The sequence below is a fragment of the Mycolicibacterium nivoides genome, assembly GCF_003855255.1.
In the GTDB taxonomy this organism is placed as follows: domain Bacteria; phylum Actinomycetota; class Actinomycetes; order Mycobacteriales; family Mycobacteriaceae; genus Mycobacterium; species Mycobacterium nivoides.
Genome location: NZ_CP034072.1, coordinates 3,092,727 through 3,510,197 on the forward strand (window position 1 = coordinate 3,092,727; position 417,471 = coordinate 3,510,197).

The 417,471-nt window shown below is 66.5% G+C and carries 407 protein-coding genes, 5 tRNA genes, 5 pseudogenes and 2 riboswitches; of the genes and pseudogenes, 203 read left to right on the forward strand and 214 right to left on the reverse strand.

All coding sequences use genetic code 11. The annotated features are described in order from the left end of the window. The 9 genes and pseudogenes from EH231_RS33825 to EH231_RS14835 all read right to left on the reverse strand — a co-directional run. Positions 1–605 (reverse strand): annotated as a pseudogene (locus EH231_RS33825) (hypothetical protein); the annotation flags it as partial. Further along, a complete protein-coding gene (locus EH231_RS14800) occupies positions 602–1,678 on the reverse strand; it encodes a vWA domain-containing protein (protein WP_124712639.1) in 1,077 nt (358 codons plus the stop codon). The gene EH231_RS14800 and the pseudogene EH231_RS33825, both read right to left, overlap by 4 nt. Beyond that, positions 1,675–2,757: a hypothetical protein gene (locus tag EH231_RS14805; protein WP_124712640.1), complete on the reverse strand. Its 1,083-nt coding sequence runs from the start codon at positions 2,755–2,757 to the stop codon at positions 1,675–1,677. The genes EH231_RS14800 and EH231_RS14805 overlap by 4 nt, the downstream gene beginning before the upstream one ends. Next, positions 2,748–3,224 carry a hypothetical protein gene (locus tag EH231_RS14810; RefSeq protein WP_124712641.1) on the reverse strand — a complete coding sequence of 159 codons (477 nt, stop codon included), beginning with the start codon at positions 3,222–3,224 and terminating at the stop codon, positions 2,748–2,750. Before EH231_RS14810 ends, EH231_RS14805 begins: the two co-directional genes overlap by 10 nt. Continuing rightward, positions 3,214–4,086, reverse strand: coding sequence for a DUF58 domain-containing protein (locus tag EH231_RS14815; protein WP_124712642.1), 873 nt, complete (start codon positions 4,084–4,086; stop codon positions 3,214–3,216). Before EH231_RS14815 ends, EH231_RS14810 begins: the two co-directional genes overlap by 11 nt. A 7-nt stretch (positions 4,087–4,093) precedes the next feature. After that, the gene (locus EH231_RS14820; protein ID WP_234927542.1) at positions 4,094–5,062 is read right to left on the reverse strand and encodes an AAA family ATPase; all 969 of its coding nucleotides are present in this window, start codon (positions 5,060–5,062) and stop codon (positions 4,094–4,096) included. 81 nt (positions 5,063–5,143) lie between these two features. After that, positions 5,144–6,421, reverse strand: a complete 1,278-nt coding sequence (locus EH231_RS14825) for a hypothetical protein (protein ID WP_124712643.1) — start codon at positions 6,419–6,421, stop codon at positions 5,144–5,146. Between the two features lie 28 nt (positions 6,422–6,449). Further along, the gene (locus EH231_RS14830) at positions 6,450–7,580 is read right to left on the reverse strand and encodes a nuclear transport factor 2 family protein (RefSeq protein WP_124712644.1); all 1,131 of its coding nucleotides are present in this window, start codon (positions 7,578–7,580) and stop codon (positions 6,450–6,452) included. A 16-nt stretch (positions 7,581–7,596) separates the two neighbouring features. Further along, positions 7,597–8,898 carry a hypothetical protein gene (locus EH231_RS14835; RefSeq protein ID WP_124712645.1) on the reverse strand — a complete coding sequence of 434 codons (1,302 nt, stop codon included), beginning with the start codon at positions 8,896–8,898 and terminating at the stop codon, positions 7,597–7,599. A gap of 279 nt (positions 8,899–9,177) precedes the next feature. Here EH231_RS14835 and EH231_RS14840 point away from each other — a divergent pair, with 279 nt between their 5' ends. Further along, positions 9,178–9,939 carry a sensor domain-containing protein gene (locus EH231_RS14840; RefSeq protein ID WP_124712646.1) on the forward strand — a complete coding sequence of 254 codons (762 nt, stop codon included), beginning with the start codon at positions 9,178–9,180 and terminating at the stop codon, positions 9,937–9,939. Here EH231_RS14840 and EH231_RS14845 read toward each other — a convergent pair. The 4 genes from EH231_RS14845 to EH231_RS14860 all read right to left on the reverse strand — a co-directional run bounded on the left by EH231_RS14845 (position 9,936) and on the right by EH231_RS14860 (position 13,200). Then, a complete protein-coding gene (locus tag EH231_RS14845) occupies positions 9,936–10,571 on the reverse strand; it encodes an RICIN domain-containing protein (RefSeq protein WP_124712647.1) in 636 nt (211 codons plus the stop codon). The two genes, EH231_RS14840 and EH231_RS14845, sit on opposite strands and share 4 nt — an antisense overlap. A gap of 102 nt (positions 10,572–10,673) precedes the next feature. Beyond that, complete coding sequence (locus EH231_RS14850) at positions 10,674–11,930, reverse strand: L,D-transpeptidase (RefSeq protein WP_124712648.1); 1,257 nt, start codon at positions 11,928–11,930, stop codon at positions 10,674–10,676. 151 nt (positions 11,931–12,081) lie between these two features. Next, positions 12,082–12,648: an HNH endonuclease signature motif containing protein gene (locus EH231_RS14855; protein ID WP_124712649.1), complete on the reverse strand. Its 567-nt coding sequence runs from the start codon at positions 12,646–12,648 to the stop codon at positions 12,082–12,084. A 9-nt stretch (positions 12,649–12,657) separates the two neighbouring features. Then, positions 12,658–13,200, reverse strand: a complete 543-nt coding sequence (locus EH231_RS14860) for an LOG family protein (protein WP_044515969.1) — start codon at positions 13,198–13,200, stop codon at positions 12,658–12,660. A 190-nt stretch (positions 13,201–13,390) separates the two neighbouring features. On the opposite strand from EH231_RS14860, the gene EH231_RS14865 reads away from it, so the two are divergent. The 4 genes from EH231_RS14865 to EH231_RS14880 all read left to right on the forward strand — a co-directional run bounded on the left by EH231_RS14865 (position 13,391) and on the right by EH231_RS14880 (position 18,658). Then, positions 13,391–15,025 carry a peptide chain release factor 3 gene (locus tag EH231_RS14865; protein ID WP_124712650.1) on the forward strand — a complete coding sequence of 545 codons (1,635 nt, stop codon included), beginning with the start codon at positions 13,391–13,393 and terminating at the stop codon, positions 15,023–15,025. Positions 15,026–15,027: 2 nt separating this feature from the next. Further along, the gene (locus EH231_RS14870) at positions 15,028–15,396 is read left to right on the forward strand and encodes a hypothetical protein (RefSeq protein ID WP_124712651.1); all 369 of its coding nucleotides are present in this window, start codon (positions 15,028–15,030) and stop codon (positions 15,394–15,396) included. Positions 15,397–15,749: 353 nt separating this feature from the next. After that, on the forward strand, positions 15,750–17,204 hold the full coding sequence (locus EH231_RS14875; RefSeq protein ID WP_124712652.1) for a purine-cytosine permease family protein: 1,455 nt from the start codon (positions 15,750–15,752) through the stop codon (positions 17,202–17,204). 35 nt (positions 17,205–17,239) lie between these two features. Further along, the gene (locus EH231_RS14880) at positions 17,240–18,658 is read left to right on the forward strand and encodes an amidase (RefSeq protein WP_124712653.1); all 1,419 of its coding nucleotides are present in this window, start codon (positions 17,240–17,242) and stop codon (positions 18,656–18,658) included. A gap of 4 nt (positions 18,659–18,662) precedes the next feature. Here the strand turns inward: EH231_RS14880 and EH231_RS14885 are convergent, their stop codons facing one another. Further along, a complete protein-coding gene (locus tag EH231_RS14885; protein ID WP_164480897.1) occupies positions 18,663–19,559 on the reverse strand; it encodes a LysR family transcriptional regulator in 897 nt (298 codons plus the stop codon). Between the two features lie 180 nt (positions 19,560–19,739). Here EH231_RS14885 and EH231_RS14890 point away from each other — a divergent pair, with 180 nt between their 5' ends. After that, positions 19,740–20,897 carry an iron-containing alcohol dehydrogenase gene (locus EH231_RS14890; protein ID WP_090424521.1) on the forward strand — a complete coding sequence of 386 codons (1,158 nt, stop codon included), beginning with the start codon at positions 19,740–19,742 and terminating at the stop codon, positions 20,895–20,897. 7 nt (positions 20,898–20,904) lie between these two features. On the opposite strand, the gene EH231_RS14895 is transcribed toward EH231_RS14890, so the two are convergent. The 3 genes from EH231_RS14895 to EH231_RS14905 all read right to left on the reverse strand — a co-directional run bounded on the left by EH231_RS14895 (position 20,905) and on the right by EH231_RS14905 (position 24,758). Further along, the gene (locus EH231_RS14895) at positions 20,905–23,223 is read right to left on the reverse strand and encodes an esterase-like activity of phytase family protein (protein ID WP_124712654.1); all 2,319 of its coding nucleotides are present in this window, start codon (positions 23,221–23,223) and stop codon (positions 20,905–20,907) included. Positions 23,224–23,327: 104 nt separating this feature from the next. After that, positions 23,328–23,726 (reverse strand): hypothetical protein, encoded by a 399-nt coding sequence (locus EH231_RS14900; RefSeq protein ID WP_124712655.1) that lies wholly within the window; start codon positions 23,724–23,726, stop codon positions 23,328–23,330. Between the two features lie 72 nt (positions 23,727–23,798). After that, positions 23,799–24,758, reverse strand: a complete 960-nt coding sequence (locus EH231_RS14905; protein ID WP_090424518.1) for a mechanosensitive ion channel family protein — start codon at positions 24,756–24,758, stop codon at positions 23,799–23,801. A gap of 324 nt (positions 24,759–25,082) precedes the next feature. Between EH231_RS14905 and EH231_RS14910 the strand changes: the two genes are divergently transcribed. Then, the gene (locus EH231_RS14910) at positions 25,083–27,065 is read left to right on the forward strand and encodes an OPT family oligopeptide transporter (protein ID WP_124712656.1); all 1,983 of its coding nucleotides are present in this window, start codon (positions 25,083–25,085) and stop codon (positions 27,063–27,065) included. Between the two features lie 125 nt (positions 27,066–27,190). Here the strand turns inward: EH231_RS14910 and EH231_RS14915 are convergent, their stop codons facing one another. The 6 genes from EH231_RS14915 to EH231_RS14940 form a co-directional block, all read right to left on the reverse strand. Next, the gene (locus EH231_RS14915; protein WP_124712657.1) at positions 27,191–27,700 is read right to left on the reverse strand and encodes a hypothetical protein; all 510 of its coding nucleotides are present in this window, start codon (positions 27,698–27,700) and stop codon (positions 27,191–27,193) included. Between the two features lie 25 nt (positions 27,701–27,725). Beyond that, on the reverse strand, positions 27,726–27,878 hold the full coding sequence (locus EH231_RS33830) for a hypothetical protein (protein WP_164480898.1): 153 nt from the start codon (positions 27,876–27,878) through the stop codon (positions 27,726–27,728). Positions 27,879–28,327: 449 nt separating this feature from the next. After that, positions 28,328–31,426, reverse strand: coding sequence for a DEAD/DEAH box helicase (locus EH231_RS14920; RefSeq protein ID WP_124712658.1), 3,099 nt, complete (start codon positions 31,424–31,426; stop codon positions 28,328–28,330). 669 nt (positions 31,427–32,095) lie between these two features. Continuing rightward, positions 32,096–33,514 (reverse strand): SDR family NAD(P)-dependent oxidoreductase, encoded by a 1,419-nt coding sequence (locus EH231_RS14930; protein ID WP_124712659.1) that lies wholly within the window; start codon positions 33,512–33,514, stop codon positions 32,096–32,098. Between the two features lie 76 nt (positions 33,515–33,590). Continuing rightward, entirely contained in the window at positions 33,591–34,031 is a 441-nt protein-coding gene (gene arr, locus EH231_RS14935) for an NAD(+)--rifampin ADP-ribosyltransferase (RefSeq protein ID WP_164481202.1), read from the reverse strand. A 130-nt stretch (positions 34,032–34,161) separates the two neighbouring features. Next, positions 34,162–34,908 (reverse strand): Mut7-C RNAse domain-containing protein, encoded by a 747-nt coding sequence (locus tag EH231_RS14940; protein WP_124712660.1) that lies wholly within the window; start codon positions 34,906–34,908, stop codon positions 34,162–34,164. Between the two features lie 86 nt (positions 34,909–34,994). Between EH231_RS14940 and EH231_RS14945 the strand changes: the two genes are divergently transcribed. Continuing rightward, positions 34,995–35,486, forward strand: a complete 492-nt coding sequence (locus EH231_RS14945) for a hypothetical protein (RefSeq protein ID WP_124712661.1) — start codon at positions 34,995–34,997, stop codon at positions 35,484–35,486. A 3-nt stretch (positions 35,487–35,489) separates the two neighbouring features. On the opposite strand, the gene EH231_RS14950 is transcribed toward EH231_RS14945, so the two are convergent. Further along, on the reverse strand, positions 35,490–36,437 hold the full coding sequence (locus EH231_RS14950; protein ID WP_124712662.1) for a hypothetical protein: 948 nt from the start codon (positions 36,435–36,437) through the stop codon (positions 35,490–35,492). Positions 36,438–36,535: 98 nt separating this feature from the next. Between EH231_RS14950 and EH231_RS14955 the strand changes: the two genes are divergently transcribed. From EH231_RS14955 to EH231_RS14970, 4 genes are all read left to right on the forward strand, one after another. Continuing rightward, a complete protein-coding gene (locus EH231_RS14955) occupies positions 36,536–36,862 on the forward strand; it encodes a hypothetical protein (RefSeq protein WP_090424493.1) in 327 nt (108 codons plus the stop codon). Positions 36,863–37,018: 156 nt separating this feature from the next. Then, positions 37,019–38,068, forward strand: coding sequence for an ABC transporter permease (locus EH231_RS14960; RefSeq protein WP_124712663.1), 1,050 nt, complete (start codon positions 37,019–37,021; stop codon positions 38,066–38,068). A 1-nt stretch (position 38,069) separates the two neighbouring features. Then, positions 38,070–39,059 carry an ABC transporter ATP-binding protein gene (locus tag EH231_RS14965; protein WP_090424492.1) on the forward strand — a complete coding sequence of 330 codons (990 nt, stop codon included), beginning with the start codon at positions 38,070–38,072 and terminating at the stop codon, positions 39,057–39,059. A gap of 1 nt (position 39,060) precedes the next feature. Next, positions 39,061–39,894: an NYN domain-containing protein gene (locus tag EH231_RS14970; protein ID WP_090424491.1), complete on the forward strand. Its 834-nt coding sequence runs from the start codon at positions 39,061–39,063 to the stop codon at positions 39,892–39,894. Here EH231_RS14970 and EH231_RS14975 read toward each other — a convergent pair. Genes EH231_RS14975 through EH231_RS33835 form a run of 3 tightly spaced genes read right to left on the reverse strand, consistent with a single transcriptional unit; the run spans position 39,881 to position 41,857 of the window. Then, positions 39,881–40,972 (reverse strand): galactokinase, encoded by a 1,092-nt coding sequence (locus tag EH231_RS14975; RefSeq protein WP_124712664.1) that lies wholly within the window; start codon positions 40,970–40,972, stop codon positions 39,881–39,883. The genes EH231_RS14970 and EH231_RS14975 overlap by 14 nt on opposite strands. Positions 40,973–40,994: 22 nt before the next feature. Next, on the reverse strand, positions 40,995–41,585 hold the full coding sequence (locus EH231_RS14980; protein WP_124712665.1) for a hypothetical protein: 591 nt from the start codon (positions 41,583–41,585) through the stop codon (positions 40,995–40,997). After that, a complete protein-coding gene (locus tag EH231_RS33835) occupies positions 41,582–41,857 on the reverse strand; it encodes a hypothetical protein (protein WP_164480705.1) in 276 nt (91 codons plus the stop codon). Before EH231_RS33835 ends, EH231_RS14980 begins: the two co-directional genes overlap by 4 nt. Positions 41,858–41,870: 13 nt before the next feature. Here EH231_RS33835 and EH231_RS33840 point away from each other — a divergent pair, with 13 nt between their 5' ends. Next, entirely contained in the window at positions 41,871–42,170 is a 300-nt protein-coding gene (locus EH231_RS33840; RefSeq protein WP_164480706.1) for a hypothetical protein, read from the forward strand. A gap of 168 nt (positions 42,171–42,338) precedes the next feature. Here EH231_RS33840 and EH231_RS14990 read toward each other — a convergent pair whose 3' ends face one another. Both EH231_RS14990 and EH231_RS14995 read right to left on the reverse strand, forming a co-directional pair. Further along, the gene (locus EH231_RS14990) at positions 42,339–43,373 is read right to left on the reverse strand and encodes a patatin-like phospholipase family protein (RefSeq protein WP_090424487.1); all 1,035 of its coding nucleotides are present in this window, start codon (positions 43,371–43,373) and stop codon (positions 42,339–42,341) included. A gap of 29 nt (positions 43,374–43,402) precedes the next feature. After that, positions 43,403–44,104, reverse strand: coding sequence for a TetR/AcrR family transcriptional regulator C-terminal domain-containing protein (locus EH231_RS14995; RefSeq protein WP_090424486.1), 702 nt, complete (start codon positions 44,102–44,104; stop codon positions 43,403–43,405). A gap of 142 nt (positions 44,105–44,246) precedes the next feature. On the opposite strand from EH231_RS14995, the gene EH231_RS34595 reads away from it, so the two are divergent. Both EH231_RS34595 and EH231_RS15000 read left to right on the forward strand, forming a co-directional pair. Next, positions 44,247–44,381: a hypothetical protein gene (locus tag EH231_RS34595; protein ID WP_268952471.1), complete on the forward strand. Its 135-nt coding sequence runs from the start codon at positions 44,247–44,249 to the stop codon at positions 44,379–44,381. Between the two features lie 124 nt (positions 44,382–44,505). Further along, positions 44,506–45,678, forward strand: a complete 1,173-nt coding sequence (locus EH231_RS15000) for an FAD-binding domain (protein ID WP_124712667.1) — start codon at positions 44,506–44,508, stop codon at positions 45,676–45,678. On the opposite strand, the gene EH231_RS15005 is transcribed toward EH231_RS15000, so the two are convergent. Then, a complete protein-coding gene (locus EH231_RS15005; protein ID WP_090424484.1) occupies positions 45,675–47,015 on the reverse strand; it encodes a cytochrome P450 in 1,341 nt (446 codons plus the stop codon). The two genes, EH231_RS15000 and EH231_RS15005, sit on opposite strands and share 4 nt — an antisense overlap. A 91-nt stretch (positions 47,016–47,106) precedes the next feature. Further along, positions 47,107–47,319, reverse strand: a complete 213-nt coding sequence (locus EH231_RS15010; RefSeq protein ID WP_090424483.1) for a hypothetical protein — start codon at positions 47,317–47,319, stop codon at positions 47,107–47,109. A 239-nt stretch (positions 47,320–47,558) separates the two neighbouring features. On the opposite strand from EH231_RS15010, the gene EH231_RS15015 reads away from it, so the two are divergent. Continuing rightward, entirely contained in the window at positions 47,559–48,221 is a 663-nt protein-coding gene (locus EH231_RS15015; RefSeq protein WP_124712668.1) for a sensor domain-containing protein, read from the forward strand. A gap of 98 nt (positions 48,222–48,319) precedes the next feature. After that, the gene (locus tag EH231_RS15020; RefSeq protein ID WP_241178183.1) at positions 48,320–48,994 is read left to right on the forward strand and encodes a hypothetical protein; all 675 of its coding nucleotides are present in this window, start codon (positions 48,320–48,322) and stop codon (positions 48,992–48,994) included. Between the two features lie 196 nt (positions 48,995–49,190). Here the strand turns inward: EH231_RS15020 and EH231_RS15025 are convergent, their stop codons facing one another. The 4 genes from EH231_RS15025 to EH231_RS15040 form a co-directional block, all read right to left on the reverse strand. Beyond that, a complete protein-coding gene (locus EH231_RS15025) occupies positions 49,191–50,294 on the reverse strand; it encodes a fatty acid desaturase family protein (RefSeq protein WP_090424869.1) in 1,104 nt (367 codons plus the stop codon). A gap of 130 nt (positions 50,295–50,424) precedes the next feature. Next, on the reverse strand, positions 50,425–51,903 hold the full coding sequence (locus EH231_RS15030) for a glycoside hydrolase family 130 protein (RefSeq protein ID WP_124712669.1): 1,479 nt from the start codon (positions 51,901–51,903) through the stop codon (positions 50,425–50,427). Then, the gene (locus EH231_RS15035; RefSeq protein ID WP_124714283.1) at positions 51,900–52,877 is read right to left on the reverse strand and encodes a glycosyltransferase; all 978 of its coding nucleotides are present in this window, start codon (positions 52,875–52,877) and stop codon (positions 51,900–51,902) included. Before EH231_RS15035 ends, EH231_RS15030 begins: the two co-directional genes overlap by 4 nt. Before the next feature lie 38 nt (positions 52,878–52,915). Further along, positions 52,916–54,016: a glycosyltransferase gene (locus EH231_RS15040; protein ID WP_124712670.1), complete on the reverse strand. Its 1,101-nt coding sequence runs from the start codon at positions 54,014–54,016 to the stop codon at positions 52,916–52,918. Between the two features lie 563 nt (positions 54,017–54,579). On the opposite strand from EH231_RS15040, the gene EH231_RS15045 reads away from it, so the two are divergent. After that, positions 54,580–55,260 (forward strand): sensor domain-containing protein, encoded by a 681-nt coding sequence (locus EH231_RS15045; protein WP_124712671.1) that lies wholly within the window; start codon positions 54,580–54,582, stop codon positions 55,258–55,260. Between the two features lie 25 nt (positions 55,261–55,285). On the opposite strand, the gene stpK7 is transcribed toward EH231_RS15045, so the two are convergent. Continuing rightward, entirely contained in the window at positions 55,286–57,085 is a 1,800-nt protein-coding gene (gene stpK7 / locus EH231_RS15050; RefSeq protein WP_124712672.1) for a serine/threonine protein kinase StpK7, read from the reverse strand. 246 nt (positions 57,086–57,331) lie between these two features. Here stpK7 and EH231_RS15055 point away from each other — a divergent pair, with 246 nt between their 5' ends. Both EH231_RS15055 and EH231_RS15060 read left to right on the forward strand, forming a co-directional pair. Then, on the forward strand, positions 57,332–59,707 hold the full coding sequence (locus tag EH231_RS15055; RefSeq protein ID WP_090424477.1) for a lysylphosphatidylglycerol synthase transmembrane domain-containing protein: 2,376 nt from the start codon (positions 57,332–57,334) through the stop codon (positions 59,705–59,707). A 318-nt stretch (positions 59,708–60,025) separates the two neighbouring features. Then, positions 60,026–61,975: an SNF2-related protein gene (locus EH231_RS15060; RefSeq protein WP_124712673.1), complete on the forward strand. Its 1,950-nt coding sequence runs from the start codon at positions 60,026–60,028 to the stop codon at positions 61,973–61,975. Here the strand turns inward: EH231_RS15060 and EH231_RS15065 are convergent. Further along, on the reverse strand, positions 61,959–63,119 hold the full coding sequence (locus EH231_RS15065) for a DUF7159 family protein (RefSeq protein ID WP_124712674.1): 1,161 nt from the start codon (positions 63,117–63,119) through the stop codon (positions 61,959–61,961). The genes EH231_RS15060 and EH231_RS15065 overlap by 17 nt on opposite strands. A 145-nt stretch (positions 63,120–63,264) precedes the next feature. Here EH231_RS15065 and EH231_RS15070 point away from each other — a divergent pair, with 145 nt between their 5' ends. After that, complete coding sequence (locus EH231_RS15070; protein ID WP_124712675.1) at positions 63,265–63,717, forward strand: hypothetical protein; 453 nt, start codon at positions 63,265–63,267, stop codon at positions 63,715–63,717. Here EH231_RS15070 and EH231_RS15075 read toward each other — a convergent pair. After that, complete coding sequence (locus EH231_RS15075; RefSeq protein WP_124712676.1) at positions 63,714–64,301, reverse strand: TetR/AcrR family transcriptional regulator; 588 nt, start codon at positions 64,299–64,301, stop codon at positions 63,714–63,716. The two genes, EH231_RS15070 and EH231_RS15075, sit on opposite strands and share 4 nt — an antisense overlap. A 76-nt stretch (positions 64,302–64,377) precedes the next feature. Between EH231_RS15075 and EH231_RS15080 the strand changes: the two genes are divergently transcribed. The 4 genes from EH231_RS15080 to EH231_RS15095 are packed head-to-tail and all read left to right on the forward strand — an operon-like array spanning position 64,378 to position 67,789. After that, a complete protein-coding gene (locus tag EH231_RS15080; RefSeq protein WP_124712677.1) occupies positions 64,378–65,130 on the forward strand; it encodes an SDR family oxidoreductase in 753 nt (250 codons plus the stop codon). Then, a complete protein-coding gene (locus EH231_RS15085) occupies positions 65,130–66,323 on the forward strand; it encodes a Cmx/CmrA family chloramphenicol efflux MFS transporter (protein ID WP_124712678.1) in 1,194 nt (397 codons plus the stop codon). Before EH231_RS15080 ends, EH231_RS15085 begins: the two co-directional genes overlap by 1 nt. A gap of 39 nt (positions 66,324–66,362) precedes the next feature. Continuing rightward, entirely contained in the window at positions 66,363–67,502 is a 1,140-nt protein-coding gene (locus tag EH231_RS15090; protein WP_124712679.1) for an inorganic phosphate transporter, read from the forward strand. A gap of 11 nt (positions 67,503–67,513) precedes the next feature. Beyond that, positions 67,514–67,789 (forward strand): hypothetical protein, encoded by a 276-nt coding sequence (locus EH231_RS15095; RefSeq protein WP_124712680.1) that lies wholly within the window; start codon positions 67,514–67,516, stop codon positions 67,787–67,789. A 13-nt stretch (positions 67,790–67,802) separates the two neighbouring features. On the opposite strand, the gene EH231_RS15100 is transcribed toward EH231_RS15095, so the two are convergent. Further along, on the reverse strand, positions 67,803–68,684 hold the full coding sequence (locus EH231_RS15100; protein WP_090424468.1) for a cutinase family protein: 882 nt from the start codon (positions 68,682–68,684) through the stop codon (positions 67,803–67,805). Positions 68,685–68,888: 204 nt separating this feature from the next. On the opposite strand from EH231_RS15100, the gene EH231_RS15105 reads away from it, so the two are divergent. The 3 genes from EH231_RS15105 (at position 68,889) to EH231_RS15115 (ending at position 73,136) form a co-directional block, all read left to right on the forward strand. Beyond that, the gene (locus tag EH231_RS15105) at positions 68,889–70,403 is read left to right on the forward strand and encodes a PE-PPE domain-containing protein (RefSeq protein ID WP_241177988.1); all 1,515 of its coding nucleotides are present in this window, start codon (positions 68,889–68,891) and stop codon (positions 70,401–70,403) included. Positions 70,404–70,444: 41 nt separating this feature from the next. After that, a complete protein-coding gene (locus EH231_RS15110) occupies positions 70,445–71,158 on the forward strand; it encodes a TetR/AcrR family transcriptional regulator (RefSeq protein ID WP_124712682.1) in 714 nt (237 codons plus the stop codon). Between the two features lie 280 nt (positions 71,159–71,438). Further along, positions 71,439–73,136 (forward strand): PE-PPE domain-containing protein, encoded by a 1,698-nt coding sequence (locus tag EH231_RS15115; protein ID WP_241177997.1) that lies wholly within the window; start codon positions 71,439–71,441, stop codon positions 73,134–73,136. Here the strand turns inward: EH231_RS15115 and EH231_RS15120 are convergent. Then, a complete protein-coding gene (locus tag EH231_RS15120; protein ID WP_124712683.1) occupies positions 73,133–74,791 on the reverse strand; it encodes a DUF7937 domain-containing protein in 1,659 nt (552 codons plus the stop codon). The genes EH231_RS15115 and EH231_RS15120 overlap by 4 nt on opposite strands. Before the next feature lie 183 nt (positions 74,792–74,974). Between EH231_RS15120 and EH231_RS15125 the strand changes: the two genes are divergently transcribed. Further along, complete coding sequence (locus tag EH231_RS15125; protein WP_164480899.1) at positions 74,975–76,900, forward strand: DUF7159 family protein; 1,926 nt, start codon at positions 74,975–74,977, stop codon at positions 76,898–76,900. 14 nt (positions 76,901–76,914) lie between these two features. On the opposite strand, the gene EH231_RS15130 is transcribed toward EH231_RS15125, so the two are convergent. Beyond that, positions 76,915–77,202, reverse strand: a complete 288-nt coding sequence (locus EH231_RS15130; protein ID WP_124712684.1) for a hypothetical protein — start codon at positions 77,200–77,202, stop codon at positions 76,915–76,917. 88 nt (positions 77,203–77,290) lie between these two features. Between EH231_RS15130 and EH231_RS15135 the strand changes: the two genes are divergently transcribed. Continuing rightward, positions 77,291–77,515 carry a hypothetical protein gene (locus EH231_RS15135; RefSeq protein WP_090424462.1) on the forward strand — a complete coding sequence of 75 codons (225 nt, stop codon included), beginning with the start codon at positions 77,291–77,293 and terminating at the stop codon, positions 77,513–77,515. Between the two features lie 63 nt (positions 77,516–77,578). Here EH231_RS15135 and EH231_RS15140 read toward each other — a convergent pair whose 3' ends face one another. The 6 genes from EH231_RS15140 to hydA all read right to left on the reverse strand — a co-directional run bounded on the left by EH231_RS15140 (position 77,579) and on the right by hydA (position 84,616). After that, positions 77,579–78,967 (reverse strand): MFS transporter, encoded by a 1,389-nt coding sequence (locus EH231_RS15140; RefSeq protein ID WP_124712685.1) that lies wholly within the window; start codon positions 78,965–78,967, stop codon positions 77,579–77,581. 130 nt (positions 78,968–79,097) lie between these two features. Beyond that, entirely contained in the window at positions 79,098–80,234 is a 1,137-nt protein-coding gene (locus tag EH231_RS15145) for an RsbRD N-terminal domain-containing protein (protein ID WP_241178000.1), read from the reverse strand. Next, complete coding sequence (locus EH231_RS15150) at positions 80,212–80,994, reverse strand: maleate cis-trans isomerase family protein (RefSeq protein ID WP_124712686.1); 783 nt, start codon at positions 80,992–80,994, stop codon at positions 80,212–80,214. The genes EH231_RS15145 and EH231_RS15150 overlap by 23 nt, the downstream gene beginning before the upstream one ends. Beyond that, positions 80,984–81,772, reverse strand: a complete 789-nt coding sequence (locus EH231_RS15155; RefSeq protein WP_090424459.1) for an SDR family NAD(P)-dependent oxidoreductase — start codon at positions 81,770–81,772, stop codon at positions 80,984–80,986. The genes EH231_RS15150 and EH231_RS15155 overlap by 11 nt, the downstream gene beginning before the upstream one ends. A 32-nt stretch (positions 81,773–81,804) precedes the next feature. After that, complete coding sequence (locus EH231_RS15160) at positions 81,805–83,127, reverse strand: M20 family metallo-hydrolase (protein WP_124712687.1); 1,323 nt, start codon at positions 83,125–83,127, stop codon at positions 81,805–81,807. 70 nt (positions 83,128–83,197) lie between these two features. Beyond that, complete coding sequence (gene hydA, locus EH231_RS15165) at positions 83,198–84,616, reverse strand: dihydropyrimidinase (protein WP_090424865.1); 1,419 nt, start codon at positions 84,614–84,616, stop codon at positions 83,198–83,200. 205 nt (positions 84,617–84,821) lie between these two features. Here hydA and EH231_RS15170 point away from each other — a divergent pair, with 205 nt between their 5' ends. Continuing rightward, positions 84,822–85,967, forward strand: a complete 1,146-nt coding sequence (locus tag EH231_RS15170) for a PucR family transcriptional regulator (protein WP_241178002.1) — start codon at positions 84,822–84,824, stop codon at positions 85,965–85,967. 22 nt (positions 85,968–85,989) lie between these two features. On the opposite strand, the gene EH231_RS15175 is transcribed toward EH231_RS15170, so the two are convergent. Then, entirely contained in the window at positions 85,990–87,198 is a 1,209-nt protein-coding gene (locus tag EH231_RS15175) for an RtcB family protein (protein WP_124712688.1), read from the reverse strand. A 269-nt stretch (positions 87,199–87,467) separates the two neighbouring features. Here EH231_RS15175 and EH231_RS33845 point away from each other — a divergent pair, with 269 nt between their 5' ends. Then, entirely contained in the window at positions 87,468–87,644 is a 177-nt protein-coding gene (locus EH231_RS33845; protein ID WP_164480900.1) for a hypothetical protein, read from the forward strand. 67 nt (positions 87,645–87,711) lie between these two features. Here the strand turns inward: EH231_RS33845 and EH231_RS33850 are convergent. The 7 genes from EH231_RS33850 to EH231_RS15210 form a co-directional block, all read right to left on the reverse strand. Then, positions 87,712–87,852 (reverse strand) — tRNA-Tyr (locus EH231_RS33850). A gap of 95 nt (positions 87,853–87,947) precedes the next feature. Beyond that, the gene (locus EH231_RS15180) at positions 87,948–88,841 is read right to left on the reverse strand and encodes a hypothetical protein (protein ID WP_124712689.1); all 894 of its coding nucleotides are present in this window, start codon (positions 88,839–88,841) and stop codon (positions 87,948–87,950) included. A gap of 165 nt (positions 88,842–89,006) precedes the next feature. Next, the gene (locus EH231_RS15185; RefSeq protein ID WP_124712690.1) at positions 89,007–89,339 is read right to left on the reverse strand and encodes a hypothetical protein; all 333 of its coding nucleotides are present in this window, start codon (positions 89,337–89,339) and stop codon (positions 89,007–89,009) included. Positions 89,340–89,658: 319 nt separating this feature from the next. After that, positions 89,659–90,519 carry a phage major capsid protein gene (locus tag EH231_RS15195; RefSeq protein ID WP_124712692.1) on the reverse strand — a complete coding sequence of 287 codons (861 nt, stop codon included), beginning with the start codon at positions 90,517–90,519 and terminating at the stop codon, positions 89,659–89,661. A 124-nt stretch (positions 90,520–90,643) separates the two neighbouring features. Further along, the gene (locus EH231_RS15200) at positions 90,644–91,078 is read right to left on the reverse strand and encodes a hypothetical protein (protein WP_124712693.1); all 435 of its coding nucleotides are present in this window, start codon (positions 91,076–91,078) and stop codon (positions 90,644–90,646) included. 66 nt (positions 91,079–91,144) lie between these two features. Continuing rightward, positions 91,145–92,500, reverse strand: a complete 1,356-nt coding sequence (locus tag EH231_RS15205) for a phage portal protein (RefSeq protein WP_124712694.1) — start codon at positions 92,498–92,500, stop codon at positions 91,145–91,147. A gap of 11 nt (positions 92,501–92,511) precedes the next feature. After that, positions 92,512–93,732, reverse strand: coding sequence for a terminase TerL endonuclease subunit (locus EH231_RS15210; RefSeq protein WP_338134365.1), 1,221 nt, complete (start codon positions 93,730–93,732; stop codon positions 92,512–92,514). 258 nt (positions 93,733–93,990) lie between these two features. Between EH231_RS15210 and EH231_RS15215 the strand changes: the two genes are divergently transcribed. Then, positions 93,991–94,536 (forward strand): hypothetical protein, encoded by a 546-nt coding sequence (locus EH231_RS15215; protein WP_124712696.1) that lies wholly within the window; start codon positions 93,991–93,993, stop codon positions 94,534–94,536. Positions 94,537–94,639: 103 nt separating this feature from the next. Here EH231_RS15215 and EH231_RS34785 read toward each other — a convergent pair whose 3' ends face one another. The 4 genes from EH231_RS34785 to EH231_RS15235 form a co-directional block, all read right to left on the reverse strand. Further along, positions 94,640–95,152, reverse strand: coding sequence for an HNH endonuclease signature motif containing protein (locus tag EH231_RS34785; RefSeq protein WP_124712697.1), 513 nt, complete (start codon positions 95,150–95,152; stop codon positions 94,640–94,642). A gap of 377 nt (positions 95,153–95,529) precedes the next feature. Then, positions 95,530–95,829: a hypothetical protein gene (locus tag EH231_RS15225; protein ID WP_124712698.1), complete on the reverse strand. Its 300-nt coding sequence runs from the start codon at positions 95,827–95,829 to the stop codon at positions 95,530–95,532. A 612-nt stretch (positions 95,830–96,441) separates the two neighbouring features. Continuing rightward, on the reverse strand, positions 96,442–96,699 hold the full coding sequence (locus EH231_RS34790; protein WP_124712699.1) for a helix-turn-helix transcriptional regulator: 258 nt from the start codon (positions 96,697–96,699) through the stop codon (positions 96,442–96,444). Positions 96,700–97,143: 444 nt separating this feature from the next. Then, entirely contained in the window at positions 97,144–97,344 is a 201-nt protein-coding gene (locus EH231_RS15235; RefSeq protein WP_338134366.1) for a helix-turn-helix transcriptional regulator, read from the reverse strand. Positions 97,345–97,601: 257 nt separating this feature from the next. Here EH231_RS15235 and EH231_RS15240 point away from each other — a divergent pair, with 257 nt between their 5' ends. Beyond that, on the forward strand, positions 97,602–98,804 hold the full coding sequence (locus EH231_RS15240) for a tyrosine-type recombinase/integrase (protein ID WP_241178003.1): 1,203 nt from the start codon (positions 97,602–97,604) through the stop codon (positions 98,802–98,804). Positions 98,805–98,825: 21 nt separating this feature from the next. Here EH231_RS15240 and EH231_RS15245 read toward each other — a convergent pair. Continuing rightward, positions 98,826–98,908, reverse strand: a tRNA-Tyr gene (locus EH231_RS15245). A 108-nt stretch (positions 98,909–99,016) separates the two neighbouring features. On the opposite strand from EH231_RS15245, the gene EH231_RS15250 reads away from it, so the two are divergent. Then, positions 99,017–99,508, forward strand: a complete 492-nt coding sequence (locus EH231_RS15250) for a YajQ family cyclic di-GMP-binding protein (protein ID WP_090424455.1) — start codon at positions 99,017–99,019, stop codon at positions 99,506–99,508. A gap of 93 nt (positions 99,509–99,601) precedes the next feature. Here the strand turns inward: EH231_RS15250 and EH231_RS15255 are convergent. The 12 genes and pseudogenes from EH231_RS15255 to EH231_RS15310 all read right to left on the reverse strand — a co-directional run. Beyond that, a pseudogene (locus tag EH231_RS15255) lies at positions 99,602–99,808 on the reverse strand (MFS transporter); the annotation flags it as partial. Between the two features lie 43 nt (positions 99,809–99,851). Continuing rightward, positions 99,852–101,189: an LLM class flavin-dependent oxidoreductase gene (locus tag EH231_RS15260; protein ID WP_124712702.1), complete on the reverse strand. Its 1,338-nt coding sequence runs from the start codon at positions 101,187–101,189 to the stop codon at positions 99,852–99,854. A gap of 43 nt (positions 101,190–101,232) precedes the next feature. Next, complete coding sequence (locus EH231_RS15265; RefSeq protein ID WP_164480903.1) at positions 101,233–102,090, reverse strand: ABC transporter permease; 858 nt, start codon at positions 102,088–102,090, stop codon at positions 101,233–101,235. Continuing rightward, the gene (locus EH231_RS15270) at positions 102,083–102,886 is read right to left on the reverse strand and encodes an ABC transporter ATP-binding protein (protein ID WP_124712703.1); all 804 of its coding nucleotides are present in this window, start codon (positions 102,884–102,886) and stop codon (positions 102,083–102,085) included. The genes EH231_RS15265 and EH231_RS15270 overlap by 8 nt, the downstream gene beginning before the upstream one ends. Continuing rightward, positions 102,883–103,914: an ABC transporter substrate-binding protein gene (locus EH231_RS15275; protein WP_241178184.1), complete on the reverse strand. Its 1,032-nt coding sequence runs from the start codon at positions 103,912–103,914 to the stop codon at positions 102,883–102,885. Before EH231_RS15275 ends, EH231_RS15270 begins: the two co-directional genes overlap by 4 nt. Before the next feature lie 140 nt (positions 103,915–104,054). After that, positions 104,055–104,867 (reverse strand): DUF3298 domain-containing protein, encoded by an 813-nt coding sequence (locus EH231_RS15280; RefSeq protein ID WP_124712705.1) that lies wholly within the window; start codon positions 104,865–104,867, stop codon positions 104,055–104,057. A 7-nt stretch (positions 104,868–104,874) separates the two neighbouring features. Further along, positions 104,875–105,567 carry an Rv1363c family protein gene (locus EH231_RS15285; RefSeq protein WP_124712706.1) on the reverse strand — a complete coding sequence of 231 codons (693 nt, stop codon included), beginning with the start codon at positions 105,565–105,567 and terminating at the stop codon, positions 104,875–104,877. Between the two features lie 24 nt (positions 105,568–105,591). Next, a complete protein-coding gene (locus EH231_RS15290) occupies positions 105,592–106,842 on the reverse strand; it encodes an MlaD family protein (RefSeq protein ID WP_090424449.1) in 1,251 nt (416 codons plus the stop codon). Beyond that, positions 106,839–108,095, reverse strand: coding sequence for an MlaD family protein (locus tag EH231_RS15295; RefSeq protein ID WP_124712707.1), 1,257 nt, complete (start codon positions 108,093–108,095; stop codon positions 106,839–106,841). The genes EH231_RS15290 and EH231_RS15295 overlap by 4 nt, the downstream gene beginning before the upstream one ends. Then, positions 108,092–109,210, reverse strand: coding sequence for an MCE family protein (locus EH231_RS15300; protein WP_124712708.1), 1,119 nt, complete (start codon positions 109,208–109,210; stop codon positions 108,092–108,094). The genes EH231_RS15295 and EH231_RS15300 overlap by 4 nt, the downstream gene beginning before the upstream one ends. Continuing rightward, the gene (locus EH231_RS15305; protein ID WP_124712709.1) at positions 109,207–110,280 is read right to left on the reverse strand and encodes an MlaD family protein; all 1,074 of its coding nucleotides are present in this window, start codon (positions 110,278–110,280) and stop codon (positions 109,207–109,209) included. The genes EH231_RS15300 and EH231_RS15305 overlap by 4 nt, the downstream gene beginning before the upstream one ends. Beyond that, entirely contained in the window at positions 110,273–111,328 is a 1,056-nt protein-coding gene (locus tag EH231_RS15310; RefSeq protein WP_124712710.1) for an MlaD family protein, read from the reverse strand. Before EH231_RS15310 ends, EH231_RS15305 begins: the two co-directional genes overlap by 8 nt. Positions 111,329–111,753: 425 nt before the next feature. Between EH231_RS15310 and EH231_RS15320 the strand changes: the two genes are divergently transcribed. From EH231_RS15320 to EH231_RS15330, 3 genes are all read left to right on the forward strand, one after another. Next, positions 111,754–112,044, forward strand: a complete 291-nt coding sequence (locus EH231_RS15320) for a hypothetical protein (RefSeq protein WP_090427579.1) — start codon at positions 111,754–111,756, stop codon at positions 112,042–112,044. An 8-nt stretch (positions 112,045–112,052) separates the two neighbouring features. Next, on the forward strand, positions 112,053–113,612 hold the full coding sequence (locus EH231_RS15325; protein ID WP_164481205.1) for a radical SAM protein: 1,560 nt from the start codon (positions 112,053–112,055) through the stop codon (positions 113,610–113,612). 187 nt (positions 113,613–113,799) lie between these two features. Then, positions 113,800–114,876 carry an MPT63 family protein gene (locus EH231_RS15330; protein WP_241178005.1) on the forward strand — a complete coding sequence of 359 codons (1,077 nt, stop codon included), beginning with the start codon at positions 113,800–113,802 and terminating at the stop codon, positions 114,874–114,876. 102 nt (positions 114,877–114,978) lie between these two features. On the opposite strand, the gene EH231_RS15335 is transcribed toward EH231_RS15330, so the two are convergent. The 5 genes from EH231_RS15335 to EH231_RS15355 form a co-directional block, all read right to left on the reverse strand. Beyond that, positions 114,979–115,923, reverse strand: coding sequence for a Ppx/GppA phosphatase family protein (locus tag EH231_RS15335; RefSeq protein ID WP_090427570.1), 945 nt, complete (start codon positions 115,921–115,923; stop codon positions 114,979–114,981). Beyond that, positions 115,914–116,405 (reverse strand): DUF501 domain-containing protein, encoded by a 492-nt coding sequence (locus tag EH231_RS15340; RefSeq protein ID WP_090427567.1) that lies wholly within the window; start codon positions 116,403–116,405, stop codon positions 115,914–115,916. Before EH231_RS15340 ends, EH231_RS15335 begins: the two co-directional genes overlap by 10 nt. Continuing rightward, a complete protein-coding gene (locus EH231_RS15345; RefSeq protein ID WP_090427564.1) occupies positions 116,398–117,102 on the reverse strand; it encodes an FtsB family cell division protein in 705 nt (234 codons plus the stop codon). The genes EH231_RS15340 and EH231_RS15345 overlap by 8 nt, the downstream gene beginning before the upstream one ends. Before the next feature lie 27 nt (positions 117,103–117,129). After that, entirely contained in the window at positions 117,130–118,413 is a 1,284-nt protein-coding gene (eno, locus tag EH231_RS15350) for a phosphopyruvate hydratase (protein ID WP_090427561.1), read from the reverse strand. Positions 118,414–118,497: 84 nt separating this feature from the next. Next, a complete protein-coding gene (locus EH231_RS15355) occupies positions 118,498–119,229 on the reverse strand; it encodes a lytic transglycosylase domain-containing protein (protein WP_164480904.1) in 732 nt (243 codons plus the stop codon). A gap of 208 nt (positions 119,230–119,437) precedes the next feature. Between EH231_RS15355 and efeU the strand changes: the two genes are divergently transcribed. Genes efeU through EH231_RS15375 form a run of 4 tightly spaced genes read left to right on the forward strand, consistent with a single transcriptional unit; the run spans position 119,438 to position 123,532 of the window. Then, a complete protein-coding gene (efeU, locus tag EH231_RS15360) occupies positions 119,438–120,379 on the forward strand; it encodes an iron uptake transporter permease EfeU (protein WP_090427558.1) in 942 nt (313 codons plus the stop codon). Next, complete coding sequence (gene efeO, locus EH231_RS15365) at positions 120,376–121,551, forward strand: iron uptake system protein EfeO (protein WP_124712712.1); 1,176 nt, start codon at positions 120,376–120,378, stop codon at positions 121,549–121,551. Before efeU ends, efeO begins: the two co-directional genes overlap by 4 nt. Next, positions 121,532–122,866, forward strand: coding sequence for an iron uptake transporter deferrochelatase/peroxidase subunit (gene efeB / locus EH231_RS15370; protein WP_090427553.1), 1,335 nt, complete (start codon positions 121,532–121,534; stop codon positions 122,864–122,866). Before efeO ends, efeB begins: the two co-directional genes overlap by 20 nt. A 12-nt stretch (positions 122,867–122,878) precedes the next feature. Further along, positions 122,879–123,532, forward strand: a complete 654-nt coding sequence (locus EH231_RS15375; protein ID WP_090427550.1) for a DsbA family protein — start codon at positions 122,879–122,881, stop codon at positions 123,530–123,532. Positions 123,533–123,550: 18 nt separating this feature from the next. Here the strand turns inward: EH231_RS15375 and EH231_RS15380 are convergent, their stop codons facing one another. The 4 genes from EH231_RS15380 to mfd all read right to left on the reverse strand — a co-directional run bounded on the left by EH231_RS15380 (position 123,551) and on the right by mfd (position 130,369). Further along, entirely contained in the window at positions 123,551–124,360 is an 810-nt protein-coding gene (locus EH231_RS15380; RefSeq protein WP_090428847.1) for a serine hydrolase, read from the reverse strand. A 273-nt stretch (positions 124,361–124,633) separates the two neighbouring features. Then, the gene (locus tag EH231_RS15385; protein WP_124712713.1) at positions 124,634–125,773 is read right to left on the reverse strand and encodes a nucleoside triphosphate pyrophosphohydrolase; all 1,140 of its coding nucleotides are present in this window, start codon (positions 125,771–125,773) and stop codon (positions 124,634–124,636) included. Between the two features lie 191 nt (positions 125,774–125,964). Continuing rightward, positions 125,965–126,498: a hypothetical protein gene (locus tag EH231_RS15390; protein ID WP_124712714.1), complete on the reverse strand. Its 534-nt coding sequence runs from the start codon at positions 126,496–126,498 to the stop codon at positions 125,965–125,967. Between the two features lie 238 nt (positions 126,499–126,736). After that, positions 126,737–130,369 (reverse strand): transcription-repair coupling factor, encoded by a 3,633-nt coding sequence (gene mfd, locus EH231_RS15395; RefSeq protein ID WP_090427544.1) that lies wholly within the window; start codon positions 130,367–130,369, stop codon positions 126,737–126,739. A gap of 67 nt (positions 130,370–130,436) precedes the next feature. Here mfd and EH231_RS15400 point away from each other — a divergent pair, with 67 nt between their 5' ends. Beyond that, positions 130,437–131,003 carry a hypothetical protein gene (locus EH231_RS15400; protein ID WP_090427541.1) on the forward strand — a complete coding sequence of 189 codons (567 nt, stop codon included), beginning with the start codon at positions 130,437–130,439 and terminating at the stop codon, positions 131,001–131,003. 82 nt (positions 131,004–131,085) lie between these two features. Further along, positions 131,086–132,426 carry a diaminopimelate decarboxylase gene (gene lysA / locus EH231_RS15405; protein ID WP_124712715.1) on the forward strand — a complete coding sequence of 447 codons (1,341 nt, stop codon included), beginning with the start codon at positions 131,086–131,088 and terminating at the stop codon, positions 132,424–132,426. A gap of 13 nt (positions 132,427–132,439) precedes the next feature. Here the strand turns inward: lysA and EH231_RS15410 are convergent, their stop codons facing one another. The 3 genes from EH231_RS15410 to EH231_RS15420 form a co-directional block, all read right to left on the reverse strand. After that, positions 132,440–132,763 carry an ArsR/SmtB family transcription factor gene (locus tag EH231_RS15410; RefSeq protein ID WP_090427530.1) on the reverse strand — a complete coding sequence of 108 codons (324 nt, stop codon included), beginning with the start codon at positions 132,761–132,763 and terminating at the stop codon, positions 132,440–132,442. Continuing rightward, positions 132,756–133,205 (reverse strand): SRPBCC domain-containing protein, encoded by a 450-nt coding sequence (locus EH231_RS15415; RefSeq protein ID WP_124712716.1) that lies wholly within the window; start codon positions 133,203–133,205, stop codon positions 132,756–132,758. The genes EH231_RS15410 and EH231_RS15415 overlap by 8 nt, the downstream gene beginning before the upstream one ends. Before the next feature lie 89 nt (positions 133,206–133,294). Continuing rightward, complete coding sequence (locus tag EH231_RS15420; RefSeq protein ID WP_090427524.1) at positions 133,295–133,888, reverse strand: TetR/AcrR family transcriptional regulator; 594 nt, start codon at positions 133,886–133,888, stop codon at positions 133,295–133,297. Positions 133,889–133,973: 85 nt separating this feature from the next. On the opposite strand from EH231_RS15420, the gene EH231_RS15425 reads away from it, so the two are divergent. From EH231_RS15425 to pth, 8 genes are all read left to right on the forward strand, one after another. Further along, a tRNA-Gln gene (locus EH231_RS15425) sits at positions 133,974–134,045 on the forward strand. 165 nt (positions 134,046–134,210) lie between these two features. Continuing rightward, complete coding sequence (gene glmU / locus EH231_RS15430) at positions 134,211–135,596, forward strand: bifunctional UDP-N-acetylglucosamine diphosphorylase/glucosamine-1-phosphate N-acetyltransferase GlmU (protein WP_234927474.1); 1,386 nt, start codon at positions 134,211–134,213, stop codon at positions 135,594–135,596. 195 nt (positions 135,597–135,791) lie between these two features. Beyond that, a complete protein-coding gene (locus tag EH231_RS15435) occupies positions 135,792–136,772 on the forward strand; it encodes a ribose-phosphate diphosphokinase (protein WP_090427517.1) in 981 nt (326 codons plus the stop codon). Continuing rightward, positions 136,773–137,135, forward strand: a complete 363-nt coding sequence (arsC, locus tag EH231_RS15440; protein ID WP_090427514.1) for an arsenate reductase (glutaredoxin) — start codon at positions 136,773–136,775, stop codon at positions 137,133–137,135. Next, positions 137,132–137,776 (forward strand): LpqN/LpqT family lipoprotein, encoded by a 645-nt coding sequence (locus EH231_RS15445; RefSeq protein ID WP_164480905.1) that lies wholly within the window; start codon positions 137,132–137,134, stop codon positions 137,774–137,776. The genes arsC and EH231_RS15445 overlap by 4 nt, the downstream gene beginning before the upstream one ends. A 39-nt stretch (positions 137,777–137,815) precedes the next feature. Further along, positions 137,816–138,697, forward strand: coding sequence for an oxidoreductase (locus EH231_RS15450; RefSeq protein ID WP_090428839.1), 882 nt, complete (start codon positions 137,816–137,818; stop codon positions 138,695–138,697). Positions 138,698–138,866: 169 nt separating this feature from the next. Then, complete coding sequence (locus EH231_RS15455) at positions 138,867–139,526, forward strand: 50S ribosomal protein L25/general stress protein Ctc (protein WP_090427510.1); 660 nt, start codon at positions 138,867–138,869, stop codon at positions 139,524–139,526. A 33-nt stretch (positions 139,527–139,559) separates the two neighbouring features. Then, positions 139,560–140,135 (forward strand): aminoacyl-tRNA hydrolase, encoded by a 576-nt coding sequence (gene pth / locus EH231_RS15460; protein WP_124712717.1) that lies wholly within the window; start codon positions 139,560–139,562, stop codon positions 140,133–140,135. 7 nt (positions 140,136–140,142) lie between these two features. Here the strand turns inward: pth and EH231_RS15465 are convergent, their stop codons facing one another. Both EH231_RS15465 and EH231_RS15470 read right to left on the reverse strand, forming a co-directional pair. Further along, a complete protein-coding gene (locus EH231_RS15465) occupies positions 140,143–141,228 on the reverse strand; it encodes a metallophosphoesterase (RefSeq protein ID WP_124712718.1) in 1,086 nt (361 codons plus the stop codon). Positions 141,229–141,297: 69 nt separating this feature from the next. Continuing rightward, positions 141,298–142,332 (reverse strand): 4Fe-4S binding protein, encoded by a 1,035-nt coding sequence (locus EH231_RS15470; protein ID WP_124712719.1) that lies wholly within the window; start codon positions 142,330–142,332, stop codon positions 141,298–141,300. 108 nt (positions 142,333–142,440) lie between these two features. Between EH231_RS15470 and EH231_RS15475 the strand changes: the two genes are divergently transcribed. Beyond that, a complete protein-coding gene (locus EH231_RS15475) occupies positions 142,441–142,968 on the forward strand; it encodes a DUF6611 family protein (RefSeq protein ID WP_124712720.1) in 528 nt (175 codons plus the stop codon). 363 nt (positions 142,969–143,331) lie between these two features. Here the strand turns inward: EH231_RS15475 and EH231_RS15485 are convergent, their stop codons facing one another. From EH231_RS15485 to EH231_RS15495, 3 genes are all read right to left on the reverse strand, one after another. After that, on the reverse strand, positions 143,332–143,733 hold the full coding sequence (locus tag EH231_RS15485) for a DUF4189 domain-containing protein (RefSeq protein ID WP_321179963.1): 402 nt from the start codon (positions 143,731–143,733) through the stop codon (positions 143,332–143,334). A gap of 285 nt (positions 143,734–144,018) precedes the next feature. After that, the gene (locus tag EH231_RS15490; protein ID WP_090427499.1) at positions 144,019–145,653 is read right to left on the reverse strand and encodes a fatty acyl-AMP ligase; all 1,635 of its coding nucleotides are present in this window, start codon (positions 145,651–145,653) and stop codon (positions 144,019–144,021) included. Positions 145,654–145,964: 311 nt separating this feature from the next. Next, positions 145,965–146,933: a 4-(cytidine 5'-diphospho)-2-C-methyl-D-erythritol kinase gene (locus EH231_RS15495; RefSeq protein WP_164480906.1), complete on the reverse strand. Its 969-nt coding sequence runs from the start codon at positions 146,931–146,933 to the stop codon at positions 145,965–145,967. Between the two features lie 55 nt (positions 146,934–146,988). Between EH231_RS15495 and EH231_RS15500 the strand changes: the two genes are divergently transcribed. After that, the gene (locus EH231_RS15500) at positions 146,989–147,855 is read left to right on the forward strand and encodes a serine/threonine-protein kinase (protein WP_124712721.1); all 867 of its coding nucleotides are present in this window, start codon (positions 146,989–146,991) and stop codon (positions 147,853–147,855) included. Positions 147,856–147,913: 58 nt separating this feature from the next. Here EH231_RS15500 and rsmA read toward each other — a convergent pair whose 3' ends face one another. The 3 genes from rsmA to EH231_RS15515 all read right to left on the reverse strand — a co-directional run bounded on the left by rsmA (position 147,914) and on the right by EH231_RS15515 (position 150,893). Continuing rightward, entirely contained in the window at positions 147,914–148,819 is a 906-nt protein-coding gene (gene rsmA, locus EH231_RS15505; protein WP_090427489.1) for a 16S rRNA (adenine(1518)-N(6)/adenine(1519)-N(6))-dimethyltransferase RsmA, read from the reverse strand. After that, positions 148,816–149,943 carry a resuscitation-promoting factor gene (locus tag EH231_RS15510; protein WP_090428828.1) on the reverse strand — a complete coding sequence of 376 codons (1,128 nt, stop codon included), beginning with the start codon at positions 149,941–149,943 and terminating at the stop codon, positions 148,816–148,818. Before EH231_RS15510 ends, rsmA begins: the two co-directional genes overlap by 4 nt. A 95-nt stretch (positions 149,944–150,038) precedes the next feature. Next, the gene (locus EH231_RS15515; RefSeq protein ID WP_090427485.1) at positions 150,039–150,893 is read right to left on the reverse strand and encodes a TatD family hydrolase; all 855 of its coding nucleotides are present in this window, start codon (positions 150,891–150,893) and stop codon (positions 150,039–150,041) included. Between the two features lie 24 nt (positions 150,894–150,917). On the opposite strand from EH231_RS15515, the gene metG reads away from it, so the two are divergent. The 5 genes from metG to EH231_RS15540 all read left to right on the forward strand — a co-directional run bounded on the left by metG (position 150,918) and on the right by EH231_RS15540 (position 157,308). Beyond that, positions 150,918–152,465: a methionine--tRNA ligase gene (metG, locus tag EH231_RS15520; RefSeq protein WP_124712722.1), complete on the forward strand. Its 1,548-nt coding sequence runs from the start codon at positions 150,918–150,920 to the stop codon at positions 152,463–152,465. Between the two features lies 1 nt (position 152,466). Further along, positions 152,467–153,816, forward strand: a complete 1,350-nt coding sequence (gene gdhA / locus EH231_RS15525; RefSeq protein ID WP_090427476.1) for an NADP-specific glutamate dehydrogenase — start codon at positions 152,467–152,469, stop codon at positions 153,814–153,816. Positions 153,817–153,914: 98 nt separating this feature from the next. Continuing rightward, positions 153,915–155,102 (forward strand): NAD(P)/FAD-dependent oxidoreductase, encoded by a 1,188-nt coding sequence (locus EH231_RS15530; RefSeq protein WP_090427473.1) that lies wholly within the window; start codon positions 153,915–153,917, stop codon positions 155,100–155,102. Then, a complete protein-coding gene (locus EH231_RS15535; protein ID WP_090427470.1) occupies positions 155,099–156,043 on the forward strand; it encodes an RNA polymerase sigma-70 factor in 945 nt (314 codons plus the stop codon). The genes EH231_RS15530 and EH231_RS15535 overlap by 4 nt, the downstream gene beginning before the upstream one ends. Before the next feature lie 20 nt (positions 156,044–156,063). Further along, complete coding sequence (locus tag EH231_RS15540) at positions 156,064–157,308, forward strand: aminodeoxychorismate synthase component I (protein ID WP_090427467.1); 1,245 nt, start codon at positions 156,064–156,066, stop codon at positions 157,306–157,308. On the opposite strand, the gene EH231_RS15545 is transcribed toward EH231_RS15540, so the two are convergent. Continuing rightward, positions 157,297–157,662 (reverse strand): hypothetical protein, encoded by a 366-nt coding sequence (locus EH231_RS15545; protein ID WP_090427464.1) that lies wholly within the window; start codon positions 157,660–157,662, stop codon positions 157,297–157,299. The genes EH231_RS15540 and EH231_RS15545 overlap by 12 nt on opposite strands. Positions 157,663–157,727: 65 nt before the next feature. After that, a complete protein-coding gene (gene rsmI / locus EH231_RS15550; protein ID WP_090427462.1) occupies positions 157,728–158,564 on the reverse strand; it encodes a 16S rRNA (cytidine(1402)-2'-O)-methyltransferase in 837 nt (278 codons plus the stop codon). A gap of 24 nt (positions 158,565–158,588) precedes the next feature. Here rsmI and EH231_RS15555 point away from each other — a divergent pair, with 24 nt between their 5' ends. Continuing rightward, entirely contained in the window at positions 158,589–160,139 is a 1,551-nt protein-coding gene (locus EH231_RS15555) for a dolichyl-phosphate-mannose--protein mannosyltransferase (protein WP_090427459.1), read from the forward strand. A 13-nt stretch (positions 160,140–160,152) separates the two neighbouring features. Here EH231_RS15555 and arcA read toward each other — a convergent pair whose 3' ends face one another. Next, the gene (arcA, locus tag EH231_RS15560) at positions 160,153–161,358 is read right to left on the reverse strand and encodes an arginine deiminase (protein ID WP_124712723.1); all 1,206 of its coding nucleotides are present in this window, start codon (positions 161,356–161,358) and stop codon (positions 160,153–160,155) included. A 33-nt stretch (positions 161,359–161,391) separates the two neighbouring features. Here arcA and soxR point away from each other — a divergent pair, with 33 nt between their 5' ends. Then, positions 161,392–161,823 (forward strand): redox-sensitive transcriptional activator SoxR, encoded by a 432-nt coding sequence (gene soxR, locus EH231_RS15565; RefSeq protein WP_090427453.1) that lies wholly within the window; start codon positions 161,392–161,394, stop codon positions 161,821–161,823. Positions 161,824–161,857: 34 nt separating this feature from the next. Beyond that, entirely contained in the window at positions 161,858–162,454 is a 597-nt protein-coding gene (locus EH231_RS15570) for an alpha-ketoglutarate-dependent dioxygenase AlkB (protein WP_124712724.1), read from the forward strand. Between the two features lie 11 nt (positions 162,455–162,465). Here EH231_RS15570 and EH231_RS15575 read toward each other — a convergent pair whose 3' ends face one another. Then, a complete protein-coding gene (locus EH231_RS15575) occupies positions 162,466–163,140 on the reverse strand; it encodes a DUF5642 family protein (protein WP_124712725.1) in 675 nt (224 codons plus the stop codon). Positions 163,141–163,169: 29 nt separating this feature from the next. Next, positions 163,170–163,847 (reverse strand): DUF5642 family protein, encoded by a 678-nt coding sequence (locus EH231_RS15580; protein WP_124712726.1) that lies wholly within the window; start codon positions 163,845–163,847, stop codon positions 163,170–163,172. A gap of 168 nt (positions 163,848–164,015) precedes the next feature. Between EH231_RS15580 and EH231_RS15585 the strand changes: the two genes are divergently transcribed. Both EH231_RS15585 and lpqN read left to right on the forward strand, forming a co-directional pair. Then, positions 164,016–164,267, forward strand: coding sequence for a hypothetical protein (locus tag EH231_RS15585; RefSeq protein WP_241178009.1), 252 nt, complete (start codon positions 164,016–164,018; stop codon positions 164,265–164,267). 144 nt (positions 164,268–164,411) lie between these two features. Continuing rightward, positions 164,412–165,122, forward strand: a complete 711-nt coding sequence (lpqN, locus tag EH231_RS15590) for an envelope biogenesis lipoprotein LpqN (protein ID WP_124712727.1) — start codon at positions 164,412–164,414, stop codon at positions 165,120–165,122. Here lpqN and EH231_RS15595 read toward each other — a convergent pair. From EH231_RS15595 to EH231_RS15610, 4 genes are read right to left on the reverse strand one after another with little or no spacing between them, the layout of a single operon-like run. Continuing rightward, positions 165,112–165,918: a shikimate 5-dehydrogenase gene (locus EH231_RS15595; RefSeq protein WP_338134368.1), complete on the reverse strand. Its 807-nt coding sequence runs from the start codon at positions 165,916–165,918 to the stop codon at positions 165,112–165,114. The two genes, lpqN and EH231_RS15595, sit on opposite strands and share 11 nt — an antisense overlap. 56 nt (positions 165,919–165,974) lie before the next feature. Beyond that, the gene (locus EH231_RS15600) at positions 165,975–166,976 is read right to left on the reverse strand and encodes an acetyltransferase Pat (RefSeq protein ID WP_090427442.1); all 1,002 of its coding nucleotides are present in this window, start codon (positions 166,974–166,976) and stop codon (positions 165,975–165,977) included. Positions 166,977–167,008: 32 nt separating this feature from the next. Then, complete coding sequence (modA, locus tag EH231_RS15605; protein ID WP_124712728.1) at positions 167,009–167,794, reverse strand: molybdate ABC transporter substrate-binding protein; 786 nt, start codon at positions 167,792–167,794, stop codon at positions 167,009–167,011. Further along, on the reverse strand, positions 167,791–168,198 hold the full coding sequence (locus EH231_RS15610; RefSeq protein WP_044520079.1) for a TOBE domain-containing protein: 408 nt from the start codon (positions 168,196–168,198) through the stop codon (positions 167,791–167,793). The genes modA and EH231_RS15610 overlap by 4 nt, the downstream gene beginning before the upstream one ends. Positions 168,199–168,341: 143 nt before the next feature. On the opposite strand from EH231_RS15610, the pseudogene EH231_RS15615 reads away from it, so the two are divergent. After that, positions 168,342–168,710, forward strand: a pseudogene (locus EH231_RS15615) (aldehyde dehydrogenase family protein); the annotation flags it as partial. Between the two features lie 89 nt (positions 168,711–168,799). Here EH231_RS15615 and EH231_RS15620 read toward each other — a convergent pair. The 3 genes from EH231_RS15620 to EH231_RS15630 all read right to left on the reverse strand — a co-directional run bounded on the left by EH231_RS15620 (position 168,800) and on the right by EH231_RS15630 (position 170,503). Next, a complete protein-coding gene (locus EH231_RS15620; protein ID WP_090427435.1) occupies positions 168,800–169,354 on the reverse strand; it encodes a hypothetical protein in 555 nt (184 codons plus the stop codon). Further along, entirely contained in the window at positions 169,351–169,566 is a 216-nt protein-coding gene (locus EH231_RS15625) for a hypothetical protein (RefSeq protein WP_234927257.1), read from the reverse strand. Before EH231_RS15625 ends, EH231_RS15620 begins: the two co-directional genes overlap by 4 nt. A 199-nt stretch (positions 169,567–169,765) precedes the next feature. Further along, complete coding sequence (locus tag EH231_RS15630; protein WP_124712729.1) at positions 169,766–170,503, reverse strand: SDR family NAD(P)-dependent oxidoreductase; 738 nt, start codon at positions 170,501–170,503, stop codon at positions 169,766–169,768. Between the two features lie 169 nt (positions 170,504–170,672). On the opposite strand from EH231_RS15630, the gene EH231_RS15635 reads away from it, so the two are divergent. After that, on the forward strand, positions 170,673–171,476 hold the full coding sequence (locus tag EH231_RS15635; protein ID WP_090427425.1) for an enoyl-CoA hydratase/isomerase family protein: 804 nt from the start codon (positions 170,673–170,675) through the stop codon (positions 171,474–171,476). 18 nt (positions 171,477–171,494) lie between these two features. Here EH231_RS15635 and EH231_RS15640 read toward each other — a convergent pair whose 3' ends face one another. Beyond that, positions 171,495–172,109, reverse strand: a complete 615-nt coding sequence (locus tag EH231_RS15640; RefSeq protein ID WP_090427422.1) for a TetR/AcrR family transcriptional regulator — start codon at positions 172,107–172,109, stop codon at positions 171,495–171,497. 105 nt (positions 172,110–172,214) lie between these two features. Beyond that, positions 172,215–173,051, reverse strand: a complete 837-nt coding sequence (locus EH231_RS15645) for a helix-turn-helix transcriptional regulator (protein ID WP_124712730.1) — start codon at positions 173,049–173,051, stop codon at positions 172,215–172,217. Between the two features lie 87 nt (positions 173,052–173,138). Here EH231_RS15645 and EH231_RS15650 point away from each other — a divergent pair, with 87 nt between their 5' ends. After that, on the forward strand, positions 173,139–174,080 hold the full coding sequence (locus EH231_RS15650; protein WP_124712731.1) for an SDR family oxidoreductase: 942 nt from the start codon (positions 173,139–173,141) through the stop codon (positions 174,078–174,080). Here the strand turns inward: EH231_RS15650 and EH231_RS34280 are convergent. After that, a complete protein-coding gene (locus EH231_RS34280) occupies positions 174,055–174,501 on the reverse strand; it encodes an MmyB family transcriptional regulator (RefSeq protein WP_420891973.1) in 447 nt (148 codons plus the stop codon). The genes EH231_RS15650 and EH231_RS34280 overlap by 26 nt on opposite strands. 3 nt (positions 174,502–174,504) lie before the next feature. Between EH231_RS34280 and EH231_RS34285 the strand changes: the two are divergent. The 3 genes and pseudogenes from EH231_RS34285 to EH231_RS15670 form a co-directional block, all read left to right on the forward strand. Then, positions 174,505–174,984 (forward strand): annotated as a pseudogene (locus EH231_RS34285) (alpha/beta hydrolase family protein); the annotation flags it as partial. Positions 174,985–175,050: 66 nt separating this feature from the next. Then, on the forward strand, positions 175,051–175,659 hold the full coding sequence (locus EH231_RS15665) for a TetR/AcrR family transcriptional regulator (RefSeq protein WP_124712732.1): 609 nt from the start codon (positions 175,051–175,053) through the stop codon (positions 175,657–175,659). Next, on the forward strand, positions 175,656–176,480 hold the full coding sequence (locus EH231_RS15670; RefSeq protein ID WP_090427413.1) for a hypothetical protein: 825 nt from the start codon (positions 175,656–175,658) through the stop codon (positions 176,478–176,480). Before EH231_RS15665 ends, EH231_RS15670 begins: the two co-directional genes overlap by 4 nt. Positions 176,481–176,673: 193 nt before the next feature. Here EH231_RS15670 and EH231_RS15675 read toward each other — a convergent pair. From EH231_RS15675 to EH231_RS15695, 5 genes are all read right to left on the reverse strand, one after another. After that, a tRNA-Ala gene (locus tag EH231_RS15675) sits at positions 176,674–176,746 on the reverse strand. A 55-nt stretch (positions 176,747–176,801) separates the two neighbouring features. Next, the gene (sepX, locus tag EH231_RS15680) at positions 176,802–177,965 is read right to left on the reverse strand and encodes a divisome protein SepX/GlpR (protein WP_124712733.1); all 1,164 of its coding nucleotides are present in this window, start codon (positions 177,963–177,965) and stop codon (positions 176,802–176,804) included. Positions 177,966–178,206: 241 nt separating this feature from the next. Continuing rightward, positions 178,207–178,860 carry a GNAT family N-acetyltransferase gene (locus EH231_RS15685; RefSeq protein WP_090427408.1) on the reverse strand — a complete coding sequence of 218 codons (654 nt, stop codon included), beginning with the start codon at positions 178,858–178,860 and terminating at the stop codon, positions 178,207–178,209. 46 nt (positions 178,861–178,906) lie between these two features. Then, positions 178,907–180,145, reverse strand: a complete 1,239-nt coding sequence (gene glp / locus EH231_RS15690; protein WP_090427405.1) for a molybdotransferase-like divisome protein Glp — start codon at positions 180,143–180,145, stop codon at positions 178,907–178,909. Positions 180,146–180,193: 48 nt separating this feature from the next. Beyond that, positions 180,194–181,123 (reverse strand): UTP--glucose-1-phosphate uridylyltransferase, encoded by a 930-nt coding sequence (locus EH231_RS15695; RefSeq protein ID WP_164480908.1) that lies wholly within the window; start codon positions 181,121–181,123, stop codon positions 180,194–180,196. Positions 181,124–181,150: 27 nt separating this feature from the next. On the opposite strand from EH231_RS15695, the gene EH231_RS15700 reads away from it, so the two are divergent. From EH231_RS15700 to EH231_RS15715, 4 genes are all read left to right on the forward strand, one after another. After that, complete coding sequence (locus EH231_RS15700) at positions 181,151–181,750, forward strand: 5-formyltetrahydrofolate cyclo-ligase (protein WP_090427400.1); 600 nt, start codon at positions 181,151–181,153, stop codon at positions 181,748–181,750. A 19-nt stretch (positions 181,751–181,769) separates the two neighbouring features. After that, on the forward strand, positions 181,770–183,005 hold the full coding sequence (locus EH231_RS15705; RefSeq protein ID WP_090427397.1) for a PucR family transcriptional regulator: 1,236 nt from the start codon (positions 181,770–181,772) through the stop codon (positions 183,003–183,005). A gap of 125 nt (positions 183,006–183,130) precedes the next feature. Continuing rightward, the gene (locus tag EH231_RS15710; RefSeq protein ID WP_090427394.1) at positions 183,131–184,963 is read left to right on the forward strand and encodes an amino acid permease; all 1,833 of its coding nucleotides are present in this window, start codon (positions 183,131–183,133) and stop codon (positions 184,961–184,963) included. After that, the gene (locus EH231_RS15715) at positions 184,960–185,847 is read left to right on the forward strand and encodes a universal stress protein (RefSeq protein WP_124712734.1); all 888 of its coding nucleotides are present in this window, start codon (positions 184,960–184,962) and stop codon (positions 185,845–185,847) included. Before EH231_RS15710 ends, EH231_RS15715 begins: the two co-directional genes overlap by 4 nt. A gap of 182 nt (positions 185,848–186,029) precedes the next feature. Here EH231_RS15715 and EH231_RS15720 read toward each other — a convergent pair whose 3' ends face one another. Continuing rightward, positions 186,030–186,800 carry an HNH endonuclease family protein gene (locus EH231_RS15720; protein ID WP_241178032.1) on the reverse strand — a complete coding sequence of 257 codons (771 nt, stop codon included), beginning with the start codon at positions 186,798–186,800 and terminating at the stop codon, positions 186,030–186,032. 64 nt (positions 186,801–186,864) lie between these two features. Here EH231_RS15720 and EH231_RS15725 point away from each other — a divergent pair, with 64 nt between their 5' ends. The 3 genes from EH231_RS15725 (at position 186,865) to mscL (ending at position 188,520) form a co-directional block, all read left to right on the forward strand. Next, positions 186,865–187,194 (forward strand): FmdB family zinc ribbon protein, encoded by a 330-nt coding sequence (locus EH231_RS15725; RefSeq protein ID WP_090427386.1) that lies wholly within the window; start codon positions 186,865–186,867, stop codon positions 187,192–187,194. Between the two features lie 69 nt (positions 187,195–187,263). Continuing rightward, positions 187,264–187,923: an SAF domain-containing protein gene (locus tag EH231_RS15730; RefSeq protein ID WP_124712736.1), complete on the forward strand. Its 660-nt coding sequence runs from the start codon at positions 187,264–187,266 to the stop codon at positions 187,921–187,923. Positions 187,924–188,058: 135 nt separating this feature from the next. After that, positions 188,059–188,520, forward strand: a complete 462-nt coding sequence (gene mscL / locus EH231_RS15735) for a large-conductance mechanosensitive channel protein MscL (protein WP_090427380.1) — start codon at positions 188,059–188,061, stop codon at positions 188,518–188,520. 83 nt (positions 188,521–188,603) lie between these two features. On the opposite strand, the gene EH231_RS15740 is transcribed toward mscL, so the two are convergent. The 6 genes from EH231_RS15740 to rpmF form a co-directional block, all read right to left on the reverse strand. Then, positions 188,604–189,239: a porin MspA gene (locus tag EH231_RS15740; protein WP_124712737.1), complete on the reverse strand. Its 636-nt coding sequence runs from the start codon at positions 189,237–189,239 to the stop codon at positions 188,604–188,606. 693 nt (positions 189,240–189,932) lie between these two features. Beyond that, entirely contained in the window at positions 189,933–190,427 is a 495-nt protein-coding gene (locus EH231_RS15745; RefSeq protein WP_164480910.1) for a MogA/MoaB family molybdenum cofactor biosynthesis protein, read from the reverse strand. 80 nt (positions 190,428–190,507) lie between these two features. After that, a complete protein-coding gene (locus EH231_RS15750; protein ID WP_124712738.1) occupies positions 190,508–191,902 on the reverse strand; it encodes a S1C family serine protease in 1,395 nt (464 codons plus the stop codon). A 195-nt stretch (positions 191,903–192,097) separates the two neighbouring features. Then, complete coding sequence (locus tag EH231_RS15755) at positions 192,098–193,597, reverse strand: HAMP domain-containing sensor histidine kinase (RefSeq protein WP_090427369.1); 1,500 nt, start codon at positions 193,595–193,597, stop codon at positions 192,098–192,100. 4 nt (positions 193,598–193,601) lie between these two features. After that, positions 193,602–194,288, reverse strand: coding sequence for a response regulator transcription factor (locus tag EH231_RS15760; protein ID WP_090427367.1), 687 nt, complete (start codon positions 194,286–194,288; stop codon positions 193,602–193,604). 146 nt (positions 194,289–194,434) lie between these two features. After that, a complete protein-coding gene (gene rpmF / locus EH231_RS15765) occupies positions 194,435–194,608 on the reverse strand; it encodes a 50S ribosomal protein L32 (RefSeq protein ID WP_044521728.1) in 174 nt (57 codons plus the stop codon). 371 nt (positions 194,609–194,979) lie between these two features. Between rpmF and EH231_RS15770 the strand changes: the two genes are divergently transcribed. The 9 genes from EH231_RS15770 to EH231_RS15810 all read left to right on the forward strand — a co-directional run bounded on the left by EH231_RS15770 (position 194,980) and on the right by EH231_RS15810 (position 205,728). Then, the gene (locus EH231_RS15770) at positions 194,980–196,617 is read left to right on the forward strand and encodes an acyclic terpene utilization AtuA family protein (RefSeq protein WP_241178185.1); all 1,638 of its coding nucleotides are present in this window, start codon (positions 194,980–194,982) and stop codon (positions 196,615–196,617) included. Then, positions 196,614–197,762 (forward strand): acyl-CoA dehydrogenase family protein, encoded by a 1,149-nt coding sequence (locus EH231_RS15775; RefSeq protein ID WP_090427363.1) that lies wholly within the window; start codon positions 196,614–196,616, stop codon positions 197,760–197,762. Before EH231_RS15770 ends, EH231_RS15775 begins: the two co-directional genes overlap by 4 nt. Then, on the forward strand, positions 197,759–199,354 hold the full coding sequence (locus EH231_RS15780; RefSeq protein ID WP_090427361.1) for an acyl-CoA carboxylase subunit beta: 1,596 nt from the start codon (positions 197,759–197,761) through the stop codon (positions 199,352–199,354). Before EH231_RS15775 ends, EH231_RS15780 begins: the two co-directional genes overlap by 4 nt. A 7-nt stretch (positions 199,355–199,361) precedes the next feature. After that, positions 199,362–201,299, forward strand: coding sequence for an ATP-binding protein (locus EH231_RS15785; RefSeq protein WP_124712740.1), 1,938 nt, complete (start codon positions 199,362–199,364; stop codon positions 201,297–201,299). Beyond that, positions 201,296–202,453, forward strand: coding sequence for an acyl-CoA dehydrogenase family protein (locus tag EH231_RS15790; RefSeq protein WP_044520116.1), 1,158 nt, complete (start codon positions 201,296–201,298; stop codon positions 202,451–202,453). The genes EH231_RS15785 and EH231_RS15790 overlap by 4 nt, the downstream gene beginning before the upstream one ends. A gap of 15 nt (positions 202,454–202,468) precedes the next feature. After that, a complete protein-coding gene (locus EH231_RS15795) occupies positions 202,469–203,236 on the forward strand; it encodes an enoyl-CoA hydratase family protein (protein ID WP_090427357.1) in 768 nt (255 codons plus the stop codon). A gap of 65 nt (positions 203,237–203,301) precedes the next feature. Beyond that, positions 203,302–204,021, forward strand: coding sequence for a sensor domain-containing protein (locus EH231_RS15800; protein WP_124712741.1), 720 nt, complete (start codon positions 203,302–203,304; stop codon positions 204,019–204,021). A 291-nt stretch (positions 204,022–204,312) separates the two neighbouring features. Further along, positions 204,313–204,756 carry an ester cyclase gene (locus EH231_RS15805; RefSeq protein WP_090427352.1) on the forward strand — a complete coding sequence of 148 codons (444 nt, stop codon included), beginning with the start codon at positions 204,313–204,315 and terminating at the stop codon, positions 204,754–204,756. Between the two features lie 684 nt (positions 204,757–205,440). Next, a complete protein-coding gene (locus tag EH231_RS15810) occupies positions 205,441–205,728 on the forward strand; it encodes a MerR family transcriptional regulator (RefSeq protein ID WP_170856292.1) in 288 nt (95 codons plus the stop codon). A 48-nt stretch (positions 205,729–205,776) separates the two neighbouring features. Here EH231_RS15810 and EH231_RS15815 read toward each other — a convergent pair whose 3' ends face one another. Beyond that, entirely contained in the window at positions 205,777–206,115 is a 339-nt protein-coding gene (locus tag EH231_RS15815) for a MerR family transcriptional regulator (protein ID WP_241178035.1), read from the reverse strand. A gap of 131 nt (positions 206,116–206,246) precedes the next feature. Between EH231_RS15815 and EH231_RS15820 the strand changes: the two genes are divergently transcribed. From EH231_RS15820 to EH231_RS15835, 4 genes are all read left to right on the forward strand, one after another. Then, positions 206,247–206,666, forward strand: a complete 420-nt coding sequence (locus EH231_RS15820; RefSeq protein ID WP_090427346.1) for an Hsp20/alpha crystallin family protein — start codon at positions 206,247–206,249, stop codon at positions 206,664–206,666. A gap of 59 nt (positions 206,667–206,725) precedes the next feature. Then, a complete protein-coding gene (locus tag EH231_RS15825; protein WP_124712743.1) occupies positions 206,726–207,037 on the forward strand; it encodes a hypothetical protein in 312 nt (103 codons plus the stop codon). 329 nt (positions 207,038–207,366) lie between these two features. Then, positions 207,367–207,726 (forward strand): J domain-containing protein, encoded by a 360-nt coding sequence (locus tag EH231_RS15830; RefSeq protein ID WP_124712744.1) that lies wholly within the window; start codon positions 207,367–207,369, stop codon positions 207,724–207,726. Between the two features lie 453 nt (positions 207,727–208,179). Continuing rightward, a complete protein-coding gene (locus EH231_RS15835) occupies positions 208,180–210,261 on the forward strand; it encodes a PE-PPE domain-containing protein (RefSeq protein ID WP_124712745.1) in 2,082 nt (693 codons plus the stop codon). A gap of 64 nt (positions 210,262–210,325) precedes the next feature. Here EH231_RS15835 and EH231_RS15840 read toward each other — a convergent pair whose 3' ends face one another. After that, positions 210,326–210,577: a hypothetical protein gene (locus EH231_RS15840; protein ID WP_124712746.1), complete on the reverse strand. Its 252-nt coding sequence runs from the start codon at positions 210,575–210,577 to the stop codon at positions 210,326–210,328. 125 nt (positions 210,578–210,702) lie between these two features. Here EH231_RS15840 and EH231_RS15845 point away from each other — a divergent pair, with 125 nt between their 5' ends. The 3 genes from EH231_RS15845 to EH231_RS15855 all read left to right on the forward strand — a co-directional run bounded on the left by EH231_RS15845 (position 210,703) and on the right by EH231_RS15855 (position 212,562). After that, the gene (locus EH231_RS15845; protein ID WP_090427334.1) at positions 210,703–211,068 is read left to right on the forward strand and encodes a heme-binding protein; all 366 of its coding nucleotides are present in this window, start codon (positions 210,703–210,705) and stop codon (positions 211,066–211,068) included. Between the two features lie 50 nt (positions 211,069–211,118). Then, complete coding sequence (locus tag EH231_RS15850; protein WP_090428805.1) at positions 211,119–211,880, forward strand: SDR family oxidoreductase; 762 nt, start codon at positions 211,119–211,121, stop codon at positions 211,878–211,880. A 97-nt stretch (positions 211,881–211,977) separates the two neighbouring features. Continuing rightward, on the forward strand, positions 211,978–212,562 hold the full coding sequence (locus tag EH231_RS15855; RefSeq protein WP_090427331.1) for a DUF1707 SHOCT-like domain-containing protein: 585 nt from the start codon (positions 211,978–211,980) through the stop codon (positions 212,560–212,562). Between the two features lie 50 nt (positions 212,563–212,612). Here the strand turns inward: EH231_RS15855 and EH231_RS15860 are convergent, their stop codons facing one another. The 8 genes from EH231_RS15860 to EH231_RS15895 form a co-directional block, all read right to left on the reverse strand. Next, positions 212,613–213,164 carry a hypothetical protein gene (locus tag EH231_RS15860; RefSeq protein WP_124712747.1) on the reverse strand — a complete coding sequence of 184 codons (552 nt, stop codon included), beginning with the start codon at positions 213,162–213,164 and terminating at the stop codon, positions 212,613–212,615. 246 nt (positions 213,165–213,410) lie between these two features. Further along, on the reverse strand, positions 213,411–215,036 hold the full coding sequence (locus tag EH231_RS15865) for a hypothetical protein (RefSeq protein WP_124712748.1): 1,626 nt from the start codon (positions 215,034–215,036) through the stop codon (positions 213,411–213,413). A gap of 757 nt (positions 215,037–215,793) precedes the next feature. Further along, positions 215,794–217,404, reverse strand: a complete 1,611-nt coding sequence (locus tag EH231_RS15870; RefSeq protein ID WP_124712749.1) for a hypothetical protein — start codon at positions 217,402–217,404, stop codon at positions 215,794–215,796. Between the two features lie 650 nt (positions 217,405–218,054). Then, a complete protein-coding gene (locus tag EH231_RS15875) occupies positions 218,055–219,332 on the reverse strand; it encodes a PE-PPE domain-containing protein (RefSeq protein WP_124712750.1) in 1,278 nt (425 codons plus the stop codon). 78 nt (positions 219,333–219,410) lie between these two features. Then, on the reverse strand, positions 219,411–220,010 hold the full coding sequence (locus tag EH231_RS15880) for a hypothetical protein (protein WP_124712751.1): 600 nt from the start codon (positions 220,008–220,010) through the stop codon (positions 219,411–219,413). Positions 220,011–220,178: 168 nt separating this feature from the next. Further along, on the reverse strand, positions 220,179–221,030 hold the full coding sequence (locus tag EH231_RS15885; protein ID WP_124712752.1) for a type IV toxin-antitoxin system AbiEi family antitoxin: 852 nt from the start codon (positions 221,028–221,030) through the stop codon (positions 220,179–220,181). Positions 221,031–221,138: 108 nt separating this feature from the next. Beyond that, the gene (locus tag EH231_RS15890) at positions 221,139–223,127 is read right to left on the reverse strand and encodes a vWA domain-containing protein (protein WP_090427310.1); all 1,989 of its coding nucleotides are present in this window, start codon (positions 223,125–223,127) and stop codon (positions 221,139–221,141) included. Further along, the gene (locus EH231_RS15895; protein ID WP_164480912.1) at positions 223,120–224,502 is read right to left on the reverse strand and encodes a sigma 54-interacting transcriptional regulator; all 1,383 of its coding nucleotides are present in this window, start codon (positions 224,500–224,502) and stop codon (positions 223,120–223,122) included. Before EH231_RS15895 ends, EH231_RS15890 begins: the two co-directional genes overlap by 8 nt. A gap of 148 nt (positions 224,503–224,650) precedes the next feature. On the opposite strand from EH231_RS15895, the gene EH231_RS15900 reads away from it, so the two are divergent. The 3 genes from EH231_RS15900 to EH231_RS15910 all read left to right on the forward strand — a co-directional run bounded on the left by EH231_RS15900 (position 224,651) and on the right by EH231_RS15910 (position 228,613). After that, positions 224,651–226,510 carry an LpqN/LpqT family lipoprotein gene (locus tag EH231_RS15900; protein WP_090427302.1) on the forward strand — a complete coding sequence of 620 codons (1,860 nt, stop codon included), beginning with the start codon at positions 224,651–224,653 and terminating at the stop codon, positions 226,508–226,510. Positions 226,511–226,568: 58 nt separating this feature from the next. Then, a complete protein-coding gene (locus EH231_RS15905) occupies positions 226,569–227,582 on the forward strand; it encodes an alpha/beta hydrolase (protein ID WP_090427298.1) in 1,014 nt (337 codons plus the stop codon). A gap of 170 nt (positions 227,583–227,752) precedes the next feature. After that, positions 227,753–228,613, forward strand: a complete 861-nt coding sequence (locus tag EH231_RS15910) for a type IV toxin-antitoxin system AbiEi family antitoxin (protein ID WP_124712753.1) — start codon at positions 227,753–227,755, stop codon at positions 228,611–228,613. Positions 228,614–228,795: 182 nt separating this feature from the next. Here the strand turns inward: EH231_RS15910 and purH are convergent, their stop codons facing one another. From purH to sfnG, 5 genes are all read right to left on the reverse strand, one after another. Beyond that, positions 228,796–230,358 (reverse strand): bifunctional phosphoribosylaminoimidazolecarboxamide formyltransferase/IMP cyclohydrolase, encoded by a 1,563-nt coding sequence (gene purH / locus EH231_RS15915; RefSeq protein ID WP_090427295.1) that lies wholly within the window; start codon positions 230,356–230,358, stop codon positions 228,796–228,798. Next, positions 230,355–230,984, reverse strand: coding sequence for a phosphoribosylglycinamide formyltransferase (gene purN, locus EH231_RS15920; protein ID WP_164480913.1), 630 nt, complete (start codon positions 230,982–230,984; stop codon positions 230,355–230,357). The genes purH and purN overlap by 4 nt, the downstream gene beginning before the upstream one ends. A gap of 10 nt (positions 230,985–230,994) precedes the next feature. Continuing rightward, on the reverse strand, positions 230,995–232,503 hold the full coding sequence (locus EH231_RS15925; protein ID WP_090427289.1) for a cell division protein PerM: 1,509 nt from the start codon (positions 232,501–232,503) through the stop codon (positions 230,995–230,997). A gap of 60 nt (positions 232,504–232,563) precedes the next feature. Further along, a complete protein-coding gene (locus tag EH231_RS15930; protein ID WP_090427286.1) occupies positions 232,564–233,400 on the reverse strand; it encodes a DUF5336 domain-containing protein in 837 nt (278 codons plus the stop codon). A gap of 134 nt (positions 233,401–233,534) precedes the next feature. Continuing rightward, positions 233,535–234,665 carry a dimethylsulfone monooxygenase SfnG gene (gene sfnG, locus EH231_RS15935; RefSeq protein WP_090427283.1) on the reverse strand — a complete coding sequence of 377 codons (1,131 nt, stop codon included), beginning with the start codon at positions 234,663–234,665 and terminating at the stop codon, positions 233,535–233,537. A 130-nt stretch (positions 234,666–234,795) separates the two neighbouring features. Between sfnG and EH231_RS15940 the strand changes: the two genes are divergently transcribed. After that, positions 234,796–235,644: an LLM class F420-dependent oxidoreductase gene (locus EH231_RS15940; protein ID WP_090427281.1), complete on the forward strand. Its 849-nt coding sequence runs from the start codon at positions 234,796–234,798 to the stop codon at positions 235,642–235,644. A gap of 96 nt (positions 235,645–235,740) precedes the next feature. On the opposite strand, the gene EH231_RS15945 is transcribed toward EH231_RS15940, so the two are convergent. Next, on the reverse strand, positions 235,741–237,267 hold the full coding sequence (locus EH231_RS15945) for an acetyl-CoA acetyltransferase (RefSeq protein ID WP_090427278.1): 1,527 nt from the start codon (positions 237,265–237,267) through the stop codon (positions 235,741–235,743). A 103-nt stretch (positions 237,268–237,370) separates the two neighbouring features. Between EH231_RS15945 and EH231_RS15950 the strand changes: the two genes are divergently transcribed. The 5 genes from EH231_RS15950 to EH231_RS15970 all read left to right on the forward strand — a co-directional run bounded on the left by EH231_RS15950 (position 237,371) and on the right by EH231_RS15970 (position 242,877). Further along, the gene (locus EH231_RS15950) at positions 237,371–237,664 is read left to right on the forward strand and encodes a hypothetical protein (protein ID WP_090427275.1); all 294 of its coding nucleotides are present in this window, start codon (positions 237,371–237,373) and stop codon (positions 237,662–237,664) included. A gap of 15 nt (positions 237,665–237,679) precedes the next feature. Then, positions 237,680–239,140, forward strand: coding sequence for a hypothetical protein (locus tag EH231_RS15955; protein WP_124712754.1), 1,461 nt, complete (start codon positions 237,680–237,682; stop codon positions 239,138–239,140). Between the two features lie 713 nt (positions 239,141–239,853). Continuing rightward, positions 239,854–240,162 (forward strand): hypothetical protein, encoded by a 309-nt coding sequence (locus EH231_RS15960; RefSeq protein ID WP_124712755.1) that lies wholly within the window; start codon positions 239,854–239,856, stop codon positions 240,160–240,162. 173 nt (positions 240,163–240,335) lie between these two features. Continuing rightward, on the forward strand, positions 240,336–240,959 hold the full coding sequence (locus EH231_RS15965; RefSeq protein ID WP_124712756.1) for a TetR/AcrR family transcriptional regulator: 624 nt from the start codon (positions 240,336–240,338) through the stop codon (positions 240,957–240,959). A 46-nt stretch (positions 240,960–241,005) separates the two neighbouring features. Further along, entirely contained in the window at positions 241,006–242,877 is a 1,872-nt protein-coding gene (locus EH231_RS15970) for a S9 family peptidase (RefSeq protein ID WP_124712757.1), read from the forward strand. 69 nt (positions 242,878–242,946) lie between these two features. Here EH231_RS15970 and sucD read toward each other — a convergent pair whose 3' ends face one another. Beyond that, positions 242,947–243,849 (reverse strand): succinate--CoA ligase subunit alpha, encoded by a 903-nt coding sequence (gene sucD / locus EH231_RS15975; protein WP_044520139.1) that lies wholly within the window; start codon positions 243,847–243,849, stop codon positions 242,947–242,949. 12 nt (positions 243,850–243,861) lie between these two features. Beyond that, entirely contained in the window at positions 243,862–245,025 is a 1,164-nt protein-coding gene (gene sucC / locus EH231_RS15980) for an ADP-forming succinate--CoA ligase subunit beta (RefSeq protein ID WP_090427258.1), read from the reverse strand. A gap of 272 nt (positions 245,026–245,297) precedes the next feature. Between sucC and EH231_RS15985 the strand changes: the two genes are divergently transcribed. From EH231_RS15985 to EH231_RS15995, 3 genes are read left to right on the forward strand one after another with little or no spacing between them, the layout of a single operon-like run. Beyond that, a complete protein-coding gene (locus EH231_RS15985; protein ID WP_090427254.1) occupies positions 245,298–246,365 on the forward strand; it encodes a M23 family metallopeptidase in 1,068 nt (355 codons plus the stop codon). Next, entirely contained in the window at positions 246,366–247,049 is a 684-nt protein-coding gene (locus tag EH231_RS15990) for a hypothetical protein (RefSeq protein WP_124712758.1), read from the forward strand. It abuts the gene before it with no gap. A gap of 42 nt (positions 247,050–247,091) precedes the next feature. Continuing rightward, a complete protein-coding gene (locus EH231_RS15995) occupies positions 247,092–248,000 on the forward strand; it encodes a hypothetical protein (protein ID WP_124712759.1) in 909 nt (302 codons plus the stop codon). On the opposite strand, the gene EH231_RS16000 is transcribed toward EH231_RS15995, so the two are convergent. After that, positions 247,990–249,192 carry a cytochrome P450 gene (locus EH231_RS16000; RefSeq protein ID WP_124712760.1) on the reverse strand — a complete coding sequence of 401 codons (1,203 nt, stop codon included), beginning with the start codon at positions 249,190–249,192 and terminating at the stop codon, positions 247,990–247,992. The genes EH231_RS15995 and EH231_RS16000 overlap by 11 nt on opposite strands. A 194-nt stretch (positions 249,193–249,386) precedes the next feature. On the opposite strand from EH231_RS16000, the gene EH231_RS16005 reads away from it, so the two are divergent. From EH231_RS16005 to EH231_RS16025, 5 genes are all read left to right on the forward strand, one after another. After that, positions 249,387–250,346 (forward strand): ABC transporter substrate-binding protein, encoded by a 960-nt coding sequence (locus tag EH231_RS16005; RefSeq protein ID WP_090427242.1) that lies wholly within the window; start codon positions 249,387–249,389, stop codon positions 250,344–250,346. Further along, complete coding sequence (locus EH231_RS16010; RefSeq protein ID WP_124712761.1) at positions 250,325–251,221, forward strand: ABC transporter permease subunit; 897 nt, start codon at positions 250,325–250,327, stop codon at positions 251,219–251,221. The genes EH231_RS16005 and EH231_RS16010 overlap by 22 nt, the downstream gene beginning before the upstream one ends. A 73-nt stretch (positions 251,222–251,294) precedes the next feature. Beyond that, complete coding sequence (locus EH231_RS16015) at positions 251,295–252,029, forward strand: ABC transporter ATP-binding protein (protein ID WP_090427237.1); 735 nt, start codon at positions 251,295–251,297, stop codon at positions 252,027–252,029. Beyond that, the gene (locus EH231_RS16020) at positions 252,013–253,605 is read left to right on the forward strand and encodes an FAD-dependent oxidoreductase (RefSeq protein WP_124712762.1); all 1,593 of its coding nucleotides are present in this window, start codon (positions 252,013–252,015) and stop codon (positions 253,603–253,605) included. Before EH231_RS16015 ends, EH231_RS16020 begins: the two co-directional genes overlap by 17 nt. Next, positions 253,602–254,003, forward strand: coding sequence for a 4Fe-4S dicluster domain-containing protein (locus tag EH231_RS16025; protein ID WP_124712763.1), 402 nt, complete (start codon positions 253,602–253,604; stop codon positions 254,001–254,003). Before EH231_RS16020 ends, EH231_RS16025 begins: the two co-directional genes overlap by 4 nt. 142 nt (positions 254,004–254,145) lie before the next feature. On the opposite strand, the gene pcrA is transcribed toward EH231_RS16025, so the two are convergent. Then, the gene (gene pcrA, locus EH231_RS16030; protein ID WP_124712764.1) at positions 254,146–256,485 is read right to left on the reverse strand and encodes a DNA helicase PcrA; all 2,340 of its coding nucleotides are present in this window, start codon (positions 256,483–256,485) and stop codon (positions 254,146–254,148) included. A 19-nt stretch (positions 256,486–256,504) separates the two neighbouring features. Here pcrA and EH231_RS16035 point away from each other — a divergent pair, with 19 nt between their 5' ends. Beyond that, positions 256,505–256,798, forward strand: coding sequence for a chorismate mutase (locus EH231_RS16035; RefSeq protein WP_407939459.1), 294 nt, complete (start codon positions 256,505–256,507; stop codon positions 256,796–256,798). Between the two features lie 2 nt (positions 256,799–256,800). On the opposite strand, the gene EH231_RS16040 is transcribed toward EH231_RS16035, so the two are convergent. Beyond that, complete coding sequence (locus EH231_RS16040; protein WP_090427226.1) at positions 256,801–258,810, reverse strand: SGNH/GDSL hydrolase family protein; 2,010 nt, start codon at positions 258,808–258,810, stop codon at positions 256,801–256,803. A gap of 80 nt (positions 258,811–258,890) precedes the next feature. Further along, positions 258,891–260,339, reverse strand: coding sequence for an NAD-dependent succinate-semialdehyde dehydrogenase (locus tag EH231_RS16045; protein WP_090427224.1), 1,449 nt, complete (start codon positions 260,337–260,339; stop codon positions 258,891–258,893). A gap of 50 nt (positions 260,340–260,389) precedes the next feature. Between EH231_RS16045 and pgi the strand changes: the two genes are divergently transcribed. Then, positions 260,390–262,048, forward strand: a complete 1,659-nt coding sequence (pgi, locus tag EH231_RS16050) for a glucose-6-phosphate isomerase (protein ID WP_090427221.1) — start codon at positions 260,390–260,392, stop codon at positions 262,046–262,048. A gap of 40 nt (positions 262,049–262,088) precedes the next feature. Here pgi and EH231_RS16055 read toward each other — a convergent pair whose 3' ends face one another. From EH231_RS16055 to EH231_RS16065, 3 genes are all read right to left on the reverse strand, one after another. Beyond that, complete coding sequence (locus EH231_RS16055; RefSeq protein ID WP_241178041.1) at positions 262,089–262,502, reverse strand: hypothetical protein; 414 nt, start codon at positions 262,500–262,502, stop codon at positions 262,089–262,091. Between the two features lie 155 nt (positions 262,503–262,657). Beyond that, positions 262,658–263,407, reverse strand: a complete 750-nt coding sequence (locus tag EH231_RS16060) for an SDR family oxidoreductase (protein ID WP_044520156.1) — start codon at positions 263,405–263,407, stop codon at positions 262,658–262,660. Between the two features lie 45 nt (positions 263,408–263,452). Beyond that, entirely contained in the window at positions 263,453–264,307 is an 855-nt protein-coding gene (locus EH231_RS16065) for an Fpg/Nei family DNA glycosylase (protein WP_090427216.1), read from the reverse strand. A gap of 40 nt (positions 264,308–264,347) precedes the next feature. Here EH231_RS16065 and EH231_RS16070 point away from each other — a divergent pair, with 40 nt between their 5' ends. Further along, positions 264,348–266,093, forward strand: a complete 1,746-nt coding sequence (locus EH231_RS16070) for an FUSC family protein (RefSeq protein ID WP_090427213.1) — start codon at positions 264,348–264,350, stop codon at positions 266,091–266,093. On the opposite strand, the gene EH231_RS16075 is transcribed toward EH231_RS16070, so the two are convergent. After that, positions 266,064–266,447: a phage holin family protein gene (locus EH231_RS16075; protein ID WP_090427210.1), complete on the reverse strand. Its 384-nt coding sequence runs from the start codon at positions 266,445–266,447 to the stop codon at positions 266,064–266,066. The two genes, EH231_RS16070 and EH231_RS16075, sit on opposite strands and share 30 nt — an antisense overlap. A gap of 6 nt (positions 266,448–266,453) precedes the next feature. Next, entirely contained in the window at positions 266,454–267,212 is a 759-nt protein-coding gene (gene cobF / locus EH231_RS16080; RefSeq protein ID WP_090427207.1) for a precorrin-6A synthase (deacetylating), read from the reverse strand. A 124-nt stretch (positions 267,213–267,336) separates the two neighbouring features. Between cobF and EH231_RS16085 the strand changes: the two genes are divergently transcribed. Then, positions 267,337–268,617 carry a diiron oxygenase gene (locus EH231_RS16085; protein WP_090427204.1) on the forward strand — a complete coding sequence of 427 codons (1,281 nt, stop codon included), beginning with the start codon at positions 267,337–267,339 and terminating at the stop codon, positions 268,615–268,617. Here EH231_RS16085 and EH231_RS16090 read toward each other — a convergent pair. Further along, on the reverse strand, positions 268,601–269,776 hold the full coding sequence (locus EH231_RS16090; protein ID WP_090427202.1) for an MFS transporter: 1,176 nt from the start codon (positions 269,774–269,776) through the stop codon (positions 268,601–268,603). The genes EH231_RS16085 and EH231_RS16090 overlap by 17 nt on opposite strands. Positions 269,777–269,837: 61 nt before the next feature. Between EH231_RS16090 and EH231_RS16095 the strand changes: the two genes are divergently transcribed. Further along, a complete protein-coding gene (locus EH231_RS16095; RefSeq protein WP_090428797.1) occupies positions 269,838–270,701 on the forward strand; it encodes an LLM class flavin-dependent oxidoreductase in 864 nt (287 codons plus the stop codon). A 222-nt stretch (positions 270,702–270,923) separates the two neighbouring features. Further along, positions 270,924–272,138: an MFS transporter gene (locus EH231_RS16100; RefSeq protein ID WP_090427199.1), complete on the forward strand. Its 1,215-nt coding sequence runs from the start codon at positions 270,924–270,926 to the stop codon at positions 272,136–272,138. Here EH231_RS16100 and EH231_RS16105 read toward each other — a convergent pair. After that, entirely contained in the window at positions 272,109–272,513 is a 405-nt protein-coding gene (locus EH231_RS16105) for a DUF5709 domain-containing protein (protein ID WP_090427197.1), read from the reverse strand. The two genes, EH231_RS16100 and EH231_RS16105, sit on opposite strands and share 30 nt — an antisense overlap. A gap of 262 nt (positions 272,514–272,775) precedes the next feature. On the opposite strand from EH231_RS16105, the gene EH231_RS16110 reads away from it, so the two are divergent. From EH231_RS16110 to rnhA, 5 genes are all read left to right on the forward strand, one after another. Further along, on the forward strand, positions 272,776–273,069 hold the full coding sequence (locus EH231_RS16110; RefSeq protein WP_090427194.1) for a hypothetical protein: 294 nt from the start codon (positions 272,776–272,778) through the stop codon (positions 273,067–273,069). A 169-nt stretch (positions 273,070–273,238) separates the two neighbouring features. Further along, entirely contained in the window at positions 273,239–273,565 is a 327-nt protein-coding gene (locus EH231_RS16115; protein WP_090427191.1) for a hypothetical protein, read from the forward strand. Between the two features lie 48 nt (positions 273,566–273,613). Then, entirely contained in the window at positions 273,614–275,008 is a 1,395-nt protein-coding gene (locus EH231_RS16120; RefSeq protein WP_124712765.1) for an acyl-CoA dehydrogenase family protein, read from the forward strand. 26 nt (positions 275,009–275,034) lie between these two features. Further along, a complete protein-coding gene (locus EH231_RS16125; protein WP_090427185.1) occupies positions 275,035–275,685 on the forward strand; it encodes a VOC family protein in 651 nt (216 codons plus the stop codon). 66 nt (positions 275,686–275,751) lie between these two features. Continuing rightward, positions 275,752–276,216: a ribonuclease HI gene (rnhA, locus tag EH231_RS16130; RefSeq protein ID WP_090428794.1), complete on the forward strand. Its 465-nt coding sequence runs from the start codon at positions 275,752–275,754 to the stop codon at positions 276,214–276,216. Here the strand turns inward: rnhA and EH231_RS16135 are convergent, their stop codons facing one another. Beyond that, on the reverse strand, positions 276,217–277,083 hold the full coding sequence (locus EH231_RS16135; RefSeq protein WP_124712766.1) for an alpha/beta fold hydrolase: 867 nt from the start codon (positions 277,081–277,083) through the stop codon (positions 276,217–276,219). A 27-nt stretch (positions 277,084–277,110) separates the two neighbouring features. After that, positions 277,111–277,944: an alpha/beta fold hydrolase gene (locus EH231_RS16140; RefSeq protein ID WP_090427180.1), complete on the reverse strand. Its 834-nt coding sequence runs from the start codon at positions 277,942–277,944 to the stop codon at positions 277,111–277,113. Positions 277,945–278,085: 141 nt separating this feature from the next. On the opposite strand from EH231_RS16140, the gene EH231_RS16145 reads away from it, so the two are divergent. After that, positions 278,086–278,676 (forward strand): TetR/AcrR family transcriptional regulator, encoded by a 591-nt coding sequence (locus tag EH231_RS16145; protein WP_090427177.1) that lies wholly within the window; start codon positions 278,086–278,088, stop codon positions 278,674–278,676. Positions 278,677–278,680: 4 nt separating this feature from the next. Further along, positions 278,681–279,691 (forward strand): NADP-dependent oxidoreductase, encoded by a 1,011-nt coding sequence (locus EH231_RS16150; RefSeq protein ID WP_090427174.1) that lies wholly within the window; start codon positions 278,681–278,683, stop codon positions 279,689–279,691. A 15-nt stretch (positions 279,692–279,706) separates the two neighbouring features. On the opposite strand, the gene EH231_RS16155 is transcribed toward EH231_RS16150, so the two are convergent. Further along, positions 279,707–281,977 (reverse strand): ATP-dependent DNA ligase, encoded by a 2,271-nt coding sequence (locus EH231_RS16155; RefSeq protein WP_124712767.1) that lies wholly within the window; start codon positions 281,975–281,977, stop codon positions 279,707–279,709. 607 nt (positions 281,978–282,584) lie between these two features. On the opposite strand from EH231_RS16155, the gene EH231_RS34290 reads away from it, so the two are divergent. The 4 genes from EH231_RS34290 to EH231_RS16175 all read left to right on the forward strand — a co-directional run bounded on the left by EH231_RS34290 (position 282,585) and on the right by EH231_RS16175 (position 286,386). Continuing rightward, entirely contained in the window at positions 282,585–283,163 is a 579-nt protein-coding gene (locus tag EH231_RS34290) for a hypothetical protein (RefSeq protein ID WP_124712768.1), read from the forward strand. 790 nt (positions 283,164–283,953) lie between these two features. Further along, positions 283,954–284,439: a MarR family winged helix-turn-helix transcriptional regulator gene (locus tag EH231_RS16165; RefSeq protein WP_124712769.1), complete on the forward strand. Its 486-nt coding sequence runs from the start codon at positions 283,954–283,956 to the stop codon at positions 284,437–284,439. Between the two features lie 382 nt (positions 284,440–284,821). After that, on the forward strand, positions 284,822–285,439 hold the full coding sequence (locus tag EH231_RS16170) for a cutinase family protein (protein ID WP_090428791.1): 618 nt from the start codon (positions 284,822–284,824) through the stop codon (positions 285,437–285,439). A gap of 23 nt (positions 285,440–285,462) precedes the next feature. Further along, positions 285,463–286,386, forward strand: a complete 924-nt coding sequence (locus EH231_RS16175) for a carbohydrate kinase family protein (RefSeq protein ID WP_090427161.1) — start codon at positions 285,463–285,465, stop codon at positions 286,384–286,386. 6 nt (positions 286,387–286,392) lie between these two features. Here EH231_RS16175 and pdxR read toward each other — a convergent pair whose 3' ends face one another. Continuing rightward, positions 286,393–287,820, reverse strand: a complete 1,428-nt coding sequence (pdxR, locus tag EH231_RS16180; RefSeq protein ID WP_124712770.1) for a MocR-like pyridoxine biosynthesis transcription factor PdxR — start codon at positions 287,818–287,820, stop codon at positions 286,393–286,395. A gap of 79 nt (positions 287,821–287,899) precedes the next feature. Between pdxR and EH231_RS16185 the strand changes: the two genes are divergently transcribed. Together EH231_RS16185 and ku are read left to right on the forward strand one after the other, a co-directional pair. Beyond that, the gene (locus EH231_RS16185) at positions 287,900–288,535 is read left to right on the forward strand and encodes a pyridoxamine 5'-phosphate oxidase family protein (protein WP_090427155.1); all 636 of its coding nucleotides are present in this window, start codon (positions 287,900–287,902) and stop codon (positions 288,533–288,535) included. 60 nt (positions 288,536–288,595) lie between these two features. After that, positions 288,596–289,474: a non-homologous end joining protein Ku gene (gene ku / locus EH231_RS16190; protein WP_090427152.1), complete on the forward strand. Its 879-nt coding sequence runs from the start codon at positions 288,596–288,598 to the stop codon at positions 289,472–289,474. 1 nt (position 289,475) lies between these two features. On the opposite strand, the gene EH231_RS16195 is transcribed toward ku, so the two are convergent. Both EH231_RS16195 and EH231_RS16200 read right to left on the reverse strand, forming a co-directional pair. Further along, entirely contained in the window at positions 289,476–289,778 is a 303-nt protein-coding gene (locus EH231_RS16195; RefSeq protein ID WP_234927263.1) for a hypothetical protein, read from the reverse strand. A 174-nt stretch (positions 289,779–289,952) separates the two neighbouring features. After that, the gene (locus EH231_RS16200) at positions 289,953–290,441 is read right to left on the reverse strand and encodes a glucose-6-phosphate dehydrogenase (protein ID WP_124712771.1); all 489 of its coding nucleotides are present in this window, start codon (positions 290,439–290,441) and stop codon (positions 289,953–289,955) included. 285 nt (positions 290,442–290,726) lie between these two features. Between EH231_RS16200 and EH231_RS16205 the strand changes: the two genes are divergently transcribed. The 5 genes from EH231_RS16205 (at position 290,727) to EH231_RS16225 (ending at position 294,498) form a co-directional block, all read left to right on the forward strand. Beyond that, positions 290,727–291,518 (forward strand): SDR family oxidoreductase, encoded by a 792-nt coding sequence (locus tag EH231_RS16205; protein ID WP_090427146.1) that lies wholly within the window; start codon positions 290,727–290,729, stop codon positions 291,516–291,518. A gap of 8 nt (positions 291,519–291,526) precedes the next feature. Then, entirely contained in the window at positions 291,527–292,603 is a 1,077-nt protein-coding gene (locus tag EH231_RS16210; protein WP_090427143.1) for an NAD(P)H-dependent amine dehydrogenase family protein, read from the forward strand. Positions 292,604–292,627: 24 nt separating this feature from the next. Next, the gene (locus EH231_RS16215; RefSeq protein ID WP_090427141.1) at positions 292,628–292,894 is read left to right on the forward strand and encodes a hypothetical protein; all 267 of its coding nucleotides are present in this window, start codon (positions 292,628–292,630) and stop codon (positions 292,892–292,894) included. 54 nt (positions 292,895–292,948) lie between these two features. Then, positions 292,949–293,179 carry a hypothetical protein gene (locus EH231_RS16220; RefSeq protein WP_164480915.1) on the forward strand — a complete coding sequence of 77 codons (231 nt, stop codon included), beginning with the start codon at positions 292,949–292,951 and terminating at the stop codon, positions 293,177–293,179. A gap of 131 nt (positions 293,180–293,310) precedes the next feature. Further along, positions 293,311–294,498 (forward strand): Nramp family divalent metal transporter, encoded by a 1,188-nt coding sequence (locus EH231_RS16225; protein WP_234927478.1) that lies wholly within the window; start codon positions 293,311–293,313, stop codon positions 294,496–294,498. Positions 294,499–294,541: 43 nt separating this feature from the next. On the opposite strand, the gene EH231_RS16230 is transcribed toward EH231_RS16225, so the two are convergent. Beyond that, entirely contained in the window at positions 294,542–295,639 is a 1,098-nt protein-coding gene (locus EH231_RS16230; RefSeq protein ID WP_124712772.1) for a glutamate--cysteine ligase 2, read from the reverse strand. Positions 295,640–295,701: 62 nt separating this feature from the next. Between EH231_RS16230 and EH231_RS16235 the strand changes: the two genes are divergently transcribed. The 8 genes from EH231_RS16235 to hchA all read left to right on the forward strand — a co-directional run bounded on the left by EH231_RS16235 (position 295,702) and on the right by hchA (position 302,892). Next, a complete protein-coding gene (locus EH231_RS16235; protein WP_164480916.1) occupies positions 295,702–296,526 on the forward strand; it encodes an LLM class F420-dependent oxidoreductase in 825 nt (274 codons plus the stop codon). Positions 296,527–296,569: 43 nt separating this feature from the next. After that, positions 296,570–297,871, forward strand: a complete 1,302-nt coding sequence (locus EH231_RS16240; protein WP_124712774.1) for an NAD(P)/FAD-dependent oxidoreductase — start codon at positions 296,570–296,572, stop codon at positions 297,869–297,871. Then, the gene (locus EH231_RS16245; protein WP_124712775.1) at positions 297,865–298,602 is read left to right on the forward strand and encodes a DUF1365 domain-containing protein; all 738 of its coding nucleotides are present in this window, start codon (positions 297,865–297,867) and stop codon (positions 298,600–298,602) included. The genes EH231_RS16240 and EH231_RS16245 overlap by 7 nt, the downstream gene beginning before the upstream one ends. Beyond that, positions 298,599–299,867 (forward strand): class I SAM-dependent methyltransferase, encoded by a 1,269-nt coding sequence (locus EH231_RS16250; protein ID WP_124712776.1) that lies wholly within the window; start codon positions 298,599–298,601, stop codon positions 299,865–299,867. The genes EH231_RS16245 and EH231_RS16250 overlap by 4 nt, the downstream gene beginning before the upstream one ends. Beyond that, positions 299,864–300,643 (forward strand): DUF1295 domain-containing protein, encoded by a 780-nt coding sequence (locus tag EH231_RS16255; RefSeq protein WP_409543161.1) that lies wholly within the window; start codon positions 299,864–299,866, stop codon positions 300,641–300,643. The genes EH231_RS16250 and EH231_RS16255 overlap by 4 nt, the downstream gene beginning before the upstream one ends. Before the next feature lie 8 nt (positions 300,644–300,651). Then, positions 300,652–301,227 carry a sigma-70 family RNA polymerase sigma factor gene (locus tag EH231_RS16260; RefSeq protein WP_090427123.1) on the forward strand — a complete coding sequence of 192 codons (576 nt, stop codon included), beginning with the start codon at positions 300,652–300,654 and terminating at the stop codon, positions 301,225–301,227. Then, complete coding sequence (locus tag EH231_RS16265; protein WP_124712777.1) at positions 301,224–301,928, forward strand: anti-sigma factor; 705 nt, start codon at positions 301,224–301,226, stop codon at positions 301,926–301,928. The genes EH231_RS16260 and EH231_RS16265 overlap by 4 nt, the downstream gene beginning before the upstream one ends. A gap of 82 nt (positions 301,929–302,010) precedes the next feature. Next, a complete protein-coding gene (gene hchA / locus EH231_RS16270; RefSeq protein WP_090427118.1) occupies positions 302,011–302,892 on the forward strand; it encodes a glyoxalase III HchA in 882 nt (293 codons plus the stop codon). 6 nt (positions 302,893–302,898) lie between these two features. Here hchA and EH231_RS16275 read toward each other — a convergent pair whose 3' ends face one another. Further along, entirely contained in the window at positions 302,899–303,408 is a 510-nt protein-coding gene (locus tag EH231_RS16275; protein WP_164481207.1) for a DinB family protein, read from the reverse strand. Between the two features lie 247 nt (positions 303,409–303,655). Between EH231_RS16275 and EH231_RS16280 the strand changes: the two genes are divergently transcribed. Together EH231_RS16280 and EH231_RS16285 are read left to right on the forward strand one after the other, a co-directional pair. After that, positions 303,656–305,785 (forward strand): hypothetical protein, encoded by a 2,130-nt coding sequence (locus tag EH231_RS16280; RefSeq protein WP_124712778.1) that lies wholly within the window; start codon positions 303,656–303,658, stop codon positions 305,783–305,785. A 170-nt stretch (positions 305,786–305,955) separates the two neighbouring features. Further along, positions 305,956–306,417, forward strand: a complete 462-nt coding sequence (locus EH231_RS16285) for an SRPBCC family protein (protein ID WP_090428774.1) — start codon at positions 305,956–305,958, stop codon at positions 306,415–306,417. A 40-nt stretch (positions 306,418–306,457) separates the two neighbouring features. Here EH231_RS16285 and EH231_RS16290 read toward each other — a convergent pair whose 3' ends face one another. Next, entirely contained in the window at positions 306,458–306,679 is a 222-nt protein-coding gene (locus tag EH231_RS16290) for an alpha/beta fold hydrolase (RefSeq protein WP_124712779.1), read from the reverse strand. A gap of 123 nt (positions 306,680–306,802) precedes the next feature. Further along, a complete protein-coding gene (locus tag EH231_RS16295; RefSeq protein ID WP_164481208.1) occupies positions 306,803–310,036 on the reverse strand; it encodes an arabinosyltransferase domain-containing protein in 3,234 nt (1,077 codons plus the stop codon). A gap of 79 nt (positions 310,037–310,115) precedes the next feature. Between EH231_RS16295 and EH231_RS16300 the strand changes: the two genes are divergently transcribed. Next, a complete protein-coding gene (locus EH231_RS16300; protein ID WP_124712780.1) occupies positions 310,116–310,733 on the forward strand; it encodes a TetR/AcrR family transcriptional regulator in 618 nt (205 codons plus the stop codon). A 55-nt stretch (positions 310,734–310,788) separates the two neighbouring features. On the opposite strand, the gene EH231_RS16305 is transcribed toward EH231_RS16300, so the two are convergent. Further along, positions 310,789–310,861 (reverse strand) — tRNA-Arg (locus tag EH231_RS16305). Between the two features lie 176 nt (positions 310,862–311,037). Here EH231_RS16305 and EH231_RS16310 point away from each other — a divergent pair. Together EH231_RS16310 and EH231_RS16315 are read left to right on the forward strand one after the other, a co-directional pair. Continuing rightward, positions 311,038–311,979: an oxidoreductase gene (locus EH231_RS16310; RefSeq protein ID WP_124712781.1), complete on the forward strand. Its 942-nt coding sequence runs from the start codon at positions 311,038–311,040 to the stop codon at positions 311,977–311,979. 10 nt (positions 311,980–311,989) lie between these two features. Further along, a complete protein-coding gene (locus EH231_RS16315; protein ID WP_241178043.1) occupies positions 311,990–312,490 on the forward strand; it encodes a hypothetical protein in 501 nt (166 codons plus the stop codon). A gap of 19 nt (positions 312,491–312,509) precedes the next feature. Here the strand turns inward: EH231_RS16315 and EH231_RS16320 are convergent, their stop codons facing one another. After that, positions 312,510–312,947, reverse strand: a complete 438-nt coding sequence (locus tag EH231_RS16320; protein WP_090427102.1) for a rhodanese-like domain-containing protein — start codon at positions 312,945–312,947, stop codon at positions 312,510–312,512. Positions 312,948–313,052: 105 nt separating this feature from the next. Here EH231_RS16320 and EH231_RS16325 point away from each other — a divergent pair, with 105 nt between their 5' ends. Next, positions 313,053–313,772 carry a DUF1326 domain-containing protein gene (locus tag EH231_RS16325; RefSeq protein WP_090427099.1) on the forward strand — a complete coding sequence of 240 codons (720 nt, stop codon included), beginning with the start codon at positions 313,053–313,055 and terminating at the stop codon, positions 313,770–313,772. A 37-nt stretch (positions 313,773–313,809) separates the two neighbouring features. Here the strand turns inward: EH231_RS16325 and EH231_RS34295 are convergent. Beyond that, positions 313,810–314,005 (reverse strand): annotated as a pseudogene (locus EH231_RS34295) (SDR family NAD(P)-dependent oxidoreductase); the annotation flags it as partial. A 312-nt stretch (positions 314,006–314,317) separates the two neighbouring features. Between EH231_RS34295 and EH231_RS16335 the strand changes: the two are divergent. The 4 genes from EH231_RS16335 (at position 314,318) to EH231_RS16350 (ending at position 318,228) form a co-directional block, all read left to right on the forward strand. Further along, positions 314,318–314,545: a hypothetical protein gene (locus EH231_RS16335; RefSeq protein ID WP_090427096.1), complete on the forward strand. Its 228-nt coding sequence runs from the start codon at positions 314,318–314,320 to the stop codon at positions 314,543–314,545. Between the two features lie 113 nt (positions 314,546–314,658). Further along, complete coding sequence (locus EH231_RS16340) at positions 314,659–315,873, forward strand: acetyl-CoA acetyltransferase (RefSeq protein WP_090427093.1); 1,215 nt, start codon at positions 314,659–314,661, stop codon at positions 315,871–315,873. A gap of 2 nt (positions 315,874–315,875) precedes the next feature. Continuing rightward, the gene (locus tag EH231_RS16345; RefSeq protein ID WP_124712783.1) at positions 315,876–317,327 is read left to right on the forward strand and encodes a carotenoid oxygenase family protein; all 1,452 of its coding nucleotides are present in this window, start codon (positions 315,876–315,878) and stop codon (positions 317,325–317,327) included. A 31-nt stretch (positions 317,328–317,358) separates the two neighbouring features. Continuing rightward, complete coding sequence (locus tag EH231_RS16350; protein WP_090428769.1) at positions 317,359–318,228, forward strand: winged helix-turn-helix transcriptional regulator; 870 nt, start codon at positions 317,359–317,361, stop codon at positions 318,226–318,228. Here EH231_RS16350 and EH231_RS16355 read toward each other — a convergent pair. Beyond that, complete coding sequence (locus EH231_RS16355; RefSeq protein ID WP_124712784.1) at positions 318,194–319,366, reverse strand: Cmx/CmrA family chloramphenicol efflux MFS transporter; 1,173 nt, start codon at positions 319,364–319,366, stop codon at positions 318,194–318,196. The two genes, EH231_RS16350 and EH231_RS16355, sit on opposite strands and share 35 nt — an antisense overlap. Before the next feature lie 527 nt (positions 319,367–319,893). Between EH231_RS16355 and EH231_RS16360 the strand changes: the two genes are divergently transcribed. Further along, positions 319,894–320,340, forward strand: coding sequence for an Hsp20/alpha crystallin family protein (locus EH231_RS16360; RefSeq protein ID WP_090427084.1), 447 nt, complete (start codon positions 319,894–319,896; stop codon positions 320,338–320,340). Here EH231_RS16360 and EH231_RS16365 read toward each other — a convergent pair. Both EH231_RS16365 and EH231_RS16370 read right to left on the reverse strand, forming a co-directional pair. After that, positions 320,337–320,942, reverse strand: coding sequence for a GNAT family N-acetyltransferase (locus EH231_RS16365; RefSeq protein WP_164480917.1), 606 nt, complete (start codon positions 320,940–320,942; stop codon positions 320,337–320,339). The genes EH231_RS16360 and EH231_RS16365 overlap by 4 nt on opposite strands. Before the next feature lie 16 nt (positions 320,943–320,958). Continuing rightward, positions 320,959–321,381, reverse strand: coding sequence for a hypothetical protein (locus tag EH231_RS16370; RefSeq protein ID WP_164480918.1), 423 nt, complete (start codon positions 321,379–321,381; stop codon positions 320,959–320,961). Between the two features lie 19 nt (positions 321,382–321,400). On the opposite strand from EH231_RS16370, the gene EH231_RS16375 reads away from it, so the two are divergent. After that, positions 321,401–321,847, forward strand: a complete 447-nt coding sequence (locus tag EH231_RS16375; protein ID WP_124712785.1) for a cupin domain-containing protein — start codon at positions 321,401–321,403, stop codon at positions 321,845–321,847. Here EH231_RS16375 and EH231_RS16380 read toward each other — a convergent pair. From EH231_RS16380 to EH231_RS16445, 14 genes are all read right to left on the reverse strand, one after another. Continuing rightward, positions 321,837–322,562: a 3-keto-5-aminohexanoate cleavage protein gene (locus EH231_RS16380; RefSeq protein WP_124712786.1), complete on the reverse strand. Its 726-nt coding sequence runs from the start codon at positions 322,560–322,562 to the stop codon at positions 321,837–321,839. The two genes, EH231_RS16375 and EH231_RS16380, sit on opposite strands and share 11 nt — an antisense overlap. Positions 322,563–322,602: 40 nt before the next feature. Further along, the gene (locus tag EH231_RS16385; protein ID WP_124712787.1) at positions 322,603–323,376 is read right to left on the reverse strand and encodes a VOC family protein; all 774 of its coding nucleotides are present in this window, start codon (positions 323,374–323,376) and stop codon (positions 322,603–322,605) included. Positions 323,377–323,449: 73 nt separating this feature from the next. Beyond that, positions 323,450–324,007, reverse strand: coding sequence for a hypothetical protein (locus tag EH231_RS16390; protein WP_124712788.1), 558 nt, complete (start codon positions 324,005–324,007; stop codon positions 323,450–323,452). Positions 324,008–324,025: 18 nt separating this feature from the next. After that, entirely contained in the window at positions 324,026–325,060 is a 1,035-nt protein-coding gene (locus EH231_RS16395) for an acyl-CoA dehydrogenase family protein (protein WP_124712789.1), read from the reverse strand. Then, on the reverse strand, positions 325,060–326,223 hold the full coding sequence (locus EH231_RS16400; RefSeq protein WP_124712790.1) for an acyl-CoA dehydrogenase family protein: 1,164 nt from the start codon (positions 326,221–326,223) through the stop codon (positions 325,060–325,062). Before EH231_RS16400 ends, EH231_RS16395 begins: the two co-directional genes overlap by 1 nt. After that, on the reverse strand, positions 326,220–327,143 hold the full coding sequence (locus EH231_RS16405) for an acyl-CoA dehydrogenase family protein (protein WP_124714295.1): 924 nt from the start codon (positions 327,141–327,143) through the stop codon (positions 326,220–326,222). Before EH231_RS16405 ends, EH231_RS16400 begins: the two co-directional genes overlap by 4 nt. A gap of 5 nt (positions 327,144–327,148) precedes the next feature. Next, positions 327,149–328,303 (reverse strand): acyl-CoA dehydrogenase family protein, encoded by a 1,155-nt coding sequence (locus EH231_RS16410; protein ID WP_124712791.1) that lies wholly within the window; start codon positions 328,301–328,303, stop codon positions 327,149–327,151. Positions 328,304–328,337: 34 nt separating this feature from the next. Then, a complete protein-coding gene (locus EH231_RS16415; RefSeq protein WP_124712792.1) occupies positions 328,338–329,489 on the reverse strand; it encodes a CaiB/BaiF CoA transferase family protein in 1,152 nt (383 codons plus the stop codon). Further along, entirely contained in the window at positions 329,486–330,406 is a 921-nt protein-coding gene (locus EH231_RS16420) for an SDR family NAD(P)-dependent oxidoreductase (protein WP_124712793.1), read from the reverse strand. Before EH231_RS16420 ends, EH231_RS16415 begins: the two co-directional genes overlap by 4 nt. Further along, complete coding sequence (locus EH231_RS16425; RefSeq protein ID WP_124712794.1) at positions 330,403–331,245, reverse strand: TauD/TfdA dioxygenase family protein; 843 nt, start codon at positions 331,243–331,245, stop codon at positions 330,403–330,405. Before EH231_RS16425 ends, EH231_RS16420 begins: the two co-directional genes overlap by 4 nt. After that, positions 331,242–333,089, reverse strand: a complete 1,848-nt coding sequence (locus EH231_RS16430) for a flavin-containing monooxygenase (RefSeq protein ID WP_124712795.1) — start codon at positions 333,087–333,089, stop codon at positions 331,242–331,244. Before EH231_RS16430 ends, EH231_RS16425 begins: the two co-directional genes overlap by 4 nt. Next, positions 333,086–334,258, reverse strand: a complete 1,173-nt coding sequence (locus tag EH231_RS16435) for an LLM class flavin-dependent oxidoreductase (RefSeq protein ID WP_055117395.1) — start codon at positions 334,256–334,258, stop codon at positions 333,086–333,088. Before EH231_RS16435 ends, EH231_RS16430 begins: the two co-directional genes overlap by 4 nt. Before the next feature lie 66 nt (positions 334,259–334,324). Then, positions 334,325–335,740 carry an aromatic ring-hydroxylating oxygenase subunit alpha gene (locus EH231_RS16440; RefSeq protein WP_124712796.1) on the reverse strand — a complete coding sequence of 472 codons (1,416 nt, stop codon included), beginning with the start codon at positions 335,738–335,740 and terminating at the stop codon, positions 334,325–334,327. Then, complete coding sequence (locus EH231_RS16445) at positions 335,741–336,586, reverse strand: SDR family NAD(P)-dependent oxidoreductase (protein ID WP_124712797.1); 846 nt, start codon at positions 336,584–336,586, stop codon at positions 335,741–335,743. It lies immediately after the preceding gene. Positions 336,587–336,739: 153 nt separating this feature from the next. Here EH231_RS16445 and EH231_RS16450 point away from each other — a divergent pair, with 153 nt between their 5' ends. The 10 genes from EH231_RS16450 (at position 336,740) to frdD (ending at position 346,539) form a co-directional block, all read left to right on the forward strand. Beyond that, complete coding sequence (locus EH231_RS16450) at positions 336,740–338,353, forward strand: Vgb family protein (RefSeq protein ID WP_124712798.1); 1,614 nt, start codon at positions 336,740–336,742, stop codon at positions 338,351–338,353. Between the two features lie 5 nt (positions 338,354–338,358). Then, a complete protein-coding gene (locus EH231_RS16455; protein WP_124712799.1) occupies positions 338,359–339,096 on the forward strand; it encodes a GntR family transcriptional regulator in 738 nt (245 codons plus the stop codon). 18 nt (positions 339,097–339,114) lie between these two features. After that, entirely contained in the window at positions 339,115–340,668 is a 1,554-nt protein-coding gene (locus EH231_RS16460; RefSeq protein ID WP_090428758.1) for an AMP-binding protein, read from the forward strand. Position 340,669: 1 nt separating this feature from the next. Continuing rightward, complete coding sequence (locus EH231_RS16465) at positions 340,670–341,455, forward strand: SDR family NAD(P)-dependent oxidoreductase (RefSeq protein WP_090427040.1); 786 nt, start codon at positions 340,670–340,672, stop codon at positions 341,453–341,455. Next, the gene (locus EH231_RS16470; protein ID WP_241178048.1) at positions 341,452–343,008 is read left to right on the forward strand and encodes an acyl-CoA synthetase; all 1,557 of its coding nucleotides are present in this window, start codon (positions 341,452–341,454) and stop codon (positions 343,006–343,008) included. Before EH231_RS16465 ends, EH231_RS16470 begins: the two co-directional genes overlap by 4 nt. Further along, positions 343,005–343,250, forward strand: coding sequence for a hypothetical protein (locus EH231_RS16475; protein ID WP_234927271.1), 246 nt, complete (start codon positions 343,005–343,007; stop codon positions 343,248–343,250). Before EH231_RS16470 ends, EH231_RS16475 begins: the two co-directional genes overlap by 4 nt. A 9-nt stretch (positions 343,251–343,259) precedes the next feature. After that, positions 343,260–345,002 carry a fumarate reductase (quinol) flavoprotein subunit gene (frdA, locus tag EH231_RS16480; RefSeq protein WP_090427037.1) on the forward strand — a complete coding sequence of 581 codons (1,743 nt, stop codon included), beginning with the start codon at positions 343,260–343,262 and terminating at the stop codon, positions 345,000–345,002. A 1-nt stretch (position 345,003) separates the two neighbouring features. After that, a complete protein-coding gene (locus EH231_RS16485; RefSeq protein ID WP_090427034.1) occupies positions 345,004–345,747 on the forward strand; it encodes a succinate dehydrogenase/fumarate reductase iron-sulfur subunit in 744 nt (247 codons plus the stop codon). Continuing rightward, positions 345,744–346,118, forward strand: coding sequence for a succinate dehydrogenase/fumarate reductase transmembrane subunit (locus tag EH231_RS16490; protein ID WP_090427031.1), 375 nt, complete (start codon positions 345,744–345,746; stop codon positions 346,116–346,118). The genes EH231_RS16485 and EH231_RS16490 overlap by 4 nt, the downstream gene beginning before the upstream one ends. A gap of 61 nt (positions 346,119–346,179) precedes the next feature. Next, positions 346,180–346,539, forward strand: coding sequence for a fumarate reductase subunit FrdD (gene frdD, locus EH231_RS16495; protein ID WP_090427028.1), 360 nt, complete (start codon positions 346,180–346,182; stop codon positions 346,537–346,539). 70 nt (positions 346,540–346,609) lie between these two features. On the opposite strand, the gene EH231_RS16500 is transcribed toward frdD, so the two are convergent. From EH231_RS16500 to EH231_RS16520, 5 genes are all read right to left on the reverse strand, one after another. After that, entirely contained in the window at positions 346,610–347,059 is a 450-nt protein-coding gene (locus EH231_RS16500; protein ID WP_124712800.1) for a type II toxin-antitoxin system Rv0910 family toxin, read from the reverse strand. A gap of 3 nt (positions 347,060–347,062) precedes the next feature. Next, positions 347,063–347,242 carry an antitoxin gene (locus EH231_RS16505; RefSeq protein WP_090427023.1) on the reverse strand — a complete coding sequence of 60 codons (180 nt, stop codon included), beginning with the start codon at positions 347,240–347,242 and terminating at the stop codon, positions 347,063–347,065. Between the two features lie 70 nt (positions 347,243–347,312). Then, positions 347,313–349,688 carry a cation-translocating P-type ATPase gene (locus EH231_RS16510; RefSeq protein ID WP_090427021.1) on the reverse strand — a complete coding sequence of 792 codons (2,376 nt, stop codon included), beginning with the start codon at positions 349,686–349,688 and terminating at the stop codon, positions 347,313–347,315. Between the two features lie 60 nt (positions 349,689–349,748). Further along, positions 349,749–350,855 carry an MBL fold metallo-hydrolase gene (locus EH231_RS16515; RefSeq protein ID WP_090427020.1) on the reverse strand — a complete coding sequence of 369 codons (1,107 nt, stop codon included), beginning with the start codon at positions 350,853–350,855 and terminating at the stop codon, positions 349,749–349,751. A gap of 1 nt (position 350,856) precedes the next feature. Further along, complete coding sequence (locus EH231_RS16520; protein ID WP_090427018.1) at positions 350,857–351,591, reverse strand: enoyl-CoA hydratase; 735 nt, start codon at positions 351,589–351,591, stop codon at positions 350,857–350,859. Positions 351,592–351,617: 26 nt separating this feature from the next. On the opposite strand from EH231_RS16520, the gene EH231_RS16525 reads away from it, so the two are divergent. Beyond that, a complete protein-coding gene (locus tag EH231_RS16525; RefSeq protein ID WP_090427016.1) occupies positions 351,618–353,087 on the forward strand; it encodes a carboxyl transferase domain-containing protein in 1,470 nt (489 codons plus the stop codon). 60 nt (positions 353,088–353,147) lie between these two features. On the opposite strand, the gene EH231_RS16530 is transcribed toward EH231_RS16525, so the two are convergent. Both EH231_RS16530 and EH231_RS16535 read right to left on the reverse strand, forming a co-directional pair. After that, the gene (locus EH231_RS16530; protein WP_164481209.1) at positions 353,148–355,142 is read right to left on the reverse strand and encodes a YhgE/Pip domain-containing protein; all 1,995 of its coding nucleotides are present in this window, start codon (positions 355,140–355,142) and stop codon (positions 353,148–353,150) included. 14 nt (positions 355,143–355,156) lie between these two features. After that, complete coding sequence (locus tag EH231_RS16535) at positions 355,157–355,897, reverse strand: ATP-binding cassette domain-containing protein (RefSeq protein ID WP_124712801.1); 741 nt, start codon at positions 355,895–355,897, stop codon at positions 355,157–355,159. A 221-nt stretch (positions 355,898–356,118) separates the two neighbouring features. Beyond that, positions 356,119–356,291: riboswitch (M-box (ykoK) riboswitch) on the forward strand. A gap of 295 nt (positions 356,292–356,586) precedes the next feature. Between EH231_RS16535 and EH231_RS16540 the strand changes: the two genes are divergently transcribed. From EH231_RS16540 to EH231_RS16550, 3 genes are all read left to right on the forward strand, one after another. Next, the gene (locus tag EH231_RS16540; protein ID WP_090427010.1) at positions 356,587–356,760 is read left to right on the forward strand and encodes a hypothetical protein; all 174 of its coding nucleotides are present in this window, start codon (positions 356,587–356,589) and stop codon (positions 356,758–356,760) included. 167 nt (positions 356,761–356,927) lie between these two features. Continuing rightward, positions 356,928–359,642, forward strand: coding sequence for a magnesium-translocating P-type ATPase (gene mgtA, locus EH231_RS16545; protein WP_090427009.1), 2,715 nt, complete (start codon positions 356,928–356,930; stop codon positions 359,640–359,642). A 69-nt stretch (positions 359,643–359,711) separates the two neighbouring features. After that, positions 359,712–360,548 (forward strand): VOC family protein, encoded by an 837-nt coding sequence (locus tag EH231_RS16550; protein ID WP_090427007.1) that lies wholly within the window; start codon positions 359,712–359,714, stop codon positions 360,546–360,548. Here the strand turns inward: EH231_RS16550 and EH231_RS16555 are convergent. Then, positions 360,529–360,927, reverse strand: coding sequence for a hypothetical protein (locus EH231_RS16555; RefSeq protein ID WP_090427004.1), 399 nt, complete (start codon positions 360,925–360,927; stop codon positions 360,529–360,531). The two genes, EH231_RS16550 and EH231_RS16555, sit on opposite strands and share 20 nt — an antisense overlap. Before the next feature lie 100 nt (positions 360,928–361,027). Between EH231_RS16555 and EH231_RS16560 the strand changes: the two genes are divergently transcribed. Further along, entirely contained in the window at positions 361,028–362,104 is a 1,077-nt protein-coding gene (locus tag EH231_RS16560; protein ID WP_124712802.1) for an asparaginase, read from the forward strand. 11 nt (positions 362,105–362,115) lie between these two features. On the opposite strand, the gene EH231_RS16565 is transcribed toward EH231_RS16560, so the two are convergent. Both EH231_RS16565 and EH231_RS16570 read right to left on the reverse strand, forming a co-directional pair. Next, positions 362,116–363,732 carry an AMP-binding protein gene (locus tag EH231_RS16565; RefSeq protein ID WP_090428752.1) on the reverse strand — a complete coding sequence of 539 codons (1,617 nt, stop codon included), beginning with the start codon at positions 363,730–363,732 and terminating at the stop codon, positions 362,116–362,118. An 8-nt stretch (positions 363,733–363,740) separates the two neighbouring features. Next, the gene (locus EH231_RS16570; RefSeq protein ID WP_124712803.1) at positions 363,741–365,438 is read right to left on the reverse strand and encodes an AMP-binding protein; all 1,698 of its coding nucleotides are present in this window, start codon (positions 365,436–365,438) and stop codon (positions 363,741–363,743) included. Positions 365,439–365,496: 58 nt separating this feature from the next. Here EH231_RS16570 and EH231_RS16575 point away from each other — a divergent pair, with 58 nt between their 5' ends. The 5 genes from EH231_RS16575 (at position 365,497) to EH231_RS16590 (ending at position 369,218) form a co-directional block, all read left to right on the forward strand. Continuing rightward, a complete protein-coding gene (locus EH231_RS16575) occupies positions 365,497–366,336 on the forward strand; it encodes a LuxR C-terminal-related transcriptional regulator (RefSeq protein WP_124712804.1) in 840 nt (279 codons plus the stop codon). A gap of 32 nt (positions 366,337–366,368) precedes the next feature. Then, positions 366,369–367,475, forward strand: a complete 1,107-nt coding sequence (locus EH231_RS16580; protein ID WP_124712805.1) for an epoxide hydrolase family protein — start codon at positions 366,369–366,371, stop codon at positions 367,473–367,475. An 18-nt stretch (positions 367,476–367,493) separates the two neighbouring features. Beyond that, positions 367,494–368,069, forward strand: a complete 576-nt coding sequence (locus EH231_RS34300) for a DUF1254 domain-containing protein (protein WP_241177748.1) — start codon at positions 367,494–367,496, stop codon at positions 368,067–368,069. A 376-nt stretch (positions 368,070–368,445) separates the two neighbouring features. Continuing rightward, on the forward strand, positions 368,446–368,802 hold the full coding sequence (locus EH231_RS34305; RefSeq protein WP_241178186.1) for a DUF1214 domain-containing protein: 357 nt from the start codon (positions 368,446–368,448) through the stop codon (positions 368,800–368,802). Positions 368,803–368,810: 8 nt separating this feature from the next. After that, entirely contained in the window at positions 368,811–369,218 is a 408-nt protein-coding gene (locus EH231_RS16590) for a FixH family protein (RefSeq protein ID WP_124712806.1), read from the forward strand. Positions 369,219–369,308: 90 nt separating this feature from the next. Here EH231_RS16590 and EH231_RS16595 read toward each other — a convergent pair whose 3' ends face one another. The 3 genes from EH231_RS16595 to EH231_RS16605 are packed head-to-tail and all read right to left on the reverse strand — an operon-like array spanning position 369,309 to position 374,998. Next, positions 369,309–371,162, reverse strand: coding sequence for an ABC transporter ATP-binding protein (locus EH231_RS16595; RefSeq protein WP_124712807.1), 1,854 nt, complete (start codon positions 371,160–371,162; stop codon positions 369,309–369,311). Continuing rightward, the gene (locus EH231_RS16600) at positions 371,159–373,081 is read right to left on the reverse strand and encodes an ABC transporter ATP-binding protein (RefSeq protein WP_170856288.1); all 1,923 of its coding nucleotides are present in this window, start codon (positions 373,079–373,081) and stop codon (positions 371,159–371,161) included. The genes EH231_RS16595 and EH231_RS16600 overlap by 4 nt, the downstream gene beginning before the upstream one ends. Before the next feature lie 36 nt (positions 373,082–373,117). Continuing rightward, a complete protein-coding gene (locus EH231_RS16605) occupies positions 373,118–374,998 on the reverse strand; it encodes an ABC transporter ATP-binding protein (protein ID WP_090428749.1) in 1,881 nt (626 codons plus the stop codon). A gap of 93 nt (positions 374,999–375,091) precedes the next feature. Between EH231_RS16605 and prrA the strand changes: the two genes are divergently transcribed. Then, a complete protein-coding gene (prrA, locus tag EH231_RS16610; RefSeq protein WP_003884623.1) occupies positions 375,092–375,802 on the forward strand; it encodes a two-component system response regulator PrrA in 711 nt (236 codons plus the stop codon). A 2-nt stretch (positions 375,803–375,804) separates the two neighbouring features. Next, the gene (locus EH231_RS16615; RefSeq protein ID WP_090426979.1) at positions 375,805–377,145 is read left to right on the forward strand and encodes a sensor histidine kinase; all 1,341 of its coding nucleotides are present in this window, start codon (positions 375,805–375,807) and stop codon (positions 377,143–377,145) included. Between the two features lie 92 nt (positions 377,146–377,237). On the opposite strand, the gene arfC is transcribed toward EH231_RS16615, so the two are convergent. From arfC to EH231_RS16630, 4 genes are all read right to left on the reverse strand, one after another. Further along, positions 377,238–377,837, reverse strand: coding sequence for a channel accessory protein ArfC, sunset domain variant (gene arfC / locus EH231_RS16620; protein ID WP_090426976.1), 600 nt, complete (start codon positions 377,835–377,837; stop codon positions 377,238–377,240). Further along, complete coding sequence (arfB, locus tag EH231_RS33865; protein WP_029110268.1) at positions 377,834–377,989, reverse strand: channel accessory protein ArfB; 156 nt, start codon at positions 377,987–377,989, stop codon at positions 377,834–377,836. The genes arfC and arfB overlap by 4 nt, the downstream gene beginning before the upstream one ends. 11 nt (positions 377,990–378,000) lie before the next feature. Beyond that, a complete protein-coding gene (gene arfA / locus EH231_RS16625) occupies positions 378,001–379,044 on the reverse strand; it encodes a channel-forming protein ArfA/OmpATb (protein WP_090426974.1) in 1,044 nt (347 codons plus the stop codon). 118 nt (positions 379,045–379,162) lie between these two features. Continuing rightward, entirely contained in the window at positions 379,163–379,525 is a 363-nt protein-coding gene (locus EH231_RS16630; protein WP_044520282.1) for an FKBP-type peptidyl-prolyl cis-trans isomerase, read from the reverse strand. Positions 379,526–379,556: 31 nt separating this feature from the next. Between EH231_RS16630 and EH231_RS16635 the strand changes: the two genes are divergently transcribed. Together EH231_RS16635 and EH231_RS16640 are read left to right on the forward strand one after the other, a co-directional pair. After that, a complete protein-coding gene (locus EH231_RS16635; protein ID WP_090426971.1) occupies positions 379,557–379,805 on the forward strand; it encodes a DUF2630 family protein in 249 nt (82 codons plus the stop codon). A 15-nt stretch (positions 379,806–379,820) separates the two neighbouring features. After that, positions 379,821–381,377, forward strand: a complete 1,557-nt coding sequence (locus tag EH231_RS16640; protein ID WP_090426967.1) for a phytoene desaturase family protein — start codon at positions 379,821–379,823, stop codon at positions 381,375–381,377. Between the two features lie 10 nt (positions 381,378–381,387). Here EH231_RS16640 and EH231_RS16645 read toward each other — a convergent pair whose 3' ends face one another. Beyond that, the gene (locus EH231_RS16645) at positions 381,388–382,164 is read right to left on the reverse strand and encodes a TetR/AcrR family transcriptional regulator (protein WP_241177749.1); all 777 of its coding nucleotides are present in this window, start codon (positions 382,162–382,164) and stop codon (positions 381,388–381,390) included. A 67-nt stretch (positions 382,165–382,231) separates the two neighbouring features. Between EH231_RS16645 and EH231_RS16650 the strand changes: the two genes are divergently transcribed. Then, on the forward strand, positions 382,232–382,642 hold the full coding sequence (locus tag EH231_RS16650; protein WP_124712808.1) for a nuclear transport factor 2 family protein: 411 nt from the start codon (positions 382,232–382,234) through the stop codon (positions 382,640–382,642). Between the two features lie 15 nt (positions 382,643–382,657). On the opposite strand, the gene EH231_RS16655 is transcribed toward EH231_RS16650, so the two are convergent. Next, a complete protein-coding gene (locus tag EH231_RS16655) occupies positions 382,658–383,086 on the reverse strand; it encodes a MarR family winged helix-turn-helix transcriptional regulator (protein ID WP_090426959.1) in 429 nt (142 codons plus the stop codon). Next, positions 383,076–384,530 carry an MFS transporter gene (locus EH231_RS16660; RefSeq protein ID WP_090426956.1) on the reverse strand — a complete coding sequence of 485 codons (1,455 nt, stop codon included), beginning with the start codon at positions 384,528–384,530 and terminating at the stop codon, positions 383,076–383,078. Before EH231_RS16660 ends, EH231_RS16655 begins: the two co-directional genes overlap by 11 nt. Before the next feature lie 126 nt (positions 384,531–384,656). Here EH231_RS16660 and EH231_RS16665 point away from each other — a divergent pair, with 126 nt between their 5' ends. Together EH231_RS16665 and EH231_RS16670 are read left to right on the forward strand one after the other, a co-directional pair. Beyond that, on the forward strand, positions 384,657–385,163 hold the full coding sequence (locus EH231_RS16665; RefSeq protein WP_124712809.1) for a GNAT family N-acetyltransferase: 507 nt from the start codon (positions 384,657–384,659) through the stop codon (positions 385,161–385,163). 78 nt (positions 385,164–385,241) lie between these two features. After that, positions 385,242–385,706, forward strand: coding sequence for a YbaK/EbsC family protein (locus EH231_RS16670; RefSeq protein WP_170856287.1), 465 nt, complete (start codon positions 385,242–385,244; stop codon positions 385,704–385,706). Positions 385,707–385,761: 55 nt separating this feature from the next. Here the strand turns inward: EH231_RS16670 and EH231_RS16675 are convergent, their stop codons facing one another. The 4 genes from EH231_RS16675 to pdxH all read right to left on the reverse strand — a co-directional run bounded on the left by EH231_RS16675 (position 385,762) and on the right by pdxH (position 389,859). Next, complete coding sequence (locus EH231_RS16675; protein ID WP_090426930.1) at positions 385,762–387,066, reverse strand: citrate synthase; 1,305 nt, start codon at positions 387,064–387,066, stop codon at positions 385,762–385,764. A gap of 91 nt (positions 387,067–387,157) precedes the next feature. Next, complete coding sequence (locus tag EH231_RS16680; protein ID WP_124712810.1) at positions 387,158–387,829, reverse strand: TetR/AcrR family transcriptional regulator; 672 nt, start codon at positions 387,827–387,829, stop codon at positions 387,158–387,160. 81 nt (positions 387,830–387,910) lie between these two features. Further along, positions 387,911–389,224, reverse strand: coding sequence for an MFS transporter (locus EH231_RS16685; RefSeq protein ID WP_090426925.1), 1,314 nt, complete (start codon positions 389,222–389,224; stop codon positions 387,911–387,913). Further along, a complete protein-coding gene (pdxH, locus tag EH231_RS16690) occupies positions 389,224–389,859 on the reverse strand; it encodes a pyridoxamine 5'-phosphate oxidase (RefSeq protein WP_124714297.1) in 636 nt (211 codons plus the stop codon). Before pdxH ends, EH231_RS16685 begins: the two co-directional genes overlap by 1 nt. 95 nt (positions 389,860–389,954) lie before the next feature. On the opposite strand from pdxH, the gene EH231_RS16695 reads away from it, so the two are divergent. The 8 genes from EH231_RS16695 (at position 389,955) to EH231_RS16730 (ending at position 396,349) form a co-directional block, all read left to right on the forward strand. Further along, complete coding sequence (locus EH231_RS16695; RefSeq protein WP_124712811.1) at positions 389,955–391,073, forward strand: citrate synthase 2; 1,119 nt, start codon at positions 389,955–389,957, stop codon at positions 391,071–391,073. Continuing rightward, entirely contained in the window at positions 391,070–391,684 is a 615-nt protein-coding gene (locus EH231_RS16700) for a maleylpyruvate isomerase N-terminal domain-containing protein (RefSeq protein ID WP_090426915.1), read from the forward strand. Before EH231_RS16695 ends, EH231_RS16700 begins: the two co-directional genes overlap by 4 nt. Before the next feature lie 186 nt (positions 391,685–391,870). Further along, on the forward strand, positions 391,871–392,323 hold the full coding sequence (locus tag EH231_RS16705; protein WP_090426912.1) for a VOC family protein: 453 nt from the start codon (positions 391,871–391,873) through the stop codon (positions 392,321–392,323). A 24-nt stretch (positions 392,324–392,347) separates the two neighbouring features. Then, positions 392,348–392,890 (forward strand): GNAT family N-acetyltransferase, encoded by a 543-nt coding sequence (locus tag EH231_RS16710; RefSeq protein ID WP_090426909.1) that lies wholly within the window; start codon positions 392,348–392,350, stop codon positions 392,888–392,890. An 82-nt stretch (positions 392,891–392,972) separates the two neighbouring features. Beyond that, positions 392,973–393,590 (forward strand): ECF transporter S component, encoded by a 618-nt coding sequence (locus EH231_RS16715; protein WP_124712812.1) that lies wholly within the window; start codon positions 392,973–392,975, stop codon positions 393,588–393,590. After that, positions 393,587–395,071, forward strand: a complete 1,485-nt coding sequence (locus EH231_RS16720; RefSeq protein WP_124712813.1) for an ABC transporter ATP-binding protein — start codon at positions 393,587–393,589, stop codon at positions 395,069–395,071. The genes EH231_RS16715 and EH231_RS16720 overlap by 4 nt, the downstream gene beginning before the upstream one ends. Beyond that, the gene (locus EH231_RS16725) at positions 395,068–395,811 is read left to right on the forward strand and encodes an energy-coupling factor transporter transmembrane component T family protein (protein WP_234927279.1); all 744 of its coding nucleotides are present in this window, start codon (positions 395,068–395,070) and stop codon (positions 395,809–395,811) included. The genes EH231_RS16720 and EH231_RS16725 overlap by 4 nt, the downstream gene beginning before the upstream one ends. Beyond that, positions 395,798–396,349 (forward strand): nucleoside/nucleotide kinase family protein, encoded by a 552-nt coding sequence (locus tag EH231_RS16730; protein ID WP_124712814.1) that lies wholly within the window; start codon positions 395,798–395,800, stop codon positions 396,347–396,349. Before EH231_RS16725 ends, EH231_RS16730 begins: the two co-directional genes overlap by 14 nt. On the opposite strand, the gene EH231_RS16735 is transcribed toward EH231_RS16730, so the two are convergent. Together EH231_RS16735 and EH231_RS16740 are read right to left on the reverse strand one after the other, a co-directional pair. Beyond that, entirely contained in the window at positions 396,346–398,004 is a 1,659-nt protein-coding gene (locus EH231_RS16735; protein ID WP_124712815.1) for an FAD-dependent oxidoreductase, read from the reverse strand. The genes EH231_RS16730 and EH231_RS16735 overlap by 4 nt on opposite strands. 30 nt (positions 398,005–398,034) lie before the next feature. Further along, positions 398,035–399,051, reverse strand: coding sequence for an AurF N-oxygenase family protein (locus tag EH231_RS16740; protein ID WP_164480920.1), 1,017 nt, complete (start codon positions 399,049–399,051; stop codon positions 398,035–398,037). 122 nt (positions 399,052–399,173) lie between these two features. Between EH231_RS16740 and map the strand changes: the two genes are divergently transcribed. From map to EH231_RS16765, 5 genes are all read left to right on the forward strand, one after another. Continuing rightward, positions 399,174–399,938 (forward strand): type I methionyl aminopeptidase, encoded by a 765-nt coding sequence (gene map, locus EH231_RS16745; protein ID WP_124712816.1) that lies wholly within the window; start codon positions 399,174–399,176, stop codon positions 399,936–399,938. Positions 399,939–399,960: 22 nt separating this feature from the next. Beyond that, positions 399,961–401,067, forward strand: a complete 1,107-nt coding sequence (serC, locus tag EH231_RS16750) for a phosphoserine transaminase (protein ID WP_090426888.1) — start codon at positions 399,961–399,963, stop codon at positions 401,065–401,067. A gap of 92 nt (positions 401,068–401,159) precedes the next feature. Then, positions 401,160–401,975, forward strand: coding sequence for a septation protein SepH (gene sepH, locus EH231_RS16755; protein ID WP_124712817.1), 816 nt, complete (start codon positions 401,160–401,162; stop codon positions 401,973–401,975). 43 nt (positions 401,976–402,018) lie between these two features. After that, entirely contained in the window at positions 402,019–402,825 is an 807-nt protein-coding gene (locus EH231_RS16760; protein ID WP_124712818.1) for a TIGR03620 family F420-dependent LLM class oxidoreductase, read from the forward strand. Between the two features lie 44 nt (positions 402,826–402,869). After that, complete coding sequence (locus EH231_RS16765) at positions 402,870–403,781, forward strand: class I SAM-dependent methyltransferase (RefSeq protein ID WP_124712819.1); 912 nt, start codon at positions 402,870–402,872, stop codon at positions 403,779–403,781. A 22-nt stretch (positions 403,782–403,803) separates the two neighbouring features. Here EH231_RS16765 and EH231_RS16770 read toward each other — a convergent pair whose 3' ends face one another. Genes EH231_RS16770 through EH231_RS16780 form a run of 3 tightly spaced genes read right to left on the reverse strand, consistent with a single transcriptional unit; the run spans position 403,804 to position 405,349 of the window. Beyond that, the gene (locus tag EH231_RS16770; protein WP_090426877.1) at positions 403,804–404,079 is read right to left on the reverse strand and encodes a DUF2537 domain-containing protein; all 276 of its coding nucleotides are present in this window, start codon (positions 404,077–404,079) and stop codon (positions 403,804–403,806) included. Next, a complete protein-coding gene (locus EH231_RS16775; protein WP_124712820.1) occupies positions 404,076–404,921 on the reverse strand; it encodes a TrmH family RNA methyltransferase in 846 nt (281 codons plus the stop codon). Before EH231_RS16775 ends, EH231_RS16770 begins: the two co-directional genes overlap by 4 nt. Next, positions 404,918–405,349: an Rv0880 family HTH-type transcriptional regulator gene (locus EH231_RS16780; RefSeq protein WP_090426871.1), complete on the reverse strand. Its 432-nt coding sequence runs from the start codon at positions 405,347–405,349 to the stop codon at positions 404,918–404,920. Before EH231_RS16780 ends, EH231_RS16775 begins: the two co-directional genes overlap by 4 nt. 85 nt (positions 405,350–405,434) lie before the next feature. On the opposite strand from EH231_RS16780, the gene EH231_RS16785 reads away from it, so the two are divergent. After that, the gene (locus EH231_RS16785) at positions 405,435–405,698 is read left to right on the forward strand and encodes a DUF2530 domain-containing protein (protein WP_090426868.1); all 264 of its coding nucleotides are present in this window, start codon (positions 405,435–405,437) and stop codon (positions 405,696–405,698) included. 9 nt (positions 405,699–405,707) lie between these two features. Beyond that, positions 405,708–406,160: an SRPBCC family protein gene (locus EH231_RS16790; RefSeq protein ID WP_124712821.1), complete on the forward strand. Its 453-nt coding sequence runs from the start codon at positions 405,708–405,710 to the stop codon at positions 406,158–406,160. A gap of 7 nt (positions 406,161–406,167) precedes the next feature. On the opposite strand, the gene EH231_RS16795 is transcribed toward EH231_RS16790, so the two are convergent. Further along, the gene (locus EH231_RS16795; protein WP_090428743.1) at positions 406,168–406,968 is read right to left on the reverse strand and encodes a DUF3027 domain-containing protein; all 801 of its coding nucleotides are present in this window, start codon (positions 406,966–406,968) and stop codon (positions 406,168–406,170) included. A gap of 141 nt (positions 406,969–407,109) precedes the next feature. Between EH231_RS16795 and EH231_RS16800 the strand changes: the two genes are divergently transcribed. Together EH231_RS16800 and EH231_RS16805 are read left to right on the forward strand one after the other, a co-directional pair. Continuing rightward, entirely contained in the window at positions 407,110–408,723 is a 1,614-nt protein-coding gene (locus EH231_RS16800; protein ID WP_090428740.1) for an MFS transporter, read from the forward strand. Then, a complete protein-coding gene (locus EH231_RS16805; RefSeq protein WP_090426861.1) occupies positions 408,720–409,232 on the forward strand; it encodes a DUF2771 domain-containing protein in 513 nt (170 codons plus the stop codon). The genes EH231_RS16800 and EH231_RS16805 overlap by 4 nt, the downstream gene beginning before the upstream one ends. Here the strand turns inward: EH231_RS16805 and EH231_RS16810 are convergent. Then, positions 409,229–410,251: a glutathione S-transferase family protein gene (locus EH231_RS16810; protein WP_124712822.1), complete on the reverse strand. Its 1,023-nt coding sequence runs from the start codon at positions 410,249–410,251 to the stop codon at positions 409,229–409,231. The two genes, EH231_RS16805 and EH231_RS16810, sit on opposite strands and share 4 nt — an antisense overlap. A 52-nt stretch (positions 410,252–410,303) precedes the next feature. Further along, positions 410,304–410,714 (reverse strand): cold-shock protein, encoded by a 411-nt coding sequence (locus EH231_RS16815; RefSeq protein WP_044520322.1) that lies wholly within the window; start codon positions 410,712–410,714, stop codon positions 410,304–410,306. A gap of 163 nt (positions 410,715–410,877) precedes the next feature. On the opposite strand from EH231_RS16815, the gene EH231_RS16820 reads away from it, so the two are divergent. The 4 genes from EH231_RS16820 to EH231_RS16835 all read left to right on the forward strand — a co-directional run bounded on the left by EH231_RS16820 (position 410,878) and on the right by EH231_RS16835 (position 413,809). After that, a complete protein-coding gene (locus EH231_RS16820) occupies positions 410,878–411,270 on the forward strand; it encodes a YccF domain-containing protein (RefSeq protein WP_090426856.1) in 393 nt (130 codons plus the stop codon). Continuing rightward, positions 411,267–412,355, forward strand: a complete 1,089-nt coding sequence (moaA, locus tag EH231_RS16825) for a GTP 3',8-cyclase MoaA (protein ID WP_090426853.1) — start codon at positions 411,267–411,269, stop codon at positions 412,353–412,355. Before EH231_RS16820 ends, moaA begins: the two co-directional genes overlap by 4 nt. Next, positions 412,356–412,619, forward strand: a complete 264-nt coding sequence (locus EH231_RS16830) for a MoaD/ThiS family protein (protein WP_044520338.1) — start codon at positions 412,356–412,358, stop codon at positions 412,617–412,619. A 247-nt stretch (positions 412,620–412,866) separates the two neighbouring features. Then, positions 412,867–413,051, forward strand: a riboswitch (cyclic di-AMP (ydaO/yuaA leader). Between the two features lie 8 nt (positions 413,052–413,059). Beyond that, positions 413,060–413,809 (forward strand): transglycosylase family protein, encoded by a 750-nt coding sequence (locus EH231_RS16835; protein ID WP_090426850.1) that lies wholly within the window; start codon positions 413,060–413,062, stop codon positions 413,807–413,809. Between the two features lie 3 nt (positions 413,810–413,812). On the opposite strand, the gene EH231_RS16840 is transcribed toward EH231_RS16835, so the two are convergent. From EH231_RS16840 to EH231_RS16855, 4 genes are all read right to left on the reverse strand, one after another. After that, positions 413,813–414,241 (reverse strand): molybdenum cofactor biosynthesis protein MoaE, encoded by a 429-nt coding sequence (locus tag EH231_RS16840; RefSeq protein WP_090426848.1) that lies wholly within the window; start codon positions 414,239–414,241, stop codon positions 413,813–413,815. 66 nt (positions 414,242–414,307) lie between these two features. Continuing rightward, the gene (locus EH231_RS16845) at positions 414,308–414,784 is read right to left on the reverse strand and encodes a MogA/MoaB family molybdenum cofactor biosynthesis protein (RefSeq protein ID WP_164480922.1); all 477 of its coding nucleotides are present in this window, start codon (positions 414,782–414,784) and stop codon (positions 414,308–414,310) included. After that, complete coding sequence (moaC, locus tag EH231_RS16850; RefSeq protein ID WP_124712823.1) at positions 414,781–415,254, reverse strand: cyclic pyranopterin monophosphate synthase MoaC; 474 nt, start codon at positions 415,252–415,254, stop codon at positions 414,781–414,783. The genes EH231_RS16845 and moaC overlap by 4 nt, the downstream gene beginning before the upstream one ends. A 2-nt stretch (positions 415,255–415,256) precedes the next feature. Then, complete coding sequence (locus tag EH231_RS16855; protein WP_070944746.1) at positions 415,257–415,454, reverse strand: hypothetical protein; 198 nt, start codon at positions 415,452–415,454, stop codon at positions 415,257–415,259. A 128-nt stretch (positions 415,455–415,582) separates the two neighbouring features. Here EH231_RS16855 and EH231_RS16860 point away from each other — a divergent pair. Beyond that, positions 415,583–417,471 (forward strand): helicase-associated domain-containing protein (locus EH231_RS16860; RefSeq protein ID WP_124714298.1); only part of this gene is annotated, 1,889 nt, incomplete at its 3' end.

Below are 417,471 nucleotides of genomic sequence, written 5' to 3' on the forward strand. Positions count from 1 at the left end.
CGTTCCAGCCGCGGCTTGGCGTCGGCGCGCACTGCCCGTCGTTCTTCGTTGGAATCCGTGTTGTAGAGGAAGCATCCGTCGGGGGCTTCCTTGACGACGGTCAGGGCGGCGTTGTACAGCCGGTCGGCATCCTCGGGACGTCCGGACCGCACGGCCAGATCGGCCAGCGATTCCCGCACGAGTTCGAGATTGATCCGTACCGGGCAGGAATCGTCGCCGTCGAAGCGTTCCAGCGCATCACTGAACCGTGTTTCGGCGTCGTTGAGTTTGCCTTCCAGGACAAGCAGATCGCCTTCGGCGAAGGCGATGTTGCCGGGTTCGATCACCCCGAACGTTTTCAGCTTGTCGACGTCGAGGCGCAACGCCTCGATGTCGTGCTTGTCGAACGAGTCCACGGCCGAATTGCCGACCATCACCACAGAGATCAGCCCGGCGACCACCAGCGCCAGTAGCGCGGCGACCGGCGCGGTGTAGAGGAAGAGGCGACGCCGCAGCCGCAGCCGCCGCTGCGACGGGTTGAACCACGCCACCGTGCGGTGACGGGCGATCTGCAGCAGGTGGCGCAGGAACGGGAGGATCTGGTTCGGCTTTTGACGCAACATCATTGGGCCACCACGTCCTCTGCGGTGAGGTCGCTGCGGGACAACCGGTTACGCCGGACCTCGCGGACCATCAGCACCGCCTCGATCGACAGCAGTACCGCGCTGATCAACGCGAACACCCAATACCACTCGGTGCGCCCGACCAGCGGATCCTCACCACTACTGACCTCGCCGCCGTCGACCATGCCGCCCGAGGCGACCGGCGGCAGCACCGGCACGATCTCTTGGCCGGCCTCACGGTGAAAGTATTTGACGCCCAGGCTTTTCGCGATCTCCTGCAAGCGGGCTTCGTCGAGTCCGGACCGGATGATCGCGCCGGTGGCCGGGTCGCCGAGATAGTTCTTGCGCCCGTTGGCGTAACTCTGCGGAATCGGCCCTCCGGCCGGGGTGCCGTATCCCAGCACGGCCCCGCCCTTGAAGAGATCCTCGGAGATGTCGAACGCGCCCGGCTTAGCCTGGTCGCCTTTGGCTCCGTCGCCGAAATAGAACACGATGCTCTTCGACTCGGGGTAGGCCTTCTTCGCCGCTTCGAGTTGTTCGCGCAGCAGATCATTCGCCGCTACCGGGTCGATGAAATTGTAGGAGTCATACGGCGTCAGGGAGTAGGCCGACAGGTTCTTGGCGTAGGCCTTGAAGCTGTCGGTGTCGGGCGAGAGGGGCCAGTTGACCTTCGCCTTGGTGGCGAACCCGATCATGCCGAACCGGGCCGTTCGGTACTTCTCCATCAGTGCGGCGATATCGGCGCGGATGCCCTCCATGCGCGCTTGCCCGTTGCCGTAATCGGGTATCCGCGAGGTCACCGACCGGTCGACGACGAAGAACACGTTGATGTCGGAGACCGCCGCCCCGGCGGCCGACGCCTTGCGGTCGCCGTCATCGGCGGCACCGGGCCGAAACGCCGCCAGCACCAGCAGCAGGGCGGCGAATGTCAGTCCGAGCCAGCGCAATACGACGGGCCGGTAGCGGCCCGGGCTCGTACGCATCAGCAGTTGATAGAGGGTGAACACCCGAACGGCCACGATCAGGAAGGCCAGGATCGCGAGCAGGTAGACGGGCAGGACCGGGGCGAAGTTCATCGGCGCAACACCCCCAGCCCGACCGACAGCGCCAGGGCCGCCACGACCGCGATCGCCAGGGGGATCGTCGGGATGTCGAAGTATCGCTTCGAGTCCTGATTGACCCCGAGGTACATCGGGACCGGCGGATCCTGGTCGATCTTGTCGAGGGCGCCGTTGAGGATGTCGTTGGCGCCGTCGGAGGATCCGGTACCGGCCGGGTTGTAGAGGGAAAACCGGCCTTTGGTGGCCTCGGTCAGGGCGCGCAGGGAATCGTTGCCGGCCTGACTGATCTGGTCGACGTCGGCCCGCGATACCGCGTTGATCTGGATCCCTTGACGCTGTGCCATGGCCAGCACCTGAGACTGGTCATAGAGGGAGGGCCGCTTTTCGCCGTCAGCGCGGAACTTGCTGTAGCCGAGGTAGACGAGCTGGCGGCGGTGAGAACCGCTGCTGGGCCCGAATCCCGAAAGGCACATGGCGAGAGTGTCTTCGAGGCTCGGCGCGTAGTCGGCGTACTTGATCGGCCGGGCGAACGCCTCGAGTCCGGCGGACAGTTCGAGTTTCTGCTCCACCGGCACCTTCTGGTGGGTGTCGAGTTTCTGCTGAATCCCGGCCAGGCCGGCGAAGTAACGCATCCGTTGCTCGGCATAGGCACTGTCGCGGGTGATCGGCAGCGCCCGCAGGTTCTGGGAGGTGATCCCGAACGAGGTATTGGTGGCGCCCTTGGCCTTCTCGGCCCAGTAGTTCAGGAAATCGGCGGTGGTCGGGTCGTTGACGGGCTGCCCGACACACAACATGATGTCGCGGGGGTACGCCGCGTCGTAGCCGTCGTTGGCCGAGGCGAGTTTGGCGGGCCGGGCCGCGGCGACGATGGCGCCAAGGAAGGCGATGGCCACCATCGATCCCACGACAGCCATCGAGATCAGGTAGATGCGTTGCACCCGAGCGAACTCGGGCAGCCGCGTCAGGCGGCTGACGTTGGCCAGCGGACGCATCCGCCGTTGCGCCTTGGCCACTGGCAGCCGCCAGGCGATGAGCACGGCAATGGCAAGGCCCAGCACACCGACGATGAGCAGCCAGCTCCATCTCAGGTCCATGCGTGGATCAACTCCTCGGCCGAGCGTCCCAAAGCCAGTACGTCAGCGCGGGATTCGGGGTTGAACTGGGCGTCGTGCAGGACCGTCAGCAGCGGGACGGCATCGGACAGCTCACCCTGGGCGAGGTGGTCGGTCAGCAGGTTCTTCGCGTACACCCCGGTGCGCAGGTACAGGAAGCTGCGCAGGGTGTGGTTGTAGGCGGTGGCGGCGCCTTCCCGCGACAGCTCACGTCGGCCGTAGCGCGCGGTGGTCTCTTCGATCGCCCGGGTGAACCGGCGCCGGGTCAGCTGGGCATGCCAGTCACGCAGGACGGGGATGGACCGCAACCGCTGCGGCGGCAGCGTCCAGATCACCACGCCGGCGCACCAGGCGACCAGCGCGACGAGGATCACCGCGGCCAGCACCAGCCACCAACCCGACGGGGCCAGCGGTCCGCCGATGAACCTCAGCAGGTCATCACCGGGCATTGCTGTACACCTCCGTCAGATGCGTGATCCGGTTCCGGACTTCGGCACTGCCGCCGATCCGGACGAAAGGCACTGCCATCCTTTCGAAGAACCGGTCGAGCTCGGCCATCCGCTGTTGTTCAGCGCGGCGATAGGCGTCGACCACGGACTGACCCAACGTGGTACCGTCGGGGATGAACCGCCCGGTTCCCACGTCGTACCCGTCCATCTCCCCTTGGTCGGCGCCGACAGCCGGCATGTCCGAGATCGCCACCCACAGCAGCTCGTGGCGCCCGGCCAGCCGCTTGACGGCTTCCTCAAGTTCGGCGGAGATCTCGGGCTCGTCGGCGATGACGACCGTCAACAGCCGCGACCGGTGGCTGTGCGCCACGTAGTTCAGCTGGGTGATGATGCGGCTTTCCCCGACGTCACCGACGCCGTGGGCCGCGAACTGCTCGAGCATCCCCTCAATGTGGTTCTCCCCCTTGCGGCTTCGCACCGCGGCGCTGCCGCGGGCATCCCCGTAGACCATGCCGAGCTCATCGGAACGGCTCATGCTGATCATCCCGATCACACCGGCCACCACACCGGCGATGTCGCGCTTGAACTCACCGCTGGGCGCCAGCGCCGACATGTTCCTGCCCGTGTCGCACACCAGCAGGATCTTGTGGTGCTTCTCGGTGACGAACTTGGTGACCAGCGTGTCGTTGGAACGCGCCGAGGCCTTCCAGTTGATGTCGCGGATGTCGTCGCCGGGCACGTACGGACGCAGATCGTCGAACTCCAGCGTGCGGGTGTGCAGCAACGCGTGCTTACCGCCTTGCAGCATGCTGCGGCTGACGTTGCCGAAGAACTGCCGCGAACGGTTGAGGTGCCTGCCCATCGCCGGACTATCCGGGGACCGGGACCGCTTGCAGCACCTGATCGATCACGGACTCCGGGGTGACCTTGGCGCTGACTGCCTCGAATCCCAGGATGAGTCGGTGTCGCAACACCCGATAGGCCACCTTGTGGATATCCGGCGGCAGAACGTGATTGCGGCCGGCGATCAGCGCAGCGGCGCGCGCCGCGTTGACGAAGGCGATCGTGGCGCGCGGGCTGGCACCGTACTCGATGACGCGGGCCACCTCGGGGCGCAGGAACTGCTGCGGCTCGCGGGTGACGTGGACGAGCCGGCTGACGTACTGCATCAACACCGGGTCCATGTGCACGTTGCGAGTCGTGACCTGCAGCCGCCGAATGGTTCCCAGGTCGACGACCGGACGCGGTACACCCGTGCGGTCGTACACCCCGCGGTCTCTGCGCTGCAGCACTTCGACCTCTTCCTCGGGGGTCGGGTAGCGCAGCACCTCTTTGAGCATGAACCGGTCGGTCTGGGCTTCCGACAGCGGATAGGTGCCCTCCTGGTCGACGGGGTTCTGCGTGGCGATCACCAGGAACGGCTCGGGCAGCGCGTATGTCGTTCCCGCGATGGTGGTTTGACGTTCCTCCATCGCTTCGAGCATGGCGCTCTGCGATTTGGAGCTGGAGCGGTTGATCTCGTCGAGCAGCACGATGTTGGCGTGTACGGGACCCAGCTGAGTCTTGAACTCCCCCGTGGTCACGTCGTAGATCTGGGTGCCCAGGATGTCGCTGGGCAGCAGGTCCGGCGTGCACTGGATCCGCTGGAAAGTGCCGGCGATCGCGTCCGAGAGGGTGCGCGCTGCTGTGGTTTTCGCCAGCCCCGGCACGCTTTCGAGCAGGATGTGTCCGCCGCCGAGCAGGCCGATCAGCAGTGTCTCGCGCAGTTGCTCCTGCCCGACCACCTTGGCGCCGAAGGCATAGCCGATCTCGCGCACCGCCTGCAGGGCGAGTTGCAGTTCCTGGTTACCGGGCTGGACCCGGTTGGTCAGTGTCGTCCGTTCCCCCGCATCCACGCCGGGCTGTTGAAGCTCCAATTTTCAGTAACCCTTCTCGTAGGTGTAGGTCGGGGGATTCTTGGTGAGATCGACGTAGCCGCCCATGCTGACCCGCACGGTCTCGTCGTTGATGTTGAACATCGGCTCGGTGGACTGCGCCGACAACTTCATGTCGACGGCACCGCTGACCTCTGCGTGACCACTGAGCCCCTCGCCGAAGACTTGCGTCGGCATCCGCAGCGTCACCTTGTCGGTGTTGGTCGGTGCGGTCCAACGGGCGGTGCCGTCGGTCAGGCCGTAGGCGGCGCGGGTGGCGTCCATGGGGCAGTTGGGCGGTGCCAGAGAAGTCGATTTGGCGCACTCGGTCATGGCGTCCAGGATCGCCTTGTCGGCCGCTTCCTTACCCTCGTCGCTGACTTCGAGCTCGTAGTCGGCGTTCTCTTCGGGTTGCTTGTAGGAGGCGCCGGACTGCAGGTAGGAATCCCGGCGGTATTTCAGGGTGATGTTCGGGTTCGAGGTGCTCACCTCGATCGCGCCGGGAAAGAGGTAGGCGATGCCGGACGACGGCAGCTGCTTGCCGAAAATGCTGAACGAATCCAGCAGCGCTGTCGACCCTTTGGCTTTCTCTTTCTCGAAATTCAGTGCGTAGGTCGGGTATTCGACCTTGTAGGTACCGTCGCCAGCCTGTTTGACGGGGATTTCCTGGTCGACGGCCTCATCGCCGAAGTTGGCCAGCACATGCACCGAGGTGGAATCCTCGCCGAGGATCTTGATGTCGGTGATCGGCATCTTCTCTATCTGCTTCTTGAGCACCTCGTCGGTGAGGTAGGTCTTGTCGGGAGGTTCGTTGATCCCGAACGACAGCGCCTTGTCGGCGTCGCCTTTCGCCAGCGCCTTCAGGTAACCCTCGACCGCACCGCTGGCGGTCGTGGCATCCGTGCTGGATTGACCGACGACCACGATGATCCCGACCACCACCGCGACCACGAGCACCACGGCGCCGGCGATCATGCCGAACAGCTTGCGGCGGTTCTTGGGTGGGGTGCCGGCGTAGGACGGCGGTTCGAAGGACGGGGGCCCGAACGCCGGTGCTACGGCCGGAAAAGGCGCATTCCCTGGCGGATTCGGGTATCCGCCGCCCGAGAACGGCGGAGCACCTGACGGTGGGGCACCGGACGCCGGGCCGCCGAAGCCGCCGCCGGCCGGTCCTGGCGAGAACGGTCCGGGGGCCGGCGACTGCGGATGCGCCGGAGGCGGAAAGCCTTGCGGCGGCTGAGATGCATCGCCGCCGATGGGATTGTCTCCCCCGAAGTTGGTCACGGCGTCTCCCGGTCGGTCGGCGTCATCTTCACCTGTTCAAGGCCACTTTCGGCGGTTGCACGCCGATGTTCACCTCGACCTGGTCCGAGATGCTGATGGAGTTGTCGATGACCCGCCCGGTCGTCTTCTCGTTGGCGGTGAAGGGAACGTTAAGGCCGCCCACCTGCACCACGGTGGTGTGATCGGGAAGCCGGAAAATATCCGGGGGCAAGTCGACCGGGCCGCGCACCCGCATCGTGCTCATGTCGTAGGTGTTGGTCCAGGTGCCGGTGATGATATCGCCGCACCCGGTGTGATCACCCGGGTTGAAACACTTGTTGATCCAGGCCAGTACCGCGTCCTGCGCGGCTTTGAGGCCATCGGGGCCCATCGAGAACTTCGGCTCGACCCCCGTGTCCTTGAGCGCGGAGACATCGTCGAGCGTGGTCGGTGGCAGTTCGTTGACCTTGACATACGGGGTGGCCGTGCCCATTTCGAGGTAGCCGGGAAAAACGTAGAAGTGGCGGCTCTGCGGCAGCGGCTTGCCGAACACCGTCAACGCCTCGGCCGCCTCAGGATCCCCGTATCCGTGGATCTCTTCGGTGGTGGCATCGACGAACGCCGCCGAGAGCTTCCACTGGTTGTCGACCACGACCATGTCGAGTTTTCCTTCGGTGCGCTGTCCACCGAACTTCGCCGCAACCTTGACCGCGGCAGTCCGCTTGTCGGCGTCGGGTTTCCGGTCCGCCTCCCCGATCACCTCGACCTCGGTGATGGGCAACTTGTCCAGCTGCTTCTTCAAGATGTCATCGGTCAGAAGGTCGGTGGTCGCCGGTTGAGTGGCGCTGAGGTCGAGTGCCGCCTGCGCGTCGCCCCGCGACAGGGCTTCCATGTAGGCCTTGGCGACTTCCGTCGGCGAGCCGTTGGGATTGAAACTGACGCCCTCATCGCCGCTGCCCATCAGGAACGCCACGATGACGCCGATCACCGTGAGAACGGCCACGGTCGCCGCGGCGGTGATGATCAGTGGTTTACGGTTCTTGGCCGGCCGCGGCTTCGGGTCGCCGGGTGGGGCCGAAGGACCACCCCAATGCGGTTGCGGCGGCGGCTGGTTGAACTGTGGAGGCGGCGGGGCACCCCGTGTCGCGTCTTGCCCGGGCCAGTTCGAGAAGTTCGTCACGTTGGTTTCTCCCCGCTCAGGCTCTGTCGAAATCGACGACGGGCGGGTTCTGGGTCATGTCGGCGTTGCCGAAGACGGACGCCAAGAACGTCCCGGTTTCGGTCTCACCCGACTGGGTGCGGACCGAGATACCGAATTCGGCGTTGCCGATGATCATGACCTTGCCCGTCTTCGGGTCCATGAAGTTGATGGTGACGGCTTCGAGGTCGGACGGCGCTGTCCATTTCGCGGAGTCGGCCACGAAATCGGACCGAGCGGCCTTGTTCGGGCATTTCGGCGGTTCGAGACTGGTGCTCTCGGCGCACTTGTCCAACGCCTTCTTCAACTCGTCGCGCACCATCTGACGGCCGTTGTCGCTGACCTTGACCTCGGGATAGACCACTCTGCTCATGGTCGAGATCTCGTACAGAGTCGGGTCGGCGTTGCCCACTGCCGGCGAATTGCCGACCTCCAGAGCCGGGTTCGAACTACCCAATTCGACCAGCCCGGGGAACACGTACGCCTTGCCGCTCTTGGGGACAGGCTTATCCCAGACCGTGATGGTCTTGGCCAGACCGGGATTCATGTCCTGGATCTTGAATTCGACTGACATCGCCGCCGATTTGAGTTTCCAGCCCTCGCCGGGTGGGGGTTTCTCCAGCACGATGCGCTCGTCGCTGTCAATACCGCCGACCTTGGCGATCACGTGCACCATGGCACCGCCGTTGGTCGTCGGGATGTCACCGAGAATCTTGACGTCGGTGATGGGGAACTTCTCCATCTGCTGCTTGAGGATCTCGTCGGTGAGCATCGAGGTATCCGGCGGTTGATCGCGGCCCAGCGCCAACGCCGCCTTGGCATCGCCACGCTGCAACGCCTCCAGATAGGCCGATACCGCCTCACTGGCTTTACCCGTGCCGCCGTCGTTCTCGCCGCCGCTGAACACCACGATGCCACCGACGATCAGCGCGACCGCCAAGACGCCGGCACCCGTGCCGAGCAGGATCCGCCGGCCTCGCTTGGTGGACGGGAGTCTCAGGAATGGTTTGCGCGCGGGCTTGGGGGTCGGCATCGGCAGGTATCCCGGGGGACCGGAAGGTTGCCCGGTGAACGGCGGCTGGTTGCCGAACTGGCCGGGCTGCGATGGTCCGGCGCCCCACTGCGGCGGAGGCGGTGGTGGCGGCAGCGGGGTGCCGAACTGCTGCCCACCGGTGGGTGCCTGCGGATACTGCGGGCCGGGGCCCCCACCCCATCCGGGCTGTCGCGGGGGCTGGTTCTGCGGGCCGGGACCTGGTTGACCACCGAACGGATTGGGACCGCCGAAGCCCCCGCCCGTCACAGGCTCATCCCCATAGCCAGCGTCGATCGCACCGCATCCCCCGAATCAATTCACTACCGACCAGACCATCGCGTGGTGTCTGGTAGCCACCGGGCAGCAACCGTGCAAATCCTAACCGCCCCCAACGCGGTCCGCAGGCACCAATTTTCCGATCCACCCGGCGGGCATGGCGACAAATTGCCGCATCCCCGTCCCCCGCTGCTGGGGCAAGATTTATCGCGGAGCCTGGCCGGTGAAGCGGGGCTTCATCGCTGTCAACAGGTATGACGAGGGGGCGCAGTGCGGGCTGTGATTGGTTTGCTCGGAATCGGTCTGCTGTTGGCCGGATGCTCGGAGAGCACCGATGGCGACGTCGTGGCGTCGTCTCAACAATCGACCACCGCGGCGGCGCAGACACCGTCCCCCGGTACGGCCGACCCGGTCGAGGCAGCCCGTGCGGCGCTCCTGCCGCCCGGCGAGCTGGGCGAGATCATCGGCGACACCGACGTGCAGCAGACCGCCACGTTCACCCAGCCTGGGCAGGCCTCGGCGGGCATCGAGCCACGCGATTGCGCGGCCCGCCTGCTGTTCCAGGAGGCGGTGGGTGCCGACGGCTACCAAGGTGTCGTCGGCGACAACAACCGCGGCGCCCGGGGCCAGTCCGTTGCCCAGCTGATCCAGATGTTTCCGGAAACGTCACCGGTGTGGCCCCAGCCCGGGCGGCAGGCACTGCGGGTGGCCGGCAACACCGTCCGGATGATCAACGACGAACAGTGCCGCGAGGGCGTCGTGTTCACCACCACCGCCAAGGACGTCACACAGCACTGGACGGCCGGGCCCGTCACCGCCGAGAACCCGGAGGCCCTCCCCGATCCGCGCCGCGACACCGCCCGCGGTGGCGGCGGAGTCCAGCGTCAGGAAGCCCCGGCCCGCAACTGCTATCACGCCGTCCTGGCCCACGGGAGCGCCGTCGTCGAGTCGATCGTCTGCGGTGACGGCGATTCAGCGGCGCAGGCCAACCAGGTGATCGACCGGATCGCGGCCAAGCTGCCGGGCAACTAGGGCACCGGCAGTCCCTCGAGGCAGCGGCTCAGTTCCTTCTCCAGTCCGCGCTTGCGTGCCCGTGCCTCGTCCAGATCCTTTTGCAGCGACTTGCGCTGCTCTCGCGTGATGTCCGGGTCGTCAAGGCCGGTCAGGTCATTGGCGATCCGCTCGTCGTTCTTGCGGATCTGACGGGTGATGTCCGCGCAGGGACTCACGTCGACCGGCACGAAGCTCCACAGCTGGTTGTCGTGGTCATCCAGGAACGGAAACTGGATGAGTTCGGCACCGTTCTCCTTGCTGGCACCCCGGACATCGAGCACACGGCCGGAGACGCGGTTTGTGATCACAAAGAAGTCCCCGTTCTGCGCCAGGGAGAATTCCTGCCGGCCCTCGGCAGTTCGGGCGAACTGGCGGACAGCTTCGAGATCGTCCGCCACTTGCAGGACCTTGCCCGAGTGCAGCGCCGCGATGCTGAAGAAGCCGGGCGCAGCTTCGGAGAATCGGAACAATTGATTGGCGGCCCTGGTCTTGTCGGACTGAACGACTTTGGTTCCGTCGGCTAGCGACGCATCCGCTACTTCGATGGCCTTACCGGAATGCTTCGCCACCAGCATTCCGTAGGTACCTGGCGTCGGCAGCACCATGATCATGTCCCCCTCACCGCGCCACGACTGACGCTCTACCACCAGAGTGAGGCGTGAGCGGACCGGTGGAATGAGTAGGCGACTACCCGTTCTGAATCTGTGCGAGCGTCAGCGCAGCGCGCTGCCCTTGACCCAATCGGTCCAGGTCACCGACCAGTCGCCGTTGTTGGTCGGCTTGAGCGGGTCCCCGCCGGTGTTGCGGATCTCGACGATGTCGCCGGGCACCGAGAAGTTGTAGAACCACTCCGCGTTGTCACCGTTGAGGTTGAGGCAGCCGTGACTGGTGTTCGTGTTGCCCTGCGCCCACACCGTCGCGTTGAGCTGGTGCAGGTAGATACCGTCGATGCTGATGCGGGTGGCCCACGGGATGGTCGTCTTGTAGCCCAGCCGCGAGTTGACCGGCAGGCCGTAGGTCGAGGAGTCCATGACCACCGGGTTGGCCTTGTCCATCACTGTGTAGATGCCGCGCGGGGTCCAGAAGCTCATCGTGGTGCCGCCGATGGTCTCGGTGCCGCCCATGCCCATCGAGGTCGGCATGGTGCGGACCAGCTTGCCGTTCTCGTAGACCTTGACCTGCTTGTCGGTGTCGTCGGCGACGGTGACGTGCGAGGCGCCGATGGTGAAGGAGACCTTCTCGTCCTGCGCGCCGTAGAGGTCGTCACCCAGCTTGGCGCCGTAGATGCCGGCGTCGACGGTGACCTTGGTGCCCGGGGCGTAGTACTTCTGCGGACGCCAGTGCGCGGTCTGGTCGTCGATCCAGTTCCACGAGCCGAGGGCCTTGGGCTCGGTGGTGACCTTCATCCGGTTCTCGGCGGCGGCCTTGTCGGTGATCGGCTCGTCGAAACGCGCGACGATCACCATGCCGACGCCGTAGGTGGCACCGTCCTGCAGCGGGGCGTAGTTCGTGCCGTTGAGGTAGACGCGGGCCTGGTAGCCGGGGGTCACGGTGGAGAAACTCGTGGTCTTGCGGGTCGGCATGCCGCCGGGGCCGCGGGCCTCGACCTTCAGCGTGTAGGTGCGGCCGTAGCCGAGCGTGGAGGTCGGCTTCCAGGTCCTGGCGTCGGGGGTGAGGACGCCGGGGATCTCCTTGCCCGCGTCGTTGACCATCGTCACGCGCGCCACGGTGCCGGTGTCGGCGGTGACCATGACCCGGGCCAGCGGGTCGACCTCGGCGTCGGGCTTGGGCACGATGCTGAGTTTGGCCGGCTCGGTGGGCGACGGCTGCGGCGCGCCCTGTGGCGCGGCGGCCAACGTCTGGCAGTGCTCGGCGCAGTCCGGCAGGGCCGAAACAACGACACCACCCGACACGGCCAGCACAGCAAGTGCGACCGCCAGGTAGGCACGACGAACAGACGTCAACTTCACTCCAATGTGGTTCGGCGAGGGCCATTTTGATCGAGGTTCCGATCGGTGCCTCAATCGTAGCCGGACCCCACGATCTTCAGCACAACGGCCACCCGCTGTAGGCGAGTCGTGATCGTCTCGTTGCGATGACGCAGCGGCACGGCACACACACCTAGCCCAGAGGCTCCGCCGTCATCCAATGCTCCAAGAATTCCGCCCCCTTGGCGGTGAGCTCGACGACTTTTGAGTTCAACGCGCGCTCCTGCTCGTGGAGGGCACGGTGTTCGTAGTCGCGGAAGGTGAGCAGCCCGTCATCGACGAGGTTGACCAGCATCCAATCCATCTCCGAATAGATGCGAACCCTGCCGATTCCCGCGAAGTCGGCCAGGCCGGCGGCAGTGACGGACGGCTCGAGTCGCCTGGCCATTTCGAGTTTCTTCACGAAGGCCCGCAACAACTGCCGTTCGGTCTCGGAATATCGGTTATTCAGAATGGCGAGGTTGGCTTTGTATTGCCGCATCGAGATTCGATCGATATCGCCGTTGTCGTACCGCGTATGACAGGTCGGGCATAACGCGATCAGGTTTTCCACGGCGTGCGTCTTCACCGCCGACCACGGCTCGATGTGCGCGATCTCAACCGGTGTCTGCCTACACGTCGGAATGGCGCACCGATGGCCTGCCTCGATCAGTACCGCGCGCTTGATCGCGGCGGGTACGGCGGGGCGCTCCGATGGCATGGCCCGATGCTAGGCAGCACCGCCGACACTGCTCTGGAGGTACGTCATCGCCGCGTCAGGCTCTTCGGTGACGTACACCAGCTCGTCCAGCGGCAGAGGCAGGAAACCGTCCTGCTCCATCCGCCGCAGCTGGATCACCAGGCCGTCATAGAAGCCGGCGGTGTTCAGCAGCACCACGGGCTTGTCGTGCCGCCGGTGCTTGCGCAGCTCCAGGATCTCGGTGGCTTCATCGAGGGTGCCCAGGCCACCGGCCATCACCACCAGTGCGTCCGAACGCGCAAGCAGCGTCGCCTTGCGCTCGGCGAGGTCGGCGGTGATCACCATTTCGTCGGCGCCCGTCCTCGCCTGTTGTCGCAGAAACTCGACCGAGATCCCCACCAGCCTGCCGCCGCTGTTCTGTACCCCGTCGGCCACGACCTTCATCAGCCCCTTGTCGGAGCCGCCCCAGACCAGCGTGTGGCCTCCCGTGCCGAGGAGTTCGGCGAAGGCGCGCGCCGGTTCCGTGTAGCGGTCATCGAGGTCGGCGGCGGAGAGGAAGACGCAGATGTTCATCACGAACGATCATGCCCTCCGCAGCGGGCGTATCGGGCGGTGACCACAGGTGTCACATCAGCACCGGGAAGGGGACCAATAGGTAATCTGGAAATGCAGTATCACCGGCGGTACCACGGGCCGCGGATCACACGTCGGCCCCGCTCGATTACGGGTTTGCGCTCAAACCCCCATACCATCGCTAGTCGACATGACCGACAAAGCCCTCGATGACGCCCTGGTTCCCAAGGCCTCCAACACCGCCCAAGCTGCCAAGATCTCCGCCGAGGCGGCCCGTCGCCGCACCTTCGCCGTCATCAGCCACCCCGACGCCGGTAAGTCCACGCTGACCGAGGCGCTCGCGTTGCATGCCCGGGTGATCACCGAGGCCGGCGCGATCCACGGCAAGGCGGGCCGGCGCTCCACGGTGTCGGACTGGATGGACATGGAGAAGGCCCGCGGTATCTCGATCACCTCGACCGCGCTGCAGTTCCCCTATCGCGACTGCGTCATCAACCTGCTCGACACCCCCGGGCACGCCGACTTCTCCGAGGACACCTACCGCGTGCTGACCGCGGTGGACTGCGCGGTCATGCTCATCGACGCCGCGAAAGGCCTTGAGCCGCAGACCCTCAAGCTGTTCCAGGTGTGTAAGCACCGCGGCATCCCGATCATCACGGTGATCAACAAGTGGGACCGCCCGGGCCGGCACGCGCTGGAGCTGATGGACGAGATCCACGAGCGGATCGGGCTGCGCACCACTCCGCTGACCTGGCCGGTCGGTATCGCCGGAGATTTCAAGGGCGTGATGGACCGCCGGGAGAACAAGTTCATCCGGTTCACCCGCACCGCGGGCGGTGCCACCGCGGCACCCGAGGAGCACATCGCCGCGGCCGACGCCCACGCGGCCGCCGGTGACGACTGGGATACCGCCGTCGAGGAATCCGAGCTGCTGTCGATCGACGGGTCCGACTACGACCGCGAGACCTTCCTGTCCGGCGAGTCCTCTCCGGTGCTGTTCACCTCGGCCGCGCTGAACTTCGGCGTGAACCAGCTGCTCGACGTCCTGGTGGAGCTGGCCCCGGCGCCCAGCGGTTCGGTCGATGTCGACGGTGTGCGGCGGGCGGTCGATTCGCCGTTCAGCGCGTTCGTGTTCAAGGTGCAGGCGGGCATGGACTCGGCGCACCGTGACCGCATCGCCTATGCGCGGGTGGTCTCGGGCACGTTCGAGCGCGGCGACGTGCTCACCCACGCCGCCACCGGCAAGCCGTTCGTCACCAAGTACGCGCAGTCGGTGTTCGGCCAGCAGCGCTCGACGCTCGATGACGCCTGGCCCGGTGATGTGATCGGGTTGGCCAACGCCGCGGCACTGCGCCCCGGCGACACGCTGTACCGCGACATCCCGGTGGTGTACCCGCCGATCCCGAGCTTCTCCCCCGAGCACTTCGCGGTGGCCCGCGGCACCGATCCCAGCAAGCACAAGCAGTTCCGCAAGGGGATCGAGCAGCTCGAGCAGGAAGGCGTCGTGCAGGTCCTGCGCTCCGACAAGCGCGGCGAGCAGGCACCGGTGTTCGCCGCGGTCGGGCCGATGCAGTTCGAGGTGGCCGCCCACCGGATGGCCACCGAACTCAGCGCACCGATCGCACTGGAGAACCTGCCCTATCAGGTCGCGCGAGTCGTCCGCCCCGAGGACGCCGACTTTGTGAATCGCCAGGTGTCGGCGGAAGTTTTGACGCGCAGCGACGGCGTCATGCTCGTGCTGTTCTCGACGCCGTGGCGGCTGGAAGGCTTCCAGCGCGACAACCCCGACATCAAGCTCGGGTCGTTGGTGGCAGCCGAAGGCTGACGATGACCGTCCCCGAACCCCCTGCCGCCGAGCGCAATTACGGCAAGCACTGGGTGTGGTTCGTCGGGTTGCTCAGCGTCATGGGTGTTTTGGGTTTCCTGGCGGCCGTCGTGTTGATGTTGCCGTTGGCCATGGCGACCGACCCCTGCCACGAAGGCGTCACCGACAAGGTGTGCCAGCTGTCCGCGAAGGGCCAGAACGTCCTCGTGTGGATTCCGTGGATGTGTCTGGTGGCCGGTACCGTCCTGGCCGTCGCGGGTGCCGCGGTGGCCGAACGGCGCAAGTGGACGCCACTGATCGGGATTCCCGTCGGGATCCTCGGGTATGTCGCGATGATCCCGATCGGCTACTGGTTGGCGTTCGCCGTCTAGGACAGGTGCGGTCGGGCCGTCATCCCCACCAGAACGAAGCGGCCTTCAGGCGCGCCGAGCCCGTTGTCACCTCGAAAACACTTCTCGCAACCGACGAATTGGTTGTCTCAGCAGAGGCCGCCCATCACTGCGCCGCCATTGGCTTCAACGCTGTGCATCTATGCACTTCCATGTGCAGCACTGTCCGTTGACTAAGCCGTATGCGCAGGTTGAGATGTAGTTCACATCGCAGCAAGGCCCAACGACTTCGCCAGAAAAGACACGGCCCGAGATCCGCTGCGGTCGAACTCGGACGGCGCGCCGGATGCGCGTTCGGTCATCAGTCGCGAGATGGTGCAAGGAAGGATCATGCGTTGAGCTTCAGCAGCTATTTTCAGGGGCCGGCCACCAGCCTCGACGACCAGATCGAGAGCTACGCGACGACGCGCGTCCCGGACAGTCAACGCTGGCGCCGGCCGGCCATCCTGCTCGTCCTCACCGGGAACGTCACCGCGATGTTCTGGTTCGCCCTGGGTGGCCAGATGGGCTTTCTGGTGGGTTGGCCGACCCTGCTCATTCCGATCGCCTACATGATCGTCGGCGCCACTATCGTCGGCGCGCTGGTGATGAGAATCGCCAGTCAGGAAGGCTTGTCGCTGCCGCTGCTGTCCCGCGGACTAGGTTTCGGTGCCCGCGGTTCGGCGATCGCCTCGTTCGTCTACGCGGTGAACTATGTCTTCTACTTCATCTTCGAGGGCAGCATCGTTTCGCACGGCCTGAGCGAAATCGCCGGAATACCAATCAATTCGGCGGCAGCCAGCGTAGTATTCGGCATCGTCGCGCTCATCGCGCTGTACTACTCCTGGCGCGGTATGCACTCGATGAACATCCTGCAGCGGTTCGGCATGCCGATCTTCCTGATCCTCTTCGCCGTCGGCATGGTGATGCTGGCCAATGGCTACGTGCTCGTCGGGCCCGGGGAATGGGTGGTTCAGGACGGTGTGTCGGCCACGGCCATGTGGCAGGCGCTGAGCCTGGCCAACGGCCAGGTGGTGTTCCAGGCCCTGATCGCCACTGACTACGGCCGGTTCGTCAAGCGCTCGGTCTCCTACGTCGGTACCGCGGGCGTGATGCTCGTCGAGCTGCTGATGATCGCCGTGGTCATGGTGCTGGGCGCGTTCCTCGGCTTCACGATGATCTCGCATTTCGACGGCAGCCGCGCCGAACAGGAACTCGCCGCCACCGATCCCGGCTTGATCTTCGCGGTCGTGATGGGCGTGCTCGGTGTGATCTTCGCGATCTTGACCCAGGTGCGGATCAACGTGATGAACCTGTACTCCGGGTCCCTTGCCCTGTCCAACGCCTGGGATGTGCTCTCCCCCAAACGCATTGGACGACAGTGGTGGATGGTGCTGCTGGTTGCGCTCGGCGTGGTGCTCTACCCGATCAACGTGCTGCAATACACGGACAAGTTCCTGGCGGTGACCGGCATCATGACCAACACCTGGATTTTCATCCTGCTCAGCGACTACTTCGTCTGCCGCAAACTGCTCAAGCTCGCGCCGAGCAGCCAGATCGAGTTCCGCGAGGGGCGGGTCAAGGACTGGAACCTGTGCGGCATGGTGGCGCTGGCCGCGGGTCTGACCCTGGGCGCTCTTGGCGTGTTCGGCGTCTACCCGTTGCACTTCGCCTCGTTCGCGGCCATGCTGCTGGGACCGATCGTGTACATCCCGCTCACCATCATCACCCGGGGCTCGCAGTATGGTCCGGTCGCCTCGGGCATCGATGATGAGCTGCCGGACGATGAGTGCGCGATGGCGGCCGAGTGACGACGAAACAGATTGAAGCACTAGGAGATCGACGAATGACTGAGAACGGTTCGGAAGCCGGACTGCACTACCGGGAAATCTGCGAGCTGGTCGACATGCTGGCCGCCGGCGACGTCACCGCACGGCAACTGACCCAGCTGACCCTCGACCGGATCGCCACAGTGGACCAGCGCCTGGGGTCCTACGCCTTCGTCGCACCGGACGAGGCCCTGACCCAGGCCGACCAGTCCGACGAGCGCCGCAAAGCCGGGACGACGCGCGGCCCGCTGGACGGTATTCCATTGGCCATCAAGGATATTTACGACAAGGCCGGATGGCGCACCGAGGCCGGGATGTCCGTTCGGGCCGGGCAGGTGGCCGACAGCTCCGCGACGGTCGTCGAACGGCTGGAGCAGGCCGGCGCCGTCATCGTCGGCAAGGTACACACCACCGAGGGCGTGTACACCGAGCACACACCCCCGTTCAAGGCGCCACTCAACCCCTGGGACCCGAATCGCTGGGTCGGAGTGTCCTCGAGTGGCAGCGGGGTGGCCCCGGTGGCCGGGTTGTGTTTCGGGGCTCTGGGCTCTGATACCGGCGGATCGATCCGGATGCCTTCGGCCTCCAACGGGGCAACCGGGCTGAAACCGACGTGGGGCCGGGTGAGTCGGGCCGGCGTCGTCGAACTCGCGGCGACGCTCGATCACGTGGGACCGATCTGCCGTTCGGCCCGCGACGCCGGACTGGTGTTGGGCGCCATCGCCGGCGCGGACCCTCGGGATCCGACCGCCGCGCTGCGGCCGGTACCCCAATTCGATACCCAGCCGCCGGCGTCGCTGAGCGGGGTCCGGATCGGTATCGACCCGGAGTGGAGCTATCGCGAGGTCAGCATCGACGTCGAGAAGGCCCACCGCGAAGCCGAGCAGGCGCTGCGGGATCTGGGTGCCGAGCTCGTCCCGATCACCCTGCCCGATCCGACCGAGGCCATCACCGACTGGTTCGGCGTGTGCGCGGTGCAGACCGCCCGTGCGCACCGCGGGCTGTATCCGGAACACAAGGACAGCTACGGGCCGGCCCTCAGTGAACTGATCGATCGCGGAATTGCCATGTCCGGCATCGAATATGACGAACTGTTGCAGCGGCGGCTGAAGTTCAAGGGTCAGATGGAGGCGGCGCTGGCGCGGGTGGATTCGGTGCTGATCCCGGCGATGTCCTTCATCGCCCCACCGGTCGAAAAGATGATCCGAATGGATGAGGAGACCACCGCGGGGGTGCACCGATTCACGGTGCCGTTCACCCTGTCACAACTGCCAACCATCACCTTCCCCGGCGGTTTCACCACCACAGAAGCCGGCCGTCTCTTCCCGGTCGGCCTGCAGATGGTCGGGAGCGCATTCGAGGAGCGCCGGCTTGTCGACATCGTCGGCGCCTTCCAGGCAGCCACACCGTGGAACAAGGAGCATCCCGCGGTGTGACGGCTCACCAATCGGCTTGGGCGAGGTACGGGCTGGCCGCCACCGTGGAACGCAGGAACTGCGCGACGGCCCGTACCCGCCCGAGCTGCTGCATTTCCCGCGGGATGACCATCCAGTAGTTGCGTCGCGCCGAGAACTTCTCCGGCAGAACCACTTCCAGCGCGTCGTCGGGTTCACCGAGGTATTCCGGCAGGGGCGCGATGCCGAGCCCGCTGCGCGCCGCGGTCCAGTGGCCGGTGATGTTGTTGGTCTGGACCACGACCCGCTGCTTGTGCGGCAGCGATTCCAGGATCCGCAGCGGCGCCACGTCGAGCAGGGCGTCGATGTACCAGACCAGGGTGTGTTCCGTGAGATCGGCAAGCTCGGCGATCGGTGGCGCAGCGCGCAGGTACTCCGGTGCGGCGTAGAGCCGCAGGTCGTACCCGGCCAGGTGGTGCACATGGACCGCGCGCGGTGACGGCTGTTCGAGCGTGACCGCGATGTCGAAGTGACGGGCGGACAGCGACCCGTGTTCGGTCGCGGTGACCAGTTCGACATCGAGATGAGGATGCGCCCGTCGTAGTTCGACGAGTCGCGGTGCCACGACGAAGGCACCGAACCCGTCCGGAGTCACCATTCGCACCGTGCCGGTGAGCGGGCCGGCCGTGGAGGTTCGCGCGTCATACGCGGCGACGACAGCCGATTCCACCGACTCCGCGCGTGGCAGCAGATCCGCGCCGGCCTCGGTGAGGTGCCACCCTCCCGGGGAGCGGTCGAAAAGCCTTTCCCCGAAGGTCTTTTCCAGTGCGGTGATGCGCCGGCCAACCGTGGTGTGGTCCACCCCCAGATTGCGAGCGGCCTCATTGAGCCGGCCCGTACGCGCCACTTCCAGGAAGAAGCGCAGGTTGTCGGCGCTGAACATGGCCAACAACCTACACGTGCAAATGTGCACGCGCATGTGCGCCATTGGCCGTTGACTGGTGCACGAATAAGCAGTGAGCATGGTTCATGGCGTGAGCCACTCAGCTACCCGTACCGAGATCGCCTCACATTCAGGTGATCTCAACCACAGCCACTCCCAAACCACCGTGAGGACGGATCCATGACTGTCAACATCGCGCTTCCCCGTTTCGCCAAAATCGGCGCCGGATCGGTCGAAGACCTCGGATCGGTCATCACCCAGCTCAACATCCAAAGACCGCTGCTGGTGACCGACAGGTTCCTCACCGAGAACGGTCAAGCCGAACGGCTCGTCAAGACCATGCAAGCCGCGGGAGCCGACGTCGCCGTGTTCTCCGAGACCGTGCCCGACCCGACGGCGGCCTCGCTCACCGCGGGTGTGGAGCTCGCTCGCACCCACAACGCCGACGGCGTCATCGGTTTCGGCGGCGGCAGCCCGATGGACACTGCCAAGGCGTTGGCCGTGCTGTCGGCCACCGGCGAGAGCATCACGTCGTACAAGGCACCGAGCAGCTACTCCGGGCCTGCACTTCCGATCGTCGCGGTGCCGACCACCGCTGGAAGCGGATCGGAAGCAACACAATTCACCGTCGTCACCGACGGTGACACCGACGAGAAGATGCTCTGCCCCGGCCTATCGTTCCTCCCGATCGCCATCGTGGTGGACTTCGAGCTGACCGTGTCCATGCCGGCCCGCCTGACCGCCGATACCGGGGTCGACGCGCTGACCCACGCCATCGAGGCGTATGTGAGCCGACGCGCCAGCCGGTTCACCGATGCCCTGGCCTTGGCGGCGATGACGTCGATTTCGCGGCACCTGCGACGGGCCTACGCCGACGGGGCCGACCGCGAAGCGCGCGAAGCCATGATGTTGGCCTCGACTCAGGCGGGCATGGCGTTCTCGAACTCCAGCGTCGCGCTGGTGCACGGCATGAGCCGGCCCATCGGCGGTCACTTCCACGTCGCACACGGTCTGTCCAACGCCATGCTGCTGCCCGCGGTCACCAAGTTCTCGATCGACTCGGCGGTCGAACGGTATGCCGACTGCGCCCGGGCGATGGGTGTGGTCGCGCCAGCTACCGAGGACCGCCATGCCGCCGACGCGTTGGTGGCCGAGCTCGAGCAGCTCTGTGCCGATGTCGAGGTGCCGACGCCCCGGGCCTACGGCATCGACCAGGCCGAATGGGAGGCGCGCCTGGAGACCATGGCGGCTCAAGCGTTGGCATCCGGGTCGCCGAACAACAACCCACGGATTCCGACTCAGGAGGAGATCGTGGAGCTCTACCGCGAGATCTACTGAGTCCGAGTCACTGACCCGTCAGCGCCTCGGTTGCGGGTCCGAGATCGAGGAAGACCGTTTCGCCGTTGGCGTCGTCGAGCCCGTCGTTGTCGGTAACGACGTACAGGTTCTGATTTCCGGCGATCGCGACGCCTTCGACCTTCTCCTGCACATAACCGTTGGTGGCCTGCAGATCCGGAACCAGGTTGCGGGCCAGCGTCTTCGGCAGGGTTTGCAGGTTGCCTGCCCCCGCGCTCTCGGGGATCGCGACCCGGTACAGCGCTTTCAGTCGCGCGTCGGGCCCGTTGAGCTTGTCGCGTTCGAGGATCAGCAATTCGCCGTTGTGGACGGAGATTTCGGAGATGCCGATCCAGTCGTCCTTGGTGCTGGTGGAGTCGAGCTGGTAGCCGAACCATTCCCACTTGTCGCCCTCCGGCGTGTAGCGCCCGATGCGGACCACGCCCTTCGGATCGGACTTGAGTTCGCGCTGCAGCGCGAGCCAAGTGGCGTTCCCGGCGCTACTCGACTGGAAGGCAACGCCTTCGAGCCCGTTGCTGCCGAGTTGTGCCGCAATGTCCTTGGGCAGCGGCATCCGCTTCTCGATCTTGCCGTCGGCGGCAACATAGACGAGCTGGTTACCGGGCCCGTCTTCGCCTTCCACCGCCAGGACGAAGCCGCCGTCGGGGCGGGCTGAAATGCCTTCGGTGTCGAGGGTGACGGGCTTGCCGTCTTCGGTGATCGGCAGTTCGGTGTCGATCACGGCCGGCTTCTGGGCCACGTCCACGCCGAGGATGCGGGCCGGGCCGTAGGCGATATCGGTGGCGGTGTAGAGCCGGTTGGGGTCCTTCGGGTCCGCAGAGAGTGCGCCGAGCGCGCCCCATCCGATCGGCTTTCCGTCTCTATCGGCTGAGACGATCGATGGAAAGCTCGGTTTGCCTGTAGTGGCGAAGGATTCGCCGTAGCCGTACAGGCTGACCGAGGCCCTCACTTTGGCTTCGGCGTCGTCGGCCTCTGACGAGATGGCCAGCAGGTTGCGCGACGGGATCGGCAGAACGCCTTCGGGGCCTGGCGTGGTCGGCAGGATCTGCCGGAACTCCGGCGCCTTGGGGTTACTGACGTCATAGACGGCGACGAAGTTGCTGCGTTCGGAGGCGATCAGCGCGGTCGGGTGACCGTCAATAGTGGTGACGGCCAGGCCTTCCGGCTCCGGTCCCTTGGACTCGGCTCGTCCCTCGATGTGCAGGCCGGTGCGCACCGCGAGCTGTTCGAGGGAGTTTCCGGCATCCCAGGTGACCTCGCCAGTTCTCGCGTCGAAGATCGTCCACCCGCGGGTGCCGCCCTTCCAGTCGCCTTCGTTGGCAGTGGCGAAGTGGTCATCACCTATCCAGCCGATGGCATCGGGTTCGCGCGGGGTGTCAGGGATCGAGCCGGTCTGGTCGATCGCGCCGTCTTCTTTGGTGTCGATGCCCTCGACGGATTGGTTTCCGGCGCTGAAGATCTTCTGCACTGTGCCGGTGCGGCCGTCGATGACGGCGATGCCGTTGTTCTCCTGCAGGGTCACCGCGACCTGGCCGCGGGAGTTGATGCTGACGTACTCGGGTTCGAGATCTTCGGGGGTATCGAGGCCGGCTTTTCGCGCCGCTTCCACATCGAAGTCGACCCTGCGGGGCGTCCAGGTGTTCGGGGCACCCGTGAGGTCGATCAGTTGCACGAACCCGGTCGGCGGCTGGGGAAGGTCGCCTTCCTCCTTGCCGGGCGGGGTGAACTCCTCGTTCCGCTGGTTTTCCATCGCGATCGCGGCGAAGGTGCCGTCAGGGCTGATGGCGATCGAGTCGGGCTGGCCACCCAGGTCGATGCTGTGCACGCGGGTTCGGTCGCTGGTCCGGACGATGTCGACGCGCCCGGTTGGATGGGCGAAGTCACCGCCGGTGGTGTCGACGACGACGAGGACGTGGTCATTGACCGCCGCCACCGAGGTGGGCTGGTCATCCTTGTGCCCCAGCTCCGCGAGGGAAAGCGTGCCTTTACCAACGGGTTTGGCGGGGTCAGTGATATCGAGGAAGCCGATGCGCTTGGCGGCGGCGTCGGTGTAGATGAGCGTGTTGCCGTCGGGTGTGACGGTCGAGATCTCGGCGACGGTCTCTTTGTCGACCGGATCCTCAGCAGGTCTGTTGAGGTACACCGGGTAGGTGGCGGTGCGGTGGTAGCTCTCTTGGGCTGGGAGGTTCCAGTCGATCGGCGACGTCGCCTTCGGGGTCTCCCCTGGCTTCTTGCCCTCGGTGGAGCAGCCCGCCAGGATCAGTGCTGCCGTCGTGGTCACTGCCGCGGCCGCTCTCGCCCGTGTCATTCGCCACCCTCTTCAGTTGTGCCGGTGAGTCGGACGAGCTTGGCGCGTACAGGTGACTGACAGGGAGTTCGCAGGTGAACGGACGGCGACGTTCTCCGCGGCGGTTACAGCGGCGTCGAGAGCGGGCCGAGCACCTGGCACTGCGGGGCGATCTCCGCGATGCCCATCCACCCACCGCATCCCCGGCCGGTGGATACATAGGTCGCTCCGGGCCGGAACGGCGTCAGCACCTGCGCCGGTTGGGCTCCCCTGCCCTGATTGCATTGGATGGGTGAGGCGTTGTCCTGACGCTGCACGCAGGCCACGCTGAAGCGGGGGTTTGCCGGCGCTCCACACGCGTCCGGCGAGACGATCACGCTGACCATGTCGGCGCCATCGACGTGAACGACGGCCGGCGGCGACAGCGTGAAAGCGCAGGGTGGTGCTGGTTCGGCGTGGGCGGGTGTCGCGATCGCGCCCGCGATCACGATTCCTGACAACAGCACCAAAATGGCCCGAGCCATGTGGGGAGTTTAGTTCAGTTCCGGTGCGGTCGAGATCTAAATGCGCATGTCACGGGGCAGATCAATCGCCGGTTACTCGGCCGGCCGCCCACCGACAACAGCGTGAATGCGTCCCTGCGGGTAGGGCAGGTCGATGCCGTTCTCGTCGTAAGCGCGCAAGATCTCTCGACGGAGCTTGCGCTGCACGGACCATTGCGCGTTCGGCCGGGTCTTTAGCGTCATCCGCAACGTGAGCTGGTCCGCAGTCAGCGACTGCACACCGAGCATCTCCGGTTCACCGATGACCTTGCCTGCCATCGACGGATCGGCGACGACTTCATGGGCGGCTTCGACGGCCACCTGCTCGGCGCGGTCTACATCCGCGGTCAGCGAGACAGGCACCTCGATCCGAGCGACGGCGTAGTCCTGGCTCATGTTCCCGACGCGCGCGATCTCACCGTTGCGGACGTACCAGAGCGTGCCGTCGATGTCGCGGACCGTGGTGATCCGCAGCCCGACGCTCTGCACCTCCCCGGACACCTCGCCCAGGTCGACGTTGTCGCCGACGCCGTACTGGTCCTCCAGCAGCATGAACACGCCGCTGACGAAATCGCGGACCAGGTTCTGCGCGCCGAAGCCGATTGCGAGGCCGACCACACCGGCTGAGGCGATGAACGGCGCGATGTTGACCCCGAGCACGCTGAGGATCGCCAGCACGACCCAAACCAGCAGCACGATGGACGTCGTGGACTTCAGGACCGATCCGATCGTCTGGGCGCGTTGCTGGCGGCGTTCAGCTGCCCGAATGCCGTTGGTCGTCGCCGAGGCCCGGTCGCGCAAATAGCGCAGCAGTGGAGGCTTTTTCGCTTGCCCTTCCAGCTCTGTGCTACTGGACTTCTTGGGCCTGCCGGTGGTCGCGCGGTCGATCATCCGATGCAGCAAATACCGAATGATTAACGCAACGACGATGTACGCCACGACTCGAACCGGGACCTCGATGAGCCAATGGCGATTGGTATCAGTCCATTCGAAAGCCAGGTTGTACACAGCCATATTTTCGACCGTACGGCAGAACTGACGTAAGCGTCGAATGCGCGGAGGCGGCTCGCGTGCCTGTACGACCAATTCGCTTTTGCGATAAGCATTTTCGTGCTGCACAAATACGAGCAGACCCCGCGCTACACGAAAAAGCTGGTCAGCGGCCATCAGAAGCCCGTTGTCGCAGTACGCCGCCGGATTGCCCAGACCGTTGAATTCACCCGTGTCTGTGAGCCGATCACACAGCGATACCGCCGCCGAGTACTTACCGTGTATTCACCGAATCGTCGGGTTCGCAGGGACCGGCGTGCAAGCAGCAGCAACCGAGAGGATGCCGAGTTGGCTATCGAAACACCCACCACCCCGACGCTGCGCGAACTGACCCTCCGCGGGATCCTGCTCGGCGGGGCGATCACGCTGGTGTTCACCGCCGCCAACGTCTACCTCGGCCTCAAAGTCGGCCTGACCTTCGCCACCGCGATCCCGGCCGCGGTGATCTCCATGGCGCTGCTGCGCAACTTCGCGAACCACTCCATCGTCGAGAACAACATCGTGCAGACCATCGCCTCGGCGGCGGGCACGCTCTCGGCGATCATCTTCGTGCTGCCCGGCCTGATAATGATCGGCTGGTGGACCGGGTTCCCGTACTGGATCACGGTCGCGGTGTGTGCGGTCGGCGGGATCCTCGGCGTGATGTATTCCATCCCGCTGCGCCGGGCCCTGGTGACTGGCTCCGATCTCCCCTACCCCGAGGGCGTGGCCGCGGCCGAGGTGCTCAAGGTCGGCGACAGCAGCGGGGGTGTCGAAGAGAACCGCGTCGGCATCCGGGTGATCGCGTTCGGCTCGCTGGTGTCGGCCGGGTTCGCGCTGCTGGCCAACCTCAAGGTGCTGGCCAATTACGTGGCGGCGTATTTCCGGGTCGGGGCCGGCGGTTCGATGTTCGGCGCCAGCCTGTCCCTGGCCTTGGTCGGGGTGGGCCATCTGATCGGGATGACCGTCGGGATCGCGATGCTCGTCGGGTTGGTGATCTCCTTCGGGGTGCTGCTGCCGATCCGCACCATCGGGACATTCGGGGCAGACGAGTCGGTCGCCGATGTCATCGACGGGGTGTTCACCCACGAGGTGCGGTTCATCGGGGCTGGGGCGATCGCGGTGGGTGCGGTGTGGACGCTGCTGAAGATCCTGCGCCCGATCATCAAAGGCATCCGGGAAGCGCTGACGTCCGCACGCGACCGCCGCCAGGGTCAGCTGGTCGACATTACCCAGCGCGACATCCCGTTCCCCATCGTCGTGGGCATTATCGTGGCGATGCTGCTGCCGATCGCTGCGCTGCTGTGGGAGTTCAGTCGCGGCACCGCGCTGCAGGGCAGCTCGGCCGGGATCATCGTGGCCAGCGTGGTTTTCGTCTTCTTCATCGGCCTGGTGATCGCCGCGGTGTGCGGCTACATGGCCGGCCTCATCGGCTCGTCCAACAGCCCTATCTCCGGGGTCGGCATTCTCACGGTGCTCATCGCCGCGCTGGTGATCAAACTGGTGTACGGCCCGACCACAGATGACCAGTCGCTCGCGCTGGTGGCCTTCACCCTGTTCGTCGCGGCGGTCACCTTCGGGGTGGCCACCATCTCCAACGACAACCTGCAGGACCTCAAGACCGGCCAGCTGGTCGGCGCCACACCGTGGAAACAGCAAGTGGCGTTGGTGATTGGCGTGTTGTTCGGCTCGGCGATCATTCCGCCGGTGCTCGACCTGATGCAACGCGCCTTCGGGTTCCTGGGCGCACCGGGCGCCACTGACCACGCCTTGGCCGCACCGCAGGCCGCGCTGATCTCCTCACTGGCCAAGGGCGTGTTCGGCGGATCCCTGGACTGGTCGTTGATCGGGTTGGGCGCGGCGATCGGGGTGGTGATCGTCATCGTCGACGAAATCCTCACCCGGACAACCCGATTCTCCCTGCCGCCGCTGGCCGTCGGGATGGGCATGTACCTGCCGATGAGCCTGACCCTGATCATCCCGCTCGGCTCGCTGTTGGGGTACTTCTACAACAAGTGGGCCGACCGCACCGGAGGCAACGTCGAACGTAAGAAACGCCTCGGCGTGCTGCTGGCCACCGGCATGATCGTCGGCGAAAGCCTCTACGGCGTGGTGTTCGCCGGGTTCGTCGCCGGCACCGGAAGCGACGACCCGTTCGCGATCTTCACCGGCAATGACGGGACTCTTGCGGAGGTTATCGGGATCATCGGGTTCGCGGCCGTGCTCATGTGGTTGTACAAGCGGACGCAGAAGATCTCGGGGCGTGAGCTGCCTGCTTCTTCGCAGGCATAGTCGATCTGGCGATGTCGTGGCGGCTTCCATGCCCCGCCCTCCCGTCCTACGCCTCGGATTGCGGTCAGTATTGAGCAGTAATCCGAGGCGTAGTGCGCCCAGGGCTTTCAGTGGCGGGCAGGCTCCTACTGCTCGACGAGCAGTGACGCGTCGGTCCAGTACCCGCCCATGTACGGGACGGCGATCACGGCGATCACTCTGTGTAGCGGAGCCCGACCCGGGCAGTTCTCGGTGATGAGCATGTCGTAGCGATACGTCCTGGTGTCGGACGAAACCCACGAGATGTCCATCGCGCCCTGTTCACCGCGATCGCGGACCGAGTCAAGGGCGAAATGGCAATCAGGAAGCGGAAACGCCGCCTGGATCAGGCGGTCGAGTTGCAGGTTGTCCGGTGCATCCGGCGCGGCGCTGGTGTTTCGCAGCAGCTGCAGTTTCCTCGGGTCTCGCGAGTTCAGCGCGGCGACAAGATCCTGTGCGCGTTGTTGTTGTTTGTCCGGCGGGTACGGCTTCATCTGCCGGAGGCGATCGTCCTCGACCTTCCCGAAGTACCAGCCCGCAACAGCGCCGCCGGCGAGCAGGACGACGAGCACGAGTGCCGCGACCAGGGCCAGATGCGTGACGTTGACTCTGCGCACGGCGCCCCCTTCCGGGCTCACAACACTACGCCGGCACGCTGGCGACCCGCCGGAACTCCACGGCGAACGCCTGCGCGATGCCTGCGGCGCGGCGGTGGTACTCGTCTTCATCGAGGTCAGCATCACCACGTCGATACCGCGAGCCCAACCGCGCCAACGCATCCGCGCCCTCGTTCAATGGATCGCCAGAATGCCCGTGCACCCAACGCAATTCGATCCGATCGCGCTCGACAAAGATACGGCGCCGGGCGGCATGCAGGCAGTGTTCGCGGTCCGGCTCCTCCGCCGGGTAATCGGCGGGCGAGGCCGCCGCGCTTCCACCGGTTCACCATGGCGATGGCGAGCTGGCTGTCGGACAGCACCGTCAGGTGATGCGGGACAAAGCGCACACCGCGGCTCTGATCGTGCACAGCTCGGCCACGAGCACCGGTTGACTACCGACTCGTTGGGACGACGACCGATACTCGGCTAGCCCCGTAGTCCCCGGACGAAGCGGGCCAACCGAACCCAGCGGGGCCCATCGCCCTGCACGCGCTTGGTGCATATCGGTACACACCCAGTTCTTGAAACCCTGGGTGACCGTGCCCCCGCCAAGCTCATAAGAGCGGCTTTGCAGCGCAGTCGATATCACGCCACCGCAGCCCGCGCCCCCACGTACACCTCCATCGGCATTGCCTGACGCAAGCGCCACGTGATTGCCATCGGCCGATCGCCCTCATGTGACACGTAGTCCGCCGGCCCCAAGAAGATGTACGGCGCGGCACCCAGTGCATTGGTTCTTGTCTCGCGGACGAAGATCAGAATATGGGACCCGCGCTCACGGTGATGGATGTAGCGCTGCCCGGTCGGTGACGCCGCCGAGGTCGTGGACTGTGACTCCCAGTGGAACAGCTCCGGGCTCAGCGCGAAGTCCCGGTACATGGTGGTCGGTGAGTAGTCAGTGTCGGATTTCTTCAACGTGATGAGGAACGCGTCAGCGTTCACCTCCGGGCACCACGCGACTCCCTCTCGCATTGTGCTCGGTGTCCGCTTCTGCGATGCGAATCCCAAGGCCGCGAGGATCTCCTCCCGCGAATAGCTGGCATGCAGCGCCAGCGGCACATCCGTGAATTCCTCGCCCATGTTCCACAGGCCGTAGGTGCTGCGATGGGCAGCGTCGAACGTGATGTCGATGACCTGGCGCATCTCCTGAGCTACTGCTTCACCGCGAAGAGCACTGAGTCCTTCTGTGACACTGCCGAACCCACCGCCATTGGGAAACAGCGAATAGAACAGCATGGCTTCCAACCGCGCCTCTGTGACCCCGCTCTCAGCGTGGTCATCCTGCAGGAGTGCGTTGTAGGCCTTCCAGCGTCGCCGGTCATCCACGTGCGCCAACGCCTTCACTCGTTTGATCAGTTCGGCCTCGCGGGGCCCGGGATGCTCTCCCAGCTTCCCGGCGTCGCGGCACAGCGTGGTCCACGACCGGTCGGTCCGCAGAATGTCTTCGAGCCCACGGCCCGACTCCTCCAGATACGAGGCCAGCCGATCGTCGGAATGCGCCCGAACCTCGGACACCAGTACGGCCTTTTTCGGCGACACCTGCTGGCGCACGTTCTCCAGCACCAGCTCCCGGGCCACCGAGTCGAGCACGATCTGGCTGCCCGACGGCAGGAACGGAAACCCTTCCTTGACTTGCTTTTCCAGCCGCTGGCGACCCAACCCAGTCAGCGCTCGGAACCGCTGATCGAACCGGAACTCTTTGCGCTGGTGGCCGACGAAGTCGAGCGCCGTCAGCACAGTCTTGCCGGGCGCAAGCCGCAGTCCGCGACCGAGTTGCTGCAGGAACACGGTCGCACTCTCGGTGGGCCGCAGAAACAGCACGGTGTCAACAAGCGGGATGTCGAGCCCCTCGTTGAACAGGTCGACCGTGAACAGCACGTTGATGTCACGGTTGCGGAGCGCGGCCAGGGCCACGCGCCGTTCTGCGGAATCGTCGAGTCCGACGATGGCTCGTGCTGGAATGCCCGCCGCGACAAACTGGTCGGCCATGTATCGGGCGTGCTCGACGCTCACGCAGAAGCCGAGCGCCCGCATCGCCCCGACGTCGGAAACCTTGTCCTGCAGCTGATCAAGCACGATGCGTGTGCGGGCGTCATTGCCGGTGTAGATCTCGTTCAGCTCGGCCAAGTCGTACCCGCCCCTGTTCCACTGCAGAGTCTGCAGGTCAGTGCCGTCGTGGATGCCGAAGTAGTGGAATGGGCACAGGAGGTTCTGCTCGAGCGCATCCCACAGTCGCAGCTCAGCGGCCACCCGCCCACCGAAAAACTCCCGCACGTCGGCGCCGTCCCCGCGTTCCGGAGTGGCGGTCAGTCCGAGCAGTTCCATCGGCGCGATGTGATCAAGAAGCCGGCGATAGGACGCCGCCTGCGCGTGGTGAAACTCATCGATCACCACGATGTCGAACCGGTCGGGATCAATGCTGGAAAGTCGGTCCACGGTGAGGGATTGGATGCTGGCGAACACGTGGCGCCAGCGGCGCGGTTGATCGCCATCGACCAGCAACTCACCGAATGACGGGTCGGTGAGCACCTCCTGATACATCCGACGCGCCTGCTGCAGGATCTCCTTTCGGTGCGCCACAAACAGGAGCGTGAGGTCACGGCCGTGAACTTCCCGGACGAGCCGACGGTAGTCCAGTGCGGCGATCACTGTCTTTCCAGTGCCAGTGGCCGCCACGATCAGGTTGCGATGGCGATCATGCAGCACGCGTTCAGCATCGAGCTGTTCGAGCAGCTCGGCTTGATACGTCTTGGCGATTACCTCCAACCCGGACAGCGTGACGGCCAGCGGGTCCCGCTGCTTCTTGCCGGAGGCCACCTCCAACGCGAGCCTGAGCTTCTCCGAATCGTCAGCGGGGCGATAGAGCTCGAATTCGCGGTTCTCCCAGTACGAGTCGAACGTCGCGCGGAACTTCTCCAACAGGTGCGGGGTGGAGATCGCCGAGAGCCGCACGTTCCATTCCAGGCCGTCGACGAGCGCGGCATGCGAGAGGTTGGACGAGCCGACGTACGCAGTGTGGAACCCGGTGTTACGTCGCAGCAGCCACGCCTTCGCATGCAGCCGGGTTCGGTCAGTCTCGTAATTGACCCTCACATCGGCGCCGAAGTCGTTGACCAACGCGTCGAGGGCGCGGGCGTCGGTAGCCCCCAGGTATGTGGTGGTGATGACCCGCAGTGGTACGCCGCGTTCACGCAGTTCGGTGAGCTCGCGTTCCAGCAAGCGCAGGCCCTGCCACTTCACAAACGCACACAGCAGGTCGACGTGGTCGGCGCTGCCGAGCTCGGCCCGCAACTCTGCCGCAAGCGTGGGCTCGTTGCGGGCGTTCGTCATGAGCGCGGCGTCAGACAACGGCGTCGCGGGACGTGGAAGCTGGAGCGTGCCGAGGGTTTTAGGGCTCACGGCATCCAGCCGAAGAATCTTCGCGGGATCGTCCTGATGCAACACTTCTTGCTGCGCATCGGAATCACCAAGCACTCCAAGGATGTTGCGCAGCAGTTCCGCTCGCGCCTCGGCATTGCCGGCCGCCCTCAACTGCCGTTCGATGAGTGGCGTCAGGTGCCGAGCTATGGTCAGCGCTTGCTCGGCGTCGTCGACGGTGCTGAACTCTGGATGCAGGTCAGTACGCTCGGCCAAGGCAGTGTTGAGCCGCTCGGTGAGCAGAGATTCATATAGTCCAACGTCCACGCCGGGAGATTAGCGCGCGCACCTACCAGTTACGCGCCAGATTGACGACCGTGCCTGCCTCACCAAACCACCAACTTGGTCCGCCTCGATCTCCATGATGGCGACAGAGATCGGACGGGCGAGGGAGCTTCTGCAGCACGAGCCGCCTAGGCACGAAGCGTCTCCCCTACCCATCTGGAGCGGTGCGGCGCAATGGAGTGAACCGTCCAGTCGAACGGACGGTCACCGGTTGCCGCTGGAGAGCTTCGCTTACTTGTTCTCCCACAACCCTGTCGAGCTCTGACAAATCTGCCGGGAGCCCAGGTGCCGTACCTGTCTCCGCGGTCAATATCACTTCGTTTTCCAATCCAGCAACTACGACTGAACCGACCGGGATAAGCAAGGTTGTAGGTAATAATGCGATTTCCTGCTCATCAGGATGCCGTGACAGCGGACCGATAAACCGACCAGTGACGGTAACAATGGCGGCCACACGTTCGGCGGAGAAGTTCTCGGTGGCGACACGAAGATCCCTCGATGTCGGCAAGACCGTCGCCAGCGTGACCGCGGATGCACCTGGACGGCAAGTTCGACGCGTCCTCCCCCGAGACTGTCGCCGCGACGGTCCGTGCGTCGGTCGCGGCGGCGCTCGGTCAGCTCGCCTGACCGACGCCCCGAGCGAGGACGTCGTCACCAACTGGCCGGCGAGTAATCCTTCAAAAAGCACCCATACAGATCCTCGCCCAACTCCCCGCGCACGATCGGGTCATACACGCGCGCAGCACCATCCACCAGATCCAGCGGTGCGTGGAAACCTTCCTCGGCCAGCCGCAGCTTCGTCGGGTGCGGACGCTCGTCAGTGATCCACCCGGTATCGACGGCGGTCATCAAGATCCCGTCCTGCTCCAGCATCTCCCCAGAACTCGTGCGGGTCAGCATGTTCAGCGCGGCCTTGGCCATGTTGGTGTGCGGGTGCCCGGGCCCCTTGTAGCCACGGCCGAACTGGCCTTCCATCGCGGACACGTTCACCACGTACTTGCGCCGGGCGGGTGACGCGGCCAGCGCCGGGCGCAGCCGGCTCACCAGAATGAACGGCGCGGTCTGGTTGCACAGCTGCACTTCGAGCAGCTCCATCGCGTCGACCTCGTGCACACGTTGGGTCCAGCTGTTCACCGACGCGGTATCGGGCAGCAGCCCACCCGCGTCGATGGCAGTCCCGGCGGCGATCCGCTCCGGCGAGGCACTGCGGGCGGTCAGGGCCAGCTCGGTCAGCGCGTGCGGGGCGGGATGCTCGCCGAGGCTCCCGGCCAGGGCATGTGGATGCGCGTCACTGACGTGGTCGAAGGTGACCACGTCCACCAAAGCCGGCGGCGGGGTGCGCTCGGCCTCGACCAGCGCGGCATACGAGCCGGGCGGGCGGCGCACCGTCTGGGCGGCGTTGTTGATCAGGATGTCCAGCGGCCCCTGTGCGGCCACCTCGTCGGCCAGGGCGACCACCTGGGCCGGGTCACGCAGGTCGATCCCCACCACCCGCAGCCGGTGCAACCAGTCGGCGCTGTCCTCCATCGCGGCGAAGCGGCGCACCGCATCGTTGGGAAACCGGGTGGTGATCGTGGTGTGCGCGCCGTCACGCAACAGCCGCAGCGCGATGTACATGCCGATCTTGGCGCGCCCGCCGGTGAGCAGGGCCCGGCGTCCGGTCAGGTCGGTGCGGGCATCGCGTTTGGCCCGGTTGATCGCGGCACAGTCCGGGCAAAGCTGGTGGTAGAAGGCGTCGACCACGGTGTGGTGGGTCTTGCAGATGTAGCAGGCCCGCGAGCGCAGCAGCGTGCCCGCACTGGCCCCGACCGCGGTGGACACCAGCGGCAAGCCCTGGGTCTCGTCGTCGATCCGTCCGGGCGCACCGGTGGCGGTGGCGGCGATGACGGCGCGGTCAGCGGCTGCGATCGCGTCGCGTCTGGCGGTGCGGCGGGACTTCTTCAGCGCCTTGAACATCTTGGCAGTGGCCTGGCGCACAGCAACGGCGTCGGGGTGCTCGGGAGGCAGTTTGTCCACCTCGGACAGCACCCGCAGGCACGTGCTGAGCTGCTCGGGGTCGATCGCGTTCACGATGGAAGGGTACGGCGGGTGGGCACAAATCCCCTCATCCGGCGAACAGCGCCGCAACGGTGCCGCCCCCGAGATGTCAGTCGTAGATGACGTCCAGCCCTCGCCGCCGAAGGTCCGCCAGGCCGTCGCGCATGCCCTGCAGCTGCTCGGGTGAATGCCCCACCCAGTCGGTGATCTCCCCGACGATTCTCACCGGCTCACGGGTCCGGTAGGAGCAGGTCGGGTTTCCGGGCAGCTTCTTGTCGGTGACGTTCGGGTCGTCCTCGATCGCACCTTCGGGTTCGACGATGTAGATGCGGCCCCGCCCCTCGCCGACGGCCATCTCGGCTCCCCACACCGCAGCATCCAAGGTGCGGGTGACGTACACGTGGTTCATGATCCGACCGGCTTCGTAATTCGACTCGCGCCCGGGCACCAGGCAATCCCCCACCGCCAGGTCAGCCTTGGTGCCGTGCAGCAGCGCACCGGACTCGTGCACTTCAAACGGTTTCGGCGTACTCGTCACAACATCCCCCATCTCGTCACGGATCGACAGATTGTGCAGCACGTCAGGGGCCTTGCCGCAAGCCCCACCCCCCGCCGTATAGTGAGAGTGGGAACAGATCCAAACTCCTTCGCGCCCAGCCCATCCGATTCGGCGCTGACGATCAGAGTCGGTCGAGAAGCCTCTCGACGAGACCGGTCAATCTCGCGAAATGTGATCCGGCCCAATAGATTCGCCCGCAGTCCGGGCAGTGACTGAACTCGTCGTAGTAGCGGCGGGTCAACGGCTCCAGACGGTCCATCACCGCCTCCTTCGTCACCGCCGCCAGCGTGCCGTTGCATCGCACGCAGCGGGTGAAGGGCGCCACTCGACGTCGCAAATCCAGCCGCCGCAGCACCTCCAACGTCTGCTCCTCGGGCTGCTGGGAGTGGACGAACAAACCGTGGGTGATCGCGCGACGCTTCAACAGGCCACGGTCGCGGGTCAGCAGGATCCGCTGTTGTTCGACGCTGACATCGGCCAGGGTCTGATCGTCGGCCTCGCTGGACCACCACACGTCCAACCCGAGCACGCGCAGCAGCCTTGCCAGCCGGCCGAGGTTGACGTCGATCACGAACCGCGGATCCCGCAGCGGCACTGGACGCAGCCGCGCCGTCGCGCCGATGTCGAGCGCCTCGAACATCGGGTACACCGCGATGCGGTCAGCGACGCCAGGGCGGTGCTCGAAGCCGGCGGGATCCCCGTTCACCAGGATCAGGTCCACCTCGGTGTGCGGAATGCCCATGGCCTCCAGCACGTCCTTGACCGTCTGATGACTTTGGCATGGCCGGTGCACGGACAGGCCCCGCGACTCGGGGCCGAGGAAGTCGTTGAGCTCGGCGTAGGCCCGGACGGTGACGAAACCGGCCATAGCGTCATGGTCTCGCGCAGGGACCCTCGCGAACAAGATCCGCCGACAACCTGGGCAACGCCGAACGATCGGCCTAGCGTGAGGTCATGACTGAGCAGTCACCCGCGATCACCGTGGCTCATCCGCCGAAAGGGATGATGCGCGTCGTCAACCCGGCCCTCCGGTTGATGCTGCGCACGCCGTTCGCCGGCGCCGCACGCAAGCAGTTCATGGTGCTGACCGTCCGCGGCCGAAAGACCGGACAGCAGTATGCGATTCCGTTGAGTGCGCACTTCATCGACAACATCCTCTACGCGATGACCGACGCCGGATGGAAGCACAACTTCCGTGACGGCGCCACCGCCGAAGTCCTGCACGACGGCAAGACAACGACCATGCGCGGCGAACTGATCACGGACCGCGCGACCGTCGCCGACCTGTTCCACCGCTGCGCGGTGTCCTACGGCGTAAAACGCGCTCAGCGGATGATGGGGTTGACGTTCCGGGATCAGCGCATCCCCACGCTGGAGGAATTCACCGACGCGGTCGACCGTGAGCACCTCGTCGCCATCAAGCTGACCCCCGCCGGCCAACCCTGACCGCTACTTGAGGCAGGTGTCGAACTCGTCGCGGATGCGCTGCTGCAGTGCCAACGCATCGGGCACGAGCGGTTCGGTCTTGGTGCGGTCGCCACTGGGGTAGTCGCATTTGCCGATCATGGCGCTGCCCGCCCATCGTGGCTCGTTGTAGCGGGCCGGATCGTCCGCCCAGACCCAGGTGAGGCCGACCGGATGCGCCGGACCTGCCTCGACCGCGTGAATGGTCCGCACCACATCCTCATAAGCCGTCGCCGGCGTCGGCACGCTGAAGGTCAGGCGCTCCACCCGTCCGTCGCGGACGCCGATCCACCCGGGGTCGGCCGGTGCAGCCGCGGCCAACTGCCGGTCGATGCGTTGTTTGTCGGCGGGTGTCAGCGGGTTGAAGATCATCCAGTGCGGATCGGCGACACGGTCGGCCGCGGAGACCTCGATTTCGCTGGGTGGCCGGTCGGCGAAGATGCGGAGGACGGCGTCGACGGCGGCACCAGGTTTCTCGGCCTCATGGATCCGCACCTTCGACGCGTCAGGCGCGCCGCCGCCCAACCACATGATTTCGCCAGCCGGCGCATCCGCACGGAGGCGACGTACCAAGCCGGTCACCTGCCCGGTGTCTTCCGGCAGATCGGCGCCCCCGGAGATCGAGGTCTGTTGGGCCACAAGGATCTTCATCCGCTGGTTGAACTTCGCGAAGTCATCGCCGCGCAGCTCGTCGAGTTGGTCAACCACCGCGCCGACCTGCTGATCGCTGGCCTGCTCCATGTCGACCTCGAGTTCGAACCGAGTGCCTTCGAGGACGCCGTTGTCATAGATCAGGTCGACATCCGCCACACCGGGCATCTCCGCGATGCGGTTTCGGATGTCGAGTGCTTCCTGCTCGCGGTCGGGCGCACCGGTGCAGCCACTCAGCCCGGCCGTCACTGCAACCAACAGCGCGGCAGCAGCAAGTCGCATGTTGCTCAGCGTACGGCGGTTGAGGGGGTCCGCTGCGCGCCAATTAACTGAGCGTCAGCGCGAAGACATGCGCTAGCGTTGCCGCCCGAGGGGGCGTCATGGTTGAAAACCTGCTTGCAGACGGCGGAATCGCATATCAGATCGGCTCCACGATCGGCGCCATACTCTGGCCCGTTGTCGGTGGGCTGTTGCTGAGCATCGGCATCCGGCGTCGCATAGCCCACACCCGCTGGGTCCGTCACGACGACAACAGATTGCTTCACCCGGAAAGCTCTGTCCCTTCCGAGGACCGGCCACCGCCGCAGCCGTCCAACGGGACGTGGTTCATGATCAGCGGGACGGTGCTGCTGGCCATCGGGCTTCTCCACCTCGTCGCGCTCGCCATCGACCCCGGAACGGCGCAAAGTACGCCTCCCTACTCCTGAGCGCCCCGATTCAGACTCCGTCAAAAGTTTTGACGATCTCCTCACCCACACACCACCCGAGCCGGCCCAGCAACCCTCCCCACACCAAATGCCCCAATAACCGCCACCTGCCACACCCATCTCGGTAACGTCGAACGTGATGAGCGGGGCACCGACGTGTTGATCGCGGCGTTACGCGATCTGCAGTGGCGCCGACGGCGATTCATGATCGCCGCAGTCGGCACCGCGTTGGTTTTTGCCATGACGCTGGTATTGACGGGCCTGGCGAACGGTTTCCGCGTCGAAGCCGAACGCAGCGTGGACGCCCTCCACCTGGATGCGTTCATGATCAAGGAGGGCGCGGCCGGTCCGTTCCTCGGCTCAGCGCCGTTGCCGCTCACCGACGTTCAACGGGCGGCCAAGCTTCCGGGTGTCGTCACGGCCGTCCCGCTGGTGTACGGCTCATCGACCATCCCCGCCGGCGGCACCCCGCGGAACGTGAACGTGTTCGGGGTGCCAGAACAGGGCCCGGGCACACCGACATTGAAGGAGGGCCGGGCACCGCATACGCCCGACGAGGTCGCGGTGTCGACGACGATGAGTCGCCCCGTCGGAGCCGATGTCGACGTCGGCGCGTCGAAACTGCGGGTCGTCGGACTGGTCGATGACCTCACCGCCCTGGCCGCCCAGGACAACATCTACCTGACGGTGCCCGGCGCCCAACAACTGCTGTTCTCCGGGCAGAAGCTGATCTCGTCGGTCGGCATCGTCGGCAACCCGGGGGCGGCACCACCGGAGTTCCGCATCGTCGACCGGGCCGGCGCCATCGACGACATGGTCCGCCCGCTGCGCGGCGCCAACCAGGCGATGAGCCTGATGGCCGGCCTGCTGTGGGCGGTCGCGGCGCTGATCGTCGGCTCGGTGATCTACCTGTCCGCCCTGGAACGCACCCGCGACTTCGCGGTATTCAAGGCCGTCGGCGTGGCCACCCGATCCATCATGGCCGGGTTGGCGATGCAGGCCGTCGCCGTCGCCCTGCTGGCCGCCCTGCTGGGTGCGGGGCTCTCGCTCGTGCTCGGGCCGCCGTTCCCGATGCGCTGCGACGTGCCCACCCTGGCGTTTGTCGCGCTGCCGATCGTCGCCGTCGTGATCGGCCTGCTGGCCAGCGTGGCCGGGCTGCGCCGCGCCGTCACCATCGACCCCGCCCTGGCATTCCGAGGACCCTGACATGGCCGACCTTCTCGTCAAAGACCTCGTCGTGGAGTACTCCAGCGGCGGCTATGCCGTGCGCCCGATCGACGGACTCGACCTCGAAGTCCCCGCCGGATCGCTGGCAATCCTGTTGGGCCCCAGCGGTTGCGGAAAGACCACCCTGCTCTCATGCCTGGGCGGGATCCTCAAACCGACCGCGGGCCGCATCGAATTCGGCGACGTCGACGTGACGACCCTGAACAAGAAGGCGCTGTCGGATTACCGGCGCGACACCGTCGGGATCGTGTTCCAGGCCTTCAACCTGGTGCCCAGCCTCACTGCGATGGAGAACGTGATGGTGCCGCTGCGCGCCGCAGGCATGAGCCGCTACGGTGCCCGCGAGCGCGCGATGGAGCTGCTGACCCGCGTCGGGCTCGAGCACCGATTGCACCACCGCCCCGGCAATCTCAGTGGCGGACAACAACAGCGCGTCGCGGTGGCTCGCGCGATCGCGCTCGACCCGCCACTGATCCTGGCCGACGAGCCCACCGCCCATCTGGACTTCATCCAGGTCGAGGAGGTGCTGCGGCTCATCCGTGAGCTCGCCAGCGACGAACGCGTCGTCGTTGTCGCCACCCACGACACCCGCATCCTGCCGCTGGCCGACCAGGTCGTGGAGCTCGTCCCGCACGTCGCCGTCGAGCATCAGGGCCCCGAAACCGCCACCATCGAAGCCGGCGAGGTACTGTTCACCCAGGGCGAGATGGGCGACCTGATCTACATCATCACCGACGGCGAGATCGAGCTTGCCCGCGAATTGGCCAGCGGTGGTGAGGAAGTCATCAAGGTCGTCGGGCCCGGTGACTACTTCGGGGAGATGGGTCCATTGTTCAGCCTGCCGCGTTCAGCCACCGCACGCGCCATGACCGACGCCACCGTCGTCGGCTACACGGTGCAGGCATTCCGGGAACTGCTCGGCCCCACCGGCGCCCGGAACCTCATCGGGCGCTCCGAATCAGAGGACTGATGTGACCGAACTCGACACCCGCGTCGCGGTCTACCTCGACTTCGACAACATCGTCATCTCCCGCTACGACCAGGTCAACGGCCGCAACTCTTTTCAAAAGGACAAGGCCAAGGGCCTAGAGGCCGACAAGCTAACCAAGGCCACCGTCGACCTCGGCGCCATCCTCGACTTCGCCTCGTCCTTCGGCACGTTGGTGCTCACCCGCGCCTACGCGGACTGGTCGGCCGACCTCAACGCCGGATACCGCGAGCAGCTAGTCGGTCGCGCCGTCGACCTGGTGCAGCTCTTCCCCGCCGCCGCGTACGGCAAGAACGGCGCCGACATCCGGCTGGCCGTCGACACGGTCGAGGACATGTTCCGGCTGCCCGACCTCACCCATGTGGTGATCGTGGCCGGCGACTCCGACTACATTCCCCTCGCCCAGCGCTGTAAACGGCTGGGCCGCTATGTCGTCGGCATCGGGGTGGCCGGATCATCCAGCCGGGTGCTGGCCGCCGCGTGCGACGAGTTCGTCGTCTACGACTCGCTGCCCGGCGTTCCTTCCCTGAATGCCGAGCCCGAACCCAAGCCGCAGAAGCGCACCCGCAAGCAGGAAGAACCCGACCCGCAGGCAGAGGCCACCGCGCTGCTCACCCGCGCCCTGCAGATCGGTTTGGAGAAGGACGACGCCGAGTGGCTGCACAACTCCGCGGTCAAAGCGCAGATGAAGCGGATGGACCCGTCGTTCAGTGAGAAGTCGTTGGGTTTCAAGTCGTTCAGCGATTTCCTGCGGTCGCGTTCCGATGTCGTCGAGCTGGATGAGAGTTCGACGACGCGCTTGGTCAAGCTGAAGTAGCCTGCCCCGCCCCACCACCCGCATGCGTCCTGGTGATGACCGGATCCGGATACCCGGCATCACTCGTCGCCCTGGACACCGCCTCGCTGACCGCGTCCACCCGCTCACGAGGCACCAGCGCGATGACGCAGCCACCGAACCCGCCGCCCGTCATCCGCGCTCCGAGCGCACCGGCCTGCACGGCCGTCGCGGCGATCAGATCGAGGTGGGGAGTGGTGATCTCGAAGTCGTCGCGCATCGAGGCGTGCGATGCGGTCCACAGCTCACCGACCGCCACAAAGTCCGAAGAGTCCATCGCCGCAACGCAATCGAGCACCCGCTGGTTCTCGGTCAGAACATGACGCGCGCGCCGGGCATCGACCGGATCTTTCACCGCCCCGAGCGCTGACGCGTCAGAGACCTCACGCAGCGAGGCCACCCCGAGATCGGCAGCGGCCCGCTCGCAGGATGCCCGCCGGGCCGCGTACTCACCACCAGCGTGCGCATGCCGGACCCCTGAGTCGATCAACAGCAGAGTTACCCCGGACGCCTCGGGATCGAAGCGCACCGGTTGCACGGTGACATCGCGGAAGTCGATCAGCATCGCCTGCCCCGATTCGCCGAACAACGATGCCAGCTGATCGAGCAGTCCCGTTGGCGCACCGACATACTCGTTCTCGGCCTGCTGGGCTATGTGCGCCTGCTCGACCCGATCGAGATCGACACCCAGTGCGGTAAGCAGCGCACCGAGCACCGCGCATTCCAGCGCCGCCGACGAGGAGAGTCCCGACCCGATCTCGATCTCACTCGTGATCGTCATCGTTCCACCGGGCACTGCAACCCCGGCGTTCAGCAGCGCCCACACCACCCCGGCGACGTACGCCGCCCAGCCCGTCACCTCCCCGGGCACGGTATCCAGACCGATCTCCACCGGCCCGTCGCCCAACGAACTCGATACCGACAGCGCCCCCGACGGGCTGGGGTCAAAGCTGACAAATGTTCTCTGCGGCAAGGCAATCGGCAGCGCGAACCCCGCGTTGTAGTCGGTGTGCTCGCCGATCAGATTGATCCGGCCCGGGGCGGAGTATCTGACCGTCATAGCCGAACCCTAGTGCCGGGAACTAGCTGGCAGCCACCATCTGCGGCGGCCGGCGCCAACCCAGTTCGACCTGAAGCGGGAACGCCAGGGTCTTGCGGGAGATTTCGACGCCATTGACGCTGACCGCGCCGTTCGCCGTGGCCTGACCCGACTGGATGGCGACGATGTGGCCGTCGATCACCACGGCCACCGCGGCGAACAGCTGCAGCCGCAGAGCGGCCTTGGCGGCCAGGGACATCACCGGGAAGCTGTCCACCTCGATGTCGAGGTTGTGCTCGCGGTCCGCGGTGATGACGTGGGTGTGCAGCGGCACGATCTGCTTCACCCGCGGCTGCACATGTGACTTCTTGATCGCCGCGGTGATGGCGCCATAGGTATGCCAGCCCTCAAGGATGAGGTCGGTCATCGTCTCATTCAGCGCCGCCCGCAACGAGGCCTCGATCTCCTGGGCCAGCGCGCGACGTGCCACCACGCCGAGAGTGCGCAGCGGCCCGGCGGATTGGTTGTTGGCCGTCGTCTGCGTTACGGCATGCTCGATCCTGGCCTGGGTCTGACGCGACTCCGGCAGCATCCAATTGCCAACGGACGTTTCGGTGATCGGTGACGTGGTCATGATCGGATCTCCTCGACGATGGTGGAACGCGATGTCTCGGATGGGACCACGGAGAGAACGTGGTCATGGTCGGAGTTGTCGGCGGGGCGGACATCGAAAGGCACCGGCACACCGGGATGGGTCGCGACGGTGACGTGCGCCTTGAGGAACTTTGCACCCCGGTGCCGCCATGCCCGCCCGGCCAGCCCCGCGGCAATCGCCAAGGCGCACAACACCAACAGCGGTATCCACGGATTGCTGGTCGGCGGAGGCGGGGTGTCGTGGCCTCCCACTGCAGGAGTGACCGTGGGGTACGTGGGCGACGGCTGCGACGGCACGACGATCGCCGGGCTACTGGGGCGCGTCGACGTCGCGGTCGGCGTATCGGTTTCGCAGGTCGTGTACGAGTTCAGTTTGAACGACGGGGTCGGGGTGGGCGACGGGAAGTTCGGCGGAATCACGATGTACGAATTGATGGGCGGTTCCGTGATGGGCGGTTCCGTCGTAGGCGGTGTGGTTACCGGCGTCGTCGGCGGCGTGGTCGGAGCCGTGGTCACGGGCGTCGTCGGTTCTGTCGTCGTGGCGCACGGATCGGCAAGCGCCTGACCTGTCCCACCGACGAGAGCCAGGCAGACAGCCGCGACCACCACGGCCGCACTCGCGCGTCGCCTGCAGTTCCCCGACGTCCCCATCTCGGACCACCCCAATACTTCGGCTGCTAGCTGAAGTATTGGGGTGTGGCCAGCGGTTGTAATGCGTAGCGGACTACTCGAATTAGTGGTGATCCACCCGATGCGCCCGGCGGAAGCGGTCGATATACGCCGGCCAGTCCCAGGTCGACAGGAACTCCGTCGTCGCCGCGTACCCCTTGTCGTACAGGGCCTCGGCCTCATTGCGGCTGATGTCGAAGTCCAGCACCCCGACGTCGGTCGAATCCACCTGGATCGCACGCACCTTCACCCACGGCTGGCTCAGATAAGCCTGGTCGTGACCGACCAGCATGGTGGTGATCAGGCTTTCCAGAAGCGAGGGACGGCCAAACGTCAGCAGGCCCAGCCCGGGGATCAGCTGCTCGGCCGACGGGGCAGGTAGGTACGGCACCACCGTCACCCCGAACGTCGGCCACCGCGGTTCCGCGCCGTCGGGACGGTCGAAGGAGTCGATCGGAAAGTTCGACAGCACCCCGCCGTCCACCAACGTGCACGGTGTTCCGTCAGCGGTTTCCAGCGTGACGGGATGGAACAGGAACGGAATGGCCATCGAGGCCCGCACCGCGTCGGCGACGAGTTGCTCATCGGGATCCAGGCCGTAGACCCGCCGGTAATCCCATGGCAGCCGCACCAATTGACCGGTGGTCACGTCGGTCACCGTGACTGTCAGCCGGTAGCGCCGCTCGGGCAGCAGGCTGTCGTCCTTGATGGCCAGATCACCAAAGGTCTTGACGCCCAGGTTCTTCAGCTCGCTGCGAATCCAGTCGTAGGCGAAGTCACCGCGATAGATGCCGGTCTCGCGGAGCAGACCCCACGCGGTGCCGAGCACCGGGATGCTCTCGATCGGCCCGCTGTCGCGGAACTTGCGGTACGGCACACTCAGCGCCAACTCCCGCAACTGGTCACTGGTCAAGTCGTTGCGTTGTACCGCCGCGGCCACCACCGCGCCGACCAGGGACCCCGCCGAGGTGCCCGAGATCCGCTCGATCGCGTACCCCGCGTCCTGGAGCGCGACGACGGCGCCCACCAGGCCGATGCCCTTGACCCCGCCCCCGGAAAGTACGAGGTCAGCACGGTGCGGGGAACGTTTCGCAGCCATGACCCCAGCTTGGCACGGCCGCCTGACAATCAACCGGACGTTCGAGAACTCTTACCCATGGTGGTCTCCAACCCGATGAACAGCACGTCGAGCCCGCGGTCGAGTTCGGCGGCACCGTCGTAGGACCCGAGCGCAGGAGCCAGTGCACGCACCTGCGGGAACTCGATGATCGACAGTCGGTGCAGACCCAGTCGCAGCACATCGTCGGGCTCCTCCGGCCGTTCGACGACCTCCTGCAACTCGGTGAGGATGTGGCCGTACAGATAGCCGAACAGCATCCGGTAGATGTGCAGGGCATCGGTCCCGGAGAATCCGGCCGCCGTCAGCAGCGCCAGGACATCCTCCAGCGGCCGCAGCATTCCCGGCGGACGCTGTCCCAGCGGGGTGGCCAGCGGACGAGTCACCATCAGCGGCACGACATTTGGATGCGCCAGCGCCAGCTGCCGAAACTCGTGCGCCACCGCGCGTAGCTGGCCGGCCCAGTCGGGGTCGGCGGTGTCCACGCGCAGTTGGCTGATCACGATCTCGGTGACCCCGTCGAGCAACGCGGCCTTGTTGGGCACATGCCGGTAGAGCACGGCAGGATCCCGGCCGACCTCTTCACTGAGCCGACGCATGGACAGACCGTCGACACCGTCGCGGTCCACCAGTCGCAGGGCAGACTGCAGGATCACCGATCGGTTGATCTGACCCTCCACACCGCGCCGGGGCGCGGTCGCCTGTTTGACCATCGTGACGACTCCTCCATAGGGCTGGAGCGTCAGACTACATCGGGTGTCAACACTGTAGACAAACATCGTTGCGGTTGCGTTGGGCTGCGCGTAGGGTCGAGCCATCGGGACCACACAGGCTCCCAAGTCAAAGGGGCCAACCATGGCTGACAAGTCGCCACGCCAGAGCATGACCAAGAAATCGGGCAAGTCGCTCAAGGAGAAACGCGCGGCCAAGCGGGACAAGGCCGTCGACGCGCACTCGACCGAGGAAGTCCTCCACCACAAGCGGCGTTGAGACTCGGCTCGCCAGATAAGCCAGGGGGCAGGAGGGGCCCGGACGTAACCGCGTCCGGGCCTTTCGATGTGCGATGTGGCGCTCGGCATGTCCGAAACCGCCCCTCACGTAGCATCGAATTGTCATGCGAATCGCCATCAGTGGGGCCGGAGTCGCCGGGACGGCGTTGGCGCACTGGCTGCATCGCACCGGGCACACCCCGACACTGATCGAGCGCGCTCCGGCGTTTCGCACCGGCGGCTACATGATCGACTTCTGGGGCATCGGATACCGCGTGGCCCGGCAGATGGGCATCGAACCGGCCATCCGCGACGCGGGATACGACGTCCACTGTGTGCGCTCGATCGGACCCGATGGCACGACGCGGGCCGCACTCGGCGTCGACGTTTTCCGGCGCATGATCGGCAACGACTTCACCAGCCTGCCGCGCGGCGATCTGGCCTCCGCCATCTATCGCACTGTCGAGGACAGCGTGCCGACCCTGTTCGGCGACAGCATCACCGGCATCGACCAACACCCTGACGGGGTACGGGTGACGTTCGAGAACGGCCCGCCCGACGACTTCGACCTCGTCATCGGTGCCGACGGCCTGCACTCCAACGTGCGCAGCCTGGTTTTCGGCCCCGAGGAACACTACGAGCACTACCTGGGCTGCAAGGTGGCCGCGTGCATCGTTGACGGCTACACCGGGGGCGATTCCGGCGCGTACCTCACCTACAGCATCCCGGGTCGGCAGGTCGGGCAGTTCACGTTGCGCAACAACCGAACCATGTTCCTGTTCGTGTTCCGTGATGAGCACGACGACCACGGCATGACGCCAAAAGAGCAGTTACACAATCAGTTCGACGACGCAGGCTGGGAATGCCGACGGATTCTGACCGCACTGGACGGCGTCGATGATCTCTTCTTCGACGTGGTCAGCCAGATCCGGATGGACCGCTGGTCAGACGGCCGGGTGCTGCTGATCGGTGATGCCGCAGGCTGCATCTCGCTGCTCGGCGGCGAGGGCACCGGGCTCGCGATCACCGAGGCGTACGCCCTGGCCGGGGAATTCGCCCGCGCCAACGGCGATCACCGAACGGCCTTCGGAAGCTACGAATCGCTGTTACGACCGTTCATCAAGAGCAAGCAGGCCGGCGCCGAACGGATGCTGGGTTTCTTCGCCACCAGAACGCGATTCGGGTTGTGGTTCCGCAATGTGGCGCTGCGGGCGATGAACCTGAGCCGCCCGGTGGCGGGCCTGTTCGCCGGCAGCGTGCGCGACGACCTCGACCTGCCCGACTACCGGATCAGCTAGCGGCGGGCCGGCTCGGCCCGCTCGGACTCGACCTCGGCCGGCTCCCGCGAGGCGCGCACACAGATCCGCGCCCCACGGTGCGGGACCAACGTCACGTGCTTGACGCGCTGCCGTTCGTCGGCAGCTGTGGTGGTGAAAAGGTCCACCCGGCGCAGGATTTCCCGCAGCACGACCCGTAGCTCGACCATCGCGAACGTCGCCCCCAGGCAACGCCGGTTGCCGCCGCCGAACGGGAACCAGGTGGTTGGCCCGAGCGTCACGCCGAACATCCGGTCCGGGTCGAACCGGCCGGCGTCGGGATAGACGTCGTCGCTTTCGTGGACCAGGCCGATGCCCGGCGCCACCATCACCCCGGCGGGCAGCCGGTAGCCGGCCAGCTCGACCGGCTGCTTGAGTACCCGGCCGACGTCGAACACCACCGGCCGGATCCGCAGCGTCTCCTTGGCCACGGCGTCGAGGTACTCGTCGTCGCCGTCACGCGCGGCCCGTACCGCCTTGTCCAGCACCGCGGGATGACGGGTCAGGCGCTCCAGCGCCCATGACAGTGCGGTCGCGGTCGTCTCATGCCCGGCGACGAGCAGGGTCATCAGCTGATCGCGCAGCTCACGGTCGGTCATGGTGTGCCCGCCCTCATTGGCCGAACGCACCAGCATGGCCAGCACATCGGTGCGGGTCGCGACCTCCGGGTCGGCCCGCCGATCGGCGATCTCGGCGTACAGCAGCCGGTCGGCCTCCTCGACGTTGCGCTGCAGGGCCCGCCACGGGCGCCGGCGCTGCAGGTCAGGGCTGGCCAGGGCCAGCGTCTCCCACGGGCCGACGCTGAGCAGCCGCGGCATCACCGCCCGCAAGGCGGCCAGCCGGGCCGGATCCGACGCCCCGATCACGGTCCGCAGGATCACCTCAAGGGTTATCTCGGCCATCTTCGGGGCGGCCGGGAAAGTGGTGCCAACCGGCCAGCCCGCGATGTTGGCGGCGGCGATCTCGGTCATGATCTCGGTCTGGCGGGCCACGGCGTCGCGGTGGAACGCCGGCAGCATCTGCCGTCGGCGTTCGTGGTGTTCGTCCTCGTCGATCACCAGCACCGAGCTGTCCCCGAGCAGGGAACTGAGCACCGAGTTCGCTTCCCCGGCATGGAAGATCGTCGGATCTCCGGCGAACACCACCTTGATGTCGGCGCGATCTGCCAGGTACACCATGGTGCCCATCGCCGGAACCCGCACCGTGAACACGTCGCCGTAGCGGCGGCGGCAGGCCGACACGAATCGCGGCCAGTACCGCAGCATCAAAACGCCCTGCACGGACGGGGGCAACGGAGGCCCCGGAGGTAACCCCACCATTCCTCCACCCTACGAGCCGGAGACCGCCGGTGGACCGGAAGCCGCCAGAGGCCCGGACGCCGGCTGCGTCCGGGCCCTGCCTCCCCCAGGCTTACTTGGCGTGGTTGCGCTGGTGGTGGTGATGGGTCGCGGACCCGGGCTGCGGCATGTTGTGCTGGTTCGGGAAGGCCTGGTGCGAGCTGACCGACGGGCCGGTGTTGGCGACGGAAGCGTCGGCGTGAGCGGTGGCGGCGCCCAGGGCGATCAACGCGGGGGCGGCGGCGAGGGTGAAACCGGCGGCGATGCGGCGGGTGATGGTGCTCATGTCGACTCCTTTGTCGGATAAGGCTTTTCGGTTTTTTCTCCGGTGTGTTCCGGTGTTGAGATAAGAATGCGCCGATCCGGCCCGCGGCTGTATCGACCGACCGGCCCATCCACCGGACGAACCTCGTGTCCCCCGATCGGGGGACACGAACCAGATGTCACCCGCTGGTCATCGAATTGCCGTCTGACGCGACCGGCGCACGCGGCTAGGATCAGCAAACAGATCCAAGGGGGGTCCTGATGGGCATCGATCTCAAGGTGGCCGGCTCGGCGCTGTGCGCGGTGCTGCTCGCCGCCTGCACCCCCACCGTCCCCGATTCCGGCGGCCCGCAGGTCGACGTTCTGGGCAGCATGATGGCCAGCGAATCCGAGATCAACACCGTGATGAACGCCCAGGTCCGGCCGAAGACCGCTCTGCGCAGCCCGATGACCAACGCCAACTATGAGCCCATCTCGCGCCCGGAGTGCATCGTCGTCATCGGCAACGGAATGGAGTGGGTCTACCGCGACAGCGGCTACCGGGCGTTCCGTGAAACCCAGCTCGCGGACGACGCCGACGACGTGGAGGTCGACCAGGCGATCTCCAGATTCGACAACCCCAAAGCAGCTCAGGCCATGGTCGACCGCACCGTCGACATCTGGCGCCGCTGCGGCGATGACACCCTGACCTTCAGCTACAACGGCGGCGAGACGCGGGATGCCCGGCGGATGGGCGTCCCGACCGCGCTCGACGGTGTCGACATCACCAATGACGTACCGCTGGATGTCGCCGACCGCCTCACCCACCGCGCGATCCTGGCCGTCGACAACTTCGTGGTCGACCTGCGAATCAGCGGCTACGACGTCACCGACCGGCAGACGGTCCAGCTGGCAAAGATCATCGCCGGACGCAACGCGCTCTGACCACCTACGCTGGTCAGAGGAGTGCGAGGACGACGACCGTGGCTGGCCACGCTGTGAAACGACGGATCCCAGGGCCGAGAACCCTGCGTTCCCGGTGGATCGTGCGCAGCGCCGCCGTCATCACCGACACGTTGTTCGCCGACGTCTCCGAGTGGCAACGCACCGTCGACGACAGCTATCCCTACCAGGTGTTGTCGATCCGGGTGAGCGACGGCACCTACCGGGATCGCAATTTCGCGACCAACTACGCCTGGATGCGCGGCGCACTGGATTCCGGACGGCTGGTGTTCGGCATCGTCTACACCTACTGCCGGCCCAATTGGCAGGCCAACGCCGACACCGTGCGCTCGATGATCGAGGCCAACGGCGGCCTGCACCCCCGCGTCACGCTCATGCTCGACGTCGAACAGGGCGGCAACCCCCGCGGTGACGGGTCGGATTGGATCAATCGGCTGTACTGGAACCTGGCCGAGTACACCGGCAACCGGGCCCGCATCATCGGCTACGGCAACGTCGGCGACCTGAACAACATGTGGCGCACCAAACCCAGCAGCATCAGGCTCATCATCGCGGCCTACGGCAGTAATCCCGACTATCCCGGCAAGGTCGCCCACCAGTACACCGACGGACGCGGGTACAGCCCCGGATTACCCCAGGGCGCACCGCCATTCGGCAACTGCGACATGAACTCCGCCGACGGTCTCACCCCCGTGCAATTCGCCTCGGCCTGCGGCATTTCGACCCCATCGCCGATTGGCACCGAGCGGGTCTGACCAACGTGACCCAGAACAGGCGAAACATACTGCACCACAATGCATTACAACCAGCCACCCGGCAACGTTGACACGGCTCGCATAACGGCGTGTACTGGGGTTACAGGGCGCGCCACCCGATGATCGACAGCTTCTCCCTGTTCGACCACCAACGGCACAGGGACTGCAGAAGTGAAGTTCCTTTTCGGGATCCCGGTCAGACGGGTGGCGCAGCTCGGAACAGCGATCGCCACCCCGCATTGGGCACGGCGAGTTTGAAGATCGTCCGCAGAGTCTGCAGATACTGCCGGGCCAGTGGCCCGCTGGTGTAGGGCAGGTTGTACTTCTCGCACACCTCGCGCACCCGCACGCTCACCTCTGCCAGACGGTTGCTGGGCAGATCAGGGAACAGGTGATGCTCGATCTGGTAGCACAGGTGTCCACTTGAAAAGGCCAGCACCGGACCGGCTTTGAAGTTCGCCGCGCCCAGCATCTGTCGCAGGTACCACTCGCCGCGGCTCTCCTCCTGCAGCGTCTCCGGGCCGAACCGCTCCGCGCCGTCGGGGAAATGCCCGCAGAAGATCACCACGTAGGCCCACAGGTTGCGCAGCACGTTCGCACCCAGATTCGCGACGAGGGTTCGCTTCCACCGCCGCCCGCTCAACACCGGCAGGACGATGAAGTCCTTGGTGAGCTGGCGGCCGATCTTGGCGCGCAGCAGCTGGCGCGCGGCGTTCTTACCGGCTTCGGTGTCCGCCCGGTCCCGGGCGGAGTAGAAGTCGTGTAGGGCGATTCCCCATTCAAAGATCATGGCCAACAAAATGTTTCGCAGCGGCTGCACGAGGTGCTGGGGTTCCCATTGCTGGTCGCGACTCATCCGCAGGATGCCGAAGCCGAGGTCGTCGTCCACGCCCAGCACGTTGCTGAACACGTGATGGTGGTAGTTGTGCGAGTAGCGCCACTGCGCCGACGGGCCCACCATGTCCCACTCCCAGGTGGCGGAGTGGATCTCGGGATCGTTCATCCAGTCCCACTGGCCATGGCCGACGTTGTGCCCGATTTCCATGTTCTCGACGGATTTCGCGTAGGCCAGCGCGGCTGTCCCGGCCAGCAGGCCGGACCTCGACCGGGTGCCTGCGATCAGCAGCCGTGCGGCCACCTCCAGCGCCCGCTGGAACACGATGGTGCGCCGAATGTAGGCGGCGTCGCTGGCCCCCAGCGACTCCTCGGTGTCGCTGCGGATGGTGTCGAGCTCGGCACCGATCGCGTCGATGTCCGCGCTGCTCAACTTCGCGTATGCCGCGATATCTCTGATTGTCAGAATTCCCGGTCCGTCTGTGTGCGGCGGCATGGTCCGGGCCACCTGGGTGAAAGTGCTTTCAGCCTAGGTGCTGACAGGGATCCCTGCCACCACGCCAGGTCGAGCACCGATGACCGGTGCTCATGCTTCGCTACGGGCGCAATGCGCCCAGCAGTTCGGGCAGGGGAACGGTGGCGATGCGGATTGCGGCGTCACCGACCCCGAACGGCAGCACCACGGTGTCGGCGTGCACGAGCGCGCCACAGGAGTACACGACATTGGGCACGTAACCGTCGCGTTCGTCGTCCGCCGCGCTCAGCAGAGGTTCGGCGAGCCGACCGAGAATCCGGGTCGGATCGTCCAGGTCGAGCAGGATGGCCCCGATCCGGTAGGTGCGCATCGGGCCGACGCCGTGGGTGAGCACCAGCCATCCATCCTCGGTCTCGATGGGTGGACCGCAGTTTCCCAGTTGAAGCGCTTCCCATGGCTGCGTCGGCTGCTGGCACGGCGACGAGCTCGTCCATACCGCCGGGTGGTCCGAATAGGCGACGGTGTTCGTTTCCCGGTCGGATCGCGACATGGCCGCGAATCGCCCGCGGATCCGGCGCGGAAACAGGGCAAGTCCCTTGTTCGCGGCGGCCCGTCCGACCATCGGCACCGAGGTGAACGACCGGAAATCAGTGGTCGCGAGAAGCTGTTGGCTGATCTGCGAGCCGCTGTACGCCGTGTAGGTCGCGTAGAACGTGACCGCACCGTCGTCGTCGACGAAACGCACGAAACGCGCATCCTCCATCCCGGCGGCCTCGGCGCTCGTAGCGGGCCACAGCACGCGTTCGGAAAGTGCGGTATCGGCTGAGAACTCGACCCCGTATGCGCGGTCCGCGATAGCGCGGATCGACGCGATCGTCGCCGGTGCATGCCGGCGCGTGCTGCGATGTCGCTGCAACTGCTCGAGTCGCTCATCCAGGTCGGCGCGGGTAAACCGGTCCCCGAGCGCATCGAGCACATAGTCGGACGCCTCGCCGCCACCGTGCAGCCATGCCAATTCGCTGCGGAACACATCCGCTTCGTGCAGCGTCGGCACGGTAGCACCGACGGAGGCGAACGGTACCGGGTCGTCGACCACGGCGCGGCCGGCAGCATCGACAGTGCCGGTCCGGAAGCCGATCGATGACCGGTGCCCCTCGCCGATCCCCCGCACACTCATCACGAATCGCACACTGCCGGTGGTGGTTCCGGACTGATCCGGATGCACGACGATGCTGGGGTTGCACAGTGCAGCACCCTCGATCGCGTATTCGTTGGTGAACACCGCGCCAAGCAACAACATTCGAGGCTCGGACAGCTTCGAACCGGAAGCGAGCCGGTCGGCCAGTTCGGCGGCGTGGCGCCGAAACGTGTCGGTTAGTCCGCGGTGTCGATCAACGTATCTGAGAAGGACATCCTCCAGCGCCGCCTGCACCTGAGTCTCGTCCAGATCCAGGATCCGCGTGAGAACCTTGCCCGCCCGCGATTCCTGGTGTTCGAAACCCTCCTGGCCCGGCACGAACAGCTGTGTGATCACCCGCGAGCGGTCAGCTCTCAACCACTGCGGACTGCGCGTGAGGGCTACCTGCCGGGTCGATGTCATGGGGTGGCATGGGAAAAGCGTTGCGCCTGCAGAAACGTCGAGAGCGCCGCCAGTGTCGACTCGGCACCCTGGTTGCGGTTCACCCCATCGGCGTGCAACCCGTCGAATCCGCCACCTGTCTCGGGATCCCACATCAGCTCGCCGACATCGTTGGCCCCCTGGAACCAGGCGGCAGCAGCCCGCACGGTTTCTGGCCAGATGGCGCTCGGATCGACAGCAGCGGCGCGGGCACACGCGTCTGCCAGTGCGGCCACCTCGATCGGTTGCTGGTCGAATCCCGGCCGAGGGTCGTCGATGCCCCAGCCACCGGCGGGCGTGACCGACAGGTGATCGTCGGCCGTCTCGCGCTCGACCAACCATGCCAGCAGGTCCAGTCCCCGGTTGTACAGCGCCGAGTCGTCGATCGCGACGCCCGCGGCAATCATGGCCTCGGCGAGAACCGCATTGGCGTAGGTGAGTCTCGGTTCGGGCCAGGGCCAGTCCGGGTTTCCGGTGGGCGCAGGGACACCGGCGACATAGTCGGTGATGAGTGAGTGGGCGGCGCTGTGCCCGGGCTGGGCGGACATCAGCTCAGCCGCTCCCAGAACGGCGAACGCCATCGCCCGTGGCCATATCGACCTCTGCTGCGCGGCGCGCTTGAATTGGCCGACCGCCATCTGGCGGACCATGCCGACATCACTGTGCGCAGCGGCGGTTCCCAAGCCCCACAGGCAGCGCCCCCACGCGTCCTCCAGCGCCGGTTCGTCGACCCACGCGCCGTTACAGTCCATCCGGTTGTGGCAGGCGCCGGTGAGGGTCTGCGCCTCGTTGAGGAAGCGCATCGCCACCCCCGCTAGTCGGTTCAGGTCCCGGTCAGGACCGGGCGCACGTGTGGCGACGACCAGTACGCGCGCCATATCGTCTGTGCAGTAACCATTTTCGGCTCTCGGTTCGGTCAGCCGGGCATGTTCGAAGGTTCCGCTGCCGTCCGTCATCCGCAGCAGGTGGTCGAACCGGGGACGCGGCAGTTCGGTCACCGGCGTTTCGATCGATCGGCCAGGATCTGCCGTGCCGCCGACTGGTACGCATTGGCGACGACGGACCACGACATCGTTGGCGCCAGCCGACGCGCCTCGGCGGCCATCGCGCCCGCGAGGCGCGGCTGGGTGAGCACGCTGCGCAAGGCGGATGTGAGCGCCTCCGGATTCCCATGCTCTACCGCGATGCCTGCCCCACTCCCGAGCAGCTCGACGGCATGCGGAAAGGCGGTGGCGACAACGGGCCGCCCATGGGCAACCGCGTCGACCAACACCCCGGAGGTGACCTGCTCGGTCGAGTCGTAGGGCAGCACCACCACGGCCGCGGCCCGGAGCTGGGCACTCAGCGACGACGCGTCGAGGTAGCCCGAGTCGAAGTGCACCGAGTCGGCCAGGCCACTCGACCGTGCCTTCTCGATACAGAAGTCGCGATATTCCTCGCCATCAGCGGCGAGCACCTTTGGGTGTGTCCGGCCGGCCACCAGGTACCGTGGTCGGCCGTTGAGCCGATGCAGATCGCCCATTGAGTCGATGACCCGCTCGATACCCTTTCCCGGTCCGAGCAACCCCCAGGTCAAGAGGGTGGGCCTGCCGCCGCGCTTGGTCTGCACGGGTGCCGGGACCATCGCACCGTGCGGGATCGTGGTGACTTTGTGCCGGTCAACGTGGTAGCCGAGACACAACCGCCGGTGGGCCGACTCAGACATCACGACGACCCGGTCCGCCAGCGCCGCCACTACCTCGAGTACTGAGCGCTGGTGGGGCGTCGGATCTTTGAGAACGGTGTGCACGACGACGATCGACGGGATGTCAAGGTCACCGATGATGTCGACAACCTCGTCACCGTCCGATCCCCCGTAGATGCCGTACTCGTGCTGAATGACGGCAATGTCGTTCTGATTGAGCAGATCCGAACTGGCCGCCACCGATCCCGCGGATCCGTTGACCAGCTCTCCGACCACCCGACCGTCGCCAGACGTCGAACCATCAGAGACCCTGACGACACCCACTTCCGCACCGGTCGCGGACAAACCGCCCGCGAGCGCTGCACTGAATGTCGCCAGACCGCAGGGAGTCGGCGCATACGTACTGAGCATCCCAATCCTCAGACGGTCGGGATCGACGCGCACCGCTGTAGGGCCGGCCGGCACATGCAGAACGGATGGAGCACTCAAGATGAACCCGACATGATCTGGGCGCGAAGCACTTCCACGGCGGTCAACGCCGGGTTTGAAAGTTGCGAATCGTCAGCACCTTTCGGCCCCGACGGTCCCATATCTGCGTGGTTGCCGATTACCCTCGGCTCGGTGATGTGCGTAATGACTGCCCTCGCTTCGGCTCACGGCCGACATCTCGGGCTACTCCGAGCACGTCAAGACCGACGTGAATGAACTGAACCGAATTTCGCGATACCGCAAGAAAACTGATTGCTTTCCGCTAGCGCTTGGATCGATTGTGCCTAGTGGCGGGATCCGGGCCAGAACACCAGTCAACGCTGCACCACAGGCATTGTCAACTGCAGCGGGTCCGCCCTGCGCGGAAACCTGCACTCCCTGGTGCCGCCGTGACCCGTGTGATTGCAGATGTCCGCGCAAACGCCAGCGCTGCGCCCGACCCCTGTGACCGATTACGATCAGCAAACAGGGATCAAGGGGGTCACATGGACGTGAAGCGGGCGGTTGTACCGGCCATCGCGGCCATTGCATTGGCAGGTTCCGCGCTCAGCGGGTGCGGCACCAAGCAAACCGAGGATGACGCCGGACCACAGGTCGACGTCCTCGGCAGCATGTTGGCCAGCGAATCAGAGCTCAACACCATCCTGGGCACCACGGACCTGCATCCCAAGACCGCGCTGCGCCAGCCCGCCAGGCTCGACGCCGACGAGCACGCCTCGCGTCCGGTGTGCCTGGCCGTGATCGGCAATGCCATGGACGAGGTGTACCGCGACAGTGGATTCCGGCAGTTCCGCGAGTCGCTGTTCGCCGACGAGACCAACGACCTCGAGGTCGACCAGGCCGTCACGGCGTTCGACACCCCCACGGCCGCAAAAATTCTCGTCACCCGCACGGTGGATACCTGGCGCCAGTGCGCCGGCGAGAACCTGACGATCAGCTACGACGGCAATCGCCGGCCCAGCATCTTCGCGCTCGGCAATCCGAGCGTCGTCGACGACATCGACGTCACCAACGAGCAGTCACCGGCCAGCCCCCAGCAGGGCAGCCGCCGCGCGATCCTGGCCGTGAACAACATCGTGGTCGATGTGCGGATCACCGGAACCGACCTGACCGACGCCCAGGTGGTGCAGCTGGCCAAGGCGATCGCCGGCCGAAACGCGGTCTGAGACGCGGTCTGAGACGCGAAAACCCTTACTGGAAAGCCCCATTGATCACCGATTGGGTGATCATGCCCTTCTCCACACCCCACATGGTGGCGATGGTGCGGTACTCGCCGGTGTTCATCACGTGCTCCAGCGCCAACCGTAGCGACTCACCCAGACCCGACCCCTTGGCGACCGGCCAACCGTAGGGCGCGGAGTCGAACACGTCACCGGCCGGTTCCAGCGCGCCGCCGCTGAGCTTGATCGCGAACCCCGTGACGGGTGAATCAGCGGTCATGGCATCGACCTCACCGGCGATCAGCGCGGCTGTCACCTCGTCCTGATGGGTGCGGACCACTTTCTCGATGGGCGGCAGCCCGGCCGCCACGCAGGCGTCGGATTTGGCCGGGATCTCCTGGGTCTCCTGAATCGTGCTGTACGCCACGCCGATTCGCAGCCCGCACGGCGATCCCGGGTCAGCCGACGTACCGGCCCGCCGGGCCCACAGCGTGCCCGCCTGGAAGTAGGTGACGAAGTCGGCCTGCTGCTCGCGCTCGGCGGTGTCGGTGATCGAGGACATCCCGACGTTGAAGTTGCCGTCCTGCACCGACGGCAGGATCCCCTCGAACCCGGTCTCGCGGAAGTCGGGCACCAACCCCATGGTGCGGGTCACGGCCTTCATCAGATCGATGTCGAAGCCGACGATCTCACCGCTGGAATTCTTGAACTCGTTGGGCGCGTACGGCACATTGACCCCGATCACCAAGCGCCCGGAGTCCCGGATCTCCGGCGGCACCGTCCGCGCGATCGCATCGACGGCACCCGTCGGCGCCTGCACCGGGCCGGACCCCGCTGAACCGGCAACATTGGCAACGCGACCCGAACCGTCGTCGCGCAGCTGCCACACCCCCACCGCGCCCAGTGCCGCCACCACCACCGTCGCGCCCGCGATCGCGGCCACCTTCTTGGACACCCGGACCCGGGTCGGAACGCGTTGCGCCGAATGCCGGCCCGACCGCCCGGTGCTGCGCACCGGTACTGCCAATGCGGCCCGCGCCGCCGCGGCCAGGGCACCGGCACTCTGATACCGCTTGGACGGCTTCTTGGCCATGCCCTTGGCGATCACCTCGTCGAAGGCCGCCAGGCGCGGATCCTTGTCGGACGCCCGCGGCGGCGGGGACACCATGTGCCCGGCGATCTGTTGCTCGAGGCTGTCCGACGGATACGGCCGCTCCCCCGTCAGGCATTCGTAGAGCACGCACGCCAATGCGTAGATGTCCGAACGCGGATCGACCTTGCCCGCGTCGAACCGCTCCGGCGCCATGTAGGCCAACGTGCCCAGGGTGCTGCCTGCGGTGGTCATGCCCGAGTCGCCCGCGGTGCGGGCCAGGCCGAAATCGATCAGGTACACGAAGTCGTTGTCGGCGATCAGGATGTTCGACGGCTTGACGTCGCGGTGGATCAGCCCGGCCGCATGCGCCCCGTCGAGCGCCTCGGCCACCTGCTCGACCATGCCGACCACGAAGGTCGGGTCCAACGGCTTACCGGTCTTGGTGAGCATGGCGCCGAGGTTGCGTCCCTCGATCAGCCGCATGTCCAGATAGAGCCGGCCGTCGATCTCGCCGTAGCCGTGGATCGGCACCACATGCGGATTGCTCACCCCCGCCGCGGCGTGCGACTCCCGGCGGAACCGTTCCTGGAAGGTGGCGTCCTGCGCCAGGTGCGGCGGCAGGACCTTGAGCGCGACGATGCGATCGGTGTCGGAATCGTAGGCCTGGTAAACCTCGCCCATCCCGCCCCGACCGATCAGCTTTTGCAGCTGATAGTGCCCGAATGGGGTCGAATCCACCGTTCAACTCCTCCGGAGCGGCCAATTCGGCGTTGGCATTCGATCGAAGTTACATCACGTTTGCCGCATGCGTTGGTCCAGATCACATCGGGCTGGCAAAAATTGTCGCCCGCGGTGACAAATGTGACCGATGTGAATTCGTAACGGTCCAGATCCCCACCAAATGCCGATATCGGCATCCGATCCCGCTACCTTGGTCGCGGGCTTTGATAGTGAGTCTCGGTAACGGGGTGGGAAAGGGGGAACATGCGCGTTGACGGACGGGACATCACCGTCACCGGCAGTCTCCTGCAACCGCCGACCCGGCGCACCAACGACATCCTGCGGCTGATTCTGGCCGCGATCTTCCTGGCCACCGTCATCACCAGCTCGCTGATCACCCGCTACGAGTGGGTGGCCCTGGAGAAATCGATCTCCGAGATCGTCGGCGTGCTCACCCCGACCCAGTCCAATCTGGTCTACCTGGCCTACGGCATCGCGATCCTGGCGCTGCCGTTCGTGATCCTGGTCAGCCTGATTCTGGGACGGCAGTGGAAACTGCTCGGCGCCTACGCTGCCGCGGCCCTGATCACCATGCTGTCGCTGTCGATCACCGCCAACGGCATCGCCGCGCCCAGATGGCATTTCGATCTCTCCGACCGGCTCAGCTCCCAGTTGTCGCAGTTCCTCGACGACCCGCGCTGGATCGGCATGCTCGCCGCGGTGCTCACCGTCTCCGGGCCCTGGCTGTCACGCCGGCTGCGCCGCTGGTGGTGGACGCTGCTGCTGGCGTTCGTCCCGATCCATCTGGTCGTCAGCGCCGTCGTGCCGGCCCGCTCCCTGCTGGGCCTGACCGCCGGCTGGTTCGTCGGCGCCCTGGTGGTATGGCTCGTCGGCACTCCCGCCCTGGAAGTCCCGCTCGACGGCGCGGTCCGCGCGCTGGCCCGGCGAGGGTTCGTCGTCTCGGCGTTCACCGTGGTGCGCCCGGCCGGCGCCGGCCCGCTCACGCTGATCGCGCAGTCGCCGGACCCCGACTCCAGCGCCGTCGTCGAGCTATTCGGCCCCAACCAACAGAGCGGCGGCGCCGTGCGTCAGGTGTGGCGCAAAATGCGGCTGCGCTCCAATGAGACCGCGCCCCTGCAGACCTCGATGCGCCGCGCCGTCGAGCACCGCGCCTTGATGGCCATCGCGATCGGCGACCTCGGTCTGGCCAGCACGTCGACCATGTCGGTGGCGGCCCTGGACCGCGGCTGGACGCTGTACGCGCACAACCGCAAACGTGGCGTCCCCCTGGACCAGAGCACCGAGGAGACCACCGTCGGCCGCGTCTGGAACGCGCTGCGCATGCTGCACGACCATCAGATCTCCCACGGCGACCTGCGCAGCAAGGAGATCACCGTCGACGACGGCTCCGTGTTGTTCGGTGGATTCGGCAACGCCGAGTACGGCGCCACCGACGCCCAATTGCAGTCCGACATCGCCCAACTGCTCGTCACCACCACAGCCTTGTACGACCCGAAGGCGGCTGTCACCGCGGCGATCGATGCGTTCGGCCGCGACACCGTGCTCACCGCGTCGCGCCGGCTCACCAAGTCCGCGGTGCCCTCCCGGGTGCGCGACGCCGTCCCCGACGCCAAAGAAGTGATGACCTCCGCTCGTGACGAGGTCAAGCGCCAGACCGGGGCCGACCAGATCCAGGCCGAGACCATCACCCGGTTCACCCGCACCCAGGTGATCCAGCTGGTGCTGCTGGTGGCGCTGGTCTATGTGGCCTACCCGTTCATCAGCACGGTGCCGACGTTCTTCTCCGAACTGCGCACCGTCGACTGGTCGTGGGCCCTGCTCGGGCTCACCGTCTCGGCGCTGACCTATGTGGGTGCGGCGGCCGCGCTGTGGGCATGTGCCGACGGGCTGGTGAGTTTCCGCAACCTCTCGATCATGCAGGTGGCCAACACCTTTGCCGCCACCACCACGCCCGCGGGCGTCGGCGGCCTGGCCCTGAGCACCCGGTTCCTGCAGAAGGGCGGGCTGAGCACCGCACGCGCCACCGCCGCTGTGGCACTGCAACAGTCGGTGCAGGTGATCGTGCACGTGATCCTGCTGATCTTCTTCAGCACCATGGCCGGGGCCTCGGCCGACCTGTCGCACTTCGTCCCGAGCTCGACCGTCCTTTACCTGATCGCCGGCCTGGCGCTCGGGCTCATCGGGGCGTTCCTGGCCGTGCCCAAACTACGGCGCTGGCTGTCGTCCTCGTTGCGCCCGAAGCTCAAAGAGGTCACCGACGACCTGGTCAAACTGGCCCGCGAACCGCAACGGCTGGCACTGATCGTGCTGGGCGCCGCGGGCACGACCCTCGGTGCGGCCCTGGCGCTGTGGGCCAGCGTCGAGGCGTTCGGCGGCACCACCTCATTCATCACCGTCACGGTCGTGACCATGGTCGGCGGCACCCTGGCCTCGGCGGCGCCCACGCCCGGCGGTGTGGGCGCGGTCGAGGCGGCCCTGATCGGTGGTCTGGCGGCGTTCGGCGTGCCCGCCGGGATCGCAGTGCCCGCGGTACTGCTGTACCGGGTGCTGACCTGCTGGTTGCCGGTGTTCATCGGCTGGCCGGTGATGCGCTGGCTCACCAAGAACGACATGATCTGATTTCTGTGCCGATCATGTCGGGTCGCGGCCCTGTGGCGAGTGTGTAGCTAGTCGAGGAAACTCCGTGGATCTGGCCCAGGAACCTACACATTCACCGCAGCGGCCGGTAGGTGACATAGGACGGGACCGGACCGCGATGAACTGGATCGGCCCGCGGCAGCCGAAGTACTCGTGGTGTGGCCACCTCTGGCTGGCTCTGCCTAGCTCTGTGACCTGGGCATTCCGCGTGGCGAACCCGAGTGGACGCGAGATTCTGACGAAGAACTCCGGATAATCCGTGCCCCCGGCAACGGCGGTGAGGTGCCATGATGATGTGTCATGGACAGCGCCGACCCCGCCGAGCTGATCCGCCGTGCCGATGCCTCCCTCGCCCGTGTCGGCAAACTTCGCGCCGAGATTGCCGACCGCGTCCGCGCCGGCACCGACGAGGTGGTGACGCAAACGCTGCAATCGGCGCCGCTGCAGCACCTGCGCCCCTATCTGGCGCGCGGCGCCCGCCTCGGCGGGCTGGCCAGTTCCGAGTACCGCACCGTGGGAGCCATCCACACCGTGCCGGCCCGGGTGTTGACCCAGGTGCCCGGTGTCGACATCGAGACCGCACAGTCGGTGCAGGCGGCAGCCCAGGCCATGGCCGACCACGTCCGCACCACCAGTCGCCCCCGGTTGCGTGCCGAGCAGGACACCGAGTTGCTGACCTCGCTGCTGACACTGGTTCAGGCCGACGTACCGGTCAAGCAGCTGCGCCGGCTGATGCCACGACTGCGCGGCCACACCGCATCGGATCAGTTGCTCGATTCGGTGGGCGGGCTGCTCGACCGCATAGACGACGCCCACCACAGCGACGGCGACGTGTGGGCGATCTACCGCTCCAACCCCCGCCCCATCGACCAGCTGCTGAGCGAATTCTCCTCCGGGACAACCGATGTGGATGCCGCCCAGGGATTCGTCGGGGCGGAGGTGGCCGCACAGGTCGAGCAGACGGTGCTGAACCGCTCATTGCTGCGCACCGAATTGCGCGGCTACCAGGAATTCGGCGCCCGCTATGCGGTGGCCCGCGAGCGGACCCTGCTGTGCGACGACCTGGGGCTGGGCAAAACCCTGCAGGCACTGGCGGTGGCCGCACACCTGGCCGCCGCCGAACAGCTGCGGCACACCCTGGTGGTCTGCCAGCCCAACACCGGAATCCATTGGGCCGCAGAAACAGCCAAGCACACCGCGCTGCGGGCGATCGAGATCCGCGGCAGTGAACGCGATGCGCGCCTTGAGAATTGGAAGAATTCCGGCGGCGTGGCCATCGTCTCCTACGACACCCTGCAGCGCATCAAACTGCCCGAACGTCCCACGCTGGTCGTCGTCGACGAGGCGCACCTGCTGCGCGACCCGAAATCCGACCGTGCCCGCGCCGTGCGCAACGTGCTGACCTCAGACAACCGCGTGCTGTTCCTGTCCGGGGTACCGATGCACCAGCGGATCGGCGGCTTTCGTCATCTGGCCGACTTCCTGCAACCCGACGTCGCGGGCAAGGTGGCGCCCAACGCCGGCGAACGAGGATCGATCGCCTTCCGCCGCGCGGTCGACCGCGTGCACCTGCGCCGCGACTACCGCGACGTGGTCGACGAACTGCCGGCGCGGATCGCCACCGAGGAATGGGTGCGGCTCAACCGCACCGACCGCGAGCGGTATCGCCAAGCCGTCTCCAGCGGCAACTTCAGCGCGATCCGGCAGGGCGCCTGGCCGTCCGGCGTACCGACGCCGGGCGCCAAGCTGGACCGGCTCATCGAACTCACCAACGAGGCCCACATCAACGGGGCCCGGGTGGCGGTGTTCTCCCACTATCCCGCGGTTCTCGACGTGATCCGGAAAGCCTTGCCGGGCAATATCTTCGGAACCGTGGACGCATCGGTACCCGATCAGCAGGCTGTCCTCGACGCGTTCGCGACCGACCGCGGCCCGGCCACCCTGTTGGCTCATATCGGTGCCGGTGCCCTGGACCTGCGCCGGCTCAACGCGCCGGTGGTGTTCATCATCGCCGAACCCCAGTGGCAGCCGCGTACCGAGCGGCAGGTCATCGGGCGCACCCAGCGACTCAGCGAACTGCACACCGTGCGGGTGCATCGACTACTGGCCAGGGGCACCGTCGACGAGCCGATCCGCCGCCTGGCGCATCATCCCGACCAGGCACCACCGCATCAGGACGAGGTGGTGCGGGCCGAGCAGGTACGTCTGGCCCGGGCCGGGCTGACCGCGAAGTTCAGTGGAAACGGTTGATGATCGGGATGCGCTCGATGATCCGGTCCCGCAGCCGCGGCTGCGGATAGGTCACCGGCGGGGGGACATACGGCGGCGGCGTATAGACCGGCGCCGGCGGTGGCGTGTAGACCGGGGCCGGTGCGGGCGGAACGTATGCGGGCGCAGGGGCCGGGGCGGCAGGGGCCTGCGGGACCTGGGCGGGCGGCTGGTGCGCCGGCGGGTTGACGGCCTCGACCGCCTGGGCCGGCGGCGGAGCCGCGGGAGTCTGCGGCGGTGCGGCAGGCGCCGGCTTGATGGCGGGTTTGTCGGCGGGCTTCTGCACCGGCTTCGGTGCAGGCCCGGCTTCGGGCGCCGATTCCTGAATGCTCGCGGCGTGCGCGGTCTCCGATACCGCGCCCGGATGAAGATGCAGGCCGATGGCGGCCGAGGTCGCGACGACGAGCGTCACCAAAGCCCCGCCGACGACCGACGACAATGCGCCGACCTTGGTCCAGTGCACCGCCTTGACCGGAGTGGCAACGGTATTCACCGCGAGCGCCGCCGCCAGCCCCGCACCTCGGGCGAACGCGAGATCGGATTCTGCTGCGGTGATCACCGCAGCCGGGATGGAGTCGGCCAGCTCGGCCACCGTCGGATCGTGGGCATCGGAGCCCAGGATGAACATCGCGCTGACCGGCCTGCCGGTGAGCGCCAGCAGCCCGGCGATATCGGTCGCGAACGTCTCGGACCGCTCGATCCGGTCGGCGCTGACGTCGTCGGGCGTCACGATCGCCACCACCGCGGCGTCGGGTTCGACGATGCAGACCGCGATGTCGTCGTGTTCGGTGATCTCGGCGATGCCACTGGCCAGCATGCCGGCCGCCTCGATCTCCGAGACTGCGAAGACGTTTCCGTAGCCGCGGGTGTCCAGGGCCTCCATGATGTGCCCGGCCAGCGGGGCGGCGTCATTGGTCCACGTCACGCCGATCGCATGGATGCGGTGTCCGCCTTCGAGCTCGGTGTCGTCCACCAGGCCACGCAGCAGTCCGTCGGGGTCGTAGCCGATGACGTCCTCGAGGGAGATCGCGCCACGATCGACCGGGCGCCCCTCGCCCGTCGTGCCTTCGACGAGCACCCACCGAACGGCTCTCGAAGTCATCGCGAGGCCGAGCACGAGATCCATACCGATCCCCCGATCTGCCTAGTCAGTCGTTGTTCAGGTTACCGGTGTGACGCCGCTTACAGGTGGGTGCGGCGATCTACGCGCAAACTCCCCCATCCGGCATGGGCCCGCACTCCTACTGCGGCACACCATAAGCTCGCTGCATATGAGGTACATCGCCGCCGTCCTGGCCACCACATCCGTGCTCGCCGGATGTGCGGTCGCGGGCATGCCGACGATGGCTGCGGTGACCAACGAATGGCGGCAGGCCGTCATGGAGGCGGTGGCCGGCCTCGGCTCGAAGATGGGTCCGATCGGCAATGCGATGGTGACCGCCGACCACAAGACCGACTACGGCGCACTGCACAGCGCGTGCAACGACATGCGCCATTACATCGACTCGGTGCAGAACAAGGTCCTGCCCGGGCCCGACATCGAGGTCAACACGGCCCTGCGGGCAGGTTTCGACGGCTACCGCAGCATGGCCGACCAATGCGTGGGGTTGACGCCGGCAAACAGTTCCGGCCGGCTGATGAAGTTGGGCGCCACCATCGACGAGGCTCATCTGCACATCAAGGACGCGCTGAGGCTGCTGGGCGTCGCCATCCCGAACCGCTAGGGCCACAGACCGGCGGCGACCGCGGCGAGCCGATCGAGCTTGACCCGTGAGGCCCCGTCCCGGGCCTGCTGGGCGATACCGCTGAGCAGGGCCATCACATAGCGGGCCAAGGCGTCCGGATCGGTCGAGGACGGCAGGGCCCCGGCCGCGATATCGGCGCGGATCTTGTCGGCGAACTGGGCGATCTTGTGTTCGCGGACGATGCGCATGGATTTCTGCACGACCGGGTCGGTGGTCCCCGCATCGCCGCTGACGATCAGGCAGCCCGAGGGAAGCCCGCGGCGGGTGTACCGTGCGGGCGCCTCGGCGAAGACCCTGGCCGCGGCGCGACGCGCGGTCGTCTCCTCCGCCAATGCGGCATCGATGAATCCGCCGTACTCGCGGTCGTACACCTCGACGGCCTCGGCGAACAGGTGCTGTTTGTCGCCGAAGGTGTTGTAGAGGCTGGGTGCGGCGATGCCGACCTCTTCGGTGAGATCGCGCATGGACGTGGCCTCGTACCCGTTCTGCCAGAACATCCGGATCACCTTGTCCAGCACCTCGTCTCGATCGAAGGACCGAGGGCGTCCCCGCGTCGTCGCCATGCAGCCATTTTATAGCGATCGTTTCAAAATATGCTAGCGTCGCATTTTGTAACGTACGCTAAAGAAAGGACGACACATGGGCGCACTGACAGGCAAGACGGCGCTGGTCACCGGGGGCAGCCGCGGTATCGGCCGCGCGATCGCACAGCGCCTCGCAGCGGATGGGGCCCGGGTCGGCGTGCATTACGGAACGGGAACCGACGCGGCTGCGCAGACGGTGCAGCAGATCCGCGATGCCGGCGGGTCGGCGTTCGCATTCGGGGCGCAACTCGGCGTCCCCGGTGACGCCGACGAACTGTGGACGGCCTTCGACCAGCACGCCGACGGCGTCGACATCCTGGTCAACAACGCCGGAATCCTCGGCACCCGAACACCGTTCACCGATCTCACCCGGGCGGAGCTCGACACGGTGTTCGCGGTCAACACCACCGCACCGGTTTTCGTGGTGCAGCAGGGCCTGACCCGACTGCGCGACGGCGGACGCATCGTCAACATCTCCACCCGGTTCACCCACGGCATGCGCATCCCCGACCTGCTCGCCTACGCGATGTCCAAGGCCGCGGTCGATGCGTTCACCGCCACCCTGGCCAAAGAACTCGCCGCCCGGCGGATCACGGTCAACGCGGTGGGGCCGGGCAGTGTCGACACGGATATGAATGCCGCGCGGCTGGCAACACCCGAGGGCCGGGCCGCAGTGGCCGCCCAATCGCCGTTCAACAGGGTGGCCGACCCGGTAGACGTCGCCGACATCGTGGCCTTCCTGGCGTCAGACGATTCCCGGTGGGTCACCGGACAGTGGATCGACGCCACCGGCGGGTCGCTGCTCTGATGCCGACCGCCATCTGGATCATCGGCCTTGCGATATTCGCCCAGGGCACAAGCGAACTCGTTCTCGCCGGGCTCCTGCCCGGGCTGGCCGCCGATCTGTCGGTCAGTATTCCGCAGGCGGGCCTGTTGATCACGGGATTCGCCCTGGGCATGCTGGTCGGCGCGCCCGTGTTGGCCGTGGCGACGCTCCGGCTGCCTCGGCGCCGGACGATGCTGGCCTTTCTCGCCGTGTTCGTCGTCGCGCATATCGTCGGGGCGCTGACCGATGACTACGCCGTCCTGTTCACCACCCGGTTCGTCGCAGCGTTCGTCTACGCCGGATTCTGGGCGGTCGGCAGCGCCACCGCCATGGCCCTGGTGACACCCGAACGGCGCGGGCGCGCGATGAGCATCGTCGCCGGAGGCCTGACCGTCGCGACCGTGATCGGCCTGCCCGCGGGCACCTGGATCGGCCAGCACCTCGGCTGGCGCGGGACATTCTGGGTGATCGCCGCGATGAGCACCGTCGCAGCGGTCGCAATCCTGACCGGCGTGCCCGAGCTGAAGCCGCGAACTCCCCCACGACTGGCCACCGAGATCCGCGGCCTCGCAGTACCGCGACTGTGGCTGTCCTACGCCATGACCGCTGTCTCCACCACCGCGCTCTTGGGCACCTTCTCGTATCTCGCGGCGATGTTGATCGACACCACCGGGCTTGATCCACGATGGGTGCCGCTCGTCCTGCTGGCGTACGGCGCTGGGTCGATCATCGGGATCGCGTTGGGCGGCCACATCGCCGACCGCTTTCCCTTGGGAGTGCTGGCCGCCGGATTCACCGGACTACTGGCCGTCTCCTGCTTCATCGCATTGACCGCCGCGCACGTCGTGCCGGTCGTGATCGGGGTGTTCCTGCTCGGCCTAGCCGGGTTCGGCACCAACCCGGCGCTGAACTCCCGGGTTGTCGGTATCGCGCCGGCCTCACCGACGCTGTCCATGGCCGGCAACGTGTCCGCGTTCAACGTCGGCATCAGCCTCGGGCCATGGCTGGGCGGCCTCGCACTCACCGCCGGTTTCGGCTACCCCGCGGTGGCGTGGATCGGCGCCGTCCTGGCCGCCGCGGCGCTCCTGCTGCTCGCCGTCGAGGTGTATGTCCCGATGCCGCACCGGCAACCCTGGTCAGGGGCTACAAAAGTGACGGAGACCTCAGCCAGTTAATTAGGTTTCCGTATCGATTGTGTTCAAGAATTGTTTACCGTGTCGTTACAGTTTCTCCTGCTGTGCATCGTCGTCTTCACGGCCCTGATGTTCGACTTCACCAACGGGTTTCACGACACCGGCAATGCCATGGCGACCTCGATCGCCAGTGGCGCCCTCAAACCACGAACCGCGGTAGCCCTTTCAGCACTGCTGAACCTGGTCGGCGCCTTTCTGTCCACCGCCGTGGCGGCAACAATCGCCAAGGGTCTGGTGGACGCCGATCTGGTGTCCCTGGAGCTGGTGTTCGCCGGGCTCGTCGGCGCCATCCTGTGGAATTTGTTCACCTGGCTGATGGGCATCCCGTCCAGCTCGTCGCACGCACTCATCGGCGGGATCGTCGGCGCGATGATCGCCGCCGTCGGCGGCCACGGCGTGATCTGGCACGGGGTGGTCTCCACCGTCATCGTGCCCGCGGTGTTGTCGCCACTGATCGCCGGTCTGGTGGCCTGCATCGCCAGCTGGCTGGTCTACCGGCTGATCCGCGGGCTTCCCAAGGACCGCACCATCGCCGCGTTCCGGTACGGACAGATCGGCTCGGCGTCCCTGATCTCACTGGCACACGGCACCAACGATGCCCAGAAGACGATGGGCATCATCTTCCTCGCGCTGATCTCCTACGGTGCCGTCGACGAATCCGCCAGCATGCCGCCGTTCTGGGTGATCACCGCCTGTGCCGTCGCCATCGCACTGGGGACGCTCTCGGGTGGATGGCGGGTCATCCGCACCCTGGGCAAAGGCCTGGTCGACACCGAAGCTCCGCAGGGGATGGCCGCCGAAGTCTCCTCGGCGGCCACCATCCTGCTGTCCAGCCACTTCGGCTACTCGCTGTCCACCACGCACGTCGCGACCGGGTCCATCCTCGGCAGCGGACTGGGCCGTCGCACCGAGGTGCGCTGGGCCGTCGCCCGCAACATGGCCGTCGCGTGGCTGATCACCCTGCCGGCCGCGGGCCTGGTCGGCGCGCTCACGTATGCCCTGGTGCACGGGATCGGCGGCTTTGCCGGACCGCTGGTCGGGTTCGTGGCCCTGATCGCCTCGACCGTGCCCATCTGGCTCAAGTCGCGCAAGCCGCCGATCGACCACAAGAACGTCAACGATGCGTGGCAGGGCAGCCTGACCGCGGTCGAGAGCAAGTAGGGACGGGGCTGATGAACAACTGGATCAATCTCGTGGCCGTCGGCAAGATCCTGCTCTTCGGCCTGGCAGTGGGCGCCTCCGTGCCGACCCTGTTCGCGATCGGCGTCCGGTTGCACATCGCAGCTGACGGTCCCTCAAACGCCGGGCGGCGACGCTTGCTGGCCGGTCTGAGCTGGGTGTTCTTCGCGTTGGTGCTGGTCGTGGTGGTCACCGGCGTGCTGTTCATCGCCAACAACTTCATCGGCCATCACACGGGCGTCTACTTGTTCGGCGGCACAGCGCACTAGGCGCCGGGCCGACTCAGGCCAGCGGCGCGACCGGCGCCGGCACAGCCGGTGCGGGGGCAACGGGCGCGGGTGTGGTCGGCGACGGTGCCGCCGGACTTTGAGCGGGCGCCGGACCAGGAAGGTTCTGCGGCGCCGGCCCCATGTGCTGAGCAGGCTGTGCGGCCTGAGCAGGCTGGACCCGCGACGGCTGCGACGGGCCGGCGCCCGCCAGCGTCGCAGGCGGAACGACGGGCGGGGTTGCCTGTTGCTCCCAGTCGTCCTGAAGCTTGCTCGCCGCGAAGGCGGCGCCCTGATTCACCAGGCCGGCTTCGGCGTACTGCGTGTGGATGCCGAAGCTCCTGCCCTGCGGATCGCACACCAGGTCGTTGTCGACACAGAGATCGATGGCCTTGGCCGTGTAATTCGGCCCGACCACGACCGAGGGATTGTTGAGTACCTTCATGAATCGCGGCGACGGTTTCCCGAACAACGCGACGGCCGCCACGTGGTCAGCTACATCCGGCGGCATGGGCGCGGGCACGTCTGCCGGTGAAATCCCATCGGGCACAACGCTCGCAGTTACGAAACCGATGACCGCCGCGCCCTGAGAGAACCCGCCGAGCACCATCTTGGTGTCTGGGCAATTGGCCGCGGTGGCCAAGATGTGCGCTCGCGCGTCGGCGATTCCCTGGACTGCAGTTGGGAAGTCGGTGGTAGCGGGGTAATCGACGGGATACACCCCCACCGACTTCGCACCGACGTTGGCGCGCAACGAGTTGACGAACGCCTCGCCCGTATCGCCTACGCCTGGCGCTTCCATGGTGCCGCGGGCGAATATCACCTCAGCATCCGGACACGGTGCCGCATTGGCGGACGGCATCGTCACGTTGCCCATCACGGAAGCCGCCCCCGCCATGACGGCAACCAAACCGGCACTTCCGAGTTTCCCCACGGATTCAGAGTGACATAGGACAGCATTGAGCGCGCCCCGAGCAAGCGGAGGCATACAGGTCCCTCAAGAACCAAAGAGAACTCTTAGGAAAGGAATTCATGAATGAAGGGTCGGGGGAAATCGTCGTGCCGTGCGCGCCGGCAGCGGGTTTCGCATCGGTGGGCTTCGATGCTGTTCGCCGGTGGCCTCGTGGTCGCGGTGTCGGCAGGAGTCACCGTCAGCACGCCAACAGCCACTTACAGTGCCGCGATTCGACTGGTCGGCACGACGATCGGCGTGGGGCCCTCGTTCGACGCATTCGGATTGACCGTCCCGATGTTGTTCTACGGAAGCACCATCCCCGAAGGCGACTCGTACCACACGCTCCCCTACCCCGCCCAGATCAACCTCGACTACCCGATCATCTCGGATCTGCCGGTGCTGTCGGGTCTTCCGTACTGGCCGCAGTCCCTGAAGCGATCCGAGGGGGTCGGTGCCGGCTACCTGCTGCAGGACATCGCCAATACAGCGGCAGGTGAGAAGATCACGATCATCGGCGTATCGCAGGGCAACCAGGTCGCCGAGCTCGCCCGGGCCGCAATGACCAAAAGCCTGAATTACGTTGCCAATGCCGGGAATTACGAGTTCGTCTTCATCGGGAACCCCTATCAACCCAACGGCGGCATCCTCACCCGGTTGGCGTCGTGGAGCACCCTTCCGATACTGGGCGACATCTTCCCGCTCGGCCGTCCCGGGCCGTCCGACAGTCCCTTCGAGACGACCTATTACCAAAACCAATACGACGGTATCGCCGACTTCCCGGCCTATTTCAACGTGCTGTCGCTGGTGAACTCGTTTGCCGGGCAGTTGTTCGGGCATGCATTTCCCGGCTACGTCCTGGAGTATCCCGACGCCCCCAACGCGGTGAAGACACAGGTCGGCAACACCACCTACGTGACGTTGCCCCAGTATCTTCCGCTGCTGGCACCGCTTCGCATACCCGCATCCCTGATCGGCGCGGAACGATTCGTCGACGCCATGGACCCGATCCTGCGGGTCTTCGTCGAAATGGGATACGACCGCACCGCAGATCCCAGTCACGCCCAGGAATTCAGCTGGGTCACGCCGCAGGAGAAGGTGCAGGAAGCGCTGAACGAACTGCCGCGCGCGTTCAAACAATCGCTCGCCATCCTCGGTGGCGAGAAGTACATCCCCACGCTGCCCCAGCCGGTCGTGTCGGACACCGAACCCGAAACCCCGGTGACCGAACATCCCATCGTGCCGGTGGGCACCTCGCCGTTCGAGCAGGACGTGCGCCGCGCGGTGGAGGACATGGCGGCAGCGTTGTCGAACGCCACCCGGCCTTTTGCCACAGTGCTTCAAGCCATCGGCGCGGCAACGCGGACGCAGAAAACGGTTGAGCCGACCGGGCAGACCGGGCCGACCGCTGCTGTTTTCGCGCCGATGTCACCGCGCAGCCCGAAGGCGCGCACGCAATCGGCCTCGCCCCGCAGCGATTCGGTGCAGCGATTGAGGGCGGTCCCACAGGCGAAGGGCTCCGACCGGGATTCTGTTCGCTCGAACCTTCGCTCGACGGTTCGAGCATCGGTTGGCTCGGCTGTCGGCTCAACCAAGAAGGCCGGGAAGTCCGCACCCAGTCAGCGCCATCGTCCCTCGGAGCACAAGCACAACCGCGCGGGCTAACCGACCGACCGCGGGATGGCGCCCGCACTACACTCCGGGCCATGGACAGACCGCCGGCGGCGCCTGGCGCAGGCGCAACGTCGGAGCAGGCGGCAAAGCCCCGCGGGCAGCGCACGATCCGCGGACTCGACGCCGAACAGCGTCGGGCCCATCGCCGTGAGCAATTGTTGACCGCCGCCTTCGAGCTGATTGCGCGCGACGGGTACGCCAACACCTCGATCGAGCAGATCTGCCAGACGGCGTATGTCGGTAACAAGGCGTTCTACGAGGTCTTCGACAGCAAAGAAGACTGCTACCTGGCCCTGCTCGCCCAGATCGCGGCACAGATCGAGAAGCGGGCGGTCGAGGCCCTCGCCGATGCGCCGGACGACCCGGACGAAACCGTCCATCGGCTGCTGTCGGCCTTTGCCCACGCGCTCGTCGACGATCCCCGGGTGGCCGTGGTGGCCTTCGGGGAGTGCGCAGGCATCTCGCCGCGGGTCGAGCGGCTGCGCCGGGAGAATCGCCGCTGGACTGCGGCGTTTCTCGAGAATCTGTGGCGGCAGCGCGAGTTTCCCTGCCTGCCCGATACCGGCGCGGTCGACTATCACGCCTTGGCGGTGTCGACCGTGGGCGGGCTCTTCGAGAGCGTGGCCGACTGGCTGCACCAGCGGGAGACCGGCAGCGATTCGCCGCCGACCATCGACACGCTGATCGGCAATCTGGCGAGCTTTGTGGCGGTGGTTCGCGCCGGGATCGCGGCGTCCGCCCACTGAATCTGCAAACCCCGGTTTGCAACAAGAGTCCTTGTTGCAAAAAGTGACTCTTGTCATACATCGCTACCCACTGGTAACTTTCCGGCAGCATGCGACGTGGCGCCCGTCACATTTCGCCGTTGACGCGCTGGTCGCAGGCCCAGATGTTCCGGCCGTGCCGTCTACACGGCCGACTCACCACAATGAGGAAAGAAGGAACAGCATGAGGGGTTGGGGTCGGGGGGAGTCGTCGCGGAGTGCGCGCCGACAGCGCGGTTCACGTCGCTGGGGGTCGATGTTGATGGCGGGCGGAGTCGTCGTCGCGGTGTCGGCGGGAGTCACGGTCAGCACGCCGACGGCCACCTACAGTGCCGCGATCCGGCTGATCGGCACCACGATCGGCGTGGGGCCCTCCTTCGACGGATTCGGGTTGAGCGTCCCGCTGTTCTTCTACGGGAGCACGGTGCCCGAAGGCGACTCGTTCCACACGGTTCCCTACCCCGCACAGATCGCCCTCAGCATCCCGGTCATCTCCGATCTGCCCGGCCTGTCCGACATTCCGTACTGGCCGCAGTCACTCAAACGATCCGAGCAGATCGGGGCGGGCTACCTGCAGCAGGACATCGCCAACACGCCGGCCGACGACAAGGTCACGATCATCGGCATGTCGCAGGGCACCGAGGTCGCCGAGATCGTGCGGGCCGCCATGGCCAAAGACCCGAATTATGTTGCCAACGCGGACAATTACGAGTTCGTCTTCATCGGTGACCCGTATCAGCCCAACGGCGGCATCCTGACCCGCTTCACCTCGTGGAGCGATCTGCCCGTACTCGGCGACATCTTCCCGTTCGGCCGGCCGGGACCCTCCGACAGTCCCTTCAAGACGACCTATTACCAGAACCAGTACGACGGGTTCGCTGATTTCCCAGCGTATTTCAACGTGCTGTCCGTCGCGAACGCCGTCGCAGGCATCCTGTTCCAGCATGTCTTTCCCGGCTACGTGCTGGAGCACCCTGACGCCCCCAACGCCGTCACCACCCAGGTCGGCAACACCACCTACGTGATGCTGCCCCAGTACCTGCCCCTGCTGGCACCGCTGCGCATTCCCGCCTCATTGATCGGTGCGGAACGGTTCGTCGACGCCCTGGACCCGATCCTTCGGGTCTTCGTCGAAATGGGCTACGACCGCACCGCAGATCCCAGCCAGGTCAAGGAATTCAGCTGGGTCACCCCCGAAGAGAAGATTCACGAAGCACTCAACGAGCTGCCGGGGGCGTTCGCACAGTCGCTGGCGATCCTGGGCGGCGAAAAGTACACGCCCACGCTGCCCCAGCCCGTTGTCTCCGACGTCGAACCCGAAACCCCGGTGACCGAACATCCCATCGATCCGGTGGGCACCTCACCGTTCGAGCAAGGGGTGCGTCACACGGTGGAGGAGGTCGCGGCAGCGTTGTCGGACGCCACCCGGCCACTGGCCAAGGTGCTGCAGGCCATCGGCGGCGCGACAGCGCCGCACACGACGGTCGTCCCGGCCACAAGCCCCGCTCCGTCGGACATCAAGGCGGACATCAGGCCAGACATCAAGGCAGACAACACGATTGCCGCCAAGATCGACAGCGAGGTCGCTGCCGAGGTCAAGATCGATGCGAAGTCCGATGCGGACGCCGCCACGGACACCGATGCCAAGGTCGAGACCGACAAGGAGCCGAAGTCCGGTCCGTTCAGTCGTCACGCGCGGATCCGCTCGGACTCCCCGCGCACCGATTCGGCGCCGCGCTTGAAGGTGGTCCGGGACACCGACGATTCGCAGGCGCGCGACGGGAAGGCCTCGCCTGCCGGCGAGTCAACCCGTGAGTCTGCGACGGACGCCGCGTCGGACGGCGAGCAGCCTGACCACAAGTCCGTTCGCGCCTCGAAGCGCGCGGCCAAGCAGGCCGCGAAGCCGGCTGACGCTCAGCGCGACCGGCCCTCGAAGCACGAGAGCGCGAAGGCCGGTTAACGCTCCGACGGCGGGCGCTGCGGACGACGCTGAATCCGCAGCGCCTGCGTCGGGACCTGAAGGTCGGTGGTCGGCGGGGCCGCCAGCACGGTCGTCGAGTCCTCTTTCAGGCGAACGATTCTCGGCACCGACGCCGCACGAGGTTGCCGCACGATGGTCGGCGGGGCGGAGCTGTCGGCGGCAGGCTTGGACGGCACGATCTCCGTAGGCGGCTCGGGCACCCGCTTGGCAGAACGGGTTTCGCGTCGCACCAGGTAGCCGGCGAACGGCCCGGTGAACACCATCACCGCCAGCACGAGAAAACTCAGCGCACACACCGTGACGTCGAAAGTGCTGGTGATCTGCTGGGCCAGGTTGTTGCCGTAGATCGCCGCGGGCGCCGGGCCGGCATAGCGGGGCGCGAGCGCGACGCCGATGGCCACATTCGCCACGGTGAAGACGAACAGCACCGCACTGAAGGCGGCGGCCACGGTCGTCGACGTCAGCCCCTGGTCGAGCTGGCGATGCAGCCACCGCGCGACCAGTGCGGTGACCAGGTTGAACACCGTCATCGCGACCGTGTCGTACAAAGCACGGGGAAGATCGAGCGACAGGGCGATCAGGAAGTCGACGACCCGCAGCGCCGCGGCCGCGAACGCCCAGAAGGCGATGAGCGTCAAGCACTTCTGCGCGGCGCCGCGGTAGGCCCCGATGGTCGGCGGCCTGATCAGGAAGACCGCGTACAGCGTCGTCGGCGCCACGATCGCAGCCGCGGCGGCCCAGGCGAGGTAGCCCTCGTAACCCACGGCAGCCGTCGAGGTGTTCTGGGCGATGCCGTGGAAGGCGTCGATATCGCGGCCGATGCCGCAAAGCCACACCAGCGAGGCGGCGATCGCGCCAGAGACACCGATGGCGGTCGTGGCCAGCCGCGCCGCCCCGGTGCGCTCGGTGAGCCAGCGCGAGGCGATGACCAGAGCGATCATCGCCTCCGCGCCGTAGAGCAGCGTGGTGACGATGACGGCGATGTCGTGACCGCCGAACTCGACCTGGGTGACGAACAGGTACCGCAGCCGCCAGTAGAGGTTGAACGCCACCGACAGCGTCGCGAGCGCGATCGACACGAAACCGATCACCCGCGCCACCGCATACCACCGCCGGAACTTGTTGTCCTCGATCGTGATCGAGGTAATGGGCGGCTGTCCCGCCAGCAGCGCACCCGCGACGCCGAGCAGCATGCCCGGACCCACACCCGGTGGCACCGCCCCGGTCCCGCCGCTACGCACCGTCTGCACCAGGTGATAGCCGACGAAGCAGACGACCACGACCAGATAGGCCGCACTGAGCACGAGCCGGATCCGGCTCGTGCGCCGGACATCGGATTTGGCGGCGGCCAGGCGGAACGGTCCGAGGTGCGGCGCGAGCGCGGCGGCAACGGCCAGCAGCGTGACGACGGCCAGCACGACGAATGTCGAGCCGGCACTGCCGGGGACGCCGAGGCCGAATTCCAGGTTCCACGGGAGCAGGAACCCGGCGATGAGCAACGCCACGGCCAGGCCGTCGCGCACCCGGTTGGTCCGGGAGGGCACGTAACCGACCCGGGGCGGGCGCTCCACGACCGGCGCGGCCACCGTCGCCACCTGGACGGTGGCGGACGCGTCGTAACGCTCGTCGCTCACGTACCGATTCCTCTCTAGGAGTGACAACGCACGGATTCCAACCAGCGTGCTCACTTTTGCTCCGGCGCACAAGCAGCGCTGGCAGCCGCGGTCGTTCGACCACCGGGGTCCGTCGCAGCTGTGCGGTAGCTTGGATTTGTCCGTCGGGGCTCGTACGAGATCCATAGAGCAAGGAGTGGAACCGTGGACGTAGTCCTCGGGGTGGCGGTCACCGGGCGTGTGGCGCGCTTGGCCATGATCGGTTCGCCCGCGAGCGGCGGCCAGGTTCTGGACCAGTACGCGCTAGACCTGCCCGACGACCTGGTCGCCGAGATGTCCGAGCTGGCCGAGACCATCATCGGCACCTACCGCGCCGTGACCGAGTCGGGTAACCAGGTCGCCGCGACCCGGCTGTGCCTGCCCGACGATTCGGCCGCCGACACGCTGCGTCAGACAGTGCTCAACGCCGGGGTGCCGAACGTCGAGTTGGTGACCGAGGCCGAGGCCGCCGCGGCCCTGGCCCGCAGTGTGGGTGCGGACGCCGCGTTGCTGCTGGCCGACGACGACACCGTGTCGCTGACGACGGTCGGTCAGAGCACCGGAACCCCCGCATCGACAACGACGACGTTGGCCACCATCCCGATCGGCACCGCCGGGGCCGCCGCCGCATGCGCGGCCGTCCTGCAGCGGGTGCCCGCCGACGAAGCCCCGGGACGCGTGCTCTTGGTCGGGCAACGCCTCGATCTTGATTCCGTTGCGGCAGAACTTCGGTCGACGGCACCGGTCGAGGTGGCACCGGACGCCGGCTATGCGATCGCCCGCGGGGCCGCCCGATTGGTCGGCGATATCGCACCGGCCGGCGCATCCACCCAGATGGCACCCGTCGTCGGCGTGCCACAGGATCCAACGCAGATGGCGCCCGTGTCAGAGGCCACTCAAATGGCGCCTGCCGCCGGGGATGCGACGCAGATGGCTCCCGCCGCCGCTGATGCCACGCAGATGGCACCGGCCGCCGCTGATGCCACGCAGATGGCTCCCGCCCGTGGGGACTCCGCCGCTGTCGGACCGGACCTGGCGTACTCGCAGGCCGAGGACGAGCCCTGGGCCGACGAGATGCCGATGGACGCGGTCAACGAGTTCATCCCCGAGCAGGACGACGATCCCGACTACACGACCGTCATCGCGCCGCCGCCGCCGCGGATGCTGCTGATGGGCAGCGCCCTGGCATTCGTGGTGGTCAGCTTCGCCACGCTGGCCACCGCGGTCGCGATCAATGTCCGGCCGACGGCCGACGTGCGAGCGCAGCCCGCACCCGCCCAGCAGGCCGACACCGTGCCCGGCAACTACCTTCCGCCGGTGCCGCACGAACCGGATCCGGTGGCACTGCCCGTCTCGGTGCTGACCCCGCCGCCCGCTGCTCCGGCAGCGCCCAAGGTGCGCTCGGACACCGGCAACCAACAGGTCAACCAGGCTCCGCAGGTGGTGCCTCCTCAGGCACCGCCCGTGGTGCCGGCTCCCCCACCTGTCGAGGTTGCACCGGGCCCGGTTCCGGTTCCTGTTCCGATACCTGTGCCCGTGCCGATCCCGATCCCTCCGGTCGTGTGGCCGACGTTGCCGTCGCCATGGGTGCCGACGACGCCGCCCACCACGACAACGGCACCGCCCACCACCACGACGGCACCGCCGACGACAACGACAGCTCCGCCGACCACGACGACTGCGCCACCCACGACGACCACAGCGCCGCCGACCACCACGACTGCGCCACCCACGACGACGGCACCGCCCACCACCACGGTGGCGCCGACGACGACGACTGTGCCGCCGACACACACATCGACGGAAGCGTCGGTGCCGACGATCGAGGCACCGACCCACACCCCGCCGGCCTACACACCCCCGGTGGAACAGCCCGCGACGCAGGCTCCGGTGACGACGGTGGCGCCGCAGTCTCCATTTGGTGGTGGTTCATCGTCGGGCGGCGGTTCGTCGTCGAGTGAGGGCAGTTCCTCCGGCGGCGGGCTCTTCGGCCGCGGCAGCGGCTCCGGCAGCGAGGGCAGCGGCGGCTACGGCGGAAGCGGCGGCGGCTACGGCGGCTCACCGGTGACGACGATGCCCGTCAGCCCGTAGCCGGTTGTCCCGGCTCAGTAGTCGTGATTCGGGCAGGCGACGTCGACGTAGACGGTGACGAACGTTGTCGGGCCCGGCTGTTGGTTGCCGGGATTGTTGATGCCCGTGACCCAGCACTCCGACAGCGGCTTGGTGTCGAATCCGTTGGTCCAGTTGATGTTGACCGTGTAGCCCTGTGATTCCAGGTCGCTGATCACCTCGTCGGCGCCTGCGGACGCCACGGGCGCCGATGCGAGCGACACGACGACTCCCGCAGCCACCACCAGCGCGCCACCCAGAACCGTCCGGATCATGGTCTCCATGATCCGCTCGCCGACTGGCAACACCTGGTGCGCTTGACCGACATCTACCTTGGAAGCTGACGTCCGCTTACCCGAAAGGAACGCCGCAGTGGCAAAGAAGCGCTGGAACGACCTGTCCCCCACCGCCAAGAAGGCCGTCATCGCGGCGGCCGCGGTCGACGCCGGCCTGCGGGCCTGGGCGCTGCGCGACCTCGCCGGCCGCGACGCGAGCCGGATCAACGGACCGAAATGGTTGTGGGGCAGCGCTCTCGGTCTGCTGAGCACCTCGGGTGTGTTGCCCGCGGTCTATCTGGTCGCCGGGCGTAGGCCCTGAATCGGCCCGTTGCCTGGCCATGTTCGGCCAGGCAACGGCACATCTGATTTCCCTCTGCTGGGCCTACCCGGTGTGCGCCACGCTCTGACCGCGCTGAGGGGCGGGATCGGTGGTGGCGCCGTCGTCGAGGAGATTGTCGAGTTTGCGCTTCGAGGTCTCCGGTGCGAAGTAGGCAGCAATCAGCGTCAACACGGATGACGCCGAGATGTAGACCGCGACCGAAGTCACCGAACCGGTCATGTCCAACAGCGACGAAGCGATCAGCGGCGCGAACCCGCCGCCCACAACACCGATGAGCATGTAACCCAGGGAGACGCCGGTGTAGCGGTAACTGGTGTCGAACAGCTCAGCGATGAAGGCTGCGAGAACGCCGTACATCGCGCCTTGGAACACCATCGCGACCGACACCGACAGCACCATCAGCGCAAAGTTGCCGGTACCCATCAGCGGATACACCGCGAAGGCCCACACCGCCATCCCGATGGCGCCGATGAAGAACGGAATACGGCGTCCCACCCGGTCGCTGAGGCGGCCGAAGTACAGAATCGACAGAAGTTGCACGACAGCGCCGACCGCGACGGCGTTGAGTACGGTTGCCTTCGAGATGTCGGTGTGTTGTGTCACGTAGGACAACGAGAACACGTTGATCACGAAATAGGCGACCTGCTGGCCAAGCCCGAGCAGCACGACGAGCAGGATCATCTTCGGCGCGTGACGCAGCACCTGCAGGATCGGGGCCTTGACCTCTTTCTCCTTGAGTTGCTGCTGATTTCGGATGAAAACGGTCGATTCGATGATCTTCACACGAATCAGCAGGCCCACCAATACCAGTGGCGCACTGAGCAAGAAAGGAATGCGCCAACCCCAGGACATGAACTGTTCCTCGGTCATGAACGCGCTCACTGCCGCCAGAGTGGCCGTGGCCAAGAGAAAGCCCATGGGTGAGGCGGACTGCATCCAGCTGCCGGCACGCCCCCGGCTGTCCTCGGATTCGTCCTGCTCCACCACCATCAGCACGGCACCGCCCCATTCGCCACCGAGGCCGATGCCTTGAATCAGGCGACACAACACCAACAGGACGGGCGCCCAGATGCCGATGGAGTCATAGGTCGGCAGCAGGCCGATCGCCACGGTGGCCACGCCCATCATCATGATGGTCGCGATCAGGGCCGCCTTGCGCCCGACCCGGTCACCGATGTGCCCGAAGATGATTCCACCGATGGGACGGGCAGCGAATCCGACTCCGAATGTGGCCAGCGCCAACAATGTTCCAGCCGCCGGGTCCACGTCGGGGAAGAAGATCTTGCCGAACGCCAGGGCCGCGACGGCTCCGTAGATGTTGAAGTCGTACCACTCGATCGTGGTGCCGACCATGCTCGCGACGATGGTGCGCCGACGACGCGATTTCGCGGCCGCAGCGTCTGTGTCTGCAGCAGGAACTGAAGGGTTCATATGGTCCTCTGGTAGGTGCTGGTCATAGCGAAAATGCTAGGGCGGCAATATGGCTGCACCCATAGTCGCGGTGCAACGCGATCCAGCTCACACAGTGTGCGTCTGCACAATTGCGGATGCGCACGCGAATTCATGACCGCAGCAGACACAGTTGCACCATGGCTTGCGCCCGAGGCGTCCGCAGGCTGATTCCGGTGGCTTCCTCGAACTTCCGGATTCGATTGAGCACGGTGTTGCGGTGACAGTAGAGCTTGGCCGCCGTCGTCGAGACCGACCCGCTCTCGGCGTACACCAGCATGGTTTCCACGAGCAGGTCGCGATCATTCGTCGCGGCCAGAGGCGCATCCACGTAGCTGCGAAGGTCATCGATCACGGTGCACAACTGCGCGATGGACAACTTCGCCCAGGAACGGCGAAGCGTCGTCGCCGGCAGGCCCAACCGCGCCAGCATCCGGACGGTCGTCGCCGCCCGGAAGACGTTCGGTAGCTGTACGGTTCGCGAGGCCACGGCTCCCGTCACCCCGGCGAGGAGATCGGCTGCCAGCGCCTCGTCATCGGGCCAGCGGCTGTGAGCAGACAGCAGGATCAGCGTGACACCCTTGCTCGTGTGGTCCAGCGCCGCAACGCCGAGACCGGCCAGCCGCCTGGTCACGGTCGAGCTCGCCCCTTCGGCCGCGACGCCGACGACCCAGTAGAACGCGGTCTCGTCGAGACCGAGTACCTCCGCTGCGCGGTGCACCACGGTGGGACCGGGTTCATCGGAGAACAGGTCGGAAAGACTCTGCTGCTGCTCGATGATGTTGGTGCGTGCCATCTGCAGTCGCTCGTCCATGTAGCCCCGCTGGATGGCGCCGGCGAAATCGTCGACCACGGTCCAGAGTTGACCGACGTGGATGGCCAGCACCTCCATGTCGGCGTCATCGGCCAGCCGCAGCAATGCCGACCACGCCACCAGGAAGTCGTTGCGGACCGCCGCGCTCAGGTTTTCCAGCGCGATGCCCTGACGAGCCCGCAACGCCCCGACTTGCGCGGGGAAAGCCATCAGCTCGGCGGACAACGGCCTGGCCAGCAGGCAGCCGAGAAGATAGCGGAATGCGTTGCGGGCACTGTCTTTCAGATCGTGCTCGTCGGGAACACCGTCGTAGTACCGCGCGCCTCCGTCGATGCGTTCGAGATACTCGGCCGCGAGCTGGTCGTCGATACCTGCGAGTTTCTCGAGCAGGATCTGCCACCGCCCGTCGGCTTCACGGTCCGGCAAGGGTTCCACTGGTCAACCCGAGAGTGCCCGCCAGGTCCGGCCCCCACCGCGCGTTCAAGGGACCGGCTCCCACCATCGCCAGGCATCCCGCGAGCGTGACCGCCACCGAATCCAGCACCGGGATACCGATTTCGGCTCTGGCGGCCTCGACGGCATAAGCACCGTGCAGATTGGTGCAGACGTAGGCGACCGCGTCAGGTTCGCTTCGTGCGACCTGCCGGGTGGGCGCCAGTAGCTCGTCGGGTCGAATCCGGCCGATATCGGTGGTCTCGGTGAGACCGAAACCGTACCCCGCGGTCACGGTGATGCCCTCGTCGAGGTAGCACTCGCCGATCCTGGCGTTCATGTCGTCGGGGTAGGGCGTGACCAGGCCGACGCTGCGCGCGCCCAACGCACCGAACGCCGCCAGCGTGGCCTGCGTGCTGGTGAGTGCCCGTACACCGGTCTTGGTGGTGATGGCGTCGGTGATCGCGCGGTCGTGCGCGGCACCCAGCCACGACCCCGCCGTGCCGTTCCAGGCGATCACGTCGACGTTCGCCGTGGCCAGCAAGACGGCCGCCGCTTCCATTCCGGCCGTGTCGAACTGCGCGTCGGAGGTACCGTCGAGCCCGACCCGGGAGACCGGGATGCGGGTGAAGTGGACACTGACGTCGGTCCGCTCCCCCAGCATCCGGTACGTGGTGGGTTCCAGGCAGGTATTCGACGACGGCACGATCATCCCGATCCGCGCCACCCGCCACACCGTGGGTCGCGAAAACTCAGACGGCACGGGTGATTCCGCCGTCGTTGGTGATCGTGGTGCCGTTCAGATAGGCGGCCCGCGGCGAGGCCAGGAACACGATCGAGTAGGCGATGTCACGCGCGCTGGGGATGTAGGACAGCGGCAGGTTCTCCAGGTAGCGCTCCTCGGCCTCTTCGGGTGTGCAACCCCAGTCCTTGGCGTTGGCGGCGAACTGCTTGACCAGCCGCGCGGTCCGGACCGGGCCGGGGCACACCGTGTTGATCATCACGCCTTGGGCGCCGACCTGCAGCGACAACGACTTGCTGAAGTTCAGGATCGCGGCGTTGGCGGCGGCTCCGGGCATGTGGTACTCCAGCGCCTGCTTGCCGGAGTTCCCCGCTACGTTGACGATGCGCCCGTTGCCGTTCTTGAGCAGGTGCGGCAACGCCGCTCGGGTCATGCGGATGAATCCGAACAACTTGAGGTTGATGTCGGCGACCCACTGTTCGTCGGTGAGATCGCCGAAACCCCCGAAAGACGATGCGCCGGCGTTGTTGATCAGGATGTCCAGGCCGCCGAGTTCGTCGACGACGTTGGTGACCACCGAATCGAACACCGCCTTGTCGCTGAGGTCGGCTGCCACGGACACGGCCTTGACGCCGGATTTGGCCGAGATCGACGTGCAGGCCTCGTTCAGCGCGTCCGCGCGGCGTGCCACCAGTGCCACGTCGGCACCTTCTTCAGCCAGCAACTCCGCGGTGGCCAGTCCGATGCCGTCGCTGGCACCGGAGATCAGTGCCCGCATGCCTTGCAGTCCCAGGTCCATGTTGGTCTCCTATTCGTGGTTGTGGTTGCGCGTCACCGGACGCGGTTGGCAGTAGCTGAGTCCAAAGCGCCGTCGAGCATGCGGGCCAGCGTCTCGGTGAGCAAATCCACACCGGTGCAAAGGTCTTCGTCCGAGGTGAATTCGGCCTCGGCGTGCGAGATACCTTCCACGCTGGGAACGAACAGCATCACCGAAGGGACGATCTCCTTCATGTTGGTCGAGTCGTGGCCGGCACGGGTCTGCACGAGCATGCTCGACATGCCGAGGTCATCGGCGACGGTGCGGGCCAGCTCCACCCCTTCCGGCTGGTAGTGGTGGCCGGGCCAGACGTGCGCCTTGCGGTGCTCGACCTTGACCTTGGCCCGGATCTCGGCCTCGGCGATACGCTTTCGCAGCGCGGCATCGGCGGCGGCGAGCAACTCGTCGTTGTCAGAACGCAGGTCCAGGTGCATGTGGACCTCGCGCGGCACGACCACCGGAGAGTTGGGTAGCACGGTCAACTGCCCACAGCTGGTGTGCAGCTCCTCGCCGAACTCGTCGGCGATATCGCGCAGCGCCACCACGATCAGCGCCGCACCCAGCAGCGCGTCCTGACGGTCGTCGATGGCGGTGGCACCGGTGTGTCCCTGGGCGCCAATGACATTCAACTCGTACTTGTTGGCGGCCCAGGTGCGGTCCACCAATCCGATGGAGACATTGTGCTTCTCCAGTTCACGGCCCTGCTCGATATGGATCTCGGCGTAGGCGGCCAGCCGCCGGGTGACGTCACCGTCCGGGAACACATCCGTTTTCCCGATGCTGTTGATGGCGGTGAGGGCGTCGCGGACGGTGACGCCGTCCTGGTCGGTGATGTCGAGTGTGTCTTCGAGGTCCGCGGCACCGGTGAACACCGCACTGCCCATCAGCGACGGCTTGAACCGCGAGCCTTCCTCGTTGAACCAGTCCACCACGGCGACGTTGTACATCGGCGTCACACCGGATTCGGCGGCCTGACGACGGATCCGGTCGGCGGCGGTAGCACCGGCGAAGACGCCGTAGGCGCCGTCGAACTTGCCTCCCCGGGGCTGGCTGTCGAGGTGCGATCCCACCAGAACATAGGGCGCGCCCGGCTGAAACTCCAGCAGGCCGAACAGGTTTCCGACTCGGTCCACTTCTACGGTGAAGCCGCGCTGCCGCAGCCACCGCGAGAACCAGTCCCGCATTTGTCCGTCCTCGGCGGTGCCGGCCTGGCGTTCCACGCCGCCGGCCGGGGTCTGGCCGATGGCCGCCAGTTCCGCCCAGGAGTCCAGGAACTCGCGGTCGCGGCCGGCGTCGAGACGAATACGTAGTGCGGTGTTGTTGTGTTGTGCGGTCAAGGTTTTCCTCCGGGCACGTTGAATGAACGTCGCGGGCTTCGGCGACGCTTGACGATGCGGTCAGTCCGGGTCAGATCAGGTATTGCGACAGTCCGCGTTTGAGGTAGCTGCCGTGGCCTTTCCGGCCGAGGTACTGATCACGGTCCACGATGACGGTTCCGCGCGACAGCACGGTCTGCACACCGCCGTCGATCTCGAAGCCCTCCCAAGTGGAGTGGTCGAGGTTCGAGTGGTGGGTCTTGTCGAACCCGATCGAGGTGTGCGCGTTGGGGTCATAGATCACGACGTCGGCGTCGGCCCCGGGAGAGATGATGCCCTTGCGCGGGTAGAGCCCGAACATGCGGGCCGGGGTGGTGGCACACACGTCGACCCACCGCTGCAGGCTCAGGTTGCCGTTGACCACGCCCTGGTACATCAGGTCGATTCGATGCTCCACGCCGGCCATCCCGTTGGGGATCTTGGAGAAGTCGTCGATGCCCATCTCCTTCTGCCCCTTGAAACAGAACGGACAGTGGTCGGTCGACACCGTCGCCACGTCGCCGGTGCGGATGTAGCGCCACAGCTCGTCCTGGTGACGATCCTCGCGAGAACGCAAGGGGGTGGAGCACACCCACTTGGCGCCCTCGAACCCGGCGGCGCCCAGCTGCTCCTCCAGCGACAGGTACAGGTACTGCGGGCAGGTCTCGGCGAAGACGTTGGCGCCGCGGCCCCGAGCGGTGGCGATCTGCTCCATGGCCTGCTTGGCCGAAACGTGGACCACATACAGCGGTGCGCCGGTGACCTTCGCCAGCATGATCGCGCGGTGGGTGGCCTCCTCTTCCAGCTCCCACGGCCGGGACACCCCGTGGTAGTAGGGCGAGGTCTCGCCGCGTTCGATGTGCTGGGCCACCAGCTGATCGATGGCGATGCCGTTCTCGGCGTGCATCATCGTCAGCGCGCCGTTGCTCGCACACTGCTGCATGGCCCGCAGGATCTGGCCGTCGTCGGAGTAGTACACCCCGGGGTAGGCCATGAACAGCTTGAAGCTCGTCACACCCTCGGCGACCAGCTCGTCCATCGCCTTGAGGGCATCGGAGTCCACGCCGCCCAGGATCTGGTGGAAGCCGTAGTCGATCGCGCAGTTGCCCGCGGCCTTCGTGTGCCAGGCGGCCAGCGTGTCCTGTACCCGCTCCCCCTGCCGCTGGATCGCGAAGTCGATGATCGTGGTGGTGCCGCCGTGGGCGGCCGCGCGGGTGCCGGTCTCGAAAGTGTCGGAGGCGACGGTGCCGCCGAACGGCATCTCCATGTGGGTGTGGGCGTCGACGCCGCCCGGGATGACGTAGCGGCCCGAGGCATCCAGCACGCGGTCGAAAGTCCGGTCGGGATCGCCGAAGGGAGCCAGCTCCGGATCGACCAGGGCAGCGATGCGTTCGCCGTCGATGAGCACGTCGAGCGCCTGACTACCGGTGGGGGAAACGACGGTGCCGCCGCGGATGTACGTCGTGGACATGGCAACAGATCGTATGGCCGCCAACGTGATCCGGCCCATAGCCGCCGTGCAACGTATCGGCCCGCACAAATTGTGCACACGCACACCCAAGCGCCGTATCCACCCGGGTTTCCTGCCCTGAATTGGGCACAGCGGCCCGACCGCGGCCGGGAACGGTTCCGATCGCTCACCCTACGAACCCGTCTGGTCTGCAGTAGCCTGCCCGATGATGCGCAATCTGTCCGGCCGCCGCGAAGACACCCGGCTTCGCTGGCGCTGGCTGCTCGCACAGCTCGACAACCTGGACGACGACCTGGCCGCCGAATACCTGACACAGATCGATCGGGGTGCCCGGTTCTACGACAGCGTCCCCGAAGAAGACGACCTTCTCGGCGCGGCGCGGCTGGCGTTCCGCTACCTGCTGGCCGCCCTCCTGGAACGACCGATGAGCGCCGAGTTGGCGGAGTTCCCCGCAGCGGTCGGAGCCTTGCGCGCCACGCAGGGCATCGCGCTGGAGAACCTCACCGCGGCGGTGCGCACCGACTTCCTCGTCGCGTGGTCGGCGCTGTTGAAGCTGGCCGGCGACGACGACATGGCCGTACTGGCGCTGCACGTCGACGTGCTCTGGCAGGCCGTCGACGACTTCGCGATCAGAGTGCAGCGCGGCTATCTGGACCAGCGGCTGTCGATGGCAAGGACCAGCACCCTCGAGCAACAACACAGCTTGTCCGAACTGTTCTCCGGCGAGCCCGCACCGGCCACCGTTCGGCGCGCGGCCCAGATCCTGGGCCTCGACGAGGCGGCCGGCTATTGGGTGATCGGGATTGCCGGCGAGGAGGCCGGACGCACCGTCACCAGGCGCCTGCTCAATCGACACCTGACCTCGCTGGACTACGTCGACCACGGCGTCGCGCTGATCCTGGTGGCTGCCGACCCACGTTGGCCCGACGACGAGGCGCTGGTGACCGACCTGCTGGCCGATCTCGACGGCGCCGTCGCACCCCGAGCGGTCGCCCTGCCGGAGATCCACCGAGCCGCCGCGACGGTTCGGATGCTTGTCGATCTGGACCTGAAGTCGACGACGCTGCGCCGGTCGTGGGCGCAACTGTCGATCACGCAGCTTTCAGAAGTGATCGAAGACCTGCGCGGGTATGTTCTCGGTCCGCTCCACGACGTTCATGACTACGAGTTGATCGTCGAGACCATCCAGGTGTTCGCCGGCAGCGGTTCGGTCTCCGACACCGCGTCGGAGCTCTACTGCCACCGCAACACCGTGATGAACCGGATCCGCCGGTTCGAGGAGGCGACCGGGATCAGCCTGCGCAGCCCCCGCTCGCTGGCGATGGTGCAGCTGTGTCTGCTGCCCACGTAGGCCCTGACCCGGCGGCCAGGACCTACGTGCCCTTGACGTTCAGCACCTGACGCAGCTCATGCTCGACCTCGATGAGGCTCGCAGCGTCGGCCATGACGACGTCGATGTCCTTGTACGCATCGGGGATCTCGTCGACCCACTGCTCGCCGTGCCGGTACTCGATGCCCTGCATCCGCGCCGCGAGGTCGTCCGCGGTGAACCGGCGGCGTGCCTCGTTGCGGGAGTACCGGCGCCCGGCGCCGTGCGGAGCTGAGCAGAGGCCGGCGGGGTTGCCCTTGCCGCGCACCACATACGAACGGGTTCCCATGCTGCCGGGAATCAGCCCCAAGACGCCTGCGTGGGCATCGATCGCGCCCTTGCGGGTCAGCCACACATCGCGGCCGCCGTGGTGCTCCCTGCGGGTGTAGTTGTGATGGGTGTTGACCCGCTCGACCTCGAAGTCGCCCGCAGTCTTCGGCTGATCCAACTGCCCGTAACCCATCCACGCGGCGAACACCCACATGTAGCGATCCATCATCTCGGCGCGGTTCTCGAACGCGAATCGCTGCGCCCAGTTGAGTTCCCGCAGATAGGCGGTGAACTCGGGCGTGCCCTGCGGTAGGTAGGCGAGGTCCGGGTTGGGCAGCTCGATCCACCACTGCTTCATGAGCCTCTGCGCGACCTTGATGTGCTTCTGCGCGATCTTGTTTCCGACACCGCGAGAACCCGAATGCAGGAACAGCCACACCCGGTCGGCCTGATCCAGGCACAGCTCGATGAAGTGGTTGCCACCGCCGAGGGAACCGAGTTGCTCGCGCCACTTGGGCGAGTGCGACAGGTCGATCCCGCCGTCCTGCGCCAAGTGCTCGAGGTCCGCGATGCGGCCAGCCGTGAACGGGAAACGCGCGAGCGTGTCGTTGTAATTTCCGGGCGACAGCGGAATCGCCGTCTCGATCGCGGTACGCAGCGCAGCCAGGTCACGACCATGAAGATCGGTGGCGGTGAATTCGGTGCGGGCGGCGATCATCCCGCACCCGATGTCGACGCCGACTGCCGCCGGGATCACGGCGTCGATGGTGGGGATGACCGTGCCGACGGCCGACCCCTTGCCACTGTGGGCATCGGGCATCAGCGCGACATGAGGGTGCACGAACGGCATCGAGGCGGTCTGCTTCGCCTGCTCGATGGTGTTGTCGTCGATGTGGCTGGCGAAGTTCAACAGCTTGTGGTCGACGACGCGGTGCGTAGTCATGAAACCGATTCTCCCGACGCTGTCGAGTCGATTGTTTGTTCCGGCCGACTGCCGGGAATCACAGTCCAGTGGGTTGACGGGTTCGCCCTGCGTAGAGACGGATTCACCGCTTCTCGAGGAGTGTTGCGTGACGCAGGGCTTGCGCCGGATTTGAAGGAACGGTACTGCCGCGCCAGAATGGAGTTCGGATCACTTAGTCAGGCTCAGCATCGGGGGGTGCGGTGAAACTCGGTTGGTATGTCTTCATGCACCGCCCTGATGGTGGCGTGATGCCTATCGCCGGATTCTGGCGCAAACGCACCGCGTTGCGGTGGGCCGAGGCGCACGCAGAACCGGACCGCCACCTTGAGGTCCATCGCTTCGGCTGGTGGGCGGCCGACACTGCCGGCCAGCGGCCGGCTGCCGACCCGGCGAGCGGATGCCAGGGGTCCGACGACCGCCGATAGGCGCCAACCTCGGCAGTCAGCCCCACAAAACCAAAACAGGCCCCCTCGAAAGGGGGCCTGATCAGGGTGGCAGATGCAGGATTCGAACCTGCGTAGGCGTAAGCCGACGGATTTACAGTCCGTACTTGTGGGCGTTTAAGGTGCACAGTCAACGCTTGGCGGTGCTTGCAAAGCACGGTCTAGCTGCGATGCCACCGGTTGACCGTCTTGGTTAGCGCTTGGCACATCTGGGCACACTGCGGTATCTACTGCGGTATGCGTATGCGCGAGCACCGGGCGGCACCTTTAATGGCGTTGCAGAAATCATTCTGCATTGTCGAGCTTCTCGCGGGTGAAGCGTAGTGGTTCCGCCGCCACCAGCTCTGCGACAGCCTCACAGAATGGAATAACCAAATTGTTCATATACTTTGCAAAGTTGCCGACAGTGACTACGTCGAACTCGAAAATACCGTTGACCGATTTCGATGCGATGTCGCGACGAGCTCGAACCCAATCCCGCATATCAACTTGAGGCTCTTCTTTGTCTGCATCTACGACATAGAGCGGCGATCCTATCAAGACAACTGGAAAGCATAAGTTGAGAGTGAGATAACTTTGCCTCACACCATTGAATGTTCTACGATTCTCACCGTTACGATATTCTTTCTTGGTGGCAAGAATAGCCTTCGCCAGCGGCATGACCAACGACGTAAATATTTCTGCATTCGAGGCTTGCCACGTCTTTTGCGGGCGTTCGAGGCGTGTCAACTGATCTGCTCGAAAGCCGGAAAATCCGTGCCGAGTTGCTAATTCGCCGAATTCAAAGTAGTCCCAAGACGGTTTCATCTGAAATGTTCCAGGCGCAATTTCAGTTGACACTTCGTCAGTAAAAAGGGTGTGTTCCTTCGGATTGCCATTCTGCCGCCAGGAGGGCAACTCTCGGCCGACTGCGCAGAATGGACTTGCACTTTGCTTGCACTCGACAAGCATAGTTGCAGATACGATAACTTTGTTTTCACGATCATTCAAGAACTGGTGATATCCCCACACATCCAATTCACGTGACGATTCTGGTTTATCGGGGTCCTGAAACGCCCATCCTGGTCTCGGGTGGAAGTCACTGATCTCTAACAGCCGCACCGCCTTCTGTTCGAGAAGCCAACCAGCCTTTTCGACGGCAGCAAGGACTTCCTCGTTCGTCGGTTTCTCAGACATCACCAGCAAAGCCTAACGCCGGACAAGACACATACCCCCCGACTCAACCCGTGGCAATCGCGTTGGACGGAGGACCGGGGGCATGCGCTGCGGGACGGACCCCTCCATCCCTATGAACGCCCGGTCTGGCAGGTGCCTTCTCGTCAACCCCTGAAACCGGACGCACTTCTAAGAGGTGCTGCTGACCTCAACCCAGTAGTACGTCGGGGTACTGCCAGTAAGCACGTTCTCACTTGTCCACAGCCGATCACTGGTCACCGCATACAACGTGCCGTCAACGAAAAGCCGGTCATGCTGTTGCACAACAATTCCCGACTCCTGACCAAATGGAACGCCAAGTAGCCCAGTGGTATCCACAACGCCTGGAAAGCGGGCTAGAGGCTGCACTGACGAACCACCAATGACCACGCCGGTAATGTCACCGATGTGGTAGTCATCCAATTCACCAACCGTCTGCCCCTTCCAGTCACGCTCTGGGCGGAACACGCTCGCGGTAGCCACTATTCAGCCCTCTTGCGATACCTATTCAGGGTGAATGATTCCGCCACAGTCCACCCGGTGAATGCGCCACGGAACGAAACTGACTGTGGTCCAACACTCTCCGCAAGGTCGATACCTCGCGGGTTAGCGACCATGCGGCACGCGGCGGATAGGATGACTGCCCGCAACTCATCGTTAGGTACCCCGTCTACGAATCCCTCGTTACGGGTGTAGGCCTTAACCATCGCAGTGACAATGGACAGGACAGTCCCACCCTGCTCAGCCGAAACAGTGCGGCCAAGCAACGCAGACAAATCCACAACCGTTGCGGCTGGCATGATTACGCCTCAGTCAACAGAGTGACAGCCTTAGGATGCAGCACAGCCACATCGAAACGGGCAGTGACACGGATGCCAACAGAATCCGCGTCACCGAATGTCTGATCGAGAATTGCAATCGTCGGATCCTGGTCGCGGGCAACGATAACCTTGGAGAAGTCGACCAACGCCACGCGTGCCTTACCTGACACGTTCGGGATGTAGTCGGTCACGATCACCGGCAGTCCGAACAGGGTGAACTGTGTTCCCTCATGCATGTTCGGATCCAGCAAGTAACGAGCATCGGTTTCGCCAACGTGCAGCTTGCGTAGAGCTGCGAACGCCTGCGGAGTCATCACCCAATGGGTGGCACTGACATGGTTGCCCTGAGCTGCCGCCAAACCATCAATCAGGCTGTCCGGGTCTGCGAGATCCAAAACACCAGTGGTGATGCCGCTCTGGCGGAAAATGCCCTTGATGGTGTCACTTGCTCCGGTGCCGTCATACAGTGCGGCGTCCAAGACGTTCGACACATCGGTTACCAGACGAGTCGAAACGACCTGCTCAAGAGCGCCCACAGTGTGGGTTGCTTCACGAACAAGTTCGTTCGACAGAATCGTCAGGGACTTGATGCCCTTCAAAGTGCTTGGCAGCAAAGCCACTTCATCAAACGACACGTTCGAATCGGTGATCGTCGCACCCGGTGCGTAAAAACCTGCACTGGCACCCGAAGCGATACGCGGAACGCGCAACGGTCCTGCGGTGTCAATGATCTGCGGGCCTGCAGCGAGAAACGAGGATTCCTGTTCTAGCGGCTGGACCAAAAGCTTGGCGACTTCTGCCGCCGTAAGGGTCGGCTGAGTGGCCGGGGTCTGGATAGTCATGCTTAAATCCCTTGAATAACAACGTGGTACCGCTGCCATCAGGACAGGAGCATGGATTAGGGCATCAGGCCCAGAAGGGTGAGATAGGTTGCGAATCAGTCGCTTTGCCTATCTCCAAATCTACTTAGACGGAACGCTGCAGACGGCCTAGAAGCGAGAAAGGTTCGTCACGGTCACCGGTCACACCCTGACCGACGCTGCCGGAAACCCTGCGCTTCCCATAGTGGGGACGCTTGGCAATCAAGTCATCCACAGCCGTGTTCAACTTGTCATCATCGGTCAACAGTTCGGCGTCATAAGGCAAATCATCGGGATCTGCCAGCTTCCCAGTTGCCTCTACGCGTGCCGTGAACAGTGCACGGCTCAACTCGTCTACTCGCGCTTCGGCGGCCTCGGCACGGTGCCTGTTGTCCCTCGCCTCATTGCGTAGCTTCTCAATGTCGGCACGCTTGTAAACGATGGTGTCGCCCTGGTCGTCGTCGGGCTGCACGTCGTCGGTGATCTCGTCTAGTTCGCCGTCGGCAGGGTCATCGGCCTGCACTTCGGTTACGTCAGCCATCAGGGCTTCCTCTCAGAGGGCTCAGAGCCACACAGAGCCACAAACAGGGCACGCGTGGGGCAATGTCTATGCACTTACGGCAGCGGGCGACTTACGGCTCAAAATGCCAATCTCAGATGCCATATTCAGTGCACGCGCATCGGCAACCGCCAGGGCTTCATCGGTGCTGTGCTTCAGTTCTTCGGCGATCTCATCGGCAGTCAGGCCTAGCCGCTTGAGGACGCTCGTACGGGACAAGATTCCGGCGCTGTACAGCTTGACGGCGTAGTCGGCTTCCTGAGCCTGCGAACGCGTATCGGCGGGACTCCACACCACACGTGCAATCACAGTGTCTGGATCCACCCCGTCACGGATAGCGACCAGCAGACGGGCCACCTGCTCCCATCCAACGCCGTACTGACGCTGACGTGCCTCAGCCCTTGCCACTAGTGCGGCCTCAGCGGCACGCAATGCGTCGGCACTGGTTACGGAGTCCTGCAGCAATCCGACATAGTGCGCCGGTAGACCGCTAACCATCATCGCCTGTGAAATGAGAACGTGTACACCAGATTCAAACGTCTTCAGATCGGCAGCAGGAAGAGCGCCAAAACGAGACCCGGCATCCTCGCTGATCATCATGCGATTCGTCTCCGGAAATGGATTGACCGCTTCCGTTACGGGCTGATCGTCGTCGTCCAAGACAGGGTTGCCGTCGTCGTCAACGACAGGCTTCTCCGTCAACTCAATTCCGCTGGCGTAACGCCTTGGCCTGCCCGCGTACTCACTGGCAACCATCATGTCCAACAACAGCTTGTTGATGGCATCCTGAATCGTGGTCAGGTCATCAATCACAGACGGCTCGTCGTCATCACCGATAGCCACGACAGGAACCACGCCCAGACCGTGCGGAACAGTCTCCACCAGTTCATATCCCGCACTGCCAGCACTCGGCGTGTTCGCCGTCCAATGCTCAACACGGTCAGCGAAATACACCCACACCTCGGTAGTCTGCTTGGTGCGAACGCGCTTCACAGCCGAAACAATCTGCCTTGTAACGGGATCGCGGATGATGGCAACCTGATGGGGATGCTCAACCGTCGCACGTGGCTTACCGTTCACATCCGTCCAACACAGCACATAGCCGACGCCATACAACAGTGCATCCCGATGCACCTGCGCCGCCAGTTGATCCAAGTCGCTGTACTCAAACAAATCCCACACGTCGGCACCCTCAACACCCGACAGCCTCAAACGTTCCTGCAAGCTGACAACCGCAGTGCGGCATAGGTTGCTGCTCAACTGATCAAAGTTGCGCAACGCCACCTTCGCCTCGCGAGACAGAAACGACAGCGGACTAACGCCCTCAAAATAGTTGTCCAGCAATCCATATCGGTACTGTCGGCTGTCGAGTGCCTGTAGAAGCTCGATCAGGTCATCGGTCATTGTTCAAAGTCCTATGCGAAAGATGCTGCGCGAAAACGCTTCTTCGGATGTGTGGACCGCCACGAGGCACGTGAGTAGGCCATGACAGCGCACACGGCGGCGTCGATACGGCCCGCGTGCCTGCTCCTGCTCGACTTCACCAAACGCCCACCACGGTTGTCTTCCGACAACACCGCATTGCCGATGTGCTCACGTAGCAGGGCATCCCCGGAGTGCGAAAGCTGACCGTTGCGGCACGCAGTCAGAAACTCAGCCGTCGCGGCACTCATGCGGCTTACGGTCTGCGGGAACTCGACAACCGGAATCCCCTCTGCCGACAACACCGCTAGGGAACGCTGCCAACGGTACGGATCCGCCGCGATCTCAACCACATTCCACCGTTCACATGCGTCCCTGATGGCTTGCTCAACGTCGAGAATCGGCACGCGCCAATCAGTTTCCGAGTAGTTCGGGCGCTGCCACACACCCAGCACATCAAGGTGCGGAGTGGGTGAAACCGTCGCAGCCAACAGCACCGTGGCATCGGTACCGCTGTACGATCCGTCGAAGCTCAGCACCACATCGGCACCGTCAGGGATACCGACACCCGACGACAATCCATCCCACAGATCCGGAGGCAAGATCGGGTCTCCGCTGCCGGTAACCCACTGCACCAAACGCGTACGCCTGAAATGGTTCTCACTCATCTTCGGCGGTTGCAGCGCTGCAAGAGCATCTGCGTACAGGAAGTCATCCAGTGCGGGATTGGCCAAACGCCAACAATGTTCGCAGTCTGTGCCATGATCCTCAAAACCTGCTGCGCTGAACTCGCGGTAAACCTGGCTGCGGTCGTCCGGGCAGTCGCTAGCCTGCTGACGGAACTGCGCAAGCTCATTATCCGGCTGAGGTCCGGGCGTACCAATCAACAGAACCAAACTCGTCGGCTTCTTACCCGACGCCAGCGCCACAACCTCGTACACTTCCGGTGCAATGCGGCCACCCTCGTCGCAGATGCATAGATCAGGATTGCGGCCCTCAAGAGCTGCCGGTGAAGCTGGTAGACAAGTCAACTCAGCACCACGGATAGGAATGACGAGGCGATCCTTGAAAACCTGTACACGACAGCTCAATTCCGGGCTGCGTTCGATGAAACGAACACACATGCGGAATACAATTCCGGCTTGGCGTTCATCAACGGCCACCAGATCAACCGATGTGTCATCACTGCCCAACATGAATACGTACACAGCCATGGCGGCAGCGAGACAAGACTTTCCATTCCCGCGTGCCAACGCCCACGCGGCCAAACGCGGACGGGGGTCCGCATCCCAAACCGAAGAGACCAGCTCCCGCTGCCAATGCCGCAAGATCAGCGGCTTGCCGTCTGGCAGCAGTAGAAACTTGCGGCAGAACTGGGCGAAACGCTCGCTTTCTGACCCACGCGGACGCCACGGCAGAGGCGACGCGTCAACCGCCCTCTTAGGTCCGGCATGCACGATAAACTCCTGAATATGGAGTGGGGATCAGTTGCTGCGTATCTCGCATTGGCGATCAGTTTGGGCAATACCGCCTGGACCATCCGGAAAGAGACCAGAAAGCCAATCAACGAACGACAGCAAGCCCTAAGAGACCAACTCAGAGCTGTTCTTGTAGAGGTTCAGACCGACACACGCAACGCCTTAGCTGAACTCCAACGAGGGAAGACGCCTGCTTATCCAGTGCCGGATGCTCTGACGAACTTGCGGGATCGAGTTAGTCGAGTCAGCCAGGACGGACTCACCTGCCCTAGTAGAGAATCCCTCAGCGTGCTTGGCTCGGAAGGCTTGCTGAATGCCTACTGGTCCAGCGCACAATACGCGGACGAAAGGCTCAAAAACCACGAGGATTATGGCCGTCCTATCGAAGACATCGCCGCTCGACGTACGCAGGAACAGTTCGCTCTCCGAAGAGAACTCGAACATCAAAAGAATCGGATTGACGAAATGATCGATGTCCTCACAAAAATCGACCATGGTGATCGAAAGACGATCCGCAAGTACAAGGCCGTAGGCACCTAGGTGTAATTGCCCCTGCTCTGTGCCTGAGTGTCCGATGTCGGCGCTAGTCGCCGGTATCCCCGAGGGGTTCGGGCCATCCTTTTGCCGGCTGCGTTTGCGCTGGTCAGAGACCTGAGTTGGTAGCGTCGTCGTGACCTGGGCTTTTGTCCGGTCGGTCGGCAGTCGTGGGAATGGCCGAATATGCCCTACACCTTATGCGGCGTTGGCGACGGACATCCATTCTTTGTTCGACCATTGCGCGTTCTTCATTGGTGCATGTACTGCCGCGTTGCCTGTTGCATCGCATACACAGCACTCGCAGGTTGGCCAATTCGAAGATGAGGTCTGGGCGTTGTGTGACGGGAATGATGTGGTCAACACTCAATTGTTCTGTGCTGCCGCAGTTTTCACAGAACGGACTGAACTTGCGGAGCCGCTTGCTCAAGCGCTCCCATCTGGCAGTGTGCAACAGTGGATGTGACCTGTTACCGGTCTGCGTGGGTCGGCAGCTAGGGCAGTATGTGCCGTTGTCGATTGGTTCACCGCACCCGATGCACGGGCGCTTCATTCGAATAGCTTGAGTGTGCCTGACGGGATGCCTTGGGCGGCGTTCACGATGACTGTTGAGACTTGGCATAGCTTCGGCCCTGATAGCTCGAATGTGTGTAGTTCGCCATCGTCATCCATGAGGGACAAAACGTAGCGGCTGCCGTGTGGGAATGCTGCGATGGCGTTGAGCTGACGTGTTGGCAGTGCTTCGGCGTCAGTGTCGTTGTCACACATTGGCGTTCCTCAATTGTTCGATCTTGCGTGCCAACTTGTCCCTCAGTGACACCATGAGATCCACTGTGAGCGTGATTATTTCGACGGATTCAGTTCCGCCAGGGTCTACCACAACATCCACAACACCGTTGTGTGGGTCTCCGAGCACGGCGATATCTGCGGCACAGGTGCGACGATTGCCGCGTGCTGGCTTCGGTCGGCTGCGGCCAGTTGGTTCCCAATACGCTCGACTCATGCCGACTCCGTGATCTTGAGAAGGAACTCAGTCAGATGCTCGCGGGCACGTTCACGGGACGCGGGAACGGTGTAGCCAGCAGCGAAGATGTACGCGGCACAATCCGCGAGAGCGAAGTTCTCACCGTTGTAGCCGGATTCGTTGGCGATCTGCTCGCGGTAGTAGTCACGTAGCTCGGGGTCATCTTCAAGCCATGCGAGCATCAAACGGGCCGCGAGCGGTTCCCACTGTCGGGGGTCGTAGGTGACTGCCACTTCAAACTCCTGCGGGTTCGGTTCGTGGTTCAGGCGATTCATTCCATGGGGCAGCATTCTCGGGTTCGTCGGTCCAACGTGTGTCGGGGAATCGCTTGCGCAGACATGCGAGATGCCACGATCCACTGCCGTTCTTCCATTCGTCGTCAATGACCGGCCTATTGCATAGGTTGCAAGTTGGTGCGTCACCCACAGACGGCACCGTAGTGGCCTCTGGCATCAACGCTGCTTGGCTTTCGGTCGCGTCGGGTGTGTCCTTATGCGACTTAGCACCTGGGGCAACTGAGGGGTTTTCCGTCAACATGACCGGCGCGGCAATGTCGGCAACCTCGTCGGTTGTGAACGGGCGATCAGACCGAATGCAGTACTCGTAGAAGGCGCGATTTCCGTTAGCCATTCGGTATTCGCGTAGCACTAGCCAACGTGCCGACACCAGAGCGTCAACGTACTTCTGAATGTATCTCCGCGTGTGGCCAGACCGTGCAGCCATATCCGCCACAGAAACACCGAATCCGTCTGCATGGGACATGATTTCGAGTGCGATACCTCGTGCTGCCGGATGCAGATCGGAACGTGCAAAGTCATTCGAGATGGCAACGTATCCCTCACTCAGCGGACACCCATAGTGCTTGACCGGGTTGCGACTAAGTGTCCTCACTGAACACCGCCATGTGCGGTAGCAGCCATCTCAGCGTTCGCCCACTCGTCAATGTCGCTTCGTAGATACCAGAGTCGAGCTGCAATCTTGAATGCATTTGGACCACGTTCGGATTCGTACCACATGTACAGAGTCTTGCCCGATACGCCGATGTACTCGGCAGCTTCGGGAAGCGTCAAACGGTCAGGGAACATGGGTGGTACCTCAGAGTGAATGCGGTTGATACGCAACGGTGCCCAATATTGAGAGCACATCACAAGCGACGGAAACTATCGCCGGTGGTCCTAATGTCCATTCTACTCCTCCTCACTTCTAAGCCTTATGGTTTGGGTCTATGCGCTTGCTGCGCCTTCGGCGGCATGGACGAGAAGGACTGCCAGAACGGGTATTCAGCACCCAATGCCACCCATTCCCATCGTCCAGGCCAATACGTTTCGCAAGCACGTGACCAACCGGACGCTTCCACCACAAACCGGATTCGGTGCCAACCGCGTTGAAGCGAAGCGTTGGGGAGAACTCTATGGCGGTGGGGTACGGCTAGGACCAATGCGGACTCGTCTAATGCGGCCCCCGCTGGGCTTCTCTTTAGTTTTCTAAAAGATAGGTTTCTACGGTGTGCTCTATGGGCACAGGTTTCGGCCCTACCCTGTGCTCTATAGGCACAGGGGGGTGTGCTCGATGGGCACAGGGTCTCAGGCTCATCCAATGCCACCCCGTGCGGTCGCGGCCTTCTGTTCAGCCACCCAAGCATCAAGGTCCGCTACGTCATAGAACGTATGCCGCCCCAGCCGGTAGCTACGGGGTCCGGTACCGGCATACCGCCAATACCTCAGGGTGTCCTCAGGCAGTCCACCAAGGTAGGCAGCGGCGTCTTTGGCGCCTAAACGTATAGGTGTCACGAGGGTAGTCCTCTCGCTTATGCGCTTGTGGTTCAAGCGGTTTCATGACTGGTCACCTCCCTTTGCGGCTGAGTCCTACGCTGCCAGATCTGTCCAACGCTGGGCAGTCTAGCGGGCGGATCGCGGGTCAGGACTGACACATCCAAACGGACCTGTGCAGCGGATTGCTGCGGTATCCTGCGGTTATGACTCTTAGACACCAGAGAGCCGGGATAGCTGACCGGTGGCACAAGCGTGTCAAGGGTCCAGACGGCAAAATGAGCACCGCGCGATCAGCGGTCTACGGCAAGGTCACACGTTGGCAAGTTCGATGGGTAGATGGCAGCGGCCACGAGAGAAGCAAGAGCTTTGACCGCAAGCCGGACGCGCAGGCCTACCTGAACGGACTCACTGCCGACATTCAGCGCGGCGAATACGTCGACCCGAGCAAGAGTGCAGCGACATTCGGGGCGGTCGCAGAGCAGTGGTTTGAGACCAAAAGTCACCGCAAGCCAAAGACTTTGGCGGGTTACCGGTCCCTACTGGACACCATTATCCTGCCGAAGTGGAAGAATGTGCCACTGAAAGCGATTGATTACCAATCATTTTCGACATGGATAGGGAGTCTTTCCGTGGATGGCTCGCAGCGAGACACCGCACTCTCAGCCAGCCGGATACGCCAGACCCACCAACTCGTCGGCGCGGTCCTCAAGTACGCACAGCGGTCAGGGCTTGTAACCAAGAACGTCGCTTCACAACTAGAGCGCAAGTACGACCTACCCACCGAGCACGGACGCGAGCAGCACGCCTTGACCCGTGAGCAGCTTCTCGGCTTTGTGTCACACATGCGGCTGTACGCCACGCTGACGCTCATTCTCGGCTGCGTCGGCATCCGTACCGGGGAAGCGTTCGCATTGCGGCGGTCGGGCGTTAAGGACTGCAAGCTGATCGTTTCAGAGTCGGCTACCAACGTGACGGGTCAAGGGACGGTGACCACCCGCACCAAGACCAACAAGACACGCGAGGTCGCGGTACCGGGCTGGGCATGGGACCGGTTAGTTGCCGAACTGCCCGCAGACCCCAAGGCACTGGTGTTCCCGCATCGCACGGGTACAACGCTGACCAATCATCAGTACCGCTATGAGTTCGACAAAGCGGTTACCGCGATGCGGGCCGAGACGGAAGCTCAGCGGGCACGGGAGACAGCCGAGACGGGCAAGGCGGTTACGCCCGAATTCCCCACGATCACGCCCCACGATCTACGGCACACCTGCGCGTCCCTACTCATCTCCACCGGGGCGAATATCAAAGTGGTGCAACGCCAACTAGGCCACGCCACGGCTGCGATGACACTTGACCAGTACGGGCACCTGTATGACGCCGACCTGACGCACGCTGCCGACGTTCTCAGCGATGCACTAGAGGCTACTGCGGTATCACTGCGGCATTCCGCAGATACCAAAAAGGTCAGGACCGGTTAAAAAACCAGCCCTGACCTGCGGTGGCAGATGCAGGATTCGAACCTGCGTAGGCGTAAGCCGACGGATTTACAGTCCGCTCCCATTGGCCGCTCGGGCAATCTGCCTGGTGTCGCCCCGCCCCGTTTCCGGTTTGGTGCGACTAGCAGGGTACAACGAGGATGTACCTAAGTTACAAACCGGCAGGATTATCGAGGGAAGAGGAGGGGCGTCCAATGGCGGATTCCAGCTTCGACGTCGTCAGCAAGGTCGACCGTCAGGAGGTCGATAACGCGCTCAACCAGGCCGCCAAGGAACTGTCCACCCGGTTCGACTTCCGCGGCACCGACACCAGCATCGCCTGGAAGGGCGAAGAAGTGATCGAACTCACCTCCAGCACCGAGGAGCGCGTCAAGGCAGCGGTCGACGTGTTCAAGGAGAAATTGGTCCGTCGCGACATCTCGATGAAGGCCTTCGACGCCGGCGAACCGCAGGCCAGCGGCAAGACCTACAAGGTGTCCGGAGACATCAAGCAGGGCATCAGCAGCGAGCAGGCCAAGAAGATCACCAAGATCATCCGCGACGAAGGCCCCAAGGGTGTCAAGGCGCAGATCCAGGGTGACGAGATCCGGGTCAGCTCGAAGAAGCGCGACGACTTGCAGGCCGTCATCGCCCTGCTCAAGGGCTCCGATCTCGACGTGGCGCTGCAGTTCGTCAACTACCGCTAGAGGCGCTGTCTGTCGAGTGTGCGCTCAGATCGCGTTTGACGACGAAATCGCGATCTGAGCGCACACTCGGCACACTCAGCGGGTCGGCCAGGGTGAGAACGGCAACGCGAACAGCGACGCACCGATCACCAACAGTGACGGCACCGCCATCGCCCGTCGCCCATAGCGGTCCATCACCATCCCGGCCGGGTAGGAGCACAACAGGTCGGCCAACGCACCGATGCCGAACACCAACGAGGCAGTCGCCGCGCTCAGCCCGATGTGATCGGCCCACAGCGGGAGCACCGCATCGCGGACGGCAGGAAGACTGTGGTGGCCAGAGAGCGGAGCGGGACGCCCTCCCTCACGCGCTGGTTTCGGCCGCCGTCACCGTGTAACGGCTGGGCCGGTGCGCCAGCCCGTAGTGCCCGCGCAGCGTCGTCGCGGTGTAGTCGGTCCGAAACAGTCCGCGCCGCTGCAGGATCGGCACCACCTGCTCGACGAAATCCTCAAGGCCGCCGGGCAGATACGGCGGCATGATGTTGAAACCGTCGGCGGCGCCCTCGGTGAACCACAGCTCCAAGTCGTCGGCCACCTGCTCGGCGGTCCCCGCGAAGGTCCGGTGTCCGCGCCCGCCACCGAGTTTGGCGATCAGCTGCCGCACCGTCAGCGACTCGCTGCTGGCGAGATCCTTCACCAGTTGGTAGCGGCTCTTGTTGCCCTGGATCTGCTCGATGGGTGGCAACACGGGCAACGGTGCGTCGAGCGCATGCGCGGTCAGGTCCACTCCGAGCATCTGCGACAGCTGGCGCAACGAGTACTCGGGCGAGATCAGGTCGGTGAACTGCTGTTCCAGTTCGCGAGCGGCTTCCTCGGTGGGCCCGATGAACGGCACGATGCCGGGCAGGATCTTCACCTCGTCGGCGCTGCGGCCGAACCTCACGGCGCGGGCTTTCACGTCGCGGTAGAACGCCTTGCCGTCGGCCACCGAGCGCTGCGCGGTGAAGATCGCCTCGGCGTAGCGCGCGGCGAAATCCTTGCCCGACTCCGAGGACCCGGCCTGGACCAACAGCGGACGACCCTGCACCGAACGCGGCGTGTTCAGTGGCCCACGGACCTTGAAGTGCTCGCCGTCGTGGTCGATCCGGTGCACCCGCTCCGTATCGGCGAAGGTACCGCTGGCCTCGTCGAGAACCAGTGCATCGTCTTCCCAGCTGTCCCACAAAGCCGTTGCCACGTCGACGAATTCAGTGGCCCGCCGATAGCGGCCGGCATGGTCGGGGATGCCGTCGACGCCGAAGTTGGCCGCTTCGTCCTCCCCCGCCGAGGTGACGATGTTCCACCCGGCCCGGCCTCCGCTGATGTGGTCCAGGGAGGCGAAGCTGCGGGCCAGGGTGTAGGGCTCGATGTAGCCGGTGGTCGCGGTGGCGATCAGGCCGACGTGCTCGGTGACCGTCGCCATCGCGGTGAGCAGCGTGATCGGCTCGAAGATCGCCTGCGTGTTGTGCTTCACCCGCGGCCCGACAGCCAACCCGTCGGCAAAGAACACCGAATCCAGCTTGCCGCGTTCGGCCAGTTGGGCCAGACGCTGGAAGTGCTCGACGTCGGTCAGGTTTCGTACGTCGGTGCGCTCGTGCCGCCACGCCGCCTCGTGGTGCCCGACTCCCATGAGGAAGGCGTTGAGATGAAGTTGTCGCGTCATGAAGATCCTTGTCGAGTTCTCGTACGTTTCGTATGTCCGGCGTTCAGGTCGTGGCCCGCCAGCCCGACAGCCGGCCCTCGATGGCCACCACGATGCCGTTGAAGATGACGCCCACCAGGGCGATGGTGACGATGCCGGCGTACATGTTGGGGATCTGGAAGTTGAGCTGTGATGCGGTGATCAGGTAACCCAATCCGGCCTTGGCGCCGACCATCTCGGCGGCGATCAGCACCAGGATCGACGAGGCCGCCGCCATGCGCAGGCCGGTGAAGATGGTGGGTACCGCCGCGGGCAGGATCACCTTCTGGAACAGCCGAAGCGGTGACAGCCCGAGGGAGCGGGCAGATTTGATCAGCAGGGGGTCAACGGTGCGAACCCCGGAGATGGTGTTGAGCAGGATCGGGAACGACGCCGCGTAGATCACCAGCGCCACTTTGGAGGTCTCCCCGATCCCCAGGATCAGGATGAACACCGGTAGCAGGGCGAGTGCGGCGGTGTTGCGGAACAGCTCCAGGATCGGGTTGAGGAACTCCGCGACCGGCCGGTACCAGGCGATCGCCACTCCCAACGGGATGCTGACCACGATCGCGATGGCAAGACCGGCCAGCGCGCGCGACAGGCTGGCCGAAACATGCTCCCACAGTTGGCCGTTGTTCAGCAGGGTGAACCAGGCGCTGACGACCTCAGAGAAGGGAGGCAGAAAGACCTTGTCCACCAGCCCGATCCGCGGGGCCACCTCCCACAGCGCCAGGAACGCGGCGACGACCACCGTGGCACGCAACAGGCGCCAGGTGAGGGCCCGCAGCCGGCGGCCGCGATGCTCGGGTTCCGGTGTCGTCGGCGCCTCGGTCGGGATCTCGGCGAGTGACTCGACGGGAGCTACCGCGACGGCGTTAGACATGTTGAACCTCCTCGGACCGGGCGCGTTCCACCTCGTCGTGCAGAAGTGACCAGATGTGGTGGCGTTGTGCCCGGAATCCCTCGCTGGAGCGGACGTCGTCGGTGTTGCGGTCGATGTCTACGTCGACGATCTGCTTGATCCGGCCCGGCCGTGACGTCAGCACCGCGACCCGCTGGCCGAGGTACAGCGCCTCGTCGATGCCGTGGGTGATGAACAGGATGGTCTTACCGGTGGCCTGCCAGATCCTGAGCAGCTCGTCCTGCAGGGATTCCCGGGTCTGGGCATCCAGCGCGGCGAACGGCTCATCCATCAGCAGCACCTCGGGGTCGAACGCGAGGCTGCGGGCGATCGCGACGCGCTGCTTCATTCCACCCGACAGTTCGTGCGGGTAGCGATCGGCGAAGCCCTGCAGCCCGACCAGCTCGAGGTACTCCTCGGCCCGCCGCCGCCGCTCCGCCGAGGGCAGACCCTTTGCTTCCAGGCCGAATTCGATGTTCTTGCGGGCGGTGCGCCACGGCAGCAGCGCGTACTGCTGGAATACGATGCCCCGATCCAGCCCGGGTCCGGTGACCGGCTTGCCGTCGAGCAGGATCTCCCCCGACGTCGGTTGGGTCAGCCCGCCGAGCAGGTCCAGCAGCGTCGACTTGCCGCAACCACTCGGCCCGACCAACACCAGGAACTCACCTGCCTTGACGTCGATGCTGATGTCCTGGATGGCAGTGAAACTGGTCTTCTCGCCACGGATCGGGAACTGCTTGGTCACATTGCGCAGACTCAGCTTCGTTTGCGTACTCACTTGTGCGCCAGTACTTTCCCGTCCGGACCGCTGCCTTCGGGATAAGTTCCGTTGGCGTACGGGTTGAGATCGTTGGTGTAGAGATCCTTGGCCTTGAGCTGACCTGCCTTGAGCTCACCGTTGCGGACCAGCCAGTCGATCCAGGTCTGCAGTTCGCGTTCGGCGATCACCGCACCGGGCACCGGAATGCCCGAGCTGCGCCAGTACTCGATGGACTGGGTGTCCTCGTTGCGCTTTCGCTTGTTGATGATCTCGCGGAACTTGGCCACCACCTCGTCGCGCGGGGTCACCTGGGTCCAGCGGATGGCCCGGGCGGTGCCCTGGACGTAATCGGCCACCGCATCCCGGTTCTCGGCCAGGAAATCGTCACGGACCACATAGGTGCCGTAGCTGAACGCCCCGAACAGTGACTTGTCGGTGAACAGCGGCCGGATCCCGCCGCGTTGCTGCGCGGTCTCGCGCCAGATCCCGTTGAGCGCCGCGACGTCGATCTGCTTCTCCCGCAACGCCTGCTCGGTGTTGACCGGCGGCACCACCGTGAGGGTCACCGTCTTGATCTCGTCGTTGGTAAGTCCCTCTTTGGCCAGCCATTCCCGGGTCAGGAATTCGTGGTGGGCGCCAAGGGTATTCATCCCGACCTTCTTGCCGATCAGGTCGCGTGCCGAGTGGATCGGGCTGTTCTCCAGAACGAAGTAGCCGGTGTATTCGCCCTCATCGGCGCCGTAGGAGCTGAGCACCGAGGTGATCGGCGCGCCGGCGGCGTTGAGCTTGACCACGGCGCCGTTGAACGCCTCACCCACGTCGATATCGCCGGTGGCCACCGACTGGATGTCCTGCGGCCCGCTCGTGGTGTTCCCCACCCAATCGAGCTTGATCTTCTGGTAGTAGCCGAGGTCCTCGGCCAGTTCCTGGAATCGAACCTCGCCGGCCCAGCCCTGGTAGCGCACCACGGTCTTGCCGTCTTCGGTGCGCGCCGGCTCACCGGACGAGCCACACGCCGTCAGTACCAACACGAGTGCGCTGAGCATCGCGAGTACCGAACTGAATAGGCGCATGCCCGTTGTCCCCCATGGAGTCGCACTGATTGGTGCGGCTCATGGTGGCAACAAACTCATGCCGGGTAACCCTTTAGCCTCGCGAAGAATCGAAAGGCTCCGAGTAGAACGGGTCAGACCCCGCCGTATTGCGGCTGTAGCACCGGGGCCAGCGCCGAGAGCGGAATGCGCGCCTGCACCGTGCCGCCGTCCATCGACCACTGCATCCTGCCGGGAGTGAAATCGACCGGACTGTCCCGCCCGACCGGGTAATCCGGCATATAGAGGATCAGCTCGTCCGGGGTCAGTGCCCAAGCCTTGTATCCGCCCGAGTAGACGTTGTCCGGGGTCCAGCGGTCCGGGGTGAACGGATAGGTGCCGGGCTGATGCGGCGGCGGTGCCGCATCGAGTGCGGCGACGATGAACGGCTCGCCCAGGCGCGGGATCTCGGCCCGGAAATCGGCGCCCGGTTTGAACAGGTCGGCCAGCTGCAGCTGCCGCCCGCCCGCGAACGTGAAGGTGCGGTACGCGTCGCTGACGATAGGCGCGTTCGGGTGCGACAGGGCGTCGGTACCGACGGTCCCTGAGTACATCTCATGGAAGACGGCCGTCAGCGCGTCGCCATGCTGGAAGATCTCGAACTGCTCCTCGCCGAAGCTGTCGGCGGCCATCTTCTGCGCGGCGTTGCGCCAGTTGTTCATCAGGTTGGTCAGGTACTGCCGGATGACGGGGTTTTCCACCAGATCGCCGGGCAGTGCCATCTTGATGTCACGGACCGCCTTTCGGTCCGAGGTCACCGACGTATGGCAGGACTGCCCATCCCATTGGGCGCCCAGTTCGCCGCAGAAGGATGCCGCCGACGCCTCGGCGGACGGGGCGGTCGTGATGGCCACCAGAGAGCCCGCGGCCAGGGCCGCCGCGCCGATCAGTTTGCCGATGCGCATCATGGCCGGCTCAGGCGAGTTCCACTTTGCTTGCGCGCCATTGCCCGTCGACCTTCTCCATCGTCATCTTGATGCGGCTGCGGTCGATCCGCGGGTCGGGAACGGTGGTGTTGGACACCGACTGGTCGACGAACAACAACACCACGACCTTGTCCTTGCTCGCCGACTGCACGGCCGAGTCCACCACAACGCCATGCGCTGAGGCCTTGTTGTCGATGAGCAACTGGCGCAGCTGCATGCTCGACTGCGAGTACATGTCCTTGAACTCGCCCGTCGCACCGGCCAGCACCTGGTTGAAGTTCTCGTCGACCTTGCTGGAATCGATACTCGTCAAGATCTGGGCGTACGTCACCGCGGCATCCTGGGCCTGCTTTCCGGCCTGCGTCACCTGCTTGTTCTGCCACACGGTCCACCCCAGGAAGCCTGAGAGTGCCAGCGCGGCAACGAATACCGCAACCACGGCGCCGACGAGCACACGCCGGCGCCAGCCCCGGGTCGCGCCCTCCGGCTCCGCCTCGGCTTTGTCGTCGTCAGCCTCGGTCTTGGCGTCGGATTCCGGCGCGGCTTCGGCTTCGGCTTCGGCTTCGGCTTCGGCTTCGGGCTCGACGATCTCGCCGGCTGTCTCTTCGATACCGATTGCGTCGTCGACGATTTCGGTCTTCTCGTCGTCGGTGTGCTTGTCAGCGGTCACGGTCACCGTCATCTCCTTTGGGTGAGGTTGGGTGGATTAGCGGGGCGGTTCGATCGGCAGGGTCGGGCCGCCGTAGGGAGTCGGGATGGTGTAGCGACCCCGCGGCGTCGGGTCGGTGGTGCGCCCGAGGTCCGCGCCGGGCGGCGGCCCCGCGGTGTCGTCGTCCGCCGGGCGCGGTGCGTTCTTGGCCCCGCGGACCAGGACGCCCGGGTGATCGTCCCGGCAGTAGGTGTACATGTAGGGCTCCGGGTAGTCGGCCGACGCCGGTGGCCGGCGCGGTGTTCCGTAGTCACAGGTATAGCGCGGGTAGATGTCGGCGGTGGCCCACAGCCCGTTGTCATGCATGACACTGCCCAGGGCGTCGAGCACCGAGGTGCGGTAGTTCGGGAACAGCGCGTTCAGCGCCGGTACCCGCAGGTACAGCAATTGTGAAGTGCTGGCCAGGCTTCCGAGCAGTTGGACCATGGTGTCGGAGTTGTCGGCGAACAGGTTGTCGACAGAGTTCAACGCACCCGGGGTTTGATCGGTGAGCCGGCGGAAACCGTCCCGCATCCTGTTGATCCCGTCGAACGTCGAGTCGAGATTGTCGGAAGCCACCACGACGCCGGCGTTCTTGTCGGCCATCAGGTTGAACACCACGCGGCTGTTGCGCAGCATGCTCACCGTCTCGGGCAGGACCGAATCCAGCGTCGAGAGAAGGAATGTGCCGCCGTCGATGACATCGGCGAGCTTGCCGGGACCGGCTTGCGACATGCTCAGTTCCCGGCGGATCACTTCGAGCTTGTCGACATCGACCTGGGACAGCGCGCCGTCGGCGTCGGCGAGCAACTGGGCCAGGCTGACCGGCACCGTGGCCTTGCCCAGGCCGATCACGCTGCCGTCGGCCAGGAACGGGCCGTCTGCCGTGTTCGCCGCGAAGTCGATGTACTGCTCACCTGCCGGGGAAAGACCCGACACCCGCACGTCGCTGGATTTCGGAATCGACACAGCCGAATTCACGTTCACCACCGCCTGGACCCCGGTGGGTGTGATGTTGAGCCGTTCCACCTTCCCGATCCGCACGCCACGCAGGGTGACGTCCTGGTTGGGCAGCAGGCCGGCCGATTCCGGCAGCTCGATGGTGATGCGGTAGCTGGAGTCGAAGGGCTTGACCCTCAGCGCCCCGACCATCAGGTAGGCGCCCGCGACCACCAGGGTCATCACCAACGCGCCGGCCGAAAGCCAGGATCGGCGCCGGTATCCGGCCCGGACCACGTTGACCACGAAATCGGCGAGTGCGTTGATCATCGCGGCACCTCCGCGGCCGGCACCTCAGCGGGAGCAGGCGCAACCTCAGCAGGCGGTACCGGACCCGGCGCCTCCGGAGGAGCCGGCACGATCTGGCCGGGCTCGGTCGGGCTGGGGATCACCGGCATCTGAGGCACCGACGGACCGCGGCCCACGACGCGCTCCTGCAGCCGCAACAACGTGTACTGCAGTGAGCCGACCAGCTGATGCCAGTTGTAGCGCTTGGGGCCGTGCAATCCCGGGTCACCGGCGAACCCGATATCCGGAATCGACCCGAGGATCAGCCGGTCGATACTGGCGCGCACCGAAAGACCACTGCCGGAAGTCGCTTTCACCAATGGCGGCATCAACCGGTTCAGCGCGTACAGCGAGGCATCCGGGGACAGCGCCACATCGTTCCAGGCACCCGCCACTTTGTTGGCGTCGGCGATCACGCTGCGCCCGCTGGTGTCGGTCCCCGCGATCGACGGGAACTTGCGCAATTGTGCCGAGGTGTCGCCGATCTGAGTGATCAGATCCGCGATCTGGGTGGTGTGCTCGGCCAGTGTGTCGGTGGCAGGCCCGGCCGCGTCCATCAACTCACTGACGGTCTGGTTCTTGTCCTCGATCTGCCGCAGCAGCTGCGACGTCTCGGTCATCGCGGTCGAGAGCTGATCGGAGCGCGCGTTGAGCGTGCCCAGCGTGTGGTTCGTCTTGGCGATCAGGTTTCCGAAAGCCTGCCCCTGGTCACCGGTGGCCTTACCCATGCCGTTGATGATGTTGGTGAAGTTGCGCACCGCCCCACCGTTGACCAGGATCGCCGCCGATCCCAGCAGCGATTCCACGGTCGCGGCGGCCCGCGTCGAATCCAGGCCGATGGTGTCGCCGTCCTTGAGCAGCGGGGCGTTCGGGTCGACCGGGGTCGGCGGCCTGACCGAGACGAACACATCGCCCAGCGGTGTCGCCGAACGCAATTCGGCGGTGGTGCCACGGGGCAGCCGGACACCATCCATGATGCGCAGGGTGGTCACCGCGGTGTAGTTGCTGGCCACCATCGACTCGAGCTCACCCACATCGGCACCGGCCAGCTTCACCTTGGCATTGGCCGGCAGGTTCAAGGCGTTGGAAAAGATCGCCGTCAGCTTGTAACCGCCCGAGCCGACGCCGGGAGCCGGCAACGGCAGGCTGGCCAGGCCTTCGGAGGCACAACCCGAAATGGTCAGGCAGGCCGTCATCACTACGGGCAGAACATATTTGCGCACCGGTCTGATCATCGCTGCCCCATCGCCGCCATGCCGTCGAGCATGTAGGACAGCCCGAAGTCAGGACCGAAGTCCTGCACTGTTCCGGTGCTGCACCCCAATTGCCGCAGCCCCATCATGTTGCAGACCTCTTTGACGGTCTGCGAATCGAACAGCACCTTGTCCACCAGAACGTGTGCCCGCGCCGAGCCGTTGGTCTGGTCGACGATGTTGTAGATGTTGTCCAGCGTCAACGGGGCCAGATCGAGGAACTCGGCCAGATCCCGCCGCTGATCCACCGACGTGGTCAGCGCGGTGTTGCCGTTGAGGACAATCTGTTTCACCTCGTCGCGGTGAGCCTGCAGCACCTCGCCGACCTGGGTGATCACCTGATTGATCTTGTTGCCGGTGGTGCCGCTGCCGAAGTTCTCGTCGGCCAGGATCTGGCTGAGCTGACGGACTGTCGAACCGAACTCGCGCAGTGTGGCGTCGTTGCGGGAGGCCGCGTCGAACAGCGAGCTCAGGTTGCGCACGATCGTGGTGAGCTGATCGCGGGTCACTGCTCCCCGATCGGAACTGAGCCGCAACGCGTCTGACAATTCACCGAGGGCGTCCTTCATCTGCTGGCCGTTTCCGTCGGCGATCGCGGCGCTCGCGTTGACCACGTCGGCGAGAGGTCCGTTGCCCTTACCGTCGCCCTTCAGTGAGGAGGACAGCTTGTCCAGCACGTCGAGGACCCGGGCGAACTCGACCGGGGTCTTGGTCCGGTTCAGGCCGATCGTGTCGTGGTTCTGCAGGGTCGCCCCACCGTGGTAGGCCGGGGTCAGCTCGATCTGGCGGTCGGTGAGGATCGAATTGGAGATGGTGACCGCCTGCGCGTCGGCCGGCACCGAGACGTCCTTGTCGACCGTGAACTCGACCTCGACGTAGTTGCCCTTCGGCGTGATCTTGGTGACGCGGCCCACCTGCATGCCGAGCACGGCAACCGTGTTGCCCTCGTAAAGACCTGCTGCGCTGTCGAACTGGGCGGTCACCGTGATGGTGTTGGTGCGGTCCTTGAGGAACCACCAGCCGGCGCCGGCCACCGCGGCGACCAGCACCGCACCGGCCACGCACAGGGCCAGCAGCTTTTTACGGCTCATGCTCATTTGCAGTCCTTGTAGTACTGGATCATGTTGAACTGCTTGGCTCTGCCGCTGATCGCACACATCCAGGAGTCGATCAGCAGCCCGTTGGCGACGTGCATCTCCCCGGCGTTGCCGTTGCCGGTGGCGTTGGCAAGTCCGCGCAGGGCGACCGGGCCTGACTGCAGGACGCTGCGCAGCAGATCGTCGTGCTGGCCCAACATGTTCGACAGATCCTTGAGATTCGTGAGCAACTGCTCGAGCTGTGGCCGGTCGTCGACCACGATGCCGGTGAGGGTCTGGACCAGATTGGTCAAGGCCGACAGCATGGCCTGGAATGAGGCCCGGCGCATGACGAATTCGCCGACCAGGTCATTGCCCTGGTTGACCAGGTTGCCGATGGTGGACTGCTGGCGACGCAGGGTGTTGCCGACGATGTCGGTGGTCTCCAGCAGAGATCCGAGCTGGTCGCGCCGGTCGGCGATGATGGTCGCCAGCGTATGGGTGTTCTGCAGTGCCCGCGGCACGACTTCCGGCAGCCCCTCCATCTGCTTGCCGAGGATGCTCAGCGTCTGGGCGAACTTGTCGGAGTCGACCTGCTCGAAGGTGGTCGTGACGTCCCCCAGCGCCTCCTGCAGGTCGTAGGGCACCTCGGTGTGGGTGAGGTCAAAGGTGTTGTCGGGCAGGGAACCCGACCCCGCGGGCTGCAGGGCCAGATAGCGCGAGCCCAGAATGGTGGTGATCTTGATGACGGCCCGGGAGTCCTTCCCGAGCGGAACATTGTCGCGCACCTTGAGTTTGGCCTCGACGTGGTCGCCGGCCAGCTTCATGCTCTTGACCTCGCCCACCGGCATACCGGCCACGGTGATCGGGTTACCCGCCTTGAGCGCGGCAGCCTGCTGGAACCGTGCGGTGTACTGCCGGTAGCCGACATCGGCGACCTTGACGATCAGCATCGCCCCGATCAGCACGGCCACCACGGCGACCGCGATGATCCCGAGCCAGGTCCGGTTGTAGGTCTCCAGCGGACGGCGCTGTTTCTTCCGCGCCTTCGGCGCCTTCGGCGTCTCCGCTTTCGTCAGTTGGTCAACCATTGGCCATATTCCTGCACTTGGGGGTGTACTGCGCTTTGTTCCCCGGGGTGGCGGCATCGACGATGATCGGGGTGACGTCGTTGAGGCCCGGGAAGAAGCCCGTCGCGTTCAGGTCACACGCATAGGTGGTGGCGTAGGCACCCTCGTTGGTGAACCGGGCGAATCCCTTGAGCAGCAACGGCAGATTCGCACCGGTGAACGCGAGCTGCGGTTCGATCCCGACCATGTGCGAGACGAACCCGGGCTGCCGGGTCACGAGCTCGTTCAGCGACGGGTACACCTGGTCGCTGATGGTCGACAGCTGCTGCACCACCTTGGAGATCGAACCCAGCGAGTTCACCATCTCGGGCCGGCGGGCGTCGAATGTGGCGACCATCCCCCGGGTTTGGGTGATCACCTCGTCGAGACTGTCGTTGTGCTGGGCCAGGTTCTTGGCCACCGCGTTCAGATTGTTGATCACCTCGCCGAGTTCCTGATCCCGGCCGGCGAAGGAATCGGTCAGCTGCGAGGTCTGATCGACGAGCGCGACAATGGACGCGTTGTCGCCCTGCAGCGAGGCGATCACCCCTTTGGTGAGGTTGTCGGCGTCGCGCGGGTTGAGCACGCTGAACAGCGGCTCATATCCGTTGAGCAACGTCCCGACGTCGAACGACGGATCGGTCTGCTCGACCGGGATGACGCTGCCGGCCGGAAGCGGGCCCGGGTCACCGATGTTCCCCAGCGACAAGCCCAGATAGCGCTGGCCGACGATGTTCTGGTAGGTGACCGACGCGACCGTCCGGCCGTACATCGGCTGGTTGTCCTGCACCACGAACGACACCTTGGCCAGAGCGCCCTCCAGCTCGATCTTCTCCACCCGGCCGACCCGGACCCCGGCCATCCGGACGTCATCGCCCTCACGCAGACCGAATACATCGGAGAACAGCGCCGCATAAGGCACCGTCTTGCCCGCCACGTCACGACGCAGCGTGACATAGACGAGCCAGGTCAGCGTCAGCGCGACCACCATGAACAGGGCCAGGCCGATCGCCGCACCGCGGTATTTCATTGGCCTCCCTCTCCCGAAACGGACTGTGCGGCAGCGGGTGCGGCCTCGGCCGGTAACAGCGGACCCGCAGGTCCCGGCGCGGGTGCACCACCCGGGGGCGGTGCCGACCCCGGGACCGATGCGGCCGGAGGCGCGCCTTGGGGCCTTGGTGCCACCGGCGCGACCGGCGACAGTGGCACCGGCGGGGGCGGCGTCGGCATCAGCGCGGGATTCGCCGTCCCCGGCACCGGCCCAGCCGGTGGCATCCACGGCGGCAGCGGCGGATTCGGGTCGGCCAGGTTGGGATTCGGGTTGACCAACGGCGGACCGACCGCGACGAGATTCCCGTTGGCGCCCAGCACCGTTCCGGCGGGCGGTGCGAGACCTACCCGCCCGGCTATCCCTACGGACCACCGCCGCAGCCCCAACGGCGCATCTCGGTCCCCATGGTGATCCTCGGCCCGTTTCTCTACGCCGCACTCAATCTGGTGATCGGCTTCATCGGCTTCATCGGCGCCGGGGCCGCCGACAGCAGTGGCGGCAGCACCAACCTGGTCCTCGGCGGCACGGCGGTGCTGTTGGCCCTGATCGCCTTCGGCGGTGGCACCGTGATGTTGTTGTCGAAGAACCCGACGGCCAAGGGCCTCGGCATCGGGCTGATGGTCGGCTGGGCGCTGGTCTCGTTGTTCACCGCCGGGTTCTGCACCGGCCTCAACCCCGAGCTGTACGCCCTGTGAGCACCGGGATGGGGTTGCGCGGCGACCGGCTGCACCGGTACGTCACCGCGTTCTGCCCGCACTGCCACGACGAGGCACCCGAGCTCCCGCTGGCCGACGTCGCGCGCCTGGCCGGCATCCTGGTCGAGCGCGACGGGCAGGTCTGGCTCGAACGCGGCTGCCGCACACACGGATTGGTGAGGACCCTGTACGACGAGGATCCCGAGATCCTGTCCTACCTGGAAGAGTGGACCGCCCCGACCAAGGCCCACATCCCCGACATGGCCGGGAACTTCGACCCCATTCCCTCGGCCTATCTGCGTGGCCTGCCCGAGATGCAGACGCAGCACACCTGCATCCTCCTGGAGGACATCGCCGAGACCTGCAACCTGCGCTGCCCGACCTGTTTCACCGACAGCTCACCCGATTTGCGCCACGTGGTGCCCACCGCCGACGTGCTGGCCAACGTCGACCAGAGGTTGGCCCGGGAGAACGGCCGCATCGACGTCCTGATGCTCAGCGGGGGCGAGCCGACGCTGCACCCGAACCTGGCGGAGCTGCTCGATGAACTGGTCGCCCGGCCGATCACCCGAATCCTGGTCAACAGCAACGGGGTCCGCATCGCCAATGACGACGCGCTGCTCGATCTGCTCACCTCGCACCGCGAACGCGTCGAGGTCTACCTCCAGTACGACGGGTTGTCCGAGCAAGCCCACCGCCACCACCGTGGCGGAGATCTGCGGAGAACCAAAAGCCAAGCCCTCCGGCGGCTCTCCGAGCGGGAGATCTTCACGACCCTGGTGATGACGTGCGCACTGGGGGTCAACGACGACGAGATCGGGGACATGGTCCGCCTGGCCCTGGACACGCCGTACGTCGGCGGGCTCACCATCCAGCCGCAGTTCGGCTCCGGTCGCTCCGGCGCGATCGACCCGATGAACCGGCTCACCCACACCGGGGTGCTCAAACGGCTGGGACCGCAGACCGACGGCGCCGTCACCTGGCGCGACCTGACGGCACTGCCCTGCTCGCACCCGCACTGCTGTTCGGTCGGCTACCTGGTCCGCGACGACAGCGACCAGTGGCGTTCGCTGGTGTCTCTGATCGGCACCGAAAGCCTCAAGGACAAGCTGGGCCTGGTCTCCAACCGGATCGCCGACACCGAGCTCCCCCGCCAGCTGCGCATGGCGGTGCAGGAGTCACTACTCGGGCTGCTCTCGGAACAGTCCTCGCTGTCGCATCCTCAGATCGGCGACGTCTGGCGCGCCATCTGTGAGAGCTGCGACCTGGGTATGGGGACACTGCTGACCCTGGCGTCCTCCGCACTGCCGGGCCGCCGCCGCAAGATCCGCAAACTGCTCGGCGAGCGCGTGGTGCGACTGACCGTCAAACCGTTCATGGACATGTCCACGATGATCGAGGAGCGCCTGATTCAGTGCTGTGTGCACGTCGGCACCCGCTCGTCGCAGCCGGATTCGGCGCACCATCAGTGCGCGCCGTTCTGCGCCGTCCAGGCCTGGCCGGCGCTCGGACGTCAACGGCTGTCCTTGTCGGCCGGACAGGCATTACCGCTCATCGAGATTCGATAGGGGTGGCGAAAAACCAGGTCGTGGCGCACATCGAGCTCGACAAGCAGGTCAAACGGGTTTTCTGCCAGGCGCCGATGGCAGAAACTGCGAACTGGTGTTCCTAACCGTCCTCTTAAGCTGCTAACTTCCCATGAAGTGGGTGTCCCACTGCCGGGGGGCCTGCCAACTCTTTTTGGACCAGTCAGGAGTGAATGCCTTGAAGACGAATATCAGTACGGCCTTTGCCGGAGCGGCCATTGCCGCTGCGGCGATCGTCGCCGGCGCCCCGATGGCGCTCGCCGACGCCGACACCAGTGCCGTCACCACCGCTTCGCTCGGCGGCCAGGGCAAGCTGGACGGCGGCACCCAGGTCTGGACCGTGACCGACCTCAAGCCCAGCACCGACACCATCAACTACGCGCCGCACGGCACCCTGTGGGAGGTCACTGCGACCAACGAGGCTCTCCAGGGTTCGGTGACGCCGATCGTCTCCAACTTCAACGTCCGCGCGGCCGACGGCCAGAACTACCGCGCCCTCTTCCAGGTGCCCAGCACCCAGGGCGTCAACCCTGCCACCCTCGCCCAGGGGCAGAAGACCAGCGGCAAGATCTACTTCGACGTGACCGGTGACCAGCCGACCTCCGTCGTCTACAACGCAGGCGGCAACGACGTCCTGGTGTGGAACAAGACCGCCGCGCCCGCCGCAACCCCGGCCGCCGCCGGCGCGCCGAAGCGTCCGGCTCCCGCCGCAGCCCCGGCTGCCACCCCCGCCGCTCCGGCCGCCGCAACCCCGGCCGCACCGGCCGCTCTGACCCCGGCCGCACCCGCCGCCACCCCGGCTGCACCGGCCGGCACCGGCGCGGGTAGCCGCGCGGCGGACCTGCCCGCTGCCACCCCGGCACCCGGCGCACCGGCCGCAACCCCGGCCGGCACCGAAGCGGTTCCGGCCGCTCCGGCACCGGGCGCACCGGCCTCCGAGTCGACCCCGGTCGCGCACGGCACCCCGGTCGCCGAGGGTGTCCCGGCAGCGGCCCCCGCAGGTGCCGGCAATGCCGCCACCGCGGTTCCGCCGGCCGAGGGTGTGCCCGCCGAGGGTGCCCCCGTCCCCGCCGCCGCTCCCGGCGCTCCGGCTGCTCCCGCGGCTCCGGCACCGGGCGCTCCGGCAGCTCCGGCAGCTCCGGCCACCGAACCGGCACTGGTTCCGGCAGGCACCCAGCCGGCCGTCACCACGCCCGCCCCGGCCCCCGCGGTCGCGCCGGCGAGCAACCACGGGACTGCGTCCTGATCTAGGTAGTCACGGCAACGGCCGGACGCGGGCAACCGCGTCCGGCCGTTGTTTTTTGTGGAGCTGTCAAAGTGCGGGCAGAGAATCGTTTCCGAAAACGAGTCAGGCGATCGACAGCGCGATGCCGTCGAGAATGTCGTGCTCACTGACCACCAGTTCGCCGATGCCGGCCCGCTGCCCGAGTACGGCCGCCAACTCCTCGACGATGATCGCGCCGCCGCCGATCACATCGGCACGGCCGGCATGCATCGGCCCGAGCGCCAGGCGTTGGGCCTTGGTCATCCCGATCAGCTGCTCACACACCCCGAGCAGCTCGTCGAATCCGATGCGGGACAGGTGAATTGCATCGGGATCGTATTCGGTCATCCGCTGTGCCAGCGCCGAGAGCGTCGTCATCGTCCCGGCCACACCCACCCAGGTGTGCGCGCCCTCGACCGGCACCACCCGCAGCGCCTCGGCCAGGCCGTCACGGGCCACCGCCCGAGCCCGCGCCACCTCGTCCGCGGTGGGCGGATCAGAATGCAGGCACCGTTCGGTGAGCCGCACACACCCGATGTCGGCGGAGAAGCTGGCCCGCACAGCGGTGTCGCCGCGCACCACCTCGGTCGAGCCGCCACCCAGATCGACGACCACGAACGGGCCCGCGGCAGGGTCGAGTTCACCTACCGCGCCCCGGAAGGACAACTCGGCCTCTTCGGTGCCGGTGATGACCTCCGCCAGGGACCCCGGGACCACCTTGCCCAAGAGCCGCGCGGTCATCGCGAAGAACTCGTCACGATTGCCTGCATCGCGCGCCGCCGAGGTCGCGACCATCCGCACGGCGGTGACCGAACTCTCGGCCATCATTGCCACGTAGTCGGCCAATGCGGATTCGGTGCGCGCCAACGCTTCCGGAGCGAACTGCCCCGTGGCATCCACACCCTGCCCCAGCCGCACGACCCGCATCTCGCGGTGCACGTCACGCAGCTTGCCGTCCACCACGTCGGCGATCAGCAGACGAATCGAGTTGGTGCCACAGTCGATCGCGCCGACCCTGCTCAAACCCATACCTCACGATCCAGGATTCCGGCCATCCCCGGCTCGGCCGCCAGCACTGCCAGCGCCTCGTCACCAAAGGGATTGACCCCGCGGCCTTTTGCCAATGAGTGGGCCATCACCACGTGCAGACATTTCACCCGGTCGGGCATGCCGCCCCCGGTGAACGTCGTGCCCAGCGGCTCGATCGCGTCCCGCTCGGCCAGATACGACTCATGCGCCCGCCGGTAGGCCGCGGCCAGTTCCTCGTCCTGTTGCAGGCGTTCGGACATGTCCCGCATCAGCCCGGAGGATTCCAGCCGGCTTGCGGCCGCCGTGAGCGCCGGATGCGTCAGGTAGTAGAGCGTCGGGAACGGCGTGCCATCGGGAAGTCTGGGTGCGGTCTTCACCACCGCGGGCTCGCCGTTGGGGCAGCGGTAGGCGATCTCGAGGACACCGCGCGGCTCCCGGCCCAATTGCCGTGTCACGGCCTCGATGTCGGCGGGATCAACCATTGGGACCTCTGGGCTCGGCAGGCGGCGGCGGAACAGGCGGTGCGGGTGGCCCGCCCGGCGCCGGCGGGGGCCCGCCGATCGTCGGGGAAACCCCGTGCGGCTCATCGGCAATCGTGTGCCACAGCGAGGTGTACCAGGGCTGCCCCGCGGGCACGGACGAACCGGGCAGCGCCGGTGTTCCCGGGTCTGCCGACACCATGGCCCCGGGCGGCAGTTGCACCTGGTACGGGGTGTCGCCGGGCATGACGAAGCCGAGCCGCTCCCTGGCCTGGGCCGCGATGAACACCGGGTCGGCCAGCTTGACCTTCTGCTGTTCGAGGTCGGCGATCTGGGCCCGCAACCGTTCCTCGCTGGCTTTGAGTTGTTTCATCTCGGTGCGCTGGGCGAAGTAGGTGCGCACCGGCCCGGCGATGGTCAGCGTCAGCACGCACACCACCGCGGCCAGGATCGCCGCCCGGCGGGCCGTCGACCCGAACCGCTGTTCGGACTGCAGCTCGGCCTGCTGCTGAGCTTGCACCGCAATGGCTTTGGTGACCTTCTCATCGGCTACCGGCTCAGCCTGCGCCGGGCGGGATTCGGCCGCCCGGCGCCGGGGCTGCGAAGCACGCGGCCGATTCGATTCCCCGGCCTTGCCCGGCTTGCCGGGTCGGGAGGCCGGGGACCGTCTCTTCGGATCGGGCCGCTTCGCTTCGGGCATCGACGTGTTGGTGCGCAGACGCCTGCGTTACTTGGCTTCGAACCGCGGGAACGCGAGATCGCCCGCGTAGCGCGCGGCGTCGCCGAGCGCCTCCTCGATGCGCAGCAGCTGGTTGTACTTGGCCACCCGCTCGCTGCGGGCCGGAGCACCGGTCTTGATCTGACCGCTGCCCACCGCGACCGCGAGGTCGGCGATGGTGGTGTCCTCGGTCTCGCCGGAGCGGTGGCTCATCATGGTGCGGTAGCCGCTGTTGTGCGCCAGCGCAACGGCATCCAGGGTCTCGGTGAGCGTGCCGATCTGGTTGACCTTCACCAGCAGCGCGTTGGCGGCACCACGCTCAATGCCGTCCTCGAGGCGTTCCGGGTTGGTGACGAACAGGTCGTCGCCGACCAGCTGGACCCGATCACCGATTGCCGACGTCAGCGCGACCCAGCCGTCCCAGTCGTCCTCGGACAGCGGATCCTCGATCGAGACCAGCGGGTACGCGTCGATCAGGCCGGCATAGAACTCCGCCATCTGCTCGGCCGTGCGGGTCTCCTTCTCGAAGGCGTAACCCGTACCGTCCGTGTAGAACTCGGTGGCGGCGACGTCCAGCGCCAGGGCCACATCGCTGCCGAGCTTGAACCCGGTGGCCTCGATGGCCGTCGCGATCAGGTCCAGGGCGGCCTTGGTGCCCGCGACGTCGGGGGCGAAGCCGCCCTCATCGCCGAGACCGGTGGACAGCCCCTGCTTCTTGAGCACCGCCTTGAGCGAGTGGTAGACCTCGGCACCCCAGCGCAGCGACTCCTTGAAGGAGGGAGCACCGATCGGGGCGACCATGAACTCCTGGACGTCCACCCCGGTGTCGGCGTGGGCGCCGCCGTTGAGGATGTTCATCATCGGCACGGGAAGGATGTGCGCGTTCGGGCCACCGAGGTAGCGGAACAGCGGCAGCGCGGCACTGTCGGCCGCGGCCTTGGCCACCGCCAGCGAGACACCGAGGATCGCGTTGGCGCCCAGCCGGGACTTGTCCGGGGTGCCGTCGAGATCCAGCAGGGCCTGATCGACCAGACGCTGATCGTCGGCGGCCAGGCCGATGATCGCCGGAGCGATCTCGTCGAGAACGGCCTCCACGGCCTTCTCGACGCCTTTGCCGCCGTAACGGGAGCCGCCGTCGCGCAGCTCCACCGCTTCGTGCTCGCCGGTCGACGCGCCCGAAGGCACCGCTGCCCGGGCGAACGTGCCGTCGGTCAGGGCCACCTCGACCTCGACCGTCGGGTTGCCACGGGAGTCGAGGATCTCGCGGGCTCCAACCTGCTCGATGATGGGCACTGGCTTCTCCTTATTGAGTCCTGCGTGTAGGGATGAGACTAGATCGTGGTCCGCACAACGGCGTGTTTGGGCTTGTCACACGTGTCACAAGCCGTGACCGGCCGCGTATGCCGTCGCCCAGTCCCGCACCATTCGGGCGTACTGCTCGGAGTTGTTGTAGGCCTTCAGCGCCGTCATCCAGCCTCTCGGGGTGGACAGGTCCTTGCCGTACCAGCACAGCAGGCCGGCCGCCGACAGCGCCGCGTCGTCGAAATTGTCCGGGCTCACCACCCCGTCGTTGTTGGCGTCGACGCCGAAGTGCCCCCAGGTCTCCGGGATGAACTGCATCGGCCCCATGGCACGGTCCATCAGCGGATCGCCGTCCAGCTTGCCCTTGTCGGTGTCGGGAATGCGCAGGTTGCCGGCGGTCCCGTCCAGTTGCACGCCGCGAATCGGCGGGGTGACGTCGCCGTTGCGCGCGATCATCGCGCCGCGGTAGGTGCCGTGGTGGCTCTCGACCATGCCGATGCCGGCCAACGTGGTCCAGGCCAGTTGGCAATTCGGGTTTTCCACCTGGGCGACGCGCGCGGCGTACGCGTAGGCCTCCAGGGCGTTGACGGGCATGCCCAGCGCGGGTGCCCGCTGCTCGGCCCACTCGTGCAGCTGATCGGCGGGCCTGCCCTTGGCATAGGTGTCGATCGCGGGCACCGGATCCCCGGCCGGCGGCGGCACGCCTTCGGGAATTGGGGTCCCCAGATGCCACGAACAGCTGGATGCCAACAGCAGCGCTGTCGCAGCAATTACGGCGACAGCCCGCAGCCAACGCACTGGCGACACCGGACTCCCTCAACCCCGCTCTATCTGATTGGCCATCGTCGCATGCGCGCCTATGAACGCGACGAGCGACGGGCCCGTGCCGGAAGAACGGCAGGTGAAGTCGGCCGGACCCCCAGACCCCCCTGCTAAGGTGAGCCACGCCTTGCTATGGCAAGGCAAGGCTACGTTTTTTATGGTGTTTTCACCCCGGTCGAACGAGGACGCTTTGATGACTGCCATCTCGGACGTTCCGACCAGCACGCTGGCCGCGTCCAACATCACATCCCAGGTGTTCGGCAGTGGCCTGATCGGTTTGCGGGAAGGCCTCGAAGCCGCCATCGTGGTGTCGATCCTGGTCGCGTTTCTGGTCAAGTCCGAACGCCGGGACGCCCTCAAATGGGTGTGGCTGGGCGTCGGCGCGGCAATCGCCATGACCGTCACCGTCTTCCTCGTGATCCAGTTCGGCGAGAACACCATCAGCGGACTCGGCGCCGAGGCCATCGCGGGTATCGCCTCACTGATCGCCGTCGTCATCGTCACCACCATGGTGCTGTGGATGAAGCGCGCGTCGGCCTCGATGTCCGGCGAACTGCGCAGCGAGATGTCGCAGGCGCTGCAGACCGGCGGCCCGGCGGTGGCACTGCTTGCCTTCCTGGCGGTGGGCCGTGAAGGCGTGGAGACCGCACTGTTCATGGTCGGCTACGCCGAGGCGGAGACACTCTGGCCGCTGACCGGCCTGATCATCGGCGTGCTGATCGCCGCGGCGATCGCCTACGGCATGTACGCCGGCGCCGTGCGGATCGACCTCGCCAAGTTCTTCAAGTACACCGGGATCTTCCTGATCGTGGTGGCGGCCGGAATCCTCGCCTATGGGATCAAGGCGCTCCAGACCGTGGGCTGGCTGCCCGGGCTCAGCGCCAAGGCCTTCGACATGAGCGGCGCGTTCGACTGGTCTGCCTGGTACGGCGAGATCATCCAGGGCGTCTTCAATATCGACCCCACGCCGACCGTGCTGCAGTTCGGTGCGTGGCTTGCCTACATCGTCGTGGTGTTGGCGCTGTTCCTGAAGCCGGTCCGCGCTGCCGGCGCGGCATCGGCCGGTGCCTCAACTTCCTCCGAGCCGACCGTCGAGCCGGAGACCTCCACCGCATCCGAAAGGTCGACCAAGTGAAGATCACCCCTGCCGCCAAGACCGGATTCGCGGCTACCGCCGCGGTGCTGGCCGGCATCTCGATGACCGCCTGCCAGGCCAAGGAGGCCGACAGCGGCAGCGCGAGCGGCGACGGTGCCCAGAAGGCCGCCCAGATCACCGTCGACGCCTCGGACACCGAGTGCAAGCTGTCGGGGACCACCGCGACGACCGGGCCGAGCACATTCGTCGTGACCAACAACGGCAACAAGGTCACCGAGTTCTACGTCTACGGCGAGGGCGAGCGGGTCATGGGCGAGGTGGAGAACATCTCCCCCGGGCTCAAGCGGCAGCTGATCGTTCAGCTCACCCAGCCGGGTACGTACCAGACCTCGTGCCGGCCCGGCATGGTCGGTGAAGGCATCCGCGGCAATTTCGAGGTCACCGGCGATGCCGTGAAGATCGACACCGAGGGCAAGTTCAAGGAAGCCGCCGACAGCTACAAGCGCTACGTGCTCAGCCAGACCGATGCGCTGATCCCCTCCACCGAGGCATTCGTCGCAGCGGTCAAGGCCAAGGACGTCGCCAAGGCCAAGGATCTGTACCCGACCACACGTACTTACTACGAGCGCATCGAGCCGGTCGCCGAGTCGTTCCCCAACGATCTCGATCCGCGGATCGACCTTCGCGAGGCCGATCTGGAGCCGGGCCAGAAGTGGACCGGGTTCCACGCGCTGGAGAAGCAGTTGTGGGTCACCGGTCTGCAGCCCGACGCCGACGCGCTGGCCGATCAGCTGCTCGCCGACGTGAAGGAGCTCGAGGCCGGCGTGAAGGCGCCGGACTGGACCATCGACTCCACCCAGATCGCCGGCGGCGCCCAGGGCCTGCTCGACGAGATCGCGTCCAGCAAGATCAGCGGCGAAGAGGACATCTTCAGCCACACCGACCTCTGGGATTTCAAGGCCAACGTCGAGGGTTCGCAGACCGCGGTGGCCTCGGTGCGACCGATCCTCGATGAGCGCAACGCCGAACTGGGCAAGCGCGTGGACCAGCGGTTCGCCGACGTGGAGAAGTTGCTGGAAAAGTATCGTGAAGGCGACGGCTTCGTCTCCTACGACAAGGTGACCGAGCCCCAACGCCAGGAACTGTCACGCGCCATCGACGCGCTGAGCAAGGAAGTGAGCCAGGTACAAGGTGTCATCGCCCACCAGTGATTCGGTAGCGGACTCGGGCGTTGCGGCACCGGACGCCCAGCAGCAGCCCTCCGGAATCTCCCGGCGCAAACTGTTCGGCGCCGCCGGGGTCACGGCCGCGGTAGTCGGTGCGGCCGGCGCAGGTGCGCTGGCCGGCCGGGCTTCCGCGGCCAGCACGCCGCACGGTGCCCTGCAGGGGCCGGTCCCATTTCGGGGCGACCGGCAGGCAGGCATCATCACCGAGGCGCAGGACCGGATGCACTTCTGCTCCTTCGACGTCACCACCGACAACCGCGAGGACGTCGTCGCACTGCTCAAGCAGTGGACCCAGATGGCCGAGCGGATGACGCGTGGCGAGGAGACCGAGGCCGGCGGCGCCGTGGACGGCAATCCGTATGCGCCGCCGTCGGACACCGGGGAGGCGCTGGGCCTTCCGGCCTCACAGCTCACCCTGACCATCGGGTTCGGGCCGTCGTTCTTCCGCAAGGACGGCAAGGACCGCTTCGGCATCGCCGACAAGCAGCCGGCCGAGCTCAAGGATCTGCCGAAGTTCCCCAACGAGACCATGGACCCGGCCCGCAGCGGGGGCGACATCTGTGTGCAGGCCTGCGCCAACGATCCGCAGGTCGCAGTCCATGCGATCCGCAACCTGGCCCGCGTCGGGTTCGGCACGGTCGCGGTGCGGTACTCGCAGCTGGGGTTCGGCCGCACCTCGTCGACCACCCGGGACCAGGCCACTCCACGAAACCTGTTCGGGTTCAAGGACGGAACCAACAACCTCAAGTCGGACCAGACGGACCTGCTCGACAAGAACGTCTGGGTGGCCGAGGGTGACGGGCCGGCCTGGCTCACCGGCGGCAGCTACCTGATCACCCGGCGGATCCGGATGCGCATCGAGAACTGGGACCGCACCACGCTTCTGGAGCAGGAACGGGTGATCGGGCGGCAGAAGGGCAGCGGTGCCCCCAACGGATTGCAGCAGGAGTTCGACGAGCTGGATTTCGAGATCACCGACGGCAAGGGCAATCCGAAGATCGACGTGGACGCGCATGTGCGGCTGGCCTCGGCCGAGCACCTGGGCGGCATCGAGATCCTGCGTCGCGGTTACAACTTCACCGACGGCTCAGACGGCTTCGGGCACCTGGACGCCGGATTGTTCTTCATCGCGTTCGTGCGCAGCCCGGAGAAGCAGTTCATCCCGATGCAGCGGGAACTGTCCCGCAAGGATGCGCTCAACGAATACATCACCCACACCGGGACGGCCATCTTCGCCTGCCCGCCCGGGCTACGCGACGGCGATACCTCGGGTTATTGGGGTTCGACTCTGTTCGAGTGAGGCACTGACCCGATGACACGCAACACTCGAATACTGCTGACCGCATTGGCAATCGCGGTGCTGGCCATCGGCGTGCTCGTGTACCAGTCGGTGCGTGATCGCGGCGGGCCGCCACCGGCGGCATCCGTCGAAACCGGCCAGGTGGTACGCGAGAACAGTCACCGGCTGAACTCCGTTCCCGACAGCGACGTGACATTCGTGGAGTTCCTCGACTTCGAGTGCGAAGGTTGTCGCGCGGTGTATCCCTCGATCGAGCAATTGCGATCTGAGTACGGCGACCGGGTGAACTTCGTCATCCGGTACTTCCCGCTCGGCGCTCACTACAACGCCGAACGAGCGGCACGCGCCGTCGAGGCTGCCGCCCAACAGGACAAGCTCGAGGCGATGTACAAGAAGATGTACGACGCCCAGGGCCAGTGGGGCGAGAAGCAGGATCCGGCCGACGAGGTATTCCGGGGCTTCGCAGGAGAACTCGGCCTCGACATGGCGGCATTCGACAAGGCCTACAGCGACCCCGCCACCGCCGCCCGGGTCCAACTGGATGTGGCCGACGGCCGCGCCCTGGGCGTGCAGGGAACGCCGACGTTCTTTCTCAACGGCGAGCGCATCCAGCCACACAGCTATGAAGACCTGGCCGCGGCCTTCGATCAGGCGCTGGCCGAGTAGAGAGCCCGCGCGGCGCGGTTATCCGCCGAGCAGGATCTGGCTGAGCCGGGTGGTCGTTGCGACGCCTTCGTCATAACCCCCCTGCCCGTTGAGCCCGTTCATGATCGCCAGCGTGTATCGCTGTTTGGGACCGGCGAACCCGACCGAGTTGACGACCCAGCCGCCCTGCTCTTGCGACCACCCGTTCTTGTTGCCGGGGGTCATCGACGGTCCGGCGCCCCACACGCCCCACTGCTGTTCCCCGCCGACCCGCTGCATCTCGGCCACCACGGCGGAGGCATCGGCCGGATTCAATTGGGCCAGTGTGTAGTTCATCAACCGGTCGAGATCGTTGGTGGTGGACTTCTGGAAGCCCCAGTACGGGAACACGTCACCGAATCCCGGTTGCGGCCGCAGGTCCGTCATGCCGTAGCGGGGGAAGCCGGCGTTGAATGCCTTGTGGTCGGCTCCGCCATAGCGGCTCCACAGTGAATCGGCCGCATCGTTGTCGGAGTTCCGCAGCATGTTCACCATCAGCTGCCGGTCGTTGCCCGAGAGCCGCAATGCCCCGGCACGTTCCCGGGTCAGCAGGTCGACCACCATCGCCAGCTTGATGGTGGAGGCGGTCCAGATCATGGTGTTCGCATTGGCATTGGCGTAACGCGTGCCCGCTGCGCGATCGCGCAGCACATAGCCGACGGTGCCCGGCCTCGACGCCAGATAGGCGTCTGCCGCCGCGATGCGCGAGCGCAGGTCACAACCTGTGGCGGGACATTCCGCGACGGCCTGCGGTGCGACCATTCCCAGACTGAGGACCAGGACGACGGCGGCGATCCGCAGTACCCGCATCGCCACACCGTAGAGCTCGCCGGCCCGACCCAGCGTCCGCACAGCCGGGCCATGCCGAGCCGAAACCGTGCCGTTGTCTATTCGTGACGGGGTATCGGGCCACTGTTTTCCGCCAGCACCGCTCCGGAACTGGATGTCGTGCTGCATCGGCACACTGCGCCGCGGATTGCAGTCACTATCAAGCAGCAATCCGCGGCCTTGTTGACGACGGGCGCAGTTGCCGACCCCGTCAGCGACTCTGGGGCCATTGCGGACGTGAGGGCAGCTCGGTGGTCAGTCCGATTTGTCCGTGTCATCGACGTCGTCGGCTTCGTCGGCTTCGTCGGCTTCCGCGCGCGCGTCTTCGGCGCTGGAATCTTCGGCTTCGCCGCCGACATCGGCGGAGTCGGCCGATTCCGTGTCGGCGTCGTCGTCCAACTCGTCATCCGCATCGGGCTCAGCCTCAGGCTCGGGCTCGATGAGCGCGCCCGGCCAGTACGCCCGCCATTCGTCTTCGGTGATCGACCCCAGCGGCGTCACGTCGAGTTCCTCTGGAACGTCCTCGCCCCGGCGGCCGGCGGCAACATCGGACTCCACCACCCGCACGGTGTCCATGAACTCCAAAATCGCACTGCGCAAGTCATTCTCGGCATCAGAATCGGCCGAAACCACCACTGAGGTCAGCGCCGCCGGCACCAGGTCGGCGGGCAGCCCGGCCTGGGCCACGCGGGCCAGCACCTTCTGCGCCAACGCCAAAGCCGGCTGCCCGGTGGGCACGTCATCCATCGACGACCCGCGGGCCTTCACCTTCTGCTCCTGGGCCTTGCGCTGCTCCCATTGGGCCAGCTGCTCATCCAGTGAAATCGATTCTCCGGCAAGCACTGCCGGCACGCGATTGCCGAGCTTGCGCACCAAGGAATCGGCGACGTCGTCGATATTGAACGGGTGGACGGGCGCATCCTCGGCGATGCGCGCATGGAACAACACCTGCAGCAGTACATCGCCGAGTTCCTCGCGCAGCTCGTCGGCGTTGCCGCCGCGCACCGCGTCGAACAGTTCGTACGTCTCCTCCAGGAGGTAGCGACGCAACGAATCGTGCGTCTGCTCGCTCTCCCACGGCCCGTCGGTACGCAGCTTGTCCATCATCGCCACGGCGTCCACGAGCCGCTCCCCTGCCTGCGCCTGTTGGGCCGCGATCAAGCGGTCCCCGGCAGCCAGACGGGCCTTGACCGCCGGATGCTCCGGGTCAGAGGACAACAGAACTGGGGCAGCTTCATCCTCCGGCGCGTCAGAGAGCCAAGGCCTCGCCGCGGGCAGCGACCACGGCACCTTGACCGGCATTTCCTCGGTGTACTGCACATCACCGGTGAGCAGGCCGACCGCCTCGACGGGGATCAGTGACGGGCGGCGCGGGTCGACCAATACGACGGTCATCGGGCTGCACCCCCTCACCATTTCGACGAGATTGCTGATCTCGGTTATACCAACACATTGCCGGGCTGCGGCGGACCGCGACGCGCCTGGTCAGCACGGCCAATGCTGCGATTCGCCGGCATCGGGCCGTCCCCACACGGGATGGCCGCCCTGCCCGAAGGCAAGGCGGCCATCATGTCACAAGCCGTGGCTTACGACTCCGGCGGGAACTGGCCCTCCGGGATCACCCAGTGACCCGGTGTCTCATGGAAGAACGGGTTGGCGACCCCGTTCACCGTGGGCATCGTCCTGAGCTGACCAGGCGGGATTCCGAAGAACGGATTCGCAACACCGTTGATGGTCGGCGAATTCGTCAACTGCCCAGGCGCGATGTGTGAGTTCGGCTGGCGGAAGAAATTGTCCACCTCGGGGAACCGCACGGTGGGCACATTCACGTCGGGAACGTTCACGCTCGGCACATTCACGTCGGGAACGTTCACGCTCGGAACATTCACATCAGGAACATTCACATCAGGAACATTCACACTCGGAACATTCACATCAGGAACATTCACACTCGGAACATTCACATCAGGAACATTCACACCCGGCACTGCCGGACCGGGAATCGGAGGCGGCGGGGGCACGTCCGGAAGGGCTTGCGCGAGGCCTGTACCCAGGCCGAACGCGCCGAGGCCCAGTGCACCCGCCATTGATGTGGTTACTGCGAACTTCTTGAAGTTCATGGTCACTCCTTCGCCTTGCGTCACCGCGACGAACCCACCAAACGGCGGCAATCGCGTGATGTTCGGTTTAGGAAATTGCATGACCGCCGAATGGTCGACGACCCTGTCGCCTCTCCTGTGGACGACTGCGCAATACCTTGACCCCCCACATGTATGTCGGATCCCCGCGCCGCAGCGTTAACAGCGCTCGAGCGATTCGACGCGTAGAAGCCCCCAAAAAGCCGCGACTACCAGGCGATTAGTCCGAAGAATCAAGTCCCGCGGTTATGTCGAGGCTGCCCTCGGTTTTCCCGTTCAGCACGAGCACCAGACCGGCCACCCATCGGACAATGTCCAGGTCACGGATCCGCGGTGAGCCGATGCCGTCGCTCTCCCGCGGGATCGGCACCTGGACCACCGAGGTGGTGGCCCGGTAGTGCCCGCCCGGGTACATCCGCTTGAGCCGCAACTGCGCGGAATCGGGAAGCACCACCGGCGACAACTTGATCGTCGACGCCGATACCGCACCGATCTCGGTGATCCCGTACTCCCGGCACAACATCCGGAGCCGGGCCACCGCAACCAGGCGTTGCGCCTCGCGCGGAAGCGGGCCATACCTGTCAACGAGTTCGTCGACGACGGCACGCACCCCGTCTTCATCGGTGGCCGCGGCCAGCCGGCGGTAGCCCTCCAGGCGCAGCCGGTCACTGCCGATGTACTCGGGCGGCAGGTGCGCATCGACCGGAAGGTCGACCCGCACCTCTTTCTGTTCTTGCGGTGTGGCAACGGTTTTCCCGTCGGCCGCGGCGCGGTAGGCCTCCACGGCCTCGCCGACCAGCCGCACGTAGAGATCGAAACCCACGCCGGCCACGTGACCGGACTGCTCGGCGCCCAGTACATTGCCCGCGCCGCGGATCTCCAGGTCCTTCATGGCCACGGCCATGCCCGCACCCAGCTCATTGTTCTGGGCGATGGTGGCCAACCGGTCGTAGGCGGTCTCGGTCAGCGGCGAATTGGGCGGATAGAGCATGTAGGCGTATCCACGCTCGCGGCTTCGTCCCACTCGGCCACGCAGCTGATGCAGCTGCGAGAGCCCGAAGGTATCGGCCCGCTCGACGATCAAGGTGTTGGCGTTGGAGATGTCCAGACCGGTCTCGACGATCGTGGTGCACACCAGGATGTCGTACTCGCGGTTCCAGAAGCCCTCGACGGTCTTCTCCAGCGTCTCCTCGTTCATCTGCCCGTGCGCCACGACGACCCTGGCCTCGGGCACCAGCTGGCGGATCCGGGCCGCGGCCTGGTCGATGGTGCGCACCCGGTTGTGGATGTAGAACACCTGCCCGTCACGCAGCAGCTCACGGCGCAACGCCGCGGCCACCTGCTTGTCGTCCTGAGGTCCGACGTAGGTCAGCACCGGGTGGCGCTCCTCGGGCGGGGTGAGGATCGTCGACATCTCACGGATGCCGGCCAGGCTCATCTCCAGGGTGCGCGGGATCGGGGTGGCGCTCATCGTGAGCACGTCGACGTGCGTGCGCATCGACTTGATGTGCTCTTTGTGTTCGACGCCGAACCGCTGTTCCTCGTCAACGATGATGAGGCCCAGGTCTTTCCAGGTCACCCCGGTCTGCAACAGCCGGTGTGTGCCGATCACCACGTCGACCGACCCGTCGGCCATCCCCTCGATGGTGGCACGCGACTCGGCCGGATCGGTGAACCGCGACAGCCCCTTGACGGTCACCGGGAAACCCGCCATGCGGTTGGTGAAGGTCTGCAGATGCTGATCGGCCAGCAGCGTCGTCGGCACCAGCACCGCGACCTGCTTGCCGTCCTGCACGGCCTTGAACGCCGCCCGCACCGCGATCTCGGTCTTGCCGTAGCCCACGTCGCCACAGATCACCCGGTCCATCGGAACCGGCTTCTCCATATCGGATTTGACCTCGGTGATCGCGGTCAGCTGGTCAATGGTCTCGGTGAAGCCGAACGCGTCCTCCATCTCGTTCTGCCAAGGAGTGTCGGGGCCGAACGCATGCCCGGGCGCCGACTGCCGCTTGGCGTACAGCGCCACCAGTTCACTGGCGATCTCACGAACAGCCTTGCGCGCCTTGGTTTTCGTGTTGGCCCAGTCGCTTCCGCCGAGCTTCGACAGCGAAGGCGCCTCACCGCCGACGTAACGCGACAGCTGATCCAGCGAATCCATCGGCACGTAGAGGCGATCCGATCCGCCGCCACGTTTGGACGACGCGTACTCCAGCACCAGGTATTCGCGGCGGGCCCCACCGACCACGCGCTCGGTCATCTCGACGAACTTGCCGATGCCGTGCTGATCGTGCACCACGAGATCCCCGGCGGCCAGCGCCAGCGGGTCGACGACGTTACGACGTTTGGCCGCAAGCTTTCTGCCGCCTGAGGCAGTCACCCGGTTACCGGTCAGATCGGTCTCGGTGATGACCACGAGGTTGGCCCCGGGCAGGATCACGCCGTCGTGCAGCGGCCCTTTTAGAACCCCAACGGCACCCTTCCTCGGAGCCTCACCCGGTTCGAGCATTGCCGCCGCGATGTCGGATTCGCCGAGCTGCTCGACGACGCGGTGTGCGGTACCGGCGCCCGGGGTGACCACCGCGGCGTACCCGCCGGTGGCGACGTGGGCGCGCAGCATCGCGAAGATCTCGTCGAGACTCTGCTGGCTGCGTGCCGACGGCGACGGCCGCAGATCGAGTTCGGTGGCCCTGCCGTCGGGCAGCTGACTCAGCGTCCACCACGGGTGACCACCGGCGACAGAGTCCTCGCGCGCCTGGTCGAACGGGACGAATCCGGACGCGCCCAGCGCCTCGAGGTCGATGGGGGCATCCCCGCCGACCGCGGCCGTCGACCACGAGGCCTCGAGGAATTCCTGCCCCGTCTTGATCAGGTCGGCCGCGCGGGTACGCACCTTCTCCGGGTCGCACAGCAGCACCGGCGCGCCCTCGGGCAGGTGGTGCGTCAGCGTCGTGGGCTGAACCGGGTGCAGCAGCGGAAGCAGCGCCTCCATGCCGTCGACCGGGATGCCCTCGGCGAGCTTGGCCAGCATGTCGGGCACGCTGCCGGGCACGCTGTTCTCGTGGGTGGGGTGCTCGACGGCGAGCACGGCGGCACGCTCCCGCACATCAGCGGTCATCAGCAGTTCGCGGCACGGGACGGCGACCACGTTCTGCACCGGGATCTCGGGAATCGACCGCTGGTCGGCGATCGAGAACAACCGCATCTCGGAAATCTCGTCGCCCCAGAACTCGACGCGCACCGGATGCTCGGCGGTGGGCGGGAACAGGTCGAGGATGCCGCCGCGCACGGCGAACTCCCCGCGTTTGCCGACCATGTCGACGCGCGTGTAGGCCAGGTCGACCAGCCGGGCGATGACCGCCTCGAACTCGGCCTCGGCGCCGACGGTGAGGGTGACCGGCTCGGTACTCACGACGTCGTGGGCCATCGGCTGCAGCAGTGAACGCGTCGTGGTGACCACGACGCGCAGCGGCGGCCCCAGTGTCGTGTCCTCGGGGTGGGCCAGCCTGCGCAACAGCAACAACCGGGCGCCGACGGTCTCCACACCCGGGGACAACCGCTCGTGCGGCAGTGTCTCCCAGGACGGGAACAGTGCGACGGCATCGCCGATCACGCCGCGCAGTTCGGCGGTCAGGTCGTCGGCTTCCCGGCCGGTGGCGGCGACCACCAGCAGCGGGCCCTGCTGGGCCAGCCCGGCAGCCACCAGCACGCGGGCACTGGCCGGCCCGACGAGCGCGAGATCGGCGGGTCGGTCGGCGGCGCGACGAAGGGCGTCCTGCAGGGACGGATCGGTTAAAGCCAGCTCAACGAGACCCGCAATCGGGGTCTGGACATGGTTGTGCCCCGGTGCGGTCATGATGGGGCCATTCTACGGGGCCGGGGATTCGGCTCCGTAGTGCTCTGTCCGGGGCGATCATGGAGCGATGAAGCGGTGGGCGGCAGCGCTCGTTGTGGTGCTGACGGCGGTCTTCGCAGTGATATGGCTCACCCGGGAGAAACCGGAGTCCGCACACGAGTCGGTGCCGACGCACCTCGGTCCGGACGGTGTTCCCGACTTCGCCGCCTACCCCGCCGTCGATCCGGCGCAGTACGTCCTGCGGGAGGGACAGGGGTTTCCGGTACAGGGGTTCCGCACGCCCGACGGGTTCGTCTGCATGACCACCCAGCACCGGGCGATGTACGCGCTGGACTGCCGCGGCCCCTTCGTCGGCGCCCCCAACGATGCCAACCTCGCGCACCTGTTCAGCTACGGCACCACCAACGGTGCGATCCCGATGAGCTTCTCGCGCACCGAGGAGCCGCTCAGTCCGGTCGACGGCCTCGACGAGAACGAGGCGCGGATGCTGCCCGCCGGTCAACGGTTCGACCTCGGCAACGCCACCTGCGTCTACACCGACGAGATCCGGTTGGCCTGCCGGATGGCCGATCCGCAGAAGGGCAACGGGTTCATCGCCACCTCCACGGAGACGAAGTCGTTCGGCAGGAGCTGAGCCCGTCAGGATCCGGCCCCGCGGCGTCAAGGAACCGTCAAGCCCGGTGACGCAGGGCCCCGGCGCCGCCGACTGTGGAGTCATGACCTTGCTGGACATCCTGCCCTCACTTCGCGGCGCCACCCGGCCACGCCTCGATCCGAACATCTGGCCGCTGACCACAGGGGTCGACGAGCAGGGCCGCATCACCGTCGGCCGGGTGCCGCTGACCGACATCGCCGACGAGTACCGCACCCCGGCCTATGTGCTCGACGAGACAGATTTCCGGACCCGCGCCCGGCGCTACCGGGCCGCCCTCGGCCAGGCCGAGGTGGTCTATGCGGGCAAGTCGCTGCTGACCACCGCCGTCGCACGGTGGGCCGCCGAGGAAGGCCTCGGCGTGGACGTGTGCTCGGCGGCCGAACTCGCGACCGCGTTGGCAGGCGGGGTCGACCCGGCGCGCATCGTGATGCACGGCAATGCCAAGACGTGCGACGAGCTGCGCGACGCGATCGACGTGGGGGTGGGCCGGATCGTGGTCGATTCTCCGATGGAGATCACCTACCTGGCCGGGCTGGCCCGCCGGCCCCAGGCGGTGCTGATCCGGGTCACGCCCGACATCGACATCCACGGACACCGCGCCGTCACCACCGGCGTGACGGACCAGAAGTTCGGCTTCGCGCTGGCCGATCGCCGGGCCGCCCGCGCGGCCGCCCGCATCCTTGCCACCCCGAACCTGGATCTGGTTGGCCTGCACTGCCATATCGGCTCGCAGATCACCGACCCCACGCCCTACGGCGAGGCCGTCCACCGGTTGATCGGTGCGATGGCCGACATCCGTGCCGAACACGGCCTGGTGCTGACCGAGCTCAACATCGGCGGCGGCCACGGGGTTCCGTATGTCCGCGGCGACGCGGCGCTCGATATCGCCGCGCTGGCGACCGTCGTCGACGACGAGCTGACCGCGGCGTGCGCGGCCGAACGGTTCCCGCGGCCACGCCTGGTCGTCGAACCCGGCCGCGCCATCAGCGCGCGGGCCGGGGTGACGCTGTACCGGGTGTGCGGGGTGAAGTCCCAGCCCGGCGGGCGCACGTTCGTCGCTGTCGACGGCGGTATGAGCGACAATCCGCGGGTCGCGCTGTACGGAGCGAAATACACGGTGGCCCTGGCCAATCGGCATCCATTAGGGCCGACCATGGTGGCCACAGTGGTAGGACGGCATTGCGAGGCCGGCGACGAGATCGTGCACGATGTCGAACTGCCCGCCGACATCCACGCCGGCGATCTGCTGGCGGTGGCATGCACCGGGGCCTACCAGCACAGCATGGCCTCGACCTACAACATGGTGGGTCGCCCGCCCGTGGTGTCGGTGCGCGACGGCGCTTCGCGGGCGTTGGTGCGCCGGGAGACGACGGCGGACCTGCTGTCGCGGGATCTGGGCTGAGGGCTTGCGCCCCTCAGCCATCCCGCTCGACGACATCCTTGATCCTGGCCAGCCTGCGTTCCCAACCCGCCGCGATGCTGTCGAGCCGGCGCGCCACCTCGCTGAGCCGAGCCCCCACCGCCTCGTACTTGACCTCACGCCCCACCCGGGTGGCCACCACCAGGCCGACGTCGGTGAGCACCTTCAGATGTTTGGCGATGGCCTGGCGGCTGATCGGAAGTTCGTCGGCCAGTGACGACGCGGACGCGGGCCTGCGGCCGAGTGCGACCAGAACCTGCCACCGGCTGTCGTCGGCAAGGGCGGCGAAAACCTGCACCGGCGAGGCATTCTCATGCATCTGCGGCGGCCCCCACCAGATACTTCTGGGCGAGGCCGAGCTCGAGCGACCAGCCGCCACTGTGATCGTCGAACCGGGAGCGGCGGTCGGCCTCGGGCTCGTCGAGCGAGGCGAAACCGCTCTCGACCACCCGCAGCACCACGCCGGATGGGGCCGGGGTGATCCAGAATTCGACGAGGGTGGACGAGCTGTCGAGGTCATCGGCGTCGATGTGCCACCGGAAGGCCGCATAGCGCGGCTCATCGAGTGTGACGGTTCGCAGGGCGAACCTGCCGTGCGTGGGGTCGGTGACGATGGCGACGTCGCCGTCACGATCGATGCGGTGTTCGGTGATCCGCTCTTCGTTGATGTACCAACCGGGTTCGCTCACCAGGGCCCAGACGCGTTGCGCCGGTGCGTCGATGGCGATCTCACGCTCGATGCGGTCGTATTCGGTGGTCATGTCACGGTTCCTCTCCGACGGGATTGTTGCAACCCAAGGGTTGCACATCAAGTCCCGATGCTGCAACCCTTGGGTTGCAGTTTGTTGGCCTACTCCTCGTGCAGGACCGGGTCGGACTCCAGGTGGGTGAGCCCGTTCCACATCAGGTTGACGACGTGGGCGGCCACCACTTCCTTCTTCGGCTCCCGCACGTCGAGCCACCACTGCGCGGTCATCGACACCGACCCGACCAGCGCCTGGGCGTACAGCGGTGCCAGTTCGGGGTCCAGGCCGCGGCGGGAGAAATCCCCGGCCAGGATCGAGGAGACCTGGTTGACCGCGTCGTTGAGCAGCGTCGAGTAGGTCCCCGAGGTGATCGCCGCCGGCGAGTCGCGGATCAGGATGCGGAAGCCGTCGGTGCGCTCCTCGACGTAGGTCAGCAGGGCCAGCGCGACGCGTTCGACCCGCACCCGGGAGCGGTTGTTGGTCAACGACGAGGTGATCCCGTCCAGCAGGGCCGACATCTCCCGGTCGACGACGACGGCGTACAGCCCTTCTTTGCCGCCGAAATGCTCGTAGACCACGGGTTTTGACACGTTGGCGCGCAGGGCGATCTCCTCGATCGAGGTGCCCTCGTAGCCCCGTTCGGCAAACAGCGACTTGGCGATCTCGATGAGCTGTTGTCGCCGTTCGTTGCCGGTCATCCGGGCCCGGGGGGCCCGCACTTCCTTATCGGGTGCTGCCACGCATATCAGGCTAGACCGTTCGACTAGAGTCTCTCCCGGACATTCCGTCGTGGTGTAATCGGCAGCACCTCTGATTTTGGTTCAGATAGTTCAGGTTCGAGTCCTGGCGACGGAGCTCACTATCCCGCGAACGACCGCAAAATGCCGGTGTTGACGGCGTGTCAACACGAATGCTGGGGGCACCTCCCGCTTGCGGGGGAGGTCGCTCGGCGAGAAAGGGGACGCCGTGCCGACCACCGAAGCCGCAGTCGTCGTATTGGCTGCAGGTGCCGGGACCCGAATGCGCTCGGACACCCCGAAGGTGCTGCACACCCTGGCGGGCCGCAGCATGCTCAGCCACGCGGTACACACCGTGGCCAACGCGGCAGCCCAACATCTGGTGGTCGTACTCGGCCACGACCGCGACCGCATCGCCCCCGCGGTCGGCGAGCTGGCCGACAAGCTGGGCCGCACCATCGACGTCGCCATCCAGGACCAACAGCTGGGCACCGGCCACGCCGTGGCCTGCGGGCTGAGCTCGTTGCCCGACGAATTCACCGGCACGGTCGTCGTGACCTCGGGTGATGTCCCCCTGCTCGACGCCGACACCCTGGCCGGCCTCATCGAGACCCACAGCGCCGCGACGGCGGCCGCCACGGTGCTCACCACCACCGTGCCCGACCCCACCGGCTACGGCCGCATCCTGCGCACCCAGGACAACGAGGTCATCGGCATCGTCGAGCAGGCCGACGCGACCGAGTCGCAGCGGGCGATCCGGGAAGTCAACGCCGGGGTGTACGCCTTCGACATCGCCGACCTGCGCTCGGCGCTGAGCCGGTTGAGCTCGAACAACGCGCAGCAGGAGCTGTACCTCACCGACGTCATCGCGATCGTGCGGCAGGACGGCCGGACGGTGCGGGCCATGCACGTCGACGACAGCGCGCTGGTCGCCGGCGTCAACGACCGCGTGCAGCTCTCCGATCTGGGCGCCGAACTCAACCGCCGCATCGTGGCCCGCCATCAGCGAGCCGGCGTCACGATCATCGACCCGGCCACCACCTGGATCGACGTCGACGTCACCATCGGCCGCGACACCGTCGTACGCCCCGGCACCCAGCTGCTCGGCACCACAGAGATCGGCGCCGGCTGCGAGATCGGTCCGGACTCCACGCTGACCGACGTCGAGGTGGGCGACGGCGCCTCGGTGGTGCGCACCCACGCTCAGCTGGCCGTGATCGGGGCCGGCGCCACCGTCGGCCCGTTCACCTACCTGCGGCCGGGCACCGTCCTCGGAGCCGACGGAAAGCTCGGCGCGTTCGTCGAGACCAAGAACTCCACGATCGGCACGGGTACCAAGGTGCCGCACCTGACCTACGTCGGCGACGCCGACATCGGCGACCACAGCAACATCGGGGCCTCCAGCGTCTTCGTCAACTACGACGGCGAGACCAAGCACCGGACGACCATCGGCTCCCACGTGCGCACCGGCTCCGACACGATGTTCATCGCGCCGGTCACCGTCGGTGACGGGGCCTACACCGGCGCCGGCACCGTGCTGCGCGACGACGTCCCGCCCGGTGCGCTGGCGGTCTCGGACAACGCCCAGCGCACCATCGAGGGCTGGGTGGAGCGCAAGCGTCCGGGCTCGGCAGCCGCCGAGGCCGCGCGCAAGGCCCGCGAGGAGTAGGTCAGCCGCCACCGGCCGCGAGCGTGGCGCTTGTGTACGAAATCCGTGGCAAACGCGTGCAGGAACGCCACAGTCGGCACCGCTGGGCCGGACAATCCGACGTTTCGTGTTGGCAATCTGGTAACCCGGCTACGAACAACCAGAAACGCTACGTACGATTGCTCCGTATCGATCCCCAACCGCGAAGGCAGCCAAGTGGCCACGGACTGGACCGACAATCGAAAAAACCTGATGCTGTTCTCGGGGCGCGCGCACCCGGAGCTGGCGGAACAGGTGGCCAAGGAACTGGGCATCGAGGTGACCGCACAGACCGCCCGGGATTTCGCCAACGGCGAGATCTTCGTCCGGTTCGACGAGTCCGTGCGCGGTTGCGACGCGTTCGTGCTGCAGAGCCATCCCGCGCCGCTGAACCAGTGGCTCATGGAGCAGCTCATCATGATCGACGCGCTCAAGCGCGGTAGCGCCAAGCGGATCACCGCGATCCTGCCGTTCTATCCCTATGCGCGCCAGGACAAGAAGCACCGCGGCCGCGAGCCCATCTCGGCCCGCCTGGTCGCCGATCTGCTCAAGACCGCCGGCGCCGACCGCATCGTCTCGGTCGACCTGCACACCGATCAGATCCAGGGCTTCTTCGACGGCCCGGTGGACCACATGCGTGGCCAGTCGCTGCTCTGCGGCTACATCGCCGACAAGTACGCCGGCGCCGACATGGTGGTCGTCTCCCCGGACTCCGGCCGGGTCCGGGTCGCCGAGAAGTGGGCCGACGCCCTGGGCGGCGTCCCGCTGGCCTTCATCCACAAGACCCGCGATCCGCTGGTGCCCAACCAGGTGGTGTCCAACCGCGTCGTCGGTGACGTCAAGGGCAAGACCTGCATCCTCACCGACGACATGATCGACACCGGCGGCACCATCGCCGGCGCGGTCAAGCTGCTGCGTGAGGACGGCGCCAAGGATGTGGTGATCGCCGCGACCCACGGCGTGCTGTCGGATCCGGCCGCCCAGCGTCTGGCCGACTCCGGTGCCCGCGAGGTGATCGTCACCAACACGCTGCCGATCACCGACGACAAGCAGTTCCCGCAGCTGACCGTGCTGTCCATCGCGCCGCTGCTGGCCAGCACCATCCGCGCGGTATTCGACAACGGCTCGGTGACCGGGCTGTTCGACGGGTCCGCCTAGATGGCTGAATCTGATGGGCGGCCCGCCGCCGTCATCTACCACAACCCGAAGTGCTCGACCTCGCGTAAGACGCTGGATCTGTTGCGCGAGAACGGGATCGAGCCCGAGGTCGTGCAGTACCTCAAGACGCCGCCCACCCGCGACGAGATCAAGCAACTGATCGCCGACGCCGGTATCGACGTGCGTACCGCGGTGCGCAAGCGCGAATCCCTCTACACCGAACTCGGTTTGGCCGACGCGTCGGACGAGGAACTGCTCGACGCGATGGCCGAGAACCCCATCCTGATCGAGCGCCCGTTCGTCGTCACCGGCAACGGCACCCGGCTGGCCCGGCCGATCGATTCGGTGCGCGAGATTCTGTGAAGCGGTTGCTCGCCACGGCCGGCACACTGGCGGTCCTGGTCACCGGCTGTGGCGCGGAAACGCCTGACTACAAGTCGATCTGGACGACGAGTTCGACGACACCGGCCGCCCCTGCGGACAACCAGCCGGTACCCCTGTGGCAGTTCCTGGAGGACTCCGGTGTCGTGGGCGAGCCCATCGCACCCGAGAAGATCCCCCACCTGAGCGTCACCATGCCGAGCCCGCCGGGATGGCATCCCTACAACAATCCGAACCTGGCCCCGGGTACCCGGATGATCGCCAAGGGGAACACCTACCCCACCGCGATGATGCTGGCCTTCACCTTGCACGGCGACTTCGACGTGCCCAAGGCCCTCAAAGACCACGGCTACGCCGATGCCCAGTTGTCGGAGAACTTCAAGCAGCTCAACGCATCCAACGCGGACTGGAAGGGCTTTCCGTCGGCGATGATCGAGGGCAGCTACGACCTCAACGGCAAGCGCATGCAGAGCTACAACCGCGTCATCATCGCCAATGACGGGTTACAGCCCCCGCAGCGGTACCTCATCCAGCTGACCGTGACGACCTACGCCGACGAGGCCGCGGCACAGGGACCGGACATCGAATCGATCATCGCGGGCTTCAACGTCGCCAAGAAGTGACTCGCGAAGAAGTGCCGGCGCGACCGTAGGGTGGTCAGCATGAGCGAATGGACCAGCGCCGACCTGCCATCGTTTTCCGGCCGCCGGGTGATCGTCACCGGCGCCAACAGCGGGCTGGGGCTCGTCACCGCGCGTGAGCTCGCCCGCGTCGGCGCCAAGGTCACCGTCGCGGTGCGCAACCTGGAGAAGGGCACCGCGGCCGCGGAAACAATGACCGGCAGCCAGGGGAACTCAGTGGAGGTACGCAAGCTCGACCTGCAGAACCTGGCCTCGGTGCACGAGTTCGCAGACACCGTCGAGAGCGTCGACGTGCTGATCAACAACGCCGGCATCATGGCGGTGCCGCTGAGCCGGACCGCCGACGGCTTCGAGAGCCAGATCGGCACCAACCACCTCGGCCATTTCGCGCTGACCAACCTGCTGCTGCCCAAGATCACCGACCGGGTGGTGACGGTGTCCTCGTTGATGCACTGGATCGGGCAGATCAGCCTGCGGGACCTCAACTGGAAGTCGCGGCCGTACTCGGCGTGGCTGGCCTACGGGCAGTCCAAGCTGGCCAACCTGGTGTTCACATCCGAGTTGCAGCGACGGCTGACAGCATCGGGCTCGGCGGTGCGCGCCCTTGCCGCCCACCCCGGCTATTCGGCCACCAACCTGCAGGGCCAGACCGGCAACAAGTTCGGCGCCCGCATGATGGCGGCCGCCAACCGGGTTTTCGCCAGCGATCCGTCGTTCGGCGCACGTCAGACGCTGTTCGCGGCGTCCCAGGACGTTCCCGGGGACAGCTTCATCGGGCCCCGGTTCGGCCAGTTCGGCCCCAGCCAGCCGGTCGGGCGCAGCCCGCTGGCCAAGCGGGTGGGCACCCAGAAGGCGCTGTGGGAGCTGTCCGAGCAGCTCACCAAAACCACGTATCCGCTGTAGCCCCCGGGCTGCGATTTTTGGCGGCGGCCCCGTCTTTGCTACCCTGACCTGGCGTCACGGCGAGGGTGGACCTTCTGGACCACCGTTATCGGCGGGAACTTCTTTGAGTGTTGTGCCCCTTGCCGTGCTGACGATCTGACCGCAGTACCGCAATTAGAGGAGCAACATCATGGCCAAGGCCGCAGCCAAGAACGTCCCCAACAAGCTCACCGCCACCGTGCGTACCCGCACCGGCAAGGGCGCCTCGCGTCAGGCCCGCCGTGACGGCAACGTGCCCACCGTGCTCTACGGCCACGGCACCGAGCCCCAGCACCTGGAGATCAACGCCCGCGAGTTCTCCGCGGTGCTGCGCCACTCCGGCACCAACGCCGTGCTGACCCTCGACATCGAGGGCAAGGAGCAGCTGGCCCTGACCAAGGCGCTGGACATCCACCCGATCCGCCGCAACATCCAGCACGCCGACCTGCTCGTCGTCCGTCGTGGCGAGAAGGTCACCGTCGAGGTCACCGTGACCGTCGAGGGTGACGCCGTCCCGGGTGCCCTGGTCACCCAGGACGCCAACCACATCGAGATCGAGGCCGAGGCCCTGTCGATCCCCGAGCACCTGACCGTGTCGATCGACGGCATCGAGGCCGGCACCCAGATCCTGGCCGGCCAGATCGAGCTGCCCGCAGGCGTTTCGCTGGTGTCGGATCCCGAGCTGCTCGTGGTCAACATCGTCGAGGCCCCGAGCGCCGAGGATCTCGAGGCCGAGGGTGCCGGCGAGACCGCCGAGGCCCCGGCCGAGGAGCCGGCCGCCGAAGCCGCCGAAGCCGAAGCTTCCGAGTAGTCACCGAGTCGACACACGCAGGACATTCCACGAATGGCCGAGCCGCTGCTGGTGGTGGGCCTGGGAAATCCCGGGCCCGCCTACGCCAAGACCCGGCACAATATCGGGTTCATGGTGGCCGATGTACTGGCCGCCCGCATCGGCTCGGCCTTCAAGGTGCACAAGAAATCCGGTGCCGAGGTGATCACCGGCCGGCTCGCAGGAGCTCCGGTGGTACTGGCCAAGCCTCGGTGCTACATGAACGAGTCCGGCCGTCAGGTCGGGCCGTTGGCCAAGTTCTATTCGGTGCCGCCGGCCCGGATCGTGGTCATCCACGACGAGCTCGACATCGACTTCGGCCGGATCCGGCTCAAGGTCGGCGGCGGCGAGGGCGGCCACAATGGGCTGCGTTCAGTGGCATCAGCATTGGGCAGCAGGGACTTTCAGCGGGTCCGCATCGGAGTGGGCCGCCCGCCGGGCCGTAAGGATCCGGCGGCGTTCGTGCTGGAGGCCTTCACGGCCGCCGAACGTGCCGAGGTGCCGACCATCTGCGAGCAGGCCGCCGACGCCACCGAGCTGTTGATCGCCCAGGGCCTGGAGCCGGCCCAGAACACCGTGCACGCCTGGTGATTCCGCGTTACCAGCGGAACGGCCGGTCGAGGGTGAGCGTGCGCTCCGCCGGGGCGTACCAGCCCTGCGGCGCATGTTGGTCGGTGTGCAGATAGCACTGCACCCGCACCTCTCGGCTGCCGCGGCGAAATGTGAGCAGCCGGCTGATCGGCAGGGTCGTGATCGGCATGTGGTGGCGACTCAATGACGCCACGTTCATGAAATAGGTTCCACCCCAAGCCTGTTCGATATGAGTCTTGCCGCCGTGGGAATCGTCGGGATTGGTGTGGGTGTGGCCGGCCAACCAGAGCGCGACCGCACCCGGGTGTTCGGTGAGGTACCGCTCGAAAGCCCCGGAGTCAGGCTTGCCGCCGACCCAGTACAGGTATGACGCGCCCTGCGGCGTCCCCTCCAGGAACGGGCGATGGTAGTGCTCGTAGAGTTTTCCGTCCGCGCCGCGGCGCACCCCCTCCCACTCCCCTGACGCCACCGTCGTGTCCTTGAGCACGTAGTGGTGCACGGTGATGATGATCGAATCACGGTTCTGTTCAACCATGTTCGCCCACCACTCGAACGTCTCGGCGGAGACCACCCCGCCGGGGTTACCGCCGAGCGTGCCCCGTCCGATCGTCTGCGACGGCTCGTTGCGGTCGCTGAGCATCAGGAAGAGCAGGTTGCCCACCCGGAACGAGTAGCGTTCCCAGGTCCCGCTGACCTGATAGCGCCGAGCTGCGGCGTCGACGCCGGAGTGTGCGGTGTGCGCGCCCAGCGGATCGATCCACTTCTGCCACCACCAGGCGTCGGGTTCGGAAAGTCCACTGCGGTCGTGGTTTCCGCACACCGAGTACACGTCTTCACGCCGGTGCTTGCGCAGCGCCGAGAGCTGCCGGCGGACCCCCTGCCCTTCGGCGTCGTCAGGCAGGCTGTGATGCGCGCCGGACATGTCACCGACGTCGACGGCGATGTCCCAGCCGAACGACGGACCACCTTGCGCTCCACCGAATTCCGACTGCCGGATGGCCTCGGCGAGGCTCTCCCGGCCGAACTGCCTGTCGGTCCCGACGTGGGCATCACCGAATGCCCACAGCCGAAAGTCACCCTGCTGTGTCGCCATCGTCGCGCCACGTTAGCCGTCGAGGGATAACCGGTCGGGCGTTGCGCTCACGGTGATTCCAACGGCCGGTCAACGACCCCGGATTCCGCTGTCCACCACCTTGACGGTCTTGTGGGGATACCGCTTCTCGGCGTGCGCCTTGGCCGCCGAGTTCGGCAGCACGTACAGCGTTTCCCGCTTGTCCTGCAGCGGTTTGAGCACCCGGTCCATGAACTCCTTGCGGTCGTCGAGGTAGGGCTCGATCACGTCCTCGCCCGCCGGGCACACCGCCAGGCAGTACGCCGCCTTGTAATTGGCCTTGAACGACAGGCTCTGCCACATCGACGCATTCTCGGAATCACTGACCCGCGACCGGAAGTCGGCCGCATCGCTGCTGTCGGCGATGGTCTGCGCCCAGTCGGTGAACCCGCCCATGAACTCGCGGTAGTTGTGTACCGAGCAGGCGACGAAGTCGAACTCGCCGTCCTTGCCGATGGCACCGACCGGGCAGACCGCCACGCACAGCTTGCATTCCAGGCACGGCGAATAGTCCAACGGCACACCGTAACTGCTGATCGGTGCACCGACCAGAATGGTGGCCAGCAGGATGAAGTTGCCGAATCTGGGATGGATCACGTTGCGATGGATTCCCATCACCCCCAGCCCTGAGGCCACCGCGACGGGCTTGTGCGCCACCACCCAGATCCGCCCGGGGAACCTGTCCATCTCCATCGGGAAGGTCGCCGACGGGTTCACCGCACGATGGCCTGCGTCCTCCAGGGCGCGGGTGATCCGGTGGGCCGCCTCGTTGATGACCTCCCCGCTGCGATGGAACTCCTGGTTGGCCACGCTGCGGGTGGACGAGCGGACGTTGTCGCGGTTCATCTTCACGACCAGCGAGATGTAGCTGCCGACCCCGGGGAGCGCGGCCCCCACATGCTCGCGCTCAGAGGCCAGGGCGGGGTCGTCCACGCTGGCGAAGGCCACGTCGTCGGCCCCGGCGTCCAAGCACAACGCCCGCAGCCAGTCGGCGTCGATCACGTCGGGAACCGCCGCTTCCGGACGAGCACGCACCGCGCGGACTGTCGGGTGGTCGGCCAGGCGGGGCGGGAGTTTCTGCGTCATCGTGCTGAGTATAGTTATCTATACTCAGCCCGCAAGGATCCCGCTCATCGGCGTAAAGAAACCGTTCGGGCCGGATGCAGGCGCGTTCGCAGCGGGTACACCCGATATATGGACGGCATCCGGCTACTGAGCCCATTGCTCGACGGTTCCCGGGAGTGGGGTTGCGTGCAGGTCAGGCCCGGCCGTTTCGGCATCACCTACTACCGGCTGGTGGTGTACCCGCCCGGCATCGGTACCGCCGAGCGCCGCCTGGTGCGACTGGCCCGGGGCTGGCCGCTGTGGGGAATGTTCGTGTGGCTGCTGTGCCAGCTGTGGCTGAGCGGGCAGATGTCGCCCTGGCCGGCGTTCGGCGTGTCCACCGCGGTGTTCCTCACCACCGGAGCCGTCGCGCTCGGACTGTCCGGCGGTGCGTACCACCGCGTGCGAACACTGAGCGCGGCGACGATGGCCGGTTGCGACGATCCGGGATCGGCAGCCGCCCGCGAGCGCCTGGTCGTGCTGGCCGCGGAGCTGCTACACGCCGACGAATGCCGCGACCGCGGGGACATCACCGCCGTCGACCACGAGCTGATCTGGTGGCGGGTCTATGACCGGATGCATGCCGACAAGCCCGCGAATACTCAGCACAGCAACTGATGTCGCGCGCGCACGACGGCGCCGTAACAGCCACGAGCGGGCGCGTCACGGAAGGACGCGCCCGCTCGCGGGTGCTTGGTACCGACTCGGCCAGTGGCTAGCGGCGAGCCCCAGGCATGCCCAGCCACGGGAACACCGGCTGATTGGCAGGCGGCGCCGTCGTTCCCGGTCTGGCCTTGATCGAGGTGCTGCCGTTGGTCGTGCAGATCGTCTTGGTGGCCGTGTCCTGGCAGGTCGGTCGGGCACTCGCAACCGGAGCCGAAACGACCGATACGGCAGCCAAACTCGCCATCAAGAATGCAAACTTGCCGCGACCAGTCATCTTGTCCTTCCCTTTCCGGGCTACGACCGTCCGCCCGCTCATCACGGGCACGCCGATACGACGACGGGGGAATCCGCATCGAGCGGGGTGTTGTTCGCCGCCGCCCGGTTGAATGCATCCTGACGGGCAGCCTCGACCGTCGCCCCGGCACCGCCGGCCACCACGTGGTTGCTGTCGCTCGCGACGGACACGATGCAGAGGTTGTCGTTGGTCACCTCGTCAGCGGTGCACTCCACACCTCCCGCGTTCTGGCAGGCGGCGATCACCGCCGCCGAGGCCTCTTCGCTCGTATCACCGGTAGCGGTGAAACCCGCTATGGTGTCGATGAATTCGCCGGTGCCGACAGCAGCAAAAATATCTTCGGGGTCCTCGACATAACCACCGGGACCACCCGCCCACGCGGTGCCCGCGGTAATCCCGGCAGCAATAACGCCCGCGCCCAAGATCGCCGAAACCCATCGGGATTTGACCATTCCGGTCCTCTCTTCAAAGTGGTTTCTGCGTCAGAATACGCAAACAATGCGTTAACGATGAGCAAATTGACTGTGCTGCCGTTGCATTCATCGCCAATTCAGGCCGAGCGCACATCGATTTCATGAAAAGCACGACATAATCTGGCGTGTCGTGATAAGGCACAGCCGAAGGCGCCTGCTCGCGCGCAAAAGTGTTGCCCGCGAGCGGCGTGCCGCGCTGCAGACGCGCACGCTCGCGGTGAAAGAAGCTGAAAGCTAGGTGACCAGGGACACCGAGTTGGCGCGACGCAGCTTGCCCGACGGGGTCTTCGGGATGCTGCCGGGGCCGAGCACCACGACGTTGCGGGGACGCATGTCGACCTCGGAGACAACCTCGTGGGCCACCTGGTGCTCGATACGACGCACCTCGGCCGGATCCTGCCAGGCGTTGGATTCCACGGCGACGGCGAATGTCTCGCGCGAGTGCCCGGCATCCAGCCGCACCGCGACGGCGCAGCCCGGGCGGACGCCCTCGACGCGGCCGGCGGCCCGCTCGATGTCGGTCGGGTAGATGTTGCGCCCGGCCATGATGATCACGTCCTTGACGCGACCACACACGATGACGTTGCCCTCTTCGGTGATGTACCCGAGGTCGCCGGTGTCGTACCAGCCGTGCTCATCCTGGGCCGGCAGGAAGCCGCCCATGGTGATGTAGCCGGGGGTCAGCGATTCGCCGCGCAGCTCGATGACGCCGACACCGCGGGCGGGCATCACGTCGCCGTGCTCGTCGACGACACGGGCCTCGAGGTCCTTCAGCAGCGGGCCGAGTGAGGCCAGCCGGCGGGTGTTGCCCTTGGTGGCGGGCACGGCGCGGCGCAGCGCGGCCAGCAGGTCGGCGTCGACCTCGTCGACCACCAGGCCGGCGTTGCACGGGGAGAACGACACGGCCAGGCAGGTCTCGGCCATGCCATAGGCCGGCAGGATCGCCGAGGAGGGCAGGCCGAACGGCTTGCCGGCATCGAGCAGGTCCTCGACGTCGGCCGGCTCCACCGGCTCGGCACCCGAGAGGGCGAACCGCAGGGTGGACAGGTCGTACTCGCCCGGCTTGGCCTGACGGCGCAACCGCTTGGCGAACAACGCGTAGGCGAAGTTCGGCGCCGCGGTCATGGTGCCCTTGTACTTGGTGATGAGCTTCGCCCACAGCAGCGTGTCGCGCAGGAAGTCCATCGGCGTGACCTTGACGAGCTCGGCGCCGAAGTACATCGGGATGGTCAGGAAGCCGACCATGCCCATGTCGTGGAAGCAGGGCAGCCAGCTCACCATGACGTCCTTGTCGACGTCGTACTCCGCGCCGATGAACATCGCCTCGGCATTGGAGTGGATGTTGCGGTGCGTGATCTGGACTGCCTTAGGCGATCCAGTAGACCCGGACGTCAATTGCATCAGCGCCAGATCGTCCTCGCCGGTCTCCACCGGGTCGATCGGGTCGGCGGCCAGCAGATCGGCGATCTTGACGACCTTGATGCCCTTTTCCTCGAGCACCGGGATGGCCACCAGGAACGGCTCGGAGACGACGACGGCGTCGGCCTCGATCATGCCGATCACGTTCATGGTGTCCTCGGCCCACACCGCCAGGTCGGTGCGAGGGGTCGGCTGGTGCAGCATGGTCAGGCTCGCGCCGCGCATCCACACGCCCTGCGCGGTCGGCGCGATCTCGACGGGGAAGCCGGCCAGCACGCCGACGGCGTCGCCGTGACCGATACCCGCGGCGGCCAGACCGCCTGCGATGCGCCGGGCCCGCTCGTGAACCTCACCCCAGGTGTGGCGAACCGGCTCATGCGGCTCACCGGTCACCATGCCGCGCTTGCTCTCACGAGCGTTGCGGAACATCTTCTCGGTGAATCTGCTCACGACGACCTCCTTGGCTTCCGCGGCCCCGACACCAGCGACAGTGCGCCAGGTGCAGTTGCCCGGTTATCCATGCTCCGCCCGCTGCACACCGCTTTTGGGTAGGCGCGCGCACACGATTGGGGAGCAGTTATGTCTCGAAAAGGTGATGCCCCAGTGCCGCGTATACGGCTCCGCGACCGCCCACCGTGACGGGCGGCGGGCGCACAAGTCGCATCCGATGCAAGATCGCTAGCATTCACCGCCGCTCATCTTAAGAGACCCTTAAGTAACTGGCCAAACCCTCGCGTTAATTGAGGTCTGCGTCACAGTCCTCAGGGCGACGTCGACGGCTCCGGGACGACCCGGGCACCGCTCACCGGGCCGCTGGCCACCCGCACCGTCCGGCACACCCCCGCCCCGGCCAGCTCCGCGCCGACGTCCACCGCAGACGTCGAAGACGGGCACAGGAACGCGCACGTCGGACCCGACCCGGACACGATGCCGGCCAGCGCGCCGGCCTCCACACCGGCACGCAGCGTCCGGCGCAGGTCGGGGTACAGGCTCAGTGCCGCCGGCTGCAGGTCGTTGCCCAGCAGCACAGCGAGTTCGGCCGGATCACCGGACGCCAGCGCGGCCAGCACCGGCTCAGGCTCCTCGGCCCGCGGCGGGCCTCCTGTCGAGGTGTCCGCACGCAACCGGTCCAGTTCGCCGAACACCTTCGGGGTGGACAAGCCCTTGTGCGCGAATGCCAGCACCCAGTGGAAGGTGCTTCGGGCCAGCACCGTGGCCAGCTCTTCACCGCGGCCGGTGCCCAGCGCCGTGCCGCCGTGCAGCGCGAACGGGACGTCGCTGCCCAGCTGGGCGGCCAGGGCGTGCAGATCGCGCCTGGGCACCCCGAGCTCCCACAGCGTGTTCATCGCCACCAGCACCGCGGCCGCGTCCGCACTGCCGCCGGCCATGCCGCCGGCCACCGGGATCGACTTGTCGATGCTGATCGCGACGTCCGGCGACCGGCCCACGTGCTCGGCCAGCAGCTCGGCGGCGCGCCAGGCCAGGTTGCGCTCGTCGGTGGGCACCGACTCCACGCCCTCCCCCTCGACCGTCAGCGACAACATGTCGGCGTTGCGCACCGTCACCTCGTCCAGGAGCGACACGGCGTGGAACACCGTGGTGAGGTCGTGGTAACCGTCGTCGCGCTCATCGCCGACGGCCAGGTACAGATTCACCTTGCCGGGGACGCGCACGGTGACAGAACCGGTGGGGACCCACTCGGACGCGGTACTGCCGTCAGATGCTGACACGGCCACGACACTATCGCCGCTCACCCGTGGTTGTCGGTGAACTTAAGCTGAGACGGTGCCCTCAGCCGAGGTGATCGTCGCGGGATACACCGCGGTGAAAGTCGTGGGGAAAGGCGGCTCCGCCGTCGTATACCTGGCCCGCGATCCCGACGGGGCCACCGTCGCACTCAAGGTGCTCGATGATCAGCACCGCCAACCGGCCCACCTCGCCCGGCTGCAACGCGAGTTCGACTTCGCCCGCCAGCTCGCCCACCCGAACGTCGTCACGGTGTACGCGTCAGGCCCGGGCTGGCTGGCGATGGAGTTCCTCGGCGGCGGCACGGTGAACAACCTGCCCGACATCCCGGACCGGCTCTCCGCGTTGACCCAGATCGCGGGGGCGCTCGATCTGGCCCACCGGCGCGGAATCGTGCACTGCGACGTCAAACCCGCCAATATCCTTGTCGATCATCCGTTTTCGAGGGCAGTGCTGATCGACTTCGGCGTCGCGCACTCGATGGCCGAGGATGTCGCCGCCCGGCTGGCCCACGATCGTTCCGGGCGCATGAGCCTCGACCCGGCCCGGCGCATCACCCGTCAGGCACGCCAGCCGCACCCGAACATCCAAGCGTCACTGCCCTATTCGGCACCAGAACTGCTCGTCGGGAGAACACCGTCGGCAGCCACGGATCAGTACGCGCTGGCGTGCACGACGGTTGAGCTGCTGACCGGGTCGCCACCTTTCACCGCGGAGACCGCAATAGCCCTGATCGACCATCAGCTGTACAGCCGACCGCCACGAATTTCGCAGCGGTGCAGCTGGATTCCACACGCGGCGGACTCGATCATCGCCAAGGCGATGGCCAAGGAACCCGACCGGCGCCACGACTCGTGTTCGGAGTTCGTCAGCTTGATCACCGGCGCGATCGGGTCCCCGATATGAAGAAGATCGCGAGATCCTCGAAGAATCTCGCGATCTTGTTCACGTCGAACGCAGGAGCCTAGGCCTGTTGCGCCGCTTCGACCTTTGCCGCGGCCTCGCCCTCGGCTTCCTTGGCCCGCTGCAGCAGCCGGACGAAGTCCGCGATGCCGAGCGTCTCGCCACGGCGCGACGGGTCGATGCTGGCGGCCAGCAGCCGCTCGGCCGACTCGTTGCCCGAACCCGCCCAGTCGGCGAACGCGTTGCGGGAGGTCTTGCGCCGCTGTGCGAATCCGATGTCGATGAGCCTGAACACCTCATCGCGGAACGCGGCGTCCGTCGGCCACGGCGACGTCTCGTACCGGTCGATGCGGACCAGTCCGGAGTACACCCGCGGAATCGGCCAGAACACCGTCGGCGACACCATCCCGTGCCTGCGCACGTTTCCGTAGAAACGCACCTTGGCACTGGGTACGCCGTAGTCCTTGCCACCGGGTTCAGCCGCCAGCCGCTCGGCCACCTCTGCCTGCACCATGACCATCACCGTCCGGATCGACGGGAACTCGGCCAACAGGTGCAGCAGCGCAGGCACCGCCACGTTGTACGGCAGGTTCGCCACGAGCGCGGTCGGCTGATCGGTCAGATCAGACGGCATCAGCGTCAGGATGTCCTGGTTGATGACGGTGAGCCGGTTGATCTCGCTGTGGGAGTGATCGGCGATGGTGGCCGGCAATTGCTTGGCCAGCACCGGGTCGATCTCCACTGCGGTCACCCTGGCGCCACGGTCCAACAGGGGCAGGGTCAGCGACCCCAGACCCGGTCCGACCTCCAGCACATGGTCGCTCCGGTGAATCCCGGAAGCCGACACAATGCGCCGAACGGTGTTGGCATCGTGAACGAAGTTCTGGCCAAAGGCCTTGCGTGGCCGAAAGTCGATTTCTTTCGCCAAGCGTCGTATCTCGGTCCGCCCGAGCAGTCGAATAGTCAGCGCGCCCCAATCCTCCCACTACACACTGGCCAAGCTCCCCATCCCTGCCGGGCCTGCGTCACCGTAGCAATCGCAATCTGCTCTTCTCTAGTCGCCAGATCGGCCCTCGGAGCATACCGCAGACCACCCTGTCGCTCCCAGGTGTTTTGATCGAATTGAACGCCGCCGTAGAACCCGTTACCAGTGTTGATAGCCCAGTTACCTCCCGCTTCACACTGCGAGAGCGCATCCCAGGCGGAGCCGTTGGTAACCGGCGGAACTTCGGTGCCCGGCTTTGCTCCGACCCGCAGCACGCCGTCGCGCGCCGGGTCGATCACGACATTGGCTACTGGCAGCCTGCCGGTCTCCACACCGTTCACCTTGGCCACCGCATAGGTCACGTCCTGGGTGCCGGGGGCGCCCGGGTCCTCGACGATCTGGCGGCTCATGTTCAGCTCGACATCTTCGATCCGCTTGTTGCCCGGGGCCAACGGCACACGCTCGGTGACCTTCTCGATGCGCATACGGGTCACCTGAACCTGCATACCCTCGGTGACCGGGGCTGATGCCGCCGGAACCACGGTGTCGTTCTGCTCCAGCGGCGCCCCTGCGGCGGCGAGCAGACCGGCCACATTCGGGGCGGCCAGGTGGACCGTCTGCACGACGCCACCGTCGTCGATCCGGACCGTCTTGGCGCTCACCACGGGCAGTGCCATACCGCCCAGCGGCACCCTGCTGCCGCGGGATGCCGCGGCAGGTGCCTTGTCGGTCATCTTCAGCTGCGCCAGGGCCTCATCCACGGTCGAGGCGGTGGTCCACACCTGCTTGCTGTCGTTACCGTCCAACGACAATTGCAGCGGCCGGCTGCGGCGCAGGACGATGGTGTCGGCCTGGTGCACGGACTCGTCGGCAGCGGGGTAGAGATCGTCGCGATCGCCGACCGCGAATCCGTTCTCCTCGACGACATCGATCACCCGGGACTTCATCGTCGTCACGGTCATCGGTGCGCCGTCGACGCTCAGCGTGACGGTCTTGTGCGATCCGACGGCGTAACCCCCGGCGGCGGTCAGTGTGACCAGCAGGGCTCCCACCACGCCTCGCAGCAGCGGTGATCGGGATTCATGAATTTTGTTGAGCGCGTCCACGGTTCTCGGTTTCTCCCCGGTTCGGACGGCATGCATCACCGCCGGCGGTTGAGCTTTGATCACAAGACGGTAACGAATCGGGTCACACCCGGCAACTAGGCCCGGCCGCTCCCGTTAAGTCCGTACACCCGCGCCGCAGTGGCTGCGGTCTCGGACGCGACCTCCAGGGCGGGCCGCTCCAGCAACTCTGCGAGTGCCCGCACAGTGTATGGCAGGCAGTACGGCTCGTTCGGTGCTCCGCGGAACGGGTGAGGAGTCAAAAACGGCGCGTCGGTCTCGACCAGCAGCTGGCCGGGCGGGATCAGCCGGGCAGCTTCGCGCAGCTCAGAGGCATTTTTGAAGCTGACCGTGCCCGAAAGGCTCAGCACCCAGCCGGCCTCGACACAGATGTGGGCCATCTCCGGTCCCGAGGAAAAACAGTGGAAGATCACTGTCTCGGGCGCCCCTTCGGCGCGCAGCACGTCGAGCACCTCGGCATCGGCGTCGCGGTTGTGGATCATCAGCGGCTTACCGGTGCGCTTGGCCAGGTCGATGTGCCAGGCGAAGCCCTCGCGCTGCTCGGCCGGCGTCGCGCAGCCGTCCAACTTGCCCGGCCAGTACAGGTCCAACCCCGTCTCCCCGACCGCCACCACACGCGGATGGGCGGCCAGCCGCTCCAGCTCCGCCTTGGCCGCATCGTCGAGCGCATTGGCCCGGGTGGGATGCAACGCCACCGCCCCGAACACCCGCTCATCGGCCTCCACGGCCGTGGTCACCCAGCGCGCCGAGTCCAGATCATCGGCGATGGTGACCGCCTGGCCCACCCCGACGGCGGCCGCACGATCCATGATCGCGCGGACGTCCTGAGCGGTCTGCGCACCGCAGGCGTCTAGATGGGTGTGTGCATCGACCAGCGGAGCCAACGGCTCGGGGGCTGGCGGCTTCTCCCTGGCTGAGCGTTTCGAACCCACCGCAACACCATAAGGTGGGACCAAATGAGTGAGCCTTTCTACATAACTACGGCCATCGCCTATCCCAACGGTGCGCCGCACATCGGGCACGCCTACGAGTACGTCGCCACCGATGCGATCGCCCGGTTCAAACGACTCGACGGCTTCGACGTGCGCTACCTGACCGGTACCGACGTCCACGGCCAGAAGATGGCCGAGACGGCCGCAGCCGAGGGCATCTCGGCAGCCGAGCTCGCCAACCGCAACTCCGATGTGTTCCAGCGGCTGCAGGAGAAGCTCAACATCTCCTTCGACCGGTTCATCCGCACCTCCGACGCCGATCACTATGAGGCGTCCAAGGAGATCTGGCGCCGGATGAACGAGGCCGGGGATATCTACCTGGGCGCCTACTCCGGCTGGTACTCGGTGCGCGACGAGCGCTTCTTCGCCGAGGACGAGACCACCGAAGGGCCCGACGGCACCCGCACCGCGATCGAGACGGGCACGCCGGTCACCTGGACCGAAGAACAGACCTACTTCTTCCGGTTGTCGGACTACGCCGAGCGACTGTTGGCCCACTACCAGGCCCACCCCGAATTCATCGGGCCCGATGTGCGCCGCAACGAGATCGTCAGCTTCGTCTCCGGCGGGCTGAAGGATCTGTCGATCTCGCGCACCACGTTCGATTGGGGCGTGCCGGTCCCCGACCACCCCGACCACGTGATGTACGTGTGGGTGGACGCGCTGACCAACTACCTGACCGGCGTGGGCTTTCCGGACGAGACATCGCAGACCTTTCAAAAGTACTGGCCGGCCAAGCTGCACATGATCGGCAAGGACATCATCCGGTTCCACACCGTGTACTGGCCGGCGTTCCTGATGTCGGCCGGGATCGCGCTGCCCGAACGGGTTTTCGCGCACGGCTTCATCAACGTCAAGGGCGAGAAGATGAGCAAGTCGGTCGGCAACGTCGTCGACCCGATCGCGCTCGTCGACACCTTCGGGCTCGATCAGGTGCGGTACTTCTTCCTGCGCGAGGTGTCCTTCGGCCAGGACGGCAGCTACAGCGAGGAAGCCATCATCGGCCGGATCAACGCCGACCTGGCCAATGAGCTGGGCAACCTGGCGCAGCGCTCGCTGTCGATGGTGGCCAAGAACCTCGACGGCGTGGTGCCCGACCCGGGACCGTTCACCGACGACGACACGGCGCTGTTGAGCGCGGCCGACGCCCTGCTCGAGCAGGTGCGCGCGCACTACGAGGTGCCGGCGATGCACCTTGCGCTGGAAGCCATCTGGTCGGTGCTGGGCGCGGCGAACCGCTATTTCTCCGCGCAGGAGCCGTGGGTGCTGCGCAAGTCCGAGGACGCGGCCGACCAGCAGCGGTTCGGTACGGTGCTCTACACGACGCTCGAAGTGGTGCGCATCGCGACGCTGCTCACGCAGCCGGTGATGCCGGACTCGACGGCCAAGCTGCTCGACCTGCTCGGCCAGCCGTCCGACGCACGCGACTTCGACTCGATCGGTACCCGGATCAAGCCCGGTACCGAATTGCCCGCTCCGACTGGGGTTTTCCCCCGCTACCAGATGGACTGACATGGCTGGACTACATGAGAAACTGCAGGCGATCTACGAGGAAGTAGGGCAGCGCAACGCCGGCGAGCAGGAGTTCCACCAGGCCGTCTACGAGGTGCTGACCAGCCTCGGCCCCGTGGTCGCCAAGCATCCCGAGTACGCCGACGGCGCCATCATCCGCCGGCTGTGCGAGCCCGAGCGCCAGATCATCTTCCGCGTGCCGTGGCACGACGACTCCGGCGCCGCGCAGATCAACCGCGGCTTCCGCGTCGAGTTCAACTCGGCGCTGGGACCGTTCAAGGGCGGCCTGCGATTCCACCCGTCGGTCTACCTCGGCATCGTGAAGTTCCTGGGCTTCGAGCAGATCTTCAAGAACTCGCTGACCGGCCTGCCGATCGGCGGCGGCAAGGGCGGATCGGACTTCGACCCCAAGGGCCGCTCCGATGCCGAGATCATGCGGTTCTGCCAGTCCTTCATGACCGAGCTCTACCGCCACATCGGCGAGTACACCGATGTCCCGGCCGGCGACATCGGCGTCGGCATGCGTGAAATCGGTTACCTGTTCGGCCAGTACAAGCGGATCACCAACCGCTACGAATCCGGTGTGCTCACCGGCAAGGGGCTCACCTGGGGCGGATCGCAGGTCCGCACCGAGGCCACCGGATACGGCACCGTCTTCTTCGTCGACGAGATCCTCCGTTCCAGCGGGCAGTCCTTCGAGGGCAAGCAGGTCGTGGTGTCCGGCTCGGGCAACGTGGCGATCTACGCGATCGAGAAGGTGCACGCGCTGGGCGGGACCGTCGTGGCCTGCTCGGACTCCGGCGGCTACGTGCGCGACGAGAAGGGCATCGACCTCGACCTGCTCAAGGAGGTCAAAGAGCTGCGCCGGGGCCGCATCGAGGACTACGCGGAGGCCCGTGGCGGCGCGGCCGAGGTCGTGACAGGCCGCAGTGTGTGGGAGGTGCCGTGCGACATCGCGCTGCCCTGCGCCACCCAGAACGAGGTCTCCGGCACCGACGCGACCATGCTGATCAACTCCGGCTGCCAGATCGTGGCCGAGGGCGCCAACATGCCGTGTACCCCCGAGGCGGTGAAGTTCTTCGAGGAGGCAGGGGTGAGGTTCGCCCCGGGCAAGGCCGCCAACGCGGGCGGCGTGGCCACCAGCGCGCTGGAGATGCAGCAGAACGCCTCGCGGGATTCGTGGAACTTCGACGACACCGAGGCGCGGCTGGCCGAGATCATGCGGCGCATCCACGACCGGTGCCTGGCCACCGCCGACGAGTACGGCCAGCCGGGCAACTACGTGGCGGGCGCCAACATCGCGGGCTTCATCCGGGTGGCCGACGCGATGCTCGCGCTGGGGCTGGTCTAAGGACATCTTCGCGTGATGTGGGTCACATAACCGCGGCGGCTGTCACAAACGCGGGTTGCGCGGTGTCTTGAGGGCACAAGCCTTTGAGAGGAGACACCATGAGCGCGACGCAGGACACCCGAGTGATCGTGATCGGCGGAGGTTACGCCGGGGTGCTGGCGGCCAACCGACTGCAGGGCACACCGGGAGTGGCTGTCACGCTGGTCAATCCGCGGCCCGAGTTCGTCGAGCGGATCCGGCTGCACCAGTTGGCCGCTGGAAACCACGGCGCCACCGCGGCTTACGACACGCTGTTGGGCGGCGGGGTCCGGCTGCTGGTCGACGGCGCCGAGCGCATCGATGCCGACATCCGGCAGGTGCAGCTGGCCTCCGGCGAGGTGCTCGACTACGACTATCTGGTCTACGCCGTCGGCAGCACCGGCGGAGTGCCCGCCTCGGTGCCCGGTGCCGCGGAATTCGCTTATCCGCTTTCGGAATTGGAACAGGCCCAGCGGCTGCGCGCCCGGCTGCAGGACGTGCCGATGTCGGCCCCTGTGGTCGTGGTCGGCGGCGGACTGACCGGCATCGAGGCAGCCAGCGAGTTCGCCGAGGCAGGCCGCAACGTCACGCTCGTCACCGATGTGGTCGGCGCCTCGGTGGGTGCAGGCGCCCGTCGCTCGATCGTCAAGGCGCTGACCAAGCTCGGCGTCTCGATCATCGACGGGCCCGAGGTGCTGGTGACCGGGGTCGAACCCGACGCCATCACACTGGCCGACGGCAACCGGCTGCCCAGCGCGGTGACTGTGTGGACCACCGGGTTCGGGGTTCCCGGGCTGGCCGCGGCCAGCGGGCTGCGCACCGACGTGCTGGGCCGGCTACTCACCGACGAAACCCTGACCAGCGTCGACAACGAGCACATCGTCGCCGCCGGCGATGCGGCCTCACCGTCGGGGGTTCCGCTGCGGATGAGCTGCCAGTCGGCGGGCCCGTTGGGAGTCCAGGCCGCCAACACCGTGCTGGCCCGCATCGCGGGCGCCGAGCCCAAGGTGATCAACCAGGCGTTCGCCGGGCAGTGCGTGAGCGTCGGACGGAGCTACGGCACAGTGCAGCTCTGCCACTCCGACGACAGCCCACGCCGTGTCTTCATCGGCGGTCGGACCGGCGCCTTCTTCAAGGAGCAGGTCTGCCGGGCGACCCTGACGTTCCTGCGCAAGGAGGGCGTCAAACCGGGCTCGTACTTCTGGTTCAAGGGTGACAACCGGGCGCGTCAGCTGGCCGAGGCACAGCAGGGGACACTGGTCCGATGAACCCCTCTGGCGCAGGTAACTCGACCTCGAACTCGAACGAGCACGCCGAACGGTTCACGCTGCTGCGGCCGTTGTTGTTCACCATCGCGTACGAGATCCTCGGGACGGCAACGGAATCCGATGACGTGCTGCAGGAGAGTTACCTGCGCTGGGCCGAGGTCGATCTGGCGACGGTGCGTGATACCAAGGCGTTCCTGGCTCAGCTCGTCACCCGGCAGGCACTCAACGCCCTTCGGGCCCAGTCGCGGCGCCGTGAGGAATATGTGGGTCCGTGGCTGCCCGAACCGCTGCTGCTGGCGGCGGACAATATCGGCGACGCCCGCGACCCTTCAATGGATGTGGTTCTGGCCGAATCGGTTTCGATGGCCATGCTGGTGGTGCTCGAAACACTCACGCCCGATGAGCGCGCGGTGTTCGTGCTCCGCGAGGTGTTCGGTTTCAGCCACGACGAGATCGCGGTGGCCATCGACAAATCCGCGAGCGCGGTGCGTCAGATGGCGCATCGGGCCCGCGAGCATGTGCAGTCCCGACGCAAGCGGTTCGAGCCCGTCGACCTCGACGAGTCCAACCGGGTCACCGAGGAGTTCCTGACCGCGGCGGCGACCGGCGACATGGACGGACTGCTGGCACTGTTGGCGCCCGATGCGGTGTACACCGCCGACAGCGGCGGCAAGGCCAGTGCGGCCCGGCGGCCCGTCGTGGGCGCGCAGAAGGTCGCGGCGATGCTGGTCGGCTTGTTCCGTGCGGGCGAGCGGGTCCCGGGGCTGGCGTTCGAGCGCATCACCTGCAACGGCGAGCCCGCGGTGATGATCCGCAGCGACGCCGGGATGGAAGGGGTCTTCACCATCGAGGTCATCGACGGCAAGATCACCCACTTCTACGCGATGCGCAATCCGGACAAGCTGACGGGCGTGGACAGCCCGCGGGTGATCAGCCGCTGAGGTTCTGCCACGCTGGTGGCATGCGGATCGAGCGGCTCGGCGCCCTGGGCGATGCCCCGGCGGTGCTGCGCGGTGTCGCCGCGGCCGCCCGGGCCGCGGGCCTGGCGCCGCCGGCCGCGGTGATCGGCGACTGGTTCGGCTCACGTGCGGTGATCGCGCCCTCGCTGTCGGTGGCCCCGGTGGCGCCGGAAACCTGCTTCGAGGTGGCGCAGGACGCCACGGGACCGGCAGGCAGTGTGGGTGGCGGCTGGTTCGGTTACCTCTGCTACCCGGACCCGGGCGCCGACGGTGAACCCCCGCGCATCCCGGTGGCCGCCGGCGGCTGGTCGGACTGCGTACTGCGGCAGGATGCCGACGGCCACTGGTGGTTCGAAAGCCTCAGTGGCGCAGAACTTCCCACCTGGCTGCGAGCGCTGGAGCCGGCGGGGCCACACGGCTACGCCCTCACCTGGGTTGCCCCCGATCGCGACGATCACCGCCGGGGCGTGCTGGCCTGCCTTGAGGCCATCGCGGCGGGTGAGGTGTACCAGGCCTGCGTGTGCACCAGATTCACCGGCCGCATCGACGGCGAGCCCATCGATTTCTTCACCGAGGCGGTGGCCCGGACGGCGCCGTCGCGGGCCGCATACGTGGCCGGAAACTGGGGTGCGGTGGCCTCGCTGTCACCGGAGTTGTTCCTGCGCCGGGTAGGCACCGCGGTGACCTCCAGCCCGATCAAGGGCACGTTGCCGTCCTCGGCCGATCCGGCCGCTCTGCTGGCCTCGGTCAAGGACGTCGCCGAGAACGTCATGATCGTCGACCTGGTGCGCAACGATCTGGGACGGGTGGCGACCACCGGCAGCGTGACGGTGCCCGAACTGCTCGCGGTACATCCGGCGCCCGGAGTCTGGCATCTGGTCTCGACCGTCACCGCCGAGGTGCCCGTGCAGCTTCCGACGAGTGCACTGCTGGACGCCACCTTCCCGCCGGCCTCGGTGACCGGCACCCCGAAGCGGCGGGCCCGCCAGCTGCTGCAGCAGTGGGAACCGGCGCGGCGCGGCGTCTATTGCGGCACAGTCGGTTTGGCCTCACCCGTGGCGGGTTGCGAACTCAATGTGGCGATCCGCACCGTGGAGTTCGGCGCCGACGGGTCGGCGGTCCTCGGCGTCGGCGGCGGCATCACCGCCGATTCCGACGTCGACGCGGAATGGGATGAGTGCCTGCACAAGTCAGCGTCGATCGTCGAGTTGTCCGGTCAGAGCCACCAGCTTTCGTCAGGGGGCTGAGTCGGGCAGGAGAGCCGATCCCCACATCGCGACCCTCGCGTTGAACGCGCCGGTGTCCGGAGACTCGGGGTGCCAGGCGGAGATGTCGACGGCGACGGGCACGAAGCTGTTGCCTTCATAGACCGGCACCGCCGAGTACGCCTGAACCTTCCCGTCCTGGATGAGGGCGGCGATGATGTTGAGATCGACATCCGCCTTCTCCGCCGCTGACCCGATCGGGCAGTACACCACATTCTGAACGTGATCCTGCCCGCCGAATTCGACCGGCATGAGGAACATCCGTTCCAGTTGCCCTTGCGCACAAAGCTGTTCGGCCTTTTCCGCAGAATCGACCGTTGAGAAATCCGGACCCATGCCGAAACCCTAACCGGTGCCTCGCACCGTCAGATGCACCAAAATGGGCGACTGTAAACGGGGTATCAGTCCCGGGCGCGCAGCACGGCGTCGTAGAGCTCGCGCCGTGACGGCGCTCCCGGGTTCGCGGCGATCACCTGCGCACAGGCGTCCTTGACCCGGATCCCGTCGGCCACCAGTTCCTCGACCTCGGCCACCAGATCGGGCAGCTCGACGGTCGGGGTGCCCCCGGCCAGCACCACGGTGATCTCCCCCAGCACGCCGTCGGCAGCCCACTCGGCGAGCTCGGCCAGGGTGCCGCGGCGGATCTCCTCATGGGTCTTGGTCAGCTCGCGGCACACCACCGCGCGCCGCTGCGGGCCCAGCACCTCGACGGCGTCGCGCAGTGTCTCGCCCAGGCGGCGCGGAGATTCGAAGAACACACTGGTGCGCGGTTCGGCCGCAAGGGTCTGCAGCCAGGCCAGCCGGGCGGCGTGTTTGCGCGGGGCGAAGCCCTCGAAGCAGAACCGGTCCGAGGCCAGCCCGGACACCGCCAGCGCCGTCGTCACCGCACTGGGGCCCGGCAGACAGGACACCGGCAGATCCGCCTCGGCACAGGCCGCGACGAGGCGGTAGCCGGGGTCGTTGATCAAGGGCATCCCGGCGTCGCTGACCACCAGTACCGTCGCGCCCGCCGCGATCTCCTCGACCAGGCCCGGCACCCGGCTCGCCTCGTTCTGGTCGAAGAAGCTCAGGATCCGGCCGGACGGCTGCACGCCGAGCGACTGGGCCAGACCACGGACGCGCCGGGTGTCCTCGGCCGCCACGATGTCGGCCGTGCGCAGCGCCTCGACCAGCCGCGTCGACGCGTCGTCGGGCCGGCCCAGCGGCGTGGCGCCGATCAGTAGTTTGCCGGGTGTCACGACCGACAGCCTACGATCGCTTGCGTGACCGCCACCGCCACCGATACCCCGACGGCTGGTCGCTCGGTCCCGTTGATCAGCCCAGCGCCCCTGATCCCGGCCCCGGATTTCGGGCCGACGGACCGGCTGCAGGGCTGGTTGATGACGGCGATCATCACCGCGCTGGCCGCGATCAGCCGGTTCCTCAACCTGGGCTCGCCGACCGACGCCGGCACGCCCGTCTTCGACGAGAAGCACTACGCGCCGCAGGCCTGGCAGATGCTGCACAACCACGGGGTCGAGGACAACCCGGGCTACGGGCTGGTGGTGCATCCGCCCGTGGGCAAGCAGCTGATCGCGATCGGTGAGGCGCTGTTCGGCTACAACGGGCTGGGCTGGCGATTCTCCGGAGCGCTGTGCGGTGTGATCATCGTGCTGCTGGTGGTGCGGATCGCGCGCCGGATCAGCCGCTCCACCCTTGTCGGCGGCATTGCCGGGCTGCTGATCATCGCCGACGGGGTCAGCTTCGTCTCGGCCCGCACGGCGCTGCTGGACGTGTTCCTGGTGGTGTTCGTGGTGGCCGCGTTCGCCTGCCTGATGGTGGACCGCGACGACGTGCGCCACCGCATGCACAACGCGTTCATGGAGGGCCGTATCGCCGAGACGCCGTGGGGTCCCCGGCTGGGCGTGCGGTGGTGGCGATTCGGTGCGGGCGTCCTGCTCGGTCTGGCCTGCGCCACCAAGTGGTCCGGGCTGTACTTCGTGGCGTTCTTCGGCGTCATGACCCTCGTGCTCGACGCGATCGCGCGCAAGCAGTACCACGTGCCGGCACCGTGGCGGGGCGTGCTGCACCGTGATCTGGGGCCGGCCGCGTACGTGTTCGGTCTGATCCCGTTCGCCGTGTACCTGGCGTCGTACGGGCCGTGGTTCGCCTCCGAGACCGGCGTCAACCGGTACGAGGCCGGCCAGTCCATCGGCGAGAACAGCATCATCCCGCTGCCCGACGCGCTGCGCTCGCTGTGGCACTACACCTATGCCGCCTACCATTTCCACGCCGGACTGACCAACGCCGACGGCAACCACCACCCGTGGGAATCCAAACCGTGGACGTGGCCGATGTCCTTGCGGCCGGTCCTCTATGCGATCGACAACCACGACGTGGCCGGGTGCGGCACGCAGTCGTGCGTGAAAGCCGTGATGCTGGTGGGCACCCCGGCGATGTGGTTCATCGCGGTGCCGGTGCTCGGGTGGGCGCTGTGGCGGGCCGTGGTACGGCGGGACTGGCGCTACGGCGTGGTTCTGGTCGGATACGCGGCCGGCTTCCTGCCCTGGTTCTTCGACATCGACCGGCAGATGTACTTCTTCTACGCCACCGTGATGGCGCCGTTCCTGGTGCTGGCGATCGCGCTGATCCTCGGCGACATCCTGTATCAACCCAGGCAGAACCCGGAACGCCGGACGTTGGGACTGCTGGTGGTGTGCTTCTACGTGGCACTCGTGATCGCGAACTTCGCGTGGCTGTACCCGATCCTGACGGGCATCCCGATTTCGCAGTCGACCTGGAACCTGGAGATCTGGTTGCCGAGCTGGCGTTGAGATTGCCTGCGATCTAGAGCAGGTCCCGCGCCGCCGGACACGACATGCAGCGCGGCCCGCCGCGACCGGTGCCCAGCTCCGAAGCTTCGATCGGCAGCACTTCGATACCCGAATCAGCCAGCCGGGCATTGGTTTCCGAGTTGCGCTCGTAGGCCACCACCACCCCAGGCGCCAGGGCCAGGGTGTTGTTGCCGTCGTCCCATTGCTCGCGTTCGGCGGTCACGGGATCGAGCCCGGTGTCGATCACCCGCAGTTGCTCGATTCCCATCGCGTCGGCGGCCGCCTGCACGAAAGGCACCTCGTCGTCGATCCGGATCCCGGCCTCGGTTCGGTGAATGGTGAACGCCGACAACGAGTCCACGATGTTCGGGTACATCACGACCGCGTCGACGTCGACCATGGTGCACACGGTGTCCAGGTGCATCTGGGCACGCTCCTGCCGGATCGGCACCGCCAGCACCGTATGGGCCAGGTCGTCGTCGAAAAGGCTGCGCGCCAACGCTTCGGCACCGGCGGGCGTGGTCCGCTCCCCCACCCCGACCGCGACCACCCCGGGCCCCAGCAGCAGCACGTCGCCGCCCTCGACAGGAGCAGAGCGCGACTCGTACGCCCGCCGGACGCCGAGGAACCGCGGATGGTGCGCGTAGATCAGGTCGGTCAGCGAGGTTTCGCGTACCCGGGCCGGCAGCGCGAGCGAGGTGATGGCCACGCGCGGGCCGATCCAGAACGACGAATCCCTGGTGAACAGGAGATTGGGCAGCGGCTCGATCACGAAATCGCCGCCGTGGTGCATCAGGCGCACCAGTGACAGTTCGGCACCGTGAAAAGGCACCTCGTTGAAGGTCATGCCGGCCATCAGGATGTGTGCCAGATCGACCGGCGGCAGGGTGCGCAGATAGGCCGAAAGCTCCTGGGCCAGCGGCACACCCAGACGCCGCGCGTCGACGGCAGCGGAGATCCCGTGCATCCGCGCCGCACCGCTGGCCAGCGCCTCGGTCAGCAGATCGGCCAGCAGCAGCACCTCGACGCCGCGGGAACGCAGCACCGCCGCGAAGGCGTCGTGCTCACGTTGCGCCTTGGCCACCCACGGCAAGCCGTCGAACAGCAGGGCGTCATTGTTGCGTGGCGTCAGCCGCTGCAACTCCGGCCCCGGCCGGTGCAGGATCACGGCGCGCAGCGTGCCGACCTCAGAATTGGAACCGAACGCCGCAGTCTCCACGCAATGACGTTAACTCAACTATGGTTGAGGTGTATGGAGACGCACGAGTTAACTCCTGGCGAGATGTCGCTCCGCAGCGGCGTGGCGGTGTCGGCACTGCACTTCTACGAGCGCGAGGGCTTGATCGCCAGCCGCCGCACCTCGGGGAACCAACGCCGCTATGCCCGCGAGACGCTGCGCCGCGTGGCATTCATCCGGATGTCGCAGCGCCTGGGCATACCGCTGGCCCGCATCCGCGACGCGCTGTCCAGCCTGCCGGACGACCGGATCCCGACCAGCAAGGACTGGGCCAGGCTCTCGGCCGGCTGGCGCCAGGACCTCGACGACCGCATCCTGCACCTACAACGGTTGCGCGACAACCTGACCGGCTGCATCGGCTGCGGCTGCCTGAGCCTCAAGACCTGCCTGCTGACCAACCCCGGCGACGTCCTCGCCGAGCGCGGCCCGGGCGCCTCCCGCCTCTAACGCAATCGAACGTCTGTGCGATACACTCGCGCGCATGGAGCTGGCGTTGCAAGGCTCACTGTTCGAGCACGCTGAACGTCGTCGACTCGGCAACGACGCCTGGGTTGAACTGCGCTCGGGCTGGTTGCCCGATGCCGACTCGCTGTTCGAGGAGTTGATGGACGGGATCCCCTGGCGGTCCGAAGAACGCGAGATGTACGACCGCGTGGTGGCGGTGCCGCGGCTGGTCAGCTTTCACGACCTGATCAACGAACCGGTGCCACACCCCCGGCTCAAGCAGATCCGGCGCAGGCTCAACGACACCTTCGGCGGGGAACTCGGTGAACCGTTCACCACCGCGGGCCTGTGTCTGTACCGCGACGGCAACGACAGCGTGGCCTGGCACGGCGACACCGTCGGCCGCAGCCGCACCGAGGACACCATGGTCGCCATCGTCGGGCTGGGCGCGACAAGGGTTTTCGCACTGCGCCCGCGCGGCGGCGGTCATGCCCTGCGGCTACAGCACCGCCACGGCGACCTGTTGGTGATGGGCGGCTCGTGCCAGCGCACCTGGGAGCATTCGATTCCGAAGACCACCAGCCTGGTCGGGCCGCGCATCAGCATCCAGTTCCGCCCGCAAGACGTGCGCTGAGGGTCCGCGGACTACCCCCGGACGTTGGCCACCGCGGTGCTGAGCAGGTCGCGGGCCCGCTTGTCGTCCACCGGTGACACCGGCTTGCCCGGCTCCACCAGCGGGTTGGCGGTGACGATCACCAGGAACGTGTCGAAACTGGCGACGTAGTTGTACAACTCGCCGGTGCGCGGCTGGCCACCCACCACGGTCTGCACGATGCGGTGGGTTCCGGTCGTGCGGACCCCCTCGATCTGTGGGGCTTCGACCACGTCCACCTGTCCGCGCATACCGGGGCCCAGGAATTTCACCTGTTTGCACGCATCGCCCGGGTCGTTCAACTGGACCGGCTCAGAGGTCTCTACGGCCAGCACGATGAACCGGTTACCCGCCCCTTCGGCCGTGGTGGCGGCCATGTTGCCCTTCAGCCCCTCCGGCAACGACTGGCCTTCGGCGAACTTCGCGCAATCGGCAGGGTCGATCTTCACCCCGGGTGGCATCTTTTGCGGCGCCAGCATTTTCGGGTCGATCCCGGTCGGGGCGACATCGGACACCTTGAACTCCGGGCCGAAGCTGGAGCGCACCTTGGCGACGTTGGCGATGTCCGAGTGGGCGGAGTTCGACTGGTCAGATTGACCGCAGGCGACCAATCCGGTGGCGCAGGCGAGGACGCCGGCGGCGGCGAGTAAGACGTTGCGGTTCCACATCGCTGGTCAACTTACCTGGCAGTGCCGACTCAGCCGCGTAACGCCGAAACCGTTTTCACCAGCAGGTCGGAGGTGAACGCGCGGTCGAGCGCGGGATTGGGCGATCCGGGGTCGGTGATGACGGTGATGAACAGGTGGTAGCCACCCGTCTCGGAGTTGAGATCGGCGGTGAACGTGTCGGCGTGGGATCGCGTTTCGGTGCCGCCCTCGACGACGGTGGTGACGGCCGTCGCCATCCCGGCGGTCACCGCGCCCTCGACCACCGGAGCCTCGACCGGAGTGACAGTTCCGACCGAATGCCCGCCCGACACACTCCACTGTTCGCACGGCGCGTCGGGCCCGGATTCGGCGGTCGCACCCGTCACCTTCGCCACGGCGGCATAGACGATGCCGCCGGGCCCCGAGGCCGACCAGCCGCGGGCGGGATCGGTTTCAGGAGCCGCCGGCGCAGCGCATTCCGCGGGGTCGGCCGTCCAGTCCGGGCCGAAGCCCCACAGCGATACCGGGGTGGCTCGCGGGTCGATTCCCACCACCTCGTAACCGGGTGGCAGGTCCTGGCGCACCCGGTCGATGCGGGCCGGGCTCACCGTGACGACATTGCCGGTGGTCTGAGGCCCCGACGATGTCGGCGTAGGTTCCGGTGCCGGCCGCGGTCCACATGCTGCGGTGCACACCAGCAGGGCCGCCGCGACGGCGAAAACGCGCACGGCGTTTTGATACCACAGCCCGGGTTTGCTGTCGAGGACGGCCACAGCGCCGGTTGTCAACTTGATTTTCACCGCTGACAACACGACAAGTGTTGCGATACAGCGGAATTTAATCGCCGCAGGACTGGTTGGCACAAGTACGTCGAAGAACGATGAGGGGCAGAACAGGTGTACGGATTGACGGGAGCTGTGTTGGCAGGCGGTGCATTGTCGGCTCTCGCCCTGGGTTTCCCAGCGACGACCCTGGCCGCGCCATCGGGAGTCGGATCTGCGCAGGACACGGCAGACGAACTGGAACGTCAAGGCTACGACGTCGTGATCTACCGGGACGGGATGGCGGCACTGGACCGCTGCACCGTCACGTCGCTGCGCCCGGCTCGCACTCTCCACCAGACGGTGTACTTGTCGGCGAAGTGCTGACGGCACCCGACCCGAACGACCCGACATTTCACTGTGCAAAATGTTGTGCCGTAAGACTGCGGCTTCTGCCAGCCATTTCCCAGTAGAGCGTTTATCGTGCAAATCAGTTGCGCCTCACCGGGGCGTCCAACCGATTGGAGACCGATGACCAGCTCAATGAGGGCCGGCGGAATCGCCATCGCCGCCGTCGCGCTCGGGGTCATGCTGGCCGGCTGCGGCGGCAAGACGGTGACCGGCACGGCAACTGAGGCGACGGGGGCCAGCGGGAGCAGCGAAGCCAGCACCGAACCGACCAAGACCAAGGCCGACGACACCCATACCCCCACGGCCGGGCACCAGTACACGATCGTCGACTACATCCGCGACAACAACATCACCGAGACGGCGGTGCACCGCGGCGATCCGGGCACACCCAACCTGGACATGCCGATTCCCGAAGGCTGGACGGACGCGGGTTCGTCGGCGCCCGAATGGGCCTGGGGCGCAATCGTGTCCACCGATCCCGAGTTTGCCGCAGATCCGCCGTCGATCATCGCGCTGATGTCCAAACTGACCGGCGACGTGGACCCGGCCAAGATCCTGGAGTACGCCCCAAACGAGATCAGGAACCTGCCGGGCTATGAGAACCAGGGCGACGGTTCGGCGGACGAACTGAGCGGATTCGAGGCATATCAGATCGGCGGCACCTACGTGAAGGACGGCGCCACCCGGCTGATCGCCCAGAAGACCGTGGTGATCCCCGCTTCCGACGGGCTGTTCGTGTTGCAGTTCAACGCCGATGGCACCGAGGATCAGATGGGTCCGCTGATGGATGCGACGGCGGCGATCGACGAGCAGACGGTCATCACGCCGTAGGCGACTGCCTGGAGAAGGCCGATGCCGCGGCCACCTGCTCAGTCGTCGGCCGCACCCCCGTGTAGCGCTCGAATTGTTCCGCTGCCTGCAGCGCGATCACCTCGGCTCCGGTGATGACCGGCAGACCGGCCGCCCTGGCCGCGGTGATCAGCGGGGTTTCGGCGGGCATGGCCACGACGTCGACCACCGCGCGGGCCGACTCGATGGTGGCCGGTTCGAATGCGCTGCGGTGCTCGTCGGGTCCATCGGCCATCCCGATCGGGGTGACGTTGACCAGGATGGGTGCGGTCAACGTGCCGACATCTGGTGCGTAGTCGTAGCCGAGTATCCCGGCCAGTTCGCGCCCGGCCTCCGCATTGCGCGCGATGACGGTTCCGCTGCGGAACCCCTTGTCCCGCAGCGCCGCCCCGACCGCCTTGGCCATGCCGCCACTGCCGCGGATCAGCACGGCATCGCCCGGGTCCAACCGCTCGATGAGCTCCTGCACCGCCAGATAGTCGGTGTTGGAGGCGACCAACCGGCCGCCGGGCGCCGACAGGTCGTTGACGATGGTGTTGACCGCATCGATCGCCAGCGCCGAGGGTTCGATCTCGTCGACGAGAGCCATGACGTCCTTCTTGAATGGCATCGACACCGAACAGCCGCGGATACCCAGCGCCCGCACTCCACCGATCGCCGCGGCGATATCGGTTGTGGTGAAAGCCTTGTAGAGATAGTCGAGGCCGAGTTCGTCGTAGAGATAGTTGTGGAACCGGGTGCCGATGTTGCTGGGTCGGGCGGCCAGCGAGATGCACACCCGGGTGTCTTTACTTAACGGTGGCCTCCGGCCACCGGCGGTCAGCGGTGGCCGGCTCACTGGCTTACCGCCCGGATCACCTGACGGGTAACGTCTTTGATCTTCGCGGCCAACTCGGGTTCGATGCTCAGCGTGTCGACGGCGGGCACGGGGACGTCGGTGAGCACAATACCCAGATCCTCACGCTCCCACACTGCGCCAAGCCGGTCCAGGATGCGCCGCATGGCGTAGTTGTCGCTCAGTACCCGCGCCGTAAAGCGTTGGATACCAAGGTAGTCCGCCGACACCACCAGGGCGTCCATCAGGAACGTGCCGATACCGCGGCCCTGGTAGTCGTCACCGACGGTGAACGCCACCTCTGCTGTCGTCGCATCGTGCCCCTCGCGGACCACGCGCGCATCGGCGACGACCGGCCCGAGAGCTCCCTCGGTCATCACCCAGACGAAATGATCGGCGTAGTCGACCTCGAACAGGTACTCCAGCAGGGCTTTGGTCGGCTTGCGCACGGATTGGAAACGCCGGTAGAGGGTTTCGCTGGAGAACTCGACGGGCCCGTTGAGGGTCCGCTCCACGTCGCCGGGCAGCACCGGCCGCAGATAGAACCAGTCGCCGTTGCGCACCTGCACCGGGATGGGGGTGATGAACCCGGCCAGCCGCTGGCGGGCGATGCGCACCAGGCGGTCGAACATCCCCGGCAGGTGCAGGATGAACTCGAACGCCTCACGGTCACCGACCCAGCCCGTCACCGGTTCGAGGGCCGTCACCGTGGCGGTGCGCGACGCGTCGCGCAACAGCGCGATCTCACCGATGATCAGGCCCGGCTCCAGATCGGCGACCACGGCGTGGCCGTCAGGCCCGTCATGGACCACCCTGGTCCGCCCGGAGGCGATCAACATGAACGTCAGGGCCGGGTCACCCTGCCGGATCAGCACGTGCCCGGCCGGGACCGACAGCGGCCGCAGCAGGGCGGTCAACGGCGTCAGCACGGACGGCCGGCATCCGGCGAAGAATTCCAGCGCCGCCAGGTCGTCGGCACTGATCTCGGTCAGATCGGCCACAGACCCAGGCTACGGCGCCGCCGCGGGCTCGGTCAGGGCTTGGCGAATCCAGCCTTGGCGAGCGCCTTTTGGCCGGCCTCGCCCGTCACCAGGTCGACGAAGCGGTGCGCCAGCTCGGCGTGCTCGGAGTCCTTGAGCACCGCGATGGGATAGGTGTTGACGGCCTGGGCCGCTTCGGGGAACGCCACGGCCGTGACCTTGTCCCCGGCCCCGGCGGCGTCGGTGACGTAGACCAGGCCTGCGTCGGCCTGTCCGCTGGTCACCTTCCCCAGGACGTCGGTGACCGAGGTCTCCTCGCTCACCGGTGACAGATTGACGCCGGTGGCCTTCTCGACCTTTTCGGTGGCGCCGCCGCAGGGCACGGGCGGTGCGCACACCACGACGCTGGTGCCCGGCTTGGCCAGATCGGCGAAAGACTTGATGCCCTTGGGGTTTCCCGGTGCGACGGCGATGGTCAGGGTGTTGGTGGCGAAGTTGACCGCGCCGCCCTCGACGAGGCCCGCGGCCACCGCCTTGTCCATGTTCCGGGTGTCGGCCGAGGCGAACACGTCGGCGTCGGCGCCCTGGGTGAGCTGGGTGACCAGATCCGAGGATCCGGCGAACGAGAACTCCACCGCACTGCCCGGGTTGTCGGTCTTGAACTGTTCTCCGATCTCGGTGAACGCCGATTTCAGCGAGGCCGCCGCGAACACCGTGATCGAGCCGCCCTGGGCCGCACCCGAGGTTTCCGGTGCTTTCTCGGCCGAGGTGCAGCCGCCGATCAAGGCTGTGGCAGCGAACGCACTCAAGGCCAGGGCGCACATCCGGGATCGGGTCATGACTGTCCTTTCGGGGTTTCCACGATGACGGTCGTGGCCTTGACCACCGCAACCGCGATACTGCCGGGGGCCAGGCCGAGCTCACGTACCGACTGACTGCTCATCAGCGACACCACGGTGAACGGGCCGCACTGCATCTCCACCTGAGCCATCACCTCGTCGGCGATGACGTTGGTTACCAGCCCGGCGAACCGGTTGCGGGCCGAGCTGCCGATGCCGAGTGGGTCCTTTGGCGCCGCAGCGGCGTTGGCGCGCGCGAACGCCGCCAGCGCGGCCCCGTCGATCACCTTGCGCCCGGAGCCGTCGAGATGGGCCGGCAGCGATCCGTCGTCGATCCAGCGCCGCACGGTGTCGTCACTGACCCCGAGCAATTCGGCCGCCTCGCGGACCCGGATGTCTGGCACCGCGACAGCGTATCGACACCACCCCCGCTCAACAACCGCAAATGCAGGGATATCGCCCGATATCAACCGCACATGCGGGTCTTGACTGCCCCGCCCTTCGACCGCTAAGCAGATGCTCAGCATTTCGACGACGGAGGGAACCATATGGCGCCACCGCGGGTGCCGCGATCACCGCCCACCCCGACGTGGAGAAGGTGGCCTTCACCGGCTCGACCGAGGTTGGCAAGCAGATCATGCGGGACTCGGCGGACAACCTGAAGAAGGTGACCCTGGAGCTGGGCGGTAAGTCCCCGGTGCTGATCTACGAAGATGCCGACCTCGACATGGCAATCATGATGGCCTCGATGGGCATCTTCGTGCACTCAGGCCAGGGCTGCGTATGCGGATCACGAATCTTTGTGCAGCGCAGCGTCTATGAACGCGTCGTGCAGGGCATTGCGATGATCGGAGACAACCTGGTGCTGGGCGGCCCCAAGGACGAGGGCGCGATGACGGCGGATACAAGCAGTCGGGCATGGGCAAGGAGTTCGGCTACGAGGGCATCGACGCCTACCTGAAGACCAAGTCGATCTGGGCGCAGCTGTAGCCGAACAACCCTCGGTCACAACGAGAATTGGATGGCGGCGAGCTCGAGGGCCTTGCCCTCGAGCCGCTGGCCCAGATAGATCTCGGCCTGCATGAGCCTCTCGCAGTGCCATCGGATGTCCTCGGCATGCTCCCGGGAAGCCGTGTAGCGCACCGCCATGGTGCTCACGTCGATGCGGCGGGTGTCGCGCACCTTGAGGTCCTCGGACACCTTGAAGCCCTCCTCCTCGGCGGCCGAGATCGCCTCCAGCACCTGCCCCACGGCCAGCCGGATGTCCCGGCAGCCGTTCTCGGCTATTTCGGATGCCTCGCGCTGGATGTCCCCTTGCTTGCGCACCACGACCGCGTCGGCACTGACCTGTTCACCCGCCGCCTCACCGGCGGCACCCGACCACTCTGCCCCACCCGGTGCGTGCACATTTTGCCGATGCCACTCGAACAGTTCTTCCGACTCGGCAGCCAACTGGCGCCAGCGCGCGGCAGCGTCCGCGAGATACGTTGTGTCCCAGTCTTCTAACTGAGAACGGGTCAGTGCTCCACCAGGCTGACCCGCGTCGGGCAGATCATTCACATCAACTCCGCCAGGCCCCCGGCGTGTTGTTCGTCGACCGCGGCGTATTGCAGCGCGGCCGCGGACAGGTATCCCGCCTGCGCTCTGACGCGCCCCGCCTGGGAGGTTCGCGCGGTGATCACCGCGTCGTCCATCGCCGAGACACCGGTGCTACTCGGGTAGCCCCCGGCATCGGGACGGGCATGCGATACCCCCAATTCGGCAGCGATCATCTCGCTGCTAGTGGCCCCAGCCCGAAGCGCCCCCGGGTCCACTCTCAGATCGTTTGCCATAGCAATCCCCCAACTGGCCAATCTGCTCCCCGAGGCTAACCGAATCGGCTGGGTTGAGCCCAGGGGCTGAGCAAGTATGCCATTGCGAACTGGCGTCGACCAAGAGCGGGGCGGACTCCCGTTGTCCACCAACCGGCCATCAACCGGCCATCGTCAAGCCCCCACTGACACTGAGGACTTGGCCAGTAATGAAGCTGGCATCGTCGGAGGCGAAGAAGAGCACGGCCTTGGCGACCTCCTCCGGTTCCGCGAGCCGGCGGAACGGGATGGCCCTGATCAGGCCTTCGCGGACCTTGTCCGGAAGCGAATGGAACAGCGGCGTGTCTGTCGGTCCAGGGCAAACACAGTTGACGTTGATCTGATGACGGGCCATCTCGCGTGCGAGCGACTTGGTGAAGGCGATCAACCCGCCCTTGGTGCCGGCGTACACCGTCTCCCCCAGACTGCCCACTCGCCCTGCATCACTGGCAATGTTGACGATCTTTGCCAAACTTCCCTCGGCGAGGATGGTTTCGAGAAAGGCGTGGGTGAGCCGGACGGGTCCCAGAAAGTTCACCGCGACCAACGCCTGCCAGAGCGTGTCGTCGTTGGACATGAACGGCTCGACCCGGTCGAAGCCCGCGGCATTGACGATGACGGCGGGCGTTCCGTGCGCGGCCACGACTTCGTCGCGCAGTGTGCTCACCGCCTTCGGGTCGGCCAGGTCGACCACGTACGCGGTGACGTTCGCGCAATTCTGAACGGTTCGGGCGAGACCCCCTTCATCCCGGTCGACGGCCGCGACGGTGGCGCCGGCCTCGGCCAGCGCGGTCGCGACGGCGCGGCCGATCCCCGATGCCGCACCCGTGACCACGGCGACTTTGTTGTCGAATCGCATTGCCTGACCTCTCGATCTGCGGTGATGTGGACGCTGATGCAACTATCGGCCGCCCGGCATAGAAAATCAACCGAACGGTCGATAATTGACTTAGGTGGTCGAAAAACCGTAACTTCGGTTGAATAGGGCGCGCGCAGGCCGTGCATGCAGACAGGAGTGGACACCCACCATGGATTTCTCTGACTACCAACAGTTGGCGGTGACCCGCCGCGACAACGGCGTCCTGCTGATCACGCTGAACCGGCCGGAGAAGTACAACGCCGCCGATGAGGGCATGCACACCGAGTTGGCCAACATCTGGAAAGACGTGGCAGCCGACCCGCAGACCAGGGTCGCGGTGATCACCGGCGCGGGCAAGGCATTCAGTGCGGGGGGCGATCTGGCCATGGTCGAGCGGATGGCCGGCGACTACGACCGGGTGTCCCACATGCTCGGCGAGATGAGCGATCTGGTCTACAACATGATCAACTGCGACAAGCCGATCGTGTCCGCGATCAACGGCGTCGCTGTCGGGGCCGGCGCAGTCGCCGCCTTGCTCGCCGACGTCGCGATCATCGCCGAGGACGCCCGGATCGGCGACGGGCACGTCAAGCTCGGCGTGGCCGCCGGCGATCATGCCGCCATCATCTGGCCACTGCTGGCCGGCACGGCGAAGGCGAAGTACTACCTCATGACCGGCGAGATGATCGGCGGCATCGAGGCCGAGCGGATCGGCATGGTCGCCAAAGCCCTTCCGCGGGAGGAAGTTCTGGACGAAGCCCTGCGGATCGCGGACAACCTGGCCACCGGAGCCCAACAGGCGATCCGGCTGACCAAGCGTGCGCTCAACAACTGGTTGCGCAACGCCGGCCCAATCTTCGACCAGTCCGCGGCCTATGAGATGTTGACCTTCCTCGGACCGGACGTGGTGGAGGGTTACACCGCCCTGCGGGAGAAGCGCGCGCCGCACTTCCCGTCGGCGCAGGACGACTGAGCCGCGGCCCGCCAAGGGCTAATAGAACAGGCACAGGGCACGGTCGACGATCGCGGCACGCAGTTCCGCGCGGTCGTCGTCGTGCATCCCCGGACCGATCCAGACCGAGGACTGGTTCAGGACGCCGTGCAGGCACTGCAAAGCGACATTGACGTCGGGACAGGTGAATTCACCGCCGTCCACACCCTGCTCCACCACCCGGCGGAACACCGCGTCATGGCGACGCCGCATGTCCTTCATCGGCTCGTCGAAGACCTCCGGCCAGCCCCGCGGCCAGGAGAACACCGCGGCCACCTCGGGCGCGGTCTCGGTGAGGATGCGGATCTGCTCATCGATCAGGGCCGCCAGGTGCTCTCGAGCGCCAGCCTCTCCGATGGCATCCTCACGGGCCCCGAGCCGCTGCAGAACTTCCTCGGCCAGGGCCTCCAGCGCGGCGGCAACCAGGGCATCCTTGGACGAAAAGTAGTGGTAGAGAGTGGCCTTGGCGATGTCGGTCTGTTCGGCGACATCTTCCAGGCTCATCCCCTGGTAGCCGGATTCGGTGAGGATTCGGGTGGCCGTCTTGACGATCTCGGCCTTGCGCCGGTCACGACGGCGTGCCACGCGACTGGAGCCCGCGGGCTGATCCTCCACGGCCCCATCCTAATAGGCGCGGTCGATTATCCGACCGGGTGGACGAACCAGCCAGCTCCTACCGGGCTTCCCTGCCCGCCGCGTGAACCCGTCACCGCGGCAATTTCATGCCGTGGGCGCGCCGATCACCGAGAGCAACTGCAGCTTCTCGTAGCTCTCGCTACCCGGCACCGCGGTGTAGACCAAGAGCGAATGCGACTGCTCGGGATCCATCAGCACTTGGCAGTTGAGTTCGAGGATCCCGACCTCTGGGTGCTGGTAGCGCTTGATTTCTCGCGGCCTGATGCCGACCTCGTGCTCGTCCCACAAGAGCCTGAACTCCTCGTTTTCGGCGATGAGCAACTCCGCGAATCGAGCGGCTTTGGACCCTGGCCCTCGCAGTGTCAGCACTCCCCTTAGCCCGGAGACGAACATGCGCGAGTAGAAATCGTGATCATCGCGCGGGTAGATGTCGCGCACAGCCGGGTCTGTGAACCAGCGGTACCCGATGCTCCGCGACGGGCCGGTGTATCGGCACAGGTCACCGACGAGTGCGACGCCGAGCGGGGTCTGCCGCAAGGTCTCCCCCAACTCGGTGACGATCTCCGCCGGGGTGTCGGTGAGTCTGTCGAAGATTCGCAACATTCCAGGGCTGATGTGATCGCTGCTCGACCCGCGCACCGGCGGTTGGTGTCCGGCGAGGCGGAAGAGGTGATCGCGCTCGTCGAGAGACAAATGCAGCCCTTGTGCGATCGAGGCAATCATCTGCTCGGAGGGCTGAGGACCGCGTTCTCGTTCCAGGCGCGAGTAGTAGTCGGTCGACATGTGGCACAACGCGGCGACTTCCTCGCGCCGAAGCCCACTGGTGCGACGGCGTTGACCACGCGGGAGCCCGACGTCCTCCGGCTGCAACGCCCCTCGACGACGGACGAGGAATTCGGCCAGTCCGGCTCGATCGATCATGCATGCCATTTTCTCCCGGGCCCGATCACTCAGCCACGGATCGTCAGGCCGTGGATACGGCCGAGTCCGGTGGGCAATCTCGAGCACATGCCAACCGATTACGACATCACGGTCGACGACCTATCGGGAAAGCGGGCGGTGGTGACCGGTGCGAGCGACGGCATCGGCCTCGGCATTGCCACACGGCTCGCCGGAGCCGGCGCCGAGGTGGTCATGCCCGTCCGGAATCCCGTCAAGGGCGAGGCGGCCGTCGCCACGATCCGCGCACGGTATCCGCACGCGAGGTTGTCGCTGGAGGAGCTCGACCTGTCGTCACTGGTCTCGGTAGCCGCGCTCGGCGAGAAACTGTGCGCCGAGGGGACTCCGATCCACATGCTCGTCAACAACGCCGGGGTGATGACCCCGCCTGACCGGCAGACCACCGCCGATGGGTTCGAGTTGCAGTTCGGCACCAACCACCTGGGCCACGTCGCCCTCACCGGCCGCCTGCTGCCACTGCTCAAAGCCGGTCGTGCGCGGGTGACGTCCCAGACCAGCGTCGCCGCCCGCAGCGGCGCCATCAACTGGAACGACTTGAACTGGGAGCACACCTACGACGGTATGGCCGCCTACCGACAGTCCAAGATCGCACTCGGCCTGTTCGGGCTTGAGCTCAGCCGTCGCAGCGCCGCAGCGGGCTGGGGAATCACCAGCAACATCTCTCATCCCGGTGTCGCCCCCACCAGCCTCCTGGCCGCGCGCCCGGAAGTCGGACGAGCCAAGGACACCACCAGCGTGCGATTGATCCGCAGGCTCTCAGCGCGGGGCCTCATCGTGGGGACCGTGGACAGCGCGAAGCTACCGGCGCTGATGGCAGCGACGTCGGCCGAGAGCGGCGCGTTCTACGGCCCCCAGTGGCCGGGGCACGTCGGAGGTCCCCCGGGTGAGCAGAAACTCTGGAAACCGCTGCGTGACAACGCGAACGCATCGCGGCTGTGGACGGTGTCACAGGAGCTCACGGGTGTCACTTTCGCGTGCGCGACTCCGTAGGACTGGTCACGCTCCAACTGGACATGATGCTCAACGCCTGTGCGGACGGGGAATTCGGTTGGGCGGTGTAACCGACGAGCGAAAGCCCCGGTGCTGCGGCGACTTCGAAAACGTTGTAGGTGAGCGTGAGATCGCCGAACTCGGGATGGCAGAACTGTTTGGTGCCGTTCCGGTGGGTGGTCACTTTATGGGCCGCCCACCGGGTGCGGAACTCGACACTCTGCGTGGCCAGTTCGCCGACGATCTGTGTGATGGCCGCGGAATGTGGATCCCTGGCCGCCTCGGCCTGCAGCAGGCCCACCGCTTCGTCGGCGCTGCGCTGCCATTCTGGAAACACCTGTGCGGCAGCCGAATCGAAGAAGATGAACCTGGCGAAGTTGGGCCGCCCGACCGCCCTGTCGTAGAGGGGTGAATACAGCAGCCGGCCCAAGCCCGGCCCGACACGAAGGGCATGAGAAAGGTGCTGCTGTCGGTGTGCCTCGGTGCGGATTCCACCGCCGTCGCGTGGTCGAAGCACCCCGAGGAGTTCTCCCAGATTCAGGCCATGGTGATGCTGCAACCCGTGTCCGGCAACTACATCGTCGAAGAGTTCGTCAAGGGCATCGGCATGGAGGACGGCTATGCCAAGTTCGACAAGGCCGTCCACGAGCGCACCGGGTTCCACCTGTCGGAGCAGTCCCCGCTGGAGCACGTGAAGGTCGTGACGGTGCCGACGCTGGTGGCCCAGGTTCACGACGACGTCATGACGCGACCGCAGGACGTGCAGGACATCTTCGACGCCATCCCCGTCGAGGAGAAGGCCTTGCGCTGGATCACCGGAACCGACCGCCGATTCGACGGCTACAACTACTTCGGCGTGCACCCCGAGGTTCCGATCGAATGGTTCGACAAGCACGTCAAGTGAGTCACCCCCAAATTCGCTGACACTCGTCATTGACGACTGTCAGCGAGAGGGCGTACGGTGACCGCCATGACGTCGCGACAAGCACCATCCGTGGCCGAATCGCCGGCCCGGGGCGTCCGAGAGGCGCGCCGAATCGAAACCCGGGCCCGCTTGTTCGACGCTGCGCTGGGCGAGATTTCGGACCGTGGGTTGGCCGCGGCCGACGTCAGCGCGATCGCGGCCGCGGCGGGTGTGGCGAGGGGAACGTTCTACTTCCATTTCCCTACCAAGGAGCACGTTCTCATCGAGGCGGAGCGCGACGAGGAGACCCGGATCGTCCGCGAACTCGACAGGGCCAAGGGCGATCTGGAGTCGATCCTCACGCAAGTCGTCCGTCGTGTCCTCAGTGCCGAACGACGGTTGGGCGGAGCGGTTTTCCGGGACATGCTCGGCCTGCATTTCTCCTCGACCCGTCCGGTGGAAGACGAGTTGGCGCAGCACCCGCTCGCAGAGTTCCTGGTCGGGGTGATCAGCCGGTCGCAAGCGGCAGGGCAGGTGCCTGCCGACCGCGATGCGGGCGAACTCGCGACGTTCTTCCTCACCGGGCTGTTCGCATTGCTCGCCACCGGCGTATTCGACGCTGCTCTGCTGAACCGCTATGTCACAACGATTGTCAAAGGGATGGAGAACCGATGAATCGCACAGGCATCGAGGGCTACCGGGATTTCCTCGCCAGGCGTGACGGCGAGGCCGACCTGCTCAACAGACGGTTGGCGAATCGAGAGCGGTTCTTCGCCGAACTCGAAGCGAACCCCGTCCGCTCAGCCCATCCCGCCGACCGGGCGATCTTCCTCCGCAATCTGCGCCGCCGACGCCCCGAACCCGGCCTGGATCGCAAGATGCTGTTTCTGCTGGCGACCGCCAAACTGAATCAGGCTGAACGGTTCGGCGTGGGGCTCGGCGAAACCTACGGACGCAACAGCGACGAAAATCTGCCGCCCGAGAACGTCTACCTCGAACTCGAAGAGCACTATCACACCCGACTGCTGGCATACGCGCTCGACGTCTTCGACCTGACCTTCCAGGTCGTCCCCCCGCCATTCGTGATGCGCCAGTTCGTCAAGACAGGTGTGTTCCTCCCCGAGCGGCTCGGCTTCATGTTTGTCGGGGCCGCAGAGATGGCGGGCTGCATCATGTTTGACGAACTACGCCGCGCCGGCGCCGAACTGTTCGCCGACGAACCCGAGGTCGCCGAACGCATCGAACTGCTCTACAGCGAGATCCTCACCGACGAGATCGGCCATGTCGGCTACTGCGCATCCCGCTGCACACCGGCAGAGCGTGCGGTGATGCGCCGGGCCTACCCGCTCATCGGACGGCTCTTCGCCCGCCAGACCGCAGAAATCAGCCTGCTGATCGATCCCAAGGCATTGCACGCGCGCCTCGACCGGCCCTTCGATGTCGAAGAACTCACGGCCGGTCTGGACAACGAAACGTACCTCGTCGCACACCCGTGAGGTCAAGACTGCCGATCCGGTGCCTGTGACGAATGTGCGGGCTTTCGCGGCAGATTCACGGGTTCTGCAATCGATAGGCGACACATTCGCCGCAGCGTCCGGCGAAGGACTGCGACTGCCCAGGCGGGGCCGTCTCAAGCAGAAACGCGGCCCGGGAATGCCTCCCGAACCGCGTTGACCTGTTCCCATTCTGTGGAGCTAAGGGGAATCGAACCCCTGACCTTCTCGATGCGAACGAGACGCGCTACCAACTGCGCTATAGCCCCTGATACCGGAAGCAAAGGCTACCAGCACTGCGCCCGTGAGACGAAACCGGCCGCCCTACTGCCCGGAAGCACGCGGTAGATCGTATTCGCGGGACATCGACGCGTACGACGCGTACGCCAGGTGCTCGAAGATCGGGTCCTCGTCGTCGATATCGAGCACCACCGCGCCGGGCCTGCGCAGCCGGGCCGGCACCACGTCGAGCTTGTGGTCGTCGGTGTTCTCCACACCCAGCCTGGACCGGGCCATCCGGTGCGCACGACGGCGCCGCAACTGCTCCTCGATGCGCGTCTGGCGGCGGAGGTAGGCCAGATACAGCACGGTCAGCGTTCCGGCGCCACCACACACCCACCAGGCCGACGGTGTCACCAGCAGGGCCGCGGCCGCCGAGAACAGCAGCGTCGCCGCCAGCACCGCGAGCACGCGCTTGCGGAACTGGAACTTGCGGGCGCTGATCTCCGCGGCTTTCTTGGATTCGAACCGGCGCTGCCGGGTCGCGTTGAGCGACGCGACGGGCGCCTCTTCCTGATCTTCCTCGGCCGGCTGGTCCTCGGCCTCGGGTTCCAGACCCGAGGAGTCGTCGACGTACTCGTACTCGTCGTCGGTGAGATCCTCCGGATCTTCGTCCTCCTGGACGTCCTCGAGATCCACTGCGATGCGCTCGGTTTGAGCCTCCGATTCGACAGTCTCGAAGCCCGCGATGGGCTCTTCGACGGGCTCCTCGACCGCGGCGGGCTCGGGTTCGGCCTCTACCTCTACCTCGGGCTCGGTCTCGAACTCCAATTCGAGCTCGGGTTCGGCCACTTCCTCGGCAGCCTCGGCCATCGCGCCGACCGGCAGCGCGCCGGAATCCTCGTCGACAATGTCGACGTCGAGGTAGTCGGGTTCGGGGGTCTCGACGCTCACCGCTGCCACCACGACGGTGCGCTGCACTGTGGCGTGCACCCGCACCTCGACGGGCGCCTCGTCCTCAAGGTCTTCGTCGAGGTCCTCATCGAGGTGGTCGGCGGTGGGCTGCCAGTCCGGATCACTGTGATGCCCGGCGGCCGGGCCGCGTCGTAAGCGTTGTGCGTTGCGGCCGCTGTTGAGTACTCGTGTCGCCAGGGCGACGTCGCTGGTACGACGCACCGAGTCGCGCTTGCTGATCAACATCGGAACCAACACGAAAAGCCAGAGAACGACAAGGGAAATCCACAGTAGTGACTGGGGGATGCTTGGCATGACGCCTGCTCCTTTCCCCTTCAGGCTAGGTCTGTGACCAGCGCATCCATGGATGGCGCGCCGACACAATTACACACCTGTAATTCGATCGATACAAGCACCAACAGTCACATGTGTCACATTGGTAACAGCTGGAGAGGCCAGTTTCGCTGAGATTGCTTCCAGGGCTGTGGATCCGGTGAAATCACGACCGCGCGCGCAGTTTCGACGCGGCGCGCCGCAACTCAGGTCCCCACCGAAATCAGCACCAGCTGGCGCGGCCGGCCGAAACCAGGGCCTGGGCCGCCGAATGCTTGAGCTCCTCCAACGTGATGGCGACCAAGAGGTGGTCCCGCCAGGCGCCGTCCACCTCGAGATAGCGGCGCAGCAGCCCCTCCTCGCGGAAGCCGACCCGCGCCAGCACGGCCCGGCTCGCGACGTTCTCCGGACGCACCGTGGCCTCCACCCGGTGCAGCTGCACCCCGTTGAAGGAGTGGTCGAGCCCCAGCGCCAGCGCACCGGTCGCCACCCCGCCGCCGGTCTTGTCGCTGGCCACCCAATAGCCGATCCACGCCGATCGCAGCGCGCCATGGGTGACGTTGCCGATCGTGAGCTGGCCTGCGAATTGCCCGTCGAGCTCGATCACGTACGGCAGCATCCGCCCGCGCCGGGCCTCGCTGCGCAGGCCCGAGCAGATCGCGGGCCACGACGAAACAGCATGACGGACACGCCAATCCACGCCACTGACCGGCTCCCACGGCTCCAGATGGGCCTGGTCGGCCAGCCGGATGCGGCTCCACACCGCGGCATCCCGCAGCCGCACCGGACGTAGCCGCACCACACCGGCCTGCACCCGCAACGGTCCGATCGGACCGGGCCAACCCGGGTGAAAAGCGTTGGACCGGAACAGGCTCATCCGCACAGTCGATTCGTCACACCGTCATTCATCGAATGAAGTCTTATCAGCCGCGCTGGGCCAGGAATGCGACATCCACGGTTTCGCCGGTGCGAACCTCGTCGACCTCACTCGGAATCACCACGAGACAGTTCGCCTCGGCGAGGGTGGCCAGCAGGTGGGTGGACGCGCCCGGCGCCCCGCCCAGGGCCTGCACCAGGTATTCGCCGGTGTCCTGGTCCCTCATGAGCTGCCCGCGCAGGTATCCGGTGCGGCCCGCGACCGAGCTGATCGGCGCCAGCGTGCGGGCCTGAACCATGCGCCGCATCGGCTGGCGCTTGCCCAGCGAGAGCCGGATCAGCGGGCGGACCATCACCTCGAACACCACCAGCGCGCTCACCGGGTTGGCCGGCAGCAGGAAGACCGGGACGCGGTCGCGACCGAGCTGGCCGAATCCCTGCACCGATCCCGGGTGCATCGCGATCCGGGCCACCTCCATCTCGCCGAGTTCGGCGAGCACGGTGCGTACAGATTCAGCGGCGGCTCCGCCCACCGCACCGGCGATCACCACGATCTCGTTGCGATTGACTTGGCCCTCAACGGTTTCCCGCAGTTCCCGCGGGTCGGTGCTGATGATGCCGACGCGGTTGACCTCGGCACCCGCATCCCGGCCTGCGGCGGCCAGCGCGTAGGAGTTCACGTCGTACACCTGCCCGGTCCCCGGGCTGCGGGACACGTCGACGAGTTCGCCGCCTACACACATCACGCACAGCCTCGGCCGCGGATGCACCAGCACCCGGTCCCGCCCGACCGCGGCCAGCAGCCCCACCTGGGCCGGACCGATGATGGTGCCGGCCCGCACCGCGACGTCACCGGGTTGCACGTCGTCGCCCGTGCGCCGGACATAGGCGCCCGAGCGCACGCTGCGCAGGATCCGCACCCGGCTCTCGCCGCCGTCGGTCCACCGCAACGGCAGTACCGCATCGGCCAGCGTCGGCATCGGCGCGCCGGTCTGCACCCGCGCGGCCTGCCGCGGCTGCAACCGGCTCGGGGTACGCGCACCCGCCTCGATCGAGCCCATCACGGGCAGGCTGATCTCACCGGCGCCGTCACCCACCGACAACACGTCGACGCTGCGCACCGCGTAGCCGTCGATGGCGGCCTGATCGAATCCCGGCATGGGCCGTTCGGTGACGACCTCTTCGGCGCACATCAGGCCTTGTGACTCGGCGATGGCCACTCGCACCGGTCGGGGGGCCACTGCGGCAGCGGCTACCCGAGCCTGCTGTTCCTCCACCGAACGCACAACACGCCTTCCTATGCCATCCGGGCCGACGTGCGGGCCAGCTTGTTGCTAGCCCTCCTGTCCGGTCAGACCCAATCGTTCGACCAACCACCGCCGCAAATCAGGGCCGTAGTCGTCACGTTCCAACGCAAAGTCAACCGCAGCCTTCAGGTAGCCGCCGGGATTTCCCAGGTCGTGTCGGGCTCCGCGGTGCACAACCACATGTACCGGGTGGCCCTCCTCGATGAGCAGAGCGATGGCGTCGGTCAGCTGAATCTCCCCGCCCACGCCGCGTGAAACGCGACGCAGCGCATCGAAGATCGCCCGGTCGAGAAGGTAGCGGCCGGCGGCGGCGTACGGAGACGGCGCATCCTCGGGCTTGGGCTTTTCCACCATGCCCTTGACCCGCAGCACGTTCGGGTTGGCCGCGTCGGGCACGGTCTCGACGTCGAAGACGCCGTAGGCACTGATCTCGTCGCCGGGCACCTCGATGGCGCACAGCACGGAACCGCCGCGCTTGGCCCGCACCTTGGACATGGTCTCCAGGACACCGGTGGGCAGCACCAGGTCATCGGGCAGCAGGACGGCGATCGCGTCCTCGTCGGGAGCCAGCGCGGCCTCGACGCAGCTGACGGCATGTCCCAGGCCGAGCGGCTCGGCCTGCACCACAGACTCGACCTTGATCAGCGCGGGAGCACGGCGAACCTTCTCCAGCATCGTCTTCTTGCCGCGAGCCTCCAGCGTGCCCTCGAGCACCAGGTCCTCGACGAAATGCGCGACGACGCCGTCCTTGCCTTCGGAGGTGATGATGATCAGTCGCTCGGCACCGGCCTCAGCCGCCTCGGCCGCCACCAGCTCGATGCCCGGGGTGTCGACCACCGGAAGCAATTCCTTGGGGACCGTCTTGGTGGCGGGAAGGAATCGCGTACCCAGACCGGCCGCCGGGACCACGGCCGTGTAGGGAATCGGCACCTCAGGCGCCTTGTGAGACGTGCTCATCGTTCACACACTAACGCCCGTTCTGAAATGGTGGAGGGCGTGACCCCGCCGACGAAGACCGATTTGCGAACCGGCGTTCTCCGTGCAAGACGGGCCGTACCCGCCGACCGCCGCGACAGTGAGGCGCAGGCACTCAGCCGCTGGCTGCCCACTCTGGTGCGCAGCGGGCAAACGGTGTGCGCCTACGTTCCGGTGGGCTCGGAACCGGGGTCGCAGGCCCTGTTGGACACCCTGTTGGAACTCGGTGTGCGCGTGCTGCTTCCGGTCGCCCGCAACGACGAGGACGGCCGGGGCATGCCGATGCAGTGGGGCCCGTATGAACCCGGCTCATTGGTGGCCGCCGAGTTCGGCCTGCGCGAGCCCGCGCCGCCGTGGTTGCCCGCAGGACGGATCGCAGATGCCGAGGTGGTTCTCGTGCCCGCGCTGGCCGTCGACCGCCACGGCAACCGGCTGGGCCGGGGCGCCGGTTTCTATGACCGGACCCTGATCTATGCCGCACCGCATGCGCGCCTGGTCGCGGTGGTGCGTGACGACGAACTGGTCGACGAACTCCCCGCCGATCCCCACGACGTGCGAATGACGCACGCACTGACGCCGTCGGGCGGAATCGTGACGTTGCAGCCCTGAGCTGGTCCAGAATCGTCAGGTGTCCGATCCGGTGAGCGCAGACTTCGGTGTCCGCATGCAGCTGATCGTCGACGTGCTGGCCCAAACCCTGGACCGGGCCGTGCTGCTGGATGACGAGGAGCTGACCCCGGTCACGCACAGCCGTCAGCTCGGCGAACTCGACGACGTGCGGGTCCACAGCGTGCTGCAACGCGAGACCCGCGCGGAGGTCAAGGCGGCGCTGTTCAACTTCGGGATCGGCTCGGCGGACTCGGCGGTGTGGACCCCGGCCTTTCCGCAGTACAACCTGATGCCGCGGTTCTGCGTCCCTGTCCGGTCCGCGTCCGAGCGGTTCGGCTACCTGTGGATCATCGCGCCCGAGGGCTCACTGCCCGAGCACGGTCAGCGGCTGGCCGAGCGAGCGGGTGCCGACCTGCTGGCCATCCTCGACCGCCGCAACGCGGCGCTGCGCTCCGAGGAGTCCGCGCAGCAGGGCCTCCTGATGCGGTTGATCGCCGCCGAAGATCCAGGGCAGGCCCAGACGGTGGTCGCCGAACTGCACGCCAGGGCAATGGCCGAGCCACACGACGTGGTCCAGGTTTTCAGGTTCGAGCCCGACCCTGACGACGCGGGCGATCCGGTCGACCGGAGCATGGCGCTGCGTCTGCGGTTGGCGGCCACCGACCGGACACGCCGGTGGTACACCCTGGCCGGATCACCGACGACGATCCTCGCGGTGTCACGTTCGGACGCCGGGTCTGCAGCGACCGCCGACACCGTTGCCCTGGCCGTGCGGGCCAGCTACGGAACCCACCCAGCCATCGGCAGCTCCGGCACTCCCCTGCCGCTAACGGAAGCCGCCCTTGGGTTTCGCCAGGCGAGGCTGGCGCTGGCGCTGGCAGAGGTCGGCGCGGGCAGCGCCCAGGTGGCCGACTGGTCCGCCCTCGGCTCGTGGCGCACCCTGGCATTGCTGGGCCAGGCCTACGGCCCGGACCGGCTCGGCGAACTGGTCCACCCCGGCATCGTCGGCCTGATCGAGCAGGGTCGCGAAGATCTCCTCCGCACGCTGGAGACGTACCTGGCCAACGGCGGTGACGTGCGGCGCACCTCCGAGGAGATGTATCTCCACCGGTCCACGCTGTATTACCGGCTGGAGAAGCTCACCGAGGCCGTCGGCAGCGATCTCAGCGACGGTGAGACCCGTTTCGCTCTGATGCTGAGCCTGCGGTTGGCACGCCTGGCCGGGCTGTACCACCCCGGTTCGACAGCTGTCTGAACGAGCCGGCTGAGTTTCCTACAGTTTCGGCCCGATTTCGGCTCCGTCGACCCGTCGCCAGGCATAGCGTTCTCTTCTGGCCGCTTGTGACCTGAGTCACACATCACGGAGGAGTCGGTAGGCAAATGGGTGAAACACCCGCACTGAAAAAGGCACTCAGTCAACGACAACTGCGGATGATCGCGATCGGTGGTGTCATCGGTGCCGGACTGTTCGTCGGCTCCGGGGTGGTGATCGGCAAGACCGGCCCGGGTGTCTTCATCACCTACGCCCTGGCGGGCGTCCTCATCATCATGGTGATGCGGATGCTGGCCGAGATGGCCGTCGCGAATCCGTCGACCGGATCGTTCGCGGACTACGCGCGCAACGCGATGGGCAACTGGGCGGGCTTCTCGGTCGGCTGGCTGTATTGGTACTTCTGGGTGATCGTCGTCGGCTTCGAAGCCATCGCAGGAGCAAAGATCATTCAGTACTGGATGGACGTACCCATCTGGCTGACGGCACTGATCCTGTTGATCGCGATGACGGCGACCAACCTGTTCTCGGTGTCATCGTTCGGTGAGTTCGAGTATTGGTTCGCCGGCATCAAGGTGGCCGCGATCCTGGCGTTCATCGGGCTGGGTTCGCTGTATGTCATCGGATTGTGGCCGCACAAGGACATGGATTTCTCGAACCTGTGGGCTCACGGCGGATTCTTCCCGCTGGGCGCCATGGCGGTCACGGTCGGCGTGGTGACCGTGATCTTCTCGATGGTCGGCGCCGAGATCGCCACCATCGCGGCCGCGGAGTCGGCCGATCCGGAGCGGGCCGTGGCCAGGGCGGCGAACTCCGTGATCCTGCGTATCGCAGTGTTCTTCGTCGGCTCGGCGTTCCTGCTAGTGACGATCCTGCCGTGGAACAGCGACCAGGTCGCCGCATCGCCGTTCGTGTCGGCATTCACCGAGATCGGCATCCCCTACGCCGACCACATCATGAACGCCGTGGTGCTGACGGCCGTGCTGAGCTGCCTGAACTCGGGCATGTACACCGCGTCGCGGATGCTGTTCGTGCTGGCCGCCCGTCGCGAGGCACCACCGCAGTTGGTCGCGGTGACGCGGCGCGGTGTGCCGGCGACGGCGATCCTCGCCTCATCGGTCATCGGCTTCCTGGGAGTGATCGCCTCGGCGTTCTCGCCGGACTTCATCTTCAAGTTCCTGCTGGATTCCAGCGGGGCCGTGATCCTGTTCGTCTACCTGCTCATCGCGATCTCGCAGATCGTGCTGCGGTACCGGACATCGGCCGACAAACTCAAGGTGAAGATGTGGCTGTTCCCGGTCTTGTCGATCCTCACCGCGGCCTGCATCTTCGCGATCCTGGTGCAGATGTTCGCGCAGGGCGGCGACAACCGCAAAGCACTGACCATGAGCTTGTTGTCGTGGGCCGTGGTGATCGTGCTGTTCCTGGCCAACCGCTGGTTCATCGGGCACCGGCCCGAGGTGGCCGGGGTGTCGCCGACGCCCGGTGCCGAGCCTCCGCACCGGGTGTTGGTGCTGGCCAACGAGACCGTGGAATCCAACGAACTGCTCGATGAGCTACGGCGCATCGGCGCGGACCGCAACGCCCTCTATCAGATCGTCGTGCCCGCCAGTCCGATCGACACCGGGGTGGCCGCCACCCACGGTCCTCTCGACATCTCGGAAGCCACCACGCGCGCCGCCCAGCGCCGCCTCGATCAGATGCTGAGCACGCTGCGTTCCGAGCAGTTGCAGGCCGACGGCGAGCTGGGTGACTACCGTCCGCTGCGGGCCCTGGCCCATGCCGTCGAGACGTTCCGGCCGGACCAGATCGTGATCTCGACTCTGCCGCCGGAGGATTCGGTCTGGCATCGCTTCGACGTCGTCGACCGGGCCCGCGCCGAGTATCAGATCCCGGTGACCCATGTGGTGTCGCGGGTGCGCACCCAGGAGCATGCGTCGTGACCATCCTGGCCGCATTCAGTGCGAGTCGGCACAGCAGCGCACCGCTGAATCTGGCCATCCAGCTCGCCCGCACCACCGGCGAGCAGGTGATCGCCGCGGCGGTGGTGGAACGGGCCTGGCCACCGCGGGACGACCCGGTTGAGGGCGAATATCCGACGTACGTCCGCGCGCAGGCCACGCAGGCGTTGCAGCGCGCGGTCGCGGTGCTGCCCATCGACCTCGACGTCACCCCCGTGGTACACGAATCTACGTCGATACCAACCGGTTTGATCGAGCTCGCGGACGCGCACCGGGTGACCGTCGTGTCCGTCGGGTCGTCCTCTTCGGGCATGATCGGCCGGGTCACGCTGGGCAGCGTCACCGAGCGCCTGGTGCACACCGCCCGGGTGCCGGTGGTCTTCGCGCCGCGCGGGTACACCCAGACCGACACTCCCATCCGCCGCCTCACCGCGGCCTACGGCGGGGAGGCCGACGTCAACGGACTCATCCCGGCCACCGCTGAGCTGGCCGCGGATTGGAAGGCCAAGCTGCGCATCGTATCGTTCACCGTTCGCAATACCGCGGCGTTCGCGGGCACCATCGAAACCTCGGCCGAGGAGTTGGTGGTCCAGCAGTGGTCACGACGGACGATTACCGAGATCACCAAGCAGCTCAACGCCATTCGTGACCGGATGGCGGTTCCGGACGTCGACGTGGTGGTCGGCGCCGGCCACGACTGGAACACAGCCGTGCAGAGCATCGGGTGGGACACCGGGGACATGCTGGTGCTCGGCTCGGGTGCGGCCGCCCCGAGTGCGCAGGTGTTCCTCGGCTCGGCCGCGGGCAAGATCCTGCGCCACTCGCCGGTTCCGGTGATGATCGCACCGAGCTACCAGCCGCGCTAGGTTTTCCGCACCCCGGGGCCAGGTCACCCGCGCGAGGGCCAATGGTGTGATCCGCACGCACTGCGACGAGTGTGTAGCTTCTTGCGCTGTTTTCGCCGGCCCTTTCAGCACGAAAGGTTGCACACTCGTCGCAGCGCGCCGTAAGGACTCCGGCCGCGGAGCGCTCTGTGCGGGCGCTGCGCCTAACAGCCGTTCAGGACCGCCACCATGGCGTGCTTCTCCTTGGCCGAGACCCATAGTTGGTAGGCGGATTTCACCTCGACCTGGCGGGCCACGAACTCGCAGCGGAACGCAGCAGCGGGCGGCAACCAGCTGGCCGCGTCGCGGAAGGCCTTGTCGAAGTTGGGTTGCGCGGCAACCGCGATCAGGTTGCGCGGATCGTTCGCGAAGTCCTTGCGCCGCTGCGGGTCCCAGGTTCGCGCACCCTTGTACCAGGCATCCGACAGCGACACCAGGTGGTCGATCTGCACTGTGCTGGAGGTGTCCGGCCCGCGGGTGAATGCGATCTCGGCACCGGTGTAGGGGTCGTGCAGGACACCGGTGGCGGCGTAACAGGTTCCGGGGCGGACGGTCAGCTGGGCCAGGTCGCGGCGCAGGATGTCGTCGCGAGTATTGCAGCCGTTGTGGCCGAACTCGACGTTGACGTCGTCGCTCCATGCCTCACCGAAGCGCGACCGGGCGTAGTCGGTGTCACGGTCCCAGCCCTTGACCGGCAGCCCCGCCAACAATGCGCGGGCCCGGTCGTAGCCGGGGGTCTGCGGTAGCGGCTGCCGGGCCTGACCGGTAGTCGGAGGCGGGACCGCGGACCGGGCCGGCGCATCCGCGGGCCCCTCCTCCCGCATGCGTGCCACCACGAGCACGGCCAGCACCGCCAGGATTACCGCCACCACGAGCAGTACCGCTAACCTTCCGGTGCGCCGGCGCCGGCGGCCCGCGGGAATGACATGGCCCACGTAGCGGTTCTAGCACTTGAGCCGGTAGAGTGCTAACAAGTTTGACCAAACTCGGAGGGTTTTCGTGCCTACCTATTCCTACGCGTGCACTGAGTGCGGCAATCGGTTCGACGCGGTGCAGGCGTTCAGCGACGATGCGCTGACCACCTGCCCCAAGTGCTCCGGCAAGCTGCGCAAGCTCTTTGGCTCCGTCGGCGTGGTGTTCAAGGGCAGCGGCTTCTACCGCACCGACAACCGCGAGTCGGGCAAGAGCTCGTCCAACGGCTCCTCCGGCAAGAGCTCGGAGAGCAGCTCGTCGAGCACGTCCTCGGACTCGTCGTCCTCGTCGAGCGGTACGTCTTCGAGTTCGTCGAGCAGCTCCAGTGCGGCCCCTGCCGCGGCCGCTTCAAGCTAGCCCCGGAGTTATCCACAGGACGGCGAAGACGCCGTTCTCACCCGGCCGTCGCGCGCCTACCGTGGCGCCATGGCCGAATCACTCAACCCGCCCCTCTGGCGTCGGTTGACTGCTGCCCGGCCCGATTGGACCCGCACGGTGGCCGCGCGCCGCGCCGCCGCGGCCGGGCTGGTGCTGCTGGCTGCAATCGCGGCCCTGCGCTCCGACCCGCACGGCGAATACACCGAGATCGCAGTCGCCAGCCACGACCTGTCTCCCGGCGTCGCATTGACCGCCGCTGACGTGCGACTGGAACGACGCAGCACGGCCACGCTCCCCGACGGTGCCCAGCATGACGTGGGCCCCGTGATCGGCGCGACGCTGACCGCCCCGGCCCGTCGCGGCGAGGTCCTCACCGATGTCCGGCTGCTCGGGTCACGGCTGGCGGAATCGGCCGCCGGCCCGGATGCGCGGATCGTGCCGCTGAAGCTCAGCGACACGGCGCTGCTCGATCTGATCCGGCCGGGCGACGTGGTGGACGTGATCACGGTGACCGGCGATCAGGACGACAAGCAGCCGGCCCGGCCGGTCGTAGTGGCCTCGGGGGCGGTGGTGGTACTTGTCTCGGAGAAGGCCCGCGGGTCCGGGGTGGGCACCGACCGGGTGGCCCTGGTTGCCCTGCCCGCGCGCTCCGCCAACGAGGTCGCGGCAATCAGCCTGGTCCAGGCTGTCACACTGACGATCCACTGACGCTGAATCTCACCGCTGGACAACATGATTCGTCCGTTCTGAAGATGTTGACCGACAATCACCCAGCCATTCGGCCAACTCGGTTACTGTTTGCTTGTCGCACCGAAAACAACACACTGCAGGAAGGGTCCCCGCATGTTGAAGGGCTTCAAAGAGTTTCTGTCTCGCGGCAACGTCATCGATCTTGCGGTTGCTGTGGTCATCGGCGCTGCCTTCACCGGCCTGGTCACCGCCTTCACGGACAAGGTGGTCCAGCCACTGGTCGACCGGATCGGCGCCGGCCCAGGCAAGGAATACGGCATCCTCAAGATCTCACTGGGCGGCGATCCCGAGACGTTCATCGACCTGAACGCGGTCCTGTCCGCCGCCATCAACTTCGTCCTGGTGGCCGCGGTGATCTACTTCGTCATCATGGTGCCGTACAAGAAGTTGCGCGAGCGTGGCGAGGTCGAACAGGCCCAGGACACCGAGCTGGCGATCCTCACCGAGATCCGCGATCTGCTGTCCGAGAACGGCAACACCGGCAAGCATGTGACCGGCCCCGGTACCGGCCCCAGCCCGGACACCGCCAAGTACACCAGCGCCGACCGCGAGTGACATCATCCACCCGCACACAAAACAGCCCCTGGATTTCTCCAGGGGCTGTTTTGTGTGAGGCCTAGAACGTGACGTTCATGTGCTCAGTTCATGTTCCAGGGCTCGCCGTAGGTGGTGACACTGTCACCGGTGGAGGCGATCAGGCGGGCGAACGGACGCAGCAGCACGCCACCGGCAGCACCGGTCACGGTGCCGTGCGCGTTGGACACCGCCACACCGCCGGCCGGACCCTTGACGTCCACCGAGAAGGTCGCCACTTCCTGGATACCCGGGCCGTTGCCCAGGTCAGCGCTGATCGACACACCCGGGAACAGGTTCGGGGTGATGACCGAGTTCAGGCCAAACGGCGGGCCGGTGATGTCACCATCGTCGATCAGGATGTTCGGGGTGGTGTAGGAGAAGTTGATCCCCACACCCAGCGACCAGGGGAAGCCGATCTGGTAACCCAGCTCCAGCGTGCCCGCGAAGTCGTCGGCACCCGGACCGGCCACCGTGTACTTGGCACGACCGGAGTGGAACCACTCACGGGTCAGCCGGTTGCGGTCCAGGGGGAACACACCGTTGAGGAAGGTGTCCCACTGCTGAACCGTCAGGGTCCGGTCCTGACCATCAACCAGGCTCAGTTCATTGTCCAGACCCGCATGAGAAATGCCCGTGCTCGTAAACAGCGCCGCGATGGTTGCCACCATCGCGACCAGCACCCGACTGAATGCCTTCATGTTCTCCCTAGCTATATCGCCGGCGGCCCCGGGGGCCCACCGTTTGTGGGTGGCGTCCCGGCCCCCGCAGACCGTACCGCCGCGCAAGACCGACATGTGATGCGGATTAGAAACCCCACACGTTGCTCTTACGTAATGCTCATCGTTGACACGAGGAACATAACGGGAGCCCTTCGGGGCGGCAACGCAAGCACATATCCCGAGCGGTGCATACGGTCAATCGATCAAAATTTGCTGAAAACCCGCTGGGAGGTCGAACACTAGGTCGTGACGCTGCGAATTGGCCCACCCGGCAATGCTGTGACACCGTTCGCCTCGATAACGAACTGAGGTTCGGACCACAGTGCTTGAGCAGAGGTTTCGCGCCCCTCACAAGCCGCTCACCTTCTCAGTGATGGTGAGGCGGAATGTTGTTCCTCAACCATCCGTCCCGGTCGTCATCGTCATCCGGCGAAGCGGTGTCGCGTTCGTCGGGAGCGATGTCCGGGAGGGCCTCACCGAAAATCTTGTTAACTGCGTGCCGGGACATTTTGTTCGCTTCAGGCATCGTCAATTCCCTTTGTGATGAAGATCACATCTCATCCTAGGCGGAGCTGCAACAACCGTTAACCTGCTCTTAACCAGCACCGTCGCTCTGCCTAACATTCACCTGCAAAAGGAAACGGCGGCCGGTGGCCGCCGTTTCGTTGATGTTCAGATTTCCAAACTTGATAGCTGGCCTATCACTTGCGCGGCCAGTGGCCCCAGGGTTGCCATGCCGTCGCGCACCGCGGCACGCGACCCAGCGATGTTCACCACCAGCGTGCTGCCCGAGATGCCGCACAGACCGCGGGACAGCCCCGCATCCACGATGCCGGCCGAAAGCCCCGATGCCCTCAGCGCCTCCGCGATGCCCAGCAGCTCCCGGTCGAGGATGTCGAGGGTGGCCTCCGGCGTCACGTCGCGCGGCGTCACCCCCGTGCCGCCGACCGACACCACCAGATCGACGCCGCCGATCACCGCGGTGTTCAACGCGTTGCGAATCTCGACCTCGTCGGCGGCCACGACCACGACTCCGTCGACGACGAACCCGGCCTCGCCCAACAATTCCGTGACCAACGGACCGCTGTGGTCTTCCTCGCCATGCGCTGTGCGATCGTCCACGACGACGACGAGCGCGCGCCCCACCAACTCCCCTGGCTGTTCCATGCCTGCAACCGTATATCCGGCGGCAGACAACGGTGTAGCCAGACGGAGTGTGGCGATCCCGCCGGGTCCGATCACGGTGCTCACTGCTCAGCCTTTCCCAGCGTGACCTCGATGGTCTGCGGCTTGCCTGCCGCATCCAGGAAGGTCAGCGTGACCTTGTCACCGGGGGCCTTGGACCGCACCGCGGCCACAAGCGCGTCGGCGCTGCCGATCACCCGGTCATCGACCTTGGTGACCACCACACCGCTGGGCAGACCGGCCGCCGCGGCGGCCCCGCCGTTGGTGACCTCGACGATCTTGGCGCCGTCGCTGGTCTTGTCGTTGGCCACCTGCACGCCCAGCGAGGCATGGGAGGCCGTGCCGTTCTGGATCAGCTCGTCGGCGATGCGCTTGGCCTGATCCACCGGGATCGCGAAGCCCAGCCCGATCGAGCCGCTCTGCGCCTGCGGTGAATCCCCGCCCATCGTGGCGATCGCCGAGTTGATCCCGACCAGTTCACCGTTCATGTTGACCAGCGCGCCACCTGAATTGCCCGGGTTGATCGCGGCGTCGGTCTGGATGGCGTCGAGCACGGTGTTCTGGTTGCGGGTGTCGCCGCCGGCGGCGACCGGACGGTTCAGCGCGCTGATGATGCCGGTGGTGACGGTGCCTTCGAGGCCCAGCGGCGACCCGATGGCCACCACGTCCTGGCCCACCCGCAGGTTGGCCGACGAGCCGAGCGTGATCGGGGTCAATCCCGAAACGTCCTGTGCGCGCACCACTGCGATGTCGCTGCTGGGGTCGGTACCCACCACGGTGAACGGCTTGGTGGTCCCGTCGGAGAACGTCACCTTGGTCTGGGCGCCCGCCGGTGCCGGTGCGCTACCAGGCGCCGTGGCGGGAGCGGGCTCACCCGGCTTGGCCGCCTGCACGACGTGGTTGTTGGTCAGGATGAGGCCATCGCCGGTGAGGATGATGCCCGAGCCCTCCTCGGACGCGCGGCCCAAATCGGTCTCGAGCTTGACCACACTCGGCACCACTTTGGCCGCCACCTGCTCCACCGAACCGGGGGGCAGGGCGGCGGCGGGGACGGTCGGGGCGGCACCGAGGCCCTGGGTGCCCAGGCGCGGGTGGTCATCGTGAACCAGCGTGGCCACGCCGCCACCGATGCCGGCCGACACCACGGCAACGGTGAGGGCACCGGCGACCAGGCCGGCCTTGGAGCGCTTCTTGGCCGGAACGGGCTGCGGGCCGGACGGAATCCGGTACGGGTCGAACGGTGCGCGATACGCCTGCTGCTGCGGCTGGTGAGTCTGGTGCTGCTGCGTCTGATGCGTCTGGGTCTGATGCGTCTGGTGCTGCTGCGGCTGTTGACGCGCGTAGCGCCAGTCGTACGGCTGTTGCTGGTAAGGATCAGGACGCGCACCGCCGTATCCGGGGGCAGCGCCGCCGGGATGCTGCTCCGGCTGCTGGGGGTACCTCGGGTGGTTCGTCATAGTGCTGCGTGCTCTTCTCTTGTAAAGGTCCGCCGGCCTGTGGCGCCGGCCCGGTCCGACCCGTTTGTCCAACCCTCGTGTCTGTTCAATTCGTCAAACGAACTCACTGCCACTCAGGTTGCCCAGATGGGCTGAGAATCCACTTAGAGATTTCTGATCCATCCGTGATTTAGTCCCCCGACTGACTTAACTGTCTCACCTTTTGTCCGCGCCGACAGTGTGCCCATCGCCGACCCGGGGCGAGTGTGTCGCATCGCCATTGGGGATCGGCTGGCCCGGCAGCACCATGTGAAAGGAAGCTCCCGGCGGGGTGCCGCCCGGCACGGTCTCGTCAATCCGCAGTGCGCCACCGTGTTTGAGCACCACCTGCTGGACGATAGCCAATCCGAGGCCGGATCCCGGCATCGCCCTGGCCGCGTCCGAGCGGTAGAAGCGCTCGAACACCAGCGCGCGTTCCTGCGGCGGGATGCCGGGCCCGTGATCGGAGACCACGAGTTCGGCGTGCGTCGGATCGACCTGATGCAACCGGACACTGACCCGTCCACCGGCCGGACTCCACTTGGCGGCGTTGTCCAGCAGGTTGAGCACTGCCCGGCCGAGGCCGGGCGCGTCGCCGAACACCTGCCAGCCGATGACGTCGACGTCGAATTCGATGTCGTTGCGGCGCCTCCGGACCCGCTCCAGGCTGCGGTCGACGACCTCGGACATGTCGACCGGCTCCGGGGTGATGCCGCCGGCATCGTCGCGGGTCAGGTCGACGAGGTCACCGACCAGGGTGGAGAGCTCCTCGATCTGGGCGATCACATCCTGCTGCAGCCCGTCCATCTCGTCCCTGGGCAGCGGCGGCGCGCCCGGCGCTTGGGAGGCCATCAGCAGTTCGACGTTGGTGCGTAGCGAGGTCAGCGGGGTTCTCAGCTCGTGCCCGGCGTCGGAGACCAGCCGGGACTGCCGTTCCCTCGATTCGGCCAGAGCCCGCAGCATCATGTTGAACGCCTCGGTGAGCCGGGCCAGCTCGTCGCTGCCGACCACCGGGATGGGCCGCAGGTCGTCGGTGCGGGCCACCCGCTCCGCGGCTTCGGTGAGTCTGCCCACCGGTCTGAGCCCGGCTCTGGCCACCGCACCACCGGCCATGGCGGCCACCGCGACCCCGACGCCGCCGACGATGAGCAGCACGGTGCCCAGCCGTCTCAGCACTTGGACAGTGGGCGCCAGGCTCTTGGAGATCAGCAGGGAGCTGCCGTTAGCCAGGTGCACCGCGAGCACCCGCTGGTGGTTGGCCGTGCGCAGGGACATCAGCAGTTCACCGGAGATGACGTCCTTCTCGGGCTTGCCCAGCGGCAGCATCTGCCCCTGCTGGTTGGCCGTATAGATGGATCGGCCCGGGATCACCAGCATCGCGTTGACGTCGGAGTAGGCGGTGCCCTCGATGGCCTTACCGGGGTCGGCCGCCAGCGATCCGCTCTCGATGAGCAACCGGGCCCGGCTGTGCAGCTGGTTGTCCAGGTCGTCATAGAGCGCGCGCGAGACGACGGCGTAGACGGCGACCGCCATCAGGACGACCACCATGGCCACCATCGACATCGCGAGCATCATCACGCGCCAGCGCAATGACAGTGAGCTGGTGTTGCGTAGGTTCACGGCGGCGAGCCGCCCAGAGTCGGTGGCGGTTCGCCAGGTATTTGCGTTGAGCGCCATCAAATCAGGGGGGTGTTTCGCGCAGCACGTAACCGACGCCGCGCACGGTGTGGATCAGCCGGGGCTCGCCTTCGGCCTCGGTCTTTCGGCGGAGGTAGCCGATGTACACCTCAAGGGCATTGCCCGAAGTCGGGAAGTCGAATCCCCACACCTCTTCGAGGATGCGGCTACGGGTGAGCACCCGCCGCGGGTTCGCGATCAGCATTTCCAGCAGCGAGAACTCGGTGCGGGTGAGGCTGATCTGACGCTGGCCACGGGTCACCTCGCGGGTCACCGGGTCCAGAGTCAGGTCTGAGAACGTCATCATCTGCGAATCGGTGCCGTCGTCGCTTACCGTCCGGCGCAGCAACGCCCGCATCCGCGCCAGCAGCTCCTCGAGCGCGAACGGCTTGGGCAGGTAATCGTCAGCACCGGCGTCCAGTCCGGCGACCCGCTCGGAGACCGAGTCACGGGCGGTCAGTACCAGGATCGGTAGATCGTCACCGGTGCTGCGGAGCTGCCGGCACACCTCCAGACCGTCCAGCCGCGGCATCATCACGTCCAGAACCACAGCATCGGGCCGGTCACTGGCAATCGCCTCGAGTGCTTCGACCCCATCCTGGGCGAGCTCGACCGAATAACCATTGAAAGAAAGCGACCGGCGCAGGGATTCGCGCACAGCGCGATCGTCGTCAACGACAAGTATGCGCACAGGCACAGTTTCAACCCGCTGTCTGAGAGTGGGCTGAGAGGCGCGCCGCAAATTCACCGAGCGTTTTCACGGAACCGGGACAACCCTGAGCACGACAAAAAGCGCTATCACGAGTGATAGCGCTTTTTGAGAAAGTGTCTGAGGTTCTAGCGCTTGTCGAGATCGACCAGGCCGAGACGAGCGGCCTTGAGCAGACGGCGCGGCACCTTGTGCTGCTGACCGGCGACACTGACGCCGACGAGACCGGTTGCCTCGGCCTTCCACTGCGCGCGCCGGCTACGGGTGTTCGCGCGCGACATTCTGCGCTTGGGCACAGCCATGACGTGCATCTCCTTGCTTCGGGTTGTTGCCGCGCGAATCGATTGAGCTCGCCGGCGGCGACGATTAGGTACAGAGTAACGGTTGACCTGGCGCTGCTCCAAAACGGGAGTTGTCGCATTCGCCGCCACATCCGACGGCCGCAGACTACTTTGCGGACCGGACTGGGCCGGTAAGACACCCCGGATGTGGCTACCAGCCTGAGCTGGGACATGCCCGCCACCTATTGACGTGAGACCAGCGGTACCCGCTAACCTACCGGTTGGTTGGTTGGTATCGATTGTCAGCGTCGACAGGAGTACGAGTGCCTTCAGGGCCTGATGCAGTGCGCATCGGTAATTGTTCGGGGTTTTACGGCGACCGGCTGTCCGCGATGCACGACATGCTCACCGGCGGTGAGCTGGACTATCTGACCGGCGATTACCTGGCCGAGCTCACCATGCTGATCCTGGCCCGTGACCGGGCCAAGAATCCCGACCGCGGCTACGCCAAGACCTTCCTCACCCAGCTGGAGCAGTCCCTCGGGCTGGCGCTCGACAAGGGCGTCAAGATCGTTGCCAACGCCGGCGGGCTGAACCCGGCGGGGCTGGCCACCGCAGTCCGGGCCCTGGCCGAGCGCCTGGGCCTCGACGTCAACGTCGCCCACGTCGAGGGCGACGACCTGGTGGGCCGCGCTTCCGAGCTCGGGTTGGGCACTCCCCTGGCCGCCAATGCCTACCTGGGCGCGTGGGGCATCGTCGACTGCCTCAATTCCGGCGCCGACGTCGTGGTCACCGGCCGGGTGACGGACGCTTCGGTGATCGTCGGGCCCGCGGCCGCACATTTCGGCTGGTCGCCCACCGATTACGACGCGCTGGCCGGAGCGGTGGCCGCCGGTCACGTGATCGAGTGCGGCACCCAGGCCACCGGCGGCAACTACTCCTTCTTCGCCGAGATACCTGATCTGGCGCGGCCCGGGTTCCCCATCGCCGAGATCGCCGCCGACGGCTCCTCGGTGATCACCAAACACGCGGACACCGGCGGGCAGGTCAGCGTCGGCACGGTCACCGCACAGCTGCTCTACGAAATCACCGGCGCTCGCTATGCCAATCCCGATGTGACTCTGCGCGTGGACTCTCTGCAGCTGAGCCAGGACGGCGACAACCGGGTGCGTATCTCCGGGGTGACGGGCGAGGCCCCGCCGCCGACGCTGAAGGTGTCGTGCAACAGCATCGGCGGGTTCCGCAACGCCGCCACGTTCGTGCTGACCGGCCTGGACATCGAGGCCAAGGCTGCGCTCGTGCACAGCCAGCTGGAGGCCGGCCTGAAAGTCCGCCCGGCAGAACTAGATTGGACGCTAGCCCGCACCGATCATCCCGATGCCGATACCGAGGAAGCCGCCAGCGCTCTGCTGCACTGCGTGGTCCGCGATGCGGATCCCAACATCGTCGGACGCCAATTCTCTTCGGCGGGCGTGGAGCTCGCGCTGGCGAGCTATCCGGGATTCACCACCACCGCACCCCCGGGCGATGGTCAGATCTACGGAGTGTTCGTACCCGGCTATGTCGATGCCGCCGAGGTGCCACACATCGCCGTTCATGCCGATGGCAGCCGGATCGGCATCGCGCCGGCGAGCGAAACCCTCGATCTGGCACCGGTGTCCGATCCCGCCCTCCCCGACCCACTACCCTCCGGGACTACTCGCCGCGCACCGCTCGGCACGATCGCCGGCGCCCGCAGCGGCGACAAGGGCGGGTCGGCCAATGTCGGGGTGTGGGTACGCACCGACGAGCAGTGGCGCTGGTTGGCACACACGCTGACCGTCGACAAACTCCGTGAATTGCTGCCCGAGACAGCAGATCTGCCGGTCACCCGGCACGTGCTGCCGAATCTGCGGGCCGTGAACTTTGTGATCGAAGGCATTCTCGGCCAGGGCGTCGCGTATCAGGCCCGATTCGATCCGCAGGCCAAGGGGCTGGGCGAATGGTTGCGCAGCCGTCATCTCGATATCCCGGAGGAACTCATCAAGTGAGCATCTGGACTTCGCCCGAGCGTGAGGCATTGCGCAAGACGGTGCGCAGCTTTGCCGAGCGTGAGGTGCTGCCCCACGCCGACGAGTGGGAACGCACCGGCGAGCTGCCGCGCGAACTGCACCGCAAGGCCGGCGAGGCCGGCCTGCTCGGCGCCAACTTCCCCGAGTCGGTCGGCGGTGGTGGCGGCGACGGGGCCGACGCCGTGATCATCTGCGAGGAAATGCACTACGCGGGTTCACCCGGTGGAGTGTTCGCGTCGCTGTTCACCTGTGGCATCGCGGTGCCGCACATGATCGCCTCGGGCGATGAACGCCTGATCGAGACCTACGTGAAGCCCACGCTGCGAGGGGATCTCATCGGATCCCTGGCCATCACCGAACCGGGCGGCGGCTCCGACGTCGGGCACCTCACCACGCGCGCGATCCGAGACGGCGATGATTTCATCCTCAACGGCGCCAAAACCTACATCACCTCGGGTGTCCGCGCGGACTATGTCGTCACGGCATCGCGCACCGGCGGACCGGGCGCGGCAGGCGTCTCACTGATCGTGGTGGACAAGGGCACGCCGGGATTCGAGGTCACCCGCAAGCTCGACAAGATGGGTTGGCGTTCAAGCGATACCGCCGAGCTGTCCTACAGCGACGTGCGGGTGCCGGCGGCCAACCTGATCGGCGCGGAAAACTCCGGCTTCCTGCAGATCGCGGCGGCGTTCGTCTCCGAGCGGGTGGGCCTGGCTGTGCAGGCCTATGCCAGCGCGCAGCGCTGCCTGGACCTGACCGTGCAGTGGTGCCGCGACCGCGAGACCTTCGGCAAGCCGCTGATCGCCCGGCAGTCGGTGCAGAACACCCTGGCGGAAATGGCCCGGCGGATCGACGTGGCCCGGGTGTACACGCGCCATGTCGTCGAGCGGCAGTTGGCCGGGGACCAGGGCCTGATCACCGAGGTGTGCTTCGCCAAGAACACCGCCGTGGAGACCGGCGAGTGGGTGGCCAATCAGGCTGTCCAATTGTTCGGCGGCATGGGCTACATGGCCGAATCCGAGGTCGAGCGCCAGTACCGTGACATGCGCATCCTGGGTATCGGCGGAGGTACCACCGAGATCCTGACCTCGTTGGCCGCAAAGACATTGGGGTTCCAGTCATGACCACTCTCAAATCAACCATCGACCCTGGCTCGCCAGGGTTCACCGAGGCGGCCGAGGTGATGGCCGCCAAGCTCGCCGAGCTCGATGCCGAGCACGCCAAGGCCCTGGCCGGCGGCGGGCCAAAGTATGTGGACCGCCATCACGGCCGCGGCAAGCTCACCGCCCGTGAGCGGGTCGAGCTGCTGCTGGATCCGGATGCCCCGTTCCTGGAGCTGAGCCCGTTGGCGGCCTGGGGCAGCGATTTCACCGTGGGCGCCAGCGTCGTCTGCGGCATCGGTGCCGTCGAGGGTGTCGAATGCCTGATCGTCGCGAACGATCCAACCGTCAAGGGCGGCACCAGCAACCCGTGGACGCTCAAGAAGATCCTGCGCGCCAACCAGATCGCGATGGAGAACCGGCTTCCGGTGGTCTCCCTCGTGGAGTCCGGTGGCGCCGATCTGCCGACGCAGAAGGAGATCTTCATCCCCGGCGGGCAGATGTTCCGCGATCTGACCAGGCTGTCGGCGGCGGGCATCCCGACCATCGCGCTGGTGTTCGGCAACTCGACGGCCGGCGGCGCATACGTGCCGGGCATGTCCGATCACGTCGTGATGATCAAGGAACGCTCCAAGGTGTTCCTGGCCGGGCCGCCGCTGGTGAAGATGGCCACCGGCGAGGAGTCCGACGACGAGTCGCTGGGCGGTGCCGAGATGCACGCCCGCACTTCGGGTCTGGGTGACTACCTGGCCAACGACGAGCTCGACGCGATCCGGATCGGCCGGCGCATCGTGGCCCGGCTGAACTGGCGGAAGAAGGGACCCGTTCCCGCTCCGGTGGTCGAGCCGAAGTTCGACCCGGAGGAGCTAATCGGCATCGTGCCCGCCGATCTGCGTATCCCGTTCGACCCGCGTGACGTGATCGCCCGCATCGTCGACGGCTCCGATTTCGACGAGTTCAAACCGCTGTACGGATCGTCGCTGGTGACGGGATGGGCCACGCTGTACGGCTACCCGATCGGGATCCTGGCCAATGCCCGGGGGGTGCTGTTCTCCGAGGAGTCGCAGAAGGCCACCCAATTCATCCAGCTGGCCAACCGGTCTGACACCCCGCTTCTGTTCCTGCACAACACCACCGGCTACATGGTGGGTAAGCAGTACGAAGAGGGCGGCATGATCAAGCACGGCTCGATGATGATCAATGCGGTGTCGAACTCCACTGTTCCGCACATCTCGCTGCTGCTGGGTGCCTCCTACGGCGCGGGCCACTACGGCATGTGCGGGCGGGCGTACGACCCGCGGTTCCTGTTCGCCTGGCCGTCGTCCAAGTCCGCGGTGATGGGCGGAACCCAGCTCGCGGGTGTGCTCTCGATCGTGAGCCGCGCTGCCGCCGAGGCCCGTGGACAAGCCGTCGACGAGGCCGCTGATGCGGCACTGCGGGCTGCGGTCGAGGCTCAGATCGAGGCCGAGTCGCTGCCGATGTTCCTGTCCGGCCGGTTGTACGACGACGGGGTGATCGATCCCCGGGATACCCGCACCGTGCTGGGAATGTGCCTGTCCGCCATCGCGAATGGCCCGATCGAGGGGACGTCGAACTTCGGCGTCTTCAGGATGTGAGCGAACAGTGATTACGAGAGTCCTCGTCGCCAACCGCGGCGAGATCGCGCGCCGGGTATTCGAGACCTGCCGTCGTCTCGGCATCGGCACGGTCGCTGTGTACACCGACCCCGACGCCGGGTCCCCACACGTCGCCGAGGCCGACGCCCGGGTTCGCCTGGAAGGCAACAACGGCTACCTCGACTCCGCCCAGATCATCGCCGCGGCCCGGGCCGCGGGTGCCGACGCCGTTCATCCCGGCTACGGGTTTCTCTCCGAGAACCCGGATTTCGCGGCGGCCGTGATCGATGCCGGGCTGACCTGGATCGGTCCGCCGGTGAACGCCGTGCAGGCCATGGGCTCCAAGATCGAGGCCAAGAAGATGATGGCCGCGGCCGGCGTCCCGGTGCTGACCGAGCTCGACCCGTCGACCGTGACGGCCGATCAGCTGCCGGTGCTGGTGAAAGCGTCGGCCGGTGGCGGCGGCCGCGGTATGCGCGTCGTGCGCGAACTGTCGGATCTGCCAAGCGAAGTGGCAGCGGCCCAGCGTGAGGCACAGTCGGCGTTCGGTGATCCCACGGTGTTCTGCGAGCGCTACCTGGCGGCCGGCCATCACGTCGAGGTGCAGGTGCTGGCAGATCAGCACGGCACGGTGTGGGCGGTCGGCGAGCGCGAGTGCTCGATCCAGCGCCGTCATCAGAAGGTCATCGAGGAGGCCCCGTCGCCTCTGGTGGAACGCACTCCCGGGATGCGGGAGAAGCTGTTCGACGCGGCCCGGCTGGCTGCCGAGGCGATCGGCTACGCCGGCGCGGGCACGGTCGAGTTCATGGCGGACGAGCGGGGTGACTTCTTCTTCCTGGAGATGAATACCCGCCTGCAGGTGGAGCATCCGGTCACCGAGGCCACCACCGGGCTCGACCTGGTCGAGCTGCAGATCGCGGTAGCCGATGGCGGCAGGCTCGATGCCGAGCCGCCCGCCTCCCGCGGTTCGTCGATCGAGGCCCGCCTGTACGCCGAGGATCCGGCCAAGGGCTGGCAGCCCCAGGCCGGCGCGGTGCACCGGTTCGAGGTGCCCGGGCAGGTGCGGGTCGACACGGGCATCGAGGACGGCTCGGTGGTGTCGATCTTCTACGACCCCATGCTGGCCAAGGTCATCTCGTATGCGCCCACCCGGCGCCAGGCCGCGACGGTGCTGGCCGATGCGTTGGCCCGCACCCGGATTCACGGACTGCGCACCAACCGGGACCTACTGGTGAACGTGCTGCGGCATCCGGCGTTCCTGGACGGAGCCACCGACACGGCGTTCTTCGACACCCACGGCCTCAACACCCTGGCCGCTCCTCTCGCCGATGCCGGAGCGGTGACGCTCTCGGCGATCGCGGCCGCCCTGGCCGAATCCGCGCACAACCGCAGCAGCGCACGGGTTTTCGGCGCGGCGCCCAGTGGCTGGCGCAACCTGGTCTCGGGCCACCAATCCCGGGCCTACCGCGATAGCGCGGGCGAGGACGTCCAGGTGCGCTACCGGTTCACCCGCACCGGGGTCGAGTTGCCCGACGACGAGGGAGTCGCCCTGGTGTCGGCGACGCCGGACCGGGTAGTCCTCACCGTCAACGGTGTAGACCGCGCGTTCGACGTGGCGCGCTACGGCGATCAGGTGTTCGTCGACTCACCGCTCGGTCCCGTGCAGCTCACCGCGCTGCCCCGCTTCCCCGACCCGGACGACGCGGTCGCACACGGCTCGCTGCTGGCGCCGATGCCCGGTTCGGTGGTGCGCGTCGGGGCCGCCGTCGGCGATACCGTCACCGCCGGACAACCCCTGATCTGGCTGGAAGCCATGAAAATGGAGCACACCATCGCCGCACCCGACGACGGGGTGCTGGCCGAACTCAATGTCGCCGCGGGCCAACAGGTCGAAGTCGGCGCCGTACTTGCCCGTGTCGAAGATTCTGAAGGAGAACAGTCATGAGCTTCATCGAGACCGAGGAACAGAAAGCCCTGCGTCAGGCGGTGGCCGCGATGGCCGCCAACTACGGGCAGGACTACTACCTGGAGAAGGCCCGCTCAGGCCAGCACACCACCGAATTGTGGAACGAGGCAGGCAAACTCGGCTTCATCGGGGTGAACCTGCCCGAGGAGTACGGTGGCGGCGGCGCCGGCATGTACGAGCTGTCCATGGTGATGGAAGAAATGTCAGCGGCCGGGTCGGCGCTGCTGATGATGGTGGTCTCCCCCGCGATCAACGGCACCATCATCTCCAAGTTCGGCACCGAGGAACAGAAGAAGCGCTGGATCCCCGGCATCGCCGACGGGTCGATCACCATGGCCTTCGCGATCACCGAGCCTGACGCGGGTTCCAACAGCCACCGCATCACTACCACCGCACGCCGCGACGGCAGCGACTGGATCCTCAAGGGCCAGAAGACGTTCATCTCCGGTATCGACCAGGCCCAGGCCGTGCTCGTCGTCGGACGCACCGAGGACCACAAGACCGGAAACCTCAAGCCCGCGTTGTTCGTCATCCCGACCGACACCCCGGGCCTGAACTGGACCAAGATCGAGATGGAGATCGTCAGCCCGGAGAGCCAGTTCCAGGTGTTCCTCGACGACGTCCGGCTGCCTGCCGACGCGTTGGTGGGTTCGGAAGACGCCGCGATCGCGCAGCTGTTCGCCGGGCTGAACCCCGAACGCATCATGGGTGCGGCCAGCGCGGTAGGTGTGGGCCGGTTCGCCATCAACAAGGCGGTCGACTACGTGAAGACCCGCCAGGTCTGGAAGGTGCCGATCGGCTCGCACCAGGGTCTGTCACATCCGCTGGCGCAGAACCACATCGAGGTGGAGCTGGCCAAGTTGATGATGCAGAAGGCCGCGACGCTGTATGACGCCGGCGACGACTTCGGCGCGGCCGAGGCCGCCAACATGGCCAAGTACGCGGCAGGTGAGGCGTCGGTGCGGGCGGTCGATCAGGCCGTGCAGTCTCTCGGCGGCAACGGCCTGACCAAGGAGTACGGCATCGCCGCCGCGGTGACGGCCTCCAAGCTGGCCCGGATCGCACCGGTGAGCCGGGAGATGATCCTGAACTTCGTCGCACAGACCTCGCTGGGTCTCCCCCGGTCGTACTGACGGGCCGTACCGACCATGACGTCATTGGTTCATTACTCGGTGGCCGGCAGCGTCGCCCGGCTGACGCTGGACTCCCCGCACAACCGCAACGCACTGTCCACGGCCCTGGTCGAGCAGTTGCTCCAGGGCTTCTCCGACGCCGCAGAAGAACCCGGGGTCCGGGCGGTGGTGCTCGGGCACACCGGTGGGACCTTCTGCGCCGGAGCCGATCTCAGCGAAGCTGCCGGTCAGGATCCCGGCGACATCGCTGTCGACCGGGCTCGCGAGATGACCAAGCTGCTGCGGGCCATCCTGGAATTGCCGATTCCGGTGATCGGCGCGATCGACGGGCACGTGCGGGCCGGCGGGATGGGACTGGTCGGTGCGTGCGATCTCGTCGTCGCCGGTTCGCAGAGCACATTCGCGTTGACCGAAGCACGCATCGGCGTTGCGCCGTCGATCATTTCGCTGACCCTGTTGCCGAAGATGTCGCCACGGGCGGCCGGACGGTACTTCGTCACCGGCGAGAAGTTCGGTGCGGCCGAGGCAGCCGAGATCGGGCTGATCACCATGGCCGCCGACGACGTCGCCGATGCGGTCGCCGCGCTGGCGGGTGAGATCGCCAAGGGTTCACCGCAGGGGCTGGCGACGTCGAAGGCGCTGACGACCGCGTCCATCCTGCGTGGGTTCGACGAGCTGGCGGAAGGCCTGACCCGGCAGTCCGCGCAACTGTTCGTCTCCGACGAGGCCCGCGAGGGCATGATGGCGTTCCTGCAGAAGCGCCCGCCGAACTGGGTGGGCTGAGGCCGCACTACCCGCTACCCGCTACCCGCTCCAGAACCAGCAACCTCCGCACTATTGTCGGTTCAATGAAGCGGGGCCTGCTGATCACGGTGGTGACGCTATTTGCCGTGCAGCTGACGGGGTGTTCGACCGCGATCGCGGGCCAGGCGATGAAGGCTCAGCCCAGCCCGATTGAGCGTGCGATGCCCACCCTCCCCGAGCTGGGGCAGGCCATGGGCGGGGCCGTGCAGGTGACCTCGCCGATCGAAGTCGGTGGCACCGAGGTGCTCAGGGGCGACCCGGAGAACATCTCGCCCGCTGAATGTGCTGCCCTCATCCACGCGGGAATCCGCTATGTGTACCAGCATGTTCCGGCAGGTGCCGTGGCCACCGGTATCTGGGAATCGCCAAAGGATGCCCGCGGTGCCCGGTCTGTCTCGGTGTCAATCGCCGTCATCGACGTGGACACACCAGACGATGCAAGCGCCTGGTACCGCGACGCTGCCCCACGGTGGCAATCGTGTCAGGGCAGCACGGTGACCCAGCCGATGGACGCTATTACTTTCAGCGACAACGTCATCCAGGCAGACAGCGCAGACGGGTTCTTGACGGCCAACCTGGTGGTGTCGACGACAGACGGCATCATCACGCCGTGGCCCTTACAGCGCGCCGTCACCACCGCGTCCCACTACCTCGTGGATGTCGATGTCCTCGGCACCACAGCAGCCGCCAATACCGCTTCGAATGCCGACACTGCAGTCGCTGTCGCTCGCCTCGTGGCCGGAAAGCTCACGTCGGCCGGGTAGGGCGGACACTGCAACCAGAGATGACACGTCCCGGCCAAACCCGTCGGCGCCGCGAGAGTCGTTCCGCGCAGTCTGACGCATCGGCGTCGGACCGAAGCGCAGGGCAAAATCTGCGGCATCGGCCCACACCCACGCTGCAGACGCAGCAGCTCAGACATTGTGCGCGGAGTTGACGGTAGTTGCCTGTGACAGCAAACGCTGTAGGGACTCTGTCGCATCGCTGATGGCGGTTCTACCGTTTCTTGTGCGGACATCCTCTGCCGTGCGGGTTCCCCACGAAAGGCCGGAATCATGGCCAGTGACCAGAACAAGGCAATTTCCCGACGCATATGGGAGGTATTCGCTTCCGGCGACCTCAGTGAGCTGGACGACCTGGTCGCCCCTACCGCCGCCTTCCACGACACGCAGGATCCGTTCGGCGATCAACGCGGTCCCGAGCACATGCGCAGCCTGATGGGGATGTACCGGAACTCGTTCTCCAACATGCGATTCGACATCAAGATGCAGCTCGCCGAGGGCGACTACGTGTGCACGATGATCGAGGCGCAGGGAGACAACACCGGAGAGATCATGGGTCAGCCGGCCACCGGCAAGCACAGCCGGATCAATCTGACCGATGTCGACCGGATCGAGGACGGCAAGATCGCGGAGAGCTGGGTGACCTGGGACACCCTCGGAATGCTGCAGCAACTCGGCCTGATCCCCGCAGGGGCAGAACACAAGGCGCCCGCCTGAGCTAATCCCCCGCAGGGTCCAGGGCCGGCCGCGGCCCTGGACCCGCACTCTTGCCCACGCAACGACACGTCGCTCGACAACGAGCAGCATTAGCCGGCCTCCCACTCGACGAGGTGGCGCTCTCGCGGACCGCGGGATGACCTCCGTAGCAATCCCCGCATCGGCACCACCCAAAATTCTGCACTGGCTGATGTAGACATTCGAGATTGGTATCGCTAAAGTAGCCAGTGCTGAGAGCAGAGGTTAAGTGGCACGGGAGATGATGAACTGCCCGTGAAGTGTGATGTCAGCGCGGTCACGCAGCACGAGGGTCAGACAGCACGTTGACCTTCAGACCGTGGCGAAGGTGGAGAAACAGCGAAAGGAGGGAGTTGCCGTCGGATCGTCGCGCGAGTCTCTGTGCGGCTGATCCTGCAGTATCCCTAGTAGCGCCGGGAGATGCCCATGATCTCCCGCGGTTCGGTGTCCCCCAGAGGTAGTGGTTCAATACCCCGGGGGACACCGAACCCCTTCCCTATCAACGTCGCCCGACCGAAGCGAGCGGGTACGGTGCCCGGTAGGCCATCCCCCAACCGGGACACGCCGTTGATTTGTTCGAAAGGTGTAGTCGTACAACCACAGAGCGGTTCGAACGAACCCAACGCGAATGACAAGTTCGACGACGAGGACTACCCCGCTTACAGCATGGGCAGTGCTGCGCGAATCCTTGATACCACTCCGGCGTTTCTGCGCAGCCTCGATGAGGCCAAACTGCTGACCCCGCAACGTTCTGAAGGGGGGCATCGCCGCTATTCGCGCTATCAGCTGCGGATCGCCGCGCGTGCCCGTGAGCTCGTCGATCAGGGGACCGCGTTGGAAGCGGCCTGCCGGATCATCATTCTCGAGGACCAGCTCGCCGAGGCGCACGCCATCAACGCCGCACTACAGCAGCGCATAGACGACCGCACCGTTGACGACGATCGGCAATCCTGAACTGCGCCTTGGTGTCCGCACGGCAGCAGAAACCCCGGCCGCGCAGCGTCATCGGCGCCCGCTACGCGGCTTCTGCGATCTCAGTCGCGCATTCTCCGAAGTGAGCTCACCGTTGGCCGACGACAGCTCGGCGTTGCGATCCTGCAGCGGCAGAATTTGGGCGATGCCGGCGATGTTGACACCGTCGGCGACCAGGTCGGCTATCCGCTGCAGCCGATCGAGGTCGTCGTCGCTGTAGCGGCGGGTGCCGCCATCAGTACGCGCCGGGGTGAGCAGCCCGCGCCGCTCATACAGGCGCAGGGTCTGCGGATCGATCCCGCTGAGCTCGGCGGCCACAGAAATGCCGTATACCCCACGCGCCGATCGCGTCAACGCATCGCTCTGCACGTCCCAACGTTCCCTTCTCCGATTTGGTCGACATTCATCCTTGCACGAGTCGGAAAGGAGTGCTATAAGAAATCTATGCCGGACGACATAGATCATCTGTAACCAGCAGAGTGGGTTAGGAGGCAGAAATCATGTTGATGCGTACCGATCCGTTCCGTGACTTCGATCGACTGGCCCAGCAGGTGCTGGGCACTACGACCCGTCCGGCAGCGATGCCGATGGACGCCTGGCGCGAGGGTGACCTGTTCATCGTCGAGTTCGATCTGCCTGGGGTGGACGTAAATTCGCTGAACCTCGATGTGGAGCGCAATGTGCTCACCGTGCACGCCCAGCGTCCCGAACCGGATCCCGACCGGGAAATGATCTCGTCCGAGCGTGCTCGCGGGGTGTTCAGTCGACAACTGTTTTTGAGCGACACACTGGACACCGACGCGATCGAAGCCAACTACGCCGGCGGGGTGTTGCGGTTGACCATCCCCGTGGCCGAGAAAGCCAAGCCCCGCCGCATCGAGATCACGAGCAAGACCGACAAGACCCCAATCAACGCCTGACGAGGCCCACCGCACCCGCGGGGTCCGGGACGCCGCATCCGGGAAAGGGGGTGAGTGACATGGCGCCCGATATCCAACCCGATATCCGATGGGACCACAGCCTGCTCGATGTGGCGGCGGCGATCGTGGAGGCCGAATGGATACGCCTGCTACAGGATGAGGCCTTATGGGAGCGTGAACTCGCCGACCTGGCCGCCGAGGGGTCTACGCCCCGGCCCCGCCCCAGCTACCTCAGCACGCTCAGCGGCCGCCGCAGGCGCCCGGGCGCACCGATGCCGGCGATGCGGCGGTGGCTGCGGCGGCGGTGGCTGCCCGTGCCGGTGTGGGCCACCCAGCGTTCACCTCCGTACCACCTGGTGATCTGGTACTGAAACACCTTGTCGGGCAATGGAGGTGACATTCGTTCGATGCTCAACTAAGCCAACGACGCCGGTGTCGCGCACACCTGTCAGATAGTGGCGTCACCGCCACCGACACCGTCGCCGGATGCCGGTCCGCGCACGCACCGCCACCAGTAGTGGCGCACCGAACGTGGCACGTACACACGGCGTCGTAGGCCCACATCAACACCCTCGCCCGGTGGCGGGCCAACCCCGCCCCGACACCGGCCACGGGTGCCCGAAGAATCCATCCACCGCGGTGGCTCCCGGGATTCGAAAGCCCGGGAGTCACCGCCCAACACCGAGAGGTGGTAGCGACGGTGTGCACCCAGTTCGACCCTTACCGGGTGCTCGGCGTGTCACCAGAGGCCACCCAAGACGAGATCACCCACGCCTACCGCATCCGGCTACGCGCCCACCACCCCGACACCCGTCAGACGCCGTCCGGACACATCGCCGACGAACACCTCCAGCAGCTCCTGGCCGCCTACGCCCAACTGCGCGATCCCGCCCGCCGCGCCGAATATGACCGTGCCACTGGCACACCGCAACGACCCATCCCCGCCGACCATCCCGCCGCAGGCGCCGTCTCGATCCCAGTCACCCACCGCAGCCCGACCACGGACGCCAACACGACCGCCCCGCTCTTGCGGGCCGGCCCCGTACGCCGCCACCGCTGACACCGGTAGCGTGAGCGCGGGCTGAGATCAGCCGGACATCGCCCCCGCTACCGGTGTCAGCCCGGGCTCACCCCCCCAAAATCGTGGCTGTCCACTGCCCGGCGGGCGTCATAACCCGTGGGCTCAGCTCCCAGATCGGGGGCGTGCGACGCGGGTGCACCCGGCCGTGGCCAAGGTGTCCGACACTTGCAGTTCGGCGGGCAGATGCGATGACCGCAACCAGCCCGGCCAACCGATGACAGATCGCGCGGCCGCCGCACCCCACCGCGACCACGGCGAATCACCCTGCCGCATAGAACATGCCCCTTGGTCGACGACGGAGTCCGCAGCGGGAGGCTGGGCTGACTACACCCAAGATCGCGATCTCGGCAAATTTGCCACAGAGGAAATAACTGTTGTTACATTGTGCAAGCACTTTGTCAGCCAGGTCACATATCGAAGGCGGCGCGCTTGATGTCACAGCCCACTCCTCCCCGTCTGTCCAAGGCCAAGACCGCTGCCACCGCGGCAGCGGTCATCGCTACTACGGCAGCGTTGACCGCAGGCGTCGCATCCTCCGCGCCGGAGGCGCTGGCAGCCCACAACCGCAATGTGCAAGCGGATGTCGAGCTGACCGCAGGCGTTGGCCAGGTCCCCGATATCGTCGGGATCTACGGGGTCGGCCCGATCTTCTGGACTGCGCAAGCCCTCGGGATCACTCCTGAGAACGTGATCAAGGCCGCCGGCGGCTTGACCGGCAATACCGCGTTGGCCGACACCGTCATTGGGCTGCTCAACTTCCTCGACGCCGTATCGCCGATCGAGGCCGGCGTCAAGGGTCCGATGCCCAGCGATGTGTACGACGCGGTCAATGGGCTGACTTACACCACCGATGCCCTGGCTCAGCTGCTCGGCGTTCGCGACGGGTCCGTCATCGACAAGATCGTCGACTGGCTCGTCGGCAACGCGCCCATCCTGAATCAGCGTCGCGACATCATCCTGTCCGAGAGCCTGGGCGGGCTCACCACGTCGCTCGCCTACCGCGACATGATCAATGCGGTGCAATCCAATGACCCGGACTGGGGCATCGGGGTCACCGGCCAATGGCTGATCTTCGTCAACAACGTCAGCCGCCCCGGCGGTGGATTGTTCGCACTGGCAACCCCTTTCACCAACCTGTTCGGACTTGACCTCACCACGCCGGATGCCGGCAGCTACACCAATGCCGACAAGACCAAGGTCCTCAACACCTCGATCCTCGACATCACCTGGGCCTACAACCCGCTCTCGGATGTGCCCACCACACTCAACCCGCTGGCCTGGGCCAACTCGCTGGCTGCCGGGGTGTTCCTGACCTACCTCCTGCCCGATGAGGACAACAACATCGGCAACCACGTCTTACCGAAGTTGATCGCCGGCATCGCCGACGGCGTGAAGGTAATGGTCGACCCCACCGGCGGCCAGGGGACTTCATTGATTCCAGGCCTCGGCAAATTGCTCGACGGCCTTGGCATCAAACTCCTCGCCTTCCCCGGAAACGCCACGTACATCACCTACGACTCCGGCAATCTCCCGCTGCTTGAACCGTTCCGTGCGGTCCCGCACCTGGCCAATCTCGTTCCGGGCGTTGATATCCCAACTCCGTTGACCGACAGCGTCGAAGGCGCGCTGCGCAAGATGGTCAACATGGGTTACCAGGACGTCGACCCCACCACCCTGGAGCGCACGTTCAACGAAGCCGGTGACCAGGCCTACCTCTGGCACTCCCCGCTCACCCCGACGCAGCAACTGGCGGCGGTTCAGACGGTCTTCGACGCGTTGGTCGACGGCATTCAGGACAATGCCCTCAACCCGGAGGCCTGGACTCCGAAGCTTCCGGGCGCGGACTTCAAGCCGATCGTGCAGAACGCCGTATCTGTGGCGGTCGCCAAGGCAATGAGCGACGCCTTGGAGGGTATCCAGAAGGGCGTCGCCGACCCGATGTTCGACGCCGTCGAGAAGGGCCTGGCTCCGGTCACTCACGCTCTCGATGACATCAACGCTCAGGTCGAGGCCGCCATCGACAATGCCCTCAAGGTCAACGGCTCCACCGCCAACAAGTCCGGTGCCCAGGCGATCACCTCGGTGCCGTCTAGCGGCAGCCAGTTGAAGACGCTCAGCATCGAGGCCGCCGAGACCGATACCAGCGCCAAGTCCACGCCGCTCAAGGACACCCTCAAGGACGCGCTCAAAGACGTCGGACTGGACCAGGATTCGTTGAAGGACAACGAGATCTCCAAGAACGTCACGAGGCTCTCAGAGTCCGTCAAGATCAAGCCTGAGGCCAAAGCCAAGGCTCGTCACGCCGCCGATCCGAAGGATCCGCTGAAGAAGTCGGTGAAGGAGACGGTCGCGAAGGTGCAGGGCGCGGCCAAGGACGTCAAGGACACCATCGACAAGGCCGAGAAGAAGGTGGAAAAGGTGGCCAAGGATGCCGCCGACACCGTGAAGAAGAACACCCCGAAAACCAAGGCCAAGGCCCAGAAGTCAGAGAAGAAGTCTGACGCGGCCGCGTAGGCGCTGACCACCCGGCCGCAGGCGTTGTCCGATGACGACGCCTGCGGCTGGCCCGTCAGTGGGCTCAGATAAAGCCGAATGCGGGGAAGCCGTAGAACTCTTCCTCGCCCGGGTACACGCCTGGCGTCGAGTCGATTTGGACGTTGCCTTCCGACGCGCAGTCGGTGGTCTGCCCGCCAGCAATCGAACTCCCACCCGTCGTTTCGCACTGCGGCAGCAGCGAAGGATCGGCAGAGGCAGTCGGCGCGCCGAGGATCGCAACCGCAGCGCCCAACCCTGCGGCACCGAGAACCAGGAATTTTGGCATCTGCGGCATGGTGGTGCTTTCCCTTCATCTGGATCGACCTTGCATAGAGCTCACACGCGAAATTGTCAGGCACGTTATTGTTACCGCAAACATAGACCACCGCACGTCACCGCGTCCGATGATCGAGGAGTCCGATGAACCGCGTAACGCACTCACTGATTCGCGTCACCGCAATCGTATTGGGGGCCGGAGCGGTGGCCCTCGGGGCTTCGGCTATCGCAGCGGCCGAGCCGCCGAATTGCACCACGGCCGATGTAACGGCGGTGATGGGCGACGTGTCATCGAATATGAGTGGCTACCTGTTCACTCACCCCGACGTCAACGCGTTCCTCACCGGACTCCAGGGCCAAAGTAAGTCTGCCGCCGCCGAGCAGACGAAGACCTATCTCAACAACAACCCTCAGGTGCGCGCCGAGCTGGATGCGATCCGCAGACCCGCCATCGACCTGCGCAACCGCTGCAACATCCCGCTCGAAGCCGAGATCTCCGGCGTCATCTAAAGCCACGCATTCGCTAACAGCCCCGGGGACGCGTCGGTAGCGTGGCCAACATGCCACGCACTGTGCTCGTCACCGGGGCGACCGGCACTCTCGGCCACCATGTCGTGCCTGAGGCGACCGAGGCCGGCCATCATGTCCGGGCACTGAGCCGCCGGGAGCGAGTCGGCTACACGGGCGTGCACTGGCACCAGGCCGACTTGCTCAAGTCCGACGGTTTGGACGCCGCACTCGACGGCGTGGATGTCGTCCTCCATTGCGCCACTCAGCCCACCGGCAGTAAGGACATCAGGGCGGCCCGGAATCTGATCGAGGCTGCGCGACGCAAGGGCGTCGGGCATCTCATCTACATCTCCATCGTCGGGATCGACGACATCCCGCTTCCTTATTACAAGACCAAGCTGCGGGTCGAGCAGGCACTCGAGTCATCGGGTGTGGGGCACACGATCCTGCGCGCCACACAGTTCCACGAGCTAATCGAAAAGACGTTCTCGGCGCAGCGATTCTTGCCCTTCTTGTGGGCCCTGCGGGACGTCCGATTCCAGCCGATCGACACCCGCGATGTGGCGACCCGATTGGTCGCATTGATCGATTCCGAACCGGCCGGGCGGGTGTCTGACATCGGCGGCCCCAGCATCCACAGTCACCCAGAATTGGGACAGATGTATCTCTCAGCACACAACAGCGTACGTCGCGTGGCCAGATTCACCCTGCCCGGTCGCATCGTCGCCGGTTACAGGTCGGGAGCCAATCTGACCCCGGAAAATGCGATCGACGGCGTATCGTTCCAGGACTATTTGGGCACGGGCGGATAGATCATCTACGCCGAGCAGGCGTCACTGTCGCAACCATGGCGACACAGTTTCCCCATCGGTCTTGCATGTGACAGCGATCGTCGTAGGCTCGACAGCGATGAGCACTTCAGCGCCGCAGGACAGGTCGATGCGGGCTGCCGACACCGACCGCATTCAGGTGGCGCAGCTGCTCACTGATGCTGCCGCCGCGGGCCGGCTGCCGATGACCGAGTATGAGGACCGGCTAGCAAAGGCCTACGCGGCTGAGACCTACGACGATCTGGCGCGTCTGAGCCGCGACCTTCCCGGCGCGGTCAACTGTTCGGCCGGCCACTGTCGGCCTGCCCCCTCGACGCTGCTGCTGGCGATCATGAGCGGGTTCGAGCGCCGGGGCCGGTGGAACGTGCCGAAGAAGTTGACGACGTTCGCGCTCTTCGGTGGCGGGGTGGTCGACCTTCGCTACGCCGATTTCACCGCACCCGATGTCGAGGTCCGCACCTATTCCATCTTCGGCGGGCAGACCATCCTGGTGCCGCCCGAGGTGAATGTGGATCTCGACGGCACGGGCGTGATGGGGAACTTCGATCACAGCGTCGACGGGGACGGCACGGCCGGCGCGCCGCGTGTCCACATCCGCGGCTTCTCGCTGTGGGGCAGCGTCAGCGTGAAACGCAAGAAGCGCCGCAACCAGATCGAGGACTGAAAACGAAAACGGGCGGGCCCGAAGGCCCGCCCGTCTCAATGTCCGACAGATCAGTGGTTGCAGCTTGCGGCGGCGACACAGGTCAAGGACTTGTTCGCGTTGGAAGGCTTCGCGCTCGACACCTTGGCGGTGGGTCCGTCCCCAGCGATGGCCTTGGGCAGGGTGCCCGGCAGGTCCTTCTCGTCCGGGAGGATCTTGTTGCCGAGGTACTGGTTCGAGTACTTCTGCGTCTGGTTGTAGTAGTACTTACCGGCGTTGACGTTCAGCTCCCCCTGGACCACACCGTTGGTGCCCTTGCTGGGATCGGCGTAGTTCGCCGTGCCGAAGTTGGTGTGGTAAACCTCGCCCAACGGGCTGTCGTCGAGCGTCTTGTTGACGCCGGGCGTCTGGTTGAACACCTTGTCGCCGACGGCCTGTGCCGCCCGCACTCCCGGCGCGGGGTTGTCGAAGGCGGGCCTGCCCACCGCGTTGCCCGACGCACTGGAGTCAGCGGACGCCAGGCCGGTCGGCAAGGCCACCGCCAATGCACCGCCCGCGATGACGCCCCCGACCAACGTCCGCGTCCGCACCGACCGCTCGGACATCTTCCGATGTTTTGCCATGCCTGTTACCTCTCGTGAGTGGCGTTGCGCCGCAGCTAAATTCGGGCCACACAGCTGACATTGCCACCGGCCCGCCAGCGAACCTAAGGCACCACAGACACCAGCGGTAGGTAGTGGCGACGTTGTTCATTTGCTGTTCGGCACATGATCACGAGAATTCACAGCTCGTACACAGGAACCGTCCAAGCACGTGAAAACGCAACGGCCCCCTCCGTTTTGGAGGGGGCCGTCGCGTGGGATCAGGCGTTACTTGTCCTTGTTGTCCTTGGTGCCCTTGTTGTCCTTGGTGTCGGAGTGGGCGTTGCCGGCCTTGGCCCCTGAGGCGGCTCCGGAGGAGCTGTCGGTGTCACCCTTGGCGGTGTCACCCTTGGCGGTCTCCTGCTTGCCCGCACCGGCCTTGGTCGTGGGCTTGAATGCCTTCTCGAGACTCTTCGTGGCATTCTCGACGAACTTCTCGCCGGCCGACTTCTTGCGCTCGGTGGTGCGCGATTTGGGAGCGAACTTGTTCGGAGTCTTGGTCGCAGCACCGGCGTCAGTCGACTCGGCGCCACTGGGCTTCGCCTCGGTCGACTTCTGCTCCTCCGCCGACTTCTCCTCAGCCGCAACCTCTTTGACGTCCGCGACCTCTTTGACGGTGGTCGCGGTCTTGGGCGCCAGGTCCAGACCCAAGTCCAGCTTCGGCAGCTTCGGCAGCTCGAACTTCGGAGCCTCGGGCTTCGAGACCTCGACCGGCGTGGCCGTCTCGGTGCCGCTCTCAGCGGTCTCGTCGACGGCGCTTTCCTCGTCCTTGACCTCGACGGTCGAGACGAGCTTGGTCTCGGCGGGCGCCTCGAGCCGCTCAACGAGCTTCTTGAACGGCGATTCGACGTCGAGCTTCGGCGTCGGCAGGCTCAGCAGCTTGCTGAGGCTCGGCAGGCTCGTGGAGCTCACGGCGTCCGAAGCGGTTTCGGCCTTCTCTTCGGTCTCTTCCTTGGCCGCCAGCAGGCTGACGTCGGCGCTCTCCTCTTCGGCCACGCCACCCGGCACCGGGTCCAGCGTCCCCTGCGTGATCGCATCGACAACGTAGGTGACGGCGGCCGTGATGCCCGTGTTCGCGCCATAGCCGAAGAAGAACGAGTTGCTCAGATTCTGCGCGAAACCGCCGTCCGGCAGGTTGTCGTTCAGGATGCTGCCGACGACCGTAGCGACCCCGCCCCCGAAGAACTCGTCGACGCGCTTCGACAGCTGGAGACGCTGGGTCGGGTCGAACGCATCGACGGCCGCGGCGGCGATAACCGAACCGAGGTAGGCGAATTCGTTGAAGCCGGCCTCGAAGAAGATGTTGTCGACGATGTCGAGGGGCAGGATGTTGTCGCTGAGGTAGTACGCCAGGCCGGTGAACCCGTCCTTGCACACCGAGCCGGTCGCAGAGCAGTCACCCGGAGCGTAGAAGTTCTCGTTGACCTTTTTGCCGGCCTTGTCATAGAACTGGACGCCATCGCCCATGTCGCCCACGGTCGCGGGGATCGTGGCGGCCGCGTCGCGGTAAAGCGGCTTTCCATCTGGACCGACGAGAGCTGTGTCTTCCGGAGTGTTCTCGTCCGGATATGCGAGCTTGCCGTCCTTGAGGACGTAGCCGGTGGTGGGACCGGAAACGACACCCTGGTAGTAGTAGCCGCCGTAACCCTGGGTGAACGACTGCCACGCACCCTGCAGCGAGAGCGCCACCAACTGCATCTGTTCCGCCGTCATGGTCCGCTGCGCAGGAGCTTCCGCGCTCGAGGCGGCCACCGTGATCTCGTCGCGCGGAACGAACAGCGCAGGGGTCCCAGCGACAAGCGCGCCGGCGCTGAGGAGGGCGACGCCAGTGGTGACGAGCGGACGGACTGCCATGTGGGTGTGGCCCCTTATCTCGAGCGTGGGCGGAATTCCGGAGAACCCGTGCAGGTACCTGCGTAGAACCTTAAAAGTCCTTGAGAAGGGTAATTCCCGGCACCCCCACCCGCAACCTCTATCCAGGCACAACCGGAGCGTGCGACGCACCGCCGCCGCGCTTCTCTTGCGCTGCGACTCCGGCCAATTTTTCGATGCAGAACGAGACGTTCCCGATCGGCACAGAATCAGCTAATTATGAATACCGTTGCCGCGGAGCCCGCTGAGCGCAAAGGCGCGGGTTGCAGCCCGCGGAACCCGTTGCGCGAGCGCCGACCGTGCGGGTGCGGCACACTCGGGCGTTCATCCGAACAGCTCGGCGCGGAGCCGGTCATATCCCTAGGTCAGGCCGCATGATGCTCGCGCCGGCAGGCACCGATCCGCGGCCACTCGCCGCCCCGACCGCACGCCGCGCGTCGGTCACTTCGAGTCCGGCCGGTCCGCTCGCCGAAGCCCTGCGGAAGCCAAACCAACCACCCCCGCGGGGAAGCGACAGCGGCCACGATTGATTCAAATCGGCATTACCGGAAAAACAACGGCCACCGAGCCACGAAAGACATGCCCTTACGGAGAAGTAAATAACCGCAGGTCACGGGCCTTGTAGCGAACATTTTGAACGCGGTCAGATCCTGAGAAAAACCTGAGATTGCGGTCCAAACAGACGAAAACACCATGGCCCCCGCCAAAAGGGCAGGGGCCACGGTGTGAGAGCGGGTGACTACTTGTCGCCGCCTTCTCCCGAGTCATTCTCTCCGCCGGTGGCATTCTTGACGGCCTCGCCCAGTTTCTTCAGGAACTTGCTGCCGTTGGACTCGCCCTTCGGCTTGCCGTCACCGAAGAGGATGGGCGGTGTGACCTTGTTGCCGGTCTTGGTATCGGTGCCCGTCTTGGTCTCGTCTTCCGCGGCAGGCTCTTTGTCCTTGATGCTGCTCTTGGGAGTGACGTCGGGCTTCAGCTCCGGCGCCTTGAATTCCGGTGCCTTGAATTCCGGCGCCTTCAACTCGGGAGCCTTGAACTCGGGGACTTTCACCTCGGGAGCCTTGACTTCAGGCAACTTCACTTCGGGCGCCTTGAACTCGGGCAGCTTGAACTCAGGCGCCTTGGGGGCCTCGAACTTCGGGGCTTCGAGCGTCGGAAGCTCGATACCGAGCGGGGTGGTTCCGGTGCCGCCCTCGACCGGGTTCTCTGTTCCCTCAACATCCTTGAGGAGCGTGGGCTCGGTGGAACCTTCGAGCTTCTCGGTGAGCTTCTTCCACGGCGACTCGACGTCGAGCTTCGGCGTCGGCAAGCTCAGCAGCTTGCTGAAGTTCGGCAGGCCGGTGGAGGTAGGCGTGGTTTCCGTCTCGGCCGTGGTCTTGGCCAGCAGCACGGTGTCCTCGGAGCTCGTGTCGAAAGTCTGAACCGGGTTGCCGTCGAGCGGATTGAGGAAGTTCGGATCAGGGGTAGGCGTGCCTTGAGCGATGGCATCCACCACGTAGGTGATCGCGGCAGTGATGCCGGTGTTGACGCCATAGCCGAAGAAGAACGAGTTCGTGAGGCCGTAGGCGTAGCCATCCTGCGGCAGGTTGTCGAGAAGGAGATTGCCGACGAGTTGCGTTGCGCCACCATCGAAGAAGTCGTTGACACGCTTGGCTAGATCGAGCCGACCGGTCGGATCAACGTTGTCGATTGCGGTCGCGACGACGAGGATGGCTTGACGCGCGAGCTCGGTGAACCCGCCCTCGAAGAAGATGTTGTCGATCGGCCCCAGGGGCAAGATGTTGTCACTGAGGTAGTACGCGAGCCCAGTGAATCCGTCCTTGCAGACCGCGCCGGTAGCCGTGCAGTTACCGGGATCGTCCTCCAAGACGATCTCGCCGTTCTCGTCGAGTTCGTAGACGGGGGCACCCTGGACGTTGTAGTACTGGGCACCGGGCTCCAGATCGGCCGTCGTGGCGCGCGTCCCGTCTGCGTTATAGAGGGGCGTGCCGTTCGCATCTTCGAGGAACCCGGCATTGTCGATGGCCTCGGCGGGTTTGGGGCTCTGTCCCGGAATGTAGAGACCGCCGTAACCCTGGGTGAACGACTGCCACGCGCCCTGCAGTGACAGCGCGAGCAGGTGGATCTGCTCTTGGGTCAACGTCTTGTGCGCTTCGACCGCGGCCGCCGTCGGGGAAGCAACGGTGACCGCACTATGCGGGACGAACAGCGCGGGGGCCCCAGCAACGATCGCGCCAGCGCTGACAAGTGCGACACCGGTGGTGACGAGCGGACGTACAGCCATACGCGTGGCCCCTTTTTCCTGAGCGTGAGCCGGGCTCTGAAGACCCGGGCCGGTACCGGAGTACAACTTAGAAACTCCTGAGAATGCTAAGTCCCGGTACCGCCTCCCGCAACCTCTATAGACGCAGGACAGTATCCACTTTGCCAACGCCATGCACTCACTTGAGCGGGGCGGCGTCGACCAATTTTCCAATGCAAATTCAACCGCTACATTTTCAGCCGTTTCCAGCTACGCCCAGCACGTCGCTGACCGCCGGTTTCGTCAGCATAAATGCGCGCCCCACCGGCCATGCGACCCGCGGAACGATCGAGATATTGGTTGCTGGAGCACATTAGGCCAAGGCACATCGAGGCGAGGTACGAAGCTCAGGCCATCTCCACACAAACCACACATAACCAATGTTCACATCGGCGTGGCGTCCGACTCGCAAGTGGCCGTTCGGACAAGGCTCCGCTCAACAAGCGCGCCCACGTCCAGTTGCGGCGCTGGCCTTTTTGCTACCGGCGCGGCCGCGCAACAGCACTCCCAGATTGACCCATCCATTGTTTGCAAGGGACGGCACGAAAAGCCATTATTTGCATTCGCAACAACAGTGGGGAGCCAACCGCCATGAGTTGGTCCCGCGTGTTAACTGATGGTGAACAAATCGTGTCCGAAAGGACCGACACGAAGCCTCGTCAGCAAAGCTTTCAACCTGAGAAGAACCTGAGATCGGCTCAGTCGCCGGCCGACGACGCGTCGGCATCCGGCGCATGGACCGACGCCGTCGCTGCCTCGCCGCGCAGCTTCTTGGCCCAGGCTCGCACCCCGTCGACCACCGGCCCGCCGGACCGGCGCGGACCCGAAGCGCGATCGCGGCCCAGAGCTTTCGGGGAGAAGTCCAGACTCTTCCGCAGCACCGGGCGGGTGGCCGGCTCCGCCTCAGACGCCGCTGCGGGACCCGCCGCAGAAGCCGGTGCCGGTTCGGACGCCGACCGGGCCGCCGAACCGCCGTCACGCAGGATGTTGGCGCCTTCCTCGACCCCGGCGGTGAAGTCGTGGACGAACCGCTCGGTCTCCTCGCGGGTCGGAATCAGCCGGGCCGGCGTGTATTTCTGCGGGTTGGCCAACGGGTCGTTGTCGGGATACCCGTAATCGACCACCGCCCGGAGCGCCGGGGTGGCCGCGTCGGCCAGCAGGTTGCCCGGCTCCCCGAACGCCCGCAGCGGTGAAACCAGCGGCAGGTTGTCGGACTCGTAACCGACGTAGGTGGTGTCGTCGACTCGGCTGATCCGCACGGTGCCGTCGGCCGTCTGGCGCACCACGGTGCCACCGCTGTCCAGCGTTTCCTGGCAGGTGGCATCGCAGTCGCGCACATTGCCGTCGGCGTCGATCGGGAAATCCAGGCTGTCCTGCTGGAGCCGGCGGTCCAGATAAGCCATCAGCGAGTTGGCCATCGCGAGCGCGTTCCACAGGTAGGCGGGAATGTTGGAGTTGATGTCGTACTCGTAGACCACGTTGACCACCGGCACGCCCGGGTCCGTCGGCGTCGGGATCGGGTTCACCCCGATCGCCGCGAAGAACGGCAGCCGCGTGCCGAATCCGCCGTTGGGGCTCGCCACGTTGTTGTCGAGCACATACAGCTTGGGCTGAGTCACCACGGGATCGTTCGTCAGCTTGCCGTAGGTCAGCAGCAGGCTCACATTCGCCGCGCCCCAGCCCGAGGACAGCACCACATTGTCGTCGCCACTGTTGTCCTGGATCGCCCGGTAGACGCCGAACGGGCCGGTGAAGAAGTTCGCGACGACAGGCTCGTCCTGGCCCTGCCGGTACAGCCCACCGTAGAAATCGGCCACGCCGTCACCGGCCGGGTTCGTCGAACTCGCACCGATGATGAGCGCCGACAACTGCACCGCGGTCATCGGCTGCGCCGCCCCGAGCGCAGTCACCGTCGCCAACGCCATCCCACCGAGAAGCGATGCCGGCAACACGCGTCCACCCAAGCGTTGTGCCACGGCGCCGCCTCTCAGCCCAGTTCGAATGAGCAGAAGCTACCCGACGGCAAACGGCAGCGTCGGCCAATGCGGGTACAGCTAGCGCGGCATCGCGATCCGCAGCCCGGCGAGCATCACCTGGGCGTCGGCCATGTAGGTCTTGTTGTTGGGCGCGGTGCTCTGCGTCATCGCCACCACGTTCCACACCCTCGACCCGAGGGGCACCATCACCGTCACCGCGGTCACATAGATGGTCTTCGCGGCGTCGCCGGGTGGGATCGTGTAGTTCGCCATCAGCGCCGGGAATCCACAGATCTCCGTCGGCACCTGGGTGATGTCCTGCCCGCCACCGGCTTCGAAACCCTTGATGCTGTCGTTCAGCAGATCCCTGGGTGGCCGGTCACCGTCGGTGGCGTCCGCCGTGGCCACCGACAGGGCCGGGTTGGTGACGCCATCGCTGAGCGACACGTTGCGCAGCACCAACTTGACTGCCCCCGTGGCCAACTCAGGAACGGGTTCCCAGCCCGGCGGCTGGGCGATGCGCACCCTGGGATCGTCCGGCCCGGTCCCGGACAGTTCGATCCACCGATCCGAATGCAATTGCTCGCAGGGCTGCGCCTTGTACGCGGGCAGGCCCGGCACGCCGGGAGAACCCTGCGACCCCGTCGAGTGCCCGGAAGGCTCGAATCCGGCCGTCACCGTGCCTTCAATCGTGTGCGAGCACCCGCTGAGAAACAGCCCAGCCGCCAACACGACCACTCCGGCGACTAGCTTCGGGACCCCCATCGTTGACAGAGACTACGCGAGCCCGCTTTGCCCCGAGTGCGACGCAGGGGTTGCTCCGCCGCGTTGCCAACGACGTTTGCGTCACTTTCGCTGTGGTTGCCAGCCCCGGGAGAGCAGCGCGGTGCGGGCCTCAGCGAGAATCTCCGCAGCGCGGTCTTCCTTGATGACATGCAGAACGTGCCAGCCGAGCCGCTGCAGCGCCCGGTTCACCACGACGTCCAGCACGTATTGCCTACGGTTCTTGAGATGCTGCTCGCCGTCATATTCGGCGCCAACCTTGAACTCTTCCCAGCAGATGTCGATCCGGCGGATGTATGAACCGTCCTCGTCGTAAACCACGTACTGCGTGGTGGGACGGGGCAGTCCGGCTTCGACGAACAGCAACCGAAGCCGCGTCTCCGGCGGCGACTCAGCACCGCCGTCGACGAGCGGGAGCGCCACCCGAAGCTGTCGAAGCCCACGCACCCCGGGATGGCTCTTCACGATCAGCATTACGTCTTCGATTGCGAAGGGGCGGACATTGGAAAGGGCGTCCAGTCGCTCGACCGCCTTGCCGGGTGGGAGGTGGCGTGCGAGGTCGAATGCCGTGCGCTCCGGGGTGGCTACGCGGATCCCGCCCATCGTCCACCACTCGTCGACGTGCAAGGTTTCGCGTCGCACGAGCAGGCCGGGTTGTCGCCGTGTCGCCGTGATGAGCTCGATAGGGGCGTCGTCACCGACCCACTTCGCGCCATACATCGCCGACGCGGCCACTCCTGTGATCACCGCCTTGGGCGCCGCCAGGTGTGCACCGACAATGCGGTCACGAAGCGATGGTTCATGACGGCGCGGGACATATATGCCGCTGTAGATCTGCCGATAGCGGGCGCGCAACTGGCCTTTGGTCAGATGGCCCGCTGCGACAGCCTCCGCGCCGATGAAGGGAATCCGCATGTGTACTTGGACGCAGCGGACTCCGGTATGGCTCCCGGCGACGTCGAAAGTGACGCAGAGGTCGTCAGCAGCGCCGCCGAGCGACCCCTGCGTCGCACTCGGCGCGAGCTAGCGCCGGCGCGAATGCAGGTAGTCGCCGACCACTGCGGCACCAAGGCCGTCGAGATCGGGCACGACCACGCGCCCCTGCACGCGCCGGGCCACCTGATCGATGAAACGGGCGAGGCCGGGATCAGAGCCCAGGCGGAAGATGGTCACCTGCGCGCCGAGGCGGGCCACCTCGTCGAAACCACGCACGGTGTGGGCGATGGTGCGCGGGTGTGGCGGGTAGTCGAAGAAGACCGACGACCCTTCGCCGTCACCGAAATCCTCCAGGTGCGCGGTGGGTTCACCATCGGTCACCACGAGCACGACCGGCTGGGCATTGGGATGACGACGCAGATGCCGGGTCGCCAGCGCCAGCGCATGGTGCAGGTTGGTGCCCTGCTCGTACACGCCCTCCAGCCCCGTCAGCTCACCCGCGGTCACGGTGCGGGCATACCGGCCAAACGCGATGATCTGCAACTCATCTGACCGGAACCGGGTGCTCACCAGATGGTTGAGCGCGAGTGCGGTGCGCTTCATCGGCAGCCAGCGGTTCTCCATCACCATCGAGAACGAGGTGTCCACCAGCAGCGCCACGCAGGCCTGGGTGCGGGTCTCCGTCTCGGAGATCTCCACATCCTCGACCGCGAACCGGATGGGGCGCTCGACGGTTCCGGTACCGGCCTGGCGCAGCACGGCATTGGTCACCGTGCGGGTGACGTTCCACGGCTCGGTGTCGCCGAACTCCCAGGGTCGCGTGGCCCCGGTCAGCTCCCCGGCCGCTCCGGCCCGGCGGGTGTCGCGTTCGCCGTGCCGGCCCGAAAGTCGCTGTGCCACATCACGCAACGCGGTCTGTCCGAGCTGACGCATGGCCTTGGGCGACAGCCGCCACTGTCCGTCGGAGCCGCGGTCGATGAAACCCTGGTTCACCAGGGCCTTTTCCAGCTCGGACAAGGTCCGGGCGTCGATCGCGGCGTCCTCACCGAGCTGACGGGCCAGCGCCTCGAGGTCGACGTCATCCATCGACGCCCCGGCGTAGCTCTGGGACAGCGCGTCGGCCAGCTGCTCGAGTTCGGCGATGTCGGACAGCGCCTGGGCGCCCTCCCCCATGCCCAGCGGATCGCCACCGGAGAAGCGCTCCGAGCCGGTCCAATCCTCACCGGGCCGGGCGGCCTGCAGGTGTGAGTCGAGCCGGTCCAGCGCGTTCATCAATGACGGCGAACCGAAAGCCTGCTGCGCCAGGGCATCCAGCTCGGCACGCTGTTCGGCCGACAGGCTGTTGCGGAACCGCTGCGCGGCGGCAGCCCGCTTTGCCAGCGAGTCCAGCAGCTCATCGATGTTCTGCGGGCCCTCCGGGAAGAACTCGCCGTGCTTGTCCATGAACTGCTGGAAGTCCTGCGGGGTGTCCTCCCCGCGGGAGTGCTTGTCCAGCAGGTCGTTCAGGTCGTCGAGCATGTCGTTGACGCGCTGCCGGTCCTCGTCGGTGGCGTTCTCCAACGCCTCCTTCATGCCCGCGAAACGCTGGTCCAGCATCTCGCGGCCCAGCAGATCCTTGATCTGCTGGTACTTCTGCCGGGCTTCGGGGCTGCGCCAGTCATAGTCGGCGAGCTCCTGAACGGCCTTGGCCGGCGACGGCGAGAGCGCCTCCATCTGCAGTTCGCCGAACCGCGCATTGTCGTCGAGGGCGCGGGCCAGCTCCTTGCGTTCGGCCAGCACGGCCTCGTCGAGCAGCTTTTTGATCTCCTGCAGCGTGCCGTCAAGGTTGTGTCGCTGCAGCAACTCCCGGCGCTTCCGGTTGGCCTCGGCGGCCAGCCGATCGGTGCCGCGCATGCCCTCGGTACCGCGACGCATCAGCTCGGAGAGCGCTCGGCGCGGCGAGCTGCCCTCCATCACGTTCTGACCGATCTGTTCGAGGGCGTCGCGCAGATCGATCGGCGGTGCCAGCGGGTCGGGGCCACCGCTGTATCGCGAATACCGCGAGGTGTGCCCGTGTCCCCGGCCGGGATCAGCCATAGACCGTCTCTCCCTCCCCCGTCACCTTGTCCACACGCTTGGCCAGATAGAGGGCCTCCAAAGCCAATTCGACCGCCGCGGCCCGCTGGCCGACCGACACCGCACCCAGCCGGGAGGCGATCGCGTCGATGGCGGGCAGATCGGGCAGGGCAGCCAGGACATCCTTGGCCGACACCCGCTCACCGGTGGTCACCGGAGAACCCTCCTCGACCGCGGTCACCAGCGGGGCGACGTCGATGCCGCCCAGCAGCCGCTGAGCGGTGTCGGCGGTGGCGCGGCGCAGCAGGTGCTCCAGCACCGCCTGCTCGCGTCCCTCCTCGCCCGTCTCGAACTCCAATTTGCCGCGCAGCACGTCGATCACGGTGGACAGATCCACCACCCGGGCCACCGGATCGTCCTCGCCGAGAATCGCCGAGCGGTGCCGCGCCGAGGCCGCCACCGTCTCGGCCGCAGCGATCGCGAACCGCGCAGACACACCGGACCGCTGATCGACAGAGTTCGATTCACGCAGATTGCGGGCGAATCGGGCCAGCACGCCGAGCAGGTATTCGGGCACCTCGGCGGCCAACTGGGCCTCCTGGCGGATCACCCCGATCTCGTCGTCGATCTCCAGCGGGTAGTGCGTACGGATCTCGGCGCCGAAGCGATCTTTGAGCGGCGTGATGATCCGGCCGCGGTTGGTGTAGTCCTCCGGGTTGGCGCTGGCCACCACGAGCACGTCGAGCGGCAGCCGCAACGTGTAGCCGCGGACCTGAATGTCGCGCTCCTCCATCACGTTGAGCATCGACACCTGAATGCGCTCGGCCAGGTCGGGCAGCTCGTTGACGGCCACGATGCCGCGGTGCGCCCGCGGGATGAGCCCGTAGGCGATCGTTTCCGGATCACCCAGGCTGCGCCCCTCGGCGACCTTGATCGGATCGATGTCGCCGACGAGATCGGCCACGCTGGTGTCCGGGGTGGCCAGCTTCTCGGTGTACCGCTCGCTGCGGTGACGCCACTCGACCGGCAGATCGTCGCCGGAATCAGCGGCCCGGCGGATCGACTCCGGCGTGATCGGGCTGTAGGGGTGCTCACCCAACTCGGATCCGGCGATCACCGGCGTCCACTCGTCGAGCAGCCCGGTCAGCGCGCGCAGCAGCCGCGTCTTGCCCTGACCCCGCTCACCGAGCAGCACCACGTCGTGCCCCGCGATCAAAGCCCGCTCCAGCTGCGGAATCACCGTGTCGTCGAAACCGAGAATCCCAGGCCAGATATCGCGGCGGTCCGCGAGTGCGGACAGCAGGTTCTCCCGAATTTCGGCTTTGACGCCCCGCTCACGATGGCCGGAGGCACGCAGCTCACCGACGGTGCGAGGCAGATCCTTGGGTTGGCTCACCACTCCACGCTACGACTGAACTCGCCCGCGCACATCGCCACCCGTCAGACTCGAGCCCCGAGGCCGCCCGCAGCTGGCACCCGGCACGCGCGTGTCAGTCCCCCGGCATAGTCGTTGCCCGAGCGTTGCGACCGGTAGTCTGCGCTCCATGCCGTTGGCTAGCGGTCAGGAATTCGCAGGGTTCACCATCGTGCGGTTGGTGGGCACTGGTGGCATGGGCGAGGTCTATCTGGCGTCCCACCCGCGGTTGCCCCGCGAGGACGCTCTCAAAGTGCTGCCCATCAGCGTCAGCTCGGACAACGAATTCCGCCAGCGGTTCATCCGCGAGGCGGACATGGCGGCCACCCTGTGGCATCCGCACATCGTCGGCGTGCACGACCGCGGCGAGTTCGAGGACCGGTTGTGGATCTCGATGGATTTCGTCGACGGGCACGACGCCGCCAAGCTGCTGCATGACCAGTACCCCAAGGGAATGCCGGCCGAAGACGTCGTCGAGGTCGTCACCGCCGTCGGCGACGCACTCGACTACGCGCATCAGCGCAAGCTGCTGCACCGCGATGTCAAGCCGGCCAACATCCTGCTCACCAGCAAGCAGAATTCCAAGCGCCGCATCATGCTGACCGACTTCGGGATCGCGCGGCGCGCCGACGAGGTCAACGGGCTCACCTCGACCAACATCACCGTGGGCTCGATGTCCTACACCGCGCCCGAACAGTTGATGGGCCAGCCGCTGGACGGCCGCGCCGACCAGTACTCGCTCGCGGCCACCGCCTACCGGTTGTTCACCGGTGCCCCGCCGTTCGCGCACAGCAACCCGGCCGTGGTGATCAGCCACCACCTGAACTCCCCGCCACCCAAGCTGGCCGACACGAAACCTGAACTGGCCGTGTTCGATTCGGTGATGGCCAAGGCCCTGTCGAAGGATCCCAAGGACCGTTACGCCACCTGTCATGACTTCGCCGTCGCGCTGGCCGAGGCGGCGACCGGAACCACCCCCGAGGTGCGCACCCCGGCACCCGTCCACGAGCCGGCGCCGCCCACCGCCCCGCTGATCATCCCGAAGCCGGCGAACCCGCCGCCGACGCCACTCTCACCGTCGAACCCGCGGCCCGTGCCCCCGTCAGAGCCGCCGGTGTTCACCTCGTCGTGGACGGGTAACGAAACCTCCTCTCACAAACCCGTAGCGGTCGGTGTGCCGGCCGGAATGCAGGGCCTCGGCGGGCCGGCGGTCCCGGTTGGGCCGCCGCAGACCAACTTCGGGCCGCCTCCCCTGCCGCACACCCCGATCCCCAAGAAGTCGGGCAACCGGCGCAACCTGTTTCTGACTGCCGGCGTGATCGGCGCGGTCGTCCTGCTCGTCGGCGGCATCACCCTCGCGGTCACCTCGGGAGGCGACGACGGCAACGGCGGCGGAGGCGAGACCACCTCCGCAGTCGCCACAGACACGTCCGCCTCGGAAACCTCGACCTCACCGAAACCGGCGGCGCACGCCTTCACCATCGCCGACTACATCAAGCAGAGCGGCATCGTCGAAACACCGGTCCACCGCGGCGATCCGGGCGCACCGGTGTTCACCATGCCGACCCCGCCCGGATGGATCGACGCCGGTCCGCGCACACCGGCCTGGGCCTATTCGGCCATTGTGAACGACCCGGCGAACCCGACCGAGCCGCCGTCGGTCGTCTCGTTGATCTCCAAGCTGGCCGGCGACGTCGACGCCAACAAGCTGCTTGAGTTCGCCCCCAACGAGCTGCAGAACCTGGCCGACTACAAGCCGGACGGGGACGTGGCCCGAGGGGACATCAGCGGGTTCCCGTCCGTCCACCTGGCCGGCACCTACGCCAAGGGCGGCCAGCGTCGCGCGATCGCCCAGACCACCGTCGTGATCCAGGCGCCCGGCAGTGTCTACGTGCTGCAGATCAACGCCGACGCCAGCGAACGCGACAAGACGGCGTTGGCCGATATCAACAAGGCGATCGAGGCCCAGGCCACCATCACCATGCCCTGAGAGCCGTGCTGGGTCGCCCCACGTCGAGCAGACTCAGGTACCCGGTACCCTGAGTATCGTGAATTCGCTCGATTGGCGTAGCCGGCCGGCCACCGTGCACTTCGGCCCCGCATCTCTGCAGTCCAGGGCACTGGGCTGGACCACCGCGATCTTCGTCCGCCCATTGCTGGGTCTGCTGACGCTGATCGGAATGGGCATCAACCGCGTCGCCCCGGCCCTGCTGCAGCGCGCACACCTCGATGTCATCGACCGCCCCCTGCGGGTCATCAAGCCGCTGCCCGGCACCGAGGTGACGCCCGTGGCGCTGCCCAACTGTCCGGCCGAATGGGTGATCGCTCCCGAGGCTCGCGACTCCGATCTGGTGATCGTCTACCTCCACGGCTCGGCGCTGGTCACGCTCGGCCTGAACTCGCACCGCCGCTTCGTGTCGAAGCTGTCGGCCAGCACCGGGGCACGCGTGCTCAATGTCGGCTACCGGCTGGCCCCGCAAGCCGACATCGACGATGCCGTCGCCGACGGGCTCGACGGCTACCGCATGGCGCTGTCGCTCGGGTACACACCCGACCGGATCGTCCTGGCCGGCGATTCGGCAGGCGGGCTTATGGCCGCCGACACCGCACTGGCGGCGCGTGACGCCGGGCTGCCGGTCCCGGCCGGGCAGGTGCTGCTGTCGCCGTTGACCTCATCCGACATGGACCTGAAATACCGTGCGCTGCAAGAGCATCGTGACGTGCTGTTCCCGTTCATGACGGTGAAGTTCATCTACGACGTATTCGCGACGGTCAACGGCACCCGGCCGACTCCGGTCATGCCGCCCGAGGCAGACCTGCACGGCCTCGGGCCGTTCCTGCTACAGGTGGGCACGCACGAGATGCTGCTGAACGACACCTTCGCCCTCGCCGACAAGCTGCAGGCCAGTGGTGTCCCGGCGTGGGTTCAGGTGTGGGACAGGGCAATGCACATGTTCCAGCTGAGCTTCGACATCAACCCCGACGCGCGGCACGCAGTCGAGGAGATCACGTCGTTCATCGCATACGCCACCAGCGAGATCGAGGACGAGGCGAGCGCGTAGGTCTGTGCGCGGTTTTCTACGTGGGGGCTGTCGACCGCGCGGTTTGGCGACCGCTATGGAGAAATCGGCGCCCGCCTAACCATCCACAGCGCACGGTTCATGCACAGCCTCAGCTGAGACATACACGGGCGCCGTCAATCCGTCGGTCCTGCTGCTGATCGTCTTGGTCCATGAGCATCCCATTCATCGGACCAGAAGCGCTCGCCGCGGGCCGCCTCACCCCGGGCCAACTGCGATGGCGATACGCCTCGGCCCATCCACGCGTCTACTTGCCGAAGGGGGCCGGCCGAACCCTGGATGCCAGCACCATGGCCGCATGGCTGTGGACTGGCCGGCGCGGGATCATCGCGGGCCGGGCGGCCGCCGCCCTACACGGCGCGCTCTGGATCGACGACGATGCGCCGATAGAACTGATCACGGAGCACGGGCGTCGGCGGCCTGGCATCATCGTGCGCGAGGAACGCATCAGACCCGACGAGATCTGTCGGATAGGCGATTTCAGCGTCACCACGCCACCGCGCACGGCGCTCGATCTGGCGCGTTTCCTTCCCCTTGACGCCGCGGTCGCCCATCTCGATGCGCTGGCCATCGCAACAGGCGTCGACGCCGGACAAGCGCTCGAATTGGCTGCCCGATATCGCGGGCTACGTGGAATACGAAGCGCTCGAACAGCACTCGATCTGATGGATGCCGGTCGGCAATCTCCGCGCGAGACCTGGCTGCGGCTGCTTCTCATCGATGCGGGCTATCGGCGCCCGCGTACGCAGATCCGGGTGACCGACGGCTTCAACGAGGTGTTCCTCGATATGGGCTACGACGACGTCAAGGTGGGCTTGGACTACGAAGGTAAACACCACGCGACGGACCGTCCGCGTGTGGTGCACGACATCGGCCGCAATGAGCTCATCGAACGCGAAGGCTGGATAGACATCCGCGTCGTGGTGGAACACAGCAGGGCGTTCATCCTGCACCGGGTCCGAGAGGCATTCGCCCGGCGCGGTGGTTCACCATTTTCTACCCCGGGGTCGTGATCGTGAGCCCGCCACAGCCCAGGCGTAGAAAACAGTGCAGGCACCCCCGGCAGTGGATCGCCGTTTTTCTACGCCAGGGTCGCCAACCATGCATGCAGCAGCCAAGGCGCAGAAAACGACGACAGATACGAAAGGGCGCCGTCAAGAAATTTGACGGCGCCCTTTCGCAACAACTGGTCCGACTAGTGCGCGAAATGCCTTGCACCGGTTAGGTACAGCGTGATGCCCGCGGCCTCGGCCGCCGCGGTCACCTCGGCGTCACGGACCGAGCCACCCGGGTGCACGATCGCCTTGACGCCGGCGTTCGTCAGCGTCTCCAAGCCGTCCGGGAACGGGAAGAACGCATCGGAGGCACCGACCGAACCGGGCACGCGGTCGCCTGCGCGCTGCACGGCCAGCCCGGCCGCGTCGACGCGATTCACCTGTCCCATGCCGACGCCCACGGTCGCGCCGTCCTTGGCGATCACGATGGCGTTGGACTTCACCGCGCGGCAAGCGCGCCACGCGAACACCAGATCGCTCAGCGTCTGCGGGTCGGCCGGCTCACCGGTGGCCAGCGTCCAGTTCGCCGGATCGTCGCCCTCGGCGTCGAGCGCGTCGCGCTGCTGCAGGAGCACCCCGCCGCTGATCTGGCGCAGCTCGATGCCGCCGACCAACGGTTCCGAGGCCACCAGGATGCGGATGTTCTTCTTGCGGGCCAGGATTTCGACCGCGCCGGCCTCATACGCCGGCGCGATGATGACCTCGGTGAAGATGTCGGCGACGGTCTCGGCCATCTCGACACTGACCTCGGTGTTGGAGGCGATGACGCCGCCGAACGCGCTCAGCGGATCGCACTCGTGAGCCTTGCGGTGCGCGTCGGCCACCGACTCCGAGGAGATCGCGATGCCACACGGGTTGGCGTGCTTGATGATCGCCACGCAGATCTCTTCGTGGTCGAACGCCGCCCGCCACGCCGCATCGGCGTCGGTGTAGTTGTTGTAGGACATCTCCTTGCCGTGCAGCTGCTCGGCCTGGGCCAGTCCGGGCCACGCGGAGTCGTCGCGGTACACTGCGGCCTGCTGGTGCGGGTTCTCGCCGTAGCGCAGGACCGCGCTGCGGTGCCAGGTGCCGGCGAACCAGGCGGGCAGGGGCTGCGCAGGATCTTCGGGTGCCAGCGTCGACCCCATCCAGCCGGCAACGGCCACGTCGTACTCGGCGGTGTGCCGGAATGCCAACGACGCCAGCTTCTTCCGCTCGTCGAGGGTGAACCCGCCGGCCCGAACCGCGGCCAGCACACCGTCATAGCCCAACGGATCCACGACCACGGCCACGCTGGGGTGGTTCTTGGCGGCCGCACGAACCATCGACGGCCCACCGATGTCGATCTGCTCGACACACTCGTCGACCGAAGCCCCGGACTCGACCGTCTCGGAGAACGGGTACAGGTTCACCACCACGAGCTCGAACGCCTCGACCTCGAGCTCCTGCAGGGCCGCAACATGTTCGGGCTTGCGGGTATCGGCCAGCAGACCGGCGTGCACGCGCGGGTGCAGAGTCTTGACGCGGCCGTCGAGCACCTCGGGGAAACCCGTCACCTCTTCCACCGGGGTGACCGGAACACCTGCGGCAGCAATGGTTTTGGCGGTCGACCCCGTCGAGACGATGGCCACGCCCGCCTCATGCAGGCCGCGGGCCAGATCGGCCAGGCCGGTCTTGTCATAGACACTGATCAGCGCTCGCCGGATCGGTTTCTTCTCGCTCACCCTATGGTCGCCTTTCGTCCAGTCCAGGTCACGCCGCGGGTTGCCAGCGCGGCCAGCACATCCACCAGCAGTCGACGTTCGACCACCTTGATGCGCTCATGCAATGTCTCTTCGGTGTCATCATCGAGCACCTCGATGGCCTGCTGGGCCAGAATCGGCCCGGTATCCATGCCGGAGTCCACGAGATGCACCGTGCAGCCCGTCACCCGCACGCCATACGCCAGCGCCTCGGGCACGGCATGCGCCCCCGGGAACGCGGGCAGCAATGCCGGATGGGTGTTGACCACCCGGCCCGGGAACCGGGAAAGGAATTGGCCACCGAGAATTTTCATGAACCCGGCCGAGACCACCAGGTCCGGCTCGTGTTCCGCGGTGGCCTCGGTGAGTGCGGCATCCCAGGCGTCGCGGTCCGCATGGTCGCCGAGCCGCACGGTGTAGGACGGGACTCCCGCCGATGCCGCGATGTCCACCGCGGCACATTTTCGGTCGGTTCCTACCGCGACGACCCGCGCCGGATAGTCGTCAGCGGCGGCGGCCAGTAGCGAGGCGAGCAACGACCCTGTCCCCGAAGCCAGCACTACCAGCCGTGCCGGTGCACTCGGAGGCACATGTAACGGTTGCTGCACGCGCAGCAGCCTAGTCGCCCGCACGGCGCGGCTGATCGCCGGTCACGTCGTCGTCGACGATGAAGTGGTCCTCGGGATCGTCATCGAGGTCTTCATGGCGCCGGGGGCCGGGCTCGTAGACCGTCTCCTGCACGTCGTCGTACTCGACGAACCCGTCGACATACTCGTCGGGCTCGGCTTCCGGCACGTCGGGCTCTGTCGTGGCCTCCTCGGCCGACCACGACACCAGCGGTTGATCGGGTTCGAGCTCAGGTTCGGGATCCGCCTCGACGTACTCGAGGTCCTCGATGTCCTCGCCCACGCCCACGTACTCGTCGACGTCTTCATCGTCGAACTCGGGTTCGGGCTGAGGCTCGACCGGCGCAGGCTGGGGCGGGGCGACGGGCCGGGGCTTGCGGGTCAGGCCGCCGGACATCGCCACAGTCAGCCCGCCGATCGCGGCGAACCACAGGAACACCGCCGGCGCGAACGTCGACTGGTCCACCCCGACATCGCCGAAATTGCCCAGCCGCCCGCCACCGGCATAGCCGAGCAGAGCCATCGTCAGCGCCGCCAGCACCGAAGCCACCAGCAACTTGCCTGCGGCAGCCCCGATCGGCAGCGGACGCCGCGCACACTGCTGACCCAGCGCCACCGCCGAGGCCGCCCCCACGATCAGGAGCGCCACCCAGATCGGGCCCAGCGGCGGCGAGGGCACCGCGGCCAGCACCGGCACCGCCGGTATGTCGCCGCCGAACACGGTGAACGAGCTGAAGGCCGCCAGCCCGACATGGGCGCTGGAGCCGACCGCGATGGCCGACGCACCGACGATCACGTTGGGGATGTAGAGAATGGACAACAGAGTCAGGCTGAGCTGGCCGAACAGGCTGTCGGTGATCGCGAACAGGTCGTGCATCGTGCCCCAGTGCACCACCAGCGACGCCGCCGTCACCACGCCGGAGAGCCCGAACAAGGCCAGGACACCGGCGGTCGCGGCGCGGAGTGCTTCAGGCAACCAGCCAGGCAGCGGTGACGCGGCCAGGGTGCGCCTGCCGACCTTCGAGCCGACGCCGATGAGCGCGCCGATCACGTGCACGACCAGAACGCTGCAGAACGCGCGGAGGGCGCTGGGAGTCTGAAGTTCGCTGATCACCGAGGCTGCGTCGTGGATGACGGCCAACAGGAGGGCTGCGATCAGAATCGGTCCGCCCAGGGCTGAGGCGACGACCCAGCGGGTGACGAACCAAGAGGAATTCGGGGCGGTGGCCGCGGCCGTCGTGCGCGCGGTGCCCCAGATCATCGCCAGCACCGGCAACAGGGGCATCACGCCGAGCTCGCGGCCGCCGATCGACACCGGTACCTGGTGTACACCCAGCCACATGCTGGCGATCGCACCGAGCGCGCCCGTCATGTCGCTGTTGGCGATCAGCAGCTGTAACAACACAACCGCGGCGATAACCACCAGCGCGACGACGGACGGCCCGAACGCGACCCGGAGCAACTCACGTGCCTGGCGGGTGCCGACTGGCCGGTTACTCACTTGGTGGGCTGCTCCTCGCAATGATCGGCGCGTGCGCGGGAAGCGCACGCGCCGATCAGCTTACGACGGCGCAGTGCCGGATTGCTGTGAAGGCGACTGCTGTGCCTGCGGCTGTGCCGGAACCGCAGTGGTGGGCGCGGAGGAACCCGACTGCTGCTGAGGCTGGCCGTAGGTGGGGTAACCGGTCGGAGGGGTGGGCGGGCCGCTCGGCTGCTGACCTTGCGGGGCCTGCACCGGGAAACCACCGGTGTTCGAAGCTCCCGAGTAGCCGCCGTACTGCGACGGGTAACCGGGACGCTGCGGTTGAGCCTGCTGGTAGGGCTGGCCACCGTGCTGCGGCTGCTGCTGCTGACCGTAGTACTGCGACGGGCCACCGTACTGGCCGTACTGCGGCTGGGGATCGAACTGCGGCTTGGGCGCCGGCGGAGTGAGGATGCCGGCGTCGAACAGCAGCGCGGCGATCGCGGCACCGGCCTGGATCAGGGTGAGGACGAGCAGTGCGTACAGCGTCCAGTCGGCCTCGCTGCCTGCGGCCACCAGGAGCGTGATCGAGAGCAGGAATGCCACGGTGGCCAGCACGGCCGCCACAGCACCCCGGTTCTTCTGCTTGGGCAGCAGGCTCACCCCTGCCAGAAGCCCGGCCACCAACGCCAGGGGCACGATAAAGGTGCCGAGGACGACCTGGAGCTCCAGAGCGAAACTCACGAAGTAGGTCAACAGGCCGGCGACGGCCACCACGGCCAGCAGGATTTCGGGCAGCTTGTTCTCGCCGGGCGCCGCGGGTGCGGCCGGTGCAGCGGGCACAGGAGCAGGCACAGCCTTGGCGAACTGTTGGGTTGCATCGAACTGCGAACCCGACTGCGGCGGGTATCCGGGATTAGTTGGCGGGTAGGTCATGACCTCTCCTGTGCTATCGAGCTTCGCGACGTGTGTTCACGCAGGCATGAATACCGACCACGTGAGCGATTCGAGCTTCCACGCTAGCGCACCCAGCTGGGTGCCGGGCGCGCGTGCTTGGTGTCAGAGAGGTCTCAAGCTGATACCAGAACGGGCGCATCGACGGAATCCGTTTCGGCGTCCTCGATTTCGCGGACGAGCGGCAGCACCTTGGCACCGAAGTACTCGATTTCCTCTTGGAAATGCAGGAATCCGCCGAGGATCAAGTCGACGCCACGTTTGCGGTACGCGGCAATGCGTTCGGCGATCTGCTCGGGTGTGCCGATCAATTGCGTACGGAACCCGTCGTTGTACTGCACCAGATCCTCGAAACTGGAATCGGCCCACATGCCCTTCTTGTCCCCGGTGGAATTGCCTGCCTGTTGTACAGCGCCGCGGAAGCCTTCGACAGCGGGTTTGTTGGCCTTGGCGACGATCTCTTTGAGCGTCTCCTTCGCCTCCTTTTCGGTGTCGCGGGCGATGATGAACCCGTTCAGCCCGAACTTCACCTCGCGGCCCGCGTCGCGGGCATGGTCGCGTACCTCGACAACCTGTTCGGTGATGCCGCCGAAGTCTTTGCCGTTCGAGAAGTACCAATCGGCGTAGTAGCCGCCGTTGCGGCGGGCGGCCGTCGAATTCCCGCCCTGGAACAGCTCCGGGTTGGGGCGCTCGGGGGTGTTGAGCGGCTTGGGCTTCAGGGTGAAATCGTGGATGCGATAGAAGTCACCGCGGAAATCCACGTCGTCTTCCGTCCAGATCTTGCGCAGAACCTGGAGGAACTCCGCGCTGCGGCGGTAGCGCTCGTCATGCTCGAGCCACGGCTCGCCCAGGTGGGTGAACTCGTCCTTGAACCAGCCCGAGACGACGTTGACGGCGAAGCGGCCATTGCTGAGATGGTCTGCGGTGGCGCCGAGTTTGGCCAGCACCGCGGGCTGCCAGAGGCCGGGGTGCACGGCGGCGATGACCTTGAGCCGCTCGGTGGCCAGCAACAGGGCCAGACTGAAACTGGTGGATTCGTGCTGGTACTCGGCGCCGTAGCTGGCCTCGTAGCGAACCTGGGACAGGGCGTACTCGAAACCGTTGTTCTCCGCGGTCTGCGCCAGCTTCTTGTTGTATTCGTAGTTCCAGTCGGTGCGCTGCTCGATATCGCTGGTGACCAGGCCACCACTGACGTTGGGCACCCAGTAGGCGAACTTGACGTGGTCGGCGATGCGTTCAGTCGTCATGTCGGTGATCCCAGCAAACGCGCGGGCGCCCGTCGCGGGTATCGCTCGCGGTGAAGTTTTCTCCCGCCGGGAGCACCCAACGAGACGCACCGTCTTGCTACTGAGACTGAAACACGTTCTAATTCTGGTCATGGACTATGGGCTTGTTCTCTTCACCAGTGACCGCGGTATCGCCCCGGCCAAGGCCGCCAAACTCGCCGACGATCACGGCTTCACGACGTTCTATGTGCCCGAGCACACCCATATCCCGATCAAGCGCGAGGCCGCTCACCCCACCACCGGCGACGAGTCCCTGCCTGACGATCGCTACATGCGCACCCTGGATCCGTGGGTGTCGCTGGGCACCGCGTGTGCGGTGACCTCGCGGGTGCGGCTGTCGACGGCCGTCGCGCTGCCCGTCGAGCACGATCCGATCACCCTGGCCAAGTCCATCGCCACCCTGGACCACTTGTCCGGCGGACGCGTGTCGTTGGGCGTCGGATTCGGTTGGAACACCGACGAACTCGCAGACCACAAGGTTCCCCCGGGCCGGCGCCGCACCATGCTGCGCGAGTACCTGGAAGCCATGCGGGCGCTGTGGACCGAGGAAGAAGCCTCGTACGAAGGCGAATTCGTGAACTTCGGGCCGTCATGGGCCTGGCCCAAGCCCGTGCAGTCACACATTCCCGTCCTGGTCGGCGCGGCAGGCAACGAGAAGAACTTCAAGTGGATCGCGAAGTCGGCCGACGGCTGGATCACCACGCCGCGCGACTTCAACATCGACGAGCCGGTCAAGCTGCTGCAGGACACCTGGGCCGCAGCCGGGCGTGACGGTGCCCCGCAGATCGTGGCACTGGACTTCAAGCCGGACCCCGAGAAGCTCGCGCACTGGCGTGAACTGGGTGTGACCGAGGTGCTCTTCGGATTGCCGGACAAGTCCGAGGCCGAGGTGTCGGCCTACGTCGAGCGGCTCGCGGGCAAGCTCGCGTCGCTGGTCTAGTTCTGGCTTTGCCGCTTTAGCCGGCCCACGCCGAAATCAACGCTATGGTCGCAAAAGTTCGAGGGGACCGACCATGGCGTTGATTTCGCGGTGTGGCTACGCCAGCGTCGCGGCGTTTCGCTTCTCGCCGGACTGCACGACGATCGATGCCCCCAGCGGCTCACCATCGGTGAGCAGGGCCATCAGCGCCTCGTCTGTAGTCGTTGCCAGGAACCGGCTGCCATCGGAATTCAGACGTCCGATGATGATGCCGGTGCGCGGCGTCCAGTCGTAGCGGACGGTGTAGGTCTCGATAGTGGCCGGGCCGTCGGCCTTTTCGGCGATGACAACGCGGTCCTGGGCGTTGAACCCGTCCTGCAGAGCGGCGCTGCCGTCGGCAACCCAGTCGGCCGGCTCGGTGGAGTAGATGCCGACCGAGTACTTGCTCGCGATACCGCCGTTTCCTCCGACAAGCGCGAACTGGCCTGGCTTGTCGCGCATTTCATTGACAGCCTCAGCGATACCGTGCATCGAGTAGTTGTTGCCCGGGCCACCGAAGAAGGGCAGGCCACCGGTGAGGGTCAGGCCGCGTTCGTCGTCGGGCGCCAGACCGGTGCCGTCGCAGATGTTGAACACCGGGAACGGGAAGCAGCTGTAGAGGTCGAACGCGGCGACGTCGTCGAGGGTGATGCCGGCGACCCGCAGGGCCTCGTTCACCGCGATCACCGCGGCCTCGCTGTAGCCGAGTTCAGCGCGCTCGAGCAGCTTGATTTCCTTCATGTCGGCGTGCCCCCGCAGGTAGACCCACTTCTCCTCGGGCACATCGAGTTTCCGGGCGGTCTCGACCGACATCAGCAGCACCGCCGCGCCCTGGTTGACCTGGTCGCGCGCCACCATCATCCGCGGGTACGGGTCGCAGATCATCCGGTTGCTCTCGGTGACGGTCGCCAGCTCCTCGGCCGAACGCTCCACCGGGGCAGAGGAATACGGGTTCTTCGCGGCCACCTTGGAGAACGGCGCGAACAGCTCGGCCATCGCCTGCCGGTAGTCCGCGACCGACAGCCCCTGCCGGGCCCGGCGCGCGTTCTCCAACAAGCCGTACTGCACCGGGGCACCGATCAGACCGTGTTTGATCGTGTACTCGTCGAAGATGCCGTCGTAACCGAAGCCGCGGTCCTCCAACTGGCCCTCGACGGTCTCGGAGTGATCCGGCTTGTCGTCGCGCTTGGAGAAGTGGCGCAGTGTCGACGTGTTCTCCGAGCCGAACAGCAGCACCGCATCTGCCTCGCCCGCCGCGATGGCCGCCGAGAACTCGGTGACGAGGTGCTGAGGGCTCTGGCCGCCGATCACCTCGAGGATGGCGCGCGCCGGCTCGGCGCCGACGTTGCGCGCCACTGAGCGCGGGTAGTTGTCGGACACACCCAGGGTCGGCGTCTGCGGTCCGGAGATCTCGAACTGCCGCGTACCCGCCACGGTGTCGATCGCCTGCGCCACGGCAGCGGCGTCGGCTCCGCAATCGTGCAGGGCTGCCCTGGCCGCCTCGGTGGCCAGCTCGACCGAGGACATGCCGCGGTAACCGTCAAGATCGATGCGCTCGGTGAACTGTCCGACGCCGACGATGACGGGTGTGCGCGGATCGACCATGACAATCTCCTTGACGGGTGTTAATTCGCGAGGCTAACCGATTGTGGTTTCCAGAGCGAAATCGGTGCGCATCTGCCCTCATGAGCCGTTTTAGGGTGGATGGGTGACGCAACCGTTGAGGGTCGATACCGCAGCGCTGAAAGGGGCTGCGGAAGAGCTAGCCGCGTTCAGCGACGAACTCGGAGATTCACTCACTCACGAATGGCAACCTCCGGCGAATCAACCTTCAGCGAAGGCCACGGTGGCCCTCACCGCGGCGACCAATCACGTGATGAGCGAATGTTCTGCCAACCTGCTCCACTTCGCCGACAACATCGCCCAGGCAGCGCGCTATTACGACGCGACGGATTCGGTAAACGCTCAAGCCGTAATCAAGACGATGAACCCGCCCAAGTAGGAGTACCGAGTCGAGATGCTGACGCGTTCTCGTATTGAGGGGTGGACGACGGGCCACCTGATGTCTGCGTCGCTCGGGTGGGAGCGCACCGCCAGCATCATTGATGAGCACTACAGCAAGGCCCAGAGCACAGTCGGCGGCGTTCCCTGGACGGGCCCGGCTTCAGACCGCGCCAACGGTAAGTTGTCCGAAAATTTGGCCAAGGTCCGGACATCGCTCGATCTCTTCAGGCAGGCATCAGGTATCGCCAAGGCGGGTGCGGAATCTATCGGCGCCGCCAAGAACGATGCAGTCAACGCGATCAAGAACACTGAGGACCAGTTCTTCTCGGTAAGCGAGGACTTGACCGTCACCGACCGCTTGCCCTGGATCATCAGCCCTGCCCTGGCCCTGATGCGGAAGCTGAGGGCGACTCACGCCCAAGCCGATATTCGCGCTAAGGCAACGGTGTTGGAATGGACCGATCAAAACGTCGCCGATCAACTCGACACAATGACGTCGAGGCTGAGAGAGTTCGATCTACAGGGCGGCAAGGGTGAATCTGGCGCAGGCTCGTCCAAAGACCCCCAGATCACCGGGCGCCCAGGACCTTTACGGCCAGAGGGCACACAGGGCGATTTGAATTCCACTCTCCCCGGTACCGGCATCGAGATCAGTGGCGACGGGCGAACCGGTTACCCCACACTGAACGGACAAAAGAATCCGTTGGAGATCGAAGCGAACCAACCATCACAGGAAAATCCAGACGGGAAGGACAAGGTCCGACCGCTTCCGACCGGCACGATTGTTGGTCCTGACGGGAAGCAGTACGCCCTGTACAGCGAGGTTCCCTATGTAGTGGACGGGAAGCCAAATCCTGAATATGCAACCGCCGATACCACCGTGGTAGATCTCAACGATCCATCGAAGAGTATCGGCGTCCTGCCCGGGATCGCCCAAGCCAGTGGCGCGTACGACCCAAAGACCAACCGGATGATCGTAGTAGGAAACACCGGTCCACATCCTGGAGACCGGACGAGAATGCTGTATGTGTCCGACCCCATCGACCCCGCCAACCCGAACGGCTGGATGCAAACCCTCAAGCCCCAGGGTGAAATCCAGGGATTGCCCGGTGACCGCGAGAGCCAACTCGTCGCACTCAAAGGTGGCGGGTTCATGCTCGTCGGATCCGACAACTTCAATCCGGGTGTTCCAGGCGATCAACCGATCAGTGCGATTACCGCGACGACGCCAGAAGGTTTGCTGAAGGCACCGGCGACTCCACTATTCCCTCCTGGGCAGGGAACTTGGCCGGGAGGAGGGACCGGGGCTCCGTACGGTCCTTCTGTCGTCGATACAACATATGACCCGGTTACCGGTCAAGAGACGGTGCAACTTCGCGTGAGCACATGGGAGGATCCGCCGGGCTGGGATGGAACCGGCGACAAACCGTACAACCCTAAGACTTATCAGACCGAGATCACCGTCCAGCACTAACGCGATGAGAGAAAAACCATGAGTAGCGTGCACCTCCTGCGCCAGGTCCTCGCCGTCCCCGCAATGGTTGCAACCCTTGCCGTTGGCCCTGCAGTGCCATCGGCGGAGGCACAACCACCTGGATTTCCCGATCTCAATGCGTTTACAGAAGCACCGGCCAACCTCGACTTCTCGCGCCCAGACCGTTGGGCCAACGGGTACGCGTTCTTTCGCACACCTGACGGTCTAAGCTGCATGATCGGTGGTGTCAGACGGTGCAGTGGACCCCTACCCGGACTGCCCGTGGAATACGGCGAATGTGCCGTCGTGCTGCAGACCCACGAAGAGTACAGTCGCTCAGCACCTTTCAGATTTGAGAAGTCGGTCAAGGGGTGCCCACCACCGGCCGACACACTTCTCAACATCGGTCAGAAGCTAACACTCACCGCGAACAACACCACGACGTGCGTGGTCGGCGAGGATCGATTAACCGCATGTATCGACGGCGACGGGAAGCATGGCTTCGTAGTGCAACCGTCGGGAAGCTGGGCGTTCTGATGCGGCTTGCGCGGTGCTTGGCCGTCGTACTTCTCGGGGTTACGGCATGTTCGTCAACACCGGAGTTACCTTCTCCGCCAGTAGGTTTCCCCGACCTGAACGAATTTGCGGGCGTCGACCCAAAAGATTTCGACTTGGGCGGAACAGCGTTCGTCAGTCCCGAACGGATCAGTTGCGTGCTCGACTACGGGCCTCATAGATCCGTCGTGTGCGGTGGCAACATTGACGGCATCGCCGATTCGGTAACAGGTACCGGCTGTCCTGAGGTGCGCAAGCCAGAGGACGGACCGAGCGACGCACCCTACGTCATCTCACGGCCGGATGGGGATTGCGCCTCGGCGAGGTTTAAACCGATCACCGTCGGCAAGAAACTCAAGGGCCACAACAGCACCTGCGTCGTCGGCGGGAACAACCTCGTTGCCTGTATCGACGCCGACCACAAGCACGGGTTCGTCCTGCAGCCCTCCGGCAGCTGGGCTTTCTGAGCTCGCCGTTTCCTACGCCCGGGTCCTTCTCAGCGAGCGAGCACAGCCCAGATGTGGAAAGCGACGCCTTAGAAGAGGCAAAGCAACACAGAAACCGGCGCTCACCAGCGCACCTTGACGATCCTGTCACTTAGTGACACATTGGAGATGTCACTAAGTGACAAGTTCTGGAGGTGAGGGCAATCGGCGAGAAGCAGGATCAGGCGCGTCTGGCGGTCTCGCGGCACGCCTGCAAGCTGTTCTGGGAACGCGGTGTCGCAGGCACCAGCGGTGATGACATCGCCGCTGCCGCAGGGCTTTCCACCCGCACGATCTGGCGCTATTTCCGCGCCAAGGAACGCTGCGTCGAACCGGTGCTGGAAAAGTCCGCGGACCGGTTCATCGACATCTTCAACCGGTGGCCCCATGATCTCTCGCTGGCCGAACACCTTGCCACCGACGGGATTTCACATCCGACGGCGCCCGAGGATGTACAAGACGAGATCAGCGCGATGCGGATCGCCACCATGACGATGTCTGAGCCGGCCCTGCGTACCGCGTACCTGATGGTGCACGACCGGATGGAGCAGGGCTTCATCCCGGTGATCGCCGACCGCCTGCATCTGCCCGTCGACGATCTCACCGTCCGTCTCTGTGCGGCTGCCGTTACCGGGGCGTTCCGTGTCGTCGACGAGGACGTCAGCGTGGCGGTGATCGTCGAGGGCAAGAAAGTCACCGAAGAGCAGGCGCTCGCCCTGATCGACCGGGCGATCCGCGATGCCACCAACGGGCGATTGGGCGGACCCGTCGAATCCTGATCGGCCGCAACCGAAAGAACTTGTCCGCACCCGCGAAAGGAGCGTCATGGCGTTGCCCGAACTCATCTCGGTGGAGGATTTCTTCAGCCCACCCGAGCGCGCAGCCGCAAAGATCTCGCCCGACGGAACCAGAATCGCCTACCTGGCGCCGTGGAAGAACCGCCTCAACGTGTGGGTTCAGGACCTCGACGGCGACGCACCTCCGCGCTGTGTCACCGCCGACGAAACCCGCAGCGTCTACATCTACGAATGGACCGACGATCCGCGGTGGCTGCTCTACATGCAGGACAACGGTGGTGACGAGAACTTCCATGTGTACCGCGTCGACCTGGACAACCCCGGTACCGCCGCAGTGGATCTCACACCGTTTCCGGGAGCCAGAGCGAGTTTCGATCTCGCCAAGGGTCGGCCCGGGAAAGCGATCGTGCAGACCAACAACCGCGATCCCCAGCTGGTCGACGCGTACGAACTCGACATCGCCACTGGAGAACTCACCCTGCTGGCGGAGAATCCGGGGAACGTCATCACCTGGCTGTGCGCCCCCAACGGCGACCTGTTCACCAACACGCTGACGGCTGACGGTGACGTAGAGATATCGCAATGGGACTCGGCCACAGCATCATTGCGGACCATCAAGGTCTACGACGGCACCGACTACCCGCTGGGCATCTTCCCCGTAGTCATCTCCCCGGACGGCACCGGCATCTGGCTGGGGTCGAATGAGGGCAGTGACCGCACCCGGCTGGTCCGGCTCGATGTGGCGACCGGCGTCGAGACCGAGGTGGACAGCCACCCGACATTCGACCTCGGCAATCAGATGGTGTTGCCGTCACCGTTCATCCTCAGCGAGCGCACGGGGGAACTGATCGGCTCCCGTTTCTACGGGGAGCGCCAGGTGATCCATGCCCTCGACCCGAATTTCGCTGCGGTACTTGAGAATCTGACCCGACTGTCGGAGGGCGACCTCGCCGGGATCTCGTCCGACGATTCCGGGCAGCGCTGGGTCGTCAACTTCACCCACGACCGCGACCCGGGCGCCACCTACTTCTACGACCACACGACCGGCGAGAGCCGGCTGCTGTTCCGGCCATACCCGAATCTGAATTCAGATTCATTGGCAACGATGGTCCCGGTGACCATCCCCTCACGCGACGGCCTTGAGCTCCACTCGTATCTGACCCTGCCCGTCGGCGTCGAGCCCACCGACCTGCCGATGGTGCTGCTGGTGCACGGTGGACCCTGGTCACGGGATTGCTGGGGCTTCCAACCCGACGTGCAGATGCTGGCCAACCGCGGATATGCGGTGCTACAGGTCAACTTTCGCGGCTCGACCGGCTACGGCAAGGCCTTCACCAAAGCCGCGATCGGCGAGTTCGCCGGCAAGATGCACGACGACCTGATCGATGCGGTCGACTGGGCCGTCAAGCAGGGGTACGCCGACCGCGACAAGGTCGCGATCTTCGGCGGTTCCTACGGCGGTTACGCCTCGCTGGTCGGGGTGACCTTCACCCCGGACGTCTTCGCCGCGGCGATCGACTATGTCGGCATCTCCAGCCTGGCCAACTTCATGCGAACACTGCCGAATGTGGCCCGGCCGTTCCTGGCGACCAACTGGCACCTGTATGTGGGGGACCACAACGATCCGGTGCAGGAGGCCGACATGCTGGCCCGCTCCCCCATCACGAAGGTCGATCAGATCCGCACACCACTGTTGGTAGTCCAGGGCGCCAACGACTCTCGCGTGGTCCAGGCCGAATCCGACAACCTGGTCGAAGCACTTCGCAAGCGCGGCGTCGAGGTCGAATACATGGTCAAGGAGGACGAGGGGCACGGATTCCTCAACCCGGACAACCAGATCGACATGTACCACGCTGTCGAGCGGTTCCTGGCCGAGCATCTCGGCGGTCGCCTTCCCTGACGAGAAGACGCGAAAGCCCCCGAAATCCAGTGATTTCGGGGGCCTAAGCGTCTGCTCGCGCAGAGAGAATTACAGGTTGGCGAGCAGCTCGCGCGCCTTGGCGGCGGTCTCGGACGGCGTCTTGCCGACCTTCACGCCGGCGGCCTCCAGGGCCTCCTGCTTGCCGGCCGCGGTGCCCGCGCCGTCGGACACGATGGCGCCGGCGTGGCCCATCGTCTTGCCCTCCGGAGCGGTGAAGCCCGCGACGTAGCCGACGACCGGCTTGGTGACGTTGGCCTTGATGTAGGCCGCGGCCTTCTCCTCGGCGTCGCCGCCGATCTCACCGATCATCACGATCAGCTTGGTCTCGGGATCCTTCTCGAACGCCTCGATGGCGTCGATGTGGGTGGTGCCGATGACCGGGTCGCCGCCGATGCCGATGGCGGTGGAGAAGCCGAGATCACGCAGCTCGTACATCATCTGGTAGGTCAGCGTGCCCGACTTCGACACCAGGCCGATCGGGCCCTTACCGGTGATGTTGTTCGGCGTGATGCCGACCAGCGACTCGCCGGGGGTGATGATGCCGGGGCAGTTCGGACCGATGATGCGGGTCTTCTCGCCCTTGTCGACGTTGTAGGCCCACGCATAGGCGCTGTCCTGCACCGGGATTCCCTCGGTGATGACCACGAGCAGCGGGATCTCGGCGTCGATGGCCTCGATGATGGCGTCCTTGGAGAAAGCCGGCGGCACGAAGGCGATCGACACGTCAGCGCCGGTCTCCTTCATGGCCTCGGCGACCGAGGCGAACACGGGCAGCTCGACGTCGTTGCCGTCTTTGTCCTTGTGCGACACGGTGGTCCCGGCCTTGCGGGCGTTCACGCCGCCGACGACCTGGGTGCCGGCCTTGAGCATCAGAGCGGTGTGCTTGGTGCCCTCACCACCGGTGATGCCCTGGACGATGACCTTGGAGTCCTTGTTCAGAAAAATCGACATGTCAAGTCTCCCTTACTTGTTCGCCAGCTCGGCGGCCTTGTCGGCACCGGCGTCCATGGTCTCGGCCTGGACAACCAGGGGATGGTTGGCCTCGGCGAGAATCCGCCGGCCCTCTTCGACGTTGTTGCCATCCAGGCGGACGACCAGCGGCTTGTTGGCCTCGTCGCCGAGGATCTGCAGCGCCTGCACGATGCCGTTGGCCACCGCGTCACAGGCGGTGATGCCGCCGAACACGTTGACGAACACGCTCTTGACCTGGCTGTCGTTCAGGATGACGTCCAGGCCGTTGGCCATGACCTCGGCCGACGCGCCGCCGCCGATGTCGAGGAAGTTGGCCGGCTTCACGCCGCCGTGCTTCTCGCCCGCGTAGGCGACCACGTCCAGCGTCGACATGACCAGGCCTGCACCGTTACCGATGATGCCCACCTCGCCGTCGAGCTTGACGTAGTTGAGGTCGTTCTCCTTCGCCTTGAGCTCGAGGGGATCGGTCGCGTCCTTGTCCTCGAACTCGGCGTGACCGGGCTGACGGAAGTCGGCGTTGGCGTCCAGGGTGACCTTGCCGTCCAGTGCCAGGATCTGGTCGTCAGGGGTGCGCACCAGCGGGTTGACCTCAACCAGGGTGGCGTCTTCCTTGACGAACACCTCCCACAGCTTCTGGATGGTCACGGCCGCGGCGTCGAGCACCTCGGCGGGTAGGTGCCCCTGCTCGGCGATCGAGCGCGCGAAGGCCAGATCGACACCCTTGACGGCGTCGACGGGAACCTTGGCCAGCCGCTCGGGCTTGGTGGCGGCGACTTCCTCGATCTCCATGCCGCCCTCGACCGAGCACATGGCCAGGTAGGTCCGGTTGGAACGGTCGAGCAGGAAGGAGATGTAGTACTCCTCGGCGATGTCGCTCGCTTCGGCCACCAGCAACTTTTTGACGACGTGACCCTTGATGTCGAGACCGAGGATGTTGGTCGCGTGGGTGAACGCGTCATCGGGGGTGGCTGCGTACTTCACACCGCCGGCCTTACCGCGGCCGCCGACCTTCACCTGCGCCTTGATCATCACGGGCTTGCCGATTTCGGTGGCGATCGCCTTGGCGTCCTCGGCCGAGTCGGTCACGCGGCCCGGGGTCGTGGGGACGTTGTGCTTGGCGAACAGCTCTTTTGCCTGATATTCGAAGAGATCCATGTGCTTCCTAGATAGGCGTTGTCTGTCTGCGTTGACTTAGAAACTGCCCGGCCTGTACTTGCCGGACGGGCCCGCTGGCACTTTATCCACCACCGAGTGATGGATTAGCATCGCCTCCGGCTCATGTGGTAGATCTCACCGCCCATGGGAGGTGATACGGATCACATTCCGGCGCGGAATAGACCCATAAGTTGCCACCATCATTGGGATTTGGTTAACGTGCCTCTGGTCCAGATAACGTTCAGGTCACGACGAAGAAGGATTCTCGAGTCTTGCCGCAGCATCGTTCGTCCGCAGCTCCGCGAGGGGTGCCGACGGACGCGCGCCAGCGCAGACGCCGCGTTTCCCCTGAACAGCCGGACGCTGCCGAGGTCACGGACGTCATCCCGTTCAGCGCTTTCGAAGCCTTCGACGACCGCTCCGGTGATGCCGAATCCAGCGTTATTCATGCCCCGGAACTCGACGATCTAAACGACACCGACGACCTGGTGCCCGTCCGTCTTGCCGTCCCCTCACGCTTCCGCCCCGACGCGGGCAGCGAGCACAGCTCCCGGTACGCATACCGCGACAGCCACACCGATGTGAGCGACGGCATCGCCGCGACGGACGTGATCAACATGTCTGGCCGCCGCGGTGCCCACCGCAAGGAGCACGCCGGCGCAGTCAAGAGCCGCCTGATGATCGCCGCCATGGCCGCGGGCGCCACCGCTGCGGGCGCCTACTCGTTGGGCAACCCCACCGAGACTCAGGCCGACGACACCATCCTGGCCTCCGAGGGCACCCACATCGAAGGTGCCTCGGTCACCGGCTCGGTGGACGGCATGCAGATCGTCTCGGTCTCCTCGACCGCCGACACCTCGGTGCATGCCGAGGAGATCACCAAGGCCGCCGCCTTCGCCCAGGAGCGCGCCGAACGCGAGGCCCGCCTGTCGCGCCCGCTGTTCGTGATGCCCACCAAGGGCTACGTCTGGACCTCGAACTTCGGCTACCGCTGGGGCGTGCTGCACGCCGGCATCGACCTGGCGAGTCCGATCGGCACGCCGATCGTGGCGGTCTCCGACGGCGTCGTGATCGCCTCGGGCCCGACCGCCGGCTACGGCGCCTGGGTCAAGCTGCGCCACGCTGACGGCACCGTCACGCTCTACGGTCACATCAACACCTGGCTCGTCAGCGAGGGCGACCGGGTGATGGCCGGCGACCAGATCGCCACGGTCGGGAACCGGGGTTACTCCACCGGTCCCCACCTGCATTTCGAGGTTCTCCAGAACGGCACCAGTCGCATCGATCCGGTGCCGTGGCTGAACAAGAGAGGTCTCAGCGTCGGCAGCTATGTTGGCTGAGTGAGCGACGACCGTCAGTCAGCAGCCGATCACCCGGACGAAGACGACGACCGCACCCGCATCATCCGGCGCCAGCCGCAGGAACCGGTGTCGCGTCCCGTGCCGATCGCCGACGAACCCCACACCAGCATCATCCGCCGCCATCCCACAGGCGCCATTCCCACCGCGGGCAGCGCGGAGCCCCAGACCAGCCTGATCCCCGGTGTCACGGAAACTGACGCGCAGACCGGCCTCATCGGCAACGCGGAGGACGACGCCAGCACGCGCTACGTGCCCCGCGCCCGGCCCGTGGCCATCCCCCGCACCTCGGTGAGCATCAACCCCCGCACGGCGATCGTGGCGGCCACCTTCGCGATCCTCAGCGGCTGGGCCACCGGCGTCATCGCCACCGATCTGATCGCCGGCTGGTGGCGCACCGACCGATTGTTCTGCGTGGCCATCGGTTTCCTGGCAGCGATCTCGGCTGCAGCAACCATCGGCGGGCTCATCGCATTGTTGCTGCGGCGGCGCATGGGCCGGCTGCTGGTCATCGTCGGCGCCGTCATCGGTCTGCTGATCTTCGCCAGTCTGTTCATCGCCGGGGCCCGACTGCATCCGGTTGTGTACGCGATGCCGGCACTTCCGCTGACCGCCATCCTGTTCACCGCGTTGCCCTCGACCGGGCGCTGGAGTGCGCGGAGATAAGTGGTGTCCGGCGGCGCAATTGAGCGCTGTTAGCGTTCCCCTGTGCGTCCAACTGCGATGGCGGCGATTGTCCTTACTTCTATCAGTGGCGTTTTGGGGATCGCCGCGACGCTGCGTGCGCTCCTCGTAGCCTGGTACACCATCGGCTATGGCTTCAGTGCCGCCCCTTTGCGGTTCTGTCACTCGATCCTCAACCTTGTCGCGCTGGCTGCCGTAACCGTCGCCTTGTTCGCCGGGGCCGTGCTGTTGAGCCGCGACGAACGTCGTGGCCGCACTCTGGTGGTGGCGGCCAGCGCGGCGGTGATCGTCCTGTCGGTCGTCGAGTTCGTGGTGTGGGCCGGACCCGGATTCATAGCGTGGGGCAATCAAGGTGCGCTCGGTGTGACCCGCTGGGCCTGGTTCGCGCTGTCGATCGCCACGCTGATAGCCGGCCTCCTCACGGGAAGCGAAAAGCGCAGCACTGCAAATGATCCTGAGATCGCAGAGCCCCGTAGCAGCCGGGCGCCCAACCTGCTCGTCGCGGCACTGGCGGTGGCGATGGCCGGCTACCACCTGTGGCTGGCCAACAGGCAGTTCGACTACAGCTTGCGCTACATCACCGACTTGACGGACCTGCTGCCGACCACGCCGAGCGCGGCGTGGACGCTGGCGATGCTCGAGCCGCTGTCTGCCTCCGTCGTTGCGGCGGCAGTGCTCGTCATCGGCGCGGTGCTGATATCAGTAGGAATCGCCTCCGGACGCTTCGTGGTGATCGCCGGCTGCACAATCACGGTGGCGCAGGGCGTCTTCAGCTGGGCCGACCTGAATCGACTCTTCTACGAGATCGGCGCGAGCGAGCTTTCCACGATCTTCGCACCGCGGTCGGCATCGGTGGTCGTGCTCACGCTCACGGTGCCCGTGGTCACCGCCGTGCTGGCGGCGGCCGTGCCGGCACGTGCCGCTAGAACTTGACGGGCAACCTCGCCCAGCCGCGGACGCTGGACGTATGGGCACGAAAAGCGTTGGTGTAGTCGACTTCCCAGTCCGTCCACCGCTTGAGCACCTCTTCGAACGCGACCCGCGCCTCCAGCCGGGCCAGCGCCGAGCCCAGGCAGAAATGCAGGCCCTGACCGAAGCTCAGGTGGCCGCCCGTGCGGTGGATGTCGAACCGGTCGGGATCGGTGAACTTCGCCTCGTCACGATTGGCCGATCCGTTGAGCAGCAGCATGTAGGAGCCCTCGGGGATCGCCTGTCCGTAGTGCTCGACATCCTGGGCGACATAGCGGGCCTGCACCGGTGACGGCGGTTCGAAGCGCAACGTCTCCTCCACCGCACCCGGGATCAGGCTCGGATCGGCCACGAGCTCACGCCGTTGGCCGGGATGCTCGCCGAGCAGCTGCCCCATGAAACCTATGAGCCGAGCAGTGGTTTCGTTGCCCGCACCGGCGATCATCGCGGTGTACGCGAGCACCTCGGTGCGGGTCAGCAGCCGCGATGTCCCGTCCGCCTCCTCGATGTGCGCGGTGAGCAGATCGGTCATCAGGTCGTCGGACGGATGCGAAGCCCGCCATTCGATGTACTCGGCGAACATCGCGATGGCGTCGGCGAAGATCGTCGGGCTGACGCCGTCCGCACTGGCATCGACCGACGCCACCGTGATGGCCTTGTCGTTGCGGTCCCGGATGCTCTGCTGCTCCCCCTCCGGAATGCCCAGCAGATAGCCGATGGTGCGCATCGGCATGAACGCCCCGAGGTCCGCGACGAAGTCCAGACCGTCCTGCCCGCGCAGGGGATCCAGTGCCTTCGCACAGAAGTCGCGCACCAGCTCCTCGACTGCCAGCATGCGGCGTGGCGTGAAGACTTTCGACAGCAGTCGCCGGTGCAGATCATGCAGCGGCGGGTCCTCGAACAGCAGGATGCCCGGCGGGACCTCGATACCGCTGAACAGGATGTCGGCCGTGGTGCCGCGTCCTGATCGGTAGGCCTGCCAATTGGGCAGCTCCCGCGCCACATCGTCCCACCGGCTCAGCGCATAGAAGTTGTACTTCTCGTTGTAGTACAGCGGCGCCTCGCTGCGCATCCGTTTCCAGATCGGGTACGGGTCGTCGTCGATGTCGTTGTCGAACGGGTCGTAGTAGAGCTCCACCGCCTGCTGCGTCGTCACCGAACCACTTCCCCATCCGCCGTACCAAATAGTTGTTCCACCGTACTGTGGGGTGCGTCCGCCGGTCAATCACCGGCTCACAGCGGGTTAACAGTCAGCCTGAGCCAAACCGTCGACCCGAAATCGGGGCCGGGCGTCTACTGGGGCGGATTCGCGTGTGTGCTCACGCATTGACCCCTTCGGAGGCCCGCTCCATGTTCAACCGCCTGTTGCGCACCGCCTTTGCGCTCACCCTCATCACCACGGCCATCTCCTGCAGCAGCAACGACGACAACTCCGAGGGCTACACGCTGCGCGTCGGCGCGACGTCGGTGACCGGGACTCCCGCGGGTTCGCTGGGCTGGGGCGACAAGCAGGGCATCCTCACCGAACAGCTGAAATCCGCCGGGGTCGGCAAGATCGAGTACTCGTTCTTCCAGTCCGGCAGCGATGTCGCCTCGGCACTGTTCGCCGGCGCCATCGACGTGGCAGCCATCGGCGACAACCCTGCCCTGCGCGCACGCAGCCGCGATCCGAAAGTAGTTCTGCTGTCCCTTGATTCGATCAACGGCGACGCCTGGCTGGTAGGCGCCAAGGGCGGGCCCACCGACATCAAGGGTTTGGTCGGCAAGGACATCACCGCCCCGCAGGGCACCATCCGCGACCGCGCCGCCCGACAGCTCATCGATGCCGCGGGCCTCGACGGCCAGATCCAGGTACGGGACGTGCCGACGCCCGAATCCATCGCCGGGCTGAGTTCCGGCAAGATCGACGCGGCCATCCTGACCGGCGCCAGCGCGGCCGAGCTGGAATCCAAGGGCTTCCCGATCATCGACAGCCTGTCGCGTCACGGATTCGGCAGCACCGGCACCAACATCGCCCTCACCTCGTTCACCGACGCCCATCCGGAGTTCGTCGGCGCCTGGCAGCAGGCGGTCACCGCCGTCAACCGCGACATCACCGAGAACTTCGACGACTACCTGGCATGGGTCGCGAAAACCGATGACACCGACCTGAAGTTCGTCAAAGCATCGACTCAGGCCGACGAGTTCAATACCGAACCGTTCCCGGCTGCCGGTGTGGACCAGCTCGAAGCCGCATACAAGTTCCTCAACGCCGACGGATCCTTCGACAACGAATACTCGGTCCGCGAGTGGGCCGGAGCCAAGTCGTGACCGCAGCCGTCACCATCACCACGGCAGTCCGGTCAGCGGCCACGCCCCCGGAACTCGTCGAGGTCGTCGGCGGTCGCGGTCGGCGAAAAGGCCTGTGGGCGCGCATCCCCCGACCGGTACGCCGGCTGATGAGCCCGGCACTGATCCTGGCGGCGTGGGCGATCGGATCGACGACAGGGCTACTCAACACCGATCTGTTCCCGCCTCCGACCGAGGTGGCGGCCACCGCGTGGCGGCTGCTCGGTGACGGCCAGCTCGCCACCCACGTCGGCGCGTCAGCTATCCGCGTCCTGACCGGCACGGTGCTGGGCATCCTCATCGGCGTCCTGCTCGCGGTCCTGGCCGGACTCACCCGGACCGGCGAGGACCTGCTCGACTGGACCATGCAGATCCTCAAGGCGGTACCGAATTTCGCGCTGACGCCACTGCTGATCATCTGGATGGGTATCGGTGAGGGCCCCAAGATCGTGCTGATAACCACCGGTGTGGCGATAGCGATCTACATCAACACCTATTCGGGTATTCGCGGCGTGGACCGGCAACTCGTCGAGATGGCGCAAACCTTGGAAGCTCCGCGGCGGACACTCATCTCGCAGGTGATCCTGCCCGGGGCGATGCCGAATTTCCTTGTCGGCCTGCGCCTCGGGCTGTCCAGCGCGTGGCTGAGCCTGATCTTCGCGGAGATGATCAACACCACCCAGGGCATCGGCTACCTGATGTCGCGGGCCCAGACCAACCTGCAGTTCGACGTCTCGCTGCTGGTGATCGTCATCTACGCGGTGGCAGGTCTGCTGTCCTACACGCTGGTGCGGGTCTTGGAGCGGCTTCTGCTGTCCTGGCGCAACGGGTTCGAGGGACTCGGAGCGCCGGCATGAGCGCCCGAAGGCGAGCGCGCGTGAGGTTCGCAGCGAGGAACGAGCGAGGACCGGAGCGAGTGGGAGCCGAAGCATGAGCACTGTCGTCGACGTGCACGGCCTCACCCGCGCCTTCGGTGATCAGCAGGTGCTCGAAGATCTCGAACTGCAGATCGAGGACGGCGAATTCGTCGCGATGCTGGGGCGGTCCGGTTCCGGCAAGAGCACCCTGCTGCGCGTGCTGGCCGGCCTCGACGGTCAGGTCACCGGATCGGTGCGGGTCCCCCGCTCCCGGGCGGTGGTGTTCCAGAACCCGCGACTGCTGCCGTGGCGGCGCGCCCTGGCCAACGTGACCTTCGCACTGCCCGACGCCGGACCCGACGCCCCCAGCCGAATCGCACGCGGGCGGTCCGCACTCGACGAGGTGGGCCTGACGGAGAAGACCAAGGCGTGGCCGTTGTCCCTTTCCGGCGGTGAGGCGCAACGCGTTTCACTGGCCCGTGCTCTGGTCCGCGAACCCGACCTGTTGCTGCTCGACGAGCCCTTCGGCGCGCTCGACGCACTGACCCGGCTCAAGATGTACGGGCTGCTCCACGAATTGTGGTCACGCAGACACATGGCCGTTCTGCACGTCACCCACGACGTCGACGAGGCGATCCTGCTGGCCGACCGGGTGGTGGTGCTCTCGGGCGGACGGGTCTCACTGGACCGACGCGTCGAGTTGCCCTTCCCCCGCACCCGCAGCGACGACGGGTTCGACGACCTGCGCCGTGCGCTGCTGGCCGAACTCGGCGTCCGAGAGGAAGTAGGTCATGACCGTTCCCGCTGACCCCGATGCACTGAGCACCGATGTCCTGGTGATCGGCGGCGGCCCCGCAGCGACCTGGGCCGCCATCTCGGCCACGGAATCCGGCTCCCGCGTCATCCTGGTGGACAAGGGCTACTGCGGCACCAGTGGGGCGACCGCCGCCGGCGGCAACAACCTGTGGGCGATCGGACCCGGGCCGCGGCGCGAGGATTCGGTGCGTGAGCGCGAACTGGCCGCCGGCCGGATCACCGACTCCGAGTGGATGTTCCGGGTACTGGCTACCTCGTGGGACCGGCTCGAACACCTCTCCGAGTGGGGCTACCCGTTCCCGGTGGGCGCTGACGGCCGCGAGATGCGCAGCAGCCTGCAGGGCCCCGAGTACATGCGCCGCATGCGCCGCAAGGCCCATCGCAGTGGCGTTCGCATCCTCGATCACCACCCGGCACTGGAGCTGACCGCCGACCCCGACGGCGTCGTCACCGGCGCCACCGGCATCGCACGCCAGGACGGCGGCCGGCCATGGCGGATCACCGCGGGTGCCGTCGTGCTGGCCACCGGCGGAACCGCCTTCCTGTCCGGGACCTTCGGCACCAACGTCGACACCGGCGAAGGTCTCTTGATGGCCGCTGAACACGGAGCACACCTGTCCGGAATGGAGTTCTGCACCGCCTACGCGCTGGCCCCCGAATGGGGCGTGCACACCAAAGGCCGAATGCTGCAGTGGGGCAGCTTCTATGACGAGCACGGCCGCCCGTTCACCACCCAGCGCGGGCTGAGCGGACGCCAGGATGCGCAGCGGGCCCTGGCCCGCGGCGAGCGGGTGTTCGCCAGGCTGGACCGGGCACCCGAAAACATCCGCCAGACCATGCGCGACGCCCAGCCGAACTACTTCCTGCCGCTGGACAAGGCCGGCATCGATCCGTTCACCACCGCCTACCCGATCCGGATGGTGTACGAGGGATCGGTGCGCGGCACCGGCGGCCTCCGGCTCGTCGGGCCCGATTGCGCGACAACGGTTCCCGGGCTGTATGCGGCAGGTGATGCCGCGACCCGTGAGCTCATCACCGGCTCGCTGTCCGGTGGAGGCAGCCGCAACGGCTCGTGGGCGATCGCGTCGGGCACCTTCGCCGGCCGCGGCGCTGCCGAGTTCAGCCGTACCCGGCGGGTACCCGCGGGTGAGCCCGCCACCACCTCCTCGCGCTCCCGCGCGGGTGCCCCCACCGTCGAGGAGGTGGTGGCTGCAGCGCAGTCGCATGTCCTGCCGCCGCAGCGCAGCTACCTGAAATCCGAAGAGCGGCTCCGAGAGTCCGCAGCAGCGCTGGAGGCGGTGTGGCGCGACATCGCCGACGGCTTGGCTCCGGTGCCGGCCCGCGAGGTCTACAAGCAGCGCCAGGCAGTGGCCATGGTGGCCGCGGCCCGCTGGATCACCGCCGCATCCCTGGCCCGGCCAGAAACCCGCGGCCTGCACCGTCGTGAGGATCTGCCCGATTCGGATCACCGCTACGAGCACCGCATCCTGGCCGGCGGCCTGGACCGGGTGTGGACGGCACCTGATCCCGTTGCCCCGCAGCTCATCACCTCGGAGGCAGTCGCGTGATCGAGATCGTCAGCACGACCGCCTGCATCGCGTGCGACCTCTGCATCAGGGTGTGCCCCACCGACGTCTTCGACCGCGGCACTGACGGGGTGCCCGTCATCGCGCGCCAGTCCGACTGCCAGACCTGCTTCATGTGCGAGGCCTACTGCCCCACCGACGCGCTCTACGTCTCGCCGGTCTCCACGCCCGTGGGCGCCGAAAGCCCTCATGCTTCCGAATCCGCGGTCAGCGATGCGGGACTGCTCGGCGGCTACCGGGAGATGGTCGGTTGGGGACGGGGCCGCTCCCCTGGCTCGCGCCTGGACCAGAACCCGGTGCTGACCTCGATCCCGCCACTGGCCGAGCCACGCCTGGGTGCCCCCGCGGTACTGGCGGACGGGCCATGGAACCATTCATGAGGTCTTTGACGCCGGGCCGGCCGCGTCAAAGATTTTGACGATCTTCGTCAGGGACTATTGCCCCATGGGGCGAGGTGGCTTGGATACGCGTCTTGGGTCAATGTGTCTGCCAGAACTTCGTCAAAAGTCTTGACGAGCCCGCCTACAGCTTCTGCACCGGGGCGTGGTTGTGCATCAGCTTGACCCGGCCGGCACTGCCGAAGTCGATCAGTGACATCGCCGATTCGCCCACACCGGAGACTTCCTCGACGCGACCCAGTCCGTACTTGTCGTGGGAGACCCGATCGCCGGGTTCCAGCGTGATCACCGGGCGGTTGCGGGCGGGCGCGGGCCGTGAGGGCGACGGGCGTGGGGTGCCATAGCGGCCGGCGTTACCCACCGGGGCGCTCAGTGACGACGACGGCTGCTCGATGCGCCGCCAGTTGATCAGGTCTTCCGGAATCTCGCGCAGGAACCGCGATTCCGGGTTGAGCATGGGCTGCCCCCACGACGATCGCACCTTGGCCCGCGAGAGATAGAGCCGCTTACGCGCGCGGGTGATGCCGACGTAGGCCAACCGGCGTTCCTCGGACAGCTCGTTCGGATCGCCCAGGGCCCGCATGTGCGGGAACATGCCGTCCTCCCAGCCGGTGACGAACACCGCCGGGAACTCCAGCCCCTTGGCGGTGTGCAGCGTCATCATCGTCACCACGCCCGCACCGTCTTCGGGGATCTCGTCGGCGTCGGCCACCAGCGACACCCGCTCCAGGAACTGGGCCAGCACCCCGGTGTCGGGGATGTCCTCGTCGACCGGCTCACCCTCGCCCTGTTCGGCCAGGGCCCGGGCGTTGGCCAGGTCGGTACTGAATTCGTGTGCGACGCTGACCAATTCGTTGAGGTTGTCCAACCGGGCCAGATCCTGCGGATCGCTGGAGGCCTCCAGCTCACGGCGGTAGCCCGTGCGCTCCAGGACAGCCTCGACCAGATCCCCCAGCTCGTCATCGAGCTTGCCGCGCAGCGAGTCGAGCAGCTGAACGAACGATGCGATGGCCTTCTCCGAACGGGAATTGAGCATCGGCACCCGCCCCTCGGCGGCGGCCTGCAGCGCATCGTTGAAGCTGGCTCCGGTGTTCTCCGCGTACACCGCCACACAGGCCTCGGCCCGGTCGCCGATGCCGCGGCGCGGGGTGTTGAGGATGCGGCGCATGCTCACCGAGTCACCCGGGTTGTCCAGCACCCGCAGGTAGGCGACGATGTCGCGGATCTCGCGGCGCTCGTAGAACCGCACGCCGCCGACGACCTTGTACGGGATGCCGGCGCGGATGAACACCTCTTCCAGCGCGCGCGAGGAGTTGTTGGTGCGGTAGAACACCGCTACGTCCGAATATTTGATGCCTTCACTGTCTGCGAGCGCGTCGATCTCCTCGGCCACGAAGCGGGCCTCGTCGTGCTCGTTGTCGGCCACGTAGCCGACGATCAGCTCGCCCTCGCCTTCCTCGGTCCACAGCCGCTTCTCGCGGCGGCCGGTGTTGCGGGCGATCACCGAGTTGGCCGCGTTCAGGATGGTCTGGGTGGAGCGGTAGTTCTGCTCCAGCAGGATCGTCGTCGCGTCCGGGTAGTCGCGCTCGAAATCCTCGATGTTGCGGATCGTCGCACCGCGGAACGCGTAGATGGACTGGTCGGCGTCACCCACCACGCACAGTTCCGATGCCGCCACCCCGTCGTTCTCGTCGAGGTGATGGCCCACCAATTCGCGCACCAGCACGTACTGCGCGTGGTTGGTGTCCTGGTACTCGTCGACCAGGATGTGGCGGAACCGGCGGCGGTAGTACTGGGCGATCTGCGGGAAGGCCTGCAGGATCCCGACCGTCTCACCGATCAGATCGTCGAAGTCCAGCGCATTGGCCGCGCGCAGCCTGCGCTGGTACTCGCCGTAGACCTGGGCGATGATGCCGGCCATCTCCTCGGCGGCCTCCGACGCCTCGGCCGCCGCCTGCTCCGGACCGATCAGCTCGTTCTTGAGGTTGGAGATACCGTTGGCCAGCAGCCGCGGCGAGTACCGCTTGGTGTCCAGCCCCATGTCCTTGCCGATCATCATCAGCAGACGCCGGGAATCGTCGGAGTCGTAGATCGAGAAGTTGGAGTTCAGCCCCGGCAGCAGCGAGGCCTGGTTGCGCAGGATCCGCACGCACGTGGAGTGGAACGTGGACACCCACATGTTGCGCGCTCTGGGGCCCACCAGCTGAACCACGCGCTCGCGCATCTCGGCGGCGGCCTTGTTGGTGAATGTGATGGCCAGGATCTGCCCGACCCCGACGTCACGAGCGGCCAGCAGGTAGGCGATACGCCTGGTCAGCACGGCCGTCTTACCCGACCCAGCGCCCGCGACGATCAACAGCGGCGACCCCTCGTGCAGCACCGCTTGGCGCTGCTGGGGGTTCAGGCCGTCGAGGAGTTCATCAACATCTGCGGCAGCTGGGGAGGCGACGGGGGAAGTGGTCATCTTGCGTTCAAACTTACCGCTGAGCGGGGACAGTTTTGCGCTGGCACGGGCCGACTGGGACTATCAGGCTGTGCCTGAGATCGATGACCTGCGTCGGGAGATCGACGAACTCGACGCCACCATCCTCGCCGCAGTCCAGCGCCGCGCCGAGGTCTCCAAGCTGATCGGTAAGGCCCGGATGGCCTCCGGCGGTACCCGCCTGGTGCACAGTCGCGAAATGCAGGTCATCGAGCGCTACAGCGTGCTCGGCCCCGAGGGCAAGGACCTGGCCATCCTGCTGCTGCAGCTGGGGCGCGGCCGCCTGGGCCACTAGGCCTATCGGCCCGCAGGCTTCGCGGGCGCTCTGAGCGAGTCCAGCAGCCACGGCGCCAGCCACTGCACCGCCTCTGACGTCGGGTGTACGCCGTCGCTGCGCATCTTCACCCCGTTGATCTTCGCGGTGTACTTGCCGTCCGGATTGAGCTTGGCGTTGAAATCCAGCACCGACACATTCGGCCGTTGCCCGGTCACCGTCCGCAGCAGGGTGTTCCAAGCCTGCACCCGGCCCGGCTGATCCTCCGGATACAGCGTCCCGTCCGACCGCTCACCGCGCCGGTTGTACGGGGCCGTGGTCACCACCACGTGCGCTCCGGTCGAGCTGAGAATGTCGAGCGCACGCTGAAGCTCGCCTTTGAGATAGGTGTCGTAGGCGTCGTTGCCGATGTGGGTCCACCGGCCCTGCCAGGTACGGTCGACGACTTCCCAGCGTCCGATCATCAGCAGCACGGTGTCCGGCCGGTCATGCGCGATGCGCTGCGCCCAGCGCTCCGGCCAGGAGTCGCACTCGGGCTTCTGATTCAGCGTCTCGCCCGCCGACCGGTACGGGCCACCACGGGCGACGCCGCAACCGATCGTCGTGTAGTCGCTGAAGTGGAATCCCGGGGTGGGAGGCAGATAACGCATCAATGTCCAGGCCACCGAATCACCGAACACCGCGACGGTGCGGGTACCGGGCGGCAGCGCAGGCGGCGGTCCCACCGCGACGGCCCGCTCCGCCCCGACGTCCTGTTCGGACGCCGCCGCGGCCATCACGTCCGGGCCCGCCGGACGGGTCGGGACGCCGACCGGGACGACCGTCATCGTCACCACCGCGGCGGTGGCCACCGTGGCCGCGGACAGTCGCAGCATCGGGACGTGCTGCGGGCGCCAGTGCCGGACCGGCTGCTCGATCGCCCACCACGACACCCACGACACCGCGATCGTCACCGCGCACCGCAGCGCCAGCAGTGACCAGCCCTGCAGGCCGGTGCGCTCGCCGTTGAGGATCTGGAAGATCGGCCAGTGCCAGAGGTAGACGCCGTAGGAGATAACGCCGAGGGTGACGAGCGGGTACCAGGCCAGGATGCGGGCGACGTAGCCGTCCTGATCCAGCGCGACCGGGGCGACGACCAGAACCGCGCCCAGGGCCACCACGATCAGCAAGCCGTGGTGGAACTCGTCGGCGCTGCCGGTCGCCAGGTGTGCGGCCGCCGCCAGCACGGCGACCCCGATCACCGGCAGGATCCAGGCGATCCAGCGTCGCCACCGGGCCCGGATCAACGTGCCCGACATCGTCAGCGACGACCAGTCGCGCACCAACAGCGCCGCCGCCGCCGCGCCTACCAACAGCGCCTGGGCCCGGGTGTCGGTGCCGAAGTACACGCGGTTGAGGTCTGCGGCATCGCCGGACAGCCAGATCGACGCCACTGCCGAGCCGACGACTCCGAGCACTGCCAGCCCGAACACCACCGCCCGAACCGCGCCCGTCGAGCGGCGGCGCACCAGCAGCGCGGCGGCCAGCACCAGCAGCGGCCAGATCACGTAGTACTGCTCTTCGACCGCCAGGGACCAGGTGTGCTGCAACGGCGACGGAGCACTGCCCTGACTGAAGTAGTCGGTGTCGGTGGCGACGAACATCCAGTTCGCCATCCAGAAGAACGCCGCGACCGCGTCCTCGCGAAGCGAGGTGACCGCATCCGAGGAAAACAAGGGCCGGGCGATCACCACTGCCAAGGTCATCAGCACCATGGCGGGCAACAGGCGTTTGGCGCGGCGGATCCAGAAGCCCTTGAGATCGATGCGCTCGGTGCGGCGGTACTCGTCGAGCAGCAGTGAGGTGATCAGGAATCCGCTGAGTACGAAAAAGACGTCGACGCCGATGAAACCGCCGGCCACCCCGGGCACTCCGCCGTGGCCGGCCAACACCAGGGCCACGGCGATCGCGCGGATGCCGTCGAGTGCCGGGATGTCACGCCGAATGGAGGCACGACGACGCCGGCTGGCAGCACGGACTGGCGCCGCAGTCACGTCATGCCCTCCCGTCTTGGCGTCCGAGCCCCAGAGTTTAGGGGGGATCGGGCGCCGAGTCGGGAAGGCGCGACGGAGCGCTAACGGGTTAGCGCAATATATTTCGTGTCGAGGTACTCCTCGATGCCCTCGGTGCCACCCTCACGGCCGAAGCCGGATTCCTTGATGCCGCCGAACGGTGCCGCCGCATCCGAGATGACACCGCGGTTCACGCCGACCATGCCGGACTCAATGCCCTCGGCCACTCGCAACGCGCGGTCCAGCGACTGCGTGTAAACGTAAGCAGCCAAGCCGTATTCGGTGTTGTTGGCGGCGGCCACACCCTCTTCCTCGGTGTCGAACCCGGTGATCGGGGCGACCGGACCGAAGACCTCCTCCTTGAGGATGCGGGCATCGGCCGGCACATCGGCCAGCACCGTGGCCGGGTAGAAGTTGCCCGGCCCGTCCGGCGCGACGCCGCCGACCGCGACAGTCGCCCCGCGGGAGACCGCATCGGAGACGAGTTCGGTGACGGTGGAGACCTGCTTGGAGTTGATCAGCGGGCCCAACGTCGACGACGGGTCGATGCCCTTGCCGAGGGTGAACTCGCTCATCCGCTTGACGAGCTTCTCGGTGAACTCCTCGCGCACCGAGTTGGCCACGTGGAAGCGGTTGGCGGCGGTGCAGGCCTCACCGCCGTTGCGCATCTTGGCCAGGATCGCGCCGTCGACCGCCGCGTCGACGTCGGCATCGTCGAACACGATGAAGGGGGCGTTGCCACCCAGCTCCATCGACGTGCGGAGCAGCTTGTCGGCGGACTGCTTGACCAGTGCCTTGCCCACGCCGGTCGAGCCGGTGAAGGTGAGTTTGCGAAGGCGGCCGTCGTCGATCAGCGCGGTGCTCACCGCACCCGGGTTGCTGGTCGGGAGCACCGAGAGCACGCCCTTGGGCAGGCCGGCCTCATCCATCAGCTTGGCCAGCAGCAGCATGGTCAGCGGGGTTTCCTGCGCGGGCTTGACGATCATGGTGCAGCCCGCTGCGAACGCCGGCCCCATCTTGCGAGTCCCCATGGCCAGCGGGAAGTTCCACGGCGTGATGGCGAAACACGGGCCAACGGCCTGCTTGGTGACGAGGATGCGGCCGGTGCCGGCCGGAGCCGGGGTGTAGCGGCCTGCGATGCGCACCGCCTCCTCGGAGAACCAGCGGAAGAACTCGGCGCCGTAGGCGACCTCGCCCTTGCTCTCGGCGAGCACCTTGCCCATCTCCAGGGTCATCAGTGCCGCGATGTCGTCGGCACGCTCGGTGATCTTCTCGAACACCGACCGAAGGATCTCGCCTCTCTTACGCGGTGCCGTCGCAGCCCATTCGGCCTGGACCGCACACGCGGCGTCCAGTGCGGCGACGGCATCGGCGGCGGTCGCGTCGGCCACCGTGGCCAACACCTGATCGTCGCTGGGGTCCAGCACATTGAACGTCGATGCGGCCTGGCGTTCCTCACCACCGATCCAAAGACCCGTGGGCACGGATGAAATCAAGTCTTCAATGGCCATACATCCATCATGTACACCTTCGCTCCGCGCCCCGCATTAAGGTCGACAGAATGAGTGCTGACATCACCGCAACCCCCGCATGGCAGGCATTGTCGAAGCACTACGACGAGATCGGCGACATTCATCTCACGGAGCTTTTCGCCGAGGATCCGAACCGCGGGACCGAGCTGGTGCTGACCGTCGGTGACCTCTACATCGACTACAGCAAGCACCGGGTCACCCGCCGGACCCTGGAACTGCTGGCCGATCTGGCCCGCGCCGCCGGGTTGGAGACCCGCCGCGACGCGATGTTCGCCGGTGAGCACATCAACACCTCCGAGGATCGCGCGGTGCTGCACACCGCGCTGCGGTTGCCTGCCGACGCGACGTTGACCGTCGACGGCCAGAACGTGGTGGCCGACGTCCACGAGGTGCTCGATCGCATGGGCGGGTTCACCGACCGGCTGCGCAGCGGCGAGTGGGCCGGCGCCACCGGCGAGCGGATCAAGACTGTCGTCAACATCGGCATCGGCGGTTCGGATCTGGGTCCGGTGATGGTGTACGACGCGTTGCGCCACTACGCCGACGCCGGTATCAGCGCCCGCTTCGTATCCAACGTCGACCCGGCGGACCTGGTGGCGACGCTGGCCGATCTGGACCCGGCCACAACGCTTTTCATCGTCGCGTCCAAGACGTTCTCCACTCTCGAGACGCTGACAAACGCGACGGCGGCGCGTCGCTGGCTGGTCGAGGCGCTCGGCGAGGACGCGGTGGCCAAACATTTCGTGGCAGTGTCCACCAACGCCGAACTGGTGCAGGAGTTCGGCATCGACACCGACAACATGTTCGGGTTCTGGGACTGGGTGGGCGGCCGGTACTCGGTGGACTCGGCGATCGGGCTGTCGGTGATGGCCGTGATCGGCCGTGAGCGGTTCGCCGAATTCCTGTCCGGTTTCCATCTGGTCGACGAGCACTTCCGCACCGCGCCGCTCGGCGAGAACGCTCCCGCGCTGCTCGGACTTATCGGTCTCTGGTACTCGAATTTCTTTGGCGCGCAGTCGCGTGCGGTGCTGCCCTACTCGAACGATCTGTCCCGGTTCGCGGCCTATCTGCAGCAGCTGACGATGGAGTCCAACGGCAAGTCGGTGCAAGCCGACGGCACCGCAGTCACAACCGAGACCGGCGAGATCTTCTGGGGCGAGCCGGGAACCAACGGCCAGCACGCGTTCTATCAGCTGCTGCACCAGGGCACCCGGCTGGTGCCTGCCGACTTCATCGGCTTCTCCCAGCCCACCGACGATCTGCCCACCGCGGACGGCACGGGCAGCATGCACGATCTGCTGATGAGCAACTTCTTCGCCCAGACCCAGGTGCTGGCGTTCGGAAGAGATGCGGCGGATATTGCCCGGGATCTTCCAGCGGGCACGTCGGCCTCCGTCGTGCCGCACAAGGTCATGCCCGGAAACCGACCGACGACGTCAATCCTGGCAACCAGGTTGACGCCGTCGGTCGTGGGCCAGCTCATCGCCCTCTACGAACACCAGGTGTTCACCGAAGGAGTGGTGTGGGGGATCGACTCCTTCGATCAATGGGGCGTCGAGCTGGGCAAGACCCAGGCCAAGGCGCTGCTGCCGGTGATCACCGAATCGGAATCACCGGGCAAGCAGTCGGATTCGTCGACCGATGCGCTCGTGCGGCGTTACCGCGTCGAGCGCGGGCGCTCGGCCTAACAGCGCGGACGGTCTGCCCAGGTCTCGCTTACGGACTCAGTTACGGTCCGGGGATTGTCGCGCAACCCACGTTCGGGATACAGCCACTGGCACCACCCGGGCCTGCCGTACCGCCGGGGCCACCCGGAATCGCGCCGGTAGCGCCGCCAGGGCCCGCGGTCCCGCCGGGACCACCGGGAATCACGCCGGTAGCGCCGCCGGGGCCGGCCGCTCCACCGGGACCACCGGGGATCACGCCGCTGGCGCCACCCGGACCTGCCGTGCCGCCAGGACCACCCGGAATCGCGCCGGTAGCGCCACCGGGGCTGGCCGTGCCCGTATCGGCGCACGCCGTTCCGTCGGCATTCACACACGGCGGCGGGGGCGGCGGGTCAGCCAGGCCGATCGGAGCCAGTGCGACGGCCCCAGCCGCAGCGCCTGCAAAGAACATCGAGGCAATCAGTCTTGAGGTCATGAAGGTGGGCTACCCAGGTTCACCCGGTTCCGAAACACGGTGCCGAATCGCGGCACCGGATCCGGCTGCTGAACCACGGCGCGTAGATCTGCGCCCGCTGCCTGGCGTGTCGCGCGGCGCCCAAGAATGCTGGTTCCGGTGTAGACCCCCGTTGACTAGGCGAAACGTTTGGTGTACTTCGGCGGTAGCAACCGCATCACCTGAGTAAGCGGGGCCCACGGCCAGCGCGGCACCACGGCCCGGCCCTTCTCCTTCTCGATGGCCTCGACCATCGCGCGGACGCCGGTCTCGTTGTCGACCATCAGCATGGTGGTCGCCGACTTGGCCGTCATCTCCGACTCGATGTAGCCCGGCTCGATCACGGTCACCCGGATGGGGCCCTTGTCGTACTCGGCGCGCAACGACTCGCCCAGCGAGGTCATCCCCGCCTTGGAAGCGCAGTAGGCGGCCTTACCTCCGGGCACACCGGTGTTACCCAGCACCGACGAGATCAGCACCAGGTGACCGCTGCCGGACTTCTTGAACATCTCCAGCGCCGTCTCGATCTGCACCAGACCGGCGATCAGGTTGGTTTCGATGGTCGCCTTGTTCGCCCACGGCTTGCCCTCGCCCAGCGGCCAGCCCTTGCCGATGCCGGCGTTGACGATCACGCGATCGATGCCGCCGAGTTCCTCGGACAGCTCGCCGAACACCCGCGGCACGGCCTCGTGGTCGTTGACGTCCAGTGCGGCGACCGCGACCTTGACGTAGGGGTGCCGGTCGGCCAGCTCGGCCTTGAGCTCATCGAGCCGCTCGGTGCGGCGGGCACACAGCGCCAGGTCACGGCCCTTCGCCGCGAACTGCCGGGCCATGCCCGCGCCCAGTCCGGAGCTGGCACCGGTGATGAGGATCTTCTGACGGGTCATCGCTGCAGGATAACCGAGTTAGACAACTGTGATAAATGCGGACCGCTACTTGAGCAATCGGGACATCCGCCGGTCGGCGAGCACCTTGCCGCCGGTCTGGCATGTCGGGCAGTACTGGAACGACTTGTCGGCGAAAGACACCTCCCGCACGGTGTCCCCGCACACCGGGCACGGCAGTCCGGTGCGGGCGTGCACGCGAAGACCGGACCGCTTCTCCCCCTTGAGCGTCGCGGCCTGCTGCCCCACCGAGCGCGACACCGCATCGGTGAGCACCGAGACCATGGCGTCGTGCAACGCACCGAGTTGCGCATCGGTCAGCTTGCCCGCGGTGGCGAACGGCGAGAGTTTGGCCACGTGCAGAATCTCGTCGCTGTAGGCATTGCCGATCCCGGCGATCACCTTCTGATCGGTGATCACCGTCTTGATCCGTCCGCCCTGCCCGGCCAACACACCCGCCAGCCCGGCCGAATCCAGCGACAGCGCATCGGGTCCCAAGGCGGCGATCTGCGGGACGTCGAGAGGATCGGCGACCACCCACACCGCCAACCGCTTCTGGGTTCCGGCCTCGGTCAGGTCGAAACCGACCCCCTCCCCGAGATGCACGCGCAGCGCGATCGGCCCCTTGCCCGGCTTGAGCGGCGTCGTCGCCAACTTGTCCGACCAACGCAACCAGCCCGCCCTCGACAGATGCGTGATCAGGTGCCACTGGCCGACTTCCAACCCGAGGTACTTGCCCCAGCGGTTCGCACCGGTGACGGTCTGGCCGTGCAACGCCGTCGTCGCCGGATCGAACGTCTTGAGCACCGACAACGCGGCCACGTCGATCCGGGTGACCACACGGCCGGTCGCATTCCGGCGCAGATGATCGGCCAGCGCCTCGACTTCGGGCAGTTCAGGCATGGCTCCAGTGTGTCAGCGAAACGCCGAGCATGCTGTAGACATGTCCGACCGGCCCGCTCCCACGGCGACCAACCCGCTGCGGAACATCTTCGTGATCAACAGCGTGCCGCGCCGGTGGCCGTTCGCGCTGCGCGCCGGAATCTGCATGGCTGTACCCGTTCTGGTGGGCTGGCTGGCCGGCGACACCACGGCCGGATTGATCGCCACCATCGGCGGATTCACCTCGTTGTACGGCAGCGGCCGCCCGTACCTGAATCGCGGCGCGTACCTCGGCGTGGTCGCAGTGTGCTTCGCCGTCGCGGTGGCCCTCGGCGACTGGGCGTCGTCGGCGCCGTGGCTGGGCGTGCTGACCGTGACGATGATCGCCGCGGTGGCCACCCTGGTCTGCCATGCCCTGAGCGTCGGGCCGCCCGGCGCCTACATGGTGGTGCTGGCCTGCGCAGCCGGCACCGGAACGCCGGCGACACTGCACCTCAGCCCGGGCCATCACGCCGCGCTGGTCCTCGCCGGCGGTGCGTTCGCCTGGCTGGTGCACATGTCCGGCGCGCTGTTCCGGCCCCGCGGTCCGGAGAAGGCAGCGGTGGCCGCGGCTGCCGCCGCCGTCGTGGCCTACATCGAGACCCCCTCGGCCGACACGCGACACCGTGCGGCGCTCCTGCTCCACACCGCGTGGGTCAACCTGGTCACCTATCAACCGGTACAACCCAAACCGGACCAGACGCTGTACCGGCTGCGGGTCGTCAACCGCCGGCTGCACGTGCTGTTCGCCGAAGCCATGCGGGCCGCCGAAGCCGGTGTGCCGCTGACCTATGACGGCGCGGCCCTGGCCCGTCACCTGGCCACCGTGCCCGCCGATGCGATCACCGATGAGCATGGCGCCGAAGGAGTTCCACTCGGCAGGCCCAGCATCGTGCAACTGCTGCGCCGGGCGATGACGCCGGGCTCGGTGTCACTGCAACTGACGGTGCGGGTCGGCATCGCGGTCGCGATCTCGGGCGTGATCGCCGTGCTGATCTCGCAGGCCCTGACGATGACCCACGCGTACTGGGCGATGGCCGCCGCGGTGCTGATGCTGCATCAGGGATTCGACTGGCAGCGCACGGTGGCCCGCGGCGTCGAACGGACGCTGGGCACCTGGCTCGGGCTCGGCGTGGCCGGTGCGATCCTGGCGCTGCACCCGCAGGGCCTGTGGCTGGCCCTGGTGATCGGGGCGCTGCAATTCGTCATCGAGATGTACGTGGTGCGCAACTACACGCTGGCCGTCGTATTCATCACGCCCGCCGCACTCACCATCGCCTCCGGCGGCCAACCCGTCGACAACCTCGGTGAACTGCTGCTCACCCGCGGCAGCGACACCCTGATCGGCTGCGCGGTGGCCCTGGCCGTCTACTGGGCGACCCAGCGTCTGCGCCGCCCGACCGGCCTGCGCACCGCGATCGCCGCCACGCTAGATGCGGTCACCAACACCCTGCCCCACCTGGCCGCGGACGACGCCACCTCCCCGGCCGCCCGCACCGATCGTCGCGATCTGCAATTGCGGGCCATGGAATTGCTGCCGGCCTACGACGGGAGTGTCGGCGGATCGGTCACGCAACGCGTTGGGGCCGAACGTATGTGGCCGACAGTGGTCGCCACCGAACAACTCGCGTACCGCACGCTGGCGGCATGCTGGGGCGCCGAGCGTGACGGAGATACCGATGCCGGCGCCGTGGCGGCCGCGGACACCGCGGCCGCGCTGGCCGAACAGGCGTCCGCGCTACGCGAGGGCCTTGACGAACGACAGTAGCCAGCTCACCAACGACAGCACGATGGCCGCCCAGATGGCGGTCCACCAGAACTGGTCGATGTGCAGACCCCAGTGGGTGGTGTGGTCGGTGATCCACGACGTGATCCACAGCATCAGCGCGTTGATCACGATGTGGATCAGGCCGAGCGTGAGGATGTACAGCGGGATCGACAGGATCTGAACGATCGGCTTGACGAACGCGTTGACCAGACCGAAGATCACCGCGACGACGAAGATGATGCCGACCCTGGCGATGGTCGTGTCACCTCCGATGAAGTAGATCCCCGGCACGATGAGAGTGACCACCCAGAGCGCGAATCCGGTTATCGCTGCGCGCAGCACAAATGAGCCCATGGCGGTCTAGTCTGCCGAGCGCAGCAGGTATGTGTCCATGATCCAGCCATGGCGCGTTCTGGCTTCGGCACGCGCGGCAACGATGTCGTCGCCGATCTCACCGACCGTGCCCGCGTAGAGCAGCTCGTCGGGCGTGCCCAGGTAGGCGCCCCACCAGATCCGGGTCTGCGGCGGGCACTGCTGGAATGAGCAGTCGGCGTCGAGCATCACCACGGCGCTTCCGGTCAGCCCGTGCTCGCGCAACTGGCGCCCGGTGGTGATCAGCACCGGTTCGCCGACGTCGTTGAGCGGAATCCGATGCCGTGCCGTCAGGACCTGGATCGCGGTGATGCCGGGGATGACGTCGTAATCGAATTCGACGTGCTCGCCCACCATCTCCAGGATCCGCAGGGTGCTGTCGTACAGCGACGGATCCCCCCAGGCCAGAAAGGCCCCGACGCCGTCGGGGCCGAGTTCGGTCTCGATGGCCGCCGCCCAGATCCGGGCCCGTTCGGCATGCCAGTCCGCGACCACCTGGCGGTAGCCGGGTGCGTCGCCGGCCGCGGCGCGCGGCGGGTCGACCAACTCGACGAAGCGGTAGCCGGGCTGGGCGATGAAGCGATCGCAGATCAGCTTGCGCACCGCGACCAGATCGTCTGCCGCGCCGCGACGAGGACCCTTGTCCATCGCGAAGAACACCTGCGTGTCGTTCAGCGCGGAAACAGCCTGGGCCGTGACGAAGTCCGGATCACCGGCCCCGATTCCGATGACATGGATGCGACGCACCGTCGAAGGTTAACCGAACCGAAACCAGGTACCCCAAGTATCCGGTACCCGGGGTATTGACATCGCGCATTGTCGGTACATACCGTCGAAGTGAGGGGGACCACAAACGAAGGGAACGTCAACGGTGACAACTTCGGTCAGACCCGGCGGAGGCTCGACCAACGCAGGGCGACGGGACGCATTTTCCGAGCGCCTGCTCAAGGGTTCGGTTCGCAAGTCCTACGCACCTGTGGTCGACATCGACTGGCACGCGCCGCTGGATCCGGACAAGTTCTTCCTTCCGCCGAAGATCGTGTCGTTGTACGGAACCCCGTTGTGGGACAGCATGTCCCGCGAGGAGCAGATCGAGCTGTCGCGCCAGGAGCTGGCCAACACCCTCTCCGCGGGCATCTGGTTCGAGAACATCCTCAACCAGGCGCTGCTGCGCAAGATGATGCACCAGGACCCCACCTCGAATTCCACGCACTACGAACTCACCGAACTCGGCGACGAGACCCGCCACATGGTGATGTTCGGCAAGGCCATCGACAAGATCGGCGCCAAGCCGGTGCGGCCACGGCTCTACCAGCGCATGATCATCAACTCGTTGCCGTTCTTCTTCCGCGGCTCGGTGCTGTGGGTGGCCGCGTTGGTCGGCGAGGAGATCTTCGATTCGCTTCAGCGGCAGATGATGGACGACCCCGAGTTGCAGCCAATGGTGCAGCGCCTCATGCGCATTCATGTCACCGAGGAGGCCCGCCACATCCAGTTCGCCCGTGACGGCCTGCGCCAGCGCACTCCGTCGATGCGCTGGTACAAGCGGGTGTGGGTGGCCAACCTCAACGGTGTCGGCGGGTTCTTCTTCCGCTACCTGTTCTCCAACAAGATCCAGTACGCGCGCGTCGGCCTGAATGCCCGCGCCGCGCGACGGATCGCCAGGGCCAGCGCCCACCGCCGCGAGGTGCAGATCTCCGGATTCGCCCCGTTGGCCGCGTTCCTCGAAGAGGTCGGCCTGATGGGCCGGATCGCACGCCGCATGTGGCGGCGCTCCGGTTTCCTGCCGGCCAAGACCCCACCACGCCTTACCGCGGTCCCCGGTTCCGCCCCGGGTACCGACGCCGGCATCACCGAAGAGGTCTACGACGGATTCGCGGTTCTCGACACCGGTGACGGCGACCGCCGGGTCCACGTGCGGCTGGCCGGTCACCTGGATCCGATCGACGGCAAGTACCACTGGCGCGGAACCATTCTCGACGCGCCGAGCACCATCGCGGCCGGGCCGGTACGGCTGAGCATCGGCACCCGCACCGTCGACGCCCGCATCACCGAACGCACCTCACAAGGCACCCACTCGGTCTCCGGGATCGGTGAACCGCCCTTTGAGTTGGACTCCGCCGACGCGCCCGAAGTCAGCGCCGCCGGGTAACCAGCGAACGGCCGAGCAATCCGGCCGCGAAGACCGCCCCACCGATCCCGGAGATCAACAGCGGAAGTTGGCCGGGCTGACCTGGAACAGCAGTCCAGAGCAGCCCGGCCCATATCCCGGCACCCAGCACGGCGAACCCACTGAGCCCCTGGAAGACTCCCTGCGCACTGCCTTGCAGGTCGGACCCGACCAGTGAGGACACCCAGGCCTTGCCGACCCCATCGGTGCAACCCGTGAACAGGCCGTAGGACCCGATCAGCAGCCAGGCGAGCAACGGATCGGTGGTCAACCCCAGGCCGGCGTAGCCGATCGCGAAGAACACCAGGCCGATACCGAACACCGGCAGCCGGCCGATCCGGTCGGCCAGCAACCCGGCCGGGAAACTGGAAATGGCGTACACCGCGTTGTAGGTGACGTAGGCCAGGATCACCTCGACGACCGAGAACCCGATCTCGTTGAGCCGCAACAACAACAGCGCATCGGGGAAATTCAGCAGACCGAATGCCACCAGCACGGCAGTCACCCGCCAGTACCGCCCGGGTAGGTCGCGCACCCGGGCGAACACCGGCTGACGCGCTTTGACCGGCCGGGTACGACGTTTCTCGGCGACCAGGAACACCAGCGCGACACTGAGCACCGCGGGCACCACCGCAACCCACAACAGCGGCGCGATCTGGTGGTCGAGCAGTTCATAGCCGGCCAAACCCAACAACGGGCCGACGACCGCACCCAAAGTGTCCATGGCACGGTGGAATCCGAAGACCCGACCGCGGGCGGCGTCGTCGATGTCGGCGACCAGCAGGGCATCGCGAGGCGCACCGCGGATGCCCTTGCCGAGCCGGTCGACCACGCGGCCCGCGAGCACGCCCGACCACGCCCCGGCGGCTGCCACCATGACCTTGCCCAGGGCCGCCATGCCGTAGCCCGTGGCGATCAAGGGTCGCTTGGAGAACCGGTCGCCGAGTGGGCCCGCAGCCAGCTTGGTCATCGCCGCCGCGCCCTCGGCGGCCCCTTCCACCGCGCCGACCACCGCGGGCGGAGCACCCAGCACGGCGGTCAGATAGATCGGCAGCAGCGGATAGAGAAGTTCGCTCGCGGCGTCCTGCAAGAAGGACACCGCCGACAGCACCCGGACGTTGCGCGTCAGCCAGGTGGGCATGCGGTCATCATGCCTGCCCGATCAGCCACGCAGAACTAGAACACGTTCTAGTGTGTACGGCATGCGGTTCACCTATGCCGAAGCCATGACCGATCCCACCTACTACATCCCGCTGGCCCAGGCGGCCGAGGCGGCCGGCTACCACGCCATGACGATCGCCGACAGCGTCGCCTACCCGTTTGAGTCCGACTCGAAATACCCCTACACCCCTGACGGCAACCGTGAGTTCCTGGAGGGCAAGGCATTCGTCGAAGCCTTCGTGATGGCCTCGGCCCTGTGTGCGGTCACCACCACGCTCAAGTTCAACTTCTTCGTGCTCAAGCTGCCGATCCGTCCGCCCGCCCTGGTGGCCAAGCAGGTCGGCTCGCTCAACGCGCTCTTCGACAACCGGCTGGGGCTCGGGGTCGGCACCAGCCCGTGGCCGGAGGACTACGAATTGATGGGTGTGCCGTTCGCGCGCCGCGGCAAGCGGATGGACGAGTGCATCGACATCATCCGCGGCCTGACCAGCGGTGACTACTTCGAATACCACGGCGAGTTCTACGACATCCCCAAGACCAAGATGACCCCGGCACCGTCGGAGCCGGTCTCGATCCTCGTCGGCGGGCATGCCGAGGCCGCCCTGCGCCGCGCGGCCCGCAACGACGGGTGGATGCACGGCGGCGGCACCGACGACCTCGACGTCCTCCTCAAACGGCTCAACGAGATCCGGGCGGAGGAGGGTCAGACCGGGCCCTTCGAGATCCATGTGATCTCGGCCGACGCATACACCCCGGACGGCATCAAACGACTCGAGGACAAGGGCGTCACCGATGTGATCGTGGGCTTCCGCCTGCCCTACATCATGGGCGACGATCCCGAGCCGCTGGACCGCAAGATCCGCCACCTGGAGAAGTTCGCCGAGAACGTCATCGCCAAGGTCTAGGGCGCGCGGATTCGCTGCGGGGATCTCCTGCGCCGTTTTCTACGCCTGGGTCGTGCCCGGCGCCATCCGACGACCCAGGCGTAGAAAACGGCGATCCCGAAATACGGTTTGAGGGAACACGCCGCAGCCCGTTAGCGTTGCACCCGCCGTTCTCGCCCAATGCTGCCCGAGAGCCAAGTCCGGCCACCCCGGAACAACTCAGAACACTCGGAAAGCCTGCGAATGACGACCTCGATCGAACGACCGCGTGCCGTTGTCGCGCCCGACCCCACGGTGCGCTCCCTCGCGGTACTCGCCCTCGCCCTCGGCGGCTTCGGCATCGGCACCACCGAATTCGTCGCGATGGGGCTGCTGCCCGACATCGCGACGGGCTTCGGCATCAGCGAGCCTACCGCGGGCCACGTCATCTCCGCCTACGCGCTGGGTGTCGTGATCGGCGCGCCCGTCATCGCCGCGCTCACCGCGCGGTGGCCCCGCAAGGCCCTGCTGCTCACGCTGATGGCGGTCTTCACCCTCGGCAACGTGGCCAGCATGCTGGCGCCGACCTACCCGACCCTGGTCATCGCCCGGTTCGTCGCCGGCCTGCCGCACGGCGCGTTCTTCGGGATCGCCGCGCTGGCCGCTGCCCATCTGATGGGTCCGCAGAACCGGGCCAAGGCGGTGGCCTATGTGCTGTGCGGCCTGACCGTCGCGACCGTGCTGGGCGTGCCGCTGGCCTCCTGGCTCGGCCAGGCCTTCGGTTGGCGGAGTGCGTTCGGTCTGGTGGTGGGCGTCGGCCTGATCACGTTGGCCGCCCAGTGGCGGTGGCTGCCCAAGCAGCTGCGGTCCATGCACGTGACCAGCCCGCTGACAGAACTCGGTGCGCTGCGCCGGCCTCAGGTGTGGCTGGCTGTGCTGGTCGGCATGATCGGCTTCGGCGGCATGTTCGCGGTGTACACCTACATCAGCACCACGATGACCGATGTGACCGGCCTGCCCCGGTCGATGGTTCCCGTGGCGCTCATGGTGTTCGGCCTCGGCATGGTGGGCGGCAACCTGATCGGCGGCCGGCTGGCCGACACCTCGGTGATCCGCGCGCTGTACCTGTCCCTGGGGTCGCTGGCGGTGCTGCTGGCCGCGTTCTCGCTGGGGTCGCACAACCCGTGGACCGCGCTGCCGCTGCTGTTCGGCGTCGGCGTGGCCGGCTCGGCCGTCGGCCCGGCGTTGCAGACCCGGCTGATGGATGTCGCCCACGATGCGCAGACCCTGGCCGCCGCGCTCAACCACTCCGCCCTCAACATCGGCAATGCCACGGGCGCCTGGGTGGGCGGCCTGGTGATCGCGGCCGGTCTCGGCTACACCGCGCCGGCCGCGGCCGGCGCCCTGCTGGCCGTCGGCGGGCTGCTGGTCTTCACCGTGTCGGTGGCCTTAGAACGACGGACCGCCATCCGGCGATGACGGCGGGATGATGTGGACTGCGGCTTCCTCCGCTGAGGCCGCGCCACCGTCGATGCCGACGTCGGTCCCGAGCAGCTCAGCCTCTTCGTCCGCACCGAAGCCCGCATTGGGGGCCACCAGCCGACCCGAGCGCCGTTCTCCGACCTCGTCATCGCCGCCCTGCTCGTCGAGATAGTCGGGATCGTCGAGCTGCATCGCGGGGTCGGGCTCCTCCTCGGCCAGCAGCTCATCGAGGGTCTCGTGGTCACGCGGTTCCCGCCACCGATCAGGCGGCGAGTAGCCCTCGTCGAGCAAGTCGTCGACACCCCGATCGATGAGGGCGTCCTCCTGAGTCAACTGGTCGTCTTCATCGACGCTGTACCCGTCACTACTCATCTTTCAACGATGACACAGGTCGCGCCTACCTGAGCGCCGTCACCCCTGATGAATGTGGTGTGGGATCGCGTGGACAGCTCCGATGCCGAGCACAAGCCGCGCCTACGGATCACAGTCGAGGGGGCTGAAACTACTTCCTGAGAAATTCCGCATTTTCAGCTGAGAATTCTGGAATTTTCGAACCCGATTCCAAATTAAACGTTATAGGCAGCAACCGGAAGTAGTGGGACTCCCGGTGCGGCCTGCAACGGAGGGTTGGGAAATGAAGTCGTACACCATCGCCACATTAGCCGCGGGCGCGCTGGCCGCGGGAACGTTCCTCGGGGGCGTCGCCGCTGCCGCCCCGACCGGGCAGTCAGCGGAACAAACCGTGAAAAGCCTCCAGACCAGCGGCTATCACGTCATCGTCAATCGCACCGGCGCCGCACCACTGGCCAACTGCACCGTGCTCGGTGTGCGCCAGGGACAGACCATCGCCACCAACGACTCCAGGGGTGGCGGTTCGATCAATACCACCGTCATTTCAAAGACGGCATATGTCGACGTCGCTTGCTGAGTTGGGAATAAAACAGGTCCCGCATTTGTTGGAGTCGCCAAACCGGAAATAGCGGTTTGGTGAATACAGAGTGCCCACAATCGGCCGCACACTTTGTGCGGCCGATTGTTTTTCCGCCGAGGTCGCGAGAGAGCACGACTTGTCGGTGGGTCGGCGTACGGTACCGAACATGAGTTCGATATTGGCATCCGATAGGGATCTCGAGCGGACGATCGTCGGTGAAGCTCTCGATCACCTCAACGCCGCATGCAAAGAAATAGACGCGCTGTCGGTTCACGCCCTGACGCGGTCGGAGCTCCACGAGGTTCTGAGCCGGCTCGATGCCGGGGAGAAACGGCTGGCGACCGCGCAACAACGGCTGCTCGGACGGATGGTGGCCACCCAGACCGCGTCGCCGCCCCGGTTCGACCCGGCCGCCGTGCTGGCCAGGAGGCTGCGGATTTCGCCGGCCGAGGCGAGGAAACGGATCGCGGCCGCCGGCCAAACGTCCGACTGAGGTGCACACGGAAGTTCGGCAGCTGTCGCAGCGGGTACTCCACTTGCCGTGGCATTCGACCTCACCCCCACCGCGGCACAGCATGACCTCGCGCGACGGACGCACGAGTTCGCCGAACAGATCGTCCGGCCAGTCGCCGCCGAGTACGACCAGCGGCAGGAGTTTCCCTGGCCGGTGCTCGAAGAAGCGGCCATCCAGGGCTTCTACAGCCCGCTGTTCTATCGCGACCTGATCGGTGACCCCACGGGACTGTCCCTTCCGATGTTCATGGAGGAGCTGTTCTGGGGCTGCGCCGGGATCGGGCTGGCCATTGTCATGCCGGCACTTGCGCTGTCGGCCATCGGTCAGGCGGCCTCACCGGAACAGATGCTGCGGTGGGCTCCTGAATGCTTCGGCACCCCGGGGGACCTCAAGCTGGCGGCATTGGCGATCTCAGAACCCGAGGGCGGCAGCGATGTGCGCAACCTGCGCACCTACGCCGTCCGCAGTGGACCCGGAGCAGACGCGGACTGGATCATCAACGGCCACAAGATGTGGATCGGCAACGGCGGCATAGCCAATGTGCACGTGGTCAACGCAGTCGTCGACAAGGAGCTCGGCCACAAGGGACAGGCGTTGTTCATCGTCGAGGGCGGCACGCCGGGGCTGGAAATGGTGCGCAAACTCGACAAGCTCGGCTGCCGGGCCTCACACACCGCCGAGCTCAGGTTCGACAGTGTCCGCGTTCCTGCCGAAAACCTGCTCGGGGGTCAGGACAAACTCGAGCACAAGCTGGCCCGGGCCCGCGAAGTCGTCGCAGGCGCCCAGAATTCCGGCTCGGCCACGCTGGGGACGTTCGAACAGACCCGGCCCATGGTGGCTGCACAGGCCCTCGGAATCGCGAGGGCCGCACTGGAATATGTCACCGAATATGCGAACCGCCGGATTGCCTTCGGCGCACCCATCATCGACAACCAGGGCATCGCGTTTCCACTCGCCGACCTGGCTACACAGATCGACGCCGCCCGGCTGCTCACGTGGCGCGCGTCCTGGATGGCCGCCTCCGGGGTGCCGTTCGACCGCGGCGAGGGCTCGATGTCGAAGCTGGCCGCCAGCGAGGTCGCAGTCCGCACCACCGAGCAGGCCATCCAGACGATGGGTGGCTGGGGCTACGTCACGGATCATCCCGTCGAGAAGTGGTACCGGGATGCCAAGCTGTACACGATCTTCGAGGGCACCAGCGAGATCCAGCGCATCGTCATCGCACACGCTCTCGGCGCCGCCGACGGAAAGCCTCCGCTGCATGTCGACCTGGAACCGTCGGGCGGGCCGTTGAACCGGTGGTTCGGTCGCGGCACGCCGCTGCGCACCCGGGCGGCCGGCGCCGCACTGTCCGCGAAGGACCACGTACCCGAGCCCCTCATGCGCCTGGCGATGAAGGCCTTACGGCCGCCCCGCAGGTGAAGGCGGGCCAGATAGATTCCACGTCCATGACCGTCACCGTCGACGAGATCGAAGTCGCTGACCCACCAGACGCCTGGACGCGAGCGGGGTTCAGTGTTGATGCCAGCGGACACGCCGGTCCGGTCTGTCGGATCGGTGGCGTTCGCATTCGGCTCGTCGGGGGCGACCGCGGCACCGGCATCATCGGGTGGTCGTTGCGCGGCCTGCCGCCGCAGGGGTCGGTTGATGACCTCGACGGCATCCCCACCGTGCGGTCCACCACGGCCGCCGCAGAGCCGGCCACCCATCCGAACGGCGCCACCGCAATCGACCACGTCGTGCTGCTGTCCCCTGACCTCGGGCGCACGGTCTCATCGCTGGCCGCCATCGGCGTGGCCCCGCGCCGGGAACGTGATGCTGAACTCGGCGGGCGACGGGTCCGCCAGATCTTCTTCCGGTTCGGGGAGGTGATCCTCGAGGTCGTCGGTTCGCCGGACACGGCAAGCGACGGTCCCTCGAGGCTCTGGGGAATCACGTACGTCGTGAACGACATCGACGCGAGCGCCGCGTTCTTCGGCGACCACACCACTCCTGTCAAAGACGCCGTACAGCCGGGCCGCCGGATCACCACGGTCCGGCACAAGGACTTCGGAATGTCGGTCCGGACGGCGGTGATCTCGGCTACTCGTGATCGTTGACGTGTGTCGGGCCGCCGACCATCGCGCGCCGTTGCCTATCCTCAGCGCATGACCGACGCCGGACACCTGAGCAACGACGTCGTCGTCGTCCACACTGACGGCGGGTGCCGGCCGAACCCCGGTCCGGGCGGCTGGGGCGCGGTGCTGCGCCACCGCGAGCACGTGCGCGAGATGTACGGCGGGGAGCCCGGGACCACGAGCAACAACCGGATGGAGCTGATGGCGCCCATCATGGCGCTAGAGGCACTCACCAGGCGTGTGGTGGTGCACCTGCACACCGACAGCACCTATGTCCGCAACGGCATCACCAAATGGGTACTCGGCTGGGAACGCAACGGCTGGCTGACCGCCGCGAAGCAGCCGGTGAAGAACGTCGACCTCTGGCAGCGGCTGCAGGCCGCCTGCGCGCAGCACGAGGTCGAGTGGTTCTGGGTGAAAGGCCATTCGGGTGTCGCCGACAACGAACTGGCCGACGAGCTCGCGACCCGGGGAATGCAGGAGGCGATCGCCGCAGCGAGTCTCGGGGTCTAGTCAGCTGTCCAGGAATTGGATTGCGGCAGAGACGAATTCACGGTGGTACTGGAAGATCGCCCCGTGGCCCGAATTGGGGTAGATGCACAGTTGTGAACCCGCGATCCGTCGGTGCATGTCATCGGAGAGCGCAGTTGGGACCATGCGGTCGTTGTCGCCGTTGGCGATGAAGGTCGGCTGGGTGACAGCCGACAGGTCGGCAGGCGCGGAGCGCCCCCATCGCTTGATGGCCTTGAGTTGGGTTCGGAAGGCCTTCACGGTGATCTTCGCATCCCGGTCCAGGGTGCGCTCGTCGAGACGTTCGATGAACGCGCGGGCTGCGCGCTTGCCGGCGCCGTCGCGCTTGAAGAACAGGAATTCCTTCGGGTCCTTGCGGGTGAAGGTGGCACGCAGGATGTCGTAATAGGTTGTCCCGACGACCTTGTCGATGTCCGCTCCACCCGCCGGTCCCGTCCCGGTCAGGATCAGTCTGCGCACCAGGTCAGGATGTTCTATCACCAGCGCCTGGGCGATCATCCCGCCGAGGGAAAAGCCGAGGATGTCGACTGTGCTGAAACCGAGCGCGGTGATGAAGGCGAATGCATCGTCTGCCATCGATTCGATGGTGTCAGGGACCGCGCCGGTGGAAGCTCCGACGCCGCGGTTGTCGAATGCGATGACATGGTGCCGTTCGGCGATCGGGTCGACGACGCGAGGATCCCAGTTATCCAGCGTGGCGGCGAGGTGGACGAGGAAGACGACGGGAATTCCGCCCCTGGGCCCGAGTTCGCGGTAGGCGTACGTAACGCCGCCCGCGGTGACGGTGCGCCCCGGGGCATGCGAATAGGACGTGATCGCTTCGTTGTGCCGACTGCTATTGGCGTTCATGGCATCTCCTGAGTTCTTGGTAAGCGATTAGTTGGCCAGGAATTGCAGCGCGTCGGCCACGAACGCCTGGTGATGCTGAAACACTCCGCCGTGCCCGGAGTTCGGGTAGATCTTCAGCTGCGCGTCGGGCAGCCGACGTGCCATGTCGGCTGAGTGGCCGCTGTCCACCATGAGGTCGTTATCCCCGTTGGCGACCAGGACGGGGTGGGTGATGATGGAGAGGTCGTCGGGGGCGCTCTTCCCGGCGTGCCGGATCGCCCTGATCTGAGCGATGCCGGCGCGCAGGGAGATTCGCTTGTCGCGGTTCTGTGTCCGCTCCCTGAGCCGGCCCAGGTACTGCGCGGCGGCATGCTTACCCTCGGGGGTACGGGGAAAGAACAAGAAGTTCCTGGGGTCGCTGCGAGTGAGCGCCGCTTTGAGGTAGGCGCCCGCGACGATGGTGGCCATCTTGTCGATGCCACCGGCGCCGCGCGGCCCGGTGCCGGCCAGGATCATGCGGCGAACGAGCTCAGGCGCCTGCAGTGCCACCATCTGGGCAACGCCACCGCCGAGTGAGAATCCGAACAGATCAACCTGCTGGAGGCCCAGCGCGCGGATGAAGTCGATCGCGTCGGCGCCCATCTGCTCCACGGTGGCGGGCACCGAGCCTCCGGTGGCGCCGACACCGCGATTGTCGAACGCGATGACCCGGTGCTGAGCGGCGATGCCGTCGATGATGCGCGGATCCCAATCGTCGAGGACCGCGGTCAGGTGATGCAGGAACACCACCGGAATGTCTGAGCCGCCGCCCAGGTCGCGATAGGCGAACGTCGCACCGTCGATGTCGATGGTGCGGTTCGGTGCGTCTTTCCAGGAGATCATTGCGGCGCCTTTCACGGTCTTGGTGCGTTCATGGAGCGAGGCCGGACCTCAACGTCCAAACGATCTTACGATCATAATATTATGACCGTAAGATATAATGCTAGGATTCGCAAGAACGAGCTTCGAGACCGGGAGGTGGCCATGGCGCGATCCGCCGCGGAACGCAAGGCCGAGACTCGACGTCGGATCATCGAGACCGCGAGCGAGCGCTTCAAACAGGACGGCATCGACGGGTCTGGGATCGCCACGCTGATGTCCGATGCTGGGCTGACCAATGGCGCGTTCTACGCGCACTTTTCGTCGAAGGGGGACCTGGTCGCCAATGTCGTGGCCGACCAGCTACGGGCGCAACGCGACAGCCTGAGTTCATTACCCTCCGGGCGAGACGCGCTGGAAGCGTTCGTGCGCGAGTACCTCTCGCCGCATCATCGCGACCATCCGGGCACCGGCTGCCCCAACGCCGCCCTACTCGATGAGATCGGCCGTTGCGATGACGCTGTGCGTGATGCCTACACCGAGGGGATGCAGTCGATCGTCGATGTCATCGCCGCACACTTGTCTCCACACCGGCCCTCCACCGCGCGCACCACGGCCGTGGGGTTGTTCACTGTTCTCGTCGCCACCTTGCAACTCGCACGCGCCGTCTCCGACCGGAAACTGTCCGACGACATCCTCACCTCCGGAATCTTCAACGCACAACTGCTCCTCGACTGCAAGCCTGAAGGGAAATGACCACATGAAGGCATTCGTCGTCACCCGATACGGCAAGCACCATGTCCACGCCACCGAAGTACCCCAGCCGATGATCGGCACCAGGGACGTACTGGTCCGGGTGAGCGCAGCCAGCGTCAACCCGCTGGACGTCATGGTCCGAAACGGAGAGTTCAAGCAGCTACTGAAATACCGGCCGCCCTTTGTGCTCGGCCACGATGTCGCCGGTGTGGTCATCGAGAAGGGCGCCGAGGTCCGCGGCTTCAGCATCGGCGACCAGGTGTATGCGCGTCCCCGCGACCTCCGGATCGGAACCTTCGCCGAGTACATCGCGATCGACCAGGATGACGTCGCGCTCAAGCCGACCGCCCTGTCCATGCCCGAGGCCGCCGCGGTTCCACTGGTCGCCTTGGCTGCCTGGCAGATCCTGGTCGAACGGGCACACATCAGGCCCGGCCAGAAAGTCCTCGTCCACGCCGGTGCCGGCGGCCTCGGGTCGACCGTCATCCAGCTCGCCAAGCATCTCGGTGCACACGTCGCGACCACGGCCAAGGGCGCCCGTGCGGAACTGGTCCGCGACCTCGGAGCCGACGTCGTCATCGACTACACCGCACAGGATTTCTCCCAGGTCCTCTCCGACTACGACCTGGTGGTGGACTCGGTCGGCGGTGAGAATCTGATGAAGTCGCTCACCGTGCTCAAACCCGGAGGCCGGGCGATCGGCGTCACCGGCCCACCCGACGCCGGATTCGCAAAACAACTCGGCGCACCCAAACCCTTCGAGTTCGTGCTGTCGTTCCTCAGCCGCAAGGTACGCAGAGCCGCCAGGAAACTCGGCGTGCGCTACTCGTTCTTCTTCATGCACGCCAGCGGAACACAGCTTCGAGAGCTTGCCGCCCTATACGAAGCGGGCCACTTGCGTCCGGTCATCGACTCCACCTTTCCCTTCGACCAGACACTTGAAGCACTCGCCTACGTCGAGAACGGCAAAGCCAAGGCAGGCAAAGTCGTCATCACGCTCGACCAACGAGCCTGATCGCGGCCGCCACCGCTACTCCCAGACCACGTCATCCGGCGTCTTGTCCGGCCGCAGACCGCGCCAGCTGGGCTGACGCAGCCGGTGGTCAGTGGTGCGCTCGCTGTAGCGGACCTCCCCCACGAGCTCGGGCCGCACGAACGTGACCCCCTTCGCGTCGAGCTTCGGCAACGGTTTGTCGAACGGTGACTCGTCGGTGTGCAGCGGGGCCAGCATGCCTTTGAGCTTGGTCAGTTCCTTGTCGGTGAACCCGGTGCCGACGCGCCCGGCGAACTGCAGGCCGTCGGGGCCGGGCACGCCGAGCAGCAGCGCGCCGATGCCACTGCTGCGCCCGCCCTCTCCCTGACGCCAGCCGCCGATCACCGCTTCCTGCGTGTTCCAGATCTTGTCCTTGATCCAGGAGGCCGACCGCCGGCCCGGCTGATACGTCGAGTCCCGCTTCTTGGCCACTACCCCTTCGAACCGGTGCTCACGGGCATGGTCCATGGCCTCCGGACCGTCGCCGGGCAGCGGCTCGGGAACGATCAGCCCGCCGCCGGCGGCCAACGCCTCCAACAGCTTTCGCCGGTCGGTGTACTTGGCGCGCAGCAAGGAGCGGCCGTCGAGCCACAGGATGTCGAAGGCCCAGAACTCGACCCGCGTGGAACGGGCTCGGTTCTGCATCTCGCCGAAGCTGGGCACCCCGGAGTCGTCGAGTGCCACCACCTCGCCGTCCAGCACCACGTGGTGGTCGGCGAGATCGGCGGCCACCGCCTGCAATTGCGGGTACTCGGCAGTGACATCACGTCCGCGGCGTGAACGCAGTTGCAGTCGACCATGATCGGCCTCGACCAGCAGCCGGTATCCGTCCCATTTGCCCTCGAACGCCCATTGCGTGGCCTTGAGTTTCGCGACGGACCCCTCGGTGGCGAGCATCGGCGCGAAGTCCTTGGGTTCTGGCGTGGCCGACTTCTGGTCCTTCATCCGGTGCGCCAGCCAGTTCTTGCCCTCGGTCTGGATCAGCGCATAGCGGCCGGATATTCGCTCACCGTGCAGGGTGACGATCACTTCCCCGCCCTTGTCCGGGCCGTCGGGCGGCTTGTCTCTGAACTTCTCGGTCTCGTACGTGCCGGTGTCCCAGACGATCACCTTGCCGCCGCCGTATTCGCCTTTCGGGATCTCACCTTCGAACGTCAAATACTCCATCGGGTGGTCCTCGGTATGCACCGCAAGGTGATTCACCGATGTGGTCTCGGGCAGATTCTTCGGCACGGCCCAACTGACCAGCACGCCGTCACGTTCCAACCGGAAGTCGTAATGTAGCCGGCGGGCATGGTGTTCCTGGATCACGAATGTGTCGTTGTTTCCGGTCTGTGGAGCCTTCTTCGGGACCGGCTCCGGTGTCTTGGCCGCGTCGCGCATGCTGCGGTAGGTGGTGAGCTTGTCGACCCGGGGTGCATCCTCGTCCAATCCGGCCAGCAGGTCGCCGTCATCGGAAACCCGTTGCAGCACTTCGTCGAATCGCAGGTGACGCAGATCCGGGTCGCCGATCTCGTCCCACGTGCGGGGTGCGGCGACGGTAGGGTACTCCCGCCCGCGCAGTGAGTACGGAGCGATCGTGGTCTTGGCCCCGCTGTTCTGGCTCCAGTCCAGGAAGATCTTCTGGGCACGGACGCTGCGGGTCATGGTGGCGGTGACCAGTGTGGGCATCGACTGTTCGAGTTGTTGGGCCACCCGCTTGGCCAGCACCGAGGCACCGCGGGAGCTGATCGGCTCGGCCAGAGGCACATACAGGTGCAGGCCCTTGCTACCGCTGGTCAGCGGATACGTCGTCAGCCCGATGTCACCCATCAAGTCGCGCACCGCCTGGGCCACCTCGCACAACTGCGGCATGGTGACCCCCTCGCCCGGATCGAGGTCGAACACGATGCGGGTGGCCGGGCCCTGACTCCCGTCGGAGCCGAACCGCCATTGCGGCACATGCACTTCGAGTGCTGCCTGCTGCGCGATCCAGGCCAGACCCTCACGGGTGTTGATGATCGGGTAGGTGGTGGTGCCCGACTTGTGCGCAATAGTCCCGCGCTCGAGCCAGCCCGGAGCCGAAGACGCCAGCTGCTTTTCGAAGAACGACGCCTCCGCGACCCCGTTGGGCCAACGCTTTCGGGTCACCGGGCGCCCGGCCATGTGCGGAAGCATCACCTCGGCGATGCTCAGGTAATAGTCGAACACCTCGGCTTTGGTCGTGCCGGTGGCGGGATAGAGCACCTTGTCCGGATTCGTCAGCCGAACCCGCTCATAGCGCTCCATGACGCCCCTCCATGACGCAAACGTATACCCACATCGCCGAGCTCTGAGATCAATGGGGCGTCGGGCCATACCCAAGTTGATCCCAACTGGATAGCGAACAAGCCACGACGAGGGAATTCAGTTCGTTTTGCTGCGGACGTCGAGCCCAACAACACCTTCCGCCGCTATGGGGCCCAGCCACCGCATAGCAGCGGTTTACGGTCGCGGTGTTGACCCTAGGGGCCGATGTAGTGGAGGTCGACTTCAGCGATATCCACCTGCCGACCAGGGCGTTGTCCTGACCTTAGTCGACCTTCGAAAAATCATAATTCGCAACCCGCCTACCAGCGCAAATGCCTCGGCATGCATACCAACCTTGTTGCGAAATCAATATCTTTCCGGCGATAATTTTTCATGGCTAAATTCCAATACCAAATAACGAATACCAATTAGTGAACATTGCCGCCGAAACGGGTTCAAAATGTGCGCGGAATTTCTGCGGAAGTAAGTTATGTTTTCTCCGCTCTACCGCGACGAGGCACCCCGGCCACGTCGTTACCCTCACCTATTGGAGAGAACTATGCGATCGAATACGACCACGCTCCTTCGCGCCGGTGCAGTCACTCCGGTGGCCCTCGCCGCCGCCCTTTGTTTCGCCGGGACAGCGAATGCAGCTGTCAACGTGAACTGGAGTTGCAAGGGCACGATTAACGGTGTCGGCCAAACGTCCAGTATGACCACCTCGGTCACCGGCGCCGCACCAAGTTCAGTGACCGCGGGTTCTCCCGTGGCCATTACTCTTACACCGGGGTCGTCTACGGTTCCGTCGACAGTATTGACCATTTTTACGGTCACGGATATCAAAGACCTGAAGATGATCATCCCGGTCCCGGCAAACTCGACATACGTCTCTGCCAGCGCATCCGGCGGAAGCTACCCCGGCCCGGCAGCCTCAACGGCCCTGGTGGGCAGCAATGTCGTACTTACCGTTCCCGGGCCAATCCCCGGTGGCTCCACCTTCACCCCGCCTGCGGTCACCGTCAACGTGACGGCCACCAATCCAGGCTCGGTTATCAGCAAGTATGCCGGCACCAGCTATACCGACCCCGGCATGACCATGACCACCGACGTGGCGGGGATCGGCGCCATCGCCACCGCGTGCTATCCGAATCCCTCTCCGACGCTCACCAGCACAACCGTCACCTAGCCCGCAGGCCAGACAGATCGCTGGACGGCACCGGACAAGCGGCGGTTCTGGTCGGACACCGATCGGTCTGGAGTGAGCTTCGCGAGCTGCTGAAGTCGCAGCCGTGGATGGCCCTCGATCGGGCTGAATATTCAGCCCGATCGAGGGCCATTCCTATTTCCAGTCACCATCTCAGATATCGGTGTGGCTATCCGAATCCGAAATTCTCCCCCGCTTACACATGGCTTCATCCCCTGGGGCATCCAGCCTGCTGGGGACGACGTTTCAACACCACTATTGGCGCAATACCTCTGCAGTGGTTTAGAAGAGTAACAAAGCGAAATGATGCCATGGATACTGCTCGATTCGATGTTCCCCAGACCCGCGACAACCCAAACTCATCACGCATCGAATGCCAACGCCGAGATCTTCGCGTAAAGAGCAGAGCTCCGCAGGCGTTAATTGTCCGAAATCACCGCGCCAGCGGGAGCCGACCACGCGAGAGCGCGGTTCGCGGCAAACAGCAACCTCGATACACGAATCGCACGTGAGCTTGGCACTCCGTCACCATCGAATCAGCCAGCCACATTGAAGCTCAGTCGCATTACCAGAGGGTGTTGCCGGCCACGGTGGAGGCAAAGTTCGCCGCCGACAGTTTTAAACGAATGTGTCAATAATAACGACAGAAGCCGCTCGCCCGTCGGTATGATCAGGCCCGCCACTGGGGAGGCCGAATCGAAGAGTCGGCAAAGGCAGCCTGACCCCGCATCACCAAACGGGGCCAAGCCGGGTTTGGGAGGTCTAGCGTTCGATGACAACCGAACTCCGCCGGATGGCTGTAGTCCTGCAGAGGACACTGGAGTCCTTTCACGGATCCGCCAACGATCTGGCGCGTGAATTAGTGCGAGTGCTCGGCGTCAATCAGACGGATCGACGAGCCCTAGAACTCATTCTTCTCGCGGAGGAGAAGGCCACGACACCGGGATTTTTGGCCGAGCAGCTGGGCCTCACTGCCGCAGGCACAACGATAGTGCTGAATCGACTCGAGAAACTGGGCTACGTCAGCCGATCGCTGCATCCGACCGATCGGCGCCGAGTAATCGTGTTGGGCACAGAGCTTGCTGCTCGCCGTATCTCGGAATTGTTCTCCCCGTTGCTCAATCAGGGCGGCAAGATGTTGTTGAGCTGTTACAACGCCCCGGAGATTGCTCTTATCGTCGACTACCTCACCCGTGCGGACGAACTACAGCAAGCGCATTTGAACCGGATGCGTGGATTGGACCCCTTCCCTCAATAAGAGTCACCGCTGATGTTCAGAGCTGCAAACGGCACGGTCGGCACCTCGGGACAGTCATCGTCGTCACCGGCGAGCGGTCATGTATGGCGGCATCACAAACCGTAGTCCTGGATGAAGTGCCGGTTCGGTTACTGCAATGCCCTCTACTTTGCCCCTGATGATCGTTGGCACCACCATGTGGCGCAACAACTCCGGCTACTCGAGGTGCGCTATCAACTCGGCGAAGTTTCGATAGGCCTGTCGGACACCTGAGTACAACGCGTTCATCCGAGCCAAACGTATACCCACATCGAAGACACGGGCCCCACCGACATGTGAGCATGTGCAGATGGCGCTGAACCGTGTGCACAGTTTGCTCCCGCGATTGGCCGTGGCCGTATTGATGCCCGCGGCGGCCGTTTTCACCGGTCCGGTTCCTGCGGCATCGGCCGACCCCTGCTCGGACATCGAAGTGGTGTTCGCCCGCGGCACCGGCGAGCCCCCCGGGATCGGCCGGGTGGGCCAGGCGATGGTCGACCGGCTCGTGCCCCAGGTCGCACCACGCAGCGTCGGCGTGTATGCGGTCAACTACCCGGCGGGGCTCAACTTCCTGACGACCGCGGACGCCGCGAACGACGCGGCCGGACATATCGCCTGGCTGGCCGACCAGTGTCCCGACACCCGGGTGGTGCTGGGCGGGTTCTCGCAAGGTGCGGCGGCGATGTCGATGCTGGCGGGCGTACCGCCGATCGGTGACCGCATCGGCACGATCGGTTCGGCTCCCGCGTTGCCGCCCTACAGCGCCGACCGGGTGGCCGCGGTCGCGGTGTTCGGCAATCCCGGCAACAGATTCGGCACGCCGCTGTCGAGCACCGGGCAATTCGCCGGGCGGGCCATCGATCTGTGCAGCCCCGGCGATCCGATCTGCGTCGAGGGCGGACGTGTCCGTGCGGCGCACAGCGCATACGAGCTTCCGCCGTATCCCGATCAGGCGGCGGGCTTCATCGCCGGACGGCTCTAGCCGAACCCACCTACCATGGAGCCATGAGCCGAGCCCTGGTCATCGGCGAGGCGTTGATCGACGTCGTCGAGAGCGACGGCAGGATCAGCGGCGAATACGTCGGCGGCAGCCCACTCAACGTCGCTGTGGGGCTGAGCCGATTGGGCCGCGGCGTCGACTTTCTCACCCACATCGCCAATGACGACCGCGGCAAGCGCATCGTCGAGTACGTGGAACGTTCTGGGGTACAGCTGGTTTCGGGTAGCACCAGCGCCAGCCGGACCCCGACCGCCTTCGCCACCCTGGACGCCGCCGGATCGGCCCACTATCGCTTCGACATCGACTGGCAGCTGACCGGCACGCCCGAGGTGGCGACCCCGCTGCTGGTCCACACCGGCTCCATCGCCACCGTGCTGGAACCGGGGTGTCGTGCCACCGCCGCGCTGCTGGACGCCTACCGCATGTCGGCGACCATCAGCTTCGATCCAAATGTCCGGCCGGACGTGATCCAAGACGACGACATCGCCCGCGGGCGCGTCGACCGGCTCATCGAACGCGCCGACATCGTCAAAGCCTCCGAGGACGATCTGCGCTGGCTGGACCCCCGGCACTCCCCCGAGCAGATCGCACGGGCCTGGCTGGAAGTCGGCCCGTCGATCGTCGCGGTCACCTCGGGTGAGCGCGGCGCGTTCGCGGTGTGCCGGGCCGGATCGGTGTCGGTTCCGGCCCGGGCGGTCCAGGTTGTGGACACCGTCGGGGCCGGCGACGCCTTTATGACGGGCCTGCTCGACGCGTTGTGGTCGCTGGGACTGCTCGGCGCCGACCGCCGTCGTGACCTGTCCCGGATCGGCACCGAAGCCCTCGAAGACATCCTGACGTCGGCGGCGCTTTCCGCGTCGATGACAGTCGCTCGACCCGGCGCCGACCTGCCGGATCGTGCGGCACGAGACGCCGCAGCGCAGCCCTGAGCGTCGTCACGGCCGCCCGATCGCGCCCGCGATGAGCTCGGCCACCGTGTCGGCCTGAGTTTCGGGCAGGCGCGCGTACCCACACACCAGACCCCGCGCGCCGGGCGCACCCGCGAAATACGCGGACAGCGGCGCGACGGTGACACCCCGCTCACCGAGCGTGGCCGCGATCGCGGTGTCATCGATCCCTTCGTCCAGCCGCAACACCATGTGCAGACCCGCCTCGACACCCTCCAGTCGGAGGCCCGCACACCGGCGCCCGAGCGCAGCGACCAGCGCCGACCGCCGCGCCGAGTACGTGCGTGCCGCCCTCGCGAGGTGTCGAGTCAGTGCACCCGACTCGATGAACCGGGCCAGCGCGAAAGTGGTCACTCCACAGACTGATTCACCACTGCGCTCCAGTGTGTCGGCGACGGACTCCCGCAGCCCCGGCGGCGGCAGCAGCCAGGCCACCCGCAGCGCGGGGGTGAGGACCTTCGAAGCAGTCCCGATATAGACCACGCAGTCGCGCCCGCCGTCGATACCGCGCAACGCCGGCAGTGCAGACACGTCATACCGGAACTCACCGTCGTAGTCGTCCTCGATGAGCAGTCCGCCGGTCCGGATCGCCCACTGCACCAGGCGGGCACGACGAGGCACGGGAAGCCGCGCCCCGAGCGGATACTGATGCGCCGGAGTGCAATACACGGCCGAATCGGAATCGCGCAGCGAGCCCGGATCGAGTCCGTCGCCATCGACAGCCACCGCGCGCGTTCGGGCACCGGACATCTCGAACGCCCGGCGCGCCTCGTCGTAGCCCGGTTCCTCGAACGCGATATCCCGTCCGGTCAGCCCGGCCGCCGCGGTGACGGTGCGCAGTGCCGACGCGACGCCGGGAACGATGACCAGTTCTCCCGGGTCGGCGAGGATGCCACGGGTACGACGCAGATGACCGGCCAGGGCACGACGGAGCTCAGCATGCCCATCGGGGGCCGCCGCGGTGGCGGGCACGGGCGCGGCCGCGGCGGCTCGCCAGGCACGCCGCCAGTCGGTGGTCGAGATCAGTCCGGGATCAGGGTGCCCGGGGGTGAGATCCCACGCGGGCTGCTGTTGACGGGGAGCGAGCGGGGCAACCGTCGTGGCGCCACCCGCGGCGACGTGTGAGGCTGCACCTGCGTGGGCCGCGACGTCGGCGCCCGCGGCGATCCGGGTACCCGATCCGAGCCGAGCGGTGGTATAGCCGGCCGCGGCGAGCTCGTCGTAGGCGTCGACCACGGACGAACGGGCCACCCCGAGGTCGGCGGCCAGGCTGCGTGTCGACGGCAGCGCGTCGCCGGGACCGAGCCGGCCCCGCCGGATCTGCTCGATGACGGCCGCAGCGATGCGCTGCCGCAGCGGCGACTCATCCTCGGGGAGCTGCAACGCCAAGTGGAGCTCGGGTGCATGACGCGCCATGCCACCACAATAGTGGTCTGGACTTCTTATCCAGTTCTGGATCTTTCAAGCATGCCGGAATGCCCGCAGAATTCCTTCCGTGACGCAGATCAGGAGAGAACGCGAGCTCGCCCGCACCGACCGGCCCGACCTCGACTCGGTGCTCGACGCCGCCGCCGTGGGCACGCTCGCGACAGTGGTGGACGGACAACCGTGGGTCGTGCCCATGCTCTATGCCCGCGACGGCGACCGGGTCATCCTGCACGGGTCGACGGGCGCGGGTGCGCTGCGGCATGTGGCGGCCGGGGCGCCCGCCGCGTTCTGCGTCACGCTTCTCGACGGAATCGTCGTGGCGGACACGCTTTTCGACTCCACAGCCAACTACCGGTCGGCCGTCGTACGCGGGCACCTGACCGTCATCGACCCGGCTGACGCGGCGTACGCACTGGATCTGATGAGCGACTCGCTGATCCCCGGCCGCAGTTCTGAGGTGCGGTCCAGTACGAAGAGAGAGCTCGCCGCGACACTCGCGATCGCGCTGCCGATCACGCCCGACGGCTGGACGGTCAAGGTGCGCGACGCACCGCCGGCGCCGCCGGACGACGCCGCCGACTCCGGCGGATGGGCCGGCGTGGTGCCTCTTCGGACCGTGGCCGGCGACCCGATTCCGGCGCCGTGGGTGGGTGCGGACGTCGACGCACCCGAGTCCGTACATCGCCTGGTCAACGGCACCTGACCCGACGCACCGATCCGGCGGTTCTTCGCGCAGCCGCCGATATCAAGCCATACTGGGCAAATGCGATCCATCTGGAAGGGTTCGATCGCCTTCGGCCTGGTGAACGTGCCGGTCAAGGTCTACAGCGCCACCGAGGACCACGACATCAAGTTCCATCAGGTCCACGCAAAGGACAACGGGCGCATCCGCTACAAGCGCGTCTGCGAAGTGTGTGGCGAGGTGGTCGAGTTCCGCGACATCAACAAGGCGTTCGAATCCGACGACGGGCAGATGGTGGTGATCACCGATGAGGACATCGCCACCCTGCCCGAAGAACGCAGCCGCGAGATCGAGGTCGTCGAGTTCATCCCGGCCGATCAGCTCGACCCGTTGATGTATGACAAGAGCTATTTCCTGGAGCCCGACTCCAAATCGTCGAAGTCCTACGTGCTGCTGGCCAAGACGCTCGCCGAGACCGATCGGGTTGCCATCGTGCACTTCTCGCTGCGTAACAAGACGCGGCTGGCCGCATTGCGGGTCAAGGACTTCAGCAAGCGCAACGTCATGGTGATCCACACCCTGCTGTGGCCCGACGAGATCCGCGATCCCGATTTCCCCGTGCTGGACAAGGAAGTCGAGATCAAGCCGGCCGAGTTGAAGATGGCCGGTCAGGTTGTGGAATCGATGACCGACGACTTCAAACCGGACCAGTTCCGCGACGACTACCAGGAACAGCTGCAGGAGCTGGTCCAGGCCAAACTTGAAGGCGGAGAAGCCTTCTCGGTCGAGGAACAACCGACCGAGCTCGACGAGACCGAGGACGTGTCCGACCTGCTGGCCAAACTCGAGGCCAGCGTGAAGGCGCGCGGCGGCGCGGCGAAAGAACCGGCCAAGAAAGCCCCCGCAAAGAAGGCTCCGGCCAAAAAGGCTCCCGCCAAGAAAGCAGCGGCCAAGAAGTAGCTCAGCGGCGGCAGTCCAGATCCACGTACACCGTCGTGTACTGCAGATTCTGCCCGGGGTTGAACGACGTGATACTTGCCGCACCGGTCGGTATCTGCGGTCCGGTGACCGAGCGTCCCTGGCGGACGGCGCTCACCGTGCAGTCGTCGATGGCTTTGGTGCCCACCTTGCTCAAGATCACCCGGTAGCCCTGGCTTTCGAGGTCACTGATGGTTTGGCTCGCCGTCGACTCGGTGGGCGCGGCGGCAGCGGGCGCGGCAAGCGCCGTCCCCAGCCCGCACAGCCCGACACCGGCGACACACACGCTTCTCAAGTTCCGTTTCACTGGGTTCAGCCCGTCCTCTCGGTTTCGGTGAAGTGGGCTAAACCTAAAACGCCGAATTCCGTTGTCGGACAATCTCATACCGAATCCACACCGGTTAACACGCAGCGAACTCCGCCGAAATACGGCGTTAACATGAGCGCTCTCGGAGCGCCGTCAGGCACGTACGTCGACGCGCAAGACCTCGTGTTCGTCCAGGATCCGGCGCAATGCCGCATCCATGGGATGAGCGGACTCGAGGTCGCGACTGCACCGACGATCGACCGCGACCACCGTGCCCAGGCTCAGCGGTGTGAGCTCCACCTGATCGACGAACGCGTCGAACATCGTGTGCGGTGTCGCCAGGTAATAGAGGCCATGACGGGCGTCGGCGAAGCGCGCGCCGTACATCAGGCCGCACTGGGTGATGACGAACAATTCCGACGCCGGGTGCACATGATGGCCGGGGTGACCCAACTCCTCCTCGCCCCACACCTCCGCCGCCAGACGAGCCTGGGCCAACCGGTCCTGCAGGTCGTCGGTACAGGCGAGCAGGCGGTGGATGAGAGTGCCCGCCGCCGACGGGTACTGATCGATCGCGTCGATCGCGGGTTTGAAATACCGCGCGAAAACGTCGCCGAAGAAGTCGTGTCGCTGCTGGGTCATCGCGGCTCCCCACCTTGAACTGACCCCTCCAGTGTGCGCCCGCCACCGCCGCGATGGGGGGCCTTTGTCGCGTTGGGTCAGATGCGCAACGTCGTGCGCACAATCGGCCCCGCAGACCGCCACCGCATAGTGCCCGCACAACTCGTACTGGCGTTCCCCGGCTTCCAGGGCGATTCCGATCCGCGCCCACGAGCGCGACAAGACGACTAGAACGTGTTTCAGAAACGCGCCACGACCACCCACTGACCCTGCTAGCGTGGCGCCGGACAAGGGAACGGAGCGCACGTGATTCTGGACAGATTCCGACTCGACGACAAGGTGGCCATCGTCACCGGAGCAGGCCGTGGACTGGGCGCGGCAATGGCGCTCGCGTTCGCCGAAGCCGGTGCGGACGTGCTCATCGCGGCACGTACCCAGGCCCAACTCGACGAGGTGGCAGACCAGATCGCCGAGACGGGGCGCAGGGCGCACGTTGTCGTCGCCGACCTCGCCCACCCCGAGGCAACCGCGGAACTCGCAGCCACCGCGGTCGAGGCGTTCGGGAAACTAGACATCGTCGTCAACAACGTCGGCGGCACCATGCCCGCGCCGCTGTTGAACACGTCCACCCAGGATCTGCGCAACGCGTTCACTTTCAACGTGTCGACCGCGCACGCGCTCACGTGTGCGGCGGTGCCGCTGATGCTCGAACACTCCGGCGGCGGCAGCATCATCAACATCACCTCCACGGTGGGACGCCTGGCCGGTCGCGGATTCGCCGCCTACGGCACCGCGAAAGCCGCCCTCGCGCACTACACCCGACTGTCCGCACTGGACTTGAGCCCCCGCATCCGCGTCAACGCCATCGCGCCCGGTTCGATCCTCACCTCTGCCCTCGACATCGTCGCCTCCAACGACGCGCTGCGGGACCCGATGGAGAAGGCCACCCCGCTGCGCCGCCTCGGCGATCCGGCCGACATCGCCGCCGCCGCCGTGTACCTGTCCTCCCCCGCGGGCAGCTACCTCACCGGCAAGGTGCTCGAGGTCGACGGCGGCCTGAACATGCCCAATCTCGACCTGCCCATCCCTGACCTCTGAGGAGAACAATGACCATTCGCGTAGCGGCGGTCGGTACTGGAAACGTCGGCAAGCATGCGCTCAAGCAGCTCGTCACCAATCCGGACTACGAACTCACCGGCGTATGGGTGTCCTCGTCGGCCAAAGCCGGCAAGGACGCCGGAGAGCTTGCCGGCCTTGATGTTTCGACGGGTGTTCTGGCCACGGACGACCTCGACGCAATCCTGGCCGCCAAGCCGGACTGCGTGGTCTACACCGCCCTTGCCGACAACCGGCTGCCCGAGGCCCTCGAGGACTACCGGCGCATCCTGGCGGCCGGCGTCAACGTGGTGGCCAGCTCCGCGGTGTTCCTGCAGTACCCGTGGCAGGTGCTGCCGGCCGAGCTGATCGAGCCCATCGAGACTGCGGCGCAAGAGGGATCTTCGAGCCTGTTCGTCAATGGCATCGACCCCGGTTTCGCGAATGATCTTCTGCCCCTCGCTCTTGCGGGCACCTGCCAGCAGATCGAGCAGATCCGGTGCATGGAGATCGTCGACTATGCGACCTACGACAGCGCGGCGGTGATGTTCGACGTGATGGGCTTCGGCAAGCCGATCGACGAAACTCCGATGCTGCTGCAACCCGGCGTACTGACTCTGGCCTGGGGTTCGGTGGTCCGTCAGCTGGCCGCCGGCCTGGGCATAGAACTCGACGAGGTCACCGAGGAGCACACCCGGGTGCCGGCGCCGGAGGACTTCGAAATCTCGGCCGGTCACATCCCCGCCGGCACCACTGCCGCATTGCGTTTCGAGGTGCGCGGCATGCGCGACGGCAAGGCCGCCGTGGTGCTGGAGCACGTGACGCGCCTGCGCGACGACCTGTGCCCCGAGTGGCCGCAGCCCGCGCAGGAGGGCGGCTCATACCGCGTCGTGGTGACCGGTGAGCCGTCCTATCACCTGGATCTGCGCCTGAGCAGCCCAAACGGCGATCACAACCACGCGGGTCTGGTCGCCACGGCAGCGCGGGTGGTGAACGCGATCCCGGCGGTGGTGGACGCCAAGCCGGGTATCCGGACCACTCTCGATCTGCCGTTGATCACCGGGCGTGGTCTGTACGCGGCCGGATAGACCGCCGCTGGAAGGAGCACCGCGATGAGAATTCGCCTCACCACGCTTAGCGGCTGCCTGATGGTTGGCGGTGCTTCCGCGGCGATCGCCCTGGCCCCACTGGCGTCGGCCGAACCCAGTGCCCCGAGCGAGCCTCGCCTGCTGCCGCAGTGCGAGGTGACCGGCGGCAGCTCGGTCGAGGGTGGACAGACCACCGAATGCGCAACCGAGGGCAATGCGCAGATCGACTCGACACCGCCGCAGCCGGGCTACGGGATGTTCCCCTGGGATGACGATTTTTTCGTGCTCTGACCAGCGCTGACGGCGCCATTCAGACGTAGACTTGCTCCAGGATCGGAGTAGGTCATGACGAACATCGTTCGGTACCTGGCTGCATTGCTGGCGGTGCCGTGTTTGGCGATTCTCACGGCCCCGGCCGGCTCGGCCGCACCGAAGTGCACCAACACCTCACCGAACACCACGCAATGCCAGACCAACGGCAGCACGCAGATCATCACGTCACCGCCCGCCATGAGGAATTACGGCCCCTGGTACGGCCCGATGTTCGGCTTCGGAGGCATTGGCATCGGTTGGTGACACCCCTTGTGACCGCCCCCGACGTGGCTTAACCAGAAGGTTTCGGCTACCCTAACTTTTCTATTCGCATACCCGGATAGAAGGTAGGGCTGTTGTTAGAGGACACCAAGGCGCGCACGACGCCGAGCTGGATGCTGCTCGGGCCGGCATTCGTCGCCGCGATCGCCTACGTCGACCCCGGAAACGTCGCCGCGAATGTCAGCGCGGGAGCACAGTTCGGTTATCTGCTGGTCTGGGTGATCGTGGTGGCCAACGCCATGGCCGGGCTGGTGCAGTACCTCTCGGCCAAGCTGGGCCTGGTCACCGGCCGCTCCCTGCCCGAGGTGGTCGCCGACCACACCCGCACCCCGACCCGGATCGCCTACTGGATACAGGCCGAATTGGTCGCCGTCGCAACCGATCTCGCCGAGGTGGTGGGTGGAGCGATCGCCCTGTACCTGCTGTTCGACCTGCCGCTGCTACTCGGCGGAATCATCACTGGGGTGGTATCGCTACTGCTGCTGAGCGTGCAGAACCGCCGGGGTCAACGGGTGTTCGAGCGGGTGATCACCGGACTGCTGATGGTCATCGCCATCGGTTTTCTGACCAGTCTGTTCGTCGAGACTCCCCCGGCGGCCGACGTCGCGGCCGGGCTGATCCCCCGGTTCCAGGGCGCCGAAAGCCTGCTGCTGGCCACCGCGATGCTCGGCGCCACCGTGATGCCACACGCGGTCTACCTGCACTCGGGCCTGGCCCGCGATCGCCACGGCCAACCCGAACCGGGCGCCCAGCGGCGACGTCTGCTGCGGGTGACGCGCTACGACGTCGGCCTCGCGATGCTGCTGGCGGGTGCGGTGAACCTGGCCATGCTGCTGGTCGCGGCTACCAACCTGCAGGGACGCGACAACACCGATTCCATCGAGGGCGCCCACGCCGCGGTCAGCGACACCCTGGGCCCGACGGTCGCGCTGCTGTTCGCCATCGGACTGCTGGCCTCCGGCCTCGCGTCGACCTCGGTCGGCGCGTATGCGGGCGCGATGATCATGCAGGGATTGCTGCGTCGCTCCTACCCGTTGCTGCTGCGCCGGATGGTCACCCTGATCCCGGCCCTGGTCATCCTGGCCATCGGCGTCGACCCCAGCCGCGCCCTCGTGCTCTCCCAGGTCGTGCTGTCGTTCGGCATACCGCTGGCTCTGATCCCGCTGGTACGTCTGACCAGCAACACGACCCTGATGGGCGACGATGTCAATCACCGCGTCACCACGGCACTCGGCTGGGCCGTTGCCGGATTGATCAGTGTGCTCAACGTGGTGCTGATCTATCTGACCGTGAAGGGCTGAGTGCTCCGCACGCGTGCGTCGAGTTCCTGCGGCGCTGGGCAGGCTAGTCGCTGACCACGGCGGCCGCCAATTCGCTTATCACATCTGCGATTTCGCCCCTACGCCGCCAGGCCCGACGCTGACGCATAGCGCCGTTCCCCTCGGCGACGATGCGGCTGAGCTCGTCACGCACCATGTCGCAATCGCCCAACGCCACCAACGCCGGCCGCACAGTATCGACGAATCGGTCGAGCAGGTCCCGCACCGGGACCGTCGACTGATCTCCCAACAGATCGATGCCGTCGCCGTCGAGGCCATCGCGAGCGGCCTTCCAATGAGCCGCGCGGAGCTGGCAATCCGCCAGGCGCGGAGCCGGTTCGCCGTCGTCATGGGCGGTCATCGCCGTCATCACCCCGGCCCGGATCAACGTGGCCAGCAGCACCGTCTCGGCCACCGTCGCGGGCACATCGGAAACCCGCACCTCGACCGTCGGAAAGTTCGCCGACGGCCGGACATCCCAATAGATCATGCCGTCGTCCAGCGCGGCGCCGGCCCGCTCGAGCATGGCGACGGCGGCGTCGTACTGCGCGACCGAATCGAAATACGGCGGAGGCCCTGAGCTCGGCCACCGCGACCACAGCACGCTGCGGAAGCTGGCATAGCCACTGTCGGTGTTGCGATAGATCGCCGAATTGGCGGTCAGCGCCAACAACACGTGCAGCCACGGCCGCAGCCAGTTGCTGACGTGGATCGCGGCCTCACGGTCGGGCACCGCGACATGTACGTGACAGCCGCAGATGCCCTGTTCGTGGGCGATCATGCCGAACCGGTGGGCGATCCTGCGGTAGCGCGCGGTGGGCGTCACCGGGAATTTGTGCGGCACGGTCGGCGGCAGGCCGGCGGCCAACAGCTGCGCCCCGCTGGCGGCGGCGGCCTCGGTGGCGATCCGGCGCAACCTGGTCAGCTCGGAGCGCAACGCGCTGCTGCTGTTCATCACGGCCGTGGTGGTCTCGACCTGGCAGCTGGTCAGCTCCAGTTGCAGGTCCACCCCGTGCTCGGCGGCACTGGCGGCGACCTGCTTGTTACGGGCGACCGGTTCGCCGTGCTGTGGGTCGATGAGCAGGAACTCCTCCTCCACGCCCACCGTCGGATGACTCGTCACGGCTCAGAATTGCCCACCGCAGACGCCTCCAAACCTGCGCCGGCCGTGCCTAAGATCGGGTGATGCCCAACGATTTCCGCTTTGGCGTCAGCCTGCGAACCGCCGAATCCCAGTCGCAGATTGCCGACGCCGCCCGGCGTGCCGAAGACCTCGGCTTCCACGTGCTCAACGTGCCCGACCATCTCGGCGCGCCCGCCCCGTTCCCGACCCTGACCGCCGTCGCCGCGGCGACCAGCACGCTGCGCGTCGGGACGTTCGTGCTCAATGCCGGCTTCTACAAACCGGCGCTGTTGGCGCGCGATGCCACCGCCCTGCGGGATCTGTCCGGCGGCCGGTTCGACCTCGGGCTCGGCGCGGGCTACGTGCGCGAAGAGTTCGACGCCGCGGAACTGCCCTTCCCCAGCGCACGCGAACGCATCGACTATCTGCGCCACACCACCGAGTACCTGCGCGAGCATGCGCCCGACATCCCGATCCTCATCGCGGGCAACGGGGACCGGCTGCTGACCCTGGCCGCCCAGACCGCCGACATCATCGGCCTCACCGGTGGTGACCGGGTCCACGACGGCAACACTGACCCATTGGCCGACCGAATCTCGTTCCTGCGCAACGCTGCCGGTGACCGGTTCGACGAGCTGGAACTCAACATCGCCGTCACCGCGATGCCTGCGCCCGGCAGCGAGATGCCGATTCTCAACGTGCCCCGCCATTTCCTGCCGGGGCTCAGCGACGAAGAACTGCTGCGGCATCCCGGAGTGCTGTCGGGGTCGGTCAGCGCCATCGCCGACCGCATTCGCGGCCTGCGCGAGAAGTACGGGATCACCTACATCATCGTGCAGATCGCCCACGCCGAGGCATTCGGGAAGGTGATCGCCGAACTCCGGTAGAAATTCGTCCCATCCAGGGCGGTGCCGGCACCGAATCCCAGGTGTGGAGCAGATTCATCCTGGCAGACGGTCAGTCGCCGTCATCGGCAGCGGCGTCGCCGGCCTGACCGCTGCGTACGTCCTGTCGGCGCGCGACCGGGTCACTCTCCTGGAGTGCGACGACCGCTTCGGCGGACATGCTCATACCCAGCATGTCGTCGACGACGGCCGCACCGTCGCCCTCGACACCGCCTTCCTGGTGCACAACGACCGCACCTACCCAACTCTGTGCCGACTGTTCGATGAGCTGGGAATCCGTACGCAGAACACCGACATGTCGATGTCGGTGCGCGACGACGGCATCGGGCTGGAGTACGCCGGTGCACGCGGCCTCGGCGGCTTGTTCCCGGCCTGGTCCAACCTGACGCGGCCGCGTTACCTCCTGATGCTGGGTGAGATCACCCGATTCCACCGCCTGGCAACCCGGCTGCTGAACCGGCCGGCCCGCGGCGACGAGGAGAGCCTGGGCGCATTCATCCGGCGCCACGGGTTCTCCCGGTACTTCATCGACCGGTTCATGAGCCCACTGGTAGCGGCGGTCTGGTCGTGCCCGCCGAGTGAGGCGCTGGACTATCCGGCCCGCTACCTGTTCACCTTCCTTCAGCACCACGGCATGCTGTCGGTCTTCGGCTCCCCGACGTGGCGCACGGTGCAGGGCGGGTCGGCCACCTACGTCGACGCAATCGTGTCCCGATTGCACGAGGCGGTCACCGGCGCACACGTGCGATCCGTGCGGCGATGCCCCGATGGTGTTTCGGTCACCGTGGACGGCCGCGAGCCCCGGCAGTTCGACGCCGTCGTCATCGCCGCACACCCCGGCGAGGCGCTGTTGATGCTGGCCGAACCCACCGTTGCCGAACGATCCATCCTCGGAGCCATCCCCTACCACCTCAACCAGGCGCAACTGCACACCGACGAGTCCCTGCTGCCACGCCTACCGCGGGCGCGCGCATCCTGGAACTACCTGATCGACCCCTTCAATCGCGCAGTCACCGTCACCTACGACATCACCCGGTTGATGCGGTTGGGCGGCCCCCGCCGTTACCTGGTCACACTCGGCGGGGCCGATCGGGTCGACCCCTCGGCCGTGCTGTCCGAGATGCTCTACAGCCATCCGGCCTACACAGCTGAATCTGTTGCCGCTCAACAACTCCTACCTTCCCTCAACGATGACCGGGTGGTGTTCGCCGGCGCCTATCACGGCTGGGGATTTCACGAGGACGGCGCCTTGTCAGGTTGGCGGGCCGCCCAGCGACTGGGAGCCCGATGGGCCGGTCTCTCGGCACCGGAGCCGCTGACATGCTGACTCCCGCTATCTACCGGACCCGGATAACCCATGTCCGCCAGGCCCCGGTGCGTCATCGTTTCACCTACCGCGGGTACAGCTGGTACGTCGATCTGGACCGGATGCCGCGCCTACCCCGCTGGCTGGGTCCGTTCGCCCGGTTCGAGGTCGGCGACCACTTCGCCGGAACACCGAAAGACTCACTGCGTCAACGCGTTGATGCGTTTCTGCGGTCGCACGATGTGGACCTCGAGGGCGGCAGCGTGACCGCACTCCTGCAGGCGAGGGTGCTGGGATATGTGTTCAACCCGCTGAGCCTGTACTGGTGCCACGATGCCGGCGGCACGTTGCGCTTCGTGGTGGCCGAGGTGCACAACACCTACGGCCAGCGTCACGCCTATCTACTGCCCGCCCACGGGCGCGCCCACGTGGCGAAGCGCATGTACGTCTCACCGTTCAATGCCGTCGACGGGCACTACCGAGTCCTGGCTCCCGAACCCGCCGAGCACGTGGACGTGACGATTTCCCTTCACCGTCAAGGCCATCCGGCCTTTGTCGCCACGCTACGGGGTGACCGCAGGGTGGCGAGCACAGCGGAGATCATGCGCCTTCAACTGGCCGCGCCGCTGGCCCCGCTGGCAGGGGCCCTCGCCATCCGCATCGAGGGGATCAAGTTGTGGCTGCGCCGGGTTCCCGTGATACCCCGGCCCGCCGGCGAATCCACCACCACCGACCGAGGAAGGACCCTGTGAGCATCGAGACCGAGACGCGCTCCGGCATCGACCCGACCCGCTGGCCCGACGTGGCGCGGCCGCCGGGCGGACCGGCCGCCGTCATCGCCGGCGCCGCGGCCGGACGGCTGCTGAAGCGGGCCGCCGCCACGTTGCCGGTGCGGCTGGCGCTGCCCGGCGGAACCGTCATCGGGGCGGCCGACCCGACGTTGCCCACCATGGTCATCGACCGGCCGGACGCTCTCACCCGCAGGATCGGTCGGTACGGCCTGATCGGGTTCGGTGAGTCGTACATGGCCGGTGAGTGGCATTCGACCGACCTCGTCGGATTGCTCACCGAGTTCGGAAGATCGATGGGTGATCTGATTCCGGCTGCACTGCAACGATTCCGGAGCGTCACCCTGCCCCGGTCACCACGTTCCCAGCACAACGAGCCCGCACAGGCCCGACGGAACGTCTCGGCCCACTACGACCTGTCGAATGAGCTCTTCGCGGAGTTCCTCGACGAGACGATGACATACTCCAGCGCACTGTTCGAGCACCTTCCTGCCACTCCGGACGTACTGGCAGATGCCCAGCGCCGCAAGATCGACCGGTTGCTCGACGCGGCCGGTGTCGGGCCGGGCAGCCGGGTACTGGAGATCGGGACCGGGTGGGGCGAGCTCTGTATCCGTGCCGCCGCGCGGGGCGCGCAGGTCCGGTCGATCACCCTGTCGTCCGAGCAGCAGCGGCTGGCCCGGCACCGGGTGGCGGCCGCGGGCCTTGCCGACCGCGTCGACATCGACCTGCGCGATTACCGCGATGTCGACGGCTGCTACGACGCCGTGCTTTCCGTCGAGATGATCGAGGCGGTCGGATATCGATTCTGGCCCACTTACTTTCAGGCCCTCGACCGCCTCGTTCTCCCGGGCGGCCGGATCGCGATCCAGGCGATCACGATGCCGCACGACCGCATGCTGGCTACCCGCGACACCTACACCTGGATACAGAAGTACATCTTCCCGGGCGGGCTACTGCCCTCGACCAAGGCGATCATCGGCCTGACCGAACGCGGTACCCGGCTACGGACGGTCGACATGATGTCGCTGCGTCCGCACTACGCCGAGACCCTCCGGTTGTGGCGTGAGGGCTTCCTCGCGCGCCGCGACGCGCTTGCATCACAAGGATTCGACGATGTGTTCCAGCGGATGTGGGAGCTGTACCTGGCTTACTCCGAGGCGGGGTTCGCCGCCGGCTATCTCGACGTCTACCAGTGGACCTTCGCACCGACGGGAGGACACCGGTGAACCTGCTCGTGATCGCCTTGGCTTCGCTGGCCGCGCTGGCCGTCGTGCACGGGTCCACCTTTCTGATCGGCCGAAAACTCGGGCGGTACAACGTGGTCGACGTGGCCTGGGGTGTCGGTTTCATCGTGGTCGCCGCGATCAGTGCTGTCCTGGGCACCGGCGATCCCTTCCGCCGCATCCTGCTGCTGGGCCTGGTCGGCCTCTGGGCGGGACGGTTGTCCTGGCACATGGTGCTCAAATCGGCGGGAAAAGGTGAGGACCCGCGCTACCGGCAGCTGCTCGGCGGCGACTTCTCGGCCGGCCACGTGCTGCGCAAGATATTCGTGATCCAGGCGGCCGCAACGTGGTTCGTCTCGCTACCGGTGCAGCTGTCGGCCACCCTCGGACCGACGCCCACGGCCCTGCGGCCCGTTCTGATTGCCGGCGTGACGATCTGGGTCGTCGGGGTGGCCTTCGAGGCCGTCGGAGACCATCAGCTGCGCCGGTTCAAATCCGACCCGGCCAACAAGGGCGCGATCATGGACCGCGGCCTGTGGGCCTGGACGCGCCATCCCAACTATTTCGGGGACAGCTGTGTGTGGTGGGGGCTGTGGCTGGTGAGCATCTGCGGCTGGGTATCGCTGGTGACAGCGTTGTCCCCGGTGCTGATGACGTACTTCCTGGTGTACGCGACCGGTGCGCGCCTCGCCGAGAAACACATGGCCGGGCGGCCGGGATTCACTGAGTATTGTTCGCGCACTTCATTTTTCATTCCCGCCCCGCCGAGATCCGGATAAGCAGGACGATGCCGGCCCCGGTGGCTAGGCTGATGCGGGTGACCGCCGAACTCGACGCGTTGCTCCACCGGGTGGCCCGACAGGACGTCGACGCCTTCGCCGAACTGTACGACCAGACGAGGTCCAGGGTGTTCGGCCTGGTCACGCGGGTTCTTCGGGATCCGGGATACAGCGAGGAAACCACCCAGGACATCTACCTTCAGGTGTGGCACGCCGCGGGCACCTACAACCCGGCCGCCGGTTCCCCGATGGCCTGGCTGATGACGCTGGCACACCGGCGGGCGGTGGACCGGGTGCGCGCCGAACAGGCCGCCAGCCGGCGTGAGTCCCGCTACGGCGCGAGCAACGTGGAGCCGGCCGTCGACCACGTCGCGGACTCGGTGATCACCCGGGACGAGCAACGCAGGGTGGCCGACTGCCTGTCCTCGCTGACCGAGGACCAGCGCGAGTGCATCCACCTCGCCTACTACGACGGGCTGACCTACAGCCAGGTGTCCCAACGGCTGACAGCCAATCTCGCCACCATCAAATCCCGGATGCGTGACGCGATCCGCGGCCTCCGCAACTGTCTGGGGGCGGCATGACCGACCCGATGGACCCCGAGCTGACGACGCTGGCCACCCCGTACGCACTGCACGCGGTATCGGACGCCGAACGCACCGAGATCGAACAGCGCCTCGTGGCGGCACCGCCGGAGGTCGCCGCGCAGTTCGCGAGCGAGGTACGGGACGTGCGCGAGACCATGGCCACCGTGGCGGCGGGCACCGCACTGGAGCCGCCCGCAGACCTGCGGGACCGGCTGCTCGCGGCGGTGTCGGCGGGTGCACAGCGACCCACCCGGCACTGGTGGCGAACCGCCGCACTGGCCGCCGCGGCCGCCGTCGTGGTCGCCGTCGCGGGCATCGGGATAGGCATCGCGATGCGGCCGGCCCCGACACCGTCGGCCGCCGAACAGATCTTTGCCGCCCCCGACGTGCGGACCGTGTCCGGCGCGATCCCCACCGGCGGAACCGCGACGGTGGTGTTCTCCCGCGAACGCGACGCCGGCGTGCTGGTGATGAACGGGGTCACGCCGCCGGAAGCCGGCACGGTCTATCAGATGTGGCTGCTGCGCGAGGGCGGGCCGGAATCGGCGGGCACCATGGACTCTGCGGCCGTCGCGCCGTCGACTACGGCGGTGCTACCGAACCTGGGTGACGCGTCGGCATTGGCTTTCACCGTCGAGCCGGGTCGCGGTTCGACGGCACCGACCACGCCGATCTTCGCCGAGCTGCCCCTGCGGTGATGTGACGTGCATGGGGTGGGCGAAACCGGGGTACTGCTGAGACGACCGTGCGAATTGGCCATACGGAAGTAGGTGACGCGAGATGTCACAGAACGCGGAGAACCTCAGCAAGGCGCCCACTCCCGATCAGGCCGAGGACAACGCCTTCTTCCCGTCGCCCTACTCGTTGAGTCAGTACACCTCACCCAAGACCGACTTCGCCGGTGTCGAACACAAGGGCGCCTACACCGAGGGCCGGTGGAAGGTGCTGATGATCGCCGCAGAAGAGCGATATGTGCTGTGCCAGAACGGAAAGATGTTCTCCACCGGCAACCACCCGGTGGAGATGCTGCTGCCGCTGCACCATCTGATGCAGACCGGATTCGACGTCGACGTCGCGACCATCTCCGGGTACCCGGCCAAGCTGGAGTTGTGGGCCATGCCCCACGAGGACCGGGCGGTGACCTCGACCTACGAGGCCCTCAAACCCAAGCTCAAGCAACCGCACAGGCTGTCCGACCTGGTCGACGACCTCAGGGCCTCCGATTATCTCGCGGTCTTCATCCCCGGCGGCCACGGTGCCGTCGTCGGGCTGCCCGGCAGCGAAGCGGTGGGCCGGACATTGAACTGGGCCCTGGACCACGGCCGGTTCATCATCACGCTGTGTCATGGTCCGGCGGCCCTGCTGGCCGCCGGCCTCGGCAAGGCCCGGTCACCGTTGGCCGGGTATTCGGTGTGCGTGTTCCCCGACTCGCTCGACGAGGGGCCCAACATCGAGATCGGCTACCTGCCTGGGCGCCTGCAGTGGCTCGTGGCCGACCTGCTGACCAAGCAAGGGCTCACCGTCGTCAACGACAAGATGGCCGGCACCGTGCATCAAGACCGCCGGCTGCTCACCGGCGACAGCCCACTGGCCTCCGATGCGCTGGGCAAGCTGGCCGTCAACTGTCTGCTCGACGCCCTCGGGACGGCACCTCAGTCCTGATCGGCCTCAGACCCCTGCCTGCCCGTCGATGCGTTCCCGGATCAGGTCCGCATGCCCGCAGTGGCGGGCGTACTCGGCGATCATGTGCGTATAGATCCAGCGCAAGCTGACCTCGCCGCCCATGAAGGCCGCGGTGTCGTGGAGCTCGCGCGCCGCGGCGTTGATACGCGCCTGCTCGACCTCGTCCTGCCAGATTTGCGCTGCGACGGCGAACGACGACTCAGCGGACACCTCGAAACCACCATCGTGTCCGTCTGGATCCCGCTGCCCGAAGATCGCCGGCGCGTCCTCACCGGTGAGCACTCTGCGGAACCAGTTCCGCTCCACCTCCGCCGCGTGCTGCACCAGGCCCTGCAGGCTCAGCCCGGACGGCGGCACCGACGCCGAACGCAGCTGTTCGTCATCCAGTCCTTCACATTTGAGCGCCAACGTGGCCCGATAGAAGTCCAGCCAGCTCTCCAGCGTCGTGCGCTCATCGGCATTCATCGGCGGCATCGGCCGCTGGATCGACGTCATGGTCTGTGATGCTGCCATCGCGCAGGACACTGGGACGGACCGACCGCAGTGGAGGGCTCGGGGCGGCCCGACGAACGCTTCCTGTGCTCACCTTTGCGCAAGCTGTGTGTTGATGAGAGTTCCGCGAGGGAGCCGGTCCGTGTGGCGGCGCCGCGTGACATTTAGTTATGCTTAATATTGCGAAGGCATACGATTGAGCCCGCGCACCAGCACCTGAACATCTGGCATCACGCGGTCGGGGAGTGATGTGACCAGACCATCGGTCATCATCGAGGAGATCGGCATGACTGCCCTCAGCCCCCCGCCCGTCGACTTGAGGTCTTTGCGGCCCGCCGAGCCGGTGCCCCGGCGACGCAGGTTCATCCCCCGGTCACGCCGGGGCAAAACGGCCATCGCCGGCGGATTGGCCGTGCTACTCGTCGCCGGCTTGCTCGGCGCGACGTACACGAGCTCGCCGGGAGCCACCTTGTCGGGCGCCCAGAAGGCGATCTTCCCCGAGCACGCGCAAGACGTCGCCCTGACCGCTGTCGTCGACGACCTGAAACGGGCGCAGGACATCCTGGGCAGCGGGCAGCAGCCCACAGCCGATCAATTGACCGACGCCCGCACAGCACTGAATCAGGCCAAGCAGGGTCTGGACTACGTATCACCGTCGCCTCAGCGCACCAGTCTGCAGAACCTCTATCTGCAACTGACACAACAACTTCTGCAGTACACACCCGATTCGGTACAACAACTGGCGGCACTGCCCGCACCCGCTGCGCCACCGCAGGCGCCCGACGCGGTACTGACAAGCGCGTCCGCACCGACCTGGGGGTACGCGGGCGCGGGTGACGACTTCATCCCACCGCCACCCGATGTTCCGGTCGAGCCAGCAGCCGGCTGGCCCCAGCCCGCGGATCCGCCGTTGACTCCCAACCTCGGGTACCTGGGTTACTACGACCCGTCCTGGGGACAGCTGTACGGCTACAACCCGACCGGCTGGTACAACTACGATCTCGGCGGCTACAACCAGTACGGCTACGACTTCGTCGGCTACGACCGCTGGGGATATGACCGGTGGGGCTACGACCGCTGGGGGTATGACCACTGGGGGTACAACTGGGCCGGCTACAACTGGGCCGGCTACGACCGTGACGGCTGGGACCGCAACGGCTGCAACGAATGGGGCCAGCGCCGTGGCTACCCCGGTGACCCGCGCAGGCAGGACTGGTATGACCACCACCACCCGTACAAGCAGTACTACCAGTGGAAGTTCCAGAACCACGATCCGGTGTACCGCCGCGCGCAGTGGAATCGGGCCCACGGGTTCAACCCGGACAGGTACCAGAACTGGAACATGAACCGGGATTGGCACAATCCGCGCAACCGCGACTGGGCACGGCCGGCCATCCCCGATTCGGCCGTCAAAGTGAACATCCGGATCTCGTCTCCGGTGGTGAACCTGAATGCCTCACTGGCGCAGTTCATCTCCAACGACAAGGCGACGCGCAGCTCCAGGGAGCTGATGAAGAACCTCGCGGACAAGTCCGCCCGTGACTTCACCAAGGAACTCACCCCTCGGCCCACCATCCTCACCGGGCCGCCGTCGGCGTCAGCCCTGAAGGACCGTCCCGAACCACCCACGGCAAACCACGAAACATCTTTTGCACCACCGGCATTGACGGCGGCCGCGCCGGCTGCGGTCCCATCGAAGGTGTCACCCGGGTTTTCCGCGCCCAAAGTTCCACCGGCGCCCGCCTACACCCCGCCGGTGACCGACAAACCGCGCGAGAAGCCAGAGCCCGTACCGGACAACACGGCACCGAATTCGGACCCGGATCGTTCCGCCGGGCAGATGCCGACTCCCCCCAAAGGGGACGCACCAGACCGCGCTGGGGCCCCGCCCGCCGAGCGGAGACCGGGGGGCCCGTCCAGCCCCGAGGTCGCGCCACCGGCCGAATCGAAACCCGAACCGAAAACGGAGCGGCCATCCGACCCCGCGGTGACCCCGCCCCGCGAAGGCTCGGAGCCCCACCGGGACAATCCCGTTCGTGAGGCGCCGGCACCAGAAGCGCCGACGCCGGATGCGCCGGTCCAGCAGGCCCCGACCCGGGAAGATCCACCGCGACAGCGCTCCGCACCGGAACCCACGGCACAGGCCCCCGAACCGCCGCGGCAGAGGACCGCACCGGAACCCCAGGCTCCTGCTCCCGAGGCCCCGGTCCGACAGGCGCCCGTCCAACAAGCGCCCGTCCGAGAGGCACCGCCCGCACAGGAGGCGCCTGCCCGGCAGAAGCCCGAGCGGCAGGCACCGCAATCTGATCCGGGCCCACGTCAGGCGCCCGAACAGCCACGGTCAAAGGGACCCAAGTGTTCTTCATTTCCCATGTGCTGAACACCGGCGTCCGCTTCGAGCCTGACCCCACCGAACCGATCTGATCACCGCACCCGCGATGACGGTATTGCGGTGACGGTGACGAATGCGCTGCACTTGAGCCAAAGGGTTGGCGACGACGACGTGGTGGCGGATTCGGTCATCCAATCGAGGAGGCAGACGCAATGGGCATGGAAGGGTCGGTCACGGTGCGGATGTCCGCGCCGGCGGACCGCATCTGGGATCTCATCTCCGATGTGCGCAACACCGGAAAGTTCTCGCCGGAGGTGATGGAAGCCGAGTGGCTCCGCGGTGCGACCGGTCCCGCACTGGGCGCCCGGTTCCGCGGGCACGTGAAGCGCAACGAGATCGGTCCCGTCTACTGGACCACCTGCAAGGTGACGGCCTGCGAGCCCGGGCGTGAGTTCGGCTTCGCCGTCCTGGCCGGCGACCGAGCCGTCAACACTTGGCACTACCGATTGACACCGGTAGGAACCGAGACCGACGTCACCGAATCCTTCCGGATGCCCCCAGGAGCTTTCACCGCCGTGTTCTCGCTGCTCGGCGGCCAGCTCCGTCGCCGCCGCAACGTCCGCGACATGCGTAAGACGCTGGAACGGATCAAGGCCGTGGTGGAGACCGACGAGCAGTAGCCACCTCACGTGAAGGACTGCCACGCGCCGAGTTAGGCACCTAACTCAGGTGAGCAAGATCGAGCCAGCTCTCGGCGATGTGCAAGACGTGACCGGTGGGCAGCGTTTCCAGCCGGGCACCCGGTATCGCAGCTGCGGTGACGCGGCCCAACCGCATGGGGATGGCGGTATCTTTCGATCCCCAGATCACCAGGCATTGCGTGGTGATGCGGTCAGCGCGTGGGCGCAGGTCGTGCTCGGGCGAAGCGAAACTGCGCCACATCGATGCGGTGAGTGGCGACGCGACTTCAACGGGGAAGCTCGGAAATCGGAGTGGAGGGTTCGCCAGATCAGCTGAAGGGTTTCCAGACGCCGTCTACCGGAGCACCGCACAGTGCCGCACCACTCATGGTCCGATGCGCATCGGCGCCGGGTTCCACAGGCCGCTGCGGGTGGCCCTGCCGAGGTCGACACGGGCCTCGGGAGCCCTCACGATGGGGTCGAAGCGTCGCACGGAGCCCCAATCGCGTCCCCAGTCCCGGGACAGATAGGTGGGCATGACGTGAGCGCGCAACAGGAGATCGGTGACGCCCAGCGGGCCGCCGTTGTCTCCGCTCTGCCAAGTGTCGGGCATCTCGATCTTGGCGGGATAGTCCGGGGAGATCCGGTATTTGGGGACTTGAGCGACGCCGTTGGCATGCAGCATGGGCTGTTGACAGGGGAAGACCAAACCCACGGCCCAGTCGAGAAGAACCGGCTGTGTGGAACCCAGATATTCTTGCACCGAACGTAATTCGGGCATCCGAGGCGGCGTGACGGCCACCCAGTCGCCGATGTTGAGCGAACGGTCCTCTGCAACGACTCGAACGAAGCGGGCATCGGAAGGGATCTGGCTGCGGGGGAAACGCAGGTTGCGCCAAGCGGGCTGCGGGCCGATGTCGTACGGGGTGAGCCTGCCGCCGGACACAGGTGTGCCGTCGGGCCCCGGTTTGCCGTATTCGAGCACCACGTTCTGCGCTGTGGTGCGCCCACGAAGGACGCTGTTGCCGGTGATGGTGCCCGCGGCGGTGATCACCACGAGCGGGTGATCGGCATCGGCGGCGGGAAGTCGGTACCACGCCGAGGTCAGTGTGCTGACTTGTTGGGGACCGGCAGTGAAGCTGCCTGCCAGCGGTACCCGCGCGGGGTCCAGGCCGTAGGGCAGCACGACGCTGGAGCCGTTGACCCCGGGTTGTTCCAGAGCGGTGGGCCCGTCCCAGTCGTAGTCGGTTCCGGATTTGGCCTGGCTCTGCCAGATCGACTCGGCCAGCGTGTGTTCGGGCACTCCGTCAGGGCTGAACCCGGCGGCGTCACTGCCGCCCAATGGGCCCAGTGGACCGTATGTTCCAGCCATCGGGGCCAGGAATCCGGTGTTGGCGTCAGGTTCGACGAGTACGTCGTCGGCCAGCCCGCACCCTCCGGCCAGCTCGCGCAGATTGGCCCACCCGTTGGAGTAGCTGGGGTATTCCTTGATCGCTCCGGTCAGCATCGAACCGGCGGACACCACCACCATGAACCCGGCCGCCACCGGCACGGGTGCCGCAGTCACCAGCCGGGCTAACCGCGATTCGGGCCGCATCGGTGCGGCCAGGTGCAGCCAACCGGCATAGCCGGCGGTCAGCAGGCACAGCGCGAAAAGGACCATGCTGACAGTGATCGGCCCCCAGTGCGGACTGCTGTCGTTGAACGGCACGCCGTAGCTGGAGACGTACCAATAGCCGTTGGTCGACGCGAAACACACAGCGAGAACAAAGAATACGATCGCCACGAAGGCCACCCGGTTGCGTACCGAGCGCAGCACCGTCGGCCCGAGCAGCACGGTGGCCACCGCGGCCATGGCGGCGCCGACGGCAGCGAACAACCCGAAATGGTGAATCCACTTCGTCGGGGCGAACGTCAGCAGGAACAGGGTCGCGAAGATGACACCCATCAACCGCCACACCGGACCGGTGGCAATGCCGGCAATCCGCTTGCGCCGCAACAACAACAGTATCGACGGGAACAGACACGCCATCGTGATCAGAATTCCGAAACGCCGCGACACTGCAGCGTCGGTGGTCGGCAGGACCAGATAGAAATAGCGCAGATTCTCGGTATACCAGGGCTGAGCGGGTCCGATGGCCGTGCGTACGGCGGTGGCCTCACGCACCGCGGCGATGGTCTGGTCGGCGAAGATCACCGTCAGCACGACGACGCCGGCCGCGGCCAGCGGCAACAGCACCGGCCAGATCCCCACCGTTTTCGCGCGGGCAACGATGATCCGCAGGATCGGGCGCCCACCTGCCAGCAGAACGGCGACCGCGATGATCCCCGTCGGCTGGATCCCGAGCGTGAATGCGGCTACAACGATCGCCAGCCCCACCGGGGTTGCGCGGCGGGTCATGATGGCGCGTTCAACGAGCACGTAGGTGATCAGCGCGCCGGTGGCGATCTGACCTTCGGGCCGCAGTCCGTTGTTGAACGGCATCCATGCCGCGATGAAGACCAGCGCCGCCGCCCACACCGCCGCGCGGTTGCCTGCCACCGCGGGACCGAGGCGAGGCAACACCTCACGGGAGAGCAGCAGCCAACACACCAACGCGCAGATCAGATCCGGCAGGCGCAACCACAGGCTGGCGTGGCTGACATGGGTCATCGCCGCGATCAGTTCGTAGTACCAACCGAACGGGTCTTCGGGGCTGCCGAACCAACGGAAGTAGTTCGCCATGTAACCGGCATGGCTGGCAGTGTTGGCCATGCCGAACTGATAACCGTCATCCGAAGATCCCGCGCCGGCGACGAACCAGAACACCGACACCGCGATCACGGTCGCGTCCACAGCGTTGAAGTAGCGCCAACGAGCAGGAATGAGTCGCCGGCCGCGACGCCCGTCGAGGCGATCAAGCCGCCACAATGCCAGCAGGCCAACGACAGTGCCCAGGATTCCGGCGAGCATCGCCGCCGTTTTCAGCGGTGACGGAGAGCTGGTGAAGCGGGTGTCGATCGTCGCGGACAACGACAACCCCGACGGCGCCGGACCGGTCAGGTCGGTGAACACCCCGACGATCTGGGGCCGGAGGTTCGGGTCGGCGAACCCACCACGCAGTGTCGTACCGGTGTCGGGATCGGTCAGGCCGCCGATCGTGGCGAACGTGCCCGCCGTCGACGAGGACACTTCCAGCCGTTGGCAAGCAGGGTCCGCCATTCGGTTGCGCGGCACGCTGAGGACGACAACATTGCGTGCGATCACGTCGACGCGCTGCTCGGTGGCCCTCACGAACAGCCCGTTGAGCATCGCCCCCTTGCCGGCCGGCGGCGCCGTCCCCAGCACCAGCTCAGCTGTAGCCGGCATCTCGCGAATCACGGTGCATGGCACCGACGCCGTCAACGACACCGGCGTCAACGAGACCAACGGCGCGGTGACACTGCCCAACTGCCCGCCTTGCGGCCAGTTCAGTGTCGCCGTGGTCTGCACGACCGGCAAAACCGGGATCAGCACACTGGCCACAAAACCCACAAGGCCGGCGATGACCGCCACGAGCCGGGTCACTCGCAACGGCCGGGTCGGCGTCACCGGGTCCTCAGCGGGTACACCGCCTACGAGGGAGGTGGTGTCGCGCACCAAGCTCACCGGGCTACTCCGATCGTCGAGTCTGCGCGCACCGCATCATCAGTAACCGAAGCAACTGTTACAGTCAAGTGTGCCGCGGCCGTTCGACCACGCCAAACGCGAAGAACTACTGGCCACCGCGGGCGCCATCTTGGCGCGCACCGGGGTGGTGGACACCTCGCTGCGTGAGCTTGCCTCGCAGATGGGAACCAGTGCCCGGATGCTGGTCTACTACTTCGGCAGCAAGGAGCAACTCATCCTTGAGGTCCTGAACCGGCAGCAGCGAGCGGCCATACCTCGGACCGAGGAGTTGGATCTTCCGGAGTCCATTGCGGCGCATCGCAAATGGTGCTTCGAGGACTGGCACGAGTGCACCCGCGGGGAACGCAATCAGAGCCTGCGTGTGGTGCTGCAGGTCTTCGGCGCCGCATGCGGAGTCGACAGCCCCTATCGCGAATACACCTGGGACACCCTGTCCTTGCTGACCCGCAACTCCAGGGCGCGCCTACAGGCGCTCGGGATGCCCACGCACGTCGCCGAAACCCGTTCGCGCATCGCACTGGCAGCCTTCCAGGGCTTCATCATCGAGTACTTCACCGCTCCGGATCCCACCTTCGTCGACGACACCTTCGCCAGGTTCGTCGACGAGTTCCTGCTCGCCCCGTTCCCTCCCCCGGGCCGTGTCAAGGATCAACCGAAGCAGGTGTAAGGCATCAGCCGACACAGAAATGGCGAGCATCACCCGAGGTAAAACACGAACTGAGTGCCCCCGGCAGGATTCGAACCTGCGACACCGGCTTTAGGAGAGCCGTGCTCTATCCCCTGAGCTACGGGGGCGGTGACCTATCGAGATAGGCGTCGAAAACCCACAGGGACGCTTCATGGTAGTTCGCCGAGCGCCAATCAGCGGCATCGGGGCTGCCGCGAGGTGGTCTTTGCGTTGCCAGAGTCCCCTATCTTTGTCGGCAGGCGCCAGTACCGTCAGCGGCAGATCGACATCAGGGGGATGACAGGTGAACCGCACGGTGCAGTACTGGCGGCTTTTGCAGCCGGACGGTGCTCCGCTACCCGGTGAATTTCCGGCCGAGCAGGTGGTTCGGCGGCTCAGCCGAGCCGAGGCCGACGGTCTCAACCGCTACCGCCGGTGCCATGACGGGATGCTGCTGATCGCGCACGGCACCGATGACGACCGGATGCTGATCCTCGACAAGGTGCGGCGGGAAAACCTGCCCAGTATCGGCAGCGCCGCAGGTGCCCGGCGGGCGATCGGGCTGACTCCCGACGAAGGTCTGCTGGAACCGACATATTGCCTGTTCGGTGAGCGCAACATCATTGCCATGCTGACAAGCGGTGACGGCCCCCGGGCCCGGCGGCTGGTCGACTATCTCGAGCACAAGCTCGACATCGAGGTCGGTATCGAGCCGGTGCTCACCCAGAACCTCGACCAGGCGCTCGACGAGATGAGCGTGTCCAGGGTCGACGTCGCGATCCCGGCCAATCGCATCAATCGGGACCTCGTCGGCGGCGACTGGGTCCAGGCACTCGACGGTGCCCGCGCGCTGGCCCAGGATGGGGTCGTCCGCATCGGGATCTCGGTGGGTCGCCGCGGCACCGGAACGCAGAAAGATGCGATCCGCCGGCGGATCCGCGAACTGATCGACAACCTGCGGGGTTCCGGCGCGCTGTCGGAGTTCGAGAGTGCGCGGGTCATCGGTTCCATCAGCGGTACCCAACAGTCGGTCGACCTGCTCGAAGATCGATTCGTCGAGCGGACGGCGGTCGATGCCGACCGGTTGAACGATCCGGTGCGTTCCACCGCGTATGCGCGGGAGCTGTTGCGGCAGTCGCTGACTCGCAACAGCGAGTATCTCTTGTCGGCCGTGGCGGAGGTGCCCGCCGAACCCGTGCCGTACGCCGACACGTTGATCGAAATGCCCGACGATGAACTCGAGTAAGCGTCCGGTCGTGCGGTTCAGCCTTCGGGAAAGGCTGCAGCACAATTGGGTTCGCCATCAATGGGCGGACTGGGCGCTCGCCCTGATCGTCGTCGGCGTGTGGCTGGCAGTGGGCAGGGTCGGTTGGCTCGCCTGGGCCCTGACCGAGGTTCCCCACGACGCCCGCCGCACCGCCTACCAGATCCTGGCGACCGTCGCGGCCACGATGGGCGGGTTCACCCTGACCAGCATCTCCATCCTGGTCAATCTGCTGCGGGCCCCGATGACCACCGTGGACAAGCTCTTACCGACCGACGACAAGCGCCGGGTGGGCACCGCATTCGTCTCGGCGCTGCCGACCCTGTTCACATTGTTCGTTGCGGCGATTGTCGGGCTGACGACCGACGCCAATCTCGATTCCGGCTACTGGTGGCTGCAGGCGACCATCGTCGGGGCGGCCGTCGCCGCCGTCGCGTCGCTCGCGCGGGTCGTGTGGATCCTGCGGCGCCTGCTCACCCTGTCCACGGACTGATTGTTGAACCGCCGGACGCTCAGTTTCCGACGAGCGGGCGACCACTGGCCTGCCAGGCTTTCATTCCGCCCTTGAGTTCGACCACATCGGTGTAGCCCAACGACATCAACGTCTCAGCGGCGGTCGCGCTCATGGGTCCGGTTCGGCAGTAGACCGCGAGCGTGGCATCGCGATCACCGGGCAGCCGGTCGGATTGCTCGGCGACCCGATCGAAGGGAATCGACAGGTCGGTACCGGGAATGTCGCCCTGGTAAGGCACATGAACATTGACCAACACTGTGTCGGATCTTCCGATGGCGGTGGCGAATTCGTCAGCACCGACCAGGCGATGGTGCGCAACGTTCACGGTGCCGGATTCGACAGTGGCCGCTGACGGTGGGCCGGTTGATACGCCACATGAGGCCAGGGACACCGACGCGACGACGGTCAACGCGCCCACACACATCCGCTTGAGCATGGCGACAATCATACCCCCAGGGGGTACTTGCGCATTGAAGTTCACCGGTGTTACGGTCGCCTGGTCACATACCCCCTAGGGGTATCAACAGAAGGAGCGGGATCGATGACAACTTCGTCGACGCAGGTCGATTGGCATTTGCGCGGAGAATGGTTCGACGTGTGCAGCTGCAAGCTGCCTTGCCCGTGCAGCTTCGCCCAGGAGCCGACGCACGGAGATTGCTTGTTCACCCTGGTGTGGCACGTCCGCGAAGGACACTACGGCGACACCGATTTGACGGGCCTCAGCGTCATCGCGCTCGGTGAGTTCGCCGGCAACATGTGGATCGGCGACCCGAACGCGACGATGAAGTTGATGTTCTACATCGACGAAAAGGGCGACGCCGCTCAGCGCGATGCCCTCGAGCGCATCTTCACAGGCAAGGAAGGAGGTTGGCCCGCCGAATTCGGCAGCCTGATCGAGGAACTGCGCGGCATCGAATACGCCCCGATCAGTTTCGAGGCCGCCGATGACCTCGCCTACTGGCGCGCCGAGATCCCCGGCAAGGTGGACCTGCGAGTGGAGGCACTGACCGGTCCGACAGCTGACCCGAACCGCCGGGTGACCACAACCAACGCACCGGGCGCGGAGGTCGGTCCGGGACAGGTCGCGACGTGGGGGGTGGTCAAGGAGGACCACTCCGTGGGATTCGACTGGTCACATGAGCACAGTGGCGGCTCGAGTAAGCACTTCCCGTTCGATTGGCGTCCCGGGTCCGAGGACACGGGATCCGGTGCGGCCAACCAGGAAGAGCAGCTGTCGTCGTCCTGCAGCTGCGGCTGCTGAATCACACACCGAAGCCGGGCGGAGGCTTCGAGCCTCCGCCCGGCCGACACCTCCTCCGCGGTTCGTTCCAGATCGTCGGGTGTGGGCAGTGGATAGTCGACGGATTCGACCGGCCCCGCGATGTCACAGACGACGATGTCGGCGCCTTCCCGCGCCAGCGTCGTGGCGTGCGCGCGCCCCTGGCCGCGGGCTCCACCGGTCACCAGAGCCGTCTTGCCGTCGAGCGCTCCCATGCACATCCCTCCTATATTTCGGTCCTTGGATGCAGACCATCTGCGGTGGCAAAACTCGTCGACGCGTGCGACCGCACCACGCGACCCACGAGTCACGCGCCCAGCCTGGCAACACTCCGAAAGGGTGTCGGTGACCCCTGTTTCCCTTGGCAAATGAATTCAAGGTTCTGACCGGGAAGAGCTTTCTGAGAGCAAATCCGCAGCACCGCGAGGTTCCAGGCGATTCCCAGGAACATCATGAGATGCACTAATGTTATCTATGGACGGGGGTCTTGGGCTCGTATACAGCTAACAACCCGGAGGCGAGAAAAGATGCGTTCGAAACTGATGAAGGCCGCTGCGGTCGGGCTGGGTGCGCTGGCAATTCCGGTCGGCGTGGCAGTCGCAGGAGCAGCCCCGGCATCGGCCGGTCCTGAGATCTGCGCGACCGGACCGTACGGCTACGTGCAGGCCTGTGTCGAAGGTCCCGGCTGGGGCCGTTGGAACGGCTGGGACAACGGCTGGCACGGTCGCGGCCATGGCCACGGTCACGACGACTAAGTCGGTTTAACCACGGGTAACGCCGTGGCGGGAATCCGAGTCCGGATTTCCGCCACGGCGTTACTTGTTTTTGGGCCTCGAGTCACTCTCTTAGTTGTAGTAGCGTCACCGCCATGGAGGACGTCTGGATTCTCGGCGGTTATCAGAGCGATTTCGCGCGCAACCTCACCCGCGAGCAGATCGACTTCGCCGGGCTCACCCTCGAGGTCGTCGACCACACGTTGAACAGCGCCAGAATCGAGGCCACCGACATCGGCGTTGTCCATGTCGCAAACGCCTTCGGTGCGCTGTTCGCCGGGCAGACCCAGCTGGGCGCCATGCCGGCCACCGTGCATCCCGGCCTGTGGGGCACTCCGGCCTCCCGTCATGAGGCCGCCTGCGCGTCGGGCAGCATCGCAATCCTCGCCGCCATCGCCGACCTGCGCTCGGGCGCCTATGACAACGCCCTGGTCATCGGGGTGGAATTGGAGAAGACGGTGTCCGGCGACACCGCCGCCTCCCACCTCGGCGCCGCCGCCTGGACCGGCCATGAAGCTGACGAGGCCAAGTTCGTCTGGCCATCGATGTTCGCCGAGGTGGCCGACGCCTACGACCAACGCTATGGACTGGATGCCGAGCATCTCCGTGCGATCGCGGCGCTGAACTTCCGCAACGCACGTGCCAACCCCAACGCCCAGACCCGCGACTGGACGGTGCCCGATCCGATCGGGGACGACGACGCGACCAATCCGGTGGTGGAAGGCCGGCTGCGCCGCTTCGACTGCAGCCAGATGACCGACGGCGGAGCGGGGCTGGTGCTGGTCAGCGATGCCTATCTGCGCGCGCACCCACACACCCGGCCGATCGCCCGCATCGACGGCTGGGGCCACCGCACCGTCGGCCTCGGGCTGCGGCAGAAGCTCGACCACAGCGCCGCAGATCCGTACCTGCTGCCGCACGTACGCGACGCCGTACTGGACGCCCTCGGCCGCGCCGAAGTGAGGCTCGACGATCTCGACGGGTTCGAGGTCCACGACTGCTTCACCCCCAGCGAGTACCTGGCCATCGACCACATCGGACTGACCGGCCCCGGCGAATCCTGGAAGGCCATCGAGAACGGCGAGATCGAGATCGGCGGCCGGCTGCCGATCAACCCCAGCGGCGGGCTGATCGGGGGCGGGCATCCGGTCGGGGCGTCAGGGGTCCGCATGCTGCTCGACGCCGCCAAACAGGTCAGCGCCACAGCCGGGCCCTATCAGGTCGAGAACGCAAAGACCTTCGGCACCTTGAATTTTGGCGGCAGCACCGCAACCACCGTCAGCTTCGTCGTGTCGGCGAGCAAGGAGTAGACATGCACACCGAGATCGTCACCAAGTTCCTGTCCACCCTGCCCGAGGATGACACCCACCCCTACCGCACCGGGGCGTGGCGGCCGCAGACCACCGAATTCGATGCCGACGATCTGCGCGTCGTCGACGGCGAGATCCCTTCCGACCTCGACGGTGTGTACCTGCGCAACACCGAGAACCCGCTGCATCCGGCGTTTCAGACCTACCACCCTTTCGACGGGGACGGGATGCTGCACATCGTCGGCTTCCGCGACGGAAAAGCGTTCTACCGCAACAGGTTCATCCGCACCGACGGCTTCCTGGCCGAAAACGAGGCGGGTGGCCCGCTGTGGCCCGGTATCGCCGAGCCCGTCGAACTGGCCCGGCGCGACCACGGCTGGGGTGCCCGTACGCTGATGAAGGACGCCTCCAGCACGGACGTCACCGTGCACCGCGGGGTCGCACTCACCAGCTTCTACCAGTGCGGCGACCTGTACCGCATCGACCCGTACACCGGGGACACCCTGGGCAAGCAAGACTGGGGTGGCGCCTTCCCCGCCGAATGGGGCGTGTCGGCACATCCCAAGGCCGACGACGCCACCGGTGAACTGCTGTTCTTCAACTACGGCAAACAGGCTCCGTACATGCACTACGGCGTCGTGGACGCCGACAACCACCTGGTGCACTACGTCGACGTCGAACTGCCCGGGCCCCGGTTGCCCCACGACATGGCGTTCACCGAAAACTACGTGATTCTCAACGACTTTCCGTTGTTCTGGGATGCCGAGTTCCTCAAGAACAACGTGCACCTGCCGAAGCTGCACCGCGACATGCCATCCCGCTTCGCCGTTCTCCCCCGCCGCGGAACGTCCGGCGACGTCAAGTGGTTCGAAGCCGACACCACCTATGTCCTGCATTTCACCAACGCCTACGAGGACGGCGACGAAATCGTGCTCGACGGATTCTTCCAGGGCAACGCGGCACCGGCCCTGGCGCTCGACAAGATGCAGACCAGGCTGCACCGCTGGCGGTTCAACCTCGTCACCGGAGCGACCCGCGAGGAGCAATTGTCGGACAGCATCACCGAATTCGGCATGATCAACCCCGGCTACGCCGGACGCGACTACCGCTACGCCTATGCCGCCACCGGGAAGCCGGGCTGGTTCCTGTTCGACGGGCTCGTCCGCCATGACCTGCACACCGGATCCGAACAACGCTTTGTCTTCGAGGACGGGGTGTACGGCAGCGAGACGGCGATGGCGCCTCGAGTGGGCAGCCGTGGCGAGGACGACGGCTACCTGGTCACTGTCACCACCGACATGAACGACGACGCGTCCTACTGCCTGGTGTTCGAGGCCGCCCGGGTCGCCGACGGGCCGATGTGCAAACTCGCTCTACCGGAACGGGTTTCCAGCGGAACCCATTCCACCTGGGCTCCGGGTGACCAGCTGCGCCGATGGCTCGTGCGTGACTGACGCACCCGGCGGCACCAACGCCGTCGGGCAGATGCTGGGCCTGGTCGGCGACGAGTGGACGCTGCTGGTGATGCAACAGGCCCTGTTGGGAGCCACCCGCTACGGCCAGTTCACCACCCGGCTCCCGATCTCCAACTCGGTACTGACCCGCCGCCTGGCCTCCCTGACCGAAGACGGTCTGCTGCAACGCCACCGCTATCAGGAGCGGCCGCCACGCGACGAGTACCTGACCACCGCACGCGGGCGGGCACTGTGGCCGGTACTGGTGTCGATCTGGGAATGGGAGCGCCACTGGGTGCCCGAACACCGTGAGCCACTGCCCAAGATGCGGCACCTGAGCTGTGGCGCCGACTTCACGCCGGTCCTCACCTGCGCCGGCTGCGGTGCCCCAACGACGGCCGGCGATGTGGCCGCCGTGTGGGGGCCGAGCGGGGGCTGGTCGCGGTCGCTGCCGGAGGTGACGACCCGGCGCCGATCCGCCGACGACCGGCGCGACTCCCCCTCGGGCCTGTTCCCCCAGACCATGAGCGTGCTCGGCAACCGCTGGGCCTTCGCGATCATGGTCGCCGCCTTCACCGGTATCTCCAGGTTCTCGGACTTCCAACGGGTGCTGGCGGCGCCGCCGGCATCGCTCGCCGACCGCTTGCAGACGTTCCGGGCCAACGGCATTCTCACCACCGCCGACGAGGACCCCCGATACCGGTTGACGCCGAAGGGTGCTGCGTTCCTGCCCGTGCTGGTGACAGCGCTGGCCTGGGCGCAGCGGTCGTTCCCAGGCGTCGAAGGCCCCGCGGTGATCCTCACTCACAACGGATGTGGACACGGCTTCTCCCCGGTGCTGAGGTGCGATCAATGCGGCGAGCGGCTCACCGGAGCAGCGGTGTCCGCCGTCGAATCGTGATGGCCAGCCCCGTAAGTAGGGCGACCCCGGTGAGCCCGACAGCGACCCACACCGGCCCGAGGTGTCCCGCCGGGCCGGCGAATGAGGCGGCGGCCAGGGCCGGGCCGCAGGTGGCTCCGATGTTCAGCGCCGCCGTGGCATACGAGCCGCCCATCGTCGGAGCCCCTACCGCCGCGTAGAGCACCCGCGCGATGAGGGTGCTCCCTACCGCGAAGGCCGAGATTCCTTGTACCAGGACCAGAATCAGCAGCACCACCGGATGAGCCGCCAGGGTGGCCAACACAATCCAGCCGACGAGCAACAGCGGACCACCCACCCCGATGACGAGGCGGGGACGGCGATCGGAGTACCGGCCGGCCACCGTCACACCGATGAACGACCCGAACCCGAAGAGCACCAGCGCCACCGGCACCCACAGCCCCGGCAAGCCGGCGATGTCGGTGACGATGGGCGCCAAGAATGTGAAAGTGGCGAACGTGCCCGCGTTGACCAGGGCGGCGAGGAGTAGGGCCGATGCCAGTCTCGGCGATGTGAGTTGAGTGAGCTCATCGCGTAGCGGCGGGGCATCGACCGCGGGGACCGAATTCCCTTCGGCGCGACCGGGAATCCCGCGCAGGATACCGAGTGCGGCGGGAAGACACAGCAGTGCGATGGCCCAGAACGCTGACCGCCATCCCAACAGTGCACCCAGCACCGCGCCGCCGGGCACACCCGCGATGGTCGCGACTGTCGTCCCGCCGAGCAATACCGACAGCGCGCGCCCCTTCTGGTCTGCCGCCACCAGCGCCGCGGCCGTGCTGAGCGCCACCGCCAAGAATCCGGCGTTGGCAAGCGCGGCGATGACACGGGTGCCGAAGAGGACCGGGAAGTTCGGTGTCAGCGCGCCGACAATGTGGCAGAGCGCAAAGACCACCAGACAGCCGAGCAGGCTGCTGCGGGCCGGCCACCGGCGCGCGAGCACGGCCATGGCCGGCGCACCGATGACCATTCCGACCGCAAAGGCGGAGGTCAGGAGGCCGGCCGCGCCGATGGTGACGCCGAGACCGGCGGCGATATCCGGGACGAGCCCGGCAAGCATGAATTCTGAGGTGCCCATGGCGAACACCGCCAGGGCAAGCAGATAGAGAGCGAGAGGCATCGAGTACTCCGAGGCGAGAGAACGAACGGGAGACGTCTCGTCACCACGGCCAGCACCCCGAGAAAGGAAGCTGAAGTGTCAGTGATTCAGGGGGCTGACGGCGTGACCGAAAGCCCCCAACTTGTGCGCTTCAGGACTCGACATGCCGCCACCCTACTAAAGGCCCGCACCCTGAACGCAACCGAATTCACCCGGCACAGGTTATCGCGACCTCCCGGGACGAGATTGCTGATGGCTGCGTCAGACTCCCCCTGCCGATCGGCAGAGACGTCGGCGTCATGCCCCCTGGTAGGGCGCGCGGCATTCCCGCTCGAGTCTGCAGCGCTACGGAAGCGTCATGCCGCCTCAACCGCCGCCCTAATAAAAACCTCCCACCGAATCCCACGTCTTTGACATGCACCAATCACCGAAAGATGGTCAGAAAATATCTAGCACTCATCATGGTCGAGTGCTAATATCGGCGGTGCACAGTGATTGGCTGCCTGCCAAGGTGGCGGGCTCTGAGACGTTACGGGAGGTGAATTACTGTGCTTCGTTTTGATCCGTTCAGCGACCTTGATGTTTTGACCAGGAGTTTGCTGTCAGGTGATTCCGGGTCAACTCGCACACCGCGATTCATGCCGATGGACCTCTGCAAGATCGGTGACCACTACGTTCTGACGGCCGACCTTCCGGGCATCGATCCGGGCTCGGTGGACGTCAACGTCGACAACGGCACCCTGACCATCTCGGCGCATCGAACCGCACGCACGGAGGAGTCCGTCCAATGGCTGGCGAATGAGCGGTTCTTCGGCAGCTACCGACGCCAGTTGTCGCTCGGCGACGGGATCGATACGTCGGCCATCTCCGCCACGTATGAGAACGGTGTCCTCACCGTCACCATCCCAGTGGCCGAGCGCGCCCGGCCTCGTAAGATCGAGGTCGCGCACGGCGCCGACCGCAAGTCGATCGAAACCACTGTCGACGCGGATTAGCCGGTCTCGCCACGGCGGTCCAGCCTGAACTTCAGGCTGGACCGCGCCGCGGGCCACTCGATGTCCAGGATCGAGTACACGACAGTGTCACGACGGGAGCCGTCGGGCCCCAACTGGTGGCTGCGCAGCACTCCGTCGAGCTTGGCACCGAGCCGCTCGATGGCTCCACGGCTGGCGAAATTGAAGAAGTGCGTGCGGAATTCCACTGCCACACAATTCAACTCGTCGAAGGCATGACCGAGCATCAAGAGCTTGGTCTCGGCGTTGATGCCGGTGCGCCGTGCCGCGGCGGTGTACCAGGTGTGCCCGATCTCCAGCCTCCGGTTCGGACCGTCGACATGCAGATAGCTCGAAGACCCCACCAGCTTGCCGTCGAGGTCCCGCACCACGAAGGTCACGCCGTCATCGGCGGCGCGCAGCTCGAACATGCGCTGCACCCACTCGGCGGCACCGCCGGGCTGTGGCGTCATCGTGTACCAGAGCGACCCCAGCTCACCGTCCGCGGCAGCGGCGTCGATCTCCGGGATGTGCCCGGTCATCAACGGCTCCAACGTCACCCAGCGTTGCCCGGTCAACTCCACGGGTCTCACGAATTCGCCCATCAGCTCTGCCTCTCGCTCATTGGCGGCCGCCGAACGTCGCCAACAACGACCACACCGAACACAACCCGGCCAACACCGCCATGGCGCCCCCGACGTACAGGCCGTAGCCCGCCGCCACCGGCCCCTTCACGTTGAGCGTGTAGTACCACGCCGTCACCGCTACCAACGCCAGCGAAATCACCAGTCCCGCAGCCGAAGCCCACCGCTGCGACAGGCCACGCCCGGCCATCGCCCCGGCCACGATCAGGCCGGCCCCCAGCAAAACGATCAGCTGCCCGGCGCCGAAACCATGAGGCAGCACGATGCTGCCCACCGCCCCCCCGATCGCATTTGCCCGGCCGCCGCCGTTGGCACTGGTGGTCAGCCACGGCAACCAGGCCACGACCACCAGAACCGCAGCACACAGTGCCACCAGCCAACCTGGACGAAGACGAACCATAGCGACGAGACTATCGGGTGTGACCGAACTACCTGACTGGGCCAGAGAGCTCGATCTCGCTCCGCACCCCGAGGGCGGCTGGTACCGCGAGACCTGGCGTAGCGAACTGACGATCAGCCAGGCCTCGCTGCCGACGGGCTATTCGGGGCCCCGTGACGCCGGCACCGCGATCCTGTTCCTGCTGATGCCCGGCCAGCAGTCGGCGTGGCACACCGTGCGCAGTGCCGAGCTGTGGTTTCACCACCGGGGCAGCCCCCTGGTCCTGGAGATCGGCGAGGAAAAAGACACCGCGACAAGCCTTCTGCTGGGCCCTGACATTGCCGCCGGGCAGCACCCGCAACTGCTCGTGCCACCCGGCCACTGGCAGCGCGCCATGCCCCGCGGCGACGAGCCCGCGCTGGTCAGTTGTGTGGTGGTGCCGGGATTCGATTTCGCCGACTTCGCGCTCGGCGCGACTAAGGACTGAGCAGGTCCACCGCTGCGGCTATCAGCGCTTCGTTGTCCGGTGCGGTGCGGCCGTCCGGCAGCAGCAGGGTGTCCTCCAGCCCGATCCGGGCCTGCGCACCGCGGACCCCTGCGTGTTGCAGTAACGGCCAACAGCTTTCGTCCATTCCGTGCAACAACGCGGGCACCGACGGCGCTGCCGCGCCCACCACGGTGAGCAGGGCATCGGCGGTGTCGGTATCGCCGTCGGGCGGCAACTCGATCATCACCCGCATGCAGTGCTCGGCAAGTTCGGAGGAAGCCCACGCCGCGGCCGCATCGGCGTGGAACAACCCGGCCTCGACTCCGATGCCTCTGTCCAACAGCAGCCGGGCCAGATCCTCGGCACCAGGCTCGTGCCAGTTCACCGATGCGAAATCGGGAAGCTCCGACCACTCCTCGACCGCCCGCAGCCGACCGCGTGGATCGGGAAGCGCCCAATAGCCCGTCGTCACCCCGAGCGGCAGGCCCGGCACTTTGTGCCGCACCGCCGCAACCGCTGCGTCCACGGCGTCGGCCGCCAGCGAGTCCGTGCCGTTCGCGGTCTTGGGATGCAGATGTACGGCCTGCGCTCCTGCCCGGTGTGCGGCGACGGCCGCATCGGCGAGTTGCTCGGGGGTTACCGGCAGGGCCGGGTGTTGATCCGGGGTACGCGCGCCGTTCACACACGCCTTGAGATACGTCGGGTTGCCGGGCATGCCTTCATGCTTACCCGCGCGCACCCCGGTTCACACGCGATCAGTCCTGCAGCGACGACAGATTGAACCCGGCACCGGTCGGATCGGCCACCGCGGCGAGCCGCCCGTACGGTGTGTCCTCGGCCGCGCGTACCACCGAGCCGCCGTTGGCGACGATCAGCTCGATCGTCTTGTCCACATCGTCGGCACCGAAGAAGACGGCCCAGTCACCCGGCACACCCTCGGGCAGATACACCGAACCGTCCATCACACCCACGAGTGCCTCACCGTCGAAGTTCGCAGTGCTGTAACGGAATTCATCGGTATCCGACACCAACTCGGTGCTCCAGCCGTATACCGTGCGGTAGAAGTCCAGCCCCCCGGCGTAGTCCCTGGTGGTCAGCTGGTGATACACCGGCGCACCAGCCTCGTTGAACACGGCGAAACCCTCGTGCCCGGCCGGCTGCCAAATGCCGTAGAACACGCCCGCCGGATCAGTCATCATCGCCATCCGGCCCTTCTCCGGGATGTCCATCACACCGCCACAATTGCCACCGCCCGCAGCGATGGCCGCCGCCACGGTGGCGTCCGCATACGCGGTGTGCAGGTAGGTGGTCCAGGCATCCGGTGCGTTCCACTGCGGGTCATTGCTCATCAGACCCGCCACCACGTTGCCGTCGACGGATGCGGTGACGTAGCCGCCGTACTCGGGGCCGCCGGTCTCGTACGTCCAGCCGAACACCGCACCGTAGAACTGCTGGGCACGCTCAAGGTCGGACGTGGTCAGGTCGATCCAGTTGGGGGCGCCCAGCGGCGCGCTCTGACGGGTAACCACGATGGTGTCTCCTTCACGGTGAGTGGTCGGTCATTCGTATCGACCCGCGCCGTGACGGAAACTCATCGCCGCTTCAGCAACTGGTCGTCTGATCCGGCCGCCCGCCGTCATCCAGCACGACGGTGGTCGTCCCGCCGCGCGACAGTTCGATCCGCACCGTCCGCGGACCCATCCATTCGACTTCTTTGAGCCCGTCGCGTTTACCGTTGAAGCAGCCCAGATAGTTCTGCCGCGACAGCAGACCGTTGTTGGTGTACACCCGCACCGACGTTATCGGGTCGATCGTGAACCCGCCGCCACTGAACACGACCAGCTCCATGCCGCCATCCGGTGACGCGAGCCGTTTCACCTCGCTCTCGGGTCCGCCGGCAAGCAATAGCGCAAACAACACGATGCCGCCCCATCCCAGGCCGGCCAGGACCACCAGAACGACGGCCGACCATTTGACCACCTGATGGCGGATCAACAAGCCGATTGCCATGGCCAGCGCCATACTGCCCGCGACACCGAATATCACGGGATGAAACAGAAACGGACGCAACCGGTAATAGTCGGTCAACACGAAACCCGCCCCCACCAGGAGCCACAGGCAAACGCCGATCGCGGCGGCAACGCCACCCATCACCCGCACGCGGCTACTGTACGCAGCTCACCGGTAGCGCTGCGCGATCCTTCTGCGGTGTTCAGCGGGCGAACCGAACAGCGAACGGTTGAGCGCGGCGCGCTTGAGATAGACGTGCACGCCGCTCTCCCAGGTGTAGCCGATGCCTCCGTGCAACTGCATGGCCTTCCCGGCCACCTCGACGGCGGCCTCGGTGGCATTGACCTTGGCCATGGACACCGCGAGCGGCGCCGGTTCCGTAATGGCCGCGTTCACCAGCTGGCGAGCGACCGAGATACGCACGAGCATGTCGGCACACGCGTGCTTGACGGCCTGGAACGAGCCGATCGGACGGCCGAACTGCTGGCGAACCCCGGTGTAGGACACCGTGGTGTCGAGCATGGCCTGGGCGACGCCCAGGCTGTCGCAGGCCACCGCGAGCGCGGCACGTTCGTTGAGCGCACCCAGCGCGGCCTCAGGGTCGCCGTCGAATCGCCACACCGCGTCCTCGTCGACCTCCACCCCCTCGGCCGTCACGGTGGCGAGGCTGCGGGTCTCGTCGAGCACCGGCTGCTCGGTGACCGTGAGTCCGGGTGCCTCGGCGGCCACGTCCACCAGCACCGCGACGCCGTCGGCGTCACGAGCGGGCAGCAGCAGCCGCTGAGCTCCGGCTGCATCGGGCACAAAGGTGGCCCGGCCGTGGACGCGCCAGCCCAGCCTTGTGGTGCCCAGGTCGAACGGTGCCGGCTCGCCCGTTCCCGGCAGGGCCAGTACGGCACGGATGTTCCCGGCCACCACCGCCTGCAACAATGCGTCACGGCTCTCGTTGGGTTGCACCGCATTCAGTGCGCCGATGGCCAGCACAGCACCGCCGAGGTAGCGGGTCGCCCCGGCGGCCCGGCCCAGCTCCTCGCAGATCACCGCCACTTCGGCGAACGTCGCGCCGGCACCGCCTGCCTCATCGGGGGCGTCCAGTCCGACCCACCCCGCCGAGACCAACAGCGGCCAGTCGATGCTGTCCTTGGCCAGCAGATCAGCTGCCACGGAGCGTAGTTCGTCATGAAGCTCGGAAAACTCGCTCATCACACCGCACTCGGTTCTCGGGGCAGGCCCAGACCGCGCTCACCGATGATGGTGCGCTGGATCTCGCTGGCTCCGCCGGGGATGGTCCATTCCCACGATCCGATGAAATCGAGCATCCAGGCGCCCGACTCCCAGCCGCTGGAGGCCGGTTTGGCCAGCACGGTGTGGGCGTTCAGGCCACCGATCTCGGCACCGAATCCGGTCATCCGCTGCAACAACTCGCTGTAGTACAGCTTGACGATCGAAGCGTCGGCCGGGCCGGCCTGCCCCGCCTCGGTCCGTTCCACCAGATCCCGGCACAGCCCGCGCAAGCCGGACAGCTCGATCTCGAACTGCGCCAGCCGATCTGCCACCACCGGATCCTCGACGGGGGCGGCTTCGAGCAGCCACTTGAAGCCCGCATTGCCCAGCCGTTCCGACAACTCGAGCATGGTCATGCCGCGCTCGGCGCCGAGCGTGGCCTGGGCCACCTGCCAACCCTTGTTCACCGGGCCGATCAGATTGGCCGCGGGAACGGTGACGTCGTTGAGGAAGATCTCGCAGAAATGCGAATCCCCCACGGCATTTCGGATCGGCCGCACATCGATGCCCGGTGTGGTCATATCCATCAGGAAGTAGGAGATACCGTGCCGTTTGGGTGCTTCCGGATCGGTGCGCGCCAGCAGCAGACACCAGTCGGCGTGCAGAGCGCCACTGGCCCAGAGCTTCTGGCCGTTGACGACGAAGTTGTCCCCCTCGGCGCGGGCGGTCGTGCGCAGGGCTGCCAGATCGGACCCGGCCTCCGGCTCGGAGAACCCCTGCACCCAGATCTCGCCGTCGAGGATGGCGGGCAGGTGACGGCGCCGCTGTTCCTCGGAGCCTGCCGCGAGCAGGGTGGAGGCGGCGTGGTGGATCCCGACGAACGCCAGCACCAGTCGGGGCGCGTCGTGCGCGGCCAGTTCCTGATAGAGCACGATCTGCTGGGAAACTGACATGCCACCGCCCCATTCGGCGGGCCAGTGCGGAACCGCGTACCCGGCGGTGTGCAGCTCGGCGAACCAGGCTTTCTGGAACGACACGAACTCGTCGTCTCCGACACCGGTCTGGTTGGCGCGCCAGTCTTTCGGGACGTGGGCCGCGCACCAGTCCCGCACGGTGGCCCTGAACTCGTCGAGGTCGGTCATGACGAGAACAATCCGGTGAGTCCGCGCCGGCCGAGCCGGGCGGTCAGGGTGTCGCGGGTTTTGGACACCCCGAATGGCAAGCGGCGCAACGGCTGGCTGTAACGCGACAGCCAGGACAGCGTGGTTTCATCGCAGAAGCCGACGGCCCCGTGCAGCTGATGGCACACCCGGAACACCACCTCTGCCGCCTCGATCGCGGCCAGGCGCAATGCCAGCGCGTCGTTGATCGCCTCGTCGGCGGAGTTTGTGACCAGGCTCCACAGCGCGTACTTCGCCAGGATGTCGGCGCCGCTGCGCTCCACCTCGGCATCGGTCAGCTGGAACTGCACGCCCTGGAACGACGACAGCGGCTGGCCGAACTGCCTGCGCAGGCTGACGTGTGCGACCGTCAGATCGATGGCCCGGTCCAGCATGCCGAGCAGGGTCCACGACGGCAGCACCAGAGCAAGCGCCACGTCCTTCAGGCCGGCACCGTCCACGGAAGACAGCTCCAGCGCGGTGGCGAACGACGGACCGGAGGCACCCGTTGCGGTCACCGTGCTGCGCGTGCCGTCCAATGTGACAGCGGCCCACCGGTTGTCCAGCCCCTGCAGCGCCGCGTCGGGCGCGTCGGCATCGATGACGACCAGCCCGTCGACGTCCAGATCCGCCGGGCGCGCCAATCGCTCCGCGACCGGATACGGCAGCGCCCAATAGCCGGCACTGCGGCACACAGCGGCCGCGGCCTCCAATGAGTCCGCATCGCCGCGTGGTTCGAGCTCGAACACCCCAAGGCCTTCCAGCACAGGCATGACCAGCCCGGCCCGGGTGTCCGGCTTGGCGTCGGCCTGGGCCAGCAGCTGATCACCGCCGGCGGACTCGAATGCCTTCAGAGCCTCGCGGCCATACTCTTTCGCGTCATCGCTGAGATCCAGAATCATCGCCGTCACGCCTTTCCAGCCAGCATGGTTCGCGACAGCAGGATGCGCTGCATCTCGATGCTTCCCGAGGACACCGTCGACGCCTGCGAGTACCGCCAGTGATCCTCCACCTCGGCGCGGAAGTACTCGGCACGGCTGTCCCCGCCGCGCGGCAGGACTGCGGCAATCTCCATGAGCACCTCGGCGCTCTCCTGATCCAGCCTCGTCACCGCGATCCGATAAGCCGCGGAGTCACCGGGATTCACTCGTCCGGTGGCCTGCATCGACACCACCCGGTACGCCGTCAGCCGAGCCCGGCGACAATGCGTCAGCATCCGCGTCCAGCGGCCCCGGAGTTCCGCGGGCAATTGCTCCCACTTGTCTCCGAGCACCTCGGGCGCGGCCTGCAGCAGCCGCTCGCAGCGCGCGTAGCGCGCGATACCGACGCGCTCGAAGGACACCACGTCCTGCACGATCGACCAGCCCTGGTCCACGGTGCCGAGCACATCGGCCTCGGTGACCTTGAGGTCGTCGAAGAACACCTCGTTGAGATGGTGCGGGCCCATCATGGTGCGGATCGGGCGCACCTGGATACCCGGTGAATCCATCGGCACCAGGAAGATGGTCATGCCCTGCTGTTTCTTCTCGCCCTTGGACGTGCGGGCGAGCAGGAAGCACCACTGCGCCATGGTGGCGTAGGAGGTCCAGATCTTCTGGCCGTTGACCCGCCAGCCGTCGTCCTCCCGGCGGGCGAACGTGCGCAGTGAGGCCAGGTCAGAACCCGCCTCCGGTTCGGAAAAACCCTGGCACCAGATCACTTCACCGTTGGCGATCGGCGGCAGGTGCTTGCGCTGCTGCTCCTCGGTGCCGTGCCGCATGATGATCGGGCCGACCCAGTTGACGCCCATGTACTGGGCCCCGCGCGGCTCGTGGTGCGCCCACATCTCCTCACGCACGACGGTCTGCTCCCAGACCGACGCGTCGCCGCCGCCGAACTCCTTCGGCCACGACATGCACAGCAGATGCTGCTGTGCCAGCGTCCGGCAGAACTGCTGCGCCACCGCCAGATCGGCGGGGTCATCGGTGAACGCGCCGAGAAAATCAGCGGGAACCTGGTCGGCGATCAGCGCACGCAGCTCACCCCGCAGCGCGTCGGCCGCCTCGCCAAAATCGAAATCCACTCCTGGCCTTTCTATTCCTGCTCTGATTCGCCCGTTATCCGGCGATGTCCCGTCGGCCGAGCTCGGCAAGCACCTCGGCAGTATCGGCACCCAGTTCCGGTGCGTACCCGGCGACGTGGCCCGGAGTCCGGGAGAACCAGGTGGGCACGCCGGGCATCCGCACCCGGCCGTGCGGGGTATCGATGGTCTCGAACAGTCCGACGGCGTTGAGGTGCTCGTTCTCGAACAGCGCGTCCGGAGTGAGCATGGGCGCGGCGGGAATCTCCAACTCGGTGAACAGATCCAGCCACTCCGCGGTGGTGCGCTCCTTGAGGGTCTTGGCCACCAGCGCGTACACCGTGTCGATCTGCTTGGCTCTTTGTTCCAGCGTCGCGTACTCGGGGCTGTTCCATGGCGGCTGCACCCGGTCGATGAAGGCGTTCCAGTGCTTGTCGTTGTAGACGAGCGCCGCGATGTGACCGTCCTTGGTCTCGTACGGCTTGCGGTTGGGGGTGACCGCCCGCGGGTACACCGCGGGTCCCAGCGGGGGGTCGAACATGGCGCCGTTGGCATGTTCGACCAGCATGAAGGAGGCCATGGTCTCGAACATGCTGACCTCGACCTCCTGGCCCTCGCCGGTGCGCTCCCGGTGGAACAGGGCCATGGTGGTCGCGTAGAGGGCGGTCAGCCCGGCCACCTTGTCGGCCATGATGGTGCCGACGTAGGAGGCCTCGCCGGTCAATTGCTGTTGCACCGCGGGCAATCCGCATTCGGCCTGGATGGTGTCGTCGTACGCGGGCCGGTCGGCGTCCGGGCCGCGCCGGCCGTATCCGTAGCAATTGGTGTAGACGATGCCCGGGTTGATCGCGGCCACGTCGTCGTAGCCGAAGCCGAGCTTGGTGATGGCCTTGGCCCGCATCGAGTGGATGAACACATCGGCGTCGGCGATCAGTGCCCGCAGGTCGGCCTTGCCCTGTTCCGAACGCAGATCCAGCACCACGCTGCGCTTGCCGCGGTTGACGTTGACGAACACGCCGCTCATCCCGGGAGCCGGGCCCACCGAGATATAGCGGGTGTTGTCCCCCGCCGGTGTCTCGACCTTGATGACGTCGGCGCCCATGTCGGCCATGATCTGCGTGCAGTACGGCCCCATCACCATCGCGGTGAGGTCGATGACCCGAATGCCCTGCAGTGGACCGGATGTCATGAGTTGACCTCGTCCGCGGCTCGTCCGAAGCTGTAGCGGATGTGGTCGGCGTGCCCGTCGGGGACCACCGGGAAGATCACCGGCTCGCTGGTATCGCGGATGCGGTCCATCTGCTCACCGACCTCCTCCACGGTCCACGACGGCTGGTACACCCCCGGCGATTCGGCGACGACGGCGCGGGCGATCCGCCCCGCGATCGCGACGAAGAACTCGCCGGTGACCGAACAGGATTCGTGCGCCAGCCAGCCCACGGCCGGGGCCACCAGGTCCGCGCCCATCGGCGGGTACGCCGAGGTGTCCAGGCCCTCGGCCATCCGGGTCACCGCGCCCGGCACGATCGCATTGCACATCACGCCATCGTCGGCGCCCTCCAGTGCCACCACATTGCACAGCCCGAGAATCCCGGCCTTGGCCGCCGCGTAGTTGGCGACCTGATGGTTGCCGTACAGCCCGCCGATCGACGAGGTCAGCACCACGCGGCCGTATCCGGCCTGGCACATCAGCGGAAATGCCGGGCGCACAACGTGGAACGCGCCGCGCAGATGCACGTCGAGCACGGCTTCGAAATCGTCGTAGGTGAGTTCCTTCAGCGAGCCGCGCCGCACGGTGCCCGCGTTGTGGATCAGGATGTCCACGCGACCGAAGCGCTCGACGGCCGCGTCGACGATGGCCTGGCCGCCCTCGGGGGTGGCCACCGAATCCGTGACGGTGACGGCTTGGCCACCGGCCGAGACGATTTCGTCGACGACGGCCTGCGCCGGCCCCGAGTCGGTACCGTCCCCGGTGAGACCGCCACCGGGATCGTTGACGACGACCTTGGCGCCCCTCGATGCGAGGAGCAGGGCGTATTCGCGGCCGAGTCCCCGGCCGGCCCCGGTGACGACGGCGACGCGCTCGTCGAATCTGAGTGTGCTCAAGCGAAGGGCTCCTCGCCCTCGAGTTTGGTGCGCTGCAACAGCCGCCCCGACGTCGGGTCATACGGTGTGGCCCGGTGCATGGTCCCGGTGTTGTCCCAGATCACCAGGTCGCCGACGGTCCACTTGTGCCGGTAGGTGAAGTCCGGTTGGGTGGCCCAATCCCGCAGCCGCACCAGCAGTTCGGCGCTCTTGCGGAAGTCGATCGGGCCGTCGGCGTCGACGATGTGGCGGGCTGTGGCGCCGAGCACCAGCGACTTACGGCCGGACTGATGCGTCCACACCAACGGCAGTTCCCGGTCACCGATCGCCATCATGCGGCGCAGAGCCTTCGCACTGGGCTCGGGGTCGTAGTAGAACATCGTGTTCCACGCCGAATGCATGGCGCGCAGGCCCTCGAGCTCGGCCTTGTCGTCGTCGGACAGGTCGTCGTAGGCGGCGTAGGTGTTGCAGAACTCGGTGTCGCCTTCCTCCGGGTTCCCCAGCGCCACGCTCTGCAGCAGCGAGGCCAGGATCGGCACCTCGTTCATCGTGCCGTCGATGTGCCAGTACAGCGAGCCCTTGAGGTAGTCGGCCTGCTTGTTCACCTCGGTGTCGAGGGAGACCTTGTACAGCTTCTCGCCGGCGTGTTCCGGGGCGAACGTCCCGAGGATTTCGGTGAAGGCGATCTGCTCGTCGTCGGTGAACCCGATCTGCGGGAACACCAGCACCCCGCGCTGCTCGAGCAGTTCTCTGATCCGCCCAGCATGTTCGCCCGAAAGCAGTGTGGCCTTGTCGGCCCGGATCTCGGTTCCGATGCGCGGCTTGATATCCCGAGTCTCAAGCGCCGTGGTCGTCGTCATGAGGTGAGCTCTAGTCCGTCGAGGTCACCCTTGGCCCGCCATTCAGCAATGAGCTCATCGAAGGCGTAGAAGCCGGGCGAGTAGAAATCACCCAGGAAGGCGCCGTTGCGTTCCGCGCCTCCGCGACCCTCGTTGTTGTAGTAGCCGGGCGTGCACGACAGTTCGAACGCCGAGTTGTCGATCGCCAGTTCACGGACCGTCGCGACCCAGGCGTCCTGCCCCTCCTGGCTGGGTTCCACCGTGGTGGCGCCCCGATTCTGGGCCTCAGCGATGATGTAGGCGATGTGCTTGGCCTGCTGTTCGAACATCGCCGTGGTGTTGGCCGAGACGCCGCCCTGGATGAAGCCCATGAAGAACTGGTTGGGGAATCCGCGGCTGGTCATCCCGTGCAGGGTCTTGTAGTCGTTCTGCCAGTAATCGAAAAGGGACAGTCCGTCGCGGCCGACGATGCTCTCGATCGCGAAGCGGCGGCTGATTTCGGTTGAGATCTCGAAGCCACTCGCGAAGATCACGCAGTCGACCTCGTATTCGACACCGTCGGCAACGATCCCCTTCTCCGTCAGCCGTTCCACACCCTTTGAAGCCGAGACGTCGACGAGTGTCACGTTTGGACGGTTGAACGTGGCCAGATACTGCTCACTGGACGTTGGCCGCTTGCACATGAATCGGTAGTACGGCTTCAGCACCTCGGCGGTCGCGGGATCCTCCACGATCTCGGCGACGTGGCGACGCAGCCGCTCCATGATCTTGAAGTCTTCTTCCTCCCGGAACGCCATGATCTGCTCGATGGTCACCGATGCCGGGTCATCGCTGGCCGCGATCCGCGCAGTCAGATTGCGCCCGAGCTCGGTCCAGAAGTCGCACACCAGGTCTGGTTCACCGAACACCACACCGACGAACGGCGACCAGTTGTGGAAGTTGCGCTTGCGTTCCTCCTGCCAGCCCGGCTGCAGGGATGCGGCCCACGCCGGATCGGTGGGCGGGTTGGACCGCGCGTCGACCGAGGACGGCGTCCGCTGGAAGACGAACAGCTGCTGGGCATCGCGGCCGAGGTGCGGCACGAGCTGGATACCCGTCGCACCGGTACCGACGAGGGCGACGCGCTTGTCGGCCAGCTTGTGCAGGCCGCCGTCGGCGTCGCCGCCCGTGTAGTCGTAATCCCAGCGTGCGGAATGGAATACGTGCCCCGTGAAGTCCTTGATGCCGGGGATACCCGGCAGTTTCGGCCGGTTGTACGAGCCCTGCGCCATCACGACGAAGCGGGCTCGGATATCGTCGCCCCGGTCGGTGCTGATCTGCCAACGCTGCGTTGCGTCGTCCCAGCGCATGTCCCGAACCTGGGTGGAGAACAGTGCACCGTCGTACAGCCCGAAATGCTTACCGATGTTGCGGCAGTGCTGGAAGATCTCGGCGCCGTCGGCGAACTTCTTGCTCGGCATGAAGTCCAGCTCTTCGAGTAGCGGGATGTAGCAGTAGGCGTCGTTGTCGCACTGGATTCCCGGGAAGCGGTTCCAGTACCAGACTCCACCGAAGTCACCGGCCATCTCGATGACGCGGATCCCCTCGACACCGGCCTTCTTCAAATAAGCTCCGGCGAGCAGTCCGGCGAAGCCACCGCCGAGGATGACGACGTCGGAATCCTCGGTGACCGGGTCCCGTTCGATCACCGTCGTGTAGGGGTCGACCTCGTAGAAGTCGGCGAAATCGCCTTCCAGTTCCAGGTATTGGTCGGCCCCCTCGGGCCGCAGCCGCTTGGCCCGCTCGGCGGCGTACTTCTCGCGGATCGCGTCGATGTCGAAGTCGTCGGGCGTGTCGGTGGGCCCGCAAGTGTTGGGCTGCGTCATGCGTTGGCCTTCTCCGGAAGCGCGGCGGCGTGCAGTGGTGCGGGCATGTCGTGCACCGCGGGCAGCACCTCGGCGGCGAACAACTTGGTGGACTCCATCGCCTTCTCGTACGGCATGGTGCCGAACTGCGGGACGATGGTGACCTCGCAGAACGAACACGCCTCCTGCGCGGCCTTGAGCTTTTCGAACACCGTCTCGGGCGTGCCGATCAGCAGGTTGGACGCGTGGTATCCGGGCGGGCCGCCCTTCTTCTGGTTGCCGACCTCCGATGCCAGCACGGCCGTCGCGCTCGCCTCACGGGCGGCGTAGGCCTCGTACCCCTTGACGCCCTTGAAGTTGGACGCATCGGCAAAGCCGTAGTGCACGTTGACATCGCGGTTCGCGGTCCAGATCCATTCCTCGGTCTGAGCCACCTCGTCCTCGGAACCCACGCAGTACATGAACATCACGTTCTTGGGCTGACAGGGCCCCAGGCCCTCCTCGGCACGGAAGGTGTTGACCTTGCGCACCTCCTCACCGGCATCGGTGATCGGCTTGTTGCCCACGAACAGCGGCACCATGCCACGGCGGGACAGGATCTCCAGCGACTCGGCGGTCGAGGACGAGCTGTAGATGCGGTCGAACAGGTCGGTGCTGATCGGCTCGGGCCGCAGCGACATCTCCGGGAACGAGAAGATCTTGCCCTCGTAGGAGAACCGCTCGCCGGAGAAGGCCAGCTTGAGGATGTCCAGCGTCTCGTTGAAGCGGTCGCGGCTCTCCTCCCGCGGCACGCCGACCGCGGCGAACTCTCCCTTGGACACCCCGCGGCCCAGGCCGATCGTGGTGTAGCGGCCGTTGGAGACGATGTCGAGGTAGGCGATCTGAGTGGCGAGCCGGATCGGGTTCCACCACGGCACCACCGCCACGAACGTGCCCAGGCTGACCCGCTCGGTGCGTCCGGCGAAGTAGGTCAGGGCCTGAATCGGGTTGGGCGTCATGCCATATGGCGTGCCGTGGTGCTCGGGGAACCAGATCCCGTCGAAGCCGAGCGGCTCGGCGAGGTCGCCGAGGGCCAGCGCGGCCTGCACGCACTTGTAGTCCGGGGTGGCAGGCGGGGTGCTGAAGTCACCGGCGAGCACGCGCTCCCAGTCGTGGGAGTTCTGCGCTCCCGTACCCAGATTGACCTTCATTTACGTCTCCTTACTCGGCGATTTGTGTGCGTTTGGCGGCGCTGACCGCCGCTGGATGCACCCAAATCACTGGATGTCTCGGGGTTCTCCGGTGCCCATGTACTTGGAAAGCTGGTAGTGCAGGTTGACCGTGCTGCGTTCGCGATAGGGATTGGGCAAGGTTCCGGGGAACCCTGCCGATTTCATCCCCTGTTGCACCGCCGCCATGTTCGAGAAGTCCTGCGGCAGCACCGACAGCCAGTTCGGTGAGTCCTTCGGGGTATAGGCCCATTCGGTCTCCGGCTCTTCGCCTTTCGGGTACAGCTCGAAGACAGCGACCTCGAAGATGCACTTGTCCGGGTTGTAGCCGGGATCGGGTCGTGCGGAGTAGCACAGCGCGCTGGTCAGGCCCTGCCCCACTTGGAAGTTCGGGAAGATCTGCCAAGCAGTGCCGCTCTGCCCGAGGATGTCGGGCGGGATGGTCGGCCAGGTCACGCCACGCGCCTCGTCATCGCGGCGGGCCGAGGCCAGCCAGTGCTGCAGCACCTCGTCGGCGGGTGTGCCCTCGGGAAGCTCGTCGACGAGCCGCTTGGCGGCGTTCACCAAGGTCTTCGTCGTCGTCGCGTTGGTCTCTTCCATGGTGTAGACCTGCATCTCGGCAGTGGAGATGCGCGGATCACCGGTTCCCAGACGGATCTTGGACTTGGTCTCGTCCATGCCTTTTGGCGCGTCGTAGCCGATGTTGCTGTGCTTGCCCTGCGCCTTGGCCCAGCCCTTGAACTCGCCGAACTTGTTGAACTCCGGGTGCGTGGTGAACACGTGGTAGGTCTCGTTGAAGGCCTCCATCGCGACCTTCCAGTTGCAGTCGAAGTACAACCATTTGCGCCACTTGTAACGCATGTTCTCCAGGCCGAACGGGTCGAGGATCTTGGCAGCCGGCATCAGGTAGTCGGCCAGCGACTCGCAGTCGGGATCCATGTTGATGAACAGCCACCCGCCCCAGGTGTCCACCTGTACGGGTGCGAGGTGGGTGTTGCGCGGGGTGAGTTTGCCCTGCCAGTCGTCCTGCTCCCGGATGTGCGTGCAGGTTCCGTCGAGACCGTAGGTCCAGCCGTGGAATCCGCAGACGAAGGACTTCCGCGCGCGGCCGGTCGCGTTCTTGGCACCCTCGGGGTTGTCGATGAGCTTGCGTCCGCGGTGCATGCAGACGTTGTGGTGGGCGGTGAATTCGTTTGGGCCCGTGCGCACGACAATGATGGAGTCGTCGAGGATGTCGTAGGTCAGGTAGCTTCCGACCTCGGGAATCTCCTCGACCCGGCCGACCTGCTGCCAGACCTTGCGCCACAGTCGATCCCGTTCGGCGCGAGCGTAGCTCTCGGAGATGTAGGCCTCGACCCCGATGGTGGTCGGCTGGGACAAATCTTCGGCGATCTCTCCGCTCGCGTCGTCCGGTTCGGCGTCGACCTCCATGGCGGCGTCGAGATGCGATTCGGTATGAGCCATTTAGATCCTCCTGATGGCTTCGCGGAAGTCGTCGTCCTTGAGGAACAGCGAGGTGTTGTCGGCGCCGAGGTGGGTCCAGCGCAGGTTCAGCCCGCCGTCGACCAGGATGGTCTGGCCGGTGATGTAGCTCGACAGATCCGAGAGCAGGAACAGGATGGCCCCGGCCTGCTCCTCGGGAGTACCGCGGCGGCCCATCGCGATCGCCCGCCGGTCCCGCTCGGGGTCGGCATCGACATAGGTTGCCGAGGCCGCGGTTTCGGTCACCCCAGGAGCGACGGCGTTGACCCGGATGCCTTCGGCGGCGAGTTCTGCGGCCATGGTCCGGGTGGCCGCCACGATCGCGGCCTTCGCTGTGCCGTAGGCGACGTGATACGGCGCGGTGTTCATTCCGCTGATCGAGGACACCGACACGATCGAGCCCGGGGCGCCCTGGCTGCGGATCTCAGCGGCCACAGCCTGGCTCATGAAGAACATGGTCTCCAGGTTCGCGGCGAACAGCTCGCGCCAGTCGGCCCGCGAGACCCGGGTGGCGGGCATCCAGGTGGACGGCGCCGCGCCGCCTGCGACATTCACCAGCCCGTACAGCGTTCCGTCGGCAGCCCGCGCCGCGTCGAGCACCGCCACGATGCCCTCATCGGTGGACGCGTCGGCGGCGACCGTCACCACGTTCAGTCCCTTGTCGGCCAGCGGTGCCACGTGCGTGTCGAGGTTCTCCTGGGAGCGGCTCACCGCCACCACCGTGGCGCCGGCCTCGGCCGCCATCCGCGTGACAGTGGTTCCGATGCCGCCACCACCGGCGCCCGACACCACCACAACGCGGCCGTCCAAGCTCAGGGAACTGTCCATCCGCACCCCAATCGGCTCAATTGTCCGGACAACAAATGACGATCTTCATATTGGAGAACACTATTCCCCAGCACTTATTCAACCGTCAAGGGTCGATCCGAGCTTTTCGACGGCTATTGTCTGGACTACGGCAAGTTGCTAACGTCCGAGGTCATGAGCGCCCTATCGGCAAATCCCGGCATCGCCAACGCGAGGTACACCGCAAACCCGTCGGTGGCCGAGAACTGGACGCTGGAGCAGGTCACAGGCCCCAGCAGGCTGTTCGGCGCGAACGGCCTGCGCACCGGTCCGGACGGCCGGATCTACGTCGCCCAGGTCACCGGCAGCCAGATCAGCGCGCTCGACCTGGAAACCGGACAGCTCGAAACCGTCAGCGCCAAGGGCGGCGACATCATCGCCCCCGACGACGTGGCCTTCGACCCGAGCGGCAACCTCTACGCGACCGAGGTGATGGACGGCCGGGTCAGCGTGCGCGCAGCCGACGGCACCACCCGCGTGCTGCGCGACGACATCCCCTCCGCCAACGGCATCACCTTCCACCAGGGCCGGCTGTTCGTCGGAGAATGCCGTGAGGGCGGCCGGCTCATGGAGTTCGACCTGGCCGGCGGCGCCCCGCGCATCCTGCTCGAGGACGTGCCCTCGCCCAACGCCATGGAAGTCGGCCCCGACGGACTGTTGTATTTCCCGGTGATGGGCGCGAACGAGATCTGGCGTATCGATCCCAGCGGCGGCGACCCTCAGGTGGTGGCCGGCGGGCTCGGGGTACCGGACTCGGTCAAGTTCGACGCCGACGGCCACATCGTCTCCACGCAGGTGGCCAGCGGGCAGGTGCTGCGCATCGACCCGCGCAACGGCGACCAGACGCTGCTGGCCCAGCTCAACCCCGGCCTGGACAACTGCACCTTCGTCGACGGCCGGCTGTTCGTCTCGAACTTCACCGGCGAGATCACCGAGATCCTGTCGGGTGGCGGCACCGCGCCCCTGCTGCCGGGCGGGCTCAACTGGCCGCTGGACCTGACGGTCGGCCCCGACGGCGATCTCTACGTCGCCGACGGCACCTACTTCTACCGGGTGAACCCCGACGGTGGACTGCAGACCGTCGCAATGCTGTTCTCCCCCGGCTATCCCGGCTTCCTGCGTGGAGTGACCGCCTCGGGCCCAGGCGAGTTCATCGTCACCACCGCCGCGGATACGGTGGCCCGGTTCCGCCCAGCGGGGGCCGAGGACGAGGTGAGCCAGATTCTCGCCGGCGGCATCGACCAGCCCTATGGCGTGGCACAGGCTCCCGATGGTTCGGTGGTGGTCGTCGAACAGGGTGCGGGACGCCTACTCTCGGTGCGCGACGGTTCGGTGAGCGTCCTGGCTTCCGGCCTGGACACCCCGGTCGGTGTGGTGATCGGGCCCGACGGCGCGCCCCTGGTGTCGGTGGCCGGCGCGGTTGTGCGGGTGAGCGGCGGAGGTGTCGCGCCGCTGGTCGACGGATTGCACACGCCGCACGGCATTCTCGTGCGTGACGGCGTGCTCTACATCGTCGACTCCGGCAGCAAGGAACTCATCGGCTACGACCTGGACGATGCGGGCCGCACCACGATCGCCACCGGGCTGCCGGTCGGCCCGCCGCCCGGAGTGACCCCCAAGCCGCTCAAGGGCATGCCGCCGTTCTCCGGCCCGCAGGGCCCGTTCGCCGGGATCACCGCGGGAGCCGATGGAACGCTTTACATCTCGGGCGACGGCGATGGCAGCGTGCTGGCGCTGCGCAGAGGCTGACACCGATGACACTCACCCCCGCTGACCACCGCTACCTGCAGGTCGCGCGCACCCTGCGCAAGGAGATCGTCGACGGGGTGTACCCGGTGGGCTCACAATTGCCCACCGAACACGAACTGTGCGAGCGCTTCGAGGTCAGCCGCTACACCGTGCGTGAGGCGCTGCGGCGCCTCCGCGACGACAACCTCGTCACGTCACGGCCGCGGGCCGGCACCACGGTGGCCCAGCGGGCCGCGACCAACACCTATGCCCAGGACGTGGTCTCGATCAATGACCTGCTGGCCTTCGCCACCGGCGCCCAGTTCACCATCGAGTCCAATGCCATGGTCACCATCGACAGCGAATTGGTCGAACGCACCGGGCTTCCGCTCGGCGAGCAGTGGCTGGCGGTCCGCGGCTACCGGCAGGCCGATGGCGATCCGGCACCGGTGTGCCGCACCGAGTACTTCATCAACCGCAGCTTCGCCGCCGTCGGGCGGCTGCTGCAACGACACTCCGGTCCGATCTTCCCGCTGATCGAGGATCTGTTCGGGGTCAGCATCGTCGAAGTGCACCAGGAGATCTCAGCGATCGTCACGTCCGCCGAACTCGCCGCGGGCCTCAAGGTCGGCGCGGGCACCGCGGCCCTGCAGATGCAGCGCACCTACACCACCTCCGACGGGGAGATCGCCCAGGTCACCGTCAACACCCACCCGTCCGACCGGTTCCGCCACTCCATGACGATGCGCCGGGTCAAGGGCTGAGGCACGGTGCGAAATCTGGTGCGACGGGACGAGGCGCGTTCGGACGACGCCTACGCCCGGGGTCTGTGGGTGTCCACCACCTTGGCCGACGCCCTCGCGGACGCGGCGCGTGAGAGCCCCGACCGGACGCTTGTGATCGACGGCGACATCACCCTGACGGCGCGCGAATTGCATGACCGGGCACGGGCACTGGCACTGCGGCTCGCCGACTGGATGCCGGTGGGCAGCGTGGTGTCCTTCATGCTGCCCAACTGGCACGAGGCCGCCATCATCTACCTGGGCGCCACGTTGGCCGGCATGGCGGTCAACCCGATCCTGCCCTCACTGCGCGACCGGGAACTGTGTTTCATCCTCGACGATGCGCACAGCCGCGCGATCTTCATCCCCGCCCGGTTCGGCAACCACGACTACGCCGCGATGCTCACCCGGGTGTGCGGCGGGATGGCCACGCCACCGGAAGTGGTGGTGCTGCGCGGGGACCCGGGCCCGCACCGCTCATTCGACGCCCTGCCCGCGGCACGCGACCGGGCCCTGCCCGCGCTCGACCCGGACGACATCCGGATGATCATGTACACCTCCGGGACCACCGGGCGGCCCAAAGGTGTACTGCACAGCCACAACTCGATCAACGCATTGATCCTACAGCTGCGTCAGCACTGGATGATCGACCCCGGTGACACGTTCCTGGTGCCCTCCCCCATCGCTCACATCGGCGGTTCCATCTATGCCTTCGAATGCCCCTTGCTGTTGGGCAGCACCGCCGTGCTGATGGAGCGCTGGAACGCCGAGGAGGGCGTGGCCCTGATGACCGAACGCAAATGCACCCACATGGCCGGGGCAACACCGTTTCTGGAGCAGCTCCTCGGGGCCGCCGAACGGGCCGGCACCCGGCTACCCGATCTCAAGGTGTTCATCTGCGGTGGCGCTTCGGTACCTCCGTCGCTCATCCGGCGGGCGTCGGACTACTTCGAGCGAGCCGTGGTCAGCCGGGTCTACGGCTCCACCGAGGTGCCGGTGACCACCGTCGGCTCACTGGCACCCGGGGGCATCGAGCACGCCGCCGAGACCGACGGCCGTCCCGGCATCGCCGAGATCCGGCTGGTCTCCGGCGAGATCCGGGCCCGCGGCCCGCAGATGCTGCTGGGTTATCTGCACCCCGAGGACGAGATCGAATCCTTCGACCAGGACGGCTTCTTCCGCACCGGGGACCTCGGCCGATGGGTGGATGGCGACTACCTGCAGGTGACCGGGCGGGCCAAGGACCTCATCATCCGCAACGGCGAGAACATCTCCCCCAAGGAAGTCGAGGACCTCCTGGTCGGCCACCTCGGCATCGTCGAGGTGGCTGTGGTGGGCCTGCCCGATGACCGCACCGGGGAACGTGCCTGCGCGGTACTGGTGACTTCCGGCGGCCGGCGCCCCGACGTGACCGACCTGGGCCGGGTCCTGGCCCAGCACGGGCTGGCCCGGTTCAAAACACCCGAGCGGGTGGAGATCTGGGATGCCCTGCCGAAGAACGACGCGGGCAAAGTGTTGAAACATCACATCCGAGCACGGTTGAAGGGCGAATAGAATGCAGGTCGCGATCGTCACCGGAGCCAGCAGCGGCATCGGATTCGGCTGTGCCACCACGCTTGCCGAGGCGGGCATGGCGGTGCTCGGAACCGGCCGCGACGAGGACCGGCTCGCCGAGCTCGAACGGGCTGTGGGCGACCCGGGCCGGATCGCGACCCTGGCCGTCGACCTGACCGACGACGACGCACCGCAGCGCATCGTCGAGGCCGCGTTGTCCCGCTGGGGCCGTATCGACTTCCTGATCAACAACGCCGGCATCGGCAGCCCCAAACCCCTGCACGAGACCGACGACGAAACCTTGGATCACTTCCTCGGGATCATGCTGCGGGCGCCGTTCCGGTTGGCGCGAGATGTGCTGCCGCACATGGGTCCCGGATCGGCGATCATCAACGTCACCTCCACGTTCGCCGTCGTCGGCGGGCTGCGCGGCGGAGCCTACTCGGCCGCCAAGGGCGGATTGACCGCACTGACCACCCACATCGCCTGCCAGTACGGCGCGCAGGGCATCCGGTGCAACGCGGTGGCCCCCGGCGTCACCGTCACCCCGATGGTCGAGCAGCGTCTCAACGATCCGGGGTTCCGCAAGATGCAGACCGAGATGACCCCGCACACCCGCCTGGGCCGGGTCGAGGACATCGCCGCCACCGTGGCATTCCTGTGCTCCGACGGTGGTGCCTTCATCAACGGGCAGACCATCGTCGTCGACGGCGGCTGGAGCTCGACGAAATACCTGTCTGATTTCGCGCTGCGCGCCAACTGGATTGAGGATGGTTCTCAGTCATGAATGTCTTCGCGGTGCTCGATCAGGCCGCCGCCCGGTTCGGTGACCGGGGCGCGGTCTTTCTGGGCGAACGTCAACTGCTCACCTGGGCGGAGCTGCGCGACCGCGTACTGCGCCTGGCCACCTCGCTGAAGGCGCTCGGCGATCGCGGGACCCGCGTCGCCGTCGCCAGCGAGAACCGGCCCGAGATCGTCGAGCTGATGTTCGCCATCTGGGCGGCCGAGTGCGTTTTCGTACCGATCAACTACAAACTGCATCCCCGCGAGATGGCCGACATCCTGGCCGATTCCGGTGCGGCGCAGGTGTTCGCGTCGGCCAAGATCGCCGACGGCCTGGCCGCGTCCACCGAAGTACCCGTCGAGATCATCGGCACCCCGGACTACTCGGCACGGTTCGCCTCCAGGCCGTCAACCGTGCCCACGACTGATCCGGGCTCGCTGGCCTGGCTGTTCTACACCAGCGGAACCACCGGAAAATCCAAGGGCGCCATGCTGTCCCACCGCAACCTGATGGCGATGACGGTGGCGCACCTGGCGGACTTCGACGACCCGGACGAGAACTGCAGTCTGATCCACGGTGCCCCGATGTCGCACGGCTCCGGTCTGTACATCCCGCCCTACGTGCTGCGCGGTGCCCGTCAGGTGATCCCGGAATCGGCCGCGTTCGATCCCGACGAGTTCCTGGACCTGTGCGGCCATCACCCCGGCAGCAGCGCCTTTCTCGCGCCGACCATGGTGCAGCGCCTGATCCAGACCGGCCGGCCCCGTCCCGAGAACCTGAAAACCGTGGTCTACGGCGGCGGACCGATGTACGTCGACAGCCTCAAGAAGTCCCTGGCCGCCTACGGACCGATCTTCGTGCAGCTCTACGGGCAGGGCGAAGCGCCGATGACGATCACCGGGCTGCGCCGCGCGGACCACATTGATGCCGACGACGCGACGCTGGGCTCTGTCGGTTATCCGCGTTCCGGCGTCGAGGTCGCCGTGCTCACCTCCGACGGCACCCACGCGGCCGTCGACGAGATCGGCGAGATCGTCTGCCGCGGTGACGTCGTCATGTCGGGGTACTGGAACAACCCGACCGCCACCGCAGCGACACTCAAGGACGGCTGGCTGCACACCGGTGACATGGGTTCCTTCGATACGCGCGGCTACCTCACCCTGCGCGATCGTTCCAAGGACGTGGTGATCAGCGGGGGCAGCAACATCTATCCCCGCGAGGTGGAGGAAGCGCTGCTGGAACATCCCGATGTCGTGGAGGCGGGCGTGGTGGGCGCACCCGATGCGGACTGGGGTGAGGTGGTGGTGGCGTTCGTGGTCGTATCCGACGCCGCGCTCGATACTGCAATGCTCGACGCTCACCTGCTGGAACGCATCGCCCGGTTCAAACGGCCAAAACGCTACGAGTTCATCGACGCGCTGCCGAAGAACAGCTACGGCAAGGTGCTCAAACGCGAACTGCGGGAGCGGCTGGTACAGCAATGGACGGGCGGGTCCCGACAGGCATACTCTGATGTGATCTGGATCACTTATGCCGGACCCGAGGAGGCGGGATGATGACCGCCACAACGACGCATTTCCCCAGTCAGAAGGCGCCCTGCGGACGCACCACCCAGGGCGACCACCATATCGAGGATGACGACGACGGCCTGAATTTCGACGACTTCACGTTCGCCTGCGGCTGCCGCGAGACTCGGCACACCTACCACGACGGCTGCGTGAGCATCCGCACCATCAGGCACGACGGCAAAGTCCTCCGAGACGAGCGCTGCCGCGAACATGAGGCCTTCGAAGTCTGAGATCAGCCGATGACGGCCTCACACGACATAGTGGTGATCGGAGGGGGCGGCGCCGGTCTGCGCGCCGCGATCGCCATCGCCGAGACCGACCCGCGGCTGTCCGTGGCGATCGTGTCGAAGGTGTACCCGATGCGCAGCCACACCGTCTCGGCCGAAGGCGGGGCCGCCGCCGTGGCGGGGGCCGACGACAGCATCGACGAACACGCCTACGACACGATTTCCGGCGGGGACTGGCTGTGCGATCAGGACGCCGTCGAAGCGTTCGTCGCCGAGGCGCCCCGTGAGCTCATGCAGCTCGAGCACTGGGGTTGCCCGTGGAGCCGGACCCCGGACGGGCACATCGCTGTTCGCGCCTTCGGCGGCATGAAGAAGCTGCGCACCTGGTTCGCCGCCGACAAGACCGGGTTCCACCTGCTGCACACCCTGTTCCAGCGGGTGCTGTCCTATCCGGGGATCGCGCGTTACGACGAATGGTTCGCCACCACACTGCTCGTCGACGACGGTGCGGTTCGCGGTCTGGTCGCGATCGAGCTGGCCACCGGACGGATCGAGACCATCCTGGCCGACGCCGTGATCATGTGCACCGGCGGCTGCGGCCGGGTGTTCCCGTTCACCACCAACGCCAACATCAAGACCGGGGACGGAATGGCGTTGGCGTTCCGGGCCGGAGCACCGCTCAAGGACATGGAATTCGTGCAGTACCACCCCACCGGATTGCCGTTCACCGGCATCCTGATCACCGAGGCTGCCCGCGCCGAGGGGGGATGGCTGCTCAACAAGGACGGCTACCGGTACCTGCAGGACTACGACCTGGGCACGCCCACACCGGAACCCAAGCTGCGCAGCATGGAACTCGGCCCGCGTGACCGGTTGTCGCAGGCGTTCGTCCACGAGCTGGACAAGGGCCGCACCGACGAAACCCCTTACGGACCGGTGGTTTACCTGGACTTACGACACCTGGGCGCAAAGCTCATCGACGCGAAGCTGCCGTTCGTCCGGGAGCTGTGCCGCGACTATCAGCACATCGACCCGGTCTCCGAGCTGGTGCCGGTGCGACCCGTCGTGCACTACATGATGGGTGGCGTCCACACCGATATCACGGGTGCCACAACACTTCCCGGGCTCTACGCGGCCGGCGAGACCGCGTGCGTCAGCATCAACGGGGCCAACCGGCTTGGTTCCAACTCATTGCCCGAACTGCTGGTGTTCGGCGCCCGCGCCGGATGTGCCGCGGCCGAGTACGTGTCGCGGGCCGGCTCGGCCTCCGCCTCGGTGCAGACGCAGGCCCACACCGAGGAAGAGCGCCTGGAACACGACCTGAGCCGGCGCGCCGAAAGCGGCAGCGAACGCATCGCCGACATCCGCACCGACATGCAGAGCGTGCTGGAGACCGCGGCAGGCATCTACCGCGACGGCCCGACCCTGACCAAGGCGGCCGAGCAGGTACGGGAGCTGCAGGAACGCTTCGCCAATGCCGGCATCGACGATCACAGCCACACCTTCAACACCGAGCTGCTGGCGTTTCTGGAGTTGTCGGGGATGCTCGACATCGCCCAGACGATCATCGAATCCGCCTCACACCGCACCGAATCCCGCGGGGCACACCAGCGGACCGACTTCCCCAGCCGCGACGACGAGCAGTTCCTCGCCCACACCATGGCCCATCGAGAGCCCGACGGCTCAGCGCGGATCGACTACCTGCCGGTCACCATCACCCGCTGGCCACCGGGCGAACGCGTCTACGGGAGATGAGATGGCAGACCGAATTGTCATGGAGGTGGCTCGATATCGACCCGAAACCGATACCGAGCCGGTGGTGCAGTCCTACGACGTTCCGCTCACGCGCGAGTGGGCGGTCCTGGACGGACTGAACTACATCAAGGACCGGCTCGACGGCACCCTGAGCTTCCGGTGGTCATGCCGGATGGGGATCTGCGGCAGCTGCGGGATGACGGTCAACGGTGACCCGAAACTGGCGTGCGCCACCTTTCTCGTCGACTACCTGCCCGGGCCGGTGCGGGTGGAACCCATGCGCAACTTCCCGGTGATCCGCGATCTCGTCGTCGACATCAGCGACTTCATGACCAAACTCCCCCGGGTCAAGCCGTGGCTCATCCGCGACGACGACGCACCGGCCGAGGACGGCGAATACCTCCAGACGCCAGCCGAACTGGATGAGTTCAAGCAGTTCAGCATGTGCATCAACTGCATGCTGTGCTACTCCGCGTGCCCCGTCTACGCCCTGGATCCGGACTTCCTCGGGCCCGCGGCGATCGCGCTGGCCCAGCGGTACAACCTGGATTCCCGCGACGAGGGCGAGGAAGAACGTCGCGATGTGCTGGCCGCCGCCGACGGGGCGTGGGCGTGCACGTACGTCGGTGAATGTTCGGTGGCCTGCCCGAAAGGTGTCGATCCGGCCGGTGCGATTCAGCGCTACAAGCTCACGGCGGCAACACATTCGGCGAAGAGCCTGCTGCTCCCGAGGGCCGCGCGATGACAACGTATCGACAGCCCGTCCCCCTGTTGTGGTGGGTCAAACGACCCTCCTACCTGCGGTACATGCTGCGCGAGGCCAGTTGTAAGTTCGTGGCCTGGTCGGTGGTGTACCTGGGATTGTTGGTGTGGGCGCTCGGCACGGACCGCTACGACTGGTTTCAGGATTTCAGCACCCACCCCGTGGTGATCGCGCTGAACGTGGTGACACTGGCATTCCTGTTGTTGCACACTGTGACCTGGTTCAGCCTCGCGCCGCGCGCGATGGTCGTGCATCTGCGGGGCCGGCGGGTTCCCGCGGGTGCGGTGCTCGCCGGCCATTACGCCGCATGGCTTGTCGTCTCGGTAGTGATCGCATGGGTGGTGCTGGCATGAGCGACGATTGCGGAGCGAATCAACGGCAGGCATGCGGCGACCGAGCCTGCGAGGGGGCCGCATGAGCGCGCCGGCCCGCCGGACGCCGGAACCGTTCTTCTGGCTGTTGTTCTCGGCCGGCGGCATGGTGACCGCGCTGACACTGCCGGTGCTGATGTTGCTGTTCGGCGTGGCGTTCCCGCTCGGCCTGATCGACGCGCCCGACCCCGCACATCTGCTGGCCGTGGTGCGTAATCCGCTGACCAGGATCGTGCTGGCCGGCATCTTCGTGCTGGGGTTGTTCCACTGGGCGCACAGGTTCCGCTTCATGCTCGAACACGGCCTGAAGCTCGGCCGCTTCGACCGGGCGATCGCGGTCTGCAGTTACGGCGCGGCCGTTCTGGGCTCGATCGTGGCGATCTGGGTGCTGGTCACCCTGTAGCGGCGAGCAGACACAAAACTGCCCATTTTCCCTGGAGAAAGGGCAGTTTTGCGTCTGCTCGCGAGAGAAATTACGACGATGCGTACAGCGACTTGAACTTGTTGAGCGACTGCTGGATATCGCCCTTGAGCGCGGCGGCGACCACCATGCCGATCGGCCCGAACAGGGCAGGCCCACCGAGGTGCACGTCGAAGGTGACCTTCGCGCCGTCCACTGCATCAACGGCGGCCGGCGCGATCTTTCCGATCAGCTTGACCTTTACCCCGCCACGGCCATCGCCGTTGAGGGTCAAGGAGTGCGGCGGCTTGTAGTTCACCAGCGTCCACTTCACGCGGTTCAGCATCCCCTTGACTTCGACGATCGAGTCGATGACCGTGCCCTTTTCCAGGGTTTCGGGCAGCTTCGACCGCCAGGCCCGGTGGATGCTGAGCCATTCGTCGTACCGGGACAGATCAGAGGCGTATTCCCACGCCTTCTCCGGCGGCAACGGAACATCGACGGAGACAGACAATTTGGCCATGAGCTACTGCTGCGGTTCTTCCTTGTTGATGGCGTTCTTCGCGGCTTCCTGTGCCTTGTCGACCGCGCCGGAATACTTGCCCTGCGTCTTCTCGTCGATGACGTCGCCGGCCTTCTCGATGGCCTGCTCGACCTTGTCAGCGTTCTGCGACAAAAGGTCCTTGGCCTTGTCCAGGAATCCCATCAGCCCACCCTATCTTCTCGATTTCGTCTCGGTGTTCAACCGAGCCCCGCAACATTGTCCCCGTAGCCAGCTATCTCCACAACCGCCGCTTCTCGCCCAGCACCACGCCCTGCACCCACCACAGCGCCTCGATCAACGCGGCCCCGACCAGGCCAATGCCCAGCGCGATCGCGGTGACCTTCAGATTCGACGGATCCAGCATGAACAGACGCTGAGCCAGCGGCAAACAGAAGATCAGCACATACGCCAGCCCTGACCCCGCGACCAGGGCCACGCGCCACCACTCATACGGCCGGGCCACCACCGACAGCACCCACAACGAGGACACCAACAAGGTGATCAGCGCTGCCGTCGACGCCTGGGTCTGCTCCGCCGGGCTGGCCGCCCGGCCCTGATAGGCCACCAGGTAGGAGACGAACGTGACGGTGCCGACGACCAGACCCGAGGGCAGCGCCGCCGTCATCACCCGGCGCACGAAACCCGAATGGGCCCGTTCGTTGTTCGGAGCCAGCGACAGGATGAAGGCCGGGATGCCGATGGTGAACCAGGCCGCGATGGTGACGTGGATCGGCTGGAACGGGAACAGCAGTGGATCGGTGCCGAACCATTCGGCGGACAGCCCGGCGAACCCCACCAGGATCGCCAACAGCACCGAGTAGACGGTCTTGGTGAGGAACAGGTTCGAGACCCGCTCGATGTTGCCGATCACCCGGCGGCCCTCGCCGACCACATAGGGCAGCGTGGCGAACTTGTTGTCCAACAACACGATCTGCGCCACCGCGCGCGAGGCCGAACTGCCCGAACCCATCGCGACGCCGATGTCGGCGTCCTTGAGGGCCAGCACGTCGTTGACGCCGTCCCCGGTCATGGCCACCGTGTGCCCGCGCGACTGCAGGGCATGGACCATCGCCCGCTTCTGGTCCGGACGCACCCGGCCGAACGTGGTGTACTCCTCCAGCGCGTCGGCCAACTGTTCCGGTTCGTGGGGCAGCTGCCGGGCGTCCATCGTCTCGCCGTGCAGGCCCAGTTTGCCTGCCACCGCACCCACCGACACCGCATTGTCGCCGGAGATCACCTTGACCGAAACATGCTGGGAAGAAAAGTAATCGAGAGTCTCACCGGCGTCAGGACGGATCCGCTGCTCGAGCACCACCAGGGCAACGGGCGTGACGGTGCCGGGCGCGCCCGGCGCGTCGACAGCCAGATCGGAGGACCCGACCAGCAGCACCCGCAGCCCCTGGGCACCGATCTGCTCGGCCTGCTCGGCCACCGGAGAGGTGGAATCCAGCAGCACGTCGGGGGCGCCGATCACCCAGTTGCCGTGCTCGCCGTAGGACGCACCGCTCCACTTGGTGGCCGACTTGAACGGGGCTGTCGCGGTGGCGGTCCAGCCCGGCGGCTCGCTGTAGGCCTCGGCGATGGCCACCATGCTGGCGTTGGGCCGGGCGTCGTCAGCGGCCAGCTGCGCCAACACCGCAGCCACATCAGCCTCGTTGAACGGTTTGAGATCGCTTACCCGCATACCGTTTTCGGTCAGCGTGCCGGTCTTGTCGGCACACACCACGTCGACCCGGGCCAGACCCTCGATCGCGGGAAGCTCGTTGACCAGACACTGACGCCGGCCCAACCGCACCACCCCGACCGCGAACGCGAGCGAGGTCATCAGCACCAGACCTTCGGGCACCATCGGCACCAGTGCGCCCACCATGCGCAACACCGCGTCATGCCAGTCGGCGTGTGTGGTGAACAGCTGGGTGTAGATGGTGAGCAGGCCGGCGGGCACCAACAGGTAAGTGATGAACTGCAGGATCTTGTTGATGCCGTTGCGCAGTTCGGATTTCACCAGGGTGAACTTGGAGGCCTCCTCGGCCAGCTTGGCGGCGTACGCCTCGTGCCCGACCTTGGTGGCCCGGTAGGCGCCGGAGCCTGCCACCACGAAACTGCCCGACATCACCGTGTCACCGGCATCTTTGGCGATCGGGTCGGCCTCACCGGTCAGCAGCGACTCGTCGACCTCGAGGTTGGATTCCTCGATGACCTCGCCGTCCACCACGATCTGATCGCCGGGCCCGAGTTCGATGATGTCGTCGAGCACCACCTCACTGGGCAGCACTGCGCGAGCACCGGATTCCCTGCGGACCGTGGGCTTGGCCTGCCCGACGATGGCCAGCTTGTCCAGGGTCTGTTTGGCCCGGACCTCCTGGATGATGCCGATCGCGCTGTTGGCGATGATCAGCAGGCCGAACGCGCCATTGATCACCGACCCGGTGGACATCACGATCAGGAACAGCACACCCAGAATCGCGTTGATCCGGGTGAACACGTTGCCGCGGATGATGTCCGAGATGCTGCGCGCAGCACGCGTCGGCACGTCGTTGGTCTTACCCGCCGCAACCCGCTCGGCCACCTCGGCATCGGTGAGACCAGTGACATTGATCGTCGTCATTCGCCCTCGTCCCGTTCGGTGTCGTCAAGCTCGGACGTCAGTTTGCCACCGCCGGGGCGGTCAGAACTCCCACCACGGGTCGAGCGCCGCAGATTCGGCGTCCACCCGCTGCCCCGGGCGCGGCACCGCGATCTGCACACCGGCCGGGTCGGCCGCCGTCAGCAACCGCCGCACCGGATCCGCCCACGGGTGCGGTGCCAGGCGGAAGGTGGCCCAGTGGACCGGCACCAGCAAGCCGGAATCGGTGACGTCCAGGTGGGCACGCACCGCTTCCTCGGGATTCATGTGGATGTCGGGCCAACTCGGGTGATAGGCCCCGACGGGAAGCAGGGTCAGATCGAAAGGCCCATGTTCCGAACCGATTTCGGAGAAGCTCTTGGTGTAGCCGGTATCCCCGCCGAAGAACGCCCGGTGCTGCGGCCCGATGAAGGCCCACGAGGCCCACAGCGTGGTGTTGCGCTGGAACAGCCGGCCGGAGAAGTGCCGGGCCGGCGTGCACACCAGGGTCAGCTCGCCGATCCGGTGGCTCTCGTTCCAGTCCAGCTCGACGATGCGGTCTTCCGGTATCCGCCACTTACGCAGATGGGCACCGATCCCCAGCGGCACCACGAACGGCGCCCGCTGCGTGCGGACCAGACCCAGCACGGTCTCGATGTCGAGGTGGTCGTAGTGATCGTGACTGATCACCACGGCGTCGACGGCAGGCAGCGCCTCCAGCGGCAGCGGCGGTTCGTGCAGCCGCTGCGGTCCCACCACCCGCGACGGCGAGCAGCGACGGCTCCAGACCGGATCCGTCAGCACCCGGTAGCCGTCGATCTCGACCAGCGCGGTGGAGTGCCCGTACCAGGACACCGCGCACGTCGCGGCCTCCGCCTCGACCGGTTCGGCCAGCGGGATGGGCCCGGGTGGCCGGGTGGCCGACCGCGGGCCGAACATCTCGGCGATCAGCATGCGCCACTCTTCCCGGCTCATGCTGATCCCGGGCGAGGCCGGCTCGATGTTGACGAACACGCCGTCCGCGTACTGCAGAGACCGCTGCGCCACCGGGCGGATCTCGCGGGGCAGGGCCCCCACCGAGGCATAGGTCCCGTTCAGTGCGCGCAACAACCACCCGCCGGCCAGCAGTGACGCCGACCTCGCTCCCAACCGCAGCGCCGCGCGCAGCACGTCAGGCCCCGGTGAAGTTGGGCGGCCGCTTCTCGATCCGCGCCACCTGCGCCTCGATGACGTCCTTGGAAGCCCACGCCTTGTCGAACAGCTCCTTGTGGGCCGGCCACGACTCCTCGTAGGCACCGTCGTCGTTGAGCACGCGCTTGGCATGCTGCAACGCCAGCGGTGCGAAGCCGGCCAGCTCGGCGGCCCACTTCTGCGCGTCGGCCAGCGTGCCGATGCGGTTGGCCATCCCGGTCTGCAGCGCGGTCTCGGCGGTGAGCTTCTCGGCGCCGAGCAGCATGCCCCGTGCCCGGCCGTAGCCGACCAGCGAGGTCAGCCGCCGGATGCTCCAGTTGTCCAAGGCCAGGCCGTACCGCGCGACCGGGAACTGGAAATAGGCGTCGGGGGCGACGACCCGCAGATCGCAGATCATGGAAAGAATCACACCCGCGCCGATCGCCGGGCCGTTGATCGCGCCGATGACCGGAACCGGGGCCTTGTCGATCGCCAGGTTCAGGGCCAGCGCCTTGTCGGGCAGCTGCTCGGCCATGCCCGCCGCATCGGTCAGGTCGGCGCCGGAGCTGAACACCGAACCCGCCCCGGTCAGCACGATGGCCCGGATATCTTCGCCCGCGGCGTTCTCCACCGCCTCCCGCAGACTGTCGACAAGCTCGCAGTTCAGCGCGTTGCGCCGCTCTTCGCGTTGCAGTTCCAGGGTCAGGACATTGCCGTCTCTGGTCACACCAATCATGTGGCCAGCCTATATACGCTCAAGCCGTGAGTCGGATCGGCGCCCGCGCGCTTCGTGATGCAGTGCTCGACGAGGGCTCGTTCCAGAGCTGGGACGAGCCGCCCCTTGAGATCGCCCGTTCTGAGGATTACCAGCGCGAACTGGCCGAAGCGTCGGCGAAAACCGGGCTCGACGAATCCGTGCTGACCGGGGAAGGGACCATCTTCGGCCGCCGCGTGGCCGTGGTGGCCTGCGAGTTCGACTTCCTGGCCGGATCGATCGGCGTGGCCGCCGCCGAGCGGATCACCGCCGCCGTGACGAGAGCCACAGCCGAGCGGCTACCACTGCTGGCCTCACCGAGCTCCGGCGGGACCCGCATGCAGGAAGGCACCGTGGCATTCCTGCAGATGGTCAAGATCGCCGCGGCCGTCGAACTGCACAAGCAGGCGCACCTGCCCTACCTGGTGTACCTGCGCCACCCCACGACCGGCGGCGTGTTCGCCTCCTGGGGTTCGCTGGGGCATGTCACCGCCGCCGAGCCGGGCGCGCTGATCGGCTTCCTCGGCCCGCGGGTGTACGAGCACCTGTACGGCGAACCCTTCCCCTCCGGCGTGCAGACCGCCGAGAACCTGCATGCCCACGGCGTCATCGACGGGGTGGTGCCACTCGCGCTGCTGCGCGACACCCTGGACCGCACGCTGCGGGTGGTCGCCGATCCGCCGGGGCCGCCGCCTGCCGCTCCCGAGCCTGAACCGCTGCCCGACGTGCCGGCGTGGGAATCGGTGCTGGCGTCGCGACGGCCGGATCGCCCCGGAGTCGGCTATCTGCTGCGACACGGCGCCACCGACCGGGTGCTGCTGTCCGGCACCGAACGGGGCGAGGCCGCCACGATGCTGCTGGCGCTGGCCCGGTTCGGCGGACAGCCCGCGGTGGTGCTGGGCCAGCGCCACAGCGAGGGCGGGCTGATCGGGCCCGGCGCACTGCGTGAGGCCCGGCGCGGCATGGCGTTGGCGGCCGGTCTGCAGCTGCCGCTGGTACTGGTGATCGACACCCCGGGCCCGGCCCTGTCGATCGAGGCCGAGCAAGGCGGGCTGGCCGGTGAGATCGCCCGCTGCCTGGCCGAATTGGTCACGCTGGACACCCCGACGGTGTCGGTGCTGATGGGTCAGGGCAGCGGCGGACCCGCGCTGGCGATGGTGCCCGCCGACCGGGTGCTGGCCGCAGCGAACGGCTGGCTGGCTCCTCTACCACCCGAGGGCGCCAGTGCGATCGTCTACCGCGATACCGCACATGCCGCGGAACTGGCCGCCGCGCAAGGGGTTCGCTCGACGGATCTGGTGCGGGCCGGCATCGCCGACGCGATCGTCCCCGAACATCCCGATGCCGCCGACGAGCCACGGGCCTTCACCGAGCGGCTGTCTACGGCCATCGCCGGCGAGCTCGCCCACTTGCGTACGGTGCCCGCCGAGCAGCGATTGCGGACCCGGCTCGACCGCTACCGGCGGATCGGGCTCTGACTCCAGCGATTTGTGGAGTCTCAGCCGTCACCGGCACGGTCAGAACTCCACGAATCGCCGTCAGACTTCGATCGGCGGGTGCAACCTGTCCATGGTGTATTGCCGGTCTCTACGCGCGGCCCACGAACTGCCGGCCAGCGACGCCACCAGAACACCGAACAACACCGCGATCGCGATCCACAGCCGTGAATCGATCCCGCCCACGATCAATTGGCGAAGGCCGTTGACCGCGTACGTCATCGGGTCGACCGGGTGCAATATCTGGAACGGTTTGGCCGTGGTCTCCACCGGATAGATACCGCCGGCCGAGACCAGTTGCAGCATCAGGAAGGCCAGCGTCACCACCCGGCCCACCGACACCCCGAACAACGCGTTGAACGCCTGGATCAGGGCCAGGAACGTGCCCGCGACCAACAGCAGGAACGCCACGGTGGCCAGTGGGTATCTCGCTTGCAGGCCCACCCCGAAGTGCACCACGGCATACATCACCACGACCTGGCAGAACACGATCAGCAAGGCCGGCCAGTAGGAGGCCAGCACCACACGCAGCGCCCCCAGCCCGTTGACCACCGGGCGGGACTGCAACGGCTTCAACAACATCCAGATGATGAGCGCACCGATGAACAGCGCCAGCGGCAAGAAGAAGGGCGCGAAACCGGTGCCGAACGTGGCGGCCGGATTGTGTGTCTGGATGTCCAGCGCCACGGGAGCGGCCAGGGTCCGCGCCACCTGAGTGCGCTGCTGCGGGGTCCAGGACGGGACCTGGGTCGAGCCCTCTTTGAGCGCGGTGGCCAGCTGCTGATTGCCGGCCTGAAGCTTTTCGGTGCCGGCGGCGAGTTCGCCAGCCCCGCTGGACAGTTGACGTCCACCGTTGGTCAGCTGCACCAGGCCGCTGTTGAGCCTCTGGGCACCGTCGTTGAGTTGATGAGCGCCGTCGCGCAATTTGACGACGTCGGAGCGCAGTCCGCCGGTGACCGCCTTGGTGATGAACACCCGCAGCTTGCTGTTCGGATCGCCCAGCTCGTTCTCCAACTGGGTGGCGTTGTCACGCAATCGGATCAGGCCCTCATCGGTGGTGGGATCCAGCCCGCGAGCCTGCAGCAGCCGTTGCGCACCGGCCAGGAACTCCCCGGTGTCGCGCACCGCGGGATCGGGGCTGTTGCGCAGGATGCCGACCGCCTGGTCGACGATCGCCGCGGCCTGCGCCTGGTCGATGTTCAACGCCGCGATCCGGTCGGTGGTCGAGCGCACCGCACCCGAGAGCCGCTGTGCGGCCATGCCAACCTCGTTGGGGTCCAGACCAAGTCCGCTGACCCGGTCCAGCACGGTCAGCAACGGATCGGTCGCCGTGTCGACCGCCGTCGACAGCTGCCGGGTGCCCGCGGCCAACTGCGAAGACCCGTCACGCGCGGTGACCAGACCCGCGGTCAACGCGTCGGCACCGGCGGACAACCGGTGCGCACCGTCATTGGCCGCAGCGCTGCCCGTGGCCAACTGCTGCGCACCGTCGGCCGCCTTGACCAGGCCGGCCCCGGCATCGGTCAGCCCGGTCAGAACGGTCCCGACCGTGCGTTCACCGATGTTCGCGTTGATCTGGTTGATCACCTCACGCGCCGCGTTCTGGCCGATGATCGAGCCCAGGTAGTTGTTGGCGTCGTTGAACGTGAAGCGGACGTTGGCCTGGTGCGGTGAGCCGCCCGAGGGTGACGAGATGCTGGTGCTGAAATCCTCCGGCAGCGTGATCGAGAAGTAGTACTTGCCGCTGGACACCCCGTCGGCCGCCTCCTGCGCCGAAACCCGGTGCAGCTGAAGCTGACCCGAATCCACGAGGGCGTCGGCCACCTCATCGCCCGCCCTGACCTGCTGCCCCTCCGCGACGGTGCCCTGGTCTTCGTTGACCAGTGCCACCGGGACCTTGTTCACCTCACCGAACGGGTTCCAGAACGCCCACAGGTACATCGCGCCGTACAGCAGCGGCAGCAGGATGACCGTCACGAGCGCGATCCGCGGCATCGTGCCGCGCGAGAAACGTTTGAGGTCAGTGCCCAACGACATTCCGGCTAGCACGGTTATTCGCCACCTTTCTGCGAACCGGCCAGCTCGGCCAGCGTCGTGTTGGGCACTGTCACCTGCGCGCGCATCGCCGCGGCGAGATGGCCGGGCACTCCGTTGACCGTCGCGGTGATCACGGTCTGTTTCTCCCCCAGCGCGATCAGGCGCCCCAGCAGGATGTCCCGGTTGCGGTCATCGGTGAGGTGGTCCAGGTTGCCGACCACCAGCAGCGGCGGGGTCGATGTGTTGGCCAGCGCGATGCGCAACAGGATCTGATCGAGCTCGGTGAGCCCGTCGAAGTACGCCGTCAGCGACGGCAACGGCAGATCGCCGAACACCGGCTCGCACATGGCGGCCAGGGCGTCTTCGTCGGCCCGGCCCACCAGGGTGTACCAGGGTGCGTCCCATCGGCGTTGCTCGGTCACCAGGTCGCGCACCGTCACCGACTCGGACACTGTGTCGAGTTCATCGATCCCGGCCAGGGCCGCGGAGCGGAAGATATCGGTGGCGCGGGTGCGCCCGAACACCGTCAGCTGTCCGCGCGCCGTTTTCATCCGCCCGGCCAGTGTCATCAGCAGTGCGGTGCGACCGGTACCCGCCGGTGCGACCAGCACCGTGACGCCACCTTCGTCGATGTCGAGGTCGACGGGCCCGTACACGGGGCCCCAGGGACCGTGCATGGTGATCGCGCGTGCGGTGATCGCCGGTGGCTTTTGCTCGTCCTCGCCGGCATCAGGCTCGGGACTTTGCTCAGGCATAGGCACATCACAACACATCCGGCGGGTGCGCACAGGTAACCGCAAACCCCGTTGCCCTGCCGATTCTTGGGTGGACCCTGCGGAAACGCTTGGAGACTTCCGGTGACGGCCGTCACGCCCGAGACGCGATGTGTCATTACCGAACTGACACAACCGATTTGGAAGCCGAGATCCGGCAGCGAACCGTGTTGACAATTCTCCGGTGTAAGGTTCTAATGAAACCCGCGCTTCGTTAGGTGAGGCTCCTATGCGAACACAGGCCACTGATCCGACGACGTCGAGAGACGCCCAGGGTTAGGACAGGTCTTCCCGGCCTAAGGGATGACCCGAAGTGGCTTCCCACCCCTGGTGGGACACGTCGTGTAGTGCCAAAGCTCTGATGAGGAAGTGCTCGCGCCGACCGGCGCGTCTGGCCACGTGCCGACTTCCTCTTCAGCGTGTTTGCATCTGACGATTTGCGTCAAGATCAGCGGCGTTCCGTGCGCCCGACAGCGAGGAGGTGACGACGACATGACGTCGAGTGACAGTCCGTATCCCAGTCCGATTCGAAAACGTCTGTCCATAAACACCTTTCCGCTGTCGATGACTGCCTAGATCCGCCACTCCAGGACGCCGGAGCGCCTGGCGCGGTGGACGACTGCCGCATGCGCATCGACGCGGAGAGCTCCGATTGAACTGGAGTCGATCCCATGCAGCGCAATACCTTTCTTCGTCGTGCCCAGGGTGTGGTCAAGGGGCCCATCGCGTGGATCCACACGCGTGCGTCGCTGACCCCGCAGGAGCGGCACAACCTGAGGATGAGCAACACCCCGGTGGCGGTCCTGACCGCGTCCCTTGGCGGCGGTTCGCATACCGCTCGATAGCCGAGCCATCCCAGATCCCGTTTATTCAGTCATCTTTCACGTCTTCACCCACGTGAACTGACACCTTCCAATACCGCGCGCCGCCTCAAGTCTCACCGAATCTCGTCTTGCTCCAGCCGATTCGGTGCGACTTGTGGTGCGCGCTCACCACCGACAGGAGCAGCCGGATGAACACCGCTGTCGAACAGAGCACCCTGACACCCACCGCGCCCGACGGCCGCAGCCTGTCCCTGCGTGCCGCCGCCGAAGCACACAACGAAGTCGAGGTCACGCTGGCGAACGTCGGGGGCCACCTCGACGGCCTGACCCTCGAGGACGCCGCCGAACGCCTCGCGGACGACGGCCCCAACGAGGTCGCCCACGACAAGGCCCCGCCAGCGCTGCTCCAGTTCCTGGAGGCCTTCAAGAACCCGTTCATCGCGGTGCTGGTGGTGCTGGCCGCCATCAGCTCGGTGACCGACATCTACCTCCCGATGCGCGACGGCCAGGCCGCGGACTACACCGGTGTCTTGATCATCGTGACCATGGTCGTCCTCAGCGCCCTGCTGCGGTTCTGGCAGGAGTACCGCTCGGGGAAGGCGGCCGAAACCCTCAAGGCGATGGTCCGGACCACCGCGACGGTGAAGCGCCGGGCCGCACCGGACGCCACACCCGAACTCGTCGAGATCCCGATGGCGCGGATCGTCACCGGTGACATCGTGCATCTGTCGGCCGGCGACATGATTCCGGCCGACATCCGCCTGCTCGATTCTCGCGACCTGTTCGTCAGCCAGGCGGCGCTGACCGGCGAGGCCCTGCCGGTGGAGAAGTACGACACGCTCGGCGCGGTGGCGGAGAAATCCGCCACCGCGGTCGCCGACGACGAGGCCGGCCCGCTCGACCTGCCCGGCATCTGCTTCATGGGCACCAACGTGGTGAGCGGCACGGCCACCGCGGTCGTCGTATCTACCGGCATACAGACCTATTTCGGGTCACTGGCCAAGGCGATCGTGGGCTCGCGCGCGGAGACCGCCTTCGACCGGGGTGTCAACAGCGTGAGCTGGCTGCTGATCCGCTTCATGTTGGTGATGGTGCCGATCGTGTTGCTGATCAACGGTTTCACCAAGGGCGACTGGCCCGAGGCATTCCTGTTCGCGCTCGCCGTGGCGGTGGGACTCACCCCGGAAATGCTGCCGATGATCGTGTCGTCCAATCTCGCCAAGGGCGCCGTGGCGTTGTCCCGTCGCAAGGTCGTGGTCAAGCGCCTCAACGCGATCCAGAACTTCGGCGCGATGGACGTGCTGTGCACCGACAAGACCGGCACGCTCACCCAGGACCGGATCATCCTCGAGCATCACACGGACATCCGGGGGGATCAGGACGACAACGTGCTCGCCCTGGCCTGGCTCAACAGCTTTCACCAGAGTGGCGTCAAGAATCTGATGGACCGCGCTGTCCTGCACTTCGCCGAGGACACACCCGAAGCGCTGCTCGCCGCCTCCGCCTACCGCAAGGTCGACGAACTTCCGTTCGACTTCGAGCGACGCCGGCTGTCTGTCGTCGTCTCAGACGTCGACCGGAATCACCTGATGGTCTGCAAGGGCGCCGTCGAGGAGATGCTCGCTGTGTCGACCCAGGTGTGGGACGGCACCGCGTGCCGGCCGCTCACCGATACCGACCGCGAGGCGCTGACCGAAACCGCGCGCGACTACAACCGCGAAGGGTTCCGGGTGCTGTTGGTGGCCACCCGGGAGATCCCGCGCGTCGAGCGCACGCACCGCTACCGCATCGAGGATGAGAAGGACCTCGTCGTCCACGGCTTTCTCACCTTCCTCGATCCGCCGAAGGAGACGGCCGCCCCGGCCATCACGGCACTCGCCGAACACGGCGTCACCGTGAAGGTCCTCACCGGTGACAACGAGGTCGTCAGCGCCAAGATCTGTCACGAGGTGGGACTCGACCCCGGGCAGCCCATCCTCGGTCCCCAGATCGACGACCTCGACGACGACGAGCTGAAGCGCGTTGTCGACGAACGAACCGTTTTCGCGAAGCTGACCCCGCTGCAGAAGTCGCGGGTGCTGCGGGCCCTGCAGGCCAATGGGCACACGGTCGGCTTCCTTGGCGACGGCATCAACGACGCACCGGCACTGCGCGATGCGGATGTGGGCATCTCGGTCGACACCGGCACCGATATCGCGAAGGAATCGGCGGACATCATCCTGCTCGAAAAGAGTCTGATGGTGCTCGAAGAGGGCGTGGTCAAGGGCCGCGAGACATTCGGCAACATCATCAAATACCTGAACATGACCGCCAGTTCGAACTTCGGGAATGTGTTCTCGGTACTGGTGGCGAGCGCCTTCATCCCGTTCCTGCCCATGCTGGCGATCCACCTGCTGATCCAGAACCTGCTGTACGACATCTCCCAGCTCGCCCTGCCGTGGGACCGCATGGACAAGGAGTTTCTGCTCAAGCCACGGAAGTGGGACGCGAGGAACATCGGTCGCTTCATGATCTGGATGGGACCGACGTCCTCGATCTTCGACATCACCACCTTCGCGGTGATGTGGTATGTCTTCGCGGCCAACTCACCCGAGATGCAATCGCTGTTCCAATCGGGCTGGTTCATCGAAAGCCTGCTCTCGCAAACCCTGGTGGTACACATGTTGCGAACCCAGAAGATCCCGTTCATCCAGAGCACCGCGGCGCTGCCGGTGCTGCTGACGACCGGGGCGGTCTGTGTGCTCGGGATCCTCATCCCGTTCTCGCCGCTGGGGGCGGCCGTCGGATTGCAACCCCTGCCGTGGGCCTACTTCGGATGGCTCGTCGCGACGTTGGTGTCCTACTGCGTCGTCGCCCAGACCATGAAGACCATCTACATCCGCAAGTTCGGTCAATGGTTCTGACCATCTGAGGAGCCACCGACCGCGCCGGGGGTCGGCGCGGTCGGTGGCATCGGGTGCGACGATGGGCAGATGACCGAGTCAAGGACCTACCCACCCGGTGTCCCCTGCTGGGTGGACACCGATCAACAGGATGTGGCTGCCGCCCAAGACTTTTACGGTCGGCTGTTCGGCTGGACGTTCGAGAACGTGCTGCCCGAGGACGCCGAGGAGAAGTATCTGATCGCCACGCTGGACGGTCACGACGTGGCCGCGGTCGCGTCGGCGCGAACCGGGGACGAGATCGCCTGGAACACCTATGTCGCGGTGGCCGATGCCGACGCCACGGCGGCCGCGGTGGGCGCTGCCGGCGGGACCGTGACGAGCGGGCCTGTCGACGCGGGACCCGGTGGGCGGCAGGCCGGTTGCGCCGATCCTCGCGGCGCGCACTTCAAGCTGTGGCAGCCCCGGCGGCGCCTCGGTGCCCAGCTGGTCAACGTTGCCGGCGCCTGGAATTTCAGCAACCTGCAGACGGCAGACCCGCAGGCTGCCGAGGCCTTCTACGGGCCATTGTTCAACTGGGAGTTCGATGTCGCCGGTGGCGCGGCGATGATCCGCCGTCCGGGATACGGCGACCACCTGGCCGCCACCATCGACCCCGGCATCAAGGAACGTCATGCCACCCCGGGTACCCCGCCCGGGTTCTCCGACGCGATCGGCTGGACGGGGCAGTTGTCCGACGAGCAGCAGCCCGAGCACTGGCAGGTGGTGTTCGCTGTGGCGAACCGCGACGAGTCCGCGGCGCTGGCCGAAAAGCTGGGCGCCACAGTGGTTTCCAGCTCGGACACCGAGTGGACCAACACCGCCCTGATCAAGGACCCGCAGGGCGCGCCGCTGGTCCTGAGTCAGTTCATCCCACCGACGGGCTGATCACCGAGCGATGCCGGGTGCGGTAGGTCAGCACAGCCGCGGCAATGATCACCTCGAGCAAAGCCAGCAGCGTCGCCGTCGTCATCATCGCCGAGGCCTGGACAGGGGCCGCCACGGTGTGGTGATGCATGGGCATCGGGGTGTGCAGGGCGATCATCGCCAGGCTCATCAACGCGATCGTGCACCAGACTCCGGGGGTGCCGCTGCGCCACAGGTGACCCGCACAGTACAGACAACCCACGATCATCGCCGCGAGCACCACACCGGCCACCGGGTTGGCGGTCGCGCCGAGCATCACCACGTGCAGCCCTGCCGAGCTCACGGCCAGCAGGGCACACGTCCGGCGCCCGACAACACTGCAGGCATGCGCGGCCGACATAGCTCCATCGTCGCAGCAATGGCACGCCTACGCTGCCCGAAACCGGTATGAGCAGCGAAAAGCCCGGTGGGTATCCGCCTACCGCCGTAGCGTCTGCCCTATGACCCACTTCAAAGCCCGGCTGACCCGGTCGCCACTGGTGATGGGCACACTCCTTCTCACGGTCGCGCTCACGGCGTGTTCGACCAACACTACTTCGCCTGAAGCGACGACAACCCCGGACGGCGCCAAGGGTGAATCGGCAGCGAGCCACGTCGTGGTGATCACCACCGGGGGGACCATCGCGACGAGCACCGACGCCAACGGCGTGCGCCGCCCGACGGTCAGCGGCGCCGATCTGGCGGCCGGCCTCGACGTCCAGGTCATGGATGTGATGAAGAAGGACAGTTCGCAGCTGACACCGGCCGACTGGGATGTGATCGGAGCGGCGGCCAAGAAGGCGGTGGCCGACGGTGCTTCCGGTGTGGTGATCACCCACGGCACCGACACGATGGAAGACACCGCGATGTGGCTGGACGTCACCTACAACGGGCCGGCGCCGATAGTGCTGACCGGGGCGCAACGCAGCTCCGACGCCCCGGATGCCGACGGGCCGACAAACCTGCGGGACGCGCTGACCGTGGCGGCCAGTCCCGCCGCGCGCGACCAGGGCGTGATGATCATGTTCGCCGGCGACGTCTTTCAGGCCTTGGGGACCCACAAGGTGAACACCCAGGATCTCCACGCGTTCGGCGGCACCCCGCCGATCGGGTCCGTAGCCGACAACACCTTCAGGCTGGACCACCCCGCGCAGCGGCCGTTCCTCGGTGAGGTGCCCGCGGTCAGCGCACCCCGGGTCAACGTCGTCGCGGCCTATCCCGGCGACGGCCCGGGCCCCATCGATGCCGCCGTGGCCGCGGGAGCACGCGGAATCATCGTGGAGGCACTGGGATCCGGCAACGCCGGTGACGGCGTGGTGGACGCGGTACGCCGGCACGCACCGGCCGGGGTGTCGTTCGGAATCTCCAGCCGCGTCCCGGACGGAGAGGTCATCGCCGAATACGGTCCCGGCGACGACATGGTCAAGGCCGGTGCGGTGATGGTTCCCCACTTGCGGCCGAGCCAGGCGCGGGTGCTGATGATGGCGGCACTGGCCACCGGTAAGCCGGTGGGCGACGTGATCAAGCGCTGGGGTTGACCATTTGAAAACTAGCTGTCGCCGAGGCCGAGGAGTTTGACGCTCTCGTCCCTCATGTCGACCTTGCGGATCTTTCCCGTCACCGTCATCGGGAATTCCTCCACGACAACCACATAGCGCGGGATCTTGTAGTGGGCCAGCTTTCCGGAGGCGAACGCCCGCAGCGCCTCGGCGTCCAGCGGCGCACGGCCCGGTTTCATCCGGACCCACGCGCAGACCTCCTCGCCGTACTTGGCGTCAGGTACGCCGATCACCTGGGCGTCGTCGATGTCGGGATGGGTATAGAGAAACTCCTCGATCTCACGGGGATAGACGTTCTCACCGCCCCGGATCACCATGTCCTTGATCCGGCCGACCACCGTGCAGTAGCCGTCCTCACGCATCACCGCCAGGTCCCCGGTGTGCATCCAGCCGTCGGTGTCGATGGCCTCCGCGGTTTTCGCAGGCTCATCCCAATAGCCGAGCATGACCGAGTAACCGCGGGTGCAGAACTCGCCGGGCTCCCCGCGCTCGACCGTCTCGCCGGTATCCGGGTCGACGATCTTGACCTCGATGTGCGGATGGGCGCGACCGATGGTGGCGGTACGGCGCTCCAGATCGTCATCAACCAGCGTCTGACACGACACCGGTGACGTCTCGGTCATGCCGTAACAGATCGCCACCTCGGCCATATGCATGTCCGCCACCACGTGCTTCATCACCTCGACGGGGCACACCGAGCCCGCCATGATCCCGGTCCGCAGTGAGGACAGGTCGAATTGGGCGAAGTCGGGATGCCCGAGCATCGCGATGAACATCGTCGGTACCCCGTACAGCGCCGTGCACTCCTCGGATTCGACCGCGGCCAGCGTGATGCCCGGATCGAATCCCGGTGCTGGGATGACGATCGTCGCACCGTGGGTCAGCGCACCGAGGTTGCCCATCACCATGCCGAAGCAGTGGTAGAACGGCACCGGGATACACACCCGGTCGCCGCGGTCGAAATTGATCAGCCCGCCGACGAAGAACCCGTTGTTCAGGATGTTGCGATGGCTCAGCGTCGCCCCCTTGGGGAATCCTGTTGTCCCCGACGTGTACTGGATGTTGATCGGGTCGGTGTTGGACAGCTCGCCGGTCCGCGCCCGCAATTGATCCTCGCCGACCTGCTCGATGTGCAACCGGTCCCAGTCCAGGGTGCCGAGGAAGATGATGTCTTTCAGCGCCGGACATTCCGCCTGCACTTCGGCCACCATCGTCACGTAGTCGGAGGACTTGAATGCGGTGGCCGACACCAGGGTCCGAATGCCGGATTGCTTGAGTACGTATGCCAGTTCGTGGGTACGGTACGCCGGGTTGATGTTGACCAGGATCGCGCCGATCTTGGCCGTCGCGAGCTGAAGCATCACCCATTCGGCACAGTTGGGCGCCCAGATGCCGACGCGATCGCCCTTCTGTACGCCCAGTGCCATGAGACCACGTGCCACCGCGTCGACCTCGTCGTTGAGCGCGGCATAGGTCCAGTGCCGCCCGGTGGCCACCTCGACCAGCGCGTCGGCGTCCGGCCCGGCCGCCACCATGCGCTCGAAGTTCGCCCCGATGGTCTCTTCGAGCACGGGAACATCGGTAGGGCCACGGTCATAGGAACTCATCGCTGTGTTCATTCCACAAGATCCTCGTATCGGAATTCGGTGGAAATAGGTTCGCCCGCTTCATGAGCCGCGTCCTCACGCTTGCGCAACTCGACGCGGCGGATCTTGCCCGAGATCGTCTTGGGCAGGTCGAAGAACTCCACCCGGCGCACCTTGAGGTAGGGGGCGAGATGGTCGCGGGCATAGGCCATGACCTCTTTCGCCGTGTCCGCGTTGGCTTCCCAGCCATCGGCCAGCGCGACATATGCCTTGGGCACCGACAGCCGGGTGTCGTCGGGTTGCGGTACCACCGCGGCCTCGACCACGGCCGGATGCTCGATCAGCACGCTCTCCAACTCGAACGGCGACACCTTGTAGTCGCTGGACTTGAACACGTCGTCGGTGCGGCCGATGTAGGTGATGTAGCCGTCCTCGTCACGGCCGGCGACGTCACCGGTGTGGTAGTAACCGCCGGCCATCACGGCCTCATTGCGTTGCGGGTCACCGAGATAGCCGGTCATCAGGTTGCGCGGGTGCGCCGCCAGGTCCAGGCAGATCTCCCCCTCGTCGGAGAGCGTCGAGGTGATCGGATCCACCAGCACCACCGGGACGCCCGGCATCGGCCGGCCCATCGATCCCGGTTTCACCGGCTGGCCGGGGGTGTTGCCGATCAGCAACGAGGTCTCGGTCTGGCCGAACCCGTCGCGAATCGTCAGCCCCCAGGCCTTTTCCACCTGGGCGATCACATCCGGGTTCAGCGGCTCACCGGCGCCCAGAATCTCCCGGAGCCCCTCGGGCCGCTCCCCCAGGTCGGCCTGGATCAGCATGCGCCACACCGTCGGCGGGGCGCAGAACGTGTTGACCTCGGCCCGGCGCAACTGACCCAGCAGTGCCGCCGCATCGAAGCGCGCGTAGTTGTAGACGAAGATCGTCGCCTCGGCGATCCACGGTGCGAAGAAACAGCTCCAGGCGTGCTTGGCCCAGCCGGGCGAGCTGATCGCGAGGTGCACGTCGCCGGGTTTGACTCCGATCCAGGCCATCGTGGTCAGATGGCCGACCGGGTAGCTAGCCTGGGAGTGCTCGACCAGCTTCGGCTTGCTCGTGGTGCCGGAGGTGAAGTAGATGAGCATCGGGTCATCGACAGTGGTGCACGCCTCGAACCGCTGCGGTGCCACGTCCTGCGCGTCGGCGTAGCGGTGCCAGCCTGCCGGCGTCTCGCCGACCGCGATCCGCACGTAGTCGCCGGGCACCTCGGCGAACTTGACCGCATCGGCGGTGTTGGCGATGACGAACCGCGCGCCGCCGCGGGCGATGCGATCGGACAGGTCCGCCGGCCCCAACGCCCCGGTCGTCGGCATGATGACCGCGCCCAGCTTGGCGATGGCCAGCATCGCCTCCCACAACTCGACCTGATTGCCGAGCATCAACAGGACCCGGTCTCCCTTGCTCACGCCGAGTCCCCGCAGCCAGGCCGCGACGCGGTCGGAGCGCTGCGCCATCTCGGCAAAGGTCACCTGCTGTTCGGAACCGTCCTCCTCCACGATCCACAGCGCCGTGCGGTCGTTGCCCCTGGCGATGGCGTCGAACCAGTCGACAGCCCAGTTGAAGGTGCCGCTGATCTGCGGCCAGGCGAATTCCCCGACAGCCTGGGCGTAGTCCGCGATGGTGGCAACCAGCTGGTCACGGGCACCGCGGTAGCGGTCCGTGTTGCTCGCGACGACATTCATGACAGTTATGCTCTACGTCACACTTGCCGCCCGCTACCCCCGAAAGTGTGTACCGACGATGCGCCCCTGGTTATTGCGGCCCCGCGACGGCGACGCGGTACGCGCCGAGCTGCGCCGCATGGCCACCGATACCGGGCTTCCGCTGGCCTTCGGCGGGGAGGTGCACGACGACACCCTGCTGTTGAGCGAGTTCTTCGGCACCCGCACCGGCGCCATGCGCGGGCTCGCGGTGCTGCCCCGGGCCGGGCTGGGCGGGGCCAGCGTGGTGTCCCGCCGCCCCATCTCGGTGCCCGATTACCGGCGGTCTTCGACCATCACCCACGATTACGACGAGCCGGTGCTGACCGAGGGGATCCGCTCGATCCTGGCTGTGCCGGTTGTCGTCGACGGCACGGCGCGGGCCGTGCTCTACGGCGCGCACCGCACCAGTGCCCCGATCGGCGACCGGACCGCGGCCGCGATGGTGGCCTCGGCCCAGCGATTGAGCGACGAGCTTCGCGTCCGCGACGAGGTGGACCGGCGCCTGCGGATGCGCGAGAGTGCGCTGACCAACTTCACCGACCAGCCGGCCGACACCGAACAGATCCGCGAGGTGCACGCCGACCTGCGCCGGCTGGCTGCCGACACCCCAGACCTGGCCGGGCCGCTGCGCGAGCTCGCGGACCGGCTGGCTGTCGCCCTGCGTGGCGACCCACCGGCCAGCGCCCCGCTGACCGCGCGGGAGGTCGACGTGCTGGCGCAGGTCGCTCTGGGCTGCACCAATGCCGAAGCAGCCCAGCGGCTTTCACTCAAGCCGGAGACCGTGAAGAGTTATCTGCGCAGCGCGGCAGCCAAGCTCGGGGCCCGCAACCGTCACGAGGCGGTCTCCAAGGCGCGGCGGCTACGCCAGATTCCCTGACCTCGGGACCTGCCTCTGGCAGATTGGGAGGCATGGCTCAGATCCGCCCCTTCCGCATCGCAATTCCCGACGCCGATCTCGACGACCTCAAACAGCGACTGAACCGGACCCGATGGCCCGAGGCCGAGTGCGTCGAGGACTGGACCCAGGGCATCCCGCTGGACTACACCAAGGATCTGGCGGCCTACTGGGCCAACGAGTACGACTGGCGCGCCCGAGAGGCCGCACTGAACCGGTTCGACCACTTCACCACCGAGATCGATGGCCTGGACATCCATTTCATCCACCAGCGATCCGCGCGTGAGGACGCGTTCCCACTGCTGATCACCCACGGCTGGCCCGGGTCGATCGTCGAATTCCACAAGGTCATCGAACCGCTGACCGAGGCCGGATTCGACGTGGTGTGCCCGTCGCTGCCCGGCTACGGGTTCTCCGGCAAACCGAGCGCAACGGGCTGGGGAATCGGGAAGATCGCGCAAGCCTGGGACACCCTGATGACGCGGTTGGGCTATGACCGCTACGGCGCGCAGGGCGGCGACTGGGGCGCCGCGGTGACGACGCAGATCGGCCGCAACGTGGGCTCGTGCGTGGGCATTCACGTGAACATGCCGATCGCGCAGCCGCCGGCCGAGGGCATCGGCGAGATGACCGAGGACCTGCAGGCGGCCCTGGCCCGGATCGAGTACTACCGCAAGTGGGATTCGGGCTACATGAAGCAGCAGTCCACCCGGCCGCAGACCGTGGGGTACGGACTGGTGGACTCCCCCGTCGGTCAGCTGGCGTGGATCGTGGAGAAGTTCTGGTCGTGGATGGACTGTGACGGAAACCCCGAGAGCGTGGTGTCCAGAGACGAGATGCTCGACAACGTCATGCTCTATTGGCTCACCGCATCGGCGGCCTCATCGGCCCGGCTGTACTGGGAAAGCGCCAACACGTTCGCCGGCGGCGAATATGTCAGCCTGCCCACCGGTATCGCGTCGTTCCCGCTGGAAATCCTGCGCGCCCCGCGCAGCTGGTGCGAGACCGGCTACAACGTCACCCACTTCACGACGATGCCGCGCGGCGGACACTTCGCCGCCTTCGAACAGCCGGAATTGTTCGTCGAAGATGTGAAGACGTTCTTCGACACCGTGCGGTGAGGTACTAGCGTCTTGGGCATGGACCCGTTGGTGCGTTCCCGTGCTGTCCAGGCCGTGATCTGGGGTATGCCCGCCGTCAACTTCGAGCTGTTGCGCGAAGCGGCAGCCGGAGTCGGCGCGGGCGACAACCAGGTGGTGTTCTGGTCGAAGCTGCTGGACTGGAAGAACCAGACCCTGACACCCAACCCGGACACCCTGTACTTCTTCCCGTTCTACAACACCCAGGCCGGCCCGGTCGTGCTGGAAATCCCTCCCGCCGAAGGCGGTTCGATCACCGGGTCGGTGGACAACGGTTGGCAGGAAGCGCTCGAAGACGTCGGGCCCGCCGGGGTGGACAAAGGCGCGGGTGGCAAGTACCTGATCCTGCCGCCGGGGTTCGACGGCGAGGTCCCCGCCCGGCTACATCCCGATGCCATCGGCGACGTACACCGGATTCGGGGCGCTGCGGTCCAACATCGCATCGAGCGACGACGCCGACGTCGCGGCGGCCGCCGAGTACGGCAAGCGGATCAAGGTCTATCCGCTGTCCGGTCCGGAACCGACGTCCTTCGCCGACGCGTCGGGTGCGTTGTACGACAGCACGATCCCGTATGACATCCGGTTCTTCGAACTGCTTCACCAGTTCATCCAGCGCGAGCAATGGTTGCAGCGGGACCGGGTGATGATCTCGGTGCTGAAGTCGATCGGTATCGAAAAGGGCAAGCCGTTCGAACCCAACGCCGAATTAAAGCCGGTACTGGAGGCGGCGGCCGCCGACGCACACGAGCGGCTCGACGCCAACTATCCGGGGTGCTTCACGCCGCCGTATTTCAGCGGGTCCCACTGGGCCGTGCCCGCCTCACCCGAGGTGGTGCAGGGCATGCAGAGCGGATTCGCCGACCCCGCCAGCTATCCGGTCGACGGGCGCGGCCTGCTGTACTCGTTCGTCTATTTCAGTGCCAAACACCTCGGGCAGGGCCAGTTCTACGTGATGACGATCGTCGATGCCGACGGTCAGTCGCTCGACGGTGCGGCCACCTATCGACTTCGAGTGCCCGCCGACCCGCCGGTTTCGCTGTACTGGTCGGCCACGGTGTACGACCGGGCGACACACGCGCTGATCCGTGACCTGCCGTACGGGAGCCGCTCCTCACACCGGCCCGACCTCGTGACGAACCCCGACGGGTCCGTCGACATCTACTTCGGCCCGTCTGCCCCAGAAGGCAAGCAGTCCAACTGGATTCCGACGAAGCCCGATGGACAGTTCGAGGTACTGTTCCGGCTCTACGGCCCGAAACCCGCCCTGTTCGACAAGACCTGGGCGCTTCCCGACATCGAAAAGCTGTAGCCGGCGCGGTGAACCGCCTGCGCTGGCTCGGCATCGCGGTGATGGTCGTCGCCGTGGGCGGCGGCATGCTGTGGCTGTTGTGGCCGCAACCACGGACGCCGATCGTCGCCGAAGCCACCGCGGGGCCGTACCTGGTGCGCTTGAAGGGCGATCCACCCAAGGTGGGAGTCGGCCCGCTGACCGTCGAGATCCTGGGAAGCGCAGGCGAAACCCCGACACCGGAGTGGGTCCGCTTCGAACCGCGGATGCCGGAGATGGGTTTGGCCGCACCCACTGTCGAGGCCACGCCCGAGCGCATCGATGACTACCGCGGTGAGGTGGACCTGTCCGCACCGGGCCAGTGGGACGTCATCGTGCGCATCGGTGCAGGCTCGCAGAGCTACGACGCCACGCTGCGCTTCACCGCCAAGCGATAACGACTGCGCGAGCAGACACGAAAGTACCAGTTTCGAACAATTTAGGGTGCTTTCACGTCTTCTCGCGCAGAGAACGTCACGCTCAGACCGTTAGGCCAGCGAGTCGACCCAGGCCCGGTGCAACGCCGCATAGGCCCCGTCGGCCCGGTCCATGAGATCGGCCGGTGCGCCGTCCTCGATGATGCGGCCGTGCTCGAGGACGAGTACCCGGTCGGCGATCTGCACCGTGGAGAGCCGGTGTGCGATCACCAGCGCGGTGCGGTCGGCCAACACGGTTTCCAACGCGCGCTGCACCATTCGTTCGCTCGGGATGTCCAGTGAGGACGTCGCCTCATCCAGGATCAGTACCGCCGGATCTGCCAGGAATGCCCGGGCGAACGCCACCAGCTGACGCTGCCCCGCCGACAGCCGGCCACCGCGCTTGGCGACGTCGGTGTCATATCCGTCGGGCAATGTCTCGATGAAGCGGTCCGCACCGACCGCGGCGGCGGCCTCCCGCACCTGCTCATCGGTGGCCCCGGGACGTCCGAACCGGATGTTGTCGGCGACCGTCCCGGAGAACATGAAGTTCTCCTGCGTGACCATCACGACGTGGCGGCGCAGGTCCGCCTGTGCGAGCTCGCGCAGATCCACGCCGTCCAGCGTCACCGATCCGGCCGTGGGATCGTAGAACCGGGCGATCAACTTGGCGATGGTGGTCTTGCCCGCGCCGGTGGTACCCACGAGTGCCACGGTCTGGCCGGCCGGCACCGAGAGCTCAAGCCCGGGCAGCACCGGGCGGCCCGGCGCATACTCGAACCGGACATCATGGAACATGATGTCGCCCTTCGGGTCCGGCAGTGCCACGGGCACCTCCGGATCGGCGATGGCGGGCCGCTGGGCCAGCACCCCGGCCAGCTTCTCCAGAGCCGAGGACGCCGACTGGAAGGTGTTGAAGAACTGCGAGATCTCCTGCATCGGTTCGAAGAACATCCGCAGGTACAGCAGGAACGCGGCCAGCGTGCCGATGGTCATCTCACCGTGCAGCACCCGAGAACCGCCGTAGAGCAGCACCACGCCCGTGGTGAGGTTGCCGACCAGCTTGACGCCGGGCATGAAGATCGCCAGCAGCTTGAAGGTCTTCTCGTTGATCGCCCGGTACTCGTCGGCGACGTCGTCGAAGATCTCCTGGTTGCGCGGCTCACGCCGGTAGGCCTGTACCGCCTTGATCCCCGTCATGGTCTCGACGAACTGCACGATCACCAGCGCCGCGCTTTCCCGCACCAGCCGGTAGGTCTTGCCCGACTCGTTGCGGAACCACCACACCAGGGCGACCAGGATCGGGAACGCCGCCAGGCACATCAGACCCAGCCGCCAGTCGAGCGCGACCAGCAGGATCGCGGTACCGAACAACGTCAGCACCGCGGTGATCAGGCTGTCGAAACCGGTTTCCAGCATGTCCTGGATGGCCTCGACGTCATTGGTGGACCGGCTGACCACCCGGCCCGACGTATACCGGTCGTGGAAGGCCACATCGAGCTTGCCGAAATGGCGGAAGACCCGCCGGCGCAACTCCAACAGCACCCGCTGCCCGACCCGGCCGGAGCGGCGCAGGAAGAACATACGGCTGATCGCCTGCACGATCACGACCGCGCACAGCGTGCCGACGATGAGCATCAGCTCACGGGCCGGGCCGCCCTCCAGAATCGGTGGGATGCCCCGGTCGATACCGCGCTGCACCAGGATCGGAACCGAAAGCCGGGCAGTGTTTTCGACGACGACCACCAGCGCCAGCACGGCGACCGTCCACCGGTAGGGGCGCAGCAATGACATGAGCAACGCCCGGGCCTCCCGGCGCCGGGGCACGCTCTCGTCGATCGGAAGTGCGGACGCGCCGGCGGGGGTGCCGTCGGAGTCATCCTGCTCGTCGTCGGTCAGCCGGCCGCGCCATTGTGTAGTTGTCATCGGCGCTGCACCTCCGCCCCGAGATACGGTGGCTCGCCCACTTCGTCGATGGCCGCACGCTCGGCCTGCCCGCGCTGCAACCGGCCCAGCTCCTCGTCGTCCTCCCATTCGCAACTGCGCTCGCTCGCGTCGTCGAGTTGGTCATCGGCGGCCAGCAGGTAGCGGTATTGCGGTACCCGCGTGAGCAATTCGGTGTGCGTCCCGATGTGGGTGATGGTGCCGTCCTGCAACAGCGCGACCTGGTCGGCCAGCAGCACGGTCGACGCGCGGTGCGCCACGATGATGCCCGTCACCCCGCGCAGGACACGCCCGAGCGCCTCCGTCACCACGGCCTCGGTATGCACGTCCAGCGCCGACAGCGTGTCGTCGAGCACCAGGATCTTGGGTGCCGCCAGGATCGCGCGGGCCAGCGAAAGACGTTGGCGCTGACCACCGGACAGGCTCATACCCTGCTCGCCGATCCGGGTGTCCAGGCCGAACGGCAGGTCGTATACGAACTGTGCGGCCGCGATCTCGATGGCCTGGCCCAACTGCTCGTCGGTGGCATCGGCACGGCCCAGCCGCAGGTTCTCCGCCACCGACATCGAGAACAGCGTCGGATCCTCGAACGCGGTGGCCACGGCCTGCCGGAGCACGGGCAGGCTCAGCTCCCGGATGTCGCGGCCGTCGATCAGGATCTGGCCTTCGGTGACGTCGTACAGCCGCGAGAACAACGCGGCCAGTACCGATTTGCCCGAGCCGGTCGCGCCGACGAGCGCCAGCGTCTGCCCCGGTTCCACCACAACGTTGACGTGGCGCAAAGCCCAATTGTCCGGCCCGCCGGGCCGGGCCCGTGCCCCCTCATCAGGGAACTTGAAGCCCACATCCCGCAGCTCCAACCGCCCACCGCGCGGCGCCTGCGACACCGGGCCGTCGGCGATGTCGATCGGGGAATCGAAGATCTCGGCGATCCGGTTGGCCGCGGTGAACGACTCCTGGGTCATCGACAGCAGGAAACCGAGCGAGGCGATCGGCCACACCAGCGACAGCATCATCGTGATGAAGGCAACCAGGGTGCCCATCGTGACGTGGCCGTGGCCCGCCGCGTACGCGCCGAAGCCCAGCACCACGATCAGCGTGAGGTTGGGGATGACCTCCAGCAGCGTCCAGAACTTCGCCGACACACTCACCCTGGCGAACTGCGTCTCGTAGAGCTGCGTGGCCTGTTCGTCGAACCGGTCGAAGACGTAGTCCTCGCGGCCGAAGGCCTTGACCACCCGCAGCCCGAGAGCGGCCTCCTCGACATGGGTTGCGACGTGGCCGGTCTGGTCCTGCGCCAGCCGCGACAACCGGGTGTACTCCCGCTCGAAATGCAGCACGGTCAGCGTGATCGGCACGATCGACACCAGCACCACCACACCCAGCGGCCAGTACATCGCCAGCAGGATCGACGTCACCACGACGATCTGCAGGGTGTTGAGGATCAGGAACACCAGCCCGAAGGACAGGAACCGGCGGATCGTGGACAGGTCGTTCATCACCCGCGACAGCAGCTGCCCTGACTGCCAGCGGCTGTGGAAGCTCATCGGCAGGATCTGCAGCCGCGCGTAGAGATCCTTGCGGATGTCGGCCTCGACGCCCATGGTGGCGCGCGCGACCATCCAGCGCCTGATGAACCACAGCACGGCCTCCGAGATGCCGACCGCCACCGCGGCCGAACCCAGTACCCACAGCCCGTGCGGATCCTGGTGGCGCACCGGACCGTCGATCACGGCCTTGGTCATCAGCGGAATCGCCACCGTCGCGGCCAGGCTGACCACCGCGACCACGATCATGATGATCCAGCGGGTCCGGTACGGCAGCAGATAAGGCAACAGCCGCCACAGATCTGAACTGGTCCGGATCCGCTTCGGTGATGGGGCGATCGCGGGTTGACTCACTGGATCAATCTTCCCATCAAGGGCAAACGATTAACCTCATGCCGCCGGGACCTCCTCGGAGAACTGCGTGTCGTACAGCTCGGCGTAGCGGCCACCACGGGCGAGCAACTCGCGGTGGGTGCCGCGTTCGACGATGCGACCATCCTCGACGACCAGGATGAGATCGGCGGCGCGAACCGTGGACAACCGGTGCGCGATGACGATCGAGGTGCGCCCGCCCAGTGCCTCGGCGAGGGCCTGCTGGACGGCGGCCTCCGAGGCCGAGTCCAGCGACGCCGTCGCCTCATCGAGCACCACCACCCGTGATCGTCCCAACAGCAGGCGCGCGATGGTCAACCGCTGCCGCTGTCCTCCGGACAGACGGTATCCGCGCTCACCGACAACCGTGTCCAAGCCGTCGGGCATCGCCGCGACCACATCGTCGAGCCGCGCCCGGCGCAGCGCCTCCCAGAGTTGGTCTTCGGACGCGTCCGGAGCCGCGAGCAACAGGTTCGAGCGGATCGACTCGTGGAACAGGTGCCCGTCCTGGGTCACCATGCCCACGGTGTCCTTGAGCGACGCGAACGTCACGTCCCGCACGTCGGCACCGTTGAGCTTGATGGAACCGGAGTCGACGTCGTAGAGCCGGGCCAGCAGCGACGCGATGGTCGACTTGCCCGCCCCCGACGATCCGACCAGCGCCACCATCTGCCCGGGCCGCGCCGCGAACGAGATGCCGTGCAGCACCTCGTCACCACCGCGGTCGTCCAACGTCGCCACTTCTTCCAGTGAGGCCAGCGACACCTTCTCCGCCGAGGGGTAGGAGAACCGGACGTGGTCGAACTCGATATCAACAGGCCCGGCCGGCACTCCAATGGCATCGGGTTCCTCGGCGATCAGCGGCACCAGGTCGAGCACCTCGAAAACCCGCTCGAATGACACCAGGGCGCTGGCGATCTCGACCCGCGCGTTGGCCAGCGCGGTCAGCGGCGCATACAGCCGGGTCAACAGCAGCGCCAGTGACACCACCGCGCCGGCCTGCAACTGCCCGCCGATCGCCAGCACACCGCCCAGCCCGTAGACCAATGCCAGCGCGAGCGCCGACATCAGCGTCAGCGAGTTCATGAACGTCGACTGCAGCATCGCCGTGCGCACCCCGATGTCGCGCACCCGGTCGGCGCGCGCCGCGAACTCGTCGGACTCGGTCTCCGGGCTGCCGAACAACTTGACCAGGGTGGCCCCCGGGGCCGAGAACCGCTCGGTCATCTGGGTGTTCATCGTGGCGTTGTGCGTGGCCGCCTCCCGGGACAGCCCGGCCATCCGGGTGCCTATGCGACGGGCGGGCAGCACGAACAACGGCAGCAGGGCCAACGACAGCAGGGTGATCTGCCACGAGATGCTGAGCATCACGACCAGCGTCAACGTCAGGGTCACCAGGTTCGCGACGATGCCCGAGAGCGTGTCGGAGAACGCCCGTTGCGCCCCGATCACGTCGTTACCCAGGCGGCTCACCAATGCGCCCGTCCGGGTGCGGGTGAAGAACGCCACCGGCATGCGTTGCACGTGGTCGAACACCGCGGTGCGCAGATCCAGGATCAGACCTTCGCCGATGTTCGACGACAGCCACCTGGTCAGCAGGGCCACCGCAGCTTCGGCGACGGCCACCGCGGCGATCACCGCGGCCAGCAGCACCACCGTCGACGCCGGGCCGCCCTGCGTGATCGCGTCCACCACCCGGCCGGCCAGCACCGGTGTCGTCACCGTCAGCAGCGCACTGACCACGCTGATCGCGACGAACCCGCCAAGCCTGCGGTGGTGGCGCGCCGAGAACCGCCAGATCCGCGACAGCAGCCGCCGGTCGGCCAGCGCGCGCAGGTCACCGTCGCGCGCATGCGCCTGCCGGTACAGCGACTGCCTGGCCACTGTTTCCATATTCATGAGCATCACCGTAAAACCTGAACAATTATTGAGGTCAAAGACTTCCCGGGCGCCTGCGCGATTCGTCGTTGTTCATCGGGCAAGATGGCGGTTATGGATAGCGCTACCGGTGGCATGGCCTCGCCCCGGGTCCTCGTCGTTGACGACGACCCTGACGTGCTCGCCTCGCTGGAACGCGGGCTGCGGCTGTCCGGGTTCACCGTCTCTACGGCCGTGGACGGGGCCGAAGCGCTGCGCAGCGCCACCGAGACCCGCCCGGACGCGATCGTGCTCGACATCAACATGCCCGTACTCGACGGCGTCAGTGTGGTGACCGCGTTGCGCGCGATGGACAACGACGTCCCGGTCTGCGTGCTCTCGGCCCGCAGCAGCGTCGACGACCGCGTGGCCGGCCTGGAGGCCGGCGCCGACGACTACCTGGTCAAACCGTTCGTGTTGCAGGAGCTGGTGGCCCGGGTCAAGGCCCTGCTGCGCCGCCGCGGCGCGTCGGCCACCTTCTCGTCCGAGACCATCCAGGTCGGCCCGCTGGAGGTCGACATCCCGGGCCGCCGCGCCCGCGTCAACGGGGTGGACGTGGACCTGACCAAACGCGAGTTCGACCTGCTGGCCGTGCTCGCCGAGCACAAGACCGCCGTGCTGTCCCGCGCACAGTTGCTGGAACTGGTCTGGGGCTACGACTTCGCCGCCGACACCAACGTGGTGGACGTGTTCATCGGGTACCTGCGCCGCAAACTCGAGGCCGGTGGCGCGCCGCGGCTGCTGCACACCGTCCGCGGGGTCGGATTCGTCCTCAGGACGCAGTAGGAATGAGGCCGCTGACCCGGATCTTCCGCCGCACGCCGTCGCTGCGGACCCGGGTCGCGTTCGCCACCGCCATCGGCGCGGCGATCGTCGTCGTCATCGTCGGAACCATCGTCTGGGTCGGCATCACCAACGACCGCAAGGAACGCCTGGACCGGCGCCTCGACGAGGCCGCCGGCTTCGCCATCCCGTTCCTGCCGCGCGGCCTCGGCGAGATCCCCCGCTCCCCGAGCGACGAGGACGCCGTGATCACCGTGCGCCAGGCCGGAAACGTCTCGTCGAACTCGAATGTGATCCTGCCCGAGCTGCCCGACGGCTACGCCGACACCTACATCGACGGTGTGCGCTGGCGGGTACGCACCGTGCAGATCCCCGCCCCCGGACCCATGTGGGTGGCAGTCGGCGCGACGTACGACGCCACCATCGCCGACACCAACAACCTGCACCGCCGGGTGCTCATCATCTGCGTGTTCGCCGTCGGCGCGGCCACCGTGCTGGGCTGGGTGCTGGCCGCGTTCGCGGTCCGCCCGCTCAAACGGCTGGCCGAGCAGACTCGCGAGATCGAGGCGGGCGACGAGGCCCCCGACGTCGAGGTACGCGGCGCCAGCGAGGCCGTCGAGATCGCCGATGCCGTCAACGGCATGCTGCAGCGCATCTGGAAGGAACAGGACCGCACCAAGGCCGCGTTGACCTCGGCCCGCGACTTCGCCTCGGTGTCCGCCCACGAGTTGCGCACCCCGCTCACCGCGATGCGGACCAACCTGGAGGTCCTGTCGACCCTTGACCTGGCCGACGACCAACGCAAGGAAGTGGTCGGCGATGTCATCCGCACCCAGTCGCGGATCGAGGCCACCCTCGGCGCCCTGGAACGCCTCGCCCAGGGGGAACTGACCACCACCGACGACCACGTCACCGTCGACATCACCGAACTGCTCGACCGCGCCGCCCACGACGCCATGCGGGTCTACCCCGACCTCGAGGTCTCCCTGGCGCCCTCGCCGACCGTGATCATCATCGGGCTGCCGACCGGACTGCGGCTGGCGGTGGACAACGCGATCGCCAACGCGGTGAAGCACGGCGGTGCCACCCGGGTGCAGTTGTCGGCGGTGAGCTCGCGTGAGGGCGTGGAGATCGCGGTCGACGACGACGGCGTGGGTGTGCCCGAGGAAGAACGCGAAATGGTGTTCGACCGGTTCTCGCGTGGGTCGACCGCGTCGCGGTCGGGCTCCGGACTGGGACTCGCACTCGTGGCCCAGCAAGCCGACCTGCACGGCGGCACAGCGACTCTGGAATCAAGCCCGCTGGGCGGAGCGCGGCTGCTGTTACGCCTGCCCGGTCCGCACTAGAAATGGTCCCGTCAATACGGCGAGCAGACGCTTAGGTACCCCGCCGTTGGCGTTTCCGGGTACCGCCGCGTCTGCTCGCGCGTCTTGTGTTGTTACTTCTTGTCGCGCTGGGACTTACCGCTGTCCCAGCGGTTGAACCCGGCACTCTCGGCGGATTCGACGTCGGCGAACCAGATCTCGGCGATGGTCACCGAGTAGGACGGGCTCTCCGGCGAGTGATAGAGCATCGAATCCTCGTTGCCCTTGATCAGATAACCCGTCGGGGTGCCCGCACCCGAGACCCGGACCGAACCGGCACCGTACGGCGTCTCCTCGACGACCTTGACGTCGTCATCGGCCGCCTCGTGGGCACCTCCGCCTGAGGCGAACTTGGCCGCCCCTGCGGCGCCGGCGGCAGCCGCACCGGCCGCCGCGGCACCGCCGCTGACTTTGGGCAGCTGCGTGGTGGGCTCGTCGCCTGAGCCGACCCGGGGCAGCTTGGTCGTGGCGTCATCGGCGACAGCCGTTGCGGCACCAGCTGTTCCGCCGACGGCCGCGGCCTTACCACCAGCTCCGGCCGCGGCGTCGGGACGACGCCCCAGAGCGCCGTACACCGGCACCTCCCGCTTCACCCTGCGCAGGGTCAACGCCAGCGTCAGTACCAGCCCGAGCACAAAGGCCAGGGCCATCAACCACCAGTTCACATCGCTCATCGTCGTGCTCCAATCTCACGCGAGCCGGGCAGTTCGGCGAACGCCTCTTCCTCACTGGTGGGCTTGACGGTCACCACTGAAATCAGCCAGGCCACCAGCGACCCCACCACGAACGCGAGCAGATACCACAACCATTGGATTACGAAGTCCATGTCGAATCTCCCTAATTGACCGTGATCTCGACGCGGCGGTTCTGCGCCTTGCCTTCGGGGGTGTCATTGCTGGCGATCGGATTCGCCGAACCCGCGCCGGACGACGTCACGTGATCGGCCGCCAGACCCTGCGAAACCAGATAGTCGGCAACAGCTTTGGCGCGGTTGCCGCTCAGCGGGATGTTGATGGCGTCATTGCCCGAGCTGTCGGTGTAACCGGTAACGGCCACCTTTGCGCCTTCGCACGACTTGAGCTTGTCGGCCACCTGCGACAACAACTGCTGCGAGGACGGGGCCACAGCGAACCCGTCGGTGCTGAAGTTGATCGGCGTCTTCAACAGAGCGCTGACATCGCCCTGCAACACCGCGCACGGTCCGGGTGTGCCACCGGGAGCACCCGGTGCACCGGGAGCCGGAGGCGCGGGGGCAGCCGGAGCGGCCGCGACCTGAATGTTGTTGACGAGCTTGATGTTCGGCCAGGCCGCCTTGGCAGCCGCCTCGACCGCGTCGCGCACCTGCGCCGACGGTGCCGTACCGGTCAGTGTCAGCGTGTCACCGTCGATGCTGAAGTTGAAATCCGGAATATCGGCCGAGGCGTCGAACACCTTGCCCAGTGCCGACACATCGGGGGTGCTCACACCCGGACGCAGATTCAGGTTGTCGATCAGATTGACGTCCGCACCGAACTTTCCGCGCAACCAGTCCAACAGCGAGGTCTTGGCGGCCGCGTCGGGCAGATCACCGGTGAGGGTGAAGTCGTTGCCGTTACGGGTGATCGACAACGGCGCGAACGAAAGGTTCGGCAAATTGACATTGGGCGCGTTGACGTCCGGGGCATTCACATCCGGAGCGGTCAATGTCGCCGTGGGATTCACATCGGGACGAGTGACATCAGCGTTCTTGTCCGAGCGGTCGAGTCCGCCCCACCCGATCAGCCCCAGCAACAATGGAACTACCGCCAGCGCCAGCAACCAACCCAAACCGGGTGGTCGCCGATACAACTTGGAGGCTGTTTGCCAGCCTGTGATTGTCCGAGATTCGTCCGAACCCGACATTTTGGGCACTCCCTGAAGTCGACGAACAGTTATCTACAGCAGCGAAACAGGTTGACGGTAGCAGCAAATGGAAATTGACGGTTAGGTTCGGCCAATACCTTCCGAACGCATGGAAACGTCAGCGGGCGGCGAGCAGGTCGATCACGAAGATCAGCGTCTTGCCCGAAAGCCGATGCCCCGAGCCCGCCGGACCATATGCCTGCGCCGGCGGAATGACGAGCTGGCGCCGACCGCCGACCCGCATCCCGGGAATTCCGTCCTGCCAGCCCTGAATTAGGCCCCGCAATGGAAATTCAATGGATTCTCCGCGATTCCAGGAGCTGTCGAACTCCTCACCGGAGTCGTATTCGACGCCCACATAGTGCACCTCGACGGTGCCACCGGGCACCGCCTCGGGGCCGTCGCCGACCACCAGGTCGGTGACGACCAATTCAGTGGGGGCAGGTCCGTCCGGAAACTCGATGTCTGGTTTTGTACTCACCGGATCAACGGTAGTCCGGCAGACTGGTTGTGTGGCCAAAGATCAGGACATCCTCGGCGAAGTTCACCGGCTCGTTGCCGAGGAGCAGGAGCTCCGGACCAAACTGCAGCGCCGGGAAATCGACGAATCCGAAGAGCAACAACGACTGAGATCGCTGGAAGTCGCCCTCGACCAGTGTTGGGACCTGTTGCGGCAGCGCCGTGCGCTGCGTGACACGGGACAGGACCCGGGCCTGGCCGAGAAACGGGACGCCGACGAGGTCGAAGGCTATCGAGGCTGACCGGCAGGGCGTGGCGTGACAGAAAGGGCGTTGGACGCCGTCATCGTCGGTGGCGGGCACAACGGCTTGGTGGCCGCTGCCTACCTGGCCCGGGCGGGACGCCGGGTTCAGGTGCTCGAACGCCTCGACCACGTAGGCGGCGCGGCAGTTTCGGCACACGCCTTCGACGGTGTGGATGCCCGCTTGTCGCGGTACTCGTACCTGGTCAGCCTGCTGCCCCAACGCATCGTCACCGATCTGGGGGCCCGAATCCGGCTGTCGCGGCGCCGAATCTCGTCCTACACGCCGGATCCGGCCACCCGCGGCGCGACCGGACTGCTGATCGGCCCGCAGCCGACGTTCGACGCGATCGGCGCCGGCACCGACGCGGCCGGGTTCAGCGACTTCTACCGCCGGTGCGGGCTGGTCACCTCCCGGATCTGGCCGACGCTGCTGCAGCCGCTGCGCACCCGGGCCGAGATGCGACGCGATGTGCTCAGCGGAGCAGACACCGAAACCGCCGCGGCCTGGGAAGCACTGATCGAACAGCCCATCGGCCAGGCGATCACCGCCGCGGTGTCGCACGATCTGGTGCGCGGCGTGATGGCCACCGACGCCCTGATCGGCACGTTCGCCGACATCGATGATCCGTCGCTGATCCAGAACGTCTGCTTTCTCTACCACCTGATCGGCGGCGGCACCGGCGACTGGGATGTGCCGGTAGGCGGGATGGGTGCGGTGAGCGGGGCCCTGGCTGCCGCCGCGGCCGGCTTCGGCGCCGAGATCACCACCGGTGCAGATGTTTACGCGATCGACCCGGATGGCGAGGTGCGCTATCGGCAGGGCGGATCGGCGCGGCGCGTCGCCGCCGAGCGGGTGCTGGCCAATGTCACCCCCGCAGTGCTCGCCGACCTGCTCGGAGAACCGACTCCCGAGACCGCCCCCGGCGCGCAGGTGAAGGTCAACCTGATGCTGCGCCGACTCCCCCGGCTTCGCGACGAACTCGTCACGCCCGAGCAGGCATTCGGCGGCACGTTCCACATCAACGAGACGTTCAGCCAGCTGGCCGGGGCCTACGACACCGCGGCCGCCGGCCGCGTCCCCGATCCGCTCCCGTGCGAAATCTACTGCCACTCCTTGACCGATCCCAGCATCCTGTCGGAGGACCTGCGCGCAGCGGGGGCTCAGACGCTGACCGTCTTCGGTCTGCACGCCCCGCATTCGCTGGCCGTCAGCGATCCCGACCGGACGCGCGACCGGCTGACGTCGGCGGTGCTGAACTCTCTCAATTCGGTTCTGGCCGAACCGATCCAGGATGTCCTCATGGAGGACGGTGCCGGCCGGCTGTGCATCGAGTCCAAGACCACCGCCGACCTGGAGCAGGCCCTCGGGATGACCGCGGGCAACATCTTCCACGGCGCGCTGCGGTGGCCGTTCGCCGAGGACGACGCCTCATTGGACACGCCGGCCCAGCGCTGGGGTGTGGCCACCGCCCATGACCGGATCCTGTTGTGCGGCTCGGGTTCGGTGCGCGGCGGTGCCGTCTCCGGCATCGGCGGGCACAATGCCGCGATGGCGGTGCTCGAAGGCTGAGGCGACAGGCTCAGTCGGTGTCGATGAGGTCGGCCAGTCCGTCCAGCACACGCGCCAGCCCGAACTCGTAGGCATGCGCGGCACTGTAGGCCGCGTCGAATGCCTGACCGGCCGCCGTCCCCACCCGCGAGGCCAACGGATACCGGTCACCGTCGAGGGCGCGCTCCAGCAGTGGGCCGACTCGTTCCCACCACTGCCCGTCACTCTGGCCGCTGTCGGCAGCGGCCCGGCGCGAATCGATGGCAATCCGGGCGACCGAGTTCACGAAGCCCAGCACATACGTCAGCGCCGAATCCATGTCGAGGTCACTGAGTCCGAGCGAGTCGAACGCGCTGAGCTCGTGGTCGTACTTGGCCATCATGCCCGGGCCCAGCGGCGGTCGGGTCGTGGGCAGGTAGGCGATCCAGGGGTGCGCCTCGAACATCGCGAGGTTGTCCTCGGCGATGACGGAAACCTTCTCCCGCCACGGCTTCCCGGCGAAGTCGCGTCGCGGCATCTGCCGGTAAACGGTATCGACCATCAGGTCCAGCAGTTCGGCCTTGCCCGGCACATAGGTGTAGGTGGCCATCGGCGTCACGCCCAGTTGCACGGCGACGGCCCGCATCGTGAGCGCGTCGAGGCCGTCGGCATCGGCGATCCGGATGGCAACGTCGACCACCGCGTCCACCGTCGTGCGTTGTTTGGGCCCGCGGGTGCGAGCGCCCTGACCCGGCTCGCGCCAGAGCAGTTCGAGCGTGCGTACCGGATCGCCGGCACTGCTGCGATCCCCACCTGCGCGTTCTCCCACACCACCATCCTCTCTGTACTGTGTACAGTGTATGCCGTACAGAGTAATCCTACCGCCGAGGAGTCCCATGGTGACCATGCCGCAGGCCTGCGAATTCACTCCCACCACCGCCGATGTCGACTCGGTGCTGGCCTGGTTCGCCCACTACGACGCCCTGGCGATGAGCCAGGACGTCGAGGGCATGGCGGATCAGGCGATGTTTCCGCTCAACGAGGTGACCGACGGCAGCGCCGAGTCCGTCGACCGGGCCGGGTTCATCGCGCAGATGGCCGAACAGTTGAGCCAGAGCACCGATTTCACGATGGAGTCGACACGCACACCGCACTTCATCAACGAGAACCTGGTGTTCGTCATCACCGACGCGGCGTTCACCGCCGACGGGTTCAGCCAGCGGGTCCGCTACGGCGATCTGCTGGTCAGGTGCGACGGCGACTGGAAGTTCCAGACCATGGTGCAGGGCGGGTGGGGCGAGAGCTGACCCCGGTCGACACGGCTAAGGCGTGGTGATCTTGCGCAGGATCGCCTGCAAGGCTTCGAGGTCCCCGGCGTCGAGCGCTGCGAGCGCTTCCGGCGCCGGGTCCTCGACCCGGTCGATGCGCGCCAGCAGCGCGCGCCCGGCGTCGGTGAGCGAGACCAGCTTGCAGCGCCGGTTGGCCGGGTCGATCGCACGCACCACCAACCCCCGCTCCTCAAGGTCGTTGACCGCGACCGTGGCCGCAGGGGCATCGACCGTCGCCGCGTAGGCCAGTTGCTTGACCGTCAGTGGTTCGCGCGCAAGCCGTTTCAGGATGCGGATACGGCTGAACGGCAGCCCGGTCCGGTCGATCACCGCTCGCCGCCAGCCGTCGCGATGGTCGAACACCAACGCGGTCAGCTCATGCCACACCCCGTCGGCCAATTCGGTCTGCCGGTCACCGGGCATGGGTCACCTCCGGGACATGGTGCTCACCGATCAGGGGCGCCAACTTCTGCGCGGAGCGCAAGGCCCACGGCGTGGTGGAGATGACGCCCAGCGCGAAGATGACCAAACCCAGTGCCGCACAGACGAACCACAGCGGGCGGGCGGCGGCGGCGAAATCCACGCCGGTCCCGGCCAGCGCCGCACCTGCCACCGAACCACACAGTGCGACACCGACGCTCACGCCGACCTGACGACTGGTGGAGGCCACCGCCGAGGCCGCACCGGCGCGGTCCAGTGGCATACCGCTGACCGCCGTGGTGGTGATCGGCGCATTGACCATCGAGAAGCCGATGCCGAACACCGCGAACATGACCAGCAACTGCCATACCGGGGTGTCGCCGGTCAGCCGGGTCAGCAGGACTGTGGCGACGGTGATCGTCGCTCCCGACACCAGCAGCGAGGGCCGGCTGCCGTACCGGCCGACCAGTCGACCCGACAGCGGCGAAAAGATCAGCGCGCCGACGGCGACCGGCAGGTAGATCAGGCCGGTGTGCATCGCCGAGTAGCCGCGCTCGGTCTGCAGGTACAGCGACATCATGAACAGGAAGGCCCCGTACGCGGCGAACGCACAGACCGCGATCAGGGTGGCCGAGGCGAACGGCACGCTACGGAAGAAGCGCAGGTCGATGAAAGGGTCCCGGCGGCGCGATTCGTAGCGCACGAACGCCACCAGGGCTGCGAGCGCGACGACTGCCACGGCGAGGGTGCGCGGGTCGGTCCAGCCGAATCCCGGGCCCTCGATGAGCACGAAGACGACGCCGAACAGGAATGCCACGCCCAGCGCCTGGCCGACCGGGTCGAGGTCGCGCATGGTCGCCGACTTGGATTCGGGCACGAAGATCGCGGTGAGCACGACGGCCAGAACACAGATCGGCAGGTTGATCCAGAACACCGCGCGCCAATCCACGTATTCGATCAGCGCCCCGCCCACGATCGGGCCCAGCGCCATCGAGATGCCGACCACCCCACCCCAGACGCCGATCGCCCGGGCGCGCTCCACCCGGCCGGTGAACACCTGAGTGATGATCGACATGGCCACCGGGTTCAGCATCGAACCGCCGATGGCCTGCAGGAGGCGGGCCGCGATGAGGGTTTCGATGTCGGGCGCCAGACTGCACAGCAGCGAGGCCACCGCGAAGATCGTCAGGCCCAGCTGGAACGTCCGCCTGCGGCCGAACCGGTCGCCGGTGGCGCCGGCCAGCAACAGCAGCGAGGCCAGCACCAACGTGTAGACGTCGACGATCCACTGCAACTGCGATGGCGAGGCGCCCAGGTCGGCACGGATGCTCGGGATCGCGACGTTGACGATGGTGGCGTCCATCGACACGATCAGCAGGCTCAGACAACACGAGACGAGAATGATCGCCTTGCGCCGTGCGCTGAGCGAGCCGACAGTTGTATTCACACAACTATTGTGAAACTACAACTATCGATCAGGCAAATCGAACCCGAGAAACTCCCTGGATTGCTTTGCACCGTCAGCCCTACTATTCGCGTCTGGCTTGAACGCGGAAAGGAAAGGAGCAGAGAGGTGACGTGGACTACCCGAGTCGAACGTCCGGAGGATGCCCACGCCATTCACTCCGTGAACGCCTCTGCGTTTCCTACGGAGCTCGAAGCTGATCTCGTCGACTCGCTCCGAGCAGATCCGGCGGCCTGGATCGAAGGATTGTCCGCCGTCACCCTCGACGAGAACGGCGCCATCGTCGGATACGCGTTGCTCACCCGGTGCACAGTCGACAGTCAGCCCGCACTTGCGCTCGGCCCGTGCGCGGTTGTCCCCGGCGCCCAGCGCAGCGGCGCCGGCTCCGCAGCGATTCGCGCAGTACTGGAGCAGGCACGACACCGGGGGGAGAATTTGGTCGTGGTGCTGGGTCACGCCGAGTACTACCCGCGTTTCGGGTTCGTCCCGGCTTCTGAATTCGGCGTCACCGCACCATTTGCAGCGCCGGACGAGAACTTCCTCGCCCTCGCCCTCAAGCCCGATCAGCCCACCCCACGCGGCGAGATTGCATACGCGGAAGCCTTCGGCGTCTGACGTGCCCGTCGCTGATGACGATGAACGGCGTTGTCCGCCAGTAGAAACAGCCTTGCGCCGTACGAGACACTCGTCACTGTGAACGAACGGAACTCCCTCGTCGCCGCAGCGGTGGCCGCCGCCGGTATCGAACCGGCCATCAAGATCCTCGACGCCGAGGCCAAGACTGCCGCCGCAGCCGCCGACCAACTGGGTTGCGAAGTAGGCGCCATCGCCAACAGCCTGGTGTTCGAGTGCGACGGCGAACCGCTGCTCGTGATGGCCAGCGGCGCTGCCCGGGTGGACACCGGCGTCGTCGCCGGACATCTCGGGGCCACCGCCATCCGCAAGGCCGACCCGAAGCTGGTGCGCAGCGCGACCGGACAGGTCATCGGCGGGGTCGCGCCCACGGGCCATCCGGCACCGCTACGCACCGTCGTCGATCAGACGCTGGCGTCCTATCCGGTGATCTGGACGGCCGCGGGCACCGCCGATTCGGTCATGCCGCTGACCTACGCGCAGCTACTGGCGCTCACCGGCGGCGCCGCGATCGCGGTCCGCTGACCCGGAACGACGAAAGCCCGGGAGCACAATGCTCCCGGGCTTTCGTCAGTTGATGTCAGCGCTTGCTGATGTCGACGTAGCCACGCTCGGTGTAGCCGGTGTAGATCTGGCGCGGGCGCCCGATCTTGTTGGGCTCCGAGTGCATCTCACGCCAGTGCGCGATCCAGCCTGGCAGCCGGCCCAGCGCGAACAGCACGGTGAACATGCGGGTCGGGAAGCCCATCGCCCGGTAGATCACGCCGGTGTAGTAATCGACGTTCGGGTAGAGCTTGCGCTCGATGAAGAAGTCGTCGGTCAACGCGATCTCTTCGAGCTGCTTGGCGATGTCGAGCAGCTCATCGTCGCCACCCAGCTTGCCCAGGATCTTGTCGGCCTGCTCCTTGACGATGCGCGCCCGCGGGTCGTAGTTCTTGTACACCCGGTGACCGAAGCCCATCAGCTTCACACCGTCTTCGCGGTTCTTGACCTTCTTGACGAAGGTCTGCACGTCATCATCGCCGGTGCGGATCTTCTCCAGCATCTCCAGCACCGCCTGGTTGGCGCCGCCATGCAGCGGGCCCCACAGCGCGTTGATGCCACCGGAGATTGAGGTGAACAGGTTGGCCTGCGACGAGCCCACCAGACGCACCGTCGAGGTCGAACAGTTCTGCTCGTGATCGGCGTGCAGGATCAACAGCATGTCCAGCGCGCGGACGATCTCGGGATCCACCTCATACGGCTCGGCCGGGAAGCCGAACGTCATCCGCAGGAAGTTCTCCACCAGCGTCAGCGAGTTGTCCGGGTACAGGAACGGCTGCCCCTCGGACTTCTTGTAGGCATACGCCGCGATCGTCGGCAGCTTGGCCAGCAAGCGGATGGTCGACAGCTCGACCTGCTTGTTGTCCAGCGGATCCAGCGAATCCTGGTAGTAGGCGCTCAGCGCGTTGACCGCACTGGACAGCACCGGCATCGGATGCGCGTTGCGCGGGAAGCCGTCGAAGAAACGCTTGAGATCCTCGTGCAGCAGCGTGTGCCGCTGGATCTGGGTGGTGAACGCCTCCAGCTGCTCGGCCGTCGGCAGCTCACCGTAGATCAGCAGGTAACTGACCTCGATGAACGTGGAGTTCTCGGCCAGCTGCTCGATCGGGATACCCCGGTACCGCAGGATGCCGGCATCACCGTCGATGTAGGTGATCGCCGACTTGGTCGAAGCGGTGTTGACGAACCCACCATCAAACGTGGTGTAGCCGGTCTTGGCCAGCAACGGACCAAGAGCGATGCCGTCACTGCCCTCGGTGGCATGGACGATATCGAGATCAATCTCGCCACCGGGGTACTTGAGAGTGGCAAGCTCCTGGCCACTCGACGGGTTTTCGGCCACGGGAATCCCTTCATCGTCCTGGGAACCGACAACTGCTCTACAAAAGGTAGTCGCAATCGATCGGCGCTGCCCGCGGGGGGTTACCAATGGGTTAGGAAAGGTGGCTCAGGCCTTGGTCAGGGGCGTGTTGAACGCCCGCGACCACCGCCAGGAAATCGGCGTAGGACGCCTTGATCTTGTCGACGATGTCATCGACGGTCACGCTGTCCCAGTTTGAGCGAGACCCCAGCTCAGCGATGCCGGTCATGATGATCGACCCCCAGACGACGGCCGTCAGTTTGAGGCGTCGATCGTCGCCCGGCACCCCCATCCGTTGCGCCAGCACCACGTTGACGGCATCCGCGCGGAACTCCGAGGCCGACTGCATGAGCGCCGGAGACGAGGTGATGATGCGCGCCGAGGCCAACAGCCGATCCGATGTGAGTCGGGTGGGCGGCGCGGTCTTCGTCTTGAGGAACGCCTGCACGTGGGCCCGGTACAGCGCCTCGATATCGCCTATCCCGGGCGGTTGCGCCTCGAGTTCGATCGCGACCATCTCGATCACCTCGTCGACGAACGCCAGGACGACGGCGTCCTTGGTGGCGAAGTAGCGGCTGAACGTGCGCGGGGACACATCCGCGACCGCGGCGATCTGCTCGACGGTGGTCTGCTCGAATCCCTGGCGATCACACAGATCGATGGCGGCCTCGATCAACAGCGCCCGGGTGCGTTGCTTTTTACGCTCACGCAAACCCGGCTCAGCCTGCCGGACAACGTCAACCACGAGATCGGATGCTATCGCTCAAAGGCCTGCTTTTCGGTCCTTTTCGGCAACAATGTGGCGCTGAGTGCCATTCGCCGGTGGTCACACTTTGTCAGCCTCGGACTGTTCCTGCGGCACGGCGGTGCCGTTGCTGGTGCTCACCCGGTAGCGCACGAACGCCGGCACCGCGAGCGCCGCGATCACCACGCCGACGACCACCAGTGCACCGCCACCGGCCGCGGCGACCGTCGTGCCCACGGCTGCCGCCGCCGCGCCATGCAAGGTGTCGGCCAGCCGGGGGCCACCGGCCACCACGACGGTGAAGACGCCCTGCAGCCGGCCGCGCAGCTCATCGGAGGCCGCCTGCTGCAGGATCGTCGACCGGAACGCGGCCGACACCATGTCGGCGGCGCCTCCAACGGCCAAGAATGCCAGCGCAATCCACAACACCATCCCGGCCTGGCCATGCGCCATTCCACCGGCGATACCGAACCCGACCATCGCGACGCCCCACACCACGATCGCCAGCACCACGGCCAGCCCCTGCCTGCGGATCCTCGGCAGCCAGCCCGAGAACACGCCGCCGGCCACCGCGCCGGCCGACATCGCCGCCGCCAGCAACGCCATGGCGGTGCCGCCCGAGACCGGGCCGCCGAAACTCTCATGCGCCATCTGCGGGAACAACGCGCGCGGCATCCCGAAGATCATCGCCACCAGGTCGACGACGAACGACATCAGCACCACTCGGTTGCCGGCCAGATACCGGAAGCCGTCAAGCACCGCCGTGAGGCCCCAACGGGACGCACCTTCCTCGGTACTCGCCGGGGGCATCGGCGCCAGCCGGAACGTCGCCCAGATCGGCGCCAGACAGGTCACGGCATCGATCAGATACAGCGTCGACAGGTCCACCCAGTTGAGCAGGAACCCGGCCATCAGCGGACCGACGATCGCGCCGAACTGCATGACCGTCATGTTCAGCGAGTTCGCCGCGGGCAACTGCTCCCCCGGCAGCATCCGCGGAATGGCCGCGGAGCGGGTCGGGCTGTTGATCGCATAGAAGGCCTGCTGCACACCCAGCAGGCACAGCACCACCCACACGTTGTTCAGCGCCAGTGCGGCCTGCAGCCACAGCAACACCGAGGCTCCGGCCAAACCGATCGAGGCGATGATCAGCAGCAGCCTGCGGTCCATCGCGTCGGCCCAGGCACCGCCCCACAACCCGAAAACCACCAGCGGTACCAGCGCGAACAGGCCGGACAAACCCACGTACGCCGAATTCTCGGTGAGCACGTACAGCTGCACCGGCACCGCGAAGATGGTCAGGTTTGCGCCGATGACGGTCGGGATTCCGGCCAACCACAGCCGCCGGAAATCCGGTGTACGCAGCGGGGTGGTGTCGGCGAAGAACCTACGCACTAGGGCTGGAGTCGTTCGGCGCGGGCGCCGATCACGCGAATTCGGTTGTGCACCCGGTTCTCCCGGCCCTGCCAGAACTCCACGCTCTCCGGGGCGATCAGGTAACCGCCCCAGTTCGGCGGCACGGGAACGGATTCGAGGCCGGCGAACCGCTCGGTTACCTCGGCGAGTTGGGCCAGCAGCGCCTGACGGGATGCGATCGGGCCCGACTGCTGCGACGCCCACGCGCCCAGCTGTGAACCACGGGGGCGTTTGGACCAGTACTCCTCGGTGTCCTCACGGCTCACCTTGGTCACCGGACCGCGGACGTGCACCTGACGCCCCAGCCGGTACCAGGGGAATGTCGCCGACGCGTAGGGATTCGCGGCCAGCTGTATGCCCTTGGCGGAGTCATAGTTGGTGAAGAACGTGATGCCCGTCTCGTCCATGCTCTTGCACAACACCGTTCGGGTGACGGGTCTTCCCTCGTCGTCGGTGGTGCCCACCACCATGGCGTTGGGCTCGGCCACCCCGGCGCGGTAGGCATCGGCCAGCCAGGTCCGCAGCAGCCTCAGCCAACCGGTTGCCGGGTCCTCACCCAGCCAATCGACGTCCAGGTCGCCGCAACCGTCCTTCTCGACGTAATCCACGCGCATGGCAGCCAGGTCATGGTCGTCGTGTCCGGGGCTCTGTTCGGGGAGACTTGCCACCGCGGTAACGCTACGCCTGCGCTTGATGCAAGAATCTGGCCATGCCAGCTGTACCGGAGGACTTCGTTCCCGGCCTCGAAGGCGTCGTCGCCTTCACGACCGAAATCGCTGAACCGGACAAGGACGGCGGCGCGCTGCGCTACCGCGGCGTCGACATCGAGGAACTCGTGCGCCGCCGGGTCACCTTCGGAGATGTGTGGGGGCTGCTGGTCGACGGCAGCTTCGGCACGGGCCTGCCCCCTGCCGAGCCGTTCCCGCTGCCCATTCACAGTGGTGATGTGCGGGTGGACGTCCAGGCCGGGCTGGCCATGCTGGCACCGATCTGGGGCTACGCACCGCTGTTGGACATCGACGACGCCACCGCCCGTGACCAGTTGGCCCGGGCCTCGGTGATGGCGCTGTCCTACGTCGCGCAATCCGCCCGCGGTATCTACCAGCCCGCGGTCCCCCAGCGCACGATCGACGAATGCGACACCGTCACAGCGCGTTTCATGACGCGCTGGCAGGGCGACCCCGACCCGAAGCACGTCGAGGCGATCGACGCCTACTGGGTCACCGCCGCCGAGCACGGGATGAACGCGTCGACGTTCACGGCCCGGGTGATCGCCTCCACCGGCGCCGACGTCGCGGCCTCGCTGTCGGGTGCGGTGGGCGCGATGAGCGGGCCCCTGCACGGCGGCGCCCCGGCCCGGGTGCTCCCGATGATCGAAGAAGTCGAGAAGACCGGTGATGCACGCGCGGTGGTCAAGGGCATCCTGGATCGCGGCGACAAGCTCATGGGCTTCGGGCACCGCGTGTACCGCGCGGAGGATCCGCGGGCGCGGGTGCTGCGGGCCACCGCCAAACGCCTTGAGGCGCCCCGCTACGAGGTGGCCACCGCACTGGAGCAGGCCGCCCTGGCCGAGCTTCGTGAGCGCCGCCCGGACCGGGCCATCGAGACCAACGTGGAGTTCTGGGCCGCGGTGATCCTGGACTTCGCCCAGGTGCCCGCCTCGATGATGCCCGCGATGTTCACCTGCGGGCGCACCGCAGGATGGTGCGCGCACATCCTGGAACAGAAGCGACTCGGCAAACTCGTGCGCCCGGCCGCCATCTACGTCGGCCCCGAACCGCGCAGCGTGGAGTCGGTCGCCGGATGGGACAAGATCGCCACGTCATGACCGCCGCCCGCGACGTATTCGCCTCGGCAGCACACACTTTCGCCCGACTGGTGCAGGTGCTGCCGGCGGATTCGTTCGACGGGCCGGGCCTGGGCGAGTGGGACCTGCGCGCCCTGGTGGGCCACACCTCGCGCTCGCTCATCACCGTCAGCACGTATCTGCAGACCCCTGCGTCGACGGCCGATCTGGCCGGTCCGGTGGAGTACTACGCGGCCATGCGGGGATTCATGTCCGACGCCGGGGCCGAGGCCATCATCGAGCGCGGTCGGCAGGCCGGGCGCGACCTGGGCTCCGATCCGGCGGCCGCGGTGGACGCGCTGGCGAGCCGGGCCCTCGACGACATCGACGAGGCCGGCGATCCGTTGATCACGGTCATCGGCGGGTTCGGTATCCGGTTGAGCCACTACCTGCCCACCCGCATTTTCGAGCTCGCCGTCCACAGCCTCGACATCGCCAGGGCCACAGGCCTTTCGGCGGACCTACCGGATGAAGTGCTGGAGGCAGCCGGCGTGCTCGCAACGCAGATCGCGGTGAAGCTGGGCGAGGGCGAGACCTTGCTGATGGCGCTGACCGGACGTGTCGAGCTGCCGCGCACGTTCTCCGTCACCTGACTCTGTCCGCCCTCCGTTCGCCGACACTACGGCTTCTGACGAGATCCGGGCCGATTTCGTCACAATGCGTAGTTTCGCGGTTCGTGTGCTTGTCAGACCCCGGTGGTTGCATGGGACTTGTCCGGCGATGAGATCCGCCCGCCGCGTGGGTCTGCATTGAGTCCGCTCACTGATCAGGAGAAGAACATGGCGATCGAAGTAACCCCCGCAGTCATTCCCCATCTGGTTGTCGACGATGCCGCCGCGGCGATCGACTTCTACGTCAAGGCGTTCGGCGCCACCGAGTTGGGCCGTGTGCCGGGGCCCGAGGGCAAGCTGATCCACGCCGCGCTCACCGTCAACGGATCCACGGTCATGCTCAACGACGACTTTCCCGAGTACAACGACGGCAAGCCGTCGACGCCCAAGGCGCTGGGCGGCAGCCCGGTGACCATCCACCTCACCGTGACCGACGTCGAGGCAGTGTTCGCCAAGGCGGTCGACGCCGGTGCAGAGGTCGTCATGCCGCTGGAAGACCAGTTCTGGGGTGACCGCTACGGCGTCGTGCGCGATCCGTTCGGCCACCTGTGGTCACTCGGTCAGCCGGTCCGCGAGGTCAGCCCCGAGGAGATCGCACAGGCCATGCAGTCGGGGCAGTAACCCGCCAGGTGGCATCCTGAGCAGGTGATCGACGTCCTGATCGCCGAGCCCGGTGAACTGAGCCCCGAAGTGCTGGATTCGGGCGAGATGTTGGTCCGCTCGGCGTTCGGTGACGGCTTCCGCACGCACGACTGGCTCCATGGCGTCGACGGCGTGCACGTGCTGATCACCGAGGATCGCGAACTGCTGGCCCACTCGGCGGTGGTGCCCCGCACGCTGCGCCACGCAGGTGACGTCTTCGACACCGGTTACGTCGAAGGTGTCGCCGTGCGCGGCGACCAGCAGGGCCGCGGCCTGGGCCGTCTGGTGATGGACCACACCGAGGCCATCATCCGCGCGCGACACGACCTCGGTGCGCTCAACGCCGTGGAGAGCGCCGCCGCGTTCTATGCCGGCCGAGGCTGGCAACTCTGGGACGGTCCCACCCAGGCCGACACCCCCGATGGGCTGATCGACACCTATGACGCCGACGACCGGATCTTCCTGCTGCCGACGGACACAGCGGCCCGCGATCTCGCCAAGTCAGTGCCCCTGATCTGCGATTGGCGCAGCGGCGACCTCTGGTAGCCGGCGTCTGCCCGGCTCGGCACAGTTCATACTGAGTGCCGCACATGCCCCGCGATGTGGCATTCAGGAGCAAAGGAGATCGATGAGCACCCAGCCCGCCGGCACCACGCCGGCTGCCCGCGCGCTGAGCTGGCGGGTCGTGGACATCGTCGTCGCCAGCGTCCTCGCAACGGCGTCGGGGCTGGTGTTCGTCGTGTGGAACATCGCGTCCAACCCGATCAGCGCGCCGCTCACAGCGCTGCTTCCCGGCCTGCAGGCACTGCTCGCCGGGGGTTGGTTGTTCGCCGGCGTGCTCACCGCCCTGGTGATCCGCAAGCCGGGCGCGGCCTTGTACGGCGAGCTCGTCGCCGCCACGGTGTCGGCACTGGTCGGCAATCAGTGGGGCGTGCTCACCCTCGAGTCGGGCCTGGTACAGGGTCTCGGCGCGGAACTGGTCTTCGCGGTGTTCCTGTACCGCCGTTGGGGATTGCCCGTCGCACTGATCGCGGGTGCTGTCGCGGGGCTGGCCCTGGCCATCAACGACCTCATCCTGTGGTACCCCGGGTCGGCGAACACCTTCGCCGCGATCTACACCGTCTCGGCGATCGTCTCCGGTGCGCTCGTCGCCGGCCTGCTGTCCTGGTTCGCGGTCCGGGGGCTGGCGAAGACCGGAGCCCTGAGCCGGTTCGCCTCGGGCCGGATCGGCCCCGACGCTCGATGAGCTCACCGCACGGCACCGGTGCCACGGTGACGGCGCACAGCTGGGGCTGGTGCCATGCCGGACGCGCCAACTGGGCCGTGCGGGACCTCGACCTGCGGATCGAAGCCGGCGAGCGGGTGCTGCTGCTCGGTCCATCCGGCGCCGGGAAATCCACTCTGCTGCACGGCATCGCCGGCCTGCTCGGCGGCGCCGAGGAAGGCCGGCAGACCGGCAACCTGTTGGTCGACGGCGTCGTACCAGCTGAGCAGCGCCACCGGATCGGCATGGTGCTCCAGGATCCCGACTCCCAGGTGATCCTGTCCCGGGTCGGTGACGACGTCGCCTTCGGCATGGAAAACTTCGGTGTCGAGCGCGACCAGATCTGGCCCCGAGTCCGAACCGCGCTCGACGCCGTCGGGCTGAATCTCGGTTTGTCCCAATCCACTTCGGAGCTGTCCGGCGGACAGAAGCAACGCCTCGCGCTGGCCGGGGTGATCGCCATGGACCCCGGGCTCATCCTGCTCGACGAACCTACGGCCAACCTCGACCCCGCGGGCGTCGTCGAGGTACGGGACGCCGTCGCCGAATCGGCCGCCCGCACCGGCGCGACGCTCATCGTCATCGAGCACCGCACGGAGACATGGCTGCCGGTCATCGACCGGGTCATCGTGCTCGGCACCGACGGTGAGGTGATCGCCGACGGAACCCCCGACCAGACCATCCGGCGCAACCACGACTACCTGGTCCGATCGGGTGTCTGGGTACCCGATACCCCGCTGCCCGAGATCACCCGCCACCGATCTCATTCGGCCGAAACTCTTCTGTGCGCAGCAGATCTGGCTCTGGCGCACCCCGGCGATCCCCCGATGCACATCGGTCTGAACTTCGAGATCGATGCCGGCCAGACCACGGTGATCACCGGCCCGAACGGAGCCGGCAAGTCGACACTGGCGCTCACCATCGGCGGGCTGTTGCCCGTGCCGGCCGGCCGGCTCGAGGCGCGGGCAGGCTTCGCACCCTCGCCGTCGCGGCGACAACCCGTCAAGTGGCGGTCGAAAGAGCTGCTCACCCGGATCGGCAGCGTGTTCCAGGATCCCGAGCACCAGTTCCTCGCCGGCACAGTGCGCGACGAACTCGCGTTGGGCCCCAAAGCGATCAAGCTCGGCGCCGCCGAGATCACCACGCGCACCGACGAACTGCTCGAACGCCTGCACCTGACCCACCTCGCCGCGGTGAACCCCTACACCCTCTCCGGCGGTGAGAAGCGCCGCCTGTCGGTGGCCACGATGCTGGCGACCGCGCCCAAGGTGATCATCCTCGACGAGCCCACCTTCGGTCAGGACCGCCGCACCTGGGAGGAACTGACCCGGCTGCTGGCCGAGATCGCCGACGCCGGAACGGCCGTCGTCGCGGCCACCCACGATCTGGACTTCGCCGCTCTGCTGGCCGACGCCCGGCTCGAGCTGCCGGACTGGGACCCCACCGCGGAGACGCCGTCGTGATCAATCCGGTCGCACGACTGCTGACTGCCCTGATCATCGCGGGTGCCCTGGTGCTCTCGGTGGACTGGGTGTCGGCGCTGACGGCACTCGTCGGTGAGATCGTGCTGTTCACCGCGGTCGGTGTGCGACTCCGCGCAGCGCTGGCCCGGAGCGCCGTGGTCGTCGTCGCGGCCGCACTCACCGCTGTCACCATCCTGCTCTACGGGCAGACCAGCGGAACCGTGTACTGGCACTTCTTCCTCGTCACCGTCAGCGACGGGTCGATCGCCCTCGCGGTGGCCACTTTCCTTCGCGTGCTGGCGATCGCGCTGCCCTCGGTCATCCTGTTCATCGACGTCGAATCGACCGAATTGGCAGACGGTTTGGGCCAGGTGCTGCGACTACCCGCCCGGTTCGTGATCGGTGCACTGGCCGGCCTGCGGATGGTCGGGCTGCTCGGGCAAGACTGGCGGTACCTCGGCTATGCCCGGCGGGCCCGCGGCGTCGCCGATCACGCCAGGGTGCGGCGGATCGCGGGGCAGTCGTTCGCGCTGCTGGTGTTCGCCGTGCGCCGCGGGTCGAAGCTCGCCACCGCGATGGAAGCGCGCGGGTTCGGCGCCTACCCACAACGGACCTGGGCTCGCCCATCACCCTTCGGCGCACGTGAATTCGCCCTGATCGCCTCGGGATTCGTCATCGCGGCAGCAGCGATCGCGGTGTCGCTGGCGTGCGGAACATGGAACTTCATTGGCACTCGATGACATCCTGCGCCGCCTCGGTGCGTCCGCGACGACGGTCCTGATCGACGGCCGTTCTGGGTCCGGCAAGTCGACGCTGGCGATCGACCTGCACAACGAGTGGACCGACAGTGTCGTCGTCCGGCTCGACGACATCTACCCGGGCTGGGACGGACTGCTCTGGGCCGCAGATCATGTGCGGCGATCACTGCTCGCGCCGCGGGCCGCGGGCCGCACCGGACGCTGGCGGCAATGGGATTGGGCGACGGCTGCGCCCAGCGGCCGGCACGCGATAGAACCGGGACAACGCCTCATCGTCGAGGGCATCGGTGCGCTCACCCCGGCCACCCGGGCCCTGGCAGATCTGGGCATCTGGGTCGATGCCGACGACGCCGAGCGCAAGCGCCGGGCACTGGAGCGCGACGGCGACACCTACCGGCCGCACTGGGACCGGTGGGCCGCCCAGGAGGACGAGTTCATCACCCGGTTCCAGCCGAGGGCGTGCGCCGACCTGATCGCGGTACCCACCGCACGCGGATTCGGATTCACCGCGCCCGGTTAGCGCAGACCGGCCAGAACCCTCTGCCGCACTGTCGGTTTCGGTGCAGTCGCTGCGACGGCGATCATCTCGTCGACCGAGGTGAACTTGTCGCGCGGCCGGTCCTCGCCACCGCGGGCGATCTCGGCGGCATCGATCGCCTGCCATCCGGCAGCGTCCACCATGGCGGGCTGGCGCGTCCGCACCAGCTTCTCCAGGGCGGCCGGCTTGTGCACCGGATCGGTCAGCACACCGGCGTTGTAGTCGTCGACCAGCTGATGCACGGTCTGTGCCGCACACGATTTGTTGGTGCCGATGAAGCCGGTGGGCCCGCGCTTGATCCAGCCGGCCACGTACGCGCCGGCCGTGTCGCGGACACGTCCGCCGTCATTGGGCACGATGGCGGCGGCGTCGTCGAACGGAAGATCGGCAATTGCCTTGCCGCGATACCCGATCGAGGTCAGCACAAGACCGGCGTCGAGCGTGCGCACCTCATCGGTACCCGTCACGCCGAATTCGATCCCGCTGACCCTGTCCTCGCCCAGCACACGCTGCGGGGTGAGCCGGTACGCCAGCCGGATCCGCGGCCGGGTCAGCGGCGCGGAGGCATCGCCCAGCTTGGCCAGGATCTCCAGCTTGTTGCGGGTCAACGGATCCGTCTCGCGGGCCAGGTCCGCCACCACCAGCTGGTGATCGGCCTCGTCGAGCACGACGTCGCAGCTCGCGGTCAGACCGATCAGCTCGGGCAGGGTGAAGGCCGACTCCGCGGGGCCGCGGCGGGCCGCGATCACGACCTCGGAGACCTTTGAAGTGCGCAGGGTCGCCAGCGCATGATCGGAGATATCGGTGCGGGCCAACGCATCCGGATCGGTGGTGAGCACCCGGGCCACGTCGAATGCGACGTTGCCGTTGCCCACGATGACGACCCGCTCATGGCTGAGGTCCACCGGCAGGTCGGTGAACTCGGGGTGTCCGTTGATCCAGGCCACCATCTCGGTCGCCGTGCCCGTGCCGGCCAGCCCCATGCCGTCGATCTCGAGCCGACGATCGTTGGGCGCGCCCACCGCGTACAACACGGCGTGGTGATGCTCCAACAGGTCGGCATGCGACAGGTGCTTGCCCACCTCGACGTTGAGGAAGAACTTGAATCCCTGCTGCTTGCCGATGACGTCGAAAAGCTGGGTGACCCGCTTGGTGCTCTGGTGGTCCGGTGCGACACCGGCCCGCACCAGCCCGTAGGGCGTGGGCAGCTTCTCGAACACATTTACCCGCACGCCGCGCTGGGTCAGCAGTTCGTCAGCCGCGTACATGGCGGCCGGGCCGGAGCCCACGATCGCCACCGTCAACGGCCCACCGGAATGCGCCGCCACCTTCGGCGCCGCGATCACCGGCGCCAGCTTGGACGTCGGCGGCAGCTTGCCTTCGCGCTTCGGGTAGAAGGCGGCGTTGAGCTCGATGAACGGCAGCTGCTTCTCGGTCAGCCGGGTGTCGGCCGCGATCGCACCGACCGGGCAGGCACTGACGCATGCGCCGCAGTCCACACATGCCTCGGGATCGATGTAGAGCATCTCGGCCGTCGCGAAGCCCGGCTCATCCGGTGACGGATGGATGCAGTTCACCGGGCACGCGTAGACACAGGACCCGTCGCTACAACACGACTGGGTGATCACATGGGGCATAAAAAACCTTCGAACCCTCCGGGAGGAGCTTTAGGCGACCGAGACCAGGTGCTCGCGCTGTGGCTCGCTACGGTAACGGCTCGGCGGCCCGTCGATCTTGCAGATCCGCCAGATGAGCTTTGCGATCGGGTTCATCAGGCCGGTGTCCTGGCAGAGCATGCGGACATCGCCGAACATGTCCCGCAGCATCTTGCGCGACTCGGGCGAACCGAAGAACAGGTCCTTGCGCACCGAGCGCGGGATGTCGAATTCCTTCCAGAACGCCCGCGGCGGCACGATGATGGCCGAGCACAGGATGCGCATGGTCAGCGGCACGAACAGCGACAGGATCCAGCGCTGTCTGCGACGCAGGTTCGGCACCCGCTTGTGCAGGTACTGGTGCGCGAACGAGATGTGGCGGGCCTCCTCGGCGACGTGAATCGCCATGACCCGTTCCATGATCGGATGCAGGGCCTTGCCCTCGCGCAGCACGTTCTTCTGCGTGTGGTCGATGGGCTCCTCGCCGGCGAGGACGCCGAAGAAGAACGGGATCGGCAGCGGGCCCGCGGCCAGCGGGATGAGCGGCTGAAGCCACTTGAGCAGCCGCGGCATGCCCGGCACATCCATGCCGATCCGGTTCACCATCTCCTGGAACATCAGGGTGTGGTTGCACTCCTCGACGGATTCGTGCAGGCAGTACCGGTACTCCGGCGAACCGTTGGGCACCCAGAACGAGTACTCCATCAGGCCGCGGATCAGGATGTTCTCGAAGTGCAGGCCCACCTTGGCGACGTTGGCCTGGCGCCACATGCCGATCTGGATCTGCCGCTCGACCGGCTGCGCCTGGTACCACGCGTGACCACCCATCGGGTCGGTCGACGGCAGGATCCAGCGCGGATCGTTCGGGATCACCGCAAACTCGGGCGAATCCCACTCGATGTCCTTGTACGGGTTGAAGTTGCGTCGCACCGACCCGTCGGACAGTGTCGCGAGCATGTCGACGTACTCAATATCGTCGCTGACGTCCATGTTCTTGCGCCAACGCCTGACCATCTTGGTCCGAGCCATGTTGCAGACCTCTCTATAATCGTCTGAGGTTTACATCTACCCACTTGTTGTACAAACGGTACCGCAGGTATCGAGTAAAAGTCCATGCCTGATTTGATTCGTTTGCCGATTGGTAACCGCACGTGGTCCATCTGAAGACAAAGCACCAGGTAGAAGCGATGGCGGCGGCCGGTGCAGTAGTTGCCGAAGCATTGCGAACCATCGCCGAAAAGGCCGGTGCAGGGCACACCACCGCTGATCTGGACCGGATCGCAGCCGAAATCCTGGCCGCACACGGCGCCGGCTCACCGTTCCTCGACTACCACCCGCGCTGGGCGCCCAGCCCGTTTCCGGCGGTGCTGTGCGTGAGCGTCAACGACGCGGTCGTCCACGGCATCCCAGGCGACACCGTCCTCGCGGACGGTGACCTGGTGTCGGTGGATTTCGGGGCAATTCTCGACGGCTGGTGCGGAGACGCCGCCCGCAGCTTCGTGATCGGCACGCCGCGGGCGGCCGACAGCGCACTGATCGAGGCGACGGATGCGGCCCTGGCCGCCGGGATCGCCGCGGTGCGACCCGGAAACACGCTGGGTGACATCGGCCACGCGATCGCGTCGGTGGCCCGCGGAGCCGGATACGGCTTGTTGGCCAACCACGGCGGGCACGGCATCGGCCGCACCATGCACGAGGCGCCGCACGTCCCCAACTCGGGACAACCCGGGGAAGGCCTGGCACTGCAGCCCGGACTGGTGCTCGCGATCGAGCCGATGCTGATCGCGGACGGCACCACGGGCTACGTCCACGACCCCGACGGCTGGACGCTCCGCAGCGCCACCGGGGCCCGCGCCGCACACAGTGAGCACACTGTGGCCGTCACCACGGACGGCGCCCGAATTTTGACGCTGTAGCGGCCGACTTTAGGCTGGTCCCATGGCTGAACTGATCATCCCCGCCGACCTCAAGCCCCGCGACGGCCGTTTCGGATGTGGACCCTCCAAGGTCCGTCCTGAGCAACTGACCGCGTTGGCCGCTGCCGGGGATCTGTTCGGCACGTCCCATCGACAGGCGCCGATCAAGAATCTGGTGGGCCGCGTCCGCGACGGCCTGCGCGAACTGTTCTCGGTTCCCGACGGCTACGAGGTCATCCTCGGCAACGGCGGCTCGACCGCATTCTGGGATGCGGCGGCCTTCGGCCTGATCGACAAGAAGTCGCTTCACCTGACCTACGGCGAGTTCAGCGCCAAGTTCGCCTCGTGCGTGGCCAAGAACCCGTTCATCGGCGACCCGATCATCGTCAAGAGCGACCCAGGCACCGCGCCTCAGCCGCAGTCCGACCCGTCGGTGGATGCCGTCGCCTGGGCGCACAACGAGACCTCGACCGGCGTCTCGGTGGCGGTGCAGCGTCCGGCCGGCGATGCGCTGGTGCTGATCGACGCCACCTCGGCCGCCGGCGGCCTGCCCGTCGACATCGCCGACACCGACGCGTATTACTTTGCGCCGCAGAAGAACTTCGCCGGCGACGGCGGCCTGTGGCTGGCCATCGTCAGCCCCGCGGCGCTGGCCCGGATCGAGGCGATCGGCGCATCGGACCGCTGGGTGCCAGACTTCCTGTCGCTGCCCACCGCGGTGGAGAACAGCCTCAAGAACCAGACCTACAACACCCCGGCCATCGCCACGCTGATCCTGCTCGCCGAGCAGATCGACTGGCTCAACGGCAACGGCGGGCTGGACTGGGCCGTCAAGCGCACCGAGGATTCCTCGCAGCGGCTGTACTCGTGGGCCGAGGCATCGAGCTTCGCCACCCCGTTCGTCACCGATCCGGCGCTGCGCTCGCGGGTCGTCGGCACCATCGACTTCAGCGATTCGGTGGACGCCGCCGCGGTCGCCAAGGTGCTGCGGGCCAACGGGATCGTGGACACCGAGCCCTACCGGAAGCTGGGCCGTAATCAGTTGCGGATCGGCATGTTCCCGGCCGTGGAGCCCGACGACGTGAGCGCCCTGACCAGCTGCGTCGACTGGGTCGTCGGACAGCTCTGAGCGAGCCTTCATCTCCGGGCCTGTCCCGCCAGCGTGTCAGCCCGGTAACGGGCCCATAACGCAGTAGGGTTCGCGCAGGAGGTTTGGTCGGTATGCGAGAACTCAGAGTCGTTGGATTGAACGTAGACGGCAGACGCATCATCTGTGAATCCGACGACTCCGCCAAGGACATGTTCAGCTTGCGTGTCGATGACCGTCTCCGCGCTGCGATGCGCGGTGACAAGGTCACCTCGAATCAGACCGACATCGATGTAGAGGTGCAGAACGTGCTGCGACCCAAGGAGATTCAGGCAAGGATTCGCGCCGGGGCGTCGGTCGAGCAGTTGGCCGAAGCAGCCGGGGTGCCTGTCGAGCGGGTCGAGCGGTTCGCCCATCCGGTGTTGCTGGAGCGCGCCCGCGCGGCCGAGCTGGCCACCGCGGCGCATCCGGTGCTGGCCGACGGCCCCTCGGTGCTGACGCTGCTGGAAACCGTCACGCAGGCCGTGGTGGCCCGAGGCCTTGACCCCGATTCGATCGCCTGGGACGCCTGGCGCAACGAGGACAGCCGGTGGACCGTGCAGCTGGCCTGGAAGGCGGGCCGGTCGGACAACGTCGCACACTTCCGGTACACCCCCGGAGCTCACGGCGGCACCGTCTCCGCATCAGACGATGCGGCCCGTCAGCTGATCAATCCCGATTTCGGCCGTCCGCTGCGTCCCGTCGCCGCGGTGCCGCACCTGTTCGACAACCACGAGACCCACGAGGTCGCGGACACGCCGGCCGCGGTGCCCGAGCAGTTCAGCCGACCGGCCGAGCCGATTCCCGCGCCTGCTCCCCCGGCACCCAAGCGCGGCCGCAAGGCCCGTCCCGCGGTTCCGGCCTGGGAGGACGTCCTGCTGGGCGTGCGGTCGTCGGGGACCCAGCCCTGATCGCTTGACCTGAAGCGTTCTTGAGGTCATAGCGTCGGCACGCATGACCTCCCTTGGCCCGATCGGGCTGGCCGGCAGCAATCCGTTCACAGAAGATGCGGCAGTGGTGGCCGACGAGGCGCGCCATGCCGAGGACCTCGGGTTCTCCACGTTGTGGCGCTCGGGCAATCTTCCGATGCTCGCCGCAGCGGTCCGCGCGACGACCTCGATCCCCATCGCCACCGGGATCATTCCGGTGGTGCGGGTGCCGGCCGCCGAGGTCATCGCCACCTACACCGAACTTCAGCGCGAGCACCCCGACCGGTTCCTCGTCGGCCTCGGCGGTGCGCACGGCCCTCAGCCCATGGCCACTCTCAACGCCTACCTGGACGAGCTCGACGTCGCGGACATCAACGCGGACCGGCGGGTGCTGGCCGCACTCGGCCCGAACATGCTGGCCCTGGCGCGGGAGCGGGCCGGCGGCGCGTATCCCTATCTGGTGACGCCGTCGTACGTGACGGCCGCGCGGTCGGCACTGGGGCCGGACAGGATGCTGGCGGTCCTCCTGATGGTCATGCCCGTCACCGACCGCGAAACAGCGCGACGCGCCGCCGCCGAACCGCTGCGGTTCCTGACGTCCCAGGGCGGCTACCGCCGCAACCTGATCCGCCAGGGTTTCACCGCGACCGATATCGACACGGTCAGCGACCGCCTGCTCGACGGAATCGCCGCCTGGGGTTCTCCCGAAGTCATCGCCGGGCGCATCGCCGAGTACCGGGACGCCGGCGCCGATCAGGTGGTGCTGCGCATTCTGGGCGTCGACGACATCGCAATGTGGCGCACGCGACTCTCCCACACCCTCCTAAGTTAGTTATAGTGTCTAATAACTAGCTTGGCTATACATCTGGAGGGGTCATGCCACGCACCGAGAACGACACCTGGGATCTGGCCACCGGCGTCGGCGCCACCGCCACCGGCGTTGCCGCGTCCCGGGCCCTGGCCTCCAACGCCGCCGACCCGCTGATCTCCGACCCGTACGCCCGGCCCCTGGTCGACGCCGTCGGGGTGGACTATTACGTGCGCCTGGCCCAGGGCGACCTGGTCGCCGACGGCGCCGCCGAGCCGCTCGATCCGCACGTGATCGCCGACGGCATGGCGATCCGGACCCGCTACTTCGACGACTTCTTCCTGACCGCCGTCGAGGCGGGCATCCGCCAGGCCGTCATCCTGGCCTCGGGGCTGGACGCCCGCGCCTACCGGCTGCCCTGGCCGGCCGGGATGACGGTGTTCGAACTGGATCAGCCTGCCGTCATCGAGTTCAAGGGCCGGGCACTCGCCGATCTGGGCGCCGCGCCGGCCGCGGAACTGCACGCCATCGGCATCGATCTACGCCAGGACTGGCCCGCCGCCCTGCGCGCCCGCGGCTTCGACCCGCAGGCTCCGACCGCGTGGATCGCCGAAGGACTGCTCGGGTACCTGCCTCCCGACGCCCAAGACCGGTTGTTCGACAACATCACCGCGCTCAGCGCACCGGGCAGCCGCATCGCCACCGACTGGATGAGCGGGCACTCCGAGCCGGCCGAGAGCCGGATACGGACACTGACCGACCACCAGCGCGAGCAGGGCCTGGAGGTGGACGACCTGTCAGAGCTGATCTTCTCCGGCGACCGCAACCCCGTCGCGGACTACCTGACCGAAACCGGCTGGCAGCCCGAAACCACCACGGCCGAAAGAATGTTCGCGGTCCACGGCAGGCCGTTCCGCCGCGACGATGCCGTCGCCGGGTTGCTCGACGCCAACTACACCGCGGCAGAGCTGGTGGCCTGAGACGTTCGGGGTCAGGCCGGGTTCAGCCCTGGGTCAACCCGATCGCCAGCAGCGCCAGCCAGCCACACGCCACCCCCACGCCCGAACCCAGGACGAACCAGCGCCACACCGGCCGGTGCCGCCAGCCCCACACGGTGGGGGCCAGCCCGCCGACGGCCACCATGTTCAGCCCGACCGCCAGCAGCGGGTGGACACGCAGCAGGCCTACCCCGAGCACCACGATCGCCGCACCCAGCACCACGGCTACGAAGGCGGCCACCGTCAATCCGGTCCCCCACGGCGTGGAATCGTCGGTCACGGAGTCAATCTAACGCGATCTCGGCTCCCGAGCCTGGCACGTTCATAGAACGCGAGCGCCGCCGCCGTGGCGACGTTGAGCGAATCGGTGCCACGCGACATCGGGATGCGCACCCGCACGTCGCTGGCCCGCATCGTGTGCTCGGTCAGACCCGGGCCCTCGGCGCCGACCAGAACCGCCACCCGGTCGCCGTCGAGCTGCGACATCGCCTCGGACAGCGTCGCGGCAGCCGGATCCGGCGTCATGGCCATGAGCCGAAACCCGTTGTCCCGCAATAGTTCCAGATCACCGGGCCAGGATTCGGCCCGCGCGAAGGGAACCAGCAGGGCATGGCCCATCGACACCCGCACCGCCCGCCGGTACAGCGGATCAGCACATCCCGCACCGAACACCACCGCATCGACCGCCAGCCCGGCGGCGTTGCGGAAGATCGACCCGAGATTCTCGTGGTCGTTGACCCCTTCGAGCACCGCCACGGTGCGCGCCCCGGAAATCACCTGCGCCACCGACAACTCGGGCGCCCGCGAAGCCGAAGCCAGCACGCCACGGTTGAGGTGGAACCCGACCGCGGCGGCCATCACGTCCGCACTGGTCCGGTAGAACGGGACATCCACGCCCTCGAGGTCGGCGGCCAGCTCCGTCAGGCGCCGGTCGGTGCCGAGCAGCGCACGCGGGACGAACCGGGAGGCCAGCATCCGCTGAGCCACCAGTACCCCTTCGGCGATCACCAGACCCTTGCCGCTGGGTAGATCGGGCCGGCGGTCCACGCTGTTGAGATCGCGAAAGTCGTCCAACCGGGTATCGGACGGATCCGCTATATCGATGACCTGCAGCAGACTCACGCGCCTTCGAGAACCATGGCGGACATCAGATCGGTGGCGGTGAGCAGAGTCTGGCGTTCATCGGGATCCAGCCGCAAGAGCTGGGACTTGAGCCACTCCTGGCTGGCCCGGCGCTCGGCCTCCACCAGGGTCATCCCGGCCTGAGAGGCAGACACCACGATCTGGCGTCCGTCCACCGGATGGGCCGTGCGGGCCACCAGACCCAGCTCGGCCAGTGAGGCGATCACCCTGGTCATCGACGGAGGGCGCACCCGTTCGCGCACCGCCAGGGCACCCGGCGTCATCGCGCCCTCCTTGACCAAGGTGGCCAGCGCCGAGAACTGGGTCAGCGAAACCGGGGATTGCGCACGCCGCGTACGTAATTGACGCGCGAGACGGACAACCGCCAGAGCCAGGTCATTCGCGAGCCGCGCATCCGGATCCTTCACATCGGAAATAATACTGAGGCTGCGACAGTAAAGGGCTAAAACCAAGACCAATGAATCCCCATCGCATCGGATACGTTGGTCACCGATGACCGAGGACACCAACGACACGTCGGCGCCGCAGCCGCCGGCCCTGCCCGCCGCGTTGCTGGAGCCGTGGCCCGTGATCGTCGTGATCGCCACGGGCTGGCTGATCGCGACCGTCGTGGCCTTCACCGTCAGCGGTCTGCAACACTGGCGGCCGTTCACAATCGCCGGGCTGGCGATCGGCGTTCTGGGCACGACTATCTTTCTGATCCAGCGCCGCGCGGTGCGCCGTGGATCCCGCGGTGCGCAAAGCGGATTGACCTGAGGAGACACCATGGCCGCACCACTTCTGCAAGCCACCGTCGACATCGACGCACCGGTCGACAAAGTGTGGGGGCTCATCTCGGACCTGAGCCGGATGCCGCAGTGGAGCCCGCAGTGCCGGTTCATGAAGACCCTCGGCCCGCTCCGCCCGGGAACCCGCACGTTCAATCTCAACCGGCGGAAGTTCATGTTCTGGCCCACCACGTCACGCATCACCGAGGTCGTCGACAACAAGAGGCTCGCGTTCCTGGTGGAGGGCAACAACACCGTGTGGAGCTACGAACTGGAGCCGACCGCCACCGGCACCCGCGTGACCGAATCCCGTCACGCCGAGAACGGCACGACAGCCGTGTCCAACGCTCTGGTCGGCGCATTGTTCGGCGGAGTCCCGAGCTTCGAGGACGAACTCGTCGACGGGATGAACGCCTCGCTGGCGCGGATCAAGGCCGCCGCCGAGAACTGAGCAGAGCTCAGTCGACCACGTCGAGCACACCGTCGTCGTACGGCTCATACATCGGCGAGCCGGTGCCGGGCGGTTGCGGGGTGTCCGAATGGGCCCCGCAGCCGTACTCGGCCTCCACCACATGCCCGTCGGCCGACAGATCGTTGGCGCACACACCGAACATCAGGCCCAGCGCACCGCCGAGCGGTAGGTAGAACCCGCAGTCGCGGCACACCCGGCGCGTGGAGCGGGCCATCGCCGAACCCGGCCCGTAATCGCCGTCGTGCCAACGCTGCGCTGCCTGCCCGCGACCCCACTCACTGAGCACCTGACGCCTGCCGAGGCCGAGCTCGAGGTCGAGGGGCACGTCGTCGATCAGCGGATCCCCGGTGGCCACGTAGCCCGGGACCAGACGCGGATCGTTCGGCGGCGGCGCCAGCAGGTCGCCTGGCCCGAGATCACCGGGACGGATCCGCTCCTCCCACGGCACCCACTGCGGCGCCAGCAGCGCCGTCGGCCCCGGAATCAGGACCAACTCGCTGATCGTCGCGTGATCGGCGCCCGGGTAGGCCGCCACCACGACGGCCCACTGCCAACCGCGGTAACCCGGCAGATCGGCCAGGAATCGGTGCGTGGCCGAGGCGGCATCCTCGACGCTCACGCCGAGGTATTCGCCCACGGTGCCCTCGCCGCTGAACTCGATCAACGCCGCACGGGCTTGCTCGGCGGCACCAAGAAGCAACGCCTCCTGCTCCTGCGACGGCACTTCGGGGCCGGCCGTCAAGCCGGAGTCGGGAGTCTGCTCAGCAGATTCGGTCACGCTTTCCATTGCCTCCATAGTGCCTGATCGGGGCAACCCCAGGCCACACCGGTCGGCTGTCGGCCGCCTGCGCGCCCGATAAGAGAGAATCAGGGGGTGACCTACTACCCGCCGCGGCCGCCGGCCGATCACGGCGCGGAACATCCCGGAATGGCGAATTACCCCAGCGACGAGACGCCGCGCCGGCCACCCAGGCAATCGGTACCCAGCTCCAACCGCTGGCTGCCGCCACTCGATGAGCAACACACCGCTGCGTATTCGGCACCCGACGACCCACCGCCGTCGCGCGGGGTCGGGTCGGCGGCCGGCGAGAAGGTCACCGTCACCCGGGCAGCCGCGGCGCGCAGCCGCGAAATGGGCTCGCGAATGTACGGTTTCGTGCACCGCGCCGCCACTGCCGACGGCGCCGACAAGTCCGGGCTGACCGCACTGACCTGGCCGGTGGTGGCGAACTTCGCCGTCGACGCGGCGATGGCCGTGGCGTTGGCCAACACGTTGTTCTTCGCCGCCGCCAGCGGCGAGTCGAAGGGCAAGGTCGCGCTCTACCTGCTGATCACCATCGCCCCGTTCGCGGTGATCGCCCCGCTGATCGGGCCCGCGCTGGACCGCCTGCAGCACGGCCGCCGGATGGCGCTGGCCGCCTCGTTCGCGTTGCGCACCGTGCTGATCGTGGTGCTGATCGCCAACTACGACGGCGCCACCGGAAGCTATCCGTCCTGGGTGCTCTACCCGTGCGCGCTCGGCATGATGGTGCTGTCCAAATCCTTCTCGGTGCTGCGCAGCGCGGTCACCCCGCGTGTGCTGCCGCCGTCGATCGACCTGGTCCGGGTGAACTCCCGGTTGACCACCTTCGGCCTGCTCGGCGGCACCGTCGTCGGCGGCGGCATCGCCGCGGGCGCCGAATATTTGTTCAACGTGGCGCAACTGCCCGGAGCGCTGTACGTGGTCGTCGCGGTCAGCGTCGCCGGCGCGGTGCTGTCCATGCGGATCCCCAAGTGGGTCGAGGTCACCGAGGGCGAGGTGCCCACCACGCTGAGCTATCACGGCCAATCCGGCAGCCCGGGCGAGATGCGCAGGCACCCCGGCAAGCCCAAGGCCGAGCGTCAGCCGTTGGGCCGCAACACCATCACCGCGTTGTGGGGCAACTGCACCATCAAGGTGATGGTCGGATTCCTGTTCCTCTACCCCGCGTTCGTCGCCAAATCGCACGATGCCAGCGGCTGGGAACAGCTGCTGATCCTCGGCCTGATCGGGGCCGCGGCCGGGATCGGCAACTTCGGCGGCAACATCGCCGCGGCCCGGCTCAAGCTCGGCCATCCCGCTCAGCTGGTGGTGCGGGCCGCTGCCGCGGTCACCGCCGTCGCGCTGGCCACCGCCCTGACCGGCAACCTGCTGGTGGCTGCCGGGGCGACACTGGTCACCTCCGGCGCCAGCGCCATCGCGAAGGCCTCACTGGACGCGTCCCTTCAGGACGACCTGCCCGAGGCCTCGCGGGCCTCGGCGTTCGGCCGGTCGGAATCGGTGCTGCAGCTGGCCTGGGTGGCCGGCGGCGCCACCGGGGTGCTGATCTATACAGACCTCACAGTCGGGTTCACTACGATCACGGCCGTGCTGATACTGGGCCTGGCGCAGACCATCGTGAGCTATCGCGGCGAATCACTGATTCCCGGCCTGGGCGGTAACCGCCCGGTCCACGCCGCGCGAGAAGGCGGCGGCACCCGTCCCCCGACAGCACCGACGACAGCACAGTGGGAGTCCCGATGAAGCGTGCCCTGGCGATCCTTGCGGCCGTGGTCGTGCTGGCGATTGCAGGCACCGCGGTCGGGGTCTGGCGGCTGCACAGTTCACACGGGGACCAGCTGCCGGAGATCAGTGCGTACTCGCACGGGCATGCGGTGCGGGTCGGTCCGTTCCAGTACTGCGAGGTGCTCAACCTCGACGACTGCAAGGAGCCGCGCGATACGGGCGAGCTGCGGGTCACCAAGGAAAGTCCGGTTCAGCTCTCGGTGCCCAGTTCGGTCGCCCGGGCACCGTGGCGGCTGCTGCGGGTGTACGAGAACCCGATCGACACGACGGTCACGTACTACGCACCCAAGACGACGCTGGCCGTCACCATCCCCACCGTCGATCCCAACCGGGGCCGGCTCACCGGGCTGGCGGTCCAGATGCTGACCCTGGTGCAGGACCAGAACGGCGAGGAGTTCGCGCTGCCCCACGCCGAGTGGTCGGTCAGCACCGTCTGGCCGGACCGCGAGCCCGCGGACGCGCGCTAACCCGCTGAGTGCCCGGCCGGCACCCGCTCACCCTCAGGCGTCGGCCCGGGCGGAGTTCCATCGCCGAAAGGCCTGCCGCCCAAGGATTCCCGGCCGTGTGGTGTCAGCCAGTTGGCCAGGTCCGGACCCTTGGGCACAATCTGCGTCGGATTGATGTCCGAATGCACGATGTAATAGTGCTGCTTGATCTGGACGAAGTCGACGGTGTCACCGAAGCCCGGCGTCTGGAACAGATCCCGCGCGTACGCCCACAGCACATCCATCTCGGCGAGCTTGGCCCGGTTGCACTTGAAATGGCCGTGATAGACCGGATCGAACCGGGCCAGCGTGGTGAACAGGCGCACGTCGGCCTCGGTGATGGTGTCGCCCACCAGATAACGCTGACTGCGCAGCCGGTCGGTCAGCCAGTCCAGCGCCGTGAACAACCGGTCGTAGGCGGCGTCATACGCCTGTTGTGAGCCTGCGAACCCGCAGCGGTACACGCCGTTGTTCACCTCGGTGTAGATCCGCTTGGCCACCGTATCGATCTCCTCACGCAACGGCTCGGGATACAGCTGTGGCGCCCCCTCACGGTGGTACGCGGTCCACTCGGTGGAGAAGTCCAGCGTCATCTGGGCGAAGTCGTTGGTCACCACGGCACCCGAGGCAACCTCGACGATCGCGGGCACGGTGATGCCCTTCGGGTAGTCGGGGTCACGCTTGAAGTACGCGTCCTGCAACCGCGGAATCTTGAGCACCGGGTCGAGCCCGCCGGGGTCGAGGTCGAACGTCCAGCTGCGCGCATCGTGCGTCGGGCCGCAAAAGCCAATGGACAGAGCACTTTCCAGACCCAGCAGGCGTCGCACGATGATTGCGCGGTTGGCCCAGGGGCAGGCACGCGCGACGATCAGCCGGTACCGGCCCGGCTCGACCGGATAGCCGTCACGGCCATCGCGCGTGATCCTGGTGGTGATGTAGTTGGTATCGCGGTGGAACTCGCCGGAAGTGGACTTGTCGGCGACGTAGGTGCCCTGGGCCATACCTACATATTGGCCGCACAGTGCGCCGAGCAACACCCGGCGAACCAAAGGATCAGGCGTCGAGCTCCTGCGCGACGGCCTTGACCACTTCGGACACCCGGCGCGCGACCTTGCGGTCGGGGTAGCGCCCCTTGCGCAGCTCGGGCTGCACGATGTCCTCGAGCAGCGTGATCATGTCCGACACCATGCCGTGCAGCTCATCGGGAGTGTGCTTGTGCTCGGGACGCTCGGCCTCGCGGCGGGTCCGGCTCAGGCTCGGCGGCGGGTCGATCAGCTTGAGGCTCAACGCCTGCGGGCCACGACGGCCGGCGGCCACGCCGAACTCGACGCGTTGACCGGCCTTGAGGCCTTCGACACCCGCGGGCAACGCCGAGGACCGCACATAGACGTCCTCACCGTCCTCCTGGGACACAAAGCCGAAGCCCTTTTCGGCGTCGTACCACTTCACCTTGCCGGTCGGCACTGCTACTCACCCGCTCGTCTTGTCAGAACTACCTACACACATAAAGCTCGCGTCCCGTCAGCGCCGGGACGCGATGGAGCGATCTTACTCGGCCCTGGCTGGGTGCTTCACCCCTATTACTCGGTAGGCTTGGAACCACCTCTGGAAGAGAGATGCGCCGGCAATGCGAGTGATACTGAACATCATCTGGTTGGTCTTCGGCGGCCTGTGGCTGGCGCTGGGATATCTGCTGGCCGCGCTGATCTGTTTCGTCCTGATCATCACCATCCCGTTCGGGTTCGCTTCGCTGCGCATCGCCTCCTACGCCCTGTGGCCGTTCGGCCGAACCATCGTGGACAAGCCCGGCACCAGGCCCGGCGCCCTGATCGGCAACATCATCTGGATCGTCCTGTTCGGCTGGTGGCTGGCGTTGGGCCATCTGGTGAGCGCGGTGGCCATGGCGGTAACCATCATCGGAATCCCGTTGGCGCTGGCCGATCTCAAGCTGATCCCGGTCTCGCTGGTGCCACTGGGCAAGGAGATCGTCCCGGTCGACTCGCTGAAGGCCGCGGTATGACCCTGACTCCACTCGGGTTGCCCACGGTGCATCGATCCGACGGACCGGCCATCGGTGCGTCTCTCGCCCCAGCCCCGACAATTGGCCCGCTGGTCGACACCTACGGCCGCGTCGCCACCGACCTCCGGGTCTCCCTGACCGACAAGTGCAATCTGCGATGTACCTACTGCATGCCCGCCGAGGGGCTGGACTGGTTGCCCGGAGAGGCACTGCTCAGCACCGCCGAACTGAACCGGCTGTTGCGCATCGCAGTCACCCGGCTGGGCATCACCAGCGTGCGGTTCACCGGTGGTGAGCCGTTGGTGACACGCCACCTCGAGGATGTGGTGGCCGCCGCCGCGGCGCTGCGCCCGCGCCCGGAGATCACCCTGACCACCAACGGCATCGGGCTGGCCCGGCGTGCCGCCGGCCTCAAACAGGCCGGGCTGAACCGGATCAACGTGTCGCTGGACAGCGTCGACGCCACCCACTTCGCCCGGATCACCCGCAGGGACCGACTGGCCGACGTGCTCGACGGCCTGGCGGCCGCCAAGGCCGCCGGACTGCAGCCGGTGAAGGTCAACGCGGTGCTCGACCCGGTCTCGGGTCTCGACGACGTGGTGAACCTGTTGGGCTACTGCCTGGATCACGGATACCAGCTGCGGATCATCGAGCAGATGCCGCTGGACGCCGGGCACACCTGGCAGCGCGGCACCGTGATCGACTCCGAAGCCATTCTCGGCACCCTGCGCCGCCACTTCGACCTGCGGCCCGATCCGAAGCCGCGCGGCTCGGCGCCGGCCGAGCTCTGGCAGGTCGCGGCGAGCGCTGATCACCCCGCGGGCACCGTCGGAGTGATCGCGTCCGTGTCGCACGCGTTCTGTTCGGACTGTGACCGCACGAGGCTGACCGCCGACGGCCAGATTCGCAGCTGTCTGTTCTCCACCGAGGAGAGCGACCTGCGCGCGCTGCTGCGCGGTGGCGCCGACGACGCCGCCATCGAAACGGTCTGGCGGACGGCGATGTGGGCAAAGCCCGCGGGACACGGGATCAACGACCCGGATTTCGTGCAGCCCGTGCGGCCGATGAGCGCGATCGGCGGCTAGATGACGGAGCACACCGTGGCCGTAACGGTCCGCTATTTCGCCGCTGCCGCCGCCGCGGCCGGAGTTGATACGGAAACGTTAGGTTTGGCCGAGGATTCGACGATCGCGACGCTCGTCGAGCATCTCAGCGGTCGCGACGCGGAGCTCGCGCGCGTGCTTAAGCGCTGCTCATACCTGTCGGACGGCATGGCCGTCCGCGATATGGACAAGCCGCTGTCAACGTCTCAAACCATTGATGTGTTACCGCCATTCGCCGGCGGTTAACGTGATTTGCATCACATAACGAAATGGTCACGAGCTGGCTACAGCGAGGTGGAGCATCGCGCCCACCTGCGACAACGCGGAAATAACCTGCGCCTTTAAACAACTTTTAGAGTTTGCTCAGAGGCAAAACGCCCGAGGCCGCTAAAGGTGACGGGATTGCGGGGAGCCGTTACCGTTCATTCCCAAGTCAACCGACCCTAATCAGTTGACCCACCCTCATACCGACGCGCCGAGCTCCATCCATCGGGCGAGGGTCACGACGAACAACAAGGATGGAGGCGGGGGACCCAACCGGTCCACCGATTTATTTCAGGACCAGGAGCCGCTTGCGGCCCCTTGGGGTGAAGCCGTCGCCGTTTCGACGACGCCGGCCGGGTGACCTCTCCCATCCGAACCCGACAGCTGACCTCGTGGGCGCATACGAGAGGACCTTCACGCTTATGAGTGGACGGCATCGCAAGCCCACTTCCTCGTCTTCAGCAAAGAATGTCGCCAAGATCGCCTTCACCGGAGCTGTGCTCGGTGGTAGCGGCCTCGCGCTGGCCGGACAGGCCATGGCCGCCACCGACGGCGAGTGGGACACGGTAGCCCGCTGCGAGTCCGGCGGTAACTGGGCGATCAACACCGGCAACGGCTACCACGGCGGGCTGCAGTTCTCGCCGAGCACGTGGCGTTCCAACGGCGGTGGCGAGTACGCCCCGTCTGCCTACATGGCCACCAAGGAACAGCAGATCGCCGTCGCCGAACGCGTGCTGGCAGGCCAGGGCAAGGGCGCTTGGCCGGTCTGCGGCCGCGGCCTGTCGGGCGCCACCCCGCGCAATGTGGTCAGCCAGCCCGAGCCGGCCCCGCTGGATGCGCCCGCGGTCAACGGTGAACTGCCGCCGCCGCCCGAGGCACCGGCACCCGAGGCCGCCCCGATGGACGCCCCGCTGCCGGCCCCCGAGGCTCCGGCACCGGCACCCGAGGCCGCCCCGATGGACGCCGCGCTGGCCCCGGCCCCTGAGGCCGCCCCGATCGCCGACGCCGCTCTGCAGGTGCCGGCTCCTGAAGCGCCCGCTCCCGCCCCTGAGGCCCCGGCCCCAGCCCCGGAAGCGGCGCCTGCCCCCGCACAGCCGGTCAGCTACGTCGATCAGATCCAGCAGGCCATCGAGAATCAGGGCCTCGACGGCAACATCGTCATCAACAGCTGAGTTTCAGGCCGAGCCGACCCACTCGTCGGTGCCGTCGGAGAAGTACTGGTGCTTCCACACCGGTAGCCGCTCTTTGACGGTGTCGACGAGTCGGGCACAGGTTTCGAACGCCGCCCTGCGATGGTCCGCTGACACAGCGGCCACCAGGGCGGCGTCTCCTATATTCAGGGTTCCGATGCGGTGGCTGACCGCGATCGCGCGTACCCCGGTGGCCTGCGCGGCCACCTCGGCGGCCACCTCTTGCAAGGTTTGAAGGGCATCGGGGTGCGCGGAGTAGTCGAGCCGGGTGACCGAGCGGCCGCCGTCGTGATCGCGCACCACCCCGCAGAATCCGACCACTGCTCCGGCTGCCTCGTGGGCCACCAGGGCCTCGTATTCGGTCAGCGAGATCGGTGTCTCGGTCAGTTCGACCCGTATGACGGATGCGCTCACCGGCAGGTCCTTCTCCTCTTCGCGCAGGCGCTCACCGGCAGGCCCTTCTCCTCTTCGCACAGGCGCTCATCGGTGGTCCTTTCCGCCCAGCTGGTCCAAGGCATGCTCCAGCACGCCGGCCAGCACGCCCAGCCCGTCTTTGACCCCGCCCGGCGATCCGGGCAGGTTGACGATCAGGGTGCGCCCGGCGACACCGCAGACGCCGCGGGACAGCACCGCGGTGGGCACCTTGTGTACGCCGGCACGCCGGATGGCATCGGCCAGTCCCGGTATCTGATAGTCGAGCACCGACATGGTGGATTCCGGCGTCGCATCGGTGGGCGAGATGCCGGTTCCGCCGGAGGTGATGATCAGGTCGACGCGCTCGGCCAGGGCGGCGCGCAAGGCGTCGCCGACGGCGTGCCCGTCGGCGACCACCACCTGCTCGGTGACGTCGTAGCCGCGATCGGAGAGCCAGCCGACGATGAGGGGGCCCGTCCGGTCGTCGTACACCCCTGCCGCGGCACGGGTGGAGGCGATGATGACCCGCGCCGAACGCGTCACTGAGTAGTTCTTTCCCACAATCCCGTTTTACCGCCTTCTTTGCGCACCACTTTGATGTCGTCGATGCACGCGGCGGGGTCGACGGCCTTGATCATGTCGTACAGCGTCAGCGCGGCGACGCTCACCGCGGTCAGGGCTTCCATCTCGACCCCGGTGCGGTCGGTGCTGCGCACGGTGGCGGTGATGGCCACCGCTGCCTCGCGGGCGTCGAAGTCCACGTCGACGCCGGTCAGAGCCAACTGATGGCACAGCGGGATCAGATCGGGGGTCCGCTTGGCGGCCATGATCCCGGCCACCCGCGCGGTGGCCAGGGCATCACCCTTGGGCAGGCCGCCCGAGGCGATGAGGGCCACCACATCCGGCCGCGTGTGCAGGGTGCCCACGGCCTTCGCGGTGCGTTTGGTGACGTCCTTGGCCGAGACGTCGACCATGTGTGCCGCGCCGGACTCGTCGAGGTGCGACAGTCCCACTGTTACCTGTTGACGACGGTGGCCGACTGGATGAAGGGCAGCTCGTCGGCCGGCAAGGGGAAGGTCACATCGCCGAACGGCGACAGTGCGCCGGTGCGGTCGGTGGCGAGCTCACTCACTGCGTGATCATCGCCGTCGGAAAGCACGGGCCAGCCGTTGTCAACGTAATGGTTCTTCTTGTTGTCAGCCACGCCCCACATTGTGGCAGGCGCCTGCGCCGGAGGCGAGACCGGCGGGCAGGATCGCAGCCACCGGGGGATGGCTCGGCGGGCAGGAGCGCAGCGACCGGGGGGAGGTCCAGCGCAGGCTGCTTTACGCTGGTCAGGATATGACCGCCGCACAGACTCCCGGATTCCCGCTGGGTGCCTGGCTGTCCGACCTCGACGACAAGGGCCTCATCCGCCTGCTGGAGCTGCGGCCCGACCTGAGCCAGCCGCCACCGGGAACGATCGCCGCGCTTGCCGCGCGCGCCACCTCACGTCAGTCGGTCAAGGCTGCCACCGATTCCCTGGACTTCCTGCGGCTGGCCGTCCTGGACGCGTTGCTGGTCCTGCATGCAGATACCCACCCGGTCCCGGTGTCCGAGGTGAGCGGACTGTTGGGTGAGCGCGTCGACTCCGGCGACGTGACCACCGCGCTGGAAGATCTGCGCGAGCGGGCCCTGGCGTGGGGCGAGGCCGCCGTCAGGGTGGCGCCCGAAGTGGCGTCGGGCCTGCCGTGGTTCGTCGGCCAGGCCGCCGTGGAGACCACAGAGCGCAGCGCCGACGAGATCGCCGAACTGCTCGGGGGGCTCGACGAGGCCCAGAGCGAACTGCTGGCCCGGCTGCTGGAGGGCTCACCCATGGGCCGAACCCGCGACGCTGCGCCCGACACCCCGCCCGACCGGCCGGTGCCTCGCCTCGTGGAGGCCGGGCTGTTGCGCCGCATCGACGCCGAGACGGTGATCCTGCCCCGGGTGGTCGGCCAGGTGATGCGCGGCGAGGCGCCCGGACCGGTGGAGTTGACCACGCCGGTGCTCCAGACGACGTCGACGACGGCTGCCGATGCCGATGCGGTGGCCGCCGGTGCCGCCATCGACCTGTTGCGCGAGATCGACCTGATCATCGAAACCCTCGGCAGCGCACCGGTTCCCGAGCTGCGCAACGGCGGACTCGGGGTGCGCGACGTCAAGCGGCTGGCCAAGACCACCGGCATCGACGAACCACGCCTCGGCCTTCTCCTGGAACTGGCCGCGGGCGCGGGGCTGATCGCTGCGGGGATGCCCGATCCGGATCCGGGTGACGGGACCGGGCCCTACTGGGCGCCGACGGTGGCCGCCGACCGGTTCATCGAATCCCCCACTGCCGTGCGCTGGCACCTGCTGGCGGCGACGTGGCTGGACCTGCCGGCGAGGCCCGCCCTGATCGGCAGCCGCGGCCCGGACAACAAACCCTTTGCCGCACTGTCGGATTCGCTGTACTCGACCGCGGCTCCGCTGGACCGGCGGCTGATGCTGAGCGTGCTGGCCGAACTGGCTCCGGGCACCGGAGTCGACGGCGCCGAGTTGTCCCGGGCGATGGTCTGGCGCCGTCCGCGCTGGGCGATGCGTCTGCAGCCGGCCACCGTCAGCGGGCTGCTCGCCGAGGCCCATTCGCTGGGCATGGTGGGCCGCGGTGCGATCAGCACGCCCGCCCGCGGTCTGCTGGCCGGCGACCCCGACGAGGACGTATTGGCCGCGATGGCCAAGGCGCTGCCCAAACCACTCGACCACTTTCTGCTGCAGGCCGACCTCACGGTGATCGTGCCCGGCCCGCTGGAGCGCGATCTGGCCGAGCACCTGGCCGAGGTGGCCACCGTCGAATCGGCGGGCGCGGCGATGGTCTACCGGATCAGCGAACCGTCCATCCGGCGCGCACTCGATGCCGGGCGGACCGCCAGCGAGTTGCACTCCCTGTTCGAGAAACACTCGAAAACCCCGGTGCCGCAAGGGTTGACGTATCTCATCGACGACGTGGCACGCCGCCACGGCCAGCTGCGCGTCGGGATGGCCACGTCGTTCCTGCGGTGTGAAGATCCCGCGCTGCTGGCCCAGGCGGTCGCCTCGCCAGGCGCCGACCGCCTTGAGCTGCGCCTGCTGGCCCCCACTGTGGCGGTGTCTCAGGCACCGATCGCCGACGTGCTCACGGTGCTGCGCGAAGCCGGGTTCGCGCCGGCCGCCGAGGACTCCACGGGCACCGT

Bases quoted from the DNA above. Each gene is read 5' to 3' on its own strand.
- EH231_RS14800 (WP_124712639.1), bottom strand. From the start codon at position 1,678: ATGAACTTCGCCCCGGTCCTGCCCGTCTACCTGCTCGCGATCCTGGCC.
- EH231_RS14805 (WP_124712640.1), bottom strand. From the start codon at position 2,757: ATGGACCTGAGATGGAGCTGGCTGCTCATCGTCGGTGTGCTGGGCCTT.
- EH231_RS14810 (WP_124712641.1), bottom strand. From the start codon at position 3,224: ATGCCCGGTGATGACCTGCTGAGGTTCATCGGCGGACCGCTGGCCCCG.
- EH231_RS14815 (WP_124712642.1), bottom strand. From the start codon at position 4,086: ATGGGCAGGCACCTCAACCGTTCGCGGCAGTTCTTCGGCAACGTCAGC.
- EH231_RS14845 (WP_124712647.1), bottom strand. From the start codon at position 10,571: ATGATCATGGTGCTGCCGACGCCAGGTACCTACGGAATGCTGGTGGCG.
- EH231_RS14855 (WP_124712649.1), bottom strand. From the start codon at position 12,648: ATGCCATCGGAGCGCCCCGCCGTACCCGCCGCGATCAAGCGCGCGGTA.
- EH231_RS14860 (WP_044515969.1), bottom strand. From the start codon at position 13,200: ATGAACATCTGCGTCTTCCTCTCCGCCGCCGACCTCGATGACCGCTAC.
- EH231_RS14865 (WP_124712650.1), top strand. From the start codon at position 13,391: ATGACCGACAAAGCCCTCGATGACGCCCTGGTTCCCAAGGCCTCCAAC.
- EH231_RS14870 (WP_124712651.1), top strand. From the start codon at position 15,028: ATGACCGTCCCCGAACCCCCTGCCGCCGAGCGCAATTACGGCAAGCAC.
- EH231_RS14880 (WP_124712653.1), top strand. From the start codon at position 17,240: ATGACTGAGAACGGTTCGGAAGCCGGACTGCACTACCGGGAAATCTGC.
- EH231_RS14885 (WP_164480897.1), bottom strand. From the start codon at position 19,559: ATGTTCAGCGCCGACAACCTGCGCTTCTTCCTGGAAGTGGCGCGTACG.
- EH231_RS14890 (WP_090424521.1), top strand. From the start codon at position 19,740: ATGACTGTCAACATCGCGCTTCCCCGTTTCGCCAAAATCGGCGCCGGA.
- EH231_RS14895 (WP_124712654.1), bottom strand. From the start codon at position 23,223: ATGACACGGGCGAGAGCGGCCGCGGCAGTGACCACGACGGCAGCACTG.
- EH231_RS14900 (WP_124712655.1), bottom strand. From the start codon at position 23,726: ATGGCTCGGGCCATTTTGGTGCTGTTGTCAGGAATCGTGATCGCGGGC.
- EH231_RS14905 (WP_090424518.1), bottom strand. From the start codon at position 24,758: ATGGCTGTGTACAACCTGGCTTTCGAATGGACTGATACCAATCGCCAT.
- arr (WP_164481202.1), bottom strand. From the start codon at position 34,031: ATGGGGGATGTTGTGACGAGTACGCCGAAACCGTTTGAAGTGCACGAG.
- EH231_RS14940 (WP_124712660.1), bottom strand. From the start codon at position 34,908: ATGGCCGGTTTCGTCACCGTCCGGGCCTACGCCGAGCTCAACGACTTC.
- EH231_RS14945 (WP_124712661.1), top strand. From the start codon at position 34,995: ATGACTGAGCAGTCACCCGCGATCACCGTGGCTCATCCGCCGAAAGGG.
- EH231_RS14950 (WP_124712662.1), bottom strand. From the start codon at position 36,437: ATGCGACTTGCTGCTGCCGCGCTGTTGGTTGCAGTGACGGCCGGGCTG.
- EH231_RS14955 (WP_090424493.1), top strand. From the start codon at position 36,536: ATGGTTGAAAACCTGCTTGCAGACGGCGGAATCGCATATCAGATCGGC.
- EH231_RS14965 (WP_090424492.1), top strand. From the start codon at position 38,070: ATGGCCGACCTTCTCGTCAAAGACCTCGTCGTGGAGTACTCCAGCGGC.
- EH231_RS14975 (WP_124712664.1), bottom strand. From the start codon at position 40,972: ATGACGGTCAGATACTCCGCCCCGGGCCGGATCAATCTGATCGGCGAG.
- EH231_RS14980 (WP_124712665.1), bottom strand. From the start codon at position 41,585: ATGACCACGTCACCGATCACCGAAACGTCCGTTGGCAATTGGATGCTG.
- EH231_RS14990 (WP_090424487.1), bottom strand. From the start codon at position 43,373: ATGGCTGCGAAACGTTCCCCGCACCGTGCTGACCTCGTACTTTCCGGG.
- EH231_RS14995 (WP_090424486.1), bottom strand. From the start codon at position 44,104: ATGGTCAAACAGGCGACCGCGCCCCGGCGCGGTGTGGAGGGTCAGATC.
- EH231_RS34595 (WP_268952471.1), top strand. From the start codon at position 44,247: ATGGCTGACAAGTCGCCACGCCAGAGCATGACCAAGAAATCGGGCAAG.
- EH231_RS15000 (WP_124712667.1), top strand. From the start codon at position 44,506: ATGCGAATCGCCATCAGTGGGGCCGGAGTCGCCGGGACGGCGTTGGCG.
- EH231_RS15005 (WP_090424484.1), bottom strand. From the start codon at position 47,015: ATGGTGGGGTTACCTCCGGGGCCTCCGTTGCCCCCGTCCGTGCAGGGC.
- EH231_RS15010 (WP_090424483.1), bottom strand. From the start codon at position 47,319: ATGAGCACCATCACCCGCCGCATCGCCGCCGGTTTCACCCTCGCCGCC.
- EH231_RS15015 (WP_124712668.1), top strand. From the start codon at position 47,559: ATGGGCATCGATCTCAAGGTGGCCGGCTCGGCGCTGTGCGCGGTGCTG.
- EH231_RS15030 (WP_124712669.1), bottom strand. From the start codon at position 51,903: ATGACATCGACCCGGCAGGTAGCCCTCACGCGCAGTCCGCAGTGGTTG.
- EH231_RS15035 (WP_124714283.1), bottom strand. From the start codon at position 52,877: ATGACGGACGGCAGCGGAACCTTCGAACATGCCCGGCTGACCGAACCG.
- EH231_RS15040 (WP_124712670.1), bottom strand. From the start codon at position 54,016: ATGCTCAGTACGTATGCGCCGACTCCCTGCGGTCTGGCGACATTCAGT.
- EH231_RS15045 (WP_124712671.1), top strand. From the start codon at position 54,580: ATGGACGTGAAGCGGGCGGTTGTACCGGCCATCGCGGCCATTGCATTG.
- EH231_RS15055 (WP_090424477.1), top strand. From the start codon at position 57,332: ATGCGCGTTGACGGACGGGACATCACCGTCACCGGCAGTCTCCTGCAA.
- EH231_RS15060 (WP_124712673.1), top strand. From the start codon at position 60,026: ATGGACAGCGCCGACCCCGCCGAGCTGATCCGCCGTGCCGATGCCTCC.
- EH231_RS15065 (WP_124712674.1), bottom strand. From the start codon at position 63,119: ATGGATCTCGTGCTCGGCCTCGCGATGACTTCGAGAGCCGTTCGGTGG.
- EH231_RS15070 (WP_124712675.1), top strand. From the start codon at position 63,265: ATGAGGTACATCGCCGCCGTCCTGGCCACCACATCCGTGCTCGCCGGA.
- EH231_RS15075 (WP_124712676.1), bottom strand. From the start codon at position 64,301: ATGGCGACGACGCGGGGACGCCCTCGGTCCTTCGATCGAGACGAGGTG.
- EH231_RS15080 (WP_124712677.1), top strand. From the start codon at position 64,378: ATGGGCGCACTGACAGGCAAGACGGCGCTGGTCACCGGGGGCAGCCGC.
- EH231_RS15085 (WP_124712678.1), top strand. From the start codon at position 65,130: ATGCCGACCGCCATCTGGATCATCGGCCTTGCGATATTCGCCCAGGGC.
- EH231_RS15095 (WP_124712680.1), top strand. From the start codon at position 67,514: ATGAACAACTGGATCAATCTCGTGGCCGTCGGCAAGATCCTGCTCTTC.
- EH231_RS15100 (WP_090424468.1), bottom strand. From the start codon at position 68,684: ATGGCGGGGGCGGCTTCCGTGATGGGCAACGTGACGATGCCGTCCGCC.
- EH231_RS15105 (WP_241177988.1), top strand. From the start codon at position 68,889: ATGCTGTTCGCCGGTGGCCTCGTGGTCGCGGTGTCGGCAGGAGTCACC.
- EH231_RS15110 (WP_124712682.1), top strand. From the start codon at position 70,445: ATGGACAGACCGCCGGCGGCGCCTGGCGCAGGCGCAACGTCGGAGCAG.
- EH231_RS15115 (WP_241177997.1), top strand. From the start codon at position 71,439: ATGGCGGGCGGAGTCGTCGTCGCGGTGTCGGCGGGAGTCACGGTCAGC.
- EH231_RS15130 (WP_124712684.1), bottom strand. From the start codon at position 77,202: ATGGAGACCATGATCCGGACGGTTCTGGGTGGCGCGCTGGTGGTGGCT.
- EH231_RS15140 (WP_124712685.1), bottom strand. From the start codon at position 78,967: ATGAACCCTTCAGTTCCTGCTGCAGACACAGACGCTGCGGCCGCGAAA.
- EH231_RS15155 (WP_090424459.1), bottom strand. From the start codon at position 81,772: ATGGACCTGGGACTGCAAGGCATGCGGGCACTGATCTCCGGTGCCAGC.
- hydA (WP_090424865.1), bottom strand. From the start codon at position 84,616: ATGTCCACGACGTACATCCGCGGCGGCACCGTCGTTTCCCCCACCGGT.
- EH231_RS15170 (WP_241178002.1), top strand. From the start codon at position 84,822: ATGATGCGCAATCTGTCCGGCCGCCGCGAAGACACCCGGCTTCGCTGG.
- EH231_RS15175 (WP_124712688.1), bottom strand. From the start codon at position 87,198: ATGACTACGCACCGCGTCGTCGACCACAAGCTGTTGAACTTCGCCAGC.
- EH231_RS33845 (WP_164480900.1), top strand. From the start codon at position 87,468: ATGCCTATCGCCGGATTCTGGCGCAAACGCACCGCGTTGCGGTGGGCC.
- EH231_RS15195 (WP_124712692.1), bottom strand. From the start codon at position 90,519: ATGACTATCCAGACCCCGGCCACTCAGCCGACCCTTACGGCGGCAGAA.
- EH231_RS15200 (WP_124712693.1), bottom strand. From the start codon at position 91,078: ATGGCTGACGTAACCGAAGTGCAGGCCGATGACCCTGCCGACGGCGAA.
- EH231_RS15205 (WP_124712694.1), bottom strand. From the start codon at position 92,500: ATGACCGATGACCTGATCGAGCTTCTACAGGCACTCGACAGCCGACAG.
- EH231_RS15210 (WP_338134365.1), bottom strand. From the start codon at position 93,732: ATGGCTGTGTACGTATTCATGTTGGGCAGTGATGACACATCGGTTGAT.
- EH231_RS15215 (WP_124712696.1), top strand. From the start codon at position 93,991: ATGGAGTGGGGATCAGTTGCTGCGTATCTCGCATTGGCGATCAGTTTG.
- EH231_RS34785 (WP_124712697.1), bottom strand. From the start codon at position 95,152: ATGCCAAGTCTCAACAGTCATCGTGAACGCCGCCCAAGGCATCCCGTC.
- EH231_RS15225 (WP_124712698.1), bottom strand. From the start codon at position 95,829: ATGAATCGCCTGAACCACGAACCGAACCCGCAGGAGTTTGAAGTGGCA.
- EH231_RS34790 (WP_124712699.1), bottom strand. From the start codon at position 96,699: ATGTGCTCTCAATATTGGGCACCGTTGCGTATCAACCGCATTCACTCT.
- EH231_RS15240 (WP_241178003.1), top strand. From the start codon at position 97,602: ATGAGCACCGCGCGATCAGCGGTCTACGGCAAGGTCACACGTTGGCAA.
- EH231_RS15250 (WP_090424455.1), top strand. From the start codon at position 99,017: ATGGCGGATTCCAGCTTCGACGTCGTCAGCAAGGTCGACCGTCAGGAG.
- EH231_RS15260 (WP_124712702.1), bottom strand. From the start codon at position 101,189: ATGACGCGACAACTTCATCTCAACGCCTTCCTCATGGGAGTCGGGCAC.
- EH231_RS15265 (WP_164480903.1), bottom strand. From the start codon at position 102,090: ATGTCTAACGCCGTCGCGGTAGCTCCCGTCGAGTCACTCGCCGAGATC.
- EH231_RS15275 (WP_241178184.1), bottom strand. From the start codon at position 103,914: ATGCTCAGCGCACTCGTGTTGGTACTGACGGCGTGTGGCTCGTCCGGT.
- EH231_RS15280 (WP_124712705.1), bottom strand. From the start codon at position 104,867: ATGATGCGCATCGGCAAACTGATCGGCGCGGCGGCCCTGGCCGCGGGC.
- EH231_RS15285 (WP_124712706.1), bottom strand. From the start codon at position 105,567: ATGACGGTGACCGTGACCGCTGACAAGCACACCGACGACGAGAAGACC.
- EH231_RS15290 (WP_090424449.1), bottom strand. From the start codon at position 106,842: ATGATCAACGCACTCGCCGATTTCGTGGTCAACGTGGTCCGGGCCGGA.
- EH231_RS15295 (WP_124712707.1), bottom strand. From the start codon at position 108,095: ATGATCAGACCGGTGCGCAAATATGTTCTGCCCGTAGTGATGACGGCC.
- EH231_RS15300 (WP_124712708.1), bottom strand. From the start codon at position 109,210: ATGAGCATGAGCCGTAAAAAGCTGCTGGCCCTGTGCGTGGCCGGTGCG.
- EH231_RS15305 (WP_124712709.1), bottom strand. From the start codon at position 110,280: ATGGTTGACCAACTGACGAAAGCGGAGACGCCGAAGGCGCCGAAGGCG.
- EH231_RS15310 (WP_124712710.1), bottom strand. From the start codon at position 111,328: ATGAAATACCGCGGTGCGGCGATCGGCCTGGCCCTGTTCATGGTGGTC.
- EH231_RS15320 (WP_090427579.1), top strand. From the start codon at position 111,754: ATGGTGATCCTCGGCCCGTTTCTCTACGCCGCACTCAATCTGGTGATC.
- EH231_RS15325 (WP_164481205.1), top strand. From the start codon at position 112,053: ATGGGGTTGCGCGGCGACCGGCTGCACCGGTACGTCACCGCGTTCTGC.
- EH231_RS15335 (WP_090427570.1), bottom strand. From the start codon at position 115,923: ATGGGTTTGAGCAGGGTCGGCGCGATCGACTGTGGCACCAACTCGATT.
- EH231_RS15340 (WP_090427567.1), bottom strand. From the start codon at position 116,405: ATGGTTGATCCCGCCGACATCGAGGCCGTGACACGGCAATTGGGCCGG.
- EH231_RS15345 (WP_090427564.1), bottom strand. From the start codon at position 117,102: ATGCCCGAAGCGAAGCGGCCCGATCCGAAGAGACGGTCCCCGGCCTCC.
- efeU (WP_090427558.1), top strand. From the start codon at position 119,438: ATGACTGCCATCTCGGACGTTCCGACCAGCACGCTGGCCGCGTCCAAC.
- EH231_RS15375 (WP_090427550.1), top strand. From the start codon at position 122,879: ATGACACGCAACACTCGAATACTGCTGACCGCATTGGCAATCGCGGTG.
- EH231_RS15380 (WP_090428847.1), bottom strand. From the start codon at position 124,360: ATGCGGGTACTGCGGATCGCCGCCGTCGTCCTGGTCCTCAGTCTGGGA.
- EH231_RS15385 (WP_124712713.1), bottom strand. From the start codon at position 125,773: ATGACCGTCGTATTGGTCGACCCGCGCCGCCCGTCACTGATCCCCGTC.
- EH231_RS15390 (WP_124712714.1), bottom strand. From the start codon at position 126,498: ATGAACTTCAAGAAGTTCGCAGTAACCACATCAATGGCGGGTGCACTG.
- mfd (WP_090427544.1), bottom strand. From the start codon at position 130,369: ATGACCGCACCGGGGCACAACCATGTCCAGACCCCGATTGCGGGTCTC.
- EH231_RS15400 (WP_090427541.1), top strand. From the start codon at position 130,437: ATGAAGCGGTGGGCGGCAGCGCTCGTTGTGGTGCTGACGGCGGTCTTC.
- lysA (WP_124712715.1), top strand. From the start codon at position 131,086: ATGACCTTGCTGGACATCCTGCCCTCACTTCGCGGCGCCACCCGGCCA.
- EH231_RS15410 (WP_090427530.1), bottom strand. From the start codon at position 132,763: ATGCATGAGAATGCCTCGCCGGTGCAGGTTTTCGCCGCCCTTGCCGAC.
- EH231_RS15415 (WP_124712716.1), bottom strand. From the start codon at position 133,205: ATGACCACCGAATACGACCGCATCGAGCGTGAGATCGCCATCGACGCA.
- EH231_RS15420 (WP_090427524.1), bottom strand. From the start codon at position 133,888: ATGACCGGCAACGAACGGCGACAACAGCTCATCGAGATCGCCAAGTCG.
- glmU (WP_234927474.1), top strand. From the start codon at position 134,211: ATGCGCTCGGACACCCCGAAGGTGCTGCACACCCTGGCGGGCCGCAGC.
- arsC (WP_090427514.1), top strand. From the start codon at position 136,773: ATGGCTGAATCTGATGGGCGGCCCGCCGCCGTCATCTACCACAACCCG.
- EH231_RS15450 (WP_090428839.1), top strand. From the start codon at position 137,816: ATGAGCGAATGGACCAGCGCCGACCTGCCATCGTTTTCCGGCCGCCGG.
- EH231_RS15455 (WP_090427510.1), top strand. From the start codon at position 138,867: ATGGCCAAGGCCGCAGCCAAGAACGTCCCCAACAAGCTCACCGCCACC.
- pth (WP_124712717.1), top strand. From the start codon at position 139,560: ATGGCCGAGCCGCTGCTGGTGGTGGGCCTGGGAAATCCCGGGCCCGCC.
- EH231_RS15465 (WP_124712718.1), bottom strand. From the start codon at position 141,228: ATGGCGACACAGCAGGGTGACTTTCGGCTGTGGGCATTCGGTGATGCC.
- EH231_RS15470 (WP_124712719.1), bottom strand. From the start codon at position 142,332: ATGACGCAGAAACTCCCGCCCCGCCTGGCCGACCACCCGACAGTCCGC.
- EH231_RS15475 (WP_124712720.1), top strand. From the start codon at position 142,441: ATGGACGGCATCCGGCTACTGAGCCCATTGCTCGACGGTTCCCGGGAG.
- metG (WP_124712722.1), top strand. From the start codon at position 150,918: ATGAGTGAGCCTTTCTACATAACTACGGCCATCGCCTATCCCAACGGT.
- gdhA (WP_090427476.1), top strand. From the start codon at position 152,467: ATGGCTGGACTACATGAGAAACTGCAGGCGATCTACGAGGAAGTAGGG.
- EH231_RS15530 (WP_090427473.1), top strand. From the start codon at position 153,915: ATGAGCGCGACGCAGGACACCCGAGTGATCGTGATCGGCGGAGGTTAC.
- EH231_RS15535 (WP_090427470.1), top strand. From the start codon at position 155,099: ATGAACCCCTCTGGCGCAGGTAACTCGACCTCGAACTCGAACGAGCAC.
- EH231_RS15540 (WP_090427467.1), top strand. From the start codon at position 156,064: ATGCGGATCGAGCGGCTCGGCGCCCTGGGCGATGCCCCGGCGGTGCTG.
- EH231_RS15545 (WP_090427464.1), bottom strand. From the start codon at position 157,662: ATGGGTCCGGATTTCTCAACGGTCGATTCTGCGGAAAAGGCCGAACAG.
- soxR (WP_090427453.1), top strand. From the start codon at position 161,392: ATGGAGACGCACGAGTTAACTCCTGGCGAGATGTCGCTCCGCAGCGGC.
- EH231_RS15570 (WP_124712724.1), top strand. From the start codon at position 161,858: ATGGAGCTGGCGTTGCAAGGCTCACTGTTCGAGCACGCTGAACGTCGT.
- EH231_RS15575 (WP_124712725.1), bottom strand. From the start codon at position 163,140: ATGTGGAACCGCAACGTCTTACTCGCCGCCGCCGGCGTCCTCGCCTGC.
- lpqN (WP_124712727.1), top strand. From the start codon at position 164,412: ATGACCAGCTCAATGAGGGCCGGCGGAATCGCCATCGCCGCCGTCGCG.
- modA (WP_124712728.1), bottom strand. From the start codon at position 167,794: ATGACCCGATCCCGGATGTGCGCCCTGGCCTTGAGTGCGTTCGCTGCC.
- EH231_RS15625 (WP_234927257.1), bottom strand. From the start codon at position 169,566: ATGATCGCTGCCGAATTGGGGGTATCGCATGCCCGTCCCGATGCCGGG.
- EH231_RS15630 (WP_124712729.1), bottom strand. From the start codon at position 170,503: ATGCGATTCGACAACAAAGTCGCCGTGGTCACGGGTGCGGCATCGGGG.
- EH231_RS15635 (WP_090427425.1), top strand. From the start codon at position 170,673: ATGGATTTCTCTGACTACCAACAGTTGGCGGTGACCCGCCGCGACAAC.
- EH231_RS15645 (WP_124712730.1), bottom strand. From the start codon at position 173,051: ATGATCGATCGAGCCGGACTGGCCGAATTCCTCGTCCGTCGTCGAGGG.
- EH231_RS15650 (WP_124712731.1), top strand. From the start codon at position 173,139: ATGCCAACCGATTACGACATCACGGTCGACGACCTATCGGGAAAGCGG.
- EH231_RS15665 (WP_124712732.1), top strand. From the start codon at position 175,051: ATGACGTCGCGACAAGCACCATCCGTGGCCGAATCGCCGGCCCGGGGC.
- EH231_RS15670 (WP_090427413.1), top strand. From the start codon at position 175,656: ATGAATCGCACAGGCATCGAGGGCTACCGGGATTTCCTCGCCAGGCGT.
- sepX (WP_124712733.1), bottom strand. From the start codon at position 177,965: ATGCCAAGCATCCCCCAGTCACTACTGTGGATTTCCCTTGTCGTTCTC.
- EH231_RS15685 (WP_090427408.1), bottom strand. From the start codon at position 178,860: ATGAGCCTGTTCCGGTCCAACGCTTTTCACCCGGGTTGGCCCGGTCCG.
- EH231_RS15695 (WP_164480908.1), bottom strand. From the start codon at position 181,123: ATGAGCACGTCTCACAAGGCGCCTGAGGTGCCGATTCCCTACACGGCC.
- EH231_RS15700 (WP_090427400.1), top strand. From the start codon at position 181,151: ATGGTGGAGGGCGTGACCCCGCCGACGAAGACCGATTTGCGAACCGGC.
- EH231_RS15710 (WP_090427394.1), top strand. From the start codon at position 183,131: ATGGGTGAAACACCCGCACTGAAAAAGGCACTCAGTCAACGACAACTG.
- EH231_RS15730 (WP_124712736.1), top strand. From the start codon at position 187,264: ATGGCCGAATCACTCAACCCGCCCCTCTGGCGTCGGTTGACTGCTGCC.
- mscL (WP_090427380.1), top strand. From the start codon at position 188,059: ATGTTGAAGGGCTTCAAAGAGTTTCTGTCTCGCGGCAACGTCATCGAT.
- EH231_RS15740 (WP_124712737.1), bottom strand. From the start codon at position 189,239: ATGAAGGCATTCAGTCGGGTGCTGGTCGCGATGGTGGCAACCATCGCG.
- EH231_RS15745 (WP_164480910.1), bottom strand. From the start codon at position 190,427: ATGGAACAGCCAGGGGAGTTGGTGGGGCGCGCGCTCGTCGTCGTCGTG.
- EH231_RS15750 (WP_124712738.1), bottom strand. From the start codon at position 191,902: ATGACGAACCACCCGAGGTACCCCCAGCAGCCGGAGCAGCATCCCGGC.
- EH231_RS15755 (WP_090427369.1), bottom strand. From the start codon at position 193,597: ATGGCGCTCAACGCAAATACCTGGCGAACCGCCACCGACTCTGGGCGG.
- rpmF (WP_044521728.1), bottom strand. From the start codon at position 194,608: ATGGCTGTGCCCAAGCGCAGAATGTCGCGCGCGAACACCCGTAGCCGG.
- EH231_RS15770 (WP_241178185.1), top strand. From the start codon at position 194,980: ATGCACGACATGCTCACCGGCGGTGAGCTGGACTATCTGACCGGCGAT.
- EH231_RS15780 (WP_090427361.1), top strand. From the start codon at position 197,759: ATGACCACTCTCAAATCAACCATCGACCCTGGCTCGCCAGGGTTCACC.
- EH231_RS15790 (WP_044520116.1), top strand. From the start codon at position 201,296: ATGAGCTTCATCGAGACCGAGGAACAGAAAGCCCTGCGTCAGGCGGTG.
- EH231_RS15795 (WP_090427357.1), top strand. From the start codon at position 202,469: ATGACGTCATTGGTTCATTACTCGGTGGCCGGCAGCGTCGCCCGGCTG.
- EH231_RS15800 (WP_124712741.1), top strand. From the start codon at position 203,302: ATGAAGCGGGGCCTGCTGATCACGGTGGTGACGCTATTTGCCGTGCAG.
- EH231_RS15805 (WP_090427352.1), top strand. From the start codon at position 204,313: ATGGCCAGTGACCAGAACAAGGCAATTTCCCGACGCATATGGGAGGTA.
- EH231_RS15810 (WP_170856292.1), top strand. From the start codon at position 205,441: ATGGGCAGTGCTGCGCGAATCCTTGATACCACTCCGGCGTTTCTGCGC.
- EH231_RS15820 (WP_090427346.1), top strand. From the start codon at position 206,247: ATGTTGATGCGTACCGATCCGTTCCGTGACTTCGATCGACTGGCCCAG.
- EH231_RS15825 (WP_124712743.1), top strand. From the start codon at position 206,726: ATGGCGCCCGATATCCAACCCGATATCCGATGGGACCACAGCCTGCTC.
- EH231_RS15835 (WP_124712745.1), top strand. From the start codon at position 208,180: ATGTCACAGCCCACTCCTCCCCGTCTGTCCAAGGCCAAGACCGCTGCC.
- EH231_RS15840 (WP_124712746.1), bottom strand. From the start codon at position 210,577: ATGCCGCAGATGCCAAAATTCCTGGTTCTCGGTGCCGCAGGGTTGGGC.
- EH231_RS15845 (WP_090427334.1), top strand. From the start codon at position 210,703: ATGAACCGCGTAACGCACTCACTGATTCGCGTCACCGCAATCGTATTG.
- EH231_RS15850 (WP_090428805.1), top strand. From the start codon at position 211,119: ATGCCACGCACTGTGCTCGTCACCGGGGCGACCGGCACTCTCGGCCAC.
- EH231_RS15855 (WP_090427331.1), top strand. From the start codon at position 211,978: ATGAGCACTTCAGCGCCGCAGGACAGGTCGATGCGGGCTGCCGACACC.
- EH231_RS15860 (WP_124712747.1), bottom strand. From the start codon at position 213,164: ATGGCAAAACATCGGAAGATGTCCGAGCGGTCGGTGCGGACGCGGACG.
- EH231_RS15865 (WP_124712748.1), bottom strand. From the start codon at position 215,036: ATGGCAGTCCGTCCGCTCGTCACCACTGGCGTCGCCCTCCTCAGCGCC.
- EH231_RS15885 (WP_124712752.1), bottom strand. From the start codon at position 221,030: ATGCGGATTCCCTTCATCGGCGCGGAGGCTGTCGCAGCGGGCCATCTG.
- EH231_RS15890 (WP_090427310.1), bottom strand. From the start codon at position 223,127: ATGGCTGATCCCGGCCGGGGACACGGGCACACCTCGCGGTATTCGCGA.
- EH231_RS15900 (WP_090427302.1), top strand. From the start codon at position 224,651: ATGCCGTTGGCTAGCGGTCAGGAATTCGCAGGGTTCACCATCGTGCGG.
- EH231_RS15910 (WP_124712753.1), top strand. From the start codon at position 227,753: ATGAGCATCCCATTCATCGGACCAGAAGCGCTCGCCGCGGGCCGCCTC.
- EH231_RS15930 (WP_090427286.1), bottom strand. From the start codon at position 233,400: ATGACCTACCCGCCAACTAATCCCGGATACCCGCCGCAGTCGGGTTCG.
- sfnG (WP_090427283.1), bottom strand. From the start codon at position 234,665: ATGACGACTGAACGCATCGCCGACCACGTCAAGTTCGCCTACTGGGTG.
- EH231_RS15940 (WP_090427281.1), top strand. From the start codon at position 234,796: ATGGACTATGGGCTTGTTCTCTTCACCAGTGACCGCGGTATCGCCCCG.
- EH231_RS15945 (WP_090427278.1), bottom strand. From the start codon at position 237,267: ATGGTCGATCCGCGCACACCCGTCATCGTCGGCGTCGGACAGTTCACC.
- EH231_RS15955 (WP_124712754.1), top strand. From the start codon at position 237,680: ATGCTGACGCGTTCTCGTATTGAGGGGTGGACGACGGGCCACCTGATG.
- EH231_RS15970 (WP_124712757.1), top strand. From the start codon at position 241,006: ATGGCGTTGCCCGAACTCATCTCGGTGGAGGATTTCTTCAGCCCACCC.
- sucD (WP_044520139.1), bottom strand. From the start codon at position 243,849: ATGTCGATTTTTCTGAACAAGGACTCCAAGGTCATCGTCCAGGGCATC.
- sucC (WP_090427258.1), bottom strand. From the start codon at position 245,025: ATGGATCTCTTCGAATATCAGGCAAAAGAGCTGTTCGCCAAGCACAAC.
- EH231_RS16005 (WP_090427242.1), top strand. From the start codon at position 249,387: ATGTTCAACCGCCTGTTGCGCACCGCCTTTGCGCTCACCCTCATCACC.
- EH231_RS16015 (WP_090427237.1), top strand. From the start codon at position 251,295: ATGAGCACTGTCGTCGACGTGCACGGCCTCACCCGCGCCTTCGGTGAT.
- EH231_RS16020 (WP_124712762.1), top strand. From the start codon at position 252,013: ATGACCGTTCCCGCTGACCCCGATGCACTGAGCACCGATGTCCTGGTG.
- pcrA (WP_124712764.1), bottom strand. From the start codon at position 256,485: ATGACCACTTCCCCCGTCGCCTCCCCAGCTGCCGCAGATGTTGATGAA.
- EH231_RS16045 (WP_090427224.1), bottom strand. From the start codon at position 260,339: ATGGCCATTGAAGACTTGATTTCATCCGTGCCCACGGGTCTTTGGATC.
- pgi (WP_090427221.1), top strand. From the start codon at position 260,390: ATGAGTGCTGACATCACCGCAACCCCCGCATGGCAGGCATTGTCGAAG.
- EH231_RS16055 (WP_241178041.1), bottom strand. From the start codon at position 262,502: ATGACCTCAAGACTGATTGCCTCGATGTTCTTTGCAGGCGCTGCGGCT.
- EH231_RS16060 (WP_044520156.1), bottom strand. From the start codon at position 263,407: ATGACCCGTCAGAAGATCCTCATCACCGGTGCCAGCTCCGGACTGGGC.
- EH231_RS16065 (WP_090427216.1), bottom strand. From the start codon at position 264,307: ATGCCTGAACTGCCCGAAGTCGAGGCGCTGGCCGATCATCTGCGCCGG.
- EH231_RS16070 (WP_090427213.1), top strand. From the start codon at position 264,348: ATGTCCGACCGGCCCGCTCCCACGGCGACCAACCCGCTGCGGAACATC.
- EH231_RS16075 (WP_090427210.1), bottom strand. From the start codon at position 266,447: ATGGGCTCATTTGTGCTGCGCGCAGCGATAACCGGATTCGCGCTCTGG.
- EH231_RS16090 (WP_090427202.1), bottom strand. From the start codon at position 269,776: ATGCCCACCTGGCTGACGCGCAACGTCCGGGTGCTGTCGGCGGTGTCC.
- EH231_RS16095 (WP_090428797.1), top strand. From the start codon at position 269,838: ATGCGGTTCACCTATGCCGAAGCCATGACCGATCCCACCTACTACATC.
- EH231_RS16100 (WP_090427199.1), top strand. From the start codon at position 270,924: ATGACGACCTCGATCGAACGACCGCGTGCCGTTGTCGCGCCCGACCCC.
- EH231_RS16105 (WP_090427197.1), bottom strand. From the start codon at position 272,513: ATGAGTAGTGACGGGTACAGCGTCGATGAAGACGACCAGTTGACTCAG.
- EH231_RS16110 (WP_090427194.1), top strand. From the start codon at position 272,776: ATGAAGTCGTACACCATCGCCACATTAGCCGCGGGCGCGCTGGCCGCG.
- EH231_RS16115 (WP_090427191.1), top strand. From the start codon at position 273,239: ATGAGTTCGATATTGGCATCCGATAGGGATCTCGAGCGGACGATCGTC.
- EH231_RS16125 (WP_090427185.1), top strand. From the start codon at position 275,035: ATGACCGTCACCGTCGACGAGATCGAAGTCGCTGACCCACCAGACGCC.
- EH231_RS16135 (WP_124712766.1), bottom strand. From the start codon at position 277,083: ATGAACGCCAATAGCAGTCGGCACAACGAAGCGATCACGTCCTATTCG.
- EH231_RS16140 (WP_090427180.1), bottom strand. From the start codon at position 277,944: ATGATCTCCTGGAAAGACGCACCGAACCGCACCATCGACATCGACGGT.
- EH231_RS16145 (WP_090427177.1), top strand. From the start codon at position 278,086: ATGGCGCGATCCGCCGCGGAACGCAAGGCCGAGACTCGACGTCGGATC.
- EH231_RS16150 (WP_090427174.1), top strand. From the start codon at position 278,681: ATGAAGGCATTCGTCGTCACCCGATACGGCAAGCACCATGTCCACGCC.
- EH231_RS16155 (WP_124712767.1), bottom strand. From the start codon at position 281,977: ATGGAGCGCTATGAGCGGGTTCGGCTGACGAATCCGGACAAGGTGCTC.
- EH231_RS16165 (WP_124712769.1), top strand. From the start codon at position 283,954: ATGACAACCGAACTCCGCCGGATGGCTGTAGTCCTGCAGAGGACACTG.
- EH231_RS16170 (WP_090428791.1), top strand. From the start codon at position 284,822: ATGCCCGCGGCGGCCGTTTTCACCGGTCCGGTTCCTGCGGCATCGGCC.
- EH231_RS16175 (WP_090427161.1), top strand. From the start codon at position 285,463: ATGAGCCGAGCCCTGGTCATCGGCGAGGCGTTGATCGACGTCGTCGAG.
- pdxR (WP_124712770.1), bottom strand. From the start codon at position 287,820: ATGGCGCGTCATGCACCCGAGCTCCACTTGGCGTTGCAGCTCCCCGAG.
- ku (WP_090427152.1), top strand. From the start codon at position 288,596: ATGCGATCCATCTGGAAGGGTTCGATCGCCTTCGGCCTGGTGAACGTG.
- EH231_RS16200 (WP_124712771.1), bottom strand. From the start codon at position 290,441: ATGACCCAGCAGCGACACGACTTCTTCGGCGACGTTTTCGCGCGGTAT.
- EH231_RS16210 (WP_090427143.1), top strand. From the start codon at position 291,527: ATGACCATTCGCGTAGCGGCGGTCGGTACTGGAAACGTCGGCAAGCAT.
- EH231_RS16215 (WP_090427141.1), top strand. From the start codon at position 292,628: ATGAGAATTCGCCTCACCACGCTTAGCGGCTGCCTGATGGTTGGCGGT.
- EH231_RS16220 (WP_164480915.1), top strand. From the start codon at position 292,949: ATGACGAACATCGTTCGGTACCTGGCTGCATTGCTGGCGGTGCCGTGT.
- EH231_RS16225 (WP_234927478.1), top strand. From the start codon at position 293,311: ATGCTGCTCGGGCCGGCATTCGTCGCCGCGATCGCCTACGTCGACCCC.
- EH231_RS16235 (WP_164480916.1), top strand. From the start codon at position 295,702: ATGCCCAACGATTTCCGCTTTGGCGTCAGCCTGCGAACCGCCGAATCC.
- EH231_RS16245 (WP_124712775.1), top strand. From the start codon at position 297,865: ATGCTGACTCCCGCTATCTACCGGACCCGGATAACCCATGTCCGCCAG.
- EH231_RS16260 (WP_090427123.1), top strand. From the start codon at position 300,652: ATGCCGGCCCCGGTGGCTAGGCTGATGCGGGTGACCGCCGAACTCGAC.
- EH231_RS16265 (WP_124712777.1), top strand. From the start codon at position 301,224: ATGACCGACCCGATGGACCCCGAGCTGACGACGCTGGCCACCCCGTAC.
- hchA (WP_090427118.1), top strand. From the start codon at position 302,011: ATGTCACAGAACGCGGAGAACCTCAGCAAGGCGCCCACTCCCGATCAG.
- EH231_RS16275 (WP_164481207.1), bottom strand. From the start codon at position 303,408: ATGACGTCGATCCAGCGGCCGATGCCGCCGATGAATGCCGATGAGCGC.
- EH231_RS16285 (WP_090428774.1), top strand. From the start codon at position 305,956: ATGGAAGGGTCGGTCACGGTGCGGATGTCCGCGCCGGCGGACCGCATC.
- EH231_RS16290 (WP_124712779.1), bottom strand. From the start codon at position 306,679: ATGTGGCGCAGTTTCGCTTCGCCCGAGCACGACCTGCGCCCACGCGCT.
- EH231_RS16320 (WP_090427102.1), bottom strand. From the start codon at position 312,947: ATGCTCAAGCGGATGTGTGTGGGCGCGTTGACCGTCGTCGCGTCGGTG.
- EH231_RS16325 (WP_090427099.1), top strand. From the start codon at position 313,053: ATGACAACTTCGTCGACGCAGGTCGATTGGCATTTGCGCGGAGAATGG.
- EH231_RS16335 (WP_090427096.1), top strand. From the start codon at position 314,318: ATGCGTTCGAAACTGATGAAGGCCGCTGCGGTCGGGCTGGGTGCGCTG.
- EH231_RS16340 (WP_090427093.1), top strand. From the start codon at position 314,659: ATGGAGGACGTCTGGATTCTCGGCGGTTATCAGAGCGATTTCGCGCGC.
- EH231_RS16345 (WP_124712783.1), top strand. From the start codon at position 315,876: ATGCACACCGAGATCGTCACCAAGTTCCTGTCCACCCTGCCCGAGGAT.
- EH231_RS16350 (WP_090428769.1), top strand. From the start codon at position 317,359: ATGCTGGGCCTGGTCGGCGACGAGTGGACGCTGCTGGTGATGCAACAG.
- EH231_RS16355 (WP_124712784.1), bottom strand. From the start codon at position 319,366: ATGCCTCTCGCTCTCTATCTGCTTGCCCTGGCGGTGTTCGCCATGGGC.
- EH231_RS16365 (WP_164480917.1), bottom strand. From the start codon at position 320,942: ATGGGCGAATTCGTGAGACCCGTGGAGTTGACCGGGCAACGCTGGGTG.
- EH231_RS16370 (WP_164480918.1), bottom strand. From the start codon at position 321,381: ATGGTTCGTCTTCGTCCAGGTTGGCTGGTGGCACTGTGTGCTGCGGTT.
- EH231_RS16380 (WP_124712786.1), bottom strand. From the start codon at position 322,562: ATGCCCGGCAACCCGACGTATCTCAAGGCGTGTGTGAACGGCGCGCGT.
- EH231_RS16395 (WP_124712789.1), bottom strand. From the start codon at position 325,060: ATGAGCGAGTTTTCCGAGCTTCATGACGAACTACGCTCCGTGGCAGCT.
- EH231_RS16400 (WP_124712790.1), bottom strand. From the start codon at position 326,223: ATGACCGACCTCGACGAGTTCAGGGCCACCGTGCGGGACTGGTGCGCG.
- EH231_RS16405 (WP_124714295.1), bottom strand. From the start codon at position 327,143: ATGATTCTGGATCTCAGCGATGACGCGAAAGAGTATGGCCGCGAGGCT.
- EH231_RS16415 (WP_124712792.1), bottom strand. From the start codon at position 329,489: ATGACATCCGGTCCACTGCAGGGCATTCGGGTCATCGACCTCACCGCG.
- EH231_RS16425 (WP_124712794.1), bottom strand. From the start codon at position 331,245: ATGACGACGACCACGGCGCTTGAGACTCGGGATATCAAGCCGCGCATC.
- EH231_RS16430 (WP_124712795.1), bottom strand. From the start codon at position 333,089: ATGACGCAGCCCAACACTTGCGGGCCCACCGACACGCCCGACGACTTC.
- EH231_RS16435 (WP_055117395.1), bottom strand. From the start codon at position 334,258: ATGAAGGTCAATCTGGGTACGGGAGCGCAGAACTCCCACGACTGGGAG.
- EH231_RS16440 (WP_124712796.1), bottom strand. From the start codon at position 335,740: ATGGCTCATACCGAATCGCATCTCGACGCCGCCATGGAGGTCGACGCC.
- EH231_RS16445 (WP_124712797.1), bottom strand. From the start codon at position 336,586: ATGGACAGTTCCCTGAGCTTGGACGGCCGCGTTGTGGTGGTGTCGGGC.
- EH231_RS16450 (WP_124712798.1), top strand. From the start codon at position 336,740: ATGAGCGCCCTATCGGCAAATCCCGGCATCGCCAACGCGAGGTACACC.
- EH231_RS16455 (WP_124712799.1), top strand. From the start codon at position 338,359: ATGACACTCACCCCCGCTGACCACCGCTACCTGCAGGTCGCGCGCACC.
- EH231_RS16465 (WP_090427040.1), top strand. From the start codon at position 340,670: ATGCAGGTCGCGATCGTCACCGGAGCCAGCAGCGGCATCGGATTCGGC.
- EH231_RS16470 (WP_241178048.1), top strand. From the start codon at position 341,452: ATGAATGTCTTCGCGGTGCTCGATCAGGCCGCCGCCCGGTTCGGTGAC.
- EH231_RS16475 (WP_234927271.1), top strand. From the start codon at position 343,005: ATGATGACCGCCACAACGACGCATTTCCCCAGTCAGAAGGCGCCCTGC.
- frdA (WP_090427037.1), top strand. From the start codon at position 343,260: ATGACGGCCTCACACGACATAGTGGTGATCGGAGGGGGCGGCGCCGGT.
- EH231_RS16485 (WP_090427034.1), top strand. From the start codon at position 345,004: ATGGCAGACCGAATTGTCATGGAGGTGGCTCGATATCGACCCGAAACC.
- EH231_RS16490 (WP_090427031.1), top strand. From the start codon at position 345,744: ATGACAACGTATCGACAGCCCGTCCCCCTGTTGTGGTGGGTCAAACGA.
- frdD (WP_090427028.1), top strand. From the start codon at position 346,180: ATGAGCGCGCCGGCCCGCCGGACGCCGGAACCGTTCTTCTGGCTGTTG.
- EH231_RS16500 (WP_124712800.1), bottom strand. From the start codon at position 347,059: ATGGCCAAATTGTCTGTCTCCGTCGATGTTCCGTTGCCGCCGGAGAAG.
- EH231_RS16505 (WP_090427023.1), bottom strand. From the start codon at position 347,242: ATGGGATTCCTGGACAAGGCCAAGGACCTTTTGTCGCAGAACGCTGAC.
- EH231_RS16510 (WP_090427021.1), bottom strand. From the start codon at position 349,688: ATGACGACGATCAATGTCACTGGTCTCACCGATGCCGAGGTGGCCGAG.
- EH231_RS16520 (WP_090427018.1), bottom strand. From the start codon at position 351,591: ATGATTGGTGTGACCAGAGACGGCAATGTCCTGACCCTGGAACTGCAA.
- EH231_RS16530 (WP_164481209.1), bottom strand. From the start codon at position 355,142: ATGTCGTTGGGCACTGACCTCAAACGTTTCTCGCGCGGCACGATGCCG.
- EH231_RS16535 (WP_124712801.1), bottom strand. From the start codon at position 355,897: ATGCCTGAGCAAAGTCCCGAGCCTGATGCCGGCGAGGACGAGCAAAAG.
- EH231_RS16540 (WP_090427010.1), top strand. From the start codon at position 356,587: ATGCAGCGCAATACCTTTCTTCGTCGTGCCCAGGGTGTGGTCAAGGGG.
- mgtA (WP_090427009.1), top strand. From the start codon at position 356,928: ATGAACACCGCTGTCGAACAGAGCACCCTGACACCCACCGCGCCCGAC.
- EH231_RS16550 (WP_090427007.1), top strand. From the start codon at position 359,712: ATGACCGAGTCAAGGACCTACCCACCCGGTGTCCCCTGCTGGGTGGAC.
- EH231_RS16555 (WP_090427004.1), bottom strand. From the start codon at position 360,927: ATGTCGGCCGCGCATGCCTGCAGTGTTGTCGGGCGCCGGACGTGTGCC.
- EH231_RS16560 (WP_124712802.1), top strand. From the start codon at position 361,028: ATGACCCACTTCAAAGCCCGGCTGACCCGGTCGCCACTGGTGATGGGC.
- EH231_RS16565 (WP_090428752.1), bottom strand. From the start codon at position 363,732: ATGAGTTCCTATGACCGTGGCCCTACCGATGTTCCCGTGCTCGAAGAG.
- EH231_RS16570 (WP_124712803.1), bottom strand. From the start codon at position 365,438: ATGAATGTCGTCGCGAGCAACACGGACCGCTACCGCGGTGCCCGTGAC.
- EH231_RS16575 (WP_124712804.1), top strand. From the start codon at position 365,497: ATGCGCCCCTGGTTATTGCGGCCCCGCGACGGCGACGCGGTACGCGCC.
- EH231_RS16580 (WP_124712805.1), top strand. From the start codon at position 366,369: ATGGCTCAGATCCGCCCCTTCCGCATCGCAATTCCCGACGCCGATCTC.
- EH231_RS34300 (WP_241177748.1), top strand. From the start codon at position 367,494: ATGGACCCGTTGGTGCGTTCCCGTGCTGTCCAGGCCGTGATCTGGGGT.
- EH231_RS34305 (WP_241178186.1), top strand. From the start codon at position 368,446: ATGACGATCGTCGATGCCGACGGTCAGTCGCTCGACGGTGCGGCCACC.
- EH231_RS16595 (WP_124712807.1), bottom strand. From the start codon at position 371,162: ATGACAACTACACAATGGCGCGGCCGGCTGACCGACGACGAGCAGGAT.
- EH231_RS16605 (WP_090428749.1), bottom strand. From the start codon at position 374,998: ATGAATATGGAAACAGTGGCCAGGCAGTCGCTGTACCGGCAGGCGCAT.
- prrA (WP_003884623.1), top strand. From the start codon at position 375,092: ATGGATAGCGCTACCGGTGGCATGGCCTCGCCCCGGGTCCTCGTCGTT.
- EH231_RS16615 (WP_090426979.1), top strand. From the start codon at position 375,805: ATGAGGCCGCTGACCCGGATCTTCCGCCGCACGCCGTCGCTGCGGACC.
- arfC (WP_090426976.1), bottom strand. From the start codon at position 377,837: ATGAGCGATGTGAACTGGTGGTTGATGGCCCTGGCCTTTGTGCTCGGG.
- arfB (WP_029110268.1), bottom strand. From the start codon at position 377,989: ATGGACTTCGTAATCCAATGGTTGTGGTATCTGCTCGCGTTCGTGGTG.
- arfA (WP_090426974.1), bottom strand. From the start codon at position 379,044: ATGTCGGGTTCGGACGAATCTCGGACAATCACAGGCTGGCAAACAGCC.
- EH231_RS16650 (WP_124712808.1), top strand. From the start codon at position 382,232: ATGGTGACCATGCCGCAGGCCTGCGAATTCACTCCCACCACCGCCGAT.
- EH231_RS16655 (WP_090426959.1), bottom strand. From the start codon at position 383,086: ATGCCCGGTGACCGGCAGACCGAATTGGCCGACGGGGTGTGGCATGAG.
- pdxH (WP_124714297.1), bottom strand. From the start codon at position 389,859: ATGCGCGTGGATTACGTCGAGAAGGACGGTTGCGGCGACCTGGACGTC.
- EH231_RS16695 (WP_124712811.1), top strand. From the start codon at position 389,955: ATGCCAGCTGTACCGGAGGACTTCGTTCCCGGCCTCGAAGGCGTCGTC.
- EH231_RS16700 (WP_090426915.1), top strand. From the start codon at position 391,070: ATGACCGCCGCCCGCGACGTATTCGCCTCGGCAGCACACACTTTCGCC.
- EH231_RS16705 (WP_090426912.1), top strand. From the start codon at position 391,871: ATGGCGATCGAAGTAACCCCCGCAGTCATTCCCCATCTGGTTGTCGAC.
- EH231_RS16715 (WP_124712812.1), top strand. From the start codon at position 392,973: ATGAGCACCCAGCCCGCCGGCACCACGCCGGCTGCCCGCGCGCTGAGC.
- EH231_RS16720 (WP_124712813.1), top strand. From the start codon at position 393,587: ATGAGCTCACCGCACGGCACCGGTGCCACGGTGACGGCGCACAGCTGG.
- EH231_RS16735 (WP_124712815.1), bottom strand. From the start codon at position 398,004: ATGCCCCATGTGATCACCCAGTCGTGTTGTAGCGACGGGTCCTGTGTC.
- EH231_RS16740 (WP_164480920.1), bottom strand. From the start codon at position 399,051: ATGGCTCGGACCAAGATGGTCAGGCGTTGGCGCAAGAACATGGACGTC.
- serC (WP_090426888.1), top strand. From the start codon at position 399,961: ATGGCTGAACTGATCATCCCCGCCGACCTCAAGCCCCGCGACGGCCGT.
- sepH (WP_124712817.1), top strand. From the start codon at position 401,160: ATGCGAGAACTCAGAGTCGTTGGATTGAACGTAGACGGCAGACGCATC.
- EH231_RS16760 (WP_124712818.1), top strand. From the start codon at position 402,019: ATGACCTCCCTTGGCCCGATCGGGCTGGCCGGCAGCAATCCGTTCACA.
- EH231_RS16765 (WP_124712819.1), top strand. From the start codon at position 402,870: ATGCCACGCACCGAGAACGACACCTGGGATCTGGCCACCGGCGTCGGC.
- EH231_RS16785 (WP_090426868.1), top strand. From the start codon at position 405,435: ATGACCGAGGACACCAACGACACGTCGGCGCCGCAGCCGCCGGCCCTG.
- EH231_RS16790 (WP_124712821.1), top strand. From the start codon at position 405,708: ATGGCCGCACCACTTCTGCAAGCCACCGTCGACATCGACGCACCGGTC.
- EH231_RS16795 (WP_090428743.1), bottom strand. From the start codon at position 406,968: ATGGAAAGCGTGACCGAATCTGCTGAGCAGACTCCCGACTCCGGCTTG.
- EH231_RS16800 (WP_090428740.1), top strand. From the start codon at position 407,110: ATGGCGAATTACCCCAGCGACGAGACGCCGCGCCGGCCACCCAGGCAA.
- EH231_RS16805 (WP_090426861.1), top strand. From the start codon at position 408,720: ATGAAGCGTGCCCTGGCGATCCTTGCGGCCGTGGTCGTGCTGGCGATT.
- EH231_RS16810 (WP_124712822.1), bottom strand. From the start codon at position 410,251: ATGGCCCAGGGCACCTACGTCGCCGACAAGTCCACTTCCGGCGAGTTC.
- EH231_RS16820 (WP_090426856.1), top strand. From the start codon at position 410,878: ATGCGAGTGATACTGAACATCATCTGGTTGGTCTTCGGCGGCCTGTGG.
- moaA (WP_090426853.1), top strand. From the start codon at position 411,267: ATGACCCTGACTCCACTCGGGTTGCCCACGGTGCATCGATCCGACGGA.
- EH231_RS16830 (WP_044520338.1), top strand. From the start codon at position 412,356: ATGACGGAGCACACCGTGGCCGTAACGGTCCGCTATTTCGCCGCTGCC.
- EH231_RS16835 (WP_090426850.1), top strand. From the start codon at position 413,060: ATGAGTGGACGGCATCGCAAGCCCACTTCCTCGTCTTCAGCAAAGAAT.
- EH231_RS16855 (WP_070944746.1), bottom strand. From the start codon at position 415,454: ATGTGGGGCGTGGCTGACAACAAGAAGAACCATTACGTTGACAACGGC.